Source organism: Streptomyces sp. NPDC025784 (genome assembly GCF_055558435.1).
In genome coordinates this window covers 264,893-721,905 of the sequence record NZ_JBVHMN010000001.1, presented here as the reverse complement: position 1 = coordinate 721,905, position 457,013 = coordinate 264,893, and the positions used below count along the sequence as shown (strand labels likewise).

Sequence of the window (457,013 nt, the reverse complement as noted above, 5' to 3'; positions counted from 1 at the left end):
GGAGACGAGCGCCAGGTCGTGCGAGACGAGGATCAGCGCGAAACCCAGTTCCGCACGCAGTCGCAGCAGCAGTTCGACGACCTGCGCCTGCACGGTCACGTCCAGCGCCGTCGTCGGTTCGTCGGCCACGATCAGCCGGGGGCTGCGGGACAGGGCCATCGCGATCAGGACGCGCTGGCGCTGGCCGCCGGACAGCTCGTGGGGGTAGCTGCGCAGGGTGCGTTCGGGGTCCAGGCCGACCAGTTCCAGCAGTTCGGCGGGCGAGCGCTTGCCGCCGCGCCGCACCACCTGCTTCAGCTGTGCCCTGATCGTCATGGCCGGGTTCAGGGACGACAGCGCGTCCTGGTACACCATGGCCATCTCGTGGCCCAGCAGCCGGCGCCGCACCCGCATCGGCTCGCCGATCAACTGCCGCTGGCCGAACCGGACATGGCCCCGCACGCGGGCGCCCCGGGGTTCCAGCCCCATGATCGTCAGCGCCGTGAGCGACTTGCCGCAGCCTGATTCGCCGACCAGGCCGAGCACCTCGCCGGGCCGCACCTCGAAGCTGATGCCGTCGACGATGTCGACACCGCCGTGGCGGGCGTCGAAGCCGATGGCCAGGTTCTCCACGGCGAGCACCGGCTGTCCGCCGGCCGGCAGCGGGCGGGCCCGAGCGCGCAGCCGCGCGGCGGCCTCCGCGAGGCCGGGAAGGGCGAGGACCTCGCCGCTGCCGGGCTCGGGCGCCTCCAGCCGGTCGCCCGCCCCGGGGACCTCCACGTCCCTGGCAGCCGGGGCCGCCCACGCGTCGGAGACCCCCTCGGAGAGGATGTTCAGCGACAGCACGGTGATCAGCATCAGCAGGCCCGGGAAGACGGTGGCCCACCAGCCGCCGGTCAGGACCATGCTCTTGCCGTCCGCGATGACACTGCCCCACGACGGGTCCGGGGGCCGCACGCCCGCCCCGATGAACGACAGCGACGCCTCGAAGACGATGGCCTCGGCGACCTGCACGGTGCAGAACACCAGCACGGGAGCCGCGCAGTTGACGGCGACGTGCCGGACGACGATGTGCGGGGTGCGGGCGCCGATGACGTGCTCGGCGGTCACGTAGTCCTCGCCGTACTGGTCGAGCACGTTGGCCCGGACGACACGGGCCACCGGCGGGGTGAACAGGAACGCGATCGCGCAGATCAGTACGGTGATGCCGCCGCCGAACACGGCGACGAGGACGGCGGCGAGCGCGATGCCGGGGAACGCCATCACGACGTCCAGGCAGCGCATCAGCGTCTCGTCGACGGCCTTGCGCGAGGTCGCGGCCACGGCGCCGAGGAGCGCTCCCACGACGAGGGCCAGCGCGGTCGCCCCCAGTCCGATCGCGAGGGACCAGCGCGCCCCGTACATCAGCCGGCTGAGGATGTCGCGGCCGAGACTGTCCTGGCCCATCCAGTGCGCGCCGGAGGGGTGCCCGGTGCCGCCGGCGAGCGGCTGCTGGTCCAGCGGGTCGTCCGGTGCCAGCAGCGGCGCGAGCAGGGCCGTCAGGACGACGACCGCGAGGAAGCAGACGGCGGCCTTCGACAGCAGCGGCAGCCGGCGCGGGCCGCGCAGCCGGATGCCGGGCCGGGCGAGGACGTCGGTGAGGTTCTTGCGGGTGAGCATCAGGTCGCGCCCCTCAGCCGTGGGTTGACCAGCAGGTACAGGATGTCGATGACGAGGTTCACGACCACGAAGCCGGTGGCGGTGGTCAGCACGACGCCCTGCACGACCGCCGGGTCGCCGTTCTTGACGGCGTCGATCATCAGCTTCCCCATGCCGGGCAGCGAGAAGATCGTCTCGATGACGACGGCACCGCCGAGCAGATATCCCACGCGCAGGCCCAGCACGGTGAGCGGGTTGACGAGGGCGTTGCGCAGCACGTTGCGGCCGACGACCACGCGGGGCGGCAGACCGCTGCCGACGGCGGTGCGCACGTAGTCCTTGTCGAGTTCCTCGACCACCGAGGTCCGCACGATGCGGGTGAGCTGGGCCGCGACGGGCAGCGACAGGGCGAGAGCGGGCAGGGTCATGGTCTTCAGCCAGCCGCCGAGCGAGTCGGCCGGGTTGACGTAGCCGCCGGTCGGGAACCAGCCCTGGTCGACGGCCAGGTACTGGATCATCAGCAGGGCCAGCCAGAAGCCCGGCGCCGCGACACCGGTCAGGGAGACCACGCGGATGATCTGGTCGGGCAGCCGGTCCCGGTAGATCGCGGCGGTCACCCCGCCGAGCAGCGAGAGCACCACCGCGATGCCGAGCCCGAGGAAGGTGAGCTGGAGGGTGAGCGGCAGCGCGGTGGTGACCTGTTCGAGGACCGGGGCGCGGGTCAGCGCGCTGGTGCCCATGTCGCCGTGGAGGAGGTCCCCGACGAAATGGGCGTAGCGGACCGGGAGCGGATCGAGCAGACCGTTCTGCTCCCGGAAGTCGTGCAGCTGCTGCGGGGTGGGGTTGGCTCCCTGGAAGAACGCCGACGCCGGGTCGACGTCGGAGAACCGCATCACGAGGAACACGAACAGGACGATCCCGAGCATCAGCGGCACGAGCAGCGCGACGCGGCGCAGCAGGATCCTGGTGATGGCGACCACGTACGGACTCCTCCGTCGCCTAGACCCACTTGGCCTGGAGCAGGTTGATGCCGGGGTACGGCTGCGCCCTTATCCCGGTGAGCCGCTCGGCGTTCCACGCCGTCATCAGCTCGTTGTGCACGACCGGGTAGAGCACGGCCTGTTCGGCGACGATGTCGATGTAGTCCTGGATCATCGTCTTCTTCTTGTCGGCGTCCGGTTCCTGCGTCGCCTGGTCCATGTCCTTGAAGAGCTTCTTGGCGACGGGGTCGCCGGCCCAGCGGGCGTAGCCCATCCAGAGGTTCTCGGGGCCGTAGTTGTAGTGCATGATCAGGTCGGCGTCGAGGCCGAACTGGTTGGGGTTCGAGGCGGCGGCGACGACCTGGTAGTCCTGCTTCTGGTCCATCTTGGTGAAGACGGCCGTGGTCTCCTGCGGGGCCAGGGTGGTCTCCACGCCGATGGCGTCCCAGGACGCCTTGACGGTCGGCAGGCAGTCCACGATCCAGCTGACGTTGACGGCCAGGATCTCGATCTTCAGGCCCTTGACCCCGGCTTCCTCCAGCAGCTTCCTGGCCTTCTCGGGGTCGTACCCGTAGACGGTCTTCGCGGGCCGGTAGGAGGGGTTGGCCTCGTTGAGGAACGACGACGACGGCTTGCCGTGCCCCTTGAGGGCGACCTCCACCATCTTGTCGGTGTCGATGGCGTAGTGCAGCGCCTGGCGCACTCGTACGTCGTCGAAGGGCTTGTGCTTGGTGTTGAACATGAGGAACAGGTTGTTCATGCCCGCGCCGCCCTGGACGTCCATGCCGCCCCTCTTGAGCTGCTCGATGTTGGCGTACGGGATGTTGTCGGCGATCTGCGCGCCGGCACTCGCCCCGGAGATCTTGGCGACGCGGGGTGCGGCATCCACTATGGTCAGCCAGTTCATCTTCTTGAACGCGGGCCTGCGCGGGCCGTTGTAGGCGGCGAACGCCTCGAAGGTGGTGTTCGACTTCGGGTGGTGCGCGGTCTGCCGGTACGGCCCCGAGCCGATCGCCTTGCCCTTGATCGCGTCGTCCCAGGCGCCCGGCTGCGAGAACACGTGCTTCGGCATGATCTTCGCGAGGGTGAGCCGGGAAATCCCCTCGGGGAAGGGGAACTTGAGGACCAGCTCGACGTTCTGGGCGTCGATCTTGCGGACCTCCTTCAGCCAGCTCGCGAAGAAGCCCTTGGCGAGGGTCTGCGTCTTCGGGTCGAGGATGCGGTCGAAGACGAAGACCACGTCGTCGGCGGTGACCGGCTTGCCGTCGTGGAACGTGGCGCCCGCCCGCAGCGTGAACTTCCAGGAGGTGCCGCCGAGGTCGGAGGGCACCTCGGTGGCGAGCGCGGCGTACGGCTCCCGGGAGATGGGGTCGGTGTCGAGCAGGCCCTCGTAGATGTGGTTGTTGGCGGCCATGCAGAAGGCGGACGCGGTCTGGGTGGGGTCCCAGCTGCCGTCGTTGCCGTAGCCGATGACGGCCGTCAGGGTGGCGTCCTTGCCGCCGCCCCCGTCGCCGGTGTCGTTCGTGGACTCCGGCCCGGACGAGCAGGCCGCCAGTGACGAGGAGAGGGCGGCGGCCGCGCCGAGTGAGCCGGTGTACTTCAGGAACGACCGGCGGTGCAGCGCCGGAGTGTGGGTCACGTCGCGCACGGTTCCTCCAGCAAGGAGTGGTCCAGCGGGTGGGAGATACGACGTCCTACGTCATGGGGGGCAGCGTGACCATAGGAGGGCCCGTGAAGACGGTCAAGGGATCGCACACGAATGGCGTATCTTCCACAGGTACGACCAATGACGGTGTGAATCAGGCTAGTTGGCGTTTAATCAGCCCGGAGGTGGGACGTCCGATGTCCAGCGAGCGTACGATGCGGCGCATGTCAGAGGAGAGCGGGTACCGGCGCCGGCCCGAGCGCCGGGTGAGCAGTCAGATCCAGCGCGAGGTCATGCAGCTGATCCTCGACCGCAAGCTTCCGGCTGGGGCGGCGCTGCCCACCGAGACCGAGCTGATGACCGATCTCGGCGTGAGCCGGAACTCCGTCCGCGAGGCGCTCAAGGCTCTCCAGGCGCTCGACATAGTCGAGATCAGGCACGGCTACGGCACCTACGTCGGCCAGGCCTCCCTGACGCCCCTCGTCGACGGCCTCACCTTCCGCACGCTCGCCCAGCTGGACGACGAGACGGGTGCGCTCGCGGAGATCCTCCAGGTCCGCGAGGTACTGGAGGAGGGGCTGATCCGCCGGGTCGCCGCGACGCTCTCGGAGGAGGAACTCGACCGGCTCGAAGAGGTCGTGGCCCGGATGGAGGAGGCGGGGCGCGAGGGCGTGCCCTTCCCCGAACTGGACCGCGAGTTCCACGAGCTGCTGTACGCGTCGCTGGGCAACGCGCTGGTGCCGCAGCTGCTCGGTGCCTTCTGGACCGTCTTCCGGCGGGTCGCGGGGGTACGCGGCTGGACCGACGACCCGGCGCCCGAGGTGACCGTCCGCCGCCACCGCGACATCGTCACCGCGCTGCGTGCCCGGGACGTCGAGGGCGCGCAGCGGGCGATGGCCGATCACTTCCGCGGCATCGAGTCCCGCGCCGCCCAGGCCACCCGAGGCGTGAGCTGACCCCGGGACTCCGCCCCGCCTCGCCCCCGGGACTCCGCTCCCGGCCCAGCGGGTGCTGCACGCTCGCAACAACGTTCTTCGCCCCGCCGCCCCTACCCGTCCCGTACCCGGGGCTCCGCCCCGGACCCCGCTCCTCAAACGCCGGAGGGGCTGATTTCAGCCCGTCCGGCGATTGAGGACGAGGCCGTCCAGGCCGATCGGGGGTCTGGGGGCAGAGCCCCCAGGGACAAGGGACGGGCAGGGGCGGAGGGGGCGAGAACCCCGCCGGTGACCGCCCGCGCGCCTAGGCTGGGCCGCATGGAAGGGACTTGGGATCCGGACGGCGCCGGCGTGCTGCGGCTGCCCTCCGGCCGACTGGTGCGGGGAAGGGCGCTGCGCCACGGTCCGGCACCGGACGGAGCGCAGCCGACGTACGGCGTGTACCTGCTCGGCAAGCGGCCCCCCGACCCCCCCTGGGACGCGCACTGGCTGCGCTGGCCGGACTTCCGCCTCCCCGCCGACCGCGCGGAGACCCGCACCGTCCTCACCGAGGCCTGGCACCGCGCGGGGACCGGCCGCGTCGAGATCGCCTGCGGCGGCGGCCGCGGCCGCACGGGCACGGCCCTCGCCTGCCTCGCGGTCCTCGACGGCGTACCGCCCCACGAGGCCGTGGACTACGTGCGCCGTCATTACGACCGGCACGCCGTGGAGACACCGTGGCAGCTCCGCTACGTACGCCGCTTCGCCGACCCCGTCCCGCCGCGGCCCGCCCGCGCCCGGCTCACACGTCGCGGCGGTCCACCGACAGCACGGTGACGACCGCGGCCACCGCGGCCCACGCCGCGTAGGTGGTCCAGCCGCCCGCGACGGTCGCCTGGTACCGCGGGACCAGCGTGTACGGGCTGTGTCCGTAGTCGATGTCGACCAGCCGTGACCAGGCGTTGACGGGCTGGGCGTGCCGGACGGCGGCCGTCCACCGGTAGCGGTCGGTGATGAACGCGGGGATCAGCAGGAGCACGGCGGTGGTGGCGACCATCGTGGTCGCGCTGTGCCGGATCAGCGCGCCCAGGGCCATGCCGGCCAGCGCGCCGACGGGGGCGAGCAGCGCGGACGCGGCGACGACGCGGAAGGCACCGGGGTGACCGATCGGGACGCCGGCGCCCCGGGTGGACAGGATCGCCTGGGTCGAGGCGAAGGAGACGCCCGCGACGAGCACGCCGTACACGGTCATGACGGCCGCCACCAGCGCCACCTTCGCCGCCATCACCGCCCGCCGGTCGGGGACCGCCGCGAACGTCGTACGGATCATCCCCGTCGCGTACTCGCCGACGACGGTGACCGCGCCGATGCTCGCCACGGCGAGGAGCAGGATCATCGCGGAGCCGTCGGTGAACGCGTCACGCAGGGCCAGTTCGACGACGCTGTCCCGCTGCGACGGGTCGAAGCGGGGGTGGTCGCCGGCGTCGACCCGTGCCGCGTTCGCGTTGAAGGCGATGACGGCCAGCGCTCCGACGCCGAGCGCCCAGTACGTCGAGCGCAGGGACCGCATCTTGATCCACTCGGCGGCGAGGAGGTCCGTGAACCGGGCGGCGGGCGGGGCGAGGGTCGTCATCGGGCGTCTCCGGCGAGGAATTCGGCGCTGTCGGCGGTCAGTTCCATGAACGCGGCCTCCAGGGAAGCGGCCTGCGGGGTCAGTTCTTCGAGCAGGATCCGGTGGTCGAAGGCGAGTTCGCCGATGCGGGCCGCGCTCAGGGCCGTCACCTTCAGGGTCCGCTCGTCGTACGGCGCGACCGCCGCCCCCTCGGCGGACAGCACGGCGGCCAGCCGTCCGGTGTCGGGGGTGCGGACCGTCACGGTGAGCCGGGTGCCGCGTGCGGCGAAGTCCGTCAGGCTCTCCGCGGCGATCAGTTCGCCCCGGCCGATGACGATCAGCTGGTCGGCGGTGTTCTCCATCTCGGACATGAGGTGGCTGGAGACGAAGACCGTGCGGCCCTCGGCGGCGAGCCGCCGGAAGAGTCCGCGCACCCAGCGAACCCCCTCCGGGTCGAGGCCGTTGAGCGGTTCGTCGAACAGCAGCACCGGCGGGTCGCCGAGCAGCGCCGTCGCGATGCCGAGGCGCTGCTTCATGCCGAGGGAGTATCCATCGACGCGGCGCCCGGCCGCGGGGCCCGACAGCCCCACCTCCTCCAGCACCTCGTCGACCCGCGCGGAGGGGATGCGGTTGCCGCGGGCCAGCGCCGACAGATGGGCGCGCGCACTGCGTCCGCCGTGCACGTCGCCCGCGTCGAGCAGCGCGCCGACGTGCCGCAGTCCGCGCGGCCGCTCCCGGAAGGGTCGTCCGTCGACGGTGGCGGTGCCGCTGGTCGGGGCGACCAGGCCGAGGAGCATGCGCAGGGTCGTCGTCTTGCCCGCGCCGTTCGGGCCGAGGAACCCGGTGACGTGCCCCGGGCGCACCCGGAACGACAACTGCCGCACGGCCGTGGTGCCTTTGTAACGTTTGGTCAGTTCATCGACTTCGATCACGAGGACACCGTCCCGCCGCGGCGGGGCCGGGGGCATCGGCCCCGCGGGGACATTGCCCGGGCGCGGATGCCGACCCTGGTCGTACGTCCCCGGGACGATGCCCGCGGGCACGGCGCACACCTACGATCACCGCATGCACGTGACGCCGCCCCTTCCCCTGCTCAAGCGTGTGCCGCCCGGTGCCTGGGTGGCCGTGGCCTGGTGCGCGAGCGCCGTGTTCACCTTCCTCGCACGCCTGCGGCTGCCCGGAGAGGAGGCCCCCAGCGAGCAGGTCGCGGCCCAGTTCTTCCGCTGGGACGGCCTGTTGCTCCTGGCGATCGCCTGCGCGCTGGCCCTGGTGGCCGGCCGTCAGCTGTCCCGCCGGCCGCTGACCGCCCTCGCCCTGCTGCTGGCGGCGGCGGCCTTCGTGACGACCAACCTGGCCGTCGGGGCGATCCAGTTGGCGCAGTTCCTCGCCGTCGACCTCGCGCTCTACTTCATCGCGGCCGGCCGTCCGCGCCGGACCGGTGTCGTCGCCCTCGGCATGTCCCTCGCCGTGCTGGTGGCCTGGCTCGCGGTGCGGCTCGCGTGCGGATGGGGCGTCGGCACGCTGGCGGGGCTGACCGTGGCGCTCACCGCCGTGGTCTCCTGGCTGCTCGGGGACGCCTCGCGCCGCACCCGCGAGTACGCGGAGATGCTGCGTGTGCGTGCCGCCACCCAGGCCGTCACCGACGAACGTCTGCGCATCGCCCGCGAGATGCACGACATGGTCGCGCACAGCATCGGCATCGTCGCCCTCCAGGCCGGGGCGGCGGCCCGGGTCGTCCACACCCGGCCGGACGCGGCGCGCGAGGCGATGACGGCGGTGGAGACGGCGGGCCGCGAGACCCTGGCGGGGCTGCGGCGCATGCTGGTCGCGCTGCGCGAGGCCGACCGGTCCCGGAGCCCCGGCGCCGGTCCGTCCCCGGACGAGGAGGCATCGCGGTTGCGCCCCGCGGAGGGACTCGCCGACCTCGACCGGCTGGCCGCCGTCACGACGGCCGCGGGGGTGCGCGTGGAGGTCAGTCGGCGGGGCGAGCCGCGTCCGCTCCCCGCGGACATCGACCTGTCCGTGTTCCGGATCGTCCAGGAGTCGGTGACGAACGTCGTACGGCACGCGGGCACGACGGCCTGCCGGGTGACCGTCGACCATCGCGACGACGAGGTCGTCGTCGACGTCACGGACGACGGCCGGGGCCGCGGCGGCGCCACCGACACGGGCTTCGGCCTCCTCGGCATGCGGGAGCGGGTCGCCCTGCTGCACGGCGAGTTCAGCGCCGGACCCAGGCCCGAGGGCGGCTTCCGGGTGACGGCCCGCCTTCCGCTCCCCGCCGCGGCGGTGGCTCCCTGATGCCGGTCCGCGTGGTCCTCGCCGACGACCAGCAGCTCATCCGCACGGCCCTGCGCATGGTCATCGCCGACATCGAGGACGTCGAGGTGGTGGGCGAGGCCGCGAACGGCGAGGAGGCGGTGACCCTGACGGCCGAACTGAGCCCCGACGTCGTCGTCATGGACATCCGCATGCCGGGCATGGACGGCATCGAGGCGACGCGCCGGATCACCGCCGGGGGCGGGGAGTCCAGGGTCGTCGTCCTCACCACGTTCGACGACGACGACTACGTGTACGGGGCGCTGCGCGCGGGCGCGTCCGGCTTCCTCGTCAAGGACATGGCGCTGGACGACATCATCGGCGCCGTCCGCGTCGTGGCGGCCGGCGACGCCCTGATCGCACCCGGCGTCACCCGCCGTCTCATCCGCGACTTCACCGCGCTCCGCCCCGAACAGGCGCGGGCGCGACGCGAGTTGAAGGGCATCACCGACCGGGAGCGCGAGGTCCTCACCCTGGTCGGAACGGGCCTGTCCAACACCGAGATAGCCGAGCGGCTCTTCATCAGCGTGGCCACGGCGAAGACGTACCTCACCCGTCTGCTGTCCAAGCTGGACGCCCGGGACCGCGTCCAGTTGGTGATCATCGCGTACGAGGCGGGGCTGGTGTCGGTGGACCGGTGAGCGCTCTGTCTCCGCGTCACAGGCGCAGCATCATCAGGAGCCGGTCCTCGCCCGGGCCGAAGTAGCCCTTCCCCGAACGCTGGTGCACGAAGCCCAGCGATCTGTACAACGCGATCGCGGTGTCGTTGGCGGGCTCGACGCTGATCCACACCTCGGGCACGCCATGGTGGCGCAGCCTGTCGAGTGCTTCGCCCATGAGCCGCCGCCCCAGCCCTTGCCCGCGCAGATTCTTCGTGACGCCCAGGCCCATGACCCAGCTCTTCTGACGGTCCGGTGCCGTCGCGCTCAGTACGTATCCGCAGAGGGACGAGCCGTCGTCGAGCACGAGAAAGTCCTCGGTGTACACGTCGAGGAGTTGGCGCAGGACGAAGTAGGGGTACGTGAAATCCGGGAACAACTCCGCGTCCAGATGGTGGAGTGCGTTCAGGTCCTGCTCGGAGGCGCCTCGTACCTGCAAGGGCCGGGAGCAGGAATCCGACGGGAGCGGCTCCCAGGGAAAGGCGGGCATCCGGACAGCATCGCGTGGCGAGATATGGCCCTTCAAGGGGTGGTCGGCAATTGTATTCCTGACTGCCCCAGTGCGCCCCCCATGCATCGTGTGACGATTCGGATCATGCCTGAAGGACGTCCGGTTCCCCCACGTGGTTGATACCTTGTGGCATGGATTCGAGATCGCCGGGGGACGGTATTGATCAACTGAATGCGGACGTCGCCTGGGACACGTTCGACCCCGCCGCCTACATTGATCACAACTACCGCCACATGCTTGATGAGGACCAGGAGATCGTTTCCATCGTCCGGCGCCATTTCTCCGATCACTTCCGTAGAAATCCGGGCCGCCGGATCGCGGGAATCGACGTGGGTGCCGGGGCCAATCTCTATCCCGCCCTGTCCATGCTTCCGTGGTGCGAAGAGATCACGTTGCTGGACCGTTCGGCCGCGAACGTGGTCTACCTGAAAAGCCAGGTGGCAGAGTACGACGCGAACTGGGATCAGTTCTGGGACGTCCTGTGCGAGGACGAGTCGTACACCGCGCTGGGATACGACCCGCGCGTGCGGTTCCGGCAGGCCGCACGGGTCGAACAGGGCGACCTCTTCGACCTGGCCGGTCGCCGGGGGCGCTGGTCCATGGGCACCATGTTCTTCGTGGCCGAGTCACTGTCCACCTCCCACGAAGAGTTCCGGCGAGGGGTGGAGAGCTTCATGCGTGCCCTGGTCCCCGGAGCGCCCTTCGCGGCCGCTTTCATGGAACATTCCCGGGGATACGACGTGGGGGACTGGTACTTCCCCGCGTGTGACATCAGTGAAGCGGACGTGCGGGAGTGCATTGAGGGATACGCGGGAAAACTGGAGATACGTCATATCGGGCAACCGAATGTGGTGCGCGAGGGATACTCGGGAATGATCGTGGCCTGGGGCCTGCGTGATCCTGACGCCTGCGTGACGGATTCGGCGGGATGACGTCATCTCTGAGGGGGGATGGGGATGCGGATCAAGCCGCGACAGCACCTGTTGGACATATGGCGTGCGACGGCTCGGAATTCCTTCGACGGGGGTGAATGGTCCTGGGGCGAGTGGGGCGGTCTCAGTAGTGTGGCCGATGCGGAGCGGTTGCTCTGCCTCATGTATCCGGCCACCGAGATCCCGGGATTCCGCCTGGACACCCCGGATCTCACACAGGACGACGTGGTGCGGGCCCTGGGCGGCGCCGGTGGACGGACGGAGATCCCCGCCCTCCTGATCGGGGCCGTCGCCGACTTCATGCACGCGCACACCGGCCATGACGGCAGGCCCACGTTCGCCGGCGGCCACTACTTCGCGCCCGAGGACCCTGGCCGGCAGCTCACCGCCGAACAGCAGGATGCCGAGGTGGTGGACTCCTACTCGATGTCCGTCACCCTCTGCCTCGCCACCCTCGGCTTCCTCAAGGTGTACGAGACGAACACAGCCCGCAGAGACGTGCTGCACCTGATCGCGGAGCTCCGGAACGCGTGCGGCAGGCGGCTCACCGCCGCGATGGTCGGCCTGTTGCGTTCCTTCACCGTCAAGGTCTTCGACGAGGGGTCGTCCGAGGGGGGCGCTCTCTGTGAACTCCTCGGCCAGGGGCAGTTGCCCGCGCGCCTCGTCCCGCAGGAGTTCCGGCGCCGTTTCGGGGCACTCCGCACCACTCTCGGTGAAGGTCTCTTCCTGGGCATCGACGTGCAGGAAGCTCTTCGTGACGAAGGCATGCTCTTCGAGTGCGGCTGGGCCTGGAGCCTGGTCAGGGACGCGCCCTGGGTGGAGGTGGACGCAGACATCGGCAGTCAACCGCAGGGCATCGCGGCCCCCGTACCGCATCTCTACTTCACTGTCGTGGCCCTCGACGGCATCCAGGACCTGTTCTCGGACCGTACCCTCACCCTCGGCCTGCTCGACTGGGAACAGCAGAAGCTCGCCGAAGCCCTCCGACTGCGCTGGGAGATCACCCAGCAGTACTGGTCGGGTATCGCCCGCTTCACCGACGAGTGCTGGCCACTGGAGGACATCCCGTGGCGCACGACGGGCCTGCAGCTGGAGTCCCCCTACTTCTCGCTCTCGGTCGCCGCCATCCTCGTCCAGGACCTGGTGCGCCGCCGGGCCACCGACGAGGACCTCACCCGCACCGTCGCCGTGATGGAGCGTCTCGCGGACCGCGGCCGCATCACCGCGCGCATGACCCGTGAGGACGCGGCCCTCGCACTTCATCGACCCGGAGTCGCACTGCCCCTGGACGGTAGCGAGGCCCTGGGGCCCTCGATGAGATGGACGATGACCGACTTCTCGGCCCAACTGCTCAAACGGACGATCCAGCTCTGCGCTTTGTCCCGCAACCTGCCCGCGTACGACCGGCTGGTGCGGCTCGCGGAGCACGTCTTCGAGCACGTGTGGCAGCGCCGCATGACGGGGGGCGAGGGACCGGGACTGTGGGACGACGTCCAGGCCGTCTACTCGGACGCACCGGATCGGGAACGCCCTCCGTCGTGGGCCGTCACGGAGCGCGTCACAGAATGCATGGTCGCCGCGCATCACCTGTACGAGCAGAACCCGATCCGCAGCGCCGAACTCGCCGCATCGGCGAGCGCGTTGCTCAATGAGGCCACTCATCTTCTGGGACGCGAGCAGCTCCAGGCGGAGCCGACCGCCGACGGCCAGAGGGGCAGGGCGCTGAAACGAGCCGAAGTCGCACTGCGCCGCGCAGACCGGCTTCTTCATGAACAGCCGGGCACAGCCTACGCGTTGACCGTGTCGGTGCTCAGCGAACTCGACGCCTTGGCGCAGGCCAGGCACGACGGTCAGGGGGTCTGAACGGTGATCGTCTTCGCCGCCTCCGACAAGGGAGGCACCGGCCGTTCCGTCACCAGCGCGAACCTCGCCTATCAGCGGGCACTGGCCGGGGACGAAGTGTGCTACCTGGACTTCGACTTCGGCTCGCCCACCGCCGTCGCCGTCTTCGACCTACCCGGAGCGCCGCGTGGTGACGGTCTGCACGCCTATCTGACAGGGCACACCGGCGAACCACTCCGCCTGGATGTCTGGAGACTCACCGAGCACGCGGTCCTGCGACACAAGCCCAACGGAGCGGGCCGCCTCGTTCTGCTCCCCGGGGACGGCGGTGGCGGCGAGTTCGCCACGGACCACGAGGTCGTCCAGCGCTGCGTGGATCTTCTGCTCCGGCTGAACAGCGAGTTCGACCTGATCATCGTGGACCTGAGCGCCGGCCGCAGCTACGCGGTGGACATGGCTCTCGAAGTGACCGCGCGACCGGAGATGCGCGGTGTCGAGACCCGGTGGCTGGTCTTCCACCGCTGGACCCGACAGCATGTGATGGCCGTGCACGGACTGGTGTTCAAGGAGTTCGGCATCCTGGAGGCAGGGGCGGACCGGGGACACGACAAGGCCGTGCTGCGCGACGCCATCCGCTTCGTCCGGGCCGCGGTGCCCGATCCCGATTCGCCGTTGTGGTCCCATGTGTCTCCCGCACAGTCCGCCTGGATGCGCGCGTGCGACGAGACGTTACGGCGACTGGCCGCCGAGCTGGGCATCGGCGACAGCAGGGTGCTCGGCACCGTCCCGCTGGAACCCGTCCTGCAATGGAGGGAACAGCTCATCACCGACGCGGACGTCGTCTCCACCCAGATCGCCAACAAGGAGACCCTGGAAGCCTTCACGGAGCTGGCCCGACGACTGACCGACGACACGTACTGGGGGCAGCTGTGACCGAGCACGTCTTCCGGGAGACCACCGCGGAGCCCAGCACACGGTCCGTGCCGCTCTCGCACCTCTCCCTGGAGCTGGGCCACCTCTACATGGAGGACATCGAAGGCGGGCCCGAACGCCTGCGACAGCACTTCGAGCGGGTACGGCCCTGGGTGGACGCGGCTCGCGCGGACGCGGCCGTCGGAATCCGGGGCAGGACGCCCCGGATCAGCACCTGCTTCCTGATCGACGACTACTTCACCCGCTTCTCGTCGCCCGCCGAACTCGTCCCGCTGGTGCTCGGAGAGGCCGCGCGAGCCGGACTGGTCATCGACTACCTGGCCCGGGAGTCGGGATGCGCCGTAGCGGACAAGGTTCCGCTGGCCGAGTCCATCGCCCAGCGCCTCGTCGAATCGCCGCCACCCGGCACCTACGGTCTCCGACCGCCCGTCAGCGAGACCGGCTGGCTCGCCAACGGCGAACGCGTCCAGCGCTCCAGGATCTCTCGGGCGATGTCGGCCGCCGCGGAGTGGCAGCCGCCTCGCGAGACGGCCGCCAGACGCCACTCGATCTACCTCGACGTCGAACTGTGGGACCACGACAAGGACGGGCGCCGTACCTGGGCCTGCCCCTTCCTCGCGGCGGTCTGGCAGCTGGCCAGGCTCGGCCTGCTCCGCAACGAGGGCGAGCCCGTGCTCAGCCCGCGCCCGTGGAACTCCGGCACCTTCCCCCGTGAGTGGGACGACATGCCCCCGCTGCTCCAGCTCAACACCGCCGCGGCACCGTTCAGCGCCTACCGCACCTGTTCCGTGCTGCCCGCCCGGTTCCTGCCCGTCGAGCACGCGGTGCGCGTCGTCCTCGATCAGACGGACGTGGACAGCGGGGCCCTGCGGCAGATCACCGAGCGCTCCCGGCGCGAGGGCGCGTCAGTGCCGGACGCCGTCGCGGACCGCGTCGCGTACGTCTTCTACCGGGGGTTGTGACATGCGGCCCCCGACGGACGCGGCGACCGTCGTGTTGACGTGCGGCGAAGTACGCACCGGTCTGCTGCCCTCCTTCCAGCCGCTGGACTCCCGGGCCGCGGCCCATTTCCTGCAACTGCGTGCCGACGAGCGGGTACGCGTCTCCGAGCGCCCCCAGCTGTACGCGCTCTCGCCGGACACGCTGACGGGCGTGGACTGCCGGCTGCCCGCCGTCGACGGAGCGAAGGTCCGCGTGGTCGGCACCGTGGCCGCTCGCGCCGTGCTGACCGAAGGGCGTGTCCTCCAGGCCACCGCGTACTTCGGAGCGCCGGCCGCGGGCCCCGACCGGCGACAGCCATGGGGCCACTACCTGGTGCGCCCGGGCCTTCTCGAGCCCTTCGGGAAACTGCCGGAGCAGGCCGTGGCGAAGGGGGCGCTGAGGGGACCGCAGAAGGGGGACCTGGATCTCGGCCTGATAGCTGAGGGTCTGCTCGGCCAACTCCGTAGACACCCGTTGCTCGACCAGAACGCCCCCTTCAAATGCGCGGGCACTCGCCTTCGCTGGGTGGCGCGGCGCGCCCCGGACGGCGAAGGCCCCTCGATCACCCGCTTCACTCTCGCCGAGGACCAGCTGCGCACCGTCGAACTACGCGTCCCCGCGGCGCAGGAGGCCTCGGCGGTCGCGGGTCTGTGTGAGGATCTGGCGCTGCACGACTGGCTGCTGACGACGGTCGTGCGGATGCTGGACACCAGTCGCCTCGGAGCGGCGGGCGGGGCCGCGGCGGTGCTGGCGCTGCGGCCGGCCGTCGATCACCTGCTGCACCTGTGGATGCCGACGGCACGCGTGGACCGGAGCCTGAGCCCCCTGTGGGAGGTGTTGGAACGGGAGCCCGGATTCAGCCGCCAGTGGCAGACCTCGGTGCAGCGCATCAGAGACCAACTGGCCCTCCAGGCAATACCGTTGCTGCGCGAAGCGCTGGCATCGCGTTGACCGGAGCTATCCCAGTATCGATCCCGGCGGGGGAGACACAGGAATGGACGGATCGTCAGGGGCGTCGACACCGGCACCGGGTTCGGCGTCCGCGGAGGGCCTGCGCATACCGCCGGTCCTGCTGAAGACACTGGTCACCGCCATCGTGGCCACGATCGCCTATGTGATCACCAATCTGATCGACCAGGAGCAGGACAAGCTGTGGCAGATCGCTGTGTCCGTCGTGATCGGCGGCGCGACCCTGATCGTTCAGTACATGATCGAGTTCGAGCGGCGGCTGACCCAGGTGGTGGGCGGTCAACGCACCCACGCGGATGACGTCGTGGACCGACTGACCGCCCATCACGGTGAGATGCAGACCTTGGTGGACCAGAAATTCGCCGACATCAGCGAAGCGACCGAACTCTTCTGCGAGCTCGACCGATCGGTACTGCGCTCCGACGGGGTACCGCGATTGGCCCGGAGCGCCACGCGTGTCACCTCGTTGGGCCACGGCCTGGTGAGCGACTTCGCGCACGAGGAGATCGAACGCCTCGCGTCGATGATGGAGAACCTCACCTCGCTGAGTACCGACTGCCCCGGGGAGAACCACGACTGGCTCATGGCCCTCACGAAGTGCGCCAAGGTCACGATGGACGCCACCAGCAGCTTCGCGGAGCGTGACTACTGGAACAGCGAGCCCGCGCTGCGCTATCTGCAGGCTCAGGCGGATGCGATGCAGCAGCGCGGGATGGGTATTCGGCGACTGTTCATCGTCCAGAGGCCGGAGCACGTCGACAACGATCTGCGCCGGCTGTGCGAGTCGCAGAGTGACATCGGCATCGAGACGCGGGTGGTGACCGTCTCCGAACTCCCGCTGAGAGTACGACGCGGTACGACGCACGACTTCGTCATCTTCGACGACGAGCTCTGCTACGAAGTCGAGCCGGACCTGCTGCAGATGAACGCCAAGACCACGCTGAACGCGCGCGAGGACCATGTCAGGCAGCGGATCAAGCGGTTCGCGGAGCTGTGGGACGTTGGCGAGGGCGTCGCAGGTAACTCAGCTGCGACCAGCGGCGCTTGAGGCTCATGCCGGCACGGATCGGACGAACTCCGCCTGACGGGCCCTGACAGCCCTGACCAACGGCCGGGGCCGTGGGCCGATGACCGCAGCCTCGGGGGACGAATCGATTCAGCATGATCTATTCCGTAGATTTGGGTGAAAGTCGCACAAGTCACGGGTCCGGGCGGCAATATGGCCTGATCTTCCGCCGAACTACGGACCCGAGGCCGCTCCATGACCACACCGCAGTCCCCGACGGACCCCTACGCGAGGCGGCAGCGTCCGCCGCACCAGGGGAGCCCGGCCGCAGGACCGGGGGACTCCCACCGCACCGCGCTCGTCGTGGCCCTCATCGGTGCCGCCGCCACTATCGTGGCGGCCCTGATCGGACTGTTCGTGCAGCTCAGCGGGGACTCGGACCGGCGCGATGCCGGCTCGACGGTCAGCGGCGAGTCGCCCACGTCCGGCGCGTCCGGCGCACCCGGCAGCTCCGGTACGTCCAGCTCGCCGGGGACCCCCGGTCCCACCGGTCCGTCCGCGACGCCCACCCCGTCCGTGACGCCCACCACGCCGTCGGCGGCCCCGGCGCTCGCCGGCATGCCGGAGGCGTTCCTCGGGCGCTGGCAGGGGTACGCCGAGGAACTCGACGCCTCGGAGACCGATCACTACCGGGTCACCCTGGAGCTGAACCAGGGCTCCCCGCGGGAACAGGTCGGCAGCATCCACTACGCCATGGAGTCCTCCGACTGCTACGGCGTCGTCACGCTGACCGCGGTCGGCGGCAGTGACCGTCTGACGCTCGGGGAGGACATCCAGTCGGGCAACTGCGTGAAGAACGGCCGCATCACCCTCACGCTGCGGCCCGGCGACACCGTGGACTTCGCCTACCGGTCGACCAAGCGCGACGGCACTCAGCAGTCCGTGCGGGCCGGCCTGGACAGGGTCGCCTGATGAGCCGCGAAGTCCGCCCAGGCGGCTGACGGGAAGACCAGAGCGGGGCCGTCCGGGACCTTGCTGTCCCGGACGGGGACGACACCGGGGACTCCGGCGGCCACCTCGACGCAGTCGCCGCCCTCGCCGTTGCTGTAGCTGCTCTTGCGCCAGCGGGCGTTGCTCAGGTCGTACTCGTGCATCGTCTGTAGTCCTCAGCCGTCGATGCGAGCCAGGGACGCCTTCGGCGACAGCGCGGCGGCCCTGAGCAGATCGTATGCTCGCTGCGTACGCTTCACCACCGCCGGATCATCGACGAGAGTCCCCGAAAACGAGGTCTCTGTATAGGCGGTTGGCGGAGCGTCGTCGAACTCCATGAGCTTCAGCATCCCGAGCATGGCGGCATGCGCCCCGTGCTCGTAGGGGAGCACCTGAACCAGCGCCTTGTGCTGTCGCACCGCCTCCATGACGTGCCGGAGCTGCCCGGCCATCGACTGCCTGCCGCCGATGGGGATACGCAGCACGTTCTCGTGAAGCACGATCCAGTACTCGGGCCGTGCGGCGTCCGCAAGGATGCGTGAGCGCTCCAGGCGAGCGGTCACCCTCTCCTCGACGTAGTCGTCGGCGGCGAATGGGTTGTTGGCCAGTGTGACCGCACTCGCGTACGCGGCGGTCTGGAGAAGCCCCGGCACGAGCGTCGGGGCGAACTCGCAGATCTTCGTCGCCGTCCGCTCCAGTTCGACGACCTCCGCGAAGTATTCCGCGTACCGCTTGTCGTCAATGAGTTTCCGCCATGTGCGTTCGAAAAAACCCTCGGTTTGCAGGGTTTCGTCGATTCGCTGGGCGACGTCCAACTGGGGTTTGCGAATCGCTTGTTCGAACTGGCCGATGTATCCGCCGGACACGAAAACGCGTGCCCCCAACTCCGTCTGGGTGAGCCCGGCATCCTCCCGACGCCTTTTCAACTCCGCCCCGAAGAACTCCCACGCCGCCTGCCGCGAACCGTTGGCCATGGCCAACCCCCTTGTACTGCCGCGTACTTGCAGTGCACAGACTCCTGCCGAGTGTAGGCGCACGGCGTCATCATCGAGATGTGAAGAGTGAAATCGGAAAGGGAAGGGCAGCAGGGTGACGGCAGAACACGGACCACTCGGCGGACGGCACTCGGCGCGTTGCGTCGAAGAGGCGGAGGAAACAGTGAGGGAATTGCGGATGGCACTCGCGAACGCGGGAATCACCTTGCCGTCACTCCGGCTCGACGCGGCATCCCTCGCCCGCGAGGCACCGTGCCCGCGCGTCGAACTGGGCGGCTGCTCCGCCGAGGTCGCCGCCCGGCTCGCGGCGGCGCTGCGATGAGGCCGCCGCGGCAGCAGCCGCCGGTCGGCTCGTACGCGGTCGACACACGCACGGGACGGGTGGGCCTGGTCATGGGGCACGAGGGGCCCTACGTACAGCTCAGACCGGTCGGCGGCGGGAGGGAGTGGGACTGCGACCCGGACGCGGTCCGCGATGCCACCGCCGCGGAGCGGCTCAGCGCGGCGACGGCCTACGCCAACGCACGCAGCCGCGGTGAGGTCCCTTGAAGGGGCGGCGCAGGGGCCGCGGGGAGGGAGACCGTGTGACGTAGGGTGCGGCCGCATGGCGATATGGAACCGCCGCGGGCGGAAGGTCACGCGCAGATACCCCGTTCCGCTCACCATGCACCAGCTGTGGATGGTGTCGCTGAGTGCGCCGGTGAGCCGGGACCGGGACGCCTCCCGGACGACCCTGTACCCGTTCACCCGCATCGACGACGACAAGGCCCGGCGCTGGCTGGCCGACCAGTGGGAGATCACCTCGCGCGAGGCGCTGGTCGGCCGCCTCGACGACCTGGCGCGGTCCGGCTACCGCACGGGCGTCCGGCGGCGGCTCGGCGTCGAACCGCTGGCGTGGGACGCCGGACTGTACGTGGACATCTCCCGCAGGGGGTTCGCGGCGGGGATGCTGAGCGAGTCCGAGGCGTGGACCGCGCTGAAGAACATCGTGCCGGCGGTGGTGCGGTCGTACGCCTCCTGGTCCGAGTACGCCGACCACTACCTGCTGGGCCGCATGGTCTGGCGCGACAACCTCCGAAGCCGCGGGGGCGAGGACCTCCCGGCACCGCAGGCCGTGTCCGACGCGCACCTGAAGTCCCTCCTGGACCCGGCGAACCGGGCCAGCCCCTGGAACATGGCTCCCTGGGAGGCGATCGGCCGCCCCGACCACGGACGCTGAATCCGTACGGGAGAATGGGCCCATGAGTCTGTTCCGCGACGACGGCATCGTGCTGCGCACCCAGAAGCTGGGTGAGGCGGACCGGATCATCACGCTGCTCACCCGCGGTCACGGACGGGTACGTGCCGTGGCCCGCGGCGTCCGGCGCACCAAGTCGAAGTTCGGCGCCAGGCTGGAGCCCTTCTCGCACGTCGACGTGCAGTTCTTCGCGCGGGGCAGTGAACTCGTCGGGCGCGGGCTGCCGCTGTGCACGCAGAGCGAGACGATCGCTCCGTACGGTGGCGGGATCGTCACCGACTATGCGCGCTACACCGCGGGCACGGCCATGCTGGAGACCGCCGAGCGGTTCACCGACCACGAGGGGGAGCCGGCCGTGCAGCAGTACCTGCTGCTGGTCGGCGGGCTGCGCACGCTCGCCCGCGGCGAGCACGAGCCGCACCTCGTCCTGGACGCCTTCCTGCTGCGCTCCCTCGCGGTGAACGGCTACGCGCCGAGCTTCGGCGACTGCGCGAAGTGCGGCATGCCGGGTCCGAACCGGTTCTTCTCGGTCGCGGCGGGAGGTTCCGTCTGCGTCGACTGCCGGGTGCCCGGCAGCGTCGTACCCTCGGCTCAGGCCCTGGAACTGCTCGGGGCGCTGCTCACGGGAGACTGGGAGACCGCGGACGCGAGCGAGCCGCGGTACGTCAGGGAGGGCAGCGGGCTGGTGTCGGCCTATCTGCACTGGCACTTGGAGCGCGGACTGCGTTCCCTTCGGTACGTCGAGAAGCAGTGACAGCAAGCGCAAGCAGCAAGAGGAGACGAGAAGCACATGGCCGTACGCGGGATCCTGGGACGCCAGCGCCGCGAGTACCAGTCGCCCGAACCACACCCCTCAGGCGCCCGCGCGCCGAAGCTCCCCGGTGAACTGGTCCCGGGCCATGTGGCGATCGTCATGGACGGGAACGGCCGGTGGGCCAAGGAGCGCGGACTGCCGCGCACCGAGGGGCACAAGGTCGGCGCCGAGCGTGTGGTGGACGTGCTCCAGGGCGCGATCGAGATGGGCGTCGGGGCGATCTCGCTGTACGCCTTCTCCACGGAGAACTGGAAGCGCTCGCCGGACGAGGTGCGCTTCCTGATGAACTTCAACCGCGACTTCATCCGCAAGACCCGCGACCAGCTCGACGACCTCGGCATCCGGGTGCGCTGGGTGGGCCGGATGCCCAAGCTGTGGAAGTCCGTCGCCAAGGAGCTCCAGATCTCCCAGGAGCAGACGAAGGACAACGACCGGCTCACGCTGTACTTCTGCATGAACTACGGTGGCCGCGCCGAGATCGCCGACGCGGCGCAGGCCATGGCGGAGGACGTGAAGGCCGGACGGCTCGACCCGTCGAAGGTCACCGAGAAGACGTTCGCGAAGTACCTCTACTACCCGGACATGCCGGACGTGGACCTGTTCCTGCGGCCCAGCGGCGAGCAGCGCACCTCCAACTACCTTCTCTGGCAGAGCGCGTACGCCGAGATGGTCTTCCAGGACGTGCTGTGGCCCGACTTCGACCGGCGTGACCTGTGGCGCGCCTGCGTCGAATACGCCTCGCGCGACCGCCGCTTCGGCGGCGCCGTCCCGAACGAGGAGCTCATCGCGATGGAGGCGGCCATGAAGGGGCGGCCCGACGCCGAGGGCGTCTGACGCCGATGGACGAGGGGGAGCGCGTCGAGCTGGTGTACCGGGCCACGGCCGGGGAGTTCCGTGAGGCGCTGCGCGTCGCGGAGAACGCCTCGACCGCCGGGCGCTGGGGCCGGCGCCTCCTGCTCGCCTCCGGCGTTCTCGGGGTGCTCGTCGGGGTGCTGCCGATGACTCTCGGGGCCTCCGCCGATCCCAGGGTGGCCGTGATGCTCGGTGCGGCCGTGCTGGGCCTCGGGGTGCTGCCGTGGTGGCAGGCCCGGCTCGTCCAGCGGCGCGCCGCCGCCCGGGGCGAGTACCGGGCCGTCGTGGACGCGTGGGGAGTGCGGGTCACGCACCGGCAGGGCAGCCGACTGACCGGCTGGCCGCGGATGGCCCGCTACGCGGAGACGCGCCGCTCCTTCGTCCTGCTGGGTTCCGGGCCCAAGGCGCCCGCCTCGATCCTGCTGCCGAAGCGGGGGGCCGGCAGCCCCCTGGACGTCGAGAGGTTGCGCTCGATCCTCGACCGCAACCTCACCCGCGTCTGACCGGCCCGCCCTTCGACGGCGGTCCGGATCCCGCCCGAAGCCCGTCCGGCCCCGGTGTCAGGGCCGGCGGCAGTCGCCGGACGGCGTCAGCCCTCGGACGACGGGCACTGCGCGCAGTCCGCGCACGTGCCGAAGATCTCCACGGTGTGCGCGACGTTCACGTAGCCGTGCTCCGTCGCGATCGACTCCGCCCACTTCTCGACGGCCGGGCCCTCGACCTCGACGGCCTTGCCGCACACGCGGCACACCAGGTGGTGGTGGTGCTCGCCCGAGGAGCAGCGGCGGTAGACGGACTCGCCTTCGGTGGTGCGCAGGACGTCGACCTCGCCCGCGTCGGCGAGGGACTGAAGGGTGCGGTAGACGGTGGTGAGCCCGACCGAGTCACCCTTGTGCTTGAGCATGTCGTGGAGCTCCTGAGCGCTGCGGAACTCGTCGACCTCGTCGAGAGCCGCCGCCACGGCGGCACGCTGCCGGGTGGAACGGCCCCGAACGGGCGATCCAGCGGTTGTCACCGTTGCCTCCTCACGTCTGCCCTTGCCCGGCCATTGTGCCAGTCCGGGCTGTGCCCGGTCAGACGCCGACGTCCGTCCGTTCACCCCGCGTGGCCGGAATCGCACACTCCGCGGGGTCGCCCTCGGCCTGCGCCGCCGCTGCCGCGCGGGCCCGTCGGCGGGCCAGCGGAGTCGCCAGCGCCGTCAGCGCGATGAACGCGCCGATCGTCAGCAGCACGATGGTCGCGCCGGGCGGCACGTCCTGGTAGTACGACGTCACGGTGCCGCCGATGGTGACGCTCACCCCGATCGCCACGGCGATGGCGAAGGTGGCCGCGAAGCTGCGGCTGAGCTGCTGGGCGGCGGCCACCGGGACCACCATCAGCGCGCTCACCAGAAGCAGTCCGACCACCCGCATGGCGACCGTCACGGTCACCGCGGCCGTGACCGCGGTCAGCAGGTTCAGGGCGCGCACCGGCAGGCCGGTCACCCGCGCGAACTCCTCGTCCTGGCTGACCGCGAACAGCTGACGGCGCAGCCCCAGGGTGACGAGCACGACGAACGCGGCGAGCAGGCAGATCGCCGTCACGTCGGACTCCGAGACGGTGGACAGCGAGCCGAAGAGGTACGAGGTCAGGTTGGCGTTCGAGCCGCCCGGCGCGAGGTTGATGAACATCACGCCGCCCGCCATGCCGCCGTAGAACAGCATCGCGAGGGCGATGTCGCCGCGTGTCCTGCCGTACCAGCGGATCAGTTCCATCAGGACGGCACCGAGGACCGAGACGGCCGTCGCCATCCACACCGGCGAGGTCGACAGGAGGAAGCCGAGGCCCACTCCGGTCATCGCGACGTGGCCGATGCCGTCGCCCATCAGGGCCTGGCGGCGCTGCACGAGGTAGATGCCGACGGCGGGCGCGGTGATCCCCACCAGGACGGCGGCGAGCAGGGCCCGCTGCATGAAGGCGTAGTCGAGGATCTCCATCAGCTCAGCAGTCCCGTCCGGATCGGTTCGGCGTCGTGGGCCGCGTGCGGGTGTACGTGGTCGTGGCCGGGCAGCGCGTGCTGGCCGACCGCCCGCGGGGGCGGGCCGTCGTGCAGGACGCAGCCGTCGCGCAGCACGACCGCACGGTCGATCAGCGGCTCCAGCGGGCCCAGCTCGTGCAGGACGAGGAGGACGGAGACGCCCTGGGCGACCTGCTCGCGCAGGGTCGCGGCCAGCACCTCCTGGCTGGCGAGGTCGACGCCCGCCATCGGCTCGTCCATGATCAGCAGCTCGGGTTCGGAGGCCAGCGCGCGGGCGATCAGCACGCGCTGGTGCTGGCCGCCGGAGAGCGCGTCGACGGGGTCCTTGGCGCGGTCGGCCATGCCGACGAGCTCCAGGGCGCGCCGTACGGCCGCGTGGTCGGCCTTGCGCAGCACGCCGAAGCGGGCGCGCGACAGCCGGCCTGACGCCACGATCTCGGCGACCGTCGCGGGCACGCCGCCGGCCGCCGTGGTGCGCTGCGGCACGTACCCGACGCGCTTCCAGTCCCGGAAGCGGTTCCGCGGGATGCCGAAGATCTCGATGTCGCCGCCGCTGACGCCGACCTGTCCGATGATGCTGCGCACGGCGGTCGACTTGCCGGAGCCGTTGGCGCCGAGCAGCGCGACGACCTCGCCGCGGTGCACGGCCAGGTCGATGCCGCGCAGGACCGGGCGCGACCCCAGCCGTGCGGTCACCCCGCGCAGGGATATGACGGGCTCGCTCAAGGCTTCCTCCATGGCGGTCACTCGGCGCCCAGGGCCGTCTGGAGCGCCTTCAGGTTCGACTCCATGACCTGCACGTAGTCGTCGCCCCTGGACTTGTCGGTGATGCCCTCGACCGGGTCGAGGACGTCCGTCTTCAGGTGGGCGTCGTCGGCGATGGTGCGCGCCGTCTTGTCGCTCACGAGGGTTTCGTAGAACACGGTGGTGACGCCGTCGGCGCGGGCCATCTCCTCCAGCCCCTTCACCCGGTTCGCGCTCGGCTCCGACTCCGGGTCCAGGCCGTTGATGGCCTCCTCGGTGAGGCCGTAGCGCTCGGCGAGGTAGCCGAAGGCGGCGTGCGTGGTGATGAAGACCTTGGTCCTGGTGTTCTTCAGGCCGTCCGTGAAGCGGGTGTTCAGCGCGTCCAGCTTCTTCACCAGCGCCTCGGTGTTCTTCTGGTAGTCCGCCGCGTGGTCGGGGTCGGCCTTCACGAAGGCCGAGCCGACGCCCTTGGCGACCTCGGCGTACTTCACCGGGTCGAGCCAGATGTGCGGGTCGCTGCCGCCGCTCTCCTCGCCCTCGCTGTGGTCGTGGGCCGCCGCGTGCCCGCCGACCTCGTTGCCGTGCTTCTCCAGGGAGGTCAGCGAGGCGGCGTCGATCTTGGTCTCGACCTCGGACTGCGCCACGGCGTCGTCGACGGCCGGCTGGAGGTTCTTCAGGTAGAGGACGGCGTCCGCCTCCTGGAGCTGCGCGGTCTGCCGCGCGCTGATCTCCAGGTCGTGCGGCTCCTGGCCGGGCTGGGTCAGCGTCGTGACGTTCACGTGCGTCCCGCCGATCTGCTCGGCGAGGTACTGCATCGGGTAGAACGACGCCACCACGTCGAGCTTCCCTCCGCCCTTGCCGTCGGCGGAGGCCGAGCCGGAGCAGGCGGAGAGGGTGCCGAGGCCGAGGACGGTGGCGGCGGCCACGGCGGTCCCGGATATGAGGCGTCGCTGTACGTTCATGACAGTCATTTTCAACAAACTTGGAAACGGTTGTCAACAAGCGCTCCGGCGGGCCCCGGGGGGACCCTGGAGAGAGCGGTTCCGGAAGCCCCGGTGAGCGGATCAAACAGCAGCAAGCGGCAGGAAGCGGCCGGGACCGCGAACCGATTTGATACAGGGGTGGGCCCCGCCGGTAACCTGAAGCATTCGTCCGCCCGTCTCCCGATCTCCACCCCTCACCGAGGCGCTCCGCGCCGCCCCCATCCATCTCCGTTCGTAATGAAGAGAGCACCGTGGCCGCCGACAAGATCGACACCATCGTCAGCCTGAGCAAGCGCCGTGGCTTCGTTTTCCCCTGTAGTGAGATCTACGGCGGCCAGCGCGCCGCCTGGGACTACGGCCCGCTGGGCGTCGAGCTCAAGGAGAACATCAAGCGCCAGTGGTGGCGCTACATGGTCACCTCCCGTGAGGACGTCGTCGGTATCGACTCGTCGGTGATCCTGGCCACCGAGGTCTGGGTCGCGTCGGGTCACGTCGCCACCTTCACGGACCCGCTCACCGAGTGCACCTCCTGCCACAAGCGCTTCCGCGCCGACCACCTGGAGGAGGCCTACGAGGCGAAGCACAACCGCCTCCCGGAGAACGGTCTCGCGGACATCAACTGCCCCAACTGCGGCAACAAGGGCCAGTTCACCGAGCCCAAGCAGTTCTCGGGCCTGCTGTCCACCCACCTCGGCCCCACGCAGGACAGCGGCTCCGTCGCCTACCTGCGCCCCGAGACCGCGCAGGGCATCTTCACCAACTTCTCCCAGGTGCAGACCACCTCGCGCCGCAAGCCGCCGTTCGGCATCGCGCAGATGGGCAAGTCCTTCCGCAACGAGATCACGCCCGGCAACTTCATCTTCCGCACCCGCGAGTTCGAGCAGATGGAGATGGAGTTCTTCGTCAAGCCGGGCGAGGACGAGAAGTGGCAGGAGTACTGGATGCAGGAGCGCTGGAACTGGTACACCGGCCTCGGCCTGCGCGAGGAGAACATGCGGTGGTACGAGCACCCGCAGGAGAAGCTCTCCCACTACTCCAAGCGCACCGCGGACATCGAGTACCGCTTCCAGTTCGGCGGCAACGAGTGGGGTGAGCTGGAGGGCGTCGCCAACCGTACGGACTACGACCTCTCCGCTCACTCCAAGGCCTCCGGCCAGGACCTGTCGTACTTCGACCAGGAAGCCGGCGAGCGCTGGACCCCGTTCGTCATCGAGCCCGCCGCCGGTGTCGGCCGCGCCATGCTCGCCTTCCTCCTCGACGCCTACGTCGAGGACGAGGCGCCGAACGCCAAGGGCAAGATGGAGAAGCGCACCGTGCTCCGCCTCGACCCGCGCCTGTCGCCGGTCAAGGTCGCCGTGCTGCCGCTCTCCCGCAACCCCGAGCTGTCGCCGAAGGCCAAGGGCCTCGCGGCCGCGCTGCGCCAGCACTGGAACATCGAGTTCGACGACGCCGGCGCCATCGGCCGCCGCTACCGTCGCCAGGACGAGATCGGCACGCCGTTCTGCGTCACCGTCGACTTCGACACCCTGGACGACAACGCCGTCACCGTCCGCGAGCGCGACTCGATGAAGCAGGAGCGCGTCTCGCTCGACCAGATCGAGGGCTACCTCGCCGCGCGTCTGATCGGCTGCTGACCGCGCCCCGCGCCTGATCGGCCGCCGGGCCGCGCGCCCGCCCTGCGCACACGAGCCCCCGGTTCCGCACGGAACCGGGGGCTCGTGTCGCTCAACGCCCCTGAAGGGCCTTGACGTTGTCGCCGAACGTCCAGTTCTTCGAGCCGTCCCAGTTGATCGACCAGGTCATCAGGCCCTTGAGGGACGTGCCGTAGTGCCGCCACGCCTGGGACACCAGGCTCGGCGACATGTAGCCGCCGCCCGCGCCCGACTGGGCGGGCAGGCCCGGGACCTGCTTGTCGTAGGGCACCCTGATCGTGGTGCCCTGGACGACCAGCCCCTTGTTCAGGCAGTCGGTCTGGGCGGTGAAGCCCTGCACGGTGCCCGCGGAGTACGAGTCGCCGGAGCAGCCGTACATGCTGCCGTTGTAGTACTGCATGTTGAGCCACCACAGGCGTCCGTTGTCCGCGTACTTCTTCACGATCGGCAGGTACGCGCCCCAGATCGACCCGTACGTGATGCTGCCGCCCGTGACGTAGGCGGTCTCCGGCGCCATGGTCAGGCCGAAGTTCGACGGCATCCGGGACAGCACGCCGTCGATGATCCGGATCAGGTTGGCCTGCGACGTGGACGGCTGACCGATGCTGCCGCTGCCGACGAGACCGGTCTCGATGTCGATGTCGATGCCGTCGAAGTTGTACTTCTTCAGGATCGGCACGATCGTGTCGACGAAGCGGTCGGCGACCGTGGACGAGCTGAGGTCGATGCCCGCGGCGGCGCCGCCGATCGACAGCAGGATCGTCTGCCCGGACGCCTTGGCCGCGCACATCTCCGCCGGCGTCGCGACCTTCACGCCCGCGTCCATGCCGTCCTCCCACAGCGCCGTGCCGTCCGAGCGGATGACGGGGAACGCGGCGTTGATCACGTTGTAGCCGTGCGCGGCGATACGGGAGTCGGTGATCGGGGTCCAGCCGAAGGGCGGGTGGACGCCGTTGGACGAACCGTCCCAGTTCTCCCAGTACCCCTGGAGGACCTTCCCGGTGGGGCGGGACTTCACGGCGCAGGTGTCGGCGGCGGACGCGCCGGGCGCGCCGGCGAGGGTCATGAGCTGTGCGAGACAGGCCGTCGCGAGTGCGGCGCCCAGCAGACGGAGTTTCCGGCGGATCATGCGGGCCTCCCGGGTGGGGGTACGGCGAGGTGTCCGTGGAGCTGGCAAGAAATGTCGTAGGCATGACAGTGCTCGCGGTCCAGACCTTTCGTCAATAGGTCTGGACCAAAGAGGGGCGGGCTGACACATGACAGATGACAGATATTGAAATCTGTCATCTGTCATGTCAGGCTGGGGACGTACCACCCCCCTCGGGACACAAGGAGTCCTCATGCACACCCGCACCCTCGGAACCACCGGCCCCCAGGTCTCCGCCCTCGGCCTCGGCTGCATGGGCATGTCCGCGCTGTACGGCGACACCGACCGGGCCGAGTCCGTCGCGACGGTCCACGCCGCGCTCGAAGCGGGCGTGACCCTGCTCGACACCGGCGACTTCTACGCCATGGGCCACAACGAGATGCTGATCGGCGAAGCGCTCCGCTCCGCCCCGCCCGCCCGGCGCGAACAGGCCCTGACCAGCGTCAAGTTCGGCGCGCTGCGTGACCCGGACGGCGGCTGGACGGGTTACGACGGCCGCCCCGCCGCCGTGAAGAACTTCGCCGCGTACTCCCTCCAGCGCCTGGGCGTGGACCACATCGACGTGTACCGGATCGCGCGGGTCGACCCCGACGTGCCGATCGAGGAGACAGTGGGCGCGATCGCCGAACTGGTCCAGGCCGGGCACGTCCGGCACATCGGCCTGAGCGAGGTCGGCGCCGACACCGTCCGCCGGGCCGCCGCGACCGCGACCATCGCCGACGTCCAGATCGAGTACTCGCTCATCTCCCGCGGCATCGAGCGGGAGATCCTCCCGACCGTCCGGGAACTGGGCATCGGCGTCACCGCGTACGGCGTGCTGTCCCGCGGGCTGATCTCCGGCCACTTCACGGCCGACCGGCAGCTCGGCGCGAACGACTTCCGGTCCATGAGCCCCCGCTTCCAGGGCGAGAACCTGCGCCACAACCTCACGCTCGTCGAAGCGCTCCGGAAGATCGCCGAGCAGAAGGGCGTCAGCGTCGCGCAGATCGCGATCGCCTGGGTGCTGTCGCGCGGCGAGGACATCGTCCCGCTCGTCGGCGCGCGCACCCGCGACCGTCTCACGGAGGCCCTGGGCGCCCTCGACGTCACGCTCGGCCCGGACGACCTGACCGCCATCCAGGAAGCGGTGCCGGCGGGCGCCGCGGCGGGCGCCCGCTACCCGGCGGCCCAGATGGCACACCTCGACAGCGAACGCTGACGGCACCGGCAGGTACGGTCTTCGTCATGGCACCGACCTCCGAGACCCTGACCGCCGAGCGCATCCTCGCAGCCACCGAGGAGGTGCTGCGCCGCCACGGCCCGGCCAAGGCCACCGTGGTGGACGTGGCCCGTGCGCTCGGCGTCAGCCACGGCAGCGTCTACCGCCATTTCCGCACGAAGGCGGCGCTGCGGGAAGCGGTCACCCAGCGCTGGCTGGAACGGACGTCCGAGGCCCTCGCCGGCATAGTCGCCGAGGACCGCGACCCCGCGTCGCGGCTGCGCGACTGGTTCACCGGTATGTTCGCGGCCAAGCGCAAGAAGGCGGGCGACGACCCCCAGCTCTTCGCCACCTACCAGGTGCTGATCGGCGAGAACAGCGTGGTCGTCGAGCGGCACATCGCCGACCTCACCGGCCAGCTCACCGAGATCGTCCGGGACGGCGCAGCGCGTGGCGTGTTCGACGCCGCCGACCCCGCCGTCTCGGCCCGCGCCGCCTTCGACGCCACAGGCCGCTTCCACGACCCCTGCTACGCCCGCGAATGGGAACAGCCGGGCATCGAGGCGGACTTCGAGGCGGTCGTCGCCCTGGTCCTGCGCGGCCTGCGCGCCTGACCCGCCGGGCGCCCGGCCCTCGGCCCGCCGGACGCCCGGCCCCGCGTCCCCCTCACGCGTCGGCCGGATCCACCGTCGCCTGATGCGCCTCGGCGAGATGTTCCTCCGCCTTGAGCCACGGCAGGAACTGCGCACCCTTGCGCCAGCCGCACGTGTCGCATCTGATCGTCCGCTGCACGCCCGCGCGTTGCACATGGACGACATGCTCCCGACCGTGCTGGTCCCAGCGGCTCACCTTGCTCGTGTTGATCTGAAGCATGACGCCCTCCAATGACAGCGCTCCGCTCGTGCGCTTAGGAGTGTGCAGCAAGGAGAAGATCAACGGGGTGTCTTCGGCGGCGAGTTGAACTTCTTCGGCGTCAGTTGATCGTGCGTGGCAGGCGGAGGCTCAGTGCTGTGGTCAGGGCCACGCCCGCGAGTTGGACCAGGAGCGTGGTCACCAGGGCGTCCCGCATGCCGTGGGAGGGGACCAGGGCCAGGAAGAGGGAGCCCAGGGTGGCGACACCCAGGGCGAGGGCCGACTGCTGGGTGGTGATCATGACTCCGCTGCCGACGCCGGCCCGGGCGGGCGGGACCTCGGAGAGGATGATCCGGAAGATGACCGGCAGCTGGAGGGCCTGGCCGGCGCCCGCCACCGCCGCGCCGGGCAGCAGCTCCCGCACGTCGAGGTCCGGCCAGGACCGCCAGGCGGCCACTGCCAGCAGCGTCACACCCACCGCCTGGACGAGACCGCCGACGGTGACGACACGGGTGCCGTGGCGGGCGACGAGCCGGGGGCCGCACAGGGAGACGGCGAAGAAGACGACGGCCATGGGCGCGAGCGCGAGCCCCGCGGGCACCGGCCCGAGGCCCGCGCCCCGCTGCAACGCCACCGCGATCACGAACATGAAGCCGCTGAAGCCGATCGAGAACGGCACGATCATCACCAGGCCGCGGCGCAGCGAGGTCAGCGCGAACAGGCTCGGCGGAACCAGCGGCGTACGGCCGCTCCGGTCCTTGCCGCGTTCGACCAGATAGAACGCCGCCGCCGCGAGCGGGAACAGGGCCAGCGACAGCCAGGTCCACAGCGGCCAGCCCGCTGCCCGGCCCTCGGTCAGCGGAGCGAGCAGGGCGAGCAGGGACACCGCCAGCAGGACCGTGCCGGGGGCGTCGACCGGCTCCGGGTGCTGCGAGCGGGTCTCCGGTACGGCGCGCGCGGCGAGGACCAGGCCGACGACCACGACGGGCACGTTCACGAGGAACACCGAGCGCCAGCCCGTGCCCGCGATGTCCGCGGCGACCAGGACGCCGCCGAGGATCTGCCCGGCGACCATGGAGAGGCCGGCCGTGGCTCCGTACAGGCCCATCGCCTTGGCGCGGCGCGGCCCGCTGGTCGCCGACTGGATTGTCGCGAGGACCTGCGGCAGCATCGCCGCGGAGGCCGCGCCCTGCGCGACGCGTGCCGCGACCAGCGTCCAGGCGGAGGGCGCCAGCCCGCACGCGAGGGACGTCAGACCGAAGGCGGCCATGCCGCCGAGGAAGAACTGCCGCCGGCCGAAGAGGTCGCCGAGGCGTCCGCCCAGGACGAGGAGGACGGCGTAGGAGACTCCGTAGCCGGCGACGACGAGTTCGAGGACGGCCTCGCCCGCGTTCAGGTCACGGCCGATGGTCGGCAGGGCGACGTTGACGATGAAGAAGTCGATGAGGGGCAGTGCCGCACCGAGCAGCACGGTGAAGAGTCCGAGGCCCCCGAGCACGGGTGGGGCGACTCGGGAGCCGGTCGGGGTCGTGAGAGTTCCGGTATCGGTCACGTCCCTCAGCCTTCGCCCCGTCTCAGGCTGGTACCAGAGTGTTCTTATCCTGGTAGAAGCAGTACCTGGAAACAGGTTCCGGTGAGGTTCAGGCTGGAGGCATGACGACGATGGTGCGGGAGACGACCACGACCCCGGCCCCGCGGGCAGCACACCCGGCCCCGGCCGCGCAGGCCGGGACACCGGCCCGCACCCCGGCCGACGCGCCGGCTCCCGCCCCGGCCGGACGGGCCCGCCCCCCGGCCCCCGCCCCGCGGCCGGAACCGGCCGCCCCCGCCGCGGACCGGCCCGCCGCCGCACCCCGTGGCAGCGAGATCAGGCGGCACGAACTCGCCGGCTTCCTCCGCAGCAGGCGCGAACGCATCCCGCCCGAGCAGGTCGGACTGCCCCGCGGCCGGCGCCGGCGCACCCCGGGACTGCGCCGCGAGGAGGTCGCGCAGCTCTCCGCCGTGGGCGTCACCTGGTACACGTGGCTCGAACAGGCGAGGGACATCCAGGTCTCCGAGCAGGTCCTCGACGCGCTGGCCCGCACCCTGCTGCTGGACGCGAGCGAGCGCGCCCACCTCTTCCAGCTGGCGGGCGCCGTCGACCCCTCGCCCGCCGCGCAGTCCCCGACGATCACCCCGGCGCTGCGGCACATGCTGACCCAGCTGGAACCGGTCCCCGCCTGCATCCAGAACAGCCGGTACGACATCCTCGCGTACAACAGGACGTACGCCCGCCTGCTGATGAGCGACCTCGACGCGGTGCCGCCCGAGGACCGCAACTGCATGATCCTCGTCTACACGAACGCCGAGTGGCGCAGGTCGATCGTGCAGCTCGACGACGCGATGCGCATGATGGCCGCGAAGCTGCGCGGCTCGATGGCCGGACACCTCGGCGAACCCGCCTGGAAGATGCTGGTCAAGCGGCTGACGGCGGAGTCCGCGGAGTTCCGTGAGCACTGGGAGCGGTACGAGGTGGTGGGCGGCGCCCGCAGCAGGACCAAGCAGTTCCTCAACCCGTACGTGGGGCTGGTCACGGTCGACCACACCGACCTGTGGCTCGCCCCCGACCTGGGGGCCCGCATGGTGACGTACATCCCGACGGACGAGGAGAGCCGTGAGCGGCTGGAGCGGCTGTACGCCCTCGCGTCGGCGGACGGGAATCCGGAGCGGGACGCCAAGCCCGCGTGACGGCAGGCCTGCGTGCGGGACGCCAAGCCCGCGTGACGGCAGTCCCGCGCGTGATGCCCGGCCCGCGCGACCCCGTCCGCGCCGACCGGTCGCGGTCCCCGTCGCCGGGCGCCGGCCAGGTCAGGGAGGTGCCCGGCCTATGATCGGCGCGGCCGTCGGAGGCCGGAGGGGCGTGGGGTCGTGCACGAGGACGGTTCGTTGCGTGAGGTCGTCTGGGGGCGGGATCTGCCCCTGCGCTTCGCGCTCGTCAGCGAGGAGTGGGACGGCGAACAGACGGTCTGGGCGCGGTGCGTCGACGTCGAGGGGCTGTTCCTGGACCGGGCCGCCTTCCGGGAGCGGCTGACCCTCCTCGGCTGCAAGCCCACCGGCCGGCTCCTCAAGGCCGCCGAGCGCTGCGCCGCGCGTCGGACGCCCGTCCCCTTCGGCGATCTGAACCTCGTGGTGAGCGACCTGGACGCCGAGGATCCGTACGACGACGACCACTGCGCGTTCGAGGACGCCGTGGTCGTCGGCAGCAGGCCCGGGACCGGGGACTCCGCACGGTTCGACCTCGTCGTCGAGTGCGTCGTCACCGAGCAGCCGCGCCCCTGGCGCAAGGAACCCGCGAGGACCGAGATCACCCTCCTCAACGGCACCAGCGGCGGTCCGCTCGGGCGCTGCGTGCGGGTGGAGGGCCTGTACGGAGCCCGGCCCGACCCCGGCCGCCGGCCCGCGCGGCTCATCGGCTGCGAGCCCTCGCCGGAACTGCGCCACCGGATGGTCCATCGCCGTCACGGCGGGGACAGCCTGCAGCTGTGGCTCCTCGACCGCACGGGCCGGCCGACCCCGGTCCAGGAGCACATCGCGGTGGACGTCGACGAGTGCCGCCCCTCCGCGCTCGGCGGTGCGCTGATCGATGTGACGCTCAAGGGCGGGCTCTTCCGCCGCCTGCCCTTCCCGCCCGAGGTCCGGCCGGTGTGGGAGGCCTGGCACGAAGGCCCGCCCGCCGTGCGCAACGCATGGGCGCGCTTCCCGGCCGAGGGGCGCAGCGAGTGGCTGCGGTTCACCGAGGTGTGCCCGGGCCCCGAGGAACCCGGCACGGTGTGCGACCTGGACGGGCGGTACGTCACCGACGTGCCGGGCCTGCACTGCGCGATCGGCGAGGCGGTCGGCGGCCCGGGGTACGCATGGCACCAGTGCTGGAACGCGCTGCGCGGCTGCCAGTGCCGCGGCGAGACGCCCCGCGCGCCCTTCACGCTCGTCTGGCACCACGCGGACGTGGCCCGGCAGGCCCTGGCGGGGGTCAGCGTGGACAGGGACGGCGAGCGGGACTACTTCGAGGCGGTGGTGCCGTTCCTGGATCGGCTGGGCGTCACCGTGGTGCTGCGCTAGGACCGATCCGCTAGGCGCGTACGCCCGCCGGGTCCCGTACCTCCGGGGACTCCTCCGACACCAGCCGCGCGGCCGTGTCGTCGGCCGTCCTGCGGGCCCAGCGTCCGCTGGTCAGCGCGCCGAGGACGAGGACCGCGAGGCCGCACGCGGCGATGATCCACCAGCCGGGCCGGGCGGCCGGCACGAAGGCGTCCCGGTAGGCCGACCCCCGCACCCCCGAGGCCAGCACGGCGCCGACCACGGCGACCCCGAGGGTGCCGCCGATCTGGCGGCTGGTCGAGGCGACGGCTGCGGCGACGCCCGCCTGGGAGCGAGGCATGCCGGAGACGGCGGTGTTGGTGATGGGCGCGTTGACGAAACCGAAGCCGATCCCGAACAGGACGTAGCCGACGACGAGCGTGACGTTCGACGTCTCGGCCTCGAAGGCCGCGAACAGGACGCCGCTCGCGGACATCGCCACGCCGGCGATCAGCAGCGGCAGGCGCGGTCCCCGGCTGCCGACCACCCGTCCCGACAGGGGAGCGCAGACGAAGCACAGGGCGGCCATCGGCAGCATCCACAGACCGGCGTGCAACGCGTCCAGACCGCGCACGTTCTGCAGGTAGAGCGTCGACAGGAAGAGGAAGCCGCTGAGCGCGGCGAACGCGCTGACGGCTATGACCGTGGCCCCGCTGAACGGCGCGGAGCGGAAGAAGCGCAGATCGATGAGAGGTTCGGCCCGTCGCGGCTCGAACCACAGGAGGCCGAGCAGCGCGGCGACGGCGATCGCGCCGAAGGCGAGGGTCTTCGGGGCGCCGGAGCTGGGCGCCTCGATGATCGCGTACGTCAGCGAGCCGAGCAGCGCGATGACCAGCAGCTGTCCGACCGGGTCGGGGCGGCGGGCCTTGGGGGCGCGGGACTCGGGGACGAAGCGCAGGGTGAGCAGCAGCGCCGCGAGGCCGACCGGGAGGTTGATCCAGAAGATCGAGCGCCAGCCGACCGAGTCGACGAGGAGGCCGCCGACCAGGGGGCCGGCGGCCATGGAGATGCCGACGACACCGCCCCACGCGCCGATCGCGCGGGCGCGCTCGCGCGGGTCGGTGAAGGTGTTGGTGATGATCGACATCGCCACCGGGTTGAGCATCGAACCGCCGACCGCCTGCACCATGCGGAAGACGACGAGGGATTCGAGGTTCGGGGCGAGGGAGCACAGGACCGAACCGAGAGTGAAGACGACCAGGCCCGCGGTGAAGACCTTGCGGCGGCCGATGCGGTCGGCGGTCGAGCCCGCGAGCATCAGCAGCGAGGCGAGGACCAGGGTGTAGGCGTCGATGGTCCACTGCAGGCCCGCGACGTCGGCGTGCAGTTCCCGCTGCATCGAGGGGAGGGCGACGTTCAGGACCGTGTTGTCCAGGCTCACGATCAGCAGGCTCATGCAGCAGATCGCGAGCACCAGCATCCGGTGGCGGTGGCTGAGCTCGGGCATTCGTCCAGCGTACGCCGTTTTCAATAGTGTGTCTAACTAATGAACGGTACACGATCTTGGCCGCGGGGTGAGACCGGATCCCCGTACGAGCATCCGCCGGCGTACGCGACAATGGGGGAATGTCCACGCCCACCCTCGCCCCCGCGTCCCCTCTGTCGATCGGCCCCCACACGGTGCAGCCGCCCGTCGTCCTCGCGCCCATGGCCGGGATCACGAACGCGCCGTTCCGCACCCTGTGCCGCGAGTTCAGCGGCGGCAAGGGCCTGTTCGTCAGCGAGATGATCACCACGCGGGCGCTGGTCGAGCGCAACGAGAAGACCATGCAGCTGATCCACTTCGACGCGACCGAGAATCCGCGCTCGATCCAGCTGTACGGCGTGGACCCCGCCACCGTCGGCAAGGCCGTCCGCATGATCGCGGAGGAGAACCTCGCCGACCACATCGACCTGAACTTCGGCTGCCCCGTCCCGAAGGTGACCCGCAAGGGCGGCGGCTCCGCCCTCCCGTACAAGCGGAACCTGCTGCGGGCGATCCTGCGCGAGGCCGTCACCGGCGCCGGCGACCTCCCGGTCACCATGAAGATGCGCAAGGGCATCGACGACGACCACATCACCTTCCTGGACGCCGGGCGGATCGCCGTCGAGGAAGGCGTCACGGCGATCGCGCTGCACGGCCGGACCGCCGCACAGCACTACGGCGGCACGGCGGACTGGGACGCCATCGCCCGCCTCAAGGAGCACGTGCCGGAGATCCCCGTGCTCGGCAACGGCGACATCTGGTCCGCCGAGGACGCGATCCGGATGGTCCGCGAGACCGGCTGCGACGGCGTCGTCGTGGGCCGCGGGTGCCTCGGCCGGCCCTGGCTCTTCGGCGACCTGGTGGCCGCCTTCGAGGGGCGGGCGGAGTTCGCCCGGCCGACCCTGCGCGAGGTCGCGGACGTCATGGTCCGCCACGCGACCCTGCTCGGTGAGTGGATCGGCGACGAGGCCCGCGGTGTCATCGACTTCCGCAAGCACGTCGCCTGGTACCTGAAGGGATTCGCGGTCGGCTCCGAGATGCGCAAGCGCCTCGCGATCACCTCGTCGCTCGCCGAACTCGCCGAAGGACTCGCCGAGCTGGACCTCGACCAGCCCTGGCCCGCCGGCGCGGACGGGCCCCGCGGCCGCACCTCCGGCAACAACAGGGTCGTCCTGCCGGACGGCTGGCTGAAGGACCCGTACGACTGCGCGGGGATCGGCGAGGACGCGGAACTGGACACGTCCGGGGGCTGACCCGGCCCGTGCGCCCGGGGCCTGCCGGCCCGCGCTACGCACCTCCCACGGCGGTGAGCAGCGCCAGCGGAGCCGCCGCCGACCTCGACTCCCGTACGCACGCGTGCGGGTACGGCACCGGCTCGCGGTGCGTGTCACGGCCGTAGCCGGCGAGGACCTCGGGGAGCCGGTGCCCGGCGGCGGTGGCCGCGTCGACCAGCCCGTGCGCGACCGTGCGGGCCTCGTCGTGCAGGCCGTAGCGGGCCAGGCCCAGGGTGATCAGCGCGTTGTCGTGCGGCCAGACCGAACCGCGGTGGTACGACATCGGGTGGTAGGCGGGCTGTCCCGCGGCGAGCGTGCGTACGCCCCAGCCCGAGAAGAAGTCCGGTTCGAGGAGGCGGCGGCCCACCAGCTCGCCGTACTCCTTGTCCAGCAGACCGGACCACAGGAGATGGCCCGCGTCCGAGGCGAGCGCGTCGACGTGCCGGCCGTCGCCGTCCAGCGCCAGCGCGGGGAAGCCGTGCTCGGACATCCAGAAGTCCCGCTGGAAACGGTCGCGCAGATCGGCGGCGGCCTGTTCGAGCAGGGCCGCGTAGACCTCGTCGTCCCAGACCGTGCGCGCCAGTTGCGCGGTCCGGCGCAGGGCGTCGTACGCGTACCCCTGCGCGCCCGCCGCCATCACCGGGCCGGTGGGGCGGCTGCCGTCGGCCGAGCAGATCGCCCCCGGCGAGTCCTTCCAGTTCTGGTTGGCGAGGCCGCCCCCGTCCGCGCGGTAGACGAGATAGCCGCGCGACGTCAGACCGCCGTGGTCGAGCATCCAGCCGATCGCCGCCCGGGCGTTGGCCTCCAGGCGGCGGGCCGGCGCCATGTCGCCGGTCTGCTCCGTGTACGCGCCGAGCAGCACCAGGAACAGCGGAGTCGCGTCGACCGAGCCGTAGTACCGCCCGTACGGCACCTGGCCGAAGTGCGCCAGTTCGCCGTGCCGCACCTCGTGCACGATCTTGCCGGGCTGGGCCACCGCCCCGGCGCCCGTCTCCGTCGCCTGGGTCGCGGCGAGCGCGGGCAGCGTGGCGGCGGCGAGCCCGGGACGGTACGGCACGGCGAAGAGCGAGGTCAGCAGGGCGTCCCGGCCCAGCAGCGTGAGGAACCACGGGACTCCGGCCGCGGGCACCCGCAGCTCCTCGCCGTCCGGACCCGTCGCCGGGACCTGGAGCACGGCCAGGTCGGACAGGCCGCGCGCACAGGCCGCGGCCAGCTCCGGCCAGCCGGTCGGGAAAGGCACGCCCTCCGCGAACTCCCCCTCGAGTTGCAGCAGTTGCTCGTTGGCGGCGGCGGGGGACAGCGGCACGCGCGGCGCCACGACGGCGCCGTGCGGACGGGCGGCGACGCGCAGCGCCAGCTCCGCCGAACCGTGCGGTTCGAGTTCGAGCGTCCACACGAGGCGGCGGGCGCCGGTGCCCGTCTCCTCCACACCGTCCGGCGCGGGCTCGGAGGTGACCGTCGTACAGGACCGCCACTCACCGCGTCGGTAGCTGAACTCCACACCGTCGTCGAGGACCTGACGCTGCCGCACCACGCCCGTCTTCGCGTACGTGCGGTGATCGGAGCGCAGTTCGAACTGGTCGGTGAAGTCGGCGTCCGCGGTGACCGCGATACGGACGGTGGTGGGCGTCGGACGGTTGCTGGTGACGCGCAGCGCCTCCACGAACGCGCCCTCGGACACCGCCTGTTCGCGGAAGAGCGTGCAGGCGGGCGGCTCCGTGCGCCCGCCGCGCGGCACCAGCACGCAGCGTGCCGTGTCGCCGTCCGCGACCGGCGTGAGCGCCTCGGGCACCGCGCCGTCGACGGTCAGCTGCCAGCGGCTGAGGTGCCGGGCGTCCCGGACGAACAACCCGTCCGGCGAGCTGCCGCCCCGCACGCCGCTGATGTCCCCGCCGTCGCCCACGGCGGCGAACGTCCCACCGTGCACGAGCAGATGATGCCGGTCCGTCATCCCCGGTCCCCTCCCTTGGCGCCCGTGTCGCATGCGCTGTGTGCCGTCGTGTCGTGTGGTGTTGCGCCCTGTGTCCTGTCGAACGCGTCGCGGCCCGCCGGGGACACGAATCGGTCCGCCCCGTCGGGGTCGTGCAGCAGGTCGAGCGTCAGAGCGGCCGTCCAGCTGAAGCCGAGCGCTCCGCAGGCCTCGCCGGTGTACGGGTCCACGTACTCCGCGAATCCGGACTCCTCCGCGGTGTCGAGCAGCGCGGCCCGCAGACCGTCCGCCCGCGTGTGCTCCCCGTGCAGCCGCAGGCCGCGCTCCAGCAGCCAGTTGGTGTTGAACCAGGCCGGCCCGCGCCAGTACCGGTGCGGGTCGAACGCGTCCCCCGCGAGGTCGTAGCTCGGTACGAGCCGGGTGTCGCCGCCGAGTCCGAAGTGCGGGCCGCTCGCCGTGCGGACCAGGGCGGCGGCGATGTCGCGCGGCAGCGCGGGCAGGACGATCGGCAGCAGCCCGGCGACACTGCGCTCGCGGATCAGCGCTCCACCCGGAGAGCGCCGCTCCGGGCCGTGAGCACCGCTCCGCGAACGCTGCTCGGTGCCGTGAGCACGGCTCCCGCCCCCGTCGTGCACGTCCCGGCAGAAGAACATGCCGGCCGCCGGGTCCCACAGCCGCTCCACCAGAGCCGCCGTGAGGCGTTCGGCGCGGGCGTGCCGGGCGGTGCCCGCCGCGCCCAGCTCCTGCGCGATGCACGCCAGCGCGTGCTCGGAGGCGATCAGCAGTGCGTTGAACGCGGGGTCCTCTACGGCGAACGCGCCGCCCCCGTCCGCGTACGCGCCGTCCCGGTAGTCGGCGGCCAGCCGCACGTACCGCCCGTAGTCGAGATCGGTCGGCCGGTCCTCGGCGGCTCCGTGGTCGAGGTCGGCGCGGCGGAAGGAGCGGGCCGGCGCCGGGGTGACCCGGCTGAGCGGGGCGTCCCAGCAGGGGCTGTTGTCCATGCCCTGCTCCCAGGGATGGACCACGGAGGCGAGGCCGCCGCCCCCCAGGTCCCTGCGGTGCAGGAGATAGCGGTGCCAGGCCGCGAGACGGGGATACATCCGGGGGAGGAACGCGCGCGCCCACGACAGGCCCGGGTCCGCGCGGTGCACCAGCCAGACGGCGAGCGCGTGCACCGGTGGCTGCACGATGCCCGACGTCTGTACGGTGCGCGGGGCGCCCGCAGCGCGCCCCGCGGTCGAGGAGCGCCAGAAGTCGGGGCTCGGGAAGTACGCGTCCAGCGGGACGGAGGGGTTGAACACGATGTGCGGGACGCGGCCGTCGGCCCACTGCGCGCCGAGCAGGGTCTCCAACTCCGTCTGGGCGCGCAGCGGGGACAGGTGGCGCAGGCCGATCGCGATGAACGCGGAGTCCCAGGACCACTGGTGCGGGTACAGGCCGCGCGAGGGCACGGTGGACGTGCCGGTCCAGTTGTCGTCGAGGACGCGCGCGGCCCTGAGGTGCAGGGAACCGGCCGGACCGGCAGGGTCGTATACAAGCGAACCGGACCGGGACATTCCGCCCGTGCCGGGCGGGAGTGGCGGGCCGGAGGCGTGTGCGGGAGTGCCGGAGGTGTGCAGGGGGGTGGCGGTCCCCGTGCACACGGCGGTGAGCTGGGTTGTGCGGTCCACTCAGGTCTCCCCGAAGACGTCCGGCCGACCGGTTCGGCAGTGGCTACCGTAGGGTTACGTCTATTTAACACGCAAAACTCAATATGTAATGCAGAGTTGAGGAACGCAAGGGGGTGCGCATGACGGGAAGGGCAGGGAGAACCGTGAAGGCCGGACATCAGGCGAGCGCCGGAGATCTGCTCGAACTGGTGCGCAGCGGCCGGGCCACCACGCGAGGTGCGCTGCAGCAGGCCACCGGTCTGTCCCGCGCCACGGTCGGCCAGCGGCTCGACCGGCTCTTCCGCGCGGGCTGGCTGCGTGAGGGCGCCGGCGGTCCGGTCGACTCGCCTCTCGGGGGCCGCCCCTCCATCACCCTGGAGTTCGACGACGAGCACGCCGTCGTCCTGGCCGCCGACCTCGACACCCGGCACGGCCGGGCGGCCCTGCTCACCCTGACCGGGGAGATCCTGGCCGAGCGGACCGGCGTCCTGGTGGTCGACGAGGGCCCGGAGGCGGTCCTGGACGAACTGGGGCGCTGGTTCGCCGGCCTGCTGGAGGGGGCCGGTCAGCGCGCGGACGCGGTGTGCGGCATCGGCCTCGCGGTGCCGGGTCCGGTCGACAGCGACACCGGCCGCGTGGTGCAGCCGCCGATCATGCCGGGCTGGGACGGCTACGACATACGGGGCCGCCTGGGCCGTGCCTTCGCCGAACACGCCGGCCCGCGCGCGGCCCCGGGTGCCGGCCGGTCGGCGGTCCCCGTCCTCGTGGACAACGACGCCAATCTCATGGCCTACGGCGAACAGCGCACCGGCTATCCGGACTGCTCGGCGTTCGCGCTGGTCAAGGTCTCCACCGGTATAGGTGCGGGCATGGTCGTGGGCGGCAGCATCTACCGGGGTGTCGACGGGGGAGCCGGGGACATCGGGCACATCCGGGTGGGCGCCGACGCGCTGTGCCGGTGCGGCTCGTACGGCTGCCTGGCCGCCGTCGCGAGCGGTGGCGCGGTGGCGCGCCGGCTCGCCGAGGCGGGGGTCCCCGCCGCGTCCGGCTCGGACGTGCGGGACCTGCTGGCGGCCGGACATCCCGAGGCGATGGCGCTCGCGCGGGAAGCGGGACGACAGGTCGGCGACGTGCTCGCCACCGTGGTGACGCTGCTCAACCCCGGCGTACTGATGATCGCCGGAGATTTGGCCGGAACCCCCTTCCTCACGGGCGTGCGTGAGCTCCTCTATCAGCGGGCGCTGCCCCGTTCCACCGCTCATCTGGACGTGGTGACCTCGCGGCTCGGTGAGCGGGCGGGGCTGGTGGGGGCCGGTGCGCTGGTCGTGGAGCACCTGTACGCGCCGGAGCGGGCCGAGGAGCGGCTGGCCGCGCTCGGTGTGTGACCGCCGTGTGTCGTGTCCGCGAACCGGTCCGCATGGTGAAATCCGGACGTCCTCATCGGCGTGATTCTCGCCACCCCTGATAGGGGTGCTGCTCAGATGAGCGGATCTTGGGCGACTGCACTTCCCTAAGGGGTGGCACTGAGTGCCACCCATTGATCGTTCATCGATTGAACTCAGGCGTGCTGAAGCCTGCTCATGTGAGCGCTCGTGAGGTGTGGTGAAGGATCTTGCGTACAAGAAGTGAAAACATCGCGGCCTCGGCGCTTGCCAAGCTTTGACTTTCGATCTGCTGGCGGACGAGTGGTTACAGGCGCATGACGCGCAAGTGGACGTACCCAGGCGCCTTCGATCTGGGTATGTTCCTCGCCGTCAGGGCAGCCACCGCGACGTCGAGGAGTCGAGACGCGTGTCGGAAAACAAGGATCTTCACGTAGCCGAGAACGGCGTCGAAGGCGTGAAGTTCGTTTATGACTTCACCGAGGGCAACAAGGACCTCAAGGACCTCCTCGGCGGCAAGGGTGCAAACCTCGCCGAGATGACCAACCTGGGCCTTCCCGTCCCTCCGGGTTTCACCATCACGACCGAGGCGTGCAAGACATACCTCGACAGTGGCGAGGAGCCCGCGGCACTGCGTGACGAGGTGAGTGCACACCTCGAAGCCCTCGAGACGAAGATGGGCAAGAAGCTCGGCCAGGCCGACAACCCTCTGCTCGTGTCCGTCCGCTCCGGGGCGAAGTTCTCCATGCCGGGCATGATGGACACCGTCCTGAACATCGGCCTCTCCGACAAGTCGGTCCAGGGCCTCGCCAAGCAGGCCGGCGACGACCGCTTCGCGTGGGACTCGTACCGCCGTCTCATCCAGATGTTCGGCAAGACGGTCCTCGGTGTGGACGGTGAGCTCTTCGAGGAGGCGCTGGACGCCGCGAAGGACGCCAAGAAGGTCACGGTCGACACCGACCTCGAGGCGGCCGACCTGAAGAAGCTCGTCACCAAGTTCAAGAAGATCGTCAAGACCGAGGCCGGCCGCGACTTCCCGCAGGACCCCCGCGAGCAGATGGACCTCGCCATCAAGGCGGTCTTCGACTCGTGGAACGGCGACCGCGCGAAGCTGTACCGCCGCCAGGAGCGCATCCCGCACGACCTGGGCACCGCCGTCAACATCTGTTCCATGGTCTTCGGCAACCTGGGCCCGGACTCCGGCACCGGCGTCGCCTTCACCCGTGACCCCGCCAGCGGCCACCAGGGCGTGTACGGCGACTACCTGCAGAACGCGCAGGGCGAGGACGTCGTCGCGGGCATCCGCAACACGGTCCCGCTCGCCGAGCTGGAGTCGATCGACAAGAAGTCGTACGACCAGCTGATGCAGATCATGGAGACCCTGGAGAACCACTACAAGGATCTCTGCGACATCGAGTTCACCATCGAGCGCGGCCAGCTGTGGATGCTCCAGACCCGCGTCGGCAAGCGCACGGCGGGCGCGGCCTTCCGCATCGCCACGCAGCTGGTGGACCAGGGCCTGATCGACGAGGCCGAGGCGCTGCAGCGCGTCACCGGCGCCCAGCTCGCCCAGCTGATGTTCCCGCGCTTCGACGAGCACGCGAAGGTGGAGCAGGTCGGCCGGGGCATCGCGGCCTCGCCGGGTGCGGCGGTCGGCAAGGCGGTCTTCGACTCGTACACCGCGGTGAAGTGGTCGCGCTCCGGGGAGAAGGTCATCCTGGTCCGCCGGGAGACCAACCCCGACGACCTCGACGGCATGATCGCGGCCGAGGGCATCCTGACCTCGCGCGGCGGCAAGACCTCGCACGCGGCCGTCGTCGCGCGCGGCATGGGCAAGACCTGTGTCTGCGGCGCCGAGGAGCTGGAGGTCGACACCAAGCGCCGCCGGATGACCGTGCCCGGTGGGCACGTCGTCGAGGAGGGCGACCTCATCTCGATCGACGGCTCCAGCGGCAAGGTGTACCTCGGTGAGGTCCCCGTCGTCCCGTCCCCGGTCGTCGAGTACTTCGAGGGCCGGATGCACGCCGGCGCCAACGACGCCGACGAGCTGGTCGAGGCCGTCCACCGGATCATGGCCTTCGCCGACCGCAAGCGCAGCCTGCGCGTCCGTGCCAACGCCGACAACGCCGAGGACGCGCTGCGCGCCCGTCGCTTCGGCGCCCAGGGCATCGGCCTGTGCCGCACCGAGCACATGTTCCTCGGCGACCGGCGTGAGCTGGTCGAGCGGCTGATCCTGGCCGACACGGACGCCGAGCGCGAGGAGTCCCTCAAGGCGCTGCTCCCGCTCCAGAAGCAGGACTTCGTCGAGCTGTTCTCCGCGATGGACGGCCTGCCCGTCACCGTCCGGCTGCTCGACCCGCCGCTGCACGAGTTCCTGCCCGACATCACCGAGCTGTCGGTGCGTGTCGCGCTCGCCGAGTCCCGCAAGGACCCGCACGAGAACGAGCTGCGGCTGCTCCAGGCCGTGCACCGCCTGCACGAGCAGAACCCGATGCTGGGCCTGCGCGGCGTGCGCCTCGGCCTGGTCATCCCCGGCCTGTTCACGATGCAGGTCAGGGCGATCGCGGAGGCCGCCGCCGAGCGCAAGAACGCGAAGGGCGATCCGCGCGCCGAGATCATGATCCCGCTCGTCGGCACCGTCCAGGAGCTGGAGATCGTCCGCGAGGAGGCCGACCAGGTCATCGCCGAGGTGCAGGCGGCGACCGGTACGGAGCTGAAGCTCGCCATCGGCACGATGATCGAGCTGCCGCGCGCCGCGCTGACCGCCGGTCAGATCGCCGAGGCGGCGGAGTTCTTCTCCTTCGGCACGAACGACCTCACGCAGACCGTGTGGGGCTTCAGCCGGGACGACGTGGAGGCCTCCTTCTTCACGGCCTACCTGGAGAAGGGCATCTTCGGAGTCTCCCCCTTCGAGACGATCGACAGGGACGGCGTCGGCTCCCTGGTGAGGTCCGCCGCCAAGGCCGGCCGCGAGACGCGCCCCGACCTGAAGCTCGGCGTCTGCGGAGAGCACGGCGGCGACCCCGAGTCGGTCCACTTCTTCCACGAGGTCGGGCTCGACTACGTCTCCTGCTCGCCGTTCCGGATCCCGGTGGCCCGCCTGGAGGCGGGGCGCGCGGCGTCCTCCTCGAAGGGCAGTGACCACCGCTAGGGCCTGAGGGCCTGAGACCCTGAGGGCCTGTCCCGGCCCCGGGACCGCCGTCGGTCCCCGACCCTCACCGACGGCGGTGGTCCCGGTGCACGAAGAGAGGGCGGCACCCCTGTGCGGGGGGTGCCGCCCTCTCCGCCTGCCCGTGGACGGGACGGCGCGTACGGTGAGCGCGTGGACCGTGATCGTCGAGGGCGCGGGAACCGGAGAGGGAATCCGTCATGACCGGATGGAGCGCGGGCGACATCCCCGACCAGAGCGGGCGCACCGCCGTGGTCACCGGGGCCAACAGCGGCCTCGGTTTCGTGACCGCGCGGGAGCTGGCCCGGCGCGGCGCCCGGGTGGTCCTGGCCTGCCGGAGCGCGGCGCGCGGCACCGCGGCCCGCGAGCGGCTCGTCTCGGAAGTGCCCGCGGCGGACGTGCAGTTCCTGCCGCTGGACCTCGGTGAGCTGGCCTCCGTCAGGGAGTTCGCGGCCGGGTACGCGGGCGTGTACGAGCGGCTCGACCTCCTCGTCAACAACGCCGGGGTCATGGCGCTGCCCGAGGGCCGCACCGGCGACGGCTTCGAGACCCAGTTCGGCGTCAACCACCTGGGGCACTTCGCGCTCACCGGGCTCCTGCTCCCCGCGCTGCTGCGGACGCCCGGCGCGCGGATCGTGACCGTGTCGAGCATGGTGCACGCGCTGGCGAACATCGACATCGACGACCTGGACAGCGAGCGCGGCCGCTACCGCAAGTGGATCGCCTACGCCCGCTCCAAGACCGCCAACCTGCTGTTCACGCACGAGCTGGCGCGTCGGCTGGCCGCCGCCGGCTCGGACGTCGTCGCGGCCGCCGCGCACCCCGGCTACGCCGCCACCAACCTCCAGGCCGCCGGGCCCAGGATGGAGGGCCGCAAGGGAGCCGAGCGGCTGATGGAGGCCGGCAACCGGCTCTTCGCGCAGAGCGCCGAGGCCGGGGCGCTGCCCTCGCTGTACGCCGCCACCGCTCCCCGGGTGGCGCCCGACTCCTTCACCGGCCCGTCGCTGGCGATGTGGCGGGGCGCGCCCGCGCCGTCGTGGCGGGCGCCGTGGACCCGCGACGACCGGGCGGGGGAGCGGCTCTGGGCCGCCTCGGAGCGGCTGACGGGCGTCACCTACGACGCGATCGAGGCGTGACGCCGGCGGCCGCGGGAACTGCCCCGCGGCCGGGACGGCGCCCGGCCCCGCGACCTGCCGGCCGCCCGCGCCCGGGTGACGGCCTGAGCGCGCGGCACACCCGGGCCGAGAGGGCCGGCCGGTGGGCCGGGACGGGGCGGGCCCGGGGTCAGAGCGAGCCGCCGCCGTCGAGCACCAGGTCCGTGCCGACCGTCGAGGCCGCGTCGTCCGAGGCCAGATACAGGATCGCCGCGGCCGCCTCCTCGGTCCGCGCCACCCGGCCGAGCGGCAGGTCGTGCCGCAGCCGCTCCGCGCGTCCCGCCTCGGTCTCACCGGGACGCAGCGACATGGTGGTGGCGGTGGCGCCCGGACTGACGACGTTGATGCGGACGCCCTCCCGGATGTGGTCCAGGGCGGCACCGCGGCTGAGCGCGGTCACGGCGGCCTTGGTCGCGGAGTAGGCGGCGGCACCCGCGGAGGCCGTGTGCGCGCCGAACGTGGAGGAGACGTTGACGATCGCGCCGCCCGACGGCTGGGTCCGCATCCGGGCGATCTCGGCCCGCAGGGCCAGGAACACGCCGGTGACGTTGATGCCGAGCTGGGTGTGCCAGTCGTCCTCCGCCAGGTCGGCCAGGGGCCGGCCGCCCCGGAAGACACCCGCGTTGTTGACCGCCACGTCGAGCGAGCCGAAGTGTTCCACGGCGGCCCGGACCGACTCCTCCGCGTCGGCGGCGCGGGAGACGTCCGCCGTCACCGCGAGCGCCTTGCCGCCCTGCTCCTCGATCAGCCGGACGGTCTCGGCCAGGGGCTCCGCCCGCCGTCCCGCCACGACGACCCGGGCGCCCTCCGCGGCGAGGGCGAGCGCCGTGGTGCGGCCGATGCCGGACCCGGCGCCCGTGACGAGGGCGGTCCGGTCGGTGAAACGGTTGCCGGTGCTCCGAGTGATCATGGTCTCCCCTTTTTTGACCGATCGTTTCAATATGAGGACGAGGAAAAGGCCCTCCGGTGGAGGGCGCGGAATTCAGTCGAGCAGGGCCAGGGCCTGCTCCGCCGCGTCCCGGACGCGGGCCGGGTCCGACGAGGCCTTGCCGACCACCCGCAGGCCCTGCATCAGGACCAGGAGCATGCGGGCCAGGGCGAGCGGATCGCGGCCCCGGGGCAGTTCGCCCTGGGCCCGGGCGCGCGCCAGCGCCGTGTGCAGGACGGTCTCCAGCTGGTCCCAGTTGCGTTCGACGCGCCGGGCGGACGCCGGGTCGTGCGGGGCGAGTTCGGCCGCCGTGTTGGTGACCAGGCAGCCGCTGCGGCGCAGTTCCTCATGGGCTGCCTCGGTCGCGTAGCTCCGCACGAGCGCCCGCACGGCCGGCAGCGCGGGGCCCGGCTGCGACAACTCCTGCACGATCCGGGTGAGTCCCGTCTGCTCGTACCGGTCGAACGCCTTCAGGTACAGCTCGTGCTTGCTGCCGAACGTCGCGTACAGGCTGGCCCGGCCGATGCCGAGGTGCTCGACCAGGTCGGCCATCGAGGTCGCCTCGTAGCCGCGCCGCCAGAACAGCTCCAGGGCTGCCCGCAGCGCGGCGTCCGGGTCGAACTCCTTGGTCCTGGCCATGCAGGAGACCGTAAGCCATTCAAGAACGATCGGTCAAGAAGGGGTGGTGGCCGGTCAGGCGGCGCGCACCTCGTACACCGCCACGCCGACCGAGTCGTCGTCCAGGCAGCGTCCCGACTCCAGGTCGAAGCGCTGCTTGAGGAGCGGGGAGGCGACGAACGGGCGGCCCCGGTGGGTGCCGGTCAGACCGCGGGAGAGCACCGCCGCACCGGTGAACGGGTCGCGGTTGTCGACGGCGTACGTCCGCCCCGCGCGGTCGGTGAACAGCGCGACCTGACGGCCGTCGGGCAGCAGTGCGGCGACTCCGCGGCCCGGGGTCAGCAGGGACGGGTCGCAGACCGTGAACCAGCCGTCCTCCAGCAGGAGCTGGAGCTTGAGGGCCGTGGTCGTCTCGGGTGCCAGGGTCATCGCTGGGCGCTTCCTTCCAGGAACGGGGTCTCCCCTGCTCGAGCGGAGCCGAGAGCTCGGGGACGGGTGCCGATGGTCAGCAGCGGCAGGTCGGGCTTGATCTGGTCGCGCTCGGGGATGAACCCGACGACCGGGTCGGGGGTGTCCGGGGCGTTCACGAAGGACACGAACCGGGCCAGCTTCTCGGGGTGGTTGATGGTCTCGGCCCACTCGTCGCGGTAGTTCGCCACGTGCGCCGACATCAGCGACTCCAGCTCCTCGCAGATGCCCAGCGAGTCGTGGACCACCACGTCCCGCACGTGGTCGAGGCCGCCCGGGATCCGCTCCAGCCAGGTGGAGGTGCGCTCCAGCCGGTCGGCGGTGCGGATGTAGAACATCAGGAACCGGTCGATCAGGCGCACGAGTTCGGCGTCGCTCAGGTCCTGGGCCAGCAGATCCGCGTGGCGCGGGGTGGCCCCGCCGTTGCCGCCGACGTACAGGTTCCAGCCGCTGGAGGTGGCGATCACGCCGAAGTCCTTGGACTGCGCCTCGGCGCACTCGCGGGCGCACCCGGACACCGCCGACTTGAGCTTGTGCGGGGACCTGAGCCCCCGGTACCGCAGCTCCAGGTCGATCGCCATGCGCACCGAGTCCTGGACGCCGTACCGGCACCAGGTCTGGCCCACACAGGACTTGACGGTGCGCAGGGACTTTCCGTACGCGTGACCGGACTCGAAGCCGGCGTCCACCAGCCGCGCCCAGATCAGCGGCAGCTGCTCGACGCGCGCGCCGAACATGTCGATGCGCTGGCCGCCGGTGATCTTCGTGTAGAGCCCGAAGTCCCGGGCCACCTCGCCGATCACGATGAGCTTCTCGGGAGTGATCTCGCCGCCGGGGATGCGCGGGACGATCGAGTACGAGCCGTTCCTCTGGAGGTTGGCGAGGAAGTGGTCGTTGGTGTCCTGGAGCGCGGCCTGCTCCCCGTCCAGGACGTACCCGTCCGCGCCGATCGTCGGCGCGAGGGAGGCGATGATCGAGCCGACGGCCGGCTTGCAGATCTCGCACCCCTCGCCACCACGGGCCTCCTCGCGGCCGTGCCGGTCGAGCAGCACCTGGTGCGAGGTGATCCGCAGCGCGAGGACGATCTCGTACAGCTCCTCGCGGGTCTGCCCGAAGCAGCCGCACAGCCCGTGGTCGACCTCGACACCGCTCGCCTCCAGCTCGTCGTTGACGAGCTGGCCGAGCACTTTGACGCAACTGCCGCACCCGGTGCCCGCCTTGGTGCACTTCTTGACCTCCGGCACCGTGGTGCAGGAGTGCTCGGTGACCGCGCCGCGGATCGTGCCCTTGGTGACGTTGTGGCAGGAGCAGACGACCGCGGAGTCGGGCAGCGCGGAGGGGCCGAGCGCGACCGGCGCGCCCGCGCCCGCCGGCAGCACCAGCTGCTCGGGCGCGACGGGAGGAACCGAACCGGTCAGGGCGCGCAGCGTGCCGTAGGCCTCCGCGTCACCGACCAGGATGCCGCCGAGCAGCGCGCCGTCCCGGCCGATGACCAGCTTCTTGTACGTGCCCGACCGCGAGTCGGCGTAGACGACGTCGAGGCAGTCCGCGGTGGCACCGTGCGCGTCGCCGAAGGAGGCGACGTCGACGCCGAGGAGCTTGAGCTTGGTGGAGAGGTCGGCGCCGGTGAAGCTCGCCTCGTCGGCGGCGATCGTGGCGGCGACGGTCTCGGCCATCTCGTAGCCGGGCGCGACCAGGCCGTACACACGGCCGTCCGAGGCGAGGGCGCACTCACCGATCGCGAACACCCGCGGGTCGGAGGTGCGGCACTGGGCGTCGACCGTGATGCCGCCGCGCTCGCCGACCGCGAGCCCGGTGTCGCGGGCCAGCTGGTCCCGGGGACGCACTCCCGCCGAGAACACCACGAGGTCCGTGGGGAGTTCGGAGCCGTCGGACAGCCGCATGCCGGTCACGGCGCCGTCGTCCCCGGTGACGATCTCCTGCGTGCCGGTGCCCGTGTGCACCGTCAGACCCATGTCCTCGATGGTGCGCAGGAGCGCCGCGCCACCGCCCTCGTCGACCTGCACCGGCATGAGCCGGGGCGCGAACTCCACGATGTGCGTGGACAGTCCGAGCCCCTTGAGGGCGCCGGCCGCCTCCAGCCCGAGCAGTCCGCCGCCGACCACAGCGCCGGTCGTGGCCCGCGCCTTCGCGTACTCCTCGATGGCCAGCAGGTCCTCGATCGTGCGGTAGACGAAGCAGCCCTCGGCGTCCTTGCCGGGGACCGGCGGCACGAAGGGGTACGAGCCGGTGGCCAGGACCAGCGTGTCGTACGCGACCGTCAGACCCGAGCGGGCCGTGACCTTCCGCGCCGCACGGTCGATCGACTCGGCCGGGTCGCCGAGGTGCAGCTCGATGCCGTGCTCCTCGATGAACTCCGTCCCGGTGAGGGAGAGCTCCTCCGGGGTGCGGCCCGAGAAGTACGAGGTGAGCTGGACCCGGTCGTAGGCCGGGCGGGGCTCCTCGCAGAGCACGACCACGCGGTGCGTGGCGGTCAGCCCGCGCTCGGCGAGCGCTTCGAGGAAGCGCTGGCCGACCATGCCATGGCCGACGAGCACGATCGTGGGGGTGTCCATGGACATCAGGAGCCTCCGTCGTTGGTGAGCAGGTGGAGCAGTGGTGCGCCGTCCCCGGGGAGCGGCTCCGCTCCCTCCCAGGCGCGGGCGAGGGCACCGACGGTGCCCAGGTCGCCGACGAGCACGCCGCCGACCACCCGGTCTTCGCGGACGACGACCTTGCGGTAGGTGCCGCGGGTGGCGTCGGTGAGCTGGACGACGTCGTCCCCGGGGCGGGGGTCGGGTTCGCCGAACGCGGCGAGGTCGAAGGGGGCGCGGCCGTCCGCGAGGGTGAGCCGGGTCAGTGACCGGGTCCCCGTGTAGCGGGCGGCGGGGTGCGCCCGGGCACGCGGAGCGTCCGCGGCGCCGGAGCCGGCCTCGGCGCCCGGGGTGTCCGCGACCGCGGCTCGTCCCGCGTCCGCGGCCTCGGCGGCGATCAGCCCGGCCAGCACGTCGGCCTGTTCGAGGGCCGGAGCGGCCAGACCGTAGACCGTCCCGCCGTACTGGACGCAGTCGCCGATGGCCCGGATGTGCGGGTCGGACGTGCGCAGTTCGTCGTCGACGAGGATTCCCTTGTGGACCGCGAGCCCCGCCTGCTGGGCGAGTCCCGTACGCGGGTGGACACCGCAGGCGAGGACGACGAGGTCGGCGTCGAGGGCGTACCCGTCGGCCATCTCCACCGAGCGGACCGCGCCGCCGACACAGCGCACGTCACGCACCCGGCACTCGGTGTGCACCTCGACCCCGAGGTCGGTCAGGTGCCGGTGGACCAGGCGGGAGGCCGCCGGGTCCAGCTGGCGTTCCATGAGCCGCTCGGACTGCTGCGCCAGCACCACCTGGGCGCCGCGCGCCGCGAGGGCGCGGGCGGCCGAGACGCCGAGGAGTCCGCCGCCGATCACCACGGCGCGGGTGCCCTCCCGCACGGCCTTCGACAGGCCCAGGCAGTCGTCCATGGTGCGGAACGCGTGGACGCCCTCCGGTAGCTCGTGACCGCCCTGCGCGAACAGTCCGCGCAGCGGCGGGAGCACCGGGTTCGAGCCCGTCGCGAGGACCAGCGTGTCGTATGCGATCTCCGAGCCGTCCGCGCAGCGCAGGGTGCGCGCGGCCCGGTCGATGCCGGTGACCCGGGCGCGGACCAGGCCGCCCGGCGCCGGGAGGGCGATCACCTCGGGCGCGTAGCGCCCGGCGAGCACCTCGGCGAGCAGGACGCGGTTGTACGGTGCGTGCTCCTCCTCGCCCACGAGCACCACGGAGACGCCGGGCGCGGCGGGGCCGCCGGGCGCCACGAGAGCGGGGCCGCCGGACGCGCCGAGCTCCGCGAGCCGCCGGGCGAGCCGTACGCCCGCGAGCCCGGCGCCGATCACCACCACACGCGTATTCGAGGTCATGACCACACGGTGCGGTGCCGGTGTTACCCGGCAGGATCACGACTGTTTCCCGCGAGGAACGCTGCCCTCAGCGGCACCGGACCCCGGGTGTGAGGCTTCGGGTCGTGCGACGCGGAGCGGATGTGAGGTTCCGGAGCCGCGACGGGTGCGGGTGTGAGGTCGCCGCCCGTCCGGCCGGAGCAGACGTGCGGCCTCGGCCCGCCCGGCCGGGAGCGGCGGAGGTGGGGTTGACCGAACCCCCGGTCTCCGTGCGGGCACCATCGAACGCGCCGCCCGTGCACGCGACCCTTGAGGTGCCGGACCACACCAGCTCACCCACAGGGGGACCACCATGGCCGCCGTCCGCGGACTCCAGCCGCCGCCCGCACACGACGACACCGCCGTACGCGTCTGGCGGTTCGTCCGCGAACCCTTCACCGCGGGCACCTGGCGCCGCGTCGCCTACGCGCTGCTGGCCTTCCCGATCGGCGTGGCGTGCGTGCCGCTGTCGCTGCTGGGCGCTCCCACCGGGCGCTGGCAGCGCGGTCTGCTGCGCCGCTTCCTCGGCGCCCGCCCGGGCGGCTCCTCGGGCGGCCTCACCCACGCGCTCCTCGCGACCCCGCTCAACCTGCTGGTCCTCGCCGTCACCGCATACGGCTGGTCCCTGGTGCCGATGAACCTGGGCTGGCCCCTGCGCGCCGGCTCCGACTACGCGGACGCCTGGGGAGGGCCCACCTTCGCCGGCGCCTGGACCTTCCACGCTGTCGTCGGCGGCCTCGGCTTCCTGCTGGTCATGCCCTGGCTCGGCCGTGGCATGGCGGCCGTCCAGCTCCGTGTCGCGTCGGCCCTCCTGCCGTGACCGCCCCGCGAGAGACCCGGCCCTCTCCGCGACTTCTAGGTTGATCCCATGAACCAGCTCCGCGCCGTGCTCGCCCTCCCGTTCGGGCGGCGAGCCCTTGCGGCCCTCCTCTACGGCCTGATCGCCTTCCCGCTCGCCCTCGGCGGCTTCGTCCTCACCCTCGTGGGGCTGCTGGTCGGCGGCGTCCTGTCGATCACCACGCTCGGGCTGTGGCTGATCGCCGTCACCGTGCGCGGAGCGCTGGCGCTCGGCGGGCTGCAACGCGCGCTGGCACGACGGCTGCTCGGGCTGGAGATCGAGGACCCGCAGCGCCGCACCGGCAGCGGCATCCTCGGCTGGCGCCGGGCCCTGCTCGCCGACCGTGGCGGATGGCGCGCCGTCGCCTGCGCGCTGGCGACGCCCTTCACCGCGGTCTTCGGACTCGTCACCGTCGTCATCGGCTACGTATACGGCGTCCTGCTCACCCTGCACCCCGTGCTGAAGAACTGGAACTACGACACCCGGCGGGCCGAGGACGGCACGGAACACCGCGTGTCACTGGAGTTCTTCGGCTTCCAGGTCGACTCCTGGCCCCGCTGGCTGATCCCCGTGGCCCTCGGGCTGCTCCTCCTCGCCACCGCGTCCTGGCTGCTGCGCCACGCCCTCGCCCCGCACCGCGCCCTGCTCACCGCGCTGCTCGGACCCGACGCCGCCGACCGCCGCATCCGCACCCTGGAGGAGACCCGCGCGCAGGCGGTCGAGGACGCGGCGGCGACCCTGCGCCGGATCGAACGCGATCTGCACGACGGCACCCAGGCCCGGCTCGTCGGCCTCGCCATGCACCTCACGATGATCAAGGAGCTGATCGGCACGGGAGCCACCCCGCAACAGCTCCTCACGGTCGTCGACACCGCGCAGGGCAACGCCACCCAGGCCATCGCCGACCTGCGCCACCTCGTCAAGGGCATCCACCCGCCCGTGCTCGACCAGGGACTCGACACCGCCTTGGCCACCCTCGCCGCGGACAGCGCCCTGCCCGTCGAGGTCCGGGCCGACATCGCCGACCGGCCCAGCCCGGCCGTCGAGTCGATCGCGTACTTCTGCGCCGCCGAACTCCTCGCCAACGCGGCCAAGCACAGCGCGGCGAGCGCCGCCGCCGTGACCGTGACCGCCCGGGACGGACTGCTGCGGCTGACCGTGCGCGACGACGGACGCGGAGGAGCGGTGATCGGCGCGGGATCCGGCCTGACCGGGCTGCGCACCCGGGCCCGTACCGTCGACGGCACGCTCACCTGCGACAGCCCGCCCGGAGGTCCTACCGTGGTCACGGTCGAACTGCCCTACTGATCCGGAAGGTCATATGCGCGTCGTCATCGCCGAGGACTCCGCCCTGCTGCGCGACGGGCTGGCCCAGTTGCTCCGGTTGCGCGGGGTGGAGGTCGCCGCCGCCGTGGGGGACGCGGAGGCGCTGCTGACGGCCGTGTCCGAGCACCGGCCGGACGTCGCCGTCGTCGACATCCGGCTGCCGCCCACCCAGACGGACGAGGGGGTGCGGGCCGCCGTACGGCTGCGCGCGGACCACCCCGGAACCGGGGTGCTGGTCTTCTCGCAGTACGTCGAGACCACGTACGCGGCGCAACTGCTCCGCGAACCCGCCGGGTTCGGCTATCTGCTGAAGGAACGCGTCGTCGACATCGGCGAATTCGTGGACGCCATGCAGCGTGTCGCCCGCGGCGGCACGGCCCTCGACCCCGAGGTGGTCGCGCAGCTCTTCGGCGCGAGCCGCCGGGCGGGCGCCCTGGACACGCTCACCCCCCGGGAGCGGGAGGTCCTCGCGCTGATGGCCGAGGGCCGCACGAACCACGCGATCGCCGCCGCCTTCACCGTCTCCGAGCGAGCCGTCGAGAAGCACGTCGCCAACATCTTCGTGAAGCTGGACCTGCCGCCGTCGGACACCGGGAACCGCCGGGTCCTCGCGGTCCTGCGCTATCTGGACTCGGTGCGCTGAAGCTCAGAAGTCGCTCAAGGTTCACCGGATCGATGGACGGCACATCTACCTCGTCCGTAGGGTCGCGATCATGCCCGACATATCGCTGACCATGGTCGTCGTCCTGTGCCTCGCCTCGCTGGCGGCCGGCTGGATCGACGCCGTGGTGGGCGGCGGCGGGCTGCTCCTGCTTCCCGCGCTGCTGCTCGGACTGCCGAGCGGCACCCCGGCGGCGTACGCGCTGGGCACCAACAAGGCGGTGGCGATCGTCGGCACGACCGGCGCGGCGGTGACGTACGCGCGCAAGGCGCCCGTCGACGTGCGCCTCGCGGTGCGGATCGGGCTCGCGGCGCTCGCCGGTTCCACGGCGGGCGCGTTCGTCGCGGCCGGGCTGAGCACGGACGTGCTCAAGCCGGTCGTCATGGTCGTCCTGCTCGGTGTCGGCGCCTTCGTGATCCTCCGGCCCGCCTTCGGCACGGCGCCCCCGACGACGCCCGTCTCCGCGCGCCGCGTCCTCGCCGCGATCGGGCTGGCGGGCCTCGGCATCGGTTTCTACGACGGGCTCATCGGCCCCGGGACGGGCACGTTCCTCGTGCTCGCCCTCACCGCGCTCCTCCACCTCGACCTGGTGACCGCCTCCGCCACCGCCAAGATCGTCAACTGCTGCACCAACGCGGGTGCCCTCGCGACCTTCGCCTGGAAGGGCACGGTGCACTGGCAGCTCGCCGCGCTGATGGCCGTCTTCAATCTGGTCGGCGGCACCGTCGGGGCACACACCGCGCTCAAGAAGGGCAGCGGGTTCGTCCGCGTCGTGCTGCTGACGGTGGTGTTCGCGCTGGTCGCGAACATGGCCTACCAGCAGTGGATCGCCTAGCGGCGGGGAGGCGTCCGGCCCGGACGGGGGTCACCGGCCGAGCGTGACGGTGGCGCTCCAGGTGCCCCCGGCCTTGGCGGACGTCCCGTCCTGGAACTCCGTGTCGCTCGTGTACGCCCCGAGCGGGTCGACCTTCTCGCCCGGTGCGGACGACTGGGGGATGTCGCACACCTGCGGGACCGTCGTGACCTTCGTGTCCTTGATGTCGGTGATCACGTCACCGGCCGTCATGTTCGCCTCGGCGGCCACGGAGTGGCCGTCCACGCTCGTCACCTGGACGCCGTCGATCCCCTTGGCGGTGATGGCCTTCTGAAGCTTCGTCGCCTCGGTCTCCTGCCCGGGGAAGCAGGACGCGAAGTCGGGGTCGCTCAGCGCGGACACCTCGTCGCCCTGTTCGAGGTTGCCGCTGTCGCCGAACTCCACTTCCCTGATCGTCCTGCGGGGTGGCGAGCTTCACGATCGCCAGGTCCTCGCAGGGATCGGCCGCGACGACCCGCACGGGCACGGGCCCACCGTCCTCGATACGGACCTGGAGCGAGGTCTGACCGGCGACCACATGGTCGTTGGTGAGGATGAGCCCCTGCTCGGCGTCGCAGACGACGCCGGTGCCGCCGGCCAGCACCTGCACCGTCGCGGGTGCCACCTTCTCGAAGAACTCGTCCGGATCGTCCGCCCGCGCCTGCGTGGTGGTGAACCCGCCGCTCAGGGCGATGGCTGACACGGCAGCGACGCGGACTCTGGCCATCGGCCTCATCAGGGCCCTCCCAGCTCCCGGCCGAGGCCCCAACACTCAAGCCGGGGAGAAGGACTGCCCCTTCCACACCAACCCTCCGTCGCCGGACGACACGGGCGCCGTCGGTCAGGCCGCGCGGCTCCCCGTCAGATGGGCGAAGACGACGACGTTGCCCTGGTACCCGGTCGTCTTCGAATACCCGCCGCCGCAAGTGATGACGCGCAGCTCGGGGCGCTGCGCGGCGCCGTACACCTTGTCGTCGGGGAAGTCACGGGCGTCGTACACCTCGACGGAGTCGACGGTGAAGACGGCCGTGCCGCCGTCGCGGCGCGCCACCTCGATGACACTGCCCTTCTTCAGGGAGCCGAGGTCGTAGAAGACGGCGGGGCCTTCGGAGTTGTCGACGTGTCCCGCGACGATCGCGGTGCCCCGTTCGCCCGGTGTGGTGCCGGCCTCGTACCAGCCGGCGAGGTTCTTCTGCTCCGCGGGCGGGACGCCCAGGCTGCCCTGCGGGGTGAGCGAGAGACCCATCAGGGGGGCGTCCACGCGGATCGAGGGTATGCGGATGCGTTCCGGCGGGGAGTGCGGCAGCGCGGGCACGGCGGGCGCGGCGGGCCGCCGGTCACCGGCGCCGGGTGCCGCCGCCTGCGCGGCGGACGGCTGGGGCGGCGCGTTCGTCTCGGCGCCGCTGTGCAGCAGAAAGGCGCCGGAACAGAGGGCGACCACGGTGACGGACGCTATCGCGGTGTTGCTGACCGGGCGCACGTGAGCCTCCTGGCGGGATATGTCCAAGGCCGCGCTCTCTCCTGGATCCTTGTGGGTGGGTCGGGTCGGGTCCCGTTCCCCCTCCGGGCCGCGAGGGGCGTCGGGCCACGGAGGGGGAGGGGACGGCGGTACCGGCGGACGGACGGCGGAGGGTGTCCGTCAGATCCCGTCGCCTCTCGCCCGGCGATGCAGGAGCCAGGTACCGCCCGCGGCGGCGACGGCCAGGGCCGCCACTCCCGCCGCGGTCTGCACGGGATCGGTGCCCAGAGCGCCACCGACCCCCGTCTTCACCAGTCCGCGCGGCTGGACCTGCTCGCGCGTGGACGTCAGGGTCACCATCAGGTCACCCGTGACCTGCTTGCCGCCCGCGCACTGCGCGACGATCTCGTACGTCCCCGGCTGAGCGCTGGGCGGCACCCGGAACTGTCCGATCGCGTCGTTCTCGTGAGCGCTCGGGGCCAGCGGGAACGTGCCGGCGCCGACCGCGCTGGCATCGCCCGCCGCCGCGGCGGCCGCGCCGCACGCCGCCGTGTTGACCGTGACTCCCGCGCCCGGGACGACGGTCGAGGGGAACACCTCCAGCCTTCCGGTCTCACCGCCGTACGCGGGCGCCGTGGCGAGACCCGCGGCGGCGACGGCGAGCGCGGTACCGGTCAGCATCCGGGCGGTACGTCGCATCGTGCTTGCTCCTCCGAGGGGGCGCGGCCCGCGACACCCCCAAGTGCCGCTGCGTCGGTCACGCCCCTGCCTTACCGAGGTAAGTGGCACACGACCGAACCCGCTTCCTGATGGACCGTCAAAAATGAGGTGAACGGGTGTCAGGAAGGAGCGCCACACGGGTTGGTTCCACGGCGTTCCAGCAGGTCACCGGTCTGCGACCGGCGCGTCGCGGAAAAGGGCCCGAAGGGGGCTGGCGAAGGTGTGAACGGGTGACCGGGCACCGCTCGGGGGTGTGGGGGCGGGGTCCGGCGCGGGGCGGCGGCCTCGTCGACTTGACCTCAACAAAGCTTGAGGTATGAGGGTGTGCGTCATGAACACAGCCACAGCCGAAACCACGGCCCCCGTCTCCCCGCCGGCCGCCGGCTCCGAGGCCGCACCCGACTCCGCGTCCGCCGCCGGGCCCGCGCTCCCGGCCTCCGCGCCGGTCCCGGCCCCCGGCCCGCTCGCCGCGCCGGCCGCGTCCGCCGTACCCGAGGCCCCGGTACGGGTCACGGTGGTCGTCGGCAGTGACCGGGAGGGCCGCTTCGGTCCCGTCGTCGCCGACTGGCTGCTGGAGCGCATCGGAGAACGCGACGACTTCGCCGTCGAGGTCGTCGACGTCGCCGCCGCCTCGCTCCCCACGGCGCTCTCGCACGACCCGTCGCCCTCGGTGGCGGCCACGCTGGCGGAGGTGTCACCGGCCTTGGACGCCGCGGACGCCTTCGTGGTCCTCACCCCCGAGTACAACCACTCCTTCCCCGCGGGCCTGAAGAACCTGATCGACCGGCACTTCACCGAGTGGCGTGCCAAGCCGGTCGCCCTCGTCTCCTACGGCGGCATCTCCGGAGGTCTCCGCGCCGCCGAACACCTCCGGCAGGTCTTCGCCGAACTGCACGCCGTGACCGTGCGCGACACGGTGTCCTTCCACGGCGCGGCAGGCGCCTTCGACACCCGTGGCCGGCCGCGCGACCCGGCCGGACCGTCCGCCGCTGCCACGGCGATGCTGGACCAACTGGCCTGGTGGGCACGGGCTCTGCGGGAGGCCAAGGCGAGGCGGCCGTACGCGGGATAGCGGGCCGGAGCGTGGCCCCGGCGGAGCCCGGAAGGCGAGGGCGACCGGTTCGATGAGGGCGAAGGTTGCCCGCCGCTCCCGCCGCTCCCGCCGGTCCGTGCGGGCGGTCCGCCACAGCGGGACGGCGGCCGGCCCCGGCCCGGTCACGGTGCGCGTGCATGGGCAGGCGTCCTGTCGACGCCTGCCCATGCACGGCCGGGGGTGTCGCGGGGTCAGGCCACGGACACCGCGGACCAGGCGGCCGCGACCGCGTTGTACTCGGTGCTGCCCGCGCCGTACAGGTCCTTCGCCGCGTTCAGCGTGGCCGTACGGGCGCCCGCGTAGTTGGTCGAGGACGTCATGTAGACCGTCAGCGCGCGGTACCAGATCTTGCCGACCTTGTCGTGGCCGATGCCGGTGACCGTCGATCCGTTGCAGGTCGGGGAGTCGTAGCTGACGCCGTTGACCGTCTTGGCGCCGCTGCCCTCCGCCAGCAGGTACGCGAAGTGGTTCGCGACGCCCGACGAGTAGTGGACGTCGAGGTTGCCCACCGAACTGCTCCAGCAGTCGGCCGAGTTGCCGTCCTTGGAGGGCTTGTCCATGAAGCGCAGGGCGGGCTTGCCGAAGCCGGAACGGACGATCTTCTCGCCGATCAGGTAGTCACCGGCGTCGGAGGAGTTGTTCGCGTACCACTCCACCATCGTGCCGAAGATGTCCGACGTCGCCTCGTTGAGGCCGCCGGACTCGCCCGAGTACGTGAGGGCGGCCGTCTTCGAGGTGACGCCGTGCGACATCTCGTGACCGGCCACGTCCAGCGCCACCAGCGGGCCGAACGTCGTCCCGTCGCCGTCGCCGTACGTCATGCAGAAGCAACTGTCGTCCCAGAACGCGTTGTTGTAGTTGTTGCCGTAGTGCACGCGGTTGTACGAGCCCTTGCCGTCGCCGGCGATGCCGTTGCGGCCGTGGACGTTCTTGTAGTAGTCCCAGGTCTCGTTCGTGCCGTACTGGGCGTCGACGGCGGCCGAGGAGCGGTCCGACGTGGTGCCCGAGCCCCAGTGGTTGTCGGCGTCCGTGAACAGCGTCGCAGGGGCGCGGCTGAAGCAGATCCCGAAGATGCACAGGTCCGTCTTGTTCTCCGCGTCGCCCGTGTAGGTGTTCCCGCGCGTGGGGTCCTTGAGCTGGTACGTCGACCCGGACAGCGTGGTCTCCAGCGGAACCGTGCCGCCGTAGAGCGACTTGCCGTCGCCGGTCGCCGTCTCGATGGTGTCCCAGGCGTCGATCTGCGCACCGGTACGGGCGTCGGTGAGGACGCTGCGGGCGACCGGGTTGCCGAGCGAGTCCTGCGCCACCACCTGGGTCTGCCAGGCGAGTCTGGGCGCCCCGTGCAGGGCGTCGACGACCAGCCGGGGCTTGGCCGTGATCTTCTTCAGGGCCTCGCCCGGATTCGCGGCGCGCAGCGCGTTCACCGCGAGGTCGGCGGCCTTGGGCGCGGCCAGGCCGGGGGTCACGCTCGGCAGCGACAGAGGGCTGCGGGTGGCGCGGTCGGCGCTCCGGTACGCACCGTCCGGCGTCAGGTGGACCACGAAGTCGCCGCCCAGCACGGGCAGCTGACGGTAGGTCCGGTCGTACCGGACGTGCTGGGTGCCGTCCTTGTCGACGACGACGTCCCGTACGGAGGTGTCCTGTGCGGAGGTGAGGCCCAGGCTCGTGGCATGCGCCACGAGCGCCGACGCCGCGTTCGCGAGGGCGGTGGCCCTGCTCGGTCTGCCGTCCGCGCTCGCGGCTGGGGCCAGTGCCGTGGCCAGCAGGGTGGCCGTGGTCGCGGCTATGCCCGCGGTGGCGAGACGGGAACCTCGGATGTGCCGTGTCCGACTCATCGATCTCCTTGGGAAGGCGCCTTGGGCGCGTGGGGGGAGGCGCTGATGTCGTCACAGATTTAAAGGTCCATGACATGTCATGTCCATAGCGCGCACTGATGGATGTGTGTGGGTGTGTGAGGGGTGAGAATCGTTTCTGCAAAGGCCTCGGAGACAGCCGCCGACGAGGCCGTGCGGGGATCGCCGCGACGAACCGAGAGGGAGCCGATCATGGCCATGGCCGCCTGGCTGACCGTCCTGACCACGACCGATGCCGCCGACAAGGCCGAGGCACTCGCCCGCGGCGCGGTCGAGGCGCGGGCCGCGGCCTGTGCGCAGATCTCCGGACCGGTCACGTCCGTCTACCGATGGCGGGGCGCCATCGAGACCGCCGCCGAGTGGCAGGTGCTCTTCAAGACGACCGGCGCCCGGTACGACGAACTGGAGGCGTATCTGCGGCGGGCGCACGACTACGACACCCCCGAGATCATCGCGACGGAGATCGTCCGGGGCGGCGCGGACTACCTGCGATGGCTGGAGGAGGAGACCGCCGGGTGAGACTCCCCTTCTTCGTCTACGGCACCTTGCGCCCCGGCGAGCACAACCACGACCTGTTTCTGCGGGGCCGCACGCAGTCCGAGGAACCGGTCCGGATGCGGGGCGTCGTGCTGTACGACGGGCCGGGATACCCGTACGCCGTCGAGGAGGCCGGCGGTGTGGTGAGCGGTGAACTCGTGACCGCGCTGCCCCACGAGTACGAGGAACTCCTCACCGCCCTCGACCGGTTGGAGGAGTACGCGCCCGGCGATCCGCGCAACCTCTACGAGCGGGTGGCGCGCGACGTCGTGCGCGCGGACGGGACCGCGGGGGTCCGCGCCTGGGTGTACGTGGCCGCTCCCGCCGTCGCGGCCCGCCTCCGCGCCCGGGGCACGCGGATCACGGGCGGGGACTGGCGCTCGCGGCTCTGACCGGACGGGCGGCGCACCTGCCCACGGCGTCCCCGCGGGGTGCACCCCGGCCGTTCACCGCTCGACGGCCTCCAGACGCACCGCGCACGCCTTGAACTCCGGCATGCGCGACGTCGGGTCGAGGGCCGGGTTGGTCAGCGTGTTGGCGCGGCCCTCGCCCGGCCAGTGGAAGGGCATGAACACGGTGTCGGGCCGGATGGTGCTCGTGATCCGGGCCGGTGCCACGGCACGGCCCCGCCGCGACACGACCGCCACCGCGTCACCGTCCAGCGCCCCGAGCCGTTCGGCCAGCCGCGGGTGCATCTCCACGAACGGGCCGGGGGCGGCGGCGTTGAGCTCGTCGACGCGCCGGGTCTGCGCGCCCGACTGGTACTGCGCCACGACCCGGCCGGTGGTCAGCAGCACCGGGTACTCGTCGTCCGGTTCCTCGGCGACCGGCCGGTGCGACACGGGCACGAACCGCGCCCGCCCGTCCTCGGTGGCGAAGCGGTCGAGGAAGAGGCGCGGCGTCCCGGGGTGCACGCCCGCGCCGTCGCCCGCCCGCGCGGAGCCGTCGGCGGCCGGTGCGGCGCCGCCTCCCGCCCACGCCGGGCCGGCACCTGTCCCCGTCGTGCCGTCCCCGTCCGCCGGTGCGGGGTCGCTGCCGCCGCCCGGCACCGCGTCGGCGTCCCCCGCGGGGTCTTCCTCGAACACGTCGAGCGAGGCGTCCTCGCAGTCGTCGCACTCACCGGCGGCCCCGGGCCCGGCTCCGGTCGTGCCGGTGGTTCCGTCGGTCCCGGCCACGTCCGTGCGGGCCGGGACGACGGCCCCGGCGGGCTCCGACGCCGGGCACGGCCAGAACACGCCGTTCTCCTCCGCCAGCCGCCGGTAGGTGATCCCCGAGTAGTCCGCCGCCCCGCCCGCGCTCGCCCTGCGCAGCTCGTCGAAGACCTCCTCGGGGTCTGCCGGGAAGCCCTTCTCCACACCCAGGCGGGCGGCCAGTTCACGCAGCACGTACAGATCGCTGTGCACGCCCCGCGGCGGGGTGAGCGCCTGACGCCGCAGCAGCACGCGGCCCTCCAGGTTCGTGGTCGTGCCGGTCTCCTCGGCCCACTGGGTGACCGGCAGGACGACATCGGCGAGCGCGGCCGTCTCCGACAGGACGACGTCGGCGACGGCCAGGAAGTCGAGCGAGGCGAGGCGTTCCTCGATGTGCGCGGCGCGCGGCGCGGAGACCACCGGGTTCGACCCCATCAGCAGCAGCGAACGGATGTCCGTGCCCATCGCGTCGAGGAGTTCGTACGCGCTGCGTCCGGGGCCGGGCAGCGTGTCCGGGTCCACGCCCCACACCTCGGCCACGTGGCGGCGCGCCTCCGGGTCGGTCAGCTTGCGGTAGCCGGGCAACTGGTCGGCCTTCTGGCCGTGTTCGCGCCCGCCCTGCCCGTTGCCCTGCCCGGTGAGACAGCCGTACCCGGACAACGGCCGCCCCGCCCGCCCGGTGGCCAGGCACAGGTTGATCCACGCGCCGACCGTGTCCGTGCCCTTGGACTGCTGCTCGGGCCCACGCGCGGTGAGCACCATGGCGGCCTCCGGCTCGCAGAACAGCCGCACGGCCTCCCGCAGCCGTGGAACGGACACCCCCGTGATCCGTTCCACGTACTCCGGCCAGTGGGCCATGGCCGCCGCCCGCGCGTCCTCCCAGCCGCTCGTCCGGGCCCGGATGTACTCCTCGTCGGTGCGCCCTTCGGCGACGACCAGGTGCAGCATCCCGAGCGCCAGCGCCAGATCCGTACCCGGACGCGGCGCGAGGTGCAGGTCGGCCTGCTCGGCCGTACGCGTCCGGCGCGGGTCGACGACGATCAGCGTGCCGCCGTTCTCCTTCAGTTCGGTGAGGTAGCGCAGCGCCGGCGGCATCGTCTCGGCGAGATTGGAACCGACGAGGATCACACAGCCGGTCCGCGGCACGTCCTCCAGCGGGAAGGGCAGCCCCCGGTCGAGACCGAAGGCCTTGATCCCGGCCGCCGCCGCGGACGACATGCAGAACCTGCCGTTGTAGTCGATCTGCGAGGTGCCGAGGACGACGCGGGCGAACTTCCCGAGGGCGTACGCCTTCTCGTTCGTCAGCCCGCCCCCGCCGAACACACCGCACGCGTCCGGGCCGTGCTCCGTGCGCGTGCGCGAAAGACCCGCGGCGATCCGGTCGAGGGCCTCGTCCCAGCCGGCCGGCTCCAGTACACCCGCCCTGCGCACCAGCGGCGACGTCAGCCGCACCCGGGACGACAGCAGCTCCGGCGCGGTACGGCCCTTGCCGCACAGCGCCCCCCGGTTCACCGGGAAGTCCGCGCGCTCCGTCACCTCGACACCGCCGGAGGCGGGCGTCAGGTTCATCCCGCACTGCAGGGCGCAGTACGGGCAGTGGGTGGGCGTCGCGGAGGTGTTCATACCGCTCAGCGTGGGTCGGGCGTGTTACGCGCCGGGTCGGGCCGCGTTACGCCATCGGCACGGGGACCTCCCGGCCGGGTCCGGCCCGCCGTGAGGGACGCACTCCGTCACTCGCCGGCAGCGGCCAGCGCCCGCGAGATCCCCGGCTCCTTCGGCCCGAGGAACCGCGGATCGGGCTGGAACACCGCGTCGAGGGCCGCCTTCCCCGCGGCGAAGATCTCCCGCGTGCCCCCGTAGTACCAGGTGACGTCGTGCTCGGCGTCCACGCCGATGCCGTACGACCGCACCCCGGCCGCCTGACACAGCGCGACCGCCCGCCGGATGTGGAAGCCCTGGCTGATCAGCACGGCCTCGTGGACCCCGAAGATCTTCCGGGCCCGTACACAGGAGTCCCAGGTGTCGAAGCCCGCGTAGTCGCTGACGATGCGGTCGTCGGGCACCCCCCGCGCGGTCAGATAGGTCCGCATGGCGTCCGGCTCGTCGTAGTCCTCGCGGCTGTTGTCGCCGGTGACGAGGACGACCTTGATCCTGCCGTCGCGGTACAGCCGGGCCGCCGCGTCGAGACGGTGGGCGAGGTACGGGGACGGCTCGCCGTCCCACAGGCCCGCGCCGAAGACCACCGCGACGTCCGTGCGCGGGGCGTCCGCCGTCGTGCGCAGCCGGTCGCCCGTCACCACGTACATCCAGGTCGCGGGCAGCAGCGCGAGGACGCACAGCAGCATCACCGCCTGCACGGCCCGCCGCTGTCCGGCCCGCGTGCGCGGCATTCGCGGCCGGCGCAGCCGCCGCACCGCACGCGGCATCACGAAGCGCATCTCCGCTGTCCCCTCCCCAGGTGGCCCCGCCCCTTCAGGACGCGGCGGGACGCCGTCCGGTTCACGGCGCGGGACGTGACCCGGTTCACTCGCGGCGCCGTCCCCGCAGGTCGCGCACGCTCACACCGCACGTCCGTCCCGGCGTGAACCCCTGGAAAACACCCGTCATGCCCGCGCAACGGCCCGGCAACCTGGTACCGGCAGGATCGCTCCATGACGGCGTCGAACACTCCTCACGACGAGTCCACGTACCGCCCGGACGGCCCGCCGCCGCGCGGTGCCCACCCGGAAAGCCTCCTCGACGGCCACCTCGACAGTACGGCGCAACTCATGAACCGGATCACCAGCCAGCTCGGCAGCCAGCTCAGCCTCGTCTCGCTCAACGGCACGCGCCGTCCGGCACCGCCCGCGCTCGTCCTCGTGGCGCACGGCAGCCGCGACCCGCGCACCCTCGCCACCGTGCGCTCCCTGGTCGAGCGGGTCCGTGAACTGCGCCCCCACCTCCCCGTGCGGCTGGGGCACATCGAACTGAACGAGCCCCTGCTGCCCGACACCCTCGCCGCCCTGCCCGCCGGCGACGCCGTCCTCGTACCCCTGCTGCTCAGCCGCGGCTACCACGTCAAGCAGGACATCCCCGAAGCCGTGGCCGCCGCGCCCCACCTGCGGGCCCGCGTCGCCGCCCCGCTCGGCCCGCACCCGCTGCTCGTGGAGACGCTGTACGCACGGCTCGTCGAGGCGGGCTGGCGGACCAGGACCAGCGAGGCGGCCCGCCGCGCGAGCGGTGTCGTGCTCGCCGCCGCCGGCTCCCGCGACCCCGACTCGGCCGTCGACACCCGCCGCACCGCCCACCTGCTCGCCGAGCGCCTCGGCGTCCCCGTCGTCCCCGCGTACGCGTCGGCCGCCTCGCCCACCGTCCCGGCGGCCGTGCGTGCCCTCACCGCCCGCGGCAGGCACCGGATCGCCGTCGCCTCGTACTTCACCGCCCCCGGCCGCTTCGCCACCCAGTGCGCCGAGGCCGCCCCGTGGATCGCGGCCGGACCGCTCGGCGACCATCCCGCGATGGCCCGCCTCGTCCTGCACCGCTACGACCAGGCCGTCGCGGCCTCCGGGACCGTCACCGAACGCGCTCTCACCCCGGCCTGAGCCGGACGGCTCCGCCCCGCCGGTCGCCGACGCCCACGCCCCGGATGTCGGTGCCTGCGTCTACTGTCGGTGGCATGGAAGGCACCGCATCGCAGGCGCACGAGACCCCGGAAAGCCCCCACCGCCCCGAGAACCCCGTACGGCCCGCGCAGTCCGGGACCGGCCACGGGTCCCACGCCCCGCACGGCGGGTACGACGACTCCGCCGTGGAGCGCTGGGCCGTGGAGCCCGACAAACGCCCGGGGCGCACCGCCTTCCAGCGCGACCGCGCCCGCGTGCTGCACTCCGCCGCCCTGCGCCGCCTCGCGGGCAAGACCCAGGTCGTCACCCCCGGCACCCGGAGCCAGGTCTGGGACGCCAGCCCCCGCACCCGTCTGACGCACTCCCTGGAGTGCGCCCAGGTCGGCCGTGAGCTGGGCGCCGCGCTCGGCTGCGACCCCGACCTGGTCGAGGCGGCCTGCCTCTCGCACGACCTCGGCCACCCGCCCTTCGGGCACAACGGCGAACAGGCGCTGAACGAATTCGCCGAGGACTGCGGCGGATTCGAGGGCAACGCCCAGTCCCTGCGGCTGCTCACCCGGATCGAGCCCAAGAGGTTCGTGCGCAGCGACGTCGTGGCACCGGCCGCCGGCGGGGGAGACGACCTCGTCAGCGTCGGGCTCAACCTCACCCGGGCCGCGCTCGACGCCGCCACCAAGTACCCCTGGCCGCGCGGCGCCCACCCCACCGACCCCACGTCCCCGAAATTCGGGGTGTACGAGGACGACCGGCCGGTCTTCGACTGGATCCGCAAGGGCGCCCCCGGCAGCCGCACCTGCTTCGAGGCCCAGGTCATGGACTGGTCGGACGACGTGGCCTACTCGGTCCACGACGTCGAGGACGGTCTGCACGCCGGCCACATCGACCCCAACTGCCTGCACGCCGAACCGGAACGGCAGGAGATCTTCGCGGTCGCCATCGGCCGCTACGTCCCCGCGGACACCGACCCCGCCGAGCTGTCCGAGGCCCTGGACCGGCTCCTGGACCAGGAGTGGTGGCCCCACGGGTACGACGGATCGGCCGTCGCGCAGGCCCGGTTGAAGGACGCGACCAGCCAGCTCATCGGCCGCTTCTGCCTGGCCGCGGAGGGCGCCACGCGCGCCACCTACGGCAGCGGCCGCCTCGGCAGGTACACGGCGGAGCTGGTCGTCCCGCGCGCCGCCCGTCACGAGTGCGCCGTTCTCAAGGCCGTCGCCCACCGGTACGTGATGCAGCGCGCCGAGCAGGAGCGGCTCCGCGCCGATCAGCGGGTCGTGGTCGCCGAGCTGGCCGAGGCGCTCACCGCACGCGCCCCCGACGGACTGGATCCGCAGTTCCGGGCGCTGTTCGACGACGCGACCGACGACCGCGCCCGCAAGCGCGTGATCGTCGACCAGATCGCATCCCTCACCGACGCCTCGGCGCGTTCCCTGCATCACAGGCTCACCACGCGTACCCATGGGGGCGCAGGAGTGTGACCCTGCGTGGCCTGATCGGGCCACACCCTCTTCCCGCATCACGCTCCGTGCGGGACGCTCGCATGTGGCGACATCCTTACGAGGAGGCATCAAGTGGTCGACGCGGATCAGACATTCGTCATCGTCGGAGGAGGTCTCGCCGGCGCGAAGGCGGCCGAGACGCTCCGGGCTGAGGGTTTCACCGGGCGCGTGATACTGATCGGCGACGAACGCGACCACCCCTACGAACGGCCGCCGCTGTCCAAGGGCTACCTCCTCGGCAAGGAGGAGCGCGACAGCGTCTTCGTGCACGAACCCGCGTGGTACGCGCAGAACGACGTCGAGCTGCACCTCGGCCAGACCGTCGACGCCATCGACCGGACCGCCAAGACCGTCCGCTTCGGCGACGACGGCACCCTCGTCCACTACGACAAGCTGCTCCTCACCACCGGCGCCGAGCCCCGCCGCCTCGACATCCCGGGCACCGACCTGGCCGGCGTCCACCACCTGCGCCGCCTCGCCCACGCCGAGCGCCTCAAGGGCGTCCTCGCCGCCCTCGGCCGCGACAACGGCCACATCGTCATCGCCGGGGCCGGCTGGATCGGCCTGGAGGTGGCCGCCGCGGCCCGGGAGTACGGCGCCGAGGTCACCGTCGTCGAGCCCGAGCCGACCCCGCTGCACGGGGTCCTCGGCCCGGAGCTCGGCCAGCTCTTCGCCGAGCTGCACCGCGAGCACGGCGTCCGCTTCCACTTCGGTGCGCGGCTCACCGAGATCATCGGCCAGGACGGCGTGGTCCTCGCGGCCCGTACCGACGACGGCGAGGAGCACCTCGCGCACGACGTGCTCGCCGCGATCGGCGCCGCACCGCGGGTCGCCCTCGCCGAGGCGGCCGGCCTGGAACTGGCCGACCGCGCGCACGGCGGCGGGATCGTGGTGGACGCCCGCCTGTGCACCTCGGACCCCGACATCCACGCCGCCGGCGACGTGGCGTCCTTCCCGCTCGGCCTGTTCGACACCCGGGTGCGTGTCGAGCACTGGGCCAACGCGCTCAACGGCGGCCCGGCGGCCGCCCGCGCGATGCTGGGCCGCGACACGGTGTACGACCGCGTGCCCTACTTCTTCTCCGACCAGTACGACATGGGGATGGAGTACAGCGGCTGGGCGCCCCCCGGCTCGTACGACCAGGTGGTGATCCGCGGCGACGCCGGAAAGCGTGAGTTCATCGCGTTCTGGGTGAAGGACGGCCGGGTCCTCGCCGGGATGAACGTGAATGTGTGGGACGTCACAGAGCCGATCCAGCGACTGGTGCGGTCCCGGGCCCAGGTGGACACCGAGGCGCTGGCCGACCCGCACACCCCTCTGGACGGTCTCGTCGCCTAGGGGGCTTCGTTCGGATCGGCTCGGGTCCGCGGCGTCCGGCACGGCGCCTCGCCGCGTTGTCGGACCACCCGGGTACGCCCGGTACGCGGGTGGTCCTCCGCCTTGCGAGGCACCGCACCGGACGCCGCGGCCCGATCCGAGCCGATCCGAACGAAACCCCCTGGGCGTCAGGACTGTCGGTGCGCCACCGTAGAATTCATGCGTGGCAGGACGGATCAACGACGAGGACGTGAAGGCGGTACGGGACGCGGTCCCGATCGACGCCGTGGTGTCCGAGTACCTCCAGCTGCGCAACGCGGGCGGCGGCAACCTGAAGGGGCTGTGCCCGTTCCACGACGAGAAGTCCCCGTCCTTCCAGGTCAGCCCGAGCAAGGGGCTCTTCCACTGCTTCGGCTGCCAGGAAGGCGGCGACACCATCACGTTCGTGATGAAGGTCGACCACCTCTCCTTCTCGGAGGCCGTCGAGCGGCTGGCCGGCCAGGCCGGCATCACCCTGCGGTACGAGGAGGGCGGGTACAACCCCTCCCACCAGCGCGGTGAGCGCATCCGCCTGGTGGAGGCGCACAAGGTGGCCGCCCAGTTCTACGTCGAGCAGCTCGGTACCAGCCCCGAGGCCGACACCGGCCGCGCGTTCCTCGCCGAGCGCGGCTTCGACCAGGCCGCCGCGGCCCACTTCGGCGTCGGGTACAGCCCCCAGGGCTGGGACCACCTCACCCGCTATCTGCGCGGCAAGGGCTTCACCGACAAGGAACTGCTGCTGTCCGGCCTCTCCCAGGAGGGCCGCCGCGGCCCCATCGACCGCTTCCGCGGACGCCTGATGTGGCCGATCCGCGACATCGGCGGCGACGTCGTCGGCTTCGGCGCCCGCAAGCTCTACGAGTCGGACAACGGCCCCAAGTACCTGAACACGCCGGACACGGCGATCTACAGGAAGTCCCAGGTGCTGTACGGCATCGACCTCGCCAAGAAGGAGATCGCCAAGAGCAGCCGGGCGGTCGTCGTCGAGGGCTACACCGACGTCATGGCCTGCCACCTGGCCGGCGTCACCACCGCCATCGCCACCTGCGGCACGGCCTTCGGCGGCGATCACATCAAGATCCTCCGCCGCCTCCTGATGGACAACGGCTCGGCGCGGGTCATCTTCACCTTCGACGGCGACGCGGCCGGCCAGAAGGCGGCCCTGCGCGCCTTCGAGGACGACCAGAAGTTCGCCGCCGAGACGTACATCGCGATCGCGCCGGACGGCATGGACCCCTGCGAGCTGCGTCTCGCCAAGGGCGACGACGCCGTCGCGGACCTCGTCGAACCGCGTACGCCGCTCTTCGAGTTCGCCCTGCGCCAGATCGTCCTGCGCTACGACCTGGAGACCCCGGCGGGCCGCGCCGCCGCCCTCGACGAGGCGGCGCCCGTCGTCGCCCGCATCAAGAACAGCGGCGCGCAGCACGAGGTCGCCGTGCAGCTCGCGGGCATGCTCGGCATCCTCGACACCCAGTTCGTGGTCAAGCGGGTGGCCCAGCTGGCCCGTTGGGCCCGCGATCGGGGCGGCAGGACCCCGGCGCCGTCCGGACCGCGGCCCCAGCAGGCGTACGCGGCCGTCCAGGCACCCGCGGGCGGTCCCGCCCTCACCCTGCGCAACCCCGTCTTCGCCACCGAACGTGAACTGCTGAAACTCGCCCTCCAGCGGCCCGAACTGGTCTCCCCGGCCTTCGACGCGTACGGCGTGGACGAGTTCACCGCCCCGCCGTACGCCGCCGTGCGCCAGGCGATCATGGAGGCGGGCGGCGCCGAGTACGGCGTGCAGGACTCCCAGGAGTACCTCGTCCGGGTCCGTGAGGCCGCGCCCGACGACATGGTCCGCGCCATGGTCACCGAACTCGCCGTCGAGGCGATCCTGCGCAGGACCGTCGACGAGGGGTACGCGGGCGACCAGCTCGTCATGGTCCGCCGCCGCGCCGTCGACCGTCGCGTCCGCGACGTGCAGAGCTCCCTCGCCCGGCTCAGCGCCCATGGGGACCCGGCCCAGCTGGCCGCCGTGCAGAACGAGTTGTGGGTCCTCCAGCAGTACGGGCAGGCGTTGCGGGAGCGGGGCGCGGAGGCGCTCTGAGCGTCCGGGGTCCGGGCACCGGTGCCCTGCCTTCCGCTTCCGGTCGCCCCGCTGCCCCCTCACGTGCAGCTTTCAACCAGTTTGGGGTCCGGGAAAGCGCACACCCGTCCCCACGGTAACCACGCGGTCACGGACCGGACGCAAAAAGTCACCGCACGCCCCTCGTGGCGGCGATGTGTCGTACTCCACACTGGGTTCCGGTGCCTGAGTCCTCGGAGCGCGGCCGGCCCGCACGCGACGGGTTCCCGATCCCCGCGGTTCCGCCACACGACTACGGGATGGACAGCGGCGAGGCCGTCGACCCCATCCCCGACGTACCGCTGCCGCACGCCTCAGCAGCGACATTCCTGGAGGTCGCCCCCGTGCAGACCCAGACCCTCACACAGACCGACACCACCACGGACGCGGACGCCGTCACGGCGGTCCCCCCGCAGAGCCGTGGTGCGCACCACCCCGAGACCGGGCCGGACGGCCCGCCGGAACTCGACGGCCCGCCGCCCGGTGCCGTCGAGAGCGAGGCGGAGACCGAGGCCGAGGCCGAGGCCCCCGAGCCGGTCGAAGCGCCCCGCAGCCGCGCCACGGACACCGCCGGACCCTCCTCCGACCTGTTCCGCCAGTATCTGCGCGAGATCGGGCGGATCCCCCTGCTCACCGCCGCAGAAGAGGTCGAACTCGCCCGCCGCGTGGAGGCAGGACTCTTCGCCGAGGAGAAGCTCCGCCTCACGCCCGACCTGGACAGCCAGCTCGCCCTCGACCTGGACCGGCTCGTCGTCATGGGCCGCATGGCCAAGCGCCGTCTGATCGAGGCGAACCTGCGGCTCGTCGTCTCCGTCGCCAAGCGGTACGTGGGCCGCGGTCTGACCATGCTCGACCTGGTCCAGGAGGGCAACCTCGGCCTCATCCGGGCCGTCGAGAAGTTCGACTACGCCCGCGGGTACAAGTTCTCCACCTACGCCACCTGGTGGATCCGGCAGGCCATGTCCCGCGCCCTCGCCGACCAGGCCCGCACCATCCGCGTGCCGGTCCACGTCGTCGAGCTGATCAACCGGGTCGTCCGGGTGCAGCGGCGCATGCTCCAGGAACGCGGCTACGAGCCGACGCCCGAGGAGGTCGCCGCGCACCTGGACCTGCCCAGCGAGCGGGTCAGCGAAGTGCTGCGGCTGGCGCAGGAACCGGTGTCCCTGCACGCTCCGGTGGGCGAGGAGGACGACGTCGCGCTGGGCGACCTGATCGAGGACGGCGACGCCGCGTCCCCCGTGGAGTCCGCCGCGTTCCTGCTGCTCCGCGAGCACCTGGAGGCGGTGCTGTCCACGCTGGGCGAGCGCGAACGCAAGGTGGTCCAGCTGCGGTACGGCCTCGCGGACGGACGGCCGCGCACGCTGGAGGAGATCGGGCGGATCTTCGGCGTCACGCGGGAGCGGATCCGCCAGATCGAGTCGAAGACCCTCAACAAGCTGCGCGACCACGCGTTCGCGGACCAGCTGCGCGGCTACCTCGACTGACGCAGCACGCGCCGGTGCCCCCTCCGCCGGCCCCCGGGCCGAGGGCCGGGAGGGGGCGGAGGGGGGGCGGAACCCCTAGTCCACCTCGGCCACGGCCTGGGCGAACTGCGCCTGATACAGCCGCGCGTACGCCCCGCCGGAGGCGAGCAGCTCCGCGTGCGCACCCTGCTCGACGATGGACCCGTTCTCCATGACGAGGATCGTGTCCGCGTCCCGGATGGTGGAGAGCCGGTGCGCGATCACGAACGACGTCCGCCCGTGCGCGAGCTTCGCCATCGCCTTCTGGATCAGCACCTCGGTACGGGTGTCGACGGAGCTCGTGGCCTCGTCGAGGACCAGGATCACCGGGTCCGACAGGAACGCCCGGGCGATCGTGATCAGCTGCTTCTCGCCCGCGCTGACCCCGGTGCCCTCGTCGTCGATCACGGTGTCGTAGCCGTCGGGCAGCGTACGGATGAACCGGTCGGCGTGCGCCGCGCGCGCCGCCTCCTCGATCTCCCCGCGCGTGACGCCCACCCGTCGCCCACCACCGCCCTTGCCGGAGGCGCTTCGCGCCGCCCCTTCCATTCCAGCGCCGTACGCGATGTTCTCGGCGATCGTGCCCCCGAACAGCCAGGTGTCCTGGAGCACCATGCCGATGGCGGCCCGCAGGTCGTCCCGGGACATCGAGGCGATGTCGACCCCGTCGAGGGTGATGCGTCCGCCGGTGACGTCGTAGAAGCGCATCAGCAGGTTCACCAGCGTCGTCTTGCCCGCGCCGGTCGGGCCGACGATCGCGACCGTGTGCCCCGGCTCGACCTTCAGCGACAGGTCCTCGATGAGCGGCTTCTCGGGCTCGTAGCGGAAGGACACGTGCTCCAGCGCCACGCGTCCGCGCAGCTCGTCGGGGCGCGCCGCCGGAACCGGGTCGGCCTCCTGCTCGTCCGCGTCCAGCAGTTCGAAGATGCGTTCCGCGGACGCGACGCCCGACTGCACCAGGTTCGCCATCGAGGCGACCTGCGTCAGCGGCATCGAGAACTGGCGGGAGTACTGGATGAAGGCCTGCACGTCGCCGATCGACAGCGTGCCGGAGGCGACCCGCAGTCCGCCGACCACGGCCACCAGCACGTAGTTCAGGTTCGACACGAACATCATCAGCGGCTGCATGACCCCGCTGTTGAACTGCGCCTTGAACCCGGCCTCGTACAACTGCTCGTTCTGCTCGGCGAACTGGGCCGCCGACTCGTCCTGCCGCCCGAACACCTTGACCAGGGTGTGCCCGGTGTACATCTCCTCGATGTGGGCGTTGAGCTTGCCGGTGGTGCGCCACTGCTGCACGAAGTGCGGCTGCGACCGCTTGCCGACACGCGTGGCGACGTAGAAGGAGAGCGGCACGGTCACCAGCGCGACCAGCGCCAGCAACGGCGAGATCCAGAACATCACCGCCAGCACGCCGACGATCGTCAGCAGCGAGTTGACCAGCTGGCCCATCGACTGCTGGAGGGTCTGCTGGATGTTGTCGATGTCGTTCGTCGCGCGGCTGAGGACCTCACCGCGCTGCCGCTGGTCGAAGTACGACAGCGGCAGCCGCGAGAGCTTCGCCTGCATGTCCTCGCGCATCCGGTAGACGGTCTTGTTGACGGCGCGGTTCACCATCCGCGTCGCCACCGCCATCAGCAGACCGGCCAGCAGGAACGTGCAGAGCGCGAGCAGGAGCACACGGCCGACGGCGTCGAAGTCGATGCCCACACCGGGGGTGAAGTCCGTCCCCGAGAGCATGTCGGCGATTCCGCCCTCGCCGCGTTCCCGCATCCCGGCGAGGACCTCGGACTTGGAGGCCCCGGCCGGCATCTGCCGGCCGATGATGCCCGCGAAGACGAGGTCGGTGGCCTTGCCGAGGATCTTCGGGCCGACCACCGAGAGGCCGACGCTCAGGACGACGGCGACCAGCATCACGCACATCGTGACGCGTTCCGGTTTGAACTGGGACAGGAGCCGCTTGCCCGACCCCTTGAAGTCCATCGAGCGCTGGTCGGGGCCGCCCCCGGCCATCATGCGTCCCATGGGCCCGGCCATCAGGCAGCCTCCGCTTCCGTGAGCTGGGAGAGCACGATCTCCCGGTAGGTCTCGTTGTCCGCCATCAGTTCGTGATGCCGTCCGCTGCCGACGATCCGGCCCTCGTCGAGGACCACGATCCGGTCGGCGTCCCGGATGGTCGACACCCGCTGGGCCACGATCAGCACGGTCGCCTCGGCGGTCTCCTCGGCGAGCGCCGCCCGCAGCGCCGCGTCGGTCGCGTAGTCGAGCGCGGAGAAGGAGTCGTCGAACAGGTAGATCTCCGGGCGCTGCACGAGGGTGCGGGCGATGGCGAGGCGCTGGCGCTGACCGCCGGACACGTTGGTGCCGCCCTGCGCGATCGGCGAGTCCAGACCGTTCTCCAGCGTCTGGACGAAGCCCTTGGCCTGCGCCACCTCCAGCGCGTGCCACAGCTCCTCGTCGGTGGCGTCGGGATTGCCGTACCGGAGGTTGCCGGCGACGGTGCCCGCGAACAGGTACGGCTTCTGCGGGACGAGACCGACCGTCCTGGCCAGTACCTTCGGGTCGATGGTCGAGACGTCCACGCCGTCGACGAGCACCGCGCCCTCGGTGGCGTCGAACAGCCGGGGGACCAGGCCCAGCAGGGTGGACTTGCCGCTGCCCGTGGAGCCGATCACGGCGGTCACCTCACCGGGCCGGGCCACCAGGTCGATGGCCTTGAGGACCGGCTCCTCGGCGCCCGGATAGCGGAACCCGGCCTGCCTGACCTCCAGATGGCCGTGGCGGCGCAGCTCGACGACGGGCGCGGCCGGCGGGACCACGCTGCTGTCGGTGCCGAGCACCTCCTCGATGCGCTCGGCGCAGACCTCCGCGCGCGGCACCATCATGAACATGAAGGTGGCCATCATCACGGACATCACGATCTGCATGAGGTAGGCGAGGAACGCGGTCAGGTCGCCGATCTGCATGCCACCGCTGTCGATGCGGTGGGCGCCGAACCAGACGACCGCGATGGACGACACGTTCACCACGGTCATGACGATGGGGAACATCAGCGCGAGCATCCGGCCGGTGGCCAGCGACGTCTGCGTCAGCTCGGTGTTGGCGCCGCGGAAGCGGTCCTTCTCGTAGTCGTCGCGCACGAAGGCGCGGATCACCCGGTTGCCGGAGATCTGCTCGCGCAGCACGCGGTTCACCGTGTCCAGCCGCGTCTGCATGGTGCGGAACAGCGGGCGCAGCCTGCGCACGATGAGGGTCACGCAGATGCCGAGCACCGGCACGACGGCGACGAGGACCGCGGACAGCGGCACGTCCAGGCCGAGGGCCAGGATGATGCCGCCCACACACATGATCGGCGCCGACACCAGGAGGGTGAACGTCATCAGCGTGAGCATCTGCACCTGCTGGACGTCGTTGGTGGTGCGGGTGATCAGCGACGGGGCCCCGAAGTGGCCGACCTCACGGGCCGAGAAGGACTGGACGCGGTCGAAGACGGCGGCTCGGATGTCCCGGCCGACCGCCGACGCCGTACGGGCGCCGTAGTAGACCGCTCCGATGTTGCAGACGACCTGCGCCATCGAGATGCCGATCATCAGCGCCCCGAAGGACACGATGTAGCCCGTGTCTCCCTTCACGACACCGTTGTCGATGATGTGCGCGTTCAGCGTGGGCAGATAGAGCGTGGCGCACGTCTGCAGGAACTGCAGCAGCACCAGCAGGGCGATGGGCTTCTTGTAAGGACTGAGGTGGGTACGCAGGAGTCGTATGAGCACGCGGGGTCTCTCGGAGTCGTCGACGGCTGGGTGATCGCACGCGATCGGGTGGTGCACCACCCCCTATCGTCGAACACTCCACCCGCGTTACCTCAACCGAATTAACCCGGCCGCGGTCCGTCGAAGGGCCGGGCCCGGCCCTTCGACGGAGGCCGGCGCGAGGCTACGGCGCCCCCGGGCCGCGGAACGCCCCAGGATGCGTCTGTTCCCGTACGGACACGTACTGCTGGCGTACGGCCTGGCCCACGGCGAGCTCCTCGCCGGGCTCCAGCACCTGGGCGACCGGACCCTGCCACATCGGCGGCGTCCGCGGGTCGAGCGCGCCCTGCGAGACGCCCAGGGCCCAGGCCGCCTGCCGGGCCGCGCCGATCGCCGCGTAGTCCGCGGGCTGCGGCACGACGACCTGCGCGCCGAACAGCGCGGGTGCCATCGCCTGGACGGCGGGCAGTTCGGCGGCCTGGCCCAGCAGGAAGATCCGGCGTACGTCGACGCCGCGCCCGCGCAGTACGTCCAGCGCGTCGGCGAGCCCGCAGAGCATGCCCTCGAAGGCGGCCCGTGCCAGGTGCTCGGGCCGCATGGACTCCCGCCGCAGCCCGGCGAGGGTGCCCGCCGTGTGCGGCAGGTTCGGCGTCCGCTCGCCCTCCAGATAGGGCAGCAGGACGAGGCCGTGGGAGCCCGGCGTCGACTTCATCGCCAGATCGGACAGGCCCTCCAGGTCGGGCACGCCGAGCAGCTCGGCGGTGCCCCGCAGGGCCCGTACGGCATTGAGGGTGGTGACGACCGGCAGATGCATGCCCGTCGCGTCCGCGAGGGAGGTGATCATGCCGCTGGAGTCCACCAGCGCCTCGGGGTGCACGGCCATCACGGACCCGGAGGCGCCGAGCGACACCACCGCGTCCCCGAGCCCGATGCCGAGCCCGAAGGCCGCCGCCATCGTCTCGCCGGTCCCCGCCGAGATCAGCAGCCCCTCCGGTGTGGTGCCGGCCGCCTCGGCGGGACCCAGCACCTCGGGCAGGGACGCCTGGTGCCCGAGTGCCAGCTCGACGAGGTCGGGCCGGTAGGCGCCGGTGGCCGCGGACCAGTAGCCGGTCCCGGAGGCCCCGCCCCGGTCGGTGGTGCGCCGCGCGGGGCGGCCCAGCAGCTGCCACACCAGCCAGTCGTGCGCCTGCATCAGCAGGGCGGTGCGCCGCACCGTCTCCGGCTCGGTCCTGCTGAGCCAGCGCAGCTTGGTCACCGGCTGCGCGGCCTGCGGCACGGAGCCCACGGCCTGGGCCCACGCCTCGCGTCCGCCGAGCGCGTCCACCAGGTCGGCGGCCGCGACCTGGGCGCGCTTGTCGCCGCCGACCAGCGCGGGGCGCACGGTGTTGCCCTGCACGTCCAGCGGGACCAGGGCGTTCTGCTGCGCGGAGACACCGATGGCCTGCACGCCTTCGAGCAGGCCGCCTCCGGCCGCCTCGCCCAGGGACAGCAGCCAGGCCTGCGGATCCACGTCCGAAGGACGGCCGCCGCTCTCGGTGGTCTCGACCGGATGCGGCGCATACCCCTGCCTGAGCACGGCGCCCGTGTCCGTGTCGCAGACGACGATACGAGTGAAATCGGGCGAACTGTCCAGCCCGGCGACTATCCCCATGGCGGAAATTCTGCCGTACGACGGGAGGTGGGCACCTCCTAGGTGTTGCTGGTGCCCCAGTCGTCCTCGACCGCACCGTTGCTGTTCCGCTCGCGCAGGGAGCGCACACGCTCGGCGACCGAGTCCGGGACGTGGTCGCCGACCTTCTCGCTCACGGCGTGGAACGCCTTGCCCGCGACCACGCGGCCCTGCTGGGCGGCGGTCTCCGCGGTGTTGCGCACCGCCGGGTTCTGCGCGACCTGGCGTGCGGACTTCTTCAGCTGCTCGTAGCGCTCGCGCCCGGCGCGCGTGCCGAGCACGTAACCCAGGGCCAGTCCGGCGACGAATGTGAGCCGGTAGCGCATGACGGCCACCCTTCCCTTGCGTCGGCATCGGTGTGGAGGGAACCGATTGGCGGAGCACCCCCCTGCTTGCGCTAATGTATGTGTCGCAGCGAGCGCACGCCCCCTGGCGAATACCCAGGTAGGTACGTTCGATGCAACGAGGCAATCCTCCGTAGCTCAATTGGCAGAGCAGCCGGCTGTTAACCGGCAGGTTACTGGTTCGAGTCCAGTCGGGGGAGCTCGATCTCCTGTAGCTCAATTGGCAGAGCAGCCGGCTGTTAACCGGCAGGTTACTGGTTCGAGTCCAGTCGGGAGAGCAACGGAAGAGGACCCCTCAGGGGTCCTTTTTCATGTCCGGGGGAACCGCGCGGGGCACGCCGAAGTCCTCATGGTCATGTGATGCCGACCATCCGAAGCAGGAGATCGTATGAGCGGCTATGCTGCGGCAGACGGCGCGCACAAATGTGCGCGACACGCCGTACGGGGCGGTAGCTCAGCCGGTTAGAGCAGCGGACTCATAATCCGTCGGCCGTGGGTTCGAGTCCCACCCGCCCCACCCAGCGCTACGCGTGCAGAAACGATCTGACCTGTGTGGTCTCCGCCCTGACTGGGTTTCACCGGTCAGGGCGGACGTGTCTGTGGAGCCGCCGTCACCCGTGCGGCGGCCGGTCGCACCCGAACTGCCCCCTTCGCGATGAGGTCTTGGACGCAGGCCGCGACGGCCTCCGCCGCTGGGTGCGCCCGCCGGCCCGGCAGCCGCTCGGCCTTGGCCGAGGAGTGCGGGTGCCGGTGGCCGGGCACCGGGCGCACCGACCGCAGCGCCGGGTCCTTGGCGGAGAGTTCTCCGTTTATCGGTGCCGGGGCGCGGGAGCGCGGCGCCCGTGCCGTACCGTGAGAAAGATCGATCCGCCGCACGCTCGGGGAGGAACAGTGGCCGGACGCCGGCAGGGGCCCGTGCGGGTGGACGCGCTCAAGAACCGGGAGCACCTGCTGCGGGTGGCGCACGACGCGTTCGCCGAGGACGGGGCGACCTCGCTCAACGTCATCGCCAAGCGTGCGGGAGTCGGCGCGGGCACGCTCTACCGGCACTTCCCGACCCGGGAGGCCCTGATCCTCGCCGTGTACCGGCACGACGTGGAATGCCTCGTCGGCGAAGTGGATCAGGTGCTGGCCGAGAACGCGCCGCTGGACGCGTTCCGTGTCTGGTTCGAACGGCTCGCCGCCTATGTGCGCCTCAAGCACGGCCTCGGCGAGGCTCTGCACACGGTGGCGGCCCAGAAGGTCATCAGTGACACGTACGCGCCCGTGGCGGGCGCCGTCGCCCGGCTCCTGGAGGCCTGCGAGCGCGACGGCAGTGTGCGTCCCGGCCTCGACGCCGCCGACGTGCTGCTGCTCATGGGGTTCCTGTGGCGCGTCGGATCCGGCGAGGAGGGGCTCGCCCAGGCGCGCCGCATCATGGAGCTCGCCATCGACGGCTTCCGTCCGTAGGGCGGGGGGCCTGGAGAGCCCGCTCTCCGCGGGCCCGGGCAAGCGGAAACCGGCCGGGCTGCGGACGCCGGCCGGCTCCTACGGCGGGGTGCGGTCGTCAGCGACGGGCCGCGCGGCGCCGCATCACGACGACGGTGCCCGTGCCGACGGCGAGGGCCGCGGCGGCGGCGCCGGCGAGAGGCAGGGCGGGACCGGAGCCGGTGCTCGCCAGGTCGCCGTCGACGGCGGAGTCGCCCGAGGTGCCGTTCGTGGACGATCCGCCCGTGCCGCCGGTGGAACCGGATCCGCCGGTGGACGAGGAGCCGGATCCTCCGGTGGAGGACGAGCCGTCACCGCCGGTCGAACCGCTGCCGCCGGTCGAACCACCGGCGCCGCCGGTCGAGCCGCTGCCCGCGACGGCGAGGGTGATGGCGGCCTTGTCGTTCTTCTTGTTCTCGTCGAACGGACGGGCCGGCCCGGCCAGCGCGATGGAACCCTCGGCCCCGGCGACCGCCTTCGTGATCTTCAGCTTGAAGTCGTACGTCCCCAGGTACGCCGCCTCCACCCAGGCCTGGGCGGTGCTGCACTCGTAGGAGCCGGCGTCCACCTTGTTGCAGAAGCCGTCGGTCTTGGTCACCTCGGTGCCCGCGGGCATCTTGATCAGGATCCGGGTCGACGGGGCGCCCAGTTCCGGGAGCACCCAGCCCGGACCGGCGTTGGTGAACTTCGCCCGCAGGTCGACCGTCTCGCCGACCCTGCCCTTCAGCGCGGCTCCCGTCACCTGGAAGTCGGCCGTGCTGTCCGCGGTCACCCGCACGCTGATCCGGTCCCAGTCCTCGTGCTCCGCGGAGCCGGGCTCGGCCGCGGGGGCGTCGGGGCGCTCGACGAGCTTGACCGCGGGGCCGATGCCGCGCACCGGCTCCGAGGCGCCTTCGGAGGGCGCGGCGTCGTAGTCGGCGACCGAGACGGAGAGGTCGTCGTACAGCGCGCGGTCGAGCGCCTTGATCGTCACCGGTGTCTCCGGGGCGTACACGACGCCCGGCTTCACGGTCTGGTCGAACTCGCAGACCGCGTCGGAGCGGCTCGGGGCCTCGTCGAAGGAACCGACCTCGTAGCGGAGGCAGTTGGACGGCAGCTCGGCCTGGCTCAGGCCCTCGGTCACCGAGTACGCGATCCAGACCTTGCCGAGGTCCGCGGGACCGGTGTTGGTGAAGGTGACCGGCACGTCGAAGCTGCCGCCCGGCTTCAGCCCCTCCGGCGGAGTGATCTCGCCCAGGACCAGCCCGGGTGCCGGGTCGGCGGCCAGGGCGGGCGCGGCTCCCAGGGAGATCACGGCGACGGCGCCGATCGCGCCGGCTCCGATCACGCCGGCGGTCCGGCGGAGCGTACGGCGGTCGGGAGCGGTGTGCGGCATGGAGATCCCTCTGGACGAAGCGTCGGTGACGGACGGGCGAACTGCGCGGGAACGCCAGTTCCCCACTCCTGAGACACGTGTGACGGCTGAAGGGTTGCACGCGGCGGAGGGCCGGGCCCCTCGGCGGAAGGCCGGAGATCCAGGACACGGCGGTTCGTCCGCGGTCGCCCCCGGGGCCGTCCGCGATCCCCGGCCGTCGGCTCAACGGCCCAGCGCGGCACCGCCGTTGATGTGCAGCAACTGGCCCGTCACATACGCGGCCTCGGGAGACGCCACGTACCGGATGAGCGCGGCGATCTCCGCCGGGTGGCCCGGCTGTCCCGTGAGGGACTGTGCCACTCGGGAGGCGACGAACTCCGGGGTCGCGCGGTCGCCGAAGAACTCGGTGTCGCCGACGAAACCGGGGGCGACCGCGTTCGCGGTGATGCCCTCGGGGCCGAGGCGCTGGGCGAGGTCGAAGGTGTAGGTGTTGATCCAGCCCTTGGAGCCGCCGTACGAGCCGGGGCCGCGCAGCGAGGCGATCGAGGAGAGCTGCACGACACGGCCGCCGGGGCGGCGCATGTGCGGGATCAGCGCCTCGGTGAGCAGAACGGCGGTCAGGACGTTGGCGTCGAAGTTGCGCCGGTAGCTCTCGGCGACGGAGGCGAGGCTGCCGTCGTGCGAAGGGGCCACGTTCCCGCCCGCGTTGGCGACCAGTACGTCGACCGGGGTGTCGTTCCCGGTGATGAACTCGCGGACCGACTCCACCTGTTCGGGGTCGGCGAGGTCCGCCGCGTACCAGGAGGCGGTGCCCGTCCCGTGCCGCTCGTCCAGTGCGTCGGCGGCCTTGCGCAGTACGTCCTCGCGGCGGCCGAGGAGCACCACACGGTCCCCGTCTGCCGCGAACGCCTCCGCCGTCGCCAGACCGATCCCGGTCCCGCCGCCGGAGACCACCACACGTCGCCCGCTCATGGACACCCCGCCCGTCTCGTTGCTGTCCTCGGATATGAATTCTGGTCAGATCCACATACGGAAGGCGACGCTACGGAGACCGCGAAGTGGCGTCAAGTGGCTTGTTATGAAGCTATGTTGACCTGCGCATTCGTTTCGTGGCACGGCCCGCCGGGCAGGGATGGGGCAGCGTTTGTCCCGGTCCATGGACCGAGGAAGGGGGGCGCTGTGCGCGATCATGTGCGGACGGCGGACGGACGGCAGCTGCGCGTGGAAGTCTCGGGGGATCCAGGGGGGCGCCCGGTGTTCCTGCTGCACGGGATGCCCGGCAGCAGGGTCGGGCCCAGGCCGCGTTCCATGTTCCTCTACCAGCGCGGCACCCGGCTCATCAGCTACGACCGCCCCGGGTACGGGGGATCCGACCGCATGCAGGGGCGCCGGGTCGTCGATGTCGTGCAGGACGTCACCGAGGTCGCCGACGCGCTGGGGATCGACCGGTTCGCGGTGGCCGGGCGCTCCGGCGGCGCCCCGCACGCGCTGGCCTGTGCCGCGTTGATGCCGACGCGGGTCACCCGGGCCGCCGCGCTGGTCGGGCTGGCGCCGCGGAACGCGGAGGGGCTCGACTGGTTCAAGGGAATGGCGCCGTCGAACGTCAACGAGTTCCGGACCGCGTTCACCGACCCGGAGCGCTTCGTGGCCCGGCTGATCCCACGGTCGGCCGCCATCCGGCGCGATCCCGTGCGGCTGCTGGAGGAATTGCGGCAGGACCTCACCGACGACGACCGGCAGATCGTCTCCGACAACACCATCCGCTCGATGCTGCTGCGCAACTACCGTGAGGCGCTGCGCACGTCGCCGTACGGGTGGATCGACGACGCGCTCGCGCTGACCGGGAACTGGGGCTTCGACCCGGCGGACATCAGGGTGCCGGTGCTCCTGTGGCACGGGGTGAAGGACGTGTTCTCACCGGCGTCGCACTCCTCGTGGATGGCGGCGCGGATTCCCCGTGCGACGGCCGTGCTGGAGCCGAGCGCGGCGCACTTCGCCGCGCTGCGGGCCCTGCCGAAGGTGCTGACGTGGCTGCTCGCCGATGTGCCGGTCTGGCCGGCGCACCGGCGGGGGCGGGGGGCGCACTCCGCTGCTGTTCCGGGTCCTTCCGTGCCGGGTCCTTCTGTTCCGGGTCCTTCCGTGCCCGTGCTTGATGTGCAGGTCTCCGGGGGCTGCCGCCCCCAGGCCCCCGCGTCGGCCTGAACGGCCTCGTCCTCAAACGCCGGACGGGCTGAGACTCGCCCCGCTCGCCTGGATGGGCGTCTTGTGGTGTCGGGCGGGCTGGGACTCGTCCCGCTCGCCTGGACGGGTGCTCTGCGGTGCCGGGCGGGCTGAGACTCGACCCGCCCGCTTGAACGCGCGCCCTGCGGTGCTGGGCGGGCTGGGACTCGCCCCGCTCGCCCAGACGGGCGTCCCGCGGTGCCGGGCGGGCCGGTAAGCCCGTCCGGCACCGCGCGGCCGGTGGTCACACCGCCAGTGGTTCCAGGTCCCGGTAGATGCGGCGGCCCTCCGCCGCCACCCGGGTCATGCCGTTATCGTCGCCGAGACGGTCGCGCAGCTCCGACAGGGCCTCGTCGCGCAGCCGCCCGGCCTCGTCCTTGCGGCCCAGCTCGGCCAGCGTGAGGCCGTAGTTGGTGACGACGGCGAGCGTCTCCGGGTGGTGCGGACCGAGGACGGTACGCAGGGTGACGACGGCCTTCTCCTCCAGTTCACGGGCCTCGCCGAGCTGACCCTGGTCGGCGAGGACGTTGGCGTAGTTGATGCCGGTGAACAGGGTGTGCGGGTGCTTCTCGCCGAGCACCTCGCCCATGCGGCGCAGCACCTGGCGGAACACGGTCTCCGCCTCCTCCGCGTCGCCGCAGCCCCAGTGGAATATCCCCAGGTTGTTGAGGGCGGCCTGGGTGTACGGATGAGCCTCGCCCGGCACCTTCATGTACTCGGTCAGCGCCTCCCGGGCGACATCGCGCGCCGCCTCCCGCTCGTCCGCGGCGAAGAGGTCGGCCGCCATGTTCAGGTCGCAGGCGAGCGAGTCCGGCGTCGGCGCCGGGTACTGCGCCCGGTACTGCGCGCGGGTGGCCGTCGTCAGCCGGCGCGCGTCCTCGAACTGACCTGCCCTGCGCAGCGACACGGCGAGCGACTTCGCGCAGCTCAGCGTGCCCGGGAAGTCCTTGCCGAGGATGCGTTTGTGGGCGTCGTAGGCGCGGGAGAGCAGGGAGACCGACTCGGTGTACCGGCCGACCTCGCGCAGGTCGCGGCCCAGCCGGGCGGCCGAGGCCAGCGTGTACGGATGGTCGGGGCCGAGGACCTCGATGCGCCGGTCGTAGGTGTCCTGGTCGATGGCGCGCGCCTCGCCGTACCGGCCGACCATGCGCAGCGCCAGCGCGAGGTTGTTGGCCGCACTGAGGGTGCGCCGGTGCGACTCGTGGAAGATCTGGCTGAAGCCCTCGTGCGCCTCGCGGGCGAACTCCACCGCCGATCCGTACACACCGAGCGCCGCGAGGTCGCTGGCCAGGCCGGACATGGTGACGTACGTGTGCGGGTGCGAGGGGCCGAGCACGCGCTTCTGGCGTTCCAGGAGCTCGGTGTTGATCTCCCGGGCCTCCACGTAACGCCCCTGCGAGCGCAGGATGTTGCCCAGCTGGCAGCGCAGGTACAGATACTGGACGTCGTCCTCGCCGAGGGCCGGCTTCCAGTGTTCGAGGAGGTCCTCGGCGAGCGCCTGGGCACCCGCGAACTCGCCGCGCTTCCAGAGGTAGCGGACGCGGTCGATGAGCAGCCTGCGGGTCGGCGCCTCGGTGCAGTTGCGGGCGTCGGACGCCGACAGGTGCGGCCAGATGACGGCGAACCTCGCCCAGGTCTCGGGGTCGTCGATGGGTTCGTCGCCGTCCGGCCGGCAGCCCGCCAGGACCGTGTGCACGATGTGCCGGGCGTGCCGCTGCTCCTCCTCGGTGAGCTGGGAGCGGATCACCGCCTGCACCAGTCGGTGGACCTGGATGCTGTTGCTGACCTGGTCGACCTTGGCGAGCGCGAACCGGCCGATCTCCCGGATGACCCGGCCGAGCAGCAGACTCTCCTGGAGGGCGGGGTCGTAGGGCCTGAGGGCGTCGATCATCTCCTTGCTGTAGAGCAGGTGGACGGAGATCGGCTCGGCGGCGAGGAACGCGCACAGCTGGAGCAGCCGCACCGAGGCGGGGGAGTTCTCCCGCAGCCGGGCTATGGAGATGTTCCAGGTCGCGGCGACCGTCTTGGGGTAGTCGGCGGGCTGGTTGAGGTCGAGGACCTCGGTGGTCTGCTCGGCGAGCTGGCGCAGGTAGTCGTCGATGGGCGTGGCCGTCTCGGCGAGCCAGGCGGCGGCCTGCTCGACCGCGAGCGGCAGGTCGCCCACCGCGGTGGCGACCTGGTCCGCCTCCTCGGTGGTGAGCCCGGAGGCGCGGCGGGTGAGGTGCTCGATGCTCTCCTCGCGCAGGAACACGTCGATGGGCAGGGAGGCGCCCTCCTGCGCCCACGCCTGATTGCGCGAGGTGACGAGGATGTGCCCGCCGCCCCCGGTGGGGAAGAAGCGGGTGAGCTTCGCGGGGTCGTCGGCGTTGTCGAAGACCAGGATCCAGCGTTTGGTGGGCGCGCCGCGGCCCAGCATCTGCACGGCCTCCTGGCTGGCCACGTTGATGTCCTCGCCGCCGGGCGCGCCGATGCGGGCGGCGAGTTCGGCGAGCGAGGAGACGACGTTGCCGGGGTCCTCGGCGGAGATCCACCACACGAGGTCGTAGTCCGCCATGAAGCGGTGCACGTACTCCAGCGCGACCTGTGTCTTGCCGACGCCGCCCAGTCCGAACAGTGCCTGCGGCTGCGGCAGGACGACCGATATGCCCCCGCTGAGCTGGTCGCGGACGTGGTCGAGGATGACGTTGCGGCCCGTGAAGGTGTTGTTGCGCTGCGGGGCGTTCCAGATGCCCGGGGTGCTGCCCGGGAAGCGGGGGCCCGAGGGTCCGCTGTCGAGGGGACGGCCCGGCAGCTCCAGGACGTTCAGCAGCGAGGTGATGCACTGGGCCTCGTCGAGACGGTGCAGGTCCACCGGGTTGCGGTCGAGGTAGGAGTCGGGCAGCCGGACCTCGTCGACCCGCAGCGCTGTCAGCGGGCTGTGCGGGGTGTCCGGGTCGGTCTCGGTGAGGGTGCGCCAGACGGCGTCGGCGTAGCGGGACTTGCGGAAGGCGTTCGACAGCAGCACGAGGGTGCGGGTCGCCGGGTCGGGCTGCTCGACGGGGCCGGTGGAGATGTCGTGCGGCACCACGTTGCAGCCGGCCCGCTTCAGGAGCGCCTCGGTCCAGTCCGCCCACATGCGGTTCTCCGCCGCGTACACGATGGAGACGTCGGCCACGGACGTCATCGGCCGGCGCCGCAGGAACGCGTCGCGGCAGCGCAGCCGCACCGGCTCCGGCACCGGCGGCAGCGAGGTGACCTCGCCGTCCGAGATGACGGCCGTGAGCCGCTCGAAGGCGGACAGCAGCGAGTTGGCGATGCCGCTCTCGTCGCCGACGGTGGCGAGCGTCTCCTCGTACGCGTAGTACGGGCGGTACGGGATCTCGACGTTCCCCCAGTACGCGGTCATCTCCTCGAAGGCGAGGTCCTCGCCGCCGAGGCCCTTGGGCAGTCCGTCGAACTTCATCCGGGCGAGCGCGCGTCCCGCGTCGACCTTCTCCTTCTCGCCCTCGTCGATGCGCATCGGCACCGGTAGCACCCGGATCTTGCGGTTCCGATAGCCGTCCTCGACGCTGCGGGCCACGGCCGCCGCGCCGTCGAGGGACTGGTCGCTGAGGGTGAAGCAGTCCACGAGCACGTCGGGCATCTGCATGGTGCAGATGTCGGCGTTGTCGGACAGCCCGGTGCGGCTGTCGATCAGGACGTAGTCGTACGAGGCCTTCATGTCGTCGCGCAGCGCGTCGAGGAACTGACCGCCGCCGAGGCGCTCGTAGAAGTTGTCCCACTCGAAGGACGACACGGTCGCGGAGTACGAACGGTCCTGGCGTCCGGCGGACAGGAAGTCGAGGGAGCCGCCTTCCTGGAAGCGCAGTCCGAGCCGTTCCGGGGTCAGGGAGATGGCGTGCGGTTCGACGCGCGCGTAGTCCAGGTGCCAGGGCCCGGAGCGCTGGGTGCCGGTGGTGGACGCCCAGGCGTACTCGTTGATGATGTCGATGACGCCGGTGGTGGCCGCGAGCGCGCTCAGGTCCAGGAACGGGTGGAAGAAGCGGTGCAGGCCCGGTGCCTCCAGGTCCCAGTCGACCGCGAGTACGCGTTTTCCGTTGGCGGCGAGGATCCATGCGGTGTTGGCCAGAGCCATGGTGCGGCCCGTGCCCCCTTTGTACGAGTAGAAGGTGATGATGCGTCCGTCCTGCACGGCCGTCATGCTTCTTCTCCTCCGTCGTCGGCTCCGCCTTCGTCCAGTGGCGGTTGGATGGGGCCCAGCAGGCGGGGCCTGCGGATCGGCGGGCCCACGGGCGGATGCGCCTCCGCGTGCTTGAGGTACTGCCGGGTCGCGTGCGCGACGACGGCGGGCAGTACGTCGGTGAAGGCCTTCAGGGTCGGGACGCCGTTGACGGCGACCCGGCAGTCGGCGCGCCGGCCCCGGTCCAGGATCAGCGGCAGCGTCTGTTCGAGGTCCGCGGCCAGCTTGCGGCCCTCGTCCCCGTGGCACTGGATGTCGGCACGGTTCCAGGGAACGATCGCGCTCACCCAGGGCCGGGCGTTGGCGTCGAAGGCCGCGAGTCTGCGCTTGCGTTCCTCGTCGGTCAGCGCCCACCGGTCGACCAGCAGGATGCCGGGGTGACTGGGCGCCGCCTTGTCGGAGTCGTCCGCCACCAGGTTCTCGCCGGTGTCCTCGTCGTCGAAGGACGACACCGTGATCCGGTAGTCCAGGGAGCGGATCAGCTCCTCGGCGAGCGCGGGCAGGGAGCGGGTGGACTCCGAGTGGTACGGGTTCCAGTCCTGGGCGTCCTCGCCGTAGGGCCGGGTGTCCCGGTGCCCGGGAATGCTGTGCCGGGTCGGCGCGGCCACGGTCAGGTGGATCCGCCGGGGCCCCTCGCCGCGCGGCTTGAACGCGCTGGGCGTGCTCTCGTAGGGGCGGGGCCTGCTGGACGGCAGCGGCGACTCGTGGGCGATCCGCACGATCCGCTGGGCGAGCCCGAGCACGGTCTCCTCGTACTCGTCGTGCAGCCGGTTCAGCTTGATCAGGCCGTAGATCCCGTTGGCCGCGTACCGGTCGCCGAACTGCGCCTGGTCGACATGGATATGCCGTACGGAATCAGGGAGTTGGGCGTAGTCGATATGCGTCCACAGCGCGGGGACGATGGCCGACATGGCGCCGGCGCCGGTGGCCCGCGCCCGCACGATCCGCTCGTTGAAGGCGAACCATTCCCGGCCGCAACTCTCACTGGTGAAGTACCGCGGCGAGAACAGCGGCACGAACACCCGGCACGTCGCGAGATTCTCGCTGAGTTTCTCCGGCCAGCCGTCCCCGGCGCGCATCTCGCGGTCCATGAAACCCGCGGGCGCGCCCGCGGGCAGATCCGTGAGCGCCATGATGTGGTCGCACAGATCCGTGAACAGGACGTGCACCCAGTGGTCCGGATCCCCGCCGCTGGACCCCCACGCCGGTGTGTGGGCGTAACTCAGGAAGAAATACGGCCGGTTGTCCGATGCCCGTTCAGGTATGTCCACGCGCCCCCCTGCCTGTGGATGTGCCCCTACGGGATGTTCACCTGGCCGGAACCCACAATCTTCCCGACCGAGGGCCCGCACGGGTCGCCTCTTTCACGTCAAACCATGTCGATATCCAGACATCTGGACACCCGCCAGGTCGACGGCCTTCCGCACCCCGAAGAGCAGCACCGCTCTCCCCGCCATTTCCCGTTCCGTCCAAAGATCACGCGGCAGGCGCGCCCCGATCGCCCCGAAGTCCCCGTCGTCCAGCACGATGTCCTCGTACGCCGTCCAGCGGCCCGGACCGCCCACCACGCAGTGGTAGGACCGTCGGGCGGGCGCGGGACGCAGCCGGTACTCGGCGAGATGGAAGGCGCTGCACACCTCGAACCCCACCCGCAGCAGCAGCACCTGTGCGTCGGCCGCGTACAGCTCGGCCATCGGGGAGGCCTCGCCGAGGTGGCAGTGCGGGTCGTGCCCGCCCAGCAGTTCCGCGGCGCGCGGGCCGAGGCCGGCCAGCGAGGTGTGCGGATGCCCGCTGCGCACCGAGCCCGGTGTGGTGCGTACGCACTCGGCGAGCACACCCATCGTCGGACAGGGCGTCGCCGCCGGGTCGAACGGCGGCACCGACGCCCGGAACACCGCCTCCTCGGTCTCCGACATGGCCGCGGTGAGCGCCTTGTACGCACGTGAGGTAAAGGAGTTCTCCGGCGTGAAGGTGGGCACGACGAGCGTGCCGTCGGGACCGAGCGCGTCGAGGAGGCCGTCCCGTACGTCCGCGGCGCGCACCCCCGCACCGCCGAGCGACGCGTGCACCATGAGGACGCCGCCGCGACGGACCCCCAACTCCGCGAAGAACTCGGCCAGTTCGCCGCGAGAGGTCACGACAGGACCGCCCACTCCGCCCGCAGTTCCTCGGCCAGCACCACACCGGTCTCGGTGAGTTCGTCCTTCGGGCGTTCGCCCAGCTGCTCCAGCGCGCGCTCCGCGCGGTCCAGCGCGGCCGCCCGCAGGGCCGCGTCGCCGGCGAAGTACGTGGCGTTGCCGAGCGCCCGGCTGGCCTCGTCGAGCAGCCGGCCGGCACGGTTGCCGGGCACGTTCAGGTCGGCCGTGCCGCGCAGCGCGGTGAGACGCGCCCGCCGCCCGGTGCGCGGCAGTTCCCGCAGGAACTCCTCCGGATCGAAGTCGACGGCCACCCCGAGCGCCCCGAGACCGTGGGCTCCGAGCCGCACGCCCGAGCCCTCCTTCAGCGGGGTGACCGTGGTGACCAGCAGCGCGTTCGCGTCGGTGCGCCAGCCGGGCGCGCGTTCGTCCATCAGGTCGAACGCCATGTGCAGCCGTCGGGCGAACGCGTCGAGCCGGCCGGGGTCGAGCGGCGGCGTGACGGGCACGGGGAAGCAGTCGCGCAGCGGATCGGCGTCGTCGAGGAGCAGGACGGTGCCGTCCGTCAAGGTCGTGGCGGGCAGCGGGCGCCACACCGAGGGGCCGTCCTCGGGCGCGCGCTCCTCGCCGGTGTGGGTGCGCACCCGCAGCCGGCCGGCGGTGACGGAGACCTCGACGCGTCCCGGTTCGGGGAGGGTGAGGGTGCCCAGGGTGGGCAGATGCAGCTCACGGGTGCGCTGGTGCCAGCGGAGTTTGAGGTCGGCGCCGGAGCGGACGGCGACGGCGGCGATCGCCGAGGCGAGCGGCGCCGGGCCGTCGAGCCGGTCGTGCAGGCTCTCCTTGAGCGCGGTGGACAGATAGGGGTGAGCGAGGACGTCGTCGACGTGGGCCGGGCCCAGCGGGCTGCCGTCGAGGTCCAGCAGGGCCCGCCACATCTCGTCCCAGTCCTCCTCCCCGGTGTGCCGGGCCATCGCGCGGGACAGCGCGTGCCGGATCGACTCGCCCTGCGCGAACCACAGCTCACCGCTGTCGTGGACGGCCGGGTTCAGCGCGCGGTCGGTGGTCCGCTCGGCGATGCCGTCGACGAGCGCGCGCAGGTCGGCGCAGAACACGGACGGATTGTCGAAGCCGCGGCCGGTGCTGTACCGGTGGGCGTAGAGCCCGCCGCCGCACGACTCGACGACCGGGCAGCGCCTGCAGGTGGAGCTGATCCCGGCCAGTCCGAGCTGACGTGCGCGTACGCCGGGGTGCCGGGCGAGCTCCCCGAAACTGTGCTCGAACACGTCGTAGCCCGTGGCGGGTGCTCCGGCATAGGCCGTCTTCAGCGAGTCGGCCTGCTCGAAGCTGCCGTCCGTCTCCACCACCGCCAGGTCGCTGGGCGCGAGCCCCATGGCCTCCGTCAGGCTCGGACCGCCCCGCAGGGTGCTGAGGACGGATTCGAAGGTGCGCACCGCAACCGTGCGGCCCTGTTCGTCCCACCGGTCGAAGATCCGCAGCAGCCACTGGGCGTACGCGGTGGGCGAGTCGACGGGTCTGTGGGGTGGGTTGTCCCAGGTCGAATGGGGCAGCAGGTAGTCGATGCGCGGCGGCTCCAGCGCGACCAGCGCGTCGTGCACCGCCACGGGGTCGTTGGCCACGTCCACGGTGCACAGCAGGCCGCTGTAGAGGTGCCGGTACTCGGGTCTGCGTAACAGGGCCAGCCCGCGCAGCACCCGGTCGTAGCTGCTGCGGTGCCGGCGGTCGAGCCGGTGCCGGTCGTTCGCGGCGCGGTCTCCGTCGAGCGAGACACTGACCTTGACGCCGAATTCCCGGAACACGTCGAGATGCCGGGTGTTCAGCTGGACGCCATTCGTGTGAATACGGAGATCGAGTTCCGTGACCTCGCCGAGAGTGCGTGTGAGTTCCGCACAGATGTTTCTCATGCGAACGGGTCCCACGAGAAGCGGTTCGCCACCGTGAAGGATCACGGAAACGGACGGGAGTTTCTGCTCATCGGCATACTCCGCGAATCTCCGGGCGACAATCCCGAGCGTTTCCTCGGAAATAAAGGTGGGGCGCCCTTTCCAGCTCTGGTCCGCATGTTCGTACACATAACAGTGATCACAGGCGAGGTCGCATCGACTGTGGATCTTGAGGACCAGCTGCTGAAGCTTCACTTGGTGAAGGGTAGTGCCGACAGCGGGCTGCTTGTACCGCGAACTTCCAGATCTTTCAAGCCGGTTGACGCCTCCGGCGCACGCGGACGGGCGCACCGGGCGGCTTCTGCGCCGCCGGATGCGCCCGTCCGAAGTCTGTGGGGCTAGAGAGCCGAGTCGAAAGTGATCGGCTTCGTGGGGCGCCGCCCGGGGATGTCCGTCACTCGTCCGGCCGACCGCACCGCGGCTGTTCCGAGCGGGTCGATGGCCGACAGAGGAGTGTGCTGCTTGCGCACGGGCCGGGCGGCGACGGGGCGGCGCGTCGTCGGCATCACCGAAACGTTCATTTGAGGATTGTCCACTCTTGGATAGGGGAATACTGCGTCCACCGCGGACCCTACCTGAGATCGGCGGACTCTACCCGATAAGAACGACAAGAGGCGAGTACTTCGTCGGAAGCGGCCGAAAAACGCCTTGGCCGGTCGGGACCCGTGCGCGGCGGGAAGTCGCAGCGGGCGGTGGGGCCGTCCGGGGCATTCGAGGACGTCAGTTCGCCGGGTGCCACGACGTCACAGTGGTGACTGCCAGATGACGGTGGTGTTCGCGTCGTCCCCGCCCGCGTCGCGCCCGCCGGTCGCGACCCCGTCCCCGCCCTCCACGCCGCCGCCCCGGCCCTGACCGCTCGTGCGGTCCGCACCTGTGGGGACGCCGTGGTCGGCTCCCGTGGGGATGCCGCGGTCGGCTCCCGTGGGGATGCCGCGGTCCGCTCCCGAAGGGGCGCCGTCCGCGGCGCCGTCGTCGCGCACGGTCAGCCGGACCCCGGGGCGGCGGTCGGGAAGCGTCGCGGTCACGTCGACCGTCACCTCGATCCACGACACCCCGGCGCGACGCGTGGCCGCGGCCAGCGCCCGGCGCAGCGCGGCCAGGAGCTGCCCGGCCACCAGCTCCGTGAGGCGGCTCTCGACGGGACCGGCGAACCGCACGGACGGCTGGAAGCCGACCACCGCCGCCGCTCCGGCGGCCTCGCGCAGCACCTTTCCGCGGAACGTGGTGGGGGCGTCGGCGGGCGGCTGCTGCAAGGCGAAGATCGCGGTCCGGACCTCCTGGACGGTCGCCCGCAACTCGTCGACCGCCCGGCCGAGCATCACGGACACGTCCTCGCCGCCCGCCACGACGCTCCTGCGCCGCGTGGACTCCAGCATCATTCCGGTCGCGAACAGCCGCTGCACGACCAGATCGTGCAGATCCCGGGCGATGCGGTCGCGGTCCTCGTACACCGCGAGCCGCTCACGGCGGTTCCGGGCGTCCGCGAGGACCAGGGCCAGCGCGGCCTGCGAGGCGAACTGCGTGGCGAGCAGCCGCTCCACCGAGGTGTACGGCCGGCCGCCGCGCGTGCGCGGCAGGGCCAGCGTGCCGATCAGGTGGCCCTCCGCCTGGAGGGGGAGCATCATGCTCGGCCCGAACCTGGTGCGCACATGCGTCGTCATCCGCGGGTCCGTCGCCGAGTCGTCGATGAACACCGGCTCACCGCTCAGGAGCTGATCCAGTACGGGGCTGCCCGGGGCGATGGTGGCGCCCACGATGTTCCCGGGATCGCCGAGCATGGACGCGGTCACGATCTCCATGCCGCCCGCCCGGTCGGGCTGGAGGATGACGCCCGCCGTGGCGCCGGCGAGGACGCGGGCCCGTTCGGCGACGATCGCCAGCGCGTCGGACGCCTCGTCGGCGGTCAGCAGCGCGGTCGTCACGGCGGCGGCACCCTCGATCCAGCGCTCGCGCTGCCGTGCCGTCTCGTACAGGCGGGCGTTGGCGATCGCGATGCCGGCCTGCGTGGCGAGGACCCGCAGCAGTTCCTCGTCCTCCTCGGTGAACGGCCCGTCCGGCTTGCCGGCGAGCCAGAGGTCGCCGAACACCTCGTCGCCGATGCGCAGCGGAACCTCCAGGCGGTCACCGGCCGGGACCGCGGAACCCTTCTCGGTGCCGGGCGCGTACGGACGCGCCGCACGGATCTCGACGAGCCCGTCGTGGCCCGGATCGTTCATGCCCAGCGCCGCGTAGCGCGCACCCGTCAGCTCCGCCGCGCCGTCCACGATGCGCTGGAGCGTCGCGCGCAGATCGAGGTCGGTGCCGACGCTGAGGACGGCCTCCAGCAGGGACGGGAGGCGGGGGACCGGGTCGGTCATGCGGCGCCCTCGGCGGTCGGGCCGTCAGCCCGCCAGCGGGTCCAGGATCATCGGCTGGATCATGCCCTCCAGCATGTAGCCCAGCCCCTGCACGGCACAGACGTCCGGCCTCTCCGCGATGTGGACGGGCATCCCCGTCGCCTCCCGCAGCATCTGGTCCAGCCCGGGGAGCAGCGCACTTCCGCCGACCATCATGATCCCGCGGTCGGCGAGGTCGGCCACCAGGTCCGGCGGGCATGTGCGCAGCACCTTGCCGATGCCGTCCAGCACGGCGGTCAGCGGTGTCTGGATGGCGTTGCGCACGGCGGCCGTGTCGACCTGCACGGAACGGGCGAGGCCGGTCGCCACGTCGCGGCCGTGGATCTCCGTGGACGTCGGGCCCTGCGCGGTGAGCCCGTTGCCCGAGAGGGCCAGCTGGAGGGGGCGTACGGCCTGGCTCGGCAGCATCAGCTCGTGCTGGTGTCGCAGGTGCTGCACGATCGCGTGGTCGACGGCCTCGCCGCCCACCGGGACCCGCTCAGCGGTGACGATCGAGCCCAGCGACAGCACCGCGAGCTGCGTCGCGGCGGCACCGCACACCATGACCATGGTGGCCTCGGGCTGCTCCACGGGCAGTCCGCAGCCGACGGCCGCGGCGATCAGCGTGTCGACGAGCTCGACCCGCCGTGCGCCCAGCCCGACCAGCGTCTCCACGGCCGCGCGCTGCGCCAGTGGGTCCGCGTCGTGCGGGGTGCACGCGGCGGCCCGCAACCGCGGCTTGCGGCGCAGCGCGCGGCGGACCTTGTCGCCGAGCAGCTGGCGCAGCATCCGCTGGGCCATCTCGATGTCGACGACCGTGCCGCCGGACACCGGCCGCATCACACGGATGTAGTCGGGCGTACGGCCCGTCATCTTCTCCGCGAACTCGCCCACCGCGATCAGCGCGCCCGTGTTCGTGTTGATCGCGGCGACACTCGGCTGGTCGACGACCAGGCCCGCGCCCTTCACGTACACCCGGGTCCGCGCGGCGCCCAGGTCGACGGCGAAGTGGCAACGGCGCAGCTGCTCCAGACTGGCGGTCATGGCAGGTCCTCCGAGAGCGCAGAGCATGGGCCCCGCCGGGCGGCGGTCCTCTTTCGCATCGTGCGCGGGCCGCCGGGGCGACGCCTTCTGTGGGGGGCCGGGCGGGGTGCCGCTGGACGGGTGGTCTTGGGGAAGGACACGCGTCTAGGAGGTACGCACCGCATCGAGAACCGGTTCCAGAGACGTGATGATGCGCTCGCAGCCCGCCCGGGTCAGCCGCCGCTCCACCCCCGTCTGCCGGGTCAGGCCGACGAAGGGGAGGCCGATGGCGTCCGCGGCGGCCAGTTCGGCGACGGTGGAGCCGATGAGCAGAGCCTCCTGGGCGGCGACCCCCAGTTCGTCCAGGGCGCGCCGGAGGCAGTCGGGGTCCGGCATCAGCAGAGCGAGGTCGTCGGACCGTCCGTGCACTCCGCCGGTCACCGAGTCCGCCAGACCCCGGGACGTCAGGTACGACAGGACGGCGCGCCGCGAGGCGTTCGTGACGACGGCGGGGCCCCGGCCGGTGTCCGCGAGCGCGCGGACCAGGGAGTCCGCGTACGGGACGGGTGACGCCGAGGCGGCGGCCGCCGCCTCCAGCCGGTCCAGCCGTCGCCGCAGTTCGGACCCGGACCGGTGGTCCGCGAACGCGCGCAGCAGGTCGTACGGATCGGGGTGTCCCTCAAGAGGCGGTGTGGGTGCGCCCCCGCCCGGCAGGGAAATGCCGCTCAGGGCGTCGTCGGGACTGCGCAGTTCCACGAGGAGCGTGGCGAGCTCGCGGTTCACGGCGTCGCGCTGCACGCCGCCCCACAGCCGGGCCAGGGTGCCGTGGAAGCCGAGGAGCACGCACACGGCGTCGCCCAGCAGGGAATCCGCGGGGTGACGCCCCGCCCTCCCGTGCGGCGCCGTGCGCTCCACCGGTTGCTCCGACGGTTCGGGAGGCGGGGTCTGCGACGCCGGCGCGCCCGGGCGCAGCCGTACCGAACACCCGACCGACAGCCCCGGCACCGGCCATCTTCGCAGCCCGTCGTGCACCGCGCGCTGGGCGGCGCCCGCGCGCGTCAGCGGATGGCGCCTCGTGATGCGCCCGGCCTCCCTGACCAGGTGGTCGAGGAGCAGTCCGGACACGTCGGTGGTCTCGCTGCGGACGAAGGCCACCGGGTCGTCCACGTGCCAGGACAGGTCGACCGACGCGGCGAAGGCGCCGCGCCCGGAGCTGGGCAGGTGCAGCTCGTGCGTGGTCCCGTGCGGGGTCAGATCGACCTCGTAGTACGTGATCAGGTACCGCGGCGGGCGCTTGCCGAGTGGCCGGGCGGGGTCGAGGAGTGTCAGCGAACCGTCGGGTTCCGTGTGCACGACGGCCGCGCGGCCTTGCTCGGGGACGCGGATCCGCTCGATCTCGCGTTGGGTGAACGGACCTCGCACCAGGTCCCGTTCGCCCGGTTCCGGCGCCCGCTCCGGCAGGTCCAGCGGGCAGTACCAGGCCACGGGAGGGCCCGCCCCCTCCCAGCGCAGGGGAAGGAAGGAGGCGTCGGTGTCGGCCGTGCCGCCGCCCATCAGCTCCTCGTGCAGCGGCGGGGACAGGACGATGACGACGTCGCGGCCGGAGCCGACGTCGGCGGTGAGGGTCGCGGCACGGTCCGCGGGCGTGAACTGCGCGGTGTGCCAGAAGGTGACCGACAGCCGCGGCGGATCCTCCATCTCCATCAGGGCGCCCGGCAGTTCCCGCATGACGGCGTGCAGCGCGGTCAGTACGGACGCCTCGGGCTCGGTGATCACGAGGTAGCCGTTGTCGCGGGCCAGCAGCTCGTAGTCGCGGGGGGCCATGTCGCTCAGCGAGAGCAGCCAGGCCAGGGTGCGGCCGACGGCGCTGTGACTCCGGGGCTGCCGGGCCTGCTCGCCGGGATCGAGGTACTCGACGACGATGGTGGGCCGGGCGCGTTCCGGGGCGCCGCGCAGCTCGCGGTACAGCTCCAGCATCGTCGTGCTCGGCTCGCCGTACTGTGCGTTGGCCTCCTCGAACGCCTCGTACGACTCGATGGCCTCGGCGATCCGGCCCTGGCCCTTGAGGGCGAGGATGTGCAGCCGCCGGAAGTCCTCCCGCCGGGGGTGGGAGCGGAGCAGTTCGGTGAGGTCGGCCGCCGCGCGCTCGAAGCGGCCGAGCTCCAGGTCGAGTTCGGCGCGGGTGGCGCAGAGCGTGAGGCGCAGGGCGCGCAGCCGGCCGCGGGTCGTCTCGGCGGCGGGTCCGGGCACGCCGTCGACGGGCTGGCCCTGCCACAGGGCGAGCGCCTCGCGGACGGCGGCGCGCGCTCCCGCCGGGTTCTGCTCGTCCCGGAGGGCCTTCGAGCGGGCGATCAGTTCCTCGCAGCGGTTCAGGTCGACGCCCCCGGGGTCCGCGAGGAGGGCGTAGCCGTCCGCGGTGGTGGCCAGCACGCCGGGGCCCAGGGTCCTGCGCAGACCGGCCGCGTACGTGGACAGCAGCCGTGCCGCGCGCTGCGGGCGCCGACGCCCCCACAGGCCCTGGATCAGTTCCTCGTGCGTCACCGTCCGCGCGCGGCGCAGGAGCAGCATGCACAGCAGGGCCTGTTCCCGGGGCGCGCCGGCGGCCAGCGGGCGGCTGCCCTGGCTGACCCGCACGGGGCCCAGCAGGCGGTACCGGAACCGGGCGGCCTCCCCGGCCTGGAGAACCTGGGCGAAGGAGGGGGTGAGGAAGAGGTCCCTGCCGCGTCGCTGGGCCTCCAGGTCCGCGGAGGTGAGCGGGGTGAGGGCGTCGTCGAAGAACGCCCTGAACTCGCCCGGGATGGCGCCGAGTTCGGGCGCCGAGTCGCCGCCGGCCAGCCGCCGCAGCAGATGGCCGAAGCGGCTCAGGTCCTGCGACTGGTCGGGAGGCCGCTCCGCGTCCAGCGCGAAGTGGGTGATCTTCACGGTGCCGTCCGGGGCGACGAGCAGCGCGTTCGGGGCGAGCCGGCCGTGGGCGACGCCCTTCTCGTGCGCGGCCCGCAGGCCGTCCGCCACCTGCTGAGCCAGGGGTGCGAGCAGCGAGAAGGGCAGCCCGAAGCCGCCCTCCGCCGTCAGCTCGGCGACGGTGAGCCCCTCGACGAACTCCGTGACGAGACACGGCAGTCCGTCGTCGATCCCGTAGTCGCGCACGGCGATCACATGGGCGTGGCCGACGGCGGCGAGGGCGCGGGCGCGCTCCAGGAACAGCTGGTGCCGTGCGGAAGGGGCGGGGTACTGGTGCACGGTCACGGTGCGGTCCGCCGCGGTGTCCGTCGCCTGCCACAGCGCGTGTCCGCCGCTCGTCCCGAGCCGCCGCACCAGCCGGTACCGGCCGAGCACCAGACCTCCCGAGCGCGGCGGCCTCGCACCGCCCAGCCTCCTGAGACTCTCCTCCCGCACCGTCGCGATCGGCTCGCCGCCGCCCCGCTCGTCCCCACGCCCCGGAGCGAGCACGGGGAACTCGCCGGCGGCCACCCCCGCCCGGACGTCGATCAACGCGCCCACCCGGGAGAGGAGTTCGGCCGTGCGGGTGTGCGCGGTGCGCGGCAGCGTGCCCAGCAGGAGCTCGCGGACGCCGGGGCGGAAGGCGTACGAACCGGGCGGGCCCGGTGTGCTGCTGAGTACTCCGCTGAGGATGACCTCCGCCAGGTGCTGCGGCTGCGGGCTGGGCTCGATCGCGGCCTGGACCAGCCGCATGACGGGCAGTTCGGCCCGGCCGACGGCGAGATGCCCGGCGAGGCGGAAGGCCTCGGGGGAGGCGATGGACCGGAAGCGGAGGACCAGTTCCTCCGGGGAGAGCTGCTCGACGTCGCCGCGGCCCTGCTCGTCCAGCGGGGCGGGCGGGGGAGCGGCGTCCAGCAGTGCCACCGAACCAGGGAGCTGACCCGAACCGGCCACGAGCGCCGACCAGTTCGCCAGCCAGGGCGCCGAGGGTTCCAGCACGGGCAGCGGCAGCGGCGCGGATCCGTGTGGGTCGGCGGGGGCGTAGGAGTCCACGGAGTAGGCCGAGTTGGGGGCGGCGGGCCATGGGGCGGAGATCCGGGTGGTCGTCGCCGGGAGGGCGGTGGTGCGCCACAGGCGTTCGGGCAGCGGCTGGAGCACGGCCACCGGCATCCGGGCCGCCCAGCGGCGCAGCGTGCGGTACCAGCGGGTGCCCGGCGGTCCGCCCCGCCACTGGGGACCCATGCAGTCGCTGACCAGCAGGGTGACCGTGCGCCCGTCGGCGTAGGCCTCCTGCGAGCCCGGCCGCCGTACCGTTCCGCCGGAGGTGAGGCGGTGCAGCTCCACCGTCCGGAAGACGCCCGACTGGGCCAGCGCGGTGTGCAGTTCGCGGACGAGCGGGCGCCAGACGGGCATGGTGGGCCCGGTGTCGTGCACCAGGTGCAGGGTCAGCCAGCGTTCCGTCGCCGGACGCAGCACGGGCATCCACCAGGGTGGTGCGGCGCCGAGCCGGGCGATGCGGTGCGCGGTCTCCTCCTCGTCGAGTTCCTGGCCGACGGGCGCGGGCACCCGGCGCTTGAGGGGGCGCAGGGTGCGCTGGAGCGCGAGCGGGTGGGGCAGCATCGGCGGCGCCGGGGCGAGGAGCGTGGTGTGCGGTCCGTCGTCGTCGCCGGGTCCGCCGCTGCCGGACGCGTCGCCGCTGCCGGGCAGCAGGAGGGGGACACGGTCCTCGGAGTGCCGTGACCCCGCGGGCGGTTCGGCCCCGGGGCCGACCGGGGGCGCGGGCGGTGGCGGGCCGGCCGGCGGGGGAGTTCCCGGCGTGGCCGGGGTGCCGGAGGGCTCACGTCCGGCGGACGGCGGCCGGGGCGCGCGCCCGGGCTCCGAGTCCCCTTCGGCATGCCCCGCGAGCCACAGCAGTTCGGCCAGTTCCACGGAGCCCGGCGGCTCCCCGCCGGTGACCTGCCCGAGCAGCCGGGCGAGCGCGGCGGGTCCCGGCGCGGGCCCCTCGCCGGCGGCCGTGCCGTCCCACGTGCCGGGCATGCCGGTCGCGTCGGCGGGATCAGAACTCATCGTCGTCCTGGGTGCGGCTCAGGTACGGCATCAGCTGCTCCGCCAGGTCGTCCCGTGACGTGGCGTCGATGCCCGCGGCCCCCGTCAGGTAGATGGCGTTCAGGAGCTGGTCCGTGGCGAGTTCACCGCCGGTGCCGCGGGAGAGGAATCGGGTGATCAGCTCCCGGGCATAGGCGTCGGGCTCGCCGAGGTGGGCCCGGACGATGGCTTCCAGGTGGGCGTCGCGCGGCTGGTGGAGTTCGAGTCGGACGCAGCGGCGCAGGAAGGCGGGCGGGAACTCGCGTTCGCCGTTGCTGGTCAGCACCACGAAGGGGAAGGCCCGGCAGCGGACGCGGCCCCGCAGGACCGCGACACGGTCGTCCGTTCCCGCGATCATCACCTCGGCGGCGGGTGTGTGCCGGGCCGCGCGGACCAGCTCGGGGATCTCGTACTCGCCCTCCTCCAGGATGTTCAGCAGGTCGTTCGGGAGGTCGAGGTCGCTCTTGTCGATCTCGTCGATGAGCAGCGCCCGGGGCCGCCGGTAGGGCAGGAGGGCGGTGCCGAGGGGGCCGAGGCGCAGATGGTCCTGGATCCCGTCGTCCGCGGCCGGTTCCTGCGCGGCGGCTCGGCCCGCGGCGTACAGGCGGGACAGCGGGTCGTACTGGTAGAGCCCGTCGCGCAGGGTGGTGCGGCTGGTGATGTTCCAGCGCAGCACGGGCCCGAGCCGCAGCTCGCGCGCCACCGCGTACGCGAGGCTCGACTTCCCGCTGCCCGGCGGGCCCGTCACCAGCAGCGGCCGGCGCAGGTACAGGGCCGCGTTGACGAGCTGGACGGCGCGGTCCGTGGCGCGGTAGGTGCGGGCGCGGTGCCTGCGGTCCGGGGAGGCCGCCGAGGTGTCGTCGTCCACGGCGGGCGTGTCCAGCTCGGGGCCGCCGTCGAAGTCGCGCCACGGCGGCGGCGCCGGCAGCTTCGCGATGCCGTCGTGGGGCTCGCTCCCACCCGTGTAGACGGGCCACAGGGACATGGTCTCTCCTCGTTAGCGGGCCGGCCGGACGGCGGACGGGTGCTCAGCCGACGGGTGAGTGCAGATAGCCGACGGGGTCGGGCAGGCATCTGGGGTCCTCCCACAGCAGCGCCAGGTCGTACGCCCAGTGCGGTTCGGACGCGTCGGAGGCGTATGCGGCCTCCCGCAACTCATGGATGTGGGAGGGAAGTTCGGACGGCGGAAGGTCCGCGAGGTGTTCCGCGAGCCGGTCCAGGAACGCGGCGCCCGTGCAGTCCTCGTGCGCCGCCCCGCGATGGTCCCCGCGGCACCCGGTGCGGGGCCAGAACATCACCGGCACCGCCGCGTTCAGGCTCGCCTGGAACAGCCGCCGGGGGCCGCCCGCGCGGGGCGGGGCCGCGAACCCCACCATGTCCGCGCCGCGTCGCAGCCCGATCGTCAGCCGCACCGGGTCCTGGCCGAGGGCCCCGCAGCCGATGCGGTGCAGCCGTGCCGCGGGCTGCGCGTCGAGGCGCTGCCACTTCTGCAGCAGTTTGTGCTGGAGCCCGCCGCTGCGCCGCCGCTCCAGGTCCATCACGACGAGCGGGGCGAAGGAGCCGAGCGGGCTGTCGTCGTCGGCGCTGCGCTGCCAGTGCGCCACGTCCGTGTTGAGCCAGCGGCGGGGCAGGACGAACGCGATCAGCTCCCGGGCCTCCGGCTCCAGTTCGTGGTAGGCCTCGTCGATGCGCTGGAGGGCGTAGCCGCGGACCCGGTCGGCGGGCAGCGCGCGCGAGCCGACGACCCTGCGGTGCCGGCCGGTGTACGCGGACACCTCGACCAGGAAGTGGTGGTCGCCCGAGCCGCTCGGCGCGATCTCGACGAGGATCGGCGACCAGGGCTGCCGGTCGGCCGCCGGGCGGTGTGCCGCCGGGGGGCCGGGCAGCGGGGGCCGGGGGTGACGGTCGTGCGGCCGGGACGGCCAGGCCCGCAGCGCGCCGCGGGCCGGCGCGTCCTCCACGAAGTCGGCGAGCCGCGCGGCGAACCGGGCGACGGCGCCGGTGTCGGGCACCTCGGAGAGCAGGTACCAGGCCGCGTCCCACAGCGAGCCGAACCGCCGGGCCGGCAGCGGCGGCCCGAACGGTCCCACCGCGTCGCTGTAGAGCCGCTCGGGGCTGCAGTCGGGGCGGCCCTCGAACTCCGGGCCGCGTCCCTGCACCAGTTCCCGCAGCCGTTCCTTCTCCGCCCGCCCGTACTCCGGCGTCGGGATCAGCTCGCCGAGCCGCGGCCAGTAGCGGGCCATGACGTGCGCGGGCAGCATCCGCCCGTTGCGGATCTGGGGGTCGCGTGCGGCGGCGGAGACCATGCCCACCACCCGGCCGGTGTCCGCGAGGGTGACCGCGGCACCGCTGAACCCCGGCACCAGGGGCTGGCCGTGGGCCGCCCACGCCTCCAGCTGGACCCATTCGCCCGCGATCAGCTGATCGGCCGTGGCCCGGTACTCGGCGAGCGTCCCCTCCTCGTACCGCTTGGGGAAGCCGTACGCCAGGAGCCTGCGTGGCGGGTCGCCGTACGCGTCGGCGGGGGGTGCGAACCGCGCGGGTTCGACGCCCACGGCGCGGTCGAGTTCGAGGACGGCGACGTCACCGGGGTCCGTGTCGCGGCCGTCCCAGCCGCCGTGCGCGACGACCTTGGCGGGCAGCCCGTCGCCGTCGTTGCCGTCCGGCACGCCCGGTCCGAAGCGGACGCGCACCTCCTCGGTGCCACTGCGCGCCACCACGTGCGCGCAGGTCAGCACGTGCCGCTCGGTGACGAGGAACCCGGCACCCGTCTCCCGCCCGCAGCTGATCCTGGCGTGCCACGCGGCGCTGCTCATGACCGTGCGGCGGTCTCCGCGGAGCCGGAGCCCCCGGACTGTCCCGGCGACCAGGAGAGCTTGACGACGAGATGGCCCTCGACGGCGCTCTTGGCGATCAACGCACCCGCTTCCGCGGTGAGTTTGACGCCGAACTCGATCTCCACGGCGTCGGGGTTCAGGCCGTCGCGGAACACCCGCAGCGCGGAGCGGGCGGCGGCCCGCACGCCCTCCAGCGAGCCCTCGAAGGTGCGGGCCGCCTGCACGGTCCCGTCGTCCCGCGCGACCAGCCGCGATCCGGTCTCGTCGTCGACGCTCTCGACGACGACCAGCGCACCCTCGTCGGTCTTGAACTCCACCAGTCCGTCCATGGCGCCGGCTCCCCCGTCCGTCGTGACCCTCGGCCGTCCCCATTGTTACGGACGGTGCTCGGAGCTGTCCCGGTTTCTGCGGCTCGTACCCGCCTGTCCTGGCGGGAAGCCGCCAGGGCGCCTTCCCGCCAGGTCGCGTCAACTCCCCTGCAACACAAGCCCCCTGACACTCTTCGCAGCGCCCGTCCCGCACGGGGGAGCGGAGCCGGGCACAGCGGAAGCGGAGTACGGACCCAGCCGGGGCACAGCCGAGCGGAGAGGGCAGAGATGACGACCAGAGGACCAGCAAGACGCGGGGCGGCGCTGTTGTCGGCCGGGCTCGTGCTCGCCCTGCTGCCCACGGGGCGGGCGGGCGCGCTAGGCACCGGCACCGCCACCCCCGAGCCGGCGAAGGCGGCGTCCGCCGCCCGCACCGTCACCCTCGTCACCGGCGACAAGGTGACCGTGACCGACCTGGGCGGCGGGAAGAAGACCGTGTCCGTCGAGCGGCCGCGGGGCGCGGCCGGCGCGGTGCGCACGCAGGTGGCGAACGGCGTCGTCACCGTCGTACCGGACGAGGCGCTGCCCTACCTGCGGGCGGGCACCCTGGACCGGCGCCTGTTCGACGTGAGCGAGCTGATACGTCAGGGGCTGACCGACCGGCAGACGCACGAGCTGCCGCTCATCGTGACCTACGACCGCAAGGCGCGCGCGGCCGTCCCGTCCGGCGCGGAGCGGAAACGGGAGCTGCCCAGCATCCGCGGCGCGGCCGTCGACGCGGACAAGGGCCGCACCTTCTGGCGGGCCGTGACCCGCCAGGCGGGCATCGGCAAGGTCTGGCTCGACGGGCGCGTGAAGGCCGACATGGCCGAGAGCAACGCCCAGATCGGCACTCCGAAGGCCTGGGAGGCGGGACTCACCGGCAAGGGGGTCACCGTCGCCGTCCTCGACACCGGTGTCGACGCCGACCATCCCGATCTGGCCGGGCGCGTCTCCCGGAGCGAGAGCTTCATCGAAGGACAGGAGGTCGCCGACCGCAACGGGCACGGCACCCATGTCACCTCGACCGTCGGCGGCAGCGGAGCCGCCTCCGACGGCAAGGAGCGGGGAGTCGCACCAGGCGCCACGCTCGCCGTCGGCAAGGTCCTCAGCGACCAGGGCTCGGGCAGCGAGTCGCAGATCATCGCGGGCATGGAGTGGGCGGCGCGCGACGTGCACGCGAAGGTGATCTCCATGAGCCTCGGCTCGACCGAGGCCAGCGACGGCACCGACCCCATGGCCGAGGCCGTCGACAGCCTCTCCGCGGAGACCGGGGCGCTGTTCGTGATCGCCGCGGGGAACACCGGCGCGCCCTCCTCCATCGGTTCGCCCGGCGCCGCCGACTCCGCGCTCACCGTCGGCGCGGTGGACTCCGCCGACGAGGCCGCCTACTTCACCAGCGCGGGACCGCGCTACCGCGACAATGCGCTCAAGCCCGACCTCTCCGCCCCCGGCGTCGACATCCTCGCGGCCCGCTCCGGCCTGGTCGAAGGCAGCGGCCCCTACACCTCGATGAGCGGTACGTCGATGGCGACACCGCACGTCGCGGGCGTGGCCGCACTGCTCGCGGAGAAGCACCCGGACTGGTCCGGCGCCCGGCTCAAGGACGCGCTGATGTCGACGTCGGAGCAACTGGACGCGTCCGCCTACGTGCTGGGCGCGGGCCGGGTCAGCGTGCCGGACGCCGTCGACGCGGAGGTCACCGCCACCGGCAGCGCCGACCTCGGCTTCCACAGCTGGCCCTACGAGGACGACAAGCCCGTCACGAAGACCCTCACCTACGCCAACTCCTCCGACCAGCCGGTCGAGTTGGCGCTCGCCGTGCAGGGCGGCCCCGACGGGGTGGCCTCCCTCGCCGACCGGGCGCTCACCGTGCCCGCGCACGGCACCGCGTCCACGACCGTGACCGGCGACGCCGGCAAGGCGCCCGTGGGCAACACCTCCGGGCAGATCGTCGCCTCGGTCGCCGGCACCCCCGTCGCCCACACCGTGTTCGGGCTGGTCAAGGAGGAGGAGCGGTACACGCTCACCGTCCACGTCAAGGACCGCGACGGGGCGCCGACGGCGGCCGACCTCGCGGTGCAGCAGCTGGCGCAGGGCGCCGACCCCTATCCCGTGACGGTCGGCGACTCCGGCACGCTGGAACTCCGCCTGAAGCCCGGCACCTACAGCCTGACGTCCTTCCTCGACGTGCGCGGCAGCCGCGGCGCGGACTCCCTCGGTCTCGGCTTCCTCGCCGCGCCCCAGGTACAGCTCGACCGCAACCGCGAAGTCACCCTGGACGGGAGGCAGTTGAAGGAGATCAGGGCGAAGGTCGACCGGCGCACCGAGACCCGGCAGCTGCTGATGGAGTACGACCGCAGCGGCGGTGGCTCCGACCTGTTCGGTGCGGTCCAGGTGCCCGTCAAGTACGACAGCGTGTTCGCCGCGCCGACCGGGAAGGTCACCGAAGGCGGCTTCGAGTACCGCACGGTGTGGCGGCTGGGGAAGCCGCTGCTGGAGGTCGACGGCGTCCGCGAGGCGGTCGTCCAGCCGGGCGGCACGCTGATCGAGGGACGCAGCAGGCTGCCGCTGGCCGACGTGGGGACCGGTCCGTTCACCGGTGTGCGGGGCAAGGCCGTGCTCGCCCGCCTCGCCGACGGTGTCGAGCCCGCCGCCCTCGCCCAGGCCGCCCAGGACGCGGGAGCCGCGGCCCTGTTCGTCACCGACGACACCGCGGGACGCCTCAACGCCTGGTTCGGCACGGACGACAACACGGACCGGCCGCTGCAGATCGCCACCGTCGACACCGCGGACGCGGCACGGCTGCGCGCGGCCGGACGGGTCGACATGACCGGGACGCGCAACACGCCGTACGTGTACGACCTCGCGCAGGGCCACCGGGGCGGAGTCCCGCGCGGAGACCTCACCTACGAGCCCGGCGCCGGTGAACTGGCCACGCTGAACACCCGGTTCCATGCCGCGAAGCCCGTGTCGGGCAGCGAGTACCGCTACTCGATCACCGATACCTTCCGCATCGGCATCGGCTTCCAGGAGCGCATCGACTACCCGGCCGAACGGACCGACTACGTCTCCACCGGGACCGGGCAGCTCTGGCACGAGTCGGTGAACGTCGGCGCGGGCGCGCTGGAGGAGCGCAGCGGACTCATCGCCTACCGGGGCGGCACCCGGACCCCGCTCGACTGGTTCAAGCCGGTCTGGCACCCGTACCTGGGCACCGGGCTCGGCTGGGGGCAGCAGCGCTCGGGCAACGTGATCCAGTTCAACACGCCCGGCTGGGGCGACTCCGGGCCCGACCACACCGGCTTCGGCGACGTGTGGAGCGACGACAGCGGGATGACCCAGTTCACCGAGGTGTACCAGGACGGCACACTGGTCGACCGCAGGACGAGTTCCGGCGCCTACGTCTGGGACGCGCCCGCCGACGAGCACACCTACAAGGTCGTCACGGACACCACCCTCGACCCCGACCGCTGGAGACTGTCCACCAAGGGCCACTCCGAGTGGACCGTACGCTCGGCGGCCACCCCCGACGACCGCTGGACCTTCCTGCCGCTGCTCAATCTCGGCTACGACATCGACACCGACCTCGCGGGAGACGTGCGCGGCGGCCGGGTGCCGGTCGGCCTGCACGCGGAGTACGTGAAGGGCGCGCCGGACACCGGGACCATCGGCGGCGCGAAGCTGGAGGTGTCCTACGACGACGGCCGGACCTGGAAGGCGGTCCCGCTGTCGGGCGGCACGGCGTCGTGGAAGGGGACGCTGAACGTGCCGCGCGGCACCGCGTACGTCTCGCTGCGGGCCTCTGCCGCCGACGACCGGGGCGGCTCGGTGAGCCAGGAGATCATCCGCGCGACCGGGGTGCGCTAGCCACCACCGGGTGCGCGGCCACCGCTCCCGCACGGACGGGGCCGGCTCCCCTCGGAGGGGGAGCCGGCGTCGCCGGGTCCGCTCAGACCGCCGCGCTCTCCACGATGCCGCGGACCACACCGAGTTCCAGCAGATCCTGCGGACGCACGCGGAGCTGGTCCGCGGTGCCGCGCACCTCGTCCGGGGACCGCTTCAGGATGGCGGCCGCGAGCTCCGGGGCGATGACGGAGAAGTAACTGTCCGGCGTGGCCCAGGTGTTGCCGGGCGCTGCCAGTGCGAGCGCACCGCCGGAGCCGCCCTCGCCGATCACCAGCGTGGTCACCGGCGTCCGTGCCGTCGCCACCGCGGCGAACAGGTCCGCGATCGCGGCACCCGCGCCCTGCCGCTCCGCGTCCGCGTCGTTCGCCGCACCCGGCGTGTCCACCAGCGTCAGCACGGGGATGCCGAGCCGGCCCGCGAGACGGACCAGCCGGGCGGCGGTGCGGTACCCGGCCGGCCGCGTCGCGGTCCCGCACTGGGCCGCGTACGCGACGGACCGTCCGTCGTGCGTCAGGCCGACACCGCACAGCATGCCCTCGTCGATGCCCCCGCAGCGGTCCCCGCGGAGCGCGACCCGGTGCGTGAAGTACGCGTCCAGATAGGCGTGGGCGCGTGGTCGCCGCGGGGAACGGGCCCGGAGCACCGCGTCCCATCCCGTGGCGGGCAGCCCGGCCGAGCCCAGCGCCCGGGGCGGCGGCGCGGCCCCGGCGGAGGACCGGGTGAGCAGGTCGAGCCAGAGCGCGAGCGTGCCGCGCAGCTCCGACGCCGGCACGACGTCGTCCACCGCGCCCGCCGCCAGCTGGGCCTGTGCCGTGTACGCCGCCGGGTCCGCGTCGGACGGCCGGACCCGGGAGCCCGCGAAACCCACCTGGGCGCCCGGCAGCGCCAGCGTCACATCGGCGCCCGCGCCCAGCGTGGCCCAGCCGCCGCCCGTCGTCGGGTCCCGCAGCACGGCGATCTGGGCGAGCCCCGCCTCCCGGGTGAGCGCCGACTGCCGTGCCACCCGCTGGAGTTGGGTGAGCGCGAGCATGCCCTCCTGCATCCGGCTGCCGCCCGTCGCGACCAGCGTGACGACGGGCAGCCGTTGCGCGCGGGCGTGCGTGTACGCCGCCTCCAGCCGGTCACCGGTGCGCACCCCCAGCGAGCCGCCGAGGAAGCCGAACTCGAAGGCGACCAGCACGGCCCGTGCGGCACCGACGAGCGCGGTGCCGCAGACGACGGACTCCTCCTCGCCGGTGCGCTCCCGGGCGCGGGCGCGCGCGTCGTCGTATCCCCGCCAGGACAGCGGACCGTCGGGCGGGTGCGTTCCCTTCGGGGCGGGGAAGGGCACGAAGTCGTCGGTGAGCAGGGCGACGGCCGCGCGGGCCGGGATCCGTTCAGCCACGCTTCAGCGCCCGCTTCAGGATCTTGCCCATGTCGTTGCGGGGCAGCGACTCCAGGACGTGCACGACGCGCGGCCGCTTGTGCGGGGCCAGCCTGCGGGCCACCTGGTCGGCCAACTCGGCCGCGGACGGCGGGGACTGCGGGTCCGTGGGAACGATCCAGGCCACCACGCGCTCGCCCAGGTCCTCGTCCGGTTCCCCGGTGACGGCTGCCTCACGCACCCCCGGGTGTTCGAGCAGCGCGTTCTCGATCTCCCCGGCGCCGATCTTGTAGCCGCCGCTCTTGATCAGGTCGGTGGCCTTGCGGCCGACGATGCGCACGGAGCCGTCGGTGTCGAGGACCGCCATGTCGCCGGTGCGGAACCAGCCGTCCTCGGTGTACGCGGCGGCGGTCGCGTCGGGCCGGTTGAGGTACTCGGTGAACAGGTTCGGCCCGCGCACCTGGATCTCGCCGACGCTCCCGCCGTCGTGCGCGCCGGTGGGGGTGCCGTCGGCGTCGTACCCCGCGAGCACGGAGCCGTCCTCCTCCACGAGCCGCAGGCCGACCCCCGGCAGCGGCACCCCGACGGTCCCGGGCCGCGGCTTCCCGTCCGCCCGGACGCTCGTGTTCATCAGGGTCTCCGTCATGCCGTACCGCTCGACGACCCGGCGCCCGGTGGCCGCCGTGATCCGCTCGTGGTCGTGCACCGGCAGCGCGGCCGACCCCGACACGAGCAGCCGTGCCCGGCCGAGGGCCTCGGCGGCCTTCGGATCCGTGTCGAGCGTCTCGGCCAGCCGGTGGTACATCGTCGGCACCCCGAACAGCATGGTCGCCCCGCGGTTCAGCTCCCGGACCACGCCCTCCGCGCTGAACCGCCCCAGATGCCGGACGGAGCCGCCGCGCCGCAGCGGCCCCAGGACGCCGAGGACCAGCCCGTGCACGTGGAACAGCGGCAGCCCGTGCACGAGCACGTCGTCGCCCGTCCACTGCCAGGCGTCGGCCAGCGCGTCCAGCGTCGAGGCGATCGCCCGGCGGGGGATGACGGCGCCCTTCGGCGGGCCGGTGGTGCCCGAGGTGTACACGACGAGCGCGGGGTCCGCCGGTCCCGCAGGTTCCGGCGGCAGCGGCGGCACCGCCCCGTGGCCGGCCGGCTCGGCGACGACGTCGATCCGTCGCAACGCCCGCACGGGACCGGGCAGTTCGTCCCCGGGGGCGGCGAGCACCGCGGACGGCGCGCTGTCGGTCAGGATGTGCTCCAGTTCACCTTCCCCGGACTTCGCGTTGAGGGGCACCGCGGGCACTCCGGCGAGCAGCGCGGCCACCACGCCGACGGCCGTCTCCAGGGTCGGCGTCGCCCACACGGCGACCCTCCCGGCACCGTCCAGCCGCGCGGCCAGGGCCCCGGCCGAGGCGGCGAGCTGCGCGTACGTCAGGGACCGCTCACCGAAGCGCAGCGCGGACCGCTCCGCGACCGAGCCGCCCACCAGGGCCGGGAAGAGGGAGGACACGTGTGCTCCTTTGCCAGTAGGGACGTTCCGCCTGAGACCGTCACCACCGTTCCTACACGATGACGCCGCGCCCACGGGTGGCCGTCCGGCCGCAGCGGGGACGTGGGGCGCGCGTCGAGGCCCGTGCCGGGACGCCTTCCGGCCGGGCGGTCCCGGCGGGCCTCAGCCGAGGTGCGCGGGTGCCGCCGCGGCCACGCGCGCGCGGACCGCCCTGATGTCGTCGGTGCGGCGCAGCGCCCGGGACACGGCCTCGATCTCCTCCAGCAGCTCCTCGATGTCCGGGCTGTCCAGCGGCGCGGGGGCCTCCGCGCGGGAGCGGCGCCTGGCGTCGACGGCGGCCTGGATGGTCACGGCGTGGGCGAGCGGGCGGGCCCGGCGGGCGTCCCGGCCCAGGTCCACGGCCGCACCGTAGGCGCGCCGGTCCAGGTCCTGGTCGATGTACCGGGCGAGGTGGAGCAGCGCGTCCCGGATGAACGTCTCGCGGCGGGTGAGGCGCAGTTCGGGGGTGGCCCGCAGCTTGAAGGGGACACGGCCTCCGGTGGCGTTCCGGGTGAGCCGGTACAGCGGCCGCAGCCGCCAGTGGCTGAGCCGGGTGCGGCCACGGCGGTGCAGGTACTGGCCGGTGTGCGGGAGGATGAAGCCCGCCGCGATGAGGATGGCGGAGACGCAGGCGACCGGCGGTGCCAGCGAGGTGCTCAGCCAGTCCAGGTCGTGGCCGGTCCACCGGGCGCCGACCGCCGCGGCCTTGGCGGCGTCGTAGACCAGGTTCGTCGCGTAGCCGACGCCGAGGAGTTTCAGGCCGCCGCGCAGCCAGGCGTCGAGCCCGTCGGCGCGGATCCAGTTCCGGATGAGCCGGCAGCTGATCAGACAGGCCACGGTGTGCGCGAGCAGATAGAGCACGATCAGTTCGCGCATGAACGGGGTGGTGGCGTAGTACGTGTCGAGGTCGCGCACCCGCTCGACGGGCGCGTCGGCGAACGCGAACAGCACCCACAGCGCGACGGCCACGCAGGAGTAGACGCTCACCACCCACCGGGTGGCGCGGCGGGTCGTCGCGGAGCGGTCGGAGATGCCGTTGCGCCAGGCGGTGATGAGCAGCAGACAGGACCCGCAGAAGGCGGTGATGAGGCTGTAGACCAGGGGCGCCGAGAAGTTCGGGACGCCGGTGGCGCGGTTGACCCGGGTGATGGTCGGCGGCGCCGCGAAGACGAAGACGGCGCAGGCGAGGACGAGGAGACCGCCGACGGCCCGCAGCAGCGGGTCCTTCCACAGCTTGATGATGCTGGGCAGTTTGATCGCGAGCGCGGCGGTGAGCACCGCCGCCGGTATCCAGAAGGAGATGTACAGGCCGTCGGCGAGGCGGGCGGGGCTCATCGCGGGTCAGCCCCGAGGGCCGCGGTAGCCCAGGGAGGCCTGGATCGCGCGGCCCACCGGGTCCACGGGCCCGCCGGCGCCCCTGCTCCGGGGGCCTGTCAGCCAGGAGCGGAAGACGCTCGCGAGATGCAGGCCGAAGTCCTCGGCCTGGGCCTCGTCCGTCGCGTGGGAGCCGTTGCGGGCGGCGACGGTCAGCGCGACCTCCTGCCAGTCGGGCCGCTCCGACAGGGCGTGCGCGGCGGCCGCGGCGCCGGCGACGTGGTGGTCGCGGTGACCCTCCTTCATGTGCCACAGCTCGTGGCCGAGGATGACGAGCTGCTGCACGGCCTCGGCGCGCTCCTCGACGATGACGAGGTCGAAGTCGTGGAACTCCATCCACAGACCGGTGACCTCGATCTCGTCGGGGAAGCGCTCGAAGCGGAGCTGCACGGGGCGGCCGTCGCGGCGTCTGCTCATCTCCGCGCACAGGGCGTCCGCCAGCTCCCGTACGTCGACGGGGGCGTCGATCCGCCCGCGCAGGACGCGGCTGAGCTCCACGGCGAGGGCGTGCATCTCGGAGTCGGCCACCGGCGAGCGCAGCGCCGCCGCGAGCCTCCGGATGCCCTCGGCCAGTCTCATCGGCCCGGCTCCGCACCGCTCACGCGCGGACGTGCGAGCGTCTCGCGCAGGGTCGGCGGGGACTGGCTCACCAAGGGGCTCCCGGCTGTTGATGCGTCAAGTTCTCACACGTCACCGAGAGTACGGGCCCCCTCCGGCCCGTGCCAGGGTTTTCCGAACGATCTTTCCCGCCCGCGGGACGGCCCGTCCGGGAACCCGGCCCGCGGGTACCGCGGCGGCCCCACCGAAGGGGGAGGTCAAAAGGCCTGGGGCGGCAGCCCGGGTGGTTGTTAGCCTCCCCGAGGACCAGTCGTACGAAGAGGGAGTCCGCCGTGGCCCGCACAGCCGACCGCGCCCGTATCGCGCTCGCCACCTACCGGCCGGAGGAGGGGGAGACCAGCGCGGACCGGGACCTGCCCGTGCTCAGGGCCGCCCTGGAGGAGGCCGGCGCGGAGGCCGCCGTCGTCCACTGGGACGACTCCGCGGTCGACTGGGCGGCCTTCGACCTCGTCGTGATCCGGTCCACCTGGGACTACAGCCGGCGCCTGGCGGAGTTCGTGGCGTGGGTCGAGCGCTGCGCGCAGGTGACCCGGCTGGCCAATCCGGCGGACGTCGTGCGGTGGAACTCGGACAAGCGGTACGTCGGCGATCTCGCGGCTGCGGGGGTGCCCGTCGTGCCCACCCGGTACCTCGCGCCGGGCGACCCCGTCGAGCTGCCCGGCGACACGGAGTTCGTCGTGAAGCCGACCGCCGGGGCCGGCGCACGGTATGCCGCCCGGTACCTGCCCGAGGAGCGGGAGACGGCGGTGCGCCAGCTCGCGCGGATGCACGCGGAAGGCCTGACCGCGATGGTGCAGCCGTACCTGAAGGGCGTCGACGTCCGCGGCGAGCGGGCCCTGCAGTTCTACGGCGGACGGCTGCTGCACGCCAGCCGGAAGGGGGCCGTGCTGGAGCCGGGAACGCCCTTCGACGGTGACAAGGTCCCGCATCCCCGGCTGGAGGTCTGGGAGCCGTCCGCCGCGGAACTGGCCGTGGCCGGGCGGGCGCTCGCCGCCGTGCCGGGCGGGCCCGACGCGCTGCTGTACGCCCGGGTCGACCTCGTCGACGGCGACGACGGCGAGCCCCGGGTCATGGAGCTGGAACTGATCGAGCCGAACCTCTTCCTCTGGCTGCACCCCGGTTCGGTGCCGGCCGTCGTGGAGGCGGTCCTCAGGGCCGCTCTCTGACGGCGACGCGCTGCAGCAGCCCCCAGGTGAACTCCGCCGCGCACTCCCGCGCGGCCCCCGACGTGTCCGGCGCCGAGAACGCCAGGCCCCAGCGCGTCGGCGCGGTGCCCTCCAGGGGGCGCGCGGGGGCGAACGCGCGGGCCGCCTCGTCGACCGTGCAGGACCAGGGGAGAAGGTCGTCCACGGTGCGCAGTTCGGGGCCGGGCACACCGGGCGCACGCACCAGCCACTCGTTCCAGGCCACGCCGTTCGGCGCGACGAGGACCTCGAAGCGCAGCTCGGGCCAGAGCGGGACGGACCACAGCAGGGCCTCGCAGTCCAGGTCGCCGATCCGGCGCGGGGTGACGGACTCCGGCTCGCCGAGGACCGAGCGGTAGCGGGCGACCGCGGAGCGGGAGCGCGGGGCGTGCAGCATCGCCTGCCAGCGGCGGTTGGCCTCGCGCATGTCGGCGACACCGACGCCGAGCCGGTGGCGGGCGTCCTCGACGAGTCCGGGGTTGTGGTCGGCCATACGGCGCAGCAGGACCAGCTGGAAGTCGAGCGGGGTGAAGGGGGCGGTGGGGCGTTTGGCCGGCATGGGTCCATCGTCGCCCACCCGGACCGCTCCGCGGCCGGTTCAGGGGGCCATGCGTTTCAGCAGCTCCTCGTGCTCGTCCTCGGTGACCTGCACCCCGGAGGACGGCAGCAGCTGCGGGATGCCGTCGACGACCGGGTAGCGGCGGCGCAGTCTCGGGTTGTACAGCGCTTCCTCCGCCGCCACCGACTCGTCCGGTACGAGCAGGTGGAGCGGCCCCTTGTCCAGCGGGCAGGCCAGGATCCTCAGCAGCGGGTCGTCCGGGTTCATGGGGGTGTCAACTCCTTGGCACCGATGGGGGGTCGGGGTGCTTCGTCGTGCTTGGGCATGGCGAGCAGGACGGCCACCGCGAGAGCGGTGCCCGCCAGGCGCAGGGCGAGCCGGACCGGGTCGTGCGGCAGCGCCTCGCCGAACGCGAGCGTGCCGAGCACCGCGGTGAACAGAGAGGTCACCGTCGTGCAGACGGGCACGATCAGCGAGGCCCGGCAGCGCTGGAGCGCCGCCTGCGACATGACCAGGCCGAACGCGCCGGTGAACACGAGCAGGTACGGGTAGGGGGAACGGAGCAGGGCGAGGACGGCTCCTCCCGGGTCGTGGGCGGTCAGGCGGCTCGACACGCCCTTGATGGCCAGCGAACTCACCCCGTAGAGCAGACCCACCGCCACGCCGTACTCGACGCCGGTGGTCGGCATGCGGTGCCGGTTCCGGGACCGGCGCTCGGCCGCTCCGTACAGCCAGACGCCCAGTGACAGCGTCGGCAGGCAGACCGTGAGGATCAGCGGGGCGGGCGCGCCGCGGCTGACTGTGTCGGAGTCCTCGTTCAGGGACAGCACGACCATCAGCAGAGCGGCGAGGATCGCGCCGAGCGCGTACCGCTCGCGGCCCGTGGTCTCCTCACCGAGCAGCCGGGAGGAGAGCAGGACCAGCAGGACGAGCCCGGAGACGAAGATGCCCTGCGCCGCGGCGATCGGCAGCGTGCGGTAGACGGCGAGCTGGGCGGCGAACCCGGCGGCCAGGGCCAGCGAGCCGCCGATCCACAGCGGGCTGCCCAGCACCAGCCGCAGCAGCCGGGCGGGCCGGCGGATGTCCACGTCGGGCAGGGCCGCCAGCGCGCGTTTCTCCAGGACGAATCCGGTGCTGTACAGGACGTTCGCCAGCAGTGCCGCGGCCACTCCCCACCACATGGGCTACGTCCTTCGTGCGTGCAGGAGCAGGATGGACGACAGGGCGGGCGCGGCGCAGGCCAGCCGGTCCAGGGGACGCAGCGGACGCGGTACGCCGTGGAAGGGGGCGCCCGCCAGCCGTACGACCTCGAAGCCCGAGGCGGTCACGAACTCCCGCAGCGCGCGCGCCGTGTACAGCCGCAGGTGGCCCACGACCTCCTTGCCCGGGCGGCCGTGGATCGCGCGCAGGCTCACCTCGGAGAAGACGGGCTGGACACCGGCGAGGAGCAGGGCCCGGTTGTACCAGGCGGCGAGGTTCGGGGTGGAGAGCATCAGGTGGCCGCCGGGGCGCAGCACGCGGCGGATCTCGTCCAGGGCGGAGTCCGGGTCGGTCAGGTGCTCGACGACCTCGCTGAAGAGCACCGCGTCGGCCGACGCGGTCGCGAACGGCAGCCCGCCGCCGCCGAGTTCGCCGCGGACCGCGTACGGCAGCCGCGCGTGGGCGCGTCTGAGCGCGTCCTGCGACCAGTCGACGCCGACCAGGCGGTGCCCGGCGAGCAGCGGGGCCGCGGTCGCGGCGGCGGTGCCGTCCCCGCAGCCGATGTCCAGGACGGTCCGCGGGCCCGCCGTGGCCGGGCCGAGCGCGGCGGCCAGCATGCGGGCCTGCCGCAGGCTGCGCGGTGTCCCGGAGGCGACGGGGACGGAGGGGTCCTCGTAGAAGTCGCGCAGTCCGCCGGGGGCCGGTGCTGTCGTCGTCATGCGCCGTTCGCCTCTCTCAGCTCCGTGGCGTGCAGATAGTGCTCGAAGAGGTCACGCAGATGCGCGCCGTCGCCGTGGCTGAGCAGCGTCCGCGACCAGCGCAGCGCGAGGTGCAGACGGCCCGCCGTGGACGCCGTCGTGACGGTCAGGCCGCGCGGCATCCGGGCGGGCGCCGAGAACCAGACCGCGTGGGCGCGGCCGGCCGCCTCGCCGAAGTCCAGGGCGTACGGGATGCGGCCGATGTTGCTCAGCAGGACGGTCGACGTCCAGGGCCCGGCGGCCCGCCGCAGCCCCCGGGTGACCGCGGCGCGCCAGGCGACGGGGACCACGGGCGCGGTCAGCAGGGCCGCGCCGTGGCCGAGTTGGGGGCGGTCCACGGACTTCAGCGCACGGGTGCGGTTCGCCGTGCGGCGCAGCAGCTCGGCCATCCGGTCCGCGTTCACCTCGTCCGGCGCGAAGGTGACTTCGACCAGCCGTGTGCCGTTGCCGATCGGCATGTCCGCGTCCCTCGTGCGGTCGTCGACCGGCATGGTGACGCGCAGCGGGCGCGGTCGTGCGCCGTGTTCGCGGTTCCAGTGGGCGACCATCAGCACCGTCGCGGCCATGAGCTGGTCGTTCACCGTGTACGGGGAGCCCTTGGGGCGGCGCGGCACGCTGAGTTCGGTGACGAGCAGGCCGTTGCCCGCGGACGGCTCGGGGGTGCCGTGGGCGACCCGGGCGGGCGGGGTCCAGGTGGAGGGGCCCACCGCTTCCTCCGCCCCCGGCGCCTCCGGTGTCCGCACCGGGGGTGCCGTGGGGGTGTTGTCCCGGCCGCCGTACAGCTCGGCCGCCGTCGCCAGGATGCGCAGACAGGCGGGGCCGTCCAGGGCGGTGTGGTTGATGGTGAGGAAGAGGACGGTGCCCTTCCCTTCCGGCCGCCCACCGCCGGCACCGGCCGCCGCACCGCTGCGGTCACCGGTGGCGCCGGCATCGGGACCGCCGGCTTCCGCGTCGGCGCCGTCTCCCGCCCCGGCGCCACTGTCCGCGGTGGCGCCGGGGCCACGGCTGTCGTCGCCGCTGCCCGCGCCGGTCGCGGAGCCGCCGGCGCCTCTCGCGACGCCGCTCCCGTCGCCGTCCGGGCGGGCCGCGGTGCCGTGCGCCGGGGCACCGACACCGTCCCCCGGCGCGGGGCCGCCTCCCGCCGCGGGGCCGCTGTCCGGCCCCGCGGGGACGGCCGCTCGCGTGGGGAGGGCCGCGCCCGTCCGGCCGACCGCGTCGGTCGCCTCGCTGCCGATCGCCGGGCCCGCGCCCTCGACCACCTCCAGCCGGATCGGCGGGGAGGCGGTCAGCGGGGGCGCCGTCAGCAGCGCCCGGGTCCGCGCGTCGCGCAGCGCGTCCCGGCTGGGGAGCGGGAAGGCCACCACGTCCAGGTCGGGTTCGGAGGTCAGCTCCCACTCGTAGCGCCGCCGGTACCAGGGGCGCGGGGCCTCGCGCATCAGGATGCGGGGATGGCGGCGGAGCGCCTCCGCGAACGCCGCCCTCAGCCGCGCCGGTTCGAGCCGTCCCGGCAGGTGGACCTCGATGTGGACCGTCTCCGGTTCCTCCTCCTGGAGGCAGTGCCGGGCGACCTCGTCCACCACCGGGAACGGGACGCGGACGGGCGGCCGGGCGGGGCTGCCCGTGCCGTCCCGCGGGGGGCGCTCCACAGCCGTCATGGGGTGTCGCCCCTCCCCGTGCCCGTGCCCGTGCCCGAGCTCGTGCCTGTGTCCGTGCCCGAGCTCGTGTCCTGGCCCGTGCCCGGACCGGGCTCCTCGGGCGGTGTCACCCTGAACCGCGGCTTGCGCAGCGCGATGCGCGCGGTCGGCGGGTCGGGCTCGGCCCGGTCCGCCCCCGGCCCCCGGGCGGAGACGGTCGGACCGGACGCGACCCGGCGCTCCCCTCCCGCACCGGACCGCCCCCCTTCCGTCGCACCGGACCGCTCCCCGCCCGAAGCGGACCCCTCGGCCGTTCCCGGCTCCGCCACGGCGGAGCCGGCACCCGGCTCGTCGGCCCGCGCCTTCTTCTCGAAGCCTCCGGGCAGCGGACCGGCCGGGGTTCCGCTCCCCGGCCCCCCGCTCGCTGCGCGCACCCGGTGCGGCAGCGGTGCCGTCGGGGCCTCCGACGACACCGGCGGCTGCGTCGGCCGCGCGGCCGGGACGGTGCCGGACCCCGGCTCCCCCACGCTCACCAGGCCCGCGAACAGCCCGATGAGTGCCAGGAGTTGGGCGGTCGGTCCGAAGGCCCCCTCGTCCGCGGACACCGGCGAACCGGCGCCCGTCGCCGCGGCGATCCCGGCGCCGGCGAGCGCGAGGAACGCGATCGGGACGAGCAGGGTGTGCCGCCGTCGCGCGAGCAGGGCCAGCGCCGGCACCAGCAGGGCGAAGAAGCCCGCGACGACCACGCCGACCAGGGTGAGCGCGACCAGGCCCGACCAGAGACCGGGCAGCGGGGCCTCCGGCTGCGGTGCGTCGGGGTTGGGCGCGCGGCGTCGCCACAACACGAGGCCCACGAGGGCGGCCACCGCGACACCGCCGCCGATCAGCCCCGCCTCGTACGTCGTCGACGGCTCGTACGACAACGTGACCGTGCCGCCCGCACCGGACGGGATCTGCCAGCCCTGCTGCCAGCCGTCGAGCCGTACCGGCGTGAGTTCCCGGCCGTTCAGCGTGGCCTTCCAGCCGTCGTTGTAGTTCTCGTACGTCGTCAGGTACGAGGCCGCGCCGGAGCCGACCGTCACCGTACGGCGGTCGCCCAGCCAGTCCCGGATCGTCAGCTCGCGTCCGGCACCGGCCGCCTCGTCCACCGTCCCGCGCGTCAGCGTCACGTCCGTGAGCGCCAGCGGCCCGGCGTCCCCCGACTCGACGCGGTGGGAGCCGTCGGCGAAGTCCAGCGCCGTGTCCTTGCGCCCCTCCTGGCAGAGCGTCACCTCGACGCCCCGGCGTTCGACCAGGTCGCGCACCGTGCCCTTCGCGGCGGTCTCGTACAGCTTCCCGTCGACCGCGACGACCGGGCCCTTCCCGCACGGGAGCGAGAACGGGCGGGTGCCGGACGGCTGCGGGGTGCGGTACCGGTCGAGCGCCGGAACGTACGCCTCGGTGAGGCCGACCGGCAGCTGCAGATCGGCGTCGGCGACCGGGTTGTGGACGGTCAGCGGAGCGGTCTCGGTGACGGTGATGTCGAGACGGTCGGTGGTGATGGGGTCGAAGCGGGCCCAGCCGTTCTCGTCGACGCCGACGACGGCCGCCCCGTCCGGGGAGCTGATCTCGACCTTGGCCGGCCGGGTCGACAGACCGCCCGCCGGGGCCAGCACGAGGGACGAGACCGGCTGCTTGTCCGGCCAGCTCAGATGGATCGTCGGGTTGCCGCCGGCGATCCACGCCGTGGTGAGGTCGCCGTCGGTGAGATTGCGCGCGGACAGACCGGCGCCGAGCCGCGCGGTGGAGTCAGCCGTCGCGGTGATCCTGCTCTGCTGGTCGGGCGCCACCTCGTAGAGCAGCTCGTCGAGCTCGGCGCCGGGAACCGGGACCGCGCTCGCCTTCATCGCGTACGTCCCCGCCGTCGAGGTGGCGAAACTGCGGTGCAGCCCCGCCTCCGTGCCGGTGGGGGAGAGCCCGGTGGGGTCGGTGGTGCGGTGCAGGGAGACGACCTCGGCCGACGCCGCGGACGCGTCCGGTCCCGAGGCGTCCGTGGGCAGCCGCAGCAGTCGGGTGACCTGGACGTCCGGGAGGGCGATCTCGGAGAAGCCCGCGCCGGTGAGACCGGCGTGCTGTCGTGTCGAGTCCACGATCGTGATCTTCAGCCAGCCCGTGGACCCGGGGCGCGCCCCGACCGTCTGCTTCATGCCGTTCGGCTGGAGATAGCTGGTGACGGAGCCCTTCTCCGTCTCCACCCGGATCCGTGTCGCCGCCGCACGCACGCCGTCCTGCGGCAGCGGTGTCACCGCGAACGACGAGGGCACGTCCACGGACCCGTCGAAGCGGATCCGCAGCCACTGCCCGTCCGCCGAGCCCGCCGCGCCCTCGGCCCAGGCCGTGTCGGGGTTGCCGTCGAAGGCGTTCACGGGGTCGTACTGCGGAAGGTGGAACAGCCAGTTGCCGGTCGAGGACGCGGTCACCGAGCGGGCGCCGCGCAGCTGTGCGACCGTCTGGTGCTCGATGCCCTTCGTCGGCAGGATCTGGTGCGGATTCTTCCCCGCGTCCTGCACGCTGTCGCTGTCGTTGCGCTGGTCGCGCGTGTACGTGTACGAGGTGTTGGCGTCGACCAGGCCGAACCGGGTGTCGGCGCGCCGCAGCCCGTCGCCCACCACCTGGACCTGCGGGGTGCCGAGACCGGGGTGGTTGTCGCCGGTCAGCACGGCGGCCCGGCCCCGTGCCGCCGGGTCGGCGGCCAGCGGCAGCAGTGCCTCGGGGCCGCCCGAGACGACGGCGGTGTCGGCGATGGGTTTCAGTCCGGCCTGACCGGGCCGCGGCACGTCCCGGCCGGCGGGCTCGTAGATCTCCACGGCCCGCCCGCGCGGGTAGAGACCCTCCACCTGGAGGGGCGTGTCGTTCGCGATGCGCCCGCCGGTCGTGACCGGACCGAACCCGGTCACCCGCCGGTACCCGGACTGCTCCAGGGTGCGCCGCACGGTGGCGGTGGGCACGTACCCGAGCTGGTCGGGGTCCAGGTCGTTGCGTACGACGACGTAGTAGAGGCCGGCCCGGCTCAAGTAGTCCGCCAGTCCGGGGACTTGGCCGCCGGTCGTCAGCGCCTGCTCGACCGCGTCCATGGCGCGCCGGTTGCCCGGGGTGCCGAAGGGCACGTAGTCGCGCTCGGCCCAGCGGGAGTCGGCGAGCACGTCCAGGGGCTCGTCGATCGGGGAGCCCCAGGTGTAGATGCCGTGCGCGGTGGCGGGCACGACGAGGGCGCGGGAGTCCGGCGAGTACTTCTCCAGCCAGTCGGCCGTGGTCTGCCAGTACCTGGGTAGCTCCTGGAACGAACCGGGCTGCAGGATCGACCCGTTGAGGTACGGCCAGGCGAGCCCGGGCAGCACCAGCACCGCGGCGATCAGCGGGGCGAAGCGCCGGCCGCGCATCGGGCGGGCACCGCGCGCCTCGGCGGCGACCGCGGCCAGATGGGCCAGGCCCAGGACGAGCGCGAGGGCGAGCCCCGTCTGGAACTTGTAGATGTTGCGGAAGGGGACGAGCCAGCCGTTCAGCCAGTCCTGGACCACGCCGTGGAACGGCGCGCCGAACGAGCCGCCGTACCCGGCGAGGGTGACGAGCGCGACCGTGAGCACCGTGAGCACCAGCCAGCGCCGCTCGGGCATGTCCCGTCTGGCCAGTCCGGCCAGGCCCAGACCGGCCGCGAGCGCCGAGCAGACGATGACGACCACGGAGGACGCGACGGTCCAGCCGGCCGGCAGCCAGGCCTCCCCGAAGTTCAGGTAGGCCACCCAGTTGCCCGCGCCGCGCAGCGACTCGGTCGCCGACATGGTGGCGGTCGTCGTCGCCGAAGTCTCCACGTAGGGAAGGAAGTTCTCGCCGTAGACGCCGAGCACCAGCAGGGCGATCCACCACCAGGCCGTCGCCAGGATCACGCCCGGCACCCACCAGGCGATCAGCTTGCGCTGCCGGGGCCCGCGCGGGCGGGACAGCAGGTACAGCCCTGCGGGGAGCAGCGACGCCAGGGTCGACGCCGCGTTCACCCCGCCCATGAAGGGGACGACGAGCGCCGAGCGCAGGGCGGCGATCCGGGCGGCGTACCGCTCGTCGGCGAGCGGCAGCAGCACCCAGGGGAGGAGGGCACCCGGCAGCGCCGCCGCGGAGGTCGAGCCGACGACGACCGTGAAGACCGGCCACAACGCGTACGCGACGGCGGCGAGCAGCCGGGAGGCGGCGCTGCCCACGCGCAGTCGTTCCGCGAGCCGCAGCGCGCCCCAGAAGGCGACGGACACCACGACCGACAGCCACAGCCGCTCCGCGAGCCACACCGGCAGGTGGATCAGCCTGCACAGACCGTAGAACGGCAGCATCGGCCACGCGTAGCCGACGTATTGGTCCTGGAGGCCGCCGAAGCCGCCCCGGTCGTGCCACAACTGGCCCAGGTCGGACAGGAACTGCCACGGGTCGAGTGCCACGCCGAGCTTGGTGTCGAACGTCGCCCGTCCGGGATGCACGGCCAGGAAGAGGACGAACACCACGGCCCAGAAACCCAGCAGCCAGCGGCGCGAGCGCGGCCCGTGCGGGGGGCCGGCCGCGGTCGTGGCGGGGCGGACGGCTGCCGGGGGAGGAGCCTGGACCGTGCTCGTCATGGTGGACACCGCCGGAGGATGAGGAGGAGGTTCCAGGTGGCGAACTCGCGCAGTCCGGGCGTCTTCGCGACGGCCGACGCGAGGAACGGCCAGTAGCGGGAGCGGGCCGTGACGACCGTGACGTCGTCGCGGGCGCGCACCTGCCGCAGGGTGCTGCCGATGTGCACGGCGAAGAGGTTCTCGCCGAGGGTGTGCTTGGCGTCCCTTCCGGTTCGGCGGCGGTAGCGGGCGCGGGCCCGCTCGGCGCCGAGGTAGTGCCAGGGCGCCCACTCGTGGCCGCCCCAAGGGGACAGCCAGTTCGTGAACGACACGTAGATCAGGCCGCCCGGGCGGGTCACCCGGACCATCTCGCTCAGGAACGTCTGCGGGTCGGCCACGTGCTCCAGCACGTTGGAGGAGAAGCAGACGTCGGCGACACCGTCCGCCAGAGGCAGCAGATAGCCGTCCGCGACGACCGTCGAGCCGGCGGGTGCGGGCCCCAGCTCCCTGACGTCCGGCTCGAACAGATAGGCGTGGGCGCCGCGCCGCCGGAACTCCTCGGTGAAGTACCCGCTGCCGCCACCGACGTCGACGACGACGCGGCCCTCCACGGGGCCGTACGCCTCGACCTGGTCCGCGGCGTCCCGGGCGAGCAGTGTGTAGCAGGACTCGGGGTCCTCCTGCTCCTGCAGAAAGGCCCGGAAGAGCGCGAGGGAGCGCCGCAGCGAGGGGTCCTTGAAGTCGGTGCCCCGGGTGCCCCCGACAGCTCCGCCTGCCCTGCAGTCCGCCGCTCGCGGGGCCTGTGCGGTCTCGGCGGTCTCCGGGACTCCTGAGACGTGCGGCGCCCCGGCGGGCCCTGGGCCTCCGGCCGGTCGCCCGGCCCGCGGGGCGTGCGCCGCACCGGCCGCCCGTGCGTCGGGCCTGGTCCAGGGGGACGTCATGGTGTCCAGCCCCTCACCGCCTCCGCGGCCACCGCTCCGAACTGGCGGACCGTGTGGTTCCAGCGGTAACGGGCCGCGTGGTCGCGAGCCGCCCTGCCCATCAGGGTGCGACGCTCCGTGGACAGCGCGAGGGTGCACCAGGCCGCGGCGAAGGAGGACTCGCCGCGCGCCAGCAGGCCCGTCTCGCCGTCGACGACGGAGTCCCGCAGCCCGGGTACGTCGAAGGCGATCGCCGGGGTCTCGCGGGCGGCGGCCTCGGTGACCACCAGGCCCCAGCCCTCGACGGCGGACGGATGGAGCAGCAGCCACGCCGCGCACAGCAGCCGGTGCTTCTCCGTCTCCGGGACATGGCCGGTGAACTCCACCTGCGGCCCGGCGAGTTGTTCGAGACGCTCCCGCTCGGGCCCGTCGCCGACGATCACCAGCCGGCCGCCGGTGACCGGACGCACCCGCTCCCACAGCCGCAGCAGCAGATCGATCCGTTTGTACTCGACGAGCCGGCCCATCGCCACGAAGAGAGGTTCCGGCGAGCGCAGGGCGCGCGGCCCCGGCTGCTCGACGCCGTTGTGCACGACCCGGATGCGGTCCCGCTCGACCCCGATCGCGCGCAGGGCGTGTGCGGTCGACGGCGAGACGGCGACCAGCAGACCGCCGCGCTGCGCACCGGCCAGGGCCCAGTGTTCGAGTCTTCGTCCGAGCCGGGCGGCAGGGGCCAGCGGTCCGCCGAACCGCATGCTCCACAGGTCGGTGTGGACGTGGTTGACCAGGCACAGGGTGGGCCCGCGGTGCCACAGCGGGGCCAGATAGGGCAGGCCGTTGCACACCTCCACCAGCAGGTCGCAGTCGCCGACCTGACGGTGCAACGCGGGCCGTGCGCGCAGGAAGTGGCCGAGATCGCCGCCCGCGGACACGACCCGGTAGTCGCGGTAGGCGGCCGGGCCGCCGCACAGCAGTGTGACCTGATGGCCGAGCCGGGTCAGTCCTCCGGCGAGCCGGTCGACCAGGAGTTCGGAGCCGCCCGCCGCCGGATTGCCGAGATCGCGGCGGGCGAGGAAGACGATCCGGCGCGGATGTGGGGGGAGCGCCGGGGGGTACTGCGCGGAGCGCGGAAACGCGGCGCGCAGCGGGGAGGGCACGTGCTGGGGCATGGGTGCTCCAACTCGTCTCAGGGTGCGGAACTCAGCGTGGGGGGTGGGGCTCGGTGCGGATTCACACCTTCCGGTCCGGTGACGCGTCTTCCGCAATTCCTCCTGCGGACGACGCGCACGATCCGACGAACTGTGGGGGATGTGGGAGTTCGCTGTAACGGGGATGTGCGTGGGCTGTGCTCGGGTGGGGTGGACAGTTTTCGCCCAGCCGTTCCCCGCGGCTACTCACCGGGGTGACAATTTCCGGCCTTTGTGGAGCTGACGGAACATCACATCGTGAGAGAAGGGTCGGAAGAGTCGGGCCTATCGGGACCGGGTCGCCCGCGTACCACCAAAACGGCCCCCACGGCGGCGAGGACGAATCCCAGCACGCCGGCACCGACCGGCACCGTCCGCCCCACCATGCGCAGTTGGCCGCTCTCGCTCTTCGCCTGCTTCACCTGGTCCTTCTGCGTCGCGGTGTCGAACGCCAGCTTCCGGCTGTCGAGGAGCACCGCTGCGTCCTTCTCCCCGCCGGGGGCGCGCAGCGTCCGGCGCGGGCCGACCTGCGCGTAGATCACCCGGCCGGTGCGCTGGTCGACGACCAGCTCGATCAGGTGGTTGGCGTACCACTCCTCGGCGAGCACCTGGCTGCGCTCGGGCTCCCCGACCAGCGCGCCCGGCACCTGCCGGGTCCCGGTCCGGGTGGCCGGGACGGTTCCGGTGAACCGGTAGCCCTCGTACCCGCGGATCTTCTTGGTGCCCCGGTAGTGCAGCGTGACCGTCGCGCCGAGGGAGTTGTCCCACCAGCGGTAGGCGCGTTTCTGCACGTCGAAGGGGAACTTGAGATAGGCCTCGCCCTCGAAGTACGGGTGCTCCTTGCAGCAGTGCGCGGGAGCGTTCGTCCGGCGGTCGGTCACCCAGCGGCCCGGCACGAACTCCAGCGCGTCGTGCGGGTCCGCCGCCGGCAGCGACTTGTCCGTGTCGACCGTGGTCGTCACGTCCCAGACCGCCTTGCCGCTGCGCTCGCTGTCGGCGACGTCACCGCGCACCTGCTGGGTGACGGTGATCCTCCGGTCGGTCACGGTCTTGGCCTCGTCCACGTCGAAGACGCTGCCGGTGCCGGTGTAGACGGCGGTCGTGTCGATGTCGATCGGGTTCACGGCGGCGCGTGGTTCCACGTACCAGGCGAGCATCGGGGCCAGCACGAGCAGGAAGGTGCCGAGACCCAGGAGGATCAGCGAGAGGGGTGAGACCTTGCGGCGCATCCGGGCACTCCAGGGGCGTGAGGAGGCTCGACGCACGGGAGGTATCGGGTGGTTCGAGGCGATACGGGTGCGTCGACACCGGGAGGGAAAGTGCACGTGCGGTATGGGCCGGGAACCGTAGGCGCACCCTTGACGGGTGTCAATGCATTGTCGAGACTGGCTCTGCCGGACGGGGCCGGCGTGGGCAGTGACCGTGGGACCACTCGACCGGTGGCCGCACGGGTCCGGGTGGGGACGACCTCCGACAGAGAGGCTGACCCTGCGATGTCCAGACTGCTCGCCGCCGCGCTGACCGTCGTCGCCGCCGCCCTGCTGGCGGTGGGTGCCGCGCTCGGGGTCGTCGCGCTGCTCGACGCGACGCCCGACCAGCCCAACACCCCGTTGATCACCTATGAGCACGCCGGCCAGGAGCGCTGACCGTGCCGGCCCCCAGGGGCGCGCCGGAGGCGGAGCGCGTGGTGCAGATCCGCCCGGGAACCCTCACCGTGCGCTCGGCGTGGCGTGACGTTCCCCGGCTCCAGGTGCGCCGGTTCGCCGCGATCGCCATGGCCGAGGCACCCGCGCTCGCCGAGGAGATCCTGCGCGAGATCCGCCGTGAGTACCCTCATCTGCCGCTCGTGCTGGACGACTCCGGCGAGCCGATGGCCCTCGTCGGCATCCGGCGTGCCATCGAGGTCTTCGTGCAGCAACTGGAGGCGACCGAGGGCAGACCGCGCGTTCCCCCGGAGGTGTTCCAGGAGTTCGGCCGGGGCGAGGGCCTGCACGGCCGCAGTCTCGACTCGCTCCAGGCGATCTACCGGCTGGGGGTCAGGCTCGCCTGGCGGCGGTTCGCCGAGATCGGGCAGCGCGTCGACATCCCGCCACCGGCGATGTACGAGCTCGTCGACGCGGGATACGAGTACCTGGACGGCCTGGTGGACCAGTCCGTACGGGGCTATGCCGAGGCCGCGGCGCGGCAGGCGGGGGAGCGGCTGCGCCTCCAGCGGCGCCTGATGGAGCTGCTGTTCTCCGAGCACCACCACCGGGGCGACCCGGCCGACGCGCTCGTCGAACGTGCGGCCCGTGTCGGCTGGCCCCTGCCCGACCGGGTCGCCGTGGGCGTGCTGCTGCGTCCGGCCAGGGAGGCCGTCGCGCCCGCCGTGGGGCAGGGCGTGCTGCTCGACATGGAGTACGAGCAGCCCCGCATGGTGGTGCCCGAGCCGGACGCCGCCGGCCGGCCGGAGCTGCTGGACCGGGCGCTGACCGGCTGGGCCGGCGCGATCGGGCCGCCGGTGCCGCTGGCCGAGGCGGCGAAGTCGCTGCGCTGGGCGGAGGCCGCCGTACGGCTCATGGAGCGGGGACTGCTGCCCGCCGGAGAGGTTCTGCACTGCACGGAGCACACCGAGGCGCTGGTCCTGCTCCAGCCCGAGGAGCTCATCGACGATCTGGCGCTTCGGTGCCTCGCCCCGCTGGAGCATTGCGGGCCCACCCACGGTCGTCGTCTCGCCGAGACGCTGCTGGCCTGGCTGGAGACCCGTGGCGGAGCCCCGGAGGTCGCCGCCCGCCTCGGCGTCCACCCGCAGACGGTCCGCTACCGCCTGCGCCAGATCAGGGAACTGTGGGGCGACGAGATCGACGACCCGGACCGGCGCTTCGAGCTGGAGCTGGTGCTGCGGGCCAAACGCCTGCGCGGCGAACTCGGTGACCCCCGAGCCCGCCGCTAGGTGTATCGACCTGAAGGGTCGCTCACGCGGCTGACGGATGAGTGGCCGTGGAGTGCGGTGCGGCGGTGGTGGCGGTTGTAGGTGTGCGGGAAGTCTGCCGGAGCGGCGGTGCGTTCGTCGTCCGCGCAGGGATGCCGGCAGTCCGGTTCGTCGAGCGGCGTGCGGCCGAGCGGACGCCTTGCAGAGGGCGGGTGACGGGCCGGCCGATCATGCCGCGTGCCGTCGTCCGGCCGGCGTCCGTGTCGTACCGCCGCACCGGTCATGGCCCGGCATCGGTGTCGTACCACCGCACCGGCCATTGCCCGGTCAAGCCCACTGTGACTAGCCTGTGTTCGTCATGCCGATCGTCTGTTGAAATTTCGAACATAGGGAGGGGCCGGTTGTGGGACGCCTCGTACCTGCCGTGACCCGGGCTCTGGACATACTGGAGCTCTTCCTCGACGGGGACGGGACTCTTTCCGCCCCCGACATCGTGCGCAAACTACAACTGCCCCGTACCACCGTGCACGAGCTCGTCACCACGCTTGCCGCGCGTTCGTACATCGTCCAGGTGCCCGGGCAGCCGGGACGCTATCGGCTCGGTGTGCGCCCGTACCAGCTCGGCAGCCGCTACGCCGAGCAGCTCGACCTGGCCGCCGAGGGGCAGCAGGTGGCCCGCTCCGTCGCCGAGACCTGCGACGAGACCGTGCACGTGGCCATCCTCGAAGGCACCGACGTCATCTACATCGCGAAGGTCGACTCCACGCACGCCGTGCGCATGGTGTCCGCGGCCGGCCGCCGGCTGCCCGCGCACTGCACCTCCGTGGGCAAGATGCTGCTCGCCGCGCTCTCCGAGCCGGAGCTGACCTCGCGCATTCCCGACGACGCCGAACTCGTCGCGATGACGCCCAACAGCATCACCGAGCCCGCCGCCCTGCGCGCGGCCCTCGCCGAGATCCGCCGGCGCGGCATCGCGGTGGAGAGCCGCGAGTCCAACCCGGATGTCAGCTGCGTCGCCGCCCCCGTCCGCGACCGCACGGGACAGGTCGTCGCCGCGCTCTCCATCTCCGTGCCGATGATCCGCTGGAGCGACGAGCGCCGCGGCGAGCTGGAGCAGCTCGCCGCGAAGGGCGCCGCCGAGCTGTCCGAGCGGCTCGGTCACCGGAGCATCGGATGAGCGCCGCCGAGGTCGCGGTCCGCGCGGAAGCCGCCCTGGGCGAGGGTCCCACCTGGGACCCGGCCGCCCAGCGGCTCGTCTGGGTCGACATCCTCGGGTCCCGGGTGCACACCTACGCTCCGGCCTCCGGGCGCCGCACGGTCATGACCACCGAGCAGCACGTGGGCGCGGCCAAGCCGCGGGCCGGCGGCGGTCTGGTCGTCAACCTCCGTGACGGCGTCGGGCTCTACGGCCCGCCCGGCTCGGGGGAGGCCTTCCGCTGGCTGCACCGGGAGCCCGTCCCCGGACGTCGCGCGAACGACGCGGCGGTCGCTCCCGACGGCTCGCTGTGGTTCGGCACCATGCGCTACGACGAGGCGCCGCGCGGCGGCACACTGTCCAGGATCACCCCGGACGGTACCGTGCGCACGGTCCTCGACGACGTCGCCGTCAGCAACGGCACGGGCTGGAGCCCGGACGGCCGGCTGATGTACTACATCGACTCCCCGACCCGGCGCATCGACGTCTTCGACGTGGACGCGGACGGAATGCCGCACGACAGGCGGCAGTTGGCGGCCGTCGAGGACGGCTTCCCCGACGGCCTCACCGTCGACGCGGAGGGCTGCGTCTGGGTGGCCCTCTGGGACGGCGGGGCGGTCCACCGCTACGCCCCCGACGGGTCCCTCGACCGGGTGATCGACCTGCCCGTCCGCCGCCCCACCGCCTGCGCGTTCGGCGGCCCCGGCCTGACCGACCTCTACATCACCACGGCCCGCACGGGCCTGGACGCCCCGCACCCGCTCTCCGGCTCGGTGCTCGTCGTCCCCGGCGCCGGAAAGGGGCTGGCGCAGGCACCTTTCGCACGCTGACGCACCGTTCCGCGCCCCCGGGTGGCAGGCAGTGAGACCTGACGATCTCGCGGTCTGCTGATCGGTCGGGGAGCCCGGGCGACGGTGGAGCAGGCGCGGCAGGAGTACGTCCAGGTCTCCGACACCGAGGTCACCTCGGTGTCGGAGACCTGCTGCTTCCAGCTCGTCCGGGCCGTCGGCGTCGCCCGGGTCCGTGCCCTGAGACGTCGTTCGTCGAGTCCGGTCTGCTGAAGCCCGGCAGTGCTTTCTGACGTTCCCTCCCGGATCCTCCGACGTCCTGTCTGACCCCCTGACGTCCGGCCGGACCCAGCCCCGGCCTGCCGAGTCTCTCTCCCGTCACCCGAGTTCTGCGCAAACCATTGACGCGAAAGCGCTTCCTATCTACGGTCCCGTTCGAAGTTGCGATCGCTTATCGAAATCTCGAACAGTAGGGGCGGGGTATGGGACGACCTGGCCTGAATCGCAGGCAAATCCTGGCCGGAGCAAGTGGACTGGCCGTGGCGGGCAGCCTCGGCTTCGCCGCGCTCGGCACCGGCGCGGACGCGCTCGCGTCGGGAGCGGACACCCGGGTGCGCTACTGGAACCTCTTCAGTGGCGGCGACGGGTACAACATGATCGCGATGCTGGACGCCTTCCGTAAGGCCAATCCCGGCATCGACGTGAAGGATTCGACCCTCCAGTGGGGCAATCCCTTCTACACCAAGCTCGCCATGGCGGCCGCGGGCAATCGCGCACCCGACCTCGGCGTCATGCACATGGGCCGGGTCACCGGGTTCTCGCCCGGCCGCCTCCTGGACCCCTGGGACGTGGACCTGCTCGCCGAGTACGGCGTGCGGCAGGCGGACTTCAACCCCGCGCTGTGGAACCGCGGCGTCATCGACGGCAAGCTCTACGCCCTTCCGCTCGACGTCCACGTCCAGCTCTGCTTCTACCGCAAGGACGTGTTGAAGAAGGCGGACCTGCTCGGCGACGACGGCAGGATCGTGCCGGTCACGTCCACCGAGGAGTGGTTCGACGTCCTGAAGAAGGCGAGGAAGGTCACGAAGAAGGGCCTGCAGACCATCGGCCTGTGGACCAACGACCAGAACTTCCAGTGGTGGTTCTTCGTCGCCTTCTACACCCAGCTCGGCGGCGAGTGGTTCGACGACGCCCGCACCGAGGTCCTCTTCGACGTCGACAAGGCCACCCAGGTCCTGGAGTTCCTCCGGCAGCACGTCACCGACGGCTACGTCATCCCCGGTGCCCCCACCGGCGAGCAGTTCATCAACGGCGCCCCCTTCACCTGGGAGGGCAACTGGTCCGTGCCGGTCTTCTCCGGCGCGAAGCTCGATTACGGCGCGACCCCGCTGCCGCCCGTCTTCGGCAGGCAGGCCACCCACGCCGAGTCGCACGCCTTCGTCCTGCCGCACCAGGCGGGCCGCGGCGGCGCCGCCGACAAGGGCGCGCACAGGCTCGCCGCCTACGTGGTCAAGCACGCCCTCCAGTGGGCGGCCGGCGGTCACATCCCCGCGTACACGCCGACGCTCTCCACGGATGCGTACCGGAAGCTCACCCCGCAGAACGAGTACGTGAGCGCCATGGACCACCAGGCCAACGAGCCGAAGGTGTGGTTCGCCGGCTCCACCGGCGTCCTCGCGCAGGACCTCGGCCCGATCGTCGTCTCCTCGACGATGGGCTCCGCCGAGCCGGCCGCCGCCGCGCGGCGGATGAGGAACGACCTCACCGGGCTTCTCGCCTCGAAGAACCCGATGGACGGCAGGACCGCCGCGCAGGGAGGTGCGGTCGCATGACCACGACCAGTGCCGAGACCGTCGTCGCACCGGCGCGCGCGAAGACCGCCGCGGCCGGCGCCACCGTCCGCCGCAACCAGGGCCTCCAGCACGGCGGCTGGTTCGTCGCCCCGTTCCTCGTCCTGTTCACGCTCTTCGTGATCTGGCCGCTGCTGCGCGGCGTCTATCTCAGCTTCACGGACGCCAACATCTCCGGCGAGGGCGCGAGCTTCGTCGGCCTCGACAACTACCGCGAGGCCCTGGGCGACTCGGCGATGTGGGACGCGCTCGGCCACAGCGCGTACTTCACGCTCCTCGTCGTGCCGTGCATCACCGTGCTCGCCTTCCTGCTCGCGATGCTGGCGCACAACATCGAGCGCGGCAAGTGGCTGTGGCGGCTCTGCTTCTTCGCACCGTTCCTGCTGCCGTCGACCGTCGCGGGCAATCTGTTCCAGTGGCTGTTCACCCAGGGCATCGGCATGTTCAACCACGTCCTCGGGACCGACACGCCCTGGCTGACCGACAAGTCGTACGCGATGCTCGCCATCGTCATCGAGACCCTGTGGTGGACGGTCGGCTTCAGCTTCCTGCTCTACCTCGCCGCGCTCCAGGGCATCCCCGACCACCTGTACGAGGCCGCCAAGCTGGACGGTGCGGGCGCCTGGCACCGCATGGTCCACATCACGCTGCCGATGCTGCGCCACATCACCGGCCTGGTGATCGCGCTCCAGGTCCTCGCCTCGCTCCAGCTCTTCGACCAGGCCGTCGTGATGATGGACTTCGGGCCGGGACCGGAGCTCAGCACCAGGTCGTTCGTGCAGTACACCCTCGAACAGGGCTTCACCAGCTACCGCGTGGGCTACGCCTCGGCGATGTCCATCATCTTCTTCGTGATCATCGCAGTCGTCGCCCTGGCGCGGATGTGGCTGCTGCGCAACCGTGAGGAGGGCGGCCGATGACCACCGCCGCGACGACCGTGACCACCAAGTCCCGCAAGCCCTGGACGCCCGGCCAGATCGTTCTCACACTGATCGGCGTCGCCGTCTCCGCCGTCTTCGTGGCGCCGATCGCCGCGGCGCTGTTCACCTCGCTCAAGTCCGAGGCGGAAGCGGCCGAGATCCCGCCGCACTGGCTGCCGGAGGTCTGGACGGGCCAGGCGTGGAAGGCCCTCTTCGAGACCGGCAACATCACCGACTGGTTCGTCAACTCGCTGGTCGTGTCCGTCCTCGTGACCGCCGTCGTGCTGACGGTCGCCGCGCTCGCCGGATACGGCTTCGCCCGCACCGAGTTCCGCGGCAAGGGCGTCCTGATGGGCGTCGTGATGAGCGGCCTGATGATCTCCCCGGCCGTCCTCGGCGTCCCCCTGTTCACCACCGTCCAGCAGATGGGGATGGTCGACACCTACTGGGGCATGATCCTCCCGCAGTGCGCGCCGGCCGCGATGGTCTACATCCTCTACAAGTTCTTCCAGGGCGTCCCCCGCGAACTGGAGGAGGCCGCGTTCATCGACGGCGCCGGCCGCTGGCGGGTCTTCTTCACCATCGTGGTCCCACTTGCCCGGCCCTCGCTGTCCGCCGTCGGGATCTTCACCTTCATCGCCTCGTGGAACAACTTCCTGTGGCCGTACATGGTGACCAACAACCCCGACCTGATGACCATGCCGAACGGCATCGCGACGGTCATGAACTCCTACGGCATCCAGTGGGCCCAGCTGATGGCCGGGGGCCTGATGGCCGGCCTCCCGCTCATCGTCGTCTTCGTCTTCTTCCAGCGCCAGATCGTCGCCGGTGTCGCCCACACCGGCCTCGCCGGCCAGTGAGACCCCACCGCTCGTCAGCTCTCCGGAAGGAAGCCATGCCCCGCACCGCCCGCTTCGCCCTCGACCCCGCCTTCACCGTCGGCGCGGTCGACCCCCGGCTGTTCGGCTCGTTCGTCGAGCATCTCGGCCGCTGCGTCTACACCGGCATATTCGAGCCCGGCCACCCCTCGGCCGACGAGGCGGGGCTGCGCACGGACGTGCTGGAGCTCGTCCGTGAACTCGGCGTCACCGCGGTCCGCTACCCCGGCGGCAACTTCGTCTCCGGCTACAACTGGGAGGACTCGGTGGGACCGGTCGAGGAGCGGCCCCGCCGCCTCGACCTCGCCTGGCGCTCCACCGAGACCAACCGCTTCGGGCTCGGCGAGTACATCGCCTTCCTGAAGAAGATCGGCCCGCAGGCCCAGCCGATGATGGCGGTCAACCTCGGCACACGCGGTGTCGCCGAGGCCCTGGCACTCCAGGAGTACGCCAACCACCCCTGTGGCACGGCCCGTTCCGACCTGCGGATCGCGCACGGGGACAAGGACCCGTACGGCATCCGGCTGTGGTGCCTCGGCAACGAGATGGACGGACCCTGGCAGACCGGCCACAAGACCGCCGAGGAGTACGGCCGTCTGGCGGCCGAGACCGCCCGCGCGATGCGGCAGATCGAACCGGACCTGGAACTCGTCGCGTGCGGCTCCTCCGGACAGGGCATGGAGACCTTCGCCGCGTGGGAGGCGACGGTGCTGGAGCACACCTACGACCTCGTCGACCACATCTCCCTGCACGCCTACTACGAGGAGACCGACGGCGACCGGGACTCCTTCCTCGCCTCCGCCGTCGACACCGAGTCCTTCATCGAGAACGTCGTGGCGACCTGCGACCACGTCGGGGCCCGGCTGAAGTCCGCCAAGAAGATCAACCTCTCCTTCGACGAGTGGAACGTCTGGTACCAGAGCCGTCCCAACCCGCACCCCGTCGAGGACTGGCAGGAGGCACCGCGCATCCTGGAGGACGTCTACTCCGTCACGGACGCCGTCGTCTTCGGCTCCCTGCTCATCGCACTGCTGCGGCACGCGGACCGGGTGACCGTCGCCTGTCTCGCCCAGCTCGTCAACGTCATCGCGCCGATCATGACGGAGCCGGGCGGGCCGGCCTGGCGGCAGACGACGTTCTTCCCGTTCGCGCAGGCGTCGAAGCACGGGCGCGGCGAGGTCCTCGACGTGCGGGTGGACTCGCCGACGTACCGGACGAAGAAGTACGGCGAGGTGGACCTGCTGCACGCCACCGCCGTGCGCGCCGAGGACGGCTCGGTCACCGTGTTCGCCGTCAACCGCGACCGGACCGCGCCGCTGCCGCTCGAAGTCGCCCTGAGCCGGCTGGACCTGACGACGGTCGTCGAGCACACCGCGCTGTCCGACGCCGACCCCGACGCCGTCAACACCGCCGACGACCAGGAGCGGGTCACCCCGCACCCGGTCGACGGGGCGGCGCTCCGGGACGGCACGCTGACCGCCGTCCTGGAACCGCTGTCGTGGAACGTGATCCGGCTGCGCTAGGCCCTGTCCGACCATTCCCGCCGGCCCGGCCTGCGCGGTCGGGGGATCACCGCCGGGCGCCTCGCCTCGCGGGGCCGGGGGAGTCCACCGGGGCCACCGGCACTCCTCCGGCCGCGCTGCCGAGCAGCGTCAGCCGCACCTGGCCCGGCCCGGCGGGTGTGGTCCCGTCGGACAGGACGGCCAGGGCCAGCGTGTTGCTCCCCCGGGTGCGCAGCAGCCCGTTCGGCAGGACGAAGGTGTGCTGGGGGCCCACGTCGTTGATGTACTGGCCCATGTTCCAGCCGTTCAGGAAGATCTGCACCCGGTAGGCGCGGGCCGGGTCGTCGGTGAGGGTGAGCCCGATCGACGCGTCCACGCCCGTGTCGACGGCGAGCCGGAAGTCGGAGCGGTACCAGACGACGCCCTGGCGCCGTTCGGCCCGCGGGAGATCGACGACCTTCCAGCCGCGGTCCGCGAAGCCGGGCAGGTGCCAGCCGCGGCGCTCCCCGTGGAGGCCACCGTTGTTGAGCGGGCCGCGCACCTTGTCGGGCGCGCCCCCGCCCCGGATCCGCCAGGTGAGCGCCGGAGAGGCACCGGCGAAGGTCACGGCGGTCAGCCCGCGGGCCACCTTGTGGGTGTCGCGGGCCGCGCCGTCCTCGTCGTGCTGCATACGGCGGACCAGGACGGACAGCACGTGCGGGCCGCGCGTCCCGGGCTCGACGGGGAAGGTGGCGGTGGCCTCCCAGGTGCCCTGCCGGACCGTCTTCTTGTCCGGCACCGGCATGCGGTGGGTGCCCAGCGGCTCGCCGTCCAGCCAGGCCATCAGCAGCCCCTGCGCGCCCGTGACGTACGACAGGGAGACGGACTCCGCGTCCTTCGCGGACGCGAAGTGCCCCCGGTACCAGACGTCTCCGTAGTGGAAGCCGTAGTCGTCCGCGAACAGCACGGGCTGCCCGGCGGGGACCGGGGTGACGCTGAACGAGGACTTCTTGTCGGCCGTCCTCCACGACGAGTCGTCGAAGCCGGCCGCGGACTCCGGATTCTCCTCGGCCCGGCGCCAGTCGGTGAGCGCGGGCAGCGGTACGGCGGGCACGCCGGGCAGTTGCTGCACGGCCCGCAGACTGCCGGACTGCGTGGCCCGCGTCTTCACCGTGTCCTGGTTCCAGACGACCTCGGTCGTCCCGCGCGGACCCCACACCTCCAGGTCCGCCGACTCGACGGTGTCGCCGGTGAGATGGACGGCGGTACCGCGCAGGGCGGCCGAGCGCAGCAGTGCGGGCCCGTGCACCAGCACAGGTCCGGACGGGGTGTCGTACCGCCACAGCCGCCCCGAGGTCGTGTCATCGGCGAGCAGCAGCAGGAGGGGCGCCGCGGTTCCGCCGCCTTCCACGAGGACCCGGGTGAGCCCGTCGAGGGGGGCGTCCACGCGGAGCACGCCGTCCGCGTACTCGTGTCCGGCGTTGCCCTCCAGCACGGTGACCGTCGGCTCGCTCGCGCACTCGATCGCGGTCTGCGTCGGCTCGCCCGCCCGGCCGGTGAACACGGCGATGTCCTGGCGTCCGGCGGTGAGCCACAGCATCGGCTGGGCGCTGGAGTGGCGCAGGGTGCGCCGTCCGAGGGAGATCCCGGTGGCGACGAGGCGCGCGTCGAGCCCGGGCACCGGCACGGGCACCGTCGATCCGGCGAGCGGCACCTGGACGACGGCGTCGGAGGACGCGTCGTTGCGCAGCACCAGGAAACGCGCCCCCGTGTCGGGGTTGACCAGCGGATACACCTTGACCGCCGGGTCGTCGCCGACCGTGACGTCCGGCGCCCGGTCCAGTTTGGCGAGGTCGGGCACGCAGTGCAGGAGCTGGCCGATCTGGTGCATCGGGATCAGCTTCTCGGTGGGCCGGCGGGCCTCGTCCAGGGCGGCCCCGTAGTCGTACGAGGTGTAGACGATGGGTGCGGGCAGCCAGCCCCAGGACGTGCCACCGAACGTCATGTAGACGTTGTGGATCGTGATGCCGTTGGCGAGGTTGGTGAGGTAGAAGCGGCGCTCGTACGCGGCGTCCCGGGTCCGGCGCGATTCGGCGTAGCCCTTCCCTTCGAACTCCGCCCCGCCCCACGGGTCGAACCAGCCGCCGCCGAACTCGGCCATGAAGCCCGGGGTCTCGGGGCTCGCCGTCGAGCCGCCCTTGGCGCCGCCGATGCCGAAGCAGCCCCAGTCGGGCGGCTGGCCGGCGGGCGAGGGATAGCCGTCGAAGGCGTACAGGTAACGGCCGGTCTCGCCGGCCGTGTCGAAGGTGCCGGGCGCCCAGTGGCCGTTCCTGCCCTTGTCGTTGTGGAACAGCGGCACGTCGATGCCGTCGGCGCGGACCTTGGCGTACAGATGGGTCATGTAGTCGCGGCCGAGGGGGCTCGTGACGTTGTTCGCGTACTCGTTCTCCAGCTGGTAGAGGACGACGGTGCCGCCGCCGTGGGTGTAGAGGTGCCGCACGGCGATCCGGTCGACGGCGGTCAGCCACTCGTCGACGTACTTCAGGTACGTCGGGTCGGAGGTGCGGGCCGTGCCCGGGGTGACGGTCAGCCAGCCGGGGAAGCCGCCCGCGTCGACCTCGGCGTTGATGTAGGGGCCGGGGCGCAGGATGACGTACAGGCCGGTCTCGGCGGCCGTCCGCAGGAACAGGTCGAGGTCGCGGACCCCGGTGAAGTCGTACGACCCCGGGGCGGCGGAGTGGTAGTTCCACGACACGTAGATGCTGATCGTGTTGTAGCCGTGGGCGCGCAGCTTCTCCAGGACGTCCCGCCACAGGGACGGGCTGGGCAGCCGGAAGGGGTGCACCTCGCCCGACCACAGCACCAGTCGCCTGCCGTCGACGAGCATCGAGTACCGGTCGAAGCCGACGGTGTGCGTCCTGCCGTCGGCCGCGGGCGGGCCCGGAGCGGGACCCGTGGGAGCGAGGAGCGCCCTTCCGGCGGCGGACGCCTCACTGCTCACGCTGCCGCTCAGGGAGAAGCCGAGCGCGGCCGAGCCGGCGAATGCGCTGAAGGTACGTCTGCTCAACACCATGCGGGTCCTCCCGGGGACGGCGATGGGTATCCCCCTGTCCTGACTTGCCCGATCCTGTCCGGGCGTGGCCGAGGCCGTGGGGGAGGGTGCGGCCATTGTCCACAGCGGTGCGTCCCACACTGGTCATATGAGGATCCCGGCGTGGGCGGATTACGCGGTACGGGCGGTACCGGTGCCCGCCGTGCGGCGGGACGGCGGGCGGTGACGGGTGCGGGCCGCTCTCGTCCCGCACGCCTCCGCGCACCCCCGCACGCGTGTGCACCGCCGGCATCCAGGCGGCGGCGTGCGGGCGCCTTCCGGTGGGTGGGTCGGGGCCGTGCCGGTGATCCGCCCGTTGCAGCCCTTGGGTGGTCCGGTGTGTCGGTGCGGTGGGGTCGTGTTGCCGTCCGCAACGGGCATGTGATGCACCGGCACGGCCGCTTCTGCGGGGGAGGCGGCTGCGGGTGTGAGTGGGGCTGGGGGCCGGCCGTCGGCCCGTCCGGCCGTGGCTCCCGTCGGGTCCGGCGGGGATCCCACCCCGGCCCGTCCCGCCTTGAGGGCAGAGAGCCACCCTTCAGCCCGTCCGGCGTTCGAGGACGGGGCCGTTCAGGGCGATCCGGCCCACCCCGGAGGTGTCGTTGTAGGGGGTGGGGCGGTCCGGCGTACGCAACCTGTGAGCCGTCCTCATCGTGCACTCAGGCTGTCCTCAGACCGGCGTCCTAGCCCCGCCTCCCGATCATCCCCACCCGGCCGGTGGGCATCCGGGGTTCCGGGCCCGGCGGTCCGGAACGACGACGGGACGCACCATGGGCACCAACCCCGCCGCGGCGTCCGCCACGGTCCACCTCGCGGAGATCGGCACCACTCTGATGTCCGGTGCCGCGCACTGGCGCTTCGGCAACGTGGACTGGAAGGTCGTCGCCCGGATCGGTGTGCCGGGCGCCGTCGGTGCCTTCCTCGGCGCGACGGTCCTGTCGAAGCTCTCGACCGAGGTCGCGGAGCCCGCGATGTCCCTGATCCTGCTGGCCCTCGGCGTGTACGTGATGTCCCGCTTCACCTTTCGCGGGCTGCCCGAGGGCCGGTCGGACGAGCCGCTGCGGAAGCGGTTCCTCGCGCCGCTCGGGCTCGTCGCCGGATTCCTGGACGCCACCGGGGGCGGCGGCTGGGGTCCCGTCGGCACGCCCGCCCTGCTGGCCGGCGGCCGGATGGAGCCCCGCAAGGTGATCGGTTCGGTCGACACCAGCGAGTTCCTGGTCGCGATCGCCGCGAGCCTCGGATTCCTCTTCTCGCTCGGCTCGCAGGGACTGGCCTGGGCCTGGGTGCCGGCCTTCCTGCTCGGCGGTCTGGTCGCCGCGCCGGTCGCCGCCTGGCTGGTCCGGCTGGTGCCGCCCCGCGTGCTGGGTTCCGCGGTGGGCGGCGTCATCGTCGTCACCAACGTCCGCACGCTGCTCGCGAGCGAGTGGGCCGGTGTGCCGGACGCCCTCGTCACCCCGGTCCACGTCGCGCTGTTCGTGCTGTGGGCCGCCGCCCTCGGCCACGCGGTGCGCGCCCACCGCAGGGAGCGTGCCGCCGTGCCGCGGGCCGAGGAGCGGGTGCCCGTGGCGGTGTAGCCGCACGCCGTGGCACCGACGGGGATCGGTGCGGGACGGCGCCCGGCCGGACGTGTGTCCCGGGCCTCGGGTGTCAGCCGGCCCGGTTGTAGAGTATGGCGCCCACGGCGGGCCAGCCGGTCGTCTGCGGGGGCTGTGACCGGGGTGGTGGTTCCGGCTGGGTCCGGCCGCGGACCTGAGCCGCCGTCAGCCCGCCCTGCGCGCCGAGGGGGGAGGCCGCCCTGTTCATCCCCGGCATCCCGGTCTGGCCGATGGGCTGGAGCCCCTCGACCGGAGCGGGCATGGCCGGCGCGGGGGCCGGTGCCGGGCTCGCGACGGTGCCGGGCAGCTGTGCGGCGGCGGGCGTCGGCCAGGCCGTCGACTGGGCGGGGAACTGCGGGCCGGGCTGCGCGGCCGGGAAGTTCGCCGCCGCCGCGGGCGCAGGCTGGGGAGCGGGCTGCGGCAGGGGCTGGGGCAGCGGCTGCGGTGCGGGCAGACTCGGGGCGGGCTGGGGAGCGGGCAGGCCGGGCGGCGGCCCGGGCTGGGCGGGGGCCGGCCCCGGCCAGGCGTTCGCCTGTGCGGCCAGCCCCTGTATCCCGCCCCCGTTGGTGGCGCTGACGAGGCGGTCCACCGCCGCCGTGCCCGAGCTGTAGCTGGTCCCTGTGCCCAGCTCGGGCACGGCGGCTCCCCTCCTGGTCCCGTAGAGCACCTGTTCCAGGCCGGACACCAGGCGACGCACGTCCACCTGGGGGCGCACCACGAGTCTCAGGAAGCGGCTGGACGATCCGATCTTGTTCCCGCACTCGCGGACCAGGATCCGGTGCTCGGTGAGCAGCCGGTCCCGGACCACGGTGCCTTCGGCGCCCACGGGCAGGCGCACGAACAGGAAGTTGCCCTGGGACGGGTAGACCGTCAGACCGGGCAGGGCGGAGAGCTGGCGGGCCATGTCGAGCCGGTCGCGGCGGACCATGTGCAGGCTTTCCATGTACTCGGCGCCGTGCTCCTTGAGCATGAACACCACGGTCTCCGCGAAGGAGTTGAGGTTCCACTTGGGCAGCATCGAGCGGATCTTGCCGGCGAGGGCGGGGTTGGCGACGAGATAGCCGAAGCGGATGCCGTGCAGACCGAAGTTCTTGCCGAGGCTGCGCAGCACGATGACGTTGGGCCGCATCACCGCGTCCTCGACCACGCTGGGGTCGGACTCCGCGTCGGCGAACTCCAGGAACGACTCGTCGATGACCACGAGGTCCAGGTCCGCCATGGCGTCCATGAACTGGACGACGGAGTGGCGCGGCAGGAAGCCGCCGTCGGGGTTGTTCGGGTTGCAGAGCACGGCGACCCGGGTGCCGCGGGCGCGGATGAACTCCGCGTAGGCGGCGAGGTCGAGGGCGAATCCGGCGGATTCCTGGAGCGGGAACATGTCGACCCGCTTGCCGGTCTCCATCGGCTGGTCGGTCCAGCGGCCGAAGGTGGGGACGGGGATCGAGAGGGAGTCGCGGACGAGGAGGTGGTCGATCCACGTGATGAGCTCGGTGGAGCCGTTGCCCATCGCGACGCACTGCGGCGGGAGCTGGAGCAGCGAGCACAGTTCGGCGGTGATGGTGTCCGCGCTGCTCGGGTAGTAGGTGATGATCTCGCGCAGCCGGCCCGCCAGTTCGTCGAACATCGCGGGCGTGGGGAAGTACGGGTTGCACGGGATGCAGAAGTCCACCGGGCCGGCGCCGTCACTTTCCCGCGTCAGTGCGGCCATCGACGGGCTGTGCGCCGCGGTGCCGCGAAAGAGCGAGGTGACATTGCCGGCCATGGAACCTCCGTAGGGGGCGGACCGTCGGGGAGAACGGGCCCTCCGTCTTGTGGGTGGCCCGTGCGGGGGAGCACGGGCCGCCCTTCCATACGGATACGGGGGTGGCGCTGTTCAATCGATGTGAAGTCGTGTGGAGATTGTGAACTCGCTGTGAAGTCGGGTCACGACCCGAACGAGTGGACCGTGCTCGTCCGGTACGTCCGGCCGGGCCGCAGCACCGTCGACGGGAACGAGGGCTGGTTCGGTGAGTCCGGGAAGTGCTGGGTCTCCAGGCAGAGCGCGTCGCCCTGCCGGTAGACGTGGCCGCCCGTCCCGACGAGGGTGCCGTCGAGGAAGTTGCCGGAGTAGAACTGCAGGCCCGGCTGGTCGCTGGCGATGCTCAGGGTGCGGCCGGAGGACGGGTCGCGCAGGGTCGCCACGTGCTCGGGCCGCGCCGTGATGCCCTTGTCCAGAACCCAGTTGTGGTCGTAGCCCTTGGCGGTGACCTGCTGCGGGTGCGCGGCCCGGATGTCCCGGCCGATCGCCTTGGCCCTGCGGAAGTCGAAGGGGGTGCCGGAGACCTTCGCCAGCTCACCGGTGGGGATCAGTCCCGAGTCGGTGGGCGTGTAGCGGGAGGCGGCGATCGTGAGCTCGTGGTTCTCGATCGAGCCGCTGCCCTCGCCGGCCAGGTTCCAGTAGACATGGCTGGTCAGGTTGACGACGGTGGCCTTGTCGGTGGTGGCCTCGTAGTCGATGCGCCAGTCGCCGTCCCGGGTGAGGGTGTACGTCACCTTCGTGCGGAGCGTGCCCGGGTAGCCCATCTCCCCGTCGATGCTGACGTAGTACAGGTGCAGGCCCACGTCGGAGCCCTTGGTGAACGGCTCGACGTCCCAGACGTGCTTGTCGAAGCCCTTGGTCCCGCCGTGCAGGCTGTTCACGCCGTCGTTCACGGACAGCTGGTACGCGGTGCCGTCCAGCGTGAACTGCCCCTTGCCGATGCGGTTTCCGTAACGGCCGATCAGGGCGCCGAAGTACGGCGTCTTCGCCACGTAGTCGTCGATGTTGTCGAAGCCGAGGGAGACGTTGGCGTAGTGGCCGTGCCGGTCGGGGAGCTCCAGGCTCTGGACGACACCGCCCCAGCTGAGGACCTTCAGCCGGGTGCCGCCGTTCTCCAGCGACCAGCGGTGGACCTTGGTGCCGTCGGCGAGCTTCCCGAAGAGCTCCTTGACCGGCTTCCTGCCGCCCGGGGCGGCCTCGGCCGAGCCCGTTCCGAGGGTGGTGGCGGCGAGGCCCGCTGCCGCCGCGCCTGCTATGACCGTGCGTCTGTTCAGTTCCATTGTGCGGCTCTCCCTTTTTGTGGCTCGGTTCGCCTCAGGGGTGTCCGTGCGGGGTGCCGACGGCCCTTCGGCTCACGCGCCCAATGAAGGTCGGGCCCCGCACCGTGGTGCGGGGCCCGAGCTGACTTATGAACCGGACTTGCGCTTGTTCCACACGTCGAATCCGACCGCGGCCAGCAGGGCCAGACCCTTGATGACCTGTTGCCAGTCGGTGCCGACGCTGAGGAGGTTCATGCCGTTGTTCAGCACACCGAGCACGAGACCACCGATGATCGCGCCGAGGACGGTGCCGACACCGCCGCTCATGGACGCGCCGCCGATGAACGACGAGGCGATGGCCTCGAGCTCGAAGTTCAGGCCCGCCTTCGGCGAGGCCGCGTTCAGACGGGCGGCGACCACCAGACCCGCCAGGGCCGCGAGCACGCCCATGTTCAGGAAGACGTAGAAGGTGACCTTCTTGTCCTTGACGCCGGACAGCTTGGCCGCCGGCAGGTTGCCGCCGATCGCGTAGATGTGGCGGCCGAAGACCGCGTTGCGCATCACATAGCCGTAGCCGACCACCAGCACGCCGAGGATGATCAGCACGATCGGGGCGCCCTTGTAGCTGGCGAGCAGCATCGTGACCACGAGGATCGCCGCGACGATGGCGACGAGCTTCAGCAGGAAGACGTTGCGCGGCAGCACCTCCAGCGAGAACTCCTGCTGCCGCTTGCGGTCACGGACCTCCTGGAGGACCGCGAAGACGATCAGCACGAGGCCGAGGAGCAGCGTGATGTTGTGGTAGTTCGTGTCCGGGCCGGCCTCCGGCAGGAAGCCGTTGCCCATCTTCTGCAGCCCGTCCGGGAAGGGGCCGAGGGTCTGGCCCTTCAGCAGGATCTCCGTCAGGCCGCGGAAGAGCAGCATGCCCGCGAGGGTGACGATGAACGACGGTATGCCGAGATAGGCGATCAGGAATCCCTGGACCGAGCCCGCCACCGCGCCCACCACCAGGCACAGCACGAGGGCCAGCGGCCACGCCACGTCGTGCTGCACCGTCAGCACGGCCGCGAAGGAGCCCACGAACGCGGTGAGCGAACCGACCGACAGGTCGATGTGGCCCGCGATGATCACCAGCATCATGCCGATCGCGAGGATCAGGATGTAGCTGTTCTGGAGCACCAGGTTGGAGACGTTGCGCGGCAGCAGGAGGTCGCCGTCGGTCCAGACCGCGAACAGGGCGACGATCAGGCCGAGGGCGATCAGCATGCCGTACTGGCGCATGTTGCGGCGCAGTCCGTCCAGCATCAGCTGGAGCAGTCCGCCGCCCCCGGCCGAGTTCCCGCTCTTCCCGGCCGGCGCCGGGGCCGGGCTCTTGGCGGTCACATCCGTACTCATCGGGTTACCTCTTTGTCCTTCGTCATCTGGCGCATCAGCACTTCCTGCGTGGCCTCGGCCCGCGGGACCTCGCCGGTGAGCCGCCCGGCGGCCATGGTGTAGATGCGGTCGCACATGCCGAGCAGCTCGGGCAGTTCGGAGGAGATGAAGACGACCGCCTTGCCCTGGGCGGCCAGCTGGTCGATGACCGTGTAGATCTCGTACTTGGCGCCGACGTCGATGCCGCGGGTCGGCTCGTCCAGGATCAGCACGTCCGGACCGGCGAAGATCCACTTGCTGAGGACGACCTTCTGCTGGTTGCCGCCGGACAGCTTGCCCACCGGCTCGAAGACGGTCGGCGCCTTGATGTTCATGGACGTGCGGTAGCCCTCGGCGACCTGCCGTTCCTCGTGCTCGTCGACCACCCCGCGCCGGGCGACCTTCTTCAGGGCCGTCAGCGAGATGTTGCGGTTGATGGTGTCGATGAGGTTGAGGCCGTAGTGCTTACGGTCCTCGGTGACGTACGCGATCCCGTGTCCGACCGCCTCGGCGACGGTCTTCGTACGGATCTCCCGGCCGTCCTTGAGGACCGTGCCGCCCGCGTGCCGGCCGTAGGTGCGACCGAAGACGCTCATCGCCAGCTCGGTGCGGCCGGCGCCCATCAGTCCGGCGATGCCGACGATCTCCCCGCGCCGCACGTTGATCGAGACGTTGTCGACCACCTTGCGCTGCTGGTCGATGGGGTGGTGCACCGTCCAGTCGCGGATCTCCAGGGCCGGGGCCGCCTCCTCCTCGCCGTCGTACGCGGTGCGTTCGGGGAAGCGGTGGTCCAGGTCGCGGCCGACCATGCCGCTGATGATCCGGTCCTCGGTGGTCTCGGGCGCCTTCACGTCGAGCGTCTCGATGGACCGGCCGTCGCGGAGGATGGTGACCGAGTCGGCGACCCGGCGGATCTCGTTGAGCTTGTGGGAGATGATGATCGAGGTGATGCCCTGGTTCTTCAACTCCAGTATGAGGTCCAGGAGTTTGCCGCTGTCCTCGTCGTTCAGGGCGGCTGTCGGCTCGTCCAGGATGAGCAGCTTGACCTTCTTCGACAGCGCCTTGGCGATCTCGACGAGCTGCTGCTTGCCCACGCCGATGTCCGCGACGCGGGTCTCGGGGTGGTCGTCGAGACCGACCCGGCGCAGCAGCTCGGTGGCGTGCCGCAGGGTCTCGTTCCAGTTGATGAGCCCGCCCTTGGCGTGCTCGTTGCCGAGGAAGATGTTCTCCGCGAGGGAGAGGTACGGCACCAGCGCCAGCTCCTGGTGGATGATGACGATGCCGTGCTGCTCGCTCGCCCGGATGTCCTTGAAGCGGCAGAGCTCCTCCTCGAAGAGGATCTCGCCTTCGTAACTGCCGTGCGGATGGACGCCGGAGAGCACCTTCATCAAGGTGGACTTGCCGGCGCCGTTCTCCCCGCAGATGGCGTGGACCTCGCCCTGGCGGACGGTCAGGGTGACGTCCGACAGCGCTTTGACACCGGGAAAGGTCTTGACGATCGAGCGCATTTCCAGGACGGGTCCCGCCATGGTCGTGCCTTCCAGTCAGTGGGAAATCGATGGGACCGGCGGTTAGTTGAGCTCGCCCTCCGTGTAGTAGCCGCCGTCGACGAGGACCTGCTTGTAGTTGCTCTTGTCGACGCTCACCGGCTGGAGCAGGTAGGCGGGGACGACCTTGGTGCCGTTGTCGTAGGTCTTGGTGTCGTTGGTCTCCGGCTTCTTGCCGCCGAGGACGGCGTCGACCATGTTCGCGGCGACCTTGGCCAGCTCACGGGTGTCCTTGTAGACGGTCTGCGTCTGCTCGCCCGCGATGATCGACTTCACCGAGGCCAGCTCGGCGTCCTGACCGGTCACGACGGGCAGCGGCTTGCTCTTGGAGCCGTAGTCGTCCGACTTCAGCGCCGACAGGATGCCGATGGAGATGCCGTCGTACGGCGAGAGCACCGCGTCGACCTTCTTGCTCTGGTACGACTTGGTGAGGATGTCGTCCATGCGCTTCTGCGCGGTGGCACCGTCCCAGCGCAGGGTGGTGACCTGGGTGAGGCCGGTCTGGCCGGACTGGACGACGAGCTTCTTGCTGTCGACGTACGGCTTCAGGACGCTCCACGCGCCGTTGAAGAAGTACTTGGTGTTGTTGTCGTCGTTCGAACCGGCGAACAGCTCGATGTTGAACGGGCCCTTGCCGTTCTTCAGGCCGAGCTTGTCGACGATGTAGTTGGCCTGGAGCTCGCCGACCTTGGTGTTGTCGAAGGACGCGTAGTAGTCGACGTTCTTGGTGCCGAGGATCAGACGGTCGTAGGCGATCACCGGGATGTCCGCGTCGGCGGCCTGCTGGAGCACGTTGTTCAGCGACTTGTTGTCGATGGCCGCGACGATCAGCGCCTTGACGCCCTGGGTGATCAGGTTCTCGATCTGCGAGACCTGCTGGTCCGGGTCGTCCTCGCCGTAGACCAGCTTGGTCTTGTAGCCCTTGGCCTCCAGGTTCTTGACGACGTTCTTGCCGTCGGCGATCCAGCGCTCGGAGGACTTGGTCGGCATGGCGATGCCGATGGTGCCGCCCTTCGCGCTGCCCTTGTTCTCGTTGCTGCCGCCCTCGCTGTCCTGACCGCAGGCGGACAGGGTGAGGGCGAGCGAGGCGGCTCCGGCGATGGCGGCGAGGGCGGCTCTGCGGTTGCGCATGGTGATCAGTCCTTGTTCTTCTCGTCGTTGAGAGGGAGATGACGGCGTGTCAGACATCGGTGGGGAAACGGTTGAGCGGGCCGGGCAGCCGGGAGCCGAGCGGCGCCATGTCGCCGTCCGCGCCGTGCCGGGCGAGCAGGTCGAGAGCGAGCCGGCCGCGCCGCACCCGCTCCCGGGCGGTGTCCAGGGTCAGGTCCCGCAGATGGGTGCCGTACGGGTAGATCCCGGGCGCCTTGGACAGACCGAACTTCAGGTAGAGCGGTGCGCCGCGCCGGATGAGCTCGGCGACCTCGTACATCCGCACGTACCCGCCGAGGTCGTCGGGGGCCTCGATGTACATGTCCATGGGGGCGGCGGAGACCCGCCGGATCTCGGTGAGGTGATCGAGCGTCAGATCGCTGGGCACGTTGAGCGAGTCGGCCCCGAGGTTCTCGTACACGGCGTACGAGGCCGGGTTGACGGGGCCGATCAGTGCCGAGACCTTGAGGGTCGTGTCGGCCGGGACGATGCCGGCCTCACGCGCACGGTGCAGCGTCCACAGCACGCCCTCGTCGGCGACGAGGAGGCATTTGACGCCCAGTTCGGTGGCCCGGACGGCGTCCTCGACGCAGCCGGCGACCGCGTCGTGGCCCCGGGCGCGCAGTCCGGCCCCGCGCGAGTCGGTGCGCACGGAGGCGCCGATGTCCCAGGTGCCGCGCGGTCCGGTGAACAGACAGAGCTCGATGTCGCGTTCGGCGGTGGCCTCGACCATCTCGGTGATCTCGGCGTCGGTCAGCATCCAGACGCCGCTGCCCTGGCTGATCCGGTGGATCGGCACGTCGAGCCGGGAGGACTCCTTGAGGACGACGGCGAGGGCCTCGGGCCCCTCCACGGAGGGAACCTCGGTGCGCCAGCGGCCGCCTCCCGGGAAGGCGTGCGGCGAGGCGTCGGCGGGTGCGGGGGCGGGCGCGCCCAGGCCGAGCGCGGCGAGCGCCTGCTCACCGGGTCGACGGGCTGCCGTGGGTGCGGCGTCGGTCACGAGCTGTCCTTCGCGTTCGTCGGTTGTGCGATACGTGCGTTCGATATCTCGAGCAAAGTTCGTGTCGGTGGGCGTACGCCGGTACGGAGCGTCAGGAACCCCGTACCGGCGTACTGATCGAGGGCGCGGGACGACGCGCTCAGGGGCGCAGCAGAACCTTTCCGACCTTGGGGTCGCCCGACCCCACCAACTCGATGGCCTGCGGGAACTCGGCGAGCGGCAGCTCGTGCGTGACCAGCGGCAACGGGTTCAGCAGCCCGGCGGCGAACACCCGCACCGTGTGCGCCCAGGCCTCCGGCGGCGCCCCGAACACGGTGTGCACCTCCAACTGCCGTACGACGAGGTCGGTCGGGTCGAGTCCCTCGGCACCCGGCGCCGGGATCCCGGTGAGGACCAGGCGCCCGCCGCGCCGGAGCAGGGAGGCGGCGGTACGCGCGGCGGACGCCGACCCGGCGGTCTCGACGACGACGTCGAAGTCGCCGGGCAGTTCCTGGTCCCTGGTACGGAAGTCCGTGGCGCCGAAGTCCCTGGACAGTGCCGCCCGGTCCGAGCGGGTGCCCACCACGAGGAGCTCGGCCGGGGAGCCCGCCGCGAGGAACTGCACGGCGAACATCCCGAGCGTCCCCGTGCCCACCACCGCGACCCGCTCGCCGGGCCGGGCGTTCGCCTTGATCGCCGCGGCGGCGATGCAGGCGGCCGGCTCCAGCAGGGCGGCGGCCGTCAGGTCGGCGTCGTCCGGCAGGACGTGCAGCAGCCGGGCCGGGAGGGTCAGCGTGGCCGCCATGGCGCCCGGCTGGGTGAACCCGGTCTCCTCGTACCCGGCCGTGCACAGTGTGGTCTCGCCCGCGTGGCAGCGGTCGCAGACCTGGCAGTTGCGGAAGCCCTCACCGACGACCTTGCGGCCGACGAGCGAGGCCGGAACCCCGTCGCCCACCTCCTGGACCGTTCCGGACCACTCGTGGCCCGGCGTCAGCGGGTAACGGACGTACCCCTCGGGCCGGTTGCCCTGGTAGACCTCGCGGTCCGAGCCGCAGATCCCGACCGCGTGCACCCGCACGAGCGCCTCGCCCGCCGCCGGACGCACCGGCTCGTGGGCGGTCAGCCGGTGTTCGCCCGGCGCCTCGACGACGACCGCGGTGCTCACCGCGTCCCCTTCGGCTTGCGCTGCTCCCAGCCGTCCGCCCACAGGTCGAACCGGGCCTGCTGCTGGGGGAATTCGGCCGCCGCGTCGGTGTCCAGCTCGACACCGAGCCCGGGCGCGTCCGAGAGCTGGAAGTAGCCGTCGACGACCTGCGGGGCGCCCTTCACGACCTTCTTGATCTCCGCGTCCGCGAAGTCGTTGAAGTGTTCCAGGATCTTGAAGTTCGGTGCGGTGAAGCCGACCTGGAGCGAGGCGGCGGTCAGCACCGGTCCGCCGACGTTGTGCGGCGCGACCAGGACGTAGTGCGCCTCGGCGGTGGCGGCCAGCTTCCGCGTCTCCCAGATGCCGCCGATGTGGCCGACGTCGGGCTGGATGATGTCCGTCGACTGGCTCTCGAAGAGCTCGCGGAACTCGATGCGGTCGTGGATGCGCTCGCCCGTGGCGACCGGGATGTCGACCTTCGCGGCCACCTTCTCCAGCGCCTTGAGGTTCTCCGGCGGGACCGGCTCCTCCAGCCAGGCGGGCTTGAAGGGGGCGAGTTCGCGGGCCAGCCGGATGGCGGTGGCGGGCGAGAAGCGGCCGTGCATCTCCAGCATCAGTTCGGCGTCGGGTCCGATGGCGTCCCGCACGGCCTCGATGAGCGAGACGGCGTACAGGCTCTGCTCGTGGTCGAGCTCGAAGTGCCCGGTGCCGAAGGGGTCGATCTTCAGTGCCCGGTACCCGCGGGCCATGACCTCCTGCGCGGCCTTGTGGTAGGCCTCCGGGGTCCGCTCGGTGGTGTACCAGCCGTTGGCGTAGGCCTTGACCTTGTCGGTGACCTTGCCGCCGAGCAGCTGCCACACCGGCACGCCGAGGGCCTTGCCCTTGATGTCCCAGCACGCCATCTCGACGACGGCGATACCGGACATCACGATCTCGCCGGCGCGGCCGTAGTCGCCGTACTTCATCCGTCGTACGAGGTCCTCGACAGCGAACGGGTCGGAGCCGAGAATGTGGTTGGCCTCCGCCTCCCGCAGATACCCGATCAGCGCGTCGGTGTGGCCCAGCATGCGGGTCTCGCCGACTCCGGTGATGCCCTCGTCGGTGTGCACCTGGACGTAGGTCAGGTTCCGCCAGGGCGTCCCGACCACGTGTGTGCTGATTCCCGTGATGCGCACGGCAGTTGCCCCCTGTGCTTCGGATCTGTTCGAAATTTCGTCACACGTTCGAAATGTTGGCGTGACAGTAAGGATGCGGCCCGGGAGGTGTCAATGGGTCGAACGCATAACGGTTTCGACGCGATGGGAGTGGGATGGCGGGGAATGGTCGGGGGTGTCTAGAGTCGCCGCGCCGGAACGGCCACTTCCCCACACAATTTTCACAGCTGTGCCTATGAACGTGACGTGTGCGGAACTTAGTCTTCCCGCGTCATGGACTACTGCCACCCGTGCCGACGGCACCTCAACGGCGCCCTTGCCTGCCCGGGGTGCGGCACCCCCGTCGAAGAACTCCGCGCGCACGCGGAGGTCCCCGAGCCGCATCCGGAACCGGGTGCGGACGCGGCCGACACCTCCTACGGCGACGACGGACCGGAGGAGCACCTCGGGCGGGCCGCCCGGCGGCGAGGCCGCGGCCGGGGCAGGGCGGCGGAGGACCCGGGTGACCCGGACGGGCCGGAGATTCCGGGCGGGGCCAGCCGGCGTGACCGCAAGGCCGCGGCGCACCGCCGTCGGCGGCGCAGGACACTGCTGATAGCCGCCGGTTTCGTCCTGGCGGCCGGTGCGCTCAGCCTGGCCGAACTCGGCATCGACGCACCCGGGTTGAGCCAGAAGCCGGCGGCGGCCGGAGAGGACTCCGCCGACGGTTCGGCCTCCCCGGAGCCCGGCGAGACGGCCAGCCCGCTGGGTGACACCGGAGGCGTCGGCGGCGCCTCCGCGAGCGACGCCGCCGACGCCTCCGCGTCACCTTCCGCTTCCGCGTCCGCCTCCGCTTCGGCCTCCGCCGAGGACGAGGAGAAGGACAAGGAGGAGCAGTCGGCCGGCTCGGGCACGGCGCCCGGGGATTCCGCCTCCGCGCCCGCGTCCCACGCGCCGCCCGCGACGACCGCGCCCCCCACCACCGCACCGACCACGCCCGCTCCGCCGCCGGCCCCGACGCCGTCCGAGACGTGCAACCGGTTCCTGTGGTGGTGCACGTGACCCGCTAGTCGTCCGCGGCGCGGGCCTCTCCCGCCATGAACCGCCAGGCCAGGGCATGGCCCAGGGCGATCAGGACGATCAGCATCAGGGCCTCCGCCTGGATGCCGCTCAGCCCGACGTGGCGGGCGAGTTCGGGGAAGGCGCCGACGACGGCGATCAGTGCGTAGAACAGTGCGGCGCCGGCCTGATGCCAGGTGATGAAGCGGTCGCCGCGGGCGCGGGCGCGGGCGAGCAGCCGCAGGGTGCACACGCAGCCGATCACGGCGAGAACGATGAAGGCCGTCCGCCAGATCTTCGGGTGCTCGGAGCCGCCCACCTGGGCGAACAGGCCCATCAGGGCGGGCAGCAGGAAGGAAAGGTAGATCCCGCCGACGACATGGCGCAGCCCGGCGTCGCGCATCCAGTCGTCATGGCTCTGCACGACGTTCCACCACAGGCCGACCAGGGTGAAGCAGGTGGCGGAGAAGAGGGCGTAGAAGGTGCTCACATCCATGGACGACGAGCGTGGCAGCGCTCCCGGGCCGGGCGGGCGCCACACGCCCTGCGTCCGTCCCGGCCTGCCGGGACGGACCAGCGGCCGAGGTGCGCGGCCCGTCTCCGCGCGGAGCGCGGACGGCTGACGGGACCGCCACGGGCGCGACGCCGGACGGCGCGGACCCGGCATGATCCGGGACAGGGGTCCTTCGGGTCCCGCGGACGGCGCCGTCCGAGGCGGGTGGCGGTCAGGCGTCGAGCATGCGGCGCAACAGGTCGCGCAGTGCGAGACGCTCCTCGTCCGAGAGGCCGGCCAGGGGCTCACGCGCGAAATTCAGCGACTCCCGCAGGCCGCGGGCCACCGTGCGCCCCTCGGCCGTGGCCGCCGCCAGCTTCACGCGCCGGTCGGCCGGATCCGGCCGCCGCTCCACCAGGCCCCGTGCCTCCAGCCGGTCCACGATCCCCGTGACGTTCGACGGCTCGCACTTCAGCTGCTGCGCCAGCCGCCGCATCGGCACCGGCTCCATCGACAGCAGTCCGAGCAGCCGCGCCTGCGCCCCGGTCAGCGCGTGCTCCGCGGCGGCCTCCTCGTACTCCTCGTGATAGCGGGCCACCACCGAGCCGATGAGGTCGACGACCTCCAGGGTGAGGGGGTCGATCCGGGGGGTCTTCTGAGTGGACATGGACTCCAGGCTACCCCGTTACTTGACATCCTGAAATATTCAGGCGCATGGTTGTTTCAGGTACTGAAGTATTTCGGCCGCGGGGCACGTGCGGACAGGTACGCACGCGAGCCCGTGAGAACGCAGGAAAGGCGCACCCTCATGACCGACACCCCTCAGCTTCCCGCCGTAAGCCGTGAATGGCATCTGGTCAGCCGGCCGGTCGGCTGGCCCCAGGCCGACGACTTCGCGCTCGTCGAGGCCGAGGTCCGGCAGCCGGGGGAGGGTGAGGTCCTCGTGCGGAACGCGTTCCTGTCCGTCGACCCGTACATGCGCGGCCGCATGAGCGCCGCGAAGTCGTACACCGCCCCGTTCGAGCTGGGCAAGACCATGCAGGGCGGCGCCGTGGGCGAGGTCATCGCCTCCGGCGCCGAGGGCATCGCGCCCGGTGACCACGTGCTGCACTTCGGCGGCTGGCGCGAGTACGCCACCGTCTCCGCCAAGCAGGCCGTCAAGGTCGACCCGGCGGCCGCCCCGCTGTCCACGTACCTCGGCGTGCTCGGCATGACCGGTCTCACCGCCTACGCCGGCCTGCTGCGCACCGCGTCCTTCAAGGAGGGCGACTCCGTCTTCGTCTCCGGCGCCGCAGGTGCCGTCGGCAGTCAGGTCGGCCAGATCGCCAAGCTCAAGGGCGCCTCGCGCGTCATCGGTTCGGCCGGATCCGACGAGAAGGTCAAGCTGCTCGTCGAGGAGTACGGCTTCGACGCCGCCTTCAACTACAAGAACGGGCCGGTCGCCGAGCAGCTGCGGGCCGCCGCCCCCGACGGCGTCGACGTCTACTTCGACAACGTGGGCGGGGACCACCTGGAGGCGGCCATCGGCTCCCTCAACGTGAACGGCCGGATCGCCGTCTGCGGCATGATCTCCATCTACAACAACACCGAGCCGGCTCCCGGCCCCAAGAACCTCGCCCGGCTCATCCAGACCCGCGGCCGCATCGAGGGCTTCCTCGTCAGCGACCACTACGACCTCCAGCAGCAGTTCGTCCAGGAGGTCGGCCCCTGGGTGGCGTCCGGGCAGCTCAAGTACCGCGAGACGGTCGTCGAGGGCATCGAGAACAACCTGGAGGCGTTCTTCGGCGTCCTGCGCGGCGACAACATCGGAAAGATGATCGTCAAGCTCTGAGCCCGTGACGGCCGCGGCGGCGGCCGGGCTCTCGGCCCGCGGGGCCCGGCGGTGACCGCCGGACCCCGCGGGCCCGCGGCGGCGGGTGCCGGTCTCCGGGCGGGATCTGTTTCCTGGATTTCCGGCATGCGGTAACTTCTTTCCGAAGTTGTCGCGATCGTGGGCGCGAGTCGCGGCGGGCCTAGGAGGAACGCACCGTATGTCCATCCAGCAGACCGACGTCCTGTACACCGCCGTCGCCACCGCCGAGAACGGCCGGGACGGCCGGGTCGCCACCGACGACGGCAAGCTCGACGTCGTCGTCAACCCGCCCAAGGAGATGGGCGGAAGCGGCGCCGGAACCAACCCGGAGCAGCTCTTCGCCGCCGGGTACAGCGCCTGCTTCCAGGGCGCCCTCGGCGTCGTCGCGCGCCAGGAGAACGCCGACGTCTCCGGATCGACCGTCACGGCCAAGGTCGGCATCGGCAGGAACGACGACGGGTTCGGGATCATCGTCGAGATCTCCGCCGACATCCCGAACGTCGACGCCGCCACCGCCCGCGCGCTCGTCGAGAAGGCGCACCAGGTGTGCCCGTACTCCAAGGCGACCCGCGGCAACATCACCGTGACGCTTGCCTGACGGCGCTCGTTGCACACGACGGAGGCCGCACCCCGGGACGTGGGGTGCGGCCTCCGCCCTTTCGCCGGCCGCCTCAGGAGACCGTCAGCAGAGCCCTCCCCACCTGCGAGAACTCGCCCTTGGGATGGTCGCGGAAGAGCGGTTCCGTGCCGAACAGGACCACGTGCGGGCCGCTGACCACCGAGGGGCGGCCCGCCGCCGCGGCGGGACCTCCGGTGCCGTCGGCCGAGGGCCGCCAGTGCCCGGAGACCAGTGGATCGCCCGTCGCGTACGACTGCTCGACCCGGACGCCCGGCCCCAGGGCCGTGAACCAGACCGGGGCGTACACGAAGCTGTGATCAGGGGCGCCCGTGGTCACCGGCCCGCCCGAGTTCACCACCCGCACCACGCCGTTGGCGTCGCCGTCGCCCTCCACCGGCCGCACCGCGAGCAGTCCGGCATCCGTGTTGAGCGCCGCGCCCACCGCACCGCGCCCGACCAGGCCGTGGGCGCGCAGGAACGCGTCGAGGGCCGTCCGCGCCGACGGGGTGAGCGCCGCGTGGTCGAGGCCCGACGACACGAACAGCACGTCGGCGGCGGACCAGTCGAAGCCCGCGTCGAGGATCGCCGTCGACACCGGGACCACGTCGAAGTTCATCTCGCGCAGCGCGAACAGCTCGCCGGGGGTGACCGCGGCGGCGACCCGGACGGCGCGCAGCGGGGTGCCGCCGGCCGCCTTCGCCGTCTCGAAGACGACGTCGTACGCGCGCGCCAGGGAGACGGCCCGCGCGCGGGCCGAGGACGGCACCAGCGCACTGCCGTCCGCACTCCGCCGCACCGCGACTCCGTCCCGCAGCAGGGAGTTGACAGCGGCGATCTCCTGCGGGGTGTCGAGGCGGAGCCGGAGGTCGCCGTGCGCGGCGACATGCCCCACCGGCGCCGCGGAACGGACCGCGGTGCGCGGGACCCCCGCCAGGTTTCCGCCCGGCACCCGCTCGACCGTCGCTCCCCACAGCCGGCCCAGACTCCAGCCCGAGATGTCGTACATCGTCGACACCTTGTCGCTGATGTCCCTGCCGTCCGCCAGCAGCGCGTTCGCCAGACCGCGCTTGGGCTGGTGCAGATCGACGACGTACGAGCCCTTCGGGTACGTCCGCCCCGCCAGCCGGAAGTCGCGGGTCGCCCGGGTCACGCGGACGTCGTCGGCGATCAGGTGGTCCACCAGGCGCGCGGCGGCCGTCGCGGATCGCTGGGTGCCGCCCGCCGGCACGACGTAGGCCCGCGGGAAGACGGTCGTGTAGACGTCCTCGGGGCCGATGCCCGGCACGCCGGGCACGGTCTTCGCGGACACCGGCACCTGCGCGGCGCCCGCCGACCCGCGCCGGAACACCTCGATCTGGTCGGCGATCAGCGAGGCCCGGTGGGTCCGGACGAAGTCGAGGGTGGCGCGCATGGCCGCACCCGCCACGTCCACGTTGACGGCCGAGCGCCGCCGCAGTTCGGCGGCCGGCAGCGTGTCGTACGCCGAGCCGTTCACCGTCAGCGGGATCTCGACGGTGTGCGCGGCGACCGTGCCGTGGAAGGCCGCGTACTGCGGGGTGAAGACGGGCGGCCAGTCGTCCCAGCCCTCCTGCTGGTCCCGGAACGGGATGTGGGCCGGCTCCACCCCGTCCTTGTCGGGCGTGTGGCCCAGGCCGTTGACGGCGGCCTCCATGCCGAGGGCGTTGGCGTAGGTGTTCTTGAGGAACAGGTCGTACTCGTAGTTCTCGCCGTGCGGCGGGGTCGTCGGCTCGATCAGGGTGCCGTTGACGTAGCCGTGCAGATCGAGCATGACGGCCGGCTGCTTGTCGATCTCGATCTGCCGCATCGCGCGCACCTCGGGCTGCGAGGCGGTGACGAAGTCCCGGTTCAGGTCGAAGCCGCCCGCGTTCTCACGGGTGCCGGCGATCCGGCCGTCCGGGTTCGCGGTGATGTCGAAGTACAGCCGGCTGTGCGCGAGCAGGTCCTTCGTCCCGGCGTCCCGGGCGGTCGCGAGCCGCTCGATCAGCCGGAGGGCCGCGTCCGTGCCCTCCCACTCGTCGCCGTGGATGTTGCTGTCGAAGAAGACCGGCGTCTTGTACGCCGTCCTGATCGTCCGGTCCTTCGCCGCCGCCCCGGGGTCGTTCTCGATGAGCTCACGCATGCGCTCCTGCTCGCGGGCCCGGCGTGCGGACTCCGGTGCGGTGACGGTGACCAGGTAGAGGCGGTGGCCTCCGGCCGAGCGGCCCGCCACCTCGACACTCACCCGGTCGCCCAGCCGCTGGAGGGCGTTCAGCTTCGGAGCGATGGCGTGGTACGGGACGAGGCCCAGCTTGAGGGACTTGTCGGCCGGGTTCTCCGGGTCCGCGGCGAGGACCTGCTCGCGCGGGTAGCCGCGGCCGTCCGCCGCGAGATCGGTGACGGGTGCGGTGAGGGCGGTGCGGGCGGCAGCGGCCGGCGCCCCGGCGGCCCCGTGCGCCGGGGCCGAGCCCTCACGGACGGGCGGTCTGCGGTCCGCTGTGGCGCTGTGCGGGGCGAGCAGCAGCGAACCCGCCGCCGTCACGGCGACGGCGGCGGTCAGGACGGGTCTGGCGACGGGCTTCGGCAGGCGCACGTGTCGTACCTCCTGGGTTCCCCGGACCGGGCGCCGGGGGCTTCCTGAGAGCGGGTCAGGTCGGTCCACGTCGGTACGGCGAGGTGTACCTGTTCGACCCATCCGCAACAAGAGCGCGTTCTCGTCACCGCAGCCATCGGTGATGGCCCGGATGGCGCAGCACCGGTGGACCGGAAGGGGCATGCTGAGTGCGGGCGCCGGCGCGACGGAGGGCCGGACCGCCGAAGCGAACGGCCGAGCGGCAACGTGCGTGGCGAGGAGGCCCCATGTCCCCGATTCCGTCGCTCCCCAGCCGGGAGGACGTGCTGCGCATGGCGCGCAGCACGACCGACATCACCGGCCAACTCCTCGACACGGCAGGGAACATCACCAGGATCGCCGTCAACACCCTCGACCCCCGGGACGGGTCCGGGGCGGAGGCGCTGCGCGTGCTGCGCGAGACGACCGCCGAACTCGCCGAGGCGAGCGCCTCCCCGCAGGCGCAGGAGGCGTTCTACCGGATGGTGGACACCCTGACCCGGCTCGGCACCAGCGGGGCACCCCTCGCGGTGCACCCCGTGAGCGAACCCGCGCAGGCGCTGCTGGCCGCGCTCGGCGACAGCCTGCTGCCCGTCCTCGACGCGGTCGAACCCGCCGTGCAGGAGGCGGTCGCCGCACTCGGCGAACTGGTCGACGCGTCCTCGCCACTGCTGCCCGCGGCCGCCGGCATCGCCGCGAGTGTGCTGCTCGCGCTGACCCCGGTGCTGCGGGCAGCCGCCGACGTCCTGCGCGGCTCCACGCCCGAACTGCGGCGCATCGCCGACGCGTTGACCGCCGCGCTCGCACCGCTGCTGCCGCTCCAGGTCACGCTGGCGGAGCGGGCGGCGGTGGCCGGGGCAGGGGTCGTACGGGCCACGCTGCCCCCGCTCGCCGACCTCACGGAGGCGGCCGCCGCCGTGATGCGGACGGCCCGGCCGGTCCTGGTCGCCGGCGAGGAGATGCTCGTCGCCGGGCTCGAACAGCTTCAGCCACTGCTCCTCTCCACGGCGTCCCGGGCCGGCCAGGTGGCGCGCGCCGGGGCCGTCCGTGTCTCGGCGGCGGTGTCCCCCGCCGCCGACCGCACGGTGGTGGTCGCGGTCACCCCGGCGTGACCCGCCCGCCCCGGCACCGGGCGTGCGGCGTCCGGAGTGCGGGCCGCCGGGGGCCACAGGGCCCGCCCGGGCCCGGAGGCCCGCCCCGCTAGAGTTCCCCTCATGCGCGATCTCGGGGTGGGCTTCGGTTACTTGGTGCGGGGCCAGCGATGGGTGGCCGGGCACGGGAAGCAGTTCGGCTTCGGTCTGCTCCCGGGCCTCATCACCCTGGTCCTGTACGCGGCGGCCCTCGTCTCTCTCGCCCTGTACGGCGAGGACTTCATCGGCTGGGCGACCCCCTTCGCGGACGACTGGACCAGCCCCTGGCAGGGACTGTTCCGGGGCCTGCTCACCGCCGTGCTCGTCGCCCTGGCCCTGCTCCTCGCCGTCCTCACCTTCACCGCGGTCACCCTCCTCGTGGGGCAGCCGTTCTACGAGAACCTCTCCGAGAAGGTCGACCGGGACGTCTCCCCGGACGGCACGGCCCCCGAGTCGGGGCTGCCGCTCTGGCGGGAACTGTGGATCTCCGGGCGCGACAGCCTCCGCATCCTCGTACGGGCCGCCGTCTGGGGTGTACTGCTCTTCGCCCTGGGCTTCGTGCCCTTCGTCGGCCAGACCGCCGTCCCGGTGATCGGCTTCTTCGTCACCGGCTTCTTCCTCACGGAGGAGCTCGTCGCGGTCGCCCTGCAGCGCCGCCGCGTCGATCTGCGCGAACGCCTCACCCTGCTCCGCTCCCGCAAGATGCTGGTCTGGGGCTTCGGCACCCCGCTGGGCATCGCGTTCCTGGTGCCGTTCGTGGCCGTGTTCCTGATGCCCGGAGCCGTCGCCGGCGCCACCCTGATGGCGCGTGAACTCCTCGACGAGGAGACCGCCGAGACCGGAGCGGACGCTCCCGAGGAGGAAGTCGCCCCGTGACCGAGATACTCGCCGTCGCCGTCATCACCGTCCTGGCCGTCGTCGCCCCGGGCGCCGACTTCGCCATGGTGGTCCGCAACAGCTACCTCTACGGCCGCAGGACGGGCCTGCTGGCCGCCACGGGCGTCGCCGCCGGCGTCCTGGTGCACGTGACGTACACGATGCTGGGCGTGGGCCTGCTGATCGCGTCCTCGACCGCCCTGTTCACGGTGATCAAGCTGATCGGCGCGGCGTACCTCGTGTACATCGGCGTACGCACGTTCCGGGCGCGCGGCGACGTCGAGGTGGACCTGGAGAACAAGACGGAGCTGACCCCGTGGGCCGCGCTGCGCACCGGGTTCCTCACCAATGTCCTCAACCCGAAGACGACGCTCTTCGTGGTGTCGACGTTCGCCCAGGTCGTCAGCCCCGGCACGCCGCTCTACCAGCAGGCGGGCTACGGGCTGTTCATGTCCCTCGCCCACCTGCTGTGGTTCGGCGTGGTCGCCGTGTTCTTCTCGCACGACCGGATGCGCACGCTGATGCTGCGCGGCCAGAAGGTCCTGAACAAGGTCATCGGATCCGTCCTGGCCGGGCTCGGCATCAGTCTCGCCTTCGCTCCGTCCCACTGACGGCGGGAGCGGTGGTGTCCGCGGCGACCGTCAGGATCGCCCGCACCTGCGCGATGATGTCCAGCCGGTTGCGCACGAACTCGGGGTCGGAGGCCGTGCCGGTCGCCGGGTCCGTGCTGCCCGTGCCGAACTGGAGCACAGGCGTGCGCACATGCCCTCCGGGCAGCGAGGAGTGCAGGCCGAGACGGTCGCGCAGCAGGGTCGCGCGGTACGCGATCTCGTTCGACTGGTAGTCGCCGCCGCCACAGCCGGGCTCTCTGCCGCTCGACGAGGTGCTCCGCCTCGGCGTAGGAGTCCGCGTCGGCCAGGGCCCGCGCGAACCGCGGCGCCACGGAGTCGAATCCGGAACGGCGCCGGATCTCCTGGGGCGCCGCCCGGTCGAGCCGCTGCTCCTCCACGGTGGGGGATGCGGCGGCGGGTGCGGTGCCCGCGGTGGCCGTCGCGAGTCCCGCCACGAGGGTGAGTCCGAGAATGCCGATCCGAACGCATCGGTGAGTCAGGGGAGTTCGTACCTTCCGTCGCCGGGATGGGGGGGAGTCCCTCGCTCCTGCGCGGTCGGGAGCTCGGGGGACGCTGCCGGACGGCGGCAGTATCCCGTGACGGCCGGGGCACACGCCATGGCACGTGACCGGGAAGGCCCGTGTGACCGGGCGGTTCGAGCCGACCCGGAGACGGGCGTGGAGGCGGCCGGACCATTCACACCGCCCCGACGGCACGGGTGCCGGGGATCCTCGTCGCCGACTCCCGCAGGGCGGCCAGGAACGCCTGCGCCGCCGGTGTCAGGGGCCGCCCGCGCACGGTCGCCGCGTACACCGCCCGTGCCGGTGCGTCCTCGTCGAGCACCGGGAGCAGGGCGACGTCGGGCCGCACGGACTCCGCCGCGAGCGCCGGGACCAGGGTGACGCCGAGCCCGGCGGCGACGTATCCCAGCTTGGCGGTCCACTCGGCGACGACGTGTGCGACGCGTGGCCGGAACCCGTGCCGCAGGGCCGCGTCGAGGAGGGTGCCCTCGGGGCCCGGACCCCCGGAGATCCAGTCGGCGTCGGCGAGCCGGGGCAGCCGCACGGACGCTTCGGCGGCGAGCGGATGCCCGGCGGGGACGGCGACGTACAGGGACTCGTCGAGGATGTGGTGCAGGGCGCAGGTGTCCAGCCGGGCCCGGCCCGTCGTCGACACGACCGCGAGATCGAGCCGGTCGGCGGAGAGCCGGTCCAGCAGCGCGGGGGTGAGTCCTTCCTCGCGGCTGAGCCGGACCCCGGGACTGCGGACCCGGAACGCCGCGATGGCCCGCGGGACGAGGGCCGCGTCCGCCGTGGCGAAGGCGCCCACCCGCAGGCGTCCGCCGGCCCGCTCCCGCAGTGCGGCCAGCTCGCGGCCGGCCCCGAGGAGTCGCTGGACCACCGACTCGGCGTGCGGCACGAGGACCTGCCCGGCCTCCGTCAGCCGGACGCCCCGGGGAAGCCGGTCGAAGAGGGGCGCCCCGCCGAGCGCCGCCTCCAGCGAGGAGATCTGGCGCGACACCGCCGACTGGGTCCATCCCAGTGTCCGCGCCGCCACGGTGAACGAACCGTGCCGGGCCACCTCCAGGAAGACCCGCAGCCACGTGGTGCTCAGATCGGGGGCGCCCCGGGGCGCCGGGGCGCTCGCTGCAAGAGAGCCCGGAGGTATGGAGTCCGATGGCGAGGAGACCGGTGCCGATGCGTCCGGCGGCAGGGAGTCCGAGGTTTCGGTATGCGGGTTGGGCATGGGTTCCATGCTAGACATTCGCTTGTCGCATCACGGGGGCACGCCTAGCGTCACGCACATGGACACGATGGAGAAGATCGCCTTCCTGGGGCTGGGGCACATGGGCGCGCCCATGGCGCGCCGACTCCTGGACGCCGGGCACCCGTTGACCGTCTGGAACCGGACGCCGGGCAAGGCGGCACCGCTCGTCGCGCGGGGGGCCGTGCTCGCCGCGTCCCCGGCCGAGGCCGTCCGCGACGCGGATGTGGTGATCACGATGCTCGCCGACCCGGCCGCGCTCGACGCGGTGGCCGGCGCCGTCCTCCCGGAACTGCGCGCCGGCGCCTGCTGGGTGGAGATGTCGACGGTCGGCCCGGACGTCGTCAGGGCACTGGCCGCACGGCTCGGGGAGGACGTGACGCTGGTCGACGCGCCGGTCATGGGCAGCACGGACCGGGCGGCGGCGGGCGCGCTCGGCATCCTCGCGGGCGGTGACACGGCCCGCGTCGAGCGGGTGCTGGCGCACCTCGGGACGGTGACCCGCACCGGCCCGCCCGGCTCGGGCGCCGCGCTCAAACTGGTCGTCAACTCCGCCGTCCTCGGCGGGCTCGCCCTGGTCGCCGAGAGCATGGTCCTCGCACGGGCCCTCGGCCTCGACGACGACACCGCGCGCACCGCCCTCGCGAACAGCCCGCTCGGCGGCGCCGTCGCCCGCGCCTTCGCCGACGGCGTCCACTTCGGCACCTCGCTCGCGGTGAAGGACGTGGGCCTGGCGGTCGAGGCGGCCCGGTTGCCCGCCCTGGAAGCCGTACTGGAGCACTACCGGTCCGCCGCCGCGGACCCGGCCGTCGCCCGCGCGGACGTCGCGCGGGCCGTCACCCACATCCGCACCTCGGCCTGAGGGGATCCCGTGCAGATCACACTCGACAACCCGGCCTCCGCGCCGCAGCCCGCCAACTCCTACTACTCGCAGGTCGCCCGCGTCGAACTCCCGGGCGGGGGCGTCCTGTTGTACGTGTCGGGGCAGGTCGCGGACGGCCCGGACCTGGCCACCCAGAGCCGCGGGGTCTTCGAGGCGCTCGACGCCCTGCTCAAGGCGCACGGCGCGACCCTCGCCGACGTCATCAACATCCGCACGTATCTGACCGACATCGACGGCATCGGCGAATACGGCGCCGTGCGGCGCGAGTTCCTCACCGGGACCGCCCCCACCAGCATGACCTTCGAGGCCTCCCGCCTCTTCAAGCCGGACGCCCTCGTCGAGGTCGAGGTCGTCGCGGCGATCCCGTGAGGGCGTGCCGGCAGAGCCGCGGCCGGGGAGGGGACGGCCACGGGCGCAGGTGATGCCGGGGAGCCGCGGCGGACAGCGCGCGGTCGGCGCTCAGGTCCCGCCCGGTCCCGGATCCTCGCCCAGCAGCGCGAGGAAGTCCCGGAAGGCGGCCGGCATGTCCACCGACTCCGGGTCCAGCAGCCACTGGTACTGGAGCCCGTCCATCACCGCCACGAGCAGGGGGGCGGCACGCTCCGGCGTGAGTCCGCCGGGGAGCCGCTCCCCGTACTCGGCGCGCAGCACCGACGCCATGCTCGCGCGCACGGCGCCGTACCGCTCGGTGAAGAATTCGCGCGCCGGGTGCCCTTCGGTGACGCTCTCGCCGAGCAGCGCGGAGAAGGTCTGGATGATCCCGGGCCGCATCGCGTTGTACTCGACGAGCGAGGCGAGCAGGTCGGCCCGCCACCGGGAGTCGGGCACGGCGTCCCACTGGTCCCGCTCCTTGAGCACCGCGACGAGCAGCGCCTCCTTCGTCGGGAAGTGGTGCAGCAGCCCCTGCTGGGTGAGGCCCACCCGCTCGGCGACGGCGGCGAGGCTGGCGCCCCGGTAGCCGCGCTCGGCGATCACATCGAGGGCCGCGCGCACGATCTCCGCGCGCCGCTCCTCGCTCCTGGTCCTGGCCGCCATGGCGTCACCGTACGGCATCCGATCACCCTTCGAATAACGGCGAGGTCACGAAACCTACCGCTCTACAGGCAGGGGGTGCAGGATGAGGGCGTCCAGGACTTCGACGAGGAGGTGCCGCGGTGGCGGATACCGTGAAGGACAGGCAGGACCGGCGGGACGGGCGGGAGGCCGCCCGTGAGGCCGTCGCCGAGGCGGCTCTCGGCAGGCTCGATCTGGACGCGAAGGCCCGCCTGCTGTCCGGGCAGGACATGTGGACACTGCCCGCGCTCCCCGAGATCGGACTGCGGTCCCTCGTGATGTCCGACGGCCCGATCGGGGTCCGCGGAGTGCGCTGGACCTCGGACGACCCCTCGATCGCCCTCCCGTCGCCCACCGCGCTCGCCGCCACCTGGGACCCGGCCCTCGCCGAGCGTGCCGGCGTCCTGCTCGCCCAGGAGGCCCGACGCAAGGGCGTCCACGTCCTCCTCGCGCCCACCGTCAACCTGCACCGTTCCCCGCTCGGCGGGCGGCACTTCGAGGCGTACAGCGAGGACCCGTACCTGACCGGCGTCATCGGCTCGGGCTACGTGCGGGGCGTGCAGTCGGGCGGCGTCGGCACCACCGTCAAACACTTCGTCGCCAACGACGCCGAGACCGACCGTTTCACGGTGGACAACCTGGTCTCCGAACGCGCGCTGCGCGAGCTCTATCTGGCCCCGTTCGAGGCCATCGTGGAGAACGCCCGCCCCTGGGGCATCATGACCGCCTACAACTCGGTCAACGGCACCACGATGACCGAGCACCACCACCTCGTGAACGGCATCCTGCGCGGCGAGTGGGGCTTCGACGGCTTCAACGTCTCCGACTGGACCGCGGCCCGCTCCACCACGGCCGCCGTCGAGGGCGGACTGGACGTCGCCATGCCCGGCCCGCGAACCGTCTACGGCGCGCCGCTCGCGCAGGCCGTCCGCGACGGACGGGTCCAGGAGTCCACCGTCGACGAGGCCGTCCGCAACGTCCTGCGCCTCGCCGCCCGCGTCGGCATCCTGGACGGCGCGGAGCCGGTCGTCACCGAGCCGCCGGCCCCCGTCGACGGGGAGGCCCTGGCCCGCGAGATCGCCCGCCGCGCCTTCGTCCTGGTACGCAACGAGGCCCGCGACGGAAGCAGGGCGCTGCCCCTGAGGCCGGGCACGGTGGCGCTGATCGGCGCCGCCGCCCGCGACGCCCGCGTCCTCGGCGGCGGCTCCGCCACCGTCTTCCCCGCCCGCGTGGTCTCCCCGCTGGCCGGCCTGACCGCCGCCCTGCCCGAAGGCGCCCTCAGCTACGCCGTCGGCGCCGACCCGAACGAGGAACTCGCCGTCGCCGACCGAGGATTCGAGCTGCGCGCGGTCTGCCGCGACGCACGCGGAGAGATCATCGGCACCGGCTCCGCGCCCAACGGCCACATCCAGTGGATGGGCAACGACCTGCCCGAGGGGGTCACCCACGACGGCCTGCACACCATCGAGCTGACCGGCCGGTTCACCCCGCGCGTCGGCGGCCCGCACACCTTCGGCATCAGGGGGCTGGGCGCCTTCACCCTCGCCGTCGACGGCGTCACGTACTTCGACGGCGTCCAGCGCGCCGACAAGGACGACCCGTTCCTGACGTTCTTCGGCGCCCCGGTGCCCCGGGCCCGGGCCGAACTCGCCGCGGGCGAGCCGGTGGAGGTCTCCCTCACCCAGGTCGTGGCCCTCCCCGAGGGCATGCCGATGAAGGCGATCACCTTCACGCTGACCCATCAGGAACCGCAGCGCGACCCCGACGAACTGATCGCCGAGGCCGTCGAGGCGGCCCGCGCCGCGGACACGGCCGTCGTGGTGGTCGCCACCACCGAGCGCGTCGAGTCCGAGGGCTTCGACCGCAGGGACCTGCGTCTGCCGGGCCGTCAGGACGAGCTGGTGCACGCCGTCGCCGCCGCCAACCCGAACACCGTGGTCGTCGTCAACTCCGGTTCCCCGGTCGAGCTGCCGTGGCGTGACGAGGTCGCCGCGGTGCTGCTGAGCTGGTTCCCCGGCCAGGAGGGCGGCTCCGCGCTCGCCGACGTCCTCACCGGGGCGCACGAGCCGGGCGGCCGCCTGCCCACCACCTGGGGCTCCCTCGCACAGGCCCCGGTCACCCAGGTCGTCCCGGACGACGGCGCACTCCCGTACAGCGAGGACCTGTTCATCGGCTACCGCGCCTGGGACAGGGAGAGCAGGACCCCGTCGTACGCCTTCGGGCACGGTCTCGGCTACACCGACTGGACGTACGAGTCGATCGAGGTCGACGGGACGACCGCGACGGTCCGCGTCCGCAACAGCGGCGAGCGCGCCGGACGCGAGGTCGTCCAGATCTACCTCGCCCCGGTGGAGGCCGACCCCGGGCGGCCCGCCCGCCGGCTCGCCGCCTTCGCGGGCGTGGCGGCCGGACCGGGCGAGAGCGTGGAGGCCGTTGTGGAACTCCCGCGGCGCGCCTTCGAGATCTGGGACGAGAACAGCGCATCGTGGGCGTTTGTGAAGGGTTTGTACGAGGTTCAGGCAGGCCGTTCCCTCACGGACCGTCGTCTGAGCACGATCATCGAGGTGTGACGGGCGCGAGCCGCCCCCAAGACCAGCCCCGGCCCGGAACCTGACCTCCGGACCGGGGCTCGCCTCGTTCCGCGCCCTCTCTCACGGGCGCGGACCGCGCGGCGGGACGGTGCCGGGGACGGTCACCGTTCGCGCACGGAGAAGCCGAACACGGTCTCCGACCGGTACACCCCGCCCGGCCGCAGCTCGGTGCTCGGGAAGTCCGGCCGGTTCGGCGAGTCGGGGAAGTGCTGCGTCTCCAGCGCGATCCCGTCACCGGGCGCGTAGGGGAGCGAGTCGTCGAGGTGGTCCGCCGTGTAGAGCTGGAGCCCCGGCTCGGTGGTCGACACGGTCAGCAGGCGCCCGGATTCCGGGTCGTGCAGCTCCGCCACCTCGACGGGGGCGTCCGTCACCCCCTTGTCCAGGACGAAGTTGTGGTCGTACCCGGCGCCGACCTTCCGGGACTGCCGGAAGTCGAAGCGCGTGCCCTCGACGGGGGCGAGCTCCCCGGTCGGGATGAGGTCCGCCTCCACCGGCGTCAGCCGCGCGGCGGCGAGGCGCAGTTCGTGCCCTCCGGCGTTGCCCCCGCCGCTCAGGTTCCAGTAGGTGTGGCTGGTCAGGTTCACCACGGTCGGCGCGTCGGTGCGCGCCTCGTACGCGATCCGCAGCGAGCCGTCCGCGTCGAGCGTGTACGTCGCCGAGACCGCCAGTCGGCCCGGGAAGCCCTCCTCGCCGTGCGGGCTGACCCGCGACAGCCGCACGCCCCCGTCGACCGGCTCGGCGTCCCACACCCGCTTGTCGAAGCCGAACTCGCCGCCGTGCAGCGAGTTCGGGCCGTCGTTCGGGGTCAGGTGGTAGGTGAAGCCGTCGAGCGGGAAGCGGGCGCCCGCGATCCGGTTGGCGTACCGGCCGACCAGCGCGCCGAAGTACGGCTGCGGGTGCGCGAGATAGCCCGCGAGGTCCGGGAAGCCCAGCACCACGTTCGCGGTCCGCCCGTCCCGGTCGGGGATCTCGGCCGACTGCACGATCCCGCCGTACGTCAGGATCCCTACCCGCACACCCGACCGCTCCAGAGTCCAGCGATGGACCGCGGTGCCGTCGGAAAGTGTGCTGAAAAGTTCGCTCATGAGCGAACCCTAGGTCACCGGATTGCGTGCGGTGATGTTGCGGTATGCGATCTCGGCCAGCCGAGCCTGCCCGTCCTTGCTCGGGTGGAACCAGTCCCAGTGGCTCAGCTGCTCCGTGTCGAAGCGGTACTCGAAGACCGCGCCGCCGTCGAAGCGGCACCGCCGGTCCTTGGCACACACCTCGCGCAGCACCTCGTTGTACGCCTCGACGCGGCTCTGCACCTTGGCGCGCCGCAGCGTCGCCGCCGAGTCCAGGGCGTCCGCGTCCCCCAGCATCGACGGGCAGATCCCCAGTTTCCAGATCTGCTTGCCGAGCGCGCTCGTGCGGCCCTGGGACCACAGGCGCTTCAGATCCGGCACGCTCGCCACGTACACCTGGGTCTTGGGCAGGGCCGCACGCAGCGTGTCCATCGCGTCCTGGAAGCCGACGCGGAAGTCCGCCACGGACGTCATCGCGGAGGCCGAAGCACGACAGGCGTCGTTGGCGCCCGCCATCACCGTCACCAGCTCCGGCCGCCGGGTCGCCGCCTGTGCCATCTGGCCGGGCAGATCCGCCATCCGGGCGCCGGTCACCGCGTAGTTCCAGCTGCGCTCGGCGGCGCCGGCCTTCCCGAGCAGCCGCACGGCGAGGGACTTGACCTGCGCGTCGCTGCCCGTCGCCCAGGACACCTCGGGGCAGTCCGACAGCACGGCGCAGGCGTCGAAGCCCCGTGTGATGGAGTCGCCGACGGCGGCCAGCGACCGCGGGCTGGTGTTCCACGTGGGCGTCGGCTTCGGGGACGGACGAGCCGCGGAGGTGTCTCTCGGCGCCGGGGAGTTGCCACCGGAGGCGTCGCACCCGGCGACGCCCAGGAGGGCCGCCGCCGCGACGGCGACGACGGCCCGTGAACGGTGACTGCGGTTCCGCATCCCCAGGTCCCCTCGTTCGTTGTGCAGGGTCGGTCACACCCTTCGGGCGCACCGGTCGGTGTCGCGCCGTAGGCCATTGGTGGCACCGCGTCGTGCCCGGTCGGCAGCACCGCGTCCCCATGGGTGAAACCTCGGTGTTTCCAGGCGTCGGGACCGACGGTACGTCACACTCCTTGCGCCGCCGCACGGTAGCCTCGCCCCGTGGCCGCCCTGCCACTGCCGTTCCGCTAAGTTACAAGATGTCTCGCTCTGTCCGGAGGCCCCAGTGACGACACGTGGAGTTCTCTACGTGCACTCCGCGCCCCGCGCGCTGTGCCCGCACGTCGAGTGGGCGGTCGCCGGGGTACTCGGCACACGCGTGAACCTCGACTGGATCCGGCAGCCCGCCGCGCCCGGCACCTGGAGATCGGAGTTCTCCTGGAAGGGCGAGGTCGGCACGGCCTCCAAACTCGCCTCCGCGCTGCGCGGCTGGCAGATGCTGCGCTTCGAGGTCACCGCCGAGCCCTGCCCCACCGCCGAGGGCGAGCGCTACAGCTGCACCCCCGACCTGGGCATCTTCCACGCGGTCACCGGGATCCACGGCGACATCCTGATCCCCGAGGACCGGCTGCGCGCCGCCCTGCTCCGCTCCCAGCGCGGCGAGACCGACCTGGAGGCCGAGATCGCCAAGCTTCTCGGCAAGCCCTGGGACGACGAGCTGGAGCCCTTCCGCTACGCGGGCGAGGGCGCCCCGGTCCGCTGGCTCCACCAGGTGGTCTGACCGGCGGACCACGCGACCAGCCGCCTGTGAGCCCGCGAGCCGCACCGGGCGGAGGACCCGGACGACGAACGGCGTGTGGCCCGTACTCCTGGCCAGGAGTACGGGCCACACGCCGTTCAGCAGAGGGACACCGGCGTCAGACGGTACGGAACGCCAGCACCACGTTGTGTCCGCCGAATCCGAACGAGTCGTTCAGCGCGGCGATCCGCCCGTCGACGGGCAGCTTGCGCGCCTCACCGCGGACGATGTCGGCGTTGGCCTCGGCCTCGGGGTCGAGGTTCTCGACGTTGATGGTCGGCGGGGCGACCCGGTGGTACAGCGCGAGCACCGACGCGACCGACTCGACACCGCCGGCGCCGCCGAGCAGGTGGCCGGTCATCGACTTGGTGGCGGACACCGCGATGTGGTCGGCGTCGTCGCCGAACACCTTGCGAAGCGCCTTCAGTTCGGCCACGTCACCGGCCGGCGTCGAGGTGGCGTGCGCGTTCACGTGCACGATCTCGGCGGGGTCCAGGTCGGTGTTGTCGAGCAGGTTCTGCAGGGCGTGCGAGATGCCGCGGCCCTCGGGCTCCGGCTGCACGATGTCGTGGGCGTCGGCCGAGATGCCCTGGCCGACGGCCTCCGCGTAGACGCGGGCGCCACGCTTGGCGGCGTGCTCGGCGGACTCCAGGACGAGGACGCCGGCGCCCTCGCCGAGGACGAAGCCGTCACGGTCGACGTCGTAGGGGCGCGAGGCACCCTGCGGGTCGTCGTTGTTCTTGGACATCGCCATCATGTTGCCGAACGCGGCGATGGGAAGCGGGTGGATGGCCGCCTCGGTGCCACCGGCGACGACGACGTCGGCGCGGCCCGTGCGGATCATCTCGATGGCGTAGCCGATGGCCTCGGCGCCGGAGGCGCAGGCGGAGACCGGGGTGTGGACACCGGCGCGGGCGCCCACGGCGAGGCCCACGTTGGCGGACGGGCCGTTCGGCATCAGCATCGGCACGGTGTGCGGGGAGACGCGGCGTACGCCCTTCTCCTTCAGCACGTCGTACTGGTCGAGCAGGGTCGTCACGCCGCCGATGCCGGAGGCGATGACGGCACCGAGCCGGTCGGGATCGACGCTCGCGTCCTCGCCCGCCTTGTCGGTGAAACCGGCGTCGGCCCAGGCCTCCTTGGCCGCGATGAGCGCGAACTGCGCCGAGCGGTCCAGCCGGCGGGCCTGCGGGCGGGGGATGACCTCGCCCGGCTCGACGGCGATCTGTGCCGCGATACGGACCGCCTGGTCGGCGGCCCACTCCTGCTCCAGGGGACGGACACCGGAACGTCCGGCGACCAGGCCCTCCCAGGTAGAGGCTGCGTCGCCACCCAGCGGTGTGGTTGCGCCGATACCGGTGACGACCACGGTGCGATTGGTCGGGCTCACGGGAATTCTTTCTCCAACGGATACGAGGATTCAGCGGCGCCACCGCCGGGTGGCGGGGCATGCGGCCCAGGCGGACCGGGGCTCGGAGCCCGGACGGAACCGGGGCTCCAGCCCAGGTGATCGGTAGATCAGGCCTGGTGCTTGAGGATGTAGTCGGTCGCGTCGCCGACGGTCTTGAGGTTCTTGACGTCGTCGTCCGGGATCTTCACGTCGAAGCGCTCTTCGGCGGCGACGACGACCTCGACCATGGACAGCGAGTCGACGTCCAGGTCGTCGGTGAAGGACTTGTCCAGCTGGACGTCCTCGGTGGGGATGCCGGCGATCTCGTTGACGATCTCGGCGAGACCTTCGACGATCTCTTCCTGAGTGGCGGCCATGTCAGGCGCTCCTTCGGTGTGTATCCAGAGGGTGTGGCGGTACTCCGCCCGGAGATGATCCGGACGGTGTGCCTAGGGGAGGGTAACGACCGTGGCGGCGTACACGAGACCCGCCCCGAATCCGATGACGAGCGCGGTGTCGCCGCTCTTCGCCTCACCGGTCGCCAGGAGCCGCTCCATCGCGAGCGGAATCGAGGCGGCCGAGGTGTTGCCGGTGGTGCGTACGTCACGGGCGACCGTGACGTGCTCCGGCAGTTTGAGCGTCTTCACCATCGAGTCGATGATCCGCTCGTTGGCCTGGTGGGGAATGAAGACGTCCAGGTCGTCCGGCGAAAGTCCGGCGGCGTCCAACGCCTCCTTGGCGACCTTCGCCATCTCGAAAACGGCCCAGCGGAACACCGCCTGGCCTTCCTGCGTGATCGCAGGGAACTTGATCTCGCCCTTGGAGTCGAGCGGAAGCTGCGAGACGTCGCCGATGCGGAAACGATCCCACGGCACGGTCTGCTTGATGGTGCCGGCCTTGTCGCCCTCCGAGCCCCACACGGTCGGGCCGATGTGCGGCTCCTGCGAGGGACCCACGACGACCGCGCCCGCGCCGTCGCCGAACAGGAAGGCCGTGGCGCGGTCCTCCAGGTCGGTGAGGTCGGACAGCCGCTCCACGCCGATGACGAGGACGTACTCGGCCGAACCCTCGACGATCATGCCCTTGGCGAGGGTCAGACCGTAGCCGAAGCCCGCGCAGCCGGCCGAGATGTCGAAGGCTGCGGCCTTGTTCGTGCCGAGCTTGTCGGCGATCTCGGTGGCGATGGCCGGGGTCTGGCTGAAGTGGGACACGGTGGAGACCACCACGGCGCCGATCTGGTCGGCGTCGATCCCGGCGTCGGCGATGGCCTTGCCGGACGCCTCGATCGACATGGCGGCGACGGTCTCCTCGTCGGAGGCCCAGTGCCGGGTCTGGATGCCGGAGCGCGAGCGGATCCACTCGTCGGACGAGTCGATCGTCTCCAGGATCACCTCGTTGGGCACGACCCGGACGGGGCGGTAGCCGCCGACACCGAGGATGCGGGCGAAAGGAGCGCCCTTGGGGGCCTTGATCTTCGACATGCTCTCGGGCTCCTTAGGCCGCGCTGTGCTCGGCGACGAGTTCGCGAGCCGCGTCGAGGTCTTCGGGGGTCTTCAGGGCCAGCGTCCGGACGCCGGGCAGCGCGCGCTTCGCCAGACCGGTGAGCGTGCCGCCGGGGCACACCTCGATCAGCGTGGTCGCGCCGAGGTCCTCGAACGTCCGCATGCACAGGTCCCAGCGCACCGGGTTGGCGACCTGGCCGACCAGACGCGAGACGACCTCGGCACCGGTGTCGACGACCTGGCCGTCCTTGTTCGAGACGTACCGCACCGTCGGGTCCGCCGGCGTCAGGTCCTCGGCGGCCTTCGCGAGCGCGTCGACCGCGGGGGCCATGTGAGCCGTGTGGAACGCGCCCGCGACCTTCAGGGCGACGACACGGCGTACGCCCTCGGGCTTGTCCGCCTCCAGGGCGGCCAGTTGCTCCAGGGTGCCGGCGGCCACGATCTGGCCCGCGCCGTTCACGTTGGCCGGGGTGAGGCCGAGCTTCTCCAGGTGCGGGACCGTCGTCTCCGGGTCACCGCCGAGGAGCGCCGACATGCCGGTCTGCGTGATGGCGGCGGCATCGGCCATCGCCAGGCCCCGCTTGCGGACGAGCTGGAGTGCGGCGGTGTCGTCGAGCACTCCGGCGAACGCGGCGGCGGTGATCTCACCGACGCTGTGACCCGCGACGGCACCGGGCGCGATGTCACCGAGTGCCGCGGCGGACAGAAGACCCGCGGCGACGAGCAGCGGCTGCGCGACAGCCGTGTCCCGGATCGCGTCCGCGTCGGCCTGCGTGCCGTAGTGGGCGAGGTCGAGTCCGATGGCCTCCGACCACGCGGCAATGCGGTCGGCGGCGCCGGGGAGTTCGAGCCAAGGAGTCAGGAAGCCGGGCGTCTGAGCGCCCTGGCCGGGAGCGACGAGTACGAGCACTCTCACACTCTCTCTTGTGGACGGCCACGGCCGCCCGTGGGGACAGGGACGAAGAACACGGAGGGGAATTGTAGGTCCCCGACAAAAGGCTAGGTCTGGGGATCTCCATCGGTGAGACGCCCCAGGATCAGCGCGATGCGCAGGGTGAATGCGGAGCGTACATCCGACGGCGACCAGCCGGTGACGTCTGTCACACGTCGGAGCCGGTAGCGCACGGTGTTGGGGTGCACGAAGAGCATGCGGGCAGCGCCTTCGAGGCTGCTCGCCTGTTCCAGGTAGACGCTGAGGGTCTCCAGGAGCGCGGAGCCCGCTTCCTCCAGCGGTCTGTAGATCTCCTCCACCAGCTGTTCGCGCGCGGACGGGTCTCCGGCGATCGCGCGCTCGGGCAGCAAATCGTCCGCGAGAACCGGCCGCGGGGCGTCCTGCCAGGCGAAACACGCCTTGAGTCCGGCGGCGGCGGCCTGTGCGGAGCGGGTCGCGGCGAGCAGGTCGGGCACGATCGGCCCGGCCACGACGGGGCCGGCGGCATACGGTCCGATCAGCGACTTGGCGACGGCGAGCGGGTTGTCGTTGCCTCCCGCGATGACGACGAGCCGGTCCCCGAGGACCCCGGTCAGCACCTGGAGCTTGGCGTGCCGGGCGGCCCGCCGGATGGCCTCCACGGTCAGTTCGCTGTCCCCGTCGGGTGCCGTGCCGAGCACCACGCAGACGTGCTCGGGGGAGTTCCAGCCGAGGGCGGCGGCCCGGCTGACGGCACCCTCGTCCGCCTCGCCGGAGAGCACCGCGTTCACGACGAGCGACTCGAGGCGCGCGTCCCAGGCACCGCGTGCCTCCGCCGCCTGCGCGTACACCTGGGCCGTGGCGAAGGCGATCTCGCGGGCGTAGACGAGGAGCGCCTCGCGCAGCACGGACTCGTCGCCCGGGGCGGCCACCTCGTCGATGGCGCTCTCCATGACCTCGATGGTCGTCCGCACCATCTCGACGGTCTGGCGCAGGGTGATCGCCCGGGTCAGCTCGCGGGGAGCCGTGCCGAAGACGTCGGTGGAGATGGCCTGCGGGGCGTCCGGATGCCGGAACCACTCGGTGAAGGCGGCGATACCGGCCTGCGCGACGAGCCCGATCCAGGAACGGTTCTCCGGTGGCATGGCCCGGTACCAGGGCAGCGTCTCGTCCATCCGCGCGATGGCCTGGGCGGCGAGACTTCCGGACGACTTCTCCAGTCGCCTCAGGGTCGCGGAGTGCGTGTGGACGTCGTGCGACGGGCGGTCGGTGTTGCTGGCTTCGGGTTCGGGCACGGGACAAGACTGCCTTATCAGGACGGAGCCGTGCGGCGGCGGGTCACCGCTAAGCGCGCGAAGGGCGTCGGACCGGCGGCTACCGTGGTGCCTGTGATGGACGTCCGCCGCGCCGACGAGCGCTACCGCGGAGGGGATCCGGAGGCCGGGATCTCCTCCCTCCACGCCTTTTCCTTCGGTCCGCACTACGACCCGGACAACCTCCGCTTCGGCGCCGTGATCGCCTGCAACGAGGAGCGGCTGGCGCCCGGCGCGGGCTTCGACGAGCACCCGCACAGCCACACCGAGATCGTCACGTGGGTGGTGGAGGGCGAGCTGACCCACCGGGACTCGGCCGGGCACGCGTCGGTGGTGCGCTCCGGCGACGTCCAGCGGCTGAGCTCCGCGGGCGGCGTCCGGCACGCGGAACGCAACGACGGCACGGAGCCCCTGGTCTTCGTGCAGATGTGGCTGGCCCCACTGGAGCCGGGCGGCGATCCGGCGTACGAGATCGTCCACGGCATCGCGGACTCCACGCCGTACGCGGTGCCCGAGGCGGGCGCCATGCTGCACGTCCGCCGGCTGACGGCGGGGGAGCGTACGGCGGTCCCCGACGCGCCCTTCGTCTATGTGCACGTCGTGCGCGGCGAAATCCGCCTGGACGGCGAGGAACTGGCGGCCGGGGACGCCGCGCGGATCACCGAGGCGAAGGACCTGGAGGCCGTGGCGGGCGCCCCGGCGGAGCTCCTGCTGTGGGAGATGACCGCGCCGTGAGCCGTGAGCCGTGAGCCGTGAGCCGTGAGCCGTGAGCCGTGAGCCGTGAGCCGTGAGCCGTGAGCCGTGAGCTGTGCGTCGTGCGTCGTGTGCCGTGACCGTGATCCCGGATCCGGTTCGTGCGCGGACGGGCCCCCGGGAGGCACGGAAGTCCGGGGGTGGAGCCCCCGGGTGACCGGCCGACGAGCGGTGGAGCGGTGAAGGCCCGGCTCAGCGGCGGAGGTCCGCCAGCACGCCGTCGGTGAACGGCGTCCACACCTCGGCCGCCCAGGGCCCGAAGGCCCGGTCCGTCAGCGCGACGCACGCCGCGCCCGCCACCGGGTCGACCCACAGGAACGTGCCGGACTGACCGAAGTGTCCGAAGGTGCGGGGCGAGGACGCATTCCCGGTCCAGTGCGGCGACTTGTGGTCGCGGATCTCGAACCCGAGGCCCCAGTCGTTGGGGTTCTGGTGTCCGTACCCCGGCAGCACGCCCTTCGTCCCCGGGTACTGCACGCTCATCGCCTCCGCGACCGTCCGCGGGTCGAGCAGCCGCGGTGCCTGCACCTCGGCGACGAAGCGGACGAGGTCGGCCACCGTGGACACGCCGTCCTTGGCGGGCGAGCCGTCGAGCGTGGTCGACGTCATGCCCAGCGGGTGCAGCACCGCCTGGCGCAGGTACTCGCCGAAGGGGATGTCGGTCGCCTTGGCGATGTGGTCCCCGAGCACCTCGAACCCGGCGTTGGAGTACAGCCGTCGCTCCCCGGGCGCGGAGGTCGTACGGTGCTCGTCGAAGGCGAGCCCGGAGGTGTGCGCGAGCAGATGACGGACCGTCGCTCCCGCGGGTCCCGCCGGTTCGTCGAGGTCGATCGCCCCCTCCTCGTACGCGACGAGCGCGGCGTACGCGGCGAGCGGCTTGGTGACCGACGCGAGCTTGAAACGGTGTTCCAGCGGCCCGTGCGTTCCCAGTACCGCGCCGTCCGCGCGGACGACCGCCGCGGCGGCGGTGGGAACGGGCCAGTTCGAGATCAGCGCCAGGCTCTGCAGGGACATGCCTACGAGCCTAAGCGGCTCACAGCTGCAGACGCATCGAGGGGTCCGGCTTGCGCACGAAGCCGAGGGCGGCGTACAGCGGCTCGGCCTGGGCGGACGCGTTGAGGTCGACCTGCGCGGCGCCCCGCTCGCGGAACCAGTCGAGGAGCGCCTCCATGCACGCGCGGGCGTAGCCGCGGCGCCGGGTGTCCGGGTCGGTGGCGACGCTGAAGACGTGGCCGACCCGGCCGTGCGGGTTGCCCGCGCGGCCGATCCGGTACTCGACGGTCCCGGCGACGAGTGCCGCCAGGGCGCCGGGACGGTCGGGATGGTCGACGACGAAGGCGGCGAAGGTACCGTCGGTGTCGGCCAGCCGGCGGCGTACGGTCGGGAGGGACTCCGGATGCCAGGCGGAGGCGTCCGGCGGAGCGTCGCCCGGGGCCCCGAGTGAGTCGATCATCACCTGGCGCAGACGCAGTACTTCCCCGGCGTCCTCGGGCACGGCACGTCGTACGAGACTCATGATCGGCACGGTATCCACCCGCCCCGGCCGAGTCGCCGGAATTTCACCTGATTCCGCTTGCTTGGAGTGCACTCCAAGGTTCTAGCGTGGGGGCATGACGGTGATGGAGACCACGGCCGAGGCCGCCGAGACCGGCACCAGGAGCAGGACCGACCTCTGCGCGGCGCCGCCCGAGCGGCACCGGCGCCCGGACGGCCAGGACAACTACACGATCAGCGAGGTCGTCGCCTTCACCGGCCTCACCGCGCACACCCTGCGCTGGTACGAGCGCATCGGGCTGATGCCGCACATCGACCGCTCGCACACCGGGCAGCGCCGGTACAGCAACCGCGACCTCGACTGGCTGGGCCTCGTCGGCAAGCTCCGGCTCACCGGGATGCCCGTGGCCGACATGGTCCGGTACGCGGAACTCGTGCGCGAGGGCGACCACACCTACATCGAGCGCTACGAGCTCCTGGAGGCGACGCGCCGCGACGTCAAGGCGAGGATCGTGGAGCTCCAGGACACGCTCGCGGTGCTCGACCACAAGATCAACTTCTATGCGGACGCGGGGCGGGCCCTGGCGTCGGAGAGGTCCTGACGGCGGACAGCGCCATCCGCAAGGTCCAGCTCGGCGACGGGGGCGAAGCGAACGTCATGTCGGCGTACCGGTCCCCGGCGACCGGCTCCAGCTCCTGCACACCGACCTCGGGGCCCGGACATGGGTGCGCGCCGGGTGGGTGGGGACTCCCCGGCCCGGAACGCGGTGTGTGGCCCGGCGGGGCGGCACTCCGGGTGCGGAGGATGGCCTACAGTTCCGCCAGCAGTTCGGCCTTCTTGCTGCTGAACTCCTCGTCCGTGACGAGCCCGGCCTCGTGCAGTTCGCCGAGGTGACGGATCCGGTCGGCGATGTCGGCCGGATCGCGGCGGGGAGCCGGCGCGGCGACGGCCGTGGGGCCGGCGGACCGCACCGCGGCCAGGACGGCGGCGGCGAAGGGCAGCGACTCGTGCACCGGGCCGTAGCCGAGGCCGAAGACGACGGCCGCCGGATCCTGGTCGGCCTGGGCGGGCTGCGCGGCCGCGGGAGCACGGCGCAGGAGCCGCAGGTGGCCCTCGAAGACCTCGGGGGAGCGCCACTCCACCCCGCTCAGGTCGGCGACCGGGAAACTCTGGTCGCCGGCCTTCCACTTCGCGGAGGAGGCTCCCGTCCAGAACCAGCGGAAGGACACCGCCCTGCCGTCGAAGGAGGCCTTCCCGTCGTACGCCTTGAAATGGAGGGGCCCCGCGGGCGGATCCACCAGATAGCGTTCGGCCGGTTCGTCGTCGGTGGTGAGCCGGTCGCGCAGTTCGTCCGCGTAGTACTCGGCGAGGGTCTCGCGGTCGGCGGGCAGCACCAGCCGGTAGGGGTCGCACCCCTCCTTCAGCTGTCCCGCGGCAGCCTCCATCAGCGGATCGGCGCCCGACCGTGGCACGGCGCGCAGAACGACCGTGCCGCGCTTCCCGGGCGTCAGCGTCACCGCCGCGATCGCCTCCAGGGGGATACGGCGTTCACCGAGCGCCTGGAACAGCTTCGGCGTACGGATCCCCCGTTCGAAGCGGATGAGCACGGAGTCGGACTCGAACTCCCAGGCGGCATGAAATCCGGCCAGTACGTCACCCATGCGGGCCATCGTATGCGGCACGCAAGCCTCCGTCGCCTCCTCGTACGGACCGCAGTTTTTCGCTCTCTACGCGCGTCAGGCCGACGCGGCGTCGGACAAACCCGCCCGGCACGCCTCATCGTCACGTGCGCAGCTCACCGCGCGGTACGCGCCAACACCGATCTCCGCGAAGTTGCGGAGGCTCTCCGTGCCCGGCTCGAAGTAGCCGGCGTGCCCCTGCGCCCCGTCCGCGGAGAGCACCCGCGCACCGAACCCCTTCGACACCGGGTCGGCGCCGTGCCCGAGACCGCCGACCTCCAGGTACGGCACGTCCTGGATCCAGTCGTCGCGGTCCCGCATCGCCCAGACCTGCGCCGAGGTGTGCAGGCCGGCCGCCTTCTCGGCCCGCATCCCGGGGCTTCCCGCCACCGCTATGTCGGAGACCCGGGTGGGCAGTTCGTGGGCGGCGACCCCGCACAGCACGGAGCCGTAGCTGTGGCAGTACAGCGCGACCGGCGCTTCCCCCGGCAGGGCGCGCAGCAGCGCGTTCAGCCGCACCGCGCCCTCCTTCGCCCGCATCGCGGTGGCCGCGTCCATGCCGAGCCCGCTGGGCGCCGTGTAGTCGGCCCAGGCGATCACGGCGGTGCGCGTGCCCGGACCCGCGGCGCGTTCCTCCGCATACAGCGAACGTGCCATGCCGACCGGAGCCGAGTACTTCTTGGAGGTGCGCTGGAAGGTCAGCAGGTCGGTGTCGACCCCGGGCACCACGACCGAGATCCGCTCCGCCTTGTCGAGGCTGCCGAAGACCTCGGCGACCCGGCCCGACCCGATGGGGTCGAAGGCGAGGATCTTGCGGCCCTTGTGCAGCAGCGCCTCGTAGCGGTCCATGCGGCGGCCCGCGTCGCGCTGGCCGAGGGGCGACAGCCGGTTGTCGTGCATGCGCTTGCGCTCGACCTTGCGCTGCTGGTCGAGGGCGATGCGGTTCGCCCGGTAGCGCAGGGTCACGGGCGCGCCGTTCATGTTGCCGACCGCGAGCGGGTAGCGGTGGGCGAGGTGGGTGCGCTGCTGGGCGTCGAGCGTCGCGAAGAAGCGGGCCAGCACGCCCGGCGCCGACTCGGCGTCGGGCAGCGGCCGTCCGGCGATGTGCCCGTGCCGCCAGGCGTCGCGGGACGCCTGGAGCGGGGTGGCTCCGCGGTGGCTGTGGAGAGCGGTCCAGCCACTTGTGGCGAGCATCACGAACACCACGGCCAGCGCGAGCAGTGCGCGCCAGACGTTGAGTTGGGGAGACGTGTCGAAGGAAGTCACTGAGAGGACACCCTAGGAGAAGCAGAGTGCCTCACGTTAAACGAGTGAGCGGGATCACGTTTCTGGTGGGGTAATTGGGGCAAACCGGGTTCAGTTTGAGTTAAATACTCACGCTGCGTGGCCGAATTGCTGCGACGCCTGTGCGAGATGTGACGCTACGTGCGCCACTTCTCCGCCAACGCGGGCCCCACATGGTCGAGATAGGACGCCGTCAGTGCGCGGATCGCCTCGACGCTGGTGTCCTCGCCCGCACCCCACAGCCGCCCTGTGACCCGCATCACCCCGCCGAACACGGCGACCGCCACGCGTGGGCGGGGGTCCGCGTCGACGTCCAGGCCCTCGCGCTCGGCGATCACCCCGGCGATCTCCTCCTCCATCTCGGCGGAGCGGCGCAGGTGGGCGGCGAGCAGGGCGGGGGTCGACTCGATCAACTGGAAGGTGCGCATGTGCAGTTCGATCGGGATGACCGCCTCGATCGCCTCGCCGATGGTGTCCCAGCTCTCCAGGACGGCCCGCCGCAGCGCCTCCAACGGCGCTTCGTGGGGCGGCCGTTCGCGCACGGCGGCGAGGAAGTGGGACTCGGCGAGCCGCTGGACGAACAGGGCGACGTCCTCCTTGCCCGCGAAGTAGCGGAAGAAGGTGCGCTGGGACACGTCGACGGCGTCGGCGATCTCGTCGACGGTCGTCTGCTCGTACCCCTGGGTGGTGAACAGTTCGAGGGCGGCTCGCAGCAGAGCGTCCCGGGTGCGCTGCTTCTTGCGTTCGCGCAGTCCCGGGCGCGGTGCCGCCCCGATCGTGTCCGCCGTCTCCATGGCCCTCGTTTCCCTGCGGTTCGACCGGTTCAGCCTATCTGTGAGTGACGTGACAGTTACCGACTTGTGAATTGGTTTGTCAACTGTCAGTGGCTGTCACTAGCCTCCGACGCATGACTAGTCAGACCACCCTCGACAAGACGGGTCCGGGGGACAGGAGCCCGCTCGACCCGTCGGGCCAGGCTCCGGCCAAGGGGCTGCGCGGCCATCCGTGGTTCACCCTCATCACCGTGGCCGTCGGGGTCATGATGGTGGCCCTGGACGGCACCATCGTCGCCATCGCCAACCCGGCCATCCAGAAGGACCTCGGCGCCAGCTTCGCCGACGTCCAGTGGATCACCAACGGCTACTTCCTGGCCCTCGCGGTCACCCTGATCACCGCGGGCAAGCTCGGCGACCGGTTCGGGCACCGGCAGACCTTCCTCATCGGCGTGGTCGGCTTCGCCGCCGCCTCGGGAGCCATCGGCCTGTCCGACAGCATCGCCCTGGTGGTCACCTTCCGCGTCTTCCAGGGCCTGTTCGGCGCCCTGCTGATGCCGGCCGCGCTCGGCCTGCTGCGCGCGACCTTCCCGGCCGAGAAGCTGAACATGGCGATCGGCATCTGGGGCATGGTCATCGGCGCCTCCACCGCGGGCGGCCCGATCCTCGGCGGTCTGCTGGTCCAGCACGTCAGCTGGCAGTCGGTGTTCTTCATCAACGTGCCCGTCGGCGTCGTCGCGCTGGTCCTCGGCCTGGTCATCCTCACCGACCACCGCGCCGAGAAGGCCCCCCGCTCCTTCGACCTGCCCGGCATCGCGCTGCTGTCCGGCGCCATGTTCTGCCTGGTCTGGGCGCTCATCAAGGCCCCGACCTGGGGCTGGGGCGCCGGTACGACCTGGGCCTTCCTGGGCGCCTCGGTGCTGGGCTTCGTGCTCTTCGCCGTCTGGGAGACCAAGGTGGGCGAGCCGCTCATCCCGCTCGGACTCTTCCGGTCCGTCGCGCTGTCGGCCGGTGTCGTCCTCATGGTGCTGATGGCCATCGCCTTCATGGGCGGCCTGTTCTTCGTCACCTTCTACCTGCAGAACGTGCACGGCATGAGCCCGGTCGACGCCGGTCTGCACCTGCTGCCCCTCACCGGCATGATGATCGTGGGCTCGCCGCTGGCCGGCGCGCTGATCACCAAGTCCGGGCCGCGCATCCCGCTGGCCGGCGGCATGGCCCTCACCGCGATCGCCATGTTCGGCATGTCCACGCTGGAGACGGACACGGGCAGCGGCATCATGTCGCTCTGGTTCGCGCTGCTCGGCCTCGGCCTCGCGCCGGTCATGGTCGGCGCGACCGAGGTCATCGTCGGCAACGCGCCGATGGAGCTGTCCGGTGTCGCCGGCGGTCTCCAGCAGGCCGCGATGCAGATCGGCGGCAGCCTCGGCACGGCGGTGCTCGGCGCCGTCATGGCCTCCAAGGTCGACGGCGACCTCGCGGGCAACTGGGCGGACGCCAAGCTCCCGCCGCTCACCCCGGCCCAGCTCGACCAGGCCGGCGAGGCGGTGCAGGTCGGTGCCGCGCCGGTCACCAAGGACACACCGGCCGCGATCGCCGCGCAGATCACCGACGTCGCCCACGACACGTTCATCTCCGGCATGAGCCTGGCGTGTCTCGTGGCCGCCGGGGTGGCCGTCGTGGCGGTCTTCGTCGCGATGCTCACCAAGCGGGGCGAGAACGCGGAGGCCGTCGGGGCGGGCGCCGGGCACATCTGACGGGCCGTCCACCGGCTGACGGGCGACCGCACACCGGTCGTCCGTCAGCCGTCGACCGGCCGGGGCGTCCCGGCCGGTTTCGCCTATCAGGGTGACTCGGCTGAAGATCCCTCCCGTCCGGTCCGCCCGCAGGTCACAGTGGGTCACGTCCTCCGTACGACCCGGAGGACGGCCGGAGCTGCGGCGCGCTGCCGGAGGGGGGCAGCGCGCGTGCAGGTCTGAAGGTGAGGAACGGGGGTACCCGACGCATCGACCCGAACCGACCGAAAGGTCAAGGGAGTTCAGGAGTTGATGATGGCGGGCTTCGGACACGGTACGCGCAGGTACCCCCGTTCACGTGGCCGTACGAGGTCAGGGAGCGGGCCGGATCGCGCGACCCTGGGCATCATCGGCCTCGTCTGCGCGGTCGCCGGATTCTTCACGCTGGGGATCCTCCTCGGCCCGGCGGCCATCGTCTGCGGCTATCTGTCCATGGGCCGCCGCTGGGCGGGCTCAGGACCCTGGCCGGCCCTGACCGCCGTGGTCCTCGGTGCCGTCGACACACTGCTCGCGGTCCTGTGGCTGGCGGGCTCGACGGGCCCGGGCAACGGTCTGTTCTGACCGGCCGCGCCGCGCGGCGTCACGTCAGTGGACGGTCGTCCGCCCCGGCGGAACGGCCGTCCACCGTGATGTACGCGGGCCGGTGCGCGGCATCCTCCACCGTTCCCGGCACCGGGTGCGGCACACCCGAGGCCGCCCCGCCGGACAGCGCGGCGACCTCCGCGCGCAGGGCCCGCACCTCCTCGGCGAGAGCCTCGATCGCGGCGGTCTGCCGGCGCTCCTCCACGTCGTCCTTCTCGAAGCGGGAGATGAACCAGGCGGCGATGTTGGCGGTGACGACACCGAGCAGCGCGATGCCGGAGAGCATGAGGCCGACCGCGAGCACCCGGCCCATCCCCGTGGTCGGGGCGTGATCGCCGTACCCCACCGTCGTCATCGTCGTGAACGACCACCACACCGCGTCGCCCAGCGTTCTGATGTTCCCGTGGGGCGAGTCCCGCTCCACGGACAGCACCGCGAGCGAGCCGAACATCAGCAGGCCGATCACCGCGCCGCCGACGTACGTCGTCAGGCGGATCTGCGAGGCCATCCGCGCCCGCCGTCCCACCAGCATCAGGGTGGCGACGAGCCGGAGCAGCCGCAGTGGCTGGAGGATCGGCAGCACCACCGCGCACAGGTCGAGCCAGTGCCCGCGCACGAAGTCCCGTCGCTGAGGGGCCAGCGCCAGCCGGACCAGATAGTCGGCGGCGAAGGCCCCCCACACCGTCCACTCCACCACCGTGCACAGGAGCTCCAGCGACCGGCCGGCGTCGCTGTCCACGATCGGCACGGCGTAGGCGACGGCGAAGGCCACCGCGAGCGCGAGCAGGGGACGCTGGGTGTGCTGTTCCCAGCGGGCCTGTGCCGATTCATCCTTCATGCCCGCATCGTAGAAGCGGCGAAGGGGCGGCGGAGCCGATGCCCCGCTGCCCCTCATGCCGCCGTACGGACGCTCTAGGCGTCGCCGCCCGCGGCACCCGGGTCGGCCGCCGCCACGTCGAGCAGCTGGTAGCGGTCGATCGCCTGCTTCAGCACCGAGCGGTCCACCTTGCCCTCACGGGCCAGCTCCGTGAGCACCGCGACCACGATCGACTGTGCGTCGATGTGGAAGAAGCGCCTGGCCGCGCCGCGGGTGTCCGCGAAGCCGAACCCGTCCGCACCCAGCGACTGGTAGGTGCCCGGCACCCAGCGCGAGATCTGGTCCGGGACCGAACGCATCCAGTCGGAGACGGCGACGAACGGGCCCTGGGCGGCGGACAGCCGCTGCGTGACGTAGGGGACGCGCTGCTCCTCCTCGGGGTGCAGGAGGTTGTGCCGCTCCACCTCGACGGCCTCGCGCCGCAGCTCGTTCCAGGAGGTCGCCGACCAGACGTCCGCCCTGACGTTCCACTCCTCGGCGAGGATCCGCTGCGCCTCGATCGCCCACGGCACGGCGACACCGGAGGCGAGGATCTGCGCCGGGATCGATCCGGAGGCGCCCTCGCCGATGCGGTGGAGGCCCTTCAGGATGCCCTCGACGTCCACGTTCTCCGGCTCGGCCGGGTGCTGGATCGGCTCGTTGTAGACCGTGAGGTAGTAGAAGACGTCCTCCGCGTCCGGGCCGTACATCCGGCGCAGGCCGTCCTGCACGATGTGCGCGATCTCGTAGCCGTACGCCGGGTCGTAGGCGACGCAGCCGGGGTTGGTCGAGGCGAGCAGCTGCGAGTGGCCGTCCGCGTGCTGGAGCCCCTCACCGGTCAGCGTCGTGCGGCCGGCGGTGGCGCCGAGCACGAAACCGCGCGACAGCTGGTCGGCCATCTGCCAGAACTGGTCGCCGGTGCGCTGGAAGCCGAACATCGAGTAGAAGACGTACACCGGGATCAGCGGCTCGCCGTGCGTGGCGTACGCCGAGCCCGCTGCGATCAGCGAAGCCGTGCAGCCGGCCTCCGAGATGCCGTCGTGCAGCATCTGGCCGGTCGGGGACTCCTTGTACGCGAGCAGCAGATCGCGGTCGACGGCCTCGTACTGCTGGCCGAGCGGGTTGTAGATCTTCGCGCTCGGGAAGAACGAGTCCATGCCGAAGGTGCGGTACTCGTCGGGCGCGATCAGCACGAAGCGCTTGCCGATCTCCTTGTCCCGCATGAGGTCCTTCAGCAGGCGTACGAAGGCCATGGTCGTGGCGATCGACTGCTGACCCGACCCCTTCTTCACGCTCGCGTACGTCTTGTCGTCGGGCAGCGCCAGGGGCTTCGCGCGCACCAGGCGCGTGGGTACGTACCCGCCGAGCCCCTTGCGGCGGTCGTGCATGTACTGGATCTCTTCCGAGTCCCGGCCGGGGTGGTAGTACGGCGGGAGGCCGTCCTCCAGCTGCTTGTCGGAGATCGGCAGGTGCAGGCGGTCGCGGAAGCCCTTGAGGTCGGCGACCGTGAGCTTCTTCATCTGGTGCGTGGCGTTGCGGCCCTCGAAGTTCGGGCCGAGCGTCCAGCCCTTGACCGTCTGCGCCAGGATCACGGTCGGCTGGCCCTTGTGCGCCTTGGCCGCCGAGAACGCCGCGAAGATCTTCTTGTGGTCGTGACCGCCGCGGCCCAGGTGCAGGACCTGGTCGTCGGTCATGTGCTCGACCATCGCGCGCAGCCGGTGGTCGTCACCGAAGAAGTGCCGGCGGATATACGCGCCGGTCTCGGTGGCGTACGTCTGGAACTGACCGTCCGGCGTGATGTTCAGCTTGTTGACCAGGATGCCGTCCCGGTCCTGCGCCAGCAGCGGGTCCCAGGTGCGGTCCCACACCAGCTTGATGACGTTCCACCCGGCGCCCCGGAACTGTGACTCCAGCTCCTGGATGATCTTGCCGTTGCCGCGTACCGGGCCGTCGAGGCGCTGGAGGTTGCAGTTGACGACGAAGGTCAGGTTGTCCAGGCCCTCGCGCGCCGCGATCGACAGCTGGCCGAGCGACTCGGGCTCGTCCATCTCGCCGTCGCCGAGGAACGCCCACACGTGCGACTTGGAGGTGTCCGCGATCCCGCGGGCCTCCATGTAGCGGTTCATCCGCGCCTGGAAGATCGCGCCGAGCGGGCCGAGGCCCATGGACACGGTCGGGAACTCCCAGAAGTCCGGCATGGAGCGCGGGTGGGGGTAGCTGGACAGCCCGTTCGGGTACTTCGACTTCTCCTGCCGGAAGCCGTCGAGCTGGTCCTCGGTGAGCCGGTCGAGCATGTAGGCGCGCGCGTAGATGCCCGGCGAGGCGTGGCCCTGGAAGAAGACCTGGTCGCCGCCGTCGCCCTCGTCCTTGCCGCGGAAGAAGTGGTTGAAGCCCACGTCGTAGAGCGAGGCGGAGGAGGCGAAGGTCGCGATGTGACCGCCGACGCCGATGCCGGGGCGCTGGGCACGCGAGACCATCACGGCCGCGTTCCAGCGGGTCGCGTTCAGGATCTTGCGCTCGATCTCCTCGTTGCCCGGGAAGAACGGCTCGTCCTTGGTGGCGATCGTGTTGACGTAGTCCGTGCTGCGCATCTCGGGCACGGCCACGCGCTTCTCGCGGGCCCTCTCGATCAGCCGCAGCATCAGATAGCGGGCGCGCTCGCGGCCCCGCTGGTCGACGGCGGCGTCGAGGGAGTCGAGCCACTCCTGAGTCTCCTCAGGGTCGAAGTCCGGGACCTGGCTGGGAAGGCCGCCAATGATGATCGGATTGCGATCGGATCCGGAAGCCACGCTGTTCCTTCGCTGTCAGAGGGCTGTCTGCGGTGGGTTTTTCCCCGTCATTTCACCGTTCCCCATCGTGTACCTCGGGAACGCAAACGTCATCTCTACCAAGGGGTAACCGCCACGTTCACCGAGATCGGCGGGACGTGCCCGGTCAAAACGTAACGATACGCTCACTCCATGACGCGTTCCGCAAAGTCGTTCGGCACTCGTACGTCCGCAGGGTTCCGAAACTCGTAAAAGGGGCAGAAGGGTGTGGTGTGTGTCACGCGCTGTACTCGCGGCGGGCCGTTGGTTGCGTCGACAGCGCCGGGATCGTCACCGTTTCGGCGGTCTCGGCGGCCGGGTACTTGCGCGATCCGCCCGGCCCGTGTGGACTACGGCCAATGCTTCGCGCACGCGCGTGGCTGAGACTTCCCCGAGTTCTTGACGAGCCGGGGGAGGCCCTAATTCCGAAACATGATCAGGAGGCAAGCCGTGAGCGCGACCGCGGACCACGCGGAGGAGCGGACCAACCCGGCCGCCAGGCTGGGGTTCGAGCCCGGACAGGTGGTCCAGGAGATCGGCTTCGACGACGACGTTGACCACGAGCTCCGTGAAGGCATCGAATCGCTGATCGGCCAGGATCTGGTCGACGAGGACTACGACGACGTCGCCGACGTCGTGCTGCTGTGGTTCCGGGACGAGGACGGCGATCTCACGGACGCACTGGTGGACGCCATCGGTCTCCTCGAGGACGGCGGCATGATCTGGCTGCTGACCCCGAAGACCGGCCGGGACGGATACGTCGAGCCCAGCGACATCAGCGATGCGGCGCAGACCGCCGGCCTCTCCCAGACGAAGAGCATCTCCGTGGCCAAGGAATGGTCGGGCACCCGCCTGGCCACGCCCAAGTCCAAGCGCTGAGATCCCGCTCCGCCTTCCGCAGAGCACCGCGTGAGGCCCCCGCCGGACAGACCCGGCGGGGGCCTCACGCATGCCCGGAACCGCGGCCGGGCCGCCGTTCCGGGGCGGCGCCGGACACCGTCGGCCGGGCCGGGCCCGCCTGAGCGGAGGCCTTCGGCGGCGGGGCCTGCGCCCCGCCCGTCCCGGAGACCTTCGCCGGCCGGGGCGCAGGCCCCGCCCCGGCCCCGCCGAGGGGCCGCCCGGGTGGCCTCGGACGCCGCGCGGCCCGCCCGCACAGGGCCGCGAGCGGCTCCCTGCGTAGGGTGGTCGTCACCCGAACAGACCCTCGGAAGGGAAGCGAGTGACCATGGCGATCGAGGTCGGCAGCAAGGCCCCGGACTTCGAGCTCAAGGACAACCACGGCGCCACCGTGCGCCTGTCCGACTTCCACGGCGAGAAGAACGTGGTGCTGCTCTTCTACCCGTTCGCCTTCACCGGCGTGTGCACCGGCGAGCTGTGCTCCCTGCGCGACAACCTGCCGCAGTTCACGGACCGGGACACCCAGCTGCTCGCCGTCTCCAACGACTCCATCCACACCCTGCGCGTCTTCGCCGAGCAGGAGGGCCTGGAGTACCCCCTGCTCTCCGACTTCTGGCCGCACGGCAACACTTCGCGCGCCTACGGCGTCTTCGACGAGGACAAGGGCTGCGCGCTGCGCGGCACGTTCATCATCGACAAGGAGGGTGTGGTCCGCTGGACCGTCGTCAACGGCCTGCCGGACGCGCGTGACCTGAACGAGTACGTGAAGGCGCTCGACACCCTCTGATTTGTTCGGTTCCAGGGCCTGCGGGGTCCGGGAACCCGTCACTAGGATCGACACGTTGATCCGATACCAACGCACTTCGGGGCTCCCCGCCCCTGGACACCATTGGGAGGACTCGTGGGAGTCAGCCTCAGCAAGGGCGGCAATGTATCGCTGTCGAAGGAGGCCCCGGGACTGACCGCGGTCATCGTCGGTCTGGGGTGGGACGTCCGCACCACCACCGGCACGGACTTCGACCTCGACGCCAGCGCGCTGCTGACGAACGACCAGGGCAAGGTCGCCAACGACCAGAACTTCGTGTTCTTCAACAACCTCAAGAGCCCTGACGGCTCGGTGGAGCACACCGGTGACAACCTCACCGGTGAGGGCGAGGGCGACGACGAGCAGATCAAGGTCAATCTCGCCGCCGTTCCCGCCGACGTCCAGAAGATCGTCTTCCCGGTCTCGATCTACGACGCGGAGAACCGCCAGCAGTCCTTCGGCCAGGTGCGCAACGCGTTCATCCGCGTGGTGAACCAGGCGGGCGGCGCGGAGATCGCGCGCTACGACCTCTCCGAGGACGCCTCCACGGAGACCGCGATGGTCTTCGGCGAGCTCTACCGCAACGGCGCCGAGTGGAAGTTCCGCGCCATCGGCCAGGGCTACGCCTCGGGCCTGCGCGGCATCGCGCAGGACTTCGGCGTGAACGTCTGATCTGTAGGGCCTTCGGCTCCGAGGTCCGGCACCGCACCCTTGCGTGCGGTGCCGGACCCGCCGCACAACTGAAAGACAGACCTCGGGGAGGACCAGCATCATGGGCGTCACGCTCGCCAAGGGGGGCAATGTCTCCCTCTCGAAGGCCGCACCGAACCTCACGCAGGTGATGATCGGGCTCGGCTGGGACGCGCGCTCCACCACCGGAGCCGATTTCGACCTCGATGCCAGCGCGCTGCTGTGCAACGGCGGCCGGGTGCTCGGTGACGAGTGGTTCATCTTCTACAACCAGCTCAAGAGCCCGGACGGCTCCGTGGAGCACACCGGCGACAACCTGACGGGTGAGGGCGAGGGCGACGACGAGTCGATCCTGGTCGACCTTTCCAAGGTGCCGGCCACCGTCGACAAGATCGTCTTCCCGGTCTCGATCCATGACGCGGACAACCGTGGCCAGACCTTCGGCCAGGTCAGCAACGCCTTCATCCGCGTCGTCAACCAGGCCGACGGCCAGGAGCTCGCCCGCTACGACCTGAGCGAGGACGCCTCGACGGAGACCGCGATGATCTTCGGCGAGGTCTACCGCTACAACAACGAGTGGAAGTTCCGTGCGGTCGGTCAGGGGTACGCGTCGGGCCTGCGGGGCATCGCCCTGGACTTCGGGGTCAATGTTTCCTAGGCCCACCCACCTCAGCCGGAGCGGCGGCCCTCTAGACTTCGTGGTCAACGTTAGGTAAAGCCGAGTACGGCGCGGGGGAGACCCGTACATACACGATTGGGTAGCCAGTGCTTCTGAAAACCTTCGGCTGGTCGTTCGCGATTACCGCGCTCGGTCTGGTCGCAGCGGCGTTCTACGGGGGGTGGACCGCCTTCGGGATCGTGGCGATCCTGGCCGTCCTCGAGATCTCGCTGTCCTTCGACAACGCGGTGGTCAACGCCGGAATCCTGAAGAAGATGAACGCCTTCTGGCAGAAGATCTTCCTCACGATCGGCGTGCTGATCGCCGTCTTCGGTATGCGACTGGTCTTCCCCGTCGTCATCGTCGCCATCAGCGCCAAGATCGGCCCGATCGAGGCCGTCGACCTGGCGCTCAACAACAAGGACCACTACCAGGAGCTCGTGACCGACGCCCACCCGGCGATCGCGGCCTTCGGTGGCATGTTCCTGCTGATGATCTTCCTCGACTTCATCTTCGAGGACCGGGACATCCAGTGGCTGCGCTGGATCGAGCGCCCGCTCGCCAAGCTCGGCAAGGTCGACATGCTGTCGGTCTGCATCGCGCTGATCGTCCTGCTGATCACGGCGTTCACCTTCGCCACGCACGCCCACCAGCACGGCGGCGCGCACGTCGACAAGGCGCAGACGGTGCTGATCTCCGGTATCGCCGGCCTGATCACGTACATGGTCGTCGGCGGACTCTCCGGCTACTTCGAGGACAAGCTCGAAGAGGAGGAGGAGCGCGAACACGAGGAAGAGGAGGAGGCCGAGCGGACCGGCAAGAAGAAGCCGGCCGTCGTCCTCGCCGGGCAGGCCGCGTTCTTCATGTTCCTCTACCTGGAGGTCCTGGACGCGTCGTTCTCCTTCGACGGTGTCATCGGCGCCTTCGCCATCACCAACGACATCGTCCTGATGGCGCTCGGCCTCGGCATCGGCGCCATGTACGTCCGTTCGCTCACCGTCTACCTGGTCCGCCAGGGCACCCTCGACGACTACGTCTACCTGGAGCACGGCGCGCACTACGCGATCGGCGCCCTCGCCGTGATCCTCATGGTCACCATCCAGTACGAGATCAACGAGGTCATCACCGGCCTCGTGGGTGTCGTCCTGATCGCCTGGTCCTTCTGGTCCTCCGTCCGCCGCAACAAGGCGCTCGCCGCGGCCGAGGGAAAAGGCGAGACCTCGGACGAGAAGGCTGAGATCTCTTCCGGGGTGTGACGGCCCGGCCGGACCCGGCGTGTGACACCCCCGGCACGATCGGGGGTGTGACACCCCTCCGGTCGAGGAACGCTCTGAAGCGGGGCGGCCGACGAGGAACAGTCCTCGCGGCCGCCCCGCCGCACTTTCGAGGAACCTGGGGGGCCAAATGGGTATCTGGCAGGACCTGTGGCGCGGACGCTCGGCGGACTTCGACTCCGGCAGCGCCGCCACCAACTCCATAGAACTGACCAAGCGCAACCACACCGTCTCGCTCACCAAGCAGGGCGCGGCCACCGGCAACCTGCGCATCAACCTGTCCTGGCGGATGCGCACCTCCGACATCGGCGGCCCGCAGCGAGGCAGCGTGCTGCGCCACCCCTTCCGCACCCTCAAGCCGGAAGTGGTCCAGGCCCACACCCAGAGCATGGTCAACGTCGACCTCGACCTGGGCGTCATGTACGAGCTGAAGGACGGCACCAAGGGCGTGGTCCAGCCGCTCGGCAGCTTCTTCGGCGAACTCAACGCCCCGCCCTACGTGAAGCTCAGCGGCGACGACCGCTTCGGCTCGGCGTCGGGCGAGACGGCCTACGTCAACCTCGACCACCGCGACGACATCAAGCGGCTGCTGGTCTTCGTCTACATCTACGACCAGACCCCCGCCTTCGACCGCACCCACGCCATCATCACGCTCTACCCGAGCAACGGGCCGCGCATCGAGATCGGCCTGGAGGAGCGCCACCCGCAGGCCCGCTCCTGCGCGGTCGTGATGATCGAGAGCAACAAGGGCGAGGTGACCGTGCGCCGCGAGGTCAAGTTCGTCTACGGCTTCCAGGCCGAGCTTGACCGCCTCTACGGCTGGGGCCTGCAGTGGGGCCGCGGCTACAAGTCGAAGGTCGAGCGCTGACGCCCCGGATCCTGTCCGGCCCTCCCCGCACGCTCAGGCAGGCCCTAGCGCCCGAGGAACTGAGGCCCCTGCGGAGGCAGCCTGAAGTCCGGGTCCGGCAGCGTGCCCACCGGCTGCGGGAAGCCGTACGCGGGCTGGGTCGCGGGGGCGGTCTGCGGCTGCGGATAGCCGTAGGCCGGCTGGGCGGCCGGAGCGGTCTGCGGCTGCGGATAGCCGTAAGCGGGCTGGGCGGTGGGCGCGGCGGCCGGCTGCGGATAGCCGTACGAGGGCTGCTGCGGCACCGGAGCGGGCTGCTCGGGAGGCAGCGGCACCGAGGTCTCGGGAGAGGACACGGGCGCCGACCAGGCGGCGTCGGGACCGGATCCGGTCACGGCCGCCGCCGCGGCCTCCGTCTCGTCCACGGAGATGCCGAAGTCCGTCGCGAGCCCGACCAGACCGTTGGAATAGCCCTCACCGAGCGCCCGGAACTTCCAGCCGTCACCACGCCGGTACAGCTCGCCGCAGATCAGCGCGGTCTCCGCACCGGTCTCCGGCTTGATGTCGAAGTACGCCAGCGGTTCACCGTCCGCGACGGTGGCGTCGTACAGCACGATGCGCAGATCACGTACGCGGTCGAAGGTGACGTCGTCTGCCGAAGCGACCAGCAGAATCTGTCCGACACCGGACTCGACACCCGCCAGATCCGTCTGGATCGTGTCGGTCAGGCCCTCGGTGACGCGTTTCTTGCCGAGCCGCCACACCTTGCCGGAGGGATGGCGGGGCTGGTTGTAGAAGACGAAGTCCTCGTCGGATCGCACACGACCGTCGGGGCCGAGGAGCAGCGCCGAGGCATCCACATCGGGTACGTCCTGCCCGGGCGTCCAGCGGAGCACGGCGCGCACCGCTGTGGCGTCCAGCGGGACGTTCGACCCCTTCAGCATCGCGTGCGTCATGCGGTCATCCTGCCCTCTCGGTCCTGGTCACGACAACGTGGGGTCTCCCCGGAACCGGTGGGTGCCGGACACGGCCGGGTTACCTGAACTTCATGCTCGGTGGGAACCTCAGACATGGATCCATACGTACTATTACCGGCCAGATCACGTAGGGCCGCCTAGTCGCCACGGGGGAGTTTCATGCGTCATTTCGGTCACATCGCCCCGGAAGAGCGGCAACGCCTCTTCCACCAGGAGCCGAGCGTCTTCACCGCCGACTCACCGGCCCGCGTACTGGCCACGGCCCTCGGAGCCACGCTGTACAGCCCGGCGACCAGGCCCCGACTGGCCGACGACATCGTCAAGCAGGCCGAACGCGGTGTGGTCTCCATGGTGCTGTGCCTGGAGGACTCCATCGACGACGCGGAGGTCACCGGCGCCGAGGAGAACCTCGTCAGGCAGTTCGCCGACCTCGCCGGCCGCGCCGACGCGGGCGAGCTCCCGCTGCTCTTCGTCCGGGTCCGCTTCCCCGAGCAGATCCCCGACCTCGTCCGGCGCCTCGGCCCCTCCGTCCGGCTGCTGTCCGGGTTCGTCATGCCCAAGTTCACCGAGGAACGCGGCATGCCCTTCCTGGAGGCCCTCGCCGGCGCCGAGACCGCGAGCGGACGCCGGCTGTTCGCCATGCCCGTGCTGGAGTCGCCCGAGCTGCTCTACCGGGAATCGCGCGTGGAGACCCTGGAGGGCATATCCCGCGCCGTCGACAAGTACCGCGACCGCGTGCTCGCCCTGCGCCTCGGCGTCACCGACTTCTGCTCCTCGTACGGGCTGCGCCGCGCACCCGACATGACGGCCTACGACGTGCAGGTCGTCGCCTCCGTGATCGCCGACGTGGTGAACATGCTGGGACGGGCCGACGGCACCGGCTTCACGGTGACCGGACCGGTCTGGGAATACTTCCGCGTCCAGGAGCGCATGTTCAAGCCGCAGCTGCGCCGCAGCCCCTTCCTGGAGGGCCAGGCGGAGGAACTGCGCGAGGCACTGATCGAGCACGCCATGGACGGACTGCTCCGCGAGATCGCCCTCGACCAGGCCAACGGCCTGCTGGGCAAGACCTGCATCCACCCCTCGCACGTCCTGCCCGTGCACGCGCTGTCCGTCGTCAGTCACGAGGAGTTCAGCGACGCCCAGGACATCCTCAGCCCCGAGCGCGGCGGCGGGGGTGTACTTCGGTCGGCCTACACGAACAAGATGAATGAAGTGAAACCGCACCGCGCCTGGGCGGAGCGCACGCTCCTGCGCGCCGAGGTCTTCGGCGTCGCGAACGAGGACATCGGCTTCGTGGAGCTGCTCGCCGCCGGACTCCCCGAGTGAGCCGGCCCGGCCGGGCCCCGCGGAACACGATCGACAAGGAATCGATGAACAACGCTGTGAACGACGTCGTGTGGACGGGTACGTGGGTCGCCGAGCGACTCGGTGTCGAACTCGTCGGGGACGAGCGGCTCGGCGAGCTGCTGGGGCTGGCGCTGCGCCGCAACCCCAAGCGCGCCCACCTCCTCGTGTCCAACGTCCTCGGCAAGCACGTACCGCAGTCGCCGTCCGTGGTCTACGGCCACGGGTTCGCGCTCGGCCGCCGGGTCCGTGACCTGCTGGGCGCCGAGGAAGCCCGCGCCGCCGTCGTCGTCGGATACGCGGAGACGGCCACCGGGCTCGGCCACTCCGTCGCCGACGGCCTGGGCCTCGCGCCCTACCTGCACTCCACCCGCCGCCCCGTCGCGGCCGTCGCCACTGCGGGCGGATTCGAGGAGTCCCACTCGCACGCCACCTCGCACCTCCTCCTGCCCGAGGACCCCCCGCTGCTGGCCGGCAGCGGCCCCCTGGTGCTCGTCGACGACGAGTTCTCCACGGGCAACACCGTCCTCAACACCGTCCGTGCCCTGCACGAGCGCTACCCCCGCCGGCGGTACGTCGTCGTGGCCCTCGTCGACATGCGCTCCGCCGCCGACCTGGGCCGCCTGGAGCAGCTCGCCGCGGAGATCGGGGCGCGCATCGACCTGGTGTCCGCGGCCTCGGGCACCGTACGGCTCCCCGAGGGCGTCCTGGAGAAGGGCCAGGCCCTCGTCGCCGCCCACGAGCCGGCGCCACCCGCCCCGGCCGTGCACGGCGGCACCGCGAAGGCCGTCCGGGTCGAGCTGGGCTGGCCCAGCGGCGTGCCCGACGGCGGACGGCACGGATTCACGCCCGGCCACCGAATACGCCTGGAGAGCGCCCTGCCCGCCATGGCCGCGCGGCTCGCCGACGCCCTCCCCGACGGCGCGCGCCGGGTGCTCGTGCTCGGCTTCGAGGAGCTGATGTACGCGCCGCTCAGGCTGGCGCGCGAGCTGGAACAGGTCGTGACCGCCGAGGTGCGGTACTCCACGACCACCCGGTCCCCGGTCCTCGCCCTCGACGACCCCGGCTACGCCATCCGCAGCCGTATCGTCTTCCCCGCCCACGACGACCCCGACGACGGCCCCGGCGAGCGCTACGCCTACAACGTCGCGGGCGCCGGCTTCGACGCCGTCGTCGCCGTCGTCGACTCCGTCGCCGACACCCCGGAGCTGCACGCCCCCGACGGCCTGCTGGCCCGGCTCGCGGAGCACACACCGAGCGTCCTGCTCGCCGTCGTCCCCTCGTACGTCCCCGCTCGGACGCCGACCGAAAGGCCCTCCATGCTCCCCGAGCCCCTCCGCGGCCCCGCCTTCTCCTCGTACGCGCCGGACGAGGTCGGCTGGCTGCTCCAGGACCTCTCGGACGTGGGCCTGGAGGCGCCGACCGAGGAGCGCGAGGAGGCGATCCAGAGCGGCGGCGCCCACTACGCGGAGTCGCTGCCCGTCGAGTACCAGCCGAACGCCCAGTACCAGGAGCTGTTCCACACGGCCCTCGCCGACTCCGCCGCCCGCCTCGCCCAGGCCGTCGGCGCCGTCACCGAGATCGTCCTCGCCGAACGGTCGCCGCGACCCGTGCTGGTGTCCCTGGCCCGCGCCGGCACCCCCGTCGGCGTCCTGATGCGCCGCTGGGCGCAACACCGCCACGACCTCGACCTGCCGCACTACGCCGTGTCCATCGTCCGCGGACGCGGCATCGACGCCAACGCGCTGCGCTGGCTGGCCGCCCACCACGACCCGGCCGACGTCGTCTTCGTCGACGGCTGGACCGGCAAGGGCGCCATCACTCGCGAACTCGCCGACGCCGTCGAAGAGTTCGAGGCCTCCGACGGCATCACCGGCTTCGACCCGGAGATCGCGGTCCTCGCCGACCCCGGCTCCTGCGTCCGCACGTACGGCACCCGCGAGGACTTCCTCATCCCCTCCGCCTGCCTCAACTCGACCGTCTCGGGCCTGATCTCGCGTACCGTGCTCCGTTCCGACCTGGTCGGCGAACATGACTTCCACGGCGCGAAGTTCTACCGCGAACTCGCCGGCTCCGACGTCTCCGCCGACTTCCTGGACGCGGTCGCGGCCCGCTTCGACGACGTCGCCGACGCGGCCTGCGCCCAGGCCAAGGAACTCCTCGCCGCCGACCGCACCCCCACCTGGGAGGGCTGGGCGGCGGTCGAGCGGATCAGCGAGGAGTACGGCATCCACGACGTGAACCTGGTCAAGCCGGGTGTCGGCGAGACCACCCGCGTCCTGCTGCGGCGCGTCCCCTGGAAGATCCTCGCCCGGACCGGAGCGGGTGCCGACCTCGACCACGTACGTCTGCTCGCCGAGCAGCGCGGCGTGCCCGTCGAGGAGGTCGACGAACTTCCCTACACCTGCGTCGGGTTGATCCACCCGAAGTACACCAGGGGCGCGACGGGCGCCGACGGCAAGGCGGTGACCGCCTGATGTCCGCGCCCAAGGTGCTCGTCGCCAGCGACCTCGACCGCACGCTGATCTACTCCTCCGCGGCCCTCGCGCTCACCATGCCCGACGCGCGGGCGCCCCGGCTGCTCTGCGTCGAGGTGCACGAGAGCAAGCCCCTGTCGTACATGACGGAGGCGGCGGCCGGACTGCTCACCGGGCTCGGCGACACCGCGCACTTCGTGCCCACCACGACCCGCACCCGCAAGCAGTACCAGCGCATCAACCTGCCCGGGCCCGCGCCCAAGTACGCGATCTGCGCCAACGGCGGGCACCTGCTCGTCGACGGGGCGTCGGACCCCGACTGGCACGCGCAGGTGACGGCGCGGCTCGCCTCGGAGTGCGCGCCGCTGGCCGAGGTGCGTGAACACCTGGAGACCACCGCGGACCCCGCCTGGGTGCGCAAGCACCGGGTCGCCGAGGACCTGTTCGTCTATCTCGTGGTGGAGCGCGAACTGCTCCCCGAGGAGTGGGTGAAGGACCTCGCCGTGTGGGCGGAGAGCCGCGGCTGGACGGTGTCGTTGCAGGGCCGCAAGATCTACGCGGTGCCGAAGCCGCTCACCAAGAGCGCCGCCGTGCGGGAGATCGCCCGCCGCACCGGCGCCGAGCTCACCCTCGCCGCCGGGGACTCCCTCCTCGACGCCGACCTCCTGCTCGCCGCCGACCGCGGCTGGCGCCCCGGCCACGGCGAACTCGCCGACGCGGACTGGACGGCGGCCGCGATCACCGCACTCCCGGAGCGGGGAGTACTGGCGGGGGAGCGCATCCTGCGGGAGTTCGTACGGGCCAGCGACGGCGGCGTGCGGGGCTGACCTCTCGTTCCGCTCCCCGGGAGCGGCGAGGGGCCCGCTGTTCGCGGTCCCGGGAGCGCAGCGTTCGCGTACCGCAGGCCCCGGGAAACCGCTCGGACCGGTGGGTCAGCCGCAGCAGCCCCCGCCGCAGCAACCGCCGCCGCCACCGCCGGCGCGCGGCGCGGGGGCAGGTGCGGACGACGACCCGCCCGTGGCGACGGCGACCGTCGACAGGAGCTTCACCGTGTCGTCGTGCCCGGCGGGGCAGTCCGCGGGGGCGGAGGACTCCGCCATCGGGCGGCTGAGTTCGAAGGTGTCGCCGCAGGTCCGGCAGCGGTACTCGTAGCGAGGCATGCGCACAGGTTAGCCCGGGACGGGCGGGCGCGCGGAGTCTCTGCGCCCGCACCGTCGCGGATCGGTTCACCTCGTGAGGGCGGGTCCGTGGCCGGGCCGCCGCGTCGGGAGAGCCGGCCCCAGGTACCTCTGCCCGCGGTGAGGGCACACACCGGCACCCTCTGAGGAAGGGCCGACCCGGCGGAGGGCCTGCCGACACCGGCCGGAGGACCACGCACACCGCCAAGGCGCTGTCGCCCCCTCCGGGGCACCGCCGACCCCGTCCGGGGCACGGCGCAGCGGGCCGCAACCCCGTCGATCAGGCGCCCGCGCCGCGCTCCTCGCGGATCTGGGAGACCACCCGCGCCACCGTCTGCCGCACGGCCTCCGTCTCCGTCAGGAAGTGCCAGTAGTCGGGGTGGCGGCCCTCCAGCGTGGCGACGGCACGGTCCAGCCGCGCGACCGAGTCGTCGAGCGGGCGGGCGTGCCGCGGATCGGGCGTGCTGCGGCCCGCCATGGCGAGCCGCTGGGCGTCACGGATGGCGAAGCGTGTGCGGTCGATCTCCTGCTGCGGGTCCTTGGCGACCGCGTTCAGCCGTCGCAGCCGGTCACCGGCCGCGGACACGGCCTCGTCCGTGTTGTTCAGCAGCGCACGCACCGTGGACAGCAGCGAGGTGGCGTCCGGCCAGCGCTGCTCGTCCCGCGCGGCCCGCGCCTCCTCCAGTTTGAGCTCCGCCTGTCGCACGCTCTCCGCGGCCTGCTCCGGTACGTGCTGGAGGTCCTGCCAGCAGGCGGCCGAGAAGCGGCGCCTGAGCTCGCTCAGCACCGGCTCCACCTGCCCGGACCGCGTGGTCAGCGCCTGCGCGCGGGTCCGCAGCGAGACGAGCCGGTGGTCGATCTCGGCGGCCCGCTCGGGCAGCCGCTCCGCCTCCGCGCGCACCGCCCCGGCCTCCCGCGAGACCCGTTCGGCTCGCTCCAGCGTCTCGGGCACGCCGTGCCGTCCGGCCCCCTGGTTGAGCTTGGTCAGTTCGGGTCCGAGAGCGGCGAGCCGGGCGGCGAGGTCGTCGGCCCTGAGCCCGGAGCCCCGTACGCCGTCCAGCGCGTTCGACGCGGCGAGCAGGGCCTGCCGGGCCCGCTCGACGGCCGGGGCCAGCCGGGCGAGCTGGGTCTCGGCCTTGCCGAGCAGCGGACCGAGCCCCTGCTCGAAGCGCTCCAGGTCGGACTTGACCCGGCCCAGCTCGTCCTTGGCGGCGGTCAGCTCCGTGCGGGCCCGTACGGCGGCCGAGGCCTCCAGGTCGTCCCGGTCGAGGTCGTGGGCGTCCACGGCGGTGATGTACCGGTGGCTGGCCTCGTCGATCCGCCGGCCCAGCGCATCGAAGTCGGCGACCGCGCGGCGCGCGGCGGGGGAGTCGTCGACGGCCGTGATGGTCTCGATGGAGATGCGCAGATCGCGCTGGGCGGTGTCGAGTTCGTAGAACGCTGCCGCGGCGGCGTCCTTGGCTGCCTGCGCCTCGGCCCGCTGGCTCTCGGCACGTCCGCCGAACCACCGCCGGGTACCGCCGCCCGCGAAGGCGGCGGGCAGTGCGAGAACCGCCAGCAGAGGCAAGACGATGAGGGCGAGGGCGTCGTGGGCGGGCCGACGACGGGTCCGGGCCGGCGCCGGTGGGCGGTGTGCCGACCGTGCGCATGGCTCGAACGGCGAGTACGGCTGCGCAGGTGTCGCCGTCACATCCCTCTCCCGTGCTGTCATCCGCCTTGCCCGGCTGTCATTCTCCCACCGGTTGAAGACGAACACACGGGCCGGTCAGTTCGCGGTTCGTACCGTGATCTTTCCGTCGCCGGTGTGGGCGGTGACGACGTGGGAGCTGCTGTCGGCACGGGGCACGGACACCCGTACCGATCCGTCGCCGCTGCCGGTGTTCACGCGGTACGTCGCCCTGGGCAGCGCGATCGAGACGGAGCCGTCCTGGGTGCGGGACTCCACCAGGTCCGGTACGGCGGCGAGTTCGAGCCGCACCGAGCCGTCCTGGGTGCGGGCCCGCACCTGCCGCGAGCCGACACCGAGCGCGTGGATCGAGCCGTCGGCGCTGCGCAGGTCCAGCGGCCCCGAGGAGTCGGACACCCGGACCGAACCGTCCGACGTACGAATGGTCAGCGGCTCCTCGAAGCCGCGCGCCGTCACCCGCCCGTCCCCGTCGTCGACGGTGACCGCGACGCCCCGCGGCACCACGATCCGGTGCCGGGCCGAGCAGTCGGCGACCATGCCCGAGCACTTCATCCGCAGCACGAGCCGGTCGTCGCCCTTCATCGCCCAGGTGACCTCGGGGTCGCCGCCGACGACGACGTGCCCCTGGAACCACCGGGTGACCTCGACCCGGCCGGCCTGCGCGTCGTCCGAGACCACGAGGTCGAGCGCGGAGTCGTCGGAGTCGACGGTGAGGGTCCGGCCGTGCAGGTCGAACGCGCGGTGGTCGGGCTCCTTGTCGTCCCCGGCGGACGCGCCACAGGCGGTGACGGTCGCGACGAGGGCCGCCACGACCCCGGTGACGGCGGCCGCGCGGACGGCGACGGATCGGGCCATGGTGATCTCCCCCTGAGAAGAACGGCGACACGCGCCGGGCCTCTCGGGACGTATCTCCGACGCCCTTCGACCGTACGGACCGGGCCCGTCCCGGGGCATCCGGACGGCTCCCGAATCCGAGGTGGGGATAACCCCCGCCCGCCTTGCGCTCCCGGCGCCGCCCCGATACGGGTTTGCGGGGCACGCCCTCCGGCAATGTAGGCTGTCGACTCGTCCTGGGCGCGTAGCTCAGCGGTAGAGCGCCGCCCTTACAAGGCGGATGTCGGCGGTTCGAAACCGTCCGCGCCCACCAGGACAAAGACCCCCAGCCGATCATGGCTGGGGGTCTTTGACATCCAGATCTGACATCAGCGCCGGGGTTACTCGCGCTGCAGCCGCCGTGTGAGCAGCCGGTCCATGTGGCTGACGGCCTCACGCTGCGTGTCCTGGACGACGTGGGCGTAGACGTTCATCGTGACGGCGATCTGGCTGTGCCCGAGGATCTCCATCACGACGCGGGGCGCCACGCCGGCCGCGGTGAGCAGGGTCGCGCAGCCGTGCCGGGCGTCGTGCAGTCGGATGACCCGCAGGCCCGCGTTCCCGGCGACCCGGGTGAAGGAGCGGTACACGTTGCGCGGCTCGATCGGCCGTCCCGTACGCGTGGTGAACACGTAGTCGCTGTCCTCCCAGCGATCACCCGCACGCTCGCGCATCGCGGCCTGCCGCATCCGCTGGTACCGCAGTGGGGCCACACACATGGCAGGCAACGGGAGCACCTGCCTACGCCGCCGGCCCTTGGGATCGTCCTCGTACGCCTCCCCTCCGACGCGCTGTCGCTGCTTCCGGATCCTGATCTCGCGCTTGTCGAGGTCGACGTCCTGCCACCGGAGCCCGATGACCTCCCCACGACGGAGGCCGAGCGCGATGGAGAGCACGAAGGCGGGGTAGAGCGGATCACGGCGGGCGGCGGTGAGGAAGTCGAGCGTTTCGTCCAGGCTCCAGGGATCGAGGCTGTGGGACTCAACCCGAGGCGCGTCGACGAGAGTGACGACGTTTCTCGCGATCAGCTCCTCACGACAGGCAGCCGAGAGAGCCGTGCGGAGAACCTTGTGGGTCTCCTTCGCGGTAGCGGCGGTGGTCTGCTGCTCCAGTCGGGCGAGGAAGCGGCGGACGTCAGCGACGCTCAGTGACTGCAGCTTCTTCGTGCCGAGCATGGGCACCAGGTAGAGCCGGACGTGGAACTCGTACTTCGCGTACGTGGTCCGCTTCCGTCGGGGCTTGATCACGTTCTCCAGCCAGTACGGCAGCCACTCGGAGAGCTTGGCCGACCGAGTGGGCACGGGCACGCCCTGGTCGACCTTGGCGAGCAGTTCCCGGCGCTTGGTGTCGCACTCCTGCCACGTCTTGCCGTAGGCGAACTTGCGGGCCCGGGTGCCGTCCGGCTGGAGGACGTAGACGGCAGCTTGGTAGCGGCCGTCCTTGCGCTTGGTGATGGTGCCTGCCCCGTTGGGGTTGCGCTTGCGCTGGCCGGTCATCAGGCGGCCTGCTCGATCTGGCCGAGGATGAAGTCCCGCACGGCATCGGCGGGGATACGGCGGGCGCCGTCGATCTTGATCGAGATCAGGCGGTGCGAGCGGATCAGGTCGTAGACCTTGGAGCGTCCGAGCTTGAGCCGTGCCATGACCTCCGGCACGGTCAGCAACTCTGCGGTGACGGTGGTCATGTTGTGGCTCCTTCCAGGGCGGCTTGGGTCTGTTCGTCGCGCAGCGCTTCGCGCGCGGTCTCTCGGTTGAGCTGTAGGTCTCGGGCGATTGAGGCGGCGAGGGCGGACTCGCCAGGGGTGTGGCCGTGGCCGGCGTACTGCCAGTCAGCGAGGACGAGGACGGTGTCCGGCTCGGTGTCGTCCAGGCCGAGGAGCTCGCGTTCCTCGCGGGCCCGGTAGTCGGCGCGTGCCTCGCGCAGAGCGCCCAGCGTGGTCGAGTAGCGGCGGGACTTGGTGGAGAAGTGGCCCCGGAAGCCGAGCATGTGTGCCCAGGCGCGTAATCGCCGATCCGGGTAGAGCGGTTCGAGATCGAAGCAGGCATCCAGCAGGCGCCGGGTGTGTTCCGGGACACCCAGGAGCGCGGCAGCTTCGCGGTTGCCCACCGGGCGATCGAGAGTGCCGGTCGTCTCTGCCGCTTTGGTCGCGTACTTGGCGACGTAGGAGGCGACCGCCTGTTCCGTGAGTACGGAGCCGTCGCCGAAGGCCCGCACTGGGCGGATGTCGAGCTGCCTGCCCCACTGGAAGGTTCGGGCGGGTTGGTCCCCGGCGGCGGGCACGGACACGGAGGCGTACCGGTGGACCGCGGCGGCCCGGATCGAGTCGGCCAGGAGTTCCGTTGTCGCCCAGGCCGGCGGGGGAGTGCTGGGGCCGTCCGGTCCGTCGAGTCGGATCACGGAGTGGAAGTGCACCGCGCCACGCTTCTGGAATTCGGCCACCTTGCCGTAGGAGAGCCGGCAGACCTCTTTCAGCGCCCGTTGAGTCAGCCCCGCGCGTGCAGCGATCTCCCGGTGCAGCCGCTTGACCAAGCGATGCCACAGCTCCCCGGCATGGTTGTTGAACAGCACCGCCCCGGCGTAGTCGTAGCTGTCCGGGTCCAGTGCAGTGCCGAGCGCCGGATCATCCGAGGCATGCAGGACGCCGCAGCGGCAGCGGGCATGGTCGGGCCGGTTGTGGACCGGGCCGAACGAAGGTGCGGTGAAGGTCGCGAACACCCGGGGGTGCTCGCGCACTGTGGCGGAAATGTCGCGGCGATCGTCTCCGGCCAGGCCCGCACGGATCAGGTGGTAGGTGTCGCCTGCGTAGGTGAAGGCGCAGGCCGGGCAGCGGGAGGCACGGCGATTACCGCAGGCGATCCGCAGCCGGCCGCCTGGCTCATGCTCGGTCGAGTACCGGTTGAGGACCTCACCGGTGATCTTGTCCTTCGTGATCGTCCATCCCGCCAGGTGGACAGGGTTGGAGCAGCCTCCGGTGCGGATGATCTGGTCTTCCCAGCGGCGGAAGTCTGGCGAGCCGGCCACTCGCAGTGCATCGCTGAGGGTGGCCGGCTCGTTCAGCAAGTCGGCTGTCACAGAACCTCCAACAGCCGGGAGGCGATCCACTGGGCGACGTTGCTGGGGACGGCGTTTCCGGCCTGCTTGGTCTGCTCGCCGCCGTGGCCGAGGACCGTGTAGTCGTCGGTGAAGCGCTGAGCGCGCAGGTGTTCGCGGGGTGACAGCATCCGGAAGTAGCAGTCTCCGAGGTCGATTTCCTCGTCGAGACCGTCAGCGCCGAGGATGACACCGGCGGACTCGCGAGTTGCGATGGTGTGGAGCGGGTCGGCGGTGGTAGTCGGGTTGCCTTTGCGGTAGGGGATGACGAGGCCGTGGTGGTTGCCACCAGCGGTGATCGAGGCGAGCGGGTCGGCGACGACGCGGGTAGTGGAGCCGCCGCCGCGCAGCTCGGTGATGAAGGGCAGCGGGGTGAGCAGCGCTTCGCTCTCCCGTGTCGTGCGGGTGCGCATCGGACTGGTCACTGTTGCCGCGTCGCGGTTCCAGCTCCCGCCGGTGGGGATCAGCAGTGGCGGAAGGGCGATGCCGTCACCGATCCGGACCGTGCGGGTGGCCAGGGGAGTGGAGAGCGCGGGGATTGCACGGCCGTCGCTCTGGTCGGCGTGGGTGACCGTGATGACGGACGGGACGCGGTGCCTTGCAAGCCCCAGCTTGATCTTGCGGAGTGTGGAGTCGGCCAGAGGGCGCATCTTGTGCTCGCCTCGGTCGGCGATCCGTACACCGGGATCGCTCCAGTCGATCGCGGAGGCGGCCGGGCGGACGTAGGGTTCCACGATCTGGCGGCGGCAGCGGTCGTTGGGGCACCGGTAGTCGTACTGCTGCCGATAGCGGCCGACCGTCCGTCCGTTGCGCCAGGATTGGACAGCCTGCACGTCCAGCTCGCAGCCCGAGCACCACGCCAGCGGACGCACGCTCAGGTCCGGGGTCCGCATGTCGGTGCGGGTGAAGACGATGAAGATCCGGTCGCGCCATTGGGGTGCGTGCGGGTTGCCCTCACCGCCGACGTGGGCAGCGGAGACGGAGACGATCTGCGCCCGGAAGCCGAGCAGTTCCATGCCGTGCAGCCACCAGTGGAACAGCGGCCAACCGGTCGCGAACCGGGGCACGTTCTCGCAGACCACGGCGTCGAAGTTGTGGACCTCGCAGGCCCGCAGGATGTCGTACGCGGTGGCCCGGGTGCGCTCCCACGCCGCGTCTTCCATCGGCCCCTCTTCGAGAAGGGAGAGCTGCCCGGTAGTCGGAGCAGGCTTGGGCCGGGCAACTCCGTCGGCTGGGCTGCCCTCGGTGCAGATGGGGGAGCCGACCAGGACGCGGGCTTTGGGTAGGCGCCGCATGTCGTAGTGGTCTAGATCCACACACAGGTGGTCTGCCTCGGGGAAGTTCGCGGCGTGGGTCTCCACCGCGCGGCTCCAGTGATTGGCGCCCAGGACGACATCGAAGCCGGCGCGGCGGAAGCCATCGGAGTCACCGCCAGCACCACAGAACAGGTGGATGGACGTCGGGCGGGACGTGGCGGAACGACGGATCGGGCGGGCACAGGGGCGACTGTCGGGCGGTCGGCGCATCATCGTTCCGTCACCTCCCGACCGAGGCAAGGACGGTTCGGCGGACCAGAACGAGGCCCGCGCCCTTGCAGGCCCGGCAGTCGACGCGGAGGGTGACGCGGGAGCCGTCGCGGTGGCGGGCACCGGTGGTGACGGCGGCGGAGGCGAAGCCGTCGCAGTCCGGGCAGACACGCGTATCGGGGTAGTGCTGGGGCATGATGGGCTTTCCCTTTCGGGTCCGTTGGATCTGGAAGGTGGAGGCGCCCGGAGCGGACGGAGTTTGCCGACTGAGGCCGCTCCGGGGGCCGTTCAACGGTGAGTGCGCTCGGAGTTGAGCAGAGAGCGCAGGACGACCGCGCACACGGCGACCGAGGCGCCGGCGACCGCCACAGCGAGGAGCATCGAGACCAGTACGACCCCGACGACTAGGACCACGGCCACACCGCCGCCGACCACCAGGGCGAGCGAGCCCGGGGTGAGCTGGACCGTGGGGCGGGTCGGCACCGGAACAGTTGCCGGGGGCGGGGTCTGCGCCTGAGGGGCGATGGCGGTGGCCTGCACCACGTTCGGGCGGATCACGGTGCCGGTGGGGGTCGGATTGGTGGGGATCTTCGGACGGAGCATGACGAGGGTTCTCCCTTCAGGGGTTACTTGATGGCGGTGTCGATGGCCGGGGCGAGAACGCTGTCCGCGAGGAGATAGCCGCCCAGAAGAAGCAGGGCCACGAGCCACCAGGGCGGACGCCAGAGCTTGATGCCGAGCCAGCCGACGACGATCAGGGCGAGCCAGAGCGGGACATCCATCGCGGTGGTCCTCTCAGTCGGCGAGGTGGCAGCGGTGGGTGCGCGCGGCGAGCTGGGCGGCGGACTGGCTCGAGTAGTCGGCCGACCAGCCGCAGCGGTTCGAGGTGCACACCGCGGCGTGCTTGGTGTGGCCGTGCCGGTCGCGGTGGGTGCCGATCTGTACCGGGCCGATCCGCATCACGGAGTGGAAGTGGTCGCGGGCAGGCATGAGCTGTTCTCCTTGTCTGATCAGGTGAGTTGGGCCGCGATGGCGTCGGCCAACGGCGCGGGGACGCCGAGGCGGACGCGCAGGGTGTCGGTGTCGATGTCGGAGCCGGTCCGGGCACGGTGCGCGTCGGCGACCTTTCGGGCGTGGTCGACCAGGGCGGCGGGCACCGCCGGAGCCGGAGCAGCGCCGGGAGTGGACTCGACGGCCGGGCGTTCTGGGGTGGTGCTGACCGGAGCAAATGGAGTGGGGTCCGGGTCGCGTTCGAGTGCCACGCGCATCGGTTCCTTCGGAGCGCCGCCCGAGGCGGTGGCCGCCTGCTCGGTGGTCCTGTCGGTGTGCGCGTTGTGGGCGAGGAGGGTTCCGCCCAGGAAGGCGAGGGCGGGCCAGCCGGCCACGAGGATGCGCAGCCAGGCCGGAACGTCGTGCAGGTCGAGGAGCCCGGCGGTGGCGATGTTCGCGCCGAGCGAGGCGACCAGGGCGGTCACGAACCAGCACCACACCAGGTGGGACGGACCATCAGCGCGCAGCCGGCGCCAGGCCGCCACGAGGAGCAAGTCCACGCTGATGGGGTAGGCCCAGGCTTTCCAGCCCGTCTGTCCGGCCGCTTGGGCGATGTCGTGCAGGTGGGCGAAAGACAGGGCACCGGCGATCACGGCTTGTACGAGTACGGCGTCCAGTCGGATCGAGCGGGTCACGGTCGTCACCTCCTGTCGGGGTTGGCGCCGGGGGACGGAGCAAGGATCAGGTCCGGTCGTCCCTCCCCCGGCGGGTCAGATGGTCGGGGTGTCGCCGGTGCCCAGGCAGGTCAGGCACAGGCCGGTCTGCCGGTCGTCGGTCGCGCGCTTCTTACGGCCGCCGACCTGGACGGTTTCGGAGATCTCGCCGGTGCCCTCGCAGTCCGGGCACCTGGGCGGTTCCGGGGTGGCCGCCTTGCGACGGGTCGGACGTTTGGCGGTGGCCACGGTCACCACCCGCCGGGGTAGTCGGGACCCTGGTCGGGGTTGTAGCCGGGCAGGAAAAGGCCGGGCGGCGGGTCAGGCAGGGAGATCGCCAGGGACGGGCCGAGGAAGTCGATGAACACCGAGTCGGCGCCCGGGGTGTCGGCGTACAGGGCCAGGTCCCCAAGCATCAGCACCGTGCGGTGGAAGTCCTCGCAGTGCTCGCACATCGCCGTTTCCCTTCTTCAGGCATGGGTCGGGTAGGGACAGGGCGCGAAGTCGGTCACGCCGGCCGCAGTACGGGGAGAGGGTCAGGCAGCGGCTGGGGCCGGTTCCTTGACCACTTCGAGATGCGTGAGCGCGGGCCGGAACGGCTCCAACGCGGGCAGGTCCGGGACGCGGTCGGCATGCCGGTTGCAGGTGTTCACGGCTTGACGCAGTGAGGTGTGCGGAGCGCGGATGCGTGCCCATCCGCCGGTGGAATCGCCGGTGATGGCGACGCCGGGCATATCGGTGGGGATCTGGATCGCGGCGAGGACGGCGTCCGGTGCGATGTCGGCGAAGGCCATGTTCGCCGAGGTCTCGTCGTTGACCCGGTGGGCAGTCCGCCCGGTGAGCTGGGCACGGAGCATAGTGATGCCCTTGCCGAGTTCGGAGCCGAAGCGCTGCCCGCACACCTCCAGGTAGATCCCGGCGGCCCGTCCGAGTTGGGCGAGGCGGACCAAGGCGGTGATGATCCGGTCCCGTCGTTTCTCCTGCTCCTTGTTCGCGAAGAGCGCGAGTTCGGCGACCTCATCGATCAGGACGACGACCGGTGTGGGGCGCAGGTCGGCGGGCAGATCCCAGATGTCGGCCGCGATCTCCGCCTCCGGCATCCCGACAGCGACACCCTGATGAGCACGGATCGTCCGGTAGACGGACTCCATGTGATCCACGAGGGCGTCAAGGAGGTCAGCCGCAGCATCCGGGTTGTCGGCCAGGGCCGAGAACCGCCGGGCGAGCGGGAACAGTTCCACACCCTGTTTGCAGTCGATCCCGACCAGGGAGACATCGAGCGGAGCCAGCGCGGCGACCAGATTCCTCTGGTAGACCGACTTGCCTGACTCCGTGGCACCCAGGGTGAGAGCGTGCGGTACCGCTCGGTAGTCGCGGTAGTGCACGGCTCCGTCTTCCCGCAGGGCAACGGGAACCCTGAGCGCACCCGCCTCTGTCCTGGTGGCGGGCATCTGTACGCGCTTGAGTACGTCGTAGCCGGTCATGCTCAGCTCCACGACGCCAGAGCGCAGCTCACGGGAGGTGGCCCCGTACATCGCGAACGAGTGCCGCAGACGGTCCGTAGCGGCGGCGATGTCGAAGGCATCCTGTCCCGCGCGGAGCTTGAGCCGCAGCACCAGCCCGGTACGGGTCGGGCGCAGTCGGCAAACACGAGGGGCGCGGGGACCAGGCACCGGCCGATTGGACATGCGGGCCAGGGCCAGGCGCCAGCGGGAGGGCGGGACGGTCAGCCCGCACGCGTCCATCACCGACCGATAGCGGATCAGGACCCGCAGTACGGCCAGGACGACGCCGAAGCTCATCCAGTACCAGGCCGGACGCCGCCACTTCAGCAGGAGCGCCACGACAACGGTGGCGACGAGGGCGACCGTTAACCGGTCCACGGTCAGGCCGCCTTCGGCTTCGTGGCGCCGGCTGCCAGGGAGGTGACGGCGACCGCACGGAAGGCGATGCCGTGCCGCTTCTGGCCGTTGAAGTCGTTCTCCCACGGACGGGCGATCAAGCCGGTCAGGGCGACCGGGGTGCCCATGGTCAGTTCACCGGAGACACCGGTGTCGGGGAGGGTCACGGTGAGGATCTCGGCGTTGCCGTCGAGGACGAACATCACGTCCACGGTCACCAGCGGAGCACCGGTCTCGGTGTCCGTGGCGATCTCACCGGTACGGCGGTCGCGAACCTTGGGCTGGGGAGGCTGGGCCACCATCACGGAGGCGGCGGAGGTGTCGACAGGGATCTGACGCATCGTGCGTGCTCCTCGGTTGAGAGTCGACGTCAACTGGCAGCAGGCTCAGGCCAGTTGAACTGGCTTGCACCAGTAGAACTGGCTCAAGCCAGTAACGTCAACCCCTTTGTCTCAACTGGCTTGAGCCAGACGATAGAGTGACGTCGTGACGTCGTGACGTCAGCCAGTTAGGAGGGTCGATGACGGATCAGGCCGGCGACAGCAAGCCGCCCAGCCAGCGGATCGCGGACGAACTGCGAGCTGCGATTCAAGGCGGGGAGTACGAGCCCGGGGAGAAGCTGAAGTCTCAGCGCGCGTTCGCGGAGCAGTACGGCGTAGCACGCAACACCGTGGACGAGGCGTTCAAGATCCTCGGCCGCGAAGGACTCGTCACCTCGGAGTGGGGGCGAGGGGTGTTCGTGCGGGAGAAACAGGCACTGATCCGTCTGGGGAATGACAGGTACTCGCCCAAGTACCGGGAAACTGGCCTGTCCCCGTTCCTGATCGAGTGCGCGAAGCAGGGGAAGACCGGCCGGTTCGAAGTGCTCGGCATCGAGCGAGTGAGACCGGATGCCGAAGTGGCCAAGCAGCTCAGGGTGCCTGCCAAGACGAAGTCGGTGTTGCGGCGAGAAAACGTGTTCTACGCGGACGACGACCCCGTTTACCGGGTGACGACGTGGATCCCATGGAGCATCGCGGAGGGTACTGGGCTGCTCCAGGAGGAGGTTCCCCACCAGTACGGCATCCACGGAATTCTCGAAGAGAAGGGCCATGTCATGACCCGGATCAACGACGAGATCACGGCGCGTATGCCCACTCCCGAGGAGGTTCGATACCTCAGCCTGCCGTCTGGAGTCCCTGTGATCGAGGTCGCCCACACCAGCCTTGACCAGGACGGAGAGCCGTACGAGCTGACGAGGTTCGTGATGCGGGCCGACATGAACGGGCTCAGCTACAACGTACCTGTCGAGTGAGGACCAGGTGAGGAGCGAGATGCACCGCGACGCAGCCGGACAGACGACGACCATCCGTCCACGCACGGACGCGGACCTACCGGGAGCAGCGGCGGCACTCGTGGCCGTTCACGCTGTCGACGGATACCCGGTGGAAGGTGTCGATGCCCCGCTGGAATGGCTGAGCCCCGCGGGCGTTCTTCAGGCGTGGGTGGCGGAGAAGGGGGGCGAGATCGTCGGGCACGCCATGCTCAGCCGGCCCCAGGGCGAGGACGCCGTGGAGATGTGGCTCGAGCAGAGTGGCGACACCGCGGACCACGTAGCCGTAGGCGCCCGTCTGTTCATCGCACCCGAGGCGCGGGGCGATGGACTCGGCGAGCGGCTGATGCGGACTGGGTTCGACTACGCCCGGGACCATGGACTACGGGTCGTTCTCGACGTGATGACCAAGGACAAGGCAGCCATCCGGCTCTACAAACGGTTGGGGATGCAGCGTCTCGGCACGGCAAGGCACGCGTTCGGAGAGGGACAGGAGATCGACGCTGTCTGTTACGTCTCCCCAGCACCCGAAGCCTGATCAGGTACCGGAGACGGGTCCGTGCGGAGCCAGGCGCGTTTGTGCCGGGCCACGCCGAACAGCGACTCGACCTGCTCCCGGGTGAGCCGACCGGTCAACGGCGCCAAAGCAGAGACTTCTCGTTCCTGGTAGGTCCGCACGGTGTGCTGCGTCGGTGCGCGGACCACCGAGGCGACATCGACGAAGGCGAGGACGGGCACTACATCAGGTGTGAAGCCGGCGTAGCGTTCCAACACCCGTCGCACATAGGCGGCTTCGGCCTTGCTCGCCGCAGGGTACGGGTGCGGGGAGCCGTTGACCTTGGCTACCTCGTCACCGACCCAGACCGAAGCACCGGGGTGCCGCTTCGTGTTGAAGACGAACACCCCGCCGGGACCGATCAGCAGGTGATCGATGTCCCCGCCATTGCCCTTGGGGATACCGTGCAGGACTCGCCAGCCATGAACGGTGAGACGTTCCAGCTCACGGCCCACCCTCTTTTCCCCTTCAAGGCCATCGAGCCACGACTCCCAGCCCGATGGGCGCTTCAGCAGCTTGGACCAAGCCCGCGCGACAACCGACGGTCCACGGACAGCCATGTCGCTAAGAATCGCTGCACCAGGAGGGTTCTTCGCCAGGTCGTCGGCAACGGTGAGTTCGGGCAGCGACAAAGGGCGTCGATCACGCCGGGGCTTCGCCGGGGGTGACGACTGCTGAGGCGGCTCGGCCGGCCGAGGCCGACGAGGAGGCGACGAGGCCGGGCGATCCGTGCGCACTGTCACCGGATCACCAAGCTGTTGGCGGAGTAAGGCAACAGCCTCATGGCGATGCTCAGCAACCTTGACGGTGATGACCTTGGAATCCCGGTCCGCCCACGCAACGGGCGTGCCGTCCGGCAGGTTCACGTAGAGCCTGTCCTTGCCGTGCCGCTTCCACGGATTCACCGTGAGGTCTGACATCGGCTCCGCCCCCCAAGTGCGCCTTTGCCCCAGCACTCATGGCAGCAGCCGGCGATGCCCCTGTACAAGGGCGCCATGCGGCCAAACTTTCCCTACTTCATCAAGGCCCGCGCACGGCGCGGGCGCGCGCCGCCTTGCCGGCGGGGCCGCCGCCCTGTCTTCGCCAGCGGCGGCCCCGCCCGGCGGCGCGCTAGCGGCAGCGGGCTGGAAGTGGGAGACACCCCCTGTGGCTGGGACGGTCGGCTCCACGGCTTTAGGCAGCCACTTTGGGGCGAGCCTCTAAGATCATGGCCCCAACGTCGTGCTTTACGGGCAGGTCCACAGACTGCCCGACTCGCGATGAGCTTACGGGGCCATGATCACTCGCCCCAAAGCAGCTCCAGCCCAAAGCCGCTCCGCCGACCTAACCGGAAGCCTGCGACCAGAGCCGACAGGCAGGAAAAGCCCTGCCCTGTGCCTGACGCCGCACGCTAAGTTATTCTCGATGCACAGGGTCATCGCGCACATTGTATCGGTAGCTCAGGTCAGGGGGGGGGCTAATGAGTTTTGGGCTTGACGCGAAGAAGGCTGCGGACATCTGCCAGACGGAAATGTATGGAGACTGGTACCGGGACCCCTGGGGGTGGCCCGAACTGTCTTGGGTGATGAAGAATCCGCAAGAATTTCCATGGTCGGAGATCGTGCACCGAGACGGCAATATTACACTGCGACGGGAGCCTAGGTTCGAACCTACTGTCGTGCCGAAAAGTCGCCTAGGGGTACGTCCGGCCGTAGTGATGTCGCTAGACGTAAGGATTGCCTATGCGGCAGCTATTGCGCAGGTAGCCTCAAAACTTCACGCCAATCTGCCCGAATGGGTTTACGGCTGGCGATTGCGCAAAGAGAAGAAATTGGCCAATAATGGCGACGAATGGAAGAATTATTCTTCATTCTTTCACAACCCTTCACTGATGGAAGGATATGCACTACAGACGGATATTACCTCCTTCTTCGCTTCCGTTGATGTCAATAAGGCGGTAGATGTCGTCTATTCCGAGGCGGGCGATTCTGCCGGTGCGCGCCTAATTGAAAAGATCGTTCGATCTCATCACGAGCTTGCATCCAGAAATGGGCTTCCTCAGCGAAGTTGGCCATCCGCCATCCTGGCGAACCGGTACATGGCTCCACTCGACAACCTGATTTCGCAGAGGTTGTCTTCAGGTCAACTGACAGGGGCAGTCAGGTGGATGGATGATATTTACGTCACCGGAGAAGAGGCGACGCTCTATAAGTTCTTCCTCGACTTCCAGTCTCGCGTTCGAGAGTTGGGTCTTGAGGCCAACGCCTCGAAGAGTCGCCTGGGTCGCCTTAAAGAGATCCGGCATGATGTGCTTCTAGAGGGCCTTCAAGAAGTGCCGATCCCAGTGAAGAAGAGGATTCAAATACTAGAGAATGGATCCGATGTCGTTGAAGCCGCGGTCGAGGAGATGGATATCGAATGGCTCAGAAAGCTAGAGGGTGCAGCTCTGGAAAGGCCGTTCAGTCAATCTTCTGCCACGATCAAGGTGATCCTGAAAACTCTCAGGAAACATAAAGAGTATGGGAATTTCGATCGATGGCTCGAGTTTGCGGAGAAACTCTCCCACGTTGCAGACGCGCTGGGCAGGTACTTCCGCGATGCCGTTAAAGAAGACCCGCACAGAATGGGTGCCTACTGCGATTGGTATAGTGGCTACCGTGCAACCGAATGGGCGGCAATCCACTGGTCGTCTGCTCAGTTCGCCTTGGCTATCCCCAGCTCCAATAGGCTGCCAGCATATCGAGAAGTGATGGCGGAATGGTTGGAAAAGGGTTCTGACCTACATCAAATTTCGGTGGCGGCACAACGCCTGGCTCAGATTGACCCCACCGCAACTAAGGACATCATTCGTCGACGTCTGGATGATGAGGCGCGCCCTATTTTCCAGCGAGTCTATTCTTTGGCTCTAATGAATGCGCGAGATGAGAGGTTGTTGATTTCACGTACCATCAAGCAGGATGCCAGCAACGTGGTAACTCGGGAATGGTTGGAAGCTAACAACTATGCGGCTCCTAAAGTTTCTGCGGACTATGACTCGGTTGCCACCGGGTAGCGGTCAGGATTGCGCGCGCTTCTGGATCGGTCGGCGCACGTCACCTTGGCTGGGGTGAACGGAACAGCGTCGTGAGCCGTTGACGCTCGTATCCGCCCGTTCACCGCTCCGGGTCAACCTGCGATGGGCAGCTGCTCGTGGCGGTGCCAGATCAGGTACCGGTCCTCGCGGCGCAGCTCCGCGGAACCCCACTCAATGCGCATGATGCCCTTCTCCATGGAGCAGGCGTAGGCGACGAGGACGAGCCGCACGTCTTCGGGAAGCAGCTCCAGGTCTGGATGCACCTCGGAGTCCTCAAGTTCCCCCCAGTCCAGGTCAAATGCCTGCTGCAGAGGAGGCGGGCCGTGGCGTCGGATCAGGTCTGCTCGGAAGCCTGTGGCTCGACGGAGACGTGCAGCCGTGACAGGCACATCCTTCTTCGCGTACCGGAGGGGGTAGATCAGGTGGCCGCGGACAAGCATCATCGTGCGTCCTTGAAGGCGCACTGGTTCCCCGAGTCCGGAGATGCCGGCGGCCAGTTCCTCGTATTGCACAGCGTAGAGGCCATGTCCGTAGGCTTCGAGCGTCTGGGTATGGACGCCCTCCTGCCCGGTGCGGGCCCGATCATGAGCCCGGACGAGGGAGGCCGGGAGGATATCGGCCAGTTCGCTGGCTATGTCCCCGAAGGTCTCACGTGCCCACTGACTGGCTGAACCCACAACTACCGCCTTTCCCTGGTGGTCTTGCAGGCACCGAGCAGCGTCCACCTAAACCGTGCTGCGCCCAGGCGAGTCACACAAGGTCGCAAGCAGCGCACAGGGGAGCGCACACCACCTGAACAGGGTTCACCGCACGTACCGCTCGCGTGCCAACAACAGCGGACGCCCTCCCGGCCCGATCGCTCGCGGTGACGGCAATCCTGACGGCAACGACTGCGGACGGCAGCGACCTCCAGCAGTCCAGCGCGGTGCTGGCGTAGTGCCGATCGGGTCGAAGCACCAAGGGCCGCATCTTCATGAGCGCTTGGCCGCGGTTTGAGTGTTGCCAGGGTGCGTAGCGTGTGCGCGGAGATCGCTGCTGATGCGCACGGTGACTTCAATGCCTGCCGAGACGACCGGCACAATGCCTGCCATGGACACTGGGGGCGTAGCACTGGTGGGCGCGTGTGCAGGAGTGCTGGGGGCAGCGGTCGGGGCTGCTGGGGCGATCTTCTCGGCCATCATCAGCGGCCGGAGTCAGAGCCAGGCGCAACACTCGCATTGGCGTCGACAGGTGCGGAGGGATGCCTACAAGGATCTGCTGCGTGTGGCCAATGCTGTGCGCAGGGAGCTAGCCCCGAGAAGTAGCGCCCTCGGGCAAGGCGCGCGTTTGCCCGGCACGTTCAACACCAGTCAGCTGATGGCCGAGCTATGGGATGCCAGCATCACCGTTCAGCTTGAGGGCCCTGCGAGAGCCGCCGTGGTAGGCCGCGAACTCGCGTACGCCCTTGGCGACTGGAACGGAGCTGTGCTGATGCAGCATCATGCTGGGGAATTTCAGCAGCGTCACCCCGAACTAGAAGCCCTTCCCACAGACCTTATGGCTTTGAAAGGGGAAGTCGAGGAGCTGCTGACGAACTTCACGCTAGTAGCTCGTGACGCTCTCGATGAGGGAGACGAGGTGCGGCCCGGGCGGTGACCCCAACATCGAGGGGCGGTCTGACATCCACAGCTGACATCAACGACGCCGGACGGGGGCGTACACCAGCACCCCTGCCTGGCCGTCGTTCCAGCCGACGGCAGCAGTCAGAACCGGCTCGAATCGAACTTACAAGGCGGATGTCGGCGGTTCGAAACCGTCCGCGCCCACCAGTTCCAGGACATGGGAAAGGCCCAGGTCAGCGGGTGGGAGTCCGCGAGCCTGGGCCTTGGTCGTTCTCGGCCGCTGAGAGCTGTCGTGCCACTTACGTGCCGGATGGGCCGCGCGGAGGCCGTTTCACCTTCTTGGTCTGATCGTCCACGTAGTCGGCGATCTGGTGATCGCGGCCGTTGGCGAGGTGCTGGTAGACCAGCGCGGCCCGCACCGGCGAGTGGCCCATCCGGTGCATCAACTCGCGGGTCGTGGCGCCGCCGGTCGCGGTGAGCGTGTTGCCGGTGTGCCGGAGGTCGTGGAAGTGGACGTCACCCGGCCCGGTCGCAGTGAGGGCGCGGAGCCAGATCCGCCGGAAGTCGTTCCGGCGCAGGACACCGCCGCGGGCCCCGACGACGGCCGGGAGCACCAGGACGCGGCAGTGCGGCGGGACCGCGTCGGCGAGCCGGTACACCTCGGGCACGGAGAGGAACGGCCGCTCGGTGTGGGGGCTTGCTCTGTTGTCGGTGACCATCGGCACGAGCCGAAAAGCGTCCCGCGTGAATTCCCTGCTTCTCGTGTGTGGTTCAGCGTCCGCTTGCTGCCGGTACGCGCTGTGCACACCCCCAACTGCACCGCATGGCCTGGTAGTTCGCCCCTAGCCAGTGCCGCGGTAGGCAACGTTTGCCCGTCAAGGAGCGGCGTCCGGTGCGGCGAGAGTGCGTGCCGGGCGTCGCGATGGGGCGAACGTTGCCTGCCGCGGCACTAGGACGGTTCCGGTTCCTTCGCGGGCGCCCTCGCGGCCATCTGCCGGTTGTCCCGCCACACGACGGCGGATGCCGTCAGGAGCAGGAACGTGGCCGTGACGCTCAGCCAGACCTGATGCCAGATGATCGAGGCATAGCCAGCCTCTACACCGACGACGTTCAACACCAGGCCGAGGCATCGAACCCACCGGCGCTTGATCATCTGCGCCACGATCATGCCCGCGCCGAGAACGGCGAAAATGACGACCCCCACGATCATCGCGCGATCGTACGGGCGCCCCGGTTCCGTCGGGGACCCCGCCGCCGGACATGATCCGGCAAAGAAACCGTGGTGGGGCCCTTTCGCGGAGGGGCGCGGCGCCGGTGCACCGTCCATCCTGCGGTGTACGCCCGCTGTCTCCACGACAGCAGTGTCAGACAGCAAACCGAGGACGGAACCGTCAAGCATCAAGTGACGTCAGCGCGTCAAGCATCAAACGAAGTACGACATACCGATCGCCAAGGGCGGTAGAACCTTCCCTACTTCATCAAGCCCCGGCTGCGCTCCGCTCCGCCGGGCGGCCTTCCCGGCTCCACTCGGCGCGCCGCTTCTGCCTCCGGCCCGCTCCGCCCCGGCCGCGCCGACGCCCGCCCACTGGACAGGCCCGGAGGTCATGATTCGAGCACCCGACGTATCCGGCCCACGGTCACAGACGATGCGTCCGGCGGGGACGACCGGCACCGGGTGGGAGGGGGCGCCGTTCCCGGCCGCGGGCACATCGTGGCGAGCGTGGTGGGCTCCCGTCCCGTCCACGATCGACCCAGGCAGAGCCGAGCAGACGCGGCCCATGGCGTCCAGGTCGTACGTACAGTGGCCCGCTCCACCTGGACGCCATGAACCACGCCCGCTCCACGGTGTGTGGGTCGACGGCGGACGGGATGGGAGCCGGGGGAGAGTGGTGGGTGAGGTTGTGTCAAATGCTGGCCTGGACCTATTGGCCGAGAGGCAACGCCCTGCTTTACTTCGCGCATGTTTTCGGCGATCTGCACAGGCCTCGGCGTGCTACTCGGGACTGTGCTCTTCCGTAGGCGAGCGAAGCAGGCTATGGCTCGGGCCAATGCTGGGCAGGCAGTCCACTTCCCGATCGGGGTCAAGCGGCCGGACGTGGGTCACCGATGGCACTTGGGCCGAGTGCAAGCCAGTGCTGAAGAGTTCCGATGGGAACCTCGCTGGCCGTGGACGCGGCTGCGTGAACTCCCGGCAGACCTGCAGTGTGTCCGCACACGTGAAACGACCCTCCGCGAGATGCTGCGGCTCCCGGACGGCGCCATGGTGATCGAGTGCGAATCCTCTGATGGACCCGTGTGGCTATGGGTCATGCCCGTGCAGGTGAAGCACGTCATAGGGATGATCCGGCGTGGCTGGTGACTGTGCCACTCTCGTGTGGGTCCGGACCAGAGTGATGGACGTCCCACAGCTGCCACCAGCGAAGCTCCAGGTCAGAGGCCTCGGAGCATACGGGTTTCCATCCAGGGGTGGCAGTCAGGCAAGATGCGGTGTTTCTTGACGTGTCCGGCCTGCACGTCGTCAGGCAAGCAGTTCGGGAGGCCTCATGAGCACTGTCCACGTACGCATCGGCGACTACCGGACCAAGTACCACACTGACGCCGACTGTCCGTCGCTGAACGGGAAGCAGGACACCTACATGGGTCAGGAGTCGATGTCCGAGGACCAGGCCAAGGAGCAGGGGCTCACAGCCTGCCGGCACTGCAAGAGGTAGCTGTGCCGGCGCCCCGGCCACCTCTTCGTCGCCGAAGTACCGACGGCCATAACAGCAACGACAACAGACGCCGGCGGTGCTGAACGGCCCGGCACGATGGCGGCAGGGTGAGGCCGGGTCGTCTCGCCAAGCCGTGCTCGCCTCTGCTAAGCGCTTGGCCACTCGAACGTGCCACAGTCGTGCCACATCGGGCGGTCAACCACGGTCAACGACGGTTCGCCGCAGTCGAGATGCGCGAGCGACCTGGGCTGTTGCGAGAGCCCGTGCGACCTGGGCTCAAGGGCTACCCCGTCCCTCCTGCCGCATCCGCTGGTACCGCAGCGGTGCCACGCACATGGCAGGCAATGGCAGCACGTGCCTAGGACGTCGGCCCTTGGGATCGTCCTCGTACGCCTCCCCACCTACCCGCTGTCGCTGCTTCCGGACCCTGATCTCGCGCTTGTCGAGGTCGACGTCCTGCCACCGGAGTCCGAGGACTTCCCCACGACGGAGGCCGAGCGCGATGGAGAGCACGAAGGCGGGGTAGAGCGGATCGCTTCGGGCGGCGGCGAGGAAGTCGAGCGTTTCGCCCAGGCTCCAGGGATCGAGACTGCGGGAGTCGACGCGAGGCGCATCGACGAGGGTGACGACGTTCCTGGCGATCAGCTCCTCGCGGCAGGTGGCCGAGAGAGCTGCACGAAGAACCCAGCTTGGTCAGCCGGTGCCTATCCGTCTCAGTTTCCGTCTTATTCAGCAACGGCCACCACCGTTCACGAGAGTCCGGCCGCCAGCTCGTACTGAGCACCTGGACGAGCATGAACACAGGTGAACGCCCGGGCACGCAGCTCACAGGACCCCCAACAGGCTTGTGCTGCGTGCACTCAGCGAGCCGGCCGCCCAGGCCGGCTCGGCCTGATAAGTCAGCGGGAGCCGCGGGGCGGAGCCGCGGCCGGGTGGCCGAGAGCCTCGAACGCTGTCGTGTTCGTGTACGTGCCGGTGGGCAGGTAGTCGCCCATGACGGCGCGCTCGTCGCCGGGAGCCCTGGTGTCCTGGACGGCGTGGTGGAAGTCTGCGGAAGGCAACATGTTGCGCAGGATGAGCATGGTGTCGTCCGGGTGTCCGGCGCCGTCTCCCTTCGGGGACAGGCTCAGCCAGTTGACGCCATTGGCGGCGGTGGCGTTGTCGGGCCGGTCCTGCGGCAGGCTCAGCACGATCGTGTACCTGCCGTGGCTGTCGGTCAGCACATGTTCGTCGTCCACGCAGGCGACCGCGCGGGTGGTGGCATAGCTCTCGTTGGAGCACAGTGACCAGTAGCGCAGGTCGGTGTGCGTGGCCATGCGGGGCTCGCGGTTGAGGGTCGCGGAGGTGACGGGCAGTTTGCCCCGCAGGACCAGCACGTTACCGAAGGCGCGGCTGACATAGGTGTCGACGTACTGGTTGTCGCGGTTGGAGTACTGGCCTCCGGTCCGGGCGGGCGTGCCGTCGCAGGCGCCTTGGTAGACGCAGGCCAGGCTGAAGGCGGAGTTGTAGAAGGCGTGCCAGACGGGCTGCGCATCGGCGGGGAACCCGGTCGGACGGTGGGACTGGTCGCGCAACGCCAGATAGCTCTGCAGGGGCAGGGTGGCCAGAGGCAGTAGGCTCCGCGACGCCGCGACTGCTTGGCACAAGGCCGGACCCGTCACGGTGGAGCCGTCCACCAGATGCAGGGTGGGGCGAGGCAGACCGGCACCGCCAGTGGCGTCACGACCGCGGTCGGGCAGGTAGACGCGGTAGATCAGAGCCATCGTCGACTGCCCTGCCACGCCGGCGTAAAGCGTGTTCCCGGCTCGTCGCGCCGGGTCCGTGGGCGCGGGGTCGCCCACGACCGTGACGCGGTACGAGCGGTGGGAACCAGACGCGCGCAGGGCACCCGGGAGATAGGGGTTGGACGAGCCCGCATCCGGCCGGGTGGAGACATCGTTGAGCGCATCGGTCGGCCCGTGCGTGACCATGTCGTAGCTGTTCAGTGACTGGTAGCGGGCGTGGGCGTACTCGCCATCGAAAGTGAGCCGGGCGCCTGCGGGCAGAGTCAGCTGTGCGGACCAGTAGCGGGCTCCCGCGTCAGGAAAGGCGTAGTTCTGGGCAGGATCGTCGACCATGCCGGCCGGCCCCTGCCACAGGCAGTCGGCCGCCTGCGCGCCCGCGCTCTCGTCGGCGCCCCCACGGGCGTGGGCGGGTGCGACGGTCAGGGCGGCGCTCGTGATCAGAGCGCAGGTCAGGGTGCCGAGTGGAGCGGGGAGCAGGCGCACGCGGACTCCTCCTTGAGTCTCGATGGCCCCGCATCCGCGAGGCTCCCGAGACGCTAGAACCCCGTGGGACACTCGTCAATAGTGTTTCATTTGATTCAGGTGCACAATCTGTGCCGCTCTACGATGGTCCGGTGAAGTCCACTCCGGATTCCGAGCCCGTGCTCCCCCGGCTGCAACGGCCGACGCGTGAGCTGGCCGTGCAGTACGCCCGGCGGGTGTTCCTGCACGGTGAGCGCGTAGACATGCGTACCCTGGCGGCAGCCCTGGACGTTGGGCGCAGCACGCTGTACCGATGGGTCGGTGACCGTGAGGCGCTGCTGGCCGTGATCCTGGCGGAGTTGAGCGCCGAGAGGTGGCAGACGGTGTCGGAGGGCAGCGCCGGTGGCGGAGTGCGGGGGGCGCTCGCCGATATCCGCCGGTTCATGCAGGTGACGTCCGACGACGGGCCGCTGCGGCAGTTCGCGGAACAGGAACCCACCGTGGCCCTGCGCGTACTCATGGCCGAAGCAGGCCGGGTGAACGCCGCGCTGCGCGCCGGCGTGACTGCCTGCCTCACAGCGCACGGCGTGAACGGAGTCGACACACGGACGGTGGAGATCATCGTCCAACTCGGCACCGCGCTGCAATGGACCCCGATCGTGATCGGCGAACCGCCCGCCATCGACCGTGCGATCACACTGATCCAGCACCTGCTCGACGAACCGGCATCACCACGCCGACCGTAGCCGGTCAGGAGGTCCCCCGTCCCGCTACACGATTCAGCGACCACAGCAACCGGCAGCGCCCCACGCCGGCCACCATGGGCTTCCCGGCAGCCTGTGTGACCCTCGATGACCGATCTCTGTAGGTTACGGATCTGAAGGTTCTGACATCCACGGCTGACATCAACGGGGTCGGACGGTGGTGCACAACGGCACCCGGGCCCGGCCGCTGTGCCGGTCGACGGTCCCACCAGAAGCGAGCCGGGATCGAACTTAGTAGGCGGATGTCGGCGGTTCGAAACCGTCCGCGCCCACCAGTTCCAGGACATGGGAAAGGCCCAGGTCAGCGGGTGGGAGTCCGCGAGCCTGGGCCTTGGTCGTTCTCGGCCGCTGAGAGCCGCCGTGCCGGCGCATGTCCGAGGTCTTCGCGATCCGGCTTCTGGACGCCTTGGACGCCTTGGACGGCAATGGCCCTCATGTTCGGAGCCACGACGGCAAGCGCCTCATCAATGGCCAGGTTCAGCTGAGTCCTGACGGTTCGGGTTCACCGGCAGCTAGAACATCTCTGGTCGGACAGCGGGCCACCGGATGACGGTATGCGAGCCGAGTCAGCGGCAGAGCTCCATGATGGTGTCATCGAAGTCCGGGAACTCCCGGGCGGCCTGCTCAATGACGGCAGCTGCCGACTGTTGCCGGTCGGCCGCGAATCGTTCCGCGACGGCCACCAGTTCGTGATTGAGGGACGGCGTCCACTCGGGAGCGTACGAGGTGGCTGCTTCCCAAGGTCCGAAGCCGCCGGCCAGCAGCCACAAGAAGGCACCCAGATCACGCGCCACGACACCGGTCTCGCCCTCGGAGCCGAGGAAGACCACAGGCTGATCGACGAGTGGACGGCTCGGGCGGATCAACCAGAACCCCGCGTATCCGCCCGAGCCGTCCTGGCCGAACAAGCGGAAGCTGTCGCCGCTCAGCTCTGCGTTGCCAGTCCAGGCCCGGAACCATTCGGTGGTCTCCTCCGCAGACAGGAAGGCTGGGAAGGGTTCGAAGTCGACCCCATCGCCGCCGTTGTACTCGAACGGAGTCGCCAGCGCGGCGGCGAGGGCGGCGGGCAACTGCCGATCGGTAGGAATCACGCGGACAGGCTAGTGCCGCGGCAGGCAACGTTTGCCCGTCGAGGAGCGGCGTCCGGTGCGTGCTCTCGGTGTGCCGGCCGGAAGTCCTCGTACTGGATGTACTTGGGCTTTCGGCCGGTGCGGCGAGAGTGCGTGACGGGCGTCGCGACGGGGCGAACGTTGCCTGCCGCGGCACTAGCCACCACTGATGTCTCAGGAACATGCCCATGCACAGCCGCGCGCTTTGCTCGCCAACCTTCCGGCGTCAAGTGCCTCCGGAAGGACGTCCGTCCTGCTGGTGCCCTCACTCCGGTGTCATGTCGTACTCGTCGATGTCCAGTGCTGCCCCGGTGGCAGTGAGGAATCCCAGCACGTCATGATCCAGGTGCCAGCCGAATGGATCGGGCTGATCCGACGCGGCAGCCACCTGGGGCGCATCGTCGTCGTTGAAGTACCGCACGATTTCAAGCACGGCAGCGCCGCCTTCTTCCTCCTCGGCTGACAGCCTCGCTGCGACTTCGGCGATGCGATCCGTGTGTGGTCGGAGTCTGTCCGGCATCCGCGCAATCTGCTCGTCAACCCTCAGGCCGGGATCACGACACACGATCTTCCACCGATGGCCGGCCGGGTCGGCGGACCCGTGCTACGGCTTCCGCGTACGGTCGTCTCATCCGGCCCGATGCCCAGCCATGCGGTGATCTCTTGCGCGGTTGTGCTGTTGCTCGTCAGAGCAAAGTAGACGGTAAACACCCTGATGGGCCGGTCGGCTCCGAGGCTCTGGGCAGTCTCGAAGCCGACCTCTCGCCGTCGTCGACCGCGGGCCGGCCTGACGGGTCACGTAGAGCGACTGGCAGGCTCAACGGCCATCCGCCTAGCTTGACGGAGTTCTGTCATCTCGGCCTTCTTCACGGCTAGCGTGATCGGCATGGCGGAGCGTCTGGTCAGGCTGTTCGTCTGTGGCGTCATTTTCACGCTGATTTTCCATTTCGGCAGGGGTGAGCCGTGGCTCGACGCGCTTGTAGGGTCGGCCATGTGTTTGTCGGCGTTGACGCTGTGGTGGGTCGCTGATTATTGGTACCGGCGGCGGACCGAAAGCAGGTAGGGAGCAGTCGTGCGACCTGAGCCGCTTCCGAGCACTCCGAGGCACTCAGCGGCGACCACGCTGACACCTGCCTAGAACTTGTCCCGGCCGAAGCTCAACTCCCGAGGGCCCCAGGGCAACCCCGTTCCTGACGGTTGACGTCGAACCTCAGCGGGCGGTCGGTCGAGGAACAGGGCGGGGCGACGCAGGACCTCGACCCTCGTGATCGGCCCGATAGGGATGAGGCCGGACCGCGAAATCAGAGTCCTAGGCCGTCGCCCGCCGGACCTGGTAGTTCCAGCGTGTGAGCGACCGGACGACGGTCTCGGCGCCGATGGGGTTGGCGCTGTGTACGAAGACCGTTCCGACTCGAAAGGGCCGTCCGTTGAAAGCGGCTTCTTCCATCAGGGTCACCACGGGCAAGATGCTGTCGTCGCCACCGAGGTCGTGGTCGAGCCAGAGTTCGTCGATGAAGCTGTCGCGGTGCTCTTGCAGGAGCCGTACACCTTCGCCGCTGGTGCGCGCGATCCGCGTGGCCCAGGGCAGCGGCCGGAGGTCGTCAATGCCGAGGATGACGGGCGTCGGTACGGGCGGCTCTTCTTCCACCCGCCCATCATCACAGCACCGCCGCGGCGGGCCCAACGGCGAGGACGACGTACTCGGCGCCGCATGCAGACGGCATGTCCACACCGCGAGGCACCGCTTTCGCCCGATCTTTCGGACTGGGTCTGCAGATCGGGCTGCACAGCCAGATGCCTCGGCTGCCTCACCACCACCGCAAGTCCGTGCCGTTCTCGTGCCGGAACAGGCGGGGACTCACGGGGACTCGGCGCCAACAACGGTGCAACCACTGGTTCTTGCTTCCGGCAGCGTCTCCGCGGCTCACACCAGCGAGTACCCACCCTCGCTGCCGAAGTGGTGGTCCACCCCTGTCGCTGAGCCCACACCCGCTGGAACTCTGGCCCAGCCGGGCGGCTCCCCGACAGTGCCGAGCAGTCGCGACCCGGGGTGCCAAAGTCGTTCGTACAGTGGGACGCTCCACCTCGACGTCCTGAACCACGCCCGCTCCGGGTGCTTGGCAGGGACGGGGAGACAACAGGTCGACACTCCGGCGATGACCGTTGCTCATCATGCTGTTCTGTACCGGGACATGGCGGTGACAGGGAGGGGTGCAGGCGTGATGCTCCAGGTCATGAGAAGGAGTTTTACGCCGCACAGCGGGATCGCGGTCGGGCTGAGTGTCGTCCTGCTGTCGTTCGTCTTGCTCACCTGGCTACCGGGACCGTCGCCGGTCGAGGGCACAGGGTGGCCTGTGCCGGCGATCGTGCTGGCCTTTCTGCTCCTGGCCGCCGCCCTCTACCCCTTGATCGAGAACGAACCGAGTGCCCAGCTCGGAGAATTCAAGGACCTGCCCAGCCCGGTGAAGGTGGTGTCCTGGCTGCTGATCGCCTTGAGCGTTGCGATGATCGTCCTCACCGCGGTGGGCGGGCACGGGAGATTCCAGTCGCCCACGGTCGAGGGCGGCCGGTACTTCTCCTACGACCAATCGACCTCGCCCCGGGTCGAGGTGGAGCTCTCGCGAAGCGAGTACGAGGCGGTCACCGAAAGTCAGCAGCGCATCATGCTCTCCATCGCGAGTCTGCTGTCCGCCGTAGCCGGCCGTGTCGTTCTGGGTAACAGAGGACCGCGCCCGCACGACAGCGTGTCCAGGTGACCGCAGTCGAGACGCACGAGTGAGCCCGGGCTGTTGCTGGAGCCCGTGTGACCTGGGTGCGAGGCGCTGAAGGCGCCGCGTGAGCAGCCGGTCCGTGCGGCTGACCGCCTCGCGCCGCGTGTCCTGGACGACTGGTGGGCATGGACGTTCATCGTGACGGCCTGATGGCGCACATGCGGAACGCAGCGGTGCGTCAGGCCTGGCCGTCGGCGTCCTGCGTGGAGGCAGCGAACGCCTCGGGGCCCTGTTCCGCCGCCGCGGGGTCCATCCACATGACCTGCCAGCCGTGACCGTCGAGGTCGAAGAAGCTGCGTGAGTACATGAAGCCGTGGTCCTCGGCGCCGTCCGCCTCGGAGCCGCCCGCCGCGAGCGCGGCGGCGCTGACCGTGTCGACCTCGTCGCGGGACGACACGCTGAAGCAGTACAACGCCGGCGTGTGCGTGGTGGGATCGGCCATCGGCAGTTTCGAGAACTCCGCGAACTTCTCGCGGCTGAGCAGCATGACGAAGGCGTGCTCGCCGACCAGCATGCAGGCGGCGGTCTCGTCGGTGAACATCGGGTTGAAGCTGAACCCGAGATCGGCGAAGAACGCCTTGCTGCGCTCGAGGTCCGCTACGGGGATGTTCACGAACAGCATGCGGCCGGGGTGTGCGGGCTCGGTCATGGTGGGGCTCCAGTCGGTGGCTCGATGGCGTACGTCCTGGTAGACCGGCCCGGCCGGCGGAACTCATCGGTGGATCTCGGCTGGTTCAGTCGCAGCGTCGATCGATGTCACGTCCGGCGCCCGGCGAGGCGGCAACGGTGATCCGCGGTCACCGCTGTGGGAAGGTTCCGTGGCATGAACCGTGATGCGTGGAGCCGCGTCGGCAGCCTGCGCCGTCGGGTGCCGGTGGCGGGCGGCCTTGTCCTGATCCTGAGTCTGGCCATGACCGGTTCCGTGCCGGCGACGAGCGCCGCGCAAGGTCCCAAGCCGCCGGGATGGGCTCGGCTCTGCGACTCGTCGTTGAACGAACCCGCAGCTGAAGCTCTGGTACGCCTGACCGGGCGCAGGCACATACGGGAGTACCCGGGGATGCGCCACGCCTCGCTCGCGAAGGTCGCCGAGAGTGTGCGGGGTCGGGAGGACGACGACATCGGCTTCTGCACGCTGTACACGCAGCCTCCACTGGCTCCGGCAGAGTTGCAGATGGCCGTCGACGTCGATGTCGTCATGGCCTCGTACCCCTTGACGAAGAGATCGAGGGACGAGGGCTACCTGTATTTCGATAGGGGAGAGACCACCGAAACCTTCACTGTCTCTGGGGCCCACGGCGCGATCGGGCGTCACGCATGGCTCGACTTCCACTGTCGGGGCATGGGGCGGGAGTGGGTGCGGATGGCACTCACGGTCCACTGGTCCTTCCGCGGCAATGCCCGCCGGCAGGCAGTGGACATGGCCACCGTGGTCCATTCCATGGCCCTGAAGCTCAGCGAGGAGCTGGGGTGCGGCCCGGAGGACGAACTGCCGGCCGTGCCCCCGACGGAACCGATCGAGGAGTCCGCACTGTGACGCCGGGTCGGCTCGGTCCGGCAACGGGGAGAGCCGTGCTTGCTCGGTGTGGGGGAGGCGCGAGAAGCCGTCGACCTGAGCTGCCGCCGCAGCCCGGGTGACCTGGCCCACGCCGGCGATCTGCACGTGCTGTGTGGCCGCTACGGTTTCTCCCCCTGATTCCCCGTCGTCGGGGGCGACATGGAATGCGTCGGCCGTGTCGAGGCCCTGGGCCCGGACATCGAGGGGCTGAAGACCGGCGTCGCCGACGGGCACCGGCTCAAGGCGGAGGCGACGAGGCCGGCAGGTGGGCTCCGCCGCCCCGGTGAAGGCGCGCGCTTCGCGTCCCGGGGCTCACGCCGGGTCCGGTCCTGGCGCCTCGTGGGCGTGCTTGAGCCTCATACGGGCGTCGACCGTCTCCGGAGGGGCGACCTCCGACCAGAACCGGTGGCCGGACACGAACACGGCGAGCTCGCGCTCCCGTTGCCGGAGCTTCTCCACCTCGGCCTGCTCGTCGGAGGTCCAGCCGGGGGAGGCGGGGCGTTCCACCTTGCGCCAGCCGCCCGTGTCGCTGAAGCCGTCCAGCGGTTCCACGGACCAGGGGAGTCGTTTCAGCAGGGCCAGCAGTTCGGCCCGGACCTGATGCAGCTCCTCCTGACCGGCGAGGAGGTCACTCGGAAAGTCATAGGTCGCAGCCACGCCGCAATGCTACGCCTGTTCGATTTTGGGATGCGAGTTCATTGGGGGACTTCACGCGAACGGGTGTCCGGACGGCCTTCCGTTGCCGTCAAGTACGGCGTTTTCCCAGGTCAGCGTCTTGGTTGCGGGCCGGTGAGACGTTGGCCAGGCAAGACTGTCCAGGCTGAACTGGACAGTTTCAACTGAAGAAAATATCGTGACGGCATGGACCAGAACCCCGAGGCCCGGGGCGGGAGTGCCGACGGAATCTCCGAGTCGGCCGCCCGCGCCGCCGGTGACCTGCGCGTGGCGTTCAGCCGGCTGCGGCGACGGATACGTGAGGTCGCCGAGACGTACGACCTCACGCCCTCCCAGTTCTCCGCGCTCACCCTGCTCAGCAAGAGCGGGGCCGCGACGGCCAGCGGGCTCGCCGCCGCCGAGGGCGTCCGGCCGCAGTCCATCGCCGCCACCCTCGCCGTCCTCGACGAGCGCGGGCTGATCGCGCGGAACCCGGACCCCGGGGACGGCAGGCGGCAGGTGATCACCCTCACCGACGCCGGCCGCGACCGCGTCGAGGGCACCCGGCAGGCGCGCGAGGAATGGCTGGCCCGGGCCTTCCAGGACCACTGCACCGAGGCCGAGCGGCAGACCGTCATCGAGGCGATGGCCCTGCTGGGCCGGCTCACCCGGCCGTGATGGCCACGCTCCGCGAAGAGCAGCGCTTCCCCGCGACCCGGCGCCGGCCGCCCGCCGACGGCTTCGACCGGCGCCTGATCGCCCCGATGGTCCTGGGTTCGGTGCTGAACCCGGTCAACTCCTCGATGATCGCCGTGGCGTTGGTGCCGATCGGCGCCGCGCTCGGCGCACCTCCCGCGCGGACCGCGTGGCTCGTGTCCGGCCTCTACCTCGCCACCGCCGTGGGCCAGCCCGTCATCGGCCGGCTCGTCGACATGTACGGACCCCGCCGCCTCTACCTCATCGGTACGGCACTTGTGGGGGCCGCGGGTCTCCTCGGCGCCCTCGCCCCGAGCCTCGGCGCCCTGGTCGCCGCCCGTGTGCTGCTCGGCTTCGGCACCTCGGCCGCGTACCCGGCCGCCATGCACCTCACCCGCAGCGAAGCGGAACGCACCGGACACGACAGCCCGGCCGGCGTACTGACCGCGCTCGCGATCGGGAGCCAGACCGTCGCCGTCGTCGGGCCCACCCTCGGCGGAGTGCTCATCGGCCTGGGCGGCTGGCGCACCGTCTTCCTCGTCAACATGCCGCTGTCGCCGGCCTGCCTCGTCCTCGGCGCCCGGCGCCTGCCGTCCGGCCCCGCCGCGCGGCGACCCGGGAAGAGCGTCGACCTGCCCGGGACGGCGCTCTTCGCCGCCCTGCTCGTCGCGCTGATGCTGTTCCTGATGGAGCCCGGGGCCGGCCTCTGGTACCTGCCCGTGCTCGCCGCCTGCGCGGCAGGCGCCTTCGCCCTGCGGGAGCTGCGCGTCCCTGAGCCCTTCATCGACCTGCGCGTGCTCGGCGGCAACATCCCCCTCCTCGCCACCTTCGTACGCCAACTCCTCGCCTACACCACGGCGTACGGGGTCCTGTACGGATACACGCAGTGGCTGGAGGAGGGCCGCGGACTGCACGCCGCCACCGCGGGCCTCGTCCTGCTGCCGCTGTCGCTGAGCGCGCTCGTCGTCTCCGGCGTGACCGGGCGGCGCGAGGCGGTCCGCGGCAAACTCGTCGTCGGCGCCCTCGTCCAGGCCGCCGGCTGTACCGGCCTGCTGCTGGCGGACGCCCGCAGCGCGGTCTGGCTGCTCGTCGCGCTCGGCGTCGTCATGGGCGTACCGCAGGGCCTCAACGGCCTCGCCAACCAGACCGCGCTCTACCGCCAGGCCGACCCCGCCCGTATCGGCTCCGCGGCCGGACTGCTGCGCACGTTCATGTACCTCGGCGCGATGACCGCCTCGGCCGCCGACGCCGCGTTTCCCGCACGGCGCCCACACCGGCGGCCTGCACCACCTGGCCCTCTTCATGCTCGCCTGCAGCGCGCTGCTGCTGGTGACGACCCTCCTCGACCGATCCCTCCGCACCCCCACCCCCACCCCCGTTCCAGGAAAGGCCTGACCATGGCTGTCACCACGCTCGACCCCCGTACCGCGCTCGTCGTCATCGACCTCCAGCGCGGCATCGTCGGCGCCCCGAACCTCACCCCCAACAGCCCCGCCGACGTCGTGGCCCGCTCCGTCGAACTGGCCGACGCCTTCCGCGAGCGGGGCCTGCCCGTCGTCCTCGTGCGCGTGACGGCCGCCGCCGACGGTTCGGACGCCGTGCCCGGCCGCATCGACGGCGGCAGCACGTCCCGCACCTGGTCGGCGGGCTGGGACGTCATCGTCGACGAACTCTCCGGCCACCCCGGGGACATCGCCGTGACCAAGCGGAACTGGGGCGCCTTCTACGGCACCGACCTCGACCTCCAGCTCCGCCGCCGCGGCGTCACCCAGATCGTGCTGACCGGCATCGCCACCAGCATCGGTGTGGAGTCCACCGCCCGCGCCGCCCACGAGCACGGCTACCACGTCACCCTGGCCACCGACGCCATGGCCGACATGAACGCCGACAGCCACCGCAACAGCGTCGAGCGCATCTTCCCCCGGCTCGGCGAGACGGGCACCACCGCCGAGGTCGTCGAGCTGCTGGCCAAGACCCAGGTGTGACCCCGGGCGCGGCGCTCCTGCCGGGGACCGCGTATCCGGCAGGACGCGCCGGAGGCGACCCGGTGCGGCACCGCTAACTTGGTGCCTCGTGACCCTGGATGATCTGCGTGTCTTCGTCGCCGTCTGCCGGGCCGGGAGCCTCAGCGCCGTGGCCCGCGAGCTGGGCTGCACCCAGTCGGCGGTGAGTCAGCACGTACGGCGTCTGGAGCGCGAGGTCGGCGTCGGGCTCGTGGAGCGGCAGGCGCGGGGCGTCGTCCCCACACGGGCCGGGCGGCTGCTGGAACGGGCCGCCGCCGAAGGGATATCCGGGCTCGACCTCGCGCTGCAACGGCTGGACGAGATGGTGCGCGGGGGCGGCGGAGCGGTGCGGATCGCCACCGGCGGCGCGACCGTGCGGCACTTCATGGCCGACGCCGTGGTCGAGTTCCGGCAGCGGTATCCGCGGGTGAGCCTGGAGTTCCAGACCGAGAACTCCAGCCGGAGCTGCTTCGAGGCGCTCGGCGACCACGGGCTCGACCTCGCCTGGGTCACCCTCGGGCCGCCCCGGCGCGGGGTCGAGCAGCGGACCGTCGTGTCACTGCCGTGGGTGCTCGCCGTGCGCGCCGACGACGAACTCGCCGAGCGGGAGCGCGTCGAGGGGGAGGAACTGGCCGGGATGCGGCTGATCGGGCTGCCCGAGAACTCCACCTCGCGGGCCCATCTCGACGCCTCCTACCGGGAGTTGGGGATACCGTCGGGCGCCTCCGACACCAGTGTCGCCGACTGGGACACCGCCGTCCTGCTCGCCGGACTCGGTCTCGGCCATGCCGTCGTGCCCGCGCTGCCCGGATGGGGAGCCGGCCCCGACGGCCTCCGCTTCGTCCCGGTCCCGGCTCTCCCGCCGCTGCCCGTCGGCTGGGCCGTCCGCCAGTGGGACGCCCTGTCACCGGCGGCGCGTGCCTTCGCGGACACGGTGACGCGCCACTGCCGGCCCTCGGCACCGTGACGCGCCACTGCCGGCCCTCGGCACCGTGACGCGCCACTGCCGGCCCTCGGCACCGTGACGCGTCACCGCCGTCCCTCGGGGCCGTGACGCGCCACGGTCCGGATCAGGAGCCGTCCGGCCCGGCCAACTCCCGTACCAGGCCGCTCGCCACGGGCACCGGTACCCCGAACCGGTCGGCGGCGCGCAGCAACGCCCCGCCGATCGCGTCCAGTTCCAGCGTGCGGCCCGCCTCCGCGTCGCGCTGCATGGAGGACTTGGTGCCGGGCGGGAAGGCGTCGTAGCGGGCGAGGGCGGCGGCCGCGTCGACGGGCGCCCCGCTCGCGCGGCTCACCGCCGCGACCTCCTCCGTCAGGGCCACCAACTCCGCGCGGTGCCGGGTGCGTACGTCACCGAGCGGCACTCCGTACCGGGTGGTCAACAGGGCGAAGGGGGCGAGGAACGACATCTTCGCCCACAGCACCGCCGCCTCGTCCTCCTGGACCCGGACGCGCACACCGGCTCGCTCCAGTGCTCCGGCGAGCGCGTCGACCCGCTCGCGGGGTGCCGTGTCGCCGGTGAGGTCGACCTCGGCGAACGGGCTGCCGTGCTCGATCACCCCCGGCGAGACGCGGGTCGACTCGACACGGATCACCGCGGGCGCCACCTGCTCGGAGCGGTAGAGCTTCCGCAGGGCCGCCGGGTGCTCGACACCGTTCAGGAGCGGCACGACGAGACCGGCGTCCCCCAGGGCCTTCGCCGGGACGCGTTCGAGGGCGGCGTCGAGTGCCGTGGCCTTGACGGCGACGAAGCACGCGTCGACGGGCTCGCGCAGGACCGTGTCCGCCTCCACGCGCGCCGTGAAGTCGCCGAAGTGGCCGCTGCGGACCTCGATGCCGTCCGCGCCCAGCACCCGCGCGGTCTCCTCGCCGGCCAGACAGATCACCCGGTGGCCGGTGCGGGAGAGGAGCGCGGCGAGCAGACCGCCGACCCCGCCCGGACCCAGTACCGCCACCGTCAGCCGGTCATTCGCCATGGTTCCTCGATCCTTTGGCCGCGGCCCCCGGACGAGAGCCCCGGCGATGATCACAAGCCCCGGACATCCGAGTCAATCCTCGGAGAGGCTTGCCCAAGTGCAAGGTTTTGCTCGGGTGTTATGCGTCGTCTACGGCAGGCGCACGGAGGCGCCCGGTTCCAGCAGGTGCAGCCGGTCCGTGAGACCGGCCTCCGCGAAGGCCTTGGTGAGCGTGGCACCGTCCTGCGTGAAGTGGCCCCAGTGCTCGAAGTGCAGCGGTACGACATTCCGGGCGCCCAGGATGTCGGCGGCCCTTGCCGCGTCCTCGCTCGTCAGCGTCAGCGGGGCGTCGGGCACCAGCGGAGTACGGGCGGCCCCCGCGAACAGCACGGCCACGTCGAAGGGCCCCTCGCGTCCGGCGATCGCGCGGACGACGTCCAGGGACGCGTTGTCACCGCTGACGTACACCTTGGGCAGACCGTCCCCGGACAGCACGAAGCCGGTCACCTCGCCCACGACGGGCTCCGAGCCGTCGGGGCCGTGCTGCGCGGGCACGGCGGTCACCCGCAGGGTGCCGCCACCGGGGCGTGGCAGTTCGACGTGCTCCCAGGAGGGCAGGGCGCGCACGGGCGCGCCGATGCGCTCGTACGCCGATGCCGTGGACAGGGTGACGGGGGCGCCTCGGAGGTAGGCGCGCCCGGACGCGTCGAGGTTGTCGGGGTGCTGGTCGTGCGAGAGCAGGACGGCGTCGACCGGGCCGATCTCGGCGGCCGGGAGCGCGGGCCCCGCCGTCTTCACCAGCTTCCGTGAGCCGATGGGGTACTCGCCGGGGGCGTCGAAGGTCGGGTCGGTCAGCAGCCGCACGCCGCCGATCTCGACGACCGAGGTCGGGCCGCCGACGTACAGGATCTCCACTGTGGTCATGCCCAGCACAAGGGGGCGTGGAGCGGCGCTATTCCCGGACTCCGCCGTACGGCCGCGGCTCGCGCGCGACGATCCGTACGTGATGCCGCACGGCGTTGCGTACACGGTGCCGCGCCACGTCCCGGGCGGGGTGCGCACGGTGTTCCGTGCCCGGCTTCCCGGGACGGGGGCGTCCGCGCGAGACTGGGCGCATGTGCCGCAGCATCAAGACGCTCCGTCCGCCCGTGCTCCCCGAAGAGGCGACCGAGGAGGAGATCCGCGCCGCCGCCCTTCAGTACGTCCGCAAGGTGTCCGGCTTCCGCGCCCCCGCCGCCCACAACCGTGAGGTCTTCGACCGGGCGGTCGAGGCCGTCGCGGCGGCCACTGCCGAGCTGCTCGGCGGACTGGAGGTGCGCGGGGCGGCGCAGCGCGCCGGATAGCTGCCGGCCCGCCCGCGGCACGGCGGCGGGCCTCCGCGAGAACCCGGCGGCTCGCGTGCGCCGGGGCGTCGGTCCCGTGGGCCCGGTGTCAGGCGCGGGTGCCGGTCCCCTCGACCACCGGACGCCGCATGAGGTACGCCGCGCCCGCGCCCGCGACGAGCAGCGCCGCGAAGGAGACCCCCGTGGCCAGCCAGGTCGCGCCCAGCCACTGGCCGCCGAAGTAGCCGAGAGCCACGCTGTATCCGGCCCAGCTCAGGCCCGCGAGGATGGACCAGGGCAGGAACTCGCGCACCCTGCGGTGGGCCGCGCCCGCGCCGAGCGAGACGACCGAGCGGCCGGCCGGAGCGAAGCGGGCGATCACGACCAGAACTCCGCCGCCGCGCGAGAGGGCCACGCCGAGACGTTCCTGCGCCCTGGTCAGACGGCGGGACCGGGCGATCGCCCGGTCCAGGCGCTCGCCGCCGCGCCAGGCCAGCCGGTACGCGACCAGATCGCCCAGCACGGAGGCGGTGGCCGCGCACAGGGTGAGCACCAGCATGTCGGGCACGGCGTGCGGGACGGCGCCGGCGGCGGAGCCCGCCGCGGCCGTGGCGGCCGTGATGACGAGGACGCCGCTCGGCAGTATCGGCAGGAACACGTCGAGCAGGACGGACAGGGCGACGGCCACGTAGATCCATGGGCTGCCCGTCAGCGACCCCATACTTTCCAGCACTGCAACACTCCCCCTGAAATCCCCCGTAGGCACGACCACACCGCGACGTCGCGGGGAGCGGCAGGGCGGCCTGTAACAGCCATACAGCGTACGCCGCGGGTGTGACAGGAGATCCACGGGGGGCTCATGTGTCAGTCACATCACGTTCACGCCGCGTCACCCGCGTCGGGTACGACGGCGCCCGGTCCCCGTACGAGCGGTACGGGGACCGGGCGCCGTGCGCGCGGTGCGGGGGTCAGGCCGCGACGGGCTTCGAGGCCCGCTTCTCCTCGGCGGCGGGTGAGGTGCGGCCGGCGAGGAGGCGGTCGAGGCCGAGTGCGCCGGACCCGGTGAAGACGAGCAGGAGCATCGCCCAGCAGAACAGGGCGGAGAGCTCGCCGCCGTTCTGGATCGGCCACAGCGCCGCCGACTGGTGCACGTCGAAATAGGCGTACGCCATCGAGCCGGACGAGAGGAACGCGGCGGCGCGGGTGCCGAGGCCGAGCAGCACGAGGACGCCGCCGGCGAGCTGGATCACGGCCGCGTACCAGCCGGGCCAGGTGCCGGCGTCGATGGTGCCGCCCGTGCCGCCGGCGCCACCGAGCACGCCGAAGAGCGAGGCGGCGCCGTGCGCGGCGAAGAGCAGGCCGACGACCATGCGGAACAGGCCGACGGCGTAGGGCTGGGCGCTGTCGAGGCGTCCGGTCATGTGGGGGACTCCTTCGGTCTGGTCCGGCCCGTGGGGGGACCGGATCGTGGGGGGACGGAACCGAGTGAGCCACCAACATTAGGTTACCCTAATCAATGCTTGCAAGTTCAACATTCGGCCATGCGTGGGCTTCCGCTTCCGGTTCCGTTTCCCGATCCGTCCCGGCCGACGCCGCGCGCAGCGCGGCCCGCGCCACCGCGTCGGCGTCCGACAGCGTGACCGAGTCCACGCCGGGCCGGGCCCCGGCCGCGGTCACCCAGTGCACGCCCTCCGTGGGCACCCCGAACGCGAACCTTCGTGGGTGCGAACGTCCTTGACGGTCGATCAGGAAATACGGGCGCGGTGTGACGTCCAGTCCGCCGGTCTCGTAGCCGTCGACGGTGTGCGGGCGGCACTGCCCCGTCCTCAGCAGCCGGCCGAGGAGCTCGTCGGCCGTCCTGCGCACATCCGGTTCCGGTAGCCGAGCCTCCACGAGCGTCGTGGCGCGTACGGCGGACCCCGGGACGTCGGGGGAGTGCGCGACCCACGCGCCGTCCTCGGCCCGCACCTCCAGCCGGGGGCCCAGGACGCTCAGCACGCCCGCCTCGATCAGCGCCGCCATCTCCTCGATGCGCCGCCGGGGCGGGCCGATGGAGAGGAAGGCGTTGAGCGGCGTGTACCAGCGGTCCAGGTGCGCCCGTCGCGAGTCGCCGGACAGGCCGCGGTGGTCCACGATCTGCCGGAGTTCGTTGCGCAGGTCGCGCAGCACGTCGAGGGCGGCTTTCAGGGGGCCTTCCACATTGCCGAGCGCGGCCTGCTCGGCATCCTGGCGCAGATGGCCGAGCAGCCAGTCGCGCCAGGCGCCGGGGCCGGCGAAGGCCCGTCCGGCGTACGGGCGCGAGAGCCGCTCCCAGGACCAGCGTTCGCCGGGCGCGATGCCGAACTCGTCGAGCAGACGCGCCTCCTGGGGGTCGCGGTGCGGTACGCCGAGGAACCGGTCCCTGAAGTCGCCGGGAAGCCGGCCGGCGGGCACGGGTCCGCCGGTTCGGCCCAACAGCCCCTCGTAGTAGACCGTTTCCACCTCCTTGGCGACCAACGGCCATATCTCGCCCAGGAAGTCGGGCGCGTCACCGGAGTCGGCGCGCTTGCGGAAGCCCGATATCACCTCGTCGCTGAGGACGAGCGGGGTGTGCCGGCCGTACGGGCCCTTGGCGTTGTCGCCGCGTGCCTGGTACGGGACACCGCGCCGGGAGCCGGCGTACAGCCGTGGCTCCTTTCCCGAGGGCCGGTAGCGCAGGCCCGCGTCCGTGCGCGTGAAACGGCCGCCGCGGCCCGCGGTCAGCAGCGCCATGTGGTCGAAGAAGTTGAGGCCGAGCCCGCGCAGCAGCACCGGTTCGCCGGGGGTGAGGGAGAAGAGGTCGACGTCGGCCGGATTGGCGGGCGGGACGTGGCGCAGCCCGTGCCGCCCCGCGTACGCGGACAGGCGTCGCTCCGCGGGATCCGCGAGCGCCGGGAGATGGCCCTGGGCGAGGACGACGGCGGCCAGGCCGGACAGGGTGCGGCCGGTGGACAGCACGAGGTCCTGCCGGCCGTCGGGAGCGTCGTCGAGCCGGGTCGCCCGCGCCGTGTGCACCTCCACCCGCACCGCGGGCGGCGCTCCGCGCACCACCTCGCCGAAGACCCATTCCAGGTAGCGGCCGTAGCGGGCGCGGGTCGGATAGTCGTCGGGCCCCAGCTCGCCGCGCGCCCACGCGTGCAGGCTGGGTCCCGGACGGATCGGTCCCGAGCAGTCCACGCTCTCGTCGGTGAACAGGGTCACCTGCGAGGCCACGGTGTTCATCAGGAGATGCGGCGACTGTGCGGTGCGCCAGACACGGCCCGGGCCCGGCGGGTCCGGATCGACGACATGGACGGTCAGCGGGGTACCGGGCGGGAGGAGTTCCGGCGCGGACGCGCACAGCCTCTCCAGGACGCTGGTGCCGCGCGGCCCGGCTCCGACGAGGGCGACGGAGACGCCGGCGGTCCCGGCCGGTGGTGGGGGTCCGCCCTGTTCGGGTGCGGCCGGGAACTCGGGTGGGGGTCCGCCCTGTTCGGGTGCGGCCGGGAACTCGGGTGGGGGTCCGCCCTGTTCGGGCGCGGCCGGGAACTCGGGTGGGGGTCCCCCCTGTTCGGGCGCAGCCGAGAACTCGGGGGAGGGTGCTGCAGACAAAGGTGTGACTCCCGGGCGTGTGGGGCGCATGGCAGCAGACCGCCCGCTGGAAGCGGACGGTCCGCCTCATCATGCCGCCGTACGGTACGGGAACCGAGCCCTGGTGCCGGTGATCCGCGCCGGGTGTGGGGCGGGTCACGGGCATCACGGACAAGGTGTCCAACAACCGTGCCCAAGGGGCCTATTGCGGGGTGAGTGGGGTGAGGTCGGACTCCGTCACGGTCGTCAGACGGACCCGGCCGGCGGTCGCGTCGCCGCTCCGGCCGTTGCCGCCGCGCACCTCCAGCGCCTGTTCGAGCCGCAGCGTCGCCGAACGCCCGCGCAGGGTCAGCGTCATCAGCTGATTGCCGAACCAGGGGCCGCCGGTCTTCCGCCAGTCCACCGGTGGCCGGGCGCAGCGGCCGTGCCGGGCGAGCCGGTGCCCGAGCGTGCGGGCGAGACGGCTCCAGCCGAAACGGAAACCGAGCCGTATGGAGAGCGGGATCCGGTTGTGGACCGGTGAGCAGGTCAGCTGGAGGACCGTGGCCTCGGGCCGGCGGCCCGGCCAGGACGGCTCGGCGACGTAGGCGTGATGGACGTCCCCGGACAGCACGAGCACGGTCGCGGGAGCCGCGGCTCCGGCTCCAGCCTCGATCCCGGTCCCGGTCCCGGTCCCGGTCCCGGTCCCGGCTCCGGTCCCCGCCCCGACTCCGGACCCGCCGTCGACCCCAGCTCCGCCCTCGACCCCAGCTCCGCCCTCGACGTCAGTCCCGCCGCCGGTTCCCGCCCCGGCCCCGGCTCCCGCCTCGGCCCCGCCTCCGGCCCCGGCTCCCGCCTCGGCCGCAGCACCGACCCCGGCACCGGCTCCCGCCCCGGCCACCTCGGCTCCGGCCGTCTCGGCCCCGGCTCCCACCGGGGTCCCCGCCGCCGCTTCCTCCGGAGCCCGCGTCCCCGACCCCGCCTCCGCGATCAGAGAAGTCAGCGACTCGAACGACGACGGGAACGCGGCCCAGTGCTCCAGATCCGCCCGCCTGCGCAGCCCCTCGCCGAACCGTGCCCACCGCGCGCCCCGTTCGCCCCGGCACAGCGCGGCGTTCCACGTCTCGGCGTCGTGCACCAGGTGTGGCAGCAGCCAGGGGAGCGAGGTGCCGATGAGGAGGTGGTCGTACGAGCCGGGCGCGTCCAGCGCCTGTTCCCGCAGCCACCGCTCCTCGCCCGGGTCCAGCATCGACCGGTTCGACTCCTCAAGGACGCGGGCCGCCCGGGTGTCGAGCATCAGGACCCGGGTGCGGCCGAAGTCGCGGCGGTAGCTCCAGCGCACGGAGGACGGGTCGGCGTCGGCCTGGGCGGCGAAGGCGCGCAGCACATCGGTACCGTCGGGCGTCTCGCGCACCGCGGCGTACAGCAGGTCCTCGGACAGTTCGCGCGGCGAGAGGTTGCCGAGGTGCTGGTGGACCCAGTACGACATCAGGCCGCTCAGCACCCGCTCGCGCCACCACGGGGTGGCCCGCATGTCGGCGACCCAGGCGGCGCTGGTGTTCCAGTCGTCTATGACGTCGTGGTCGTCGAAGATCATGCAGCTGGGCACGGTGGACAGCAGCCAGCGGATCTCGGGGTCGAGCCAGGACTCGTAGTAGAGGCGGGTGTATTCCTCGTAGTCCGCGACCTGGTTGCCCGGGGGGTCGGCCAGACCCCGGCGCGCCGCGATCCACTCCCGGGTGGCCCTGGAGACCTCGTCCGCGTACACCTGGTCGCCCAACAGCAGCAGCACGTCCGGGCGTTCGCCGTCGGGGTCGGCGGCGATGCGGGCCGCGAGGGTGTCCAGCGCGTCGGGCCCGACCGGGTCCTTCTCGTCCGCGGGCGGCGCGGCCCAGCGGCAGGAGCCGAAGGTGACGCGGACCGGGGCGTCCGGCTCGGGGGTGCGGACCACCGAGGGCGGGAAGGGGGAGTCGGGCAGCGGCCACACGGTGGTGCCGTCCAGCACGACCTCGTACGTGCGGACGGTGCCCGGTGTCAGTCCGTCGACCGGCACCAACGCGTAGTGGTGGCCGTCGACCTGGAAGGTCTCGGCGCTGCCGCGGGCGCCGTCGGCGCACCGCACCTCGGCGGTGCACGGACGGCTCGTCTCGACCCAGAAGGTCGCTGACGAGCCGTCGACATACCTCAGCAGCGGTCCCAGGCGCAGCTCCGCCATGTGATCACCCCTCCTCCGTCGCCCCGTACGGTACGGAACGACGGAGGCCGGTGGGGAGGTTCCGGAAACAGCGCGCTGCGGCGGAGCGGCGCGCGGGACGGGACCGGCCGGGTTCAGCAGCCGCTGAGCACCGAGCTGAGCTTGGACTTCTCGGCGGAGTCGACCGAGAGGTTGTAGTAGTACTTCACCTGGACCCAAGCGCGGACGTAGGTGCAGGCGTACGAGCTGAGCGGGGGCATCCACTCGGCCGGGTCCTGGTCGCTCTTCTGCTGGTTCACGTTGTCGGTGACCGCGATGAGCTGGGGGCGGGTCACGTCGTTGGCGAACGCCTGGCGCTGTGCGGTGGTCCAGGCGCCGGCGCCGGAGTCCCAGGCCTCGGCCAGCGGCACGAGGTGGTCGATGTCCAGGTCGGAGGCGGCGGTCCAGGTGGCGCCGTCGTAGGCCGAGCGCCAGGTGCCGCTGGTGGCCGCGCACGCGGAGTCGGTGACGACGTTCGTGCCGTCGCGCTTGAGGATGTACTCACGGGTGTTGCAGGTGCCGCTGATGGTGATCCACGTGGGGAACAGATCACGGTCGTAGCCCGTGCGGTTCTCCGTCGCCACCTTCAGCGAGGCGAGGTAGGTGCGGGCGGTGGCGGCGCTGACCGGGGTCGGCAGTGCGGCGGAGGCGGTCGGGCCGTTGAAAATCCCGGCCATGGCTATCAGGCCCGTGACGGCTGCGAGTATGCTCAGTCGTCGACGCGCGTAGACCTTTGGCATGCGAACTCCCTTGGAGTCGGGGGCCGTTGGGGGTGAGCGAGCACATGCTTGCGGCGGCGTATTTCCGGAGGGTGTGGCTCGGGTTAGAAGCTAGTGACGTGCACATGACACGACAAGGTCTGTGGCGGGATCTCCGCGAGGTCCCCACGTCGCCGGCGGGCCCTTATGTCGCGTTGCGCCCGATGTGACCAAAGTCCCTGTCGGGGCCGGGTCGGCGTCGCGTAGCATGGGCGGCGCAGAAGGGGAGTAGCTCTTCGCCGGACCGTCGACATACTGCTCAGCTCGTCTGAGCCGGCGCCCGGAGGCAGGCCTCGTCCACGAGGCCGGCCAGCGAGACCTTCGGCAAGCAGTGCACCGCCCGTGCCGTGTCCTTGGGCGTGGGTGCTCCTGCCCGCGCCTCCCGGCGTGGGCGCCGCCGTGTGCTGCCGTGCCGAGGTGTCGCAGCGCAGCAACAGCACTCTCGGTGGGGCAGCCCGACCGATTGAGGAATTTTGATCAGCATCAGCGTGATGGCGCTCGTCTTCGGTGTCGTCTTCCTTGCCGAGCTGCCGGACAAGACCGCGCTCGCCGGGCTCGTCCTCGGCACCCGCTACCGCGCCTCGTACGTCTTCGCCGGTGTCGCCGCCGCGTTCGCCCTGCACGTCGCGCTCGCCGTCGCGGCGGGCAGTGTCCTGACCCTGCTGCCGCAGCAGATCGTGCACGCGCTCACCGGCGTGCTCTTCCTCGGTGGTGCCGCGGTCCTGCTCATGAAGAAGGACGAGGACGAGGAGGAGATCCGCAAGCCCGAGAACCAGAGCTTCTGGAAGGTCTCCGGCGCGGGTTTCATGCTCATCCTCATCGCCGAGTTCGGTGACCTGACCCAGATCATGACGGCGAACCTCGCCGCCCGCTACGACGACCCGCTCTCCGTCGGTCTCGGTGCGGTCCTCGCCCTGTGGGCGGTCGCGGGTCTCGGCATCGTCGGCGGCAAGGCCCTGATGAAGCGGGTGCCGCTGGAGCTGATCACCAAGGTGGCGGCCATGCTGATGCTCGGACTGGGTGTCTGGAGCCTGTACGAGGCGGTCACGGGCTGACGTCCCGCCGCGCGGCCGGGCCGCGCGGCGGCGCCGGGCCGGGCGGCCGGAGGGTGTCGCGTCGGTGTCCCGGCGGTGTCGTCCGGGTGGCCGCTTGTCGCGGGAGTGACGAGCCGCAGGTCAGGCCCGGTGGCGCAGCACCCCTCTTGTTTTGTATCGTAAGAGAACAAAGTGGCTCCCGTCCGCACCTCCCTGACCGGCGGACGGGGCCGCCTTGTTCCCAGGGGCACCCCCGTGCCCCTTTCCCGCGCCTTGGAGCATTGCCGATGACGACGGCCCCCACCGTTCTGACCGCCCGCGCCCTCCTCCTCGACATGGACGGCACTCTCGTCAACTCCGACGCCGTGGTCGAACGCTGCTGGCGCCGCTGGGCCGACCGTCACGGCCTGGACGGCGACGAGGTCATGAAGGTCGTCCACGGCCGGCAGGGTCATGCCTCGATGGCGATGCTGCTGCCCGACCGGCCCATGGAGCAGAACCACGCGGACAACGCGCGCATGCTCGCCGAGGAGACCGCCGACATGGACGGCGTCGTCGCGATCGCGGGCGCCCACGACTTCCTGGCCTCCCTCGCGGGGCTGCCGCACGCACTCGTCACCTCGGCGGACGTGGCGCTGTCCACCGCGCGGATGGCCGCCGCCGGGCTGGAACTGCCCGACGTGCGGATCACCGCCGAGTCCGTCGGGGCGAGCAAGCCCGATCCCGAGGGGTTCCTCAAGGGGGCGGCTGAGCTGGGTGTCGCTCCCGAGGACTGTGTCGTCTTCGAGGACTCGGGGGCGGGGATCGAGGCGGGCAGGGCCGCGGGGATGACGGTGGTGGGGATCGGTCCCCGGGCCGGACTCCACGGCCCGGACGTCCTCGTCGCCGACCTGACGCAGGTCCGCGTCGTGCCCGCGGAGGGCGGCGCCCTCCGTCTCCACTTCGGCTGAGTCCCGCCCACGCGGGTCGCCGCGTGGATCCCGAGGGCCGACCGTGCCCCGTGCCCGCTCGGGCCGACGATCGACCGTGCCCCGCGCCCGCTCGGGCCGACGATCGACCGTGCCCCGCGCCTGTCTAAGGACCGAGGGCCGACCGTGCCCCGTGCCCGCTCGGGCCGACGATCGACCGTGCCCCGCGCCTGTCTAAGGACCGAGGGCCGACCGTGTCCCGTGCCCGCTCGGGCCGACGGCCGACCGCTCCGTGCCCGCTCGGGCCGACGGCCGACCGCTCCGTGCCCGCTCGGGCGCGGCCCGGCCGGTCCCCTTCAGGTCGCGGTGGCGCCCCTTCGTTCCGGCCGAACCCGACCCCTGCAGTGCTCGGTTCGGTTCGGTCGAGGACCTGCCGGGAGGGCCGTCCCCGGAGGTGCGACGCGTCCGGGGATCCCGGCGCCGCGCCGGCCTCGGCGGGCGCTCACGGTTCCGTCGTCTCCGACTCCAGGCTCGCCCGGGTGAACCGCCCGTAGACGCCCATCTCGTCGCCGGAGATGCCCCGCGCCCACTGGTAGCGGCGTACGGCGTCCTCGACGTGTCTGCCGAACCTGCCGTCCGGGCCGCCCTGGTAGAGCCCGAGCTGGCGCAGGCGCAGCTGGAGTTCGGTGACCTCGGGGCCCCGGTCGCCGCGCCGCAGGGTCGTGGCGCCGATCCCTTCGGACGTGTCGCTCGGCGGCTGCGCCGAGGCGGTGGTGCCCGCCGTGCCGGACGACTGCGTGGGGCCGGCCGTCGACCGGGACGGGCTCGGCGACGCGCTCGCTTCCGGCGCCGACTCCGACGCCGAGGGCGACGGGCTCGTGCTCGGTGACGCGGAGGCCGACGCGCTCGGTGCCCGCGTCGCGGCCGACGCGCTCGCCGAGGGGGACACCGAGGCCGCCTCGGAGGACGAGTCCGGCACGCTCGCCCGCACGTCCTCCGGCAGCGCCGCGTCCCGAGCGGGGGTGTCGTACGAGAACAGCCCGCTCGCGAACCCGGCCGCTGCCGCCACGGTCACGGTGGCCGCCGCGGCGACCAGGACCGCGGTACGGCGACGACGTCGGGGCGGCCCGTCCGAGGCGGTCGGCCGGCCGGCCTCCCGGTGCCGTCCCCGGCCCTGCCCGGACCCTCGCTCCTGGTCCTGGAAGAGGCGTACGTCGGCGGCGCGCGGCTCGGACGGCAGCGCCGCGAGCCGCATGGTCGCGTCCGGCGGCACCGCCTTCAGCCGCACGGTGGCCGACGGGTCCCCGTCGGTGCCCGCCGCTCCTGCCGTCGCGGCAGGGCCGGCGCCACCGGAGGGCGCGCCGTCGCCGGAGGAGGCGCCCGCCGCGGGCACCGCGGTGTCCGGAGTCTCCGGAGTGTCACCGGCGCCTGCCGCGCCCAGTTCCACGTACGGACGTATGCGCAGGGGGTCGAAGTCCCCCGCCGCGGCGGCTTCGGCCGTGCGGGCGTCGCGGAGCGCGTCGGACGCCCGTCGTGCGCAGGCGCACGACGGGGTGCCGTCCGGCGACCTGGGCGTCTCGCACTCGGGGCAGACATGCCCGTTCGGATCAGTCACGCGTGGGTCCCTCCCCCTGAAGCTCCAGAGATTATCCGGATGTCCCTCACGGAATCTTCAAGGAGCCCCCCGGAATGCCTGCTTCCGGATGACTCGACAGGCCATAACGGGTCACACCGACCAGGATGGGGGTTGACCGGGACCCTCGGGGCTCAGGGAGGTCGAATGACCGGGGATGCGCACGGCGCGGACATACCGGGCGGGCCGGACGCGCCGGACGCGCCGGGCGGCGCGGACACGCCCACCGGGCCGGACGGGCCGACAGGACCGGGCGGGGTGACGGCCGTCAACGAATCGGCCGTGCGGCGGCGCACCGCCGCCGCGCTCGACGCACGCGACCACGTGCACGGCAGCGTCCTCGTCTCGATCGGCGCGCTGCTGCTCGGCATGCTGCTCGCCGCGCTGGACCAGACGATCGTGTCGACGGCGCTGCCCACCATCGTCAGCGACCTCGGCGGCCTGGAGCACCTGTCCTGGGTGGTGACCGCCTACCTGCTCGCGTCGACCGCGGCGACCCCGCTGTGGGGCAAGCTCGGCGACCAGTACGGCCGCAAGAAGCTGTTCCAGACGGCGATCGTGATCTTCCTGATCGGATCCGCGCTGTGCGGCATGGCGCAGAACATGGGCGAGCTGATCGGCTTCCGCGCCCTCCAGGGACTCGGCGGCGGCGGCCTGATGGTCCTGTCGATGGCGATCGTCGGCGACCTCGTGCCGCCGCGTGAACGGGGCAAGTACCAGGGGCTCTTCGGTGCGGTCTTCGGCGCGACCAGCGTGCTCGGACCGCTGCTCGGCGGGCTGCTCACCGAACACCTCAGCTGGCGCTGGGTCTTCTACGTCAACCTGCCCGTGGGCGTCGTCGCCCTCGTCGTGATCGCGGTCGTCCTGCACATCCCGGCGAAGTCGGCCCGGCACGTCATCGACTACCTCGGCACGTTCCTGATCGCCGCGGTCGCCACCTGTCTGGTGCTGGTGGCCTCCCTCGGCGGCACCACCTGGAGCTGGAGCTCGCCACAGATCATCGGGCTCGCGGTGCTGGGGGTGGCGCTGGCCTTCCTGTTCGTCGCCGTGGAGCGGCGGGCGGCCGAGCCCGTTCTCCCCCTGAAGCTGTTCGGCATCCGCACCTTCACGCTGTCCGCCGTGATCAGCTTCATCGTCGGCTTCGCGATGTTCGGCGCGATGACCTATCTGCCGACCTTCCTCCAGGTCGTCCAGGGCGTCTCGCCGACCTGGTCCGGTGTGCACATGCTGCCGATGGTGTTCGGGCTGCTGCTGTCCTCCACCTTCTCCGGGCAGGTGGTCAGCCGCACCGGCCGCTGGAAGGTGTTCCCGGTGGTGGGCACGGCGGTGACCACCATCGGCCTGCTGCTGCTCCACCAGATGGACGAGAACAGCAGCACCGGCGAGATGAGCGCGTACTTCTTCGTCTTCGGTCTGGGGCTCGGCCTGGTCATGCAGGTCCTGGTGCTGATCGTGCAGAACGCGGTCTCGTACGAGGACCTCGGCGTCGCCACGTCCGGCGCGACGTTCTTCCGTTCCATCGGCGCCTCGTTCGGCGTCGCCATCTTCGGCACGGTCTTCGCGAACCGTCTCGGCGACAACCTCGTCGTCGCGCTCTCCGGGCAGGAGCTCCCCCCGGGCCTGACGCCCGACGCGCTCAAGGCCGACCCGAAGGGCATCGCCGAGCTGCCGTCCGCACTGCGCCAGCCCGTCCTGCACGCGTTCGCGTCGTCCATCACGGACGTGTTCCTGTACGCCGCCCCGGTGGCCCTTCTCGGCTTCGTACTGGCCTGGTTCCTGCGCGAGGACAGGCTGCGGGGCTCGGTGACGGCGCCGGACGTCACGGAGACGCTCGCCAGCAACCCGGTGGAGCGATCGTCGTACGACGAGGTGTGCCGGGCGCTGTCGGTGCTCGGGACCCGCGAGGGGCGGCGGGAGATCTACGAGAAGATCACCGCGCGGGCGGGCTACGACCTGCTGCCCGCGGCGAGCTGGCTGCTGCTGCGGATCAAGAAGTACGGGTGGGCGGAGCCCGCGGATCTCGCCGAGCGCAGTTCCGTGCCGTTGCACGTCGTCCTGGCCGCTGCCCGGCAGGTGGAGGAGCGCCGGCTCGCCCTGCGCGAGGGACTCGACCTGGTGCTGACCGAGGAGGGCCGGGAGGCCGCCGAGAGGCTGGCCAAGGCCCGTGAGGAGTCGCTCGCCGAGCTGCTCGGCGACTGGTGGGGACCGGACCGGCCGACCGACCTGGCCCGGCTGGTCGAGGAGCTGAACGCGGAGATGTGCGGATCCGACGCGGAACGGCCGCACGACGGCTCGGTGCCCGGCCCGCAGACCAGGCCGACCTGAGAGCGGGCGGCCTACTTCGCCGGCCGGTCCGTCAGTTCCTTCCTGAACCAGTGCTCGGCGTACATGTCGTCGTTGTGCGCCGCGGTCTCCCGGTAGCCGTGCCGGGCGTACAGCGCGCGGGCCTCCACGAGGTCGCTGCGGGTGTCGAGGACGAGCCGCTCGGCGCCGAGGCCGCGGGCCGCCTCCTCGGCCGCCGCGAGCAGCACGGGAGCGCCGCCCCTGCCGCGCAGTTCGGCGCGGACGAAGACACGGCTCAGTTCGCCCGTGCCGGCGTCGAGCATCCGTACACCGGCCGTGCCCGCGGGCTCGCCGTCGTACCGCGCGACGAGCAACACCCCGGTGGGCGGGGCGAATTCGCCGCCGGTGCGTGCCGCGATCTCACGCTCCAGCTCGCCCGGGTCCGTCGTGCGTCCCTCGTGCAGCAGGTACCAGCGGTCGCTGACCTCCGTGTAGTACGCCCGCCACAGCGCCGCCGCCGCGGGGGAGTCGAAGGGCTCGGGAGCGACGGTCCAGGAGGCCGTCGTACGGGCGGCGTTGTCGGCGGGGGCGTCGGTCATGCCGGTCATTGTGGGGAGGCGGGGCACCCCGCCCGCAAGCGGATTTCGGCGGACCCCGCGGCGCGGGCGGCGGACGGCGGGCCGGCGGGCGTGCGCGATGCGGGGACCGTTTGGGGAGCGCTTTCCGGGCAACCCGGTCCCCGAACCGGCCCGTTGGGTCGAGAACCCGGGAAGGCATCCATGTCCACAGGCGTGATCATCGCTCTGATCGTGATCGTGGTGGCCGTTGTCGTCGTTGCGGCCACCCTGACCCTTCTTTCTCAAAGGCCGCAGGGCGGGCGCAGTCTGCGGCGGCGCTTCGGACCCGAGTACGAGAGGACCGTCGCCCGGCACGACGGCGACACCCGGGCCGCCGAACGTGACCTGGCCGAGCGGGTGAAGCGGCACGGGACCCTGCGCAGGCAGCCGTTGGAGGCCGCGGCCCGCGAGGAGTACGCGAACCGCTGGACGGCCGCCCAGGAACGCTTCGTCGACTCCCCGCGAGAGGCCGTGGCCGAGGCGGACCGGCTGCTCGGCGAGGTGGCGGGCGAGCGCGGCTTCCCCGACGGCGGCCGGTACGAGGAGCAGGTCGACGCCCTCTCGGTGCACCACGGGCACCACGTCCACGGCTACCGGCGCGTGCACCGCGTCGCCCAGGCCGGGGCGGCGGAGAACGGCGCCGGCACGGAGGAGATGCGCAAGGCCATGATCGAGGCCCGCGCCCTGTTCGAGGAGCTGGTGGCCCCGGCGCGGGAGGACGATCCGCGGCATCGCACGAAGGAGGCGCAGACCCCGGAGGCCGACTCCGGGAAGCCGGTCTCCGGCAGCCGCTCCCCGCTGCCCTGGGCGTTCACCCGCCGTCAGGTGAAGGGGAGTTGACGAAGATGAACGACAAGGCACCGGACCAGGGTCCGGAGCGGACACCGTCGCGTACGACCGGCAAGGGCCCGGTGGACCCGGCGTTCCGGGCGGCGGCGGAGGAGGCCGCGGCGGCACGCGCCGGGGAGCCGGAAGGCTCCGTCACCGCGCCCCGGGAGGGCGTGCGCGCCACCGGCGGCGAGGGCCGCGCGGTACGGCAGGAGCGACCGGGCCGGACCGACACGGCCGGGACTCCCCGCGAGGGCGACGGACCGGCGGCCGTGGGCCGCACGGGCACGGACGGACGCGGCCGGGGCGACGACGTCGGTACCCGTACGGACGAGGACCGCGCCGGCGGGCGTGCCGACGTCCCGGCCCGCCGTGGCGACGGTCTCGGCCGGGACGGCAGCGGGAAGCCCGGTGACCGCCCCGGGAAGTCCGCTGACCGCATCGCGGGAGCCGAACGCGCCGGCCGCGGCGAGGGTCTCGGCGACCGTGTCCGGACCGCCACCGGCGCCACGGGCGTCACGGCTGCCGCCGAGGGCGGCACGGGGAGCGGGCGTGCCGACGGGGACCACGGCGGCCGGCCCGCGCAGGACGCCGGACGGCCGGACACCCCGCTGCTGGCGAAGGACGAGAGCGACACGTTCGCGCTGCGTCTGCGGCACGCGCTCGGCGGGTTCGTGGACGGGCCGAGGGACTCCGTGGAGGAGGCCGACCACGTGCTGGAGGAGCTGGCCGGGACGTTCACGGAGGCCGTGACCCGGCGTCGGCGCACCCTGCGCACGGTCCTCCAGCAGGGCGAGGGCAAGGAGGCGGGCGCGGACACCGAACAGCTGCGTCTGGCGCTGCGGGACTACCGCGAGATCACCGAGCGGCTCCTGCACCTGTGAGCCGTGTCCCGCACCGTCGTCGGCAACGGTGCGGGGCACGTTCCGCACGGTCGGTCACACCGGTCGTGCCACGGGGCCGGGGGGGGGGGGCCCGGGCGGGGGGGGGGGCCCCCCCCGGCGCCCCCCCCCCCCCCCCCCCCCCGCCCCCCCCCCCCCCCCCGCCCCCCCCCCCGGGCGCCCCCCCCCCGGCCCCGTTCGGACTCCCGCAGCCCAGCAGCCCGGTTGCCCCTGCCGGCCCGGGTCACACCCGGGCGGCCGGTCATTCCCTCCGGGCTTCGCGCCACTCGCGCACGACCGCTTCCACGTCGTACGGCTTGAGGCCGAGGGGCGGTCCCGGCGGGGGCTTGAACATGACGTCACGGATCTTGACGTTGATGTCCTCGACGATGCGTCGCACGACGCGTTCCGAGGGTGCCGCGGCGGCCGCGGCGAGCGCGTCCTCCGCCTCCTTGCGCAGGGCGAGGGTGGGCGGCAGCACGGACAGCCCCTCGCGGGCCATCTTCTGCTTGATCCACCACAGTTCGTCGTACGACGTGTCGTTCCCGTGCGGCAGCGGCTTTCCCGCGCCCGGGAGTTCCGCGAACTCGCCGCGCGCCTGCGCCTCGCGGATCTGTCTGTCGATCCAGGACTCGAAGCTGACACCGGGGGGCTTTCGCTCGGTCATGGGTCCATTGTGCCGGAGGCCCCACCACGGGGCGATCGGTCGAATTATCATGCGGCGGCGGCGCGCCGACGGCGCTCCGTGCCCGAACGACGGGACCGGCACAACACGAAGGAGCGCGCGTGCTCGAACTCACCATGGCCTCGGTGTCCGGGGCGGACGCGGGTGCGACGGCCGGGATGCTGATGGCCGACGCGCCGAGCGACCCCGGAGCCGTGTTGCGGGTGGGCCGGGACCGGGCCGTGTGCCGTCTCGCGACCCCCGACGACTGGCTGTTCGTCTCCCGGGTCCATCTGGAGTTCCTGTGCGGCCCGGAGGGCACCTGGCAGGTGACCTGGCTGCGCGGCTCGCACTCCGAGCCGTCCGCCGAGGTGCGGCTGACGCTGGCCGGGCAGCAGGCGCAGGCCCTCCCGTACGGGGGGACGGCGAAGCTGCCGGCGGGCGGTTCCGGGGAACTCGTCATCCAGGACCGCAGCGGCCCGCGCACCGTGAACGTGGGCTTCTACCACGAGCCCTAGGGGGTTTCCGGTCCCGGGCGGCGGCCCCGCCGTCCGGGACGTCAGGCCACCACGCGGGCCAGCGCGAACCCGTCGTACCCCTTGCTGCCCACGGTCTGGATCGCCGTGCCGCTCAACTTCGGGTGCTTGGCGAACAGTTCGAGCGCGGCACGGGTGCCGCGGACACTCGGGTCGGTGCTGTCCGCGTCCGTGACGGCGCCGCCGCGCACGACGTTGTCGAGGACGATCAGGCTGCCGGGCCGGGTGAGCATGACGGCCCACTCGACGTAGTGCGGGTTGTTCACCTTGTCGGCGTCGATGAAGACGAGGTCGAACGGCTCCGGATGCTCGTCGGCCAGTTTCGGCAGGGACTCCAGGGCGGCGCCCACCCGCACCTCGGCGATCTTGTCGAGGCCGGCGCGGGCGAGGTTGCGGCGGGCGACCTCGGCGTGCGCGGGGTCGTACTCCAGGGTGATCAGCCGGCCGTCGGCGGGCAGGGCGCGGCCCAGCCAGATGGTGCTGTAGCCGCCGAGGGTGCCGATCTCCAGGACGCGGCGCGCGCCCTGGAGCTGGGCGAGGAGGTGGAGCAGCTTGCCCTGGTTCGGCGCGACGTTGATGCGGGGCAGGCCGGCCGCGTCGCTCTCGCGCAGGGCTGCGGCGAGGGCGTCGTCGTGGGGGGCGAGGAGGGTGGCGAAATAGTCGTCGACGTCGTTCCAGAGCTGCGACTCGCTCATGCACCATGCCTTTCGTATGTCTAGTTAGATGTCCTAACTAGTTGTGGTGGTGAATGTAGTCGCGGCTCCGGGCACTCGCCAGCCGGTTTTCCGCGGGGCGCGTCGGACGTCAGCCGATCGGCGGCGGTGCGTGCACCGGGGGCGGCGGCAGCACCGGGCGGCGCCGGTGGGCCCGTACGCGCAGCGCGAGGACCGTCAGGGCGGCGGCGAGCACCGCGAGGACCGTCAGCAGCCAGGCCGGGACCGGTCCCGCCATCAACAGCCGGTCGCTGTAGATCACCTGACGGTACGTCGCGTCGGTGGTCGTGCGCCGCAGCCGGTGGTCGCCGGAGATGCGTGAGGGCTGTGGGAACTCCTGGTCGAGGGCGGTGAGGAAGTCCGTGCCGTCGGCCGTGAGCCCGGCCAGCGGGCCCGGAAGGGCGGAGATCCGGCCCGCGTACGTGATCCGGGGCGCGTCGCCGCCGATCGACGAGCCCGGCTCCATGCGGTGCTCGGCGAGGACGTACAGGCCCAGGGACTGCGGGGTCCGGGCGAGCCGGGACAGCCGCATCGGGTAGACCAGTTCGTCGCTGGCGAAGGTGAGATGGAGCGGGTCCAGGGCGCCGCCGAGGGGGGCGTCGTCCTGCTCGGGGGCGAGCCGGATCGCCACGTACTCCCAGCCCTGGTCGACGTAGGGCCGCAGCGCCTTGTCGAGCCGTGCGGGGAGCGAGAAGCCGTTCTCGGCGAGCCAGTCGCCGAGGGCGCCGGAGTCGGTGGCGGTCAGGCGGGCCACGTCGAAGGGGCCCAGGCGTTCGCGGCCGACGACATCCACGGAGGGAGCCGTCGCGCCGGCCCGGGGGGCGTCGGCGGTGTCCTCGTCACCGGCGAAGGGCCAGTCACCGGAGTCCGGCCAGAAGTGGTGGCGTGTGCGGTGCTCGGGCGCGACGACGTCGTCGAGCAGGCCGAACAGCTCGCTATCGCCCAGCTTCACGGTGGCCCGGTGCGGGACCGGCATGATCCACGCGGCCTTGCGGGAGTCTCCGGTGACCGTCAGGCGCATCACGATCTGTTCCTGACGGCCGTCGAAGCGGACGACGGACGTCTCACGGTCCACCGTGACGTGCCGCTGCGCGTCCGGCACCATGGCGCCGCACCCGCAGGCGTACGCCGGTGCCACCAGCGATCCCAGCTGGAGCCCCAACAGGGCCAGGACGACGACCAGCAGCCGTCCCCGTACGAAACTCGACCGACCCGCGCGCATGTCCCCCGTGGTCCTTCCGTCGTGCCGTCGGAACAGGGACTCAGACGGCGTCGCGGAGGCCACGGTTCCACGGCGACGGGCGCCGGTGCCGGGCTGTGACCCGGCGCCGGCGCCCGTGGCGGCCTGGCGGTTCGTGCTTCGCGTCCGCGTCAGCGGTCGGCGGGCTCCACGGACGGCGCGGAACCCGGCAGCGGACGCCCGGCGGACTCGGACATGAACCAGACCGCGACGCCTCCGATCACGGCGGCGGCCATCATGTAGTAGGCGGGCATCATCATGTTGCCGGTCGCCCCGATGAGTGCCGTGACCACCAGCGGGGTGGTGCCGCCGAACATCGACACGGAGATGTTGAAGCCGATGGACAGCGAGCCGTAGCGGACCTTCGTCGGGAAGAGCGCGGGCAGCGCCGCGGGCATCGCCGCGGTGAAGCAGACCAGCAGCAGGCCGAGGGCGGCCATGCCGAGAGCGACCGCGAGCAGGCTGCCCTGGCGGATCAGCAGCAGTGCGGGGACCGACAGGGCCAGGAACCCGGCACAGCCCGCGAAGATCAACGGGCGGCGGCCGATCCGGTCGGTCAGCGCGCCCGCGAAGGGCTGCACGACCATCATCAGCACCATCACACCGAGGACGACGAGCAGACCGTGCGTCTCGTCGTACTTGAGCTCACTGGTCAGGTAGCTCGGCATGTACGACAGCAGCATGTAGTCGGTGACGTTGAAGACCAGGACCAGGCCCATGCACAGCAGCAGCGCACACCACTGGCCGGCGACCATCTCGCGCAGCCGCACCTTGGGGCGCGACTTCTCCGTCTTCTCGACCTCGGCGGCGAACGCCGGGGTCTCCTCCAGCCGCATCCGCAGGTAGAGGCCGATGATGCCCATCGGGCCCGCGATCAGGAACGGCACACGCCAGCCCCAGGACAGCAGGGCGTCGTCGGAGAGCAGGGCGGTCATCTGCGTGACCAGGCCCGCACCGCCGATGTAGCCGGCCAGCGTGCCGAACTCGAGCCAGCTGCCGAGGAAGCCGCGCTTCTTGTCGGGCGCGTACTCGGCGATGAACGTCGTGGCACCCGCGTACTCGCCGCCGGTGGAGAAGCCCTGGACGAGGCGGGCGGCGAGCAGCAGGATCGGGGCGCCGACGCCGATCGTCGCGTAGGAGGGGATCAGGCCGATCGCGAACGTGCCCGCCGCCATCATGATCATGGTGAGCGCGAGGATCTTCTGGCGTCCGACGCGGTCGCCGAGCGGTCCGAAGACCATGCCGCCGAGCGGGCGGACGAGGAAGGCCGCGGCGAAGGCGCCGAAGGTGGACAGCAGCTGCGCGGTCGGGTTGCCGGACGGGAAGAAGACCTTGCCCAGGGTCACCGCGATGTAGCTGTAGACACCGAAGTCGAACCACTCCATGGCGTTGCCGAGCGCCGCCGCCTTCACGGCGCGCTTGACCAGCGCCGGGTCGGTGACGGTGATCTCCGGGGGAGCGGCGGGCGCGGAGCGGGCGGCGCGCGCCGCGGGGACGGTGGGGGCTACGGGCGTGGCGGTCGGCAAGGGCCTTCCTTCCGTCGGGGACAGGGACACGGTTCGCGCGGTGGCGGACCCGGGCCCACCCGGAGGCGGACCCGGCCCGCTCGCCGGCGGACCCGGCCCGCACGGGGCGGACCGCGGCCCGTCGGGCGGCGGGACTCGGCCACCCGGGGGCGGACCTGGCCCACCCGGAAGCAGGCCGAAAAGCGACCATAGGGGCACTCGGTGCCATTACGTGGAGTGGCCGGCCCGCCGCGCAGTGCACACAAATGCCGCGTACGCAGGGGCGACGAAGAGATCGACAAGCGCTTTCGAGGTCGTCACCTGTGAGCTTTGTCGCGGGCCGGGGAGGGAACCGGACCGCCCGCGCACGGTCGTCTTCCGGACATAAGGAGGGAGGCCGTCAGGTGAATCGGGGGTTGCCTGCGTCTCTCGACGGGGGCAGTGCGAGCCTCATAGGGTCCCGAAAGGGACAGATGTACGGGACACACAGGCACACGCGGGACGGATGGGGCGGGAGGGCCGACGGGGCGTGGGGAACGCGGAGCGCGGCGGACGAGCAGGTAATGCCCTCGGGGCGGGAGTCGTCGGGACGACGGGAGAGAGACTGCGCGCCGCCCGTGTCGGGCTGTGGCTGATCGCCGCCGTCCTCGCGGTGCGGCAGGTGGCCGCGGTCCTCAGCGCCCCCAGCACGGACCGGCTGACGGACCTGGAGACCTGGGTCGGACCCGACGGCGTCCTGCACGTGAAGGGCTCCTTGTACGACTCGACGCAGTTCACCGGCACACCCTTCGCCGGACTCGTCCTCAAACCCCTCACACGCGCGGCCGAGCAGGCCCTCGGCTGGGGCTGGACCTTCGGCACGCTGCTGCTGGTCGTCGCGCTCGGCCTGGTCGCCGCCCGCGCCCTGCCGCAGCCGGTGAGCCGCCGCACCTCGCTGCTTGCCGCGCCGGTCGCGATCAGCCTGCTGATGCTGTCGCTGCCCGTCCGCAACGCCCTCTACCTCGGCCAGACCAGCATCATCCCGGTGCTGCTCGTCCTGCTCGGCTGCTTCGCCGTGCGCGGGGAGCGCGCCGCCGGAGCCCTGATCGGTCTCGCCGCGGCCCTCCAGCCGACGGTCCTGCTCTTCGCACCGCTGCTCTGGTGCACGGGCCGCCGCCGCGCCACCGCGTCCACCGGGCTCACCTTCGGGGGCCTCACCCTGCTGGCCTGGGCGGCGCTGCCGCACGACTCGAACACGTACTGGGTGCACCACTTCGCGGGCGTCGGACTCGGCGACCAGGCGGACGACCTCGCCAACCAGTCCCTGCACGGCGCGCTGCTGCGGCTCGGCCTGACCGGCCCGCCGGAGATAGGGCTGTTCCTCTTCTTCGGGGCGGCCGTCGCCGTCCTCGGACTGCGCCGCGCCGTGCGCTACGCGCGGGACGGCCAGTTGCTGCTCGCCGTGGCGGTCACCGGCTGCGTCGCCGTCGCCGTGTCGCCCACCAGCTGGCAGCACCAGCTGCTGTGGGTGCTGCCGGCGGTGGTCGGCCGGGTCGGCAGGAAGACCTCGGACCGCTACATGTGGCCCGTCGCCGTCGTCCTCGTCATGACGCTGCCTGCGACGATGATGCTGCCGAACATGACGTCGCTCTACCCGCTGCGCGACAACGTGGTGCTGCTCGCCGCGCTCGCCGCGGCCACCGTCGTGCCGTTCCTGTCGCGCACCTCGGAGCACTACCGGGCACCGGTCCCCACCGACTACGCGCGGCCCGTGCCCACCCGCTTCCGGCGGGTGCCGCTGCTGCCGCTCCCCGGCCGGGTCCTGACCCGCCCGAACCTGCTCCTCGAACTGCTCCTGATCCGCGTCGGCTACTCCGCCTACCAGCAGGTCCGGCTCGCCGCGACCGGCGGCACCAACTCGGGCGGCCGGGCCACCGCGGAGCACCACGGCGACCAGATACTGGCCATCGAGCGGTTCCTGCACATCGACATCGAGCACTGGGCCAACCACGCGGTGGTCAAGGTCGGCTTCCTGCGGGACTTCTTCGACTTCTACTACGAGTCGTTCCACTTCGTCGTCCCGCTCACCGTCCTCGGTGTCCTCTACGCCCGCCGGCCCGCCGACTACCGCTGGGCGCGCTCGGCGCTCGGCCTCGCCACCCTGCTCGCCCTGGTCGGCTTCTGGCTCTATCCGCTCGCCCCGCCGCGCCTGATGCCGGGCCTCGGCGTCATCGACACGGTGCACGGTGTGCAGGACTTCTCCCAGCCGGACTACGGCACGCTGACCGCGCTCACCAACCAGTACGCGGCGATGCCCTCGCTGCACTTCGGCTGGTCCCTGTGGTGCGGGCTCGTCATCGCGATCCTGGCGCCCAAGTGGTGGATGAAGGCACTGGGTCTGCTGCACCCGCTCTTCACGGTCTCCGCGATCGTGGCGACCGGCAACCACTGGGTGCTGGACGCGGTGGGCGGCGCGGCCGTCGTCGCGGCGGGCTTCGGCCTGACCTACCTGCTCCAGGGGCCGCGGCCCCGGACGCCGGGCAGGCCCGTGGAGGTCAGCACGAAGGAGCCCGCCCTGGCGACGGGCCGTACTCCGAGCTGATCCGGTACTCGCCCGGCTCGGACACCGTCAGCCGCGTGAACTCGCCCTCCTGCGCCAGGCAGCCGCCCTCGGCGCGCAGCCAGGGCGAGTACGCGATCCGCACCGTGACCGGGCCGGGCCTCGGTATCCGTATCTCTACGTCGGCGCCGGAGCTGCGCAGCACCGAGGCGGGGGCCGACACCAGCGGCACCGCGTCGCGCACCCGGAACACCCGCCAGTGCGCGTCGCTCCACACCGGCTCCAGCCACGGGGGCCGTTCACGCACCAGGCGCGCCTCGTCCCGCGCGTACCCGTCCGGCGTGCCCGAGGACAGCACGACGTAGCCGACCGCCCACCGGTCGAGCCAGGCCCGGTAGGACGCCTCGGAGAAGGTGCCGTCGTAGAAGAGCCGTCCACGCTCCATGTCCAGCTGGCGGTTCCAGCCGCGCGCCAGGTTCACGTGCGGGGCGAGCGCGGTGGCCTCGCGGTGGTTGCGGGCCGGGACCGCCTCGACCCGGCCGCGGTCGGCGCCCAGCCGCTCCAGCGCTCCGATCACGCCCTGCGTGTCGGCGGCCCAGGCGGGGACGGCCGTCGAGACCACCAGGTCGTCGGCGGTCTTCTTGCCGACCCAGGCGACGGAGCACACCAGCACGACGACCAGCACGCCGCGCCGCAGTCTCTTCGGCCGGGAGACGGCGAGCAGCGCGGCCAGCAGCACGGCGGGCGCGAACAGTTCCGCGAACCGCTCGACGTTCGTGCCGACGGGCGAGGCGACCAGGTATGTGAGGACGGTGCCGGCCGCGTAGACGGCACCGCTCCACCGGGCCACCCGCCAGCCGCGCGGGGCCAGCGCGGCCACCGTGAGCCCGAGGAGCACGGGCGGCCAGACGCGGGCCGGCGGCATCAACTGCTCGCCGGTGAAGGGGAACAGCACGGTGGTCGCCCCGACCACGGCGCACGGCGGCAGCAGCAGGACGCAGGCCCGCACCCGGTCGCGTTCCGCGAGGTACGCGGCTCCCAGCACCGCCAGGAAGAGTCCGGCCACCGGGCTCGCGGCCGTCGCGAGAGCCGCGTATCCGGCCGCGAGCGGCCCGCGCCGCTCGCCGGTCAGCAGCACGCAGGCCGCCAGCCCGAAGGCGACGCCGAGGGCGAAGGTCGTCCGCCCCGACGCGACGTTGCACCACAGCGCGAGCGAGGCGAGCAGGGCCGGGCCCGCCGGCCGTCGGACACCCGTGCGTCCGATCAGTACGGCGGCCAGCCAGGACGCGGCCAGTCCGGAGGCCACGGTCACCGTGCGCACACCGAGCGCGGCCATCAAGTACGGGGACATCAGGCTGTAGTCGGCGGTGTGCATCCCGCCGTACCAGAACAGGTTGTACGCCGATCCGCCGTGCCGGGCGGCGAATCCGGCCCAGGCCTCCTGGGCCGCCAGATCGCCGCCGCCGGTGGCGAGGAACACCCACCACACCGCGTACAGCGGGAGCGTGGGCACGGTGGCCAGCGACGCCACCCGGTGGCGGCGCCCGAACGCCCGGACGGGCCGTCCTCGGCGCCCGGTCGCCCGGTCCGGCCGGACGGGGATCAGAGCGGTCGGTTCGGCAGGGACCACGGCTCGGCGTTTCCGTTCGAAGTCTTCGAAGGTGTGGGTGTGCTGTGCCACGTGGGAAGACGCGAAACGGGCCGGACGCGTTCATCGGGGCGGCACGGGAAGCCGTTCCCCGCGGCCGGGTGCCCGGCTCAGGGGGCGGAGCACTCGAACCACACGGTCTTGCCGCCGCCCGGCTCGGGATCCACCCCCCACTTGTCGACCACCGCGTCGAGCAGGACGAGCCCGCGGCCGTTCTCCGCCTCCGGCCGCAACCCGGTCCGGGCGGCGGGCAGTTGCGGGTGACCGTCGGTGACCTCCGCCCGCACGCCCGCCGCCAGCCGCAGCAGCACCACCACGCAACGGCGGTCGGGGACATGGCGTACGACGTTGGCGAGCAGCTCGGTGAGCGCCAGCTCCACGGCGTCCGCCGCCTCGGCCAGTTCCCATTCCTCCAGGCACGAGCGGGCGATCCGGCGGATGTGCCGGGCCGAGTGCTCGCCCGCGGTGAGGCGGATGCGGTACTGGGCGGGACGGGGGCCCAGCAGCGTGGGGGGAAAGTATTCGTTCACCCTTCGAGGCTGGCCTCGCACGACTACTCTGGGCTACCGAACGGATGCAACTGGTACCGCTGTTGGCCGAGCCGTACGAGAAGGGGCCGTGCGTGACCCACATCAGCGCCCTCGACCCGGGTGCCTCGCCGCTCGACTACTACGGCTTCGAACTGCGCCGCCATCGCGAGGCCGCCGGGCTCACGCAGAAGCAGCTCGGGGACATCGTCAACTACACCGGTTCGCTGGTCGGCCAGATCGAGACGGCCCGCAAACTGCCCACGCCCGAGTTCAGCGAACGGGTGGACGCGGCGCTGGGGACGGGCGGGTTGTTGTCGCGGTTGGTGGGGCTGGTGTTGCGGAGTCAGCTTCCGGCGTGGTTCCAACAAGTGGCGGAGTTGGAGGTGCGGGCCACGGAGATTCAGGTGTTCCAGCCTCAGTTGGTGCACGGGCTGCTCCAGACCGAGGCGTACGCGCGGGCCGTGCTCTGTGCAGTGGACGACGCAGACCTGGCCAACCGAACCGCGGCTTGTTTGGCGCGCCAACGCATTCTGCAGAGGGCGAAGCCGCCAGTGCTCTGGGCGGTGTTCAGCGAGGCGGTCCTTTACCAGGAGATCGGCGGTCCCGAGGTCATCCGAGGCCAACTGCACCGATTGTTGGCCTTCGAGCGGAACCCGCGCGTCAACGTTCAGGTGCTGCCGTTCAAAGTAGGTGTCCATGCCGGCCTGATGGGATCCTTCGACGTCTTCCGTTTCGAGAGCGATCCGACCATCGTCTACAGCGAGGACTATGAGTCCGGGCACCCGACGGCAAATCCTGACGCCGTCGAGTCGCGGACGCTCCGTTACGATCACTTGCAGGCTGCGGCCCTGTCCGTCAGAGACTCGGCGATGCTGATCCGGCACGTGATGGAGGAACGCTATGGAGAGCAACTTGCGGTCGTCGGACGTGCGGTGGCGCAAGTCGAGCTACAGCGGTGACACCGGCGGTTCCTGCGTCGAATGCGCCCCCACCGCCCCCCTCGCCTGGCGCAAGGCCTCGTACAGCGGCGACCAGGGCGGCGAGTGCGTCGAGGTCGCCGAGACCCCCCACGCCACCGTCGCCGTACGCGATTCGAAGAACCCGGCGGGCCCGGCACTCGCCTTCGGACCCGCCGCGTTCACCGGCTTCGTCGCCTGGGCGGCTACAGCCGCTGGATGATCGTCCCGGTGGCCAGCCCGCCGCCGGCGCACATCGTGATCAGCGCGAACTCCTTGTCCGCGCGCTCCAGTTCGTGGAGCGCGGTGGTGATCAGACGGGCCCCGGTGGCCCCCACCGGGTGACCCAGCGCGATCGCGCCGCCGTTGACGTTGACCTTCTCCAGGTCCTGCTCGAAGACCTGGGCCCAGCTCAGCACCACGGACGCGAAGGCCTCGTTGATCTCGACGAGGTCGATGTCCTTCAGGGACATCCCCGCCTTGCCCAGCACCGCGCGCGTCGCGTCGATCGGGCCGTCGAGGTGGAAGTGCGGGTCGGAGCCCACGAGCGCCTGGGCGACGATCCGGGCCCGCGGCTTCAGCTTCAGCGCGCGCGCCATCCGCTTCGACGCCCACAGGATGGCGCAGGCGCCGTCGGAGATCTGCGAGGAGTTGCCCGCCGTGTGGACCGCGGTCGGCATCACCGGCTTCAGACGGGCCAGCGCGTCCATGGAGGTGTCCCGCAGTCCCTCGTCCCGGTCGACGAGGCGCCACATGCCCTGTCCGGCCCGCTGCTCCTCCTCGGTGGTCGGCACCTGGACGGCGAACGTCTCACGCTTGAAGCGCTCCTCGGACCAGGCGATCGCCGCCCGCTCCTGCGAGATGAGGCCGAGCGAGTCGACGTTCTCGCGGGTCAGGCCGCGGTGGCGGGCGATGCGCTCCGCCGCCTCGAACTGGTTGGGCAGGTCCACGTTCCACTCGTCGGGGAACGGCTTGCCCGGACCGTGCTTGGAGCCGGAGCCCAGCGGCACCCGCGACATCGCCTCGACACCGCAGCTGATGCCGACGTCGATGACGCCCGCCGCGACCATGTTGGCGACCATGTGCGAGGCCTGCTGCGAGGAGCCGCACTGGCAGTCGACCGTTGTCGCCGCCGTCTCGTAGGGCAGGCCCATCGTCAGCCATGCCGTGCGGGCGGGGTTCATCGACTGTTCGCCGGCGTGCGTCACCGTGCCGCCGACGATCTGTTCGACGCAGTCGGCGTGGATGCCGGTGCGGCCCAGGAGCTCCCGGTAGGTCTCGCCCAGGAGATAGGCGGGGTGCAGATTGGCGAGCGCGCCGCCGCGCTTGCCGATGGGGGTGCGTACAGCTTCGACGATCACGGGTTCGGCGGCCATTGGGGGTGGGTCCTCTCCTCCGTTACCCGCGCGGCGCGGGCGTCCCGGCCCACCCGCCACGCAGAACTAGTACGCGTTCTAGTTCTGTGTGCAGTCTGCTGACATCGCGTCCACAACCGCAAGGGTCGTGCAGCCTCGGAAGTCGCGATCTGCACGAATCCCGCACGCAATTGAGGATGCCGCGCCTCTTGCGAGTTGTGGAACCCGTTACTACCTTCACGGCAATTCCTGATGGACCGTCAGATGGCTGGAGTGAGTTGCCGATGCCCTGTCCAGCGCTCCCCGACGGGTTCGACTTCACCGACCCCGATCTGCTGCGCGACCGTGTGCCCCTGCCGGAGTTCGCCGAACTGCGCCGTGTCGAACCGGTCCACTGGGTGGCCCAGCCGTCCAATCTCGCCGGTTTCCAGGACGAGGGCTACTGGGCCGTCACCCGGCACGCGGACGTCAAGTACGTCTCCACCCACCCGGAGATCTTCTCCTCCACCGTCAACACGGCCATCATCCGGTTCAACGAGCACATCGAGCGCGACGCCATCGACGCCCAGCGGCTCATCCTGCTCAACATGGACCCGCCCGAGCACACCCGCGTCCGGCAGATCGTGCAGCGCGTCTTCACCCCGCGCGCCATCCGCGCGCTGGAGGACACCCTGCGCACCCGCGCCCGCGTGATCGTCGAGACCGCCCGCGCCCACTCCGGTTCCTTCGACTTCGTCACCCAGGTCGCCTGCGAACTGCCCCTCCAGGCGATAGCCGAGCTGATCGGCGTCCCGCAGGACGACCGCGCCAAGATCTTCGACTGGTCCAACAAGATGATCGCGTACGACGACCCGGAGTACGCCATCACCGAGGAGGTCGGCGCCGAGTCGGCCACCGAACTCATCGCCTACGCCATGAACATGGCCGCCGACCGCAAGCAGTGCCCGGCCAAGGACATCGTCACCACGCTCGTCGCCGCCGAGGACGAGGGCAACCTGGCCTCCGACGAGTTCGGCTTCTTCGTGCTGATGCTCTCCGTCGCCGGGAACGAGACCACCCGCAACGCCATCACCCACGGCATGCACGCCTTCCTCACCCACCCCGAGCAGTGGGAGCTGTACAAGAGGGAGCGCCCGGCCACGGCCGCCGAGGAGATCGTCCGCTGGGCCACCCCCGTCGTCTCCTTCCAGCGCACCGCCACCCAGGACACCGAACTCGGCGGCAAGCAGATCAAGAAGGGCGACCGCGTCGGCATCTTCTACTCCTCCGCCAACCACGACCCCGACGTCTTCGACCATCCGGACGTCTTCGACGTCACCCGCGACCCCAACCCGCACCTCGGCTTCGGCGGAGGCGGCCCGCACTACTGCCTGGGCAAGTCCCTGGCCGTCCTGGAGATCGACCTCATCTTCAACGCCATCGCCGACGCCATGCCCGACCTCCGGCTCACCGGCGACCCGCGCCGGCTGCGCTCCGCCTGGATCAACGGCGTCAAGGAACTCCAGGTCAGCCACCGCTGAGCGACGCGGTCACACGCTCGGGCCGACGGACTCCCGGTGCCGTCGGCCCGTCCCGCGGGAGGCAGGGGCATCCCCCCTACGCCCCGCCCCTGCCTCCCGCGGGGCGTCCACGCGAACGTGTCCCGTCCGCCGTCACTCGCGGCCCGACGCCGTCACCGCCAGCACCCCGGACAGCAGCGCCGCGACCAGCAGCGGCAGACCCAGGCCGTGGTGCAGCACCAGCCACGCGCCGAGCACCGCGCCCGCCAGCATCGCGACGACCGAGGCCGTACGGCGGGGGGAACGGCTGCCCTGCCCGCCGCCCGGCCGCGAGTCGGCGGCCAGGCCCGTGAGCGTCATCGTCAGCACGGTGGTCGTCAGGTCCGGCACGCCCAGCTTGCGGACGGTCGCGTTGCGCAGGCCCATCGCGAAGGCCGTCACGGCGATCAGCGTGTACACGGTGCCTGTCCTGCCGGGCGCGAGGTGGGCCACCAGCGCCGTCGCGCCGACCAGGAGCGCCTCCGCGCTGAGGATGATCCGCACCCACGTGCGGCGGGAGCCCGTGCCCAGCCGCCGTCCGGAGCGCCCGCCCGCCACCGCCCCCACCAGGAACGACCCCAGGGACACCAGCGAGTGCGTGGTGGAGAAGCCCGGCGCGCCCGCGGCGGCGAAGCCGAGGACCACCACATTGCCGGTCATGTTCGCGGTGAAGACGTGCCCGAGCCCCAGATAGCTCACCGCGTCGACGATCCCGCTGACGACCGTGAGTCCCAGCAGCACCCCCACCAGCCGCAGTCCACGCTCCTCCCGGTCGTGCGGCTTCTCCGTCTCCGTGGTCATCGGGCCTCCGGTCAGCGGGACAGGCATGGTGGACCCAGGTCCACCACGGACGCGGGGGATCGTCGGATGTCGACGCCCGGCGCGCGTCCGTAGCGTCGACCCCATGAGCGATAACACGCGCAGGAACGTCGGATCCACACGAACACGCCGCCACCGGCACACCCGGCGGGCGATCGCCGCCGGTGCGGCGCTGCTGCTCGCCGGGCTCGCCGCGGCCCCGGCGGCCGTGGCGGCCGACCGCCACGGCCCGGCCGCGCGCGGCACCCTCGTCTCCGTCGTGCCGGTCGCCTCGCACGACGCCGACGCGGTGCGGAGGTTCCTGGCCGAACGGGAGACGGCCACGGACCCCGTGCGGTACGGCGTGCGGTCGTACCGCCTCACCTACCGGACCGTCGACCCGCACGGCGCACCGACCCTCGCCACCGGCCTGCTCACCCTGCCCGCCGGAGGAAGGCACCGGCTCGACCTCGTCTCCGACACGCACGGCACGATGGTCGCCCGCGCCTACGCGCCCTCCGTCGGAGAGGACTTCGGCCGCGTCCCGTCCTATCTGCACGCCGGTGCCGGCCGCGCGGTGGCCGCGCCCGACTATCTGGGCCTGGGCGAGGGCCCCGGCCGCCACCCCTACATGGACACCCGGTCCTCGGTGACCGCCTCGGTCGACATGCTGCGCGCGGCCCGCACCGCCGCGGACCGGCTGGGCAGGCCGCTGACCGGAGACGTCTACGCGACGGGCTTCTCCCAGGGCGGACAGGTCGCGATGGCCCTCGGAGAGGTCCTGCAGAACGGCGCGGACGGACACTTCCGGCTGAAGGCGCTCGCCCCGGTGAGCGGACCGTACGACCTGGCGGGGGAGGAGGTCCCGGCCCTGTTCGACGGGCGGGTCAACGACACGAGCGGTGTCCTCTACACCTCGTACTGGCTGGTCGCGCAGAACCGGCTGCACCCGGTCTACAAGGACCCCGCCGAGGCCTTCCGCGAGCCGTACGCGAGCCGGGTCGAGGGGCTCTACGACGGGGCGCACGAGGAGGAGGACGTCCTCGGCGCGCTGCCGCCGACCGTGGGGGAGATGCTGACGCCGGCCTTCGCCGAGCGGATGCGGCATCCCACCGGCGCCCTGCTGGACGCGATGCGTGGCGCGGACCACACCTGCGACTGGAAGCCGCGGGTGCCCGTGCGCCTGTACGCGGGTGCGGCCGACACCGACGTGCCGATCGCGAACGCGCGCAGCTGTGCCCGGCAGCTGGCCGGGCACGGGAAGCGGGCGGAGCTCGTCGACCAGGGAGACGTGGACCACTTCGGCTCGTTCGCGGTGTCGGCGCCGCAGGTGGTGCGGTTCTTCGACTCCGTCAGCGGTGAATGAGACCGCTGCCGTCGACGGCCGGGGTCCTCAGGGCCGTCGGACGGTGTGACGGCATGGCGAAGGCGGCGGCCCCGGGGATCGGGGGACCGCCGCCTTCGCGTACAAGGGTGAGGCTCGGGCTGATCAGTACCAGCCGTTGGCCTGCCAGAAGCTCCAGGCGCTCACGGGGCTGCCGTAGCGGGAGTTCATGTAGTCCAGACCCCACTTGATCTGGGTCTTGGGGTTGGTCTTCCAGTCGGCGCCGGCCGACGCCATCTTCGAGCCGGGCAGGGCCTGGACCAGGCCGTACGCGCCGGAGGACGCGTTCGTGGCGCTGGCGTTCCAGCCGCTCTCGTGCTCGACGATCTTGCTGAAGGCGTTGAACTGCGCGGCGTCCGGGATCATCTGGTGCGCGATCGCCTGAGCGGAGGAGGTCGAGGTGGGCGCGGCAGCCTGGGCGGGGGCCGCGGCCAGCACCATGCCGGTCGTGGCGGCGGCCACGGCGGCACCGGCGAGGGCCTTCTTCGGGGAGGTGACGGCACGGCGGATGAAGGAGACGGACACGGAGAACCTTTTTCTTCGGGGACATGGGATCGCACGCTGTCCGTTGCCACGCGGTGCGCAGGTCCGGCATACGTCGGCGCCGCGGCCCGGGTGGGCTCGTCGGCGCCTGGCGACGACTCCAGAGAAACAGCCTCGAAGCGCGTCCGCAATGACCCCTTTTACTAGTGTTGGTCGCATCCACGGGGAAAGCCCCTCGTGTGACCTGGCTCTCAAACCGCAGGTCAGGGGCCCTAATGACGTGGACATGGCGTCCGGTTTGTCCTACTACCTCCGTTAGGATGTGACCTAGGCCCTGTGGGGTGCTTCACCCCGGAACTGGCACAGGGTGCGCGACCGCCCGCACCCCGTCACCGGGCGGTGTGACCTGGGCCGCACCTCAGCGGGGTTCGAATGTGACCGGCGCCTCGAACGCGGCCCGGCGCGTGGCCCTGCGCAGCGCCCTGAGGAGCGTCGCGCCCAGCGCGAGCGTCAGGACGACCGTGACGACCGCCCGGCCCAGGTCCCAGCCGAGGGAGGTGGCCAGGCAGTACGCCAGGAACCGGGCCAGGTTCCCGGGCAGGCCGCGGTCCGGGTCGTAGGCGAGGTCCGAGGCCAGCGCGTCCATGAAGGGCCACCCGGCCAGATTCATGACCGTGCCGTACGCGAACGCGGCCAGGAACCCGTACGCCGCGAGCATCGCCAGCTCCGCACGCCCGCGCAGCCGGTCGGGGCCCGGCAGCAGGCCCGCGCCCATCGTGAACCAGCCCATCGACAGCATCTGGAACGGCATCCACGGCCCGACCCCGCCCGTGAGCAGCGCCGACGCGAACATCGTCACGGAGCCGAGGACGAACCCGAACCCCGGCCCGAGCACCCGGCCGCTCAGCACCATCAGGAAGAACATCGGCTCGATCCCCGCGGTGCCCGCCCCGACCGGACGCAGGGCCGCGCCCGTCGCCGCCAGCACTCCGAGCATCGCCACGGCCTTCGGGCCGAGCCCCGACTCCGAGATCGTCGCGGCCACGACGGCGACCAGCAGCACCAGCAGCCCCGCGAACAGCCAGGGCGCGTCCTGCGCGTGCGCGCCGACCTGCGAACCGGGCCCCGCGATCAGCGGCCAGAGGAATCCGGCGGCACCGGTGGCGCTCACCAGGACGAGCGCGGCCACCGAGCGGGGTCCGAGGCGCACGGCCCGCGCCTGGCGCTGGAGCGGGGCGGGCCGGGGAGCGGCGGGTCCGGTCACGACAGGGCCTCCCGGACCTGGGCGACCGTGAGCCAGGGCAGCGGGGCGAGCACCTTGCCGACCTGCGGCGCGAACGACGGCGATGCCACGACGACCTCCGCGGTGGGGCCGTCCGCGACGACCTCGCCGTCCGCCAGGATGACGACACGGTGGGCCAGCTCCGCGGCCAGCTCCACGTCGTGCGTGGCCAGGACGATGGCGTGCCCCTCGGCCGCCAGCCCGCGCAGCACCGTCACGAGCCGGGCCTTGGCCGCGTAGTCCAGGCCGCGGGTCGGCTCGTCGAGCAGCAGCAGCGGGGGACGCGCCGTCAGGACGACGGCCAGCGCCAGCGCCAGCCGCTGCCCCTCCGACAGATCCCGGGGATGCGTGTCGTCCCCGATGCCCGGCAGCAGCTCCGACACCAGCGCCCGGCAGGTCCCGGCCGCGGCCCCGGCGTCCTCGTCGGCCGCGGCGCACTCGGCGGCCACCGTGTCCGCGTACAGCAGGTCCCTCGGCTCCTGCGGCACGAGACCCACCCGCCGTACGAGGTCACGGGGCGCCGTGCGGTGCGGCACCGCCCCGCCGACCAGGACCGAACCGGCCGCCGGCGCGACGAGCCCGACCAGCGCCCCGAGCAGCGTGGACTTTCCCGCGCCGTTCCGGCCCATCAGGGCGATCGTCTCGCCGGGCGGGGCGGTCAGGCCGACCCGGCGCAGGGCCTCGATGCGCCCGCGCCGCACGGCCAGCGACTCCACGACGGCCGGCCGGTCCCCCGGGGACACCGGCGCCGAGGTGCCGGGGGTGCCGCGGCGCAGCAGCCGTGCCAGCGCGGAGAGCGGCCGCACGCCCCGTGGCCCAGCCTCCCGCCGCCGTTCGGCTCCGGCCCTCCGGCCGGTCTCGTCCCGCTGCACCGGTACGTCCGGCCGACCGATCTCGTCCTGCTGCGCCGTCCCGTCCGGCCGGCCATCCTGTTGAGCCGTCCCGCCTCGCTGCGCCGCCCCTTCTCGCTGTGCCGGCGCGCCGAGCTGTGCCTGGCCGGCGCCGCCCGGTGCCTGCGCGAGCCGTGCGCGCAGGTCGCCCGCCCTGCGCCGGGCGTCGCGGACCGTCAGCGGGAGCGGGGACCAGCCGGCCAGCCGGCCGAGCTCCACCACCGGCGGACACACCGGGGACACCGCCATCACCTCCGCGGGGGTGCCGAGGACCGGCGCCGCGCCCGGGGAGGGAAGGAGGACGAGCCGGTCCGCGTACTGCACGACGCGCTCCAGCCGGTGCTCGGCCATGAGCACCGTCGTACCGAGGTCGTGCACCAGGCGCTGGAGCACCGCGAGGACCTCCTCGGCAGCGGCCGGGTCGAGTGCCGACGTGGGTTCGTCGAGGACCAGGACGCTCGGGTGCGGGGTGAGGACCGAGCCGATGGCCACGCGTTGCTGCTGGCCGCCGGACAGGGTGGAGATCGGCCGGTCGCGCAGATCCGTCAGGGACAGCAGGTCGAGGGTCTCCTCCACCCGGCGGCGCATCACGTCCGGGGCGAGCCCCAGCGACTCCATGCCGTAGGCGAGTTCGTCCTCCACCGTGTCCGTCACGAAGTGGGACAGCGGGTCCTGGCCCACCGTGCCCACCACGTCCGCGAGCTCGCGCGGCTTGTGCGTGCGGGTGTCCCGCCCGGCGACCGTGACCCGGCCGCGCAGCGTGCCGCCCGTGAAGTGCGGGACGAGCCCGCTCACCGCGCCGAGCACCGTCGACTTGCCGACGCCGGACGGGCCGACCAGCAGCACCAGCTCGCCCTCCGGCACCTCGAAGTCCACGTCCCGCACGGTGGGCCCGGCCGCCCCCTCGTAGGTCACCGAGACGTCCTCGAAACGGATCATGGGGCTTCCTTGGGGATCGGAGCGACGAACGCGGGGAGAAGGCCGAGCAGCACGGCCGCCGCCGGCCACAGCGGGAGGGCGGGGGCCACGAGCGGGACGACACCGGGACGCAGCGCCGCCGGATCGTACGAGGCCGCGACGGCCATCAGCGCGGCCACCGCCACGCCCGAGCTCGCGACCAGCCAGGCCCGCACACCCCACTCGTCCGGCCGGTACCGGGTGCGTGCCGTGCGGCGGCCGCCCAGCCACAGCCCGCCGAGTGCGGCGGCGAGACCGGCCGCGAGGACCGGCAGTCCGTACGTTCCCCCCTCGGCGGTCAGCAGCCCGTACGTGCCGGCGCACACCCCGAGGAGACCGCCCAGCGTCAGCACGGCCGTGGTGCGGCGGACGCCGGACGGCACCCGCGCCGTGCGCCCGTAACCGCGCGCGTCCATGGCCGCCGCGAGAGCCACCGAACGCTCCAGAGCGCCCTCCAGGACCGGCAGTCCGACGTGCAGCAGACCGCGCAGACCGCGATCGGGGCGGCCGCGCAGCCGCCGGGCCGCACGCAGCCGCTGAGCGTCCGCGATCAGGTTCGGCGCGAAGGTCAGCGCCACGACCACCGCCACACCCGTCTCGTACAGCGCCCCCGGCAGCGACTTCAGCAGCCGTGCGGGGTTGGCGAGCGCGTTCGCGGCGCCCACGCAGATGAGCAGCGTGGCCAGCTTCAGACCGTCGTACAGCGCGAACACCAGCCCCTCCGCGGTGACCCGGCCGCCGATGCGGATGCCCTGCGCCCAGTCGGGCAGCGGTACTTCGGGGAGCGTGACGACGAGGTGCGTGCCCGGGATCGGCGAGCCGAGGAACACGGCGAAGGCGAGCCGGATCCCGAGGACCGCCATCGCCAGCTTCACGAACGCGCCGTACGAACGGGCCCAGGGCGCCGAGGTGCGCCGGGCCGCCACGACATATCCGGCCGTGCCGACGAGCAGGGCCAGCAGCAGAGGGTTGGTGGTGCGGGACGCCGCGGTGCCGAGCCCCAGGGCCCAGACCCACCAGGCTCCCGGGTGCAGGGCGTTGGTCCGGTTCGCCTCGGGCGCGACACCGTGAGGGCGCCGCGGGCGCCGGCCGACGGCGGCGTCCGGCGTCGGTCCCTGCCCGTCACCGGGCTCCCGGCCCCGCTCGAACAGGACCGACCAGCGCCCGGCCGGACGGCCGTCCGCGGCGGGCACCGCCGTCTCCTCGGTGTCGTCCCTCGTCATCACGCCCGCTCAGCCCCGGCGTCGGCGCGCCTGCCAGACGGCCGCGCCGGCCAGGACCGCCACCACACCCGCTCCCGCCAGCAGGCCCACCGACGGGCCGTCGTCCGACGGCTCGGAGCGGTCCTCTGCCGAGGCGGAGCCGCTCCCGCCCTTCGCCGAGACCTGCTCGCCGCAGCCGGTGCGCGGGTAGCCGGAGATGGCGCACAGAAGGGCGTCGCTGCCGTAGCGCAGCGGCTTGGCGACCGACGCGAGGGCCTCCGCCGTCGTCGCGTCCGGGGCGACCCGGGCGCAGGCCGTGCGCGGCGCCGGCGGCGTCTCGCCGGACGGCGCGTCGGCGGGCACACCGAAGTCGACGACGAGCGCCACCCGCTTGTTGCCCGACCGCGCGGCCGTGCCGGCGCAGATCGACGCGAAGTCCTTGTCACCACGCGGCCGCACGGCGTCCTTCGAGTCCTCGCTCACCGCGAAGCGGAACCCCACGACATCACCGTCGGACGGCCGCGCGGTCGACGGACCCTGCGTGGCGTACGCCCACTTCCCGCCGGTCAGCTCCCAGAAGGACCAGTAGCGATAGCCCACGGCCTGCGCCGGCGAGGTGCCGCCGAGCACCAGGAACAGCAGGGCCAGGGCGAGGGCCAGGACCGGCGCGGTCGTCCGACGGCGTATCACAGCTGCTGCTTCTTGTTGCGGCCGCTGAGCAGGAAGCCGATGCCGATGCCGGCGACGAGGCCGACGCCGACGATCCACCACACGCCGAGACCCTTGTCGTCGTCCTTCTTCTTCTCGTCCGCGGTGTCCGAGTGGTCGGCCGCGGCCCCGGCCGGGCCGGTCCTGCCGAGCTGGGCGACGAGGTCCTGACCGCCGAAGTGACGCGGGTCGGTGCCGGTGGCGTGCGCGGCGAAGATCAGCTGCGCGTACGCGGCGGGGCCGGCCTTCGCCGCCCAGGCGCCGGACTCCTTCTCCAGCCAGGCGAGCGGCTTCTTCGTGTCCGCGGTCCGGCCCGCTGCGGCGAGCGCGACGACGGCGTCGGCGGTGTTGCCGTAGTCCGGCTGGTCCTTCGCGCCCGGCATCGCGGACAGCAGGTAGGGCTTGGCGTCCAGGCTTCCCGCGAGGTACGACGCGCCGTTGGCGGCGGCCCCCTGCGGCGTCAGCCCGTCGGCGTCGCGGCAGGTGTCACCGCCGGCGGCCTTGCCCGCCGTCGTCACGAAGCCCTTGCCGAGCGATCCGAGCACGCCCGCCGCCGAGGCGTCGGCGTTCGCCGCCGGCTTCCCCTTCTTGTCCGGCTGGAAGGCGAAGGCGCCGCCGCCGTCCTCGTCGCACGGGACCGACAGCTTCACCAGGGCGTCGTAGGGCGACTTGCCGTCCTTCACTACCTCGCCGGGGTGCTGCCCGGCCGCGGTGAGCGCGCCGATCACCACGGACGTCGAGTTGGCGTCGCTCGCCCCGCCCGCGGTGTAGCCCCAGCCGCCGTCCTTGTTCTGCACGGACTTCAGCCAGCCGACCGCCTTGCCCAGCTCGCCGTCGTGCCCGCCGAGTGCGGCGAGCGCCTGCACGGCGGCGGCCGTGTTGTTCGTGTCGACCATCGTCTTGGCGTCGCACTTCGCGCTCGCGTCGGCGCGGTACGGCGCGAACGCCCCCGTCGCGCACTGCTGCCCGGTCAGCCACTTGACCGCCTTCGCGGCCGGCTCGACGCCCGCGGTGTGCTGCGCGAGCAGCGCGAGCGACTGCCGCCACACGCCGTCGTACGTGGGGTCGGTGGAACCGAAGAGGCCGGACGGGAGGGCCGGGGAGGGAGACGGGGACGTGTCGGCGGCGAAGGCGGCCGGTGCGAAGGCCGCGCCGATCACGGCGGATGCGGCCAGTACCGCTGCGCTGCGGCGAACAATCATGACTCTCCCTGCGGGGGAGCCGGGCAGCACCGGGCACGCTGGAGCATCCGGGCGGCTCCGGCCCCGTATGCCTCGACGGTGCCGGCCATCGGCGGGCTGCCGGTGGCACGAGCCGGTCACGTCCCGGACGAGGCGATCCGGCTCACCGCCCTCGGGGCGGTTCACGGTTGCGGGTCAGCGCCGGAATTGCACCGGCTTCCCCCCGTACGGGTGTGATGACGACGCGCTCACTCTACCGGCCCGTAGCAAGAGCCCGAGGGCCGCCTGTGACGGGCGCCGCCGGGGCCGCTAGGTTCGGCCCCATGCGAACGGGGAGACTGCTCGGCTCGGGGCGCTCGGCGGACGTCTACGAGGTCGACGAGGCATGGGTGCTGCGCCGCGACCGGGAGGGCTGGGGCGACGCCACCGCCGAGGCCGTGGTGATGCAGCACGTCCACACGCACGGCTATCCGGTGCCCGCGATCCGTGCGGCGACCCGGACCGACCTCGTCATGGAGCGGCTGACCGGGCCGACCATGCTGGGGGCGTTCGGTGAGGGACTGCTGTCCCCCGAGGAGGCCGGCCTCATCCTCGCCCGGCTGCTGCGCAAACTGCACGCGGTGCCCGCCCGGCTCTCCGCCGACCCCGCCGTCCGCGTCCTCCACCTGGACCTGCACCCCGACAACGTGATGCTCACGCCCGACGGCCCGAAGGTCATCGACTGGGCCAACGCGGAGGAGGGGCCGCCCGGGCTGGACTGGGGCATGTCCGCGGTGATCCTCGCCCAGGTCGCGGTCGGCGGCGACGCCGTCGCCGGGGTGGCCCACGAGACGCTCGCCGCGATGCTCGACGCCAACGAGGACTGCGTGACGGACGACGGCCTCGCCGGGGCCAGGGCCCGGCGCGCCGCCAACCCGACGATGAGTACGCGCGAAGTCGAACTCCTTGGCGACGCCGAGGAGTTGATCCGCGAACTGCTTCACTGAGGGCCGTCGGCGGTCCGCCGCCAGAAGTCCCGCATCAGCGCAGTGGGTGTCGGATTCTCCATGGCGACCTGGGTGAGCAGCACGGTGACGGTGCCGGTGGACGGCACCAGATGGGCGGTGGTGCCGGTGCCGCCGACCCAGCCGTAGCGGCCCGGCACGTTCCACGGGTCGAGGGGCGCGATGTCGACCTGACCGCCGTACCCCCAGCCCTGCCCCTCCAGGAACAGCGCGCCGTCCTCGCGCTGGGCGGGCGTGAGGTGGTCGGTGGTCATCCGCCGCACCGAGTCGGCGGACAGCACCCGGTGCCCGCCCGCCGTGCCGCCGTCGAGCAGCATCCGAGCGAAGGCCAGCCAGTCGTCGGCCGTGGAGACGAGCCCGCCGGCGCCGGACGGGAAGGGGACGACTCCGCTCCACTGCCCGTCGGGTGTGTCGACGAGCTCAAGGCCGTCCTTGGCAGGCCGGTACGAGCTCGTGAACCGGTCCCGCTTCGCCGCCGGCACCTCGAAGGCGGTGTCCGTCATGCCGAGCGGCTCGAAGATCCGCTCGGCCAGGAACTCCGGCAGCGGAAGGCCGGCCGCACGGGAGACCAGGACGCCCTGGAGGTCGGAGCTGGTGTTGTACAGCCAGGCCTCGCCCGGCTGGTGCAGCAGCGGAACGCGGGCCAGCCGTTCCAGCCACGCGTCCGGCGCGGGGTAGGTCTGCGGGCCGAAGCCGTCCGCCTGCACCCCGAACAGCGCCTGGACCTGCGGCAGCGAGAAGTCGGAGGGGAAGCCCCAGCCCGGCCGGGAGGACAGCAGGTCCGCGACGGTGACGGGCCGCACGGCCTGGACCACGTCGTCGAGCGGCGACGACGGCGTCCGCACGACCGTCGGCTTCGCCAGCTCCGGAAGCCAGGTGTCGACCGGGTCGTCCGGCGCGATCACACCGTCGTCGACGAGCGTCAGCACGGCGGCCGCCGTGATCGGCTTGGTGATCGAGGCGATGCGGAAGATCGAGTCCCGGGCCATCGGGGCGCTGCCCTCGACGTCGACGGAGCCCACGGCCCGGACCTCGACACGGTCGCCGCGGGCGACCAGGCCCACCGCTCCCGGCACCGTGCCGTCGTCGACGTACGCCTTCAGGAGATCGTGCAGACCGCTCATCGCGTCACCTTCCGTACGGGGCGGGCTCCGCTGTCCGCCGTCACCCCGTACGACTCCCCGCGCGCCGGGAACTCATCGCCGCGCCGGCCCGCTTCCCCCGGAACGGGCGCGCGGCGGCCTGTCACCGGCGCGGCGTCGGCCCGCCGAACGGCAGGGCGAGGGTGCGCGAGGCGAGCAGCCGGCTGCCGCCGGTCCGGCGGAAGGCGTCCTCGTAGTGCCCGACCTGGACGGGAGGGCCGGCCGGGACCATCTCGGCGTTCGCACGGCGGGTCGGCGTCGTGTGTTCACGCACGGGTCGTCGCCGCGTGCTCAGACGCGGGCCGTCGCCGCGTGCTCACACGGCGACGCACGTCACCGGTTCGCTGCCCGGCACGGCCTCCGCGCGGCCCAGTTTGACCAGGCGGCGCAGGTGGGCCTCCGCCTCCGAGATCGCGATGGTCCGCGAGCCGTAGGGGATCTGCTCCCAGGGGCGGTTCCACTCCATGCGCTCGGCGAGCTGCCAGGGGGTGAGGGGGGTGGTGAGGAGCGTCAGCAGACCGGTGAGGCGTTCCTCGTGGTGGTCGAGCAGCTCCCGCACCCGGGCGGGGGCGTCGGCGAACGGGTGCTGGTGGGCCGGGAGCACCTCGGCGGGCTCCAGGCGGCCGATGCGTTCCAGGGAGTCGAGGTAGTCGCCGAGGGGGTCGGTGACGGTCGCGTCGTCCGGGTCCTCGTAGAGCCCGATGTGCGGGGTGATCCGCGGCAGCAGATGGTCGCCGGAGAACAGCCGTCCGCGGCCGGGCAGCCGGGCGGGATGGGTCTCCTCCAGGTGGAGGCAGACGTGGCCGGGGGTGTGGCCCGGCGTCCACACGGCGCGCAGCCGACGGCCGGGCAGGGGCAGCAGTTCGCCGGGGACGATCTCCCGGTCGGGCAGCGCGGGCGAGAAGCCGGGCAGGGTGCTGGGGCGGCGCGCGGACGTCCGCGTCCCGCGCAGCGGGGCGATGTGCTCCTCGGGCGCGCCCGAGGCCTCCAACTTGGCCACCATGTAGGCGAACCAGCGCTCGGGCCGGTTCTCCCGGGTCCGCCGGACGATGGCGGCGTCCGCGGCGTGCATCGCGATCCAGGCGCCGGACGTCTCGCGGACCTTGCCGGACAGCCCGTGGTGATCGGGGTGATGGTGGGTGATGACCACGCCGTGGACGCCGGCGACGGAGGTGCCGCAGGCGCTGAGGCCTTCGGCGAGGGTGTCCCAGGAGCCGGGGTCGTCCCATCCCGTGTCGATCAGGACGGGGCCGGCGTCGGTGTCGACGACGTACACCAGGGTGTGGCCGAGGGGGTTGTCCGGGATGGGCACCTTGATCGACCGTACGCCCCCGCCGTGATCGGTCACCTGCGTCATGCGCTTCCCACCCATCGCCGAGTTCTCGCCACTATAACTAGAACGGGTTCCAATGGGAGCCCAAGTCGACCGTTCCTCCGGGGTCGTGTGTCCGGCAGGTCGGATTCCGGCCGCGGTTCCCGAGCGGCTCCGGAGCGGCCCCCGTCGCGCGAGTGCCGGTCCCGATGGTGCCGGGGCCGTGGACTGTGCCGACGGGAACTGGTATCAGTTCTCGTATCTGATGGATCGTCAGAGAACTTCCCCGGGGAGGCAGTCGGCCATGACCGAGCTCGTGGAACACGGACAGCTGTTCATCGGCGGGGAGTTGACGGACCCCCTGGGCCGGGACGTCATCGAGGTCGTCTCGCCGCACACCGAGGAAGTCATCGGGCGGGTGCCGCACGCCTGTGCACAGGACGTCGACCGGGCCGTCGCCGTGGCGCGCAAGGCCTTCGACGAGGGCCCGTGGCCGCGCACGAGCCTCGACGAGCGGATCCAGGTGGTCACCCGGATCAAGGACGCGATCGCCGTGCGCCACGAGGAGATCGCCCGTGTCATCTCCTCCGAGAACGGCTCCCCGTACTCCTGGAGCGTCCTCGCGCAGGCCCTCGGCGCGATGATGGTGTGGGACGCGGCGATCACCGTCGCGCGCGACTACCCGTACGAGCAGACGCGCGACGGGGTCCTCGGCAAGATCATGGTGCGCCGTGAACCGGTGGGCGTGGTGGCGGCCGTGGTGCCGTGGAACGTGCCGCAGTTCGTGGCGGCGGCCAAGCTCGCGCCCGCCCTGCTGACCGGCTGCACCGTGGTGCTGAAGCCGTCGCCCGAGTCACCCCTGGACGCCTATCTGCTCGGCGAGATCGCCCGGGAGGCCGGGCTGCCGGAGGGCGTGCTGTCGATCCTCCCCGCCGACCGCGAGGTGAGCGAGTACCTGGTCGGACACCCCGGCATCGACAAGGTCTCCTTCACGGGCTCCGTCGCCGCGGGCAGGCGCGTCATGGAGGTCGCCTCCCGCAACCTCACCCGCGTGACCCTGGAACTGGGCGGCAAGTCGGCGGCGGTGGTCCTGCCCGACGCGGACATCGGGACGTCGGTCCCCGGGATCGTCTCGGCCGCCTGGATGAACAACGGCCAGGCGTGCGTGGCCCAGACCCGCATCCTCGTCCCGCGCTCCCGCTACGACGAGTTCGCGGACGCCTTCGCCGCCGCCGCGAGCGCCCTGGTCGTCGGCGACCCGCTCGACCCGGCGACGCAGGTCGGCCCGCTGGTCGCCAGGCGCCAGCAGCAGCGCAACCTCGACTACATCCGCATCGGCCAGGAGGAGGGCGCCAAGATCCTCACCGGCGGGGGACGCCCGCACGGCCTCGACCGCGGCTGGTACGTCGAGCCGACGCTCTTCGGCGACGTCGACAATTCCATGCGCATCGCCCGCGAGGAGATCTTCGGCCCGGTGATCTGCCTGCTCCCGTACGGCGACGAGACCGAGGCCGTGAAGATCGCCAACGACTCCGACTACGGGCTCAGCGGCAGCGTCTGGACCGCCGACGTCGCGCACGGCATCGACGTGGCCCGCCAGGTCCGCACCGGCACCTACTCCGTGAACACCTTCAGCCTCGACATGCTCGGCCCGTTCGGCGGCTACAAGAACTCCGGTCTGGGGCGGGAGTTCGGACCCGAGGGGTACGGCGAGTTCCTGGAGCACAAGATGATCCATCTGCCGGCCGGCTGGGAGGCGTGAGCATGGGCGACCGCTGGCAGGTCGAGGTCGACCGCTCCGTCTGCATCGGCTCCGCCCAGTGCGTCCACCAGGCACCCGACGCCTTCCGGCAGGACACCGCCATGCAGTCGCATCCGGTCGATCCGGAGACCGATGCCAACGAGAGGATCCTCGGGGCGGCGGAGGGCTGCCCCGTGGAGGCCATCATGATCACGGTGCTGGGGACCGGGGAACCGGTCTTCCCTCCGGAAGACTGAAAAAAAATCCGTTTTAGGGCGTTCCATTCCGCGATGGGTGTTCTATTCTGGTATTGGCCTACGGGACGAGTGAGGGAGTTCGACCGGAGTAGCCGACTCGGGCGTGACGCTTCGGCATCCGCCGGGGCCGACGTCGACGGACGGGCTGAGAGGCCGGAAGGCAGCAGCAGGGCCGGAAGGCGACCCCCAACACCTGATCCGGACAATGCCGGCGAAGGGAACCCGTCTCGTAGGTTCTTTGTGTGCCCGTGGGCGCCTCAGCGGCCGTCTTCCGGTGTCGTGAGGTCGATCAGCCGGCACACCGTCTCGATGTCGATCTTGACCTGGGCGATCGAGGCGCGGCCGGACAGCCAGGTGATCAGCGCCGAGTGCCAGGTGTGCTCGATGACGCGGACCGCCGAGAGCTGCGCCGGAGTGGGATCGTCGAGCCCCATGGCGTCCAGGATGATCACCGTGGTCTGCCGGGAGACCTGGTCGACCTCGGGGCTGACGCTGCGGTCCGCGAAGGTGAGCGCGCGGACCATGGCGTCGGCGAGGTGCGGCTCGCGCTGGAGCGCACGGAACGCCCGCATCAGTGTCTCCGCCACCCGCTCCGCGGCCGTGTCCCCGGCCGGCGGCTTCTTGCGCAGGGTGCCGTGCATGTGCTCCAGCTGGTCCTGCATCGTCGCGACCAGCAGATGGACCTTCGACGGGAAGTACCGGTACAGCGTGCCCAGGGCGACCTGGGAGGACTCCGCGACCTCGCGCATCTGCACGGCGTCGAAGCCGCCCCGGCTCGCCAGCTGCGCGCTCGCGTGCAGGATCCGGCGGCGGCGCGCCTCCTGCCGCTCGGTGAGCGGGGGCGAGGCCGGCTGGGGGGCGTGCGCGGGGGAGTGCGACGCCTGTCGCGTGTTCTTCGAGTCCGCCTTGGCTTCCGCAGGCATGGGTCCGTTCCGTGACATCAGCGAGAGGAGCGAGGAGTCAGCATGGCAGGGCCGTCGCCGCGGTGCGAACCAGTCGACCCCGTCGCGCGGTCGTGGCGTCGGCCGTGGCGTGAATCACCTGATCCACCGCTCACAGCGGCGCTACCTGCCGGTAGATTCAGTCCTCCTTGAACGATCAAGTCTGAAACTTGTTCTAGATTAGCGTCCCGGCGTAATCTCGCGGGAAAGTGCAGAAAGAAGGGGGCCGGAAGTGACCGCTGAGGCCATGGAGGCGGGCCCCGGGGAAGGTGCGGCCGCCGACGCGGACCCCTCCCTGAGCGGACGCGGCCGAGGGCCCGGTGAGGACCGGCCCCTGCGCATCGCGCTCCTCACCTACAAGGGAAACCCGTTCTGCGGCGGCCAGGGCGTCTACGTACGGCACCTCTCGCGCGAACTCGCCCGGCTTGGCCACACCGTCGAGGTCATCGGCTCCCAGCCCTACCCCGTCCTCGACGAGGGCGAGGGGCTCGCCGGGCTCTCCCTCACCGAGCTGCCCAGCCTCGACCTGTACCGCCAGCCCGACCCCTTTCGCACCCCCGGACGCGACGAGTACCGCGACTGGGTCGACGCGCTGGAGGTCGGCACCATGTGGACGGGCGGCTTCCCCGAGCCGCTGACGTTCTCGCTGCGCGCCCGCCGTCATCTGCGCGCCCGCCGGGGCGAGTTCGACGTCATCCACGACAACCAGACCCTCGGCTACGGCCTGCTGGGCGACGTGGGCGCACCGCTCGTCACCACCATCCACCACCCCATCACCGTCGACCGGCAGCTCGAACTCGACGCCGCCGAGGGCTGGCAGCGGCGCGCCTCCGTCCGCCGCTGGTACGCGTTCACGCGCATGCAGAAGCGCGTCGCGCGCCGCCTGCCGTCCGTGCTCACCGTCTCCGGCACCTCCCGCCAGGAGATCGTCGACCACCTCCGCGTGCGCGACAGCCGCATCCACGTGGTCCACATCGGCGCCGACACCGACCTTTTCTCGCCGGATCCCGCGGTCCGTCAGGTGCCCGGCCGCATCGTGACGACGTCCAGCGCGGACGTGCCGCTCAAGGGGCTCGTCTTCCTCGTCGAGGCCCTCGCCAAGGTGCGCACCGAGCACCCCGGCGCGCACCTCGTCGTCGTCGGCAAGCGCGCCGAGGACGGGCCCGTCGCCCAGGCCATCGAGCGCTACGGGCTCGAAGGCGCCGTCGAGTTCGTGAAGGGCATCTCCGACGCCGAGCTCGTCGGCCTCGTCCGCTCGGCCGAAGTCGCCTGCGTGCCTTCGCTGTACGAGGGGTTCTCGCTGCCGGCCGCCGAGGCGATGGCCACGGGTACGCCGCTGGTGGCCACCACCGGAGGGGCGATCCCGGAGGTCGCCGGACCCGACGGGGAGACCTGCCTCGCGGTGCCGCCCGGCGACGCCGGCGCGCTGGCCGCCGCACTGAACCGGCTCCTCGGCGACCCCGGACTGCGGGCGCGCCTCGGTACCGCGGGACGCGCACGCGTCCTGGAGCGGTTCACCTGGGCCAGGGCCGCACAGGGCACGGTGGCCCACTACCGCGAGGCGATGGCCCGCTCGGCGGGCCGGACCTCCGGCGGCCCGGCGGCCCCGGACCGCTCCGCGCCGGGCGCGGGCCGCCCGGCCGCCACGTCTTCCCTTCCCCCGGCGGCGCCCGCGCAGGACGCCGACGAAGAAGTAGTTGTCGCCAACCGCGAAAGCAGGGCCACGTGCTGACCGTCGACTTCTCCCGGTTCCCGCTCGCCCCGGGCGACCGTGTCCTGGACCTCGGCTGCGGTGCCGGCCGGCACGCGTTCGAGTGCTACCGGCGCGGCGCCCAGGTCGTCGCGCTGGACCAGAACGCCGACGAGATCCGCGAGGTCGCCAAGTGGTTCGCGGCGATGAAGGAGGCCGGTGAGGCACCCGCCGGTGCCACCGCCACGGCCATGGAGGGCGACGCGCTCGCGCTGCCCTTCCCCGACGAGTCCTTCGACGTCGTCATCATCTCCGAGGTGATGGAGCACATCCCCGACGACAAGGGCGTCCTCGCCGAGATGGTGCGGGTGCTCAAGCCGGGCGGCCGGATCGCCATCACCGTCCCGCGCTACGGTCCGGAGAAGGTCTGCTGGACGCTGTCCGACGCGTACCACGAGGTCGAGGGCGGCCACATCCGCATCTACAAGGCGGACGAGCTGCTGGCCAAGATCCGGGAAGCCGGACTGCGGCCGTACGGCACCCACCACGCGCACGCGCTGCACTCGCCGTACTGGTGGCTGAAGTGCGCGTTCGGCGTCGACAACGACAAGGCACTGCCCGTGCGGGCGTACCACAAGCTGCTGGTCTGGGACATCATGAAGAAGCCGCTGGCCACGCGCGTCGCCGAGCAGGCGCTGAACCCGCTGATCGGCAAGAGCTTCGTGGCCTACGCGACCAAGCCGCACCTGCCGCAGCTCTCCGAGGCGGACGCCACGTGACGACCCCCCGGACAGAACACCTCGTCCTGCCCGGGGTCCTCACCGCCGAGCAGGCTGCCGCCACCGTGCGCGGAATCCTCGCGGTGCAGCGCCCGGACGGCGCCATACCGTGGTTCCGCGGTCACCACCTCGACCCGTGGGACCACACCGAGGCGGCCATGGCACTGGACGCGGCCGGCGAGCACGAGGCGGCCGAGCGGGCCTACACGTGGCTGGTCCGGCACCAGAACGAGGACGGCTCCTGGTACGCGGCCTACGCCGACGGGGACGCCGACGACGTCACCGACCGCGGGCGCGAGACGAACTTCTGCGCCTACATCGCGGTCGGTGTCTGGCACCACTACCTCGCCACCGGTGACGACACCTTCCTGGACCGCATGTGGCCGGCCGTCCACGCGGCCGTGGAGTTCGTGCTGCGCCTTCAGCAGCCCGGCGGCCAGATCGGCTGGAAGCGCGAGGACGACGGCACACCGGTCGACGACGCGCTGCTGACCGGGAGTTCGTCGGTCCACCACGCCCTGCGCTGCGCGCTCGCCATCGCCGAACAGCGCGAAGAGCCGCAGCCCGACTGGGAGTTGGCGGTGGGCGCGCTGCGCCACGCGATCCGCCGGCACCCGGAGCGGTTCCTCGACAAGGACCGCTACTCGATGGACTGGTACTACCCGGTGCTCGGCGGTGCGCTGACGGGTGCCGAGGCCAAGTCCCGTATCGAGGAGGGCTGGGACCGTTTCGTCGTCCCCGGCCTCGGTGTCCGCTGCGTGGTCCCCAACCCGTGGGTGACCGGAGGCGAATCGGCCGAACTCGCCCTGGCCCTGTGGGCCGTGGGCGAATCCGACCGCGCGCTCGACATCCTTCAGTCCATCCAGCACCTGCGCGATCCGAAGACCGGCCTGTACTGGACGGGTTACGTCTTCGAGGACCAGGTGATCTGGCCCGAGGAACTCACCACATGGACCGCGGGGTCGCTGCTCCTGGCCGTCGCCGCCCTCGGCGGCGACGAGCCCACCTGCGCCGTTTTCGGCGGGGAGCGCCTGCCGACGGGCCTGGATCCCGACTGCTGCGCCTGACCGCCGTCATGCAGCCGCCCCCGGCCGTCCCGCCGGGAGCGGCTGCCGTCCGTCGGCCGTCGCGCGCCGAGTCCTGCCGTCAGTGCCGGTGCATGCGGTTGGCGATCGCGTGTCCGATGAACAGGTACACGACGGCCGCCAGGCCGTAACCGGCGACGACTCGCGCCCACGCCTCGTCGAAGGTGAACAGGTCACGGGACCAGCCCGCCAGCCAGCCGGCCACGTCATGGACGAACTGCACCAGATCGTTGGCGCGGTTGGCGTCCAGCAGGTACATGAGGATCCAGAGACCGAGGATGACGGCCATCACGTCCGCGACGATCGCGATGACCGTCCCCGCCTGGTTGGAACCGTTGCGATATCGAGGGGACATGTCCTGCGGGTTGCCGCGCAATCGTGTATGAAACCTGAACCGATTCGCCCAAGTGGCGCAACGTCCCGCGCGGGGTGACGCTGGCGGGGAGAGCCGTGTTCTCCCATGACCGGGGAGGACCACTGGACCAGGGAGCATCGCTCCTGCCCCGGAGGACCCCGTGCCTGTACCGATACGGCGCCTCGTCGTGGCGCTCACCCTCAGCTGTGCCCTGATCGCGGGCGGCACCGCGTGCACCAGCGGTGCGAACGCGAAGGGCGCCAGGGTCGCGATTCCCGCGGCCGCCACCGCGACCCCGTCGGCGCCCGCGAAGACCCCGAGCCCCTCGGCGTCCGGCAAGACGTCGAGCCCGTCGGCCACCGCGCAGAAACAGAAGCTCGCCAAGACGCGGTTCGTGGCGAACGCGGGCCTCGCCGCCGGCGCCACCTACCAGTGGATCTACAAGCCCTGGAAGGCGGGCAAGTTCAAGAAGGGCGCCCATGGCCGCAAGTTCACCCTGATCAAGGCGGGCCTCGCGGGCGCGTTCGCCTACAACCGGCTGAAGGCCGCCCTGAAGAACGCCCAGGGCGACCCCACGCTCTCCAAGGCCGTCGCCCCGCTCGCCGCGGGCATCGAGTCGCTGAAGAACCTGCCTGCCAAGCTCCGCAAGGGCGACTCCACCGACGCCGTCGCGAACACCTTCAACGACATCATCAACCAGGTGAAGGACGCCGGAAAGAGCGCGGGTGCCGAGGTCAAGAACCAGGTCCCGTCCGGCTCACAGCTCACGGGCGGCTGAGCCCCGCCGTCCCCCGCGTCCGGTGGCCGGGCACCCCGCGCCCGGCCACCGGACGTCCCGCGCGCCGTCAGGCGTTCAGGTCCGCGAGCACCCGGAGCGTGTGCCGGTCCGGCGACAGGACGAGCAGGTCGGTCACCGGGCCTTTGCGCCACAACTCCAGGCGCTCCGCGATGCGTTCACGGGGACCGACGAGGGAGATCTCGTCCGCGAAGGCGTCGGGGACGGCCATGACGGCCTCCTGCCGGCGCCCTTCGAGGAACAGCCGCTGAATCCTGCGCGCCTCCTCCTCGTACCCCATGCGCGCCATCAGGTCGGCGTGGAAGTTGCGGGCCGCGTGTCCCATCCCGCCGATGTAGAAGCCGAGCATCGCCTTGACGGGCAGCAGTCCCTCGGCGATGTCGTCGCAGACGTGGGCGCGGGCCATGGGGGCGACGAGGAAGCCGTCCCGCAGCCCGTCCAGCGCCGCCTCGTACGCCTGGGGGCGCGTCGGCGCCCAGTACAGGGGCAGCCAGCCGTCCGCGATCCGTGTGGTCTGCGCGACGTTCTTCGGCCCCTCCGCGCCGAGCAGCACGGGCAGACCGGCGCGCAGCGGGTGCGTGATGGGCTTCAGGGCCTTGCCGAGGCCGGTCCCGTCGGGTCCGCGGTAGGGGTGGGAGTGGAAGCGCCCGTCCAGCTCGACGGGCCCTTCGCGGCGGAGCACCTGGCGGACGACGTCGACGTACTCCCGGGTGGCGGTGAGCGGCGACTTCGGGAACGGGCGTCCGTACCAGCCCTCGACGACCTGTGGTCCCGACAGACCGAGACCGAGCATCATGCGCCCGCCCGAGAGGTGGTCGAGGGTGAGCGCGTGCATCGCGGTGGTGGTGGGGGAGCGGGCCGCCATCTGCGCGACGGCGGTGCCGAGCCGGATGCGGGAGGTGTGCGCGGCGATCCAGGTGAGCGGGGTGAAGGCGTCGGAGCCCCAGGACTCGGCGGTCCACACCGAGTGGTAGCCGAGCCGCTCGGCCTCCTGGGCGAGCGGCACATGGTCCGCGGACGGGCCGCGTCCCCAGTAGCCGAGTGCGAGACCGAGCCGCATGTCGCCTCCAGAACCCAGTATCTGACGAACCGTCAGGAGATGTTCCGCGCCTGCGACTGTACGACAACGGCCCCCCGCCGTGAAGGGCGAGGGGCCGTGGTCCGGTGTACGGGTGCGGGGTTCAGCCGCGCTGGATCCCCGACGTGTCCTGCAGGACACCGCGACGGCCGTCCTGCGTCTGCGCCACCAGGGTGGCACCGCGCTGCTCGACGGCCAGGTACCAGGTGCCCGGCGCCAGTTCGGCGATCGGCGTCTGCGAACCGTCCTCGCCGAACAGCGGACGCGCCACCGGCACGGCGAACCAGAACGGCGAGAAGTCCGAGGCGGGCTGCTGCTGCGTCGGCGCGGGCTGCTGCTGCGACGGGCCGCCGAACGGCGCGCCCTGCGGCTGTCCGCCGTAGGGCTGCTGTCCCGGCTGCTGGGCGCCCGGGTAGCCGTAACCACCCTGCGGCTGACCGCCGTACGGCTGCGGCGCGGCCGGACGCGGGGCGCCGACGAGGGCCGCCTTGAGGGCGGGGACGAGGGGGGTGGCGATGGCGGCACCGGCCAGCACCAGGGTGGCGACCAGGGAGAGGATCAGACCGCTGCCCGCGTCGACCCCGTTGTCCGAGCCGTTGCCCACGTTGTCGACGCCGCCGACCGGGTCGAAGATGTTCCCGAGGGCAGTCCACGCGGCGAAGACTGTGAAGGCGATGCCGAACTGGCCGAGGTCGAGGCCGGCGACCTTCAAAGGCTGCGGACGACCGCGGGAGACGACGATGAGCGCGGCGCCGATGATGCCCGCAAGGACGACGCCCATGAGCACCGGCCCGCTCTCCCAGGCGTTCGGGAGGTCGTAGCTGTCCGGGGCCCCGTCGATGGAGTAGATGTCGAGGAACGACGCGATGAACAGCAACACCGCTGCTCCGATCACCACGCCGTCGCCTCTAGTGAGGGAGCGGATATTCACTTCAGGTCCTTCGTCAGTCGTCTCGTCATCGGTGGAGGCGTCGCTGTCACCGTGTCGCCGTCATGGTGTCGCCGTCGGGCCTCGGTGTGAAGCGCGGGGGTGGCCCCTCATCGTAGGGACGACACTATCGCCCGTCCGATCTGGGTGTCCGCCGGGTTCCGTCCGCCGATCACTACCCGCGCAGGAAACTCACGATTCCCTCAGAGATCCCACGCGCCGCCTTCTGCCGCCACGCGCCGCTGGTCAGCAGCGCCGCGTCCTTGCTATCGCGCATGTTGCCGCACTCGATGAACACCTTGGGAACCGTTGACAGATTGAGACCGCCGAGGTCCTTACGCGTCACCAGACCGGTGCCGTCACCGATGTAGTTGGAGGGCGCGCTGCCCGTCTCGCGGACGAACAGGCCGGCGATGCGCTCGCCCAGGTCGCTGGAGCGGCCGGTGATCGGGCGGGTGTCCGCCGCGCCCGCGTGCACCGAGCCGGGCAGGATCACATGGAATCCGCGGTTGCCGACCGCCGATCCGTCCGCGTGGATGGAGACGGCCGCGTCGGCGTGCGCCTCGTTGCCGATCTGGGCCCGCTCGTCGACACAGGGGCCCCAGGAGCGGTTCCCGTCCTGGGTGAACTTCACGGTGGCGCCCTGCTGTTCGAGGATCGTCCGCATCCGGCGGGCGACGTCGAGTGTGAACTTCGCCTCTGTGTAACCCGCGTTGGTGGAGGTGCCGGTGGTGTCGCACTCCTTCCAGTTCGTGCCGATGTTCACCTTGCGGTTGATCTCGGACGGATGCTGGAAGTTGCCCGCGTTGTGCCCGGGGTCGATGACGACGACCTTGCCCTTGAGGGGGCCGGAGGCGGCGGGCCGGGACGTGGAGGGCTTCGCGGCCGGGGACGACGCGGCCGGCGAACTCGCCTTGCCGTCGGCCGTCGGGGACGCGGACGCCTCGGGCGAGGCGGACGAGGGCGCCGCCGTCGAGGCCCCGGCCGCCTTGCCGGAACCGCCTCCCGAGTCGTCGCCCACCGCCTGCCACACCAGCCATCCGGCCAGCGCGCCCGGCACGAGCGCGGCGAGTGCGACGGTGAGCGGTCCGCGCCGGGGACGGCGCGGCTGGGGCGGATCGAAGTCAGGGCCTACGTACGACACGCCTGCCACCCTAGCGGCCGTCCACGGTCTCCACGGCGGACATGGCTGCTGTCGACTCCGCGCGGGCCGTCGGCGGTGCTGTGGCGAGGGCGCCCCGCGGCGGCCGCGGCCTCAGATGCCCGCGCCGGTCCGCCGCAGGACGCGCAGCGAGTCGGTCGCCGAGACCTCCGTGAACGCGCCGGACGCCAGGGCCCTGAGGTACACGCGGTACGGGGCCTGGCCGGTGAACTCGTCGGCCGGGTCGGGGAACACGTCGTGGATCACGAGGAGGCCGCCCTCGGCGACGTGCGGCGCCCAGCCCTCGTAGTCGCCGTTCGCGTGCTCGTCCGTGTGGCCGCCGTCGACGAAGACGAGACCGAGCGGCGTGCGCCAGAACGCGGCGATCTGCGGGGAGCGGCCCACCATCGCGACCACGTGGTCCTCCAGACCGGCCCGGTGCAGGGTGCGACGGAAGGTGGGCAGCGTGTCCATCCGCCCCACCTCGGGGTCCACGGTGTCCGGGTCGTGGTACTCCCAGCCCGGCTGCTGTTCCTCGCTGCCCCGGTGGTGGTCGACGGTGATCGCGGTCACCCCGGCCTCGCGCGCCGCGTCGGCGAGCAGGATCGTGGAGCGCCCGCAGTACGTGCCGACCTCCAGGAGGGGCAGCCCGAGCCGCCCGGCCTCGACGGCTGCCTCGTACAGCGCGAGCCCCTCGCCGACGGGCATGAACCCCTTCGCGGCCTCGAAGGCGGCGAGGATCTCCGGCTTGGGTGCCGCGGGCATGGGTTCCTCCAGGGGGTGCGGGTCTGTCGGCGCCCATGGTGCCGCACACCCCCGCCGCGACGGCGGCGGGGGTGTGCGGGAAGGGAGTGCCGGCCGTTCCGCTAGGCGGGGACGCTCTCGCCCGGCAGGGCCAGGTCCACCTCGACGGGGCGCGCGTCGCCCGCGTGCGTGGCCGACGAGGCGAGGGGGCCGTGGCCCGCGGCACGGGCGGCCAGGACGTACGCGCCCTCGGCGGGCACGTCCAGCGCGTAGCGGCCGTCCTCGGCGGAGAGCGTGGCGCCCGCCTGGCGGCCACGCCGGTCGATCAGGGTGACCTTGGCGCGGGCGACCGGGGCGCCGTCGGCGTTCAGGACCCGGCCGTGGAAGCCGCCGAGGAGCTCGTGCGCCCGCTCCAGCGCGGCGTCCTCCTCGCTGCTGGCCACCAGCTGCGGCTTGGTCGCGCGGCGCGGGCCGGGCAGGAACAGGGCCATGAGCAGGCCGACCGCCACGGCGCCGGTGGCGATGGCGAAGGACACCCGGAAGCCGTGCATGGTCGGGACGGCGACGGGGCCGACGTGGTGGGCGGTGTTGGCCAGCACCATGCCGATGACGGCGCTCGACACGGAGGTGCCGATGGAGCGCATCAGCGTGTTCAGGCCGTTGGCCGCGCCGGTCTCCGATGCCGGGACGGAGCCGACGATCAGCGCGGGCAGCGAGGAGTACGCGAGACCGATGCCCGCGCCGAGGACGACCGAGATCACGATGGTCTGCCAGGCGGCGTTCATCAGGCCGAGGCCCGCGCCGTAGCCGACCCCGATGATCAGCATGCCGATGATCAGCGTGACCTTCGGGCCGTACTTGGCGGACAGGCGGGCGTACACGGGTGCGGTGAACATCATCGTCAGGCCGAGCGGCGCCACGCACAGGCCGGCGACGACCATCGACTGGCCGAGGCCGTAGCCGGTGGACTTCGGCAGCTGGAGCAGCTGCGGCAGGACCAGCGAGACGACGTAGAAGGAGACACCGACCATGATCGAGGCGAGGTTGGTGAACAGCACCGCGGGCCGGGCGGTGGTGCGCAGGTCGACCAGCGGGGCCTTCAGCCGCAGCTCCATCACGCCCCACAGGACCAGGACGGCGGCCGACGCGGCGAACAGGCCGAGCGTGGTGGACGAGCTCCAGCCCCAGTCGCTGCCCTTGGTGATGGGCAGCAGGAAGAGGACGAGTCCGGCGGAGAGGCCGAGCGCGCCCAGGACGTCGAAGGTGCCCTCGGCGCGCATCGGGGACTCCGGTACGACGAGGAGGGTGAGGGCGATCGAGAGGACGCCGAGTCCGGCGGCGCCGTAGAAGAGGGCGTGCCAGTCGGCGTGCTGGGCGACGAGGGCCGCGGCGGGCAGCGCGAGGCCGCCGCCGACACCGATCGAGGAGCTCATCAGCGCCATCGCGGAGCCGAGCTTCTCGCGGGGCAGCATGTCGCGCATCAGGCCGATGCCGAGGGGGATCGCGCCCATGGCGAAGCCCTGGAGCGTGCGGCCGACGATCATCGGCAGCAGGGTGCTGGTCAGGGCGCTGACCAGGGCGCCGACCACCATGACGGCCAGGCTGGTGAGCAGCATGCGCCGCTTGCCGAAGAGGTCGCCGAGGCGACCCATGATCGGGGTGGCCACGGCGCCGGAGAGCAGGGTCGAGGTCAGGACCCAGGTGGCGTTGCTGGGCGAGGTGTCCAGCAGCGTCGGCAGGTCCTTGATGACCGGGACGAGCAGGGTCTGCATCACCGCGACAACGATGCCCGCGAAGGCGAGCACCGGCACGGTCGTGCCGCTCGGCCTCCGCGTGGGCTGGTCGGTCGTCGTGTGCGTCATTGCGTGGGGCCTCCAGGCCGTAACGAAGTGCGGTCGTCCGCGTCGGTGCGCGGACCGGGGTCGGTGTGTCCGTACGGGTGCGGGTGGCTCGGCCGGACACGGAAGTCGGTGTTCCGCGTGGGTCGGGGGGTCGGGGCGTGCCGTGCGAGCTGCCTGACCGCGTGATCCGCGCGGGATACGTGTAGGAGAAAGCCGGTGTGCCTGGGCAACTATTCCGATGCTTCGGCGTACTAACGAATCCTTGACCCTCTCATGGGTATCTGACCTACCGTCAGAATGAAACGTGTTCTAGTCTGGCGCGCACCTGGGGCCGTGGGAGGCACGCATGGGCATCGGCGTCACACCGGAGCAGCGGGAACTGGCCGACGCCGTACGCGGCTGGATCGCCCGCGCCGTACCGCCCGAAGAAGTACGCAAACGCCTCGACGCCCCGGGCAACGGCAGACCGTCCTACTGGGACGGCATCGCCGGACAGGGGCTGCTCGCCGTCCACCTGCCCGAGCCGCACGGCGGCGGCGGGGACCTCGTCGACCTCGCCGTCGTCGTGGAGGAGACCGCGCGGGCGGCACTGCCGGGACCGTACGTGGCGAGCGTCCTCGCCTCGGAGCTGCTGACCGGACGGGACGACCTCGTGCGGGCCCTCGGCACCGGGGAGCGCATCGGTGCCGTGGCGTTCGGCACGGGCACGCTGACCGCCACACCGGCGGCCGACGGCGGGTACCGCCTCGACGGGACCGCGCCGCCCGTACTGGCGGGCGCCGACGCCGACCTCCTCGTCCTGGCCGCGACGGCCTCCGGGGGCGCGGCAGCACCGGCGGGCGACACCGTATGGCTCGTCGTGGACGCCGGCCGGCTCGCCGTACGGCCCCACGAGAGCGCCGATCCGACACGGGCCACCGCCGAGATACGGGCCGACGGGGTGCGGGTCCCCGCCGAGCACGTCCTCGACGTCGACACCGCACGGGTCCGCGACCTCGCCGCAGTGCTCCTGGCCGCCGACGCCTGCGGCACGGCCGCCTGGGCCCTGGACACCGCCACGCGGCACGCCACGGTCCGCGAACAGTTCGGCCGGCCCATCGGCCGCTTCCAGGGCGTCAAGCACCTGTGCGCCGACATGCTGGTCCGCGTCGAACAGGCGCGGGCCCTCACCTGGGACGCGGCCCGTGCGGCCCGCGGACCCGGTGCCGTGCGCGGCCTGGTCTGCTCGCTCGCCGCGGGCGCCGCACTCGAAGCGGCCTACTCGTGCGCCAAGGACTGCATCCAGATCCTCGGCGGCATCGGGTTCACCTGGGAACACGACGCCCACCTGTACCTGCGCCGGGCGGTGGTGGCGCGGCAGCTGCTCGGGACCGGCGACGTCCACCTGGACCGGGCCGCCCGGATCGCGCGGATCGGCACCCGGCGCCCACTGCGCCTGGAACTGCCGCCCGAGGCGGCCGCGTACCGGGAGAGTGCACGGGAGACCATCGGCGCCGCCCGCGGGCTCGACCCGGCCGCCGCCCGCAGACTGCTCACCCCCACCGGCCACGCCGCCCCGCACCTGCCCCCGCCGTACGGACTCGGCGCGGGCCCCGTGCGGCAGCTCGCCGTGCAGCAGGAACTGGACGCGGCGGGCGTGCGCGTCAGCGACCTCGGCATCGCCACCTGGGTCGTACCGTCCCTCATCGCCTACGGCACCGAGCGGCAACGCGAGCGCTACCTCCTGCCCACCCTGCGCGGCGACCTGCTGTGGTGTCAGCTCTTCTCGGAGCCGGACGCGGGCTCCGACCTCGCCGCCCTGCGCACCCGCGCCGAACGCACCCCCGACGGACGCTGGCGCGTCAACGGGCAGAAGGTGTGGACGAGCGCGGCACAGTGGGCCGACCACGGAATCCTCCTCGCCCGCACGAACCCGGCGGCCCCCAAGCACAAAGGGCTCACCTACTTCGTCGTCGACATGAAGAACACCGACGGCATCGGCATCCGCCCGCTGAAGGAGATCACCGGGGACTCCCTCTTCAACGAGGTCCACTTCGACGACGTCCTGCTGCCCGCGGACGCCGTCGTCGGCGAGGTCGACGACGGCTGGCGGGTCGCCCGCAACACCCTCGGCAACGAACGCGTCCACATGGCCGACCAGTTGACCTTCGACACCGGCCTGGAGGCACTCCTCGACCGCGCCGACGAGATCGGCGGAGCGCGCCTCGGTGCCCTCCTCGCCGAGGCGCACGCCCTGGCCTGCGTCGGACTGCGCACCACCCTGCGGCAGGTGTCCGGAGTCGACCCCGGAGCCGGCGCCTCCGTGCGCAAACTGGTGCAGACCGCGCACCAGCAGAAGGTCGCCGAGCTGGCACTCGAACTCCTCGGCCCGGCCGGCGCGGTGAGCGAGGGCGCCGGTGAGCGCGCCCTGCACGGATTCCTGCTCTCCCGCTGCCTGACCATCGCGGGCGGCACCACCCAGGTCCAGCTCAACGTCGTCGCCGAGCGCATCCTCGGCCTGCCCAGGGACTGACCCCACGGACCGACCCCACGGACCCAGGAGGAACGCATGAAGGCGTACGTCGCCGGAGTCGGCATGACCAGGTTCGAGAAGCCCGAGACCCGCGAGTGGCAGTACTGGGACATGGCCCGGGAGGCGGGCACGGCCGCCCTCGCCGACGCCGGGATCGGCTACGAGCTCGTGGAACAGGTCCCCGTCGGGTACTGCTTCCAGCCCTCCACCGCGGGACAGCGCGCCGCCTACGAACTGGGCCTGACCGGGGTCCCCGTCTACAACGTCAACAACAACTGCGCCACCGGGTCCAGCGCCCTGATGCTGGCACGGCAGCTCGTCGAGGGCGGAGTCTCGGACTGCGTCCTCGCGCTCGGCTTCGAGAAGATGAAACGCGGCGCGCTCGGCGGCGGGGCGGACGGCGGCGACTTCAAGACCTCCCCGGTGGCCCGGCACTACGGAATCATGGCCGCCCGGCACGGCTTCGAGATGTCCCCGCCCACCGCGCAGATCTTCGGCGACGCGGCACGCGAGCACATGGCGGCCTACGGCACGACCGAGGCGCAGCTCGCCGCCGTCGGCGCCAAGAACCACCGGCACTCCGCGCACAACCCCAACGCGCAGTTCCAGGACGTGTACGACGTCGACGAGATCCTCGCCTCCCGGGTCGTGCACCGGCCGCTGACCAAGCTCCAGTGCTCACCCACCTCGGACGGCGCCGCCGCGGCCGTCGTCGTGTCCGAACGGTTCGCCGAGCGGCACGCGCTCGCCGGCCGGGCCGTGGAGCTCGTGGCGCAGGCGATGACCACCGACACCGAGGCGTCCTTCGCCTCCGGCTCCTGCATCGACGTCGTGGGACAGCCCATGTCCCGCGAGGCCGCGCGCCAGGTCTACGAACGGTCCGGGCTCGGCATCGAGGACGTCGACGTGGTGGAACTGCACGACTGCTTCTCCATCAACGAACTGCTCACCTACGAGGCGCTCGGCATGTGCGGGGAGGGGGAGTCCGGCAAACTCGTCGAGTCCGGCGCCACGACGTACGGCGGACGCTGGGTGGTGAACCCCTCCGGCGGGCTGATCTCCAAGGGCCATCCGCTCGGCGCCACCGGCATCGCGCAGGCGGCGGAACTGGTGTGGCAGTTGCGCGGGGAGGCGGGGCCGCGGCAGGTTCCCGGCGCCCGGGTCGGACTCGCCCACAACATCGGACTGGGCGGCGCGGCGGTGGTGACGCTGCTGCGCGCCACGGACTGAGCTCGACGACGTCGACGGGGCGCGAGGGCCTGCGCGACCGGGCACGGAGGCGTCGCCGGGAAGGCGAGGGCCTGTGTGACTGAGCACCGAGGTGTCGCCGGGGCGAGGGCCTGTGCGGCGGGCGCCGTCGCACAGAGCCGGGCGGGTCCTAGGTCCCGTGGCCTACGGACGCGTGCGGCGAAATCCCGATGCAAGGGGCGCAGGCCGGTTGAGAGCATGACGCCCATGCTCAGAGCCGCGCAGGACACCCCCGTAGCCGTACGCACCGCACCGCCGACCTGGCTGGTGGTCGCACTCGTGTGCGCCGGACAGTTCCTCGTCGTGCTCGACGTGTCCGTGGTCAACGTGGCGCTGCCCTCCATGCGCGCCGACCTCGGACTGACCGCGCCGGGACTGCAGTGGGTGGTGAACGCCTACTCGATCGCCTTCGCCGGGTTCATGCTGCTCGGCGGCCGGGCCGGTGACCTGTACGGACGCAAGCGGATGTTCCTGGTGGGCCTCGCGCTGTTCACCGTGGCCTCGCTCGGCGGCGGTCTCGCCCAGGAGGGCTGGCAACTGCTGACCGCGCGGGCCGCGCAGGGACTGGGGGCCGCGGTGCTCGCCCCCTCGACCCTCACCATCCTGACGTCCACCGTCCCGGAGGGACCTGCCCGGGCCCGCGCGATAGCGACCTGGACGGCGGTCGGCGCCGGGGGCGGCGCGGCGGGCGGACTCGTCGGCGGGCTCCTCGTGGACGGCCTGTCGTGGCGCTGGGTGCTCCTCATCAACGTGCCGTTCGGCGCGGTGCTGCTCGCCGGGGCGGCGTTCAGGCTCCTGGAGAGCCGGGCCGGCGACGGACGGCGTCTGGACCTGCCGGGCGCGCTGCTGGTGACCGCGGGCCTCGCGACCGTGGCGTACGGCGTCGTGCAGACGGAGGCAGAGGGGTGGACGGCCGCCGCGACCCTCGTCCCGCTCGCCGCCGGACTCGCGCTCATCGGCCTGTTCCTCCTCGTCGAGGCCCGCACGAAGGCGCCGCTGATGCCGCTGGAACTGTTCACCCTGCGGTCCGTGTCCTCGGCGAACGCGGCCATGTTCGTGTGCGGCTCCGCGATGTTCTGCATGTGGTTCTTCATGACGCTGTACGCGCAGAACGTGCTCGGCTACACGCCGCTCGGCGCCGGGCTCGCCCTGGTGCCGAGCTCCCTCGCCGTCGTCCTCGGCTCGAAGCTGGCGCCGCGCCTCATGCCGGTCGTCGGCGCACGCAACGTGGCGGTGGTCGGCACGCTGGTGGCCGCGGCCGGCTTCGGCTGGCAGTCCACGATGACGGCGGACGGCGGGTACCTGACGGGGATCATGTTCCCGGGTCTGCTGATGATGGCCGGCGCGGGTCTGGCCGCGACACCGCTCGCCGCCCTCGCCACCTCCGGCGCGGCGCCGGGCGATGCCGGACTGGTGTCCGGACTGGTCAACACCTCCCGCGTGATGGGCGGCTCGCTCGGCCTCGCGGTCATGTCGACGATCGCGGCGGCCCGCACGGGCGGCAGCACCTCGGGCGAGGCGCTCACCGCCGGGTACGCCCTGGCGTTCCGCACCAGCGGGTTCCTGCTGCTGGGCGGGGCGCTGCTGATGCTGCTGTGGCTGCCGCGGAAGATCTCCCGGGCCTGAGGCGGCAGGGCCGCCGGGTCTGAGGCGGCAGGGCCACCGGGCCTGAGGCGGCAGGGCTGCCGGGTCCTGGACGTGACGTCCGCCGGGTCCTGGACGTGGAGCGAAAGATCTCCTGGGCCCGAGGCAACGGAATCCGGCCCTCGTGGACTCCATAAGACATCTAGGAGGTGCCCATGGGGGATCGGAAACAGGCTCGGGACGAGGAGTTCCAGCACTTCGTCGTCGGCCGCTGGCCGCGGCTGATGCGTACGGCATTTCTCCTGACGGGGGAGCAGCACGCCGCGGAGGACCTGGTCCAGACGACGCTCGAACAGGTCTTCGTTGCCTGGCGCAGGGTCGGCTCGGCCGACGACCCGGAGGCCTACGTACGACGCGTGATGATCAACGCGCATTCCCGCAGGCACCGCAGACGCCTCAAGGAGTTCCTCGCGCCGAAGGACGACTCGGGCCTCACCCGTGAACTGGCCGACAGCGGTGACCGGATGGCTCAGGCCGACGACCGCGGCGCCCTGCTCAAGGCCCTCGCCGAGCTGCCACCGCGCCAGCGCGAGGCGGTGGTCCTGCGGTACTGGGAGGACCTGAGCGAGACCCAGGTGGCCGAGGCGATGGGCTGTTCGGTCGGCTCGGTGAAGAGCAACGCGGCCAAGGGGATCGCGAAACTGCGCGCCATACCGGGCCTGGCGGAGCTGGTGACCAACGGAGGGCGGAAGTGATGAACGCGGACCGGGAGACGAACAGCGACATGACGCACACGGACATCGCCCTCCTGCTGGCCGAGGCCGCCGACGAGGTCGAGATCGGCATAGCCCCCTACCAGGCCGTCGTCCGCGGCGGCCGGCGCCGCAGGGCCCGCCGCTGGGCGGTCGCCGCCGCGGCGGCCCTGGTGGTCGCCGGTTCGACGGGCACCCTGGCGCTCGCCGGATCGTTCGGCGGTGACGGCGGACAGGTTGCCCCCGCCGCCACCCGGCCGCCCACGAGCGACCAGCGGCACGTGTTCGAGCCGCAGCGGAGCTCCGTGGCCAGGGGCACGGACCACGGCAAGAAGTGGTCGGTCACCGTGGACGTCTGGGGCGCGCCCAAGGACGTCGCGGAGGCGCAGTACCAGCGTTCGCAGATGGGCGAGTACGGCGTCACTCCCACCGGAGCACGCGTGGCCGCGGATCTCGTCGGCAAGGGATGGCTCTTCGTGCGCCTCATGGTGGGTGACGGCGCCCCGTCGACGGTGATCGACGGGGCGGTCGAGAAGGGCGACGCGCTCTCGGGCACGGACGTCCAGGCGTACTCCATGCCGCTGTCGACCGGAGCACCCGACAAGGACTCGGCGTCCCAGCGGCTCGTGATCGGCAAGGTCGCGACCACCGCGGAGCGGGTCACCTGCACCTGGGACGACGGCACGACGATCGAGGCCGGGCGAGCCGCCCCGGGCACGGGCCTCACCTCGGACGTCGAGGATCTGATCCGTCCGGTGGACGGCTCCCCGTCCGACTGGTTCGTGTGCCTGGCGCCGGAGGGGAAGAACTACAAGGCGGTGAACGTGACCGAGTGACCTGCCCCGGGCCGGAGGGCCGCGGCCTCCTCCGCCGGGATCACAGCCATCCCTGCTGACGGGCCTCCCGCATCGCCTCCATGCGGTTGCGGGTGCCCGTCTTGCCGATGGCGGAGGAGAGATAGTTGCGGACGGTCGACTCGGACAGGTGGAGCCTGGCGGCGATGTCGGCGACGGTGGCGCCGTCCACCGATGCCTTCAGCACGTCGCACTCGCGGGCGGTGAGCGGATTGGGGCCCGCGCTCAGTGCTGCCGCGGCGAGTGCCGGATCGATGACGGTCTCGCCGGTCAGCACCCGCCGGACAGCCTCCGCCAGCTCCTCCACGGGGCCGTCCTTGACCAGGAAGCCCGCCGCGCCCGCCTCCATGGCCCGCCGCAGATAGCCGGGCCGGCCGAAGGTGGTGAGGATCAGCACCCGGCAGTCGGGGGCCTGCCCGCGCAGTTCGGCGGCGGCGTCCAGCCCGCTCATCCCGGGCAACTCGATGTCCAGCAGCGCCACATCGGGCCGGTGCGTCAGTACCGCGTCCACGATCGCGTCCCCGGCGGACACCTGGGCGACCACCTCGATGTCCGCCTCCATCCCCAGCAGCAGCGCGAGCGCTCCCCGCATCATCCCCTGGTCCTCGGCGAGCAGGACGCGAATGGACTTGGCTGGCCGGTGATCCCGGGGCATCTCGTTCACAGGGCAAGGGTAGGCGGCGGACCCCCCTGAGGTGCCCTGAACTGCGCTGCCGCGCAAAGCATCGGCACGGGGGCCTTCCTCACGCCGGTACCGTGCTCACGCCGGTACCGCCTTCCTGCCGGCACCGCCCTCGAGCCGGCGCCGTCCTCACGCCGGTACCTCCGTCAAGTCGGTTGTCTCCACGGGGAGTTCGGCCCGCACCTGGAAACCGGTGCGGGCGCCCGGTCCCGCCTCCAGCGATCCGCCGGCCGTCGCGAGACGCTCGGTGAGGCCCTTCAGGCCGGTGCCGCCGATGCCCGCGGCGGCGGACGAGCCCGGGGACGAGCCGGCGGGCGAGCCCGTGCCGTCGTCGGTGACGGTCAGCCGGACACGGTCGGGGGTGCCGTCGACGGTGATCTCGCAGTGGGCCGCACCGCTGTGCCGCACGACATTGGTGACCGCCTCGCGGACCACCCAGCCCAGGAGCGCCTCGGTCTGCGGGACGAGCGGCGGCCCCGACTGCCGTACGACGGGCTCGACGCCCGCCGCGGACAGTGCGGAACGGGCGCGGTCCAGTTCCGTGGCCAGGCTGCCCTCCCGGTAGCCGGTGACCGCTTCACGGATCTCGGTGAGGGCCTGGCGGCCGACCGACTCGATGTCCGTGACCTGGACGAGTGCCGCGTCCAGGTCACGCGCGGCGAGCCTGCGGGCCGCCTCCGACTTCACCACGATCACCGACAGTGTGTGACCGAGCAGGTCGTGCAGGTCGCGGGAGAAACGCAGCCGCTCCTTCTCGACGGCGCGCCGCGCCAGTTCCTCGCGCGCCGCGCGCAGTTCGCGCACGGCCTCCGACAGGGAGAGGATCGCGGCCGTCACCATCGTGGACAGGAACGTGCCGTAGGCGACGTTCACCGCGTCCCAGCCGGCCCGGTACGCGGAGACCACGGCGGCGAGCACCGTCAGCGCGAACCCGATCCGGCCGAGCCAGGCCCCCCGCATGATCGCGCCCGTGGCCAGTCCGAGCAGCGGGAAGAAGTACAGCCAGGTGCCGCCGTACACGAGCGCCAGCGTGCAGGTGATCAGGCCCATCAGGACCAGGGCCACCCGGGTCGAGCGGGCTTCGCGCGTCTCCTTCACGAAGGCGCGGAAGGTCACGTAGATGTAGAGAGAGTTGAAGGCGAGCAGGCCGACGGCGCCGATCCAGGGCTGCTGTGTCCGGCCCTGGAGGATGTTGGAGAACGCGCCCATGCCCATCAGCAGCCACGGCAGCAGCGCGAAGCCGGTGGGCGGCGGGCCGGGGTCACGGACCTCCTTCCCCGAGGCGCGGGCGGCCCGCTGCTCGGTCTTGTACCGCTCCATGTCCGCCTTCCAGCGCGCCCGCGCCGCCCGCCACTCGTGCAGCTGACAGGTGACCTCTCGCATCCAGGGCATGTCGCCGCTCCCCGCTCAGACGGTCCGTGCGGACCGACGGTACGCGAACACCGCGTACGAGCCGAAGGCCAGCAGCCAGGCCGTGAGCACCGCCACCCCGCCCGCGGCGGGGGCGTGGCCGTCCGCGACCGAGACGCCCAGCTGCGCGAAGCGGTTCGTGGGGGTGTACACCGCCAGGGACCGCAGCCAGCCGGGGAACAGTTCGAGCGGGAACCACAGCCCGCCGACCACCGAAAGACCCAGGTTGCACACCATGTTGGCGACGCCCGTGGTCTGCGCGGTCAGCCGGTAGCCGTTGCCGAGGCCCAGCAGGGTGAAGGGCACCGAGCCCAGCCACAGCAGCACGGCGATCGCCGCCCACTGCCACGGGTCCAGCCGTACGCCGTTGACCAGGCCGCCCGCCACCAGCACCGCGGTGATCGCGGGCAGCACGGTGACCGATCCGGTCAGCGCGCGCCCGACCACCACCTCGCGCGGCGTCATCGGCGTCACCCGCAGCTGCCGCAGCCAGCCGATCACCTTGTCCTCGGCGACCCCGCCGCCGGTGTTCAGGGCCGAGCCGACCGCGCCGTACGCGGCCATGCCGACCATGGACGCCGTCTTCCACTCGCCGTCGTCACCGCCGCCGAGGTTGGTGAACAGCAGGTACATCATGACCGGCATCGCGATGCCGCCGATCACGAAGCCGGTGTCGCGCAGCGTCCGGCGCACCTCGAGCCGCAGATAGTCCAGCATCACACCGTCTCCAGAGCCTGTGAGGTCAGCGCCATGAACGCGTCGTCGAGGGAGGCGGGCACGACCTCCAGGCCGCGTATCGCCCCGAGCCCGGCCAGCGCGATCACCGTCGCGTCCGAGTCGTCCGTGCGCAGCCGGGCCCGGCCGCCGCGTATCTCCACCGAGACGACGCCGGGCAGCAGCGCCAGACCCTCCGTGCCGTGCCCCGCGAGGTCGAAGGAGACCAGGTTGCCGCCCACCGACCGCTTGAGCTGCTCCCCGGTGCCGTCCGCGACGATCCGGCCGTGGTCGATGACGACGATCCGGTCCGCGTGCGCGTCGGCCTCCTCCAGGTAGTGGGTGGAGAAGACCACCGTGTGGCCGCGTCGCGCGTACCCCCGCATCGAGGCCCAGAAGGCGTGCCGAGCCTCCACGTCCAGGGCGGCGGTCGGCTCGTCGAGCACGATCAGCGACGGATTCCCGGCGAGCGCCACCGCGAACCGCACCCGTTGCGCCTGCCCTCCGGAGAGCCGGTCGACGCGCCGGGCAGCCAGGTCCGCGATGCCCGCGAGTTCCAGCGCCTCGTCCACCGGCAGCGGCGCCGGGTAGCGTCCGGCCACGAAGCCCACCAGTTCCCGCACGGTGACGCGGGGCACCGGCCGTGTGTCCTGGAGCATCGCGCCGACCCGCCCGGCCCGCACGGACTCCTCCGGGCGGCCGCCGAAGAGCGTCACCGTGCCCTCGTCGGGCTCGTCCAGCCCGAGCAGCAGGGAGATCGTCGTCGACTTGCCGGCGCCGTTGCGGCCCAGCAGCGCGACCGTCTCGCCCCGCGCGATCGTGAGGTTCACCCCGTCCACGGCGCGTACGTCGCCGAAGGACTTGACCGCCCCCGTGAAGGACACGGCCGTCCGTGCCCCCGTCGTCGGCCGTGTCCCCGTCGTCGGCCGTGCCCCCGTCGTCTTTGTCATGACTACGACGCTAGGGGCGGCCGAGCGGGCCCGGCAGATGCACTTGTGGGCGATCGGCCGGGACAAATGTCACGGGTGGCCGCGGCGACCCGCGGATCTGACATGGCGTCAGTAGTCTTCACAAGTGCTGGGCGCTGGGCTATACAAGGGGGCGCCGGACTGGAACGCGTTCTAGCACGGGCGGGTTCCGCGGCCCAGTGTCGACCTCGGTGCGGCCGACGGTGCGGACGGCCGCACCGAGGTCTCTCGCGCTAGTCATCAGGAGCCCCATGCCCATTGACGCCGCCAAGGCCGTCGCCGCGGAACCCCGGACCGGAGAGATCACCTGGAACCACCGGGACGTCCAGCTCTACCACCTGGGCATCGGCGCGGGCGTCCCCGCGACCGACCCCGACGAGCTGCGCTACACCCTCGAATCCAGGCTGCACGTCCTGCCCAGCTTCGCGACCGTCGCGGGCGCCGGCTCTCCCGGTGTGATCAGCGGACTGTCCATGCCCGGTGTCGACGTCGACCTCGCCCGCGTCCTGCACGGCGGCCAGACCGTACGGCTGCACCGCCCGATCCCCGTCGAGGGCACCGCCACCGCCACCGGACGCATCGCCGCCGTCTACGACAAGGGCAAGGCGGCGATCCTCGTCATGCGCACCGAGGTCGCCGACACCGACGGCCCGCTGTGGACCAACGACGCCCAGATCTTCGTCCGGGGGGAAGGCGGCTGGGGCGGCGACCGCGGCCCCTCCACCCGCCTCGAAGCACCGACGGGCCCACCGGACCGGACCGTCGAACGGCCCGTCCGCGAGGACCAGGCGCTGCTCTACCGGCTCTCCGGGGACTGGAACCCGCTGCACGCCGACCCCGAGTTCGCCAAACTCGCCGGATTCGACCGGCCCATCCTGCATGGACTGTGCACCTACGGAATGACGCTCAAGGCGGTCGTCGACACCCTCCTGGGCGGCGACGTCACCCGCGTCCGTTCGTACACCACACGCTTCGCCGGCGTCGTCTTCCCCGGCGAGACCCTGCGCATCCGGATGTGGCGGCGGGACGGCTCGGTCCAGGTGGCGGTCGGCGCGGTCGAACGGGACGACGCCCCGGTACTGGCCGACACGGTCGTCGAACACTCCTGAGCGCCGCCGGACATCCCAGGGCCGCCGGCGCCCAGGACTCCAGCACTTCAGTACGCCCGCACTTCCGAGGGGACCTTCCGAGGGGAGCCGCACCATGCGCGCAGCCGTACAGCAGGAGATAGGCCAGGACAAGCTCGAAGTGTTCGACGACGTCGAGGCGGTGGGCTTCGGGCCCGGCAAGGTGAGGATCCGGGTGCGCGCCACCGGGCTGTGCCACTCGGACCTGTCCGCGATGAACGGCGTACTGCCGCAGCCCGCGCCGTTCGTCCCCGGCCACGAGGGCGCCGGCGAGATCACCGAGGTCGGCGACGGGGTGAGCCACCTCAAACCCGGCGACCGGGTCGTCGTCTGCTGGCTGCCCGCCTGCGGCGTCTGCCCCGCCTGCAAGCGCGGACAGACCGAACTGTGTCTGGCCGGATTCATGAACGCGGGCACCCCCAACTTCAAACGCCCCGGCGGTGACGTCTTCGGCTTCGCCGGCACCGGCACCTTCACCGAGGAGGTCGTCGTCGACGCGGGCTGCGCGGTGCCCATCCCCGACGACGTGCCCTACGACATCGCGGCACTGATCGGCTGCGGCGTCACCACCGGACTCGGCGCCGCCCTCAACACCGCCGACCTGGAGGCCGGTTCGTCGGTCGCCGTCATCGGCTGCGGCGGCGTCGGCATCTCCGCGATCCAGGGCGCGCGGCTCAAGGGCGCCGCCGAGATCGTCGCCGTCGACCCGGTCGCCTCGCGCCGCGAGGCCGCGCTGAGGTTCGGCGCCACGAAGGCCCTCTCGCCCGACGAACTCGCCGACGCCAAACAGTCGGTGACGGGCGGCGAGGGCTTCGACTACGTCTTCGAGGTCGTCGGCAAATCGGCCACGGCACGCACCGCGTACGACAACACCCGCCGCGGCGGGACCCTCGTGGTCGTCGGCGCGGGAGCCATGGACGACTTCCTCCAGCTCAACATGTTCGAGCTGTTCTTCGACGAGAAGCGCATCCTGCCCTCCATGTACGGCGGCGGGGACGTCCTGAGGTCCTACGAGCGCACCATCGCCCTGTGGCGGGCGGGCCGCATCGACCTGGAGGGCCTGATCACCCACCGGGTGCCGCTGGCCGGGATCAACGAGGCACTCGACCAGATGCGTACGGGCACCGCGCTGCGCACCTGCATCGAGATCTGACCCCCACAACCGCTAAGGACCCTGATGTCACTGCCACTTGAGGGGCTCGCCGCGATCGTCACCGGCGCGGGCCGCGGCCTCGGCCGGGCCGAGGCACTCGAACTGGCCCGGCTGGGCGCGGCCGTCGTCGTCAACGACTTCGGCCAGTCCGGGCGGGACGGGTCGGGCGAGTCCTCGGCCACGCCCGCCGAGGAGGTCGCCGCCGAGATCCGCGCCGCGGGCGGCCGGGCCGTCGCCCACACCGGGGACGTCGCCGACCACGACCAGGCCCGCCTGCTGGTCGAACTGGCGGTCACCGAGTTCGGGAAGCTCGACGTCCTCGTCAACAACGCGGGCATCCTGCGCGACCGGATGGTCTTCTCGATGTCCGAGGACGAGTGGGACTCGGTGATCCGGGTGCACCTGAAGGGCCACTTCAACACCACCCGCTTCGCGTCCGCGCACTGGCGGGCACGGTCCAAGGCGGCCGGCGGCCCCGTGTACGGGCGCATCGTGAACACCTCCTCGGAGGCCTTCCTCGCGGGCTCCGCCGGACAGCCCAACTACGCGGCGGCGAAGGGCGGGATCGTCGGCCTGACCACGTCGAGCGCCCTGGCGCTGGCCAAGTACGGCGTCACGGCGAACGTCATCTGCCCACGCGCCCGGACCCGGATGACGGAGGACGTCTTCGCGGGCTTCGCCGAGCCCGACGAGGGCCTCGACCCGCTCGCCCCCGAACATGTCGCCCCGCTCGTCGGCTATCTGGCCGCGCCCGCCGCCGGACATGTCAACGGGCAGCTCATCGTCGTGCACGGCGGCATGGTCGCGATCGTCGAACGCCCCCGTGTCGCCGCCAAGTTCGACACCAAGCAGGACGCCTTCAGCCACGACGAACTCGACGCGCTGCTCACGCCGTACTACGCCGACCGGCCGAAGGGCGAGACGTTCGCGGCAGCGGAGGTGCTGGGGCTCAAGCACGGGTGACGACCGAGCGGGGCGGCCCGCTTCAGGGCCGCCCCCGCTCCGGGCCGCCACGGTTCCGGAAGGCCGGCTGCCCCTCGCCGACCCGGATCCGGGAGGTCAGTCGGCCGGGCCGCCGAGCAGACGGCCGTCGGTCGACAGGGGAGGGTGCGCCAGCTGGGGCACGTAGTGCCGGAAGAACAGCTCGGCGACCAGTTCCCGGCGGCTGCGCACCCCCACCTTGTCGAAGATCTGCTTGAGATGGTCCTGAACGGTGTACGCGGAGACGCCGAGCTGCCGGGCGATCTCACTGGTCGAGCGGCCCAGCAGCACGAGCTGGGCGATCTGCCGGGCACGCGGCGACAGCCCGTACACGTCGAGGACCAGCGCGGTCAGCTCGCCGGGATCGGTGGGGCCGACCGACACCACCGTGGTGGGTTCGCCGCCCTGGTCGACGGGCCAGGCCCGCAGCGAGATCCACCGCCCCGCACTCGTCGGCGCCCGCACATGCGCGCCGGCCCCGGCCACCTCGCCCCGCGCCTGCACGGCCAGCGCCCGCATCAGGTACGGGCCCGCCTTGCCGCGGCCCGGCGCGTGCCGCTCCTGCAGCCGGTCCAGCCAGTGCTGAGCCGTCGGCGACATCGACCGCACCTCCAGATCGCCGTCGAGGACCACCCAGCCCGGCGCGTCCGGCAGCGGGCCCGCGTCCACGCCGGACAGCAGCAGCGAACGGCGCAGCGCGGCGCAGGCCGGCACACTCACCGCCTCGGCGACGGCGAGGTCGGCCGAGGAGAAGGCGCGGGTGTGCCCGTCCCGGCACAGCACGAGCAGACCCCAGGTGCGCCGGCCGTCCCGCAGCAGGACGCGCAACTCGTCGGTGAGCCCCAGGGGGTGGAGGATCTCGCGGTAGTACTTGCTGTCGTCGAGCCGGCCGTGGGTGGAGCGGCTCAGCAGGCTCACCCTGCCCGGGCGCCGGGCCAGCGCCCGCAGGTTGTCGACGTCGTCCTGCTCCACGTGCTCGATCTCGAAGAGGCGGCGCATGCTCGACTCGGGGAAGCCGGACTCGTGCTGACCCCCGGTGTCCAGCAGTGTCGAGGGGTCCAGGACGACTCCGCACCAGATGTCCGCCGGCACGGCATCGAGCAGGACGCGGCCGGTGCGGTCGAGGACGGCGAGTGCGCTGAGTTCGCCGCGCAGGGCGCGTTCGAGGCGGGCGGTGGTCTCGGCAGGAGTCATCGGCAGGTCCCCGGAATATCGGCCCGTCATATCCCAGGAATCTGGGATACCCCCGCGGATGTCAGTTCCGTACGGTGGGTCTCGATTGTGGGGGCCGGTCCGCAGCCGGACAAGGCCGCCGCGACAGCGGGGGAGTCGGACGCCGCCCGCACGTGGGGCCCGGGGGAGCCCCGCACAGAACGGCCCCGCTCGCGATGGCGAGCGGGGCCGTGTGCCGGTTGCGACGTGCCGTCAGACCGACCGGTCCGTCTGCTCGGACGGCTTGCGGTGGCGTCCCTGTGGGGTCGCCTCGTCGTCATGGCCGGAGACCGGACCGCGGTGCCTGCCGTGACCTTCGGCGAGGGCCGTGGCCTCGTCGGCGGTGACCTGCGGTTCCTTGATGCTGGTGTCGCTCATCTGAAGTGTTCACCCCGTATACAAGATCCTTCTTTGCAGCCGGGGGATTCTAACCGGCCGTCACCACAGAGGTGTCGGCGGGTGACGGCACCGGGGCGACCGGACGCACCACCCGGCCCTCCAGGGGCGCCTGCTGGAGAGGGACGGGACGGGCGGTGACGGGCGGGGCCGGGTCCTGAACGGCGTCCCGGTCAGGACCCCCTTCCCCCGTCCCCGCGGGTGCTCCCACCCGGGCCACGCCGCACCGCACCGCCCCCGTCGCGTACGGCAGTTGGAGCACCCCCTCTCTGGTCCACAGCCCGGTGCCCGCCAGCCATCCCGCCGGGGCGGGGAGTTGGTGGACATGGCGTTCGGCGGGGCGCCAGATGCCCAGCCAGGTGCCGGCCGGGCCGTCGATGCGCAGCGCCACCGCACAGGTCTCGGGGGTGAGCACCTGGCCGGGCTGGATCGCGAAGGGCGTGACGGTGTGTTCCGGCGCACGCAGGCAGTCCGGGAAGCGGACCGGGAGGGTGCTGCCGAGGACGCCCCAGCCGAGGCGGTCGTGGCCCGGCGACGGCGCGTCGGAGCGGATGAGCAGGAGTCCGCTGTCGGCGTCCGCGAGGAGCAGGCGGTCGTTGCTGCGCTCGGTGATCTGCAGGAGCGGGGACATCTCGCCGCCGCGTTCCAGGTCGACGACCACCGTCTTGGTGCGGCCGTCCTGGAACCGGTCCAGGGCGAGCAGCCGGCCGGTGCGGTCCAGCCAGACGCCACCCGAGCAGTGGCCCGGCACCTCGGCGACGTGCTCGGGGCCGAACGCGCCGCCCGCCACCCGCCACACCGTCGTGGAGCCGCGGCCGACGGCGAGGGCGTACGCGCGCTGCCCGCCCGGCGCGGGCGGCAGCAGCCGCAGCCTGGTGTCGGCGTCGGGGCACTCGACGGCGCCGAGCGGCAGTTCGCCGGTGCCCGGCCCCGTCGGATACAGCAGCGAGAAGGTGTGCCGACCGTCCACGACCCGGTGGATCAGCACCCGTCCGTCGGTCAGCGGCAGTACCTCGGTGCCGGGCTCCTCCGGCTGGTTGACCGGCAGCGGCACGGCGTACGGCTCGGGCCCGTCCAGCGTCCAGCGCTCCGGGTACCAGGACGCGCCGTCGAGGGCGAGCCGCGCGGCGTACGTGCCGTCGGCGGCGATCACACACCCGGGCCGTGCGGCCCACGCACCTTCGTCCACTCCCACCGCCTCCACGTCGGTCCCGACCACCCCGTCCCGGACCTGGCCACCCGCGTCCCCGGGCGACCTGTACTGGATGTGGTCACCCGTGTCCCCGGTACACCTGTCCTGGATCCGGCCACCCGCGTCCTCGGCGTGGCCGGCCGTGCCTCGGCTCGCGTGCTCCCGTGGGCCGACCGCGGCGGGCTCTGCCGCGGTCCCCACGGCTTCTGCGGCGCGGTCCGCCGCGTTGTTCGCCGCGCCGTTCGCCGCGTTGGCGCACGGGCCGCCCGCAGCGCCGTCGGCCGCGAGCTCGACGGAGCCGTCCGGCGTGGTGCCGGTCGTAGCGTCGGTCACCCCGTTCGTCGCGCCGACCCACGCGCCGTCGGCCGCGCGCTGCAGGGGGACACCGGCGGCGCGGCCGCCGGCGCCCCGGACGACGAAGCCCGTGGTGCGGTCGGCCGCGCTCCCTGCCGCGGGCCCCCACGCGACTGCGGCGCCGCCGGCCGGACTCCCCGACGCGATGCCGACCGTGGGGTTCGCCGCGGTCCAGGTGGCGCCGCCCGTCTCGACACCGGTGGCGGGGTTCGTCGTGGTCCAGCGCGTGCCGGCCGTCGCGATGTCGACGGTGGGGCCGGGTACGTTCCGCGGCGCGCTGTCCGTCTCGGCGCCGACGGCGGGGTTCGCCGTGGTCCAGGTCGCGGGGTCCGTCGTGCCACCGGCGGCGGGGGCCGTCCGGGTCCAGCTCGCGGTGTACGCCTGGACGCCGGCGGTGGCCGTCGCGTCGTCGGCGGTGGGGACGGCCGCGGTCCAGCGCGTGCCGGCTGTCGCGACCTCGACGGAGGGCCCGGCCGGGATCCCGGCCGGGCCCTCCCGCGCGATCCGTACGGCGCGGTCGAGCGCGCTTCCCGCCGTGTCACCCGCGGAGGGGTCCGTCGTGCTCACCGTGCCGGTGCTCACGTCGGGGTTCACCGCGCCCCAGGTCGTGCTCCGCGTCCCGAAGCCCGCGGCAGGTTCGGGAGTGCTCCTCGTCGTGCGCCCTGCGGCGCCGCCCGCGGCGCGGTCGGCCGCGGCGTCCGTCGTGCTGCCCGGCGTGTGACTGGCGGTGTGGTCGGCCGTGGCGTCCGTCGTGCTGCCCGGCGTGTGACTGGCGGTGTGGTCGGCCGTGGCGCCCGTCGTGCTGCCCGGCATGTGACCCGCGGCGGGGGCGGACGCGTTCCCGTCCGCCCCCTCTGCGCCGTCCGGGACAGGGGCCGCCGCGATCCGGGCCGTACGCCCGGCCGCGCTCTCCGTCGGGAGGACCGCAGCGGGCACGACCGCGTGGCCCGGTACGTTCCCCGCCATGGCGTCCACGGCGCGGTCCGGGGCGACCCCCGGTGCGCTGTCGGGCGTGAGGCCCGCGGTGGGCTCCGGCGCGGTGTCCGGTGCGCTCCCCGCCGGGCGGTCCGTGGCGGCCGGCGGTGCCGCGGGCGCCGGTGCCGCGGTCTCCGCCGGCGCCCCCGTGGAGCGGTCCGGCACGAACTCCGCCGCCGTTCCCGCCGGGTGATCCGCCGCGAGCGGTGTCGTCGCGTGGTCCGGTACGAGCCCCGCGGGGTCCTCCGGCACGAGCCCCGAGGCGTTCCCCGCCCCGGGCTCCGTCGCACAGACCGTCATCGTTCGGTCACCTCCGGCGATGAAGCTAGTTTTCGCACGCACAGACGTGGGATCGACGAGCTGCCCCTTCACACATAAGGGTGGCCATGTCGGGATTCGCCTGAGGAAACGGGGGCGGGTGTGCTGAACGGTGGTCAGGAGACGGGAACGGGCCGCGCGCGCCGGGGCCCGCCCGCTGCCGGGCCCCTGGTCGAGTGCCCCGCGGCAGGCCGGGCACGGACACGGGGCAGGTAGCCTTTTCCCCGTGCCCCGTCTGTCTGAAGTCATCGCCGCGCTCGACGCTCTCTGGCCCCCCGAGAGGGCCGAGGGGTGGGACGCGGTCGGCACCGTCTGCGGCGACCCCGACCAGGAGGTCACGCGCGTCCTGTTCGCCGTCGACCCGGTCCAGGACATCGTCGACGAGGCGGTGAAGCTGGGCGCCGACCTGCTCGTCACCCACCACCCGCTCTACCTGCGCGGTACGACGACGGTCGCGGCCGGCACCTTCAAGGGCCGGGTCGTCCACACCCTGATCAAGAACGACGTCGCGCTGCACGTGGCCCACACCAACGCGGACCGCGCCGACCCGGGCGTCTCGGACGCCCTCGCCGGCGCGCTGGACCTGCGGGTCGTACGGCCCCTCGTGCCGGACCTCGCCGACCCGGAGGGCCGCCGCGGCCTGGGCCGCGTCTGCGAGCTGGACCATCCGCTGACCGTCCGTGAACTCGCCGCCCGCGTCGCCGAGCGGCTGCCCGCCACCGCGCAGGGCATCCGCGTCGCCGGCGACCCCGAGGCACTCGTACGGACCGTCGCGGTCAGCGGCGGCTCGGGCGACAGCCTCTTCGACGACGTGCGCGCCGCCGGCGTGGACGCCTTCCTCACCGCGGACCTGCGCCACCATCCGGTGTCCGAGGCCCGCGCCCGCAGTCCTCTCGCGCTGCTCGACGCGGCGCACTGGGCCACCGAGTGGCCCTGGTGCGAGCTGGCCGCCGCCCAGCTCGACGAGATCTCCGACCGGCACGGATGGGGACTTCGCGTCCACGTCTCCAAGACGGTCACCGACCCCTGGACCGCCCACGCGGCCTCTCACACCGACACATCAGGAGCCCCCAACTGAACGCCGCGCCCGCCGACCAGATCCGACTCCTCGACGTCCAGGCCCTCGACGTACGCCTGCAGCAGCTCGCGCACAAGCGGAGGTCGCTGCCCGAGCACGCCGAGATCGACTCGTTGAACAAGGACCTCACGCAGCTGCGCGACCTGCTCGTCGCCGCGCAGACCGAGGAGAGCGACTGCGCCCGCGAGCAGACCAAGGCCGAGCAGGACGTCGACCAGGTGCGCCAGCGCGCGGTCCGCGACCAGCAGCGCCTCGACTCGGGTGCCGTCACCTCCCCGAAGGACCTGGAGAACCTCCAGCGCGAGATCACTTCCCTCGCCAAGCGCCAGGGCGACCTGGAGGACGTCGTCCTGGAGGTCATGGAGCGCCGTGAGTCCGCCCAGGAGCGGGTGACCGAGCTGACCGGCCGCGTCTCCTCCGTGCAGCAGAAGATCGACGACGCGACCGCCCGCCGGGACGCGGCCTTCGAGCAGTTCGACGGCGAGTCGGCCTCGGTGACCAAGGAGCGCGAGGTCATCGCGGGCACCATCCCCGCCGACCTGCTGAAGCTCTACGACAAGCTGCGCGAGCAGCAGGGCGGCATCGGCGCCGCGCGGCTCTACCAGCGCCGCTGCGAGGGCTGCCGCCTGGAGCTCAACATCACCGAGGTCAACGAGGTGAAGGCGGCCTCCCCGGACACGGTGCTGCGCTGCGAGAACTGCCGCCGCATCCTGGTGCGCACCTCCGAGTCCGGCCTGTAAGGAGCCTGGCGCGTGCGGGAGTTCATCGTCGAGGCCGACGGCGGTTCCCGGGGCAACCCGGGGCCCGCGGGCTACGGCTCCGTGGTCGCCGACGCGGCCACGGGCCAGACCCTGGTGGAGCGCGCCGAGTACATCGGCATCGCCACCAACAACGTGGCCGAGTACAAGGGTCTGGTGGCGGGCCTGCGCGCGGCCCGCGAGCTGGACCCGACCGCCTCGGTCCGGGTCCGCATGGACTCCAAACTGGTCGTCGAGCAGATGTCGGGGCGCTGGAAGATCAAGCACCCGGACATGAAGCCGCTGGCCGCCGAGGCGGCGCGGATCTTCCCGGCGTCGCAGGTGACGTACGAGTGGATCCCCCGGGAGCGCAACAAGCACGCGGACCGGCTGGCCAACGAGGCGATGGACGCGGGCAAACGCGGGGAGCAGTGGTCGCCGTCCGCGTCGACGGCGGAGCTGGACGCGCGGGCCACGACGGCCGGTCCGCCCGAGCCGTCCGGCCCGCCCGGGGACGCGGCGGCGGGCGCCGCGAGGGCCCGCGCGGCCCTCGCGGGCGCACGCGACGACACGGCAACCTCTGCCACGCCGACTCAGGGAGCGCCCCTTCAGGGGCGCGGGGAACTGCGCGCCCGGCCCGCGGGGACCCGCGGCTCGACGACGTCCGACACCCCCCGGCAGCCCGGCGGCGACGCCGCGACGTCGGAGGCCGACAAGCGCGCCGCGCGAACCGTGGCGGTGGCGACGGGCACGGCCGACAGGCCCGCCCCCGCGGAGGGCAAGGCGCCGACCGTCGGATGGGGCGCGGCCCCCGACATGGGCGCTCCCGCCACCTTCGTCCTGCTGCGCCACGGCGAGACCCCGCTGACCCCGCAGAAGCGGTTCTCGGGCAGCGGCGGCAGCGACCCGTCGCTGTCGGACGCGGGCCGGGAACAGGCCGAACGGGTCGCCGCGGCGCTCGCCGCACGCGGCACGATCCAGGCGATCGTGGCGTCCCCGCTCGCCCGGACCCGGCAGACCGCGGGCGCGGTGGCCGCACGGCTCGGACTCGACGTGACCATCGAGGAGGGGCTGCGCGAGACGGACTTCGGCGCCTGGGAAGGGCTGACGTTCGGCGAGGTCAGGGAGCGCTGGCCCGAGGACCTGAACGCCTGGCTCGCCTCACCTAGGGCCGAACCGACCGGCGGCGGCGAGAGCTTCACGGCGACCGCACGCCGGGTCGCCGCCGCGCGCGACAGGCTGATCGCGACGTACGCGGGCCGCACGGTCCTGCTCGTCACGCATGTCACGCCGATCAAGTCGCTGGTGCGTCTGGCGCTCGGCGCCCCGCCGGAGTCGCTGTTCCGCATGGAACTGTCCGCGGCCTCGCTCTCCGCGGTGGCGTACTACGCGGACGGCAACGCGAGCGTCCGGTTGTTCAACGACACCTCTCATCTGCGCTGAGCTCACCCACGCGGAGGCGGGCACCCGTCGTACGCGCGGAGGCGGGCACCCGTCGTCCGCGCGCAGGCGAGGCACGCGTCGCCCGCGCCGAGGTCGGCACCCGAGGTCCGGGCCGAGGCCGGCACCCGCGGCCCGCACCCGTCATCCGCGCCGCGCCCCGCGTGCGGCGGCACGGTCGCGCAGGATCGAGGCGGTCTCCCGGTCCGCCGGGAGGAACGCCTCCAGGTGCAGTTCGGCGAGCGTGACGTCCACGGCCGTCGCGAAGGACGTCAGCGTCGTGAGGAGTCTCAACTCGCCCTCGGCGCAACGCAGTCGCAGCGGCACGGCGAAGCCGACGTAGTCCGTGGCGGGTTCGCTCGCCGGCACGTACCCGGCGAGCTCCCCGGCCAGCGCGTCGAGGAGCGGGTCGGGGCTGCGCAGGGCGCGCGCCCGCAGGCTCTCCACGATGTGCCGCCCCCACACATCGAGGTTCACCACCCGCGGCCCCATGCCACGCGGATGCAGCGCCAGCCGCAGCACGTTCACCGGGGGCGCGAGCAGTTCGGGCGCGGCGCCCTCCGTGAGCACGTCGAACGCCGCGTTGGCCGCGACGAGTTCGCCCCGGGGGCCCGCCACCACGGCCGGATACGGAAGGTGCCCTTCGAGGATGCCGTCCAGCGCTTCCCGTACGGGCTTCAGTGCGACCGCGTCCAGGGACGACTCGGTGAACGCCGGGGCGTAACCGGCGGCGAGCAGCAGCGCGTTGCGCTCGCGCAGGGTCAGCTCCAGCGACTCGGCGAGCCTGATCACGATCTCCCTGCCGGGCAGCGAACGCCCGCGCTCCATGAAACTGACGTACCGCTGCGTCGTCCCCGCGCGCGAGGCCAGCTCCAGCTGGCTCACCCGGCGCGCGGTGCGCCAGCGCAGCAACTCCCGTGCGAAGGCGGACGGTTCGGTCGCGGGGATGCCGGTGGTCATGCCTCAGTTGTACGCGACGGCTCGGACAGGGCCGCAGCCCGTGCGCCTCGCACGCCGTCCGCACGCCGCCGCGATGCGCGCGGGCCCTCCCCGGCGCGGTCCCGCCGCCGTCGTCGTGGCTCAGCGGACGCCCGACCGCGGCACGCCACGGACGCTACGGCCGCAAGCCCGCCGCCTCGCGTGCGAGACGCTCGACCCGCCCCCAGTCCCGTGCCGCGACCGCGTCCGCGGGGAGCATCCAACTTCCGCCCACACAACCGACGTTCGGCAGGGCCAGGTACTGCGGGGCGGAGTCCGGACCGATGCCGCCGGTCGGGCAGAACCGTGCCTGGGGCAGCGGGCCCGCCAGCGACGTGAGGTACGCCGTGCCGCCGGCCGCCTGCGCCGGGAAGAACTTCATCTCCCGCACCCCTCGCTCCAGCAGCGCCACGACCTCCGACGTCGTGGACACGCCGGGCAGGAACGGCACCCCGGACGCCGCCATGGCGGCCAGCAGCGCGTCCGTCCAGCCGGGGCTGACGAGGAAGCGGGCGCCGGCCGCCACCGAGTCCGCGACGTGCGCGGGGGACAGGACCGTGCCCGCACCGACCACGGCGTCCGGGACCTCCGCGGCGATCGCCCGGATCGCGGGGAGGGCGGCCGGGGTCCGCAGCGTCACCTCGATCGCGGGCAGCCCGCCGGCGACCAGCGCCCGCGCGAGCGGGACGGCGTCGGCGGCGTCCTCGACCACGACGACGGGGACGACCGGCGCGAGGTCCAGCACGGAGGCAGGCGAGAAGGAGGGCAGCGGCGAAGTCATGGCCTCATCCTGCCCGGCGGGTGCAGCATGCGCAAAGGTCGTTGCACATGCTGCAATGTCCTGTCGTGCCTCACCCGGAACGAGGCGCCGCCACGGTGTGCCGTGCCTCACCCGGCGCGAGGCGCCGCCGCGGCCCGGCTCAGTGGATCTCCCTCACCACCACGTCCAGCGCCCACGGCCTGCCCGCCCGGCCGGGCGCCTCCGCCTCCACCGTGTACCCGAGGTCCCGCAGCGACTCCACCAGCTCCGCCGGGCCCTTGGGCGCGATACCGGCGCCGAGGAGGCTGCGCACGATCCTGCCCTTGGTCGCCTTGTTGAAGTGGCTGACGACGGAGCGCTTCTCCACCCCGTCGACCAGCTGCGCGTGCAGCACCCGCACGGTCGCCGTCCGGCCCGCCACCTCGCCCTTCGGCTTCCACGCCGCCGTGTACGCGGAGGAACGCAGGTCCAGGACGAGTCCGTCGCCCGCCGCCTCGGGCAGCGCGGTGGCCATCGGAGTACGCCAGTGCGTGCCGAGCGCCCCGAGCCCCGGCAGCTTCACGCCCATCGAGCAGCGGTACGAGGGGATGCGATCGGTCACCCGGACCGCGCCCCACAGCCCCGAGAACACCAGGAGCGAGCGGCTCGCCCGCCGCTTGGCCGACGCGTCCAGCGAACCCAGGTCCAGGGCGTCGTACAGGACACCCGTGTAGATCTCCCCGGCCGGCCGGGCCCCCGCGGCGCGCAGCTCCGTGTTCTTCGCGATCTCGCCGCGCAGCCCCTCGCTCAGCCCGAGGACCTCGCGGGCCTTCTCCTCGTCGCCCGAGCACAGCTCGACCAGCTCGTCCAGGACCGCCTGCCGTGCCTCGGTGAGACCGGGCAAGGACAGTGACTCCAGCTTCAGCGCGGCCCCCCTGCCGGAGGAGGCCTTGCCTTCGGAGGGCGGCAGCAGCACGAGCACGGTGGTGTTCTCCTAACGGTGGTGTGGCCCGGCGCCAGCCTAAAGGGTGCCGGGCACGCCGTTCCGCGCCCGGAGTGCCGCCCGGTGGCGCTCGTCCTACGCTCGACCCATGCCCCGACGTCACATGCGCGTCACCGGTGCACCGGAGGCTCCCCTGCGGGCCGCGCTCCGCGCGCTGCGCACCGAGCTGGGCGTGCCCGAAGGCTTCCCGCCCGACGTGCTGGAGGAGGCCGGGCGGGCTCCCCGGCCGCCGTCCGACGACGCGACGGACATCCCCCTGTTCACCATCGACCCGCCGGGCTCCATGGACCTCGACCAGGCGATGCACCTGTCCCGGCGGCGCGGCGGCTACCGCGTCCGGTACGCCATCGCCGACGTCGCGGCCTTCGTCGCACCCGGCGGCGCCCTCGACGCCGAGGCCCACCGGCGCGTGACCACGCTGTACTTCCCCGACGAGAGGGTGCCGCTGCACCCGGCGGCCCTGTCCGAGGACGCCGCCAGCCTGCTCCCGGACCGGACCCGTCCCGCCGTCCTGTGGACGATCGACCTCGACGCGGACGGCCGTACGACGGCGACCGACGTCCGCCGCGCCCTCGTCCGCAGTCGTGCCAGGCTCGACTACAAGCATGCGCAGAAGCAGATCGGGGAGGGGACGGCGGAGGATCCACTGGCCCTCCTCAAGGACATCGGGCAGGCACGCGAGGAGCTGGAGGCCGAGCGCGGCGGCATCTCGCTCAACGTGCCCGAACAGGAGATCGTCGACGAGGACGGGACGTACGAACTCGTCTACCGCGCCCCACTCCCCGCCGAGAACTGGAACGCGCAGCTCTCCCTGCTCACCGGCATGGCGGCGGCCGAGCTGATGCTCTCGCACGGCACGGGGATCCTGCGTACGCTGCCCACCGCCCCCGACGGCGCGGTGGGCCGTCTGCGCCGTACGGCCAAGGCCCTGCGCATCCGCTGGCCGCACCATGTCTCGTACGCGGAGCTCATCCGCTCCCTCGACCCGCACTGGCCGCACCACGCGGCCTTCCTCCAGGAGTGCACGACACTGCTGCGCGGCGCGGGCTACACCGTGTTCCGGGACGGCGTCCTCCCCGAGACCACGGTCCACTCCGCCGTCGCCGCGCCCTACGCCCACTGCACGGCCCCGTTGCGCCGGCTCGCGGACCGGTACGCGTCGGAGCTCTGCCTCGCGGCGGCCGCGGACCGGCCGCCACCCGAGTGGGTCCTCGCGGCCCTCGACGACCTTCCCGAGGTGATGGCGGAGGGCAGCCGGCGCGCGGGCACCGTGGAGCGCGAGTGCGTCGACATCGTGGAGGCGGCGCTGCTGAAGGACCGGGTGGGCGACCTCTTCGAGGCTTGTGTGGTCGACGTACAGGAGCACGAACCCACCGTCGGAACGGTGCAGTTGGAGTCCCCGGCGGTCGTCGCCCGGATCGCCGGGGGCACGACGGGACTCCCCCTGGGCGAGCGCCTGCGCGTACGCCTCACCCAGGCGGAACCGGGCACGGCGAAGGTGGAGTTCGCGCCCGCGTGATCTCCCGTACGGGCCGGGCGGCACCGGCCGTCGAGCGGGGGCCCGCCGTGTCCGCGCGTCCCTGACGGCGACCGTGATCGTGTGCCACGATCGAGGGAACGGTTCCCGATCTCATGGTCAGGTGGTCTTCCGGTGTCCGAGTCTGGCGAACGACCGAAGGAGGGGCGTGACATGACTGCCGTGGCGCACGAGCCCACCACGCCGGCCGAAGGCCTGCTGGACATCTTCCTGTCCCTCGACACCCCGGAGGGGTTCCGGGCCGAACTGATCGAGGGGGAGATCCTTGTGACACCGCCGCCGGACGGGGATCACGAGGACTACATCAACCGGATCATGAAACAAGTGATCAGGCGGTCCCGCACCGACATGGATTTCTCGGGGAACAAGGGCCTGAAATTGCGGAGCGGGGGCGGCTGCCCGAAGAATTATGTGATCCCGGACGGCACCTTCGCGCCCGCAGAGCTGCGGCTCTACCGGGGCGCCGACTCCTGGATGCCGTGCGACGGAGTCTCCATGGTTCTCGAAGTGGCGTCGACGAAGCCCGAGGTCGACCGAGAGGCCAAACGCCGCTGCTACGCCCGCGGCGGCATCCCCCTCTACCTGCTCGTAGACCGCGACGCCTCCGCGATCACGCTGTTCGGAGACCCGGAGAACGACGACTACCGACGGCACTGCACGCTTCCCCTCGGCAAGCCCCTCTCCCTCCCGGAGCCCTTCGCCTTCGAACTGGACACGTCGGACTTCCTCTGACCGCCCGCGCGGCCTTCCGTACCACGGCCCGCCCCCGTCATCCATGCCGCGATCCTGCCACCCGCCCGCGGCATGGAAACGGGTCCTCCAGGCGTTGCACCCGCCAGGGAGGTGCGCGGTGGGCGGACGGGAACAGGCGTTGTGGACCAGGGCGCGGCTGGGGCGCTGCGGGCCGCCGCTCGACCTCCTGACCGCCCGGTTCGACCGGCACGTCTACGCCCCGCACGCCCACGAGGAGTTCACCATCGGCGTCTGCGTCGGCGGGTCCGAGATCATCGACTACCGCGGCGGCCACATCCGCACCGGGCCCGGCTCGATCGTCGTCCTGGCCCCCGGCGAGATGCACACCGGCGGCCCCGGCAACGCCACCGACGGCTACGCCTACCGCGCCCTGTACGCCGAGCCCTCCCTGCTCGCCGACGGCACCCTCGGCGGCCTCCCGCACTTCCGCGAGCCGCTCCTCGACGACCCCGAGCTGGCCGCCGCGCTCCGCGCCGCCCACACCGAACTCAGCGCCTGCCCCGACCCGCTGGAAGCCGAGTCCGTCCTCCCCTGGCTGCTCACGGGCCTCGCCCGCCGCCACTCCACGGCCCGCGCGGCGTGCGACACGGTCACCGGGGCGGCCCACATCGCCCGCGCGGTACGGGACCGCCTGGCCGACGAACTCCAGGCACCCCCCTCGCTCGCCGCGCTCGCCGCCGACCTGGGCCTGTCCCGCTACCAACTGCTGCGCGCCTTCCGCACGGCCACGGGGATACCGCCGTACGCCTGGCTGGCCCAGTACCGGGTGAACCGTGCCCGCGGGCTGCTGGACTCCGGGCTGCGCCCCGCCGAGGTCGCCCCGCTCGTGGGCTTCGCCGACCAGGCGCACCTGACCCGCTGGTTCCGGCGGGTGCTCGGCGTGACACCGGCGGCGTACCGGGCGAGCGTGGCGGCGACGGCGTACCGCAACAGCGTTCAAGACTCCTGAGGGACCGGCGGCCGACACTGCCCGCATGACTGCACGCGGCTGGTTTCTCTTCTCCCTCATGGGAGTGGTCTGGGGCATCCCCTACCTGATGATCAAGGTGGCGGTGGACGCCGTGTCCCCGTCCGCGGTGGTGTTCACGCGCTGTGCGCTCGGCGCCGCGCTGCTGCTCCCCTTCGCGCTACGCCAGGGCGGCCTGGCCCGCAACGTCCGCACCCACTGGCGCCCCATGCTGGCGTTCGCGTGCATCGAGATCATCGGCCCCTGGTGGACCCTGACCGACGCCGAACGCCACCTGTCGAGCTCCACGGCGGGCCTGCTGATCGCCGGCGTCCCCATCGTCGGTGTGCTCGCCGCCCGCCTCCTCGGCGACACGGAACGGCTCGGTACCCGCCGCGTCACGGGCCTCGCCCTCGGCATGTCCGGCGTCGCGGTCCTCACCGTCCCGCACCTGACCGGCGGCGACGCCCGGTCCCTGGCCGAGGTGCTGCTCACGGTCGTCGGCTACGCGACGGCACCGGTGATCGCGGCCCGCCATCTGAAGGACGTGCCGTCGCTCCACCTCACGGCGCCCTGCCTGGCCCTGGCGGCGCTGGTCTACGCCCCCGCCGCGGCGGCCACCCGGCCCGACACGCTCCCGTCCGGGCAGGTCCTGGCCGCCCTGGCCGGCCTGGGTGTCATCTGCACGGCGGTCGCCTTCGTCGCCTTCCTGGAACTCATCAAGGAGGCGGGCCCGACGAGGGCGACGGTGATCACGTACGTCAACCCGGCGGTCGCGGTGGCGGCCGGCGCCGTCTTCCTCGACGAAACCCTGACCGCCGGCGTCCTCGCGGCCTTCGCCCTCATCCTGGCGGGCTCGGTCCTGGCCACGGCGACCGCCGGTCCCCGGCGCCTCGCCCGCCCGGTACCATGGTCGGCACGGCAGACGAGCCGGGCGGACGGCCGCGTGGAGGTCCTTGTGGACCTTCCCGAGGAACGTCCGGGCTCCACAGGGCAGGGTGGTGGCTAACGGCCACCCGGGGTGACCCGCGGGACAGTGCCACAGAAAGCAGACCGCCGGGGGCTTCGGCCCTCGGTAAGGGTGAAACGGTGGTGTAAGAGACCACCAGCGCCTGAGGCGACTCAGGCGGCTAGGTAAACCCCACCCGGAGCAAGGTCAAGAGGAGTCGCTGTAAAAGGCGTCTCTGCGCGGACGTTCGAGGGCTGCCCGCCCGAGTCCGCGGGTAGACCGCACGAGGCCGGCGGCAACGCCGGTCCTAGATGGATGGCCGTCTCCCCGGCCGCCGCGAGGCGACCGGGCGACAGAACCCGGCGTACAGCCCGACTCGTCTGCCATTGTGACCCTGACGGGGGAACTTCCTGATCGGGGCGACAATGCGTCCCGTGGGAGCGCCTACCTGTACCTGCAGTTTCCCGGGGGTTCCCGCGCGATTGTGCACGGCGATGTGTATGCGAGCCGAGAGTGGCGCCAGAGGCGTGCCTCAATTCATGAACGGTCCGTAAGTGTGAGCCCTGGGCGGGGCTCTGCACAAAAGATTGCAAGGGCGACGACGAGCGGGATCCTGTGTGGCGGCTTGTTGCGGGAGTCACGCCATGTCACGCGGGGGAGACGCCATTCGGGCTCTCACAGGCTCGTGAGCGCCAGCAGTTTGTCGATCCAGGTGTCGAAATGCGGGCATGCCGCACGCCAAGGAAGGCAGCCCGAGGTCGGCAACTGCTACTGGGCCGTCCTGGGTCTTGAGGTACCCGGGACGCAAACGCAGGAGTCGCTTCGACGGAGCTGTGTCCGGCCCGTCGTTTACGGCTTCGGGACCACCCGCCGCATCGACTTGCCTTTTGAGCTCGCCGCCCAGCGCCGCATCGTCGTACCAGTCCGCCAGTTCCTTCCTCCAGCGACTCGGTCGCACCGGGCGCCGTCCCGGAGCTCCCCGTAATTGCTTGTTCCTCGCGCTGGACGAGAACGGTCTACTCTCGGCGGCGGCGCTACTCCTGCTGTGGTCGCGCGGCTGGGTCGAACCTGTGGTCGCGCCACCGGAACCTCGTCACATCGTGGCGCAACAGATACTGGCGCTCTGCCTGCAGGAGCACTCGGTCGGAGACAAGCTGTGGCAGGAGTGGTGGGGCGGGCTCGGCCCGTTCGGACCCTCGGCGGACCCCATCATGCGGCATCTGATCAGCGAGGGGTATCTGGACCAGGACGAGGGGATGCTGTTCATCGGCCCCGAGGCCGAACAGCGCTTCGGTTTCCGGAACTTCATGGATCTCGCCGCGGTGTTCACCGCCGCTCCGGAATTCACAGTGCTGACCGGACGCACCGAGATCGGTACCACCGACCCCGCACTGCTGACCGACGAGGTGGCAGGTCCCCGTCGGTTGCTGCTGGCCGGGCGGAGCTGGCAGGTGACCTACATCGACTGGTCGCGACGACGCTGTTACGTCGATCCGGTCGAGGGCGGGGGCAGAGCTCGCTGGGGCGGAGTCGGCTTCGCGCGTACCGCTTCTTACGAACTGACGCGTGCCGTACGGGAGGTGCTCCTCGGGGCCGAACCTCCGATCACCCTGACCAGACGTGCTCGCAGCGCCCTGGCACAAGCACGTGAGGAAAACGCCGAGTTCGTCCATCCGAACTCCACGGCCATCGTCCGGGGTGGGAAGGACACCAACGTGCGGTGGTGGACTTGGGCGGGCTACCGGGCCAACGCCACGCTGGCCGCCACGCTCGCCGGGGTCGCAGATCCTCTCCAACGCCCCACCGACGCATACATCAGACTTCGTGAGGACCTGTCTCCCGACGATTGGAAGAAGGCCAGGATCGATGTGGCCGAGCGCCTCTGCCTGCCTTCCGTAGATATGCGTGCGCTGAATGGGCTCAAGTTCAGCGCTGCACTGCCGGATCGCCTGGCCACGGCCACGCTCGCCACTCGCCTCGCGGATCTCAGCGGTGCGTCGGCAGTGCTTTCGGAGACTTCCCGGTTCACCTCGCTGGGCAGCTGATGCGGGGAGAGCGTCGGTACTGCAGCAGTGGACAGAGCGGGCGTCGCCACCAGGGGCATCCGTCATGTCTCTCGCAGTCTCGATGCCGGATGCCTCGGCGATAGCGGGTTTCACGTCCGTGGTGCCTGCTGGAAACGGTGTTCCGCGGACTGCGTAGCTTTCACGACCGCGACGGGGGCGTCTCCTTACGTAGCCGTCAAGGTAGCCACGCAGGCACCCTCCCTGCGCGTTTACGCAGGTCATAGCGTTGCGGTGACTCTCCCCGGCGTATAGCCCGACTCGTCTGCCGCTTCTGCCCCTGAGCTGGGGCGGAGCCGGTAATCCCGTGATCCAGAAGGCCCGTGGGGAGTCTCTGGGGAGAATCAGCCGCAACACCCTCCCCAGATGGCTTGCATGCACCTGATCCCGGCTCCCCGTCGCCGCCCTCCGCCGTGTCCGCAGGCGCCTCGGAGCCGCACTCGTAGCCCACGCTCTCGACGGGCGTCGCTCTGACAACGGATGACCACCGTTCGCGCACGCGGGACTACACGAGCACCGGTGCCTCGACCTCGGATGCCGGGTGGATGAGGGACCGCAGCTTCTCGCGGGTCTCCGGGTCCGTCGAGTAGACGATCGTGCCGATCATGCCGCGGGTCAGCAACACCTTGTAGGTGTTGCGGATGAGCCGGTTAATGTCATCGTCCGATGTCGCCTTGGTGAAGGAGGGGTCCTTCGACGCCGAGCGGTCCACGACCCAGTGGTCCGTGCGCCACACCAGGTCGGGGCCGAGGATCACGCCCGACCAGTCGTACTCGAAGCCCTGAGCGGTGTAGACGCAGCCGACCTGGCCGAAGCCTGCCGGGTCGGTGGCCCAGAGAGGTGCGGGCGGCGCTCCGAGTAGAGATCTGTCGCCGTACACGTTCCAAGGGCGAGCCCACTCGCCGATGGTGACGTCGGTGGGGAGCGCCGTCATGTCCGGGGTGATCTTCGTGGTCCATTTCCAGCAGTAGCCGGCCGACATCCGCGCGCCGTAGCCCTCCTCGCGACGGGCGACGAGGAAGTCCTCCAGCTCCTGAGGACTCTCCGCGGTCAGCAGCTCGAACTTGTCGTCCGGCTCCCATTGGTGGGGTGTTCCGTCGTCCAGGCCGAGCAGGTCGATGACCCACTTCTCGTACGCCTCACTGCCGCCGCACCGGAACTGGCCGTCCAGTTCCACCACCATGCAGTCCACGCCTTGGGCGGCGGCGACCCGCTGGATCTCCTCTTTGGTTCCCATCTCGCCGGGTCTCACCACCTGGTGCTGATCGAGGAGGAACACCGGCACCCGGGCCGCGTCGATCAGCTCCGCCACCTGGGGGCGGCCGGTGCGCAGTTCAGCCTTGGTGTAGCGGTTGGCGGAGGTCTTGCGGAGCCGGTGGGCCTCGTCGCAGACCAGTACGTCGAGGTCGTTCGGTTCGGCGTCCATGAAGCTGTTGAAGTACTTGAACAGCTGCTGCACCTCGCGCTTCCTGTCTCCCGCGACCTTCCGCATCGTCTTGGTGAACGACGCGGACCCCGTCGCGTGCAGAGCGGGCACCCCGCGTCGGTAGAGCTCGCCCAACAGGGACATCGCGATCACGCTCTTGCCGGAACCGGGGCCGCCGGTCACCACGATGACCTGCTTGTGATTGGACCGCTTGGCCTTGCGTACGGCGGACATCACCTTCTCGTAGGCGATCCGCTGTTCGGCGATGAGCACGAACTGTTCGCGGTCGCGGATTTCGGCCGCCGCGACGGCCATCAGCTGCTTCGACGGCCGTACCTTGGCGTCGAGCAGTAGGTCCGCCGCCTGCGCGCCGGGCTTGGCGGCGAGCCGTGAGCGAAGGAAGTCGAGGAAGGCGCCGCGCTGTTCGCCGGTGTACATCCGGCCGTGCTGGTCCTCCTCGACGCCGCGCAGCCCTGCCACCCCGAACTCGGTCGCGTTGTGGAGGAACGCCACACCGGCCAGCGACTTGGGCATCCGCTCCAACGCCCCGTTGAAGGACAGCAGGTATTCGCAGTAGCCCCGCACTTGCTCGATCGGGTTGAGCACGGGCTCCGCGTAGGAGTCGATCCGGCACAGCAGTGGCTCGTCCTCCTCCGGGTAGGCCGTGCTCCACTGCTTGAGTTCCACGACGACGTAAGACGGTTCGCCTGTGGCCGGGTGGACGCCGGCCAGTACGGCGTCGGCACGCTTGCTGGTGAGAGGCAGGCTGTATTCGACGAGGACTTCGACGTCGTCGAGCCCGGCCTCCATGAGTGCGTTGGCGAGCGCGGGCAGGCTGCGTTCCCAGGACCGCATCTCCGCCGGTGCGGGCCTCCGGCCGTGCTGGTGACGGAAGTTCTCGGTCAGATGCAGCGCCAGCGACCCTTCGAGGATGCGGGCGGCCACGGACGCCGCGGCCTCACGAAACAGCAAGAAAACGCCCCCAGGCAGCACGAAGAAGACTCGTGCGGGTGGGGGCATGTCCTCCGGTGTCCGCCGGCAGGCGGATCAGGAAGCCCGTCGGGCCGCTGAGATGGTGCTCGCCATCCTAGGTCAGCGTGTGGTCACGAGGAGGGGATGGGCGGGTTTGGCTCGGCCGGGTGGTGCGGCGGTGTTGTGGTTGGTGGCGCGCGGATTTCGGGCGGGGTTGTGGACTGTCTCTCCTATGTCGGGACGGCTCCTGCCTTCTCCACCACCGAGCAAGCGCTTTCAAGATCACCTCCGACTGATTCTCGGTGTGCTGTCAGGAGGCCCTTCTTGATTCGGCCCGCCAACGTGGCCGTCAGTCCCACCCAGCCAGACATGCCTGCGGGCCATGAGCCAGACAGCGCCGGAGGGCGCTGACGGTGGTGTCCACGAACTCCTCGGGAATTGCGTCTGCGTCGACCCAGCGGACCTGGGAGTGCTCGCGCATCATCCGCGAGCGCCTCGAACCCACCGGTGTCCACGGCCGCCCGACCAGCCGGCCATCACCTCTGAATATTCGGGCCTGCGGAGAGCATCTCGGTCGCGGCGCGCTCGACGTCCGCCTCCGACACAAGTACCAACTGAGCTGCATTCCCCAGCGGGACGAAGCTGTCCACGCTCGCGACCCGTCTGATCGCCCCGGTGAATCCGGCATCGACCAGGGCGGTCACGACTCCCTCCGACACGCCTCCCGTACGGCGGGTCTCGTCGACCACGAGGACGCGCCCCGTCGCACGGGCTTCCCGCAGGAGGTCGTCGAGTGGGAGGGGGGCCAACCAGCGCAGGTCGACGACCCGGCCGGCGATGCCCTCTCGATCCAGCCGGCGTGCGGCTCGCAGGGAGATGGGCAGGCCGTTGCCGAAGGTCACGAGGGTCAGGTCCGTGCCTGTGCGGTAGGTGCGGGCCCGGCCGATCGGTACGTGGGCTGCGGGGGGCGGGTATGCCGCCAGCCAGGCGTTGTCGCCCTCCTCTTGGAGGTCTCGCGTGTGGTAGAGCGCGATCGGCTCCAGGAAGGCGCTGACCGTGCCGTCCACCTGCGCGGTCGCCACGCATGTGCGGAGCATCGCCGCCGCGTCGTCGGGGCGGGAGGGGGAGGCGATGACCAGGCCGGGGATGTCGCGCAGGGCGCCGAGCGCGTTGTCGTTGTGGAAGTGGCCGCCGAAGCCACGCTGGTAGCCGTAGCCGGCGATGCGGACCACGAGGGGGTTGCGGTACTGGCCCTGGGAGAAGAACTGGAGCGTGGCGGCCTCGCCTCGCAGTTGGTCTGCGGCGTTGTGCAGGTAGGCGAGGTACTGGATTTCGGCGACCGGCAGGAGTCCGGACAGGCCCGCCCCCAGCGCGAGGCCGAGGATGGACTGCTCGTCGAGCAGGGTGTCGAAGACCCGAGCCGTACCGAAACGCCGTTGCAAGCCCCGGGTCAGGCCGTAGACGCCGCCCTTGCGGCCTACGTCCTCGCCGAAGACGACCATCTCCGGATGGCTGCCGAGCAGGTCGGCGAGTGTGTGGGTGATGGCTTGGGCGACGGTGACGGGCTCGCCCACGGGGGCTGTGGGTGGTTCGGTCGTACGGCGTGCCGCAGCCGCCACGAGGGCGGGGCGGCGGGGTGCGATGGGGGCTGTGATCTGCGCGACGGTGGTCAGGGGCTCGCTCTCCAGGGCCTCCTTGGCCACGGCGAAGACGCGTCCGCTCACCTCGTCGTACCGGTCGAGAACCTGCCGCGGTGAAAGGATGCCGGCCGTTGTGAGCAGCCGGGCCGTGGCCAGCAGTGGGTCGCGTTCCAGGTCCGCGGCGACTTCGGACGGCGTGCGGTAGGCGGCTTCGGCGTCCGAGCCCGCGTGGCCGAGGAAGCGCACCATCGACAGGTGCAGGAAGGCGGGCTGCCGGTTCTTGCGTACGTGGGTCACTGCCTCGCGCGCGGTGTCGAAGGCGGCTCGCGGATCGCAGCCGTCCGCGGCGAAGTAGGTGAGAGAAGGCCGGCGGCCGTAGGCCTGCCGCACCCAGTCGTGCGGTGTCGGAACGCTGATGCCCAGGCCGTTGTCCTCGCAGACGAACAGGATCGGCATCGGGAGGCCCTGGTAGGCCGCGTGGCAGGCGCTGTTGATGGCGCCCGCCGCCGTGGAGTGGTTCACGGAAGCGTCGCCGAAGGTGCAGCAGACCACGGCGTCGTCGGGCCAGGCGCACTCGGTGCCGAGGCGCTTGGCGCGGGCGATGCTCCATGCCACGCCGACCGCTCGGGGCAGGTGGGAGGCGATGGTCGACGTCTGCGGGATGACGGCCAGTTCGTGGCGCCCGTACACCTTGTGCCGTCCACCGGCGATCGGCTCCTCGGCCCCGGCGGCCACCCCCAGCAGCATGTCCCTGACGGCGTCGACGCCGCCGGCCTGCCGGGCGCGGGCGCAGTAGAAGGCGCCGGACCGGTAGTGCAGCAGCGCCGGGTCGGTGGGGCGCAGGGCGAGGGCGAGTGCGGCGTTGCCCTCGTGCCCGCTCGATCCGATGGTGTAGTAGCCGCGGCCCTGTTGTTGCATCCAGCGTGCGGCGGCGTCGGCGTGCCGGCTCTCCGACTGCGCGTCGAACAGGTCCAGCGCGGTACCGGTGTCCAGTCCGCCGGCGTGGCGCAGCGGGATCGCCGCGTCCGCAGACCGTGGACCGGCCACCGCCTCGCGGAAATGCCGCTCCAGCTCCTCGACGGCGCTCACAGACGGAAGGACAGGTCGGGCTCGAGCGCGGCCACGTCCATCTGCGCCTTCTGCAGACGGCCGGAGTGGTCCCAGTTCATGGACTGCCAGCGGGTGAACTGGTCGAGCACCCACTGCCCAGACTGTCGACTGCCGTTGCCCGACTTGCCGTTGCCGCCGAAGGGAAGGTGGGCCTCGGCTCCGGAGGTGGTGTTGTTGACGCTGACCATGCCCGCGGAGATGCCGCGCCGGTACGTCCATACCTCGTGCGGATCGTTGGTGTAGATCGCGGCGGACAATCCGTAGCCATGGGCGTTGGCCAGATCGAGGGCCTCGTCGAAGTCCCGGTAGGTCGTCACTCCGACGATGGGGCCGAAGGTCTCGTTGAGGAACAGGTCGTCGTCGCGGCGCACTCGGTCGACGATCACCGGGTGGTAGAACATGCCCGCCTCAGGGTCCCCGACGAAGCCCTTGCGCGGGTTGGCGGCCGTGATCCGCCCGATGCCGTCCGAGCCGTAGGTGCGGTGGTGGTCCTTGATCCAGCCGAGGAAGGTCTCGTAGCGCTGCGCGAAGCGCTCGTCGAGCATCGGGCCGTAGAGGACGTCCTCGAACGCGTCGCCGATCCGGACCGCGCGGCTCGCGGCGTCGAAGCGGGCGAGGAAGTCCTCGTGCACCGACTCGTGCACGATGAGCGTCCCGAGGGAGGTGCAGCGCTGCCCCGCGGTGCCGAACCCGGAGAACAACGCCCCCTCGACCGCCAGGTCGAGGTCGGCGCTCGGGGTGACCACCTGAGGGTTCTTGCCGCCCAGCTCCAGGCACGGGGTCTGCAGGTGGCTCCCGCACAGGGCGCCGATCCTCCGGCCGACGAGCGTGGACCCCGTGAAGCCGACCTTGTCGACCAGACCGGCGTCGAGGGAGGCCTCCAGACCGGCGTATGTCTGCTCCCCGTCGGCGAGGACGAGGTTGAGTACGCCGTCGGGCAAGCCCCCTCCGTGCACGAACAGCTCGAAGAGGGCCTTGGCGCTCGCGGCGGCGTAATCGGCGGGCTTCCACACCACGGTGTTGCCGGTCACGAGCGCCGGTACGAGGTACCAGGCCGGCACGGCCACCGGGAAGTTGCCGGCGGTGATCACAGCGACCGCGCCCATGGGGTTGCGGAAGGTGAACAGCTGCTTGTCCGGCATCTCCGAGGGCACCGTCTGCCCGTACAGCCGGCGGCCCTCGCCCAGGAAGAAGTCGCAGGTGTCGATGATCTCCTGGACCTCGCCGAGTGCCTCGGCCAGCGGCTTGCCGATCTCCTCGGTGACGATGCGGGCGAGCCGGTCCTTGTTGGCTTCGACGAGCCGGCCGATCTTTCCGATCGCGGACCCGCGCACCGGCGCCGGGACGTCCGCCCAGGACCGCTGAGCCGCCTTCGCGGCCCTGGCGGCCTCGACGAAGGTCGAGGCGTCCCCGAGCGAGACCTCGGTGACCACTTCCGCGGTACGACCGGGATTGGGGCGCCGCAGAGTCCCGCCGGGAGCGCCGGCGACCGGACGGCCGGCAACGATCGAGGCGACGGAACGGGCCATGTCTTCGCCCTGCCTTTCGGGTGGGTTGGGCCGGGGTGGCTGGTACGGGGTCGGCTCGTCCGGTACGGGTCAGTCTCGTCCGGTACGGGTCAGTGGAGACCGGCGAGGATCCGGTCGAGGGCCCGCAGGGCGAACCCGAGCTCGTCCCGGGTGATGGACAGGGCAGGGCGGAAGCGCACCGTGCGCTCACCACACGGCAATGCGATCACCTGTTCCTCGGTTCGCAGCCTGCGCACCACGTCGTCGCGCACGGCGCCGTCGGGCAGATCGACGGCGCACATCAGTCCGCGGCCTCGCGCGTTGGCCGCCAACGGTGTGTGCCGGACTTCGAGATCACGCAGTTCGGTCAGGAACCACGCTCCCACGGCAGCGGCATTGGCCACCAGGTCGTCCCTTTCGATGATCTCCAGGATGCGGCGGGCCCGGACCATGTCGACGAGTCCGCCGCCCCAGGTGGAGTTGATCCGCCCGGAGACCTGGAGGACGTTGTCGGGTACCTGGTCGACCCGGCGGCCGGCCATGATGCCGCCGAGCTGGACCTTCTTGGCGAAGGCGACGATATCCGGCTCGAGGCCGAGTTGCTGGTAGGCCCAGGTGGTGCCGGTGATCCCCACCCCGGTCTGCACCTCGTCGAGCACGAACAGCGCGTCGTACTGGTGGCAGAGCGCCTGCATCGCCTGCAGGAACTCCGGGCGCATGTGGTTGTCGCCGCCCTCGCCCTGGATCGGCTCGGCGATGAAGCAGGCGATGTCGTGCGGGTTGTCCTCGAACGCTCGCCGCGCCTGCGCCAGGGACTCCCGCTCGGCCTCCTCGACCTCGGCGAGGTGGCGCTCGAGGGGGAAGCGCACCGCGGGTACGTCGATGCGCGGCCAGTCGAACTTCGGGAAGCGGGCCGTCTTGTTGGGCTCGGTGTTGGTCAGCGACAGGGTGTACCCGCTGCGGCCGTGGAACGCCCGCCGAAGGTGGAGCACCTTGGTGCCGAGCTCGGGGGAGCGGCCTGCGGCCTCGTTGCGGCGGCTCTTCCAGTCGAACGCCGTCTTGAGCGCGTTCTCGACGGCGAGCGCGCCGCCCTCGACGAAGAACAGCCGCGGCAGGTCCGGATCGCCCAGCACCCGGGCGAACGTCTCGACGAACTCGGCGTAGTGCGTGGTGTAGACGTCGGGGTTGGCGGGCTTGTTCGCCGCCACTCGGGCGAGGAGGGTCATGAACTCCGGGTCGTCCACGATGCCCCGCGCGTTGAGCCCCAGCGGGGCGGACGCGAAGAACGAATAGAGGTCGAGGAACTTCCCACCGGTGCGCGCGTCGATGATCCACGAGCCCTGGCTGTCGAGCAGGTCGAGCACAAGCTTGAAACCGTCGGTCAGCACATGCCGGCCGAGCCTCTCGTGCACCTCGTCGGGGTGGACTGTCGACACTGCGGCAACCGTCATGGAGGCACCTACTCTCGATAGCCGTCTACCGAAGAAACTTCGTTGAACGCGAGAATCAGCGAAAATATTTTAGATATGGGGCGGTCGAGGCTGCAAGGCTTCGTGCAGCGATAGATGTGGATGCGTCGAACGGTGGGCTGATCCGGCCGTCGCGACGGCGTCAACGGCGACGACGCGGGCGAGCAGAGCCGTCGTCGGTGCCGCTGCTTCTGCTCGGTCGGTGGTGGCACGGCCTCGGCAGGGTCGGGCCGGGTCGCCGCCAATCGCATGCACAGCGGGTGACTGGAGCGGCATGATGGAGTGACGGCCCGCGGATCCGTCCCTTGCGAGACGAGAGCCGGGTGGGGAGAACCAGGCACGGCGGCCTCGGACCGACGCCGTCCGTTCGCGGCAGGAGAAGTGGGGGGGCCATGTTAGGTGATGGCGCGCCGGGGGGCGGTTCCTGGAAGCTGCGCAGGGCGTTGAAGGGGGTCGAGTCGCGCTTCCGGCCCACGGTGCTCGCCGGCCGCGACGCCGAACGGGCGGCCACCGCCTACGTACGTGCGCTGCTGCTCGCTCTGCAGGAGAATCCGGCGCTGGCACGAGACCTGCACGCACGGTACGACGCCCGTCTGCCCGCCACGGAGTACGCCTCGGCGTTCGGCCAGGCCGAGAAGGAGCAACTGTCGGCCCTGGGCGGTCATCTCGACACGACGGTGCTCGCCCTCGTCATCGACGTCGCGGACCGGCTGGACGATCCCGGACTCCGCCGCCGGGCCTGCCACAGCCTGGTGGTCCTCCTCGGCGAGGCCCAGGACGCCGAGGGACTCGTCGCATGGCTGCATCGCCTGTACGAGCAGGAGATGCTGGACGTGACGGTCCTGTCGGCGGCCCTGGAGGCCCACACCGCACGGACCGGCCTGGACGCGGACGCCGGGCTCTGGGCGGGCTTCTTCGACCACCTGCCGCACCATCTGGTGCCGGACCGGTTCGAGACCCGGCTGTTCCTGGGGCGGGGCTCGGACGCCGTGCGGCTCGCGGACACTCCCGCCCGCCGACGCGAGGCGCTCGCGTGCTGTCTGCGGTCGTCCCGGCTCCAGGACGTCCAGGACGGCCTGCAGCTGGCCGAATCCGAAGGTGACGGCGCATACGTGCGGAGCCTGTCGGACCGGGCCGGCGACCTGGCCCTGGCCGAGGGAGGACCGGGGGACGCGCTGCCCCACTACGAACGGGCGGGAAATCCCGGCCGGGTGAGCCACTGCCACGAACAACTCGGTGATTTCAGTGCCGCCTTGGAAACCTGCCCGACGGACGAGCCCGCGCGCCTTGCCCGTCTCGCAGGTGAATGCCGCACGGAGATCGACGCCTTGGCCGAGCAGGGCGAACGCACCGAGGCCGTACGCAGGACCCGTGCGGTGCTGAGCTGCCTCGACCGGGCGGACTCCGACAAGCTGGTGGTCCGCCGGCGCGAGGAACTGGAGGGACTGCGCCAAGCCGTGGCCCTGGTCGAGCGCCGACGCTTCCAGGACCTTTTCGGCACCGTCCTCGACGACGAGGGCCGCAGATCGGTCCACAGCCGGTGGAGCCGGTTCGAGGAGGAGGCCGGAGAACCGCTCGAAGCGGCCCGGCACGCCGAGGACGCGGAGGAGCACTACCGCGCGCACCGCCTCTACCGTGCGGCCGAGCGCTTCGGGGACGCCGACCGGGTTCTGCACAACGACGACTCGCCGGAAGGCCTGGCCGCCCGGGCGGCGGCCCGCGAGGCGGGCGGGGACCTGCTCGGCGCGGCGCGCCTGCACGAGCAGGCCGATCGCCACGAGGAGGCCGTCGCGCTCTACGAACAGGCCGACGACCCCCTGGCCGCCGCACGGTGCCTGACCCGGTGGCGCGGGGACGAAGCGGTCGAAGACCCGCGCCTGCCCGGGTTCCTGCGTCGCACGGGCGACATCGACGAACTCGTACGCCTCTGCCTCGACGCCATGGAGTCGAGGGGGTCCGACTCGCAGGCGGGCCCCCTGCTGCGGTCACTCGTCGACGACGAGACCACGGTGACCGGCGCCCTGAGGGAGCAGGTCCTCGAAGCGCTGGAGGCCGCGGACTCCCTCGGCCGCGGAGCCTTCGAGGAGCGGGTCGCGCAGTGGGCGGCGCAGGCCAAGCAGGACGTGGACCAGCGCTACTCCCGGATCTGGGGCATGGACCTGGGCACCAGCACCTGCGTGGCGGCCATCTACGACACGACGGTCCACCGGCCGGTGGTCTGTCCGCACGTCGGTCAGCCCTACTTCGCTTCCACGCTGAGCGTGTCCGACGAGGGGGAGGAGTTTGTCGGGCTGACCGCCGACGCCATGCTGGCCCGCAGGATCATCGGGCATGTCAGCGGTGCCAAGCGCCGGATGGGCGGTCGCAGCCGGTTCAAGATCCGGGATCACACGTACCGGCCGGAAGAAGTGTCCGCACGGATGATCGGGCACGCCCGCACCCTGGTCGAGTCCTACCTCGCCGACCGGGTCAGGGAGCGGATCGCCGAGCTGGCCCGCGCCGAGCTGGGCGAGATCCAGGACGCATGGCTGGACTGGGCCGCGGAGGAGCACGATCTCGTCGTCGGCCGGCCGAGGGTGATCGTCACGATTCCCGCCTTCTTCCACAACAACGCCAAGGCGGCGACGCGAAGTGCCTGCAGGATCGCCGGCGTGGACCTGGTCCGGCTGATCCACGAACCGACCGCCGCATGCATGGCGGTGTCCCAACGCCGGGACCTGGAAGGCCATGTCGCCGTGCTGGACCTCGGCGCGGGCACTCTCGACGCGAGCTTCGTCGAGGTGGAGAGCAACGTCTACGAAGTGAATCGGGTGTTCGGCGACACCAAGTACGGCGGCCGGGACTTCGACGCGGCCATCACCGACCACCTGGCCGACCGGCTCCGTGACGAAGGGCTCGACGTCCCCGACAAGGGCCTCGCGCGGCAGCGGCTGGAGATCGCCGCCGAGTACCTGAAGATCGCGCTGTCCTCGCAGGAGGAGGCCGAGTACACGCTCAACGCGTTCCTGGACCGGTCGAGCGTGCGGATCGAGCTCACCCGCACCGAGCTCGCCGACGTGCTCGCCGAGCCGTTGGACACGCTGCGCCGGGTCTGCGAGAAGGCCCGCGACGAATGGTCCTGGGGCGATCCGGGCGACGAACCGCGGCACTTGGTGCTGGTCGGCGGCCCGATGCTGTCCCCGCTCGTGAGCGGTGTCGTGGAGCAGGCGTTCGGGTCCAGGCGGACGGGCTTTCCTGATCCCCGCGCCGCGGTCGCGTTCGGGGCAGCCCTCCAGGGCGGGGTGCTGTCCGGGGACCTCGGCGAAGTCCTGCTGCTGGACGTCACGCCGCTGCCGCTCGGCATCAGCGTCGTCGACAGGACGACCGGCGGACAGCGCTTCTCGACCCTAGTCGACGCGAACACGATGATCCCCACACAGCGGCAGGACGTCTACACCACGGCGGAGGACAACCAGCAAGCAGTGCTGGTGCAGGTCTACAACGGCGGACAACTCGACCCGCAGTCCAAGATCGGTGAGTGCCGGCTGGAGGGCATTCCGCCGCTGCCGAAGGGGAAGCCGCAGATCGAGGTGACCTTCTCGATCGACACGAGCTGCGTGCTCGAAGTCACCGCCGTGGACAAGGGAACCGGCCGGTCGACCTCGGTGCGGATCACGGACACCACCCTGCTGTCACCACGCGAGATCCAGGAGATGGCGCAACGGCAGGCAGTGCAGCGGGAACTGGAAGAGGTCCGGCGTACGCTGCACAGCCTCGTGGACGAGGCCGCCGAGCTCGACCCGGAACGGCTGTGCGGGGAGTTCCGGGACCGGCTGGAAGCACATCTGCCGACCCATCGCCCGCTGGACCGGCACAGCCAGCGGCTGCTGTTGGAGATGTACGGCAACGAGGCGACCGACGTGGAGTCCGAACTCCTTTCGTTGCGGGGCCCGTTGCGTGATCTGACGGTCACCGTCCGGGACTATCTGGGGCATGCGGCCGCAGCGGACCGGGCCGACGCCGGGCGACACCTCGCCGAGCGGCTCGCGGAACACCTGGACCGGATGCGGGAAGGCATGGCCCGGGTGGCCGGCTGGAACGCCGTGCTCGCGGCGCTGGCCGCCGCGGACAGTGATCCGCTGCGACGCTTCCGGGCCCTGCACGACGCGGGTGACCACCAGCGCGCACTACGCGCCCACGACGAGCTGACCGAACCGCTGACGGATCCGGAGGACCTGCGCCGACGGCTGCGTTGTCTGGCCGGCACCGGCGACGTCGCGGGGTACCGGGAGGCTCTGCGCAGGGACGCCCCCAGGCTGCCGGCGGTCGTCCTGGACCGGGACGACCCGGAGTCGTACCTGGAATCGGCCCGCCCCGCGGTGGTTCAGGTGTCGGACGCGGCCGGCCGGACGGAGACCGGCTTCCTGATCTCGGACCGGCATGTGCTGGCCGGCGGCTGCCGGCCCGAGACGTCGGCCTCGGAGCTCACCGTGCACATGACGACGGGAGCATGCGCCGTGCGACATGTGTTCCGTCCCGAATCCTCGTTCATCGACGCGTGCGTCGTCCTTCTGGCCGAACGGGTGCCCGCCCAGCCGCTGCGACTGGGCTTCCCCAGGCTCTCGAACATCGGGGACGAAGTCTGGGGGGCCGCGTCCGACCACATGCTCGTGGCCGGCATCGTCCAGGGATTCGAGGCGTTCGCCGAGTACGGCCTGAAGCTCTTCCGCACCGATCTGGAACTGCCGCCCGAGGCAGGGGGCGGCCCTCTGCTCAACGAACTGGGAGAAGTGGTCGGCCTGCTGGTGCAGCGCGGATCGGGAGCGGCGACGTTCGCGATCTCCGTGGACTCGCTGGCGCCGCTGCTCGCGAGTGCCGGCTTCGGGCTGTCCGAGGCCGGTGGCGACGGAGCCCTGCGTTGACCGTCACCACGGGTTCCGCCGAGGGCCGGCTGATCGCCGGACGGTACCGGCTGCACGGCCTGCTCGGGGCCGGGGGCATGGGGGAGGTGTGGAGCGCCGAGGACGAGCGCCTCGACCGGCACGTCGCCGTCAAGCTGATCAGCTCCGCCGTACGGCTCCGTCGTGCCGAGCTCCGGTCCGATCCGGGCGGCGCCCGCCTGTCGGCCCGTTTCCGACGCGAGGCGAAGATCGCGGCTGCCCTTTCCGGCCATCCCAACATCGTCACGGTGTACGACTTCGGAGAGGATCCGCTGCACGTCGTCATGGAGCTGGTCCAGGGCACACCGTTGGACGTGCGTGTCCGGCGGGAAGGGCTCCCCGCTCCGGCCGAGGTCGTCGCCTGGGGCGCGCAGGTCTGCGACGCCCTGGCGACGGCACATGCGCGCGGTGTCGTGCACCGGGACCTCAAGCCGTCCAACCTCATCCTCACCGGCGGACGCACCGTGAAAGTCCTGGACTTCGGGCTCGCGGCCCTTCTGGAGGGTGGCATCGCGGCGGCCGGCACGTCGCTGACAGCCGAGGGCGCGTTCGTCGGCACCGCGCCGTACGCGGCCCCCGAGCAGATCCGGGGGCGCGGCGTCGACTCGCGCGCGGACCTGTACGCACTGGGCTGCCTGCTGTACGAACTCACCGCCGGAACACCGCCGTTCGGGAAGGGACCGAAGGGGGACGTCGCCGTCCGGCAGCTGATGGACGAGCCGCCTCCGCTCCGGGCGGACCGGCCGGATGTCACCCCCGAATTCGAGCGGCTCGTCCTCGATCTGCTCGCCAAGGAGCCCGAGCGGCGCCCGCAGGACGCGCAGACCGTGCGGGAGCGCCTCAGCCGCCTCGCGCTGCCCCGTCCCGAACCGGCCGCATCGGCGGCCGGAGATCCGCCGCAGGACCTGCTCACCGGCTTCGGCCGGACCGGCGGACTGCGCCTGGCGCGCGTGTTCGACCTCCATGCTCCCGACGGCAGCCCGGCGATCGGCGCGGCGCACGAGCGCATCGTCTCGGCGCAGGAACGGGCCGCCCTGCTGGAGTGCCTGCGCGATGCGCGTGCCGTCGTCCTTCTCCCGCGTGAGCCCGACCGTGTCGAGCCGGCTTGCGGCAGGGTGGTGCCCGCGATCTTCCGCACCGACGGAACGTGGGTCTGGTCCGACCAGATCGCGTACTACCTCGACCGGTACGGCTACGCACCCGACCCCGGGCTGCGGCGGCACTTTGCCACGCGGCAGGAGTCGCCGCAGCAGGTCACCGCACGGGTGTGCAGTCAAGCGGGCAGGCTGGTGCTCGCCGAGCCCGAAGGCTCCTTGACGGGCCGCCCCGCCTCGAACACCCGTCGGTAGCCCCGTCCGCCGCATCCGGTGAGCCGGCCACCGCCGCGGTGCCGACGGGCGGCCGGGCAAGGAGTCGAGGCTGCCCGGACACCCCGGCTACGCATGCCGAAGCAGCGCCCCGACCACCGCCTCCACATACCCCGGGAACTCCTCGGCCGAGGGCAGCGCGGAGGGGACGGCGTGGCCGAGCTGGGTGTGGCCCAGGTAGAAGTTGTAGGCCATCAGGCCCCGCCGTCGTGCCTCGGCGTCGGGGAATCCGAGTTCGGTGAAGAGCCCGGCCAGGTAGCCGATCCGGCGCTCGGTGACCTGCTCGAGCGCGGCGGCGACCTGGGGATGGCCGACGCTGGCGAGCAGGGAGAGTTCGAGCGGGTCGTGCTTGGCCGGCCGGGTGACCTCGGTGAACAGACGGCGCAGGCGCTTCTCCGGGTCCGGCTCGGTCTGCATCGCGGCGATGATCTGCTCCGTGTCCGTCTCGACCCAGCGGGCGAGCGCGGCTTCGATCAGTGCCTCGCGGTTGCCGAAGTGCCAGTAGAAGCTGCCCTTCGTGGCGCCCAGGCGGGCGGCGAGCGGTTCGACCGCCACCGCCGCGAGGCCGCCGCCCGCACGGATGGCGGCGAGTGCGGCGTCGGCCCAGTCGTCCGCGCTCAGTCTGGACTTCTTCACCTGTTGCCGTCGCTCCATGACCGTACGCTACCGTATGGTTTCCATACGCCGGCGTATGGAGGTACGCGATGCTCAGGAACAGGCCCGTGGCGGTGGAGTTCCCCGAAGGTGCACGGCTGATCAGGGCGGCGCTGGACCGGCCCGACTACCAGGACGCGTACGCCGTGGAGTTGCGGCCCGGGATGCCGCGCGATCCCGCGGCCTGGACGGGCGTCCTGCGGGACGCCTTCCCGATCGCGGCGCGGCGGGACGGCGAGGTGCTGATGGACGTGAGCACCGCCGGTCTCGACGCCTGGGCCTCGATCGTCGTCGACGGCACGTACGTGATCCTGTGCAGCTCGGTGAAGACGCACGCGTGGCGATCCAGGCTCTACTGGGGCGTCGTGAAACGGGTGCACCCCCTCATGGCCCGCGTCATGCTGGCCCGTACGCACCGAAATCTCGATCATGCGGCGCGGAAAACCGGGTAGGCACCCGGAAGTACCGCTCGATCCGGCCCCGTCGGCCGTCGCGCGGCACACAACGTCACGTCCCTCCGGCGGTCGCCCCCGCGATCCGGGTGATCCGGGTGGCCATATCCGGATGTGCCCCACCCGAGTGACGCGAGTTACATGGCACCGGGGGGCCCGCATCGACACGATGGGGGGCGTCACCGGCAGGCTGAAGGGATCCAAGGATGTTCCGCAAGGTGCTGGTCGCCAACCGCGGTGAGATCGCGATTCGCGCGTTCCGGGCCGGCTTCGAGCTGGGCGCGAGAACCGTCGCCGTCTTCCCGCACGAGGACCGCAACTCGTTGCACCGGCTCAAGGCCGACGAGGCGTACGAGATCGGTGAACCAGGGCACCCCGTGCGCGCCTACCTCTCCGTCGAGGAGATCGTCCGGGCCGCGCGCCGGGCGGGCGCGGACGCGGTCTACCCGGGGTACGGGTTCCTGTCCGAGAACCCCGACCTGGCCCGCGCGTGCGAGGAAGCGGGCATCACGTTCGTCGGCCCCAGCGCCGACACCCTGGAACTCACCGGCAACAAGGCCCGCGCCGTGGCCGCCGCCCGCGCGGCCGGCGTTCCGGTGCTGGGCTCCTCGGCGCCCTCCACCGACGTGGACGAACTGGTCCGCGCCGCGGACGAGGTCGGCTTCCCCGTGTTCGTCAAGGCGGTCGCGGGCGGCGGCGGGCGCGGCATGCGCCGCGTCGAGGACCCCGCGTCGCTGCGCGACGCCATCGAGGCGGCGGCCCGCGAGGCGGCGTCCGCGTTCGGCGACCCGACGGTCTTCCTGGAGAAGGCCGTCGTCGAACCCCGCCACATCGAGGTGCAGATCCTCGCCGACGGGCAGGGCGGCGTCATCCACCTCTACGAGCGGGACTGCTCGCTCCAGCGCCGCCACCAGAAGGTCATCGAGATCGCGCCCGCGCCGAACCTCGACCCCGAACTGCGGGACCGGATCTGCGCCGACGCGGTGCGGTTCGCCCGCGAGATCGGCTACCGCAACGCCGGCACCGTCGAGTTCCTGCTCGACCGCGACGGCAACCACGTCTTCATCGAGATGAACCCGCGCATCCAGGTCGAGCACACGGTGACCGAGGAGGTCACCGATGTCGACCTGGTCCAGGCCCAGATGCGCATCGCGGCCGGCGAGAGCCTGGCCGACCTCGGGCTGTCGCAGGAGAGCATCACCCTGCGCGGCGCCGCCCTCCAGTGCCGTATCACCACCGAGGACCCGGCGAACGGCTTCCGCCCCGACACCGGACGCATCAGCGCCTACCGCTCGCCCGGCGGCTCGGGCATCCGCCTGGACGGCGGGACCACCCACGCGGGCACCGAGATCAGCGCGCACTTCGACTCGATGCTCGTCAAACTCACCTGCCGAGGACGGGACTTCAAGGCCGCGATCGGCCGTGCCCGGCGCGCGGTCGCCGAGTTCCGCATCCGCGGCGTCGCCACCAACATCCCCTTCCTCCAGGCGGTGCTGGACGACCCGGACTTCCGGGAAGGGCGGGTGACGACGTCGTTCATCGAGCAGCGCCCGCAGCTGCTCACCGCGCGCCACTCCGCCGACCGCGGCACCAAGCTGCTCACCTACCTCGCCGACGTCACCGTGAACAAGCCGCACGGCGAGCGGCCTCAACTGATCGACCCCGTCACCAAACTGCCCCCGCTGCCCGCCGGCGAGCCGCCCGCCGGTTCCCGGCAGCGCCTGACCGAACTGGGGCCCGAGGGGTTCGCACGCTGGCTGCGCGAGTCGCCGGCCATCGGCGTCACGGACACCACGTTCCGCGACGCCCACCAGTCGCTGCTGGCCACCCGCGTACGGACCAAGGACATGCTCGCCGTCGCCCCGGTGGTGGCCCGCACCCTGCCGCAGCTGCTGTCCCTGGAGTGCTGGGGCGGCGCCACCTACGACGTCGCCCTGCGCTTCCTCGCCGAGGACCCGTGGGAGCGGCTCGCCGCCATCCGCGAGGAAGTCCCCAACATCTGTCTCCAGATGCTGCTGCGCGGACGCAACACGGTCGGCTACACGCCGTACCCCACCGAGGTGACGGACGCGTTCGTCCAGGAGGCAGCGGCCACCGGCATCGACATCTTCCGGATCTTCGACGCCCTGAACGACGTCGGGCAGATGCGGCCCGCCATCGAGGCCGTACGCGAGACCGGGACGGCCGTCGCTGAGGTCGCCCTCTGCTACACCTCGGACCTGTCCGACCCCTCCGAGAAGCTCTACACCCTCGACTACTACCTCCGCCTCGCCGAGCAGATCGTCGCCGCCGGCGCGCACGTCCTGGCCGTCAAGGACATGGCGGGCCTGCTGCGCGCCCCGGCCGCGGCGACGCTCGTCTCGGCGCTGCGCCGCGAGTTCGACCTGCCGGTGCACGTCCACACGCACGACACCGCGGGCGGCCAGCTCGCGACCTACCTCGCCGCGATCCAGGCCGGGGCGGACGCGGTGGACGGCGCGGTGGCGTCGATGGCGGGCACCACCTCGCAGCCGTCGCTGTCGGCGATCGTCGCCGCCACCGACCACTCCGCGCGGCCGACCGGACTCGACCTCCAGGCGGTCGGGGACCTGGAGCCGTACTGGGAGAGCGTGCGCCGGGTCTACGCCCCGTTCGAGGCGGGCCTCGCCTCGCCGACCGGGCGCGTCTACCACCACGAGATCCCCGGCGGCCAGCTGTCCAACCTGCGGACCCAGGCCGTGGCGCTGGGCCTCGGCGACCGCTTCGAGGACATCGAGAAGATGTACGCCGCCGCCGACCGCATCCTCGGCCGGCTGGTGAAGGTCACCCCGTCGTCGAAGGTGGTCGGCGACCTGGCGCTGCACCTGGTGGGCGCCGGAGTGTCGCCGGACCGGTTCGAGGAGACGCCGGACCGGTTCGACATCCCCGACTCCGTCATCGGATTCCTGCGCGGCGAGCTCGGCAACCCGCCCGGAGGATGGCCGGAGCCGTTCCGCAGCAAGGCCCTCCAGGGCCGGGCCGACCCCAAGCCCGTGCAGGAGCTCAGCGCCGAGGACCGTACGGCGCTGGACAAGGACCGCCGCGCGACGCTCAACCGGCTGCTGTTCCCCGGCCCGACACGGGACTTCGAGACGCACCGGCAGAACTACGGCGACACCGGTGTGCTGGAGAGCAAGGACTTCTTCTACGGTCTGCGCCCCGGCACGGAGTACGCCGTCGACCTGGAGCCCGGTGTGCGGCTGCTCATCGCGCTGGAGGCGGTGGGCGACGCCGACGAACGCGGCATGCGCACGGTGATGTCGACGCTCAACGGCCAGCTGCGGCCCATCCAGGTCCGCGACACCGCCGCCGCCTCCGACGTCCCGGTGACCGAGAAGGCCGACCGCGGCAACTCCGGCCATGTCGCCGCCCCGTTCGCCGGAGTGGTGACGCTGGTGGTCGCCGAAGGAGACCAGGTGGAGGCCGGTGCGACGGTGGCCACGATCGAGGCGATGAAGATGGAGGCGGCGATCACCGCCGGGCGGTCCGGCACGGTGTCCCGGCTCGCCATCAACAAGGTGCAGCAGGTGGAGGGCGGCGACCTCCTCGTCGAGATCGGCTGACCGCACCACCGCGGGAACGCGAGCGCACCGGCACCGGAGACCCCTCCCGTGCCGGTGCGCTCGCGTCGCGTCAGCCGGTGACCGTGTCCAGGTGGCCCTGCCGACGGGGCCGGCCCGGTCCGAGCCTCAGCCGACCGACTGACCGGAGTCCAGAGCCTCGAGTGCGTCACGGAGCGCGGCGCGGCTGGTGACGCCGAGTTTCGGAAAGAGCTGATGCAAGTGGGTCGCGACGGTACGGGGTGAGAGGTAAAGCCGTTCGGCGATCTGCTTGTTGGTCAGGCCGGTCGCTGCGAGCTGGGCGATCTGCCGCTGTTGCGGTGTCAGGGACGTCACGAGGAGTGGGGCCTGCGCGGGAGCCAGGCCGGTGGCCCGTAGCTCGTTGGTCGCGCGCGCCGTCCACGGCCCGGCACCGAGCCGCTGGAACATGTCGAGTGCCGTGGTGATGTGCGTGCGTGCCTCGGCAGATGCATGGCCTCGGCGCAACCTCTCACCGTAGGCGAGCCGTATTCTCGCGGTGTCGAACGGCCAGCGGTCGGCGTCGGGAGTGGCGAGGGCTGCTTCGAACAGGTCCCGCTCGAGCATGTCGGGTTGGGCCATGGCTGTCGCCCCTGCGGTGATCAAGGCCAGGCGTGGAGAGAGCGCGGGGAGGTTCGCCTGCCGCGCGGCCTCGACATGGGACGCGGCCTCGGCGCTGCGGCCGCTGCGCATGGCGGCCTCGGTGAGTTCCATCACCAGCCACAGCGCATGCGGGGTGTGAGGCGCCAGTTCTCCGGCCCGGCTGACCGCGGTGAGGTGATGGTAGGCGCTGTCGAAGTCACCGCGTCCGAGTGAGGTGAGAGCCCGGGCATGAGAGGCGTAGATCTGCACCGCCCGGACCCTTCGCGGGGCGGCCCACGAGACCATCTGGTCGGTGAGGGTCTTGACGGTGGTGTTGTCGCCGCGTGCGGCGGCCAGCAGGGCGCGCAGGAACAGGCCCGGCCATGACAGCAGTTGGTAGTCGTGGGCCTGGCTCAGTGCGAGCCCCTCCTGGGTCAGCCCGTCGAGGTCGTCCCACTGTCCGGTCATGAAGGCGTCGTTGGCCAGCAGGAACAACGCTTCGATGGCCGAGGCGACGGCGCCTCCGGCGCGGCCGTCCCTCACCACCCGCCACAGTGCGCCGCGGCAGCCGGGCAGCCGGTCGACGTAGGCGGCCGCTCTGCCGATCCGTACGATGCGGGCAGGATCGGCCTCCGTGTTCAGGCCCGCGATGAGCGCTTCGAGTTCGCCCAGTACGGGCTGGGCTCTTCGGGCCGGGTCCCCGAAGGCGCCCGCCAGTACGTCGAGGACGACGGGGGCGTGCGGCACGAGGCGGCCGACCGCGCTGTCGAACGGATCCCACAGCTGGGCGCGCCCCCCGAAGAAACACACCGAGAGCAGGGTGTACAGCGCTTCGAGGAGGGTGTCGTCGTCCGCGCGATGCGGCTGCGGATGCATCTCGATGGCGGCGACGAGAAGACGGTGGGCGGTGTCGACGTCCCCGTCGCCGTTCAGCAGGTGACTGGCGGCGGCGACGGCGGCGGTCAGGGACTCCGTCCGCTCAGGGCTCGCCCGGCGCGCGTTGTCCAGGAGGTGCGGTACGTCGCGCAGATCCCCGGTCACGTGCGCGCTGATGTAGGCGGCCGCGGCGAACCGGCGGGCCTTGGCGGTTCTGTTCGTGCTGAGTTCCGCGGCACGCAGGAGCGCGGTGATGGCACCGATCGCGTCACCGCGGCGCAGCACCGCGTAGGCGGTGTCGTCCAGCAGCCCGGCGACATGCTCGTCGGGCCCGACGAGTGCATCGGCGAGATGCCAAGCGCGTCGCTCAGGCTGATCGAGGAGCCGGTCGGCCAGCACCTCGTGGAATCGGCGGCGTTCGTCGCTGGTCGACAGCTCCACAACGGCTGAGCGGGTCAGCGGGTGACGGAAGACCAGACGGGCGGTGTGGTGATCGACCTTCACCAGTCCGGCTCGTTCGGCCGGGGCCAGATCGTCCAAGCGAGCCGTCCCTTCGGCGGCCTGGCGGAGGGCGAGGAGGTCCCCCGTACCGTCCAGGGCGGCCAGCAGGAGCAGACGGCGGGTCGGGGCCGGCAGCGTGTCGATGCGCGAGGTGAACAGCGCCTGAAGGCGCCGGCTCAGTGGCAGGACGGCCGGCAGCGGCCCTCCCCCGTCGCCCTTCATGCGACTGAGCGCGATCGGCAGCTCCAGCAGCGCGAGGGGGTTGCCCTGGGCGTCCGCCAGCAGACGTCGGCGCACCCGCGGTGACAGCGCGGGGAAGCGGCCGCGGAGCAGTTCGGCGGCGGCGGTTTCGTCGAGGGGGTACACCTCGTGCTCGGGCAGGCCACTGCCGGCGAAGAAGGTCTCCTCCTCCGACCGTGCCGCGGCGAGCAGTCTCACCTGGGAGTCCGACAGGCGACGAGCGATGAACCCCAGCGTGGTCGCGCTGGCGCGGTCCAACCACTGGAGATCGTCGAGAACGACCCAGACAGGGCACTCGGCGGCCGCTCGGAGGAGCAGATCCATGGCGGCCTGGGAGACCACCAGCTGCTCCGAGGGCGGCCCCACCTCTTGGCCGAGAGCCACCTTGAGTGCCCTGGAGCGCTCCGGGCCCAGACAGTCGATCTCCCCCAGGAGAGGATGCAGAACCTGGTTGAGTCCCGCGAAGCTCACATGGCTCTCGAACTGATCGCCGACAGCGCGCAGCACCCGGATCCCGCCCGATTCCGCCCGTGCCGCAGCCGCGTCCAGCAGACTCGACTTTCCGACGCCGGCGTCTCCCACCAGAAGAAGGGCGCCCACCTGCTCAGCGTCCCCACGTACGAACGATTCGATGACCGCGAGATCGTCATCACGTCCGACGAGCGGCTCCGCAGGGGGCTGCCGCGGCATACCAGTAGCGTCCATAGCAGCCTCCGAACCTAGGTGCCGCCGGCTCCAAGACTAGCCTCGCGCCCCTCGCGCGGGGCCGTCGGCCGAGTCGTGATCGAGAACGACAGAGCGCTCTTGACCTGTGGCAAGCGTGCTCGCAGAGGTGTCGCGCCCGGTCGCGGGAGCGACACCTCCCCGCCGAGGGCAGGACCGGGCCCTGCCCTCGGGCACAGGTGAACGCATCCCGTGCGGTACGGAACGACTGCCGGTGCCGGGGCGTACCCGTATGGTGAGCGGCCGGCCAGGACGCGTGGCTGAGACCTCCGGGTCCGCGTGAACGAACCCGGAGGCCTCTTCTCGCCGGCTTTCGTTCCAGCGTGCGACGGTTCGGCGTGAGCGCCGGTGGACAGGGGGCACCACGTTTCACCGTCGACGCCGGGGCCCGGTCGTCAGCCGGTGGCGTCGGCCGCCTTCTCGATGAGGTCGGTGGTGATGTCGGGGTGGCTGATCATGGCGACGTGAGAAGCCCCCCGCACCTCGACGACATGGGAGCCGGCGCGCTCGTACTCGAAGCGTTCGAGGGCCGGAGGGATGGACTTGTCGGCGCCCGCGACCAGGGCCCAGGACGGGATGGTCCGCCAGGCGGCTTCCTGGGTGACGTCCTCGAAGGAGGACGCGCTGAAGGGACGCTGGGTGGCAGCCATCAGCCGGGTCGTCCGCTGCGGCAGGTCCGCGGCGAAGACATCATGGAACTTGTCGGCTTTGAGATAGAGGTCGGTGCCGGTGCTGCCGTCGGAGTTCGGGTACGGCACCGGATCGAGAGCTGCCTGAATCTCGCTGCCGGGGTACTTGGCGATCAGCTCGCCGAGCTTTTCACCCTTGTCGGGAACGAAGGCAGCGATGTAGACGAGTGCCTTGACATCCGGATCGCCTGCGGCGGCGTTGGTGATGACGGCCCCGCCGTAGGAGTGCCCCACCACGACCTTCGGTCCCTTGATGGACTTGAGGACACTGGAGAGGTACGCCGCATCGCTGGGTATTCCCCGCAGCGGGTTCGCCGGTGCGACGACCGGATAACCGTCCTTCTGCAGCCGGTCGACGACGCCGTTCCAGTTGGAGGCGTCGGCGAAGCCCCCGTGGACGAGGACCACTGTGGGCTTCGGCGTGGCGGCGTCAGTACTGTCGTCCAGCGCCGCGAAAGCGGACGGAGTGAGCAGCGCGGCCGAAGCCACCCCGGCCACTCCCACGGCGATCAGCGCACGGCGTTTCGTCTTGCGATGAGTAGTCAACTTGTCTCCATGTGAGGGTGATCGCCGGCGATTGCGTGGACAGCGCCAGAAGGGCTCTGTGAACCGCCGGGTCGTGTGCGGTCCGGCGGATCGCCGGACCGTGAAGAAGGGATACCGAAGGCCGTGGTGCTCGAACGACGCCGCGCCGGGTGATTCCCGTTCTGCCTGTGGTCGCGTCCGCAACCACACCGCTATCGCGCAGTGGCGGCCGTCTTGATGAGATCGGCGACTGCGGCGGGCTGCGAGAGGTAGACGGAGTGGCTGCCCGGCGCCTGAGACACCGTGGCCCCGGAACGTTCCGCCATGGCGCGCTGCGCGGGCGGGGGGATCATCCGGTCGTCGTCGGCGATGAGGTACCAGCTCGGCTTGGTGCGCCAGGCGGCCTCGGCGACTGCCCCGGCCAGCGCCTCCACGCCCCATGGGACCTGAGAGTCGGCCATGAATCGGGCCTGCTCGAGGGGCAGGTCCCCGGCGAACGACTCCGGGAACTTGTCGCGGTCCAGGTACAGGAATCCGTCCGTGGGCGGCAGGATCGGCGGCACCGGGGCGCCGGGTGGCGGGTCCGCGATCAGCGTGCTCACCGACTCGCCCTTGTCCGGCGCGAACGCCGCGACATAGACGAGGGCCGCCACCTTGTCGTGCAGGCCGGCCTCGGTGATGACCGCGCCGCCGTAGGAATGGCCGACGAGGACGACTGGACCGTCCTGGGCGTCGATGACGCGGCGCGTGGCGGCGACGTCACCTTCCAGCGACAGCGTCGGGTTCTGCACGATGCTCACCAAATAGCCGTCCTCGGTGAGCCGTTCGTACACCGCCTGCCAGCCCGATCCGTCGACGAATCCGCCATGGACGAGTACAACGTTCCGCGTCGCCGCTGATGAATAGGTCATGGTTTCTCCCTTTCGCCCGAACTTTGGTTATTTCGGTCGTGCTGATGCTAGGGATCCGCCGCCTTGGGTTGCTTCCATCAAATGACTTAGATCGGTCCCGGGCGTGCGCTTTCGGTCCGGGCGGGTCCTCGGGCAGTACCGCTCACCCCTGCCGACCAGGGCGGCCGGACTCGCGCAGGGGCGCAGTGGGAGCAGCGGCCCACGACCCTTCCGGGCCGTGCTTGCAGCCCCCGACGCCGGTGCGGAGCTTCGCCGTACTCACCGCCGAACGCGTCCTCCGTCAACGCCATGGCTTCGTCGAGGGGCAGGTGTACTGCGTGAACACGCTCAGGCGAGCCAGGTACGCCCGGGCCTTACGCGAACTCCTTCGCGAGTACGGCATCGCCGAGGGGGCCGACTCGCCTGCGGGTGTTGCCTCTTGTGCCCTCTTCGTTGCCGGCGCACGGCCTCAGCCCTCAGCCGCCTGCGCTTCACGGAGACCGCGGTTTCGCCGGGCGTGCCGGCCCGGCGGATCGGCCGGCCAGTGCTAGCTGTACTCAGCCACCACGTCGGTGACACGCAGCCGTCGGTAGTGAATAAGAGAGGACCTCCGGGCGTAGTGGAGATTGTTCTTCACTCACCTCGGAGGTCCTGGTGGCCCATGCTGACGCCCGGCTGGCCTTGCGCGGGTTCTGGCCCGTCGCGCCGATCACCGCCTGGGCGACCTCGCCGACCTCCTCCGACAGTTTCAGGATGCGCAGGAGCAGGCCGTCGGTCCCGTCGACCGCCCGGTTCGCGTCGAGCCAGGCGTACAGTCCGTCGATCGTGCCCCAGACGTCTTCGTCAGTCATGGGATCAGCTTCCCGCAGCCAGCCCGGCGAGCGGGCGCCGCCCCCGCGGGGACCCGCCGCCGCACCGCGCGGGCGTACGGCGCGGCTACTCGTCGAACAGCGTCTCCTGCTCGCCCTCCGCGGCCCGGCGCACCCGCTTGTTGCGTGCGCCCACCACCACGGCGGTCGCGGCCGCCGTCGCCCCGAGCGCCAACGGCACCATCCAGCCGCGGTTGACCGTGTGGCGCAGCAGGTGGTCCAGGGACAGCCGGCCGGGGCCCGCCACCGCGAGGCCCGCCGCGGTGAGCCCGAGCGAGGCCGCGTACTCGTAGCCGCCGCTGTTCGCGAAGAACCCGCTCGGCATGTGGACCGCCGCCGCGCCCGCCATCGCTCCGGCCGCGGCGGCACCGGCCGCGGGCGTCGCCAGGCCCAGCATCAGCAGCGTGCCGCCGCCCGCCTCCGCCAGTCCCGCCGCGGTCGCGCTCGCCTTCCCGGGCGCATAACCCATGGCCTCCATGGCGGCCCCGGTCCCCTCCAGCCCGCCCCCGCCGAACCAGCCGAGCAGCTTCTGCGCGCCGTGCGCGGCGAGCACCCCACCGGTCCCCAGGCGGAGCAGCAGCAGTCCCAGATCGGTTCGGTCGACGCAGGTGCCGGTACAGGTCACGGTGACTCCCAGAGCAGACGGCAGTGGCAACGGTCCCTCCCGTGTCCCCACCGTCGCACCGAACCCGGACCCGCGGCGTGCCCGGGCCTCCGTTCGGGTGGCGGCCCGGCAGGACCGGTGTGACTCTGTCTGGCATGACGATTCAGGTAGCGAAACTCAGCGACCCGGCCGTCCGGGCCTTCGTCACCGCCGTGAACGCCCACGACCGTGAGGCATTCAAGGCAGTCCTGGCGCCCGGCGCCACGATGTCCGACGACGGCTCCGACCGGGACCTCGACGACTGGACCGACCGGGAGATCTTCTCCACCCACGGCCACATGGACGTCGACAACGAGTCCAACGGCGGTCGCGCCCTCATCGCCCGCTACAGCAACGACACCTGGGGCGAGATGAAGACGAAGTGGAGGTTCACCGTCGACGACGGCAAGATCTCCCGCTTCGAGACCGGCCAGGCGTAACGGCCTTTACTCGACGGGTACTTGCCTTGGCGTGCGCTCCAACTCCTAGCGTCCCGGGACATGGAGCGCATCGAGAAGCAGAGCACGCAGACCCGGACACTGGGCCGTGCCGGGATCGAGGTCAGTGCCCTCGGTTTCGGCTGCTGGGCCATCGGCGGCGAGTGGGCGACACCCGACGGACAGCCCCTCGGCTGGGGCAAGGTCGACGACGAGGAATCCGTACGGGCGGTGCGGCGCGCCCTCGACCTCGGAGTGACGTTCTTCGACACGGCCGACGCGTACGGCGCGGGCCACAGCGAGCGTGTCCTCGGGCGGGCCCTAGGCAGGCGGCGGGCCGACGTGGTCGTCGCCACCAAGTGGGGCAACGTCGTCGACGAGGAGCGCCGGCTGCTGACCGGCAACGACGACTCCCCGGCCTACGCCCGCCGCGCGCTGACCGCCTCACTGCGCCGCCTCGACACCGACTGGATCGACCTGTACCAGCTGCACCTGTCCGACGCCGACCCGGAGCGCGGAGCCGAACTCCGGGACGTCTGCGAGGAGTTCGTACGCGAAGGGCTGATCCGCGGCTACGCGTGGAGCACGGACGACCCCGGGCGCGCGGCCGTCTTCGCCGAGGGTGAGCACTGCGCGGCCGTGCAGCACCGGCTCAACGTCCTTCAGGACGCGCCCGAACTGCTGCTGCTCTGCGAGGAGTCGGGAATCGCCAGCATCAACCGCAGCCCGCTGGCGATGGGCCTGTTGACCGGGAAGCACACGGCGGGGCGCGCACTGGAAGCGGGCGACATCCGCAATGCGCCGCCCGCCTGGCTGCCCGGCTTCACGGAGCGGCACGGCGCCGACCCGGAATGGCTCGCCCGCGTCGACGCCCTCAGGGAGATCCTCACCAGCGGCGGCCGTACCCTCGCCCAGGGCGCCTTGGCCTGGCTGTGGGCGCGCAGCCCCCGTACCGTCCCGATCCCGGGATTCCGTTCGGTGGCCCAGGCCGAGGAGAACGCGGGCGCGATCGCCAAGGGGCCGCTCACCGCCGGCCAGCTGGCCGAGGTGGACCGGCTGCTGGGACGGTGAGCGGCCCACGCCGCCGGGCCCGGTTCGGGAGCCGGGGGATCAGTACCCCCGGCTGTCGTACCGCTGCTGCGCGTACTGCGGCAGACCGGGCTGCCGCGCGTGCTCGTCCCCGTGCGAGGCCTGCCGCTGCGGCGACGCGACGTGGCCGCCGCCCCGCTCGGTCAGGGTGATCCGGCCGGCCTCGATGGTCGCCAGCCGCGGCGCGCGACGGGCGATGGACGAGTCGTGGGTGACCATGACGAAGGTCAGTCCGTACTCGTGCCACAGCCCTTCGAGCAGCCCCATGATGTCGTCGCGGGTGCCTTCGTCGAGGTTGCCGGTCGGCTCGTCCGCGAGCAGCACCTTCGGCTTCTTGACCAGCGCGCGGGCGATGGCGACGCGCTGCTGCTGGCCGCCGGACATCTCGGACGGCACGTGCGCGAGGCGTTCGCCCAGACCGACCGAGCGCAGCGCCTCGGCGGCCCGCTCGCGACGCTCGGCGGGCTTGACCCCGAGCGGCACGAGGGCCGTCTCGACGTTCTCCTGCGCGGTCAGCGTCGGGATGAGGTTGAACGCCTGGAAGATGATGCCGATCTTCTCGGCGCGCAGCCGGGTCAGCTTGGCCTCGCTGATGGAGGCGAGGTCCACGCCGTCCAGTTCGACACTGCCGGCGGAGGGCCGGTCCAGGCCGCCGATCATCTGGAGCAGGGTGGACTTGCCGCCGCCGGTGGGGCCCTGGATGACGAGCTGGTCGCCGTCCTCGATGGCGAGGTCGACGCCGCGCAGCGCCTCCACCGTGTCCTTGCCCCGCGTGTAGCGCTTGGTGACGCCGGTGAGCTTGTACATGAGGTTCTCCGAAGGTGCGGAAGAGGAAGGGGGTGGGGCGCCGCGGCCGGGGGGAACGGACGCGGCGCCCCGGTTCGGGGGGAACGGGCGGCCGGTCAGGAGACCGGTGCCCGGTTCGGGTGGTGGCCCGGGGCCGGTCAGGAGACGCTGCGCAACGCGTCCGCGGGACGCATCCGGGAGGCGCGCCAGCCGCCCATGGCGCCGGCGACCAGGCCGCCCGCGATGGCGAGGCCCGCGGCGAGCGCGATGGTGGTCGCCGAGACCGGCGCCGACAGCGCGATCTCCAGGGTGTTCTTCGCCGCGGAGGCCGCCTGACCGCCGGGGCCGCCGCCACCGGGGCCGCCCATGCCGCCGCCCATGCCGCCGGTGGAGCCCAGCTCCGCCGTCAGCTTCGGGCTGATCGCCGTGACCGCGTAGGCCGCGCCGAGACCGAGCGCGATACCGAGGGCGCCGCCGAGCAGGCCGTTGACGACGGACTCACCGACGACCTGCCGGGTGACCTTGCGGGACGGCCAGCCGAGCGCCTTCAGGGTGCCGAACTCACGGACACGGCGGCTGACCGCGGAGGAGGTGAGCAGCGCGGCCACCAGGAACGCGGCGACGAGGACCGCGACGGACAGCCACTTGCCGACGCTGGTCGCCAGGTTCGAGGCGGTCGACAGCGAGCCCGAGACGGTGTCGGCGAGGTCCGCGGAGGTGGTGACCGTGGTGCCCGAGATGTTCTTCTGGATGGTCGCCTTGACGGTGTCGATCTGCTGGGAGTCGGTCGCCTTGACGTAGATCGTGGTGACCTGGTTCTTCGCGTCGCCCAGCGTCTGGGCCTGCTTCAGCGGCAGGTACACGTCGGTGGTGGAGTCGCTGCTGTCGGGCGTCGCGATCCCGATGATCGTGTACTTGGTGCCGGAGATCTTCAGGGTCTTGCCGACCTTGTACTTGTTCTCCTTGGCGTACGACTTGCTGACCACCGCGACCTTCGCGTTCGTCTGCGCGGCCGTGAAGGTCGCACCCGTGGTGATCTTCGAGGTGGCCAGCGGGCCGAGGTCCTGGTCGGTGACGTCGACGCCCGCGACGGAGTACGAGTTCACGTCGAAGGACGCGCCGCCGCCCTGCACCTGGGGCGCGCCGGTGTCGCCGCTCTGGCCGCCGCCGGGGCCGCCCTGCTGCTGGGTGGTGCCCGACTTCGCCTTGCCCTGGGTGAAGGAGCCGTCGACCTTGGTGACGTTCAGGCTCAGCGCGCCCACCGCGTTCGCAACGCCCTTCTGGTCGGCGACCTTCGCGACGAGCGAGGACTTCAGAGCCTGACCGCCCTGTGTCATCACCCGGTCCGAACTCTGCTTCTTGCTGCTGTCCGACTTGGCGTCGAAGTCGAACTTCGGCCGGTCCGAGGCACTGCCGGAGGGCGCCGACCTGGCCTTGGTGACGGTCATGTCGGTGCCGAGGCCGTACAGCGACTTCAGGACCTTGTCCTGTGCCTGCTGCATGCCGGCCGACACCGAGTTGACGGTGATGACCAGCGCGATACCGAGCGCCAGACCCAGGGCGATCACCAGCGCCGCCTTCTTGCGCCGGCTCAGCTCACGCTTGAGATAGATGCCAAACATCCCGTTCCTCAAAGGTTCTTGGCGCCCGCTGTGGGCGCGGCCACAAGCTATGGAGGAACCTTTGAACGGGGCTGAGCGAGAGATGTGCGCGAGCTGAGAAACCGGAGCCCGAAATCAAAATTCCGTAAGACAGCCCATTCCTCATCCGTTCAGGGCTTATTGCCAGAAAACCCCTGTTGAGTGGAGCCCGGTGAAGAACGGCGGGCCCGCCCGGCACGCAACTCCCGGTGGGACGGTGGGCGGCCGTACGGGCGGGCCCGCGCCGTCACCCGGCACCGTTTTGCCGCCCCTTTGGGATTGGCTTTCCTTTTCTTTGTCACCCCGCTGTACGGTCTCACCGACGGGCTTTGTACGGTCCCGGGATGCGTGATTCCTCGCCGCGTACCCCGCGTTCCGCTCCGACGTCCCCGCGTGCGGCCTCCGTGCCCGCCCGCTCCGCCGTGCTGTCGCGGCGCGCCGCCCTCGGTCTCGCGGCGGCCGTGCCGCTGGCCGCGTCCGGCGTCCCGGCCGCGTCCGCCGCCACCACGATCGGCGGTGAACGCCTCGGCCGCGGCGGCGTCCAGGTCCTCGGCGGCTCGGCACTGCCCAAGCGGCTCACCGCCCGCGCCTGGCTCGTCGCGGACCACGAGAGCGGGGAGGTGCTCGCCGCGCACGACGCGCACCGGCGGCTGGCGCCCGCGTCCACCCTGAAGATGCTGTTCGCGGACACCGTGCTGGAGCGGTTCGACCGGACCGAGACCCGCAAGGCGACCGCCGGCGACCTCGCCGACGTGCCCGCGGGCTCCAGCCTCGTCGGCATCAAGCCCGGAATCACCTACACCGTCGAGCAGTTGTGGCAGGGCGTCTTCCTGCGCTCGGGCAACGACGCGGTGCACGTCCTCAGCCACATGAACGGTGGCATAGCCGTGACCGTCGCGCAGATGCAGGCCAGGGCGAGGGACCTGCAGGCCCTGGACACGCACGTGGTCAGCCCCGACGGGTTCGACCACAAGGGCCAGTTGTCCTCCGCCTACGACCTGACGCTCTTCGCCCGGCACGGCCTCGCCGACGCCGACTTCCGCGGCTACTGCGCGACGAGGACCGCCGACTTCCCCGCCGGCGGCAAGAAGACCTTCCAGATCCAGAACACCGACCGCCTGCTCACGGGCGCGTGGGGCGTGCGGCCGTACGACGGTCTGATCGGGGTGAAGAACGGCTACACCAGCCATGCGGGCAACACCTTCACCGGCGCGGCCACCCGCGACGGGCGGACCCTGCTCGTCACGGTGATGCACCCGAAGAACGGCGGCAGCGGCGTCTACGAGGAGACCGCCCAACTGCTCGACTGGGGCTTCGCGAACGCGGCGAAGGTGCGGCCGGTGGGCAGGCTGGTCGCTCCGCTCAGTGAGGGCGGGGCGAGCGCGGCGCCCACGCGGAAGGCGCCGAAGGCGGCGGCGGGTGCCTCGGCGGCTTCCGCCGGTCCTGCCTCGGACGGCCCGTCGTGGGGACTGTTCGCCGGGGCCGGGGGAGCGGTCGCTCTGCTGGCGGGCGGCGCCTTCGCGCTGCGCGGGCGCCGGCGCGCGGCCACCGGGGAGGACGGCGAGGCGGGGAGCGCCCGTCACCAGCGCTGACCCCTGCCCGCGCGTGTGCCGACTCCTCGCGGTCGCACACGTGTTGGGGGCAGCCGTCCCGCGGTCCGGTGCTCACCTCGCGGTCCCGCGCGAGGTCCGCCCCCTTCCGGGCCGCGGAACGGCTGCCACCTCCCCCCTCGGTGTGGACCGTGGTCGTACCGAAGTCTGGTGCTCCAAGTGTGAAGCTCTCGTGGAGGAGGTGTTGAGCATAAGCCCTTGACCGGTGTATACGGTACGGAGCTTCAGCTTCCGTTTGTGTAAGTTGAGTCGTTGACCAGTTCTTGGCGCGCCATTGGCGCACCGCGCGGAGGGTCGCCGCGACGGCGTCAGCCGCGCCCCACGTACGGCATCGTCGTCGCCAGCACCGTCGCGAACTGCACGTTCGCCTCCAGGGGGAGTTCGGCCATGTGCCGGACCGTGCGCGCGATGTCGGCGACGTCCATCACCGGTTCGACCGCCAGTTCGCCATTGGCCTGGAGCGTTCCCGTCCGCATCCCCTCGGTCATGTCGGTGGCGGCGTTGCCGATGTCGATCTGACCGCACGCGATCCGGTACGGGCGCCCGTCCAGGGACAGCGACTTGGTGAGCCCGGTCAGCGCGTGCTTGGTCGCCGTGTACGCCACCGACCGCGGGCGGGGCGCGTGCGCCGAGATGGAGCCGTTGTTGATGATCCGGCCGCCCTGCGGGTCCTGCTCCTTCATCTGCCGGTACGCCGCCTGCGCGCACAGGAACGCGCCGTTGAGGTTGGTGTCCACCACGTGCCGCCAGGCGTCGTAGGGCAGCTCCTCGAGTGGTACGCCGCCCGGGCCGAACGTGCCGGCGTTGTTGAAGAGCAGGTCGAGCCGTCCGAAGCGGTCGCGCACGGCGGTGAAGAGGGCGGCCACGTCGTCGGGGCGTGCGACGTCCGTGCGGACGGCCGTCGAGGGGGTGTCGGGCACCAGGGCGGCCGTCTCCTCCAGTGTCGCCGTCCGGCGTCCGGCCAGCGCCACCGACCAGCCGGTGCGCAGCAGTTCCACGGCCACCGCGCGGCCGATGCCGGAGCCCGCCCCGGTCACCACCGCGATCTTCGTGTGCTGAGCGTTCATGGCATTCATGGAGCCGCAGCGTACGGGAGAGTCCGTGGTGCGGAAGGGAAGGTCCGCACTGCGGAAGGGTGAGGGGTGCCGGTGTCCGTCCCGTCCGTGGCGGTGGCAGTGGCACCGGTGGAGAGACATGGCCAGGGCGGCCGGCGCCGGCCGCCCTGGCCGCGGGTCAGGCGGCCTCGCCGGGGTAGCAGACGCCGATCCGGTCCCGTATCGCGTCGAGCGTCCGCATCACGGCGAGACTGCCGTCGAGGGGGACGAGCGGGGACTCGGTCTCACCGGCCCGCAGCGCGCGCATCGCCTCGGCGGCCTCGTGCTTGAGGCTGTTGCGCGGGCCGGACGCCGGGTCGGCGGAGAACGTCTCGGGCTCACGGCCGTCGCGGTGCAGCACGAAGTGCTCGGGGAAGAAGAAACCGTCCGGGAGGTCGATACGGCCCTCGGAACCGGTGATGGAAGCGGACACGGGCGTGCCGCCGTTGATGGAACAGTGCACCGAGGCGAGAGCGCCGCTCTCCCAGGTGAGCAGAGCTCCCGTCTGGAGGTCGACCCCCTCGTCGGAGAGCACCGCCTTCGCGACGACGTCCGACGGCTCCCCGAGCAGCAGCTGCGCGAACGACACCGGGTAGACACCCAGATCGAGGAGCGCGCCGCCGCCCTGTGCCGGGTCGCGCAGCCGGTGCGAGGGCGGGAACGGACCGGAGATCCCGAAGTCGGCCTGCACCGTGCGGACCTCACCGACCACGCCGTCGTCGACGAGCGCCTTGAGCTGCCGGACCAGCGGATTGCAGTACATCCACATGGCCTCCATCAGGAAGCGGTCGTGCTCCTTCGCGAGCGCCACCAGCTCCTCGGCCTCACGCGAGTTCAGCGTGAACGCCTTCTCGCACAGCACGTGGCGCCCCGCTTCCAGGCACAGCCCGGCCGCGGTCCGGTGCGCCGCGTGCGGAGTGGCGACGTACACGATGTCGACGTCCGTGTCCTCGGCGAGCGACGCCCAGTCGCCGTACGCCCGGGGTATCCCGAACCGTTCCGCGAACGTCTTCGCGGAGGCCTCCGTCCGCGAGGCCACGGCCACGACCTCGGCGTCCGGCATGTCCACCAGATCCGCCGTGAACGACGCGGCGATCCCGCCGGTCGCCAGAATCCCCCACCGCACGCTGTCGCGCTCGCCCGTCATTCCCGCCCCTTGTCCGCCTCGCGCCCTGTCCTTGTGACCCGAACACGCCGTTCGAACTGAGAGCATAGGTGGCGGATCACTCGGAGAGGGAGGGGCGCATGCCCGAGCGTGGCCGCACCGCGCGGGACCAGGAAGGCCGGGAAGGCCCGGACGGGCACATACCGGACGCGGCGGCCACCGGGGCCGACCCGCACCCGGGCGCCACGCCCGCCGCACAACCGGACACGCTCCCCGGCCCGCGCCGGGACACGGACACCGTCCTCGGCGCCCCCGGCGACCCGCTGCCCGGCGACCCGCAGCCCGGCCCGCACCCGGAAGCACCCGCCGGCACCGGAGCCGCGCGCCGTACCGGACTCCTCGTCACGCTGATCCTCGGCGGCCTCACCGCCACACCCCCGCTGGCGATGGACATGTACCTCCCGTCGCTGCCGGACGTCACGAAGGCGCTGCACGCACCCGCCGCGACCGTGCAGCTCACCCTCACCGCCTGCCTCGCCGGCATGGCGCTCGGACAGCTCGTCGTCGGCCCGATGAGCGACAAGTGGGGCCGCAGACGTCCGCTCCTCGCCGGCCTCGCCGTCTACGTCCTGGCCACCGTGCTGTGTGCGCTGGCCCCCGATGTCGAACTCCTCGTCGCCTTCCGGCTCGCCCAGGGACTCGCCGGCGCGGCGGGCATCGTGATCGCCCGGGCCGTCGTCCGCGACCTGTACGACGGCGTGGCCATGGCACGCTTCTTCTCCACCCTCATGCTGATCTCAGGAGTCGCCCCGATCGTCGCGCCGCTCATCGGCGGCCAGATCCTGCGCGTCACCGACTGGCGGGGTGTGTTCGTGGTCCTCACGGCGGTCGGCGTCGCACTGACCGCCGTCGTCTGGACGAAACTGCCCGAGACCCTGCCGCCCGCGGACCGGCACGGCGGCGGCGTCGGCGTGGCGCTGCACGCCATGCGGGGCCTGCTCGCGGACCGCGTCTTCACCGGGTACATGCTCGCCGGCGGGTTCGCCTTCGCCGCACTGTTCGCCTACATCTCGGCGTCGCCCTTCGTCGTGCAGGAGATCTACGGCGCCTCCCCGCAGACCTTCAGTCTGCTCTTCGGCCTCAACTCCGTCGGTCTCGTCCTGGTCGGCCAGATCAACGGAAAGGTCCTGGTCGGCCGGGTCAGGCTCGACAAGGCACTCGCCGCGGGCCTCGCCCTCGTCGCGCTCGCGGCGACCGCACTGCTGCTGATGTCCACGGGCGTCCTCGGCGAGGTCGGCCTCGCCCCGGTGGCCGCCGCCCTGTTCGTGCTGATGTCCTCGATGGGCCTGGCCCTGCCCAACACCCAGGCGCTCGCCCTGATGCGGGTGCGGCACGCGGCCGGCTCCGCCTCCGCGCTGCTGGGCACCTCCTCCTTCCTCATCGGCGCGATCGCCTCGCCCCTCGTCGGCATCGCGGGCGAGCACACCGCCGTCCCGATGGCCGTCGTCCAACTGGGCGCGGTACTGGTGGCCGTCGCCTGCTTCGTGGGACTGTGCCGTCCCTGGCAGACGGGACGTGCACCGGACGGAAAGGCGGCGGACAGCTGAGCGCACCCAGACTGCGCATCGACACACCGGAACGGGCCGGGCTCGATCCCGGAGAACTGCGTCACCTCGTCAGCGAGGTCCGCGCGCTCACGCGCGGAGCCGACCCCTGGGCGGCGGGCGTGGTCCTCATCGCGGGACGCGGCCCGGTCGTCGCCGTCGAGGAGGCGGCGGGGTGGGCGGTGCGCTACGCGGCGTACGACGAGGAGACCGACACCGGGGTCGAGCTGCCACCCGGGGCACGGGTGCCGATGAGCGTGCACACGCCCTTCGACCTGGCCTCGCTCACCAAGCTGTTCACCGCGGTCGCCGCGGTGCAGCAACTGGAGCGCGGCACCCTGGGCATCGACGCGCTGGTGGGCGCGTACCTGCCGGAGTTCCACGCGGCCGCCGAGCACGGCGTCACCGTGCGCCAGCTGCTCACGCACACCTCCGGGCTGCGGCCCGAACTGCCCTTGTACGACTGCCCGGACGACACGGTACGGCTCGCGATGCTGCGGGCCGAGGCTCCCTCGTCCGCGCCGGGCGAGTACCTCTACTCCGACCTCAACCTGCTGCTGCTCCAGTACGTCCTGGAGCGCGTCACCGGACGCTCCCTGGACGTCCTCGTCCGGGACGGCATCACCCGGCCGCTCGGCATGCGGGCCACCGGCTTCGGCCCCTGCCCGGGCGCCGCGGCCTCCGAGGACCAGCGGCGGCCCTGGGGCAAGGCGGACCGGGGCATGCTGCGGGGCGTGGTCCACGACGAGAACGCGTGGGCGCTCGGCGGGGTGGCGGGGCACGCGGGGCTCTTCTCCACGGCGCGCGACCTCGCCGTCTTCTGCCGTGCCCTGCTCTCGGGCGGCTCGTACGGGCCCGCCCGCATACTCGGCCCCGACTTCGTCGAGCTGATGCTCGGTCCGCCCGCGCTCGGCTTCGCCCTCGACCAGGCCTGGTTCATGGGGGGCCTCGCGGGGCGCGGGGCGGTGGGGCACACCGGGTTCACGGGGACGTCGCTGGTCGTGGACCCCGCGACGGACACGTTCCTCGTACTGCTCGCGAACACGGTGCACCCACGGCGCCGGCCGGCGGACAGCGCGCCCCGCGCGGCGGCCGCCACCCGCCTGGCCCGCGCGGTGCGCGACTGCACGTGACGGCCGCGGTCCAGGGGGCGCCGGTCCCCGGACCGGGCGGGCGTGGTGGGGTCGGTTCCGGATCGGGCTCGCCGGTCGGTGTCGGCCGCGCGGACCGGGCGGGCTGGCTGGGGCCGGCCCCCGACCGTGCACGCCAGGTGGGCCGGAGGAGGCGGTGCGGAGTGCCGGTGGGGACCCGTCGGCGCCGGCCGGAGGGTGGCGGCGCCGACCGTAGAATCGCGGGGTGAACGCCCCCCTTCCCCCCGCCGACACCCTGCGCACCGCCCTCGCCGGCCTGCTGGACGGACTGCCGCCGAAGGCCGCCGCGCAGGCGGTGGAACGGCTGATCGCCAACTACCGCGGGACCACCCCGACGCACGCGCCGATCCTCCGCGACCGCTCGGACGTCGTCGCGTACGCCGCGTACCGGATGCCCGCGACGTTCGAGGCGGTGCGCGCGGCGCTGGAGGAGTTCGCGGACGCGGTGCCCGGCTGGACCCCGGGCAGCCACGTCGACGTCGGCGGCGGTACCGGCGCCGCCACCTGGGCGGTGAACGCCACCTGGGAGGGCGCCCGCCCGGTGACGGTCCTCGACTGGGCCGAACCCGCGCTGGCGCTCGGCAGCGAGATCGCCGCGGCGAATCCCGAGCTGAAGTCCGCGCAGTGGCGGCGCTCCCGCATCGGGGCGGCGCTCACCATCGAGAACACCGATCTCGTCACCGTCTCCTACGTCCTGGGCGAGCTGACCGACGACGACCGCGCCAGCGTGGTGGCCGCCGCGGCCGCCGCCGCCCGGGCCGTCGTGATCATCGAGCCCGGCACCCCGGACGGCTACGCCCGCGTCATCGAGGCCCGTGACCGGTTGATCGACGCCGGGTTCCACGTCGCCGCCCCCTGCCCGCACAGCGCGGCCTGCCCCATCGCGCCCGGCGAGGACTGGTGTCACTTCTCGGCCCGGGTCGCCCGCTCCTCCCTGCACCGCCAGGTCAAGGGCGGCTCCCTGCCCTACGAGGACGAGAAGTTCAGCTACGTGGCCGCCACCCGCTTCCCGCCCGAGCCGGCGGCCTCCCGGGTCGTGCGCAAGCCGCAGATCCGCAAGGGGCAGGTGCTGCTGGACCTGTGCGGCCCGGACGAGTCGCTGCGGCGGGAGACGGTGACGAAGCGTCACGGACCGCTGTACCGGGCGGCCCGTGACGCGGAGTGGGGCGACGCGTGGCCGCCCGCCGACACCCCGTAGGGCCTGACGTCACACGCCGCTGAGTTCCGCGACGCCCGGCGGGCCCTGGGAGCGCAGCTCCTGTGTGCAGCACTTCACGCTGCCGCCGCCCTTGAGGAGTTCGCTCAGGTCGACGGGGACGGGCTCGAAGCCGCGTTCCCGCAGGGGTTCCAGCAGGCCCGTCGCGGCCTGGGGGAGCAGCACGTGCAGGCCGTCCGAGACCGCGTTGAGCCCGAACACGGCGGCGTCCTCGGCGATGGCGATCAGGGCGTCGGGGAACAGTCTGCGCAGCGCCTCACGGCTGCCGGGGGAGAAGGCCGGCGGGTAGTACATGATCTCGTCCGTGCTGTCGTCCAGGACCGCGAGTGCCGTGTCCAGGTGGTAGTAGCGCGGGTCGACGAGATCGAGCCCGATCACCGGGCGGCCGAAGAACTCCTGGGCCTCTCCGTGCGAGAGGGGGCTCGCGCGGAACCCGCGGCCCGCGAGCAGACAGGACGCGGTGACCGCGAAGTCGCCCTCGCCTTCGTTGACGTGCACCGGCTCCTGCACCCGCGGGAAGCCGTGCGCGCGGAACCATTCCAGGTGGGCCGGTGCCTCCGGAGCGCGCTCGCGGTGCGCGAACCGGGCGCCGAGGACCCGGCCGTCCACGACGGTCGCGCCGTTCGCCGCGAAGACCATGTCCGGCAGCCCGGGGCGGGGTTCGAGCTCCTCGACGGTGTGCCCGAGGGAGCGGTACCGGTCGCGGAGGTCCTCCCACTGGGCGACGGCGAGCGCCACGTCGACCGGCTTGGCGGGATTCATCCACGGATTGATGGCGTACGTGACATCGAAGTGCGTCGGCGGGCACATGAGATAGCGCCGGGGCGTGGCGCGTCGGGGAGGGTGCAAGGAGGGCTCCTTACGCAACCGCAGGGGCAGTTGGTGCCATGGTGCGCCGAGGGGTGCGCGGTGCCCGGGAGCCGAAAGGGTTGTGTCCGCCGGGGGGCCGGGCGGGCTCAGGCCGGAGGCGAGACGGAGCGTATCGCCCGCTTGATAAATTCCCCTCATGGCCGAGAAACCCACCCCGGACGCCACCCGTCGCAGCGCCAGGTCGCGTCGAGCGATCTTCGACGCCGCCCTCGCCCTCGTCGGCGAGGTCGGATACCCGAGGACCACGATCGAGGGCATCGCGGCCCGCGCCGGGGTCGGCAAGCAGACCATCTACCGCTGGTGGCCGTCGAAGGCGGACGTGCTGCTGGAGGCGTTCATGGATCTCGGCGAGCAGGCCGCCCGGGCCGCGGGTCAGGAGCCGTACGAGATCCCGGACACGGGCGACCTGGCCGCCGATCTCAGGCTGGTCCTGCGCGCCACCGTGGACGAGCTGATCAACCCCGCCTTCGAGGTGCCGGCCCGCGCGCTGGCCGCGGAGGGCGTCGTCAACGACCAGATCGGCGCCGAGTTCGTGGCCAAGCTCCTCGAACCCCAGCTCCAGCTGTACGTGAAGCGGCTGCGTTCGGCGCAGGACCGCGGCGACGTGCGCGCGGACGTCGACCCCCGGATCGCCCTGGAGCTGTTCGTCTCCCCGCTCGCCCAGCGCTGGCTCCAGCGCACCGGCCCGATCTCCTACGACTACACCGACACGCTCGTCGACTACGCCCTCCACGGGATCGCCCCGCGCTGAACGGACGCCACGAGGGAGCCGCGCTCGCGCCGCATGCCGGGCGGCGGACGGACGGGACCACCGAATCGCCCGGCAGGGACAGCGGCCATGGGACCGTGCGCCGGGCGGCGGAATCACGGGACCACCGAGCCGCCGGCCGCGGGTCAGGGAGACGCGCGCCCGGCGGCGGACCACGGGACCGCCGAGTCGCCGGCCGCAGGCCGAGGGACCGTTCGCCGGCTGACGGACCGCTCGATCGCTAGCGCCTCGCCCCGGGCCGGACGGCCGACGGCACGGCGGAGGCCGCGGCACGCTCGTCCGCCGCCAGGCGGCCCGGAGCGTCGGTGACGATCCCGTCGCAGCCCAGCGTGAGCGCCCGGTCCCGCTCGGCCGGGGTGACCACGGTGTGCGCCCACACCCGCGGCACGCCGGAGCGCACGGCACGCTCCAGATCGGCTTCGCGCGCCTTGTGATCGACGTCGAGCACGTCCAGGAACGACGCCCAGCGCGCGGGCCGGTCGCGGCGCATCTGGGCCGCCGAGCGCCACAGCTGGCTGAGCAGGCCCAGCCGGTGGATACGGCGGGCCATCAGCGGGTCGTTGGTGTTGACGAACACCGAGCGGGTGAGGCCGCGGCCGCGGATCATGGCGGCCAGCGCGTCCACGCTCCGCGGGTCCTTCGCCTCCATCGTCAGCACGATCCGCCCGCCGAACCGGTCCAGGACCTCGGCGACGGTCGGCGGCCGCTCCGCGGGCCAGCTGCCGGGCAGCCTCTCCGCGGGGCGCAGCCGTACCCGCTGCCAGTCCTCGGCGGTCAGGTCCCGGACCCGGCCGTGCGAGTGGGTGGTGCGGTCCAGGGTCGCGTCGTGCATCACGACCACGGTCCCGTCCCGCAGCATCTGCGTGTCCAGATCGAGGACCTGCGCCGTTCCCCGCTCGTAGGCCGCCGTCAGGCCCGACATGCTGTTCTCCGGCACCTCCCGGGCGCCGCCGCGGTGCGCCACGTGCACGAAGCGGGGGAGCGCGTCCACCGTCAGCGGTCCGGCGCCCCACTCCAGCGGGGACGGCGGGCCGCCGTGTCCGGCGAGGGCGAGCGAGGCGAGCGTGACCAGACCGGCGAGGGCAGTCCGTGTGAGCATGGCGACCACGGTAGGGGTGCAAATCAACACAAAGCGTTCAATGACACTCGATTTGAAGGGGGCGAACACATGGCCCCACCCACCCCGGATGCGGGCTCTGGCCACCCGGAGCGCAGGATGGTGGGACGATAGGGCTTGCGGACGGCCCCGGAACGGGCTGTCGGCCCCGGATGGTTGTCGTCGGGACCAACGGCTAGCGAGGGGATAGATGAGCGCAGAGTTCGGTCGCCGCTCCGGCGCGCAGGGCAGGATCTCCCAGTGGCTGCGTGGACGCCGTCAGAAGGAGACCGCCGACGACGGCGGACGTGAGGCCCTGCTGCTCGCCGCCGCTGCCGCGGGACTGCCGCTCGCGCAGGCCGCCCACCCGTCCGGCTACCGCTGCTCCTGCGACCGCATCGGTTGTCCCACCCCGGCCCGCCACCCGGTCTCCTTCGCCTGGCAGACGCAGTCCACCACCGACCGCGCCCAGATCGAGCGATGGGCCCGGCATCAGCCGCACGCCAACTTCATCACCGCGACCGGCATGGTGCACGACGTCCTCGACGTGCCGCTGGAGGCGGGCCGCGAGGCGCTGGAGCGGATGCTCGCCTCCGGGATCGAGGTCGGTCCCGTCGCCGAGAGCGGCGACGGCCGGATGCTCTTCTTCACCCTCACCCGAGGTACGCCCGAGGACGAGGACGAGTGGTGGCCCTGCGAGCTGGACTGCCACCCCGAGACGATGGACGAGCACCCGGGGTTCCGCTGGCACTGCCGCGGCTCCTACGTCCTCGTCCCGCCGGCCCGGCTGCCCGGCGACCTGACGGTCGACTGGGTGCGCGGACCCGAGCACGCCCTGCCGGACCCGCTCACCCTGCTGGAGATCCTCACCGACGCCTGCGCCCGGCACGCGGGGCAGCAGGAGACGGACCAGCTGGCCGCCTGGCCCCACCGGCACTGACGGCCCGCACGGGCGACGGACCGCCCGCGCGTCGGGACCTCACCGGCGCGTGACCGACCCGCGTCCGGTACGACGCGACGAGATCGCCTCCCGCGTCCGGTACGACAGGGCGGGACCGACCCCGCTTCCGACGCGACGGGTGACGAGTGACGGGTGGGCTACTCGCCCTTCGCCCCCGTCAGTCCCTCGATCCGTCCCAGTACCGAGACCCGAGGGTCCCCCGAGCCCTTCGCCGGATCCAGGGCCACCTGGTTGGAGACGAACTCCAGGGTGAGGGACTGCTTGATCTCACCGGTCGTCAGGGCCCGGACGTCCGCCGTGGGCGCGGGGATCTCGGTGCCCGCCGCGGCGGTCTGCTTCTCGTAGCGATGCGTGGTGAAGAACACCATCGCCCCGCCGTCCGCCGTGCGCAGTCCCACCGGGGCGTACTCGCCCGAGGACATCGGCTCGTCGATGTACTGCCGGGCGAGTCCGGGCTTGCTCGCGAACTTCTTGCGCTGGGCCCGCCACTGCGAGGTGTGAATGCCGGGGCCGAACTCGTCGCCGCCGGACTTGAGATAGGCCGCGTAGGCCTGGCTGAGCTTGCCGGGCTCGACCGTCACGGCGGCGTCGTCGGCCGTGACCGGCTGGGCCCAGCCGTCCTCGTCCGTCTCGAACTTCGGCACGTCCGCGGCGGCGAGGACCGTCAGGTACGACACCGCCCAGACGTCGTCCGCGCTCGTGCGGGTGAAGACGAGCAGCCAACGGCTGCTCTTGACGCCCTTGTTGGCCGCCGTGTCGGCCACGAACCAGCGCGGCCATGCGGCCTTCTCGGGTATCACGAACTTGGCGTCCGTGAACGTCAGCGGCGAATGCGACGGATTGCCGCCCGGGTTGTTCTTGTGTCCCGCCTTGAGCTTCGCGGCGTCGATGTCGGCGAGCGGCCCGGCGACCCGGTCCGCGTCCAGCGAACGGTCGTACTTCTCGTCCGCCTTGTTGTACGAGGTGGTGAAGTCCTCGAGCGCGCGGGCGGCTTCGGACCGGGTCGCCGCCGGTACGACCTCCCGCTCGCCGTGCACCACCACGCAGCCGCTCGCCGTCAGCGACAGAACGGTCAACGTCCCCGTTGCCAGGGCGAATCGATTGAGACTACGAAGCGTTCGTGGGCTGCGACCCGTGCGATCCCTGCTCATCAGGTGCCTTCACCTTCCCCTTCCCGGAGGCGAACCCTACCGGGGCGAGGAAGACGGCGAGTGTCGGGACCAGGTACAGCGCCCACACCGTGACCTGGAGGACGGTCGGGTCCGGCTGGAAGTTGAAGACGCCCTTCAGCAGGGTGCCGTACCAGCTCGTCGGGTCGATGGTGCTGCTGATGTCGAACGCCAGGTTCGTCAGGCCGGGGACGAAGTCGGCCTCCTGGAGGTCGTGGACGCCGTACGCGAGCACGCCCGCGGCGACGACGACCAGCATGCCGCCGGTCCAGGTGAAGAACTTGGCGAGGTTGATCCGCAGCGCGCCCCGGTAGAACAGCCAGCCGAGGAGGACCGCGGTGGCCAGGCCCAGGGCCACGCCGATCAGCGGGCGGGGCGTGCCGTCGCTCGCCGCGTGCACCGACGCCCACACGAACAGCGCGGTCTCCAGGCCCTCACGGCCCACCGCCAGGAACGCGGTCGCCACCAGCGCGCCCGTGCCCATGGCGAGGGCGGCGTCCAGCCTGCCGTGCAGCTCGCTCTTGAGGTGCCGCGCGGTGCGCCGCATCCAGAAGACCATCCACGTCACCAGGCCGACCGCCAGGACGGACAGCGAGCCGCCGAGCGCCTCCTGCGCCTGGAACGTCATCTCCTGGGAGCCGAATTCGAGCGCGCAGCCGAAGCCGAGCGCCAGCGCGACCGCGACGCCGATGCCGAGCCAGATCGGCCGCAGGGCGTCCCGGCGGCCGGTCTTCACCAGGTAGGCGATCAGGATGCAGACGACGAGGCTCGCCTCCAGCCCCTCGCGCAGACCGATCAGGTAGTTGCTGAACACTGGGCTACGCCTCCTCGGAGAACAGCGCCCGGCCCCACCAGTCGTCCTTGCCGCGGACACCGGGCGGGACGGCGAAGACCGCCGAACTCACGTGCTGGATGTACTCGTTGAGCGCGTCGGAGCGCGACAGGCTGCGCTGGAGCGGGATGAACCCCTTGCGCACGTCGCGCTGGTAGGCGAGGAAGAACAGGCCCGCCTCCAGACGGCCGAGGCCGTCCGTGCCGTCCGTGAACGAGTAGCCGCGCCGCAGGATCGTCACGCCGTTGTTGGAGTCGGGGTGCGCGAGCCGTACGTGCGCGTCCGGCTTCATCGCCTTCAGGAAGGGCTTGTCGTGCTCCTTCGCCTTGCCCACCGGAGCGCCTTCGCCCTTGTCGCGGCCGAAGATGTCCTCCTGCTCCTGGAGCGAGGTGCGGTCCCAGGTCTCGATGTGCATCCGGATGCGGCGGGCGACGAGGTAGGAGCCGCCGGTCATCCAGTCGGCGCCGTCCTTCTCGCCGACCCACACGAACTTCTCCAGCCGGTCCTTCTCCGTGCCGGCGATGTTGCGCGTGCCGTCCTTGAAGCCCATCAGGTTGCGCGGGGTCTGCGCGTCCGGGGTGGTGGACGAGGTCTTGCCGAAACCGAGCTGGGACCAGCGGATCACGACCTTGCCGAAGCCGATGCGGGCCAGGTTGCGGATCGCGTGCACCGCGACCTGCGGGTCGTCCGCGCACGCCTGGATGCACAGATCGCCGTTGCTGCGGGTCTTCTCCAGGGCGTCGCCCGGGAACTGCGGCAGATCGACGAGGGCCTCGGGGCGCCGGTCGTTCAGCCCGAACTTCTCGAACAGGGACGGGCCGAAGCCGATCGTCAGCGTCAGCCGCGACGGCTTGAGGCCCAGTGCCTCACCGGTGTCGTCCGGCGGCGCTTCGGCCAGACCGCCGTACGCCCCCTCGCCGACCGCGTGCCCCGCGGTCATCCGCCGGGCGGCGGCCGTCCAGTCCTTCAGCATCTGCACGAACTCGGCGCGGTCGTCCGTCTGCACGTCGAACGCGGCGAAGTGCAGCCGGTCCTGTACCGGCGTCGCGATGCCCGCCTGGTGCGCGCCGTGGAAGGCGATCGCGCCGCCCGCGTCGGCGCCGGCCGGGTCCACGTCGTTGCCGGTGCGGGTCATCGCCACGGCTCCGCCGGCCGCGGCGGCGCCGAGCGCGAGCCCGGCACCGCCCCAGCCGATCAGCGAACGCCGTGACGGCGCGGACGAGCCCGTGTTCTCGGCGGTTTGGGAGGCTTCCGTGGTGTCCGTCATGCTGCTGCTCCTACTTCACGACGGCGGCGGCGAGCTTGGACAGGGGCTCGGCGAGCGCGTTCACGGCGTCGGAGAGCTCCTTGCGGTCGGCCTTGCCGACCTTGTCGTACGAGGTGAAGACGTACGAGGACTTGTCCGTGCGGTACTTGTCGAGCAGCGTGTCGAGCGCCGTGAACTGCTTGTCGAGCTCCGTGGTCAGCGCCGCGTCGTTCTCCTGGGCGACCGGCTTCAGCAGCTCGTACGCCTTCTGCGCGCCCTCGACGTTGCCCTTGAAGTCGGTCAGGTCGGTGTGCGAGTAGCGGTCCTCCTCGCCGGTGACCTTGCCGGTGGCGACCTCGTCGAGCAGCTCCTTGGCGCCGTTGGCCATGGAGGTCGGGGTGATCTCGGCCTTGCCGACCCGCTTCTGCCAGTCCTTGAGGTCGGTGACGAGCTGGTCGGCGAGGGTCTTCTCCTCCGCGCCGATCTTCTTGTCGTGCCACAGGGCCTTCTCCAGACGGTGCCAGCCCGTCCACTTCTGGCCGTCCTCCAGGCCGTCCTCGCGGACGTCGACCTTCGGGTCGATGTCGCCGAAGGACTCCGCGACGGGCTCGGTGCGCTCCCAGCCGAGGCGGGAGTCGGCGAACGCCTTCTTCGCGGCCTCCATGTCGCCGTCCTTGACGGACTTCGCGAACGCCTCGGCCTTGGGCAGCGTGGCGTCGGCCTGCTCCTGCGCGTACCCGCGGTAGGCGGCGACGGCCTTGTCGAGGCGCGGGTCCCGCTTGGCGGCCTTGCCGCCGGTGACCGTGAGCTTCTGGCGGACGCCGTGGCCCTTCATGCCCGGACGGCAGGCGATCTCGTACGAACCGGCCTTCACCTCGGCGGTCAGCGTGTACTTGGTGCCGGGCCCGATGTTCTCCTTCTCGGAGACGATCCGGTCGTCCGGGAAGACGATCTCGACCTCGGTGGCCTTCGACCCCTTGTTCTCGATCTTCAGCGTGACGTGGCCGGCCGGGACGGTCTTGGCGGAGGTGTCGCACTTGCTGTCGGCGGCGGTCACCTGGATCGCGTCACCGTTCTTGGCGTCGCTCTTCTCGGTGCAGCCCGTGACGGCGGTCAGAGCTGCCGCGGTGGCGGCAGCGGTGACAACTGAGAGGCGGACGGCTCGCATTCAGGCTCCAAGAGAAGTCGGACAAACCGCACGGCGGTGACCGCGTCGGCATGGTGAGGCTGGCCTAACTTATCTGAGGCTTCCCTCAGTGATACCCGCCCGTCCGGTGATTCAGCTCTCACAGACGGTGTACAGGCACGGCTTGATCACGGCGGCCAAAAGCAGACCCCATGAAATGGTCAAGCGAAAGTCAAGAGTCGCGTCGGGGTGCGACCAGTACGGCACCCGTCCCGGGGTGCGGGAACACCTCGACCGGCTGACGGTGGACCTCACCGAGGAGATCAGCGGTGAAGACCTCGGCCGGGGGACCGCGGCCGCGACACGACCGGCGCACAGAATCGCCACCCGGTGCGCGCACGCCGCCGCGAGCTTCAGATCGTGCAGCACCACGACCACGGCGTCCCCGGCACGCGCCCTGTCCCGGCAGATCCGCAGTACCAACTCCTGGTGCCGCAGGTCGAGTGCGGCCGCCGACCAGTCGGCCGCGGGCCGCCCGTCGCCTCGGCGAGCACGGCCGGGGGAGGGGGGCGCGGCGCGCGCCGTACGCACGAGACGTGGCACCGTACGCGGGAGCCTCATGCCCAGCCGGCTCGCTCGCCCAGGCCACCTGGCCGAAGGTGCCGGCCGTGCCGCCGTGGGCGGCGCTCGGTCTCGGTGTCGTCCCGCTGTACGCCCGCCGTCTCGATCTGCCGGCGCTCGGCGAACGTCCGGCCCGGCACCTGGGCGTGGACGTCGCGCCGGGGCGAGCGTGGTGCTCGCGGTGCGCAGGCGCCGCACGATGTGGTCCGGAACCGGCGGCGGCCCGGGCGACGCGACGCGGACCTCAGGGTCCGGGTCTCGGGGTCCGCGCCGAACGGTCCAAGGTCTCGGGTTCGGATCCGTACGGTCCACGGCCTCGGGGTCCGCGCCGCACGGTCCGGGACGCGCCCGCGGCTCGGGTGATGTTTGAATGCCGGAGTGACTGACTACGACGTGCTCCGGGTGTTCTGCGGACCCGGTGGCGGGTACGGCAACGAGCTCGGTGTCGTGCGTGACGGCTCCGTGCTGCCGGACCGCGAGGAACGGCAGGCGCTCGCGGCCAAGCTCGGGTTCAGCGAGACCGTGTTCGTCGACGACCCCGAGCGCGGGGTGATCGACATCTACACGCCGACACTGCGGCTGCCGTTCGCCGGACATCCCTGCGTCGGCGTGGGCTGGCTGCTCGACGTGCCCGAACTGGTCACCCCCGCCGGGACGGTGGGAGTACGGCTCGACGGCGAGTTCAGCTGGATCGAGGCTCGGGCCGAGTGGGCGCCGGAGCGCACCCTGCGGCAGTACGGATCGGCCGCCGAGGTCGACGCGCTGACCGTGCCGCCGCCGGGGGAGTGGATCTACGCCTGGGCGTGGGAGGACGAGGCGGCCGGCCGTGTGCGGGCCCGTGCCTTCCCCGGCCGTGACGACGGCATCGACGAGGACGAGGCGACGGGCGCGGCGGCACTGCTGCTCACCGACCGCCTGGGCCGCGCGCTCAACATCGTGCAAGGCGCGGGTTCGCAGATCCTCACGGCTCCGCAGCCGCACGGCTGGGTCGAGGTGGGCGGACGGGTCCTGCTGGAACGCTGACGGCCCGGGGCCGAGGTCCCCCGGGCGCCCCCGGCTGCCGTCGCAGGCCGGTCGCGGCCCCATGACGGTCACGCCGTGAGCGGGAACTCCTCGCCCAGGGCGCGGAAGACGGCGGTGTTCAGCGCGAACGCCTGCTTGCACTCCGCGACGATGCGCTGCTTCTCCAGGTCGTCGGCCGGGACCGCGTCCAGCAGTTCGCGGTAGCCGCGCTTGAAGGCGGCCGGATTGCCGATGCCCTCGAAGACGTAGAAGCGGACGCCGTCGCCCTTGCGGGCGAAGCCCCAGGTCTGCTCGGCCTTGCCGCGGATGATCTGGCCGCCGGAGAGGTCGCCGAGGTAGCGGGTGTAGTGGTGGGCCACATAGCCGCCGGACCACTCCCGTGCGCACTCCGCGACGCGGGTCGCGTAGGCCCGGGTCGCGGGCAGGGCGGTGAGCGACTCCCGCCACCCGGAGCCCCGGAGATGGGCCAGGTCGCGCTCCAGGGCGGTGCGGCGCAGCAGCTCGGGCCGGATGAACGGGCCGGCCACCGGATCGGACATCAGCCGGTCGGCCGCCGCCTCCAGGGCCTCGTAGACGAACCACAGTTGCTCGGTGTAGCGCGCGTAGGCCTCGACGCCGAGTCGGCCGCCCAGCAGGTCGGCCATGAACGTCGACGTCTCCGCCTCCACATGCTGCTCGTGCGAGGCGGTGCGGATGAGGGCCGAGAAGGAGTCCATGCGCCGAATCATCTAAGGTAAGCCTTGCCTAAGTCAACAGCTTGCCGACCACCTGTCGGGAACTTTCCCGACAGCCTGTCGGTAAAAACATACCCCGCCCCGGTCGAGCGGGCACGAAGAAGCCCGCCCTCCGAGGAGGGCGGGCTCGATGCTTCCCGGGGTCGATGCCTCCCGGGCTACGGCAGGGTCAGGATGTCCGCCCCGCTGTCCGTCACCACCAGCGTGTGCTCGAACTGGGCGGTACGCCTGCGGTCCTTCGTGACGACGGTCCACCCGTCGTCCCACATGTCGTACTCGTGGGTGCCGAGCGTGAGCATGGGCTCGATGGTGAAGGTCATCCCCGGCTGGATGACGGTGGTTGCGTGGGGGCTGTCGTAGTGGGGAATGATCAATCCCGAGTGGAAGGAGGAGTTGATCCCGTGCCCGGTGAAGTCCCGGACGACGCCGTACCCGAACCGCTTCGCGTAGGACTCGATGACCCGGCCGATGACATTGATCTGACGGCCCGGCTTGACGGCCTTGATCGCGCGTTCGAGGGACTCGCGGGTCCGCTCGACCAGCAGCCGCGACTCCTCGTCGACGTCGCCGACCAGGTAGGTCGCGTTGTTGTCGCCGTGCACGCCGCCGATGTACGCCGTGACGTCGAGGTTGATGATGTCGCCGTCCCTGAGGACCGTGGAGTCCGGGATGCCGTGGCAGATGACCTCGTTGACGGAGGTGCACAGCGACTTGGGGAAGCCGCGGTAGCCGAGCGTCGACGGGTAGGCGCCGTGGTCGCACATGTACGCGTGCGCCACGCGGTCCAGTTCGTCCGTCGTCACGCCCGGCGCGATGAGCTTCGCGGCCTCCGCCATCGCCTGCGCGGCGATGCGGCCGGCGACCCGCATCGCCTCGACGGTCTCCGGCGTCTGCACCTCGGGGCCCGTGTACGGCGTGGGGGCGGGCTTGCCCACGTACTCGGGACGCCGGATGTTTCCCGGGACGGGACGGGTGGGAGAGAGCTCCCCTGGTACGAGCAGCGACTGGCCAGACATGCCAGCGAGTCTAACCAGCGGGCATGGGGGACCATGTCCGTGTCGAAAGGAGCCGGTCATGGCCCTGTTCAAGAAGCGGACCGTCGGCAAGCCCGGCGAGTGGTACTACTGCCTGGAACACAAGAAGGTCGAGGAAGGCCCCGAGTGCCCGGCCAAGAACCGCTTCGGGCCGTACGCGACCCGCGAGGAGGCGACCCACGCGATGGAGACCGCGCGCGAGCGGAACCTCGAATGGGAAACCGACCCCAAGTGGCATGACGCGTCGGACACGGAGCAGGCCCCCGAGGACCGCTGACCGCCACCCCTTGGCTCCCCGGCCGCGTCGGGACGAGCCGAGCCTGTCGGACGGAGGGTTTCTGGTGGTGGGGGTGGGAAAGCGTCGGTGGCGCCCCGGGTGACGGGGCCCTGACGACGGTCCCCGGACCGGCAGGCCCCGGCAGCCAATCCGGAGCTCAGAGCGAAGCCCCCGCTTCGACCCCCCGCACCGCCCGCATCCGCACAGCATGCTCATTCGTCCGGACGTCGTACGTCATCAGCTTCGGAAGGAACGCGGCCAGCACCACCACCGCCCCCACACAGAGCAGCCCACCGGCCCAGATCGACGTCCGCACGCCGGCCCACGCGGCCATGCCACCGGCGCGGACCTGCCCGAGCTGGGGCCCGGCGGAGTACGACAGCAGCTCGATCCCGGCGAGCCGCCCGCGCAGCTCGTCCGGGATCGTCTGGTTCCAGATGGCGGCACGGAAGATCCCGCTGACCATGTCGCAGCAGCCGCCGAGCGTCAGGAAGAGCAGCACCAGCCACACGTTGTGCACGACCCCCGCCGCCGCCATGGCGAGACCCCAGCACGCCGCGGCGAGGGCGACCATCCGCCCGTGCCGGTGGACGCGGGAGGTCCACCCGCTGGTGAGGCTCACCAGCAGCGACCCGGCGGGCACCGCGGCGTACATCAGCCCCAGCGACCACTCCGCGTCCAACTCGTCCGCGAGGAACGGCAGCAACGCCAGCGGCATCGCGAGGAACATCGCCGCGAGGTCCAGCGCGTACGTACCGAGCAGCTCCTTGCGGCTCCAGGCGTACCGCGCGCCCTCCGCGACGGACCGCAGGGACGGCCTGGCCGCCTCGTGCGAGGCGGGCGACGCGGCCAGTCCCACGGCCAGCGCCACCGACACGGCGAAGGTCGCCAGGTCCACGGCGTACGCCCAGCCCAGCCCGGCGTAGGCGACGACGACGCCGGCGAGCGCGGGGCCCGCCACCCCGCCCACGGTCCAGCGCAGCGAGTTGAGGGCGGCGGCGGCCGGCAGGTGCTCGTGGGCCACGATCCGCGGCAGGAGCGAGTCGAGCGCGGGCCGCTGGACGGCGACGAGCGCGGAGGACAGCGCGGCGACGGCGTACAGCGGCCACACCGCGGGGTGCGGCAGCGACGCGTTCACCAGGAGCGCGACGCACAGCAGGCCCTGCCCGACCTCGGTACGGAGGATCAGTTTCCGTTTGTCCAGCGCGTCGGCGAGGGCGCCGCCGTACAGGCCGAACACCACCAGGGGCACGAGCTCGACGGCTCCGAGCGCGCCCACCGCCACGGCCGACCCGGTCAGGTCCTTCATCTGCACCGGCAGCGCGACGAAGGTCAGGAAGCTGCCGAAGTTGGTGATCAATCCCGCCACCCACAGCCGCCGGAAGTCGGCGGAGGTCCGCCACGGCGCAAGATCGGGCAGCAGGGAGCGGAGTCGGGAGGAGGGGGCCACAACGGGCCATGCTCGGCGGACGCGCCGAGCGGAGCAACCGCTTTTCGCCGCCACCGCGATCGCGCACAGCGGCTTCGCACCACGGCCCGCGCGACACCGGACCCCTGCCGCGACCGTGCGCCGGCGGTCCCGGGCTGTCTCCGTGCGTCGGCGTTCCGGGGCGTCATGGTGTGTAGGCGTTCCCCGCGTCACCCGTGCGGCGGCGGCCCCGGGCGGGCCCCGTGCGCCGGTGGTCCCGGGCTGTCTCCGTGCGTCGGCGTTCCGGGGCGTCATGGTGTGTAGGCGTTCCCCGCGTCACCCGTGCGGCGGCGGTCCCGGGCGGGCCCCGTGCGCCGGTGGTCCCGGGCTGTCTCCGTGCGTCGGCGTTCCGGGGCGTCATGGTGCGTCGGCGTTCCCCGCGTCACCCGTGCGGCGGCGGTCCCGGGCGGGCACCGTGCGGCAGTGGCCCCGGGGCGTCACGGCGGGACGGCGTTACCCGGGCCGTCACCGTCCGGCAGCGATGCGAAGGCCGCCCGCGCGTCGACGAGGGCGCGGACGCGGAGAGCGGCCCCGCGCTACCACCGGTACGACGGCGGTGCCGTCAGCTGGTCCGCGAGGCGGGAAAGACGGTCGCGGAAGCGCCGGGGCCCGCGCGGGGAGGGCAGCGCGTTCTCCCCGGCCGCCGCGCTGACCAGGTGCTGCACGGTGTCGAGGTCGAGCTCGGGGTCCGCCGGCACGGCGAGCGACTCATGGGCCAGCGCGGGCAGCTCCGGATCGTCCGAGGACAGGGCCAGGACCGTCGCCCCGGCCCTCCGCGCGCCGTGCAGCCGCTCCAGCAGCGGTGCGCCGGTCGGGCCCGGCGCCACCACGAGCAGCGTCTCCCCGCGCCGCGCCGCCTCGACGCGGCCCAGCCCCACGGCGAGGTGGGCCGGATCGGACGCGCGCGCCCCGTGCCGCACCAGGGTCGGCGACAGTTCCGGCGTCCCCGACCACGCCGCCTCGTCCACCAGGTGCGCGGCGAGGTGCCAGGGCTCGTACTCCTCGGTGCCGACCAGCAGCAGTCCGCCCCCGTGCGACACCACGGACCCCCGCAGTGCCCCGCCGAACCGCCGCGTGGCGCCCAGCCACTCGGTCCCGGCGAGCACCTCGCGCAGCAACGCGACCCGTACGGCATCCATGCGGCAGATCCTGCCTCAAACGGCCACTCGTGACCCGGAGTTCACCACGAATTCGCCCGAGTTGGGCACAGGCCCCGATCACCGGCCGCCCCCAGGAACCGCGAGGAGCCCGCCATGACCGAGCCGACCACCGGGACACCCGCCACACCCGACAGCGGGCCGACCGAGCCCGGTGCGGGCGTCGGTACCGAACCCGGCACCGACCCCACCCCCGGTACCGACTCCGCGCCGACCACCCCCTTCCGCGGCGGCCGCGAGGGCTACGCCGGCTTCCGGATCCCCGCGGTCGTCGTCACCGGCGCCGGAACCCTCCTCGCCTTCTGCGAGGGCCGGGTCGCCTCCGCGCACGACCACGGCCACATCGACATCGTGCTGAAGCGGTCCACGGACGGCGGCCGCACCTGGGGACCGCTCCGGGCCGTCGCCGAGAACGGCGGCGACCTCGCGGGCAACCCGGCGCCCGTCGTCCTCGACACCGGCCGCGTCCTGCTCGTGCACGTCCGCAGCGCGGCCGCGGCGAGCGAGGACGCCCTGCTGCGGGGCAAGGTGAAACCGGCCGACGGGCGGCGCGTATGGGTGCAGCACAGCGACGACGACGGGCTCACCTGGTCGGCACCGAAGGAGATCACCGCGCAGGTCAAGAAGGCGGGCTGGCGCTGGTACGCCACCACCCCCGGGCACGCGATCCAGCTGACCGGCGGCCGCGTGGTCGTCCCCGGCAACCACACCCTCGCGCCCACCGGCACCGACAACGGCACCGAGGCGAAGTACAACAGCGGTCACTGCCTCCTCAGCGACGACCGCGGTCAGACCTGGTACCTCGGCTACATCGACGAGAACACCAACGGCTACATCAACGTCAACGAGACGACCGCGGCCGAACTCCCCGACGGACGCGTCTACTTCAACACCCGCAACGACTCCCCGTCGCCCGGCAACCGCGCCGACGCGCACTCCCGCGACGGCGGCAGGACCCTGGAGAAGCCGTTCCGTCCGCAGGCCGGGATCGTCACGGCCGTCGTCCAGGGCAGCGTCCTCCAGCTCCGCGACCCGGACCTGCTGCTGTACTCGGGGCCCGCCGACCCCGACTTCCGCGCCCTGATGACCGTCCGCGTCTCCACCGACGGGGGCACCACCTGGCGGAGTGCCCACACGGTCGACGGACTGCCCGCCGCCTACTCCGACCTCGTCCGCGTCGACGCCACGACCGTCGGACTCCTCTACGAGACAGGCGACTTCGGCGCGTACGAGACGATCGCCTTCCGGCGCATCCCCGTGACCGCCCTCACCTGACCCGCACGGTCGCGGACCACGCACGTAAAGTCGGCCCATGACCTCTACTGACAGTGCACAGAAGGCTCCCGCCAAGGATCCCTGGGACCTTCCCGACGTGTCCGGGCTCGTCGTGGGCGTGCTCGGCGGCACCGGGCCGCAGGGCAAGGGCCTCGCCTACCGGCTCGCCCGGGCCGGCCAGAAGGTGATCATCGGCTCGCGTGCCGAGGAGCGCGCGCAGGCCGCCGCCGCCGAGATCGGCCACGGCATCGAGGGTGCCGACAACGCCGAGACCGCGCGACGCAGCGACATCGTGATCGTCGCCGTGCCCTGGGAGGGTCACGGCAAGACCCTCGAATCGCTGCGCGGGGAGCTCGTCGGCAAGCTGGTCGTCGACTGCGTCAACCCGCTCGGCTTCGACAAGAAGGGCGCCTACGCGCTCAAGCCCGAGGAGGGCAGCGCCGCCGAGCAGGCCGCCGCCCTGCTGCCGGACTCCCGGGTCACGGCCGCCTTCCACCACTTGTCCGCCGTCCTCCTCGAGGACCCGGAGATCGACGTGATCGACACCGACGTCATGGTCCTCGGCGAGGAGCGGGCGGACGTCGAGATCGTGCAGGCGCTCGCCGGCCGTGTCCCCGGCATGCGCGGAGTCTTCGCCGGCCGGCTGCGCAACGCGCACCAGGTCGAGGCCCTGGTCGCCAACCTCATCTCCGTGAACCGGCGCTACAAGGCCCACGCGGGCCTGCGCGTCACGGACGTCTAGGGGGTGTCGGGCGCCCTGGTGGCGCCCGGGACGACGGCCGTCCCGGCCCCCGGGCCCCACGCGGGCCGGTGGGTGACGGCCGTGGATGTCACGTGGGGGACACTGGTGGGCAAGCAGTGTCCCCCCGACAGGAGCCGACCCCCATGCCCCGCCTCGCGCTGTACGCCCTCGCCGTCTGTGTCCTCTCCGTCGCCGCGGCCGTGGTCTCCTTCGTCCAGGGCAGCTGGCTCGGGATCGTGTGGGTGCTGCTGGCGGGCCTCACGTCCAACATGGCCTGGTACTACCTGAGGCGCGCCCGGGCCGGCGGGGCGGGCAGCGGTTCCGTCACCGGCTGACCGTGCAGTACTGGTCGACGCCTTCCCAGAAGCGGTAGAGGCTCTGGCCGCAGTAGCGCTGCCCGTCGTCGATGCCCAGACCGCCGAGGATCGAATAGATCGCGTCGAAGAAGACCTGGTTCACCGACGGGATCCACAGCACCGCGAAGACCGCGAGCAGACCGAACGGCGCGAACGGCTCGACCTGCCGGCGGACGCCGTACGACAGCCAGGGCTCGATCACGCCGTACCCGTCCAGGCCCGGCACCGGCAGGAAGTTCAGGATCGCGGCCGTGACCTGGAGCAGCGCCAGGAACGCCAGCGCGTACTGGAAGACCGGGGGCACGCCGTCCAGGGCGTGCAGCCAGAACGGCGCGGTGCACACCAGCGCGAAGAGGACGTTCGTCAGAGGACCCGCGGCGGAGATCAGGCTGTGCTTCCAGCGGCCCCGGATGCGGCTGCGCTCGATGAAGACGGCGCCGCCCGGCAGACCGATCCCGCCCATGATCACGAAGATCACCGGCAGCACGATGCTCAGCAGCGCGTGCGTGTACTTCAGCGGGTTCAGCGTCAGATAGCCCTTGGCGCCGATCGAGATGTCGCCGCTGTGCAGCGCGGTGCGCGCGTGCGCGTACTCGTGCAGGCACAGGGAGACGATCCAGCCCGACGTGACGAAGAGGAACACGGCCACGCCGGGCTCCTCGGCGAAGCCGGTCCAGGCCGCCCACCCGGTCACCGCCATGACGGCCACGATCCCGAGGAAGACGGGGCTGATCCTCCGGTCACTGCGGCGGGACGCGACGGCGGTCATGGGGCTCCCTGGACTGTCGGGACGGGTACACACGTGCTTCGGGACTGCCCGACCGTACCGGGCTCAGGCGGAAAACGTCTCGCCACAGGGCATTGGTTCCGGGGAGGGTGGGGGCATGGCGCGATGGTGGGTGTTCTACGCGGACTGGCAGCTGGAGTGCTGCGGCACACCCTTCTCGGTGGGCGACGAGGTGAGCTGGCCGCTGCTGCTCCTGTCCTCCGACGAGGTGCTGGGCGGCGGCTGGTACGAGGAGCTCAGCAAGCTGTCGGGTCCCGTCGCGACCGTGACGGACCCTGACGGGGACGGCGGCGGGGACGAGGACGAGGACGGGGGCGTGGTCGCCACGCTGCGCGGTGACGACGGGCTCACGGCCGCGCTGAGCGGCGAACCCCCGGACGAGCCCGGGCAGTGGATCAGGGCGGTCGGCATGCTCACCGTCGAGCGCCACGGCGGACTGTGGCCCGAGACCGCCGGCACGGTGCGGGCGATCCGTGTGGTGCGTCAGGAGTTCGCCGAGACGGACCCGGGCTCGCGCACCCTGGAGCCGGTGCCGCAGTCGCGCTCGCTGGAGACCGCCGACAGCAGCCCGAAGTGGTTCGGCGAGGGCCGCTGCGGTGTCCTGGCCGAACTCGAGGTGCCGGACCTCCGTACCTGAGACCACCGGAGACAATGGACCCCGTGCGCTACCGCATCCTCGGCACCACGCAGGCACTTCGCCCCGACGGCACGCCCGTCCCGGTCGGCGGGGCGCGGCTGCGTGCCCTGCTGACGGTCCTGGCGCTGCGGCCCGGCCGGACCGTGACCCCGGCCGTCCTGGTCGACGAGGTGTGGGACGGCGATCCGCCCGCGGACGCGCCCGGCGCGCTGCAGGCGCTGGTCGGACGGCTGCGCCGGGCGCTCGGGCCGGACGCGGTGGAGTCGGCGGACGGCGGGTACCGGCTCGCGGCGGTCGCCGACGACGTCGACCTGTACCGGTTCGAGCGGCTCGCGGGAGAGGGCACCCGCGCGCTCGCCGACGGCGATCCGGCGAAGGCCGCGACCGCCCTGGACGACGCCCTCGGCCTGTGGCAGGGACCCGCCCTCGCCGACCTCCCGGACCGCGCCGCCGAGGCGGCCCGCTGGGAGACCCGCCGGCTCGACGTGCGGCGCACCCGGATCGGCGCGGCGCTCGCCCTCGGCCACGCCGAGCAGGTCCTGCCCGAGCTGACCGCACTGTGCGACGGCCATCCCCTCGACGAACCCTTGCACGCCCTGCGGCTGCGCGCCCTGCGTGCCGCCGGCCGCCCGGCCGAGGCCCTCGCCGCCTACGAGTCCGTACGCCGGCTCCTCGCCGACCGCCTGGGCTCGGACCCCGGTCCCGAGCTGCGCGCACTGCACCGGGAACTCCTCGACGCGCCGCGGCCCGCCCAGTCCCACGACATCGCGCACACGCCCCCCGCCGGGAACGAGCGCCCCGGCACCCAGCCTCCCGGGCGCCCGGACGGTACCGGCAGCCGGTACGGGACGGCGGCCGGGCACCCGGACGGGACCGCGCCCCGGCCCGCGGACGGCGCCGACGGGTCGCACGGGGCCGAAGGCTCGCACGGCGCCGCGTCCCGGTACGTGGGCCGGGCCGCCGGTCACCACGGCCCGGACGGCGGGGCGGTACGGCACGGCGACCGAACCGTCGTCGCGGGCGCGGCCCCGCCCGCGACGGGGACCCCCGTCGGCGCGCCGAAGGGGCTCCCGATACCCGATGGTGTGGCCCTCGCCCCGGGCGCGTCCGGCGGAGCCGGTCCCGCCGCCCCCGTCGACGGCGACACCGCCCGCACCCCCGGTTCCACCGTCCCCTCCCGGCCCGCCCACCCGGCCACCGGCAATCTGCGGGCCCGGCTCACCTCCTTCGTGGGGCGGGAGGCGGACATCGACGCCATCCGCGGAGACCTGGCGGCGGCCCGGCTCGTGACGCTGCTCGGTCCCGGCGGGGCCGGGAAGACCCGGCTGTCCCAGGAAGCGGCGGAGTCCGTGGCGTACGCGGCCCGCGACGGGGTGTGGCTGGCCGAGCTCGCGCCGGTCGACGACCCGGAGGCGGTGCCCGAGGCCGTGCTCACCGCGGTCGGCGCGCGCGAGACCGTGCTGCGCGGTGCCGGCGCCGAGGAGATGCGCGCCGTGGCCGACCGGCACGACGACCCGCTCACCCGGCTCGCCGAGCACTGCGCCAAGCGCCGCATGCTGCTCGTCCTCGACAACTGCGAGCACGTCGTGGACGCGGCCGCACACCTCGTCGAGGAACTCCTGGAACGGTGCCCCGGGCTGACGGTGCTGGCGACCAGCCGTGAACCCCTCGGCGTACCGGGGGAGTTGCTGCGACCCGTGGAACCACTGCCGGAACCCGTCGCGCTGCGGCTGCTGGCCGACCGCGGGGCCGCCGCCCGCCCCGGCTTCCGTGTCGAGGACGACGCAGAGGCCGCCGCCGAGATCTGCCGTCGCCTCGACGGCCTGCCGCTCGCGATCGAACTCGCCGCCGCCCGGCTGCGGATGCTCACCCCGCGGCAGATCGCCGACCGGCTGGACGACCGTTTCCGTCTGCTCACCTCCGGCAGCCGTACCGTGCTGCCGCGCCAGCAGACGCTGCGGGCGGTCGTCGACTGGTCCTGGGACCTCCTCGACGCGGACGAACGGGACGTGCTGCGACGGCTGTCGGTGTTCTCGGGCGGCTGCGATCTCGCCGCCGCGGAGGCCGTCTGCGGCCCCGCCGCGCTGGAGGCCCTCGGCTCGCTCGTCGACAAGTCCCTCGTCGTCGCGGCGCCCACCGCGGAGGGGGAGGGCGCCGACGGGGAGATGCGCTACCGCCTCCTGGAGACGGTTGCCGAGTACGCGGGCGAACGCCTCGACGAGTGCGGCGACCGCGCCGCCGCCGAACGCTCCCACCTCACCCACTACCGCGAACTCGCCCGGACCACCGACCCGGAGCTGCGCGGTCCCCGTCAGGCGACGGCGATCGCGACCCTGGAGCGCGAGTACGAGAACCTGCGCACCGCCCTGCGGCACGCCGTCGCCGAGCGCGACGAACAGGAGGCGATCTGCCTCGTCCTGTCGCTGGGCTGGTACTGGCAGATCCGCGACCAGCGCATCGAGGCCCGCGCCTGGTCCCGCGAGGTCATGGCCCTCGGCCCGGACCCGTTCGCCCCGCCGCCGCGCCCCGCCGAGCCGCTGCACGAGCGCTGCATCGACACCCCGCCGCCGATGCGCCCGGACGTCCTCACCGAGGCCCGGCGCGGAGTGCATCTCGTCCATCTCGCCTGCATGGACATGGACATGGAGGCCTGGCAGACCCCGGAGGCCCAGGCGAAACTGCACGTCATCAGCGAGACCTACCGTCCGGGCCTCCCGCAGACCTGCCGCAGCCCCGGCAACCTCTGGTTCTACGCCGTCCTGCTGACCGGCGACCTCGACCGGATGCGAGAGGTCGTCGAGGTGACGGTCGCCACCTGCCGTGAGCTCGGCTTCGAGTGGGAGCTCGCGGTCGCCCTCCAGATGCGCGCCAACGTCCTCGCCAACCGGGCGGACCTGGCGGGCGACGCCACCCGCGACGCGGACGAGGCCCTGGAGATCTTCGCCGCGATCGGCGACGCCTGGGGCGCCGCCGAGGCGTTGTCCGCGCGCGGCGAGGCGCACGAACGCAAGGGCGACTACGCGGCCGCCGCCGCGGACTACACCGAGGCGAGCGGGTACGCCGAGCGGCTCGGCGCGCACGCCCAGATGGCGGTGCTCAGCGTCCGGCTCGGCGGTGTGTACGTCGAACTGGGCGAGCACGAGCGGGGCGAGCGGATGCTGCGCGACGCCCTCACCGAGGGCCACGGCGCCCTCAACGAGGCGATGCCCGCGGCCCGGCTCTTCCTCGCCATGTGGCTCGGCCGGACCGGCCGGATCGCCGAGGCGCGCGAGCAGATGCGGCGGCTGCGCGAGGACTTCGCCGCCGCCACCTTCGTGGTCTTCGAGGGCTTCGTGCTCGGCGTGGAGGGCTGGCTGGACGCGGTCGAAGGGCAGTACGAGACCGCCCTGGCCAAGGTCCGCAGGGCGCTGTCCCGGTCCATGGACCCCCTGACCCAGATGATCGCGCCGCACATGACCTCGGCGCAGCTGACCACCGCCGCCATCGCCCTGACCGGTCTGGACGGCGGCAGCCGTGTCCGCGAGGCGGCCCGGCTCCTCGGTGCCGCCGACCACCTGTTGCCGCCGGGCCACTTCACGGGCCCGATGGAGGACGAGGTGCGCGCGCAGGCGGAGGCCGGCGTGCGCGCCGTGCTCGACGACGCGGCGTACGAGGCCGCGTACGCCGAGGGCGGCGGGCTCTCCGCGCAGGAGGCCGCCGCCCTCGTCTGAGGCGAACCGGTGGGTCCGCAAGGTCAGTTCTTGGTGCGGAACTTGTGGATCGCGATCGGTGCCATGACCAGCGTCAGCGCCGCCGTCCAGCCGAGGGTCACCCACAGGTCGTGCGTGACCGGGCCGCCCACCATCAGGCCGCGCGCTGCGTCCGCGAGCGAGGACAGCGGGTTGTATTCGGTGAAGTTCTGGAGCCAGCCGGGCATGGTCCGGGGCGGCGAGAAGATCGAGGAGCCGAACTGCAGGGGCATCAGGACGAGGAAGCCCATCGCCTGCACGGACTGGGCGTTCTTCATCGTCACACCGAGGACCAGGAAGATCCACATCAGGGCCGAGCCGAACAGTACGGAGAGTCCCACGGCGGCGAACAGGCCGGGCCAGTCATTGATGTCGAAGCCGACGAGCACGCCGACGACCAACAGGATGGTGGTGGCGACGAGCATCCTCATCAACTCCACCACGATCTTGGCGAAGAGCACCGAACCCTGGCCGATCGGCAGCGTGCGGAAGCGGTCCATCACGCCGGTCTGAAAGTCCTGGTTGAAGCCTGTCCCGACGGCGGTGGCGATGTTCATGCCCATCATCGCCATCAGACCGGGCACCACATATTGCACGTACCGGTCCTGCCCGCCGCCGAGCGACTGGCCGATGGAACCGCCGAAGACGTACACGAACAGCAGGGTGAAGACGACCGGCATCAGGACGGCGTCGAACATCGACTCCGGGTCCTGGCGGATCCACAGCAGGTTGCGGCGGACCAGCGCGCCGATGTGACGGGCGTGCGCGCGAGGGGAGATACGGGAGTCCCCCTGTGCGGCGCTGGGCGCCGCGGCGACGGAGGGCAGGTCGTCGACGGAGCCGTCCCTGTCGAGTGTGGTGGTGGGCGACGGGCTGGCGCTCATACGGCGACCTCCTCGGGGGCGGGGGCGGGGACCTCGTCCTGCGGGGCGGAGGCCTTGTGGCCGGTGAGGGACAGGAACACCTCGTCCAGGCTGGGCAGTTCGGTGGAGATGGAGCCGATGGTGATGCCGCGCGCGGTGACCGCGCCGACCACGGCGGTGAGCTGCTCGTCGCTGAGGACCGGCACGAGCACGCTGCCGGTCTCGGCGTCCACGGTCGTCGTGGCGAGGCCGGTGAGCCCCAGCTCGTCGAACATCGAGGCCAGCGGGCGCAGTTCGAGCGGGTCCACCGGGCGGACGCGCAGTGTGCGGCCGCCGACGCGGGCCTTCAGCTCGTCGATCCGGCCGTTCGCGATGACCTTGCCGCGGTCGATGACCGTCAGCTCGGAGGCCAGCTGTTCGGCCTCCTCCATGTACTGGGTGGTGAGCAGCACGGTGGCGCCTTCGGCGACCATGCGCTTGACCTCGTGCCACACCTCGTTGCGGGTGCGCGGGTCGAGGCCCGTGGTCGGCTCGTCCAGGTACAGGACGGCCGGGTTGCCGATCATGGAGGCGGCGAGGTCGAGTCGGCGGCGCATTCCGCCGGAGTACGTGGAGGCCGGGCGCCGGGCCGCCTCGGTGAGCGAGAAGCGCTCCAGGAGCTCGTCGGCGCGGCGGCGCGCGGTCTTGCGGGGCAGGTCGAGCAGCCGGCCGATCATGTAGAGGTTCTCCCAGCCGGGGAGCTTCTCGTCGACCGAGGCGTACTGGCCGGTGAGGCCTATCACGCGGCGCAGCTGGCGGGGCTGGCGCAGCACGTCGTAACCGGCGACGGTGGCGTGCCCGGAGTCGGGGGTGATGAGGGTGGACAGGCAGCGGACGAGGGTGGTCTTGCCGGCGCCGTTGGGACCCAGTACCCCGAGGACGGTGCCCTCGTGCACGTCCAGGTCCACACCGTCCAGCGCCTTGGTCTCGCCGTAGTGCTTGACCAGCCCCCGCACGGTGACGGCGCTCGCGGCGCCGGCGCCCTCTCGGGGGTTCTTGTCGATTCGCGTCATGCCGACCAAGGTGTCAGCCGCCACCGACAACCGGCCGACAGTCCACCGACAGCCCGCCGGCGCCGTCCGTCGCACACCGACAGGCCGCCGACAGCGCACCGCCGTCAAGCGCGTCGCCGTCCGGCCGGCGGCGGTCCCTCGGCGCGGCGCAGCTGCGAAAAGGCGGCGACCCGTCGACGGGGGAAGATCGACGGGTCGCCTCGGTGCCGCAGTGGCTCTGGGTCCTATGCCCTGTCCGACAATTCCCGCCTGCCCGGCCTTCGGGCGACGCCGCGAATTGTCAGACAGGCCCTAGTGGACGGAGTGCTCCTCCAGCGGGAACGTCCCGCCGACCACGTCCTCGGCGAACGCCTTCGCCGCGTCGCCCATGACCTGACGCAGGTCGGCGTACTTCTTGACGAACTTCGGCACCCGGCCGCCGGTCAGACCGAGCATGTCGGTCCAGACGAGGACCTGCGCGTCGGTCTCCGGACCGGCGCCGATGCCGACCGTCGGGATGTGCAGCGTGCGCGTGACCTCGGCGGCCAGCTCCGCCGGGACCAGTTCCAGGACGACGGCGAACGCACCGGCGTCCTGCACCGCCTTGGCGTCCCGCAGCAGCTGGTGCGCGGCCTCGTCGCCGCGGCCCTGTACGCGGTAGCCCATGGCGTTCACGGACTGCGGGGTCAGGCCGATGTGCGCCATGACCGGGATGCCGGACTCCACGAGCAGCTCGATCTGGCGGTGCGAGCGCTCGCCGCCCTCCAGCTTCACCGCGCCGACCCCGGCCTCCTTGACGAGGCGGGTCGCCGAGCGCAGGGCCTGCACGGGGCCCTCCTGGTAGGAGCCGAAGGGCAGGTCGCCGACGATCAGGGCGCGGGAGGTGCCCCGGACCACCGCGGCGGACAGCATCGTCATCTCGTCCATCGTGACGGGCACGGTCGTCTCGTACCCCAGGTGGCAGTTGCCCGCCGAGTCGCCGACGAGCATCACCGGGATGCCGGCCTCGTCGAAGACCGACGCGGTCATCGCGTCGTAGGCGGTGAGCATGGGCCACTTCTCGCCGCGCTCCTTGGCGGCGGTGATGTCGCGCACCGTGATACGGCGGGTGCTCTTGCCTCCGTAGAGCGCCTTGCTGCTGTCGGTGCGCTTGAGGGCGCCCTCCGCAGACTGCTCCTGGGCAGCCGAAAGCTGCGTCATCGCAACGGCTCCTTCTGTCATCTCGAGGCGCCCTGACGGCGTCCCCGGACCGCCTCCATGGTGGCACTTCGTGCCACGCGCGGCTAGACCGGGCCGGGCGATCCACGTCTCGTCCAAGCGGGCGGTGTCCGCGCGCCACGGCCCCCGCCTCCGTCCTGCGACCTAGGTCCCTTCGTAAGGTCTCCGTAAAGCATTTCCGATACGAGACGGTGCCGTATCGGAAGTCGCCTAGGGTGGTCGCCATGACGACCTCCGCTCCTCCTGCCGAACGACGTGTGCCCGAGGCGGTGCACCGGCGCCGCTGGGCGATCCTCGGCGTGCTCATGCTCAGCCTGCTGATCGTGGTGCTCGACAACTCCATCCTCAACGTCGCGATCAAGACGATCTCGACACCGGCGCCCACCGGACTCGGCGCCACGCAGAGCGAGCTGGAGTGGGCCATCAACGCCTACACGCTCGTCTTCGCCGGACTTCTGTTCACCGCCGGCCTCCTCGGCGACCGGCTCGGCCGCAAGAAGATGCTGCTCGCCGGTCTCGCCGTGTTCGGCATCGGATCCGCGCTGGCCGCGGAGTCCGGCTCGCCGGTCCAGCTCATCGTGTTCCGCGCGGTGATGGGTCTGGGGGCCGCCTTCGTGATGCCCGCCACCCTCGCCGTCCTGATGAACGTCTTCGAGCGCGACGAGCAGCCCAAGGCCATCGGCATCTGGGCCGGCGGCGTCGGCCTCGCCATCGCGATCGGACCGATCACCGGCGGTGTCCTGCTGGACCACTTCTGGTGGGGCTCGGTCTTCCTGATCAACGTGCCGATCGTGGCGCTCGCGCTCGTCCTGATGTTCTGGCTGGTACCCGACTCCCGTGACCCGAACCCGGGCCGCCTCGACCCGGTCGGCGTCGTCCTCTCCGTCATCGGGCTCGTCCTGCTGGTCTACGGCATCATCAAGGGCGGCCAGCTCGCCGACTTCACCGACGGCACCGTCCTCGCGACCATCGCCGCCGGACTCGCCGTCCTCGCCTTCTTCGTCGTGTACGAGAAGCGCAGCGACCACCCGTCGATCGACGTCACGTACTTCCAGAACAAGGTCTTCTCCGCCGCGATCGCGGCCATCGCGCTGGTCTTCTTCGCGCTGATGGGCGTGACCTTCTTCTCCGTCTTCTACACGCAGAGCGTGCGCGGCTACTCGCCGCTGCAGACCGGTCTGCTGATGCTGCCGCTCGCCGCGGCCCAGATCATCTTCGCGCCCCGCGCCCGCCTCGTCGTCGACCGCATCGGCAACAAGGCCACCTGCACGGCGGGCCTGCTGATCATCGCCGCGATGCTCGCCGCGTTCGCCGTCCTGGACACGGACACCCCCATCTGGCTCCTGGAGGTCATCTTCTTCCTCATGGGCACCGGAATGGCGCACATCATGACGCCCACCAGCGTCGTGATAATGCAGGCCCTGCCGCGCGAGAAGGCGGGTTCGGCATCCGCGCTCAGCAACACCTTCCGGCAGGTCGGCGGCGCCCTGGGCATCGCGGTCCTCGGCTCCGTGCTCTCCACCTCCTACCGCACCGGCATCGAGGACAAGCTCTCCCTCGTCCCGGCCGGTCTGCGGCACACGGCCGGAGAGTCCATCGAGGCCACCCTCGGCGTCGCGGCCCGGCTGGGCCCGCAGGGCAAGGACCTCGTCACCCCCGCCAACGACGCCTTCCTGCACGCCATGCACGTCACCGCGCTGTGCGGCGCGGGCGTGGCGATCATCGGCGCGCTGGTCGTCGCCGTGTTCCTGCCCGGACGGTCTGCCGAGGAGCGGGCGGGCGAGGAGGCCGAGCTGGTGACGGCCGACCACTGACGCGCCGTCGCACCGATTCGTGGGCATCCTGGCACCGGGTGCCCGCGAATCGCGTGCACCGGGGAGAATGGGACCAGGTCAACGAAGGGAACGGAGTTCGACGTGAGCCTCGCGCACAGCCGACCCAGGCACGGGGGGCCCACCCGGGGACGTCCCCGAAGCGAGGCCGTGGAGCGCGCCATCCTGGAGGGTGTGATGAAGCTCCTGGAGGACGGTGTGCCGCTCGGCGAGCTCTCCATCGAGCGCATCGCGCGTACGGCGGGCGTCGGCAAGGCGACCATCTACCGCCGTTGGAGCGGCAAGGAGGAGCTGTTCGTCGACGTCCTGCGCGCCGCCGAACCCCCCGATCCCGACCTCCCCGGCACCTCGATGCGCGACGACCTGATCGTGCTGCTCGAGTCGCTGCGTCAACGCGGCCTGCTCAACCGCTCGTCGGCGATCCTGCACAACGTCCACGCGCAGATGAAGAGCAGCCCGAAACTCTGGGCCGCCTACGACGCGACCGTCATAGCGCCGCGGCGCCAGCTGGGTTACGAGGTGCTGCGGCGCGGCCAGCGCAACGGTGAACTGCGCACGGACCTCGACATCGAGTTGCTCAACGACCTGTTCGTCGGACCCATGCTCGTGCGGGCCGTGATGCGCCCGGAGACGGAACTCCCCGAGGACCTCGCGGAGCGGATCGTCGACACGGTGCTGGAGGGGCTGCGTCCCGACCGGCCGTAGTCCGCATCGTTTCTGACGGGCCCGGTTCCTGACGGGTCGAATGTGCGCGTTTCGTCACAGAGGACGCGATCCGCGTCCCCATCCGGAACTCCGGACGCGAAGTTGTACGTCCCCTTGCCCGTACGGCCGCCCCCGGGCGGCAGGAACGACGCCGATCATCCCCTAGGGTCGTAGCCGAGGGGCAGACGGTGCGCGCGGCAGTTTGTGAGGCGACGGTATGGCGCAGGCGTATATGACGGAGACGGGAAGCGGCGGCCAGGGGCCGGACCGCAGAGGGTCCCGCCTTCGGCGCCTGCTCGACGGCTGGCGCGGCGACCGGGGCATCTGGCGCCGCGGCATCCTCCTCGCCGCTTTCGCGGTGTTCCTCGCCCTGGTGATGCTGCTGCACGCGCAGATCCCCAACCGCATCGGCAACCTCGGCAGCCTCACAGAGACGTTCCTGCCGTGGCTCGGCGTGTTCGTCCCGGTCCTGCTGGTCCTCGGCCTGCTGCGGAAGTCCGTCACCGCCCTGATCGCCGTGCTGCTGCCCGCGATCGTCTGGCTGAACCTGTTCGGCGGACTGCTCACCGACAAGACCGGCACCGGCGGCGACCTCACCGTCGCCACCCACAACGTCAACGCCGAGAACCCGGACCCGTCCGGCACCGCCCGCGACGTGGCCTCCTCCGGCGCCGACGTGCTGGCCCTGGAGGAGCTGACCGCCTCCGCGGTCCCGGTCTACGAGAAGGCGCTCGCGTCGACGTACAAGTACCACTCCGTGCAGGGCACCGTCGGACTGTGGAGCAAGTACCCGCTGACCGGCTCCCGGCCCGTCGACATCAAGCTGGGCTGGACGCGCGCGATGCGGGCGACGGTGGACGCGCCGGCCGGGCAGGTCGCCGTGTACGTCGCCCACCTGCCCTCGGTGCGGGTGAAGATGGAGGCGGGGTTCACCGCACGCCAGCGCGACAAGAGCGCCGACGCGCTGGGCGAGGCCATCGCCGACGAGCGTCTGACGCGGGTCGTCCTGCTCGGCGACCTCAACGGCACGATGAACGACCGTGCCCTGAACGCCGTCACCGCGCAGATGCGCTCCACCCAGGGCGCGGCGGGCAGCGGCTTCGGGTTCAGCTGGCCGGCGTCGTTCCCGATGGCCCGCATCGACCAGATCATGGTCAAGGGCGTCGAACCGGTGACCTCCTGGACCCTGCCCGAGACCGGCAGCGACCACCTGCCGATCGCCGCCCGCGTCAAGATCGACGAATCGGCGTCGTAACCCCGGGAATACTGGGCCTGAGCTACTTTGTTCCGTAGCTGAACTTATGCTGCCCGTGCACGGGCGGCGACATACCTACGGAGCAGCACCCGCGCGGCGCACCGCTCCACCACCCCGCTCGTGAAAGGCCCCTCCATGCCCCTGGCCCTGCTCGCCCTAGCCGTGGGCGCCTTCGGCATCGGTACCACCGAGTTCGTGATGATGGGGCTGCTCCCCGACGTCGCGGACGACCTGCACATCTCCATCCCCGCCGCCGGTCACCTCGTCTCCGCGTACGCCCTCGGCGTCGTCATCGGCGCCCCGCTGCTCGCCGCGGCCACCAGCCGGCTGCCCCGCCGCAAGGTCCTGATCGCCCTCATGGGCCTCTTCGTCGCGGGCAACGCCCTCTCCGCCCTCGCCCCCGACGAGCACTGGCTGCTCGCCGCCCGCTTCCTCAGCGGACTGCCGCACGGCGCCTTCTTCGGCGTCGGCGCCGTCGTCGCCACCGGCATGGTCGCCCCCGAGCGCAAGGCGCGCTCCGTCTCCCTGATGTTCCTCGGCCTGACCGTCGCCAACATCGCCGGAGTCCCCGCCGCCACGCTCGTGGGACAGCACCTCGGCTGGCGTGCCGCCTTCCTCGGCGTCAGCGTCATCGGTGTCGCCGCCATCGCCTCGCTGCTGCTGCTCATCCCGCACGCCCCCGCGGGCGGTCTGCGCGGCGAGCTCGCCGCGCTGCGCTCTCTGCCCGTCTGGCTGGCGCTCGGCACCACCGTGGCGGGCTTCGGGGCGCTGTTCTCCGCGTACAGCTACGTCACGCCCATGCTCATGGACTCCGCCGGGTACGCCGAGGGCAGCGTCACCCTGCTGCTCGCCCTCTTCGGTGTCGGCGCGACCGTCGGCAACCTCGTCGGCGGACGCCTCGCCGACCACTCGCTGCGCGGCACGCTCTTCGGCGGCCTGGCGTCCCTCGTCGTCGTCCTCGCGCTCTTCCCGGCCCTCATGGGCGCCCAGTGGAGCGCGGCCGTCGGGGTCACCCTCCTCGGCGTCGCCGCGTTCGTCACCGGCTCGCCCCTCCAGTTGATGGTCATGGAGAAGGCCGCCGCCGCGCCGTCCCTCGCGTCCTCCGCCAACCAGGCCGCGTTCAACCTCGCCAACGCCGGTGGCGCGTGGATCGGCGGGCTCGCCCTGGCCGCCGGATTCGGCGTGACATCTCCCGCGGTCGCCGGGGCGGGGCTCGCGGTGCTCGGGCTCGTCGTCGCCGGGGTCGCGTACGGCGTGGACCGGCGACGGGCGCCGGCCTCCCGGGCCGTCGCGTCCGCCGGACGGCTCGTCGCCGGGCACGTACCGTCGGCCACGGAGCGTGTCTCCGGCTGACCGGGGCGGGCGGTCCCCCTCCGGGATTCGCCCCCTCTGCCCCTGCCCGTCCCGTCCCCGGGGCTCCGCCCCGGACCCCGCTCCTCGAGCGCCGGAGGGGCTGATTCTTCGCCGCCCGGTGGTACCCGTTGTCGCCGGGCGGGAGGTCTTCAGCCCGTCCGGCGCTTGAGGACGAGGCCGTTCAGGCCGATCCGGGGATGCACGGGCGGAGCCCCGGGTGCCGGCGGGGCCGAGTTCGGGTGGCGGCCGGGTCGACAGCACCGGCCGTCGGGCGCAAGTGGGGCGGCACACACCCCATTGCGTCGCTCTGACGATTAGACTGGCCCCGTGCCTCAACTACGCCTCGCTCTGAATCAGATCGACTCGACGGTCGGCGACATCGCCGCCAACGCCGAGGCGATCGTCCGTTGGACCCGGCACTCCGCCGAGCAGGGAGCGCACCTGGTGGCGTTCCCCGAGATGGTGCTGACCGGGTATCCCGTGGAGGACCTGGCCCTGCGGTCGTCCTTCGTCGAGGCCTCCCGCGCGGCGCTGCACTCGCTCGCCGCCCGCCTGGCCGACGAGGGATTCGGGGAGCTGCCGGTGATCGTCGGCTACCTCGACCGGTCCGAGACGGCGCAGCCGAAGTACGGCCAGCCGGCCGGCGCCCCGCAGAACGCCGCCGCCGTGCTGCACGGCGGCCGGGTGGCGCTGACCTTCGCCAAGCACCACCTCCCGAACTACGGCGTGTTCGACGAGTTCCGGTACTTCGTGCCCGGCGACACCATGCCGGTCGTACGGGTGCACGGCATCGATATCGCCCTCGCCATCTGCGAGGACCTCTGGCAGGACGGCGGGCGCGTCCCCGCCGCCCGCTCCGCCGGGGCCGGCCTGCTGCTGTCCGTCAACGCCTCCCCGTACGAGCGCGACAAGGACGACACGCGTCTGGAGCTGGTGCGCAAGCGGGCCCAGGAGGCGGGCTGCACCACCGCCTACCTCGCCATGATCGGCGGACAGGACGAGCTCGTCTTCGACGGCGACTCGATCGTCGTGGACCGGGACGGTGAAGTCGTCGCACGGGCACCGCAGTTCGCGGAAGGATGCGTCGTCCTGGACCTGGAACTGCCGGCCGGGGCCGCGGAGCCCGTGACGGGCGTCGTCGACGACGGGCTGCGCATCGAGCGGCTGGTCGTCTCCGAGGAGCCGCTGCCGCCCTACGAGGTGGAGCTGACGGGGGGCTACGCCGAGCGGCTCGACGACGACGAGGAGGTGTACTCGGCGCTCGTCGTCGGCCTGCGCGCCTACGTGGCGAAGAATGGTTTCCGTTCCGTGCTGGTCGGCCTGTCCGGAGGCATCGACTCGGCGCTCGTCGCCGCCATCGCGTGCGACGCGGTCGGCGCGCGGAACGTGTACGGCGTGTCGATGCCGTCGAAGTACTCCTCGGACCACTCCAAGGGGGACGCGGCCGAACTGGCGCGGCGCACGGGGCTGAACTTCCGCACCGTGCCGATCGAGCCGATGTTCGACGCCTACATGTCGTCGCTGGGGCTGACGGGCCTGGCCGAGGAGAACCTCCAGTCGCGGCTGCGGGGCACGATGCTCATGGCCGTCTCCAACCAGGAGGGGCACATCGTCCTGGCGCCCGGCAACAAGTCCGAGCTGGCCGTGGGCTACTCCACCCTGTACGGCGACTCCGTCGGCGCGTACGGGCCCATCAAGGACGTGTACAAGACGTCCGTCTTCCGGCTCGCCGAGTGGCGCAACCGGGCGGCGGCCGAGCGCGGGCAGACGCCGCCGATCCCGGAGAGCTCCCTCACCAAGCCGCCGAGCGCCGAGCTGCGGCCGGGCCAGGTCGACACGGACTCGCTGCCCGACTATCCCGTCCTGGACGCGATCCTGGAGCGGTACGTGGACCGGGACGAGGGAGCCGACACCATCGTGGCGGCCGGCTTCGACCGGGAGCTCGTGGTGAAGACGCTCCGCATGGTCGACACGGCGGAGTACAAGCGGCGCCAGTACCCGCCGGGCACCAAGATCTCCGCGAAGGGCTTCGGCAAGGACCGCCGGCTGCCCATCACCAACGGCTGGCGCGAGCACGCGTGACCCGCGGCGGGGCGAGGCCCCCGCGCGGCACCGGGCGGGCCCGGCAACCGGGCCAACACCCGCGCCCGCTCCTCCCGGAGGGACCGGGCGAACACCCGCGCCCGGTCCTCCCGGACGGACAGGACAAACGCGCGCGCCCGCTCCTCCCGAAGAGACGGGAGGAGCGGGCGCACCCGTGATGACGGTCCGTCAGTGACGGTTGTACGACTCGACGTAGCCCGGGGCGGGCGAGCCCACGCCGGTGACGTCGTCGTAGCCCTTCACGGCCTTCAGCGAGCTGTCCTTGCCGAGACTGCGGACGGAGGTGAGCACACCGTCGGCCGCGTCGAAGCCGTTCGCGAAGTCGACACGTGCCACGGCGAGCCCGGACCCCGTGGGGGTGTCCGTGACGTCGTGGTACGCCTTCGAGCCGTACTTGGCGTAGATCGACGGGTTGGCGAAGCCGATCGCCTTGCCGCCGCGCGCCTCCTGGGCCAGGGCCTGCACGCCCGCGATCACCGGAGCGGCGAGCGAGGTGCCGCCGATGCGGTACTCGCTGTACTGCTCGGTCCCGTCCGGGAAGGTCTGCGTCTGGCCGACCTTGAAACCGGTGTTGGGGTCGGCGATCGCCGCGATGTCCGGGACGACCCGGTTGCCCGCGGGGTTGTTCGCCGTGGCGAGCGCGTTCGGGACGACACCCTTCTGGTAGTACGGCTGCGCCACGGTCTTGCTCGTGCCGCCGCCCGCACCCGAGGTGAACGCGCCCGGGAACGCGTCCCAGCTCTTCCCGTCGGCCGACAGGCCGGCCTTCTGGGTGCCCCAGCCGGTCTCCCACAGGTACGAGTCGCCCTTGCCGACCGCCAGCGAGGTGCCGCCGACAGCCGTCACCCACGCCGAGTTGGCCGGGGTGTCGACCTGCTTCGTACCGGTGTTGGCGACCTCGTCGCCGTTGTCGCCGGAGGAGAAGTAGAAGCCGATGCCCTGGACGGCGCCGAACTGGAAGACCTGGTCGTAGGCGGCCGCGATGTCCGGCGTCTCGTTGGCCTCGATGTCGCCCCACGAGTTGGAGACGATGTCGGCCAGGTGCCCGTCGACGATCTTGTTCAGCGAGTCGAGCAGATCGTCGTCGTAGCAGGAGGCGGCACCCACGTAGGTGATGCTCGCGTCCGGCGCGACGGCGTGCACGGCCTCGACGTCGAGGGTCTCCTCGCCGTACCAGCCGGCGGCTCCGCACTCCTCGGTCTTCGTGTACTTCTTCGGCAGCACCTGACGCAACTGGCCGCTGCTGTACGTCGCGTCACCGTGCTTGCCGGCGTAGGTGGCCGCGTCGAAGGCGATGGTCGGCGAGGCGTACGCGTCGGTGATGGCGACCCGCACCCCCTTGCCGGTGCGCTTGCCCGCGCCGTAGGCGGCACGCAGCTGCTTGCCCGTGTAGCCCTTGACCGCGTACGGGATCGTCTTGCCGTAGGCGCTCGGCAGGGTGCTCGCGACGTTCGAGCCGTAGTACGAGGAGAACGGCCCGGAGTTCTTGAACACCGCGTCCGGGGGCGGCAGCTGGTCGGCGTGCGTCGCCTTGTGCGGCGCGTTGTCCAGGCCGGTGACGGTCAGGACGGCGCCGTTCAGGGCGGCCGGGGCGGAGGCCGTCTTCGACGGCGCCCGGTAGGTCTTCGCACCCTTGGCGTAGTTGTGCAGCTGGGTGCCGAAGGCCTTCTCGGCGGCGGCCACGTCACCGGTCACGGAGACGTAGTGCCGTGTGGTGCCGGTGACCTTCAGGCCGGCCGACTTCAGCCACGAGGTCACCGCGGTGACCTGGGCCTTGGTGGCGCCGAAGCGCGCCTGCGCCTGCTTGGCGCTCAGGTACTTGCCGTACGAGGCCGAGTCCGGGTCGGACACGGCCTTGGCGTACGCGGCCAGACCGGAGGCGTTCCGGCCGGCGAGGTAGACCCGGGCGGAGACCTGGGAGCCGTCGGACGTGGCCCCCTTGTCCGCCTTCGCCGTCGCCCAGGCGGGCTTGGTGCCCGCGAGGGTGTCCCGGCTCGGGCCGTCCGCGGCGTGGGCCGCGGGTATGCCGAGCGCCAGCGCGCCGGCGAGCAGTGGCAGTGTCGCCGCCATGCTCACCCCGGCGCGCGTCTTGGCGCGATTGGATCTCATAGAACCCCCTGCGATGCGGTTCGTCGCATGTAGTGGTCTTTCGGTGAAACACGTGGTTGCCCGCGCCTGAGGAGGTGGCGGGTAATGGATCACACGATGGGGGCCACTCTGGCGATGAACCGTTCATGCCAGGGGAATGGAAAGGCCAAGGAAACCCCAAGTGGCCGGGATTCGCGGCTGTTTGGGATGATTTGCGGCAGGCTTCCTGGGAGAATCGAGGGTTTTCCCTCGGTTCCATGACGAGTTGTTGTGAAAAGGCCCCGGCCATGTGTAGGCACGGGACCGGTTGCCCGATTCAGGGGTTCGGGCGCGGCGGACCGGCCGGGCGCACGGAGTTCCGGTGCGCTCGTGCGGAGCTGCGCAATTGACGGGCCGTCAGCGCGCGAGGGGGCTGCCGACGACGGGCTCCGGTCGCGCCGGGGCGCCCGCCCCGACCCGGGGCCGGTCCCGGAGCTCGGAGCGCCCCGGGGCCGGCCCGCACACGTCCTAGTCGCGCGCCTTCGCGCCGCGCGCCTTGAGCATGTCGGCCATCAGCCGGATCTCCGACTGCTGGGCGTCGACCATGCCCTGCGCGAGCTTCTTCTCCACACCGACCTTGCACTTCGCGGCACAGCCCTCGGCCATGTGGATGCCGCCCTTGTGGTGGTCGGTCATCAGCTGGAGGTAGAAGATCTCCGCCTGCTTGCCGTTCAGCGTGCCCAGCTTCTTCATCTCCGCGTCGGTGGCCATGCCGGGCATCAGCGCACCGTCCTCGCCGGAGGCCATGTCGCCCATGCCCATCCAGGTCATGGGAGCGTCCGCGGAGACCTTCGGCAGCTCCCACAGGTCGAGCCAGCCGATCAGCATGCCGCGCTGATTGGCCTGCGTCTGCGCGATGTCGTACGCGAGGCGCCGTACCTCGGTGTCCTTGGTGCGGTCGCGCACGATGTACGACATCTCGACGGCCTGCTGGTGATGGACCGCCATGTCGCGCGCGAAGCCCGCGTCGGCGGAGTCGGCGGCGGGCACACCGGTGTTCGAGCCGTCGTCCTGGGCCACCGCGTACGTGATCGCCCCGCCCGCGACGAGCACGGCCGCCGCGGTTCCCGCGATCCAGCCGACCTGCCTCACTGCGACAGACCGTTGGTGCAGGCGGCGCCCGGCTCGGGCGTCTGCTTGCCCTGCACGAACTCCGAGAAGAACTTGTCGACGTTCGGGTCGCTCGCGCCCGTCACCGTGCGCTGCTTGCCCCAGGCGCTGAGCATGATCGGGTCCTTCTGGTCGTCGACGGGGCTCATCAGCGTGTACGGGGTCTTCTTGACCTTCGCCGCGAGGGCCTTCACGTCCGCGTCCGACGCCTTGCTGTTGTACGTCACCCAGACGGCGCCGTGCTCCAGCGAGTGCACGGCGTTCATGTTGTCGACCGCCTTGGTGTAGACGTCGCCGTTGCAGTTCATCCAGACCTGGTTGTGGTCACCGCCGACCGGCGGCTCCATCGGGTACTTCACGGTCTTGGAGACGTGGTTGCGGGCCAGCGTGCCCTGCCAGGTCTGCACGCCGTCCTTGCCGGTGACGAAATGGCCCGCCGTCTTCGAGTCGCTCGCCGTGTCGTTCTTGTCGGACTGCGATTTCACGAGGACGACGCCGCCGACGACGAGTCCGGCGACGACGACCACGCTCGCGGTGATCGTGAGGATCCGGTTGCGCCGCTCACGGGCGCGCTCGGCACGGCGCAGCTCCTCTATGCGCGCCTTGCGCGAGGCGGTGCTGGTGTTCTTGGCGGAACCCATGGCGAGTCCTTATGGGGGAATGGGACGGTCGGTCCGCTGATCGTAGTGGGGGAGACGGGCGCGTATGCAGAGCGGGCCACAGGAATGACCGAACAAGTGGCCTTCGGGCCGGTGCACGGGCGGCTTTCGTCCCGATAATTTGAACCTCGGATGCGCATTATTTACGCTCGCGGTATGCGGCTGCTGCGATCCACCGACCTTGCTCTGCGCGTCCTGATGCGGCTCGCCGTCGCGGACGGGGCCACTCCCACGACCCGTGAGGTCGCCGAGGACATGGACGTGCCGTACACACATGCCGCGAAGGTCGTCGCCGAGCTCCAGCACCTGGGGCTGCTGGCGGCCCGCCGCGGCCGGGGCGGGGGCCTCGCGCTCACCGAGGCGGGACTCTCGGCCTCGGTCGGCGGCGTCGTCCGCGCCTTCGAGGGGGACGGGGACGTCGTCGAGTGCGAGGGGGCCGTGCCCTGCCCGCTGAACTCCGCCTGCCGCCTGCGGGGTGCGCTCAAGCGGGCCCAGGAGGCGTTCTACGCCTCGCTGGACCCGCTCACCGTCGCGGACATGGTCGCCGCGCCGACCGGGCCCGTGCTGCTCGGCATCTCCCGGCGCTGACCGGCCCCGCGACGACGGCCGGCACCTTCCGGCGCCGGCCGCCTCGCCGTCCGCTGATCGTCGGTTCAGCCGTGGGCGAGCCACAGGTCGGGCCCGAACACCTCGTAGTGGATGTCGGCGGCCGCCACGCCCTTCTCGAGGAGCTGCTCCCGCACCCTGCGCATGAAGGGCAGCGGGCCGCACAGGTAAGCCCGGGTGCCCGGCAGGACCGCCACCCCGGAGAGGTCGACGAAGCCCGTGCGGTCGGCAGGGTGCCCCGGCTCCGGGCGCTCGTACCAGAAGTGGACGGCCGCGTCCGGCAGCTTGCCCGCGTACGCCTCGTGGTCGGCGCGCAGGGCGTGCTCGGCCGGTGAGCGGTCCGCGTGCACCACGGTGACCGGAGTGCCGTGCCCGGTGTCCGCGAGCTGCTCCAGCATCGCGATCATCGGAGTCACGCCGATCCCGGCCGAGGCGAGCAGGAGCGGCGTGTCGTCGGCTTCCAGCACCAGATCGCCGTACGGGGCGGAGAGCCACAGCCTGCCGCCTGCGTGCACGCGCGCGTGGAGGTGGTTGGAGACCTCGCCGTCGGGCGCGGCGCCCCCGTGTACGCGCTTCACACCGATCTGGCGCACGGGTGAGCCCGGGGCGCTGGAGAGGCTGTACTGACGTATCTGACGGGCGCCGTCCGGCAGCTCGACGCGCACCGAGACGTACTGCCCCGGGCGGAAGTCCGGCACCGGCCCGCCGTCGACAGGGCGCAGCCGGAAGGTCGCGACGTCCGCGGTCTCCTCGACCCGGTCGACGACCTCCCACTCGCGCCAGCCGCCGCCGTCCCGCTCGTCGTACAGGCGCCGCTCGATGGCGACGAGGGCGTTCGCCATCAGCCAGTAGACCTCGTCCCAGGCCGCCGCGACCTCGGGGGTCACCGCGTCGCCGAGCACCCCGGCGATGGCCGCGAACAGGTGCTCGTGGACGACCGCGTACTGCTCGGGCGCGACGCCCAGGGAGGCGTGCTTGTGGGCGATGCGCTGGAGCATCGCGTCCGGGCGCTCGTCCGGGTGCTCCACCAGGTACGTGGCGAACGCGGCGATGGAGCCGGCCAGCGCCTGGCGCTGGGTGCCGGCGGCCTGGTTGCCGCGGTTGAAGAGGTCGCGCAGCAGGTCGGGGTGGGCGGCGAACAGTCCGGCGTAGAAGCGCTCGGTGATCTCTCCGATGGCGGCTCCGACGGCGGGGAGGGTGGCGCGCACGGTGGCGGTGGACTGTTCGGACAGCATCAGGGCTCCTCGGGGGGAGAGGCGGGAGGGTGGGCCGCGGCCCCCCTTGTCTGCCCCGCACGGTAGTAAAACTTGCATCTGAGATGCAAATTAAAAGGGAAGCGGGAGGAGGCGGGGGTCGGCCATTTCAGAGAGGCGGCCGAACAGGCAAGATGGGCCCAGAGCAGGACACCTGCCGTACGCGAGGCGTTCAGACCGGGGTCGCCCGGGCGATCATGGTCCGCAACGCGCACGAAATGGTGTTGTGGTGGGATGCTCAGGTGCCCCGATCGTCCCCGGGACGTGGGAGCAGGCGGCCTGACCAGCAAGGATGGGTGGAAGCGGAAGATGGACAAGCAGCAGGAGTTCGTGCTCCGGACCCTGGAGGAGCGGGACATCCGGTTCGTACGTCTGTGGTTCACGGACGTGCTCGGCTTCCTCAAGTCGGTGGCCGTGGCCCCGGCCGAGCTGGAACAGGCCTTCGACGAGGGCATCGGCTTCGACGGCTCCGCGATCGAGGGCTTCGCCCGCGTCTACGAGTCCGACATGATCGCCAAGCCGGACCCCTCCACCTTCCAGGTCCTGCCCTGGCGCGCGGAGGCCCCCGGCACCGCCCGCATGTTCTGCGACATCCTCATGCCGGACGGCTCCCCGTCCTTCGCCGACCCGCGCTACGTCCTCAAGCGGGCCCTGGCCAAGACCTCCGACCTGGGCTTCACCTTCTACACCCACCCGGAGATCGAGTTCTTCCTGCTGAAGGACCGCCCGCTGGACGGCTCGCGGCCCACCCCCGCCGACAACTCCGGCTACTTCGACCACACCCCGCAGAACGTCGGCCAGGACTTCCGTCGCCAGGCCATCACGATGCTGGAGTCGATGGGCATCTCGGTCGAGTTCAGCCACCACGAGGGCGCCCCTGGCCAGCAGGAGATCGACCTGCGCTACGCCGACGCGCTCTCCACCGCCGACAACATCATGACCTTCCGGCTGATCATGAAGCAGGTCGCGCTGGAGCAGGGTGTGCAGGCCACCTTCATGCCGAAGCCGTTCTCGGAGTACCCGGGCAGCGGCATGCACACCCACCTCTCCCTCTTCGAGGGCGACCGCAACGCCTTCTACGAGTCCGGCTCGGAGTACCAGCTCTCCAAGGTCGGCCGCTCCTTCATCGCGGGCCTGCTCCGGCACGCCGCGGAGATCTCCGCCGTCACCAACCAGTGGGTCAACTCCTACAAGCGCATCTGGGGCGGCTCCGAGCGCACCGCCGGCGCCGGCGGCGAGGCGCCCTCGTACATCTGCTGGGGCCACAACAACCGGTCCGCACTGGTCCGCGTCCCCATGTACAAGCCCGGCAAGACCGGCTCGGCCCGCGTCGAGGTCCGCTCCCTCGACTCCGGCGCCAACCCCTACCTGGCCTACGCCCTCCTCCTCGCCGCCGGCCTCAAGGGCATCGAAGAGGGCTACGAGCTGCCGCCGGGCGCCGACGACGACGTCTGGGCCCTCTCCGACGCCGAACGCCGCGCCATGGGCATCGAGCCCCTCCCGCAGAACCTCGGCGAGGCCCTCACCCTCATGCAGCGCAGCGAACTCGTCGCCGAGACCCTCGGTGAACACGTCTTCGACTTCTTCCTGCGCAACAAGAAGTCGGAGTGGGAGGAGTACCGGTCCGAGGTGACCGCGTTCGAGCTGCGGAAGAATCTGCCGGTGCTGTAAGGACAGATCAGCGGCACTTTTCGTGACGCCGTACGCGGGGCCCGCGGTCGACGACCGCGGGCCCCGCGGCTGTCCTCACCGCCCCTGGCCGTCTATGGGCCGTCGGCCCCGGAAACGCTGCCCTCGCACATGCTGTCCACGGCCTTCCGGGCCCGTGCGTCGGAGATCTCCATCTGCCGGAGTCCGCTTCCCCCTTCGAGGTCGACCGTCGCGCGACAGAGCTTCGACAGTGCCGCCCTGACGGCGAAGACGCGCTCTGCGCTCCAGGGCACGACGCGGCCCGTTCCCGCAGCAGGTGGACGCTCCGATTGTGTGTGCGTCGGGTTCCTCGCAGCGGTGTTATCAAGGGTGTATGGAAGTATTTTCCGGGCGCCCACGGGGTCCGGAACGTCATCCGCCCGTCGGGGGCTCGCGCGCACGTCGCGCCTCCCTGCTGGACCTGCGCAGTGCGGCCGGTCAGGTGTTCCTTCTCCAGGTCGTGATCGTGGTCCTGCTGGTCGTGGCCGCCGTGGGGGCCATGGTGCTCCAGGCGGCAAATGACGCCTTGCAGCAGGGGCGCAAGGAGTCGATCGTCGCGGCGCAGTCGTTCGCGAGTGCTCCTGGCGTGGCCGAGGCGCTGCAGAGCCCGGATCCGACGGCGGTGCTCCAGCCTCGGGCCGAGGAGGCGCGGAAGCGTGCGGGCGTGGACTTCGTCATCGCCATGGACACGGACGGGATCCGTTATACGTATCCCTATCCGCGGGAGATCGGGAAGAAGTTCGTCGGCACCATCGAACCGGCGCTGAGCGGCCGTACCGTCGTCGAGCAGGCCGGCGGGCCGCCGCTGCCCGCGGGCAAGGGGACGGACGTGCAGGCGGTGGTCCCGGTGACCGACTCGCACGGCAAGGTGGTGGGCCTGGTCTCCGCCGGCATCACGGTCAGGAACGTGGCGGCGCTGTGGCTGCCGGAGCTGCCGATCATCCTGGGCAGCGGTGCGGCCGCGCTGGTGCTGGCCGTGACGGGAACGACGCTGGTCTCCCGGCGACTGCGGCGGCAGACGTACGGCATGGCCCCGGCGGAGCTGGCGGAGCTGTACAGGCACCACGACGCGGTCCTGCACGCGGTGCGGGAAGGATTGTTGATCACCGACGCCGACGGACGACTGCTGATGGCCAACGACGAGGCGACACGGCTGCTCGGACTGCCGGCGGACTTGCGGGGGCGCCCGGTGCGGGAGCTGGGACTGCCGGAGCCGATCACGCGTCTGCTGTCGTCGCCGGAGGCGGTCACCGATGAGGTCCGTCTCGCGGGGAACCGGTTGCTGGCGGTGAACAAGCGGCCGACGTACCCGCAGGCCGACCCGGAGGGCAGCGTGGTGACTCTGCGGGACACCACGGAGCTGGCGGCGGTCTCGGGGCGGGCCGAGGTCGCGCGGGAGCGGCTGAAGCTGCTGTACGAGGCCGGGGTGGGGATCGGGACCACGCTGGACGTGGAGCGTACGGCCCAGGAGCTCGCCGACGTGGCGGTGCCGCAGTTCGCCGACCTCGTGACGGTGGACCTGCTCGAAGCGGTGCTGCGGGGGTGGGAGCCCACGGCGGAGGGCTGGCGGCATCTGCGCCGGGCGGCGATCGGCGGCGAGGGGCGGATGATTCCGGTGTATCCGCGGGGCCAGATGATCTCGTTCTCGCGCCGAACGCCGCAGATGCGGGCGCTGCAGGAGCGACGGGTGACGCTCGAGACGGACCTGCGGCAGGCACAGGGCTGGCGGGAACAAGATCCGGAGCGCGCCATGAGGGCACTGGAGCGCGGGTTGCGTTCACTGGTGGCCGTGCCCCTGCGGGCGCGGAACGTGACGCTGGGCGTGGCGAACTTCTACCGGACGGTGGATTCCGCGGCGTTCGAGCCGGATGACCTCACCTTCGCGGAGGAACTGGCCGCGCGGGCGGCGGTGGCCATCGACAACGCCCGGAGGTTCACCCGGGAGCGCGCGATGGCGGTGACGCTGCAGCGCAGCCTGCTGCCGCGGCGGCTGCCGGAGCAGGACGCACTGGAGGTGGCCTGGCGGTACATGCCCGCGGAGGCCGGGGTGGGCGGGGACTGGTTCGACGTCATCCCGCTTCCGGGCGCTCGCGTCGCTCTGGTCATGGGTGATGTCGTCGGTCACGGGCTGCACGCGGCGGCGACGATGGGCCGGCTGCGCACCGCGGTGCACAACTTCTCCACCCTGGACCTGCCCGTGGACGAGGTGCTCGGGAACCTGGACGACCTGGTCGTCCGCATGGACGACGAGGAGAACACGGACGATGCCCGGGAGGGCCAGGAAGGCGAGGGCGTGACCGGAGCGACCTGCCTCTACGCGGTCTACGACCCGGTGACGGAGGCCTGCACGATGGCCCGTGCGGGGCATCCGGAGCCGGTGGTGGTGCGCGTGGACGGGACGGTCACCTGTCCTGACGTACCGGCGTCGGCACCGCTCGGCCTGGGCGGCTACCCCTTCGAGACCGCGGAACTGTCCCTGCCGGAGGGTTCGCAACTGGTGCTGTACACCGACGGCCTCGTGGAGGACCGTACCCACGACATCGACATCGACGTCGGACTGGAGCGACTGCGCCGGGCGTTGAGCGGGTCCGGGGGCCGCACACCGGAGGAGACGTGTCGAGCGGTGATCGACTCGTTGAAGCCGTCACACTCCTCCGACGACATCGCGCTGTTGACGGCACGTACCCGGAGGTTCCCGCGCTCGGATGTGGCCATGTGGGACGTGCCGCCGGACCCGGCGGTGGTTCCCTCGGTACGGGCACGCTGCCGGCAGACGTTGCTGAAGTGGGGGCTGGAGGAGACCGCATTCGCCACGGAGCTGATCATCAGCGAGTTGGTCACGAACGCGATCCGGTACGGCTCGCCACCGGTCGGCGTACGGCTGCTCCACGGACGCTGTCTGATCTGCGAGGTGTCGGACGGAAGCGGCACGTCACCGCGCATGCGGCGGGCGGCGACCACCGACGAAGGCGGGCGGGGACTGTTCCTGGTGGCGCAGTTCGCCCCGCGATGGGGGACGCGGTACACCACTCACGGCAAGGTCATCTGGACGGAGCAGCCGCTTCACGACGGCGCATCCGCCGCCCTGGGCCTCGCCCCGGTCGACTTTCTTCTCGACCAGTTCGATGATCCTGGCCTGTGAGAGCAGGCGTTGAGAAAGGGACGCGCACTCCTTGCCTGGCCTCATCCGGGACCAAGGAGTCGTGAGTTCAACGCCGTCCGTGGGCCGTCGAAGGGCGGCCCACGGTGACCGACGACGACCGATGACGACTGCTCGGGTGCCTGTCGGCCCTGCATGAACCCGCACGGTCACCGCGCGGCCCCACCCGCCTCCCCGGGCGGGCCGGTTCGGGCCCGCGCGTCAGCCGATGTACGCCGGTGACACCGCCGCCGTGCTGATGCGTCGTGGTGCTCCCGTGCCGTCCGACGGGACGGTGTAGAGGTCGGCGCCGTAGTCGCCGGGGAGGGCGTAGACGAGGGTGTCGTCGTCGCGCCAGACGGCCTGGTCGTCGACGCTGCGGGGCTCGGCGAGCGGGGTTTCGCGCCGGGTGCGCAGGTCGAGGACGTAGAGGTGCCAGGGGGCGTCCTTCGGGAGGCCCTCGACCCGCTTCTTGAAGGCGACACGGGTGCCGTCGGGGGAGAGGGACGGGCATTCGACGTTCGTGCGCAGCGTGGTGACCGTGCGGGTGCGCAGGTCCCCGCGGACCAGGTACGTCTTCCCGCCCGTCGCCAGCGTCGCGTAGAACGTGCGGTCGTCGGCGGCGAAGGTGACGCCCCAGAAGTTCACGTCCGCCGCGTGGTAGTTCCGGCCGTCCTTCACCACCCGGTACGCCTCCAGGGACGCGGTCAGCTTCCCCGTCCGCGTGTCGACGACGGCCGCGCGGGTGGAGAAGTTCGTGCCCGCGTACGAGTCGCCGCCCACGAATGCCGTCCAGGCGGCGTAGTGGCCGCTGGGGGAGACCCGGGCACGGGACGGGATGCCGGGCACGTCGTAGCGTGCGCGCTCCTTCAGCCGTGCGTCGAGGATCACGGCACGGTAGGTGTCCTGGACGGGACCGTGCACCGCCTGGAGGCACACCCCGGTGCCCGCCGCCGCGTAGAAGCGCAGGCACTTGACCCCTGACACCGTGCGCGGGCCCGACGGGTCGGACGCCGGGACCGTGGCCAGTTCGTCGCGGTGCGGGCCCCACGCCATGTTCCGGAAGACCATACGGCCGCGGTCGCCGGTCAACGCCACCGTGCCCGTGGTGATCCGCGGGCCGCCGGGCCGGGCATGGTTCCTGCGGTCCGCCCTCGCCGACGCGTGCAGGACGGACGCCGTGGCGACGCCCGCCAGGACGACCAGCGCGGAGACCAGGACCAGGATGCGGGTGCGGAGGGTCATGCGAGCCCTTCGGGCGGGGTGGGACGGAGCCGGAACGAGAACAGGGCGCAGCACGCCAGCGCCACGACCGACGCGGTCAGCGCCGTGCGGTCGCCCCACGCCGTCCAGGCCGCGCCGAAGCCGAGCGAGCAGGCGAAACGGGCCAGCGCCTGACCCGTCTGGACCAGCGCGAGCCCCGACGAACGCAGCTCCCTCGGCACGCTGTCCGAGGCGGCAGCCATCAGCACGCCGTCGGTCGCCGCGTAGAAGGAGCCGTGCAGCACCAGGACGGCGTACGGCAGGGCCGACCCGTGCCAGGAGGACAGCAGGAGCCCGTACGCGACGAGCAGGGCGCCGTGGCCCGCCAGGAACACCCGCCACCGGCCGGTCCGGTCCGCGAGCCGGCCGAGCGGGACGGCCAGCAGCAGGAACGCCGCCGCCGTGCCGAGCGGCAGCAGCGCGAACCACCGGTCGGGCACGCCGAGCCGCCGCTGGAGCAGCAGGTACACGAACGAGTCGCTGACGGTCGCGAGCCCGAGGAGCAGGGCGCAGACGGAGATGCGGCGCAGGTCACGCCGGCCCAGGAGAGCGAGGGCGGCGCGGAGCGTGGGGCGGGGGGCCGCCTTTCCGCGGTCGGCGGCCGCGGCGGCGTCCACGACGGTTTCCGTGGCGACGCCCGTGCCGGAGTCGAGGCCCGTGCCGGAGCCGGCCGCCGTGCCGGAACCCCCCGGCACGAACAGCACCAGCACCAGCACACCGACCACGGCCACGCAGAAGCTCACCGTGAACACGGCGTCGTAGCCGTCCACGGTCGTCCGCAGGATCAGGAAGGCGACCAGGGGCCCGAAGAGCGCGCCCGCCGTGTCCATCGCGCGGTGCACGCCGAAGGCGCGCCCCCGGTTCTCCCCAGTGCTCGACAAGGAGATCAGCGCGTCGCGCGGGGCGGTGCGCAGGCCCTTGCCGGTGCGGTCGGCGGCCAGGATCAGCCCGATGGGCGTCAGGGACTGCGCCACCAGCAGCAGGGGCTTGCAGGCCGCCGACAGCGCGTACCCGGCGCCCGCCACCCACTTGTGCCGGCCGCCGCCCCGGTCGGCCAGGTGCCCGCCGACCAGACGCACCAGCGCCGAGAAGCCGTTGTAGATCCCGTCGAGCAGTCCGAAGCCCAGCGGGGACAGGCCGAGGCCCGCCACCAGGTAGAGGGGCAGCACGGCCGTCACCATCTCCGAGGAGACGTCGGTGATCAGACTGACCGTGCCGAGCGCCAGCACCGTGGGTGCGACCGCGGCACGGCGCCGCCCGGCCCGGGGCCGGGCGGCGCCTTCCGCGGACGCCGCCGCCGAGGTCTCCGGGGTGCCGGCGCGGCTGTCCGCCACGTACATCTCAGGACGTCCAGATGCCGGTGATGTCCTTGGCCGAGGCGGCGTTGCCCGCGTGCGGGAGACCGTGCATGTCCTCCAGCGTGCGCAGCAGGTCGTAGTGGTTGAACGTCGTGGAGGACGAGGAACCGGCGGTCACCTGCTGGCCGTAGAGCACGGTCGGGACGCGGTTGCCGCTGAGCCGGTTGTCCTCGTCGAAGGTGACGACGAGGAGACTGTTGTGGGTCGTGGCCCAGGTCGCGTAGGCGCCCAGGTTGTTCTTCAGCCAGGTGTCGCCGGAGGACACCGAGCAGTCGTGCATGTCGCTGCACAGGTTGGGGACGACGAAGGAGACCTGCGGGAGCGTCGAGTAGTCCGTCGGGAACTGCGCGAACGTCCTGGCGCTCGACGTCGGCACGTTGCTGAAGCCGAACCACGGGTTGTGCTTGCGGGCGTACTTGCCGCTGCTGCACGTCGTGGAGCCCTGGCTGGGCAGCGTCTCGTTGTAGCTGCCCCACGTCTTGCCCGCCGCGATCAGCTCGGAGGCGAGGTTGGGGGCGGAGGAGAAGCCGGGCGTGTAGCAGCTGTCGTCGGTGATGCCCTGGGTGGAGCCGGAGAACAGGGCGAAGTAGTTGGGCTGGCTCGGGTGGGTCTCGGCGTAGGACTGGGAGAGGTTCGCGCCTCCCGTCTTGAGGGAGTTGATGTACGGCGCGCTGGACGAGCCGATCACCTGGCTGTAGGCGTGGTTCTCGAAGACCACGACGACGACGTGGTCCGGGGTCGGGACCGCGGCCGCGGCGTGGGCGGTGGACGAGCCGCCGAACCCGGTCCACAGCCCGACCGCCGCGGCGGTGAAGGCGAGGGCCGACGCCACGAGGGCACGGCTGCGGCGGTACACGTTTCTGCCGGACACTTCAGACCTCCGGTGGGGGGAGAGACGGGGGCGGTGCGGACAGAGCATGCACACGCCAACCTTCCCCCGCCTCACGCGGCCCAACCCGAGGGGTGAAGAGCGGATGAACTACTGCCGCCGGGCGGCCAGCTCGCTCAGCAGCCGGTGCAGCGGCTCGGTCTCGCGCCGCCGGTACTCCTGGACCGCCCAGCCGTTCCCGTCCGGGTCCTTGAAGTACATGAACGTGGCGCCGTCCTGCGGGGCGAACTCCACCGGCTCGCTGACGTCGAGGCCGCGGGCCGTGAGCTCGTCGTACGCGGCCTTGGCGTCGGCGACGCACAACTGCATCCCGTGGTACGTCCCCGGCTGCGGGGTCCCGGTCGGCACCTGGAGGCCGTCCACCAGCGCGATGGAGCACCCCGAGCCGGGCGGAGTCAGCTGGACGATCCGCACCCCCTCCATCACCTCGCCGTCCAGGTCGACGTGGAACCCGACCTTGTCCCGGTAGAACTCCTTGGCCCGGTCCACGTCGGACACCGGCAGCAGGATCACTTCGAGGGTCATGTCCATGGCGTGACTCCTTTGTCGTACAGCGCACGGGCATCCCCTACAGAAGCGGAGTCCGGCGCGGGGCGCCACCCTGGTGACCGGGGTTAGGCTCTGGCTCGGACGACCTTGATCGGACAGGAGGCCGAGGATGACGGCGCCGGGACGCAGGAGCAGTACCTTCACACGGCTGCTGCGGCACGGTTTCACCGACCCCTCCGCGGCCGAGCGCCTCCTGGACGGCGCCGAGCTGGAACCCGTCCGCTCCGACCCGGTGCTCCTGGAGGCCCTCGGCGCCACGGCCGACCCCGACCTCGCGCTCCTCGGACTGGTCCGGCTCGTCGAGGCGCAGGACGGCCACACCGCCCAGCGGGAACTGCTCGACACCCTGATCGCGGCGAAGCCCCTGCGCGACCGGCTCCTCGGCGTGCTCGGCTCCTCGGCCGCCCTCGCCGACCATCTCGCCCGGCACCCGCGCGACTGGCACGCCCTCGTCACCTACGAGCCGCAGGACCTGCACCCCGGAGTGCGGGAGTTCGAGCGGGGGCTCGCCGAGGCATCGACCCCCGTCTCGCTGCGCGTCGCCTACCGGCGCTGCCTGCTGTCCATCGCCGCGCGCGACGTGTGCGGCACCACCGACCTCGCCCAGTCCGCCGCCGAGCTCGCCGACCTCGCCACCGCGACCCTGCGCGCCGCCCTCGCCATAGCCGAGACGGCCGCCCCCGACGACGCGGCGCAGTGCCGCCTCGCGGTCGTCGCGATGGGCAAGTGCGGGGGACACGAGCTCAATTACGTGTCGGACGTCGACGTGATCTTCGTCGGGGAGGCCGCCGACGGAGCCGACGAACGCAAGGCCCTCCAGGCCGCGACGCGGCTCGCCTCCCACATGATGCGGATCTGCTCCGAGACGACCGTCGAGGGCAGCATCTGGCCGGTGGACGCCAACCTGCGCCCCGAGGGGCGCAACGGACCCCTGGTGCGCACGCTGAGCAGCCATCTCGCCTACTACCAGCGGTGGGCCAAGACCTGGGAGTTCCAGGCACTGCTGAAGGCCAGGCCGGTGGCCGGGGACCTCGGCCTCGGCGAGCAGTACGTGGCCACACTCGCCCCGCTGGTGTGGCACGCCGCCGAGCGCGACAACTTCGTCGCCGACGTGCAGAAGATGCGCCGCAGGGTCGTCGAGAACATCCCCGCCGCCGAGATCGAGCGCGAGCTGAAGCTCGGCCCCGGCGGCCTGCGCGACGTCGAATTCGCCGTGCAGCTGCTCCAGTTGGTGCACGGGCGGGCCGACACGTCGCTGCGCAGCGGCACCACGCTGGACGCGCTGAAGGCCCTGGCCGCCGGCGGTTATGTGGGGCGCGCCGACGCCATGCAGCTCGACGACGCGTACCGGTTCCTGCGCTCCATGGAGCACCGTATCCAGCTCTACCGGCTGCGGCGCACCCATCTGGTGCCTCAGGACGAGGCCGATCTGCGCCGCATCGGACGGTCGCTGGGACTGCGGTCCGACCCCGTCGTGGCACTGAACCGGGAGTGGAAGCGGCACGCCGCCGTCGTCCGCCGGCTGCACGAGAAGCTGTTCTACCGGCCGCTGCTCGACGCCGTCGCCCAACTCGCCCCCGGCGAGAGCAGGCTGAGCCCCGACGCGGCCCGCGAACGGCTCGTCGCGCTCGGGTACGCCGACCCGGCCGCCGCGCTGCGGCACCTGGAGGCGCTGGCGTCCGGCGTCACGCGCAAGGCCGCCATCCAGCGGACCCTGCTGCCCGTCCTGCTCGGCTGGTTCGCGGACTCCGCCGACCCCGATGCCGGACTGCTCAACTTCCGCAAGGTGTCCGACGCCCTCGGCAAGACCCCTTGGTACCTGCGGCTGTTGAGGGACGAGGGCGCCGCGGCGGAGAACCTGGCGCGGGTGCTGTCCGCCGGCCGGCTCGCCCCCGACCTGCTGATGCGTGCCCCGGAAGCGGTGGCGCTGCTCGGCGACGGGGACGGCGGCGGGCTCGAACCGCGGACCCGGGCCCACCTGGAGCAGGAGATACTCGCCGCGGTCGGCCGGGCCGACGGCGGCGAGCAGGCGGTCACCGCCGCCCGCGGGGTGCGGCGGCGCGAGCTGTTCCGCACCGCCGCGGCCGACATCGTCGCCTCCTACGGCACCGAGGAGATGCCCGCCGTCGCCGACCAGGGCGCCCTGGTGGACCTGGTCGGCGGCGCGGTCTCCGACCTGACGGCCGCGACCCTCGCCGGCACGCTGCGGGCCGTGGTGCGCGACGGATGGGGGGACACCCTGCCCACCCGGTTCGCGGTGATCGGGATGGGCCGGTTCGGCGGACACGAACTCGGCTACGGCTCCGACGCGGACGTGCTGTTCGTGCACGAGCCCCGGGAGGGCGTCGACGATCAGGAGGCGGCCCGCGCCGCGAACAAGGTGGTGTCCGAGATGCGGCGGCTGCTCCAGATCCCGAGCGCCGACCCGCCCCTGCTCATCGACGCCGACCTGCGGCCCGAGGGCAAGTCGGGCCCGCTGGTGAGGACGTTGAAGTCGTACGAGGCCTACTACCGGCGCTGGTCGCTGGTGTGGGAGTCGCAGGCGCTGCTGCGCGCGGAACTCGTGGCGGGCGACGAGGACCTGGGCAGCCGGTTCATCGAGCTGGTCGACCCGCTGCGGTACCCGGCGGAGGGGCTCGGCGACGACGCGGTGCGCGAGATCCGTCGGCTGAAGGCACGGATGGAGGCGGAGCGACTGCCGCGGGGCGCCGATCCCACGCTGCACACCAAACTCGGACGGGGCGGGCTGTCCGACGTGGAATGGACCGTGCAGCTGATGCAGTTGCAGAACGGCTGGGCGGAGCCGGGCCTGCGGACGACGCGGACGCGGGAGGCGCTGGCCGCCGCCTGTGCGGCGGAGCTCATCTCGACGGAGGACGCGGCGACGCTGGACGAGGCCTGGGTGCTGGCCACCCGGGTGCGCAACGCCGTGATGCTGGTCCGCGGCCGGGCCGGCGACACCTTCCCGTCCGACGCGCGTGAACTCGCCGCGGTGGGACGGTACCTGGGGTACGGGCCGGGGCACGTGGGAGACATGCTCGACGACTACCGGCGGACCACCAGGCGGGCGAGGGCCCTCGTGGAGGAACTGTTCTACGGGGCCTGAGCCTTGCCCGGACCGGTGGTGGCGACGGCGACGGCGACGGCGTCCGTGGCGTCGGCGTCCGCGACGGCTGCGTCGGGACCGTCGCCGCCGCCCGCACCGGCGCCCGCGACACGAGCCTCCGCGGCTCCTGTCCGGGACGCGGTCGCGGCCCCGGTTCCGGCGCCGGTCCCACCCGCAACCGTGCCCGGCCGCGCCCGACGTGACAGTGCCACGCCGGCGAGCACCGTCACCATGCCCGCCACGACCCGCGCGCCGATGCGTTCGTCCAGGACCAGCGCGCCCAGCGCCACCGAGACGACCGGCAGCAGATAGCCCACGGTCGCCGCGCTGGTGGGGCCCTCGTCGGCGATCATGCGGTAGTTGAGGTAGAAGGTGATGCCGGTGGCGAAGACGCCGAGCACGGCGACCGCCGGCAGGGCCGTCACGTCGACGTCGTGGAGCGGGCCCGCGGCGGGCAGGGCCAGGGTGCTCCAGCCGGTGGCGGTGAGCAGCTGGGCCGCCGAGACGGCGAGCGGGGCGCCGTGTCCCGTCAGATGGCGGGCCATGTAGGCGAAGGCGATCGCGTAACTGGCGGCCGCGCCCAGCAGCGCGAGGGCGCCCCAGCCGACGAGGTGCGACTGCTGCCAGGGGGCGAAGATCACCAGGACGCCCGCGAAGCCGAGGAGAAGGCCGGTCAGGCGCAGCGGGCGCAGGTCGCGGTCCGTGCCCAGCAGGACTCCGATGAGCAGGGACCACAGGGGCGTCGTCGCATTGAGGACACCGGCCACGCCCGAGTCGACGGTCTGCTCGCCGAGGGCGAAGAGCGCGAAGGGGATCGCGTTGCAGAAGAGGGCGGCGACGACCAGGTGCCCCCACAGGGAGCGCGAGCGAGGGAGCCGCTGACCTGCCGAGCGGGCGAGGAGGGCGAGGACCGCCGTGCCCAGGGCGCAGCGCGTGAGGGTGATGACGGCGGGGGACAGGCCGTGGTTCAGGGCCAGTTTGATCCAGAGGAAGCCCGAGCCCCAGAGGAGGGCCAGGGCGCCCATGCGCAGGGAGGACGTCAGGGAGCGCTGCATGGGTCCACGGTCCAGGAGGAATGGATTGAGGACAAGTGAAGAGTCCTGCATGGAATGTTAAGCTGGACTGCATGCTTGATGTGCGGCGCATGCAGGTCCTTCGGGCAGTGGTCGGATGCGGGTCCGTCACGGGCGCCGCGGCGGACCTCGGGTACACGCCGTCCGCCGTCAGCCAGCAGATCGCCGCGCTGGAGCGGGAGGCAGGGGCCGAGCTGCTGGAGCGGGTCGGGCGGGGCGTGCGGCCCACCCCCGCCGGACTGCTGCTGACCGAGTACGCCGACGTCATCGGGCGCCAGGTCGCCGAGGCCGAGACCGCGCTGGCCGATCTGCTGTCCGGGCGCACGGGGCGGCTGGCCGTACGGTACTTCGCGACCGCGGGAGCCGCGCTCGTCGCGCCCGCCATCGCCCGTTTCCGCTCCGAGCACCCGGGTGTCGAGGTCGAGTTGAAACTCACCGACCCCGAGGACCCGTTGCCGGACGTGAAGGAGGGGCGGGCCGATCTGGCGCTCGTCGTGGGACCGCGCGACCCCGTCCCGGACGGTGTGCGGCTCGTGCACCTGCTGGACGATCCGTACCGCGTCGTCCTGCCGCGGGGGCACCGGCTCGCGGGGCGGCGCACGCCCGCGCTCGCCGACCTCGCGGGAGAGCCCTTCGTGGGCAGCGAATGGCCCGGGCCCTGCCTCGCCGCCCAGCTCGACGCCTGTGCGGCGGCCGGCTTCACGCCCGGCTTCGTGGTGCAGAGCGAGGACTACGTCACCGCGCAGGGCTTCGTGGCGGCGGGACTCGGGGTGAGCCTGATCCCCCGGCTCGGGCTGGGCGGCCGCCATCCCGACGTCGTCGTGCGCAAGGTCCGCGACCCGGAGCCCATGAGGGCCATCTACGCGGCCGTGCGTGAGTCCGCCCCCGAACGGCCCGCGCTGCGGGGTCTGCTGGACGCGCTGAGCGTCGTGGCCCGCGAGGGGACGTGACCCCGCCCGGGCCTCACGCCCCCCTGCACGGCCCTGGCGTGGGCGAGGAAGGCGTCCAGGGCCAGTTCGAAGGCGCGGTCCGCGCGGCCGTCGCCGACGGCGTCCAGGGCCGCGGCGAGGCGCGGGGTGGCCGTGTCGTCCGGGAGCTCCCACATGGCCTCGGGGCCCCGAGGTCCAGGGCCGAGCCGAGGACCAGGTCCTCCAGGGCGATGATCACCGGCATCACGTCGGGCAGGGCGAAGCCGGCGTCCGACGGGCGCCCCACCGGACACCTCGTCGAGCACGCCGCGATGGACCTGGTCGCCGACGTCATGCCGCGGCCCTCGTACCGGGAACGGCGGACCCGGCTCGTCGAGCTGCTGTCCGCGATGGCGGCCATCGGGCTGACCGGCGCGCACGTGATGGACGCCGGGGACCCGGAGCCGGTCGGCGCCGTCGCCGAGGAGACCGTGCTGCCGGTGCGGCTGCGGTTCGCACCCTGGTGCATGCCCGGCGCGGACCGCGCGGCCCTCGACGAGCTGGTGGCGCTGCAGGGCCGCAGGGGGCGCCACCGGCTGGTCGGCGGCGTCACATTCTTCATGGACGGCACCGTGGAGGGCGGCACGGCGTGGCTGGAGCACGCCGACTGCCACGGACAGGGCACCGAGGCCTTCCGGCCCGACCCCGCCGCCTACGCCGCCGCCGTACGGCACCTGCACGCGGCCGGCGTCCGCACCGCCACGCACGCGAGCGGGGACGCCGCCGTACGGCACGTGCTCGACACCGTGCGGGCGCTCGGCCCGGACGGGCGGCCGGCCCACCGGATCGAGCACATCGAGACCGCCATCGACGACACCCCGGCACGCTTCGCGGAGCTCGGGGTCATCGCCTCCATGCAGCCGCCGCACACCGGGTACACGCGCGCCGACCACGGCGACGAATGGTCCCGCAGGCTCGGGCCCGAGCGGGCCGCGCGCGCCTGGCGCACTGGGGACCTGCGCGACGCCGGAGCGGTGGTCGCCCTGGGCTCCGACTGGCCGATCGCCGCGTACGACGTGCGCGGCCTCCTGGCGACCGCCCGCGCGCCGCTGGGCGCGGCCTCGGCGCGGGACGGGCTCACGGGGCTCCAGGCACTGGAGGGTCGCACGACGCACGCCGCGCTCGCCGCGGGCGAGCCGGAGGCGGCCGGACGCATCGCTCCGGGCCTGCGGGCGTACCGGTCAGGCCTTCAGCGGCAGCAGGGCGGCCCCACCCGTACCCGGCACCCAGCGCGGCAGCGCGTACGGCAGGGCGCCGCACCACAGCCGGGCCACCAGGAACCCGAACGCCAGGCACAGCATGCCGCCGACCGCGTCCAGCCAGAAGTGATTGGCGGTGGCGACGATGACCACGAGCGTCGCCGCCGGGTACAGCAGACCCAGGACGCGCGCCCAGGGCACGGACGCCAGCGCGAAGACGGTCACACCGCACCACAGCGACCAGCCGATGTGCATCGAGGGCATCGCGGCGTACTGGTTGGACATGTGCTTCAGGTCGCCGGAGGCCATCGAACCCCAGGTGTGGTGGACCAGCACCGTGTCGACGAAATCGCCGCCGGTCATCAGACGGGGCGGCGCGAGCGGGAAGAAGTAGTAGCCGACGAGGGCCACGGCCGTGGTCGCGAACAGCGCGAGCCGGGCCGCCGCGTAGCGGCCCGGGTGGCTGCGGTACAGCCACACCAGCACGCCGAGCGTCACCACGAAGTGCAGTGTCGCGTAGTAGTAGTTCATCCCGATGATCAGCCATGTCGCCGAGTTCACGGTGTGGTTGACCGACTGCTCGACGGCGATCCCGAGGTGGTGCTCCGTGCGCCAGATCCAGTCCGCGTTGCGCAGGGCCTCGTGCTTCTGCTCCGGCACGGCGTTGCGGATCAGCGAGTACGTCCAGTAGCTCAAGGCGATCAACAGGATCTCGAACCAGAAGCGGGGGCGCCGCGGGGCCCGCAACCCGTGCAGGAATCCGTGCCCCGCTTCCTCCTCCGCGACGGGCTGTGGAGGGGCCTGCTCCCGGCCTTCCAGTGTCGTCACGGTCTTCTCACCCATAGGCACAGAGTCTGCCAGAAAAGCGTTCTCCGACCGATCATCCCCTGGTCGGGTCCGGGCCGCACGTTCTACACCGGGAGGAGGGGCGCGAAGGCCCCGTATGCTCCTCCTCAGGGACGATTGCGGTCCCCGGGTGCAGAAGCGGTCGAACCGCGCACCACCAGCTCCGGCATGAACACGAACTCACTGTGCGGAGCGGGCGTCCCGCCGATCTCCTCCAGCAGCGTGCGAACCGCGGCCTGCCCCATCGCCGGGACCGGCTTGCGGATCGTCGTCAGCGGCGGGTCGGTGAACGCGATCAGCGGGGAGTCGTCGAAACCGACCACCGAGACGTCCGTCGGCACCTCCAGGCCGCGCTGCCGGGCCGCCCGTATGGCACCGAGCGCCATCATGTCGCTCGCGCACACCACCGCCGTGCAGTCCCGGTCCATCAAGGCGCTGGCGGCGGCCTGGCCGCCCTCCAGGGTGTAGAGCGAGTGCTGGACCAGCCGCTCCTCGATGTCGGCGGGGCTCAGCCCCAACTGCTCCTGCACGGTGCGCACGAAGCCCTCGATCTTGCGCTGCACGGGGACGAACCGCTTGGGGCCGAGAGCCAGGCCGATGTTGGTGTGCCCGAGCGAGACGAGGTGGGTGACCGCGAGGGCCATCGCCGCCCGGTCGTCGGGGGAGATGAAGGGGGCCTGCACCTTGGGGGAGAATCCGTCGACCAGGACGAAAGGGACACCCTGGGCGCGCAGCTGCTCATAGCGCTGCATGTCCGCGGAGGTGTCCGCGTGCAGACCGGAGACGAAGATGATGCCCGCGACGCCGCGGTCCACCAGCATCTCCGTGAGCTCGTCCTCGGTGGAACCGCCCGGTGTCTGGGTGGCGAGCACCGGCGTGTAGCCCTGCCGGGTCAGCGCCTGCCCGATCACCTGCGCCAGGGCGGGGAATATCGGGTTCTCCAGCTCGGGGGTTATGAGGCCCACCAGGCCCTCGCTGCGCTGCCGCAGACGCACGGGGCGCTCGTAGCCCAGTACGTCCAGCGCGGCCAGGACGGACTGGCGGGTGGTCGCGGCGACGCCCGGCTTCCCGTTCAGGACGCGGCTGACAGTCGCCTCGCTGACCCCCGCCTGGGCTGCGATGTCGGCAAGCCGTGTGGTCACGGGATTGGACTGTACCGGCCGAATCTCACCCTGCCCACCAACCAGACGCCGTGTGCGGGCGGTTGATCGGCCCGCTCCGGGCTGCTGCGTCATCGCGCTCCCTCTTGTTCTGGTCGGCTCGGCGTCCCGTGCGTGCGCCGCGGGAAGGGGTGGCTCCTGCAAGGCGCTGACGGGCAGATGATCCCCGTACCCGTCCGCCGTGGCAAGAGCTTGCAGAGTCTTGCACAGCGGGCCACATGTCTGCTGAGCGGCCTCGCACAAGGGTTTCCTTAGTGCCACCGACGGGTCACGGGAGGGTAACTCTCGGCAGTCCTTGCATTTTTTTTCTGCAAGGTCTTTCGCGGCGCTTACAACGCTGTTACGTTCACGTCGCCCGGCGGACGCAACGGCGCAGTCGGCAAGTCGGCAAGGAGAGCGGGCGGGACCGCTCCTCCACCCACTCGGGCTTTCACCCTCAAGGAGATCTCATGCGGCGTGGCATAGCGGCCACCGCGCTGGTGGCGTCCCTCGCCCTCGCGGCGACGGCCTGCGGCGGCAGCGACAGCGGCAGCGACAAGTCGGACGGCCCCCTCACCATCACGTGGTGGGACACCTCCAACGCCACCAATGAGGCGCCGACGTACAAGGCCCTGGCCAAGGAGTTCGAGAAGGCCAACCCGAACATCAAGGTCAAGTACGTCAACGTGCCCTTCGACCAGGCGCAGAACAAGTTCGACACGGCCGCCGGTTCCAAGGGTGCCCCGGACGTCCTGCGCTCCGAGGTCGGCTGGACCCCCGCCTTCGCGAAGAAGGGCTACTTCCTGCCGCTCGACGGCACCGACGCCCTCGCGGACCAGAGCAAGTTCCAGCCCAACCTGATCGAGCAGGCCAAGTTCGACGGCAAGACGTACGGTGTGCCGTTCGTCACGGACACCCTGGCGCTCGTCTACAACAAGGCGCTCTACAAGAAGGCCGGCATCACCGAGGCCCCGAAGACCTGGGCCGACCTGAAGACCGCCGCCGCGACGATCAAGAAGAAGACGGGCGTGGACGGCTACTGGGGCTCGACCCAGGCCTACTACGCGCAGTCCTTCCTCTACGGCGAGGGCACCAACACGGTCGACGCCGACGCCAAGAAGATCACGGTGAACTCGCCCGAGGCCAAGAAGGCGTTCGGCACCTGGCAGGGCCTGTTCTCCGGCAAGGGCCTGCACAAGGCGGACACCACCGCCGACGCGTACGCCCACATCCAGGACGCCTTCGTCAACGGCAAGGTCGCCTCGATCATCCAGGGCCCGTGGGAGATCACCAACTTCTACAAGGGCTCGGCCTTCGCGGACAAGGCGAACCTCGGTATCGCCACCGTCCCGGCCGGCTCCACCGGCAAGGCGGGCGCCCCGACCGGCGGCCACAACCTCTCCGTGTACGCGGGTTCGGACAAGGCCCACCAGGAGGCCTCGCTGAAGTTCGTGAAGTTCATGACCTCCGCGAAGTCGCAGTCGACGATCGCCCTCAAGAACTCCACGCTGCCGACGCGTGACGACGCCTACACCGCCGAGGTCAAGGCCGACCCGGGCATCGCCGGCTACCAGAGCGTCCTCCCCGCCGCTCAGCCGCGCCCCGCGCTTCCCGAGTACGGCTCCCTGTGGGGCCCGCTCGACACCGAGCTGCCGAAGATCGCGGGTGGCAAGGAGTCGCTGGACAAGGGTCTGAGCAACGCCGAACTGGCGATCGCCAAGCTGGTCCCGGACTTCAGCAAGTGAGCCCGTGTGGCCGCCGGATCCTTCCCCGGCCCGACTTCCGTCGGGCCGGGGGGACCCCTACAACAGGGGGAGAGGATCCGGCGGCCACCGGCTGTGTGCGCCCAACTCCTGATCTTGCAGAAGGTGTCGAACCATGACAGTCGCCATCGACCGAGCGACCGGCAAGCGCCGCGGTGACCGAGCACCGCGTCCGGGCCGGATGCAGCGTCTGAAGCACTCGTACCAGAAGTACTGGTATGCGTACGCGATGATCGCTCCGGTCGTCGTCGTACTCGGCGGATTGGTGCTCTATCCCCTGGTACGGGGCCTCTATCTGACGTTCACGGACGCCAACAGCCTCAACTCGGCCCGCACGATCGGCGTCAACCACATCGACGCCACCTACAAGTTCATCGGCCTGGACAACTACAAGGACATCCTGTGGGGTCCGACGTCGTACGACCGCTTCTGGTCGCACTTCATCTGGACCATCGCCTGGACCGTCCTGTGTGTCGCCCTGCACTACTGCATCGGCCTCGGTCTGGCGCTGCTGCTCAACCAGAAGCTGCGCGGCCGTACGTTCTACCGGCTGGTCCTGGTGCTGCCGTGGGCCGTGCCGACCTTCGTCACCGTCTTCGGCTGGCGCTTCATGCTCGCCGACGGCGGCATCATCAACTCCATGCTCGACGCGGTGCACCTGCCCACGCCGCTGTGGCTGGAGGACACCTTCTGGCAGCGGTTTGCCGCGATCATGGTCAACACCTGGTGCGGTGTGCCGTTCATGATGGTCTCGCTGCTCGGCGGACTGCAGTCCATCGACGGCACGCTGTACGAGGCGGCCGAGATGGACGGCGCGAACAAGTGGCAGCAGTTCCGCTTCGTGACCCTGCCGGGTCTCAGGTCGGTCAGCTCCACCGTCGTGCTCCTCGGCATCATCTGGACGTTCAACCAGTTCGCGGTGATCTTCATCCTCTTCGGCAACACCGCGCCGGACGCCCAGATCCTCGTCACCTGGGCCTACTACCTCGGCTTCGGACAGCAGCCGCGCGACTTCGCGCAGTCGGCGGCCTACGGCATGCTGCTGCTGGCCATTCTGATCGTCTTCACCTCCTTCTACCGCCGCTGGCTGAACCGCAATGACCAGCAGCTCGCGATCTGAGGCAGGAGTCTCCATGAGCACCACCACCCTTCAGACGCCTCCGGCCGAGCAGGCTCCCGGGTACGACGAGTCGCCCCGTCCGGCACGCAGGCGCGGTGAGCGCAGCCTCACCGGCAAGCTCGTCTCCCACGGCATCCTGATCGTCGCGAGCCTCGCCGCGCTGTTCCCGATCGCCTGGCTCGTCTTCCTGTCCCTCGGCCCGGACAAGGACGACTACCTGCACCCCGAACGCATCTGGGACACGATGACGTTCGACAACTACTCCTTCGTGCTCCAGCACACGAACTTCTTCGAGTGGATGAAGAGTTCGCTCATCGTGTCGCTCGGCACCACGGTCATCGGCGTCATGGTCGCGGCCACCACCGGCTACGCGGTGTCGCGCATGCGCTTCCCCGGCTACAAGAAGTTCATGTGGGTCCTGCTGGTCACCCAGATGTTCCCGATCGCCGTGCTGATCGTGCCGATGTACCAGATCCTCTCGGACCTGCAGCTCATCGACTCCTACTTCGGTCTGATCCTCGTCTACTGCTCGACGGCGGTGCCCTACAGCGCCTGGCTGCTCAAGGGCTACTTCGACACCATCCCGTTCGAGATCGACGAGGCCGGCCGCGTCGACGGGCTGACCCCCTTCGGCACCTTCTTCCGGCTGATCCTGCCGCTTGCCAAGCCCGGCCTCGCGGTGGCCGCGTTCTACAACTTCATCACCGCGTTCGGTGAGGTCGCCTTCGCCTCGACGTTCATGCTGGACGACTCGAAGTACACCTTCGCCGTCGGCCTCCAGACCTTCGTCAGCGAGCACGACGCGCAGCGCAACCTGGCCGCCGCGACGGCCGTACTGATCGCGATACCGGTCTCCCTCTTCTTCTACCTCGTGCAGAAGAACCTGGTGACCGGACTCACCGCGGGCGGCACGAAGGGCTGACCCGCCCGGTACGCCCCCGACGCCCGAAGACTCCCGCGCGCTCCCAGCGCGCGGGTGGCGGCCGCGGTGCCCATCCGACCCCGCCGGTTCCGCGGCCGCCTCATCGCCCGCCACACCGATGACGTATTTCCTCTCCCGCACCGGGCACCGCCCCGGTGCGGGGGAGCCCCCACCTCGAACCCGTCACGCATCAAGGACGACATGAGCCAGCACTCCGCCGACCAGGCCCCGAACTCCGCTCTCGCCACCGTCGCCGCTCATCGCGACTGGTGGCGCGACGCGGTGATCTACCAGGTCTATCCGCGCAGCTTCGCCGACAGCAACGGCGACGGCATGGGCGACCTGGAGGGCGTACGTTCCCGACTCCCGTACCTGCGCGACCTCGGCGTGGACGCCGTGTGGCTCAGCCCCTTCTACGCCTCGCCGCAGGCCGACGCCGGGTACGACGTGGCGGACTACCGCGCGGTCGACCCCATGTTCGGCAGCCTCCTGGACGCCGACGCCCTCATCCGCGAGGCCCACGCCCTCGGCCTGCGGATCATCGTCGACCTCGTGCCCAACCACTCCTCCGACCAGCACGAGTGGTTCAAGCGCGCCCTGCGCGAGGGCCCCGGCTCCTCGCTGCGGGAGCGTTACCACTTCCGTCCCGGCAAGGGCGCGAACGGCGAACTGCCGCCCAACGACTGGGAGTCCATCTTCGGTGGGCCGGCCTGGACCCGGGTCACCGAGCCGGACGGCACCCCCGGCGAGTGGTACCTGCACCTCTTCGCCCCCGAACAGCCGGACTTCAACTGGGAGCACCCGGCCGTCGGCGACGAGTTCCGCTCGATCCTGCGGTTCTGGCTGGACATGGGGGTCGACGGCTTCCGCATCGACGTGGCGCACGGACTGGTGAAGGCGGAGGGCCTGCCGGACCTGGGCGACCACGACCAGCTGAAACTGCTGGGCAACGATGTCATGCCGTTCTTCGACCAGGACGGCGTGCACGCCGTCTACCGCCAGTGGCGCACCATCCTCGACGAGTACTCCGGCGAGCGCATCTTCGTCGCCGAGGCGTGGACGCCCACCATCGAGCGCACCGCCCACTACGTGCGCCCCGACGAGCTCCACCAGGCCTTCAACTTCCAGTACCTGGGCACCCACTGGGACGCGGCGGAGCTGCGCTCGGTCATCGACCGCACCCTCGACGCGATGCGGCCGGTCGGCGCCCCCTCCACCTGGGTGCTGTCCAACCACGACGTGACCCGGCACGCCACCCGGTTCGCCAACGAGGCAGGTCTCGGAACCCAGATCCGCACGGCGGGCGACCGGGCGCTGGGGCTGCGCCGGGCCCGCGCGGCGACCCTGCTGATGCTGGCGCTGCCCGGCTCCGCCTACCTCTACCAGGGCGAGGAGCTCGGCCTGCCCGACGTCGTGGACCTGCCCGACGAGGTGCGGCAGGACCCCGCCTACTTCCGTGGCGCGGGCCAGGACGGCTTCCGCGACGGCTGCCGGGTGCCGATCCCGTGGACCCGCGCCGGCTCCTCGTACGGTTTCGGCAGCGGGGGCAGCTGGCTGCCGCAGCCCGCCGAGTGGGCCGAGCTGAGCGTCGAGGCGCAGACCGGGGTGGCGGGCTCCACCCTGGAGCTGTACCGCGAGGCGCTCGCGGTGCGCCGCGCGCAGCCCGACCTCGGTGCGGGCGACAGCGTCTCCTGGCTGACCGCGCCCGAGGGCGTACTCGCCTTCCGCCGCGGGGAGTTCGTCTGCACGGCGAACACCACGGGCGAACCGGTGACCCTCCCGGCGCACGGCCGGGTGCTCATCGCCAGCGGTGACGTGACCGTGTCGCCGGACGGCAAGGCCGAACTGGCCGCGGACACGACCGTGTGGTGGACTGCCTGACGGTCCGCCATCACGGCGCCCCCAAGGGGTGCTCCGGTCCCACGGGACCGGGGCACCCCTTTTTCGCGCACTGAAATCCCTTACGACATCTTGCTGAAACTTCCCGGCAAGAGATACGTTCCGGCACACGCCCGACTGGTTCATCGGGCAACTTCCGTCCAGGGCCCCCCACTTGCACCAGGCGCCCCGGTCCCGCACCCGCATCCCCCACCGCACGACGATGTGCAGGAGAAGACATGGCCAAGAGAACTCTCGCCACCGCGCTCGCGCTCGCCGCGGGCATGGCGGCCTCCGTGACCCTCCCCACCGGAGTGGCCGAAGCCTCCCCGCCCGGAACCAAGGACGTGACCGCCGTCCTGTTCGAGTGGAAGTTCGACTCGGTCGCCAAGGAGTGCACCAACACACTGGGTCCGGCCGGCTACGGCTACGTCCAGGTGTCCCCGCCCGCCGAGCACATACAGGGCTCGCAGTGGTGGACGTCCTACCAGCCCGTCAGCTACCGCATCGCGGGTCGGCTCGGTGACGCCACCGCCTTCCGCAACATGGTCAGCACCTGTCACGCCGCCGGCGTGAAGGTCGTGGCCGACTCGGTGATCAACCACATGTCGGCCGGCTCCGGCACCGGGACCGGCGGCTCCTCGTACACGAAGTACAACTACCCGGGCCTGTACTCCTCGTACGACATGGACGACTGCACCGCCACCATCAGCGACTACACCAATCGCGGCAACGTCCAGAACTGTGAGCTCGTCGGTCTCGCGGACCTCGACACCGGTGAGGAGTACGTCCGGGCGACCATCGCCGGCTACCTGAACACCCTGCTCGGCTACGGGGTCGACGGCTTCCGGATCGACGCGGCCAAGCACATCCCCGCCGGCGACCTGGCCAACATCAAGTCCCGGCTGAGCAACCCGTCGGTGTACTGGAAGCAGGAGGTCATCTACGGTTCGGGCGAGGCGGTCCAGCCGACCGAGTACACCGGCAACGGCGACGTGCAGGAGTTCCGCTACGCCTACGACCTCAAGCGGGTCTTCAACAACGAGAACCTCGCCTACCTCAAGAACTACGGCGAGGGCTGGGGCTACATGAGCAGCTCGGTCGCCGGCGTCTTCGTCGACAACCACGACACCGAGCGCAACGGCTCGACGCTCAACTACAAGGACGGCGCGAACTACACCCTCGCCAACGTCTTCATGCTCGCCTACCCGTACGGCGCCCCCGACATCAACTCCGCCTACGAGTGGTCCGACGCGGACGCCGGCCCGCCCAACGGCGGCACCGTCAACGCCTGCTGGCAGGACGGCTGGAAGTGCCAGCACGCCTGGCCGGAGATCAAGTCGATGGTCGCCTTCCGCAACGCCACCCGCGGACAGTCCGTCACCAACTGGTGGGACAACGGCGGCGACGCCATCGCCTTCGGCCGCGGCGGCAAGGGATTCGTCGCCATCAACCACGAGTCCTCCGCGCTGACCCGCACGTACAGCACCTCGCTCGCCGCGGGCACGTACTGCAACGTGCAGAACAACACGACGGTCACCGTGAACGCCTCGGGCCAGCTCACGGCCACCCTGGGCGCCAACACCGCGCTCGCGGTCTACGCGGGCAAGTCCAGCTGCTGAAAAGCCTTTCCGCACCTTGCAAGACTCTTGCTGTAAACCTTGCGTGAGCGATACGGTCACGCGGGCGTTCGGCACCGGAGCCGGAACGCTGCGCGGGGTCGGACCCGAGTACGCCGTAATCGCTAGGAGTTCACACCTGTGGACCTGATACCGAGAGGGCCGGCGCGCCGCCCCGGCCGTTCCAGACTGCGCGCAGCCGTTCTTGCCGCCGCTCTGGCCGTATCGCTCGCACAACCCCTCGCCGCGCGGGCCGAGACCCCGCCCGCGCCTCCGTCGGACGCCGCGCTCGCCGCGCAGCCCGCCCGGCACGACGCCACCCGCGAGCAGTTCTACTTCGTCCTGCCCGACCGCTTCGCCAACGGCGACACGGGCAACGACAAGGGCGGCCTGACCGGTTCGCGCCTGTCGACCGGCTACGACCCCACCGACAAGGGCTTCTACCAGGGCGGCGACCTCAAGGGTCTGACCCGCAAACTCGACTACATCAAGGGCCTCGGCACCACCGCCATCTGGATGGCGCCGATCTTCAAGAACCAGCCCGTCCAGGGCACCGGCAAGGACGCCTCGGCCGGCTACCACGGTTACTGGATCACCGACTTCACCCAGGTCGACCCGCATTTCGGCACCAACAAGGACCTGGAGACCCTGATCTCCAAGGCCCACGCCAAGGGCATGAAGGTCTTCTTCGACGTCATCACCAACCACACGGCCGACGTCGTCGACTACGAAGAGAAGTCCTACGACTACCTCTCCAAGGGCGCCTTCCCGTACCTGACCGAGGACGGCAGGCCCTTCGACGACGCGGACTACGCGGACGGCACCGAGGGGTTCCCGTCGGTGGACGCCGACTCCTTCCCGCGTACGCCGACGGTTCCCGCCGCGAAGAAGAACGCCAAGGTCCCGTCCTGGCTCAACGACACGACCATGTACACCAACCGCGGTGACTCGACCTACGCCGGCGAGTCCACCACGTACGGAGACTTCTCCGGCCTCGACGACCTGTGGACCGAACGGCCCGAGGTCGTCTCCGGCATGGAGAAGATCTACGAGAAGTGGGTGCGGGACTTCGGCGTCGACGGCTTCCGGATCGACACCGTCAAGCACGTGAACATGGAGTTCTGGACCCAGTGGGCCACGGCCCTCGACGCCTACGCCGCCCGGCACGGCCGCAAGGACTTCTTCATGTTCGGCGAGGTCTACTCCGCCGACACGTCGATCACCTCGCCCTACGTCACCGAGGGCCGCCTCGACTCCACGCTCGACTTCCCCTTCCAGGAGGCGGCCCGCCAGTACGCCTCCCAGGGCGGCAGCGCGCAGAAGCTGGCGTCCGTCTTCGGCGACGACTACAAGTACACGACGGACAAGGCCAACGCGTACGAGCAGGTCACCTTCCTCGGCAACCACGACATGGGCCGCATCGGGACCTTCCTGAACCAGGACGACCCGAAGGCCACCGACGCCGAACTGCTGAAGAAGGACCGGCTCGCCAACGAGCTGATGTTCCTCAGCCGCGGCAACCCGGTCGTCTACTACGGTGACGAGCAGGGCTTCACCGGTGCCGGCGGCGACAAGGACGCCCGGCAGACGATGTTCGCCTCCAAGGTCGCCGACTACCTCGACGACGACGAGATCGGCACCGACCGCACGCACGCGAGCGACGCCTACGACACGAGCGCGCCGTTGTACCGGCGGATCGCCGCGCTCTCCGCGCTCCGCAAGGCCAACCCGGCCCTCACGGACGGCGTCCAGACGCAGCGGTACGCGGCGGACGGCTCCGGTGTGTACGCCGTCACCCGCACCGACGCCAGGACCGGTGCCGAGTACGTCGTCGCCTTCAACAACGCCGGCGAGGCGAGGACCGCGACCTTCGCGACCGGCTCCGCGGACATGACGTACCGCGGCATCTACGGCACGGACGTCACGACGAAGACCGACGCCGACAAGAAGATCACCGTCAGCGTCCCGGCCGGATCCACCGTCGTCCTCAAGGCGGCCGGCGGCCTCGCCAAGCCCGCCACCAAGCCGACGATCACCCTCAAGGCCCCGGACGCCGGCGCCACCGGGACCGTCGAGCTCTCCGCGAACGTTGGGGGCACCTCCCGCTCGAGCGAAGCCGAGAGCGGGGGAGGCGGCCGGCTCGACCGGGTCGTCTTCGCCGCCCAGGTGGGCAACGGCAAGTGGCGCGTCCTCGGCTCCGCCGACCACGCCCCGTACAAGGTCACCCAGGCCATCGGCGAGGACGTGACGGCGGGCACCGCCCTGCGCTACAAGGCGGTCGTGATCGACTCCGCCGGGCGCACCGCGAGCGCCACCGCCGCGAGCACCACCGGCACCCCGCCCGCCCCGGAGGTTCCCACGGCCTCCTCCCGCGACTACGCGATCGTCCACTACAAGCGCACCGACGGCGACTACGACGACTGGGGCCTGTACGCCTGGGGTGACCTCGCCGACGGCGAGGCCACGAACTGGCCCGCCAGCCACCCCTTCACCGGCCGCGACGCCTACGGCGCCTTCGCCTACGTCAAGCTCAAGCCCGGCGCCTCGAACGTCGGCTTCCTGGTCATCGACAAGGACGGCAACAAGGACGTCTCCGCCGACCGGACGATCGACGTCACCAAGACCGGCGAGGTCTGGGTCGAGCAGGGCAAGACGGACGTCCTCACCCAGAGGCCCGACTACCCGGCGCAGGACAAGACCAAGGCGGTCGTCCACTACCACCGCGCCGACGGGAACTACGACGGCTGGGGCCTGCACGTCTGGACGGGCGCCGCGAACCCCACCGACTGGTCGAACCCCCTGAAGCCGGTGAAGACTGATGCCTATGGCGCGGTCTTCGAGGTACCGCTCGCCGACGGTGCCACCAGCCTCAGCTACATCATCCACAAGGGCGACGACAAGGATCTGCCCACCGACCAGTCCCTGGACATCAAGACCAACGGCTACGAGGTGTGGCTGTTGAACGGTCAGGAGAAGTACCTGCTGCCGCAGCCCGCGGGCAGCGCGGCCGCTCTCGACCTGACCACCTCCAAGGCGGTCTGGATCGACCGGGACACGGTCGCCTGGAACGGCGCGGACGGCGCCGTCTCCACCCAGCTGCTCTCCTCCCGCGACGGTTCGATCGCCGTCAAGGACGGGACGCTGACCAGCGACGACGAGCGCTGGCTGCGACTGACGAAGACGACCCTCACCGATGCCCAGAAGGCCGAGTTCCCGCACCTGAAGGACTACACGGCCTGGTCCGTCGACCCGCGTGACCGGGACCGGGTGCGCCAGGCGCTCGGCGGCCAGATCGTGGCCTCCCAGCGTGCGGCGAACGGCGCGGTGCTGGCCGCGACCGGTGTGCAGATCGCGGGCGTCCTCGACGACGTGTACGACGCGACCGCGGCGAAGCTCGGACCCGTCTTCCACGACGGGAGGCCGACCCTCTCCGTCTGGGCGCCGACGGCACAGAGCGTCTCCCTGGAGCTGGCCGGTTCCGAGGTGGCCATGCACCGCGACGCGGCCACCGGCGTCTGGTCCGTCACGGGTCCGGCGTCCTGGAAGAACAAGCCCTACCGGTACGTCGTGAAGGTCTGGGCCCCCAGCGTCCGCAAGGTCGTGACGAACAAGGTCACCGACCCCTACTCGGTCGCGCTGACCGCGAACTCCGAGCGCAGCCTGGTCGTCGACCTGAACGACAAGGCCCTCGCGCCGGGCGGCTGGTCGACCCTGAGCAAGCCCAAGGCCGTACCGCTGCGGGACGCCCAGATCCAGGAACTGCACATCCGGGACTTCTCGGTGGCCGACAAGACGGTCCCGGCCGAGGACCAGGGCACCTACCTGGCGTTCACCGACAAGGGCAGCGACGGCTCGAAGCACCTGCGCGAGCTGGCGAAGTCCGGCACGTCGTACGTCCACCTCCTGCCCGCCTTCGACATCGCCACCATCCCCGAGAAGAAGGCCGACCAGGCCACCCCGGACTGCGACCTGGCCTCCTTCGCGGCCGACTCCGAGAAGCAGCAGGAGTGCGTCGCGAAGACCGCCGCCAAGGACGCCTACAACTGGGGCTACGACCCGTACCACTACACGGTCCCCGAGGGCTCGTACGCGACCGACCCGGACGGCACCGCCCGCACGGTCCAGTTCCGCAAGATGGTCAAGTCGCTCAACGACGACGGCCTGCGGGTCGTCATGGACGTCGTCTACAACCACACGGCGGCCTCCGGCCAGGCGGACACCAGCGTGCTCGACAGGATCGTGCCCGGCTACTACCAGCGGCTCCTCGCCGACGGCTCGGTGGCCAACAGCACCTGCTGCGCCAACACGGCGACCGAGAACGCCATGATGGGCAAACTGGTGGTCGACTCGATCGTCACCTGGGCCAAGGAGTACAAGGTCGACGGCTTCCGCTTCGACCTCATGGGCCACCACCCCAAGGCCAACATCCTCGCGGTCCGCAAGGCCCTGGACGCCCTCACCCTCGCGAAGGACGGCGTCGACGGCAAGAAGATCATCCTGTACGGCGAGGGCTGGAACTTCGGCGAGGTCGCCGACGACGCCCGCTTCGTCCAGGCCACCCAGAAGAACATGGCCGGCACCGGAATCGCGACCTTCTCCGACCGCGCCCGCGACGCCGTGCGCGGCGGCGGCCCCTTCGACGCCGACCCCGGCATCCAGGGCTTCGCCTCCGGCCTCTACACCGACCCCAACTCCTCGGACGCGAACGGCACCACGGCCGAACAGAAGGCCCGCCTGCTGCACTACCAGGACCTCATCAAGGTCGGTCTGACCGGCAACCTCGCCAAGTACCGCTTCACCGACACCGCCGGCAAGGAGGTCAAGGGCTCCGAGGTCGACTACAACGGGCAGCCCGCAGGCTACGCGGACGCCCCCGGCGACGCCCTCGCGTACGCCGACGCGCACGACAACGAATCACTGTTCGACGCGCTCACCTACAAGCTGCCCGCCGGCACGAGCGCGGCCGACCGGGCCCGGATGCAGGTCCTGGCGATGGCGACGGCCACCCTCTCGCAGGGCCCGTCCCTCTCCCAGGCCGGAAGCGACCTGCTGCGCTCCAAGTCCCTCGACCGCAACTCGTTCGACAGCGGCGACTGGTTCAACGCCGTCCACTGGGACTGCCACGACGGCAACGGCTTCGGGCGCGGGTTGCCGATGGCCGCGGACAACGCCTCCAAGTGGCCCTACGCCAAGCCGCTGCTGAGCTCGGTCAAGGTGGGCTGCGACCAGATCGGGGCGACGTCGGCCGCCTACCGGGACCTCCAGAGCATCCGCAGCACGGAGGGCCTCTTCTCGCTCCCCACGGCCGACCGGGTGCAGTCCGAGCTCGCCTTCCCGCTGTCCGGGAAGACGGAGACGCCCGGGGTGATCACGATGGAACTCGGCGATCTCGTCGTCGTCTTCAACGCGACGCCCGAGAAGCAGGAGCAGACCGTCGGCTCGCTGGCCGGAACGGCGTACGCGCTGCATCCGGTACAGGCGTCGGGCGCGGACCCTATCGTCAAGTCCTCGTCCTACGCGGCCGAATCGGGCACGTTCGCCGTTCCGGGCCGCACGGTGGCGGTTTTCACCCGGACCGGCTGATAGCGCACTAATTTGATGGGGGCAGGACCGGGACCTCCCCGGACCTGCCCCCATCACCCGTGCTCCGAGGGAATGTTCCGATGGCCATCGAATCGGCCGGACCCACGGTGGACACCCTGTCCACCGTGATGGTGGTCGACGACATCGCTGCCAGCCGCTACGCGCTGGGCGCCGTGCTCACCCGCGCGGGACACAGGGTCGTACCCGTCGCCAGCGCCGCCGAGGCGCTCGTCGAGCTCGACGTACGGCTGCGCGCCGGAGTACTGCCCGACGTCGCCCTGGTGGACGTCGGCCTGCCCGACATGAGCGGCTTCGAACTGTGCCGCAGACTCAAGGCGCAGCCCCCCATGGCCGCCCTGCCCGTGGTGCACTTCTCCGCCGCCTCCTCCGGACCCGACCACCGCTGCCGGGGCCTGGACGCGGGCGGCGACGCGTACCTCTCGGTGCCCGCGGAGCCCGAGGAGATCCAGGCCGTCGTCCGCGCGGCGGTGCGCCGCTCCCGGATGCGGATCGGCGCCGAGACGCTCGTACGACGGCTGACCTTGCTGTCCGAGACCATCGTCGCCGTCCAGGCGGCCCGCTGCCCCGAGGAGCTCGCCGACGCCGCCGCCGAGGGCACCGCCCGCCTCACCGGCTCGCCCGCCGCCGTGTTCGTCCTCTCCGAGGACGGGGAGCTCTACCGCGGGACGTCCCGTACCCGGGCACGGACGACAGTGTCCGACCCGGGCGCGCACGAGACCGTCGCCCGGCTGATCCGCCACATGACGGCAGGCCACACCGGAGTGAGCGGCACGGTCGTCCCCTCCCCGCTGTGGCCGCGCGGATTCTTCCGGCCCGGTGCGCCCGACGCCGCCCGGGTCGTGCTGGCACGCACCCCCGACGGCAGGGTGCCGGTCTGCCTCGCGACGCCCGCGCACGGCGACCGGGACACGGCCCCGCAGACCGACACCCTGGTGGCCCGGCTCGCCCAGGCCACCGCGCTGGCCGCGGAGCCCCTGCTGATGTACCAGGCGGAGCGGCATGTCGCGCTGACCCTCCAGCACAGCTTCCTGCCCCAGAAGATGCCCGAGACGCCGGGCCTCGACGTCGTCGTGCGCTACGTTCCCGCCTCCCGGCAGGCCGAGATCGGCGGTGACTTCTACGCGGTGCTGCGCACCTCGGACGGGGTGCTCGCCGCCGTCGGCGACGTCGTCGGCCACTCGCTGGAGGCGGCCACCGTGATGGTCGAGATCCGGCACGCGCTGCGCGCCTACTGCGTCGAGGACCCGGACCCCGGAGTGCTGGCCCGGCGCCTGGACCGGATGCTCCAGCACTACCACCCCGACGTCACGGCCACCGTCTGCCTGTGCCTGGTCGACCCGGCGAGCGGGCGGGCGCGCATCGCGAACGCGGGCCACATCCCGCCCCTGATCGTCGGCGACGACGGCACCGCCGACTACACGGACGTCCGCGGCCCGCTGCTCGGCCTCGGCCTGGACCGGCCGCTGCCCACCGAGATCGTCCTGCTGCCGACCGACCGGCTCCTCATGGTCACCGACGGCCTCATCGAGACGCGCGGGACCGACCTGGGAGTCTCCCTGGAGCAGCTGCGCAGCGCCGGCGCCGAGGCACCGGCCGGCGTCGCCGCCCTCTGCGACACCCTGCTCGACTGCTTCGGACCGGGCCGGGAGGACGACATCGCGCTGCTCGCGCTGCGGTTAGGGTGATCGCAGATTCCTAGAACAGGAGTGCGCTGATGCCGCAGATCACCGTCGACTGCTCCGAGTCGCTCGACGACGCCTTCGACCGGCGCGGGTTCGCGCTGGCGCTGCACCCGGTGGTGGTGGAGACGGCTGCCGCCCGCATCGAGGCGTGCAAGACACGGTTCCGTACGACCGGGGACGACGTGGTGGGAGCGGACGGGGAGGGCCACGCGATCGTGCACGTCACGCTGGCGCTGCTCGCCGGCCGGTCCGACGAGACCAAGGCGAGGCTGACCGAGGCCGCGCTGGAGCTGCTGCGCAAGCACGTCGAGCCGGTCGAGGGCGTCACCGTGCACGCCTCCGCCGAAGTGCGGGACCTCGACCCGTCGTACCGCAAGTTCGAGGGGGCGTAGGGGGCTTCGTTCGGATCGGCTCGGGTCCGCGACGCCCGGCACGGCACCTCGCCGCGTTGTCGGACCACCCGAGTACGCCCTAGTACGCGGGTGGTCCTCCGCCTTGCGAGGCACCGCACCGGACGCCGCGGCCCGATCCGAGCCGGTCCGAACGAAACCCTCTAGCCCGCCGCCCGCGGGCTCAGGCGTCCGGGGGCGAGGCCAGTGCGACGAGCCGGACGACGAGGTCGCTGAACGGCCCGTCGCCCGGCTCGCCCTTGAGCCCCTGGCGCAGCTGCTCGCTCATCTCCTCGTCGTGGGCGGCGCTCACCGCGGCCAGCGCCGCGAAGTCGTGCACCAGCTGCAACTCCAGCTCGCCGCGCGGGATCCGCCGTCCGTCCAGCCACAGCAGGGCCGTCGACTCGACCAGCGAGATCCAGGAGCGGATCATCAGTTCCAGACGGGCCGTCGGCCTCTCGACGTTCAGGTGCGACAGGATCTGCACGTACGCGGCCTGCCGCACGGCGTCGATCAGGGCGTTGGTGGTGGAGGAGCCGACCGCGGGGCCGCCCCGCATCAACGCCGCGAAACCGGGCCCGTGATCGTCCACGAAGTCGAAGAACCGGCGCATCACCCGCAGCAGCCGTGCCCCCAGCGGCCCTTCCGCGGGTTCCACGAACCGCCCCGCGAGATCGTCCGAAGCACGCTGCAAGGCGGCCTCGTACAGGCTGAGTTTGCCGGGGAAGTAGTGGTAGACCAGGGGACGGGAGATGCCGGCGGCGGAGGCTATCTCGTCGATGGAGACCTCGTCGGGCGAGCGTCGGCTGAACAGTTCGAGGGCGACGCCGATCAACTGCTGCCGGCGTTCCTCGACACCCATCCTGCGTCGTACCCCGGTTGTCATGCGAACACCTTACCGACCGGATCCGGCCCGGAACGGACCGGTCCGCCCGCGATCGTTCACATGTCCAACACAATTCTCTCACCGCGTGCCCGCGAGACACAGATCAGCATCGAGTCGTCACGCTCCGCGTCCGTCAGCAGCTCGTCCCGGTGGTCGATCTCTCCTTCCAGCACGCGCTGTTGGCAGGTTCCGCAGAACCCCTGCTCGCACGAGTACACGGTGCCCGGCAGCTCCGCGCGGACGGCGGCGAGGACGGTGGAGTCCGCGGCCACGGTCACCGTGCGTCCGCTGCGCCGCAGTTCGACCTCGAAGGCGCCGTTTCCCTCGCTCGACGTGCGGGGCGCGAAGCGCTCCAGATGGAGCGTCGCCCCGTCCGGGACGCGGGCCTCGACCGCCGCCATCAGCCCCTCCGGGCCGCAGCAGTAGACCGCCGTGCCCCGGGAGAGTTCCGCGAACAGCGCGTCGAGGTCCGGCAGCCCGTCCTCGTCCTCCGCGACGACGGTGACCCGCTCGGGGTCCAGCTTCTCGATCTCCTCCAGGAAGGGCATCGAGGCCCGCGACCGGCCGCCGTACACCAGCCGCCAGTCCGCGTGCCCCTGCACGGCGCGCAGCATCGGCAGGACCGGGGTGATCCCGATCCCGCCCACGACGAACACGTACGACGGTGCGTCCACGAGGGGGAAACGGTTGCGCGGCCCGCGCACCTCGATCTCGGAGCCCTCCCCCACCTGCTCGTGCACCTCGCGCGAACCGCCCCGGCCGTCCTCGACGAGCCGCGTCGCGACGGTGTACGAGGAGGTGTCCTCGGGGTCCCCGCACAGCGAGTACTGCCGTACCAGACCCGACGGCAGGACCAGGTCGAGGTGGGCGCCCGGCTCCCAGCGCGGCAGGTCCCGCGCCTCCAGACGCAGTTGGACGACACCGTCGGCGACCCGCTCGTGCCCGGTGACCAGCAGACGCAGCGCCCGGGTGCGCGGCCGGCCGGAGATCGGCTCCTCCAGCGCGGGCAGCGGCCACAGCGGCGAGGCCTCGATCCGGCGGCGCAGCGCGCGCCGTACGACGAGGGCGGCACCGGCCACGGCCACGACGGTCCGCAGCCGGGGCGTCATGCCGCACCCCGTTCCGCCGCGGTCGCCGCGGGGGAGGAGGCGAGATAGGCGATCGCCTGCTCGGTGGAACCCTCCTGGGAGGGGTGGTAGGAGCGGCTGAGGTAGCGGGGGATGGACTTGAGCATGTCCCCGGTGGACGGCAGCACGCCCCGCTTCCCGCTCTCGTAGAAGTCCTTGAAGCTCGCCCGGCCGTCCACCAGCGTCGGGTCGTGCTCCATGAAGAACCGTGCCCCGCGCTGCCAGAGGAAGACGAGCGCCGCGAACGCGGTGGCCCAGGTCCTGGCCCGCCGCCGGTAACTCCCGTCGACGTGCATGAACAGCTCGAACGCCACCGAGCGGTGCTCGACCTCCTCCGCGCCGTGCCAGCGCAGCAGATCCAGCATGGTCGGGTCGGCGCCCCGCCGGTCCAGCTCCTCGGCGTTCAGGACCCAGTCGCCGAGGAAGGCGGTGTAGTGCTCGATCGCCGCGATGATGGCGACCCGCTCCAGCAGCCACCACTTGCGGGCCTTGCCCGGCGGCAGTGTGCGGTCGCCGAGGAGCTTCTCGAAGAGCCAGTCGACCTGGGCGGTGTACGGGGTCGGGTCGAGCCCCAGCTCCTTGAGATGCGGCAGCACCTCGTCGTGCGCCTGAGAGTGCATCGCCTCCTGCCCGATGAACCCGATGACGTCCTCGCGCAGCCGCTCGTCGCGGATGTGGGGCAGCACCTGCTTGTACACATGCACGAACCAGCGCTCACCGGCCGGCAGCAGCAGGTGCAGCACGTTGATGGTGTGCGTGGCGAACGGGTCCCCGGGCACCCAGTGCAGGGGCGTGTCCTCCCAGGAGAACGACACCTTCCGCGCCTTGAGCGCCGTCCGCTCGGAGTCGACTGGCCGGGGCAGCCGGGCCTGCGTGTTAGACATGGCGTCAATGTACTGACGGGTAGGCGTGCGGAGAAGCCCCGTGCGCCTACTTATTTACGCGAACGTCAACTAGCCCCGGGTCCGGTCCGGTCGGCGTCGGCCGGACCGGCTCAGCGCAGTCCCGTGATCGACCGCCCGTCGTCCAGGGTCGCCTTCAGCTGGGCCTGGGCACCCCGCCGTGCCCGCACCGCCAGCATGCTGCCCCGCACGGAGCCCTCGACCCCGCCCGTGGCCCGGACGGACGCGGTGTCCCTGCTTCCGGCGGCCAGCAGGTACCAGCTGCCCGTTCCCGACTTCCACAGCACGCCGGCCAGCACATGGGGGTCGCGGGAGCCGCACGCGGGGGAGTTCTCGGCCTTCGCGGCGACCGCCCCGTACACCCCGCCCGGAGTGTGGAACTGCGCGAGCACCCGGGTCCCGCCGCCCCGCCAGGTGTCGGCGCGGGTGCAGACCCAGGCCGCGGTGCCACTCGCGTCCGGCAGCGGCTGCTGCGCGAACCGCCAGGCGTTCACGGATCGCACGCCCTGGGAGCGCACCGAGGCGAGCGAGCAGGCGAACGGCGACCACTCGCGCAGCGCCTCGGCGCCGGAGGCCTCGTGCGGGGACGAGGGCTTGCCCGCCGTGAGATGCGCCGGGGTCAGCTCGCCGAGGTCGGTCACCAGACGGGTGCCCGAGCCGTCCTTCAGCTGGAGCACGTTCCACGAGGTGCAGGCGCCGCTCTGGGCGGGACCGGCCAGCGGGGAGGTGACGCCGTCGGCGGAGACCGGCAGGTCCATCGCGCCCGAGGACGGCTTCATCAGGTCCCGCTCGGCCGCCCCGGTCACCCAGGGGGCGGTCAGATACCGGATGTTGCCGTCGGAGCGGCCCACGACCACCGCGTTCGCCTCGGTCCGGTTCGCGCCGTCGACCCGCGCGAAGTCGAGGGCGGCGCCGCTCGTGCCGTCCTTCGGCTCCGCGTACCGCGCGATGCGCAGACCGTCGTACAGGAGCACCACGCGTGCCTGGTCGACCTCGCCCGCGTACAGCAGCTGCGGCGGGCCGGGCGGGGCGCCGGACGGGGTGCCGGGGGTCGCCGAGACCCGCACCGACTCGCCGGGCCTGGCCCACACGGCGAGCGCGCGCCGCAGCAGCGCGCTGTCCTCGACGAGGCCGCCGCGGGCGGGCCACACGGAGAAGTCGGTGCGCGCGGACGACTCCCAGGCCGTGCCCGCCACCTTGGTCAGCCTGCCGGGGTCGAGGGCGGCCTCGGCCGCCGGGTTCTGTGCGTAGGAGGGCGCCGCGGCGCCGTCGGGGCCCCAGCCGTCCCCGGGCAGCGCGAGGAGCGCCCCGCACACGGCCACGGCGGCGGTGGCGGCGAGCGCGGCCCTGACGTGCTGCCTGCGCCGCATCAGGTCGGTGGGCCGGGCGTGCAGCGAACAGGGGTCGAACTCGGGGGAGTCGAGCAGCGAGTCGCGGGCCTCGACGCCGGACGCCTCGGTGAGCGCCGCGTTCGGGTCCGCGACCCCCGCCGCCGAGAGGACCTTTTGTACGTGAGTGTCCGGCAGCTTCTCCAGACCGCGCAGGACATAGGCCGCACGGGCGGGCCCGGACAGCGCGGACAGTCGCTGGTCCAGGGCGAGTTCGTCGGCTCCGCCCGAGCGCGGGAACAGCTTCAGGCCCCACACGTGCGGCAGCAGCGGCGGCAGCTGGGCGCGCCTGGGCCGGGCGCGGAGTCTCAGCGGCAGCCCCGCCTCCAGGGCCGCGCGCACCACGCGCAGGCGCACGTAGGCATAGCCCGGGTCGCCGTCGCGACCGCCGCCGGACTGCTGGGCGGGGATGACCGAGACGTCGCCCGAGGTACGGCCCCGGGGCAGCGCGCGCTGGGTGAGGGCGTGCGCGGTCAGTACCCGGCGGCCACGGCCCAGGCTCGGCGGCAGTACCAGATAGGCCAGCCGGACCAGCCGCGGGTAGTGCTCGACGAGGGCGGCCTCGGCCTGCTCGACGTCGACGACCGGTCCTGAGGGGGGCGCGGGGCGCGGGGCTACATCCTGTGACTGCACGTTCAGCAGAACGAGCGAATCGGCGGATGGTCACCCCGCGCCGGGCGTGCCGCTTCCCGGGCTCGCAGGGCGGACGTGCGTGGTTCGCCATCGGCCGTCGGCGGTACGGCAGATGGGGGGACGATTGAGCGCGGGGGCCGCCGGAGCCGTATCGAAGGCAGAGCCCCCGCCGGGGCTCTCATCGGCGTGAGCGCCGACAGGCAGCGGAGGGACGTATGACGTTGACACGCGAGAAGCTCGCGGCCGGGGCCGCCGTGGCCCTGCTGGTGCTCACCGGCTGCGGTGGGTCGGGCGACAAGGCGGCCGACCGGCAGGACAAGGTTCCGGCCACGGCGACCGGGAGTCTCGAGGACCTGGCGGCCGAGGTGAAGTGCACGCCGGACATCCAGACGGACGCGGACGAGATCCGTCAGGGCGTGTGCAAGATCCGTTCCGGCAAGTTCATCCTGGCGACCTTCGCCACCGACCGCGGACAGCGCGAGTGGCTCAACGGCGCCAAGGACTACGGCGGTTCGTACCTCGTCGGCGCCAAGTGGGTCGCCGTCGGCGACCAGAAGATGGTCACGACGCTGCGCGGCCGGCTCGGCGGGACCGTCGAGGAGGGCATGTCCCACCACGCGGGAGGCGCCGGTGGTGCGGGAACCGCGACCGGGCACTCCGGTCACCACGCCGGCTGACGCCTCGGGCCCGGGAGGGACGGGGCGGGGACGCCGCCGGCACGTCCCGGGCAGGAGTCCGAACGGCCCGCGGCCCGAGGGCGTCCGGAGGACCGCGCAAGGCCGGCGGCGGGAGGGGAACGCGAAGGCCGGTGGCGGAGGGGAACGCGGAAGGCCGGTGGCGGGAGATCCGCCACCGGCCTTCTTCGCGCTTCATGTCGGGTCGGTCACCGCTGCGAGCGGCTCACCTGCAACGCTGGCCCCGGTTGATGCAGTTGACCATCTTGTTCATCAGGTTCTCGTCGAAGACGTTGATGAAGTCGTCGTGGTCGGTGGCCGGCTTGTGCAGCTGTTCCGGGAAGCCGTCCACCGCATAGGCGTTCTTGACCTGCCCGTTCTGCAGGGTCGGCGCCGGCACGTTGTACACCAGGCGCATCGTCAGCTGCGGGATCGCCTTGAAGCCGTTGGCGCAGTTGCCCTGGGCGTCGGCGAAGGCCACGTGCGTACGGTGGTTCGCGCTGTCGATGTTCTGGCCGTCCCAGCAGCTCTGGAAGGCGAAGGTGCGCACCACGCTGCTGCCCCGGGGGCAGATCGGGTACTGCGTCGTCAGCTGCACCTTGTTCTCGAAGCCGGTGCAGCTCCAGTGGGCGTTGGCGTTCGCGAGTCCGTTGGTCGTCGTCTTCGCGTCGCCGGTGATGATGCGCAGGAACTTCGGCATCGCGACGACCTTGCTCTTCGGGTTGCCGACGAACTTGATCTGCGCCTGCTTGGCCTGCTGGATCTGGCCGACGTTGCCTTCCTTGCCGCCGCCGTCGTTGTTCTGGTCGAAGTCCTGCGTGCCGTTCTGGATACGCACGACCGGCCAGTAGTACGACGACTTGTCGCCCTGGTTCGAGCAGCTGGTCTTGGCCGCGGCGAACGTGTCGTTGTTGGCGAAGGCGTCGTTCGACTGGTTGCCGACGTAGTCGTGCAGGTGGTGCGCGCCGTTGGTCACGCCGGGCGCCACGATCACGTTGTCGGTGTTGAACTTCTTGTTCGCGTTCACACCGCAGGTGCTCGAGAAGGTGCCGGAGGAGCCGCCCGCCCGGGTCCGCGCCTTCTGGGGCACGTTCGGCCGGACCTTCGTGATGTCGACGAAGTCTGCGGCGACGGGACCGTTGCCGGCCTGGCCGCCGTTGCCCTGCTGTTGCCCGCCACCCTGCTGTTGGCCGCCACCCTGCTGCTGGCCGCCGGCCGGAGCGCTCGGGGAGGCGGTGGCCTGGCCGCCGCCCTGCTGCTGCCCGCCGCCCTGCTGCTGGCCGCCGTTGTTGGCCTGCGTCTGGTCGGCGGTGGTCGCGTTGCAGCCGGCGAGGCCGCTCAGCGAGTCAGGGGCGGTGCCGCCCACGCGCGTGATCTCCAGCTTGATCCGGTCGATGATCGCCGAACGCCGGTCCTTGAGCGGCTGGAGGATGGAGTTCTGCACGAACTGGGCGTCCCTGGCCTGCGCGTCCCGCGTGGTGGCGAGGCGCTGGTAGGCGTCGGTGATCTGCTGGTCGAGCGTGGCGAGCTCGCCGTCGACCTCCGTGCGGGCCTGGTTCGGCACGTCGGGGAGCTTCTGCCCGACATCGGGACAGCTGATCGTGGCCACCTGAGCGGCGGCGGCCTTGGTGGTGTTGGGGGAGGAATTCTCCTCGTGCGCCGAAGCGTAGTAATTCGCCCAGATCAGCCCGCCTCCGCCGAGCGCTAGAGCCGCCGATGCGGCTACGGCGCGGACGGCCAGCGGCGAACGGCGTTTTCGTGTGTTGCGTCCCATGGAACTCCTCTGACTTCCTTGCGGGGCATCGAGGCGCCCGACAGGAGTGAAGCGGCTCCATTCCATACGCGTGAGGTGTGTGAGGCGTTCAGAAACCTCGGAAAAACTTGGAAGTCCGTGTGGCCAATTCAGGCACAATGGGCCCAGAAGCCCGCGTTTCCGCGAGAGTTGATGATGCGATTCAGGTTTGAACGGCGAATTTTTGAATCCGATTCAGTTCCGTTGACCGCATTCGGTGAGATCACCGGTCCAAATACGCGAGCACCGCGAGGACCCGGCGATTGTCGTCGTCGGAGACCTCCAGGCCCAGCTTCGCGAAGATGTTGGAGGTGTGCTTGGCGATCGCCCGCTCCGTGACCACGAGCTGGCCGGCGATCGCCGCGTTCGACCGTCCCTGCGCCATCAGTTCGAGCACCTCCGTCTCCCGCGGAGTGAGCCGTCCGAGCGGCTGGTCGACGGTGGACCGCCGCGACAGCAACTGCTGGATGACCTGCGGATCCATCGCCGTGCCCCCCGCCGCGACCCGGCGCACCGCGTCGACGAACTGCTCCGCGTCGAACACCCGGTCCTTCAGCAGATAGCCGATGCCGCCGGTGCCGTCGGCGAGCAACTCCCGTGCGTACAACTGCTCCACGTGCTGCGACAGGACCAGGACCGGCAGTCCCGGCCGGTTGCGCCGGGCCTCCAGCGCGCACTGCAGGCCCTCGTCCGTGTGCGAGGGCGGCAGCCGTACGTCGACCACCGCCACGTCCGGCTCCAACTCGGCCAACGCACGGCTGAGTTCGGGCCCGCTCTCGACGGCCGCGGCGATCTCGAAGTCGTAGGCCTGGAGCATCCTCACCAGCCCGTCGCGCAGCAGGAACAGGTCTTCGGCTAGGACAACGCGCAAGGGATCTCCATGGTGACCATGGTGGGGCCGCCGGCGGGACTGCTGACGGCGAGGACACCGTCGAATGTACCGAGCCGCCGATCGATCCCCGACAGGCCCGAACCCGCGCCGATCCGGGCGCCGCCCCTGCCGTTGTCGGTGACCGCGATGCGCAGCATGCCGTCCGTGTGGTGGAGGTCGACCCATACGCGATCGGCGCCGGAGTGCTTGACCGTGTTGGTCAGCACCTCGCTGACGGCGAAGTACGCGGCGGACTCGACGGGCGCGTCCGCCCGCCCCGCCAGCTCCGCCTCCACCTCGCTGGTCAGCGGCAGGCGCAGCGCCAACGCCCTTATCGCGTCGGCGAGTCCGCGTTCCGCGAGTACCGGAGGATGGATGCCGCGCACCAGGTCCCGCAGCTCGGTGAGCGCGTCGGCGGACGACCTCCGCGCCTGGGCGAGCAGTTCCCTGGCCCGCGCCGGGTCCTTGTCGATCAGTGCCTCGATCGTGCCCAGGTCCATGCCCATGGCGACCAGGCGTGCCTGCGCCCCGTCGTGCAGGTCCCGTTCGATGCGCCGCAGTTCGGCCGCCGACGTGTCGACGGCGTCGCGCCGTGTCTCCGTCAGCACCCTGACCCGCTCGGCGAGTTCGCCCTGTCCGGGGGCCAGTACGGACCGGGTGAGCCGGAAGTGCAGATGCAGCAGCGGCGGGGAGAGGCGGTAGCCCACGGCCAGGAGGCCGGCGGCGAGCGCGCCGGCCAGCAGGGCGGTGCTCTGTCCCGAGACCGGCACGAAGCCGTACCACCAGCCGACGTGAGTGCCGTCCGTGAACACCCGCCACAGCCCGAGCGCGAGCGCGAACCCCTCCAGCGGGTACAGGAGCAGTGCCCCGGGCAGCAGGGCCGTGACGAACCCGACGGTCATGTCGAACAGCAGCCACCCCAGGTCCCGCCAGGTCGCCGGGTCCCCGAGCATCCCGAAGCAGCGCGTCCACGGGCCCGCGCCCGCCGGCACCGGCCGGTACACGGCCGGGATCCGTGTCCCGTACCACCGTGCCGCGACCACCCGGCGGGCGTTCGCGAAGGACCGGACGCCGGTCAGCACCCAGGGAGTCGTCACGACGCCGACGCCCAACGGCACGAGGACGAGTGACACGACGGCCAGGACGAAGAGGGCCACGGATCCGGCAAACCCCAGGACGGCGACGGCCAGTCCCCGTGCGCCGGCCACGGTCGCCTCGCGCGCTCGCGCCCGGACGTCGGTGCTGTGCTTCTCCATGGCCTCAGTCTCACCGACCGGATGCACCGGGTCACTGGGCCGGGCACCCCCACCGGGGGTGGTGCCGGCACCACCCCCGGGTGCGGACGGGGTCACCGGGAACCGGATGCGGACGAGGGGGACCGGGATCCCGGCGGGGTACTCGGGCGACCGGGACCCCGGCGGGTACTTGGGTGACCGGGATCCCGGTGCGGACGAGAGCGACTGGGGACCCCGGCGGGTACGAGGGCGCCGGGATCCCGGTGCGGACCAGGGAGGCCGGGCGGGCAGCCCCCCGCTCAGCCCGCCAGGGCTTTCGCCTCCAGTTCGGGGGAGAGCCCCACCGCGGGCCGGTCGGGCCGCTGCGGGGCGATCCCGCCGAGGTCCTGGAGCCAGCTCCAGGTGTCGGCGACGGTCTCCTGGACGCCCCGGCACCGCAGCCCCGCGTCCACCGCGCGGGAGACGTCCGCCCTGTGCAGGGCGTCGTGCAGATCGCTGCCCGCCGGCACCCACACCGGCAACTGCGTCCACGGCTCGATCCCGGCGTCGAGCACGGCCTCGGCAGCGGTCCACCGCAGCTGCGCCGACGCCCCGGTGACGGACACGCACGCGTCGAGGAGCTCTCCCATCGTGCTGTGACCCGGCGGAGAGACGAGGTTGTACGCGCCGCCCGGCGCCCCCTCCACCGCCGTGAGCGTCCACTCGGCGAGGTCACGGACGTCGATGTACTGGATCGGTAGGTCACGTGGTCCGGGTGCGAGGACGGGCCCGCCCCGCGCGATCCGGTTCAGCCACCACGGCAGCCGCCCGATGTTCTCGTACGGGCCGAGGATCAGCCCGGCCCGCACGAGCAGCGAGCGCTCCGCGCCGAAGGCGTCGAGCACGGCCAGCTCCCCGCCTCGCTTGTCCCGCGCGTAGTCGGTCTGTTCCGCGGCGGCGGACGCTCCTGTCACCAGGGCGGCGTCCTCCGTGTAGCCGGCGGCCGGTGCCCACGCGTACACCGAGCAGCTGGACACGTACGCGTACCGCCGCACCCGGCCGGCCAGCAGCAGTGCCGTGTCCCGCACGGCCCGAGGCGCCGCCGACCAGGTGTCGACGACGACGTCCCACTCACCGCCGGCGAGCGCCGCGAGCCCGTCCGGCGCGGTGCGGTCGCCGAGCAACGAGCGGACCCCGGGCGGGGGTTCGTGCCGCCCGCGGTGGAAGACGGTCACCTCCCACCCCCGGGCGAGCGCCGCCTCGACGACGGCGCGCCCCACGAACTCCGTACCTCCGAGCATCAGCAGTCTCATGGGGACGACTCTGCACGGCCGGCCGCCCGCACGGAACAGGATTCTGCCGACAGAAGATCCGTCACCGCGGCCGGCCGCCCGGCGGCACGACCCGGATCAACGCCCGGTCGGAGGGGCGTACTTGTATCCCACGCGGCGCACGGTCTGGATCGTCTGCCGGTGCTGCGCGCCGAGCTTGCGGCGCAGCCGGGCGACATGGACGTCGACGGTCCGTCCGTCGCCCACGTGGCCGTAGCCCCACACCGTGGTGACCAGCTGGTCGCGGGTGTGCACCCGGTGCGGGTGGGCGACGAGGTGCGCCAGCAGCTCGAACTCCAGGTAGGTGAGGTCGAGCGGCCGTCCGTCGACCTCGGCGGTGCGCTGCACGGTGTCGATGCGGACGAGCGGGTCGTCGCCACCGGTGTCGGCGGTCTGCGAGGGCTCGGGCCGGTCCGGCACGGCGACGGGCAGCGCGGGGTGCTGGTCCGCCGGGACGAGGACCAGGTAGCCGATCATCGGCGGCTGTCCCGGCAGGACGGGCACGGTGTGCTGGGGAGCGGGCAGCCAAGTGGCGCCCGGCGGCAGGAACTCGGTGACGTCCACCACCTCGTCCCGGTCGACGGCACGCAGCCGGTGCCGCCCGGGGCCGGCGGGAAGGGTGGACGGCCCGCCGCCCGCCCGGACGGAGTCGAGGGCGGGGGAGGACGCGACGGAGGAGAAGGAACGAGTGGTCGCCATGAGAGGTCAGCTCTTTCGCGCGAGAAGTTCGTCGGGGAGGTCGACGACCGCGAGTTCGTGGTCGGGGCCGTCGAGGACGTACGTCGTGCGCGCTGGCCGAAGGCCGGGGTGTACGGCTTTAGAGGGCCGGCGCGTTCATCGCGCGGCAACACACCCGGTCGAAGTCGTGGTGCTGACGGGAAGGCCAGAAGGGCTCCAGGTCATGGCGACCCGCCGCGAGGTGCTTCTGGAAACCGGCCATGAGCCCATTGAAGCAGAACCCGGCGCCGGGCAGGAGCCTCCTCTCACGGGTCGGACGCCGGATCGGCGTGATCCTGACCTCGCCCACGTCATCCCACGAGACGTTTGTGCCAGGTCAGGGGTGTCACGGTGATCGCCCTGTCCGGGCTGCCGTCCCACTGGGCGGACAGCCCGGCGGCGGTGAGCGCGGCGACGACCTCGTGTCCGACGGCCTTGGTGGTGTCGGCCGAACCGTCGAACCCCCCGTACAGCAGTGTCAGTCCGTGCCCGGCGGCGGCGCTCTGGGTGCACTGCGAGTGGAAGTAGACGAAGCCGCGGGCTCCTTCGCGGCTCTCGCCGCCGATCTCGGCGGTGCCGCAGGAGCGGCAGCAGGTGAAGTTCTCCCGGGCGGTGATGCCGTCCGCGTCGAGCGACGCGAAGGCCGTGGTGAGGCGCTCCGGGTCCGTGAGGCCCTGCCAGGTCTCCTGCTCGGCCAGACGTTCCAGCCAGAGCCGGTCCACGAGTTCCCGGGCCTGGGCCGCGGACACCGGCCGGTCGTCGCCGTCCACAAGCCACTCCTCGGCGTCCTCCGCCAGCCCGGCGCGGTCGTCGTACCCGCAGCGCAGCAGCTCCCGTACGTGCTCCTCGACCTCCTCGCGCACGTCCTCGGGCAGTTCGGGGACGTCTTCCGCGGGGTCGGCCGCCACCGGTTCCCAGTCGAGACCCGCATGCCAGTCGTCCTGCCGACGGGCCCAGCCCACCATGGCGTCCGCGACCCGGTCGGGGTCGGCCACACCGGTCCCGAAGAACTGCTCCCGGCCGTCCCGGTGTTCGAGCCGGTAGTCGCCGCCCGTCTCGTGCCACACCTGGACGAAGACATCGGGGATGTCGGGTATGCGCTGCACGACCAGGAAGTGGTCGCCCTTGCCGCCGATCCGTCGTACCAGCTCACGCAGCCGCTGCTCAGAGATCCGGGCGTGCTTCTGCCAGTTCTCCGTCTCGGCCTTGATGGCGAGCGGCTCGTGGTTCTCCATGGGGGCAAGACTGGCACGCGCCACTGACACGGTGGTCCACGGGCCGGTGCCGCACGCCCGCGCGATCACATCGTGCGAGAGGGGCGCCCACCGTGACGGTGGGCGCCCCTCTCACGGAGTCGTGGCGCGGATCAGACCTGGCCGGCCTTCTCCAGTGCGGAGCAGCAGGTGTCTACGAGCAGACGCGTCACGACGTACGGGTCGACGTTGGCGTTCGGACGGCGGTCCTCGATGTAGCCCTTGCCGTCCTTCTCGACCTGCCAGGGGATGCGGACCGAGGCGCCGCGGTTCGAGACACCGTACGAGTACTCGTTCCACGGGGCGGTCTCGTGCAGACCGGTCAGGCGGTCGTCGATGCCGGCGCCGTAGTTCTTGACGTGGTCCATCGGCTTGGAGCCCTCGCCGAGCGACTCGCACGCGGTGATGATCGCGTCGTAGCCCTCGCGCATCGCCTTGGTGGAGAAGTTGGTGTGCGCGCCGGCGCCGTTCCAGTCGCCCTTGACCGGCTTCGGGTCGAGGGTCGCGGAGACGCCGAAGTCCTCTGCGGTGCGGTAGAGCAGCCAGCGGGCGACCCACAGCTGGTCCGAGACCTCCAGCGGTGCCAGCGGGCCGACCTGGAACTCCCACTGGCCGGGCATGACCTCGGCGTTGATGCCGGAGATGCCGAGGCCCGCCTTGAGGCAGTTGTCCAGGTGCGCCTCGACGACGTCGCGGCCGAAGATCTCGTCCGCGCCGACACCGCAGTAGTAGCCCCCCTGCGCGGCCGGGAAGCCGCCCTCGGGGAAGCCGAGCGGACGCGAACCCTTGAAGAAGGTGTACTCCTGCTCGATGCCGAAGATCGACTCCTGCGCGGCGAACCGCTCCGCGACCTCGGCCAGCGCGGCACGGGTGTTGGACTCGTGGGGCGTCATGTCGATGTTGAGGACCTCGCACATGACGAGGATGTCGTCGCCGCCGCGGATCGGGTCCGGGAAGCTGGCCACGGGCCTGAGCACGCGGTCCGAGGCGTGCCCCTCGGCCTGGTTCGTGGAGGAGCCGTCGAAGCCCCAGATCGGCAGGTCCGCACCCTTGGCGTCGTCGCCCAGTATCTTCGTCTTGGAACGGAGCTTGGCCGTCGGCTCGGTGCCGTCGATCCAGATGTACTCAGCCTTGAAGCTCACGGGCCACATCCTTCGGGGTGTGTCTCTAGGCGCACTTGCGGGTGCTGCGGCGCTGCGGCACTGGGGCGCCGCCAGGGATGCGGGCAGCTTGTCAACAGGCGATTTCCCGATCATTGCCCGAATGTGAACCCCGTGTTACCTGAGCTGTGTGTGCCCGGTGTCACTCCGCCCGGCCGGTGCGGGTGCCCGTGCGGGAGTGTTCGCGTCCGCGACCGCCGGCCCGTCCGGTCGCGGACGAGCCGCGCACGACGGCTCGTATGCGATGGGGCGCGGAGACGCCCGGGATGCGCGGACACGTGTCGGCCCTGCCGCCCCCGTCCCGGAGCGGCAGGGCCTTCGACCCGTTCTCCGCGTCACCCCACCTTCTCGATGACGGCCCTGCGGATCAGGAACTTCCCGGGCTCCCGCACCTGCTCGAAGGCGGCGTTGTTCAGCAGCACACAGCTGCCGGACACCGAGGTGACCTCGACGGTGGTGGACTTGTTGTTGTCCAGGTTGGTGACCTTCAGCTTCGTCCCCGCCGGGAACTGGTTGCTGGAGGCGGCCGGGGCGCCGCCCTCACCGGAGAGCGTGACGGTCGAGCCGTTGCAGACCTGCTGGCCGCCGCCGCCGCCCGCGTTGTTCGCGCCACCGGCGTTGTCCGCACCGCCTCCCGCGTTGTTCGCGCCACCGCCGTTGTTCGCGGGTGCGGACTGCGCCGGCGCGGACTGCGCGGGCTGCGTTCCGGCCTGGGAGCCCTGAGCCGACTCCCCGACCGCGCAACCGGACGCCTTCTGCTGAACCTTGATCTGCTCGATGACGGCCTCGCGGTTGGCGATCCGGGCCTCCGACTGCGCGTCGGGGTTGGCCCGCTGGCCCTCGATGAACTTCTGGTTGTTGCCGAGCGCGGTGGCCAGACCCTGGCAGACCGTGGAGTTCTGCGCGTTCTGCACCGGTGCCGCGTTGGACGTGGCGGCCAGGGCGAAGGCCCCGCCGCCGGCCACGGTCGCGGCGCTGACGAGCAGCGCGATCTTCTTCTTCGTGCTGAGAGTTCTCCTACGCGACATGCGCGCCTCCTGGGTGAGGTGGAGCGTTACGCCGCTATGTACGAGATGCCGAACAGGGTTACTCAACGGTCACCGCAGTCACTCAAGTAACGTAGGTCACAGCCGAGTTGGTGAGGCCGGTCCGAGGGCTACCGGGACAGGGCGTCCCGTACGGCCTCCTCCGTGCGGCCCACCACGGCGCTGCCGTCGTCCGCGGTGATGATCGGCCGCTGGATGAGCTTCGGGTGCTGCGACAGCGCCGCGATCCACCGGTCCCGCGCCTCCGCGTCCCGCGGCCAGTCCTTGAGCCCCAGCTCCTTGGCGTCGGCCTCCTGGGTGCGTGTGATGTCCCACGGCTCCAGTCCCAGCCGGTCGAGCACCTCGCGGATCTCGTCCTCGGCGGGCACGTCCTCCAGGTAGCGGCGGACGGTGTAGTCCGCGCCCTCGGCGTCGAGCAGGGTGAGCGCGCTGCGGCACTTCGAGCAGGCCGGATTGATCCAGATCTCCATGCCGCACACGGTACGCCAGGCATCGGTCTCCACAGGCGTCACAGGGTCCCCAAGAGCCCTGTGGCCAGCGGCTTTTGTCAGTGCCGGGCAGTAGAATAGAAGCAGTGTTCGAGGGTGTCGCCGGGACGTCCGGACGGCTCCCTGACCGCGACAGGAGGATGCCTGTGCCCGCTGCCGCACTGAAGCCGCTGCCCACCCAGTCCACGTCCAGGAGGGCGGTCCTGCTGGACCTGCCGTACGAGCCCGTGGAGAAGCGCCCGCTGCCGCCGGGCCGTCCCCGCGAGTGGTACGTCACGCACAATCGCCGGCTCAAGGCGATGCGTCTGGCCATCGCCCTGCTCGACTCCGGCGTCTACGTGCCGAACCAGGCCCGCGACGAGACGATACGAAGCACCGCGGAACTCATCGGTGTCCACGCGCCGTCCGACACGACGTGCCACATGGTGCGCGCGCTGATGAAGTACTCCCGCTGACGCCCGCTGCCGGGTGCCGCCGCACCGCGCGGCGGCACCCGGCACCGGCCCCGGACTCACCCCGACGACAACTCCTTCTCCAGGGGCGTCCGGAAGCGCGGGGTCACCCGGGTCCCGTCCAGCCAGGCCTGCGCACGCGCGGCCTCGGCCGCGATCGCGTCCAGGGCCTCGCGCCCCACCCCCCGGTCGTCCAGCACCCGCCACACGACCTCACCGCCGGGCCGCTGCGCCCAGCCACCCACCACCCGTCCGTCCCACCACACCGTCGGACCGACGTTGCCGCTGCCGTCGAAGAGGGCGGGCCGCAGACCGGGCGCCAGGTACCAGTCCCGCTCCTGCCAGCCCATGGCCGTCGGGTCGAGGCCGGGCAGCAGGGCCGCCCAGGGCGTTCCCGGCGCGAGGACGGGCTCCTCGTCGCCGTCGGCGACATAGCCGGTGGCGCCGTCGTCGAGCGACACGGCCACCGCCCCGGCCGCGGCGAGAGCCCGCCGCACATCGGTGACCTTCCACCCCGTCCACCACTTCAGGTCGCCCTCGGTGGCGGGCCCGCACGCCCGCAGCCAGCGGCGCAGCAGATCCGGCTGGGCCTCGGCGGGCGGCAGTTCGGGATGCGGCGGAGCGACCGCCCAGCGGAACTGGCTCGACGTCCACGAGCCGAGCGGACGTCCGCGCACCACCCGGCCCTCCACCCCGAGCACCCGCATCAGCCGGGACGACACGGCCTGCGGGCTCTCGTAGCTCTTCCCGGCACCGTAGGTGAACTGTTCCTTCAGCCGCGGTTCGTCCCGGGTGAGTTCGTTCACCGTGGCCTGCCCGCGACGGGCCAGCGCGGCGAGCGCGGACGCCTCGACCTCGGCGAGCCACTCCGCGGTCAGCCGCCCGTCGCTGCCGGTGGCCAAGTCCTTGATCAGGCCCGCGCGCGCCTTCGCGGCGATGGCGAGCCCCGTCGAGGCGTGCACCACCGCGGCCAGGGACGAGGGGAACACGAACACCGTGTGCCGCATGCCGTGCATCCGCACCAGCGTCCGGTCCTCGTACAGCGCCCGGTCGACCTCCGCCACCGTCTTCCCGGCGTCCTCCAGCCGCGCGCCGACCGCCAGGTACACCGTCGCCGGATCGGTGCCGTGCAGCGCGACCAGGGAGTCGCCGACCTCCTCGGGCCGCGCCGCCCGCGCGGCGACCGCCAGCCTCTGCCGCAGGGCGAGCCGGGCCCGCCGTTCCACCGCGTCGATGTGCCGCCGCCGTCCGCTCACGCCGCCTCCAGCCGGTCCCCTGAACCCTGTGATCCCATCCTCTCGAACACGCGGCCGTCACCGGGAGCGACTCACTCGTTTCGCCGAATCCCGCATGCGTGCCCGCTGCCGTCGGCATTGACTGAGGCGACCGCGAGACGCGGGATCCGCAGGACGAGGAGCACATCGGGAGACGCGATGCACGGGCACGGCGTACGAGGGCTGATCCTGGCGGCGACCGCGACGACGGCCCTGGCCGCGTCCCTCACCGGCTGCTCGGAGGGCGACAGTCCCTCCGGGGCCGTGTCCAAGGCCGCGTCCGCCGCGTCCGAGGCCGGGGATGCCCTGGCCTCCGCGACCGCCGAAGCCGGCCAGAAGTTCGACGACGTCAAGAACGGCGTCGACGCCAAGGGCGACGTGAAGCTCGACGGCAAGGTCACCTCCGACGCCGACGGACGGGCCACCGTCAAGCTGACCGCCACCAACTCGGCTTCCGCGACGAAGTCCTACGTCATCCAGGTCGACTTCCGCGACAAGGACGGCAACCTCCTCGGCGTGTCCGTCGTCACCGTCAGCGACGTGGCGAAGGGCGCCTCCAAGGACGCCACCGCGCGCACCAACCGCTCGCTCTCCGGCGACGTCACGGCCGGTGTCGCCCGCGCAGTGCGGTACTGACGGCCGTGGCCCAGAACGGTGCCCCCGGGCCCGCCGACCGGGCGGCAGGGGGCAAGGCCGCGCGCAAGCGCGTCCCCCGTTCCTCGCACGCCGGCTGGATACCCGCCGCCGACCGTCCGGACCCCGTCGCCGTCCTCGAACGGCAGGGCCGCGACCGGCTCCAGGAGCTGCTGCCGATCCGCTACGGGCGGATGACGGCGTCCCCGTTCGCGTTCCTGCGCGGCTCCGCCGCCGTGATGGCCGCCGACCTCGCCGCACACCCGCACACCGGCCTCATGGTGCAGCTGTGCGGCGACGCCCATCTGCTCAACTTCGGCGTGTACGCCTCCCCGGAACGCGCCCTGGTCTTCGACCTCAACGACTTCGACGAGACCTTCCCCGGCCCCTTCGAGTGGGACGTCAAACGGCTCGCGGCCAGTGTCGCGGTCGCCGCCCGCGAGAACGGGCACAAGGAGGCAGAGGCCCACGCCGCGGCCATGACCGCCGCGGGCGAGTACCGCCGGGCCGTACGACGCCTGGCCGAACAGGGCGAACTCGCCGTCTGGTACGCCCGCGTCGACGCCGCGGAGCTGCTCCCGCTGGCCCCGACGGCCCGGCGGCGCAGACGCGTCGAGTCGAGCCTCACCCGGGCCCGCGGCCGCACCAGCCTGCACGCCCTGGGCAAGCTCACCGAGATCGTCGACGGACGGCCGCGCATCGTCCAGGACCCGCCCCTCCTGGAGACGGTCGGCGCCCCCGACATGGCCTCACTGCGCAAGATCTTCAGCGACTACCGCTCCACGCTCTCCGAGGAGCGCCGCCTGCTCCTGGACCGCTACCGCTTCGTGGACGCCGCCCGCAAGGTCGTGGGTGTCGGCAGCGTCGGCACCAGGTGCTTCATCGTGCTGCTCACCGGCCGTGACATGAGCGACCCGCTGTTCCTCCAGATCAAGGAGGCCGGCCGGTCGGTCCTGGAGGAGCACCTGCCCAGCGGTCCGTACGTGCACCCGGGACACCGGGTCGTCGCGGGGCAGCGACTGCTCCAGGCCGCCAGCGACATCTTCCTCGGCTGGATGAGCGGCCCGCAGGACCGGGCCTACTACTGGCGGCAGTTGCGCGACATGAAGACCTCGGCGGACGTCGCGGGCATGAGTCCGGCCGTCCTGCGGATCTACGCCGGGCTGTGCGGCACCACCCTGGCCCGCGCGCACGCGCGTTCCGGCGACCGCATCGCGATCGCCTCGTACCTCGGCACCTCCGACACCTTCGACCGGTCCGTCGCCGACTTCGCGCTGCGCTACGCCGACCGGACCGTCGAGGACCACGCGGCCCTCGGCGCGGCCGTCGCGGCCGGGGTGGTCCGGGCGGCCCCGGGCGTCTGAGCGAGGACGAGCGGCCCGGCGCGCGGCGGATCCACCTTCCCGGTCAGCGGGCCGGGTCGGTGAGGACGAGGTCGACGAACCGTGCCCGGTCCTCGGCATGGTCGTGGAACCACTGGCCGAGCCGGTGCTCCGCGTCGGGCACGTCGAAGCGGGTGAACCGGGCCTTCGTGGACAGGGCGTCCGTCACGGCCTCGGTCACGGCGGGCGGGATCACGGCGTCCGTGCCCGGCACGGCGAGCACCGCACGGCCCGCGTAGGCCCGCAGGACGTCGAGTGCGGGCGCCGTACGCCAGTTGTCCGGGGTACGGATGATCGTGCTGAACAGGCTGTCGCCCTCGCCGAACGGGACCGGCCATGCCTCGGCGCCGTACACGGCCGGTGCGCACAACCCGACGGCGGCGACGCGCTCCTTGTAGTGCCCCGCGAGATCGGCCACGGTCTGCCCGCTCATGCTGAAGCCGACGAGGATCAGCTCTCCGTCCGCGGGGACGTTCGCGTCGATGACGGAGACGGCCTGCTCGAAGCGTCGCCGAAGGCTCAACTCCTTGAGCGCGCCCGTGCTTTCGCCGTGTCCGGAGAAGTCGAGCGCGAGTGCGCGGCAGCCGCGCGCCACGAAGTCGCCGAGCAGCGGGAGCAGACGTTCCTTGCTGCCGTTGCCCGCGCCGTGCAACAGGACCGCGGTGGCGGCACCACCACCGCTTCCGCCGCCTCCGCCGCTGACACAGCTGAGTCGTTCACCGTCGTGGTGGTGCGTGAAGGAGGAGAGCATCTCCCCATTTACGCATGCGGTACGTGCCGCCTCGGAACAGGGCTCCGGGCCGCTCGGGAGGAGGCGGGAGCGGGCTCAGGAGGCAGGGGACGCGGCGGTGCCGGTCCCGGCCTGCGCGGCGGTGTCGCTCTGCGCGTGTGCCGCCGTGTCGCTCTTCGCCCGTGCGGCGGCGATCGCCTCGCGCAGCGCGTCCTCCTGCTCCTGGCTCAGCGACGTCTGCACCAACTGGCCGCCGAACTCGGCGATCTGGGGGACCACCTTGTCGGCGGCGGCCTGCTTGACGAGCACGAACAGCGCGGCGGCACCCGGCCGCAGGTTCTGGCTGAGGTCCTTCATGAAGTTGTCGTTGATGCCGGTGTCCGTGACCGCGCCGCCGGCGGCACCGGCCGCCGCGCCCACCGCTGCGCCGAGCAGCGGCGCCAGGAAGAGCAGTCCGATCACGCCGCCCCAGAGCGCACCCCCGGCCGCGCCCACGGCGGTGTGGCTGACGGCCTGATGGAGCTTGATCTTTCCGTCGTCGCGCCGCTCCACCACCACGGCGTCCTCCAGCTCGACGAGGTGCTGCTTGGACAGCTCGAAGAGCTTCTCCCGCACCTGGTTGGCGGTGGCGAGTTCGTTGTACGCGATGACGAACAGATTGCTCATCCGAAGGCACCCCTTATGTCGAGTTCGTTCGACTTTATAGCGGTACGGGATGGGATGCAGTCGGGAGAAATCCGGATGCGTACGCCCGGGCCCGGTCCCTACGCTGGACACGCGTAGCGGAGCTGCCCAGCACCGCTTGCCGCCGGACAGGCATCAGTCGGCGGACACGGGGCTACTCTCTACGCACCGACGTGCGGCCGCCCACCCCCAGCGCCTCGTCGGCACACCCCACCAGCACGTCAAGACCCGCCATCCACGCATCCCAAGGAGTCCCGTCATGGGCACCTTGATCGTCTCGGCGACCCTGGTTCTGGTCGTCATGGGCTTCTCCGACCACGTCCTCTGGCTCGCGGCGGTGGCCCTGCTCTTCCTGTACGTCCGCTACGGCCGCACGGGGGAGAGCACGTCCGCCGCGTCCTCGAACGGGGCCCCCGCCGGGGGTTCCGCGGGCCGCACGGACACGAGTTACCGCGCCTACCGTGACCGCCGTGACCGTCAGGCCAGGTGGGAGCGCCGCTACCGTCGCGAGCGTCCTCTGGAGGCACGCCGCCAGGAGCGTCAGAAGTAGGCCCGTCCGAGCCGTCCACGGATCCCGTATCGCGCGGATCCGTGCCGTCACAGACCTGGGGCGCCCCAGATCGGGAACCAGCGCCCCAGGTCCTGCTCGATCCGCAGGTCGTCGGCGAGCACCGCCTTGACCTGCAGCTCCAGCGCGTTGTCGCGCCGCCGGCCCGTACCGGCCAGCGGCGCGAACGGGTAGAAGGTCCCGCGCTTGTAGAGGTACACGAGTCCGAGCCGCCGCTGCCCGGTGTCCTCGAAGGCGGCGACCGAGCACAGCAGCTGCGGGCCGAAGCCGGTGCCCTCCAGGGCGCTGTTGACCGCGTGCAGGTCGCTCACCAGCGCGGGCAGGTCGTCGGGCTGCCGCCGGGAGACCAGCCACGAGTACCCGTACTCGTCGCGGACGAGCTCGACGGGCGGCCCGGTGCGCCCGGCATCGGCGTCGAGCAGCGCCTGCGCCTCGTGGTGCGCCTCGGCGAAGGCCGCGCCCTCGACGCTCGCGAAGCACACGGCGCCCGTCCCGGTCGGGGTGAACCCGGCGGCGGCCTGAAGGGTCACGGCCGCCGACGGCAGCCCGAAGAGCTGGTCCAGATCGGGCGCCACGGGCTTGGTGCGACCCAGCAGGATGTCCAGGAACCCCATGCAGATGGCCTTTCCGGGAGTCTCAGGTGGTGGTACCGGGCGCCGCGGGCTCGCCCAGCTCGGCGGAGATGCGGGCCAGTTGCTCCAGGCGCTGCTCCAGACTCGGGTGCGTGGAGAACAGCTTGGCGAAACCGGGCTCGGCGCCGAGCGCGGGCGTGAAGTAGAAGGCGTTGAAGGCCTGCGCGGTACGCAGGTCCTTCGTGGGGATCCGGCCGATGTCCCCGGTGACCTTGGTCAGCGCGGACGCCAGCGCCGAGGGCCGTCCGGTGAGCAGGGCCGCGGCGCGGTCGGCGGCCAGCTCGCGGTAGCGCGACAGCGCCCTGATGAGCAGGAAACTGATGGCGTACACGGCCGCGGAGACGGCCATCACCATCGCGAAGATCGCGACGGTGTTCTGGTCCTTGCGCCCTCGCCCGAAGAGCTCGGAGTAGAAGGCGAACCGCACGATCAGCCCGGCGATCACGCCGAGGAACGACGCCACGGTGATCACCGCCACGTCCTTGTGCGCCACGTGCGACAGCTCGTGCGCCAGGACGCCTTCGAGCTCGTCGGGTTCGAGCCTTCGCAGCAGTCCGCTGGTCACGCACAGTACGGCGTGGTCGGCGTTGCGTCCGGTGGCGAAGGCGTTGGGCATGTCCAGGTCGGACACCGCGACCAGCGGCTTCGGCATGTCGGCCACCGCGCACAGCCGGTCGACGACGCCGTGCAGCTGGGGGTACTGCTCCCGCTCCACGATCCGCCCGTGCATCGCGTACAGCGCGATCCGGTCCGAGAACCAGTACTGGGCGCCCAGCAGCCCGGCCGCGAAGACGACGACCAGCACCCAGGACTTCAGCAACACGATCAGCGCGGCGACGAACGCCACGTACAGCAATCCGAGCAGGAACAACGTGACCGTCATCCGGACGGTCAGCCGCCGATCACTCCGGAACCGGCTCTGCATCGCGCATCACCCCGCAGTCAGGCACTCGTCCCGCTTCCCATTGTGCGCCCGCACCCACCCATGAACAGGGTCCGAACGACCCCATGGAACGCAAAGGAATCCGGGCCCCGGAGGCGGGCCCGCACAGAGGCAGGGGGTTCGGAACGGCGGGGTCCGCGTCCGGAAGCACTCGCCCCCGCACCGGACGAACGGCGGAGCCCCGCCGCTGCCCGGAGGCAGGGGCGGGGCTCCGTGTGCAGACGGTGCCGGGGTCGGCTCACACGTCGAAGTAGAGCTCGAACTCGTGCGGGTGCGGGCGCAGCTGCAGCGGGGCGATCTCGTTCGTGCGCTTGAAGTCGATCCACGTCTCGATCAGGTCGGACGTGAAGACGTCGCCCTGGAGGAGGAACTCGTGGTCGGCCTCGAGGGAGTCGAGGACGGCCGGGAGCGAGGTCGGGACCTGGGCGACGTTCGCGTGCTCCTCGGGAGCCAGCTCGTACAGGTCCTTGTCGATCGGCTCGGCCGGCTCGATCTTGTTCTTGATGCCGTCGAGGCCCGCGAGGAGAAGGGCCGAGAAGGCGAGGTACGGGTTGCCGGAGGAGTCGGGCGCGCGGAACTCGACGCGCTTGGCCTTCGGGTTGGAACCCGTGATCGGGATGCGCATGGCGGCCGAGCGGTTGCGCTGCGAGTACACCAGGTTGATCGGGGCCTCGAAGCCCGGCACCAGACGGTGGTACGAGTTCACCGTCGGGTTGGTGAAGGCGAGGAGGGAGGGGGCGTGCTTCAGGATGCCGCCGATGTAGAAGCGGGCGGTGTCCGAGAGGCCCGCGTAGCCCGCCTCGTCGTAGAACAGCGGGTCGCCGTTGCTCCACAGCGACTGGTGGACGTGCATGCCCGAGCCGTTGTCGCCGAAGATCGGCTTCGGCATGAAGGTCGCGGTCTTGCCGTTGCGCCAGGCGACGTTCTTCACGATGTACTTGAAGAGCATCAGGTCGTCGGCGGCGGCGAGCAGCGTGTTGAACTTGTAGTTGATCTCGGCCTGGCCGGCGGTCCCCACCTCGTGGTGCTGGCGCTCGACCTGGAGACCCTGCTTGTCCAGCTCCAGGGAGATCTCCGCACGCAGGTCGGCGAAGTGGTCGACCGGCGGGGTCGGGAAGTAGCCGCCCTTGTAGCGGACCTTGTAACCGCGGTTGTCCTCCAGCGCACCGGTGTTCCAGGCGCCGGCCTCGGAGTCGATGTGGTAGAAGGACTCGTTCGCGGAGGTCTGGAAGCGCACGCTGTCGAAGACGTAGAACTCGGCCTCGGGACCGAAGTACGCGGTGTCGGCGATACCGGTCGACGCGAGGTAGGCCTCGGCCTTCTTCGCCACGTTGCGCGGGTCACGGGAGTACTGCTCGCCCGTGATCGGGTCGTGGATGAAGAAGTTGATGTTGACCGTCTTGTCGCGGCGGAAGGGGTCGACGCGCGCGGTGGACAGGTCGGCGCGGAGCGCCATGTCGGACTCGTGGATGGCCTGGAAGCCGCGGATCGAGGAGCCGTCGAACGCAAGCTCCTCGGCCGGGTCGAAGGCCTCCGCCGGCACCGTGAAGTGCTGCATCACACCCGGCAGGTCGCAGAAGCGGACGTCGATGAACTTGACGTCCTCGTCCGCGATGAACTTCTTGGCCTCGTCGGCGTTCTGGAACATCCAGCTCCTCCTACTCCCGCCCACTGTGGACCGGGGTGGTAGTTCGTTCGTGCGGCCAGTGCGGTGGCACACGCTGGGGCCGACCATAGGGACGGGGGATTTCTCCAGCGTGACCCATTTGTTTCGCCCAAGTTAACCGACGCGGGTCGGTCCGGCCCCTCCTGTCCGGATGCCAAAACGGGCACAGTACCTTGGACGGGTGGACAACAGGCAAGCAATCGGATCGTGGCTCTCCGGCCCCCGCGCCGCCGCGGAGGATGCCGGGGTCGACTTCGGATACCGGGGACAGCAGCTCGGTCTCCCGGAGCACGGGCCGGGCTCCATCGCCCGCCCGGGCCGCCGCCTCGGCGCCCTGGCAGTGGACTGGGGGCTGTGCCTCTTGATCGCATACGGACTGCTCACCGACGGCTATGACCAGGCTACCGGCAACTGGGCCCTGCTCGTCTTCTTCGCGCTCAGCGTGCTCACCGTCGGTACGGTCGGCTTCACCCCGGGCAAGCGCCTGTTCGGTCTGCGGGTCGTACCCGAGGGCGGCGGCCGGCTGAACCCGCTGCGCGCGCTGCTGCGCAGCGCGCTCGTCTGCGTGGCCGTTCCGGCCCTGATCTGGGACCGCGACGGCCGGGGTCTGCACGACCGCCTCGCGCGCACGGTCGAGGTCCGCATCTGACGACGGCCCGCGCCGCCGCCCACCGCTTCGGCGGTGAGCGGCCCCGTACCCCGTGCGGCGAAGGGGCGGGGGCGGCCCACCGCGCACGGCGAAAGGGCGAGCAGGGTTCGGCGCGCACGGCGAGGGGCGCGCCAGGACGACCGCCGCGCCCGGTGAGGGCCCGAGGACTTCCGTACACGCACGGCAGGCTCCGCTCGGCGAAGGGCCCGGCGCGAGTCTGCGCGTACGACGAGAAGGGCCCGCGCGAGTCAGCGCGTACGACGAAGGGGCGCCCGGAGTGATCCGGGCGCCCCTTTCTCGTAGGTGGGGTGTCAGCGGGCCTTCGGGCCGCCGCGCGGCATCCGCATGCCCTTCGGCATCGGTCCCTTGGGCAGCGGCATGTTGCTCATCAGGTCGCCCATGGCGCGCAGCCGGTCGTTGGTCGCGGTGACCTGCGGGCCGGAGAGCACGCGGGGCAGCTTCAGCATCGTCGTGCGGAGCTTCTTGAGCTGCACCTGGCCCTCGCCGTCACCGACGAGGATGTCGTGCACCGGGACGTCCGCGACGATCCGCGCCATCTTCTTCTTCTCGGCGGCCAGCAGGCTCTTGACCCGGTTCGGGTTGCCCTCGGCGACCAGCACGATGCCGGCCTTGCCGACCGCGCGGTGCACCACGTCCTGGCTGCGGTTCATCGCCACCGCCGGAGTGGTGGTCCAGCCCCGGCCGATGTTGTCCAGCACGGCCGCCGCGGCTCCCGGCTGTCCCTCCATCTGCCCGAAGGCGGCCCGCTCGGCCCTGCGTCCGAAGACGATCGCCGTCGCGAGGAAGGCCAGCAGGAGGCCGAGAATGCCGAGATAGATCGGGTGGCCGATCAAGAAGCCGATCGCGAGGAAGACACCGAGGGTGACGATTCCGACAGCCGCGAGCACAAGACCGATCTTCTTGTCGGCCTTGCGGGTCATCTTGTAGGTCAGGGCGATCTGCTTGAGTCGCCCGGGGTTCGCAGCGTCCGCTGCAGGTTCCTTCCTCGCCATGCCACGAAGTCTACGTGGCCCCGCGAGCGCCGACGACGGCAGGACCGGGGCCGCGGTTCCGGGCCCCGGCGGCCGGCGCGGCTAGCGGCGGGTGGCCACGGACTCCAGCACGCGCTGCGCCTCGACCCGGTCCTTGGCTCGGCGGCGGTCCTCCAGGACGGAGGTCCAGGCGTTGCGGCGGGCCGTGCGCTGGCCGCCGCTCATGAGGATCGACTCGACGGCACGGAGTGCATCTGTGAACGACGGAATGGCGGTGGCGCGTACCGGCGCGGCCTGCATGATGGGGGTCCCCCCTCGGGATCGGCTGCTTTCGTGAAAAGCAAGTACGTGGCGTAAGACCAGGGTCACTGATTGGTGTTACCAGGGCGTGACCGACCGGTCAAACACCAATGAAGCCTTGATGTGAAGGGCGCGCATCCTGACGCGGCCCAAATGGTGGCCCCATCTGCGGGGACGGTCGGGACGGCTGTGAACGGTCCGCGGCGAGGGGGACGTTGCTTGTGCGCGGATTCACACGAAAGCGGTGGCACGCAGTGCCACCGCTCGTGTTTTCGATCATGCCGTCCGGCGTGTCAGACCGCCTGGGAGGCGACGTAGGCGCCGCGCTTCTCGACGGCCATCTGGTACAGCCGGCCGGCCCGGTAGGAGGAGCGGACCAGCGGGCCCGACATGACGCCGGAGAAGCCGATCTCCTCGGCCTCCTCCTTCAGCTCGACGAACTCCTGCGGCTTGACCCAGCGCTCCACGGGGTGGTGGCGCACGGACGGGCGCAGGTACTGCGTGATCGTGATGAGCTCGCAACCTGCCTCGTGCAGCTGCTGGAGCGCCTCGCTGATCTCCTCGCGGGTCTCGCCCATGCCGAGGATCAGGTTCGACTTCGTGACCAGACCGTAGTCACGGGCCTCGGTGATGACCTTGAGCGAGCGCTCGTAGCGGAAGCCGGGGCGGATGCGCTTGAAGATCCGGGGGACCGTCTCGACGTTGTGCGCGAAGACCTCGGGGCGCGAGGAGAAGACCTCGGCGAGCTGCTCGGGCTCGGCGTTGAAGTCGGGGGCGAGCAGCTCGACCTTGGTGCGGCCGGCCTCGCGGCCCGCCGTCTGGGCGTGGATCTGGCGGACCGTCTCGGCGTACAGCCAGGCGCCGCCGTCCTCCAGGTCGTCGCGGGCGACGCCGGTGATGGTCGCGTAGTTCAGGTCCATCGTGACGACGGACTCGCCGACGCGGCGCGGCTCGTCACGGTCGAGCGCCTCGGGCTTGCCGGTGTCGATCTGGCAGAAGTCGCAGCGCCTGGTGCACTGGTCGCCGCCGATGAGGAAGGTGGCCTCGCGGTCTTCCCAGCACTCGTAGATGTTGGGACAGCCCGCCTCCTGGCAGACCGTGTGCAGCCCCTCGCTCTTCACGAGGCTCTGCATCTTCGTGTACTCGGGGCCCATTTTCGCCCGGGTCTTGATCCACTCGGGCTTGCGCTCGATGGGGGTCTGGCTGTTGCGGACCTCCAGGCGCAGCATCTTGCGTCCGTCGGGTGCGACTGCGGACACATCGGCTCCCTGCTGATTGCTCTGAGTAGGCTTCGTACTCTGCGTGGTCTTCGAATCTTCGGCGTACACCAGCGTACGCCCGTGCGTGTTGCGGTCCTTCGTCTGGGCAACCTTCGGGACCGGGGGTGCATTCCCGTCCCCGTGGGACTGCCCTAGGCCGACGCGCCTTCCACCACCCGCGGCTTGAGGTCGGCGTTCTCCAGGATGTCCCTGAGGTGCTTCTCAGCCACCGGCAGGACGTCGGCGATCGTCACGTCGCGGCCCAGTTCGTTCGCGAGCGAGGTGACGCCGGCGTCCCGGATGCCGCAGGGGATGATGCGGTCGAACCAGACGTTGTCCGGGTTCACGTTGAGGGCGAAGCCGTGCATGGTGACGCCCTTGGCGACACGGATGCCGATCGCTGCGATCTTGCGGTCCTCGCGGCGCTGGCCGGCGTTGGACGGCGCGTACTCCGGGCCGTTCAGCCGGGGGTCGAACTCCTCGTCCTGGAGCCGGGGGTCGAAGTCGAGGGAGAGGCCGCCGAGCGAGGGGCGCCGTTCCACCGGGTCGCCGAGCACCCAGACGCCGCTGCGGCCCTCGACGCGGGTGGTCTCGAGACCGAACTCCGCACACGTACGGATAAGAGCCTCTTCCAAGCGGCGTACATGTGCTACGACGTCCACCGGGCGGGGCAGCTTCTGGATCGGGTAGCCGACCAGCTGGCCGGGGCCGTGCCAGGTGATCTTGCCGCCGCGGTCCACGTCGATCACGGGCGTGCCGTCCAGGGGCCGCTCGTCGTCCGCCGTGCGCCGGCCCGCCGTGTAGACCGGCGGGTGCTCCAGGAGCAGGCAGGTGTCGGGCATCTCGTCCAGGAAACGGGCGGCGTGCACCCGGCGCTGCTCGTCCCACGCCTCCTGGTAGTCGACCGCCTCGGCACCGAATCCCATGCGGACGAACCGCAACTCACTCACGGCAAGCGCCTCCCTAGAAGCTTCGTCGGGCACACCGCGGTGCCCTTGTGCGGCACGCGGAAGAACCTTTCGTCAGGTCCGTGGCGCACCCACGCCACTGTACGTCCGGCCGCCGGCCGTCAGCCGAGTGGCCAATCCTCACACGATCGGATGAATGAATCTCGAAGTCTGCGATGAGGTGCTTACGCTCCGCTACATTCGCGCCGTTCACGAGGCCATAAGGGCTGCTCACAGGCAATCCGGGCAAGTCGCAGAGACCCGGAAGGCAGGAGACCGCACCGCAGATGACGGAACGACCCGCGCAGCGCACCCCCAACCGCCAGCTCGCCGCGCTCATCGCAGAAGCGGGGTTCTCCAACGCAGGTCTCGCCCGTCGCGTGGACCAGCTCGGCCTCGAACACGGACTCGATCTCAGATACGACAAGACATCCGTCACCCGGTGGCTGCGCGGGCAGCAGCCCCGGGGCACCACGCCCGCGCTCATCGCCGAGGTGTTCACCCGCCGTCTCGGCCGCCGGCTCACCGCGCAGGACCTCGGGCTCGACGCCTGCGCCCCGGTCTACGCGGGGCTGGAGTTCGCCGCGACCCCCGAGGAGGCCGTGGACATCGTCAGCGGCCTGTGGCGCAAGGACTCCGGCAGTCACGCCGAGCTCCGCAAGATCGCCTTCACCCCGGCGGGACTCGTCGTCCCGAGCCGGGACTGGCTGATCGGGCGGGCCGACGACCGGGTCGGACGCGGCGAGACCGGGGCCGGCCGTGTCCCCGGGCAGGGGCGACCGGCGGTCCCGCGGCAGCGCAGCCAGACCGAGCGCGGCCCGGGGCAGAAGGTCACCGGGGGCGACATCGCGGCGCTCCGCTCGGTCGGTGAACTCTTCCGCGCCCTCGACAACGCCTACGGCGGCGGCCACGCACGCCAGGCACTGGTGCGCTATCTGGAGCACGAGGCCGAGCCGATGCTGCGCGGCACGTACGGCGAACAGACCGGGCGGCGGCTGTTCGCCGCCGCCGCCGACCTCACCCGGCTGGCCGGCTGGACCTCGTACGACATCGCCGCGCACGGGCTCGCACAGCGGTACTACGTCCAGGCGCTGCGCCTGTCGCAGGCCGCCGGGGACCGCGCCTACGGCTCCTACGTGCTGGTCACGATGAGCCGCCAGGCCGTCTACCTCGGTCACGGCCGGGAGGCCGTGCAACTGGCGCGTGTGGCCCAGCAGGGCGTCGGATCGGCGGCGCCGTCCGTGGTGCAGGCACTGCTGCACGCGGCCGAGGCGCGTGGACACGGCGTGCTGGGCGAGGTGCGCGCCTGCACCGCCGCCCTCGTGCGGGCCGAGCGCGCGCTGGAGGCGTCCCGGACGGGCGAGGAGATCCCGCACTGGGCACGGTTCTTCGACGAGGCGCAGCTCGCCGACGAGTTCGGGCACTGCCACCGTGACCTCCAGCAGTACCGGGCCGCCGCGCAGCACGCCGAGCGCTCGCTGCAACTGCGGGCGCCCGGCTATGCGCGCAGCCGGCTGTTCTGCCGCGTGGTGCTCGCCTCCGCGCGGCTCGGCCTCGGGGAGCTCGACCAGGCCTGCCAGCTCGGCGCGGAGGCGGCCGGGCAGGCGGCCGAGATGCGGTCGGTGCGGGCCGTCGAGTACGTACGGGACTTCGAGCGGCGCCTGGAGCCCTACAAGGACGCGACGCCCGTACGCGGTTACCGGGACAGGGTGGCGGCGCTGGGCTGACGCCGGGGACGGCTCAGGCCGCGGTCTCCAGGAGTTCCGCCAGCGGGGCCGGCCGGGCGCCCAGGTCCGAGAGCAGGGCATGGGCGGCCCGGCGGGCCGAGTGCAGCGCACCCTGCACGGTGCTGGTGTCCCGGTGGTCGCCGCAGACGTACAGGCCGGCGAGGAGCCGCACGGGGCGGTGCGGATCGTGCGGCGACGGCATCGCCGGGACCGCCTCGGGGTCGTGATGGACCGCGAGGAGTTCCCAGCGGGTCGTCGACGTCCCGTAGAGACGGGCCAGTTGGGCGCGGACCGCCGCGTCCAGGTGTGCCGCGGCCGGTGGGGTGCCCAGCACCGTCGAGGAGATGAGGGCGCGGCCCTCGGGCGCGCGCGTCGGGTCGACCCGGCTGACGACCGCGGTGTGCGCCACGGGGCCGCTGCGGTCGGCGTCCAGCAGCAGGGCGTCGTCCGTGAGCGGGGGCTCGTCGGTGGTGTGGTGAAGGACCGTCACCGGGTGGAAGGCGGGCAGGCGCAGGCCGGGCAGCAGCTCGGCCGCGGCACGGGCACCGGTCGCCAGCAGGACGGCCCGGCAGCCGATCCGGCCGTGCTCCCTCGTCGTCACGGTGGTCGTGGAGACCGACGTGACCTCGACGCCGGTGCGGACCGTGCCCGGCGGCAGCGCCGCGGCGAGCAGCTCCGGGAGCGCGTCCGCGCCGCCCTCGGGCAGACACAGTCGGCCCGTCGCGAAGGAGTGCAGGGCGAGGTCCGCGCAGCGGTTCGAGGTCTTCAGGTCGGGGTCGCACAGCAGCGCGGCGAGCAGGGGGCGCAGGAAGCCGTCGACCGTGCGGGCCGGCAGCCCGCAGGAGGCGAGCGCCCGGGCGGCCGGCACGTCCGGGCGGCCGAGCAGGCGCTCCGGCGGGGTGGCGGCGATCCGTGCCAGGGCGGTGGCCAGACGGGACTGGTCGAGCGGGCCGCCGAGGGGGCCGGGGCGCGTGGCGGCGCGTTGCGGGCGGGCCAGCGAGAGCCGGGGGGCGCTCGCGAGGGCGCGCGCGGTGGTGAGTGCGCCCCTTGCGCTTCGGGGCACGCGGGGAGCCGACGGGGGAACGGCCGCACGGTGGTGGTGACCGTCGCTGTGCAGCAGGACGCCCGGGGAGAACGGGCGCAGGACGAGACCGTCCAGGCCCGGGGTGCGGCGCAGTTCGGGGTACGAGGTGGACAGCAGCCGGCCCAGCCGGTCCAGCCGGAAGCCGTCGACCTTCTCCGTGGTCATGCGCCCGCCCACGTGCGGCGCGGCCTCCAGGACGGTGGTCGTCAGCCCCGCCCTGGTCAGATGCAACGCGGCCGCCAGACCGGCTGCCCCGGCTCCCACGACGACGACGTCGACGTCCTGTGCGCGTGGTGCGTCTTCTGCGTATGCAGCGTATTCCGCGATCTCCGCGATCTGCGCGGTGTAGCGTGCGGGCTCTAGCACGTGCCCCTCCCCGAGGTTGCGCGGCCGGTGGGGACGTCATGCCCCCAACAGGCGTCTGGAATACCCGAGTTCGGATCGAGGGTAGGTGCGCCCGCCGACGGCGGAAGACGCGCGGCGGCCGTGCACGGGCGCATGGGGGGTGCATGTGACCCTCCGGTACGGCCGCCCGTGACCCTCCGGTACGGCCGTCCGGACGGCCCCGGCCGCCGCGAACGCCTCAGTCGAGCGCCGCCCGCAGCGCCCCCTCGATCGACGGGAACGCGAACGAGAAGCCCGATTCCAGGAGACGGCCGGGCAGGACCCGCTGGCTGCCGAGGATGTCGCCGGCCATGTCGCCGAGGGCGAGACGCAGCAGCGGAGCCGGGGTGGTGAACACCGTGGGGCGGTGCAGGACACGGCCCATCGCCTCGGTGATCTCACGGTTGGTGAGCGGGTCCGGAGCCGTCAGGTTCACCGGGCCGGCGAGCCGGTCCGTGTCGATGAGGTGCCGGATCGCCGCCACCTCGTCGTGCAGGGAGATGAAGCTCCAGTACTGGCGGCCGTCGCCCATCCGGCCACCGACCCCCGCCTTGAAGAGCGGGAACAGCTTCGCCCACGCGCCGCCCTTGCTGGAGACCACCAGGCCGGTCCGGGCGAAGACCGTACGGACACCGGCGTCCTGGGCGGGGCCCGCCGCCTCCTCCCAGTCCACGCACAGCGAGGACAGGAAACCGGTCCCGGGCGGCGCCGACTCGTCCACCGCCCGGCCGTCCGTGTCGCCGTAGTACCCGATCGCGCTGCCGTTCACGAACACCGCGGGCGGCTCGTCGAGGGAGGCCACCGCGTCGGCCAGCGTCGCCGTGCCGAGGACCCGGCTCTCCCGGATCCTGCGCCGGTACGCCTCCGTCCAGCGCTGCGCGGCGATGCCCGCTCCCGCCAGATTGACCACCGCGGCGCAGCCGGCGAGGCCCGCCGTGTCGATCCGCTCCCGTTCGGGGTCCCACTCGACCTCGTCCTCCGTACGGGGCGCCCGGCGCACCAGACGCACCACCACGTGTCCGTCCGCGGCCAGCGAGCGCGCCAGCGCCGAACCGATCAGGCCGGACGCACCGGCGACGGCAACACGCGAACCGGGGGGAAGGGTCGAGTCGCTCATGAGTCCATCCTGCCCGCGAAGCCCCAGAAATCGCGGGACGAGGCCGGGTGGCGGAGCCGTACAGTGATCGGCATGCCGGCACCACTCATACGCACCGCCACGCTCGACGACGAGGACGAGCTCGGGCGACTCGACCGGGTCACCTGGTCCACGCTGCATGCCGTCGCACCGCGCCCGCAGCCCCCGTACGAGCCCTTCTACAGCGAGCGCTTCGGGCCGCGTGACCATCTCGTCGCCGAGATCGGCGGCCGCCTGGTGGGCTACATCCGCCTGGGCTTTCCGACCCCGCTCGCCTGCAACGCGCATGTGCGGCAGATCCAGGGGCTCGTCGTCGCCGACGAGGCACGCGGCACCGGCGTCGGGCGGGCCCTGCTGCGGGCCGTGCAGGACGAGGCCCGCAGGCAGGGCGCCCGGAGGATCACGCTGCGGGTCCTCGGGCACAACGCCCCGGCACGGGGGCTGTACGAGTCGGAGGGCTTCGTCGTGGAGGGCGTCCTGCCCGAGGAGTTCCTGCTGGACGGCACGTACGTGGACGACGTGTTCATGGGACGTTCGCTCTGACCCACTGACCCACTGACCCACTGACCCACTGACCCACTGACCCACTGACCCACTGACCCACTGACCCACTGACCCACTGACCCACTGACCCA

At 71.8% G+C, this 457,013-nt stretch carries 387 protein-coding genes, 4 tRNA genes, 1 other RNA gene, 14 pseudogenes and 1 riboswitch (1 of these 407 cut by a window edge); of the genes and pseudogenes, 177 read left to right on the top strand and 229 right to left on the bottom strand.

Translation table 11 applies throughout. The features are described 5' to 3' along the window. The 3 genes in view from ACZ4IF_RS03180 to ACZ4IF_RS03170 are tightly spaced (at most 19 nt apart) and all read right to left on the bottom strand, a layout consistent with a single transcriptional unit that may run on beyond the window. Positions 1-1,638: the 5' portion of a dipeptide/oligopeptide/nickel ABC transporter permease/ATP-binding protein gene (locus ACZ4IF_RS03180; protein ID WP_467559052.1), read on the bottom strand. 339 nt of this gene lie to the left of the window's left edge; the window shows 1,638 of its 1,977 coding nt (coding positions 1-1,638); it begins with the start codon at positions 1,636-1,638; the stop codon falls past the left edge of the window. Next, positions 1,638-2,597, bottom strand: a complete 960-nt coding sequence (locus tag ACZ4IF_RS03175) for an ABC transporter permease (protein WP_359487398.1) — start codon at positions 2,595-2,597, stop codon at positions 1,638-1,640. The genes ACZ4IF_RS03180 and ACZ4IF_RS03175 overlap by 1 nt, the downstream gene beginning before the upstream one ends. A 19-nt stretch (positions 2,598-2,616) precedes the next feature. Next, on the bottom strand, positions 2,617-4,245 hold the full coding sequence (locus tag ACZ4IF_RS03170) for an ABC transporter substrate-binding protein (protein WP_467559050.1): 1,629 nt from the start codon (positions 4,243-4,245) through the stop codon (positions 2,617-2,619). A gap of 212 nt (positions 4,246-4,457) precedes the next feature. Here ACZ4IF_RS03170 and ACZ4IF_RS03165 point away from each other — a divergent pair, with 212 nt between their 5' ends. Both ACZ4IF_RS03165 and ACZ4IF_RS03160 read left to right on the top strand, forming a co-directional pair. Next, entirely contained in the window at positions 4,458-5,198 is a 741-nt protein-coding gene (locus ACZ4IF_RS03165) for a FadR/GntR family transcriptional regulator (protein WP_345644101.1), read from the top strand. A 297-nt stretch (positions 5,199-5,495) separates the two neighbouring features. After that, complete coding sequence (locus ACZ4IF_RS03160) at positions 5,496-5,993, top strand: protein-tyrosine phosphatase family protein (RefSeq protein ID WP_467559048.1); 498 nt, start codon at positions 5,496-5,498, stop codon at positions 5,991-5,993. Here the strand turns inward: ACZ4IF_RS03160 and ACZ4IF_RS03155 are convergent. Next, positions 5,959-6,789, bottom strand: a complete 831-nt coding sequence (locus ACZ4IF_RS03155; protein WP_359487404.1) for an ABC transporter permease — start codon at positions 6,787-6,789, stop codon at positions 5,959-5,961. The two genes, ACZ4IF_RS03160 and ACZ4IF_RS03155, sit on opposite strands and share 35 nt — an antisense overlap. Next, positions 6,786-7,700 (bottom strand): ATP-binding cassette domain-containing protein, encoded by a 915-nt coding sequence (locus ACZ4IF_RS03150; RefSeq protein WP_467559046.1) that lies wholly within the window; start codon positions 7,698-7,700, stop codon positions 6,786-6,788. Before ACZ4IF_RS03150 ends, ACZ4IF_RS03155 begins: the two co-directional genes overlap by 4 nt. Before the next feature lie 133 nt (positions 7,701-7,833). On the opposite strand from ACZ4IF_RS03150, the gene ACZ4IF_RS03145 reads away from it, so the two are divergent. Then, on the top strand, positions 7,834-9,069 hold the full coding sequence (locus tag ACZ4IF_RS03145) for a sensor histidine kinase (protein WP_467559044.1): 1,236 nt from the start codon (positions 7,834-7,836) through the stop codon (positions 9,067-9,069). Continuing rightward, positions 9,069-9,728 carry a response regulator gene (locus ACZ4IF_RS03140; protein WP_467559042.1) on the top strand — a complete coding sequence of 220 codons (660 nt, stop codon included), beginning with the start codon at positions 9,069-9,071 and terminating at the stop codon, positions 9,726-9,728. The genes ACZ4IF_RS03145 and ACZ4IF_RS03140 overlap by 1 nt, the downstream gene beginning before the upstream one ends. Before the next feature lie 16 nt (positions 9,729-9,744). On the opposite strand, the gene ACZ4IF_RS03135 is transcribed toward ACZ4IF_RS03140, so the two are convergent. Continuing rightward, positions 9,745-10,236, bottom strand: a complete 492-nt coding sequence (locus ACZ4IF_RS03135; protein WP_467559040.1) for a GNAT family N-acetyltransferase — start codon at positions 10,234-10,236, stop codon at positions 9,745-9,747. 152 nt (positions 10,237-10,388) lie between these two features. Between ACZ4IF_RS03135 and ACZ4IF_RS03130 the strand changes: the two genes are divergently transcribed. The 7 genes from ACZ4IF_RS03130 to ACZ4IF_RS03100 all read left to right on the top strand — a co-directional run bounded on the left by ACZ4IF_RS03130 (position 10,389) and on the right by ACZ4IF_RS03100 (position 17,892). After that, positions 10,389-11,189 carry an SCO2525 family SAM-dependent methyltransferase gene (locus tag ACZ4IF_RS03130; RefSeq protein WP_467559038.1) on the top strand — a complete coding sequence of 267 codons (801 nt, stop codon included), beginning with the start codon at positions 10,389-10,391 and terminating at the stop codon, positions 11,187-11,189. A gap of 24 nt (positions 11,190-11,213) precedes the next feature. Beyond that, complete coding sequence (locus tag ACZ4IF_RS03125; protein ID WP_467559036.1) at positions 11,214-13,052, top strand: SCO2524 family protein; 1,839 nt, start codon at positions 11,214-11,216, stop codon at positions 13,050-13,052. A gap of 3 nt (positions 13,053-13,055) precedes the next feature. Then, on the top strand, positions 13,056-13,964 hold the full coding sequence (locus ACZ4IF_RS03120; protein ID WP_467559034.1) for an SCO2523 family variant P-loop protein: 909 nt from the start codon (positions 13,056-13,058) through the stop codon (positions 13,962-13,964). Then, positions 13,961-14,926 (top strand): SCO2522 family protein, encoded by a 966-nt coding sequence (locus ACZ4IF_RS03115; protein WP_467559032.1) that lies wholly within the window; start codon positions 13,961-13,963, stop codon positions 14,924-14,926. The genes ACZ4IF_RS03120 and ACZ4IF_RS03115 overlap by 4 nt, the downstream gene beginning before the upstream one ends. A gap of 1 nt (position 14,927) precedes the next feature. After that, positions 14,928-15,896, top strand: a complete 969-nt coding sequence (locus tag ACZ4IF_RS03110; RefSeq protein WP_467559030.1) for an SCO2521 family protein — start codon at positions 14,928-14,930, stop codon at positions 15,894-15,896. A 43-nt stretch (positions 15,897-15,939) separates the two neighbouring features. Continuing rightward, entirely contained in the window at positions 15,940-16,962 is a 1,023-nt protein-coding gene (locus ACZ4IF_RS03105) for a DUF6879 family protein (protein WP_467559028.1), read from the top strand. Between the two features lie 213 nt (positions 16,963-17,175). Continuing rightward, positions 17,176-17,892, top strand: coding sequence for a hypothetical protein (locus ACZ4IF_RS03100; protein WP_467559026.1), 717 nt, complete (start codon positions 17,176-17,178; stop codon positions 17,890-17,892). Here ACZ4IF_RS03100 and ACZ4IF_RS03095 read toward each other — a convergent pair. Then, entirely contained in the window at positions 17,853-18,074 is a 222-nt protein-coding gene (locus ACZ4IF_RS03095) for a DUF397 domain-containing protein (RefSeq protein WP_467559024.1), read from the bottom strand. The genes ACZ4IF_RS03100 and ACZ4IF_RS03095 overlap by 40 nt on opposite strands. Then, positions 18,056-18,884 (bottom strand): annotated as a pseudogene (locus ACZ4IF_RS03090) (helix-turn-helix domain-containing protein). The gene ACZ4IF_RS03095 and the pseudogene ACZ4IF_RS03090 overlap by 19 nt, the downstream one beginning before the upstream one ends. 199 nt (positions 18,885-19,083) lie before the next feature. On the opposite strand from ACZ4IF_RS03090, the gene ACZ4IF_RS03085 reads away from it, so the two are divergent. Genes ACZ4IF_RS03085 through ACZ4IF_RS03060 form a run of 6 tightly spaced genes read left to right on the top strand, consistent with a single transcriptional unit; the run spans position 19,084 to position 22,311 of the window. After that, positions 19,084-19,227: a hypothetical protein gene (locus tag ACZ4IF_RS03085; RefSeq protein WP_179332407.1), complete on the top strand. Its 144-nt coding sequence runs from the start codon at positions 19,084-19,086 to the stop codon at positions 19,225-19,227. Next, positions 19,224-19,454, top strand: coding sequence for a hypothetical protein (locus ACZ4IF_RS03080; protein ID WP_359487417.1), 231 nt, complete (start codon positions 19,224-19,226; stop codon positions 19,452-19,454). Before ACZ4IF_RS03085 ends, ACZ4IF_RS03080 begins: the two co-directional genes overlap by 4 nt. 55 nt (positions 19,455-19,509) lie before the next feature. Beyond that, entirely contained in the window at positions 19,510-20,124 is a 615-nt protein-coding gene (locus ACZ4IF_RS03075) for a DUF1266 domain-containing protein (protein ID WP_467559022.1), read from the top strand. Between the two features lie 22 nt (positions 20,125-20,146). Beyond that, entirely contained in the window at positions 20,147-20,896 is a 750-nt protein-coding gene (gene recO, locus ACZ4IF_RS03070) for a DNA repair protein RecO (RefSeq protein ID WP_095934181.1), read from the top strand. A 36-nt stretch (positions 20,897-20,932) separates the two neighbouring features. After that, positions 20,933-21,790, top strand: a complete 858-nt coding sequence (locus tag ACZ4IF_RS03065) for an isoprenyl transferase (protein WP_426680568.1) — start codon at positions 20,933-20,935, stop codon at positions 21,788-21,790. 5 nt (positions 21,791-21,795) lie between these two features. Continuing rightward, entirely contained in the window at positions 21,796-22,311 is a 516-nt protein-coding gene (locus ACZ4IF_RS03060; RefSeq protein WP_467559019.1) for a YcxB family protein, read from the top strand. A gap of 86 nt (positions 22,312-22,397) precedes the next feature. Here ACZ4IF_RS03060 and ACZ4IF_RS03055 read toward each other — a convergent pair whose 3' ends face one another. From ACZ4IF_RS03055 to ACZ4IF_RS03040, 4 genes are read right to left on the bottom strand one after another with little or no spacing between them, the layout of a single operon-like run. Further along, complete coding sequence (locus tag ACZ4IF_RS03055; RefSeq protein WP_467559017.1) at positions 22,398-22,823, bottom strand: Fur family transcriptional regulator; 426 nt, start codon at positions 22,821-22,823, stop codon at positions 22,398-22,400. Between the two features lie 58 nt (positions 22,824-22,881). Further along, positions 22,882-23,784: a metal ABC transporter permease gene (locus tag ACZ4IF_RS03050; protein WP_359487428.1), complete on the bottom strand. Its 903-nt coding sequence runs from the start codon at positions 23,782-23,784 to the stop codon at positions 22,882-22,884. Further along, entirely contained in the window at positions 23,784-24,563 is a 780-nt protein-coding gene (locus ACZ4IF_RS03045) for a metal ABC transporter ATP-binding protein (RefSeq protein WP_467559015.1), read from the bottom strand. Before ACZ4IF_RS03045 ends, ACZ4IF_RS03050 begins: the two co-directional genes overlap by 1 nt. A 5-nt stretch (positions 24,564-24,568) precedes the next feature. Continuing rightward, positions 24,569-25,531, bottom strand: coding sequence for a metal ABC transporter solute-binding protein, Zn/Mn family (locus ACZ4IF_RS03040; protein ID WP_467559013.1), 963 nt, complete (start codon positions 25,529-25,531; stop codon positions 24,569-24,571). 272 nt (positions 25,532-25,803) lie between these two features. On the opposite strand from ACZ4IF_RS03040, the gene ACZ4IF_RS03035 reads away from it, so the two are divergent. Then, on the top strand, positions 25,804-27,186 hold the full coding sequence (locus tag ACZ4IF_RS03035) for a glycine--tRNA ligase (RefSeq protein ID WP_359487434.1): 1,383 nt from the start codon (positions 25,804-25,806) through the stop codon (positions 27,184-27,186). Positions 27,187-27,277: 91 nt separating this feature from the next. On the opposite strand, the gene ACZ4IF_RS03030 is transcribed toward ACZ4IF_RS03035, so the two are convergent. After that, complete coding sequence (locus tag ACZ4IF_RS03030) at positions 27,278-28,333, bottom strand: chitinase (RefSeq protein WP_467559010.1); 1,056 nt, start codon at positions 28,331-28,333, stop codon at positions 27,278-27,280. A 211-nt stretch (positions 28,334-28,544) separates the two neighbouring features. On the opposite strand from ACZ4IF_RS03030, the gene ACZ4IF_RS03025 reads away from it, so the two are divergent. Next, entirely contained in the window at positions 28,545-29,549 is a 1,005-nt protein-coding gene (locus ACZ4IF_RS03025) for an aldo/keto reductase (protein ID WP_467559008.1), read from the top strand. A 26-nt stretch (positions 29,550-29,575) separates the two neighbouring features. Then, entirely contained in the window at positions 29,576-30,163 is a 588-nt protein-coding gene (locus ACZ4IF_RS03020; RefSeq protein WP_467559006.1) for a TetR/AcrR family transcriptional regulator, read from the top strand. 52 nt (positions 30,164-30,215) lie between these two features. On the opposite strand, the gene ACZ4IF_RS03015 is transcribed toward ACZ4IF_RS03020, so the two are convergent. Continuing rightward, positions 30,216-30,422: a hypothetical protein gene (locus ACZ4IF_RS03015; protein WP_028804569.1), complete on the bottom strand. Its 207-nt coding sequence runs from the start codon at positions 30,420-30,422 to the stop codon at positions 30,216-30,218. A gap of 100 nt (positions 30,423-30,522) precedes the next feature. Next, positions 30,523-31,953: an MFS transporter gene (locus ACZ4IF_RS03010; protein WP_467559004.1), complete on the bottom strand. Its 1,431-nt coding sequence runs from the start codon at positions 31,951-31,953 to the stop codon at positions 30,523-30,525. Positions 31,954-32,054: 101 nt separating this feature from the next. On the opposite strand from ACZ4IF_RS03010, the gene ACZ4IF_RS03005 reads away from it, so the two are divergent. Together ACZ4IF_RS03005 and ACZ4IF_RS03000 are read left to right on the top strand one after the other, a co-directional pair. Further along, complete coding sequence (locus ACZ4IF_RS03005) at positions 32,055-33,128, top strand: helix-turn-helix transcriptional regulator (RefSeq protein ID WP_467559002.1); 1,074 nt, start codon at positions 32,055-32,057, stop codon at positions 33,126-33,128. 180 nt (positions 33,129-33,308) lie between these two features. After that, positions 33,309-34,499: a barstar family protein gene (locus ACZ4IF_RS03000; protein WP_467559000.1), complete on the top strand. Its 1,191-nt coding sequence runs from the start codon at positions 33,309-33,311 to the stop codon at positions 34,497-34,499. Positions 34,500-34,509: 10 nt separating this feature from the next. Here the strand turns inward: ACZ4IF_RS03000 and ACZ4IF_RS02995 are convergent, their stop codons facing one another. Continuing rightward, complete coding sequence (locus ACZ4IF_RS02995) at positions 34,510-35,964, bottom strand: MFS transporter (RefSeq protein WP_467558998.1); 1,455 nt, start codon at positions 35,962-35,964, stop codon at positions 34,510-34,512. Positions 35,965-36,083: 119 nt separating this feature from the next. Between ACZ4IF_RS02995 and dusB the strand changes: the two genes are divergently transcribed. After that, positions 36,084-37,235 (top strand): tRNA dihydrouridine synthase DusB, encoded by a 1,152-nt coding sequence (gene dusB, locus ACZ4IF_RS02990; protein ID WP_467558996.1) that lies wholly within the window; start codon positions 36,084-36,086, stop codon positions 37,233-37,235. A gap of 34 nt (positions 37,236-37,269) precedes the next feature. On the opposite strand, the gene ACZ4IF_RS02985 is transcribed toward dusB, so the two are convergent. Together ACZ4IF_RS02985 and ACZ4IF_RS02980 are read right to left on the bottom strand one after the other, a co-directional pair. After that, on the bottom strand, positions 37,270-39,207 hold the full coding sequence (locus ACZ4IF_RS02985; protein WP_467558994.1) for an amylo-alpha-1,6-glucosidase: 1,938 nt from the start codon (positions 39,205-39,207) through the stop codon (positions 37,270-37,272). After that, the gene (locus ACZ4IF_RS02980) at positions 39,204-40,856 is read right to left on the bottom strand and encodes an MGH1-like glycoside hydrolase domain-containing protein (protein WP_467558992.1); all 1,653 of its coding nucleotides are present in this window, start codon (positions 40,854-40,856) and stop codon (positions 39,204-39,206) included. The genes ACZ4IF_RS02985 and ACZ4IF_RS02980 overlap by 4 nt, the downstream gene beginning before the upstream one ends. A 119-nt stretch (positions 40,857-40,975) precedes the next feature. Between ACZ4IF_RS02980 and ACZ4IF_RS02975 the strand changes: the two genes are divergently transcribed. The 3 genes from ACZ4IF_RS02975 (at position 40,976) to ACZ4IF_RS02965 (ending at position 46,522) form a co-directional block, all read left to right on the top strand. Beyond that, a complete protein-coding gene (locus tag ACZ4IF_RS02975; protein ID WP_467558990.1) occupies positions 40,976-42,220 on the top strand; it encodes an ROK family protein in 1,245 nt (414 codons plus the stop codon). A 406-nt stretch (positions 42,221-42,626) separates the two neighbouring features. Next, the gene (ppdK, locus tag ACZ4IF_RS02970) at positions 42,627-45,368 is read left to right on the top strand and encodes a pyruvate, phosphate dikinase (protein WP_467558988.1); all 2,742 of its coding nucleotides are present in this window, start codon (positions 42,627-42,629) and stop codon (positions 45,366-45,368) included. Between the two features lie 218 nt (positions 45,369-45,586). Then, on the top strand, positions 45,587-46,522 hold the full coding sequence (locus tag ACZ4IF_RS02965) for an oxidoreductase (protein ID WP_467558986.1): 936 nt from the start codon (positions 45,587-45,589) through the stop codon (positions 46,520-46,522). Between the two features lie 148 nt (positions 46,523-46,670). Here the strand turns inward: ACZ4IF_RS02965 and ACZ4IF_RS02960 are convergent, their stop codons facing one another. From ACZ4IF_RS02960 to ACZ4IF_RS02940, 5 genes are all read right to left on the bottom strand, one after another. After that, positions 46,671-47,450: an SDR family NAD(P)-dependent oxidoreductase gene (locus ACZ4IF_RS02960; protein WP_467558984.1), complete on the bottom strand. Its 780-nt coding sequence runs from the start codon at positions 47,448-47,450 to the stop codon at positions 46,671-46,673. Positions 47,451-47,522: 72 nt separating this feature from the next. After that, complete coding sequence (locus ACZ4IF_RS02955; protein ID WP_467558982.1) at positions 47,523-48,107, bottom strand: TetR/AcrR family transcriptional regulator; 585 nt, start codon at positions 48,105-48,107, stop codon at positions 47,523-47,525. Positions 48,108-48,161: 54 nt separating this feature from the next. After that, on the bottom strand, positions 48,162-48,515 hold the full coding sequence (nirD, locus tag ACZ4IF_RS02950; protein ID WP_359487464.1) for a nitrite reductase small subunit NirD: 354 nt from the start codon (positions 48,513-48,515) through the stop codon (positions 48,162-48,164). Next, positions 48,512-51,136, bottom strand: a complete 2,625-nt coding sequence (gene nirB / locus ACZ4IF_RS02945; RefSeq protein ID WP_467558980.1) for a nitrite reductase large subunit NirB — start codon at positions 51,134-51,136, stop codon at positions 48,512-48,514. Before nirB ends, nirD begins: the two co-directional genes overlap by 4 nt. Then, the gene (locus tag ACZ4IF_RS02940) at positions 51,136-52,497 is read right to left on the bottom strand and encodes an NAD(P)/FAD-dependent oxidoreductase (RefSeq protein WP_467558978.1); all 1,362 of its coding nucleotides are present in this window, start codon (positions 52,495-52,497) and stop codon (positions 51,136-51,138) included. Before ACZ4IF_RS02940 ends, nirB begins: the two co-directional genes overlap by 1 nt. A gap of 331 nt (positions 52,498-52,828) precedes the next feature. Here ACZ4IF_RS02940 and ACZ4IF_RS02935 point away from each other — a divergent pair, with 331 nt between their 5' ends. From ACZ4IF_RS02935 to ACZ4IF_RS02920, 4 genes are all read left to right on the top strand, one after another. Next, positions 52,829-53,335, top strand: a complete 507-nt coding sequence (locus tag ACZ4IF_RS02935) for a hypothetical protein (protein ID WP_467558976.1) — start codon at positions 52,829-52,831, stop codon at positions 53,333-53,335. Between the two features lie 48 nt (positions 53,336-53,383). Next, positions 53,384-54,661 carry a sensor histidine kinase gene (locus ACZ4IF_RS02930; RefSeq protein WP_467558974.1) on the top strand — a complete coding sequence of 426 codons (1,278 nt, stop codon included), beginning with the start codon at positions 53,384-53,386 and terminating at the stop codon, positions 54,659-54,661. Between the two features lie 13 nt (positions 54,662-54,674). Beyond that, entirely contained in the window at positions 54,675-55,322 is a 648-nt protein-coding gene (locus tag ACZ4IF_RS02925; protein WP_467558972.1) for a response regulator transcription factor, read from the top strand. Positions 55,323-55,392: 70 nt separating this feature from the next. Continuing rightward, positions 55,393-56,175: a sulfite exporter TauE/SafE family protein gene (locus ACZ4IF_RS02920; RefSeq protein WP_028804556.1), complete on the top strand. Its 783-nt coding sequence runs from the start codon at positions 55,393-55,395 to the stop codon at positions 56,173-56,175. Positions 56,176-56,205: 30 nt separating this feature from the next. Here ACZ4IF_RS02920 and ACZ4IF_RS02915 read toward each other — a convergent pair whose 3' ends face one another. The 4 genes and pseudogenes from ACZ4IF_RS02915 to ACZ4IF_RS02900 all read right to left on the bottom strand — a co-directional run bounded on the left by ACZ4IF_RS02915 (position 56,206) and on the right by ACZ4IF_RS02900 (position 58,351). Beyond that, entirely contained in the window at positions 56,206-56,598 is a 393-nt protein-coding gene (locus ACZ4IF_RS02915) for a PDZ domain-containing protein (RefSeq protein WP_467558970.1), read from the bottom strand. A 70-nt stretch (positions 56,599-56,668) separates the two neighbouring features. Continuing rightward, positions 56,669-56,920 (bottom strand): annotated as a pseudogene (locus ACZ4IF_RS02910) (trypsin); the annotation flags it as partial. 114 nt (positions 56,921-57,034) lie between these two features. After that, complete coding sequence (locus ACZ4IF_RS02905; protein ID WP_467559936.1) at positions 57,035-57,673, bottom strand: class F sortase; 639 nt, start codon at positions 57,671-57,673, stop codon at positions 57,035-57,037. Positions 57,674-57,832: 159 nt separating this feature from the next. Next, positions 57,833-58,351 (bottom strand): hypothetical protein, encoded by a 519-nt coding sequence (locus ACZ4IF_RS02900; RefSeq protein WP_028804553.1) that lies wholly within the window; start codon positions 58,349-58,351, stop codon positions 57,833-57,835. Positions 58,352-58,703: 352 nt separating this feature from the next. Here ACZ4IF_RS02900 and ACZ4IF_RS02895 point away from each other — a divergent pair, with 352 nt between their 5' ends. After that, positions 58,704-59,444 carry an NADPH-dependent FMN reductase gene (locus ACZ4IF_RS02895; RefSeq protein WP_467558967.1) on the top strand — a complete coding sequence of 247 codons (741 nt, stop codon included), beginning with the start codon at positions 58,704-58,706 and terminating at the stop codon, positions 59,442-59,444. Positions 59,445-59,656: 212 nt separating this feature from the next. Here the strand turns inward: ACZ4IF_RS02895 and ACZ4IF_RS02890 are convergent, their stop codons facing one another. Then, complete coding sequence (locus ACZ4IF_RS02890; RefSeq protein WP_467558965.1) at positions 59,657-61,300, bottom strand: M4 family metallopeptidase; 1,644 nt, start codon at positions 61,298-61,300, stop codon at positions 59,657-59,659. 210 nt (positions 61,301-61,510) lie between these two features. On the opposite strand from ACZ4IF_RS02890, the gene cutA reads away from it, so the two are divergent. Beyond that, positions 61,511-61,837, top strand: coding sequence for a divalent-cation tolerance protein CutA (gene cutA / locus ACZ4IF_RS02885; protein ID WP_467558964.1), 327 nt, complete (start codon positions 61,511-61,513; stop codon positions 61,835-61,837). Next, a complete protein-coding gene (locus ACZ4IF_RS02880) occupies positions 61,834-62,247 on the top strand; it encodes a gamma-glutamylcyclotransferase family protein (RefSeq protein ID WP_467558962.1) in 414 nt (137 codons plus the stop codon). The genes cutA and ACZ4IF_RS02880 overlap by 4 nt, the downstream gene beginning before the upstream one ends. A 54-nt stretch (positions 62,248-62,301) precedes the next feature. Here the strand turns inward: ACZ4IF_RS02880 and ACZ4IF_RS02875 are convergent, their stop codons facing one another. Both ACZ4IF_RS02875 and ACZ4IF_RS02870 read right to left on the bottom strand, forming a co-directional pair. Beyond that, the gene (locus tag ACZ4IF_RS02875) at positions 62,302-64,668 is read right to left on the bottom strand and encodes a molybdopterin oxidoreductase family protein (protein ID WP_467558960.1); all 2,367 of its coding nucleotides are present in this window, start codon (positions 64,666-64,668) and stop codon (positions 62,302-62,304) included. A 107-nt stretch (positions 64,669-64,775) separates the two neighbouring features. Then, positions 64,776-65,483 carry a SanA/YdcF family protein gene (locus tag ACZ4IF_RS02870; RefSeq protein ID WP_467558958.1) on the bottom strand — a complete coding sequence of 236 codons (708 nt, stop codon included), beginning with the start codon at positions 65,481-65,483 and terminating at the stop codon, positions 64,776-64,778. A 213-nt stretch (positions 65,484-65,696) separates the two neighbouring features. Between ACZ4IF_RS02870 and ACZ4IF_RS02865 the strand changes: the two genes are divergently transcribed. The 5 genes from ACZ4IF_RS02865 to ACZ4IF_RS02845 all read left to right on the top strand — a co-directional run bounded on the left by ACZ4IF_RS02865 (position 65,697) and on the right by ACZ4IF_RS02845 (position 73,087). Continuing rightward, positions 65,697-66,626 carry a sirohydrochlorin chelatase gene (locus ACZ4IF_RS02865; protein ID WP_467558956.1) on the top strand — a complete coding sequence of 310 codons (930 nt, stop codon included), beginning with the start codon at positions 65,697-65,699 and terminating at the stop codon, positions 66,624-66,626. 74 nt (positions 66,627-66,700) lie between these two features. Beyond that, positions 66,701-68,122 carry a deoxyguanosinetriphosphate triphosphohydrolase gene (locus tag ACZ4IF_RS02860; RefSeq protein ID WP_467558954.1) on the top strand — a complete coding sequence of 474 codons (1,422 nt, stop codon included), beginning with the start codon at positions 66,701-66,703 and terminating at the stop codon, positions 68,120-68,122. A gap of 93 nt (positions 68,123-68,215) precedes the next feature. Next, a complete protein-coding gene (locus ACZ4IF_RS02855) occupies positions 68,216-69,481 on the top strand; it encodes an NAD(P)/FAD-dependent oxidoreductase (protein ID WP_467558952.1) in 1,266 nt (421 codons plus the stop codon). Positions 69,482-69,683: 202 nt separating this feature from the next. Next, positions 69,684-71,585, top strand: a complete 1,902-nt coding sequence (gene dnaG / locus ACZ4IF_RS02850; protein WP_467558950.1) for a DNA primase — start codon at positions 69,684-69,686, stop codon at positions 71,583-71,585. Positions 71,586-71,785: 200 nt separating this feature from the next. Further along, on the top strand, positions 71,786-73,087 hold the full coding sequence (locus tag ACZ4IF_RS02845) for an RNA polymerase sigma factor (RefSeq protein ID WP_467558948.1): 1,302 nt from the start codon (positions 71,786-71,788) through the stop codon (positions 73,085-73,087). A gap of 75 nt (positions 73,088-73,162) precedes the next feature. Here the strand turns inward: ACZ4IF_RS02845 and ACZ4IF_RS02840 are convergent, their stop codons facing one another. The 4 genes from ACZ4IF_RS02840 to ACZ4IF_RS02825 all read right to left on the bottom strand — a co-directional run bounded on the left by ACZ4IF_RS02840 (position 73,163) and on the right by ACZ4IF_RS02825 (position 78,849). Continuing rightward, entirely contained in the window at positions 73,163-75,142 is a 1,980-nt protein-coding gene (locus ACZ4IF_RS02840) for an ABC transporter ATP-binding protein (protein ID WP_467558946.1), read from the bottom strand. Further along, positions 75,142-76,875: an ABC transporter ATP-binding protein gene (locus ACZ4IF_RS02835; RefSeq protein ID WP_467558944.1), complete on the bottom strand. Its 1,734-nt coding sequence runs from the start codon at positions 76,873-76,875 to the stop codon at positions 75,142-75,144. Before ACZ4IF_RS02835 ends, ACZ4IF_RS02840 begins: the two co-directional genes overlap by 1 nt. 163 nt (positions 76,876-77,038) lie before the next feature. After that, positions 77,039-78,505, bottom strand: coding sequence for an FGGY family carbohydrate kinase (locus tag ACZ4IF_RS02830; RefSeq protein WP_467558942.1), 1,467 nt, complete (start codon positions 78,503-78,505; stop codon positions 77,039-77,041). Positions 78,506-78,543: 38 nt separating this feature from the next. Beyond that, positions 78,544-78,849 carry a YtxH domain-containing protein gene (locus tag ACZ4IF_RS02825; RefSeq protein WP_345642337.1) on the bottom strand — a complete coding sequence of 102 codons (306 nt, stop codon included), beginning with the start codon at positions 78,847-78,849 and terminating at the stop codon, positions 78,544-78,546. A 145-nt stretch (positions 78,850-78,994) separates the two neighbouring features. Between ACZ4IF_RS02825 and ACZ4IF_RS02820 the strand changes: the two genes are divergently transcribed. The 4 genes from ACZ4IF_RS02820 to ACZ4IF_RS02805 all read left to right on the top strand — a co-directional run bounded on the left by ACZ4IF_RS02820 (position 78,995) and on the right by ACZ4IF_RS02805 (position 80,316). Continuing rightward, positions 78,995-79,067: transfer RNA gene (locus ACZ4IF_RS02820), tRNA-Asn, on the top strand. A gap of 5 nt (positions 79,068-79,072) precedes the next feature. After that, positions 79,073-79,145, top strand: a tRNA-Asn gene (locus tag ACZ4IF_RS02815). Between the two features lie 165 nt (positions 79,146-79,310). Next, positions 79,311-79,384 (top strand) — tRNA-Ile (locus ACZ4IF_RS02810). 374 nt (positions 79,385-79,758) lie between these two features. Further along, complete coding sequence (locus ACZ4IF_RS02805) at positions 79,759-80,316, top strand: TetR/AcrR family transcriptional regulator (protein ID WP_467558940.1); 558 nt, start codon at positions 79,759-79,761, stop codon at positions 80,314-80,316. Between the two features lie 97 nt (positions 80,317-80,413). On the opposite strand, the gene ACZ4IF_RS02800 is transcribed toward ACZ4IF_RS02805, so the two are convergent. Beyond that, positions 80,414-81,709 carry a hypothetical protein gene (locus tag ACZ4IF_RS02800; RefSeq protein ID WP_467558938.1) on the bottom strand — a complete coding sequence of 432 codons (1,296 nt, stop codon included), beginning with the start codon at positions 81,707-81,709 and terminating at the stop codon, positions 80,414-80,416. Positions 81,710-81,910: 201 nt separating this feature from the next. Beyond that, positions 81,911-82,660 carry an SDR family NAD(P)-dependent oxidoreductase gene (locus ACZ4IF_RS02795; RefSeq protein ID WP_467558936.1) on the bottom strand — a complete coding sequence of 250 codons (750 nt, stop codon included), beginning with the start codon at positions 82,658-82,660 and terminating at the stop codon, positions 81,911-81,913. Between the two features lie 207 nt (positions 82,661-82,867). Between ACZ4IF_RS02795 and ACZ4IF_RS02790 the strand changes: the two genes are divergently transcribed. Beyond that, a complete protein-coding gene (locus ACZ4IF_RS02790; protein WP_467558934.1) occupies positions 82,868-83,890 on the top strand; it encodes an alpha/beta fold hydrolase in 1,023 nt (340 codons plus the stop codon). A 262-nt stretch (positions 83,891-84,152) separates the two neighbouring features. On the opposite strand, the gene fxsT is transcribed toward ACZ4IF_RS02790, so the two are convergent. From fxsT to ACZ4IF_RS02735, 11 genes are all read right to left on the bottom strand, one after another. Then, positions 84,153-88,088: an FxSxx-COOH system tetratricopeptide repeat protein gene (gene fxsT, locus ACZ4IF_RS02785; protein WP_467558932.1), complete on the bottom strand. Its 3,936-nt coding sequence runs from the start codon at positions 88,086-88,088 to the stop codon at positions 84,153-84,155. After that, positions 88,085-89,398, bottom strand: a complete 1,314-nt coding sequence (locus tag ACZ4IF_RS02780) for a TIR-like protein FxsC (protein WP_467558930.1) — start codon at positions 89,396-89,398, stop codon at positions 88,085-88,087. The genes fxsT and ACZ4IF_RS02780 overlap by 4 nt, the downstream gene beginning before the upstream one ends. Positions 89,399-89,491: 93 nt before the next feature. Then, complete coding sequence (locus ACZ4IF_RS02775; RefSeq protein WP_467559934.1) at positions 89,492-90,199, bottom strand: AAC(3) family N-acetyltransferase; 708 nt, start codon at positions 90,197-90,199, stop codon at positions 89,492-89,494. Positions 90,200-90,261: 62 nt separating this feature from the next. Then, positions 90,262-92,418: a radical SAM/SPASM protein FxsBH, inactivated beta-hydroxylase extension form gene (gene fxsBH, locus ACZ4IF_RS02770; RefSeq protein ID WP_467558928.1), complete on the bottom strand. Its 2,157-nt coding sequence runs from the start codon at positions 92,416-92,418 to the stop codon at positions 90,262-90,264. Positions 92,419-92,561: 143 nt separating this feature from the next. Next, entirely contained in the window at positions 92,562-92,744 is a 183-nt protein-coding gene (locus ACZ4IF_RS02765; protein ID WP_028800985.1) for a hypothetical protein, read from the bottom strand. A 222-nt stretch (positions 92,745-92,966) separates the two neighbouring features. Continuing rightward, positions 92,967-94,580, bottom strand: a complete 1,614-nt coding sequence (locus ACZ4IF_RS02760; RefSeq protein WP_467558926.1) for a GAF domain-containing protein — start codon at positions 94,578-94,580, stop codon at positions 92,967-92,969. Positions 94,581-94,604: 24 nt separating this feature from the next. Next, entirely contained in the window at positions 94,605-95,642 is a 1,038-nt protein-coding gene (locus ACZ4IF_RS02755; protein ID WP_467558924.1) for a rod shape-determining protein, read from the bottom strand. Between the two features lie 144 nt (positions 95,643-95,786). Continuing rightward, on the bottom strand, positions 95,787-100,628 hold the full coding sequence (locus tag ACZ4IF_RS02750; protein ID WP_467558922.1) for an SAV_2336 N-terminal domain-related protein: 4,842 nt from the start codon (positions 100,626-100,628) through the stop codon (positions 95,787-95,789). Then, complete coding sequence (locus ACZ4IF_RS02745) at positions 100,618-101,631, bottom strand: AAA family ATPase (protein WP_359487628.1); 1,014 nt, start codon at positions 101,629-101,631, stop codon at positions 100,618-100,620. The genes ACZ4IF_RS02750 and ACZ4IF_RS02745 overlap by 11 nt, the downstream gene beginning before the upstream one ends. Positions 101,632-101,674: 43 nt before the next feature. Continuing rightward, on the bottom strand, positions 101,675-103,462 hold the full coding sequence (locus ACZ4IF_RS02740; RefSeq protein ID WP_467558919.1) for a VMAP-C domain-containing protein: 1,788 nt from the start codon (positions 103,460-103,462) through the stop codon (positions 101,675-101,677). Beyond that, positions 103,459-103,812, bottom strand: a complete 354-nt coding sequence (locus ACZ4IF_RS02735) for a CU044_2847 family protein (RefSeq protein WP_467558917.1) — start codon at positions 103,810-103,812, stop codon at positions 103,459-103,461. Before ACZ4IF_RS02735 ends, ACZ4IF_RS02740 begins: the two co-directional genes overlap by 4 nt. Positions 103,813-104,079: 267 nt before the next feature. Here ACZ4IF_RS02735 and ACZ4IF_RS02730 point away from each other — a divergent pair, with 267 nt between their 5' ends. Beyond that, positions 104,080-107,700, top strand: coding sequence for a S8 family serine peptidase (locus ACZ4IF_RS02730; protein WP_467558915.1), 3,621 nt, complete (start codon positions 104,080-104,082; stop codon positions 107,698-107,700). Positions 107,701-107,782: 82 nt separating this feature from the next. Here ACZ4IF_RS02730 and ACZ4IF_RS02725 read toward each other — a convergent pair whose 3' ends face one another. The 4 genes from ACZ4IF_RS02725 to ACZ4IF_RS02710 all read right to left on the bottom strand — a co-directional run bounded on the left by ACZ4IF_RS02725 (position 107,783) and on the right by ACZ4IF_RS02710 (position 112,601). Further along, entirely contained in the window at positions 107,783-109,123 is a 1,341-nt protein-coding gene (locus ACZ4IF_RS02725; protein WP_467558913.1) for a carboxyl transferase domain-containing protein, read from the bottom strand. Continuing rightward, positions 109,116-110,609, bottom strand: coding sequence for an acyl-CoA synthetase (locus ACZ4IF_RS02720; protein ID WP_467558911.1), 1,494 nt, complete (start codon positions 110,607-110,609; stop codon positions 109,116-109,118). Before ACZ4IF_RS02720 ends, ACZ4IF_RS02725 begins: the two co-directional genes overlap by 8 nt. A gap of 162 nt (positions 110,610-110,771) precedes the next feature. After that, entirely contained in the window at positions 110,772-111,983 is a 1,212-nt protein-coding gene (locus ACZ4IF_RS02715) for an MAB_1171c family putative transporter (protein ID WP_467558909.1), read from the bottom strand. Positions 111,984-111,989: 6 nt separating this feature from the next. Next, on the bottom strand, positions 111,990-112,601 hold the full coding sequence (locus ACZ4IF_RS02710) for a toxin-antitoxin system, toxin component family protein (protein ID WP_467558907.1): 612 nt from the start codon (positions 112,599-112,601) through the stop codon (positions 111,990-111,992). 311 nt (positions 112,602-112,912) lie between these two features. Here ACZ4IF_RS02710 and ACZ4IF_RS02705 point away from each other — a divergent pair, with 311 nt between their 5' ends. After that, positions 112,913-113,806 (top strand): ATP-grasp domain-containing protein, encoded by an 894-nt coding sequence (locus tag ACZ4IF_RS02705; RefSeq protein WP_467558905.1) that lies wholly within the window; start codon positions 112,913-112,915, stop codon positions 113,804-113,806. Here the strand turns inward: ACZ4IF_RS02705 and ACZ4IF_RS02700 are convergent. The 9 genes from ACZ4IF_RS02700 to pgfA form a co-directional block, all read right to left on the bottom strand. Continuing rightward, positions 113,790-114,383, bottom strand: a complete 594-nt coding sequence (locus ACZ4IF_RS02700) for a hypothetical protein (RefSeq protein ID WP_467558903.1) — start codon at positions 114,381-114,383, stop codon at positions 113,790-113,792. The genes ACZ4IF_RS02705 and ACZ4IF_RS02700 overlap by 17 nt on opposite strands. A 39-nt stretch (positions 114,384-114,422) precedes the next feature. Further along, positions 114,423-114,650, bottom strand: coding sequence for a Trm112 family protein (locus ACZ4IF_RS02695; protein WP_095934094.1), 228 nt, complete (start codon positions 114,648-114,650; stop codon positions 114,423-114,425). Continuing rightward, positions 114,647-115,552, bottom strand: coding sequence for a hypothetical protein (locus ACZ4IF_RS02690; RefSeq protein WP_359487707.1), 906 nt, complete (start codon positions 115,550-115,552; stop codon positions 114,647-114,649). The genes ACZ4IF_RS02695 and ACZ4IF_RS02690 overlap by 4 nt, the downstream gene beginning before the upstream one ends. Positions 115,553-115,567: 15 nt before the next feature. Then, positions 115,568-116,302 carry a class I SAM-dependent methyltransferase gene (locus tag ACZ4IF_RS02685; protein WP_467558901.1) on the bottom strand — a complete coding sequence of 245 codons (735 nt, stop codon included), beginning with the start codon at positions 116,300-116,302 and terminating at the stop codon, positions 115,568-115,570. Then, positions 116,299-117,996, bottom strand: a complete 1,698-nt coding sequence (locus ACZ4IF_RS02680) for a condensation protein (RefSeq protein WP_467558899.1) — start codon at positions 117,994-117,996, stop codon at positions 116,299-116,301. Before ACZ4IF_RS02680 ends, ACZ4IF_RS02685 begins: the two co-directional genes overlap by 4 nt. Next, positions 117,993-122,612, bottom strand: coding sequence for an alpha-(1->3)-arabinofuranosyltransferase (locus ACZ4IF_RS02675; protein WP_467558897.1), 4,620 nt, complete (start codon positions 122,610-122,612; stop codon positions 117,993-117,995). The genes ACZ4IF_RS02680 and ACZ4IF_RS02675 overlap by 4 nt, the downstream gene beginning before the upstream one ends. Then, a complete protein-coding gene (locus ACZ4IF_RS02670) occupies positions 122,609-123,316 on the bottom strand; it encodes a class I SAM-dependent methyltransferase (RefSeq protein ID WP_359487709.1) in 708 nt (235 codons plus the stop codon). The genes ACZ4IF_RS02675 and ACZ4IF_RS02670 overlap by 4 nt, the downstream gene beginning before the upstream one ends. Positions 123,317-123,528: 212 nt before the next feature. Continuing rightward, positions 123,529-124,680: a glycosyltransferase family 4 protein gene (locus tag ACZ4IF_RS02665; protein ID WP_467558895.1), complete on the bottom strand. Its 1,152-nt coding sequence runs from the start codon at positions 124,678-124,680 to the stop codon at positions 123,529-123,531. Between the two features lie 269 nt (positions 124,681-124,949). Beyond that, the gene (gene pgfA / locus ACZ4IF_RS02660) at positions 124,950-125,927 is read right to left on the bottom strand and encodes a cell envelope lipid trafficking protein PgfA (protein WP_467558893.1); all 978 of its coding nucleotides are present in this window, start codon (positions 125,925-125,927) and stop codon (positions 124,950-124,952) included. 264 nt (positions 125,928-126,191) lie between these two features. On the opposite strand from pgfA, the gene ACZ4IF_RS02655 reads away from it, so the two are divergent. The 9 genes from ACZ4IF_RS02655 (at position 126,192) to arfA (ending at position 134,763) form a co-directional block, all read left to right on the top strand. Further along, on the top strand, positions 126,192-126,344 hold the full coding sequence (locus tag ACZ4IF_RS02655; RefSeq protein ID WP_467558891.1) for a hypothetical protein: 153 nt from the start codon (positions 126,192-126,194) through the stop codon (positions 126,342-126,344). A 2-nt stretch (positions 126,345-126,346) separates the two neighbouring features. Continuing rightward, positions 126,347-127,630 carry a PucR family transcriptional regulator gene (locus ACZ4IF_RS02650; RefSeq protein ID WP_467558889.1) on the top strand — a complete coding sequence of 428 codons (1,284 nt, stop codon included), beginning with the start codon at positions 126,347-126,349 and terminating at the stop codon, positions 127,628-127,630. Positions 127,631-128,012: 382 nt separating this feature from the next. Then, positions 128,013-128,786, top strand: coding sequence for an IclR family transcriptional regulator (locus tag ACZ4IF_RS02645; RefSeq protein WP_467558887.1), 774 nt, complete (start codon positions 128,013-128,015; stop codon positions 128,784-128,786). Beyond that, positions 128,783-129,634, top strand: coding sequence for an SMP-30/gluconolactonase/LRE family protein (locus ACZ4IF_RS02640; RefSeq protein WP_467558885.1), 852 nt, complete (start codon positions 128,783-128,785; stop codon positions 129,632-129,634). Before ACZ4IF_RS02645 ends, ACZ4IF_RS02640 begins: the two co-directional genes overlap by 4 nt. Positions 129,635-129,718: 84 nt before the next feature. Continuing rightward, positions 129,719-129,865, top strand: a complete 147-nt coding sequence (locus ACZ4IF_RS02635) for a hypothetical protein (protein WP_467558883.1) — start codon at positions 129,719-129,721, stop codon at positions 129,863-129,865. Positions 129,866-130,074: 209 nt separating this feature from the next. Continuing rightward, on the top strand, positions 130,075-131,424 hold the full coding sequence (locus tag ACZ4IF_RS02630) for an extracellular solute-binding protein (RefSeq protein WP_467558881.1): 1,350 nt from the start codon (positions 130,075-130,077) through the stop codon (positions 131,422-131,424). Beyond that, complete coding sequence (locus ACZ4IF_RS02625; protein ID WP_095934086.1) at positions 131,421-132,362, top strand: carbohydrate ABC transporter permease; 942 nt, start codon at positions 131,421-131,423, stop codon at positions 132,360-132,362. The genes ACZ4IF_RS02630 and ACZ4IF_RS02625 overlap by 4 nt, the downstream gene beginning before the upstream one ends. After that, positions 132,359-133,222, top strand: coding sequence for a carbohydrate ABC transporter permease (locus ACZ4IF_RS02620; protein ID WP_359487668.1), 864 nt, complete (start codon positions 132,359-132,361; stop codon positions 133,220-133,222). Before ACZ4IF_RS02625 ends, ACZ4IF_RS02620 begins: the two co-directional genes overlap by 4 nt. Positions 133,223-133,257: 35 nt before the next feature. Beyond that, entirely contained in the window at positions 133,258-134,763 is a 1,506-nt protein-coding gene (gene arfA, locus ACZ4IF_RS02615; RefSeq protein WP_467558878.1) for an arabinosylfuranosidase ArfA, read from the top strand. A gap of 46 nt (positions 134,764-134,809) precedes the next feature. Here arfA and ACZ4IF_RS02610 read toward each other — a convergent pair whose 3' ends face one another. Then, on the bottom strand, positions 134,810-137,794 hold the full coding sequence (locus ACZ4IF_RS02610) for a beta-galactosidase (protein ID WP_467558876.1): 2,985 nt from the start codon (positions 137,792-137,794) through the stop codon (positions 134,810-134,812). Between the two features lie 785 nt (positions 137,795-138,579). On the opposite strand from ACZ4IF_RS02610, the gene ACZ4IF_RS02605 reads away from it, so the two are divergent. Further along, positions 138,580-139,383: a sulfite exporter TauE/SafE family protein gene (locus tag ACZ4IF_RS02605; RefSeq protein ID WP_467558874.1), complete on the top strand. Its 804-nt coding sequence runs from the start codon at positions 138,580-138,582 to the stop codon at positions 139,381-139,383. A 73-nt stretch (positions 139,384-139,456) separates the two neighbouring features. Here the strand turns inward: ACZ4IF_RS02605 and ACZ4IF_RS02600 are convergent, their stop codons facing one another. The 8 genes from ACZ4IF_RS02600 to ACZ4IF_RS02565 form a co-directional block, all read right to left on the bottom strand. After that, positions 139,457-141,166, bottom strand: coding sequence for a pyridoxal phosphate-dependent aminotransferase (locus tag ACZ4IF_RS02600; protein ID WP_467558872.1), 1,710 nt, complete (start codon positions 141,164-141,166; stop codon positions 139,457-139,459). A 161-nt stretch (positions 141,167-141,327) separates the two neighbouring features. Then, on the bottom strand, positions 141,328-142,482 hold the full coding sequence (locus ACZ4IF_RS02595) for an aldose epimerase family protein (protein WP_467558870.1): 1,155 nt from the start codon (positions 142,480-142,482) through the stop codon (positions 141,328-141,330). 126 nt (positions 142,483-142,608) lie between these two features. After that, the gene (mmsB, locus tag ACZ4IF_RS02590) at positions 142,609-143,856 is read right to left on the bottom strand and encodes a multiple monosaccharide ABC transporter permease (protein ID WP_359491073.1); all 1,248 of its coding nucleotides are present in this window, start codon (positions 143,854-143,856) and stop codon (positions 142,609-142,611) included. Continuing rightward, positions 143,853-145,403 (bottom strand): multiple monosaccharide ABC transporter ATP-binding protein, encoded by a 1,551-nt coding sequence (gene mmsA, locus ACZ4IF_RS02585; protein ID WP_467558868.1) that lies wholly within the window; start codon positions 145,401-145,403, stop codon positions 143,853-143,855. Before mmsA ends, mmsB begins: the two co-directional genes overlap by 4 nt. A 42-nt stretch (positions 145,404-145,445) precedes the next feature. Next, positions 145,446-146,552, bottom strand: a complete 1,107-nt coding sequence (gene chvE / locus ACZ4IF_RS02580) for a multiple monosaccharide ABC transporter substrate-binding protein (RefSeq protein WP_467558866.1) — start codon at positions 146,550-146,552, stop codon at positions 145,446-145,448. A gap of 49 nt (positions 146,553-146,601) precedes the next feature. Then, positions 146,602-147,570 carry a hypothetical protein gene (locus ACZ4IF_RS02575; protein ID WP_467558864.1) on the bottom strand — a complete coding sequence of 323 codons (969 nt, stop codon included), beginning with the start codon at positions 147,568-147,570 and terminating at the stop codon, positions 146,602-146,604. 139 nt (positions 147,571-147,709) lie between these two features. Further along, on the bottom strand, positions 147,710-148,714 hold the full coding sequence (locus ACZ4IF_RS02570; RefSeq protein WP_467558862.1) for a zinc-dependent alcohol dehydrogenase: 1,005 nt from the start codon (positions 148,712-148,714) through the stop codon (positions 147,710-147,712). Then, positions 148,711-149,868, bottom strand: a complete 1,158-nt coding sequence (locus tag ACZ4IF_RS02565; RefSeq protein WP_345642649.1) for a mandelate racemase/muconate lactonizing enzyme family protein — start codon at positions 149,866-149,868, stop codon at positions 148,711-148,713. Before ACZ4IF_RS02565 ends, ACZ4IF_RS02570 begins: the two co-directional genes overlap by 4 nt. Before the next feature lie 252 nt (positions 149,869-150,120). Here ACZ4IF_RS02565 and ACZ4IF_RS02560 point away from each other — a divergent pair, with 252 nt between their 5' ends. Next, a complete protein-coding gene (locus tag ACZ4IF_RS02560) occupies positions 150,121-150,888 on the top strand; it encodes an SCO2400 family protein (protein ID WP_467558859.1) in 768 nt (255 codons plus the stop codon). A gap of 4 nt (positions 150,889-150,892) precedes the next feature. Here the strand turns inward: ACZ4IF_RS02560 and ACZ4IF_RS02555 are convergent, their stop codons facing one another. Further along, positions 150,893-151,381: a hypothetical protein gene (locus ACZ4IF_RS02555; RefSeq protein ID WP_467558857.1), complete on the bottom strand. Its 489-nt coding sequence runs from the start codon at positions 151,379-151,381 to the stop codon at positions 150,893-150,895. Positions 151,382-151,610: 229 nt separating this feature from the next. Next, positions 151,611-152,045 carry a MarR family winged helix-turn-helix transcriptional regulator gene (locus tag ACZ4IF_RS02550; protein ID WP_345642658.1) on the bottom strand — a complete coding sequence of 145 codons (435 nt, stop codon included), beginning with the start codon at positions 152,043-152,045 and terminating at the stop codon, positions 151,611-151,613. Positions 152,046-152,186: 141 nt separating this feature from the next. On the opposite strand from ACZ4IF_RS02550, the gene ACZ4IF_RS02545 reads away from it, so the two are divergent. Together ACZ4IF_RS02545 and ACZ4IF_RS02540 are read left to right on the top strand one after the other, a co-directional pair. Continuing rightward, positions 152,187-153,209, top strand: coding sequence for an NADP-dependent oxidoreductase (locus ACZ4IF_RS02545; RefSeq protein WP_467558854.1), 1,023 nt, complete (start codon positions 152,187-152,189; stop codon positions 153,207-153,209). Positions 153,210-153,408: 199 nt separating this feature from the next. Beyond that, positions 153,409-153,828 carry an organic hydroperoxide resistance protein gene (locus ACZ4IF_RS02540; RefSeq protein WP_345642664.1) on the top strand — a complete coding sequence of 140 codons (420 nt, stop codon included), beginning with the start codon at positions 153,409-153,411 and terminating at the stop codon, positions 153,826-153,828. A 73-nt stretch (positions 153,829-153,901) separates the two neighbouring features. On the opposite strand, the gene ACZ4IF_RS02535 is transcribed toward ACZ4IF_RS02540, so the two are convergent. Beyond that, positions 153,902-156,439 (bottom strand): M14 family zinc carboxypeptidase, encoded by a 2,538-nt coding sequence (locus ACZ4IF_RS02535; protein WP_467558852.1) that lies wholly within the window; start codon positions 156,437-156,439, stop codon positions 153,902-153,904. A 266-nt stretch (positions 156,440-156,705) separates the two neighbouring features. Here ACZ4IF_RS02535 and ACZ4IF_RS02530 point away from each other — a divergent pair, with 266 nt between their 5' ends. The 3 genes from ACZ4IF_RS02530 to ACZ4IF_RS02520 all read left to right on the top strand — a co-directional run bounded on the left by ACZ4IF_RS02530 (position 156,706) and on the right by ACZ4IF_RS02520 (position 159,074). Further along, positions 156,706-157,569: a hypothetical protein gene (locus tag ACZ4IF_RS02530; RefSeq protein WP_467558850.1), complete on the top strand. Its 864-nt coding sequence runs from the start codon at positions 156,706-156,708 to the stop codon at positions 157,567-157,569. A 102-nt stretch (positions 157,570-157,671) separates the two neighbouring features. Then, a complete protein-coding gene (locus ACZ4IF_RS02525) occupies positions 157,672-158,463 on the top strand; it encodes an EI24 domain-containing protein (RefSeq protein WP_467558848.1) in 792 nt (263 codons plus the stop codon). Further along, positions 158,460-159,074, top strand: a complete 615-nt coding sequence (locus ACZ4IF_RS02520) for a LysE family translocator (protein WP_345642678.1) — start codon at positions 158,460-158,462, stop codon at positions 159,072-159,074. The genes ACZ4IF_RS02525 and ACZ4IF_RS02520 overlap by 4 nt, the downstream gene beginning before the upstream one ends. Here ACZ4IF_RS02520 and ACZ4IF_RS02515 read toward each other — a convergent pair. Next, positions 159,046-159,366 (bottom strand): annotated as a pseudogene (locus ACZ4IF_RS02515) (pyroglutamyl peptidase); the annotation flags it as partial. The gene ACZ4IF_RS02520 and the pseudogene ACZ4IF_RS02515 overlap by 29 nt on opposite strands. Before the next feature lie 404 nt (positions 159,367-159,770). Beyond that, a complete protein-coding gene (locus ACZ4IF_RS02510; RefSeq protein WP_467559931.1) occupies positions 159,771-160,688 on the bottom strand; it encodes a LysR family transcriptional regulator in 918 nt (305 codons plus the stop codon). A gap of 199 nt (positions 160,689-160,887) precedes the next feature. On the opposite strand from ACZ4IF_RS02510, the gene ACZ4IF_RS02505 reads away from it, so the two are divergent. Then, entirely contained in the window at positions 160,888-161,700 is an 813-nt protein-coding gene (locus tag ACZ4IF_RS02505) for an NAD(P)-dependent oxidoreductase (protein WP_467559929.1), read from the top strand. Positions 161,701-161,709: 9 nt separating this feature from the next. Further along, positions 161,710-162,090 carry a RidA family protein gene (locus ACZ4IF_RS02500; RefSeq protein ID WP_467558845.1) on the top strand — a complete coding sequence of 127 codons (381 nt, stop codon included), beginning with the start codon at positions 161,710-161,712 and terminating at the stop codon, positions 162,088-162,090. A gap of 90 nt (positions 162,091-162,180) precedes the next feature. On the opposite strand, the gene ACZ4IF_RS02495 is transcribed toward ACZ4IF_RS02500, so the two are convergent. Next, entirely contained in the window at positions 162,181-162,774 is a 594-nt protein-coding gene (locus tag ACZ4IF_RS02495; protein WP_359491040.1) for a TetR/AcrR family transcriptional regulator, read from the bottom strand. 101 nt (positions 162,775-162,875) lie between these two features. On the opposite strand from ACZ4IF_RS02495, the gene ACZ4IF_RS02490 reads away from it, so the two are divergent. Further along, positions 162,876-165,344, top strand: a complete 2,469-nt coding sequence (locus tag ACZ4IF_RS02490) for a beta-glucosidase (RefSeq protein WP_467558843.1) — start codon at positions 162,876-162,878, stop codon at positions 165,342-165,344. Positions 165,345-165,466: 122 nt separating this feature from the next. Here the strand turns inward: ACZ4IF_RS02490 and ACZ4IF_RS02485 are convergent, their stop codons facing one another. Both ACZ4IF_RS02485 and ACZ4IF_RS02480 read right to left on the bottom strand, forming a co-directional pair. Next, the gene (locus ACZ4IF_RS02485; RefSeq protein ID WP_359491036.1) at positions 165,467-166,450 is read right to left on the bottom strand and encodes an aldose epimerase family protein; all 984 of its coding nucleotides are present in this window, start codon (positions 166,448-166,450) and stop codon (positions 165,467-165,469) included. A gap of 9 nt (positions 166,451-166,459) precedes the next feature. Beyond that, the gene (locus ACZ4IF_RS02480) at positions 166,460-167,359 is read right to left on the bottom strand and encodes an SGNH/GDSL hydrolase family protein (protein WP_467558842.1); all 900 of its coding nucleotides are present in this window, start codon (positions 167,357-167,359) and stop codon (positions 166,460-166,462) included. Positions 167,360-167,624: 265 nt separating this feature from the next. Here ACZ4IF_RS02480 and ACZ4IF_RS02475 point away from each other — a divergent pair, with 265 nt between their 5' ends. Next, the gene (locus tag ACZ4IF_RS02475; RefSeq protein ID WP_345642704.1) at positions 167,625-168,119 is read left to right on the top strand and encodes a DUF3145 domain-containing protein; all 495 of its coding nucleotides are present in this window, start codon (positions 167,625-167,627) and stop codon (positions 168,117-168,119) included. 136 nt (positions 168,120-168,255) lie between these two features. Here the strand turns inward: ACZ4IF_RS02475 and fabF are convergent, their stop codons facing one another. The 5 genes from fabF to fasR all read right to left on the bottom strand — a co-directional run bounded on the left by fabF (position 168,256) and on the right by fasR (position 173,234). Further along, on the bottom strand, positions 168,256-169,527 hold the full coding sequence (gene fabF / locus ACZ4IF_RS02470; protein ID WP_345642707.1) for a beta-ketoacyl-ACP synthase II: 1,272 nt from the start codon (positions 169,525-169,527) through the stop codon (positions 168,256-168,258). A 128-nt stretch (positions 169,528-169,655) separates the two neighbouring features. Continuing rightward, the gene (locus ACZ4IF_RS02465) at positions 169,656-169,904 is read right to left on the bottom strand and encodes an acyl carrier protein (protein WP_028800941.1); all 249 of its coding nucleotides are present in this window, start codon (positions 169,902-169,904) and stop codon (positions 169,656-169,658) included. 72 nt (positions 169,905-169,976) lie between these two features. Then, positions 169,977-171,008, bottom strand: coding sequence for a ketoacyl-ACP synthase III (locus tag ACZ4IF_RS02460; RefSeq protein WP_028800940.1), 1,032 nt, complete (start codon positions 171,006-171,008; stop codon positions 169,977-169,979). A gap of 13 nt (positions 171,009-171,021) precedes the next feature. Further along, positions 171,022-171,939 carry an ACP S-malonyltransferase gene (locus ACZ4IF_RS02455; RefSeq protein ID WP_359491029.1) on the bottom strand — a complete coding sequence of 306 codons (918 nt, stop codon included), beginning with the start codon at positions 171,937-171,939 and terminating at the stop codon, positions 171,022-171,024. 89 nt (positions 171,940-172,028) lie between these two features. Further along, complete coding sequence (gene fasR, locus ACZ4IF_RS02450) at positions 172,029-173,234, bottom strand: fatty acid biosynthesis transcriptional regulator FasR (RefSeq protein ID WP_028800938.1); 1,206 nt, start codon at positions 173,232-173,234, stop codon at positions 172,029-172,031. 96 nt (positions 173,235-173,330) lie between these two features. Here fasR and ACZ4IF_RS02445 point away from each other — a divergent pair, with 96 nt between their 5' ends. Continuing rightward, the gene (locus ACZ4IF_RS02445) at positions 173,331-173,987 is read left to right on the top strand and encodes a pirin family protein (RefSeq protein ID WP_095934052.1); all 657 of its coding nucleotides are present in this window, start codon (positions 173,331-173,333) and stop codon (positions 173,985-173,987) included. 210 nt (positions 173,988-174,197) lie between these two features. Here the strand turns inward: ACZ4IF_RS02445 and ACZ4IF_RS02440 are convergent, their stop codons facing one another. Then, positions 174,198-175,019, bottom strand: a complete 822-nt coding sequence (locus tag ACZ4IF_RS02440) for a serine hydrolase domain-containing protein (RefSeq protein WP_359491027.1) — start codon at positions 175,017-175,019, stop codon at positions 174,198-174,200. A gap of 19 nt (positions 175,020-175,038) precedes the next feature. Then, positions 175,039-175,521 (bottom strand): GNAT family N-acetyltransferase, encoded by a 483-nt coding sequence (locus ACZ4IF_RS02435; protein ID WP_467558837.1) that lies wholly within the window; start codon positions 175,519-175,521, stop codon positions 175,039-175,041. A 94-nt stretch (positions 175,522-175,615) separates the two neighbouring features. On the opposite strand from ACZ4IF_RS02435, the gene ACZ4IF_RS02430 reads away from it, so the two are divergent. Continuing rightward, positions 175,616-176,101, top strand: a complete 486-nt coding sequence (locus ACZ4IF_RS02430; RefSeq protein WP_467558835.1) for a MerR family transcriptional regulator — start codon at positions 175,616-175,618, stop codon at positions 176,099-176,101. A 208-nt stretch (positions 176,102-176,309) separates the two neighbouring features. Here ACZ4IF_RS02430 and ACZ4IF_RS02425 read toward each other — a convergent pair whose 3' ends face one another. The 3 genes from ACZ4IF_RS02425 to ACZ4IF_RS02415 form a co-directional block, all read right to left on the bottom strand. Beyond that, the gene (locus ACZ4IF_RS02425; protein WP_467559927.1) at positions 176,310-177,170 is read right to left on the bottom strand and encodes a DUF4429 domain-containing protein; all 861 of its coding nucleotides are present in this window, start codon (positions 177,168-177,170) and stop codon (positions 176,310-176,312) included. A gap of 66 nt (positions 177,171-177,236) precedes the next feature. After that, entirely contained in the window at positions 177,237-178,445 is a 1,209-nt protein-coding gene (locus ACZ4IF_RS02420) for an alpha/beta hydrolase (RefSeq protein ID WP_467558833.1), read from the bottom strand. Positions 178,446-178,600: 155 nt separating this feature from the next. Further along, on the bottom strand, positions 178,601-179,257 hold the full coding sequence (locus ACZ4IF_RS02415) for a TetR family transcriptional regulator (protein WP_095934046.1): 657 nt from the start codon (positions 179,255-179,257) through the stop codon (positions 178,601-178,603). A gap of 113 nt (positions 179,258-179,370) precedes the next feature. Here ACZ4IF_RS02415 and ACZ4IF_RS02410 point away from each other — a divergent pair, with 113 nt between their 5' ends. Beyond that, positions 179,371-180,993: an MFS transporter gene (locus ACZ4IF_RS02410; protein WP_467558830.1), complete on the top strand. Its 1,623-nt coding sequence runs from the start codon at positions 179,371-179,373 to the stop codon at positions 180,991-180,993. A gap of 291 nt (positions 180,994-181,284) precedes the next feature. Beyond that, positions 181,285-181,593, top strand: coding sequence for a small hydrophobic protein (locus tag ACZ4IF_RS02405; protein ID WP_359491019.1), 309 nt, complete (start codon positions 181,285-181,287; stop codon positions 181,591-181,593). Positions 181,594-181,612: 19 nt separating this feature from the next. Here ACZ4IF_RS02405 and ACZ4IF_RS02400 read toward each other — a convergent pair whose 3' ends face one another. Next, positions 181,613-182,452: a potassium channel family protein gene (locus ACZ4IF_RS02400; protein ID WP_467558828.1), complete on the bottom strand. Its 840-nt coding sequence runs from the start codon at positions 182,450-182,452 to the stop codon at positions 181,613-181,615. Between the two features lie 74 nt (positions 182,453-182,526). After that, complete coding sequence (gene aceE, locus ACZ4IF_RS02395) at positions 182,527-185,259, bottom strand: pyruvate dehydrogenase (acetyl-transferring), homodimeric type (protein ID WP_467558826.1); 2,733 nt, start codon at positions 185,257-185,259, stop codon at positions 182,527-182,529. Between the two features lie 468 nt (positions 185,260-185,727). Here aceE and ACZ4IF_RS02390 point away from each other — a divergent pair, with 468 nt between their 5' ends. The 6 genes from ACZ4IF_RS02390 to ACZ4IF_RS02365 all read left to right on the top strand — a co-directional run bounded on the left by ACZ4IF_RS02390 (position 185,728) and on the right by ACZ4IF_RS02365 (position 190,469). Continuing rightward, complete coding sequence (locus tag ACZ4IF_RS02390; RefSeq protein ID WP_095934041.1) at positions 185,728-186,156, top strand: DUF3052 domain-containing protein; 429 nt, start codon at positions 185,728-185,730, stop codon at positions 186,154-186,156. A 346-nt stretch (positions 186,157-186,502) separates the two neighbouring features. Next, a complete protein-coding gene (locus ACZ4IF_RS02385; protein WP_359491012.1) occupies positions 186,503-186,961 on the top strand; it encodes a peroxiredoxin in 459 nt (152 codons plus the stop codon). 114 nt (positions 186,962-187,075) lie between these two features. Further along, positions 187,076-187,651 (top strand): TerD family protein, encoded by a 576-nt coding sequence (locus ACZ4IF_RS02380; RefSeq protein ID WP_028800924.1) that lies wholly within the window; start codon positions 187,076-187,078, stop codon positions 187,649-187,651. Between the two features lie 100 nt (positions 187,652-187,751). Next, the gene (locus ACZ4IF_RS02375; RefSeq protein WP_028800923.1) at positions 187,752-188,327 is read left to right on the top strand and encodes a TerD family protein; all 576 of its coding nucleotides are present in this window, start codon (positions 187,752-187,754) and stop codon (positions 188,325-188,327) included. A gap of 107 nt (positions 188,328-188,434) precedes the next feature. After that, positions 188,435-189,583: a DUF475 domain-containing protein gene (locus ACZ4IF_RS02370; RefSeq protein ID WP_467558822.1), complete on the top strand. Its 1,149-nt coding sequence runs from the start codon at positions 188,435-188,437 to the stop codon at positions 189,581-189,583. A gap of 148 nt (positions 189,584-189,731) precedes the next feature. After that, on the top strand, positions 189,732-190,469 hold the full coding sequence (locus ACZ4IF_RS02365) for a TerD family protein (RefSeq protein ID WP_467558820.1): 738 nt from the start codon (positions 189,732-189,734) through the stop codon (positions 190,467-190,469). Between the two features lie 44 nt (positions 190,470-190,513). Here ACZ4IF_RS02365 and ACZ4IF_RS02360 read toward each other — a convergent pair whose 3' ends face one another. Beyond that, entirely contained in the window at positions 190,514-191,401 is an 888-nt protein-coding gene (locus tag ACZ4IF_RS02360; protein ID WP_467558818.1) for a TerD family protein, read from the bottom strand. Positions 191,402-191,581: 180 nt separating this feature from the next. Here ACZ4IF_RS02360 and ACZ4IF_RS02355 point away from each other — a divergent pair, with 180 nt between their 5' ends. The 3 genes from ACZ4IF_RS02355 to ACZ4IF_RS02345 are packed head-to-tail and all read left to right on the top strand — an operon-like array spanning position 191,582 to position 196,073. Beyond that, entirely contained in the window at positions 191,582-192,751 is a 1,170-nt protein-coding gene (locus ACZ4IF_RS02355) for an HpcH/HpaI aldolase/citrate lyase family protein (RefSeq protein ID WP_467558816.1), read from the top strand. Positions 192,752-192,795: 44 nt separating this feature from the next. Beyond that, on the top strand, positions 192,796-195,246 hold the full coding sequence (locus tag ACZ4IF_RS02350) for a phosphoribosyltransferase (RefSeq protein WP_467558814.1): 2,451 nt from the start codon (positions 192,796-192,798) through the stop codon (positions 195,244-195,246). Then, positions 195,246-196,073: an HAD family hydrolase gene (locus ACZ4IF_RS02345; protein WP_467558812.1), complete on the top strand. Its 828-nt coding sequence runs from the start codon at positions 195,246-195,248 to the stop codon at positions 196,071-196,073. The genes ACZ4IF_RS02350 and ACZ4IF_RS02345 overlap by 1 nt, the downstream gene beginning before the upstream one ends. Before the next feature lie 105 nt (positions 196,074-196,178). On the opposite strand, the gene ACZ4IF_RS02340 is transcribed toward ACZ4IF_RS02345, so the two are convergent. From ACZ4IF_RS02340 to ACZ4IF_RS02330, 3 genes are all read right to left on the bottom strand, one after another. Then, complete coding sequence (locus ACZ4IF_RS02340; protein WP_359491000.1) at positions 196,179-196,406, bottom strand: FmdB family zinc ribbon protein; 228 nt, start codon at positions 196,404-196,406, stop codon at positions 196,179-196,181. Positions 196,407-196,704: 298 nt separating this feature from the next. Then, positions 196,705-198,114 (bottom strand): hypothetical protein, encoded by a 1,410-nt coding sequence (locus ACZ4IF_RS02335; RefSeq protein ID WP_467558810.1) that lies wholly within the window; start codon positions 198,112-198,114, stop codon positions 196,705-196,707. Positions 198,115-198,189: 75 nt separating this feature from the next. Further along, positions 198,190-198,966, bottom strand: coding sequence for a DUF4097 family beta strand repeat-containing protein (locus ACZ4IF_RS02330; RefSeq protein WP_467558808.1), 777 nt, complete (start codon positions 198,964-198,966; stop codon positions 198,190-198,192). Between the two features lie 217 nt (positions 198,967-199,183). On the opposite strand from ACZ4IF_RS02330, the gene ACZ4IF_RS02325 reads away from it, so the two are divergent. Continuing rightward, positions 199,184-199,258 (top strand) — tRNA-Val (locus tag ACZ4IF_RS02325). A 67-nt stretch (positions 199,259-199,325) separates the two neighbouring features. Here the strand turns inward: ACZ4IF_RS02325 and ACZ4IF_RS02320 are convergent. The 13 genes from ACZ4IF_RS02320 to ACZ4IF_RS02260 all read right to left on the bottom strand — a co-directional run bounded on the left by ACZ4IF_RS02320 (position 199,326) and on the right by ACZ4IF_RS02260 (position 207,545). After that, entirely contained in the window at positions 199,326-200,480 is a 1,155-nt protein-coding gene (locus ACZ4IF_RS02320; RefSeq protein ID WP_467558806.1) for a tyrosine-type recombinase/integrase, read from the bottom strand. Beyond that, complete coding sequence (locus ACZ4IF_RS02315; protein WP_467558804.1) at positions 200,480-200,668, bottom strand: helix-turn-helix domain-containing protein; 189 nt, start codon at positions 200,666-200,668, stop codon at positions 200,480-200,482. The genes ACZ4IF_RS02320 and ACZ4IF_RS02315 overlap by 1 nt, the downstream gene beginning before the upstream one ends. After that, positions 200,665-202,056 (bottom strand): replication initiator protein RepSA, encoded by a 1,392-nt coding sequence (gene repSA, locus ACZ4IF_RS02310; protein WP_467558802.1) that lies wholly within the window; start codon positions 202,054-202,056, stop codon positions 200,665-200,667. Before repSA ends, ACZ4IF_RS02315 begins: the two co-directional genes overlap by 4 nt. Next, positions 202,053-203,600, bottom strand: coding sequence for a DNA cytosine methyltransferase (locus ACZ4IF_RS02305; RefSeq protein WP_467559925.1), 1,548 nt, complete (start codon positions 203,598-203,600; stop codon positions 202,053-202,055). The genes repSA and ACZ4IF_RS02305 overlap by 4 nt, the downstream gene beginning before the upstream one ends. 10 nt (positions 203,601-203,610) lie before the next feature. Further along, the gene (locus tag ACZ4IF_RS02300; protein WP_467558800.1) at positions 203,611-203,796 is read right to left on the bottom strand and encodes a hypothetical protein; all 186 of its coding nucleotides are present in this window, start codon (positions 203,794-203,796) and stop codon (positions 203,611-203,613) included. Between the two features lie 92 nt (positions 203,797-203,888). After that, positions 203,889-204,203 (bottom strand): SpdD-like protein, encoded by a 315-nt coding sequence (locus ACZ4IF_RS02295; protein ID WP_467558798.1) that lies wholly within the window; start codon positions 204,201-204,203, stop codon positions 203,889-203,891. A 23-nt stretch (positions 204,204-204,226) separates the two neighbouring features. Beyond that, the gene (locus tag ACZ4IF_RS02290; protein WP_467558796.1) at positions 204,227-204,382 is read right to left on the bottom strand and encodes a hypothetical protein; all 156 of its coding nucleotides are present in this window, start codon (positions 204,380-204,382) and stop codon (positions 204,227-204,229) included. Positions 204,383-204,395: 13 nt separating this feature from the next. Further along, positions 204,396-204,590 carry a mobile element transfer protein gene (locus ACZ4IF_RS02285; protein ID WP_467558794.1) on the bottom strand — a complete coding sequence of 65 codons (195 nt, stop codon included), beginning with the start codon at positions 204,588-204,590 and terminating at the stop codon, positions 204,396-204,398. 20 nt (positions 204,591-204,610) lie between these two features. Further along, the gene (locus ACZ4IF_RS02280; RefSeq protein WP_467558792.1) at positions 204,611-205,285 is read right to left on the bottom strand and encodes a DUF2637 domain-containing protein; all 675 of its coding nucleotides are present in this window, start codon (positions 205,283-205,285) and stop codon (positions 204,611-204,613) included. Between the two features lie 75 nt (positions 205,286-205,360). Continuing rightward, entirely contained in the window at positions 205,361-205,552 is a 192-nt protein-coding gene (locus ACZ4IF_RS02275; RefSeq protein ID WP_467558790.1) for a hypothetical protein, read from the bottom strand. Between the two features lie 2 nt (positions 205,553-205,554). After that, complete coding sequence (locus ACZ4IF_RS02270) at positions 205,555-205,758, bottom strand: hypothetical protein (protein WP_467558788.1); 204 nt, start codon at positions 205,756-205,758, stop codon at positions 205,555-205,557. A gap of 81 nt (positions 205,759-205,839) precedes the next feature. After that, positions 205,840-207,186, bottom strand: a complete 1,347-nt coding sequence (locus ACZ4IF_RS02265; protein ID WP_467558786.1) for an FtsK/SpoIIIE domain-containing protein — start codon at positions 207,184-207,186, stop codon at positions 205,840-205,842. A gap of 2 nt (positions 207,187-207,188) precedes the next feature. Continuing rightward, positions 207,189-207,545 carry an SCO3933 family regulatory protein gene (locus ACZ4IF_RS02260; protein ID WP_467558784.1) on the bottom strand — a complete coding sequence of 119 codons (357 nt, stop codon included), beginning with the start codon at positions 207,543-207,545 and terminating at the stop codon, positions 207,189-207,191. Positions 207,546-207,724: 179 nt separating this feature from the next. On the opposite strand from ACZ4IF_RS02260, the gene ACZ4IF_RS02255 reads away from it, so the two are divergent. After that, complete coding sequence (locus tag ACZ4IF_RS02255; RefSeq protein ID WP_467558782.1) at positions 207,725-208,498, top strand: GntR family transcriptional regulator; 774 nt, start codon at positions 207,725-207,727, stop codon at positions 208,496-208,498. A 7-nt stretch (positions 208,499-208,505) separates the two neighbouring features. Next, positions 208,506-209,054, top strand: a complete 549-nt coding sequence (locus ACZ4IF_RS02250) for a GNAT family N-acetyltransferase (protein ID WP_467558780.1) — start codon at positions 208,506-208,508, stop codon at positions 209,052-209,054. Here the strand turns inward: ACZ4IF_RS02250 and ACZ4IF_RS02245 are convergent. Further along, the gene (locus ACZ4IF_RS02245; RefSeq protein WP_467558778.1) at positions 209,027-209,992 is read right to left on the bottom strand and encodes a nuclease-related domain-containing protein; all 966 of its coding nucleotides are present in this window, start codon (positions 209,990-209,992) and stop codon (positions 209,027-209,029) included. The genes ACZ4IF_RS02250 and ACZ4IF_RS02245 overlap by 28 nt on opposite strands. Before the next feature lie 539 nt (positions 209,993-210,531). On the opposite strand from ACZ4IF_RS02245, the gene ACZ4IF_RS02240 reads away from it, so the two are divergent. Continuing rightward, positions 210,532-212,103, top strand: coding sequence for a reverse transcriptase domain-containing protein (locus ACZ4IF_RS02240; protein WP_467558776.1), 1,572 nt, complete (start codon positions 210,532-210,534; stop codon positions 212,101-212,103). 113 nt (positions 212,104-212,216) lie between these two features. On the opposite strand, the gene ACZ4IF_RS02235 is transcribed toward ACZ4IF_RS02240, so the two are convergent. Next, entirely contained in the window at positions 212,217-212,387 is a 171-nt protein-coding gene (locus ACZ4IF_RS02235) for a hypothetical protein (RefSeq protein WP_467558774.1), read from the bottom strand. Positions 212,388-212,447: 60 nt separating this feature from the next. Here ACZ4IF_RS02235 and ACZ4IF_RS02230 point away from each other — a divergent pair, with 60 nt between their 5' ends. Beyond that, positions 212,448-212,795: a hypothetical protein gene (locus ACZ4IF_RS02230; protein ID WP_467558772.1), complete on the top strand. Its 348-nt coding sequence runs from the start codon at positions 212,448-212,450 to the stop codon at positions 212,793-212,795. 385 nt (positions 212,796-213,180) lie between these two features. Further along, the gene (locus ACZ4IF_RS02225; protein WP_467558770.1) at positions 213,181-213,759 is read left to right on the top strand and encodes a hypothetical protein; all 579 of its coding nucleotides are present in this window, start codon (positions 213,181-213,183) and stop codon (positions 213,757-213,759) included. A gap of 265 nt (positions 213,760-214,024) precedes the next feature. Here the strand turns inward: ACZ4IF_RS02225 and ACZ4IF_RS02220 are convergent, their stop codons facing one another. Continuing rightward, a complete protein-coding gene (locus ACZ4IF_RS02220; protein WP_467558768.1) occupies positions 214,025-214,444 on the bottom strand; it encodes a tyrosine-type recombinase/integrase in 420 nt (139 codons plus the stop codon). A 230-nt stretch (positions 214,445-214,674) separates the two neighbouring features. After that, positions 214,675-214,935: a hypothetical protein gene (locus ACZ4IF_RS02215; protein WP_467558766.1), complete on the bottom strand. Its 261-nt coding sequence runs from the start codon at positions 214,933-214,935 to the stop codon at positions 214,675-214,677. Positions 214,936-216,268: 1,333 nt separating this feature from the next. Here ACZ4IF_RS02215 and ACZ4IF_RS02210 point away from each other — a divergent pair. Continuing rightward, the gene (locus tag ACZ4IF_RS02210) at positions 216,269-216,436 is read left to right on the top strand and encodes a hypothetical protein (protein WP_467558764.1); all 168 of its coding nucleotides are present in this window, start codon (positions 216,269-216,271) and stop codon (positions 216,434-216,436) included. A 297-nt stretch (positions 216,437-216,733) separates the two neighbouring features. On the opposite strand, the pseudogene ACZ4IF_RS02205 reads toward ACZ4IF_RS02210, so the two are convergent. Together ACZ4IF_RS02205 and ACZ4IF_RS02200 are read right to left on the bottom strand one after the other, a co-directional pair. Then, positions 216,734-217,120 (bottom strand): annotated as a pseudogene (locus ACZ4IF_RS02205) (site-specific integrase); the annotation flags it as partial. Between the two features lie 215 nt (positions 217,121-217,335). Further along, a complete protein-coding gene (locus tag ACZ4IF_RS02200; RefSeq protein ID WP_467558762.1) occupies positions 217,336-218,703 on the bottom strand; it encodes a hypothetical protein in 1,368 nt (455 codons plus the stop codon). Positions 218,704-218,834: 131 nt separating this feature from the next. Between ACZ4IF_RS02200 and ACZ4IF_RS02195 the strand changes: the two genes are divergently transcribed. Next, a complete protein-coding gene (locus tag ACZ4IF_RS02195) occupies positions 218,835-219,428 on the top strand; it encodes a QsdR family transcriptional regulator (RefSeq protein WP_467558760.1) in 594 nt (197 codons plus the stop codon). Positions 219,429-219,813: 385 nt separating this feature from the next. Continuing rightward, a pseudogene (locus tag ACZ4IF_RS02190) lies at positions 219,814-219,912 on the top strand (NUDIX hydrolase); the annotation flags it as partial. 100 nt (positions 219,913-220,012) lie between these two features. Here the strand turns inward: ACZ4IF_RS02190 and ACZ4IF_RS02185 are convergent. Both ACZ4IF_RS02185 and ACZ4IF_RS02180 read right to left on the bottom strand, forming a co-directional pair. Then, complete coding sequence (locus ACZ4IF_RS02185; protein ID WP_467558758.1) at positions 220,013-220,537, bottom strand: SMI1/KNR4 family protein; 525 nt, start codon at positions 220,535-220,537, stop codon at positions 220,013-220,015. 283 nt (positions 220,538-220,820) lie between these two features. Next, a complete protein-coding gene (locus ACZ4IF_RS02180; RefSeq protein WP_467558756.1) occupies positions 220,821-221,120 on the bottom strand; it encodes a DUF4279 domain-containing protein in 300 nt (99 codons plus the stop codon). A gap of 321 nt (positions 221,121-221,441) precedes the next feature. Between ACZ4IF_RS02180 and ACZ4IF_RS02175 the strand changes: the two genes are divergently transcribed. Continuing rightward, positions 221,442-221,618 (top strand): hypothetical protein, encoded by a 177-nt coding sequence (locus ACZ4IF_RS02175; RefSeq protein WP_467558754.1) that lies wholly within the window; start codon positions 221,442-221,444, stop codon positions 221,616-221,618. A 246-nt stretch (positions 221,619-221,864) separates the two neighbouring features. Here ACZ4IF_RS02175 and ACZ4IF_RS02170 read toward each other — a convergent pair whose 3' ends face one another. After that, a complete protein-coding gene (locus tag ACZ4IF_RS02170; protein WP_467558752.1) occupies positions 221,865-222,203 on the bottom strand; it encodes a cyclic-phosphate processing receiver domain-containing protein in 339 nt (112 codons plus the stop codon). Positions 222,204-222,711: 508 nt separating this feature from the next. Here ACZ4IF_RS02170 and ACZ4IF_RS02165 point away from each other — a divergent pair. Beyond that, positions 222,712-223,311 carry a hypothetical protein gene (locus ACZ4IF_RS02165; protein ID WP_467558750.1) on the top strand — a complete coding sequence of 200 codons (600 nt, stop codon included), beginning with the start codon at positions 222,712-222,714 and terminating at the stop codon, positions 223,309-223,311. A 193-nt stretch (positions 223,312-223,504) separates the two neighbouring features. Here ACZ4IF_RS02165 and ACZ4IF_RS02160 read toward each other — a convergent pair whose 3' ends face one another. Then, positions 223,505-223,975, bottom strand: a complete 471-nt coding sequence (locus ACZ4IF_RS02160) for a VOC family protein (protein ID WP_467558748.1) — start codon at positions 223,973-223,975, stop codon at positions 223,505-223,507. Between the two features lie 174 nt (positions 223,976-224,149). On the opposite strand from ACZ4IF_RS02160, the gene ACZ4IF_RS02155 reads away from it, so the two are divergent. Then, entirely contained in the window at positions 224,150-224,860 is a 711-nt protein-coding gene (locus ACZ4IF_RS02155; protein ID WP_467558746.1) for a hypothetical protein, read from the top strand. A gap of 333 nt (positions 224,861-225,193) precedes the next feature. Here the strand turns inward: ACZ4IF_RS02155 and ACZ4IF_RS02150 are convergent, their stop codons facing one another. Further along, complete coding sequence (locus tag ACZ4IF_RS02150; RefSeq protein WP_095934020.1) at positions 225,194-225,538, bottom strand: hypothetical protein; 345 nt, start codon at positions 225,536-225,538, stop codon at positions 225,194-225,196. Positions 225,539-225,742: 204 nt separating this feature from the next. On the opposite strand from ACZ4IF_RS02150, the gene ACZ4IF_RS02145 reads away from it, so the two are divergent. The 4 genes and pseudogenes from ACZ4IF_RS02145 (at position 225,743) to ACZ4IF_RS02130 (ending at position 229,201) form a co-directional block, all read left to right on the top strand. Then, complete coding sequence (locus tag ACZ4IF_RS02145; RefSeq protein WP_467558744.1) at positions 225,743-226,213, top strand: MarR family winged helix-turn-helix transcriptional regulator; 471 nt, start codon at positions 225,743-225,745, stop codon at positions 226,211-226,213. Further along, positions 226,213-227,626, top strand: a pseudogene (locus ACZ4IF_RS02140) (MFS transporter). Before ACZ4IF_RS02145 ends, ACZ4IF_RS02140 begins: the two are co-directional and overlap by 1 nt. Before the next feature lie 2 nt (positions 227,627-227,628). After that, the gene (locus ACZ4IF_RS02135) at positions 227,629-228,216 is read left to right on the top strand and encodes a hydrolase (protein ID WP_467558742.1); all 588 of its coding nucleotides are present in this window, start codon (positions 227,629-227,631) and stop codon (positions 228,214-228,216) included. A gap of 88 nt (positions 228,217-228,304) precedes the next feature. Next, positions 228,305-229,201, top strand: a complete 897-nt coding sequence (locus tag ACZ4IF_RS02130) for a LysR family transcriptional regulator (RefSeq protein ID WP_467558740.1) — start codon at positions 228,305-228,307, stop codon at positions 229,199-229,201. Between the two features lie 103 nt (positions 229,202-229,304). Here ACZ4IF_RS02130 and ACZ4IF_RS02125 read toward each other — a convergent pair whose 3' ends face one another. Continuing rightward, positions 229,305-230,213, bottom strand: coding sequence for a ketopantoate reductase family protein (locus tag ACZ4IF_RS02125; RefSeq protein WP_467558738.1), 909 nt, complete (start codon positions 230,211-230,213; stop codon positions 229,305-229,307). Positions 230,214-230,342: 129 nt separating this feature from the next. Continuing rightward, positions 230,343-231,116 (bottom strand): MBL fold metallo-hydrolase, encoded by a 774-nt coding sequence (locus ACZ4IF_RS02120; RefSeq protein ID WP_467558736.1) that lies wholly within the window; start codon positions 231,114-231,116, stop codon positions 230,343-230,345. A 191-nt stretch (positions 231,117-231,307) separates the two neighbouring features. Here ACZ4IF_RS02120 and ACZ4IF_RS02115 point away from each other — a divergent pair, with 191 nt between their 5' ends. Next, on the top strand, positions 231,308-231,535 hold the full coding sequence (locus tag ACZ4IF_RS02115) for a DUF2277 domain-containing protein (RefSeq protein ID WP_095934014.1): 228 nt from the start codon (positions 231,308-231,310) through the stop codon (positions 231,533-231,535). A gap of 88 nt (positions 231,536-231,623) precedes the next feature. Here the strand turns inward: ACZ4IF_RS02115 and ACZ4IF_RS02110 are convergent, their stop codons facing one another. From ACZ4IF_RS02110 to ACZ4IF_RS02090, 5 genes are all read right to left on the bottom strand, one after another. Further along, positions 231,624-232,247 (bottom strand): DedA family protein, encoded by a 624-nt coding sequence (locus tag ACZ4IF_RS02110; RefSeq protein WP_467558734.1) that lies wholly within the window; start codon positions 232,245-232,247, stop codon positions 231,624-231,626. 235 nt (positions 232,248-232,482) lie between these two features. Further along, entirely contained in the window at positions 232,483-232,935 is a 453-nt protein-coding gene (locus ACZ4IF_RS02105; protein WP_467558732.1) for a DoxX family protein, read from the bottom strand. An 88-nt stretch (positions 232,936-233,023) separates the two neighbouring features. Further along, positions 233,024-235,123, bottom strand: coding sequence for an FAD/NAD(P)-binding protein (locus tag ACZ4IF_RS02100; RefSeq protein WP_467558730.1), 2,100 nt, complete (start codon positions 235,121-235,123; stop codon positions 233,024-233,026). A gap of 181 nt (positions 235,124-235,304) precedes the next feature. Continuing rightward, positions 235,305-237,296 carry a DUF7800 domain-containing protein gene (locus ACZ4IF_RS02095; protein ID WP_467558728.1) on the bottom strand — a complete coding sequence of 664 codons (1,992 nt, stop codon included), beginning with the start codon at positions 237,294-237,296 and terminating at the stop codon, positions 235,305-235,307. A 113-nt stretch (positions 237,297-237,409) separates the two neighbouring features. Then, positions 237,410-238,054 carry an HNH endonuclease family protein gene (locus tag ACZ4IF_RS02090; RefSeq protein ID WP_359490912.1) on the bottom strand — a complete coding sequence of 215 codons (645 nt, stop codon included), beginning with the start codon at positions 238,052-238,054 and terminating at the stop codon, positions 237,410-237,412. A gap of 491 nt (positions 238,055-238,545) precedes the next feature. On the opposite strand from ACZ4IF_RS02090, the gene ACZ4IF_RS02085 reads away from it, so the two are divergent. Next, entirely contained in the window at positions 238,546-239,127 is a 582-nt protein-coding gene (locus tag ACZ4IF_RS02085; RefSeq protein WP_467558725.1) for a TMEM165/GDT1 family protein, read from the top strand. 266 nt (positions 239,128-239,393) lie between these two features. Next, complete coding sequence (locus ACZ4IF_RS02080) at positions 239,394-240,056, top strand: HAD family hydrolase (protein WP_467558723.1); 663 nt, start codon at positions 239,394-239,396, stop codon at positions 240,054-240,056. Positions 240,057-240,516: 460 nt separating this feature from the next. On the opposite strand, the gene ACZ4IF_RS02075 is transcribed toward ACZ4IF_RS02080, so the two are convergent. Continuing rightward, positions 240,517-241,629: a peptidoglycan-binding domain-containing protein gene (locus ACZ4IF_RS02075; RefSeq protein ID WP_467558721.1), complete on the bottom strand. Its 1,113-nt coding sequence runs from the start codon at positions 241,627-241,629 to the stop codon at positions 240,517-240,519. A gap of 165 nt (positions 241,630-241,794) precedes the next feature. Between ACZ4IF_RS02075 and ACZ4IF_RS02070 the strand changes: the two genes are divergently transcribed. Beyond that, complete coding sequence (locus tag ACZ4IF_RS02070) at positions 241,795-243,972, top strand: MDR family MFS transporter (protein ID WP_467558719.1); 2,178 nt, start codon at positions 241,795-241,797, stop codon at positions 243,970-243,972. An 11-nt stretch (positions 243,973-243,983) separates the two neighbouring features. Here ACZ4IF_RS02070 and ACZ4IF_RS02065 read toward each other — a convergent pair whose 3' ends face one another. After that, entirely contained in the window at positions 243,984-244,529 is a 546-nt protein-coding gene (locus tag ACZ4IF_RS02065) for a GNAT family N-acetyltransferase (RefSeq protein WP_467558717.1), read from the bottom strand. A gap of 180 nt (positions 244,530-244,709) precedes the next feature. Here ACZ4IF_RS02065 and ACZ4IF_RS02060 point away from each other — a divergent pair, with 180 nt between their 5' ends. Beyond that, positions 244,710-245,387 carry a hypothetical protein gene (locus tag ACZ4IF_RS02060; RefSeq protein WP_467558715.1) on the top strand — a complete coding sequence of 226 codons (678 nt, stop codon included), beginning with the start codon at positions 244,710-244,712 and terminating at the stop codon, positions 245,385-245,387. Between the two features lie 5 nt (positions 245,388-245,392). After that, the gene (locus ACZ4IF_RS02055) at positions 245,393-246,259 is read left to right on the top strand and encodes a hypothetical protein (RefSeq protein WP_467558713.1); all 867 of its coding nucleotides are present in this window, start codon (positions 245,393-245,395) and stop codon (positions 246,257-246,259) included. Between the two features lie 259 nt (positions 246,260-246,518). Here ACZ4IF_RS02055 and ACZ4IF_RS02050 read toward each other — a convergent pair whose 3' ends face one another. Next, on the bottom strand, positions 246,519-246,923 hold the full coding sequence (locus tag ACZ4IF_RS02050) for a DnaJ family domain-containing protein (RefSeq protein WP_467558711.1): 405 nt from the start codon (positions 246,921-246,923) through the stop codon (positions 246,519-246,521). A 119-nt stretch (positions 246,924-247,042) separates the two neighbouring features. Between ACZ4IF_RS02050 and ACZ4IF_RS02045 the strand changes: the two genes are divergently transcribed. Then, positions 247,043-247,438: a hypothetical protein gene (locus ACZ4IF_RS02045; protein ID WP_467558709.1), complete on the top strand. Its 396-nt coding sequence runs from the start codon at positions 247,043-247,045 to the stop codon at positions 247,436-247,438. Positions 247,439-247,479: 41 nt separating this feature from the next. On the opposite strand, the gene ACZ4IF_RS02040 is transcribed toward ACZ4IF_RS02045, so the two are convergent. The 3 genes from ACZ4IF_RS02040 to proP all read right to left on the bottom strand — a co-directional run bounded on the left by ACZ4IF_RS02040 (position 247,480) and on the right by proP (position 250,935). After that, positions 247,480-248,151 (bottom strand): O-methyltransferase, encoded by a 672-nt coding sequence (locus ACZ4IF_RS02040; protein ID WP_467558707.1) that lies wholly within the window; start codon positions 248,149-248,151, stop codon positions 247,480-247,482. 109 nt (positions 248,152-248,260) lie between these two features. Beyond that, positions 248,261-249,391 carry a DUF2330 domain-containing protein gene (locus tag ACZ4IF_RS02035; protein WP_467558705.1) on the bottom strand — a complete coding sequence of 377 codons (1,131 nt, stop codon included), beginning with the start codon at positions 249,389-249,391 and terminating at the stop codon, positions 248,261-248,263. 149 nt (positions 249,392-249,540) lie between these two features. Beyond that, positions 249,541-250,935 carry a glycine betaine/L-proline transporter ProP gene (gene proP / locus ACZ4IF_RS02030; protein WP_467558703.1) on the bottom strand — a complete coding sequence of 465 codons (1,395 nt, stop codon included), beginning with the start codon at positions 250,933-250,935 and terminating at the stop codon, positions 249,541-249,543. Between the two features lie 508 nt (positions 250,936-251,443). On the opposite strand from proP, the gene ACZ4IF_RS02025 reads away from it, so the two are divergent. Further along, complete coding sequence (locus tag ACZ4IF_RS02025) at positions 251,444-253,495, top strand: bifunctional glycosyltransferase 87/phosphatase PAP2 family protein (protein WP_467558701.1); 2,052 nt, start codon at positions 251,444-251,446, stop codon at positions 253,493-253,495. On the opposite strand, the gene ACZ4IF_RS02020 is transcribed toward ACZ4IF_RS02025, so the two are convergent. Together ACZ4IF_RS02020 and ACZ4IF_RS02015 are read right to left on the bottom strand one after the other, a co-directional pair. Continuing rightward, positions 253,449-255,059 (bottom strand): hypothetical protein, encoded by a 1,611-nt coding sequence (locus ACZ4IF_RS02020; RefSeq protein WP_467559923.1) that lies wholly within the window; start codon positions 255,057-255,059, stop codon positions 253,449-253,451. The two genes, ACZ4IF_RS02025 and ACZ4IF_RS02020, sit on opposite strands and share 47 nt — an antisense overlap. A 152-nt stretch (positions 255,060-255,211) precedes the next feature. Next, positions 255,212-255,631 carry an ATP-binding protein gene (locus ACZ4IF_RS02015; RefSeq protein WP_345642891.1) on the bottom strand — a complete coding sequence of 140 codons (420 nt, stop codon included), beginning with the start codon at positions 255,629-255,631 and terminating at the stop codon, positions 255,212-255,214. A 92-nt stretch (positions 255,632-255,723) separates the two neighbouring features. Here ACZ4IF_RS02015 and ACZ4IF_RS02010 point away from each other — a divergent pair, with 92 nt between their 5' ends. Together ACZ4IF_RS02010 and ACZ4IF_RS02005 are read left to right on the top strand one after the other, a co-directional pair. Then, positions 255,724-256,590, top strand: a complete 867-nt coding sequence (locus tag ACZ4IF_RS02010; protein ID WP_467558699.1) for a helix-turn-helix domain-containing protein — start codon at positions 255,724-255,726, stop codon at positions 256,588-256,590. Then, on the top strand, positions 256,532-256,810 hold the full coding sequence (locus ACZ4IF_RS02005) for a DUF397 domain-containing protein (protein ID WP_467558697.1): 279 nt from the start codon (positions 256,532-256,534) through the stop codon (positions 256,808-256,810). Before ACZ4IF_RS02010 ends, ACZ4IF_RS02005 begins: the two co-directional genes overlap by 59 nt. Here ACZ4IF_RS02005 and ACZ4IF_RS02000 read toward each other — a convergent pair. Then, a complete protein-coding gene (locus ACZ4IF_RS02000) occupies positions 256,794-257,963 on the bottom strand; it encodes a steroid 3-ketoacyl-CoA thiolase (protein WP_359490882.1) in 1,170 nt (389 codons plus the stop codon). The two genes, ACZ4IF_RS02005 and ACZ4IF_RS02000, sit on opposite strands and share 17 nt — an antisense overlap. Positions 257,964-258,226: 263 nt before the next feature. On the opposite strand from ACZ4IF_RS02000, the gene ACZ4IF_RS01995 reads away from it, so the two are divergent. Beyond that, positions 258,227-259,462: a cytochrome P450 gene (locus ACZ4IF_RS01995; protein WP_467558694.1), complete on the top strand. Its 1,236-nt coding sequence runs from the start codon at positions 258,227-258,229 to the stop codon at positions 259,460-259,462. A gap of 132 nt (positions 259,463-259,594) precedes the next feature. Here ACZ4IF_RS01995 and ACZ4IF_RS01990 read toward each other — a convergent pair whose 3' ends face one another. Next, a complete protein-coding gene (locus ACZ4IF_RS01990) occupies positions 259,595-260,281 on the bottom strand; it encodes a YoaK family protein (protein ID WP_467558692.1) in 687 nt (228 codons plus the stop codon). A gap of 103 nt (positions 260,282-260,384) precedes the next feature. Here ACZ4IF_RS01990 and ACZ4IF_RS01985 point away from each other — a divergent pair, with 103 nt between their 5' ends. After that, the gene (locus ACZ4IF_RS01985) at positions 260,385-261,644 is read left to right on the top strand and encodes an alpha/beta hydrolase (RefSeq protein ID WP_467558690.1); all 1,260 of its coding nucleotides are present in this window, start codon (positions 260,385-260,387) and stop codon (positions 261,642-261,644) included. Between the two features lie 123 nt (positions 261,645-261,767). Here ACZ4IF_RS01985 and ACZ4IF_RS01980 read toward each other — a convergent pair whose 3' ends face one another. The 6 genes from ACZ4IF_RS01980 to ACZ4IF_RS01955 form a co-directional block, all read right to left on the bottom strand. After that, positions 261,768-262,187, bottom strand: coding sequence for an aggregation-promoting factor C-terminal-like domain-containing protein (locus ACZ4IF_RS01980; RefSeq protein ID WP_359490874.1), 420 nt, complete (start codon positions 262,185-262,187; stop codon positions 261,768-261,770). A gap of 376 nt (positions 262,188-262,563) precedes the next feature. Beyond that, positions 262,564-263,409, bottom strand: a complete 846-nt coding sequence (locus tag ACZ4IF_RS01975; RefSeq protein ID WP_467558687.1) for an ECF transporter S component — start codon at positions 263,407-263,409, stop codon at positions 262,564-262,566. Further along, positions 263,406-265,256, bottom strand: coding sequence for an ABC transporter ATP-binding protein (locus ACZ4IF_RS01970; RefSeq protein WP_467558685.1), 1,851 nt, complete (start codon positions 265,254-265,256; stop codon positions 263,406-263,408). Before ACZ4IF_RS01970 ends, ACZ4IF_RS01975 begins: the two co-directional genes overlap by 4 nt. Then, the gene (locus tag ACZ4IF_RS01965) at positions 265,253-266,497 is read right to left on the bottom strand and encodes an energy-coupling factor transporter transmembrane component T (RefSeq protein ID WP_467558683.1); all 1,245 of its coding nucleotides are present in this window, start codon (positions 266,495-266,497) and stop codon (positions 265,253-265,255) included. Before ACZ4IF_RS01965 ends, ACZ4IF_RS01970 begins: the two co-directional genes overlap by 4 nt. A 9-nt stretch (positions 266,498-266,506) precedes the next feature. Then, positions 266,507-267,166: an SCO2322 family protein gene (locus ACZ4IF_RS01960; protein WP_467558681.1), complete on the bottom strand. Its 660-nt coding sequence runs from the start codon at positions 267,164-267,166 to the stop codon at positions 266,507-266,509. Beyond that, positions 267,163-268,386, bottom strand: a complete 1,224-nt coding sequence (locus ACZ4IF_RS01955) for a prenyltransferase/squalene oxidase repeat-containing protein (RefSeq protein ID WP_467558679.1) — start codon at positions 268,384-268,386, stop codon at positions 267,163-267,165. Before ACZ4IF_RS01955 ends, ACZ4IF_RS01960 begins: the two co-directional genes overlap by 4 nt. A gap of 142 nt (positions 268,387-268,528) precedes the next feature. Next, positions 268,529-268,585: riboswitch (cobalamin riboswitch) on the bottom strand. A 103-nt stretch (positions 268,586-268,688) separates the two neighbouring features. Between ACZ4IF_RS01955 and ACZ4IF_RS01950 the strand changes: the two genes are divergently transcribed. After that, positions 268,689-269,351, top strand: a complete 663-nt coding sequence (locus ACZ4IF_RS01950) for a phosphotransferase (protein WP_467558677.1) — start codon at positions 268,689-268,691, stop codon at positions 269,349-269,351. Here the strand turns inward: ACZ4IF_RS01950 and ACZ4IF_RS01945 are convergent. From ACZ4IF_RS01945 to ACZ4IF_RS01935, 3 genes and pseudogenes are all read right to left on the bottom strand, one after another. Next, entirely contained in the window at positions 269,345-270,493 is a 1,149-nt protein-coding gene (locus tag ACZ4IF_RS01945) for a serine hydrolase domain-containing protein (RefSeq protein WP_467558675.1), read from the bottom strand. The genes ACZ4IF_RS01950 and ACZ4IF_RS01945 overlap by 7 nt on opposite strands. Positions 270,494-270,614: 121 nt before the next feature. Continuing rightward, positions 270,615-270,740, bottom strand: a pseudogene (locus ACZ4IF_RS01940) (nuclear transport factor 2 family protein); the annotation flags it as partial. An 87-nt stretch (positions 270,741-270,827) separates the two neighbouring features. Beyond that, a complete protein-coding gene (locus ACZ4IF_RS01935; RefSeq protein WP_467558673.1) occupies positions 270,828-271,868 on the bottom strand; it encodes an MBL fold metallo-hydrolase in 1,041 nt (346 codons plus the stop codon). Positions 271,869-272,127: 259 nt separating this feature from the next. On the opposite strand from ACZ4IF_RS01935, the gene ACZ4IF_RS01930 reads away from it, so the two are divergent. Together ACZ4IF_RS01930 and ACZ4IF_RS01925 are read left to right on the top strand one after the other, a co-directional pair. Continuing rightward, positions 272,128-273,585 carry an aldehyde dehydrogenase gene (locus ACZ4IF_RS01930; protein ID WP_467558671.1) on the top strand — a complete coding sequence of 486 codons (1,458 nt, stop codon included), beginning with the start codon at positions 272,128-272,130 and terminating at the stop codon, positions 273,583-273,585. A gap of 2 nt (positions 273,586-273,587) precedes the next feature. Further along, positions 273,588-273,821 (top strand): ferredoxin, encoded by a 234-nt coding sequence (locus ACZ4IF_RS01925; protein WP_467558669.1) that lies wholly within the window; start codon positions 273,588-273,590, stop codon positions 273,819-273,821. A 257-nt stretch (positions 273,822-274,078) separates the two neighbouring features. On the opposite strand, the gene ACZ4IF_RS01920 is transcribed toward ACZ4IF_RS01925, so the two are convergent. Beyond that, positions 274,079-274,744 carry a TetR family transcriptional regulator gene (locus ACZ4IF_RS01920; protein WP_467558668.1) on the bottom strand — a complete coding sequence of 222 codons (666 nt, stop codon included), beginning with the start codon at positions 274,742-274,744 and terminating at the stop codon, positions 274,079-274,081. 250 nt (positions 274,745-274,994) lie between these two features. Between ACZ4IF_RS01920 and ACZ4IF_RS01915 the strand changes: the two genes are divergently transcribed. From ACZ4IF_RS01915 to ACZ4IF_RS01905, 3 genes are read left to right on the top strand one after another with little or no spacing between them, the layout of a single operon-like run. Further along, on the top strand, positions 274,995-276,494 hold the full coding sequence (locus ACZ4IF_RS01915; RefSeq protein ID WP_467558666.1) for a glycosyltransferase family 4 protein: 1,500 nt from the start codon (positions 274,995-274,997) through the stop codon (positions 276,492-276,494). Next, positions 276,488-277,231, top strand: a complete 744-nt coding sequence (locus ACZ4IF_RS01910; RefSeq protein WP_095933979.1) for a class I SAM-dependent methyltransferase — start codon at positions 276,488-276,490, stop codon at positions 277,229-277,231. Before ACZ4IF_RS01915 ends, ACZ4IF_RS01910 begins: the two co-directional genes overlap by 7 nt. Continuing rightward, positions 277,228-278,298 carry a prenyltransferase/squalene oxidase repeat-containing protein gene (locus ACZ4IF_RS01905; RefSeq protein WP_467558663.1) on the top strand — a complete coding sequence of 357 codons (1,071 nt, stop codon included), beginning with the start codon at positions 277,228-277,230 and terminating at the stop codon, positions 278,296-278,298. The genes ACZ4IF_RS01910 and ACZ4IF_RS01905 overlap by 4 nt, the downstream gene beginning before the upstream one ends. 79 nt (positions 278,299-278,377) lie before the next feature. On the opposite strand, the gene ACZ4IF_RS01900 is transcribed toward ACZ4IF_RS01905, so the two are convergent. Then, a complete protein-coding gene (locus ACZ4IF_RS01900) occupies positions 278,378-278,671 on the bottom strand; it encodes a hypothetical protein (protein WP_028800859.1) in 294 nt (97 codons plus the stop codon). A gap of 160 nt (positions 278,672-278,831) precedes the next feature. Between ACZ4IF_RS01900 and ACZ4IF_RS01895 the strand changes: the two genes are divergently transcribed. Continuing rightward, positions 278,832-279,449 carry a hypothetical protein gene (locus ACZ4IF_RS01895; RefSeq protein WP_467558661.1) on the top strand — a complete coding sequence of 206 codons (618 nt, stop codon included), beginning with the start codon at positions 278,832-278,834 and terminating at the stop codon, positions 279,447-279,449. Positions 279,450-279,516: 67 nt separating this feature from the next. Here ACZ4IF_RS01895 and ACZ4IF_RS01890 read toward each other — a convergent pair whose 3' ends face one another. From ACZ4IF_RS01890 to ACZ4IF_RS01870, 5 genes are all read right to left on the bottom strand, one after another. Continuing rightward, a complete protein-coding gene (locus tag ACZ4IF_RS01890; protein ID WP_467558659.1) occupies positions 279,517-280,527 on the bottom strand; it encodes an LLM class F420-dependent oxidoreductase in 1,011 nt (336 codons plus the stop codon). A 121-nt stretch (positions 280,528-280,648) separates the two neighbouring features. After that, positions 280,649-281,476, bottom strand: a complete 828-nt coding sequence (locus ACZ4IF_RS01885) for a hypothetical protein (RefSeq protein WP_467558657.1) — start codon at positions 281,474-281,476, stop codon at positions 280,649-280,651. 172 nt (positions 281,477-281,648) lie between these two features. After that, positions 281,649-282,617, bottom strand: a complete 969-nt coding sequence (locus ACZ4IF_RS01880) for an N-acetylmuramoyl-L-alanine amidase (protein ID WP_467558655.1) — start codon at positions 282,615-282,617, stop codon at positions 281,649-281,651. 111 nt (positions 282,618-282,728) lie between these two features. Continuing rightward, a complete protein-coding gene (locus tag ACZ4IF_RS01875) occupies positions 282,729-283,379 on the bottom strand; it encodes a class I SAM-dependent methyltransferase (RefSeq protein WP_467558653.1) in 651 nt (216 codons plus the stop codon). Positions 283,380-283,480: 101 nt separating this feature from the next. Beyond that, the gene (locus tag ACZ4IF_RS01870; protein ID WP_467558651.1) at positions 283,481-285,220 is read right to left on the bottom strand and encodes an MFS transporter; all 1,740 of its coding nucleotides are present in this window, start codon (positions 285,218-285,220) and stop codon (positions 283,481-283,483) included. A gap of 325 nt (positions 285,221-285,545) precedes the next feature. Here ACZ4IF_RS01870 and ACZ4IF_RS01865 point away from each other — a divergent pair, with 325 nt between their 5' ends. The 5 genes from ACZ4IF_RS01865 (at position 285,546) to ACZ4IF_RS01845 (ending at position 292,131) form a co-directional block, all read left to right on the top strand. After that, positions 285,546-287,711: an acyl-CoA dehydrogenase gene (locus ACZ4IF_RS01865; RefSeq protein ID WP_467558649.1), complete on the top strand. Its 2,166-nt coding sequence runs from the start codon at positions 285,546-285,548 to the stop codon at positions 287,709-287,711. A 36-nt stretch (positions 287,712-287,747) separates the two neighbouring features. Beyond that, positions 287,748-288,941, top strand: coding sequence for a lipid-transfer protein (locus ACZ4IF_RS01860; protein ID WP_467558647.1), 1,194 nt, complete (start codon positions 287,748-287,750; stop codon positions 288,939-288,941). A gap of 216 nt (positions 288,942-289,157) precedes the next feature. Next, entirely contained in the window at positions 289,158-290,585 is a 1,428-nt protein-coding gene (locus ACZ4IF_RS01855; RefSeq protein ID WP_467558645.1) for an MFS transporter, read from the top strand. A gap of 173 nt (positions 290,586-290,758) precedes the next feature. Beyond that, positions 290,759-291,298, top strand: coding sequence for a SigE family RNA polymerase sigma factor (locus ACZ4IF_RS01850; RefSeq protein ID WP_359490830.1), 540 nt, complete (start codon positions 290,759-290,761; stop codon positions 291,296-291,298). Next, entirely contained in the window at positions 291,298-292,131 is an 834-nt protein-coding gene (locus ACZ4IF_RS01845) for a hypothetical protein (protein ID WP_467558642.1), read from the top strand. The genes ACZ4IF_RS01850 and ACZ4IF_RS01845 overlap by 1 nt, the downstream gene beginning before the upstream one ends. A gap of 40 nt (positions 292,132-292,171) precedes the next feature. Here the strand turns inward: ACZ4IF_RS01845 and ACZ4IF_RS01840 are convergent, their stop codons facing one another. The 4 genes from ACZ4IF_RS01840 to ACZ4IF_RS01825 form a co-directional block, all read right to left on the bottom strand. Then, positions 292,172-292,804: a response regulator transcription factor gene (locus tag ACZ4IF_RS01840; RefSeq protein WP_345644144.1), complete on the bottom strand. Its 633-nt coding sequence runs from the start codon at positions 292,802-292,804 to the stop codon at positions 292,172-292,174. Positions 292,805-292,960: 156 nt separating this feature from the next. Further along, positions 292,961-294,223, bottom strand: coding sequence for a sensor histidine kinase (locus tag ACZ4IF_RS01835; RefSeq protein ID WP_467558640.1), 1,263 nt, complete (start codon positions 294,221-294,223; stop codon positions 292,961-292,963). 15 nt (positions 294,224-294,238) lie between these two features. Beyond that, the gene (locus tag ACZ4IF_RS01830; RefSeq protein ID WP_359490825.1) at positions 294,239-294,958 is read right to left on the bottom strand and encodes an ABC transporter permease; all 720 of its coding nucleotides are present in this window, start codon (positions 294,956-294,958) and stop codon (positions 294,239-294,241) included. Then, positions 294,958-295,839: an ABC transporter ATP-binding protein gene (locus ACZ4IF_RS01825; protein WP_467559921.1), complete on the bottom strand. Its 882-nt coding sequence runs from the start codon at positions 295,837-295,839 to the stop codon at positions 294,958-294,960. The genes ACZ4IF_RS01830 and ACZ4IF_RS01825 overlap by 1 nt, the downstream gene beginning before the upstream one ends. A 335-nt stretch (positions 295,840-296,174) precedes the next feature. On the opposite strand from ACZ4IF_RS01825, the gene ACZ4IF_RS01820 reads away from it, so the two are divergent. From ACZ4IF_RS01820 to ACZ4IF_RS01810, 3 genes are all read left to right on the top strand, one after another. After that, entirely contained in the window at positions 296,175-297,032 is an 858-nt protein-coding gene (locus tag ACZ4IF_RS01820) for a MaoC/PaaZ C-terminal domain-containing protein (protein ID WP_467558637.1), read from the top strand. A gap of 94 nt (positions 297,033-297,126) precedes the next feature. After that, positions 297,127-298,203: a Zn-dependent alcohol dehydrogenase gene (locus ACZ4IF_RS01815; RefSeq protein ID WP_359490819.1), complete on the top strand. Its 1,077-nt coding sequence runs from the start codon at positions 297,127-297,129 to the stop codon at positions 298,201-298,203. A 24-nt stretch (positions 298,204-298,227) separates the two neighbouring features. Beyond that, complete coding sequence (locus ACZ4IF_RS01810) at positions 298,228-299,166, top strand: 3-oxoacyl-ACP reductase (RefSeq protein WP_467558634.1); 939 nt, start codon at positions 298,228-298,230, stop codon at positions 299,164-299,166. A gap of 96 nt (positions 299,167-299,262) precedes the next feature. Here the strand turns inward: ACZ4IF_RS01810 and ACZ4IF_RS01805 are convergent, their stop codons facing one another. The 3 genes from ACZ4IF_RS01805 to ACZ4IF_RS01795 all read right to left on the bottom strand — a co-directional run bounded on the left by ACZ4IF_RS01805 (position 299,263) and on the right by ACZ4IF_RS01795 (position 302,011). After that, positions 299,263-300,378 (bottom strand): helix-turn-helix transcriptional regulator, encoded by a 1,116-nt coding sequence (locus tag ACZ4IF_RS01805; RefSeq protein ID WP_467558632.1) that lies wholly within the window; start codon positions 300,376-300,378, stop codon positions 299,263-299,265. Between the two features lie 231 nt (positions 300,379-300,609). Further along, complete coding sequence (locus ACZ4IF_RS01800; RefSeq protein WP_359490813.1) at positions 300,610-300,774, bottom strand: hypothetical protein; 165 nt, start codon at positions 300,772-300,774, stop codon at positions 300,610-300,612. A gap of 49 nt (positions 300,775-300,823) precedes the next feature. Next, entirely contained in the window at positions 300,824-302,011 is a 1,188-nt protein-coding gene (locus ACZ4IF_RS01795) for a hypothetical protein (protein ID WP_467559919.1), read from the bottom strand. Between the two features lie 1,846 nt (positions 302,012-303,857). On the opposite strand from ACZ4IF_RS01795, the gene ACZ4IF_RS01790 reads away from it, so the two are divergent. From ACZ4IF_RS01790 to ACZ4IF_RS01780, 3 genes are read left to right on the top strand one after another with little or no spacing between them, the layout of a single operon-like run. Then, positions 303,858-304,709 (top strand): Nif3-like dinuclear metal center hexameric protein, encoded by an 852-nt coding sequence (locus tag ACZ4IF_RS01790; RefSeq protein WP_467558630.1) that lies wholly within the window; start codon positions 303,858-303,860, stop codon positions 304,707-304,709. Then, entirely contained in the window at positions 304,706-305,449 is a 744-nt protein-coding gene (locus ACZ4IF_RS01785) for a zinc ribbon domain-containing protein (protein WP_467559917.1), read from the top strand. The genes ACZ4IF_RS01790 and ACZ4IF_RS01785 overlap by 4 nt, the downstream gene beginning before the upstream one ends. 12 nt (positions 305,450-305,461) lie before the next feature. Then, positions 305,462-306,889 carry a bifunctional RNase H/acid phosphatase gene (locus tag ACZ4IF_RS01780; protein WP_467558628.1) on the top strand — a complete coding sequence of 476 codons (1,428 nt, stop codon included), beginning with the start codon at positions 305,462-305,464 and terminating at the stop codon, positions 306,887-306,889. Between the two features lie 141 nt (positions 306,890-307,030). Here the strand turns inward: ACZ4IF_RS01780 and ACZ4IF_RS01775 are convergent, their stop codons facing one another. From ACZ4IF_RS01775 to yaaA, 3 genes are all read right to left on the bottom strand, one after another. Next, the gene (locus ACZ4IF_RS01775) at positions 307,031-307,846 is read right to left on the bottom strand and encodes a helix-turn-helix domain-containing protein (protein WP_467558626.1); all 816 of its coding nucleotides are present in this window, start codon (positions 307,844-307,846) and stop codon (positions 307,031-307,033) included. Positions 307,847-308,000: 154 nt separating this feature from the next. Then, positions 308,001-308,645, bottom strand: coding sequence for a bifunctional 4-hydroxy-2-oxoglutarate aldolase/2-dehydro-3-deoxy-phosphogluconate aldolase (gene eda, locus ACZ4IF_RS01770; RefSeq protein ID WP_467558624.1), 645 nt, complete (start codon positions 308,643-308,645; stop codon positions 308,001-308,003). A 139-nt stretch (positions 308,646-308,784) separates the two neighbouring features. Then, positions 308,785-309,585, bottom strand: coding sequence for a peroxide stress protein YaaA (gene yaaA, locus ACZ4IF_RS01765; RefSeq protein ID WP_467558622.1), 801 nt, complete (start codon positions 309,583-309,585; stop codon positions 308,785-308,787). 109 nt (positions 309,586-309,694) lie between these two features. On the opposite strand from yaaA, the gene ACZ4IF_RS01760 reads away from it, so the two are divergent. The 5 genes and pseudogenes from ACZ4IF_RS01760 (at position 309,695) to rnpB (ending at position 314,174) form a co-directional block, all read left to right on the top strand. Next, positions 309,695-311,125 (top strand): RNB domain-containing ribonuclease, encoded by a 1,431-nt coding sequence (locus tag ACZ4IF_RS01760; RefSeq protein ID WP_467558620.1) that lies wholly within the window; start codon positions 309,695-309,697, stop codon positions 311,123-311,125. A gap of 171 nt (positions 311,126-311,296) precedes the next feature. Beyond that, a complete protein-coding gene (locus ACZ4IF_RS01755; RefSeq protein WP_467558618.1) occupies positions 311,297-311,875 on the top strand; it encodes a Uma2 family endonuclease in 579 nt (192 codons plus the stop codon). Between the two features lie 118 nt (positions 311,876-311,993). After that, on the top strand, positions 311,994-312,845 hold the full coding sequence (locus tag ACZ4IF_RS01750) for an AraC family transcriptional regulator (RefSeq protein WP_095933948.1): 852 nt from the start codon (positions 311,994-311,996) through the stop codon (positions 312,843-312,845). Positions 312,846-312,870: 25 nt separating this feature from the next. After that, a pseudogene (locus ACZ4IF_RS01745) lies at positions 312,871-313,698 on the top strand (DMT family transporter); the annotation flags it as partial. A gap of 70 nt (positions 313,699-313,768) precedes the next feature. After that, positions 313,769-314,174, top strand: an RNA gene (gene rnpB / locus ACZ4IF_RS01740) — RNase P RNA component class A. Positions 314,175-314,428: 254 nt separating this feature from the next. Here the strand turns inward: rnpB and ACZ4IF_RS01735 are convergent. Then, on the bottom strand, positions 314,429-314,749 hold the full coding sequence (locus ACZ4IF_RS01735) for a DUF4276 family protein (protein ID WP_467558616.1): 321 nt from the start codon (positions 314,747-314,749) through the stop codon (positions 314,429-314,431). On the opposite strand from ACZ4IF_RS01735, the pseudogene ACZ4IF_RS01730 reads away from it, so the two are divergent. Then, positions 314,715-315,836: pseudogene (locus tag ACZ4IF_RS01730) on the top strand (DEAD/DEAH box helicase); the annotation flags it as partial. The gene ACZ4IF_RS01735 and the pseudogene ACZ4IF_RS01730 sit on opposite strands and share 35 nt — an antisense overlap. A gap of 523 nt (positions 315,837-316,359) precedes the next feature. On the opposite strand, the gene ACZ4IF_RS01725 reads toward ACZ4IF_RS01730, so the two are convergent. From ACZ4IF_RS01725 to lat, 5 genes and pseudogenes are all read right to left on the bottom strand, one after another. Continuing rightward, entirely contained in the window at positions 316,360-318,252 is a 1,893-nt protein-coding gene (locus tag ACZ4IF_RS01725; RefSeq protein ID WP_467558614.1) for a DNA/RNA helicase domain-containing protein, read from the bottom strand. Positions 318,253-318,601: 349 nt separating this feature from the next. Next, positions 318,602-318,766, bottom strand: a pseudogene (locus tag ACZ4IF_RS01720) (NUDIX domain-containing protein); the annotation flags it as partial. 22 nt (positions 318,767-318,788) lie between these two features. After that, positions 318,789-320,981 carry a thiamine pyrophosphate-dependent enzyme gene (locus tag ACZ4IF_RS01715; RefSeq protein WP_467558612.1) on the bottom strand — a complete coding sequence of 731 codons (2,193 nt, stop codon included), beginning with the start codon at positions 320,979-320,981 and terminating at the stop codon, positions 318,789-318,791. Next, entirely contained in the window at positions 320,978-322,531 is a 1,554-nt protein-coding gene (locus tag ACZ4IF_RS01710) for an aldehyde dehydrogenase family protein (RefSeq protein WP_467558610.1), read from the bottom strand. The genes ACZ4IF_RS01715 and ACZ4IF_RS01710 overlap by 4 nt, the downstream gene beginning before the upstream one ends. Before the next feature lie 89 nt (positions 322,532-322,620). Next, on the bottom strand, positions 322,621-323,961 hold the full coding sequence (gene lat, locus ACZ4IF_RS01705; protein WP_467558608.1) for an L-lysine 6-transaminase: 1,341 nt from the start codon (positions 323,959-323,961) through the stop codon (positions 322,621-322,623). Between the two features lie 410 nt (positions 323,962-324,371). Between lat and ACZ4IF_RS01700 the strand changes: the two genes are divergently transcribed. Beyond that, entirely contained in the window at positions 324,372-328,880 is a 4,509-nt protein-coding gene (locus tag ACZ4IF_RS01700) for an Hsp70 family protein (RefSeq protein WP_467558606.1), read from the top strand. Continuing rightward, on the top strand, positions 328,877-330,247 hold the full coding sequence (locus ACZ4IF_RS01695) for a serine/threonine-protein kinase (protein WP_467558604.1): 1,371 nt from the start codon (positions 328,877-328,879) through the stop codon (positions 330,245-330,247). Before ACZ4IF_RS01700 ends, ACZ4IF_RS01695 begins: the two co-directional genes overlap by 4 nt. Positions 330,248-330,334: 87 nt before the next feature. On the opposite strand, the gene ACZ4IF_RS01690 is transcribed toward ACZ4IF_RS01695, so the two are convergent. Further along, positions 330,335-330,919: a TetR/AcrR family transcriptional regulator gene (locus ACZ4IF_RS01690; RefSeq protein ID WP_467558602.1), complete on the bottom strand. Its 585-nt coding sequence runs from the start codon at positions 330,917-330,919 to the stop codon at positions 330,335-330,337. Positions 330,920-330,969: 50 nt separating this feature from the next. Between ACZ4IF_RS01690 and ACZ4IF_RS01685 the strand changes: the two genes are divergently transcribed. Together ACZ4IF_RS01685 and ACZ4IF_RS01680 are read left to right on the top strand one after the other, a co-directional pair. After that, positions 330,970-331,371: a hypothetical protein gene (locus tag ACZ4IF_RS01685; protein WP_467558600.1), complete on the top strand. Its 402-nt coding sequence runs from the start codon at positions 330,970-330,972 to the stop codon at positions 331,369-331,371. 206 nt (positions 331,372-331,577) lie between these two features. After that, positions 331,578-334,952, top strand: a complete 3,375-nt coding sequence (locus ACZ4IF_RS01680) for a pyruvate carboxylase (protein WP_467558598.1) — start codon at positions 331,578-331,580, stop codon at positions 334,950-334,952. 126 nt (positions 334,953-335,078) lie between these two features. Here ACZ4IF_RS01680 and ACZ4IF_RS01675 read toward each other — a convergent pair whose 3' ends face one another. The 5 genes from ACZ4IF_RS01675 to ACZ4IF_RS01655 form a co-directional block, all read right to left on the bottom strand. Continuing rightward, complete coding sequence (locus ACZ4IF_RS01675) at positions 335,079-337,856, bottom strand: ATP-binding protein (RefSeq protein WP_467558596.1); 2,778 nt, start codon at positions 337,854-337,856, stop codon at positions 335,079-335,081. 428 nt (positions 337,857-338,284) lie between these two features. Then, complete coding sequence (locus ACZ4IF_RS01670; RefSeq protein WP_467558594.1) at positions 338,285-339,124, bottom strand: alpha/beta fold hydrolase; 840 nt, start codon at positions 339,122-339,124, stop codon at positions 338,285-338,287. Positions 339,125-339,315: 191 nt separating this feature from the next. Then, entirely contained in the window at positions 339,316-340,014 is a 699-nt protein-coding gene (locus ACZ4IF_RS01665; RefSeq protein ID WP_467558592.1) for an alpha/beta fold hydrolase, read from the bottom strand. Positions 340,015-340,550: 536 nt separating this feature from the next. Then, positions 340,551-340,844 carry a MazG-like family protein gene (locus ACZ4IF_RS01660; protein ID WP_467558590.1) on the bottom strand — a complete coding sequence of 98 codons (294 nt, stop codon included), beginning with the start codon at positions 340,842-340,844 and terminating at the stop codon, positions 340,551-340,553. 85 nt (positions 340,845-340,929) lie between these two features. Then, a complete protein-coding gene (locus ACZ4IF_RS01655) occupies positions 340,930-341,487 on the bottom strand; it encodes a DoxX family protein (protein ID WP_467558588.1) in 558 nt (185 codons plus the stop codon). Positions 341,488-341,621: 134 nt separating this feature from the next. Between ACZ4IF_RS01655 and ACZ4IF_RS01650 the strand changes: the two genes are divergently transcribed. Next, the gene (locus ACZ4IF_RS01650) at positions 341,622-341,945 is read left to right on the top strand and encodes a nuclear transport factor 2 family protein (protein ID WP_467558586.1); all 324 of its coding nucleotides are present in this window, start codon (positions 341,622-341,624) and stop codon (positions 341,943-341,945) included. A gap of 60 nt (positions 341,946-342,005) precedes the next feature. Further along, positions 342,006-343,013 carry an aldo/keto reductase gene (locus ACZ4IF_RS01645; RefSeq protein ID WP_467558584.1) on the top strand — a complete coding sequence of 336 codons (1,008 nt, stop codon included), beginning with the start codon at positions 342,006-342,008 and terminating at the stop codon, positions 343,011-343,013. A gap of 39 nt (positions 343,014-343,052) precedes the next feature. On the opposite strand, the gene ACZ4IF_RS01640 is transcribed toward ACZ4IF_RS01645, so the two are convergent. Together ACZ4IF_RS01640 and ACZ4IF_RS01635 are read right to left on the bottom strand one after the other, a co-directional pair. Next, positions 343,053-343,838, bottom strand: a complete 786-nt coding sequence (locus ACZ4IF_RS01640) for an ABC transporter ATP-binding protein (protein WP_467558582.1) — start codon at positions 343,836-343,838, stop codon at positions 343,053-343,055. Positions 343,839-343,975: 137 nt separating this feature from the next. Further along, a complete protein-coding gene (locus tag ACZ4IF_RS01635) occupies positions 343,976-345,439 on the bottom strand; it encodes an ABC transporter permease (RefSeq protein ID WP_467558580.1) in 1,464 nt (487 codons plus the stop codon). Positions 345,440-345,801: 362 nt separating this feature from the next. Between ACZ4IF_RS01635 and ACZ4IF_RS01630 the strand changes: the two genes are divergently transcribed. After that, complete coding sequence (locus ACZ4IF_RS01630; RefSeq protein ID WP_467558578.1) at positions 345,802-347,049, top strand: D-alanyl-D-alanine carboxypeptidase family protein; 1,248 nt, start codon at positions 345,802-345,804, stop codon at positions 347,047-347,049. A 326-nt stretch (positions 347,050-347,375) separates the two neighbouring features. On the opposite strand, the gene ACZ4IF_RS01625 is transcribed toward ACZ4IF_RS01630, so the two are convergent. Both ACZ4IF_RS01625 and ACZ4IF_RS01620 read right to left on the bottom strand, forming a co-directional pair. Next, the gene (locus ACZ4IF_RS01625) at positions 347,376-348,143 is read right to left on the bottom strand and encodes an SDR family oxidoreductase (RefSeq protein ID WP_467558576.1); all 768 of its coding nucleotides are present in this window, start codon (positions 348,141-348,143) and stop codon (positions 347,376-347,378) included. A 157-nt stretch (positions 348,144-348,300) separates the two neighbouring features. Next, positions 348,301-349,308, bottom strand: a complete 1,008-nt coding sequence (locus ACZ4IF_RS01620; RefSeq protein WP_467558574.1) for a Gfo/Idh/MocA family protein — start codon at positions 349,306-349,308, stop codon at positions 348,301-348,303. Positions 349,309-349,406: 98 nt separating this feature from the next. Here ACZ4IF_RS01620 and ACZ4IF_RS01615 point away from each other — a divergent pair, with 98 nt between their 5' ends. The 3 genes from ACZ4IF_RS01615 (at position 349,407) to ACZ4IF_RS01605 (ending at position 353,219) form a co-directional block, all read left to right on the top strand. After that, positions 349,407-350,873, top strand: coding sequence for a multidrug effflux MFS transporter (locus ACZ4IF_RS01615; protein ID WP_467558572.1), 1,467 nt, complete (start codon positions 349,407-349,409; stop codon positions 350,871-350,873). Next, positions 350,819-352,003 carry a serine hydrolase domain-containing protein gene (locus tag ACZ4IF_RS01610; protein ID WP_467558570.1) on the top strand — a complete coding sequence of 395 codons (1,185 nt, stop codon included), beginning with the start codon at positions 350,819-350,821 and terminating at the stop codon, positions 352,001-352,003. The genes ACZ4IF_RS01615 and ACZ4IF_RS01610 overlap by 55 nt, the downstream gene beginning before the upstream one ends. A gap of 223 nt (positions 352,004-352,226) precedes the next feature. After that, positions 352,227-353,219 (top strand): small ribosomal subunit Rsm22 family protein, encoded by a 993-nt coding sequence (locus ACZ4IF_RS01605; RefSeq protein WP_467558568.1) that lies wholly within the window; start codon positions 352,227-352,229, stop codon positions 353,217-353,219. 9 nt (positions 353,220-353,228) lie between these two features. On the opposite strand, the gene ddaH is transcribed toward ACZ4IF_RS01605, so the two are convergent. Beyond that, complete coding sequence (gene ddaH, locus ACZ4IF_RS01600; RefSeq protein ID WP_467558566.1) at positions 353,229-354,086, bottom strand: dimethylargininase; 858 nt, start codon at positions 354,084-354,086, stop codon at positions 353,229-353,231. Between the two features lie 157 nt (positions 354,087-354,243). On the opposite strand from ddaH, the gene ACZ4IF_RS01595 reads away from it, so the two are divergent. After that, complete coding sequence (locus ACZ4IF_RS01595) at positions 354,244-354,858, top strand: TetR/AcrR family transcriptional regulator (RefSeq protein WP_345643097.1); 615 nt, start codon at positions 354,244-354,246, stop codon at positions 354,856-354,858. 238 nt (positions 354,859-355,096) lie between these two features. Here the strand turns inward: ACZ4IF_RS01595 and ACZ4IF_RS01590 are convergent, their stop codons facing one another. Next, positions 355,097-355,975, bottom strand: coding sequence for a glycerophosphodiester phosphodiesterase (locus ACZ4IF_RS01590; RefSeq protein ID WP_467558563.1), 879 nt, complete (start codon positions 355,973-355,975; stop codon positions 355,097-355,099). Positions 355,976-356,183: 208 nt separating this feature from the next. On the opposite strand from ACZ4IF_RS01590, the gene ACZ4IF_RS01585 reads away from it, so the two are divergent. Further along, positions 356,184-356,912, top strand: a complete 729-nt coding sequence (locus ACZ4IF_RS01585) for a bifunctional DNA primase/polymerase (protein ID WP_467558561.1) — start codon at positions 356,184-356,186, stop codon at positions 356,910-356,912. Positions 356,913-357,070: 158 nt separating this feature from the next. Here ACZ4IF_RS01585 and ACZ4IF_RS01580 read toward each other — a convergent pair whose 3' ends face one another. From ACZ4IF_RS01580 to ACZ4IF_RS01560, 5 genes and pseudogenes are all read right to left on the bottom strand, one after another. Continuing rightward, complete coding sequence (locus ACZ4IF_RS01580; protein ID WP_467558559.1) at positions 357,071-358,084, bottom strand: SCO2278 family lipoprotein; 1,014 nt, start codon at positions 358,082-358,084, stop codon at positions 357,071-357,073. Further along, positions 358,041-358,916 carry an iron uptake transporter permease EfeU gene (gene efeU / locus ACZ4IF_RS01575; RefSeq protein WP_467558557.1) on the bottom strand — a complete coding sequence of 292 codons (876 nt, stop codon included), beginning with the start codon at positions 358,914-358,916 and terminating at the stop codon, positions 358,041-358,043. Before efeU ends, ACZ4IF_RS01580 begins: the two co-directional genes overlap by 44 nt. 4 nt (positions 358,917-358,920) lie before the next feature. Next, positions 358,921-360,201, bottom strand: coding sequence for an iron uptake transporter deferrochelatase/peroxidase subunit (efeB, locus tag ACZ4IF_RS01570; RefSeq protein WP_359490755.1), 1,281 nt, complete (start codon positions 360,199-360,201; stop codon positions 358,921-358,923). 10 nt (positions 360,202-360,211) lie between these two features. Further along, positions 360,212-361,348 (bottom strand): iron uptake system protein EfeO, encoded by a 1,137-nt coding sequence (gene efeO, locus ACZ4IF_RS01565; RefSeq protein ID WP_467558554.1) that lies wholly within the window; start codon positions 361,346-361,348, stop codon positions 360,212-360,214. Positions 361,349-361,538: 190 nt separating this feature from the next. Beyond that, positions 361,539-361,828 (bottom strand): annotated as a pseudogene (locus ACZ4IF_RS01560) (hemin ABC transporter ATP-binding protein); the annotation flags it as partial. Between the two features lie 107 nt (positions 361,829-361,935). Between ACZ4IF_RS01560 and ACZ4IF_RS01555 the strand changes: the two are divergent. After that, positions 361,936-362,082, top strand: a pseudogene (locus tag ACZ4IF_RS01555) (iron chelate uptake ABC transporter family permease subunit); the annotation flags it as partial. 223 nt (positions 362,083-362,305) lie between these two features. Then, a complete protein-coding gene (locus ACZ4IF_RS01550) occupies positions 362,306-362,950 on the top strand; it encodes a PhzF family phenazine biosynthesis protein (protein WP_467558552.1) in 645 nt (214 codons plus the stop codon). 68 nt (positions 362,951-363,018) lie between these two features. On the opposite strand, the gene ACZ4IF_RS01545 is transcribed toward ACZ4IF_RS01550, so the two are convergent. Together ACZ4IF_RS01545 and map are read right to left on the bottom strand one after the other, a co-directional pair. Then, positions 363,019-363,666: a biliverdin-producing heme oxygenase gene (locus tag ACZ4IF_RS01545; RefSeq protein WP_467558550.1), complete on the bottom strand. Its 648-nt coding sequence runs from the start codon at positions 363,664-363,666 to the stop codon at positions 363,019-363,021. A gap of 176 nt (positions 363,667-363,842) precedes the next feature. Next, positions 363,843-364,700, bottom strand: coding sequence for a type I methionyl aminopeptidase (gene map / locus ACZ4IF_RS01540; RefSeq protein WP_467558548.1), 858 nt, complete (start codon positions 364,698-364,700; stop codon positions 363,843-363,845). Between the two features lie 58 nt (positions 364,701-364,758). On the opposite strand from map, the gene ACZ4IF_RS01535 reads away from it, so the two are divergent. Then, the gene (locus ACZ4IF_RS01535) at positions 364,759-364,995 is read left to right on the top strand and encodes a hypothetical protein (protein ID WP_467558546.1); all 237 of its coding nucleotides are present in this window, start codon (positions 364,759-364,761) and stop codon (positions 364,993-364,995) included. Positions 364,996-365,152: 157 nt separating this feature from the next. On the opposite strand, the gene ACZ4IF_RS01530 is transcribed toward ACZ4IF_RS01535, so the two are convergent. Then, positions 365,153-366,445, bottom strand: coding sequence for an MFS transporter (locus tag ACZ4IF_RS01530; protein WP_467558544.1), 1,293 nt, complete (start codon positions 366,443-366,445; stop codon positions 365,153-365,155). Positions 366,446-366,999: 554 nt separating this feature from the next. After that, complete coding sequence (locus ACZ4IF_RS01525) at positions 367,000-367,602, bottom strand: hypothetical protein (protein ID WP_467558542.1); 603 nt, start codon at positions 367,600-367,602, stop codon at positions 367,000-367,002. A 114-nt stretch (positions 367,603-367,716) separates the two neighbouring features. Here ACZ4IF_RS01525 and ACZ4IF_RS01520 point away from each other — a divergent pair, with 114 nt between their 5' ends. The 3 genes from ACZ4IF_RS01520 to ACZ4IF_RS01510 all read left to right on the top strand — a co-directional run bounded on the left by ACZ4IF_RS01520 (position 367,717) and on the right by ACZ4IF_RS01510 (position 369,972). Next, positions 367,717-368,895 carry a sialidase family protein gene (locus tag ACZ4IF_RS01520; RefSeq protein WP_467558540.1) on the top strand — a complete coding sequence of 393 codons (1,179 nt, stop codon included), beginning with the start codon at positions 367,717-367,719 and terminating at the stop codon, positions 368,893-368,895. 37 nt (positions 368,896-368,932) lie between these two features. Next, the gene (gene npdG, locus ACZ4IF_RS01515; RefSeq protein ID WP_467558538.1) at positions 368,933-369,637 is read left to right on the top strand and encodes an NADPH-dependent F420 reductase; all 705 of its coding nucleotides are present in this window, start codon (positions 368,933-368,935) and stop codon (positions 369,635-369,637) included. 92 nt (positions 369,638-369,729) lie between these two features. After that, positions 369,730-369,972, top strand: coding sequence for a hypothetical protein (locus ACZ4IF_RS01510; protein ID WP_467558536.1), 243 nt, complete (start codon positions 369,730-369,732; stop codon positions 369,970-369,972). On the opposite strand, the gene ACZ4IF_RS01505 is transcribed toward ACZ4IF_RS01510, so the two are convergent. Then, on the bottom strand, positions 369,962-370,762 hold the full coding sequence (locus ACZ4IF_RS01505; RefSeq protein WP_467558534.1) for a site-2 protease family protein: 801 nt from the start codon (positions 370,760-370,762) through the stop codon (positions 369,962-369,964). The genes ACZ4IF_RS01510 and ACZ4IF_RS01505 overlap by 11 nt on opposite strands. A gap of 115 nt (positions 370,763-370,877) precedes the next feature. Between ACZ4IF_RS01505 and ACZ4IF_RS01500 the strand changes: the two genes are divergently transcribed. Next, entirely contained in the window at positions 370,878-371,417 is a 540-nt protein-coding gene (locus tag ACZ4IF_RS01500; RefSeq protein ID WP_467558532.1) for a DUF6578 domain-containing protein, read from the top strand. 14 nt (positions 371,418-371,431) lie between these two features. After that, positions 371,432-375,127, top strand: a complete 3,696-nt coding sequence (locus ACZ4IF_RS01495; protein ID WP_467558530.1) for an AfsR/SARP family transcriptional regulator — start codon at positions 371,432-371,434, stop codon at positions 375,125-375,127. 23 nt (positions 375,128-375,150) lie between these two features. Here the strand turns inward: ACZ4IF_RS01495 and ACZ4IF_RS01490 are convergent, their stop codons facing one another. The 3 genes from ACZ4IF_RS01490 to panB form a co-directional block, all read right to left on the bottom strand. Beyond that, positions 375,151-376,029 carry an ABC transporter permease gene (locus ACZ4IF_RS01490; RefSeq protein WP_467558528.1) on the bottom strand — a complete coding sequence of 293 codons (879 nt, stop codon included), beginning with the start codon at positions 376,027-376,029 and terminating at the stop codon, positions 375,151-375,153. Further along, on the bottom strand, positions 376,026-377,060 hold the full coding sequence (locus ACZ4IF_RS01485; protein WP_467558526.1) for an ATP-binding cassette domain-containing protein: 1,035 nt from the start codon (positions 377,058-377,060) through the stop codon (positions 376,026-376,028). Before ACZ4IF_RS01485 ends, ACZ4IF_RS01490 begins: the two co-directional genes overlap by 4 nt. Before the next feature lie 291 nt (positions 377,061-377,351). Continuing rightward, entirely contained in the window at positions 377,352-378,239 is an 888-nt protein-coding gene (gene panB / locus ACZ4IF_RS01480) for a 3-methyl-2-oxobutanoate hydroxymethyltransferase (protein WP_095933892.1), read from the bottom strand. A gap of 242 nt (positions 378,240-378,481) precedes the next feature. Between panB and ACZ4IF_RS01475 the strand changes: the two genes are divergently transcribed. The 5 genes from ACZ4IF_RS01475 to ACZ4IF_RS01455 all read left to right on the top strand — a co-directional run bounded on the left by ACZ4IF_RS01475 (position 378,482) and on the right by ACZ4IF_RS01455 (position 385,484). Continuing rightward, on the top strand, positions 378,482-380,071 hold the full coding sequence (locus ACZ4IF_RS01475; protein WP_467558523.1) for an MFS transporter: 1,590 nt from the start codon (positions 378,482-378,484) through the stop codon (positions 380,069-380,071). Positions 380,072-380,173: 102 nt separating this feature from the next. After that, positions 380,174-380,794, top strand: coding sequence for a TetR/AcrR family transcriptional regulator (locus ACZ4IF_RS01470; protein WP_426675740.1), 621 nt, complete (start codon positions 380,174-380,176; stop codon positions 380,792-380,794). A 217-nt stretch (positions 380,795-381,011) separates the two neighbouring features. Continuing rightward, positions 381,012-382,049, top strand: coding sequence for an endonuclease/exonuclease/phosphatase family protein (locus ACZ4IF_RS01465; protein WP_467558521.1), 1,038 nt, complete (start codon positions 381,012-381,014; stop codon positions 382,047-382,049). Positions 382,050-382,184: 135 nt separating this feature from the next. Next, entirely contained in the window at positions 382,185-383,402 is a 1,218-nt protein-coding gene (locus ACZ4IF_RS01460; protein WP_467558519.1) for an MFS transporter, read from the top strand. 327 nt (positions 383,403-383,729) lie between these two features. Then, complete coding sequence (locus ACZ4IF_RS01455) at positions 383,730-385,484, top strand: NAD+ synthase (RefSeq protein WP_467558517.1); 1,755 nt, start codon at positions 383,730-383,732, stop codon at positions 385,482-385,484. Positions 385,485-385,673: 189 nt separating this feature from the next. Here the strand turns inward: ACZ4IF_RS01455 and ACZ4IF_RS01450 are convergent, their stop codons facing one another. The 3 genes from ACZ4IF_RS01450 to ACZ4IF_RS01440 form a co-directional block, all read right to left on the bottom strand. Further along, on the bottom strand, positions 385,674-387,614 hold the full coding sequence (locus tag ACZ4IF_RS01450; protein WP_467558515.1) for a S53 family peptidase: 1,941 nt from the start codon (positions 387,612-387,614) through the stop codon (positions 385,674-385,676). A 486-nt stretch (positions 387,615-388,100) separates the two neighbouring features. Further along, entirely contained in the window at positions 388,101-388,724 is a 624-nt protein-coding gene (locus ACZ4IF_RS01445) for a DUF305 domain-containing protein (RefSeq protein ID WP_467558513.1), read from the bottom strand. Then, on the bottom strand, positions 388,721-389,383 hold the full coding sequence (locus ACZ4IF_RS01440; protein ID WP_467558511.1) for a DUF3105 domain-containing protein: 663 nt from the start codon (positions 389,381-389,383) through the stop codon (positions 388,721-388,723). The genes ACZ4IF_RS01445 and ACZ4IF_RS01440 overlap by 4 nt, the downstream gene beginning before the upstream one ends. Positions 389,384-389,557: 174 nt before the next feature. On the opposite strand from ACZ4IF_RS01440, the gene ACZ4IF_RS01435 reads away from it, so the two are divergent. Beyond that, positions 389,558-389,989 (top strand): RrF2 family transcriptional regulator, encoded by a 432-nt coding sequence (locus ACZ4IF_RS01435; protein WP_467558509.1) that lies wholly within the window; start codon positions 389,558-389,560, stop codon positions 389,987-389,989. A gap of 65 nt (positions 389,990-390,054) precedes the next feature. Here the strand turns inward: ACZ4IF_RS01435 and ACZ4IF_RS01430 are convergent, their stop codons facing one another. Next, the gene (locus ACZ4IF_RS01430; RefSeq protein ID WP_467558507.1) at positions 390,055-391,242 is read right to left on the bottom strand and encodes a globin domain-containing protein; all 1,188 of its coding nucleotides are present in this window, start codon (positions 391,240-391,242) and stop codon (positions 390,055-390,057) included. Positions 391,243-391,569: 327 nt separating this feature from the next. On the opposite strand from ACZ4IF_RS01430, the gene glnA (ACZ4IF_RS01425) reads away from it, so the two are divergent. Then, the gene (gene glnA, locus ACZ4IF_RS01425; protein ID WP_028800782.1) at positions 391,570-392,931 is read left to right on the top strand and encodes a type I glutamate--ammonia ligase; all 1,362 of its coding nucleotides are present in this window, start codon (positions 391,570-391,572) and stop codon (positions 392,929-392,931) included. Between the two features lie 92 nt (positions 392,932-393,023). Here glnA (ACZ4IF_RS01425) and ACZ4IF_RS01420 read toward each other — a convergent pair whose 3' ends face one another. Further along, positions 393,024-393,203, bottom strand: coding sequence for a hypothetical protein (locus ACZ4IF_RS01420; RefSeq protein ID WP_467558504.1), 180 nt, complete (start codon positions 393,201-393,203; stop codon positions 393,024-393,026). 80 nt (positions 393,204-393,283) lie between these two features. On the opposite strand from ACZ4IF_RS01420, the gene ACZ4IF_RS01415 reads away from it, so the two are divergent. Beyond that, complete coding sequence (locus ACZ4IF_RS01415) at positions 393,284-396,091, top strand: SpoIIE family protein phosphatase (RefSeq protein ID WP_467558502.1); 2,808 nt, start codon at positions 393,284-393,286, stop codon at positions 396,089-396,091. 219 nt (positions 396,092-396,310) lie between these two features. On the opposite strand, the gene ACZ4IF_RS01410 is transcribed toward ACZ4IF_RS01415, so the two are convergent. From ACZ4IF_RS01410 to ACZ4IF_RS01395, 4 genes are all read right to left on the bottom strand, one after another. Then, on the bottom strand, positions 396,311-397,333 hold the full coding sequence (locus ACZ4IF_RS01410) for a TolB family protein (protein WP_467558500.1): 1,023 nt from the start codon (positions 397,331-397,333) through the stop codon (positions 396,311-396,313). Then, complete coding sequence (locus ACZ4IF_RS01405) at positions 397,330-398,691, bottom strand: MFS transporter (RefSeq protein ID WP_467558498.1); 1,362 nt, start codon at positions 398,689-398,691, stop codon at positions 397,330-397,332. The genes ACZ4IF_RS01410 and ACZ4IF_RS01405 overlap by 4 nt, the downstream gene beginning before the upstream one ends. A 1-nt stretch (position 398,692) precedes the next feature. Then, complete coding sequence (locus ACZ4IF_RS01400) at positions 398,693-399,580, bottom strand: alkaline phosphatase family protein (RefSeq protein ID WP_467558497.1); 888 nt, start codon at positions 399,578-399,580, stop codon at positions 398,693-398,695. Positions 399,581-399,688: 108 nt separating this feature from the next. Further along, positions 399,689-400,129 (bottom strand): VOC family protein, encoded by a 441-nt coding sequence (locus ACZ4IF_RS01395; protein WP_467558496.1) that lies wholly within the window; start codon positions 400,127-400,129, stop codon positions 399,689-399,691. 127 nt (positions 400,130-400,256) lie between these two features. On the opposite strand from ACZ4IF_RS01395, the gene ACZ4IF_RS01390 reads away from it, so the two are divergent. Beyond that, positions 400,257-403,253, top strand: a complete 2,997-nt coding sequence (locus ACZ4IF_RS01390; protein ID WP_467558495.1) for a bifunctional [glutamine synthetase] adenylyltransferase/[glutamine synthetase]-adenylyl-L-tyrosine phosphorylase — start codon at positions 400,257-400,259, stop codon at positions 403,251-403,253. On the opposite strand, the gene ACZ4IF_RS01385 is transcribed toward ACZ4IF_RS01390, so the two are convergent. Further along, a complete protein-coding gene (locus ACZ4IF_RS01385) occupies positions 403,241-404,308 on the bottom strand; it encodes a DMT family transporter (protein WP_467558494.1) in 1,068 nt (355 codons plus the stop codon). The genes ACZ4IF_RS01390 and ACZ4IF_RS01385 overlap by 13 nt on opposite strands. A 71-nt stretch (positions 404,309-404,379) precedes the next feature. Here ACZ4IF_RS01385 and ACZ4IF_RS01380 point away from each other — a divergent pair, with 71 nt between their 5' ends. After that, positions 404,380-405,276: a LysR family transcriptional regulator gene (locus ACZ4IF_RS01380; RefSeq protein ID WP_467558493.1), complete on the top strand. Its 897-nt coding sequence runs from the start codon at positions 404,380-404,382 to the stop codon at positions 405,274-405,276. A gap of 26 nt (positions 405,277-405,302) precedes the next feature. Here ACZ4IF_RS01380 and ACZ4IF_RS01375 read toward each other — a convergent pair. Next, positions 405,303-405,526: pseudogene (locus tag ACZ4IF_RS01375) on the bottom strand (TetR/AcrR family transcriptional regulator); the annotation flags it as partial. Between ACZ4IF_RS01375 and ACZ4IF_RS01370 the strand changes: the two are divergent. Next, a pseudogene (locus ACZ4IF_RS01370) lies at positions 405,525-406,469 on the top strand (amidohydrolase family protein); the annotation flags it as partial. The pseudogenes ACZ4IF_RS01375 and ACZ4IF_RS01370 sit on opposite strands and share 2 nt — an antisense overlap. Before the next feature lie 6 nt (positions 406,470-406,475). Here the strand turns inward: ACZ4IF_RS01370 and ACZ4IF_RS01365 are convergent. Further along, on the bottom strand, positions 406,476-407,336 hold the full coding sequence (locus tag ACZ4IF_RS01365; RefSeq protein ID WP_467558492.1) for a phosphatase PAP2 family protein: 861 nt from the start codon (positions 407,334-407,336) through the stop codon (positions 406,476-406,478). A 110-nt stretch (positions 407,337-407,446) separates the two neighbouring features. Beyond that, positions 407,447-408,481 carry a LacI family DNA-binding transcriptional regulator gene (locus tag ACZ4IF_RS01360; protein ID WP_359502089.1) on the bottom strand — a complete coding sequence of 345 codons (1,035 nt, stop codon included), beginning with the start codon at positions 408,479-408,481 and terminating at the stop codon, positions 407,447-407,449. Positions 408,482-408,948: 467 nt separating this feature from the next. Between ACZ4IF_RS01360 and ACZ4IF_RS01355 the strand changes: the two genes are divergently transcribed. From ACZ4IF_RS01355 to ACZ4IF_RS01320, 8 genes are all read left to right on the top strand, one after another. Then, positions 408,949-410,223 (top strand): extracellular solute-binding protein, encoded by a 1,275-nt coding sequence (locus ACZ4IF_RS01355; protein WP_467558491.1) that lies wholly within the window; start codon positions 408,949-408,951, stop codon positions 410,221-410,223. A 133-nt stretch (positions 410,224-410,356) separates the two neighbouring features. Next, a complete protein-coding gene (locus ACZ4IF_RS01350) occupies positions 410,357-411,361 on the top strand; it encodes a carbohydrate ABC transporter permease (RefSeq protein WP_467558490.1) in 1,005 nt (334 codons plus the stop codon). Between the two features lie 13 nt (positions 411,362-411,374). Further along, the gene (locus ACZ4IF_RS01345; RefSeq protein WP_467558489.1) at positions 411,375-412,283 is read left to right on the top strand and encodes a sugar ABC transporter permease; all 909 of its coding nucleotides are present in this window, start codon (positions 411,375-411,377) and stop codon (positions 412,281-412,283) included. Between the two features lie 201 nt (positions 412,284-412,484). Next, on the top strand, positions 412,485-414,164 hold the full coding sequence (locus ACZ4IF_RS01340; RefSeq protein ID WP_467558487.1) for a glycoside hydrolase family 13 protein: 1,680 nt from the start codon (positions 412,485-412,487) through the stop codon (positions 414,162-414,164). A gap of 236 nt (positions 414,165-414,400) precedes the next feature. Further along, positions 414,401-415,783, top strand: coding sequence for an alpha-amylase (locus ACZ4IF_RS01335; protein ID WP_467558485.1), 1,383 nt, complete (start codon positions 414,401-414,403; stop codon positions 415,781-415,783). A 144-nt stretch (positions 415,784-415,927) separates the two neighbouring features. After that, positions 415,928-421,363 carry a pullulanase-type alpha-1,6-glucosidase gene (gene pulA, locus ACZ4IF_RS01330; protein WP_467559915.1) on the top strand — a complete coding sequence of 1,812 codons (5,436 nt, stop codon included), beginning with the start codon at positions 415,928-415,930 and terminating at the stop codon, positions 421,361-421,363. An 80-nt stretch (positions 421,364-421,443) separates the two neighbouring features. Then, entirely contained in the window at positions 421,444-423,069 is a 1,626-nt protein-coding gene (locus ACZ4IF_RS01325) for a SpoIIE family protein phosphatase (RefSeq protein WP_467558483.1), read from the top strand. A 29-nt stretch (positions 423,070-423,098) separates the two neighbouring features. Next, positions 423,099-423,458 (top strand): 5-carboxymethyl-2-hydroxymuconate Delta-isomerase, encoded by a 360-nt coding sequence (locus ACZ4IF_RS01320; RefSeq protein WP_467558481.1) that lies wholly within the window; start codon positions 423,099-423,101, stop codon positions 423,456-423,458. Between the two features lie 181 nt (positions 423,459-423,639). On the opposite strand, the gene ACZ4IF_RS01315 is transcribed toward ACZ4IF_RS01320, so the two are convergent. The 4 genes from ACZ4IF_RS01315 to ACZ4IF_RS01300 form a co-directional block, all read right to left on the bottom strand. Continuing rightward, positions 423,640-424,341, bottom strand: a complete 702-nt coding sequence (locus tag ACZ4IF_RS01315; RefSeq protein WP_095933861.1) for a TetR/AcrR family transcriptional regulator — start codon at positions 424,339-424,341, stop codon at positions 423,640-423,642. A 56-nt stretch (positions 424,342-424,397) separates the two neighbouring features. Further along, positions 424,398-425,450: a PDR/VanB family oxidoreductase gene (locus ACZ4IF_RS01310; protein WP_467558479.1), complete on the bottom strand. Its 1,053-nt coding sequence runs from the start codon at positions 425,448-425,450 to the stop codon at positions 424,398-424,400. Beyond that, positions 425,447-426,352 carry a metal-dependent hydrolase gene (locus ACZ4IF_RS01305; protein WP_467558477.1) on the bottom strand — a complete coding sequence of 302 codons (906 nt, stop codon included), beginning with the start codon at positions 426,350-426,352 and terminating at the stop codon, positions 425,447-425,449. Before ACZ4IF_RS01305 ends, ACZ4IF_RS01310 begins: the two co-directional genes overlap by 4 nt. Positions 426,353-426,462: 110 nt before the next feature. Beyond that, entirely contained in the window at positions 426,463-428,391 is a 1,929-nt protein-coding gene (locus tag ACZ4IF_RS01300; RefSeq protein ID WP_467558475.1) for a hypothetical protein, read from the bottom strand. Between the two features lie 215 nt (positions 428,392-428,606). Here ACZ4IF_RS01300 and ACZ4IF_RS01295 point away from each other — a divergent pair, with 215 nt between their 5' ends. Then, positions 428,607-429,068 carry a hypothetical protein gene (locus tag ACZ4IF_RS01295; RefSeq protein ID WP_359502067.1) on the top strand — a complete coding sequence of 154 codons (462 nt, stop codon included), beginning with the start codon at positions 428,607-428,609 and terminating at the stop codon, positions 429,066-429,068. Positions 429,069-429,291: 223 nt separating this feature from the next. Here the strand turns inward: ACZ4IF_RS01295 and ACZ4IF_RS01290 are convergent, their stop codons facing one another. The 9 genes from ACZ4IF_RS01290 to ACZ4IF_RS01250 form a co-directional block, all read right to left on the bottom strand. After that, positions 429,292-430,839 (bottom strand): DUF1996 domain-containing protein, encoded by a 1,548-nt coding sequence (locus tag ACZ4IF_RS01290; protein WP_467558473.1) that lies wholly within the window; start codon positions 430,837-430,839, stop codon positions 429,292-429,294. A 241-nt stretch (positions 430,840-431,080) separates the two neighbouring features. Next, the gene (locus ACZ4IF_RS01285; RefSeq protein ID WP_467558471.1) at positions 431,081-431,728 is read right to left on the bottom strand and encodes a LuxR C-terminal-related transcriptional regulator; all 648 of its coding nucleotides are present in this window, start codon (positions 431,726-431,728) and stop codon (positions 431,081-431,083) included. Continuing rightward, positions 431,713-432,984, bottom strand: a complete 1,272-nt coding sequence (locus ACZ4IF_RS01280; protein WP_467558469.1) for a sensor histidine kinase — start codon at positions 432,982-432,984, stop codon at positions 431,713-431,715. The genes ACZ4IF_RS01285 and ACZ4IF_RS01280 overlap by 16 nt, the downstream gene beginning before the upstream one ends. Positions 432,985-433,262: 278 nt before the next feature. Continuing rightward, positions 433,263-434,255 carry an SDR family oxidoreductase gene (locus ACZ4IF_RS01275; protein WP_467558467.1) on the bottom strand — a complete coding sequence of 331 codons (993 nt, stop codon included), beginning with the start codon at positions 434,253-434,255 and terminating at the stop codon, positions 433,263-433,265. A gap of 96 nt (positions 434,256-434,351) precedes the next feature. After that, positions 434,352-434,972 (bottom strand): winged helix-turn-helix domain-containing protein, encoded by a 621-nt coding sequence (locus ACZ4IF_RS01270; RefSeq protein WP_467558465.1) that lies wholly within the window; start codon positions 434,970-434,972, stop codon positions 434,352-434,354. Positions 434,973-435,301: 329 nt separating this feature from the next. Further along, positions 435,302-436,225, bottom strand: a complete 924-nt coding sequence (locus tag ACZ4IF_RS01265) for a DUF6891 domain-containing protein (RefSeq protein ID WP_467558463.1) — start codon at positions 436,223-436,225, stop codon at positions 435,302-435,304. Between the two features lie 131 nt (positions 436,226-436,356). Beyond that, the gene (glnII, locus tag ACZ4IF_RS01260) at positions 436,357-437,385 is read right to left on the bottom strand and encodes a glutamine synthetase (RefSeq protein WP_467558461.1); all 1,029 of its coding nucleotides are present in this window, start codon (positions 437,383-437,385) and stop codon (positions 436,357-436,359) included. 353 nt (positions 437,386-437,738) lie between these two features. After that, positions 437,739-438,431 carry an RlpA-like double-psi beta-barrel domain-containing protein gene (locus ACZ4IF_RS01255; protein WP_467558459.1) on the bottom strand — a complete coding sequence of 231 codons (693 nt, stop codon included), beginning with the start codon at positions 438,429-438,431 and terminating at the stop codon, positions 437,739-437,741. 128 nt (positions 438,432-438,559) lie between these two features. Next, positions 438,560-438,919, bottom strand: a complete 360-nt coding sequence (locus ACZ4IF_RS01250; protein ID WP_467558457.1) for an arsenate reductase family protein — start codon at positions 438,917-438,919, stop codon at positions 438,560-438,562. 164 nt (positions 438,920-439,083) lie between these two features. Here ACZ4IF_RS01250 and ACZ4IF_RS01245 point away from each other — a divergent pair, with 164 nt between their 5' ends. Continuing rightward, positions 439,084-439,392: a hypothetical protein gene (locus ACZ4IF_RS01245; RefSeq protein WP_467558455.1), complete on the top strand. Its 309-nt coding sequence runs from the start codon at positions 439,084-439,086 to the stop codon at positions 439,390-439,392. A gap of 56 nt (positions 439,393-439,448) precedes the next feature. Here the strand turns inward: ACZ4IF_RS01245 and ACZ4IF_RS01240 are convergent, their stop codons facing one another. Next, positions 439,449-440,645, bottom strand: a complete 1,197-nt coding sequence (locus ACZ4IF_RS01240; RefSeq protein ID WP_467558453.1) for a winged helix DNA-binding domain-containing protein — start codon at positions 440,643-440,645, stop codon at positions 439,449-439,451. Positions 440,646-440,822: 177 nt separating this feature from the next. Here ACZ4IF_RS01240 and ACZ4IF_RS01235 point away from each other — a divergent pair, with 177 nt between their 5' ends. Next, entirely contained in the window at positions 440,823-441,299 is a 477-nt protein-coding gene (locus ACZ4IF_RS01235) for a hypothetical protein (protein WP_467558451.1), read from the top strand. 5 nt (positions 441,300-441,304) lie between these two features. Further along, positions 441,305-442,660 (top strand): DUF2252 domain-containing protein, encoded by a 1,356-nt coding sequence (locus ACZ4IF_RS01230; protein ID WP_467558449.1) that lies wholly within the window; start codon positions 441,305-441,307, stop codon positions 442,658-442,660. 43 nt (positions 442,661-442,703) lie between these two features. Here ACZ4IF_RS01230 and ACZ4IF_RS01225 read toward each other — a convergent pair whose 3' ends face one another. Together ACZ4IF_RS01225 and ACZ4IF_RS01220 are read right to left on the bottom strand one after the other, a co-directional pair. Further along, the gene (locus ACZ4IF_RS01225) at positions 442,704-443,429 is read right to left on the bottom strand and encodes an alpha/beta hydrolase (protein WP_467558447.1); all 726 of its coding nucleotides are present in this window, start codon (positions 443,427-443,429) and stop codon (positions 442,704-442,706) included. Between the two features lie 75 nt (positions 443,430-443,504). Next, positions 443,505-444,074: a DUF1269 domain-containing protein gene (locus tag ACZ4IF_RS01220; RefSeq protein ID WP_467558445.1), complete on the bottom strand. Its 570-nt coding sequence runs from the start codon at positions 444,072-444,074 to the stop codon at positions 443,505-443,507. Positions 444,075-444,351: 277 nt separating this feature from the next. Here ACZ4IF_RS01220 and ACZ4IF_RS01215 point away from each other — a divergent pair, with 277 nt between their 5' ends. Beyond that, positions 444,352-444,642 (top strand): hypothetical protein, encoded by a 291-nt coding sequence (locus tag ACZ4IF_RS01215; RefSeq protein ID WP_467558443.1) that lies wholly within the window; start codon positions 444,352-444,354, stop codon positions 444,640-444,642. A gap of 47 nt (positions 444,643-444,689) precedes the next feature. Here ACZ4IF_RS01215 and pspAB read toward each other — a convergent pair whose 3' ends face one another. The 3 genes from pspAB to glnA (ACZ4IF_RS01200) all read right to left on the bottom strand — a co-directional run bounded on the left by pspAB (position 444,690) and on the right by glnA (ACZ4IF_RS01200) (position 447,883). Further along, complete coding sequence (gene pspAB / locus ACZ4IF_RS01210; RefSeq protein ID WP_359502041.1) at positions 444,690-445,274, bottom strand: PspA-associated protein PspAB; 585 nt, start codon at positions 445,272-445,274, stop codon at positions 444,690-444,692. Between the two features lie 22 nt (positions 445,275-445,296). Beyond that, the gene (gene htpX / locus ACZ4IF_RS01205; RefSeq protein ID WP_467558441.1) at positions 445,297-446,217 is read right to left on the bottom strand and encodes a zinc metalloprotease HtpX; all 921 of its coding nucleotides are present in this window, start codon (positions 446,215-446,217) and stop codon (positions 445,297-445,299) included. Positions 446,218-446,473: 256 nt separating this feature from the next. After that, positions 446,474-447,883, bottom strand: a complete 1,410-nt coding sequence (gene glnA / locus ACZ4IF_RS01200) for a type I glutamate--ammonia ligase (protein ID WP_095933838.1) — start codon at positions 447,881-447,883, stop codon at positions 446,474-446,476. Between the two features lie 199 nt (positions 447,884-448,082). Between glnA (ACZ4IF_RS01200) and ACZ4IF_RS01195 the strand changes: the two genes are divergently transcribed. Then, positions 448,083-448,550: an RDD family protein gene (locus tag ACZ4IF_RS01195; protein ID WP_467558438.1), complete on the top strand. Its 468-nt coding sequence runs from the start codon at positions 448,083-448,085 to the stop codon at positions 448,548-448,550. 311 nt (positions 448,551-448,861) lie between these two features. Here the strand turns inward: ACZ4IF_RS01195 and ACZ4IF_RS01190 are convergent, their stop codons facing one another. The 4 genes from ACZ4IF_RS01190 to lipB form a co-directional block, all read right to left on the bottom strand. Continuing rightward, on the bottom strand, positions 448,862-449,563 hold the full coding sequence (locus tag ACZ4IF_RS01190) for a DUF4191 domain-containing protein (protein ID WP_359502033.1): 702 nt from the start codon (positions 449,561-449,563) through the stop codon (positions 448,862-448,864). Positions 449,564-449,644: 81 nt separating this feature from the next. After that, positions 449,645-449,842 (bottom strand): SCO2195 family GlnR-regulated protein, encoded by a 198-nt coding sequence (locus tag ACZ4IF_RS01185; protein ID WP_095933835.1) that lies wholly within the window; start codon positions 449,840-449,842, stop codon positions 449,645-449,647. Positions 449,843-450,135: 293 nt separating this feature from the next. After that, entirely contained in the window at positions 450,136-451,101 is a 966-nt protein-coding gene (gene lipA / locus ACZ4IF_RS01180) for a lipoyl synthase (protein ID WP_345643345.1), read from the bottom strand. A 152-nt stretch (positions 451,102-451,253) separates the two neighbouring features. Beyond that, positions 451,254-452,051 carry a lipoyl(octanoyl) transferase LipB gene (gene lipB, locus ACZ4IF_RS01175; RefSeq protein ID WP_467558435.1) on the bottom strand — a complete coding sequence of 266 codons (798 nt, stop codon included), beginning with the start codon at positions 452,049-452,051 and terminating at the stop codon, positions 451,254-451,256. 284 nt (positions 452,052-452,335) lie between these two features. On the opposite strand from lipB, the gene ACZ4IF_RS01170 reads away from it, so the two are divergent. Next, entirely contained in the window at positions 452,336-453,775 is a 1,440-nt protein-coding gene (locus tag ACZ4IF_RS01170; protein ID WP_467558433.1) for a regulator, read from the top strand. Between the two features lie 13 nt (positions 453,776-453,788). On the opposite strand, the gene ACZ4IF_RS01165 is transcribed toward ACZ4IF_RS01170, so the two are convergent. Beyond that, the gene (locus ACZ4IF_RS01165; protein ID WP_467559913.1) at positions 453,789-455,186 is read right to left on the bottom strand and encodes an NAD(P)/FAD-dependent oxidoreductase; all 1,398 of its coding nucleotides are present in this window, start codon (positions 455,184-455,186) and stop codon (positions 453,789-453,791) included. A gap of 256 nt (positions 455,187-455,442) precedes the next feature. After that, positions 455,443-456,360, bottom strand: coding sequence for a TIGR01777 family oxidoreductase (locus ACZ4IF_RS01160; protein WP_345643356.1), 918 nt, complete (start codon positions 456,358-456,360; stop codon positions 455,443-455,445). Positions 456,361-456,432: 72 nt separating this feature from the next. Between ACZ4IF_RS01160 and ACZ4IF_RS01155 the strand changes: the two genes are divergently transcribed. Beyond that, positions 456,433-456,921 carry a GNAT family N-acetyltransferase gene (locus ACZ4IF_RS01155; RefSeq protein ID WP_467558430.1) on the top strand — a complete coding sequence of 163 codons (489 nt, stop codon included), beginning with the start codon at positions 456,433-456,435 and terminating at the stop codon, positions 456,919-456,921. Positions 456,922-457,013: the final 92 nt, after the last annotated feature.

Coding starts and splice junctions, on each gene's coding strand:
- ACZ4IF_RS03165 (WP_345644101.1), top strand. CDS start 4,458: ATGCGGCGCATGTCAGAGGAGAGCGGGTACCGGCGCCGGCCCGAGCGC.
- ACZ4IF_RS03160 (WP_467559048.1), top strand. CDS start 5,496: ATGGAAGGGACTTGGGATCCGGACGGCGCCGGCGTGCTGCGGCTGCCC.
- ACZ4IF_RS03155 (WP_359487404.1), bottom strand. CDS start 6,789: ATGACGACCCTCGCCCCGCCCGCCGCCCGGTTCACGGACCTCCTCGCC.
- ACZ4IF_RS03145 (WP_467559044.1), top strand. CDS start 7,834: ATGCACGTGACGCCGCCCCTTCCCCTGCTCAAGCGTGTGCCGCCCGGT.
- ACZ4IF_RS03140 (WP_467559042.1), top strand. CDS start 9,069: ATGCCGGTCCGCGTGGTCCTCGCCGACGACCAGCAGCTCATCCGCACG.
- ACZ4IF_RS03135 (WP_467559040.1), bottom strand. CDS start 10,236: ATGCCCGCCTTTCCCTGGGAGCCGCTCCCGTCGGATTCCTGCTCCCGG.
- ACZ4IF_RS03130 (WP_467559038.1), top strand. CDS start 10,389: ATGGATTCGAGATCGCCGGGGGACGGTATTGATCAACTGAATGCGGAC.
- ACZ4IF_RS03125 (WP_467559036.1), top strand. CDS start 11,214: ATGCGGATCAAGCCGCGACAGCACCTGTTGGACATATGGCGTGCGACG.
- ACZ4IF_RS03110 (WP_467559030.1), top strand. CDS start 14,928: ATGCGGCCCCCGACGGACGCGGCGACCGTCGTGTTGACGTGCGGCGAA.
- ACZ4IF_RS03105 (WP_467559028.1), top strand. CDS start 15,940: ATGGACGGATCGTCAGGGGCGTCGACACCGGCACCGGGTTCGGCGTCC.
- ACZ4IF_RS03100 (WP_467559026.1), top strand. CDS start 17,176: ATGACCACACCGCAGTCCCCGACGGACCCCTACGCGAGGCGGCAGCGT.
- ACZ4IF_RS03095 (WP_467559024.1), bottom strand. CDS start 18,074: ATGCACGAGTACGACCTGAGCAACGCCCGCTGGCGCAAGAGCAGCTAC.
- ACZ4IF_RS03085 (WP_179332407.1), top strand. CDS start 19,084: ATGGCACTCGCGAACGCGGGAATCACCTTGCCGTCACTCCGGCTCGAC.
- ACZ4IF_RS03080 (WP_359487417.1), top strand. CDS start 19,224: ATGAGGCCGCCGCGGCAGCAGCCGCCGGTCGGCTCGTACGCGGTCGAC.
- ACZ4IF_RS03075 (WP_467559022.1), top strand. CDS start 19,510: ATGGCGATATGGAACCGCCGCGGGCGGAAGGTCACGCGCAGATACCCC.
- recO (WP_095934181.1), top strand. CDS start 20,147: ATGAGTCTGTTCCGCGACGACGGCATCGTGCTGCGCACCCAGAAGCTG.
- ACZ4IF_RS03065 (WP_426680568.1), top strand. CDS start 20,933: ATGGCCGTACGCGGGATCCTGGGACGCCAGCGCCGCGAGTACCAGTCG.
- ACZ4IF_RS03060 (WP_467559019.1), top strand. CDS start 21,796: ATGGACGAGGGGGAGCGCGTCGAGCTGGTGTACCGGGCCACGGCCGGG.
- ACZ4IF_RS03050 (WP_359487428.1), bottom strand. CDS start 23,784: ATGGAGATCCTCGACTACGCCTTCATGCAGCGGGCCCTGCTCGCCGCC.
- ACZ4IF_RS03045 (WP_467559015.1), bottom strand. CDS start 24,563: ATGGAGGAAGCCTTGAGCGAGCCCGTCATATCCCTGCGCGGGGTGACC.
- ACZ4IF_RS03040 (WP_467559013.1), bottom strand. CDS start 25,531: ATGAACGTACAGCGACGCCTCATATCCGGGACCGCCGTGGCCGCCGCC.
- ACZ4IF_RS03030 (WP_467559010.1), bottom strand. CDS start 28,333: ATGATCCGCCGGAAACTCCGTCTGCTGGGCGCCGCACTCGCGACGGCC.
- ACZ4IF_RS03025 (WP_467559008.1), top strand. CDS start 28,545: ATGCACACCCGCACCCTCGGAACCACCGGCCCCCAGGTCTCCGCCCTC.
- ACZ4IF_RS03020 (WP_467559006.1), top strand. CDS start 29,576: ATGGCACCGACCTCCGAGACCCTGACCGCCGAGCGCATCCTCGCAGCC.
- ACZ4IF_RS03015 (WP_028804569.1), bottom strand. CDS start 30,422: ATGCTTCAGATCAACACGAGCAAGGTGAGCCGCTGGGACCAGCACGGT.
- ACZ4IF_RS03005 (WP_467559002.1), top strand. CDS start 32,055: ATGACGACGATGGTGCGGGAGACGACCACGACCCCGGCCCCGCGGGCA.
- ACZ4IF_RS02995 (WP_467558998.1), bottom strand. CDS start 35,964: ATGCCCGAGCTCAGCCACCGCCACCGGATGCTGGTGCTCGCGATCTGC.
- dusB (WP_467558996.1), top strand. CDS start 36,084: ATGTCCACGCCCACCCTCGCCCCCGCGTCCCCTCTGTCGATCGGCCCC.
- ACZ4IF_RS02985 (WP_467558994.1), bottom strand. CDS start 39,207: ATGACGGACCGGCATCATCTGCTCGTGCACGGTGGGACGTTCGCCGCC.
- ACZ4IF_RS02975 (WP_467558990.1), top strand. CDS start 40,976: ATGACGGGAAGGGCAGGGAGAACCGTGAAGGCCGGACATCAGGCGAGC.
- ACZ4IF_RS02965 (WP_467558986.1), top strand. CDS start 45,587: ATGACCGGATGGAGCGCGGGCGACATCCCCGACCAGAGCGGGCGCACC.
- ACZ4IF_RS02960 (WP_467558984.1), bottom strand. CDS start 47,450: ATGATCACTCGGAGCACCGGCAACCGTTTCACCGACCGGACCGCCCTC.
- ACZ4IF_RS02955 (WP_467558982.1), bottom strand. CDS start 48,107: ATGGCCAGGACCAAGGAGTTCGACCCGGACGCCGCGCTGCGGGCAGCC.
- nirD (WP_359487464.1), bottom strand. CDS start 48,515: ATGACCCTGGCACCCGAGACGACCACGGCCCTCAAGCTCCAGCTCCTG.
- nirB (WP_467558980.1), bottom strand. CDS start 51,136: ATGTCCATGGACACCCCCACGATCGTGCTCGTCGGCCATGGCATGGTC.
- ACZ4IF_RS02940 (WP_467558978.1), bottom strand. CDS start 52,497: ATGACCTCGAATACGCGTGTGGTGGTGATCGGCGCCGGGCTCGCGGGC.
- ACZ4IF_RS02935 (WP_467558976.1), top strand. CDS start 52,829: ATGGCCGCCGTCCGCGGACTCCAGCCGCCGCCCGCACACGACGACACC.
- ACZ4IF_RS02930 (WP_467558974.1), top strand. CDS start 53,384: ATGAACCAGCTCCGCGCCGTGCTCGCCCTCCCGTTCGGGCGGCGAGCC.
- ACZ4IF_RS02925 (WP_467558972.1), top strand. CDS start 54,675: ATGCGCGTCGTCATCGCCGAGGACTCCGCCCTGCTGCGCGACGGGCTG.
- ACZ4IF_RS02920 (WP_028804556.1), top strand. CDS start 55,393: ATGCCCGACATATCGCTGACCATGGTCGTCGTCCTGTGCCTCGCCTCG.
- ACZ4IF_RS02900 (WP_028804553.1), bottom strand. CDS start 58,351: ATGCGACGTACCGCCCGGATGCTGACCGGTACCGCGCTCGCCGTCGCC.
- ACZ4IF_RS02895 (WP_467558967.1), top strand. CDS start 58,704: ATGAACACAGCCACAGCCGAAACCACGGCCCCCGTCTCCCCGCCGGCC.
- ACZ4IF_RS02890 (WP_467558965.1), bottom strand. CDS start 61,300: ATGAGTCGGACACGGCACATCCGAGGTTCCCGTCTCGCCACCGCGGGC.
- cutA (WP_467558964.1), top strand. CDS start 61,511: ATGGCCATGGCCGCCTGGCTGACCGTCCTGACCACGACCGATGCCGCC.
- ACZ4IF_RS02875 (WP_467558960.1), bottom strand. CDS start 64,668: ATGAACACCTCCGCGACGCCCACCCACTGCCCGTACTGCGCCCTGCAG.
- ACZ4IF_RS02870 (WP_467558958.1), bottom strand. CDS start 65,483: ATGCGCTTCGTGATGCCGCGTGCGGTGCGGCGGCTGCGCCGGCCGCGA.
- ACZ4IF_RS02865 (WP_467558956.1), top strand. CDS start 65,697: ATGACGGCGTCGAACACTCCTCACGACGAGTCCACGTACCGCCCGGAC.
- ACZ4IF_RS02860 (WP_467558954.1), top strand. CDS start 66,701: ATGGAAGGCACCGCATCGCAGGCGCACGAGACCCCGGAAAGCCCCCAC.
- ACZ4IF_RS02840 (WP_467558946.1), bottom strand. CDS start 75,142: ATGGCCGGGCCCATGGGACGCATGATGGCCGGGGGCGGCCCCGACCAG.
- ACZ4IF_RS02830 (WP_467558942.1), bottom strand. CDS start 78,505: ATGGGGATAGTCGCCGGGCTGGACAGTTCGCCCGATTTCACTCGTATC.
- ACZ4IF_RS02825 (WP_345642337.1), bottom strand. CDS start 78,849: ATGCGCTACCGGCTCACATTCGTCGCCGGACTGGCCCTGGGTTACGTG.
- ACZ4IF_RS02800 (WP_467558938.1), bottom strand. CDS start 81,709: ATGCCGCACACCGCTCCCGACCGCCGTACGCTCCGCCGGACCGCCGGC.
- ACZ4IF_RS02795 (WP_467558936.1), bottom strand. CDS start 82,660: ATGAGCGGGCGACGTGTGGTGGTCTCCGGCGGCGGGACCGGGATCGGT.
- fxsT (WP_467558932.1), bottom strand. CDS start 88,088: ATGACGGCCGTGCAGGACGGACGCATCATCACCTTCTACTCGTACAAA.
- ACZ4IF_RS02775 (WP_467559934.1), bottom strand. CDS start 90,199: ATGGTGCACGCGTCGCTCGGCGGTGCGGGGGTGCGCGCCGCGGACGTA.
- ACZ4IF_RS02765 (WP_028800985.1), bottom strand. CDS start 92,744: ATGAACGTTTCGGTGATGCCGACGACGCGCCGCCCCGTCGCCGCCCGG.
- ACZ4IF_RS02760 (WP_467558926.1), bottom strand. CDS start 94,580: ATGACCGACCCGGTCCCCCGCCTCCCGTCCCTGCTGGAGGCCGTCCTC.
- ACZ4IF_RS02755 (WP_467558924.1), bottom strand. CDS start 95,642: ATGACCGCCAGTCTGGAGCAGCTGCGCCGTTGCCACTTCGCCGTCGAC.
- ACZ4IF_RS02750 (WP_467558922.1), bottom strand. CDS start 100,628: ATGAGTTCTGATCCCGCCGACGCGACCGGCATGCCCGGCACGTGGGAC.
- ACZ4IF_RS02745 (WP_359487628.1), bottom strand. CDS start 101,631: ATGTCCCTGTGGCCCGTCTACACGGGTGGGAGCGAGCCCCACGACGGC.
- ACZ4IF_RS02740 (WP_467558919.1), bottom strand. CDS start 103,462: ATGAGCAGCGCCGCGTGGCACGCCAGGATCAGCTGCGGGCGGGAGACG.
- ACZ4IF_RS02735 (WP_467558917.1), bottom strand. CDS start 103,812: ATGGACGGACTGGTGGAGTTCAAGACCGACGAGGGTGCGCTGGTCGTC.
- ACZ4IF_RS02730 (WP_467558915.1), top strand. CDS start 104,080: ATGACGACCAGAGGACCAGCAAGACGCGGGGCGGCGCTGTTGTCGGCC.
- ACZ4IF_RS02715 (WP_467558909.1), bottom strand. CDS start 111,983: ATGAGCCCCGCCCGCCTCGCCGACGGCCTGTACATCTCCTTCTGGATA.
- ACZ4IF_RS02710 (WP_467558907.1), bottom strand. CDS start 112,601: ATGAGACTGGCCGAGGGCATCCGGAGGCTCGCGGCGGCGCTGCGCTCG.
- ACZ4IF_RS02700 (WP_467558903.1), bottom strand. CDS start 114,383: ATGCCGGCCAAACGCCCCACCGCCCCCTTCACCCCGCTCGACTTCCAG.
- ACZ4IF_RS02695 (WP_095934094.1), bottom strand. CDS start 114,650: ATGAACCCGGACGACCCGCTGCTGAGGATCCTGGCCTGCCCGCTGGAC.
- ACZ4IF_RS02685 (WP_467558901.1), bottom strand. CDS start 116,302: ATGACGACGACAGCACCGGCCCCCGGCGGACTGCGCGACTTCTACGAG.
- ACZ4IF_RS02680 (WP_467558899.1), bottom strand. CDS start 117,996: ATGACGGCTGTGGAGCGCCCCCCGCGGGACGGCACGGGCAGCCCCGCC.
- ACZ4IF_RS02675 (WP_467558897.1), bottom strand. CDS start 122,612: ATGACGAGCACGGTCCAGGCTCCTCCCCCGGCAGCCGTCCGCCCCGCC.
- ACZ4IF_RS02665 (WP_467558895.1), bottom strand. CDS start 124,680: ATGCCCCAGCACGTGCCCTCCCCGCTGCGCGCCGCGTTTCCGCGCTCC.
- pgfA (WP_467558893.1), bottom strand. CDS start 125,927: ATGCGCCGCAAGGTCTCACCCCTCTCGCTGATCCTCCTGGGTCTCGGC.
- ACZ4IF_RS02655 (WP_467558891.1), top strand. CDS start 126,192: ATGTCCAGACTGCTCGCCGCCGCGCTGACCGTCGTCGCCGCCGCCCTG.
- ACZ4IF_RS02640 (WP_467558885.1), top strand. CDS start 128,783: ATGAGCGCCGCCGAGGTCGCGGTCCGCGCGGAAGCCGCCCTGGGCGAG.
- ACZ4IF_RS02630 (WP_467558881.1), top strand. CDS start 130,075: ATGGGACGACCTGGCCTGAATCGCAGGCAAATCCTGGCCGGAGCAAGT.
- ACZ4IF_RS02625 (WP_095934086.1), top strand. CDS start 131,421: ATGACCACGACCAGTGCCGAGACCGTCGTCGCACCGGCGCGCGCGAAG.
- ACZ4IF_RS02620 (WP_359487668.1), top strand. CDS start 132,359: ATGACCACCGCCGCGACGACCGTGACCACCAAGTCCCGCAAGCCCTGG.
- arfA (WP_467558878.1), top strand. CDS start 133,258: ATGCCCCGCACCGCCCGCTTCGCCCTCGACCCCGCCTTCACCGTCGGC.
- ACZ4IF_RS02610 (WP_467558876.1), bottom strand. CDS start 137,794: ATGGTGTTGAGCAGACGTACCTTCAGCGCATTCGCCGGCTCGGCCGCG.
- ACZ4IF_RS02605 (WP_467558874.1), top strand. CDS start 138,580: ATGGGCACCAACCCCGCCGCGGCGTCCGCCACGGTCCACCTCGCGGAG.
- ACZ4IF_RS02600 (WP_467558872.1), bottom strand. CDS start 141,166: ATGGCCGGCAATGTCACCTCGCTCTTTCGCGGCACCGCGGCGCACAGC.
- ACZ4IF_RS02595 (WP_467558870.1), bottom strand. CDS start 142,482: ATGGAACTGAACAGACGCACGGTCATAGCAGGCGCGGCGGCAGCGGGC.
- mmsB (WP_359491073.1), bottom strand. CDS start 143,856: ATGAGTACGGATGTGACCGCCAAGAGCCCGGCCCCGGCGCCGGCCGGG.
- mmsA (WP_467558868.1), bottom strand. CDS start 145,403: ATGGCGGGACCCGTCCTGGAAATGCGCTCGATCGTCAAGACCTTTCCC.
- chvE (WP_467558866.1), bottom strand. CDS start 146,552: ATGCGCAACCGCAGAGCCGCCCTCGCCGCCATCGCCGGAGCCGCCTCG.
- ACZ4IF_RS02560 (WP_467558859.1), top strand. CDS start 150,121: ATGGACTACTGCCACCCGTGCCGACGGCACCTCAACGGCGCCCTTGCC.
- ACZ4IF_RS02555 (WP_467558857.1), bottom strand. CDS start 151,381: ATGGATGTGAGCACCTTCTACGCCCTCTTCTCCGCCACCTGCTTCACC.
- ACZ4IF_RS02550 (WP_345642658.1), bottom strand. CDS start 152,045: ATGTCCACTCAGAAGACCCCCCGGATCGACCCCCTCACCCTGGAGGTC.
- ACZ4IF_RS02545 (WP_467558854.1), top strand. CDS start 152,187: ATGACCGACACCCCTCAGCTTCCCGCCGTAAGCCGTGAATGGCATCTG.
- ACZ4IF_RS02540 (WP_345642664.1), top strand. CDS start 153,409: ATGTCCATCCAGCAGACCGACGTCCTGTACACCGCCGTCGCCACCGCC.
- ACZ4IF_RS02530 (WP_467558850.1), top strand. CDS start 156,706: ATGTCCCCGATTCCGTCGCTCCCCAGCCGGGAGGACGTGCTGCGCATG.
- ACZ4IF_RS02525 (WP_467558848.1), top strand. CDS start 157,672: ATGCGCGATCTCGGGGTGGGCTTCGGTTACTTGGTGCGGGGCCAGCGA.
- ACZ4IF_RS02505 (WP_467559929.1), top strand. CDS start 160,888: ATGGAGAAGATCGCCTTCCTGGGGCTGGGGCACATGGGCGCGCCCATG.
- ACZ4IF_RS02495 (WP_359491040.1), bottom strand. CDS start 162,774: ATGCCGTACGGTGACGCCATGGCGGCCAGGACCAGGAGCGAGGAGCGG.
- ACZ4IF_RS02485 (WP_359491036.1), bottom strand. CDS start 166,450: ATGAGCGAACTTTTCAGCACACTTTCCGACGGCACCGCGGTCCATCGC.
- ACZ4IF_RS02480 (WP_467558842.1), bottom strand. CDS start 167,359: ATGCGGAACCGCAGTCACCGTTCACGGGCCGTCGTCGCCGTCGCGGCG.
- ACZ4IF_RS02465 (WP_028800941.1), bottom strand. CDS start 169,904: ATGGCCGCCACTCAGGAAGAGATCGTCGAAGGTCTCGCCGAGATCGTC.
- ACZ4IF_RS02460 (WP_028800940.1), bottom strand. CDS start 171,008: ATGTCGAAGATCAAGGCCCCCAAGGGCGCTCCTTTCGCCCGCATCCTC.
- ACZ4IF_RS02445 (WP_095934052.1), top strand. CDS start 173,331: ATGGACGTCCGCCGCGCCGACGAGCGCTACCGCGGAGGGGATCCGGAG.
- ACZ4IF_RS02440 (WP_359491027.1), bottom strand. CDS start 175,019: ATGTCCCTGCAGAGCCTGGCGCTGATCTCGAACTGGCCCGTTCCCACC.
- ACZ4IF_RS02435 (WP_467558837.1), bottom strand. CDS start 175,521: ATGAGTCTCGTACGACGTGCCGTGCCCGAGGACGCCGGGGAAGTACTG.
- ACZ4IF_RS02430 (WP_467558835.1), top strand. CDS start 175,616: ATGACGGTGATGGAGACCACGGCCGAGGCCGCCGAGACCGGCACCAGG.
- ACZ4IF_RS02425 (WP_467559927.1), bottom strand. CDS start 177,170: ATGGCCCGCATGGGTGACGTACTGGCCGGATTTCATGCCGCCTGGGAG.
- ACZ4IF_RS02415 (WP_095934046.1), bottom strand. CDS start 179,257: ATGGAGACGGCGGACACGATCGGGGCGGCACCGCGCCCGGGACTGCGC.
- ACZ4IF_RS02410 (WP_467558830.1), top strand. CDS start 179,371: ATGACTAGTCAGACCACCCTCGACAAGACGGGTCCGGGGGACAGGAGC.
- ACZ4IF_RS02405 (WP_359491019.1), top strand. CDS start 181,285: ATGATGGCGGGCTTCGGACACGGTACGCGCAGGTACCCCCGTTCACGT.
- ACZ4IF_RS02400 (WP_467558828.1), bottom strand. CDS start 182,452: ATGAAGGATGAATCGGCACAGGCCCGCTGGGAACAGCACACCCAGCGT.
- ACZ4IF_RS02385 (WP_359491012.1), top strand. CDS start 186,503: ATGGCGATCGAGGTCGGCAGCAAGGCCCCGGACTTCGAGCTCAAGGAC.
- ACZ4IF_RS02375 (WP_028800923.1), top strand. CDS start 187,752: ATGGGCGTCACGCTCGCCAAGGGGGGCAATGTCTCCCTCTCGAAGGCC.
- ACZ4IF_RS02365 (WP_467558820.1), top strand. CDS start 189,732: ATGGGTATCTGGCAGGACCTGTGGCGCGGACGCTCGGCGGACTTCGAC.
- ACZ4IF_RS02360 (WP_467558818.1), bottom strand. CDS start 191,401: ATGACGCACGCGATGCTGAAGGGGTCGAACGTCCCGCTGGACGCCACA.
- ACZ4IF_RS02355 (WP_467558816.1), top strand. CDS start 191,582: ATGCGTCATTTCGGTCACATCGCCCCGGAAGAGCGGCAACGCCTCTTC.
- ACZ4IF_RS02350 (WP_467558814.1), top strand. CDS start 192,796: ATGAACAACGCTGTGAACGACGTCGTGTGGACGGGTACGTGGGTCGCC.
- ACZ4IF_RS02345 (WP_467558812.1), top strand. CDS start 195,246: ATGTCCGCGCCCAAGGTGCTCGTCGCCAGCGACCTCGACCGCACGCTG.
- ACZ4IF_RS02340 (WP_359491000.1), bottom strand. CDS start 196,406: ATGCCTCGCTACGAGTACCGCTGCCGGACCTGCGGCGACACCTTCGAA.
- ACZ4IF_RS02330 (WP_467558808.1), bottom strand. CDS start 198,966: ATGGCCCGATCCGTCGCCGTCCGCGCGGCCGCCGTCACCGGGGTCGTG.
- ACZ4IF_RS02320 (WP_467558806.1), bottom strand. CDS start 200,480: ATGACCGGCCAGCGCAAGCGCAACCCCAACGGGGCAGGCACCATCACC.
- ACZ4IF_RS02315 (WP_467558804.1), bottom strand. CDS start 200,668: ATGACCACCGTCACCGCAGAGTTGCTGACCGTGCCGGAGGTCATGGCA.
- ACZ4IF_RS02305 (WP_467559925.1), bottom strand. CDS start 203,600: ATGCGCCGACCGCCCGACAGTCGCCCCTGTGCCCGCCCGATCCGTCGT.
- ACZ4IF_RS02300 (WP_467558800.1), bottom strand. CDS start 203,796: ATGCCCCAGCACTACCCCGATACGCGTGTCTGCCCGGACTGCGACGGC.
- ACZ4IF_RS02295 (WP_467558798.1), bottom strand. CDS start 204,203: ATGCTCCGTCCGAAGATCCCCACCAATCCGACCCCCACCGGCACCGTG.
- ACZ4IF_RS02290 (WP_467558796.1), bottom strand. CDS start 204,382: ATGGATGTCCCGCTCTGGCTCGCCCTGATCGTCGTCGGCTGGCTCGGC.
- ACZ4IF_RS02285 (WP_467558794.1), bottom strand. CDS start 204,590: ATGCCTGCCCGCGACCACTTCCACTCCGTGATGCGGATCGGCCCGGTA.
- ACZ4IF_RS02270 (WP_467558788.1), bottom strand. CDS start 205,758: ATGTGCGAGCACTGCGAGGACTTCCACCGCACGGTGCTGATGCTTGGG.
- ACZ4IF_RS02260 (WP_467558784.1), bottom strand. CDS start 207,545: ATGCGTCAGATCCCTGTCGACACCTCCGCCGCCTCCGTGATGGTGGCC.
- ACZ4IF_RS02255 (WP_467558782.1), top strand. CDS start 207,725: ATGACGGATCAGGCCGGCGACAGCAAGCCGCCCAGCCAGCGGATCGCG.
- ACZ4IF_RS02245 (WP_467558778.1), bottom strand. CDS start 209,992: ATGTCAGACCTCACGGTGAATCCGTGGAAGCGGCACGGCAAGGACAGG.
- ACZ4IF_RS02240 (WP_467558776.1), top strand. CDS start 210,532: ATGAGTTTTGGGCTTGACGCGAAGAAGGCTGCGGACATCTGCCAGACG.
- ACZ4IF_RS02225 (WP_467558770.1), top strand. CDS start 213,181: ATGCCTGCCGAGACGACCGGCACAATGCCTGCCATGGACACTGGGGGC.
- ACZ4IF_RS02220 (WP_467558768.1), bottom strand. CDS start 214,444: ATGGTCACCGACAACAGAGCAAGCCCCCACACCGAGCGGCCGTTCCTC.
- ACZ4IF_RS02215 (WP_467558766.1), bottom strand. CDS start 214,935: ATGATCGTGGGGGTCGTCATTTTCGCCGTTCTCGGCGCGGGCATGATC.
- ACZ4IF_RS02210 (WP_467558764.1), top strand. CDS start 216,269: ATGAGCACTGTCCACGTACGCATCGGCGACTACCGGACCAAGTACCAC.
- ACZ4IF_RS02175 (WP_467558754.1), top strand. CDS start 221,442: ATGGCGGAGCGTCTGGTCAGGCTGTTCGTCTGTGGCGTCATTTTCACG.
- ACZ4IF_RS02165 (WP_467558750.1), top strand. CDS start 222,712: ATGACCGTTGCTCATCATGCTGTTCTGTACCGGGACATGGCGGTGACA.
- ACZ4IF_RS02160 (WP_467558748.1), bottom strand. CDS start 223,975: ATGACCGAGCCCGCACACCCCGGCCGCATGCTGTTCGTGAACATCCCC.
- ACZ4IF_RS02155 (WP_467558746.1), top strand. CDS start 224,150: ATGAACCGTGATGCGTGGAGCCGCGTCGGCAGCCTGCGCCGTCGGGTG.
- ACZ4IF_RS02145 (WP_467558744.1), top strand. CDS start 225,743: ATGGACCAGAACCCCGAGGCCCGGGGCGGGAGTGCCGACGGAATCTCC.
- ACZ4IF_RS02135 (WP_467558742.1), top strand. CDS start 227,629: ATGGCTGTCACCACGCTCGACCCCCGTACCGCGCTCGTCGTCATCGAC.
- ACZ4IF_RS02125 (WP_467558738.1), bottom strand. CDS start 230,213: ATGGCGAATGACCGGCTGACGGTGGCGGTACTGGGTCCGGGCGGGGTC.
- ACZ4IF_RS02120 (WP_467558736.1), bottom strand. CDS start 231,116: ATGACCACAGTGGAGATCCTGTACGTCGGCGGCCCGACCTCGGTCGTC.
- ACZ4IF_RS02115 (WP_095934014.1), top strand. CDS start 231,308: ATGTGCCGCAGCATCAAGACGCTCCGTCCGCCCGTGCTCCCCGAAGAG.
- ACZ4IF_RS02105 (WP_467558732.1), bottom strand. CDS start 232,935: ATGACCGGACGCCTCGACAGCGCCCAGCCCTACGCCGTCGGCCTGTTC.
- ACZ4IF_RS02095 (WP_467558728.1), bottom strand. CDS start 237,296: ATGGCGGAGCTGCGCCTGGGACCGCTGCTGAGGTATGTCGACGGCTCG.
- ACZ4IF_RS02090 (WP_359490912.1), bottom strand. CDS start 238,054: ATGCCAAAGGTCTACGCGCGTCGACGACTGAGCATACTCGCAGCCGTC.
- ACZ4IF_RS02080 (WP_467558723.1), top strand. CDS start 239,394: ATGACGACGGCCCCCACCGTTCTGACCGCCCGCGCCCTCCTCCTCGAC.
- ACZ4IF_RS02070 (WP_467558719.1), top strand. CDS start 241,795: ATGACCGGGGATGCGCACGGCGCGGACATACCGGGCGGGCCGGACGCG.
- ACZ4IF_RS02065 (WP_467558717.1), bottom strand. CDS start 244,529: ATGACCGACGCCCCCGCCGACAACGCCGCCCGTACGACGGCCTCCTGG.
- ACZ4IF_RS02060 (WP_467558715.1), top strand. CDS start 244,710: ATGTCCACAGGCGTGATCATCGCTCTGATCGTGATCGTGGTGGCCGTT.
- ACZ4IF_RS02055 (WP_467558713.1), top strand. CDS start 245,393: ATGAACGACAAGGCACCGGACCAGGGTCCGGAGCGGACACCGTCGCGT.
- ACZ4IF_RS02050 (WP_467558711.1), bottom strand. CDS start 246,923: ATGACCGAGCGAAAGCCCCCCGGTGTCAGCTTCGAGTCCTGGATCGAC.
- ACZ4IF_RS02040 (WP_467558707.1), bottom strand. CDS start 248,151: ATGAGCGAGTCGCAGCTCTGGAACGACGTCGACGACTATTTCGCCACC.
- ACZ4IF_RS02035 (WP_467558705.1), bottom strand. CDS start 249,391: ATGCGCGCGGGTCGGTCGAGTTTCGTACGGGGACGGCTGCTGGTCGTC.
- ACZ4IF_RS02005 (WP_467558697.1), top strand. CDS start 256,532: ATGGAGAGCAACTTGCGGTCGTCGGACGTGCGGTGGCGCAAGTCGAGC.
- ACZ4IF_RS02000 (WP_359490882.1), bottom strand. CDS start 257,963: ATGGCCGCCGAACCCGTGATCGTCGAAGCTGTACGCACCCCCATCGGC.
- ACZ4IF_RS01995 (WP_467558694.1), top strand. CDS start 258,227: ATGCCCTGTCCAGCGCTCCCCGACGGGTTCGACTTCACCGACCCCGAT.
- ACZ4IF_RS01990 (WP_467558692.1), bottom strand. CDS start 260,281: ATGACCACGGAGACGGAGAAGCCGCACGACCGGGAGGAGCGTGGACTG.
- ACZ4IF_RS01985 (WP_467558690.1), top strand. CDS start 260,385: ATGAGCGATAACACGCGCAGGAACGTCGGATCCACACGAACACGCCGC.
- ACZ4IF_RS01970 (WP_467558685.1), bottom strand. CDS start 265,256: ATGATCCGTTTCGAGGACGTCTCGGTGACCTACGAGGGGGCGGCCGGG.
- ACZ4IF_RS01965 (WP_467558683.1), bottom strand. CDS start 266,497: ATGACGAGGGACGACACCGAGGAGACGGCGGTGCCCGCCGCGGACGGC.
- ACZ4IF_RS01955 (WP_467558679.1), bottom strand. CDS start 268,386: ATGATTGTTCGCCGCAGCGCAGCGGTACTGGCCGCATCCGCCGTGATC.
- ACZ4IF_RS01950 (WP_467558677.1), top strand. CDS start 268,689: ATGCGAACGGGGAGACTGCTCGGCTCGGGGCGCTCGGCGGACGTCTAC.
- ACZ4IF_RS01945 (WP_467558675.1), bottom strand. CDS start 270,493: ATGAGCGGTCTGCACGATCTCCTGAAGGCGTACGTCGACGACGGCACG.
- ACZ4IF_RS01935 (WP_467558673.1), bottom strand. CDS start 271,868: ATGACGCAGGTGACCGATCACGGCGGGGGCGTACGGTCGATCAAGGTG.
- ACZ4IF_RS01930 (WP_467558671.1), top strand. CDS start 272,128: ATGACCGAGCTCGTGGAACACGGACAGCTGTTCATCGGCGGGGAGTTG.
- ACZ4IF_RS01925 (WP_467558669.1), top strand. CDS start 273,588: ATGGGCGACCGCTGGCAGGTCGAGGTCGACCGCTCCGTCTGCATCGGC.
- ACZ4IF_RS01920 (WP_467558668.1), bottom strand. CDS start 274,744: ATGCCTGCGGAAGCCAAGGCGGACTCGAAGAACACGCGACAGGCGTCG.
- ACZ4IF_RS01900 (WP_028800859.1), bottom strand. CDS start 278,671: ATGTCCCCTCGATATCGCAACGGTTCCAACCAGGCGGGGACGGTCATC.
- ACZ4IF_RS01890 (WP_467558659.1), bottom strand. CDS start 280,527: ATGCGGCTCGGTCTCGCACTCGGCTACTGGGGACGCGGCCCGTCCGCG.
- ACZ4IF_RS01875 (WP_467558653.1), bottom strand. CDS start 283,379: ATGCCCGCGGCACCCAAGCCGGAGATCCTCGCCGCCTTCGAGGCCGCG.
- ACZ4IF_RS01870 (WP_467558651.1), bottom strand. CDS start 285,220: ATGACGCACACGACGACCGACCAGCCCACGCGGAGGCCGAGCGGCACG.
- ACZ4IF_RS01865 (WP_467558649.1), top strand. CDS start 285,546: ATGGGCATCGGCGTCACACCGGAGCAGCGGGAACTGGCCGACGCCGTA.
- ACZ4IF_RS01860 (WP_467558647.1), top strand. CDS start 287,748: ATGAAGGCGTACGTCGCCGGAGTCGGCATGACCAGGTTCGAGAAGCCC.
- ACZ4IF_RS01855 (WP_467558645.1), top strand. CDS start 289,158: ATGACGCCCATGCTCAGAGCCGCGCAGGACACCCCCGTAGCCGTACGC.
- ACZ4IF_RS01850 (WP_359490830.1), top strand. CDS start 290,759: ATGGGGGATCGGAAACAGGCTCGGGACGAGGAGTTCCAGCACTTCGTC.
- ACZ4IF_RS01845 (WP_467558642.1), top strand. CDS start 291,298: ATGAACGCGGACCGGGAGACGAACAGCGACATGACGCACACGGACATC.
- ACZ4IF_RS01840 (WP_345644144.1), bottom strand. CDS start 292,804: ATGCCCCGGGATCACCGGCCAGCCAAGTCCATTCGCGTCCTGCTCGCC.
- ACZ4IF_RS01835 (WP_467558640.1), bottom strand. CDS start 294,223: ATGCCCTGGATGCGAGAGGTCACCTGTCAGCTGCACGAGTGGCGGGCG.
- ACZ4IF_RS01830 (WP_359490825.1), bottom strand. CDS start 294,958: ATGCTGGACTATCTGCGGCTCGAGGTGCGCCGGACGCTGCGCGACACC.
- ACZ4IF_RS01820 (WP_467558637.1), top strand. CDS start 296,175: ATGCCCATTGACGCCGCCAAGGCCGTCGCCGCGGAACCCCGGACCGGA.
- ACZ4IF_RS01815 (WP_359490819.1), top strand. CDS start 297,127: ATGCGCGCAGCCGTACAGCAGGAGATAGGCCAGGACAAGCTCGAAGTG.
- ACZ4IF_RS01810 (WP_467558634.1), top strand. CDS start 298,228: ATGTCACTGCCACTTGAGGGGCTCGCCGCGATCGTCACCGGCGCGGGC.
- ACZ4IF_RS01805 (WP_467558632.1), bottom strand. CDS start 300,378: ATGACTCCTGCCGAGACCACCGCCCGCCTCGAACGCGCCCTGCGCGGC.
- ACZ4IF_RS01800 (WP_359490813.1), bottom strand. CDS start 300,774: ATGAGCGACACCAGCATCAAGGAACCGCAGGTCACCGCCGACGAGGCC.
- ACZ4IF_RS01775 (WP_467558626.1), bottom strand. CDS start 307,846: ATGACCACCGGCATCCCCGCGACCGAACCGTCCGCCTTCGCACGGGAG.
- eda (WP_467558624.1), bottom strand. CDS start 308,645: ATGACTTCGCCGCTGCCCTCCTTCTCGCCTGCCTCCGTGCTGGACCTC.
- ACZ4IF_RS01760 (WP_467558620.1), top strand. CDS start 309,695: ATGCCCCGACGTCACATGCGCGTCACCGGTGCACCGGAGGCTCCCCTG.
- ACZ4IF_RS01755 (WP_467558618.1), top strand. CDS start 311,297: ATGACTGCCGTGGCGCACGAGCCCACCACGCCGGCCGAAGGCCTGCTG.
- ACZ4IF_RS01710 (WP_467558610.1), bottom strand. CDS start 322,531: ATGGCCCGTTCCGTCGCCTCGATCGTTGCCGGCCGTCCGGTCGCCGGC.
- lat (WP_467558608.1), bottom strand. CDS start 323,961: ATGACGGTTGCCGCAGTGTCGACAGTCCACCCCGACGAGGTGCACGAG.
- ACZ4IF_RS01700 (WP_467558606.1), top strand. CDS start 324,372: ATGTTAGGTGATGGCGCGCCGGGGGGCGGTTCCTGGAAGCTGCGCAGG.
- ACZ4IF_RS01690 (WP_467558602.1), bottom strand. CDS start 330,919: ATGGAGCGACGGCAACAGGTGAAGAAGTCCAGACTGAGCGCGGACGAC.
- ACZ4IF_RS01685 (WP_467558600.1), top strand. CDS start 330,970: ATGCTCAGGAACAGGCCCGTGGCGGTGGAGTTCCCCGAAGGTGCACGG.
- ACZ4IF_RS01680 (WP_467558598.1), top strand. CDS start 331,578: ATGTTCCGCAAGGTGCTGGTCGCCAACCGCGGTGAGATCGCGATTCGC.
- ACZ4IF_RS01675 (WP_467558596.1), bottom strand. CDS start 337,856: ATGCCGCGGCAGCCCCCTGCGGAGCCGCTCGTCGGACGTGATGACGAT.
- ACZ4IF_RS01665 (WP_467558592.1), bottom strand. CDS start 340,014: ATGACCTATTCATCAGCGGCGACGCGGAACGTTGTACTCGTCCATGGC.
- ACZ4IF_RS01660 (WP_467558590.1), bottom strand. CDS start 340,844: ATGACTGACGAAGACGTCTGGGGCACGATCGACGGACTGTACGCCTGG.
- ACZ4IF_RS01650 (WP_467558586.1), top strand. CDS start 341,622: ATGACGATTCAGGTAGCGAAACTCAGCGACCCGGCCGTCCGGGCCTTC.
- ACZ4IF_RS01645 (WP_467558584.1), top strand. CDS start 342,006: ATGGAGCGCATCGAGAAGCAGAGCACGCAGACCCGGACACTGGGCCGT.
- ACZ4IF_RS01640 (WP_467558582.1), bottom strand. CDS start 343,838: ATGTACAAGCTCACCGGCGTCACCAAGCGCTACACGCGGGGCAAGGAC.
- ACZ4IF_RS01635 (WP_467558580.1), bottom strand. CDS start 345,439: ATGTTTGGCATCTATCTCAAGCGTGAGCTGAGCCGGCGCAAGAAGGCG.
- ACZ4IF_RS01630 (WP_467558578.1), top strand. CDS start 345,802: ATGCGTGATTCCTCGCCGCGTACCCCGCGTTCCGCTCCGACGTCCCCG.
- ACZ4IF_RS01625 (WP_467558576.1), bottom strand. CDS start 348,143: ATGAATGCCATGAACGCTCAGCACACGAAGATCGCGGTGGTGACCGGG.
- ACZ4IF_RS01620 (WP_467558574.1), bottom strand. CDS start 349,308: ATGACGGGCGAGCGCGACAGCGTGCGGTGGGGGATTCTGGCGACCGGC.
- ACZ4IF_RS01615 (WP_467558572.1), top strand. CDS start 349,407: ATGCCCGAGCGTGGCCGCACCGCGCGGGACCAGGAAGGCCGGGAAGGC.
- ACZ4IF_RS01595 (WP_345643097.1), top strand. CDS start 354,244: ATGGCCGAGAAACCCACCCCGGACGCCACCCGTCGCAGCGCCAGGTCG.
- ACZ4IF_RS01590 (WP_467558563.1), bottom strand. CDS start 355,975: ATGCTCACACGGACTGCCCTCGCCGGTCTGGTCACGCTCGCCTCGCTC.
- ACZ4IF_RS01585 (WP_467558561.1), top strand. CDS start 356,184: ATGAGCGCAGAGTTCGGTCGCCGCTCCGGCGCGCAGGGCAGGATCTCC.
- ACZ4IF_RS01580 (WP_467558559.1), bottom strand. CDS start 358,084: ATGAGCAGGGATCGCACGGGTCGCAGCCCACGAACGCTTCGTAGTCTC.
- efeB (WP_359490755.1), bottom strand. CDS start 360,201: ATGACGGACACCACGGAAGCCTCCCAAACCGCCGAGAACACGGGCTCG.
- efeO (WP_467558554.1), bottom strand. CDS start 361,348: ATGCGAGCCGTCCGCCTCTCAGTTGTCACCGCTGCCGCCACCGCGGCA.
- ACZ4IF_RS01545 (WP_467558550.1), bottom strand. CDS start 363,666: ATGGACTCCTTCTCGGCCCTCATCCGCACCGCCTCGCACGAGCAGCAT.
- map (WP_467558548.1), bottom strand. CDS start 364,700: ATGTCTGGCCAGTCGCTGCTCGTACCAGGGGAGCTCTCTCCCACCCGT.
- ACZ4IF_RS01535 (WP_467558546.1), top strand. CDS start 364,759: ATGGCCCTGTTCAAGAAGCGGACCGTCGGCAAGCCCGGCGAGTGGTAC.
- ACZ4IF_RS01525 (WP_467558542.1), bottom strand. CDS start 367,602: ATGGATGCCGTACGGGTCGCGTTGCTGCGCGAGGTGCTCGCCGGGACC.
- ACZ4IF_RS01520 (WP_467558540.1), top strand. CDS start 367,717: ATGACCGAGCCGACCACCGGGACACCCGCCACACCCGACAGCGGGCCG.
- npdG (WP_467558538.1), top strand. CDS start 368,933: ATGACCTCTACTGACAGTGCACAGAAGGCTCCCGCCAAGGATCCCTGG.
- ACZ4IF_RS01505 (WP_467558534.1), bottom strand. CDS start 370,762: ATGACCGCCGTCGCGTCCCGCCGCAGTGACCGGAGGATCAGCCCCGTC.
- ACZ4IF_RS01500 (WP_467558532.1), top strand. CDS start 370,878: ATGGCGCGATGGTGGGTGTTCTACGCGGACTGGCAGCTGGAGTGCTGC.
- ACZ4IF_RS01495 (WP_467558530.1), top strand. CDS start 371,432: ATGGACCCCGTGCGCTACCGCATCCTCGGCACCACGCAGGCACTTCGC.
- ACZ4IF_RS01490 (WP_467558528.1), bottom strand. CDS start 376,029: ATGAGCGCCAGCCCGTCGCCCACCACCACACTCGACAGGGACGGCTCC.
- ACZ4IF_RS01485 (WP_467558526.1), bottom strand. CDS start 377,060: ATGACGCGAATCGACAAGAACCCCCGAGAGGGCGCCGGCGCCGCGAGC.
- panB (WP_095933892.1), bottom strand. CDS start 378,239: ATGACGCAGCTTTCGGCTGCCCAGGAGCAGTCTGCGGAGGGCGCCCTC.
- ACZ4IF_RS01475 (WP_467558523.1), top strand. CDS start 378,482: ATGACGACCTCCGCTCCTCCTGCCGAACGACGTGTGCCCGAGGCGGTG.
- ACZ4IF_RS01465 (WP_467558521.1), top strand. CDS start 381,012: ATGGCGCAGGCGTATATGACGGAGACGGGAAGCGGCGGCCAGGGGCCG.
- ACZ4IF_RS01460 (WP_467558519.1), top strand. CDS start 382,185: ATGCCCCTGGCCCTGCTCGCCCTAGCCGTGGGCGCCTTCGGCATCGGT.
- ACZ4IF_RS01450 (WP_467558515.1), bottom strand. CDS start 387,614: ATGAGATCCAATCGCGCCAAGACGCGCGCCGGGGTGAGCATGGCGGCG.
- ACZ4IF_RS01440 (WP_467558511.1), bottom strand. CDS start 389,383: ATGGGTTCCGCCAAGAACACCAGCACCGCCTCGCGCAAGGCGCGCATA.
- ACZ4IF_RS01435 (WP_467558509.1), top strand. CDS start 389,558: ATGCGGCTGCTGCGATCCACCGACCTTGCTCTGCGCGTCCTGATGCGG.
- ACZ4IF_RS01430 (WP_467558507.1), bottom strand. CDS start 391,242: ATGCTGTCCGAACAGTCCACCGCCACCGTGCGCGCCACCCTCCCCGCC.
- glnA (WP_028800782.1), top strand. CDS start 391,570: ATGGACAAGCAGCAGGAGTTCGTGCTCCGGACCCTGGAGGAGCGGGAC.
- ACZ4IF_RS01415 (WP_467558502.1), top strand. CDS start 393,284: ATGGAAGTATTTTCCGGGCGCCCACGGGGTCCGGAACGTCATCCGCCC.
- ACZ4IF_RS01410 (WP_467558500.1), bottom strand. CDS start 397,333: ATGACCCTCCGCACCCGCATCCTGGTCCTGGTCTCCGCGCTGGTCGTC.
- ACZ4IF_RS01405 (WP_467558498.1), bottom strand. CDS start 398,691: ATGTACGTGGCGGACAGCCGCGCCGGCACCCCGGAGACCTCGGCGGCG.
- ACZ4IF_RS01395 (WP_467558496.1), bottom strand. CDS start 400,129: ATGGACATGACCCTCGAAGTGATCCTGCTGCCGGTGTCCGACGTGGAC.
- ACZ4IF_RS01390 (WP_467558495.1), top strand. CDS start 400,257: ATGACGGCGCCGGGACGCAGGAGCAGTACCTTCACACGGCTGCTGCGG.
- ACZ4IF_RS01385 (WP_467558494.1), bottom strand. CDS start 404,308: ATGCAGCGCTCCCTGACGTCCTCCCTGCGCATGGGCGCCCTGGCCCTC.
- ACZ4IF_RS01380 (WP_467558493.1), top strand. CDS start 404,380: ATGCTTGATGTGCGGCGCATGCAGGTCCTTCGGGCAGTGGTCGGATGC.
- ACZ4IF_RS01365 (WP_467558492.1), bottom strand. CDS start 407,336: ATGGGTGAGAAGACCGTGACGACACTGGAAGGCCGGGAGCAGGCCCCT.
- ACZ4IF_RS01355 (WP_467558491.1), top strand. CDS start 408,949: ATGCGGCGTGGCATAGCGGCCACCGCGCTGGTGGCGTCCCTCGCCCTC.
- ACZ4IF_RS01350 (WP_467558490.1), top strand. CDS start 410,357: ATGACAGTCGCCATCGACCGAGCGACCGGCAAGCGCCGCGGTGACCGA.
- ACZ4IF_RS01345 (WP_467558489.1), top strand. CDS start 411,375: ATGAGCACCACCACCCTTCAGACGCCTCCGGCCGAGCAGGCTCCCGGG.
- ACZ4IF_RS01340 (WP_467558487.1), top strand. CDS start 412,485: ATGAGCCAGCACTCCGCCGACCAGGCCCCGAACTCCGCTCTCGCCACC.
- ACZ4IF_RS01335 (WP_467558485.1), top strand. CDS start 414,401: ATGGCCAAGAGAACTCTCGCCACCGCGCTCGCGCTCGCCGCGGGCATG.
- ACZ4IF_RS01325 (WP_467558483.1), top strand. CDS start 421,444: ATGGCCATCGAATCGGCCGGACCCACGGTGGACACCCTGTCCACCGTG.
- ACZ4IF_RS01320 (WP_467558481.1), top strand. CDS start 423,099: ATGCCGCAGATCACCGTCGACTGCTCCGAGTCGCTCGACGACGCCTTC.
- ACZ4IF_RS01315 (WP_095933861.1), bottom strand. CDS start 424,341: ATGACAACCGGGGTACGACGCAGGATGGGTGTCGAGGAACGCCGGCAG.
- ACZ4IF_RS01310 (WP_467558479.1), bottom strand. CDS start 425,450: ATGACGCCCCGGCTGCGGACCGTCGTGGCCGTGGCCGGTGCCGCCCTC.
- ACZ4IF_RS01305 (WP_467558477.1), bottom strand. CDS start 426,352: ATGTCTAACACGCAGGCCCGGCTGCCCCGGCCAGTCGACTCCGAGCGG.
- ACZ4IF_RS01295 (WP_359502067.1), top strand. CDS start 428,607: ATGACGTTGACACGCGAGAAGCTCGCGGCCGGGGCCGCCGTGGCCCTG.
- ACZ4IF_RS01290 (WP_467558473.1), bottom strand. CDS start 430,839: ATGGGACGCAACACACGAAAACGCCGTTCGCCGCTGGCCGTCCGCGCC.
- ACZ4IF_RS01280 (WP_467558469.1), bottom strand. CDS start 432,984: ATGGAGAAGCACAGCACCGACGTCCGGGCGCGAGCGCGCGAGGCGACC.
- ACZ4IF_RS01275 (WP_467558467.1), bottom strand. CDS start 434,255: ATGAGACTGCTGATGCTCGGAGGTACGGAGTTCGTGGGGCGCGCCGTC.
- ACZ4IF_RS01270 (WP_467558465.1), bottom strand. CDS start 434,972: ATGGCGACCACTCGTTCCTTCTCCTCCGTCGCGTCCTCCCCCGCCCTC.
- ACZ4IF_RS01265 (WP_467558463.1), bottom strand. CDS start 436,225: ATGGAGAACCACGAGCCGCTCGCCATCAAGGCCGAGACGGAGAACTGG.
- ACZ4IF_RS01255 (WP_467558459.1), bottom strand. CDS start 438,431: ATGTCGCGTAGGAGAACTCTCAGCACGAAGAAGAAGATCGCGCTGCTC.
- ACZ4IF_RS01250 (WP_467558457.1), bottom strand. CDS start 438,919: ATGGAGATCTGGATCAATCCGGCCTGCTCGAAGTGCCGCAGCGCGCTC.
- ACZ4IF_RS01235 (WP_467558451.1), top strand. CDS start 440,823: ATGCACGGGCACGGCGTACGAGGGCTGATCCTGGCGGCGACCGCGACG.
- ACZ4IF_RS01225 (WP_467558447.1), bottom strand. CDS start 443,429: ATGCTCTCCTCCTTCACGCACCACCACGACGGTGAACGACTCAGCTGT.
- ACZ4IF_RS01220 (WP_467558445.1), bottom strand. CDS start 444,074: ATGAGCAATCTGTTCGTCATCGCGTACAACGAACTCGCCACCGCCAAC.
- ACZ4IF_RS01215 (WP_467558443.1), top strand. CDS start 444,352: ATGGGCACCTTGATCGTCTCGGCGACCCTGGTTCTGGTCGTCATGGGC.
- pspAB (WP_359502041.1), bottom strand. CDS start 445,274: ATGGGGTTCCTGGACATCCTGCTGGGTCGCACCAAGCCCGTGGCGCCC.
- htpX (WP_467558441.1), bottom strand. CDS start 446,217: ATGCAGAGCCGGTTCCGGAGTGATCGGCGGCTGACCGTCCGGATGACG.
- glnA (WP_095933838.1), bottom strand. CDS start 447,883: ATGTTCCAGAACGCCGACGAGGCCAAGAAGTTCATCGCGGACGAGGAC.
- ACZ4IF_RS01190 (WP_359502033.1), bottom strand. CDS start 449,563: ATGGCGAGGAAGGAACCTGCAGCGGACGCTGCGAACCCCGGGCGACTC.
- ACZ4IF_RS01185 (WP_095933835.1), bottom strand. CDS start 449,842: ATGCAGGCCGCGCCGGTACGCGCCACCGCCATTCCGTCGTTCACAGAT.
- ACZ4IF_RS01170 (WP_467558433.1), top strand. CDS start 452,336: ATGACGGAACGACCCGCGCAGCGCACCCCCAACCGCCAGCTCGCCGCG.
- ACZ4IF_RS01160 (WP_345643356.1), bottom strand. CDS start 456,360: ATGAGCGACTCGACCCTTCCCCCCGGTTCGCGTGTTGCCGTCGCCGGT.
- ACZ4IF_RS01155 (WP_467558430.1), top strand. CDS start 456,433: ATGCCGGCACCACTCATACGCACCGCCACGCTCGACGACGAGGACGAG.